At 66.5% G+C, this 459,470-nt stretch carries 428 protein-coding genes and 33 pseudogenes (1 of these 461 cut by a window edge); 278 read left to right on the top strand and 183 right to left on the bottom strand.

Annotated features, from left to right (window positions below):
- Positions 1-82 precede the first annotated feature (82 nt).
- Entirely contained in the window at positions 83-481 is a 399-nt protein-coding gene (locus ACV7NQ_RS47215; protein WP_463366079.1) for a chloride channel protein, read from the top strand.
- A gap of 285 nt (positions 482-766) precedes the next feature.
- On the top strand, positions 767-2,584 hold the full coding sequence (locus tag ACV7NQ_RS47210) for a chloride channel protein (RefSeq protein WP_463365429.1): 1,818 nt from the start codon (positions 767-769) through the stop codon (positions 2,582-2,584).
- A 122-nt stretch (positions 2,585-2,706) separates the two neighbouring features.
- Here the strand turns inward: ACV7NQ_RS47210 and ACV7NQ_RS47205 are convergent, their stop codons facing one another.
- The 12 genes from ACV7NQ_RS47205 to pcaH form a co-directional block, all read right to left on the bottom strand.
- Positions 2,707-3,366 carry a hypothetical protein gene (locus ACV7NQ_RS47205; RefSeq protein WP_463365428.1) on the bottom strand — a complete coding sequence of 220 codons (660 nt, stop codon included), beginning with the start codon at positions 3,364-3,366 and terminating at the stop codon, positions 2,707-2,709.
- Positions 3,363-4,400, bottom strand: coding sequence for a cytochrome c oxidase assembly protein (locus ACV7NQ_RS47200; RefSeq protein ID WP_463365427.1), 1,038 nt, complete (start codon positions 4,398-4,400; stop codon positions 3,363-3,365). The genes ACV7NQ_RS47205 and ACV7NQ_RS47200 overlap by 4 nt, the downstream gene beginning before the upstream one ends.
- Before the next feature lie 185 nt (positions 4,401-4,585).
- Positions 4,586-4,801: a hypothetical protein gene (locus ACV7NQ_RS47195; RefSeq protein WP_463365426.1), complete on the bottom strand. Its 216-nt coding sequence runs from the start codon at positions 4,799-4,801 to the stop codon at positions 4,586-4,588.
- A complete protein-coding gene (locus ACV7NQ_RS47190; RefSeq protein ID WP_463365425.1) occupies positions 4,798-5,292 on the bottom strand; it encodes a class I SAM-dependent methyltransferase in 495 nt (164 codons plus the stop codon). The genes ACV7NQ_RS47195 and ACV7NQ_RS47190 overlap by 4 nt, the downstream gene beginning before the upstream one ends.
- A gap of 144 nt (positions 5,293-5,436) precedes the next feature.
- Positions 5,437-5,700 carry a hypothetical protein gene (locus tag ACV7NQ_RS47185; protein WP_463365424.1) on the bottom strand — a complete coding sequence of 88 codons (264 nt, stop codon included), beginning with the start codon at positions 5,698-5,700 and terminating at the stop codon, positions 5,437-5,439.
- Complete coding sequence (locus ACV7NQ_RS47180) at positions 5,688-6,944, bottom strand: hypothetical protein (RefSeq protein WP_463365423.1); 1,257 nt, start codon at positions 6,942-6,944, stop codon at positions 5,688-5,690. The genes ACV7NQ_RS47185 and ACV7NQ_RS47180 overlap by 13 nt, the downstream gene beginning before the upstream one ends.
- A 23-nt stretch (positions 6,945-6,967) precedes the next feature.
- Positions 6,968-8,179 (bottom strand): acetyl-CoA C-acetyltransferase, encoded by a 1,212-nt coding sequence (locus tag ACV7NQ_RS47175; RefSeq protein ID WP_463365422.1) that lies wholly within the window; start codon positions 8,177-8,179, stop codon positions 6,968-6,970.
- A complete protein-coding gene (locus ACV7NQ_RS47170; RefSeq protein WP_463365421.1) occupies positions 8,172-9,062 on the bottom strand; it encodes an IclR family transcriptional regulator domain-containing protein in 891 nt (296 codons plus the stop codon). The genes ACV7NQ_RS47175 and ACV7NQ_RS47170 overlap by 8 nt, the downstream gene beginning before the upstream one ends.
- A complete protein-coding gene (gene pcaDC, locus ACV7NQ_RS47165) occupies positions 9,059-10,210 on the bottom strand; it encodes a bifunctional 3-oxoadipate enol-lactonase/4-carboxymuconolactone decarboxylase PcaDC (RefSeq protein ID WP_463365420.1) in 1,152 nt (383 codons plus the stop codon). Before pcaDC ends, ACV7NQ_RS47170 begins: the two co-directional genes overlap by 4 nt.
- Positions 10,207-11,541 carry a lyase family protein gene (locus ACV7NQ_RS47160; protein WP_463365419.1) on the bottom strand — a complete coding sequence of 445 codons (1,335 nt, stop codon included), beginning with the start codon at positions 11,539-11,541 and terminating at the stop codon, positions 10,207-10,209. Before ACV7NQ_RS47160 ends, pcaDC begins: the two co-directional genes overlap by 4 nt.
- Positions 11,542-11,574: 33 nt before the next feature.
- On the bottom strand, positions 11,575-12,219 hold the full coding sequence (gene pcaG, locus ACV7NQ_RS47155; RefSeq protein WP_463365418.1) for a protocatechuate 3,4-dioxygenase subunit alpha: 645 nt from the start codon (positions 12,217-12,219) through the stop codon (positions 11,575-11,577).
- Positions 12,209-12,931: a protocatechuate 3,4-dioxygenase subunit beta gene (gene pcaH / locus ACV7NQ_RS47150; RefSeq protein ID WP_463365417.1), complete on the bottom strand. Its 723-nt coding sequence runs from the start codon at positions 12,929-12,931 to the stop codon at positions 12,209-12,211. The genes pcaG and pcaH overlap by 11 nt, the downstream gene beginning before the upstream one ends.
- Positions 12,932-13,039: 108 nt before the next feature.
- On the opposite strand from pcaH, the gene ACV7NQ_RS47145 reads away from it, so the two are divergent.
- A complete protein-coding gene (locus ACV7NQ_RS47145; RefSeq protein WP_463365416.1) occupies positions 13,040-13,828 on the top strand; it encodes a CoA transferase subunit A in 789 nt (262 codons plus the stop codon).
- Positions 13,825-14,490, top strand: a complete 666-nt coding sequence (locus ACV7NQ_RS47140) for a CoA transferase subunit B (RefSeq protein WP_463365415.1) — start codon at positions 13,825-13,827, stop codon at positions 14,488-14,490. The genes ACV7NQ_RS47145 and ACV7NQ_RS47140 overlap by 4 nt, the downstream gene beginning before the upstream one ends.
- Before the next feature lie 67 nt (positions 14,491-14,557).
- Here ACV7NQ_RS47140 and ACV7NQ_RS47135 read toward each other — a convergent pair whose 3' ends face one another.
- From ACV7NQ_RS47135 to ACV7NQ_RS47120, 4 genes are all read right to left on the bottom strand, one after another.
- Positions 14,558-16,018, bottom strand: a complete 1,461-nt coding sequence (locus tag ACV7NQ_RS47135) for an aldehyde dehydrogenase family protein (RefSeq protein ID WP_463365414.1) — start codon at positions 16,016-16,018, stop codon at positions 14,558-14,560.
- Positions 16,019-16,137: 119 nt separating this feature from the next.
- Entirely contained in the window at positions 16,138-17,364 is a 1,227-nt protein-coding gene (locus ACV7NQ_RS47130) for a VOC family protein (RefSeq protein WP_463365413.1), read from the bottom strand.
- A complete protein-coding gene (locus tag ACV7NQ_RS47125) occupies positions 17,361-18,317 on the bottom strand; it encodes a fumarylacetoacetate hydrolase family protein (protein ID WP_463365412.1) in 957 nt (318 codons plus the stop codon). Before ACV7NQ_RS47125 ends, ACV7NQ_RS47130 begins: the two co-directional genes overlap by 4 nt.
- Positions 18,311-19,978 (bottom strand): FAD-dependent monooxygenase, encoded by a 1,668-nt coding sequence (locus tag ACV7NQ_RS47120; RefSeq protein WP_463365411.1) that lies wholly within the window; start codon positions 19,976-19,978, stop codon positions 18,311-18,313. Before ACV7NQ_RS47120 ends, ACV7NQ_RS47125 begins: the two co-directional genes overlap by 7 nt.
- A gap of 498 nt (positions 19,979-20,476) precedes the next feature.
- Here ACV7NQ_RS47120 and ACV7NQ_RS47115 point away from each other — a divergent pair, with 498 nt between their 5' ends.
- The gene (locus ACV7NQ_RS47115; protein WP_463365410.1) at positions 20,477-22,090 is read left to right on the top strand and encodes a thiamine pyrophosphate-dependent enzyme; all 1,614 of its coding nucleotides are present in this window, start codon (positions 20,477-20,479) and stop codon (positions 22,088-22,090) included.
- Positions 22,091-22,118: 28 nt separating this feature from the next.
- Complete coding sequence (locus ACV7NQ_RS47110; protein ID WP_463365409.1) at positions 22,119-23,387, top strand: alpha-hydroxy acid oxidase; 1,269 nt, start codon at positions 22,119-22,121, stop codon at positions 23,385-23,387.
- A gap of 50 nt (positions 23,388-23,437) precedes the next feature.
- On the opposite strand, the gene ACV7NQ_RS47105 is transcribed toward ACV7NQ_RS47110, so the two are convergent.
- Positions 23,438-24,880, bottom strand: a complete 1,443-nt coding sequence (locus ACV7NQ_RS47105; RefSeq protein WP_463365408.1) for an aldehyde dehydrogenase family protein — start codon at positions 24,878-24,880, stop codon at positions 23,438-23,440.
- Between the two features lie 237 nt (positions 24,881-25,117).
- Between ACV7NQ_RS47105 and ACV7NQ_RS47100 the strand changes: the two genes are divergently transcribed.
- Positions 25,118-25,639: an Lrp/AsnC family transcriptional regulator gene (locus tag ACV7NQ_RS47100; protein ID WP_463365407.1), complete on the top strand. Its 522-nt coding sequence runs from the start codon at positions 25,118-25,120 to the stop codon at positions 25,637-25,639.
- 140 nt (positions 25,640-25,779) lie between these two features.
- Complete coding sequence (locus ACV7NQ_RS47095) at positions 25,780-26,763, top strand: amidohydrolase family protein (protein WP_463365406.1); 984 nt, start codon at positions 25,780-25,782, stop codon at positions 26,761-26,763.
- 84 nt (positions 26,764-26,847) lie between these two features.
- On the opposite strand, the gene ACV7NQ_RS47090 is transcribed toward ACV7NQ_RS47095, so the two are convergent.
- On the bottom strand, positions 26,848-27,387 hold the full coding sequence (locus ACV7NQ_RS47090) for a MarR family winged helix-turn-helix transcriptional regulator (RefSeq protein WP_463365405.1): 540 nt from the start codon (positions 27,385-27,387) through the stop codon (positions 26,848-26,850).
- A 154-nt stretch (positions 27,388-27,541) separates the two neighbouring features.
- On the opposite strand from ACV7NQ_RS47090, the gene ACV7NQ_RS47085 reads away from it, so the two are divergent.
- The 5 genes from ACV7NQ_RS47085 to fahA are packed head-to-tail and all read left to right on the top strand — an operon-like array spanning position 27,542 to position 33,386.
- Entirely contained in the window at positions 27,542-28,504 is a 963-nt protein-coding gene (locus ACV7NQ_RS47085; RefSeq protein ID WP_463365404.1) for an MBL fold metallo-hydrolase, read from the top strand.
- Positions 28,501-30,162, top strand: coding sequence for an FAD-dependent monooxygenase (locus tag ACV7NQ_RS47080; RefSeq protein ID WP_463365403.1), 1,662 nt, complete (start codon positions 28,501-28,503; stop codon positions 30,160-30,162). The genes ACV7NQ_RS47085 and ACV7NQ_RS47080 overlap by 4 nt, the downstream gene beginning before the upstream one ends.
- Positions 30,137-31,333 (top strand): homogentisate 1,2-dioxygenase domain-containing protein, encoded by a 1,197-nt coding sequence (locus ACV7NQ_RS47075; protein ID WP_463365402.1) that lies wholly within the window; start codon positions 30,137-30,139, stop codon positions 31,331-31,333. The genes ACV7NQ_RS47080 and ACV7NQ_RS47075 overlap by 26 nt, the downstream gene beginning before the upstream one ends.
- The gene (locus ACV7NQ_RS47070) at positions 31,330-32,193 is read left to right on the top strand and encodes a hypothetical protein (RefSeq protein ID WP_463365401.1); all 864 of its coding nucleotides are present in this window, start codon (positions 31,330-31,332) and stop codon (positions 32,191-32,193) included. The genes ACV7NQ_RS47075 and ACV7NQ_RS47070 overlap by 4 nt, the downstream gene beginning before the upstream one ends.
- A complete protein-coding gene (gene fahA / locus ACV7NQ_RS47065; RefSeq protein ID WP_463365400.1) occupies positions 32,190-33,386 on the top strand; it encodes a fumarylacetoacetase in 1,197 nt (398 codons plus the stop codon). Before ACV7NQ_RS47070 ends, fahA begins: the two co-directional genes overlap by 4 nt.
- A gap of 93 nt (positions 33,387-33,479) precedes the next feature.
- Here fahA and ACV7NQ_RS47060 read toward each other — a convergent pair whose 3' ends face one another.
- Positions 33,480-34,286 (bottom strand): FadR/GntR family transcriptional regulator, encoded by an 807-nt coding sequence (locus ACV7NQ_RS47060; protein WP_463365399.1) that lies wholly within the window; start codon positions 34,284-34,286, stop codon positions 33,480-33,482.
- Positions 34,287-34,506: 220 nt separating this feature from the next.
- Between ACV7NQ_RS47060 and ACV7NQ_RS47055 the strand changes: the two genes are divergently transcribed.
- From ACV7NQ_RS47055 to ACV7NQ_RS46975, 17 genes are all read left to right on the top strand, one after another.
- Positions 34,507-35,352, top strand: coding sequence for a hypothetical protein (locus ACV7NQ_RS47055; protein ID WP_463365398.1), 846 nt, complete (start codon positions 34,507-34,509; stop codon positions 35,350-35,352).
- Position 35,353: 1 nt separating this feature from the next.
- Positions 35,354-36,301 carry a fumarylacetoacetate hydrolase family protein gene (locus ACV7NQ_RS47050; RefSeq protein WP_463365397.1) on the top strand — a complete coding sequence of 316 codons (948 nt, stop codon included), beginning with the start codon at positions 35,354-35,356 and terminating at the stop codon, positions 36,299-36,301.
- Positions 36,302-36,526: 225 nt separating this feature from the next.
- On the top strand, positions 36,527-36,952 hold the full coding sequence (locus tag ACV7NQ_RS47045; protein WP_463365396.1) for a GlcG/HbpS family heme-binding protein: 426 nt from the start codon (positions 36,527-36,529) through the stop codon (positions 36,950-36,952).
- An 89-nt stretch (positions 36,953-37,041) separates the two neighbouring features.
- The gene (locus tag ACV7NQ_RS47040) at positions 37,042-38,841 is read left to right on the top strand and encodes an MFS transporter (protein ID WP_463365395.1); all 1,800 of its coding nucleotides are present in this window, start codon (positions 37,042-37,044) and stop codon (positions 38,839-38,841) included.
- A gap of 152 nt (positions 38,842-38,993) precedes the next feature.
- Positions 38,994-39,425, top strand: coding sequence for a GlcG/HbpS family heme-binding protein (locus ACV7NQ_RS47035; RefSeq protein WP_463365394.1), 432 nt, complete (start codon positions 38,994-38,996; stop codon positions 39,423-39,425).
- A 54-nt stretch (positions 39,426-39,479) separates the two neighbouring features.
- Positions 39,480-40,517, top strand: coding sequence for a PDR/VanB family oxidoreductase (locus ACV7NQ_RS47030; protein WP_463365393.1), 1,038 nt, complete (start codon positions 39,480-39,482; stop codon positions 40,515-40,517).
- A gap of 110 nt (positions 40,518-40,627) precedes the next feature.
- Entirely contained in the window at positions 40,628-41,467 is an 840-nt protein-coding gene (locus tag ACV7NQ_RS47025; RefSeq protein ID WP_463365392.1) for an HD domain-containing protein, read from the top strand.
- Between the two features lie 11 nt (positions 41,468-41,478).
- Complete coding sequence (locus ACV7NQ_RS47020; protein WP_463365391.1) at positions 41,479-42,243, top strand: SDR family oxidoreductase; 765 nt, start codon at positions 41,479-41,481, stop codon at positions 42,241-42,243.
- A complete protein-coding gene (locus ACV7NQ_RS47015) occupies positions 42,240-42,959 on the top strand; it encodes an RraA family protein (RefSeq protein WP_463365390.1) in 720 nt (239 codons plus the stop codon). Before ACV7NQ_RS47020 ends, ACV7NQ_RS47015 begins: the two co-directional genes overlap by 4 nt.
- A complete protein-coding gene (locus ACV7NQ_RS47010) occupies positions 42,956-43,627 on the top strand; it encodes an RraA family protein (RefSeq protein WP_463365389.1) in 672 nt (223 codons plus the stop codon). Before ACV7NQ_RS47015 ends, ACV7NQ_RS47010 begins: the two co-directional genes overlap by 4 nt.
- 201 nt (positions 43,628-43,828) lie before the next feature.
- Positions 43,829-44,512, top strand: coding sequence for a GntR family transcriptional regulator (locus tag ACV7NQ_RS47005; RefSeq protein ID WP_463365388.1), 684 nt, complete (start codon positions 43,829-43,831; stop codon positions 44,510-44,512).
- Positions 44,513-44,793: 281 nt separating this feature from the next.
- Entirely contained in the window at positions 44,794-45,216 is a 423-nt protein-coding gene (locus ACV7NQ_RS47000) for an oxidoreductase C-terminal domain-containing protein (RefSeq protein WP_463365387.1), read from the top strand.
- Between the two features lie 3 nt (positions 45,217-45,219).
- Entirely contained in the window at positions 45,220-46,212 is a 993-nt protein-coding gene (locus ACV7NQ_RS46995; RefSeq protein ID WP_463365386.1) for a DODA-type extradiol aromatic ring-opening family dioxygenase, read from the top strand.
- A 36-nt stretch (positions 46,213-46,248) separates the two neighbouring features.
- Positions 46,249-47,268 carry an amidohydrolase family protein gene (locus tag ACV7NQ_RS46990; RefSeq protein ID WP_463365385.1) on the top strand — a complete coding sequence of 340 codons (1,020 nt, stop codon included), beginning with the start codon at positions 46,249-46,251 and terminating at the stop codon, positions 47,266-47,268.
- A 41-nt stretch (positions 47,269-47,309) separates the two neighbouring features.
- Positions 47,310-48,626 carry a Rieske 2Fe-2S domain-containing protein gene (locus tag ACV7NQ_RS46985; protein ID WP_463365384.1) on the top strand — a complete coding sequence of 439 codons (1,317 nt, stop codon included), beginning with the start codon at positions 47,310-47,312 and terminating at the stop codon, positions 48,624-48,626.
- A gap of 63 nt (positions 48,627-48,689) precedes the next feature.
- The gene (locus tag ACV7NQ_RS46980) at positions 48,690-48,881 is read left to right on the top strand and encodes a ferredoxin (RefSeq protein ID WP_463365383.1); all 192 of its coding nucleotides are present in this window, start codon (positions 48,690-48,692) and stop codon (positions 48,879-48,881) included.
- Positions 48,882-48,961: 80 nt separating this feature from the next.
- A complete protein-coding gene (locus ACV7NQ_RS46975) occupies positions 48,962-49,282 on the top strand; it encodes a hypothetical protein (protein ID WP_463365382.1) in 321 nt (106 codons plus the stop codon).
- 98 nt (positions 49,283-49,380) lie between these two features.
- On the opposite strand, the gene ACV7NQ_RS46970 is transcribed toward ACV7NQ_RS46975, so the two are convergent.
- Genes ACV7NQ_RS46970 through ACV7NQ_RS46960 form a run of 3 tightly spaced genes read right to left on the bottom strand, consistent with a single transcriptional unit; the run spans position 49,381 to position 52,636 of the window.
- Positions 49,381-50,418, bottom strand: a complete 1,038-nt coding sequence (locus tag ACV7NQ_RS46970) for a zinc-binding dehydrogenase (RefSeq protein ID WP_463365381.1) — start codon at positions 50,416-50,418, stop codon at positions 49,381-49,383.
- Positions 50,419-50,440: 22 nt separating this feature from the next.
- Positions 50,441-51,688: a VOC family protein gene (locus ACV7NQ_RS46965; protein ID WP_463365380.1), complete on the bottom strand. Its 1,248-nt coding sequence runs from the start codon at positions 51,686-51,688 to the stop codon at positions 50,441-50,443.
- Between the two features lie 9 nt (positions 51,689-51,697).
- Positions 51,698-52,636 (bottom strand): fumarylacetoacetate hydrolase family protein, encoded by a 939-nt coding sequence (locus ACV7NQ_RS46960; protein ID WP_463365379.1) that lies wholly within the window; start codon positions 52,634-52,636, stop codon positions 51,698-51,700.
- A 227-nt stretch (positions 52,637-52,863) separates the two neighbouring features.
- Between ACV7NQ_RS46960 and ACV7NQ_RS46955 the strand changes: the two genes are divergently transcribed.
- The 6 genes from ACV7NQ_RS46955 to ACV7NQ_RS46930 all read left to right on the top strand — a co-directional run bounded on the left by ACV7NQ_RS46955 (position 52,864) and on the right by ACV7NQ_RS46930 (position 57,280).
- On the top strand, positions 52,864-53,613 hold the full coding sequence (locus tag ACV7NQ_RS46955) for a GntR family transcriptional regulator (RefSeq protein WP_463365378.1): 750 nt from the start codon (positions 52,864-52,866) through the stop codon (positions 53,611-53,613).
- Between the two features lie 188 nt (positions 53,614-53,801).
- The gene (locus ACV7NQ_RS46950) at positions 53,802-54,545 is read left to right on the top strand and encodes a RidA family protein (RefSeq protein WP_463365377.1); all 744 of its coding nucleotides are present in this window, start codon (positions 53,802-53,804) and stop codon (positions 54,543-54,545) included.
- A 31-nt stretch (positions 54,546-54,576) separates the two neighbouring features.
- Positions 54,577-55,347 (top strand): RidA family protein, encoded by a 771-nt coding sequence (locus ACV7NQ_RS46945; protein WP_463365376.1) that lies wholly within the window; start codon positions 54,577-54,579, stop codon positions 55,345-55,347.
- A complete protein-coding gene (locus ACV7NQ_RS46940; RefSeq protein WP_463366078.1) occupies positions 55,347-56,102 on the top strand; it encodes a RidA family protein in 756 nt (251 codons plus the stop codon). The genes ACV7NQ_RS46945 and ACV7NQ_RS46940 overlap by 1 nt, the downstream gene beginning before the upstream one ends.
- A 3-nt stretch (positions 56,103-56,105) precedes the next feature.
- Positions 56,106-56,588, top strand: coding sequence for a heme-binding protein (locus ACV7NQ_RS46935; protein ID WP_463365375.1), 483 nt, complete (start codon positions 56,106-56,108; stop codon positions 56,586-56,588).
- A gap of 38 nt (positions 56,589-56,626) precedes the next feature.
- The gene (locus ACV7NQ_RS46930) at positions 56,627-57,280 is read left to right on the top strand and encodes an RraA family protein (protein ID WP_463365374.1); all 654 of its coding nucleotides are present in this window, start codon (positions 56,627-56,629) and stop codon (positions 57,278-57,280) included.
- Between the two features lie 238 nt (positions 57,281-57,518).
- Here the strand turns inward: ACV7NQ_RS46930 and ACV7NQ_RS46925 are convergent, their stop codons facing one another.
- Together ACV7NQ_RS46925 and ACV7NQ_RS46920 are read right to left on the bottom strand one after the other, a co-directional pair.
- Positions 57,519-58,610: a LacI family DNA-binding transcriptional regulator gene (locus tag ACV7NQ_RS46925; RefSeq protein WP_463365373.1), complete on the bottom strand. Its 1,092-nt coding sequence runs from the start codon at positions 58,608-58,610 to the stop codon at positions 57,519-57,521.
- A complete protein-coding gene (locus tag ACV7NQ_RS46920) occupies positions 58,603-59,781 on the bottom strand; it encodes a 4-hydroxybenzoate 3-monooxygenase (RefSeq protein WP_463366077.1) in 1,179 nt (392 codons plus the stop codon). The genes ACV7NQ_RS46925 and ACV7NQ_RS46920 overlap by 8 nt, the downstream gene beginning before the upstream one ends.
- 419 nt (positions 59,782-60,200) lie before the next feature.
- Between ACV7NQ_RS46920 and ACV7NQ_RS46915 the strand changes: the two genes are divergently transcribed.
- From ACV7NQ_RS46915 to ACV7NQ_RS46905, 3 genes are all read left to right on the top strand, one after another.
- Entirely contained in the window at positions 60,201-60,455 is a 255-nt protein-coding gene (locus ACV7NQ_RS46915) for a hypothetical protein (protein WP_463365372.1), read from the top strand.
- Entirely contained in the window at positions 60,452-60,712 is a 261-nt protein-coding gene (locus ACV7NQ_RS46910; protein WP_463365371.1) for a hypothetical protein, read from the top strand. Before ACV7NQ_RS46915 ends, ACV7NQ_RS46910 begins: the two co-directional genes overlap by 4 nt.
- 259 nt (positions 60,713-60,971) lie before the next feature.
- Positions 60,972-61,751, top strand: a complete 780-nt coding sequence (locus tag ACV7NQ_RS46905; RefSeq protein ID WP_463366076.1) for an IclR family transcriptional regulator — start codon at positions 60,972-60,974, stop codon at positions 61,749-61,751.
- Position 61,752: 1 nt separating this feature from the next.
- On the opposite strand, the gene mdlC is transcribed toward ACV7NQ_RS46905, so the two are convergent.
- A complete protein-coding gene (gene mdlC / locus ACV7NQ_RS46900) occupies positions 61,753-63,342 on the bottom strand; it encodes a benzoylformate decarboxylase (protein WP_463365370.1) in 1,590 nt (529 codons plus the stop codon).
- Between the two features lie 409 nt (positions 63,343-63,751).
- Between mdlC and ACV7NQ_RS46895 the strand changes: the two genes are divergently transcribed.
- Positions 63,752-65,209, top strand: coding sequence for an aldehyde dehydrogenase family protein (locus ACV7NQ_RS46895; protein ID WP_463365369.1), 1,458 nt, complete (start codon positions 63,752-63,754; stop codon positions 65,207-65,209).
- A gap of 24 nt (positions 65,210-65,233) precedes the next feature.
- Here ACV7NQ_RS46895 and ACV7NQ_RS46890 read toward each other — a convergent pair whose 3' ends face one another.
- From ACV7NQ_RS46890 to ACV7NQ_RS46860, 7 genes and pseudogenes are all read right to left on the bottom strand, one after another.
- On the bottom strand, positions 65,234-65,671 hold the full coding sequence (locus tag ACV7NQ_RS46890) for an NAD(P)-dependent oxidoreductase (protein ID WP_463365368.1): 438 nt from the start codon (positions 65,669-65,671) through the stop codon (positions 65,234-65,236).
- 32 nt (positions 65,672-65,703) lie between these two features.
- Positions 65,704-66,012 (bottom strand): hypothetical protein, encoded by a 309-nt coding sequence (locus ACV7NQ_RS46885; RefSeq protein WP_463366157.1) that lies wholly within the window; start codon positions 66,010-66,012, stop codon positions 65,704-65,706.
- A 169-nt stretch (positions 66,013-66,181) separates the two neighbouring features.
- Positions 66,182-66,376, bottom strand: a pseudogene (locus ACV7NQ_RS46880) (DUF6444 domain-containing protein); the annotation flags it as partial.
- A 184-nt stretch (positions 66,377-66,560) separates the two neighbouring features.
- Positions 66,561-67,223, bottom strand: coding sequence for an MspA family porin (locus ACV7NQ_RS46875; RefSeq protein WP_463365367.1), 663 nt, complete (start codon positions 67,221-67,223; stop codon positions 66,561-66,563).
- 61 nt (positions 67,224-67,284) lie between these two features.
- Positions 67,285-68,121 (bottom strand): MspA family porin, encoded by an 837-nt coding sequence (locus ACV7NQ_RS46870; RefSeq protein ID WP_463365366.1) that lies wholly within the window; start codon positions 68,119-68,121, stop codon positions 67,285-67,287.
- A gap of 99 nt (positions 68,122-68,220) precedes the next feature.
- A pseudogene (locus tag ACV7NQ_RS46865) lies at positions 68,221-68,916 on the bottom strand (IS66 family transposase); the annotation flags it as partial.
- A gap of 572 nt (positions 68,917-69,488) precedes the next feature.
- Positions 69,489-69,752 (bottom strand): hypothetical protein, encoded by a 264-nt coding sequence (locus tag ACV7NQ_RS46860; protein WP_463365365.1) that lies wholly within the window; start codon positions 69,750-69,752, stop codon positions 69,489-69,491.
- An 848-nt stretch (positions 69,753-70,600) separates the two neighbouring features.
- Between ACV7NQ_RS46860 and ACV7NQ_RS46855 the strand changes: the two are divergent.
- From ACV7NQ_RS46855 to ACV7NQ_RS46800, 12 genes and pseudogenes are all read left to right on the top strand, one after another.
- A pseudogene (locus tag ACV7NQ_RS46855) lies at positions 70,601-70,930 on the top strand (SulP family inorganic anion transporter); the annotation flags it as partial.
- A gap of 341 nt (positions 70,931-71,271) precedes the next feature.
- Positions 71,272-73,524, top strand: a complete 2,253-nt coding sequence (locus ACV7NQ_RS46850) for a solute carrier family 23 protein (RefSeq protein WP_463365364.1) — start codon at positions 71,272-71,274, stop codon at positions 73,522-73,524.
- A gap of 239 nt (positions 73,525-73,763) precedes the next feature.
- Entirely contained in the window at positions 73,764-74,375 is a 612-nt protein-coding gene (locus ACV7NQ_RS46845) for a (2Fe-2S)-binding protein (protein ID WP_463365363.1), read from the top strand.
- Between the two features lie 266 nt (positions 74,376-74,641).
- Complete coding sequence (gene thrS, locus ACV7NQ_RS46840) at positions 74,642-76,702, top strand: threonine--tRNA ligase (protein ID WP_463365362.1); 2,061 nt, start codon at positions 74,642-74,644, stop codon at positions 76,700-76,702.
- Between the two features lie 68 nt (positions 76,703-76,770).
- Complete coding sequence (locus tag ACV7NQ_RS46835; RefSeq protein ID WP_463365361.1) at positions 76,771-77,373, top strand: ATP adenylyltransferase; 603 nt, start codon at positions 76,771-76,773, stop codon at positions 77,371-77,373.
- Entirely contained in the window at positions 77,374-78,048 is a 675-nt protein-coding gene (gene pgsA / locus ACV7NQ_RS46830) for a phosphatidylinositol phosphate synthase (protein WP_463365360.1), read from the top strand.
- A 46-nt stretch (positions 78,049-78,094) separates the two neighbouring features.
- Positions 78,095-79,060, top strand: a complete 966-nt coding sequence (locus ACV7NQ_RS46825; protein WP_463366075.1) for a phosphatidylinositol mannoside acyltransferase — start codon at positions 78,095-78,097, stop codon at positions 79,058-79,060.
- Positions 79,057-80,181: a glycosyltransferase family 4 protein gene (locus ACV7NQ_RS46820; protein ID WP_463365359.1), complete on the top strand. Its 1,125-nt coding sequence runs from the start codon at positions 79,057-79,059 to the stop codon at positions 80,179-80,181. The genes ACV7NQ_RS46825 and ACV7NQ_RS46820 overlap by 4 nt, the downstream gene beginning before the upstream one ends.
- Positions 80,181-81,224, top strand: coding sequence for an NUDIX hydrolase (locus ACV7NQ_RS46815; protein WP_463366074.1), 1,044 nt, complete (start codon positions 80,181-80,183; stop codon positions 81,222-81,224). Before ACV7NQ_RS46820 ends, ACV7NQ_RS46815 begins: the two co-directional genes overlap by 1 nt.
- A gap of 539 nt (positions 81,225-81,763) precedes the next feature.
- Entirely contained in the window at positions 81,764-82,666 is a 903-nt protein-coding gene (gene pdxS / locus ACV7NQ_RS46810; protein WP_463365358.1) for a pyridoxal 5'-phosphate synthase lyase subunit PdxS, read from the top strand.
- A gap of 118 nt (positions 82,667-82,784) precedes the next feature.
- Positions 82,785-83,675, top strand: a complete 891-nt coding sequence (locus tag ACV7NQ_RS46805) for a LysR family transcriptional regulator (protein WP_463365357.1) — start codon at positions 82,785-82,787, stop codon at positions 83,673-83,675.
- A 145-nt stretch (positions 83,676-83,820) separates the two neighbouring features.
- Positions 83,821-84,555, top strand: coding sequence for an SDR family oxidoreductase (locus tag ACV7NQ_RS46800; RefSeq protein ID WP_463365356.1), 735 nt, complete (start codon positions 83,821-83,823; stop codon positions 84,553-84,555).
- 147 nt (positions 84,556-84,702) lie between these two features.
- Here ACV7NQ_RS46800 and ACV7NQ_RS46795 read toward each other — a convergent pair whose 3' ends face one another.
- Complete coding sequence (locus ACV7NQ_RS46795) at positions 84,703-85,329, bottom strand: nucleoside/nucleotide kinase family protein (protein WP_463365355.1); 627 nt, start codon at positions 85,327-85,329, stop codon at positions 84,703-84,705.
- 93 nt (positions 85,330-85,422) lie between these two features.
- Between ACV7NQ_RS46795 and ACV7NQ_RS46790 the strand changes: the two genes are divergently transcribed.
- Positions 85,423-86,244 (top strand): acyl-CoA thioesterase, encoded by an 822-nt coding sequence (locus ACV7NQ_RS46790; RefSeq protein ID WP_463365354.1) that lies wholly within the window; start codon positions 85,423-85,425, stop codon positions 86,242-86,244.
- Positions 86,245-86,392: 148 nt separating this feature from the next.
- Here ACV7NQ_RS46790 and ACV7NQ_RS46785 read toward each other — a convergent pair whose 3' ends face one another.
- A complete protein-coding gene (locus ACV7NQ_RS46785) occupies positions 86,393-88,108 on the bottom strand; it encodes an APC family permease (RefSeq protein WP_463365353.1) in 1,716 nt (571 codons plus the stop codon).
- Positions 88,109-88,302: 194 nt separating this feature from the next.
- Here ACV7NQ_RS46785 and pdxT point away from each other — a divergent pair, with 194 nt between their 5' ends.
- Both pdxT and ACV7NQ_RS46775 read left to right on the top strand, forming a co-directional pair.
- Positions 88,303-88,950 carry a pyridoxal 5'-phosphate synthase glutaminase subunit PdxT gene (gene pdxT / locus ACV7NQ_RS46780; RefSeq protein WP_463365352.1) on the top strand — a complete coding sequence of 216 codons (648 nt, stop codon included), beginning with the start codon at positions 88,303-88,305 and terminating at the stop codon, positions 88,948-88,950.
- A 136-nt stretch (positions 88,951-89,086) separates the two neighbouring features.
- The gene (locus tag ACV7NQ_RS46775; protein ID WP_463365351.1) at positions 89,087-89,842 is read left to right on the top strand and encodes a YebC/PmpR family DNA-binding transcriptional regulator; all 756 of its coding nucleotides are present in this window, start codon (positions 89,087-89,089) and stop codon (positions 89,840-89,842) included.
- Positions 89,843-90,083: 241 nt separating this feature from the next.
- Here the strand turns inward: ACV7NQ_RS46775 and ACV7NQ_RS46770 are convergent, their stop codons facing one another.
- Positions 90,084-91,550: an alpha/beta hydrolase gene (locus tag ACV7NQ_RS46770; protein ID WP_463365350.1), complete on the bottom strand. Its 1,467-nt coding sequence runs from the start codon at positions 91,548-91,550 to the stop codon at positions 90,084-90,086.
- 315 nt (positions 91,551-91,865) lie between these two features.
- Here ACV7NQ_RS46770 and ACV7NQ_RS46765 point away from each other — a divergent pair, with 315 nt between their 5' ends.
- The 4 genes from ACV7NQ_RS46765 to ruvB all read left to right on the top strand — a co-directional run bounded on the left by ACV7NQ_RS46765 (position 91,866) and on the right by ruvB (position 94,902).
- The gene (locus tag ACV7NQ_RS46765) at positions 91,866-92,381 is read left to right on the top strand and encodes an O-acetyl-ADP-ribose deacetylase (RefSeq protein WP_463365349.1); all 516 of its coding nucleotides are present in this window, start codon (positions 91,866-91,868) and stop codon (positions 92,379-92,381) included.
- A gap of 242 nt (positions 92,382-92,623) precedes the next feature.
- Entirely contained in the window at positions 92,624-93,193 is a 570-nt protein-coding gene (gene ruvC / locus ACV7NQ_RS46760) for a crossover junction endodeoxyribonuclease RuvC (RefSeq protein ID WP_463366073.1), read from the top strand.
- Positions 93,190-93,798, top strand: coding sequence for a Holliday junction branch migration protein RuvA (gene ruvA, locus ACV7NQ_RS46755; protein WP_463365348.1), 609 nt, complete (start codon positions 93,190-93,192; stop codon positions 93,796-93,798). Before ruvC ends, ruvA begins: the two co-directional genes overlap by 4 nt.
- A 6-nt stretch (positions 93,799-93,804) precedes the next feature.
- Positions 93,805-94,902, top strand: coding sequence for a Holliday junction branch migration DNA helicase RuvB (ruvB, locus tag ACV7NQ_RS46750; protein ID WP_463366072.1), 1,098 nt, complete (start codon positions 93,805-93,807; stop codon positions 94,900-94,902).
- A gap of 166 nt (positions 94,903-95,068) precedes the next feature.
- Here the strand turns inward: ruvB and ACV7NQ_RS46745 are convergent, their stop codons facing one another.
- On the bottom strand, positions 95,069-95,638 hold the full coding sequence (locus ACV7NQ_RS46745) for a DivIVA domain-containing protein (protein WP_463365347.1): 570 nt from the start codon (positions 95,636-95,638) through the stop codon (positions 95,069-95,071).
- Between the two features lie 232 nt (positions 95,639-95,870).
- Positions 95,871-96,536 (bottom strand): TetR/AcrR family transcriptional regulator, encoded by a 666-nt coding sequence (locus tag ACV7NQ_RS46740; protein ID WP_463365346.1) that lies wholly within the window; start codon positions 96,534-96,536, stop codon positions 95,871-95,873.
- A 61-nt stretch (positions 96,537-96,597) separates the two neighbouring features.
- Between ACV7NQ_RS46740 and ACV7NQ_RS46735 the strand changes: the two genes are divergently transcribed.
- From ACV7NQ_RS46735 to ACV7NQ_RS46710, 6 genes are all read left to right on the top strand, one after another.
- Entirely contained in the window at positions 96,598-98,088 is a 1,491-nt protein-coding gene (locus tag ACV7NQ_RS46735) for a flavin-containing monooxygenase (RefSeq protein ID WP_463365345.1), read from the top strand.
- Positions 98,089-98,255: 167 nt separating this feature from the next.
- Positions 98,256-98,603 (top strand): preprotein translocase subunit YajC, encoded by a 348-nt coding sequence (yajC, locus tag ACV7NQ_RS46730; RefSeq protein WP_463365344.1) that lies wholly within the window; start codon positions 98,256-98,258, stop codon positions 98,601-98,603.
- Positions 98,604-98,729: 126 nt separating this feature from the next.
- Positions 98,730-100,457: a protein translocase subunit SecD gene (secD, locus tag ACV7NQ_RS46725; protein WP_463365343.1), complete on the top strand. Its 1,728-nt coding sequence runs from the start codon at positions 98,730-98,732 to the stop codon at positions 100,455-100,457.
- Positions 100,454-101,671 carry a protein translocase subunit SecF gene (secF, locus tag ACV7NQ_RS46720; RefSeq protein ID WP_463365342.1) on the top strand — a complete coding sequence of 406 codons (1,218 nt, stop codon included), beginning with the start codon at positions 100,454-100,456 and terminating at the stop codon, positions 101,669-101,671. Before secD ends, secF begins: the two co-directional genes overlap by 4 nt.
- 32 nt (positions 101,672-101,703) lie before the next feature.
- A complete protein-coding gene (locus ACV7NQ_RS46715; protein WP_463365341.1) occupies positions 101,704-103,425 on the top strand; it encodes an ABC transporter substrate-binding protein in 1,722 nt (573 codons plus the stop codon).
- A 37-nt stretch (positions 103,426-103,462) separates the two neighbouring features.
- Positions 103,463-104,035, top strand: coding sequence for an adenine phosphoribosyltransferase (locus ACV7NQ_RS46710; protein ID WP_463366071.1), 573 nt, complete (start codon positions 103,463-103,465; stop codon positions 104,033-104,035).
- A 92-nt stretch (positions 104,036-104,127) separates the two neighbouring features.
- Here the strand turns inward: ACV7NQ_RS46710 and ACV7NQ_RS46705 are convergent, their stop codons facing one another.
- Positions 104,128-104,289 carry a hypothetical protein gene (locus ACV7NQ_RS46705; RefSeq protein ID WP_463365340.1) on the bottom strand — a complete coding sequence of 54 codons (162 nt, stop codon included), beginning with the start codon at positions 104,287-104,289 and terminating at the stop codon, positions 104,128-104,130.
- 184 nt (positions 104,290-104,473) lie between these two features.
- Between ACV7NQ_RS46705 and ACV7NQ_RS46700 the strand changes: the two genes are divergently transcribed.
- The 4 genes and pseudogenes from ACV7NQ_RS46700 to ACV7NQ_RS46685 all read left to right on the top strand — a co-directional run bounded on the left by ACV7NQ_RS46700 (position 104,474) and on the right by ACV7NQ_RS46685 (position 108,260).
- Positions 104,474-106,060, top strand: coding sequence for an ABC-F family ATP-binding cassette domain-containing protein (locus ACV7NQ_RS46700; protein WP_463365339.1), 1,587 nt, complete (start codon positions 104,474-104,476; stop codon positions 106,058-106,060).
- Positions 106,061-106,198: 138 nt separating this feature from the next.
- Entirely contained in the window at positions 106,199-107,473 is a 1,275-nt protein-coding gene (locus ACV7NQ_RS46695; protein WP_463365338.1) for a hypothetical protein, read from the top strand.
- A 242-nt stretch (positions 107,474-107,715) separates the two neighbouring features.
- A pseudogene (locus ACV7NQ_RS46690) lies at positions 107,716-107,865 on the top strand (acyl-ACP desaturase); the annotation flags it as partial.
- A 35-nt stretch (positions 107,866-107,900) separates the two neighbouring features.
- The gene (locus ACV7NQ_RS46685) at positions 107,901-108,260 is read left to right on the top strand and encodes a DUF427 domain-containing protein (RefSeq protein WP_463365337.1); all 360 of its coding nucleotides are present in this window, start codon (positions 107,901-107,903) and stop codon (positions 108,258-108,260) included.
- A 195-nt stretch (positions 108,261-108,455) separates the two neighbouring features.
- On the opposite strand, the gene ACV7NQ_RS46680 is transcribed toward ACV7NQ_RS46685, so the two are convergent.
- Both ACV7NQ_RS46680 and ACV7NQ_RS46675 read right to left on the bottom strand, forming a co-directional pair.
- A complete protein-coding gene (locus tag ACV7NQ_RS46680) occupies positions 108,456-108,788 on the bottom strand; it encodes a YnfA family protein (protein WP_463365336.1) in 333 nt (110 codons plus the stop codon).
- Positions 108,789-108,969: 181 nt separating this feature from the next.
- A complete protein-coding gene (locus tag ACV7NQ_RS46675) occupies positions 108,970-109,656 on the bottom strand; it encodes a metallophosphoesterase family protein (RefSeq protein WP_463365335.1) in 687 nt (228 codons plus the stop codon).
- A 270-nt stretch (positions 109,657-109,926) separates the two neighbouring features.
- On the opposite strand from ACV7NQ_RS46675, the gene ACV7NQ_RS46670 reads away from it, so the two are divergent.
- The 19 genes from ACV7NQ_RS46670 to ACV7NQ_RS46580 all read left to right on the top strand — a co-directional run bounded on the left by ACV7NQ_RS46670 (position 109,927) and on the right by ACV7NQ_RS46580 (position 131,736).
- Entirely contained in the window at positions 109,927-110,883 is a 957-nt protein-coding gene (locus ACV7NQ_RS46670) for an alkaline phosphatase family protein (RefSeq protein ID WP_463365334.1), read from the top strand.
- A 190-nt stretch (positions 110,884-111,073) separates the two neighbouring features.
- The gene (locus ACV7NQ_RS46665; RefSeq protein WP_463365333.1) at positions 111,074-113,485 is read left to right on the top strand and encodes a RelA/SpoT family protein; all 2,412 of its coding nucleotides are present in this window, start codon (positions 111,074-111,076) and stop codon (positions 113,483-113,485) included.
- A gap of 436 nt (positions 113,486-113,921) precedes the next feature.
- Positions 113,922-115,556 carry a cutinase family protein gene (locus ACV7NQ_RS46660; RefSeq protein ID WP_463365332.1) on the top strand — a complete coding sequence of 545 codons (1,635 nt, stop codon included), beginning with the start codon at positions 113,922-113,924 and terminating at the stop codon, positions 115,554-115,556.
- A gap of 53 nt (positions 115,557-115,609) precedes the next feature.
- Positions 115,610-116,626 (top strand): hypothetical protein, encoded by a 1,017-nt coding sequence (locus tag ACV7NQ_RS46655; protein WP_463365331.1) that lies wholly within the window; start codon positions 115,610-115,612, stop codon positions 116,624-116,626.
- Positions 116,627-116,641: 15 nt separating this feature from the next.
- Positions 116,642-117,526, top strand: a complete 885-nt coding sequence (locus ACV7NQ_RS46650) for a MinD/ParA family ATP-binding protein (protein ID WP_463365330.1) — start codon at positions 116,642-116,644, stop codon at positions 117,524-117,526.
- The gene (locus ACV7NQ_RS46645; protein ID WP_463365329.1) at positions 117,523-118,164 is read left to right on the top strand and encodes a DUF6668 family protein; all 642 of its coding nucleotides are present in this window, start codon (positions 117,523-117,525) and stop codon (positions 118,162-118,164) included. The genes ACV7NQ_RS46650 and ACV7NQ_RS46645 overlap by 4 nt, the downstream gene beginning before the upstream one ends.
- A gap of 59 nt (positions 118,165-118,223) precedes the next feature.
- Positions 118,224-118,520 carry a hypothetical protein gene (locus ACV7NQ_RS46640; protein ID WP_014351788.1) on the top strand — a complete coding sequence of 99 codons (297 nt, stop codon included), beginning with the start codon at positions 118,224-118,226 and terminating at the stop codon, positions 118,518-118,520.
- 8 nt (positions 118,521-118,528) lie between these two features.
- Positions 118,529-118,804: a hypothetical protein gene (locus ACV7NQ_RS46635; protein WP_463365328.1), complete on the top strand. Its 276-nt coding sequence runs from the start codon at positions 118,529-118,531 to the stop codon at positions 118,802-118,804.
- A gap of 53 nt (positions 118,805-118,857) precedes the next feature.
- A complete protein-coding gene (locus ACV7NQ_RS46630; protein ID WP_463365327.1) occupies positions 118,858-119,523 on the top strand; it encodes a hypothetical protein in 666 nt (221 codons plus the stop codon).
- A 73-nt stretch (positions 119,524-119,596) separates the two neighbouring features.
- Complete coding sequence (locus ACV7NQ_RS46625) at positions 119,597-120,418, top strand: hypothetical protein (RefSeq protein ID WP_463365326.1); 822 nt, start codon at positions 119,597-119,599, stop codon at positions 120,416-120,418.
- Positions 120,412-121,275, top strand: a complete 864-nt coding sequence (locus tag ACV7NQ_RS46620; RefSeq protein WP_463365325.1) for a hypothetical protein — start codon at positions 120,412-120,414, stop codon at positions 121,273-121,275. The genes ACV7NQ_RS46625 and ACV7NQ_RS46620 overlap by 7 nt, the downstream gene beginning before the upstream one ends.
- Entirely contained in the window at positions 121,269-122,732 is a 1,464-nt protein-coding gene (locus ACV7NQ_RS46615; protein ID WP_463365324.1) for a hypothetical protein, read from the top strand. The genes ACV7NQ_RS46620 and ACV7NQ_RS46615 overlap by 7 nt, the downstream gene beginning before the upstream one ends.
- A 2-nt stretch (positions 122,733-122,734) precedes the next feature.
- Complete coding sequence (locus ACV7NQ_RS46610; protein ID WP_463366070.1) at positions 122,735-124,225, top strand: SCO6880 family protein; 1,491 nt, start codon at positions 122,735-122,737, stop codon at positions 124,223-124,225.
- Between the two features lie 7 nt (positions 124,226-124,232).
- Positions 124,233-126,632, top strand: coding sequence for a hypothetical protein (locus tag ACV7NQ_RS46605; protein ID WP_463365323.1), 2,400 nt, complete (start codon positions 124,233-124,235; stop codon positions 126,630-126,632).
- On the top strand, positions 126,616-127,002 hold the full coding sequence (locus tag ACV7NQ_RS46600; protein ID WP_463365322.1) for a transposase: 387 nt from the start codon (positions 126,616-126,618) through the stop codon (positions 127,000-127,002). Before ACV7NQ_RS46605 ends, ACV7NQ_RS46600 begins: the two co-directional genes overlap by 17 nt.
- 91 nt (positions 127,003-127,093) lie before the next feature.
- Positions 127,094-128,815, top strand: coding sequence for a peptidoglycan DD-metalloendopeptidase family protein (locus tag ACV7NQ_RS46595; RefSeq protein ID WP_463365321.1), 1,722 nt, complete (start codon positions 127,094-127,096; stop codon positions 128,813-128,815).
- A 140-nt stretch (positions 128,816-128,955) separates the two neighbouring features.
- Positions 128,956-129,483 (top strand): hypothetical protein, encoded by a 528-nt coding sequence (locus ACV7NQ_RS46590; RefSeq protein WP_463365320.1) that lies wholly within the window; start codon positions 128,956-128,958, stop codon positions 129,481-129,483.
- Between the two features lie 46 nt (positions 129,484-129,529).
- Positions 129,530-131,353 carry a TraM recognition domain-containing protein gene (locus ACV7NQ_RS46585; RefSeq protein WP_463365319.1) on the top strand — a complete coding sequence of 608 codons (1,824 nt, stop codon included), beginning with the start codon at positions 129,530-129,532 and terminating at the stop codon, positions 131,351-131,353.
- Positions 131,350-131,736: a DUF4913 domain-containing protein gene (locus tag ACV7NQ_RS46580; RefSeq protein ID WP_463365318.1), complete on the top strand. Its 387-nt coding sequence runs from the start codon at positions 131,350-131,352 to the stop codon at positions 131,734-131,736. The genes ACV7NQ_RS46585 and ACV7NQ_RS46580 overlap by 4 nt, the downstream gene beginning before the upstream one ends.
- Positions 131,737-131,812: 76 nt before the next feature.
- On the opposite strand, the gene ACV7NQ_RS46575 is transcribed toward ACV7NQ_RS46580, so the two are convergent.
- From ACV7NQ_RS46575 to ACV7NQ_RS46560, 4 genes are all read right to left on the bottom strand, one after another.
- Entirely contained in the window at positions 131,813-132,367 is a 555-nt protein-coding gene (locus ACV7NQ_RS46575; protein WP_463365317.1) for a hypothetical protein, read from the bottom strand.
- Positions 132,368-132,758: 391 nt separating this feature from the next.
- Positions 132,759-133,631 carry a peptidylprolyl isomerase gene (locus ACV7NQ_RS46570; protein WP_463365316.1) on the bottom strand — a complete coding sequence of 291 codons (873 nt, stop codon included), beginning with the start codon at positions 133,629-133,631 and terminating at the stop codon, positions 132,759-132,761.
- A 1,322-nt stretch (positions 133,632-134,953) separates the two neighbouring features.
- Positions 134,954-135,238, bottom strand: coding sequence for a site-specific integrase (locus tag ACV7NQ_RS46565; protein ID WP_463365315.1), 285 nt, complete (start codon positions 135,236-135,238; stop codon positions 134,954-134,956).
- A gap of 183 nt (positions 135,239-135,421) precedes the next feature.
- A complete protein-coding gene (locus ACV7NQ_RS46560) occupies positions 135,422-135,718 on the bottom strand; it encodes a transposase family protein (RefSeq protein WP_463366069.1) in 297 nt (98 codons plus the stop codon).
- A gap of 205 nt (positions 135,719-135,923) precedes the next feature.
- On the opposite strand from ACV7NQ_RS46560, the gene ACV7NQ_RS46555 reads away from it, so the two are divergent.
- Positions 135,924-137,015 (top strand): nuclease-related domain-containing protein, encoded by a 1,092-nt coding sequence (locus ACV7NQ_RS46555; protein WP_463365314.1) that lies wholly within the window; start codon positions 135,924-135,926, stop codon positions 137,013-137,015.
- Positions 137,016-137,335: 320 nt separating this feature from the next.
- On the opposite strand, the gene ACV7NQ_RS46550 is transcribed toward ACV7NQ_RS46555, so the two are convergent.
- The 4 genes from ACV7NQ_RS46550 to ACV7NQ_RS46535 all read right to left on the bottom strand — a co-directional run bounded on the left by ACV7NQ_RS46550 (position 137,336) and on the right by ACV7NQ_RS46535 (position 140,003).
- A complete protein-coding gene (locus tag ACV7NQ_RS46550) occupies positions 137,336-137,479 on the bottom strand; it encodes a hypothetical protein (RefSeq protein WP_463365313.1) in 144 nt (47 codons plus the stop codon).
- A gap of 174 nt (positions 137,480-137,653) precedes the next feature.
- Positions 137,654-137,791 carry a hypothetical protein gene (locus ACV7NQ_RS46545; protein ID WP_463365312.1) on the bottom strand — a complete coding sequence of 46 codons (138 nt, stop codon included), beginning with the start codon at positions 137,789-137,791 and terminating at the stop codon, positions 137,654-137,656.
- Positions 137,792-137,919: 128 nt separating this feature from the next.
- Positions 137,920-139,167 carry an IS110 family RNA-guided transposase gene (locus ACV7NQ_RS46540; protein ID WP_463363012.1) on the bottom strand — a complete coding sequence of 416 codons (1,248 nt, stop codon included), beginning with the start codon at positions 139,165-139,167 and terminating at the stop codon, positions 137,920-137,922.
- A 629-nt stretch (positions 139,168-139,796) separates the two neighbouring features.
- On the bottom strand, positions 139,797-140,003 hold the full coding sequence (locus tag ACV7NQ_RS46535; protein ID WP_463365311.1) for a transposase: 207 nt from the start codon (positions 140,001-140,003) through the stop codon (positions 139,797-139,799).
- Between the two features lie 40 nt (positions 140,004-140,043).
- Between ACV7NQ_RS46535 and ACV7NQ_RS46530 the strand changes: the two genes are divergently transcribed.
- From ACV7NQ_RS46530 to crcB (ACV7NQ_RS46510), 5 genes are all read left to right on the top strand, one after another.
- Positions 140,044-140,790, top strand: a complete 747-nt coding sequence (locus ACV7NQ_RS46530) for a hypothetical protein (RefSeq protein ID WP_463365310.1) — start codon at positions 140,044-140,046, stop codon at positions 140,788-140,790.
- Positions 140,791-140,832: 42 nt separating this feature from the next.
- The gene (locus tag ACV7NQ_RS46525) at positions 140,833-141,180 is read left to right on the top strand and encodes a DUF190 domain-containing protein (RefSeq protein ID WP_463365309.1); all 348 of its coding nucleotides are present in this window, start codon (positions 140,833-140,835) and stop codon (positions 141,178-141,180) included.
- Positions 141,181-141,274: 94 nt separating this feature from the next.
- Positions 141,275-141,859 (top strand): histidine phosphatase family protein, encoded by a 585-nt coding sequence (locus ACV7NQ_RS46520; protein WP_463365308.1) that lies wholly within the window; start codon positions 141,275-141,277, stop codon positions 141,857-141,859.
- Between the two features lie 250 nt (positions 141,860-142,109).
- Positions 142,110-142,595 (top strand): fluoride efflux transporter CrcB, encoded by a 486-nt coding sequence (gene crcB, locus ACV7NQ_RS46515; protein ID WP_463365307.1) that lies wholly within the window; start codon positions 142,110-142,112, stop codon positions 142,593-142,595.
- A complete protein-coding gene (gene crcB, locus ACV7NQ_RS46510; protein WP_463365306.1) occupies positions 142,592-142,960 on the top strand; it encodes a fluoride efflux transporter CrcB in 369 nt (122 codons plus the stop codon). Before crcB (ACV7NQ_RS46515) ends, crcB (ACV7NQ_RS46510) begins: the two co-directional genes overlap by 4 nt.
- Here crcB (ACV7NQ_RS46510) and ACV7NQ_RS46505 read toward each other — a convergent pair.
- Both ACV7NQ_RS46505 and ACV7NQ_RS46500 read right to left on the bottom strand, forming a co-directional pair.
- A pseudogene (locus tag ACV7NQ_RS46505) lies at positions 142,957-143,950 on the bottom strand (IS481 family transposase). The gene crcB (ACV7NQ_RS46510) and the pseudogene ACV7NQ_RS46505 overlap by 4 nt on opposite strands.
- A gap of 142 nt (positions 143,951-144,092) precedes the next feature.
- Positions 144,093-144,857: an alpha/beta fold hydrolase gene (locus ACV7NQ_RS46500; RefSeq protein WP_463365305.1), complete on the bottom strand. Its 765-nt coding sequence runs from the start codon at positions 144,855-144,857 to the stop codon at positions 144,093-144,095.
- Between the two features lie 93 nt (positions 144,858-144,950).
- On the opposite strand from ACV7NQ_RS46500, the gene ACV7NQ_RS46495 reads away from it, so the two are divergent.
- The 8 genes and pseudogenes from ACV7NQ_RS46495 to ACV7NQ_RS46460 form a co-directional block, all read left to right on the top strand.
- Positions 144,951-145,502 (top strand): TetR/AcrR family transcriptional regulator, encoded by a 552-nt coding sequence (locus ACV7NQ_RS46495; RefSeq protein ID WP_463365304.1) that lies wholly within the window; start codon positions 144,951-144,953, stop codon positions 145,500-145,502.
- A gap of 237 nt (positions 145,503-145,739) precedes the next feature.
- Positions 145,740-146,648, top strand: coding sequence for a 2-hydroxyacid dehydrogenase (locus ACV7NQ_RS46490; protein WP_463365303.1), 909 nt, complete (start codon positions 145,740-145,742; stop codon positions 146,646-146,648).
- Between the two features lie 72 nt (positions 146,649-146,720).
- A complete protein-coding gene (locus ACV7NQ_RS46485) occupies positions 146,721-147,965 on the top strand; it encodes an MFS transporter (protein ID WP_463365302.1) in 1,245 nt (414 codons plus the stop codon).
- A gap of 105 nt (positions 147,966-148,070) precedes the next feature.
- Positions 148,071-148,211, top strand: coding sequence for a hypothetical protein (locus tag ACV7NQ_RS46480; RefSeq protein WP_463365301.1), 141 nt, complete (start codon positions 148,071-148,073; stop codon positions 148,209-148,211).
- A gap of 380 nt (positions 148,212-148,591) precedes the next feature.
- A pseudogene (locus ACV7NQ_RS46475) lies at positions 148,592-149,254 on the top strand (transposase); the annotation flags it as partial.
- A 429-nt stretch (positions 149,255-149,683) separates the two neighbouring features.
- The gene (hisS, locus tag ACV7NQ_RS46470; protein WP_463366068.1) at positions 149,684-150,961 is read left to right on the top strand and encodes a histidine--tRNA ligase; all 1,278 of its coding nucleotides are present in this window, start codon (positions 149,684-149,686) and stop codon (positions 150,959-150,961) included.
- Between the two features lie 42 nt (positions 150,962-151,003).
- Positions 151,004-151,660 (top strand): hypothetical protein, encoded by a 657-nt coding sequence (locus tag ACV7NQ_RS46465; RefSeq protein ID WP_463365300.1) that lies wholly within the window; start codon positions 151,004-151,006, stop codon positions 151,658-151,660.
- 194 nt (positions 151,661-151,854) lie between these two features.
- Positions 151,855-152,181: pseudogene (locus ACV7NQ_RS46460) on the top strand (lactate/malate family dehydrogenase); the annotation flags it as partial.
- A 203-nt stretch (positions 152,182-152,384) separates the two neighbouring features.
- Here ACV7NQ_RS46460 and ACV7NQ_RS46455 read toward each other — a convergent pair.
- The 4 genes from ACV7NQ_RS46455 to ACV7NQ_RS46440 all read right to left on the bottom strand — a co-directional run bounded on the left by ACV7NQ_RS46455 (position 152,385) and on the right by ACV7NQ_RS46440 (position 157,629).
- Positions 152,385-153,464, bottom strand: a complete 1,080-nt coding sequence (locus ACV7NQ_RS46455) for a 2-oxoacid:ferredoxin oxidoreductase subunit beta (protein ID WP_463365299.1) — start codon at positions 153,462-153,464, stop codon at positions 152,385-152,387.
- Positions 153,461-155,416: a 2-oxoacid:acceptor oxidoreductase subunit alpha gene (locus ACV7NQ_RS46450; protein ID WP_463365298.1), complete on the bottom strand. Its 1,956-nt coding sequence runs from the start codon at positions 155,414-155,416 to the stop codon at positions 153,461-153,463. Before ACV7NQ_RS46450 ends, ACV7NQ_RS46455 begins: the two co-directional genes overlap by 4 nt.
- A gap of 142 nt (positions 155,417-155,558) precedes the next feature.
- The gene (locus tag ACV7NQ_RS46445; RefSeq protein WP_463365297.1) at positions 155,559-156,575 is read right to left on the bottom strand and encodes an Rv2578c family radical SAM protein; all 1,017 of its coding nucleotides are present in this window, start codon (positions 156,573-156,575) and stop codon (positions 155,559-155,561) included.
- A 49-nt stretch (positions 156,576-156,624) separates the two neighbouring features.
- A complete protein-coding gene (locus ACV7NQ_RS46440; RefSeq protein ID WP_463365296.1) occupies positions 156,625-157,629 on the bottom strand; it encodes an NAD-dependent epimerase/dehydratase family protein in 1,005 nt (334 codons plus the stop codon).
- Positions 157,630-157,850: 221 nt separating this feature from the next.
- Between ACV7NQ_RS46440 and ACV7NQ_RS46435 the strand changes: the two genes are divergently transcribed.
- Both ACV7NQ_RS46435 and ACV7NQ_RS46430 read left to right on the top strand, forming a co-directional pair.
- A complete protein-coding gene (locus tag ACV7NQ_RS46435) occupies positions 157,851-158,180 on the top strand; it encodes a type VII secretion target (RefSeq protein WP_463365295.1) in 330 nt (109 codons plus the stop codon).
- On the top strand, positions 158,177-159,790 hold the full coding sequence (locus tag ACV7NQ_RS46430; RefSeq protein ID WP_463365294.1) for a hypothetical protein: 1,614 nt from the start codon (positions 158,177-158,179) through the stop codon (positions 159,788-159,790). The genes ACV7NQ_RS46435 and ACV7NQ_RS46430 overlap by 4 nt, the downstream gene beginning before the upstream one ends.
- A gap of 209 nt (positions 159,791-159,999) precedes the next feature.
- Here the strand turns inward: ACV7NQ_RS46430 and ypfJ are convergent, their stop codons facing one another.
- Entirely contained in the window at positions 160,000-160,923 is a 924-nt protein-coding gene (gene ypfJ, locus ACV7NQ_RS46425) for a KPN_02809 family neutral zinc metallopeptidase (protein ID WP_463365293.1), read from the bottom strand.
- Between the two features lie 316 nt (positions 160,924-161,239).
- Here ypfJ and aspS point away from each other — a divergent pair, with 316 nt between their 5' ends.
- On the top strand, positions 161,240-163,060 hold the full coding sequence (gene aspS / locus ACV7NQ_RS46420; RefSeq protein ID WP_463365292.1) for an aspartate--tRNA ligase: 1,821 nt from the start codon (positions 161,240-161,242) through the stop codon (positions 163,058-163,060).
- Positions 163,061-163,165: 105 nt separating this feature from the next.
- Here the strand turns inward: aspS and ACV7NQ_RS46415 are convergent, their stop codons facing one another.
- Positions 163,166-164,218, bottom strand: a complete 1,053-nt coding sequence (locus tag ACV7NQ_RS46415; RefSeq protein ID WP_463365291.1) for a hypothetical protein — start codon at positions 164,216-164,218, stop codon at positions 163,166-163,168.
- Between the two features lie 191 nt (positions 164,219-164,409).
- On the opposite strand from ACV7NQ_RS46415, the gene ACV7NQ_RS46410 reads away from it, so the two are divergent.
- Complete coding sequence (locus ACV7NQ_RS46410) at positions 164,410-165,579, top strand: phosphotransferase family protein (RefSeq protein WP_463365290.1); 1,170 nt, start codon at positions 164,410-164,412, stop codon at positions 165,577-165,579.
- A 94-nt stretch (positions 165,580-165,673) separates the two neighbouring features.
- Here the strand turns inward: ACV7NQ_RS46410 and ACV7NQ_RS46405 are convergent, their stop codons facing one another.
- Positions 165,674-166,942 (bottom strand): RNA polymerase sigma factor, encoded by a 1,269-nt coding sequence (locus ACV7NQ_RS46405; RefSeq protein WP_463365289.1) that lies wholly within the window; start codon positions 166,940-166,942, stop codon positions 165,674-165,676.
- 21 nt (positions 166,943-166,963) lie between these two features.
- A complete protein-coding gene (locus ACV7NQ_RS46400; RefSeq protein WP_463365288.1) occupies positions 166,964-167,311 on the bottom strand; it encodes a YciI family protein in 348 nt (115 codons plus the stop codon).
- A gap of 313 nt (positions 167,312-167,624) precedes the next feature.
- Here ACV7NQ_RS46400 and ACV7NQ_RS46395 point away from each other — a divergent pair, with 313 nt between their 5' ends.
- The 7 genes from ACV7NQ_RS46395 to ACV7NQ_RS46365 all read left to right on the top strand — a co-directional run bounded on the left by ACV7NQ_RS46395 (position 167,625) and on the right by ACV7NQ_RS46365 (position 177,296).
- On the top strand, positions 167,625-168,971 hold the full coding sequence (locus ACV7NQ_RS46395) for a replication-associated recombination protein A (RefSeq protein WP_463365287.1): 1,347 nt from the start codon (positions 167,625-167,627) through the stop codon (positions 168,969-168,971).
- Between the two features lie 69 nt (positions 168,972-169,040).
- Positions 169,041-171,704, top strand: coding sequence for an alanine--tRNA ligase (gene alaS / locus ACV7NQ_RS46390; RefSeq protein WP_463365286.1), 2,664 nt, complete (start codon positions 169,041-169,043; stop codon positions 171,702-171,704).
- Positions 171,704-172,291 carry a Holliday junction resolvase RuvX gene (ruvX, locus tag ACV7NQ_RS46385; RefSeq protein ID WP_463365285.1) on the top strand — a complete coding sequence of 196 codons (588 nt, stop codon included), beginning with the start codon at positions 171,704-171,706 and terminating at the stop codon, positions 172,289-172,291. Before alaS ends, ruvX begins: the two co-directional genes overlap by 1 nt.
- Positions 172,288-173,781 (top strand): endolytic transglycosylase MltG, encoded by a 1,494-nt coding sequence (mltG, locus tag ACV7NQ_RS46380; RefSeq protein WP_463365284.1) that lies wholly within the window; start codon positions 172,288-172,290, stop codon positions 173,779-173,781. The genes ruvX and mltG overlap by 4 nt, the downstream gene beginning before the upstream one ends.
- Positions 173,771-174,589, top strand: a complete 819-nt coding sequence (locus ACV7NQ_RS46375) for a shikimate dehydrogenase (RefSeq protein ID WP_463365283.1) — start codon at positions 173,771-173,773, stop codon at positions 174,587-174,589. Before mltG ends, ACV7NQ_RS46375 begins: the two co-directional genes overlap by 11 nt.
- 72 nt (positions 174,590-174,661) lie before the next feature.
- Positions 174,662-175,138, top strand: a complete 477-nt coding sequence (locus tag ACV7NQ_RS46370; protein ID WP_463365282.1) for a B-4DMT family transporter — start codon at positions 174,662-174,664, stop codon at positions 175,136-175,138.
- A gap of 43 nt (positions 175,139-175,181) precedes the next feature.
- The gene (locus ACV7NQ_RS46365; RefSeq protein ID WP_463365281.1) at positions 175,182-177,296 is read left to right on the top strand and encodes a S9 family peptidase; all 2,115 of its coding nucleotides are present in this window, start codon (positions 175,182-175,184) and stop codon (positions 177,294-177,296) included.
- A gap of 145 nt (positions 177,297-177,441) precedes the next feature.
- Here ACV7NQ_RS46365 and aroB read toward each other — a convergent pair whose 3' ends face one another.
- The 4 genes from aroB to ACV7NQ_RS46345 form a co-directional block, all read right to left on the bottom strand.
- Positions 177,442-178,560 carry a 3-dehydroquinate synthase gene (gene aroB / locus ACV7NQ_RS46360; RefSeq protein ID WP_463365280.1) on the bottom strand — a complete coding sequence of 373 codons (1,119 nt, stop codon included), beginning with the start codon at positions 178,558-178,560 and terminating at the stop codon, positions 177,442-177,444.
- Positions 178,557-179,408, bottom strand: a complete 852-nt coding sequence (locus ACV7NQ_RS46355) for a shikimate kinase (protein WP_463365279.1) — start codon at positions 179,406-179,408, stop codon at positions 178,557-178,559. Before ACV7NQ_RS46355 ends, aroB begins: the two co-directional genes overlap by 4 nt.
- Complete coding sequence (aroC, locus tag ACV7NQ_RS46350) at positions 179,405-180,628, bottom strand: chorismate synthase (RefSeq protein WP_463366067.1); 1,224 nt, start codon at positions 180,626-180,628, stop codon at positions 179,405-179,407. Before aroC ends, ACV7NQ_RS46355 begins: the two co-directional genes overlap by 4 nt.
- A gap of 230 nt (positions 180,629-180,858) precedes the next feature.
- Positions 180,859-181,320, bottom strand: a complete 462-nt coding sequence (locus ACV7NQ_RS46345; protein ID WP_463365278.1) for a prepilin peptidase — start codon at positions 181,318-181,320, stop codon at positions 180,859-180,861.
- Between the two features lie 238 nt (positions 181,321-181,558).
- Between ACV7NQ_RS46345 and ACV7NQ_RS46340 the strand changes: the two genes are divergently transcribed.
- The 7 genes from ACV7NQ_RS46340 (at position 181,559) to ACV7NQ_RS46310 (ending at position 187,960) form a co-directional block, all read left to right on the top strand.
- The gene (locus ACV7NQ_RS46340) at positions 181,559-182,686 is read left to right on the top strand and encodes a M24 family metallopeptidase (protein WP_463365277.1); all 1,128 of its coding nucleotides are present in this window, start codon (positions 181,559-181,561) and stop codon (positions 182,684-182,686) included.
- A gap of 48 nt (positions 182,687-182,734) precedes the next feature.
- Positions 182,735-183,298: an elongation factor P gene (gene efp, locus ACV7NQ_RS46335; RefSeq protein ID WP_463365276.1), complete on the top strand. Its 564-nt coding sequence runs from the start codon at positions 182,735-182,737 to the stop codon at positions 183,296-183,298.
- Positions 183,299-183,332: 34 nt separating this feature from the next.
- On the top strand, positions 183,333-183,830 hold the full coding sequence (gene nusB, locus ACV7NQ_RS46330; RefSeq protein WP_463365275.1) for a transcription antitermination factor NusB: 498 nt from the start codon (positions 183,333-183,335) through the stop codon (positions 183,828-183,830).
- Between the two features lie 349 nt (positions 183,831-184,179).
- Complete coding sequence (locus ACV7NQ_RS46325) at positions 184,180-185,070, top strand: hypothetical protein (RefSeq protein ID WP_463365274.1); 891 nt, start codon at positions 184,180-184,182, stop codon at positions 185,068-185,070.
- Complete coding sequence (locus ACV7NQ_RS46320) at positions 185,070-185,759, top strand: hypothetical protein (RefSeq protein WP_463365273.1); 690 nt, start codon at positions 185,070-185,072, stop codon at positions 185,757-185,759. Before ACV7NQ_RS46325 ends, ACV7NQ_RS46320 begins: the two co-directional genes overlap by 1 nt.
- On the top strand, positions 185,741-186,616 hold the full coding sequence (locus ACV7NQ_RS46315) for an inositol monophosphatase family protein (RefSeq protein WP_463365272.1): 876 nt from the start codon (positions 185,741-185,743) through the stop codon (positions 186,614-186,616). The genes ACV7NQ_RS46320 and ACV7NQ_RS46315 overlap by 19 nt, the downstream gene beginning before the upstream one ends.
- Before the next feature lie 105 nt (positions 186,617-186,721).
- Entirely contained in the window at positions 186,722-187,960 is a 1,239-nt protein-coding gene (locus ACV7NQ_RS46310) for a KasA/KasB family beta-ketoacyl-ACP synthase (RefSeq protein ID WP_463365271.1), read from the top strand.
- A 13-nt stretch (positions 187,961-187,973) separates the two neighbouring features.
- Here ACV7NQ_RS46310 and ACV7NQ_RS46305 read toward each other — a convergent pair whose 3' ends face one another.
- Complete coding sequence (locus ACV7NQ_RS46305) at positions 187,974-189,242, bottom strand: SLC13 family permease (protein WP_463366066.1); 1,269 nt, start codon at positions 189,240-189,242, stop codon at positions 187,974-187,976.
- Positions 189,243-189,298: 56 nt separating this feature from the next.
- Between ACV7NQ_RS46305 and ACV7NQ_RS46300 the strand changes: the two genes are divergently transcribed.
- From ACV7NQ_RS46300 to ACV7NQ_RS46285, 4 genes are all read left to right on the top strand, one after another.
- Complete coding sequence (locus ACV7NQ_RS46300; protein WP_463365270.1) at positions 189,299-195,052, top strand: WD40 domain-containing protein; 5,754 nt, start codon at positions 189,299-189,301, stop codon at positions 195,050-195,052.
- A gap of 1,307 nt (positions 195,053-196,359) precedes the next feature.
- Positions 196,360-197,277, top strand: coding sequence for an MBL fold metallo-hydrolase (locus tag ACV7NQ_RS46295; protein WP_463365269.1), 918 nt, complete (start codon positions 196,360-196,362; stop codon positions 197,275-197,277).
- Between the two features lie 49 nt (positions 197,278-197,326).
- Entirely contained in the window at positions 197,327-198,229 is a 903-nt protein-coding gene (locus ACV7NQ_RS46290) for an MBL fold metallo-hydrolase (protein WP_463365268.1), read from the top strand.
- An 8-nt stretch (positions 198,230-198,237) separates the two neighbouring features.
- Positions 198,238-198,870 (top strand): LysR family transcriptional regulator, encoded by a 633-nt coding sequence (locus tag ACV7NQ_RS46285; protein WP_463365267.1) that lies wholly within the window; start codon positions 198,238-198,240, stop codon positions 198,868-198,870.
- A gap of 262 nt (positions 198,871-199,132) precedes the next feature.
- Here the strand turns inward: ACV7NQ_RS46285 and ACV7NQ_RS46280 are convergent, their stop codons facing one another.
- A complete protein-coding gene (locus ACV7NQ_RS46280) occupies positions 199,133-200,002 on the bottom strand; it encodes a LysR family transcriptional regulator (RefSeq protein ID WP_463365266.1) in 870 nt (289 codons plus the stop codon).
- Between the two features lie 220 nt (positions 200,003-200,222).
- On the opposite strand from ACV7NQ_RS46280, the gene ACV7NQ_RS46275 reads away from it, so the two are divergent.
- The 3 genes from ACV7NQ_RS46275 to ACV7NQ_RS46265 are packed head-to-tail and all read left to right on the top strand — an operon-like array spanning position 200,223 to position 201,276.
- Positions 200,223-200,486 carry a hypothetical protein gene (locus tag ACV7NQ_RS46275; RefSeq protein WP_463365265.1) on the top strand — a complete coding sequence of 88 codons (264 nt, stop codon included), beginning with the start codon at positions 200,223-200,225 and terminating at the stop codon, positions 200,484-200,486.
- A 59-nt stretch (positions 200,487-200,545) separates the two neighbouring features.
- Complete coding sequence (locus ACV7NQ_RS46270; protein ID WP_463365264.1) at positions 200,546-200,764, top strand: hypothetical protein; 219 nt, start codon at positions 200,546-200,548, stop codon at positions 200,762-200,764.
- A 26-nt stretch (positions 200,765-200,790) separates the two neighbouring features.
- A complete protein-coding gene (locus ACV7NQ_RS46265) occupies positions 200,791-201,276 on the top strand; it encodes a hypothetical protein (RefSeq protein ID WP_463365263.1) in 486 nt (161 codons plus the stop codon).
- Between the two features lie 20 nt (positions 201,277-201,296).
- Here the strand turns inward: ACV7NQ_RS46265 and ACV7NQ_RS46260 are convergent, their stop codons facing one another.
- On the bottom strand, positions 201,297-202,274 hold the full coding sequence (locus ACV7NQ_RS46260) for a quinone oxidoreductase family protein (protein ID WP_463365262.1): 978 nt from the start codon (positions 202,272-202,274) through the stop codon (positions 201,297-201,299).
- 81 nt (positions 202,275-202,355) lie between these two features.
- On the opposite strand from ACV7NQ_RS46260, the gene ACV7NQ_RS46255 reads away from it, so the two are divergent.
- A complete protein-coding gene (locus ACV7NQ_RS46255) occupies positions 202,356-202,931 on the top strand; it encodes a TetR/AcrR family transcriptional regulator (RefSeq protein WP_463365261.1) in 576 nt (191 codons plus the stop codon).
- Positions 202,932-202,951: 20 nt separating this feature from the next.
- On the opposite strand, the gene ACV7NQ_RS46250 is transcribed toward ACV7NQ_RS46255, so the two are convergent.
- Positions 202,952-203,665 (bottom strand): HD domain-containing protein, encoded by a 714-nt coding sequence (locus ACV7NQ_RS46250; protein WP_463365260.1) that lies wholly within the window; start codon positions 203,663-203,665, stop codon positions 202,952-202,954.
- Positions 203,666-203,838: 173 nt separating this feature from the next.
- Here ACV7NQ_RS46250 and ACV7NQ_RS46245 point away from each other — a divergent pair, with 173 nt between their 5' ends.
- Positions 203,839-204,684: a hypothetical protein gene (locus tag ACV7NQ_RS46245; protein ID WP_463365259.1), complete on the top strand. Its 846-nt coding sequence runs from the start codon at positions 203,839-203,841 to the stop codon at positions 204,682-204,684.
- A gap of 289 nt (positions 204,685-204,973) precedes the next feature.
- Here ACV7NQ_RS46245 and ACV7NQ_RS46240 read toward each other — a convergent pair whose 3' ends face one another.
- Positions 204,974-205,600: an alpha-ketoglutarate-dependent dioxygenase AlkB gene (locus ACV7NQ_RS46240; protein WP_463365258.1), complete on the bottom strand. Its 627-nt coding sequence runs from the start codon at positions 205,598-205,600 to the stop codon at positions 204,974-204,976.
- Between the two features lie 625 nt (positions 205,601-206,225).
- Between ACV7NQ_RS46240 and pyrR the strand changes: the two genes are divergently transcribed.
- From pyrR to ACV7NQ_RS46170, 14 genes are all read left to right on the top strand, one after another.
- Positions 206,226-206,861, top strand: coding sequence for a bifunctional pyr operon transcriptional regulator/uracil phosphoribosyltransferase PyrR (pyrR, locus tag ACV7NQ_RS46235; RefSeq protein WP_463365257.1), 636 nt, complete (start codon positions 206,226-206,228; stop codon positions 206,859-206,861).
- Positions 206,862-206,928: 67 nt separating this feature from the next.
- Positions 206,929-207,888 carry an aspartate carbamoyltransferase catalytic subunit gene (locus ACV7NQ_RS46230; RefSeq protein WP_463365256.1) on the top strand — a complete coding sequence of 320 codons (960 nt, stop codon included), beginning with the start codon at positions 206,929-206,931 and terminating at the stop codon, positions 207,886-207,888.
- Positions 207,885-209,351 (top strand): dihydroorotase, encoded by a 1,467-nt coding sequence (locus ACV7NQ_RS46225; RefSeq protein WP_463365255.1) that lies wholly within the window; start codon positions 207,885-207,887, stop codon positions 209,349-209,351. The genes ACV7NQ_RS46230 and ACV7NQ_RS46225 overlap by 4 nt, the downstream gene beginning before the upstream one ends.
- Positions 209,352-209,861 carry a PH-like domain-containing protein gene (locus tag ACV7NQ_RS46220; protein ID WP_463365254.1) on the top strand — a complete coding sequence of 170 codons (510 nt, stop codon included), beginning with the start codon at positions 209,352-209,354 and terminating at the stop codon, positions 209,859-209,861.
- Positions 209,858-210,973 (top strand): glutamine-hydrolyzing carbamoyl-phosphate synthase small subunit, encoded by a 1,116-nt coding sequence (carA, locus tag ACV7NQ_RS46215; protein ID WP_463365253.1) that lies wholly within the window; start codon positions 209,858-209,860, stop codon positions 210,971-210,973. Before ACV7NQ_RS46220 ends, carA begins: the two co-directional genes overlap by 4 nt.
- Complete coding sequence (gene carB / locus ACV7NQ_RS46210) at positions 210,973-214,326, top strand: carbamoyl-phosphate synthase large subunit (protein WP_463365252.1); 3,354 nt, start codon at positions 210,973-210,975, stop codon at positions 214,324-214,326. Before carA ends, carB begins: the two co-directional genes overlap by 1 nt.
- A 19-nt stretch (positions 214,327-214,345) precedes the next feature.
- The gene (pyrF, locus tag ACV7NQ_RS46205) at positions 214,346-215,170 is read left to right on the top strand and encodes an orotidine-5'-phosphate decarboxylase (RefSeq protein ID WP_463365251.1); all 825 of its coding nucleotides are present in this window, start codon (positions 214,346-214,348) and stop codon (positions 215,168-215,170) included.
- Between the two features lie 595 nt (positions 215,171-215,765).
- Complete coding sequence (gene mihF / locus ACV7NQ_RS46200; RefSeq protein ID WP_463365250.1) at positions 215,766-216,083, top strand: integration host factor, actinobacterial type; 318 nt, start codon at positions 215,766-215,768, stop codon at positions 216,081-216,083.
- Between the two features lie 8 nt (positions 216,084-216,091).
- Positions 216,092-216,676 carry a guanylate kinase gene (gmk, locus tag ACV7NQ_RS46195; RefSeq protein ID WP_463365249.1) on the top strand — a complete coding sequence of 195 codons (585 nt, stop codon included), beginning with the start codon at positions 216,092-216,094 and terminating at the stop codon, positions 216,674-216,676.
- Between the two features lie 25 nt (positions 216,677-216,701).
- On the top strand, positions 216,702-216,983 hold the full coding sequence (rpoZ, locus tag ACV7NQ_RS46190; protein ID WP_412015562.1) for a DNA-directed RNA polymerase subunit omega: 282 nt from the start codon (positions 216,702-216,704) through the stop codon (positions 216,981-216,983).
- Positions 216,984-217,027: 44 nt separating this feature from the next.
- The gene (gene coaBC, locus ACV7NQ_RS46185; protein ID WP_463365248.1) at positions 217,028-218,251 is read left to right on the top strand and encodes a bifunctional phosphopantothenoylcysteine decarboxylase/phosphopantothenate--cysteine ligase CoaBC; all 1,224 of its coding nucleotides are present in this window, start codon (positions 217,028-217,030) and stop codon (positions 218,249-218,251) included.
- 306 nt (positions 218,252-218,557) lie between these two features.
- Positions 218,558-219,769 carry a methionine adenosyltransferase gene (gene metK, locus ACV7NQ_RS46180; protein WP_463365247.1) on the top strand — a complete coding sequence of 404 codons (1,212 nt, stop codon included), beginning with the start codon at positions 218,558-218,560 and terminating at the stop codon, positions 219,767-219,769.
- Positions 219,770-219,880: 111 nt separating this feature from the next.
- Entirely contained in the window at positions 219,881-222,970 is a 3,090-nt protein-coding gene (locus ACV7NQ_RS46175) for a primosomal protein N' family DNA-binding protein (protein WP_463366065.1), read from the top strand.
- Entirely contained in the window at positions 222,867-223,298 is a 432-nt protein-coding gene (locus ACV7NQ_RS46170; RefSeq protein WP_463365246.1) for an SSI family serine proteinase inhibitor, read from the top strand. The genes ACV7NQ_RS46175 and ACV7NQ_RS46170 overlap by 104 nt, the downstream gene beginning before the upstream one ends.
- A 64-nt stretch (positions 223,299-223,362) precedes the next feature.
- Here ACV7NQ_RS46170 and ACV7NQ_RS46165 read toward each other — a convergent pair whose 3' ends face one another.
- On the bottom strand, positions 223,363-224,199 hold the full coding sequence (locus tag ACV7NQ_RS46165) for an NAD(P)H-binding protein (RefSeq protein ID WP_463365245.1): 837 nt from the start codon (positions 224,197-224,199) through the stop codon (positions 223,363-223,365).
- A 107-nt stretch (positions 224,200-224,306) separates the two neighbouring features.
- Between ACV7NQ_RS46165 and ACV7NQ_RS46160 the strand changes: the two genes are divergently transcribed.
- The 11 genes and pseudogenes from ACV7NQ_RS46160 (at position 224,307) to ACV7NQ_RS46110 (ending at position 234,513) form a co-directional block, all read left to right on the top strand.
- Complete coding sequence (locus ACV7NQ_RS46160; RefSeq protein ID WP_463365244.1) at positions 224,307-224,870, top strand: TetR/AcrR family transcriptional regulator; 564 nt, start codon at positions 224,307-224,309, stop codon at positions 224,868-224,870.
- A 195-nt stretch (positions 224,871-225,065) separates the two neighbouring features.
- Positions 225,066-225,315, top strand: a pseudogene (locus ACV7NQ_RS46155) (carotenoid oxygenase family protein); the annotation flags it as partial.
- Positions 225,316-225,510: 195 nt separating this feature from the next.
- Complete coding sequence (locus ACV7NQ_RS46150) at positions 225,511-226,164, top strand: PadR family transcriptional regulator (protein WP_463365243.1); 654 nt, start codon at positions 225,511-225,513, stop codon at positions 226,162-226,164.
- 77 nt (positions 226,165-226,241) lie between these two features.
- Positions 226,242-227,282: an esterase/lipase family protein gene (locus ACV7NQ_RS46145; RefSeq protein WP_463365242.1), complete on the top strand. Its 1,041-nt coding sequence runs from the start codon at positions 226,242-226,244 to the stop codon at positions 227,280-227,282.
- 644 nt (positions 227,283-227,926) lie between these two features.
- Positions 227,927-228,338 (top strand): annotated as a pseudogene (locus ACV7NQ_RS46140) (SDR family NAD(P)-dependent oxidoreductase).
- Positions 228,339-229,015: 677 nt separating this feature from the next.
- Entirely contained in the window at positions 229,016-229,435 is a 420-nt protein-coding gene (locus ACV7NQ_RS46135) for a nuclear transport factor 2 family protein (RefSeq protein ID WP_463365241.1), read from the top strand.
- Between the two features lie 279 nt (positions 229,436-229,714).
- Positions 229,715-230,824 carry a site-specific integrase gene (locus ACV7NQ_RS46130; protein ID WP_463360932.1) on the top strand — a complete coding sequence of 370 codons (1,110 nt, stop codon included), beginning with the start codon at positions 229,715-229,717 and terminating at the stop codon, positions 230,822-230,824.
- Entirely contained in the window at positions 230,821-232,323 is a 1,503-nt protein-coding gene (locus ACV7NQ_RS46125; protein ID WP_463360931.1) for a tyrosine-type recombinase/integrase, read from the top strand. Before ACV7NQ_RS46130 ends, ACV7NQ_RS46125 begins: the two co-directional genes overlap by 4 nt.
- Complete coding sequence (locus ACV7NQ_RS46120; protein WP_463360930.1) at positions 232,313-232,765, top strand: DUF6262 family protein; 453 nt, start codon at positions 232,313-232,315, stop codon at positions 232,763-232,765. Before ACV7NQ_RS46125 ends, ACV7NQ_RS46120 begins: the two co-directional genes overlap by 11 nt.
- Before the next feature lie 501 nt (positions 232,766-233,266).
- Entirely contained in the window at positions 233,267-233,614 is a 348-nt protein-coding gene (locus ACV7NQ_RS46115) for a superoxide dismutase [Ni] (RefSeq protein ID WP_463365240.1), read from the top strand.
- A gap of 485 nt (positions 233,615-234,099) precedes the next feature.
- Positions 234,100-234,513, top strand: a complete 414-nt coding sequence (locus ACV7NQ_RS46110; protein WP_463365239.1) for a tyrosine-type recombinase/integrase — start codon at positions 234,100-234,102, stop codon at positions 234,511-234,513.
- A gap of 410 nt (positions 234,514-234,923) precedes the next feature.
- On the opposite strand, the gene ACV7NQ_RS46105 is transcribed toward ACV7NQ_RS46110, so the two are convergent.
- Positions 234,924-236,027: an IS630 family transposase gene (locus ACV7NQ_RS46105; RefSeq protein WP_463365238.1), complete on the bottom strand. Its 1,104-nt coding sequence runs from the start codon at positions 236,025-236,027 to the stop codon at positions 234,924-234,926.
- Between the two features lie 174 nt (positions 236,028-236,201).
- Between ACV7NQ_RS46105 and ACV7NQ_RS46100 the strand changes: the two genes are divergently transcribed.
- Complete coding sequence (locus tag ACV7NQ_RS46100; protein ID WP_463363759.1) at positions 236,202-236,528, top strand: hypothetical protein; 327 nt, start codon at positions 236,202-236,204, stop codon at positions 236,526-236,528.
- A 62-nt stretch (positions 236,529-236,590) separates the two neighbouring features.
- Here the strand turns inward: ACV7NQ_RS46100 and ACV7NQ_RS46095 are convergent, their stop codons facing one another.
- On the bottom strand, positions 236,591-236,848 hold the full coding sequence (locus ACV7NQ_RS46095; protein ID WP_463365237.1) for a hypothetical protein: 258 nt from the start codon (positions 236,846-236,848) through the stop codon (positions 236,591-236,593).
- 76 nt (positions 236,849-236,924) lie between these two features.
- On the bottom strand, positions 236,925-237,323 hold the full coding sequence (locus ACV7NQ_RS46090; RefSeq protein WP_463366064.1) for a Tn3 family transposase: 399 nt from the start codon (positions 237,321-237,323) through the stop codon (positions 236,925-236,927).
- A gap of 197 nt (positions 237,324-237,520) precedes the next feature.
- Between ACV7NQ_RS46090 and ACV7NQ_RS46085 the strand changes: the two genes are divergently transcribed.
- Positions 237,521-238,480 carry a tyrosine-type recombinase/integrase gene (locus ACV7NQ_RS46085; protein WP_463365236.1) on the top strand — a complete coding sequence of 320 codons (960 nt, stop codon included), beginning with the start codon at positions 237,521-237,523 and terminating at the stop codon, positions 238,478-238,480.
- On the opposite strand, the gene ACV7NQ_RS46080 is transcribed toward ACV7NQ_RS46085, so the two are convergent.
- Positions 238,380-239,216, bottom strand: a complete 837-nt coding sequence (locus tag ACV7NQ_RS46080; protein ID WP_463358528.1) for a transposase family protein — start codon at positions 239,214-239,216, stop codon at positions 238,380-238,382. The genes ACV7NQ_RS46085 and ACV7NQ_RS46080 overlap by 101 nt on opposite strands.
- Before the next feature lie 128 nt (positions 239,217-239,344).
- Between ACV7NQ_RS46080 and ACV7NQ_RS46075 the strand changes: the two are divergent.
- The 10 genes and pseudogenes from ACV7NQ_RS46075 to istB form a co-directional block, all read left to right on the top strand.
- Positions 239,345-239,563: pseudogene (locus ACV7NQ_RS46075) on the top strand (tyrosine-type recombinase/integrase); the annotation flags it as partial.
- On the top strand, positions 239,560-239,883 hold the full coding sequence (locus ACV7NQ_RS46070; protein WP_463357732.1) for a helix-turn-helix domain-containing protein: 324 nt from the start codon (positions 239,560-239,562) through the stop codon (positions 239,881-239,883). The pseudogene ACV7NQ_RS46075 and the gene ACV7NQ_RS46070, both read left to right, overlap by 4 nt.
- 351 nt (positions 239,884-240,234) lie before the next feature.
- The gene (locus ACV7NQ_RS46065) at positions 240,235-241,074 is read left to right on the top strand and encodes an integrase (protein ID WP_463365235.1); all 840 of its coding nucleotides are present in this window, start codon (positions 240,235-240,237) and stop codon (positions 241,072-241,074) included.
- Positions 241,075-241,347: 273 nt separating this feature from the next.
- Entirely contained in the window at positions 241,348-241,578 is a 231-nt protein-coding gene (locus tag ACV7NQ_RS46060; RefSeq protein WP_463365234.1) for a hypothetical protein, read from the top strand.
- 39 nt (positions 241,579-241,617) lie between these two features.
- Positions 241,618-241,836, top strand: a complete 219-nt coding sequence (locus tag ACV7NQ_RS46055) for a hypothetical protein (RefSeq protein ID WP_463365233.1) — start codon at positions 241,618-241,620, stop codon at positions 241,834-241,836.
- A gap of 998 nt (positions 241,837-242,834) precedes the next feature.
- A complete protein-coding gene (locus ACV7NQ_RS46050; RefSeq protein WP_463358810.1) occupies positions 242,835-244,004 on the top strand; it encodes a tyrosine-type recombinase/integrase in 1,170 nt (389 codons plus the stop codon).
- Entirely contained in the window at positions 244,001-246,328 is a 2,328-nt protein-coding gene (locus ACV7NQ_RS46045) for a tyrosine-type recombinase/integrase (protein WP_463364532.1), read from the top strand. Before ACV7NQ_RS46050 ends, ACV7NQ_RS46045 begins: the two co-directional genes overlap by 4 nt.
- A gap of 189 nt (positions 246,329-246,517) precedes the next feature.
- Complete coding sequence (locus ACV7NQ_RS46040; RefSeq protein WP_463365473.1) at positions 246,518-247,747, top strand: IS110 family RNA-guided transposase; 1,230 nt, start codon at positions 246,518-246,520, stop codon at positions 247,745-247,747.
- Between the two features lie 279 nt (positions 247,748-248,026).
- Positions 248,027-248,491 carry a hypothetical protein gene (locus ACV7NQ_RS46035; RefSeq protein ID WP_463364533.1) on the top strand — a complete coding sequence of 155 codons (465 nt, stop codon included), beginning with the start codon at positions 248,027-248,029 and terminating at the stop codon, positions 248,489-248,491.
- Entirely contained in the window at positions 248,488-249,303 is an 816-nt protein-coding gene (gene istB / locus ACV7NQ_RS46030) for an IS21-like element helper ATPase IstB (RefSeq protein ID WP_463364534.1), read from the top strand. Before ACV7NQ_RS46035 ends, istB begins: the two co-directional genes overlap by 4 nt.
- Positions 249,304-249,477: 174 nt before the next feature.
- On the opposite strand, the gene ACV7NQ_RS46025 is transcribed toward istB, so the two are convergent.
- Both ACV7NQ_RS46025 and ACV7NQ_RS46020 read right to left on the bottom strand, forming a co-directional pair.
- The gene (locus ACV7NQ_RS46025) at positions 249,478-249,843 is read right to left on the bottom strand and encodes a hypothetical protein (RefSeq protein ID WP_463365232.1); all 366 of its coding nucleotides are present in this window, start codon (positions 249,841-249,843) and stop codon (positions 249,478-249,480) included.
- A 230-nt stretch (positions 249,844-250,073) separates the two neighbouring features.
- Positions 250,074-251,513, bottom strand: coding sequence for a short-chain fatty acid transporter (locus ACV7NQ_RS46020; protein WP_463365231.1), 1,440 nt, complete (start codon positions 251,511-251,513; stop codon positions 250,074-250,076).
- 753 nt (positions 251,514-252,266) lie between these two features.
- On the opposite strand from ACV7NQ_RS46020, the pseudogene ACV7NQ_RS46015 reads away from it, so the two are divergent.
- From ACV7NQ_RS46015 to ACV7NQ_RS46005, 3 genes and pseudogenes are all read left to right on the top strand, one after another.
- Positions 252,267-252,832: pseudogene (locus ACV7NQ_RS46015) on the top strand (transposase); the annotation flags it as partial.
- A gap of 189 nt (positions 252,833-253,021) precedes the next feature.
- Entirely contained in the window at positions 253,022-254,275 is a 1,254-nt protein-coding gene (locus ACV7NQ_RS46010) for a COG4705 family protein (protein WP_463365230.1), read from the top strand.
- A 172-nt stretch (positions 254,276-254,447) separates the two neighbouring features.
- A pseudogene (locus ACV7NQ_RS46005) lies at positions 254,448-254,596 on the top strand (GTP cyclohydrolase I); the annotation flags it as partial.
- Positions 254,597-254,935: 339 nt separating this feature from the next.
- On the opposite strand, the gene ACV7NQ_RS46000 reads toward ACV7NQ_RS46005, so the two are convergent.
- The 5 genes from ACV7NQ_RS46000 to ACV7NQ_RS45980 form a co-directional block, all read right to left on the bottom strand.
- Entirely contained in the window at positions 254,936-255,580 is a 645-nt protein-coding gene (locus ACV7NQ_RS46000) for an AAA family ATPase (protein WP_463365229.1), read from the bottom strand.
- Positions 255,581-255,652: 72 nt separating this feature from the next.
- The gene (locus ACV7NQ_RS45995; protein WP_463365228.1) at positions 255,653-256,171 is read right to left on the bottom strand and encodes a CorA family divalent cation transporter; all 519 of its coding nucleotides are present in this window, start codon (positions 256,169-256,171) and stop codon (positions 255,653-255,655) included.
- Positions 256,168-256,407, bottom strand: coding sequence for a hypothetical protein (locus tag ACV7NQ_RS45990; RefSeq protein WP_463365227.1), 240 nt, complete (start codon positions 256,405-256,407; stop codon positions 256,168-256,170). Before ACV7NQ_RS45990 ends, ACV7NQ_RS45995 begins: the two co-directional genes overlap by 4 nt.
- Before the next feature lie 148 nt (positions 256,408-256,555).
- Positions 256,556-256,738 carry a hypothetical protein gene (locus tag ACV7NQ_RS45985; RefSeq protein WP_463365226.1) on the bottom strand — a complete coding sequence of 61 codons (183 nt, stop codon included), beginning with the start codon at positions 256,736-256,738 and terminating at the stop codon, positions 256,556-256,558.
- A gap of 124 nt (positions 256,739-256,862) precedes the next feature.
- Positions 256,863-257,978: a sodium:calcium antiporter gene (locus ACV7NQ_RS45980; protein ID WP_463365225.1), complete on the bottom strand. Its 1,116-nt coding sequence runs from the start codon at positions 257,976-257,978 to the stop codon at positions 256,863-256,865.
- A 252-nt stretch (positions 257,979-258,230) separates the two neighbouring features.
- Between ACV7NQ_RS45980 and ACV7NQ_RS45975 the strand changes: the two genes are divergently transcribed.
- Positions 258,231-258,659, top strand: a complete 429-nt coding sequence (locus tag ACV7NQ_RS45975; RefSeq protein ID WP_463365224.1) for an ArsR/SmtB family transcription factor — start codon at positions 258,231-258,233, stop codon at positions 258,657-258,659.
- Between the two features lie 370 nt (positions 258,660-259,029).
- Here ACV7NQ_RS45975 and ACV7NQ_RS45970 read toward each other — a convergent pair whose 3' ends face one another.
- Entirely contained in the window at positions 259,030-259,308 is a 279-nt protein-coding gene (locus ACV7NQ_RS45970) for a hypothetical protein (protein WP_463365223.1), read from the bottom strand.
- Positions 259,309-259,354: 46 nt separating this feature from the next.
- Here ACV7NQ_RS45970 and ACV7NQ_RS45965 point away from each other — a divergent pair.
- A pseudogene (locus ACV7NQ_RS45965) lies at positions 259,355-260,773 on the top strand (IS3 family transposase).
- On the opposite strand, the gene ACV7NQ_RS45960 reads toward ACV7NQ_RS45965, so the two are convergent.
- Positions 260,721-261,845 (bottom strand): IS110 family RNA-guided transposase, encoded by a 1,125-nt coding sequence (locus tag ACV7NQ_RS45960; RefSeq protein ID WP_463365222.1) that lies wholly within the window; start codon positions 261,843-261,845, stop codon positions 260,721-260,723. The pseudogene ACV7NQ_RS45965 and the gene ACV7NQ_RS45960 sit on opposite strands and share 53 nt — an antisense overlap.
- A gap of 239 nt (positions 261,846-262,084) precedes the next feature.
- A complete protein-coding gene (locus ACV7NQ_RS45955) occupies positions 262,085-263,578 on the bottom strand; it encodes a cation:proton antiporter domain-containing protein (RefSeq protein WP_463365221.1) in 1,494 nt (497 codons plus the stop codon).
- Positions 263,579-264,313: 735 nt separating this feature from the next.
- On the opposite strand from ACV7NQ_RS45955, the gene def reads away from it, so the two are divergent.
- From def to ACV7NQ_RS45940, 3 genes are all read left to right on the top strand, one after another.
- Positions 264,314-264,877 carry a peptide deformylase gene (def, locus tag ACV7NQ_RS45950; protein ID WP_463365220.1) on the top strand — a complete coding sequence of 188 codons (564 nt, stop codon included), beginning with the start codon at positions 264,314-264,316 and terminating at the stop codon, positions 264,875-264,877.
- Entirely contained in the window at positions 264,877-265,800 is a 924-nt protein-coding gene (gene fmt / locus ACV7NQ_RS45945; protein ID WP_463365219.1) for a methionyl-tRNA formyltransferase, read from the top strand. The genes def and fmt overlap by 1 nt, the downstream gene beginning before the upstream one ends.
- 716 nt (positions 265,801-266,516) lie before the next feature.
- A complete protein-coding gene (locus ACV7NQ_RS45940) occupies positions 266,517-268,004 on the top strand; it encodes an RsmB/NOP family class I SAM-dependent RNA methyltransferase (RefSeq protein ID WP_463366063.1) in 1,488 nt (495 codons plus the stop codon).
- A gap of 109 nt (positions 268,005-268,113) precedes the next feature.
- On the opposite strand, the gene ACV7NQ_RS45935 is transcribed toward ACV7NQ_RS45940, so the two are convergent.
- The 3 genes from ACV7NQ_RS45935 to ACV7NQ_RS45925 all read right to left on the bottom strand — a co-directional run bounded on the left by ACV7NQ_RS45935 (position 268,114) and on the right by ACV7NQ_RS45925 (position 269,859).
- Positions 268,114-268,491 (bottom strand): VOC family protein, encoded by a 378-nt coding sequence (locus ACV7NQ_RS45935; protein ID WP_463365218.1) that lies wholly within the window; start codon positions 268,489-268,491, stop codon positions 268,114-268,116.
- Between the two features lie 64 nt (positions 268,492-268,555).
- A complete protein-coding gene (locus tag ACV7NQ_RS45930) occupies positions 268,556-269,437 on the bottom strand; it encodes an RNA polymerase sigma factor SigF (RefSeq protein ID WP_463365217.1) in 882 nt (293 codons plus the stop codon).
- On the bottom strand, positions 269,437-269,859 hold the full coding sequence (locus tag ACV7NQ_RS45925; RefSeq protein WP_463365216.1) for an ATP-binding protein: 423 nt from the start codon (positions 269,857-269,859) through the stop codon (positions 269,437-269,439). Before ACV7NQ_RS45925 ends, ACV7NQ_RS45930 begins: the two co-directional genes overlap by 1 nt.
- Positions 269,860-269,955: 96 nt before the next feature.
- Here ACV7NQ_RS45925 and rpe point away from each other — a divergent pair, with 96 nt between their 5' ends.
- Complete coding sequence (rpe, locus tag ACV7NQ_RS45920) at positions 269,956-270,654, top strand: ribulose-phosphate 3-epimerase (RefSeq protein WP_463366062.1); 699 nt, start codon at positions 269,956-269,958, stop codon at positions 270,652-270,654.
- A gap of 22 nt (positions 270,655-270,676) precedes the next feature.
- On the opposite strand, the gene ACV7NQ_RS45915 is transcribed toward rpe, so the two are convergent.
- Complete coding sequence (locus ACV7NQ_RS45915) at positions 270,677-271,084, bottom strand: hypothetical protein (RefSeq protein ID WP_463365215.1); 408 nt, start codon at positions 271,082-271,084, stop codon at positions 270,677-270,679.
- Between the two features lie 661 nt (positions 271,085-271,745).
- On the opposite strand from ACV7NQ_RS45915, the gene ACV7NQ_RS45910 reads away from it, so the two are divergent.
- The 4 genes from ACV7NQ_RS45910 (at position 271,746) to ACV7NQ_RS45895 (ending at position 274,821) form a co-directional block, all read left to right on the top strand.
- The gene (locus ACV7NQ_RS45910) at positions 271,746-272,369 is read left to right on the top strand and encodes a riboflavin synthase (protein ID WP_463365214.1); all 624 of its coding nucleotides are present in this window, start codon (positions 271,746-271,748) and stop codon (positions 272,367-272,369) included.
- 78 nt (positions 272,370-272,447) lie between these two features.
- Positions 272,448-273,692, top strand: a complete 1,245-nt coding sequence (locus ACV7NQ_RS45905; protein WP_463365213.1) for a bifunctional 3,4-dihydroxy-2-butanone-4-phosphate synthase/GTP cyclohydrolase II — start codon at positions 272,448-272,450, stop codon at positions 273,690-273,692.
- 114 nt (positions 273,693-273,806) lie between these two features.
- On the top strand, positions 273,807-274,286 hold the full coding sequence (gene ribH / locus ACV7NQ_RS45900) for a 6,7-dimethyl-8-ribityllumazine synthase (RefSeq protein ID WP_463365212.1): 480 nt from the start codon (positions 273,807-273,809) through the stop codon (positions 274,284-274,286).
- Between the two features lie 4 nt (positions 274,287-274,290).
- Entirely contained in the window at positions 274,291-274,821 is a 531-nt protein-coding gene (locus tag ACV7NQ_RS45895) for a PH domain-containing protein (protein WP_463365211.1), read from the top strand.
- A gap of 343 nt (positions 274,822-275,164) precedes the next feature.
- On the opposite strand, the gene ACV7NQ_RS45890 is transcribed toward ACV7NQ_RS45895, so the two are convergent.
- On the bottom strand, positions 275,165-277,063 hold the full coding sequence (locus ACV7NQ_RS45890) for a gamma-glutamyltransferase family protein (RefSeq protein WP_463365210.1): 1,899 nt from the start codon (positions 277,061-277,063) through the stop codon (positions 275,165-275,167).
- A 135-nt stretch (positions 277,064-277,198) separates the two neighbouring features.
- Between ACV7NQ_RS45890 and ACV7NQ_RS45885 the strand changes: the two genes are divergently transcribed.
- The 9 genes from ACV7NQ_RS45885 (at position 277,199) to tpiA (ending at position 287,233) form a co-directional block, all read left to right on the top strand.
- Positions 277,199-277,888 (top strand): HAD family hydrolase, encoded by a 690-nt coding sequence (locus tag ACV7NQ_RS45885; RefSeq protein ID WP_463365209.1) that lies wholly within the window; start codon positions 277,199-277,201, stop codon positions 277,886-277,888.
- Between the two features lie 67 nt (positions 277,889-277,955).
- Entirely contained in the window at positions 277,956-278,354 is a 399-nt protein-coding gene (locus tag ACV7NQ_RS45880; RefSeq protein ID WP_463365208.1) for a hypothetical protein, read from the top strand.
- 284 nt (positions 278,355-278,638) lie between these two features.
- Positions 278,639-280,765 (top strand): excinuclease ABC subunit UvrC, encoded by a 2,127-nt coding sequence (uvrC, locus tag ACV7NQ_RS45875; protein ID WP_463365207.1) that lies wholly within the window; start codon positions 278,639-278,641, stop codon positions 280,763-280,765.
- A gap of 137 nt (positions 280,766-280,902) precedes the next feature.
- Complete coding sequence (gene rapZ / locus ACV7NQ_RS45870) at positions 280,903-281,895, top strand: RNase adapter RapZ (RefSeq protein ID WP_463365206.1); 993 nt, start codon at positions 280,903-280,905, stop codon at positions 281,893-281,895.
- Positions 281,892-282,938, top strand: coding sequence for a gluconeogenesis factor YvcK family protein (locus tag ACV7NQ_RS45865; RefSeq protein WP_463365205.1), 1,047 nt, complete (start codon positions 281,892-281,894; stop codon positions 282,936-282,938). Before rapZ ends, ACV7NQ_RS45865 begins: the two co-directional genes overlap by 4 nt.
- A complete protein-coding gene (gene whiA / locus ACV7NQ_RS45860) occupies positions 282,929-283,912 on the top strand; it encodes a DNA-binding protein WhiA (RefSeq protein ID WP_463365204.1) in 984 nt (327 codons plus the stop codon). Before ACV7NQ_RS45865 ends, whiA begins: the two co-directional genes overlap by 10 nt.
- A 259-nt stretch (positions 283,913-284,171) precedes the next feature.
- Positions 284,172-285,191 carry a type I glyceraldehyde-3-phosphate dehydrogenase gene (gene gap, locus ACV7NQ_RS45855; RefSeq protein ID WP_463365203.1) on the top strand — a complete coding sequence of 340 codons (1,020 nt, stop codon included), beginning with the start codon at positions 284,172-284,174 and terminating at the stop codon, positions 285,189-285,191.
- A 5-nt stretch (positions 285,192-285,196) separates the two neighbouring features.
- Entirely contained in the window at positions 285,197-286,444 is a 1,248-nt protein-coding gene (locus ACV7NQ_RS45850) for a phosphoglycerate kinase (protein ID WP_463365202.1), read from the top strand.
- Positions 286,445-286,447: 3 nt separating this feature from the next.
- Positions 286,448-287,233: a triose-phosphate isomerase gene (gene tpiA / locus ACV7NQ_RS45845; protein WP_463365201.1), complete on the top strand. Its 786-nt coding sequence runs from the start codon at positions 286,448-286,450 to the stop codon at positions 287,231-287,233.
- A gap of 92 nt (positions 287,234-287,325) precedes the next feature.
- On the opposite strand, the gene ACV7NQ_RS45840 is transcribed toward tpiA, so the two are convergent.
- Positions 287,326-287,481, bottom strand: coding sequence for a hypothetical protein (locus ACV7NQ_RS45840; protein ID WP_463365200.1), 156 nt, complete (start codon positions 287,479-287,481; stop codon positions 287,326-287,328).
- A 121-nt stretch (positions 287,482-287,602) separates the two neighbouring features.
- Here ACV7NQ_RS45840 and ACV7NQ_RS45835 point away from each other — a divergent pair, with 121 nt between their 5' ends.
- From ACV7NQ_RS45835 to ACV7NQ_RS45815, 5 genes and pseudogenes are all read left to right on the top strand, one after another.
- Positions 287,603-289,201 carry an MFS transporter gene (locus tag ACV7NQ_RS45835; RefSeq protein ID WP_463365199.1) on the top strand — a complete coding sequence of 533 codons (1,599 nt, stop codon included), beginning with the start codon at positions 287,603-287,605 and terminating at the stop codon, positions 289,199-289,201.
- A gap of 33 nt (positions 289,202-289,234) precedes the next feature.
- Positions 289,235-289,468 (top strand): preprotein translocase subunit SecG, encoded by a 234-nt coding sequence (gene secG, locus ACV7NQ_RS45830; RefSeq protein ID WP_039798855.1) that lies wholly within the window; start codon positions 289,235-289,237, stop codon positions 289,466-289,468.
- A 221-nt stretch (positions 289,469-289,689) separates the two neighbouring features.
- A complete protein-coding gene (locus ACV7NQ_RS45825; protein WP_463365198.1) occupies positions 289,690-289,884 on the top strand; it encodes a LysR substrate-binding domain-containing protein in 195 nt (64 codons plus the stop codon).
- 298 nt (positions 289,885-290,182) lie between these two features.
- A pseudogene (locus ACV7NQ_RS45820) lies at positions 290,183-291,429 on the top strand (IS110 family RNA-guided transposase).
- A 331-nt stretch (positions 291,430-291,760) separates the two neighbouring features.
- Entirely contained in the window at positions 291,761-293,008 is a 1,248-nt protein-coding gene (locus tag ACV7NQ_RS45815) for an IS110 family RNA-guided transposase (RefSeq protein WP_463363012.1), read from the top strand.
- Between the two features lie 109 nt (positions 293,009-293,117).
- Here the strand turns inward: ACV7NQ_RS45815 and ACV7NQ_RS45810 are convergent, their stop codons facing one another.
- The gene (locus ACV7NQ_RS45810) at positions 293,118-293,324 is read right to left on the bottom strand and encodes a hypothetical protein (RefSeq protein WP_463365197.1); all 207 of its coding nucleotides are present in this window, start codon (positions 293,322-293,324) and stop codon (positions 293,118-293,120) included.
- A gap of 49 nt (positions 293,325-293,373) precedes the next feature.
- Here ACV7NQ_RS45810 and ACV7NQ_RS45805 point away from each other — a divergent pair, with 49 nt between their 5' ends.
- Complete coding sequence (locus ACV7NQ_RS45805; protein ID WP_463365196.1) at positions 293,374-293,754, top strand: hypothetical protein; 381 nt, start codon at positions 293,374-293,376, stop codon at positions 293,752-293,754.
- Between the two features lie 290 nt (positions 293,755-294,044).
- On the opposite strand, the gene ACV7NQ_RS45800 is transcribed toward ACV7NQ_RS45805, so the two are convergent.
- Positions 294,045-294,893, bottom strand: a complete 849-nt coding sequence (locus ACV7NQ_RS45800; RefSeq protein WP_463365195.1) for an SDR family NAD(P)-dependent oxidoreductase — start codon at positions 294,891-294,893, stop codon at positions 294,045-294,047.
- A 54-nt stretch (positions 294,894-294,947) separates the two neighbouring features.
- On the opposite strand from ACV7NQ_RS45800, the gene ACV7NQ_RS45795 reads away from it, so the two are divergent.
- Entirely contained in the window at positions 294,948-295,931 is a 984-nt protein-coding gene (locus tag ACV7NQ_RS45795; protein ID WP_463365194.1) for an alpha/beta fold hydrolase, read from the top strand.
- Positions 295,932-295,979: 48 nt separating this feature from the next.
- Here the strand turns inward: ACV7NQ_RS45795 and ACV7NQ_RS45790 are convergent, their stop codons facing one another.
- From ACV7NQ_RS45790 to tkt, 8 genes are all read right to left on the bottom strand, one after another.
- Complete coding sequence (locus ACV7NQ_RS45790) at positions 295,980-296,459, bottom strand: SRPBCC family protein (protein ID WP_463365193.1); 480 nt, start codon at positions 296,457-296,459, stop codon at positions 295,980-295,982.
- Between the two features lie 98 nt (positions 296,460-296,557).
- Positions 296,558-296,695, bottom strand: coding sequence for a hypothetical protein (locus ACV7NQ_RS45785; RefSeq protein WP_463365192.1), 138 nt, complete (start codon positions 296,693-296,695; stop codon positions 296,558-296,560).
- Positions 296,696-297,027: 332 nt separating this feature from the next.
- Positions 297,028-299,211, bottom strand: coding sequence for a thiamine pyrophosphate-dependent enzyme (locus tag ACV7NQ_RS45780; protein WP_463365191.1), 2,184 nt, complete (start codon positions 299,209-299,211; stop codon positions 297,028-297,030).
- A 115-nt stretch (positions 299,212-299,326) separates the two neighbouring features.
- Positions 299,327-300,082: a 6-phosphogluconolactonase gene (gene pgl, locus ACV7NQ_RS45775; RefSeq protein ID WP_463365190.1), complete on the bottom strand. Its 756-nt coding sequence runs from the start codon at positions 300,080-300,082 to the stop codon at positions 299,327-299,329.
- Complete coding sequence (gene opcA, locus ACV7NQ_RS45770) at positions 300,075-300,983, bottom strand: glucose-6-phosphate dehydrogenase assembly protein OpcA (protein WP_463366061.1); 909 nt, start codon at positions 300,981-300,983, stop codon at positions 300,075-300,077. Before opcA ends, pgl begins: the two co-directional genes overlap by 8 nt.
- Positions 300,980-302,554 carry a glucose-6-phosphate dehydrogenase gene (zwf, locus tag ACV7NQ_RS45765; RefSeq protein WP_463365189.1) on the bottom strand — a complete coding sequence of 525 codons (1,575 nt, stop codon included), beginning with the start codon at positions 302,552-302,554 and terminating at the stop codon, positions 300,980-300,982. The genes opcA and zwf overlap by 4 nt, the downstream gene beginning before the upstream one ends.
- Before the next feature lie 4 nt (positions 302,555-302,558).
- Complete coding sequence (gene tal, locus ACV7NQ_RS45760) at positions 302,559-303,695, bottom strand: transaldolase (RefSeq protein WP_463365188.1); 1,137 nt, start codon at positions 303,693-303,695, stop codon at positions 302,559-302,561.
- 5 nt (positions 303,696-303,700) lie between these two features.
- On the bottom strand, positions 303,701-305,842 hold the full coding sequence (gene tkt, locus ACV7NQ_RS45755; RefSeq protein ID WP_463365187.1) for a transketolase: 2,142 nt from the start codon (positions 305,840-305,842) through the stop codon (positions 303,701-303,703).
- Positions 305,843-306,216: 374 nt separating this feature from the next.
- Between tkt and ACV7NQ_RS45750 the strand changes: the two genes are divergently transcribed.
- Together ACV7NQ_RS45750 and ACV7NQ_RS45745 are read left to right on the top strand one after the other, a co-directional pair.
- On the top strand, positions 306,217-307,206 hold the full coding sequence (locus tag ACV7NQ_RS45750; RefSeq protein WP_463365186.1) for a heme o synthase: 990 nt from the start codon (positions 306,217-306,219) through the stop codon (positions 307,204-307,206).
- Between the two features lie 366 nt (positions 307,207-307,572).
- Positions 307,573-307,743 (top strand): annotated as a pseudogene (locus ACV7NQ_RS45745) (alpha/beta hydrolase); the annotation flags it as partial.
- A 34-nt stretch (positions 307,744-307,777) separates the two neighbouring features.
- On the opposite strand, the gene ACV7NQ_RS45740 reads toward ACV7NQ_RS45745, so the two are convergent.
- Positions 307,778-308,743 (bottom strand): quinone oxidoreductase family protein, encoded by a 966-nt coding sequence (locus ACV7NQ_RS45740; RefSeq protein WP_463365185.1) that lies wholly within the window; start codon positions 308,741-308,743, stop codon positions 307,778-307,780.
- A 55-nt stretch (positions 308,744-308,798) separates the two neighbouring features.
- On the opposite strand from ACV7NQ_RS45740, the gene ACV7NQ_RS45735 reads away from it, so the two are divergent.
- Positions 308,799-309,149 carry a hypothetical protein gene (locus ACV7NQ_RS45735; protein ID WP_463365184.1) on the top strand — a complete coding sequence of 117 codons (351 nt, stop codon included), beginning with the start codon at positions 308,799-308,801 and terminating at the stop codon, positions 309,147-309,149.
- Between the two features lie 107 nt (positions 309,150-309,256).
- Here ACV7NQ_RS45735 and ACV7NQ_RS45730 read toward each other — a convergent pair whose 3' ends face one another.
- The 7 genes from ACV7NQ_RS45730 to mptB all read right to left on the bottom strand — a co-directional run bounded on the left by ACV7NQ_RS45730 (position 309,257) and on the right by mptB (position 316,986).
- Complete coding sequence (locus ACV7NQ_RS45730; protein WP_463365183.1) at positions 309,257-310,711, bottom strand: SPFH domain-containing protein; 1,455 nt, start codon at positions 310,709-310,711, stop codon at positions 309,257-309,259.
- Between the two features lie 9 nt (positions 310,712-310,720).
- A complete protein-coding gene (locus ACV7NQ_RS45725; RefSeq protein WP_463365182.1) occupies positions 310,721-310,930 on the bottom strand; it encodes a hypothetical protein in 210 nt (69 codons plus the stop codon).
- A 510-nt stretch (positions 310,931-311,440) separates the two neighbouring features.
- Positions 311,441-312,313, bottom strand: a complete 873-nt coding sequence (locus tag ACV7NQ_RS45720; RefSeq protein WP_463365181.1) for an aldo/keto reductase — start codon at positions 312,311-312,313, stop codon at positions 311,441-311,443.
- An 88-nt stretch (positions 312,314-312,401) separates the two neighbouring features.
- Entirely contained in the window at positions 312,402-313,376 is a 975-nt protein-coding gene (locus ACV7NQ_RS45715; RefSeq protein ID WP_463365180.1) for a COX15/CtaA family protein, read from the bottom strand.
- 133 nt (positions 313,377-313,509) lie between these two features.
- Entirely contained in the window at positions 313,510-314,301 is a 792-nt protein-coding gene (locus ACV7NQ_RS45710) for an ABC transporter permease (RefSeq protein ID WP_463365179.1), read from the bottom strand.
- The gene (locus ACV7NQ_RS45705; RefSeq protein ID WP_463365178.1) at positions 314,298-315,230 is read right to left on the bottom strand and encodes an ABC transporter ATP-binding protein; all 933 of its coding nucleotides are present in this window, start codon (positions 315,228-315,230) and stop codon (positions 314,298-314,300) included. The genes ACV7NQ_RS45710 and ACV7NQ_RS45705 overlap by 4 nt, the downstream gene beginning before the upstream one ends.
- A 73-nt stretch (positions 315,231-315,303) precedes the next feature.
- Positions 315,304-316,986, bottom strand: a complete 1,683-nt coding sequence (mptB, locus tag ACV7NQ_RS45700) for a polyprenol phosphomannose-dependent alpha 1,6 mannosyltransferase MptB (RefSeq protein ID WP_463365177.1) — start codon at positions 316,984-316,986, stop codon at positions 315,304-315,306.
- Positions 316,987-317,679: 693 nt separating this feature from the next.
- Between mptB and ACV7NQ_RS45695 the strand changes: the two genes are divergently transcribed.
- The 11 genes from ACV7NQ_RS45695 (at position 317,680) to ACV7NQ_RS45645 (ending at position 327,094) form a co-directional block, all read left to right on the top strand.
- Positions 317,680-318,495, top strand: coding sequence for a helix-turn-helix transcriptional regulator (locus ACV7NQ_RS45695; protein ID WP_463365176.1), 816 nt, complete (start codon positions 317,680-317,682; stop codon positions 318,493-318,495).
- Positions 318,492-319,928: a Fe-S cluster assembly protein SufB gene (sufB, locus tag ACV7NQ_RS45690; RefSeq protein ID WP_463365175.1), complete on the top strand. Its 1,437-nt coding sequence runs from the start codon at positions 318,492-318,494 to the stop codon at positions 319,926-319,928. The genes ACV7NQ_RS45695 and sufB overlap by 4 nt, the downstream gene beginning before the upstream one ends.
- Positions 319,929-319,951: 23 nt before the next feature.
- The gene (gene sufD, locus ACV7NQ_RS45685; protein ID WP_463365174.1) at positions 319,952-321,172 is read left to right on the top strand and encodes a Fe-S cluster assembly protein SufD; all 1,221 of its coding nucleotides are present in this window, start codon (positions 319,952-319,954) and stop codon (positions 321,170-321,172) included.
- Positions 321,173-321,211: 39 nt separating this feature from the next.
- Positions 321,212-321,988: a Fe-S cluster assembly ATPase SufC gene (sufC, locus tag ACV7NQ_RS45680; RefSeq protein WP_463365173.1), complete on the top strand. Its 777-nt coding sequence runs from the start codon at positions 321,212-321,214 to the stop codon at positions 321,986-321,988.
- 1 nt (position 321,989) lies between these two features.
- Positions 321,990-323,243: a cysteine desulfurase gene (locus tag ACV7NQ_RS45675; protein ID WP_463365172.1), complete on the top strand. Its 1,254-nt coding sequence runs from the start codon at positions 321,990-321,992 to the stop codon at positions 323,241-323,243.
- A 3-nt stretch (positions 323,244-323,246) separates the two neighbouring features.
- Positions 323,247-323,729 carry a Fe-S cluster assembly sulfur transfer protein SufU gene (gene sufU, locus ACV7NQ_RS45670; protein ID WP_463365171.1) on the top strand — a complete coding sequence of 161 codons (483 nt, stop codon included), beginning with the start codon at positions 323,247-323,249 and terminating at the stop codon, positions 323,727-323,729.
- Complete coding sequence (locus ACV7NQ_RS45665) at positions 323,722-324,090, top strand: metal-sulfur cluster assembly factor (protein ID WP_463365170.1); 369 nt, start codon at positions 323,722-323,724, stop codon at positions 324,088-324,090. The genes sufU and ACV7NQ_RS45665 overlap by 8 nt, the downstream gene beginning before the upstream one ends.
- Before the next feature lie 526 nt (positions 324,091-324,616).
- Complete coding sequence (locus tag ACV7NQ_RS45660) at positions 324,617-324,841, top strand: hypothetical protein (RefSeq protein WP_463365169.1); 225 nt, start codon at positions 324,617-324,619, stop codon at positions 324,839-324,841.
- Positions 324,838-325,683, top strand: coding sequence for an HAD family hydrolase (locus ACV7NQ_RS45655; RefSeq protein ID WP_463365168.1), 846 nt, complete (start codon positions 324,838-324,840; stop codon positions 325,681-325,683). Before ACV7NQ_RS45660 ends, ACV7NQ_RS45655 begins: the two co-directional genes overlap by 4 nt.
- Positions 325,684-326,117: 434 nt before the next feature.
- A complete protein-coding gene (locus ACV7NQ_RS45650; RefSeq protein ID WP_463365167.1) occupies positions 326,118-326,519 on the top strand; it encodes a DoxX family protein in 402 nt (133 codons plus the stop codon).
- Positions 326,520-326,617: 98 nt separating this feature from the next.
- Positions 326,618-327,094 (top strand): DUF4189 domain-containing protein, encoded by a 477-nt coding sequence (locus tag ACV7NQ_RS45645; protein ID WP_463365166.1) that lies wholly within the window; start codon positions 326,618-326,620, stop codon positions 327,092-327,094.
- Between the two features lie 52 nt (positions 327,095-327,146).
- On the opposite strand, the gene ACV7NQ_RS45640 is transcribed toward ACV7NQ_RS45645, so the two are convergent.
- The 4 genes and pseudogenes from ACV7NQ_RS45640 to ACV7NQ_RS45625 form a co-directional block, all read right to left on the bottom strand.
- A complete protein-coding gene (locus ACV7NQ_RS45640; protein ID WP_463365165.1) occupies positions 327,147-327,809 on the bottom strand; it encodes a methionine ABC transporter permease in 663 nt (220 codons plus the stop codon).
- A 2-nt stretch (positions 327,810-327,811) separates the two neighbouring features.
- Positions 327,812-328,835 (bottom strand): annotated as a pseudogene (locus tag ACV7NQ_RS45635) (methionine ABC transporter ATP-binding protein).
- Positions 328,832-329,707 (bottom strand): MetQ/NlpA family ABC transporter substrate-binding protein, encoded by an 876-nt coding sequence (locus ACV7NQ_RS45630; RefSeq protein WP_463365164.1) that lies wholly within the window; start codon positions 329,705-329,707, stop codon positions 328,832-328,834. The pseudogene ACV7NQ_RS45635 and the gene ACV7NQ_RS45630 overlap by 4 nt, the downstream one beginning before the upstream one ends.
- 619 nt (positions 329,708-330,326) lie before the next feature.
- Entirely contained in the window at positions 330,327-330,878 is a 552-nt protein-coding gene (locus ACV7NQ_RS45625; RefSeq protein ID WP_463365163.1) for a TetR/AcrR family transcriptional regulator, read from the bottom strand.
- Between the two features lie 91 nt (positions 330,879-330,969).
- On the opposite strand from ACV7NQ_RS45625, the gene ACV7NQ_RS45620 reads away from it, so the two are divergent.
- Together ACV7NQ_RS45620 and ACV7NQ_RS45615 are read left to right on the top strand one after the other, a co-directional pair.
- Entirely contained in the window at positions 330,970-331,710 is a 741-nt protein-coding gene (locus ACV7NQ_RS45620; RefSeq protein ID WP_463365162.1) for an SDR family oxidoreductase, read from the top strand.
- A gap of 66 nt (positions 331,711-331,776) precedes the next feature.
- Positions 331,777-331,977, top strand: a complete 201-nt coding sequence (locus ACV7NQ_RS45615; RefSeq protein WP_463365161.1) for a hypothetical protein — start codon at positions 331,777-331,779, stop codon at positions 331,975-331,977.
- Here the strand turns inward: ACV7NQ_RS45615 and ACV7NQ_RS45610 are convergent.
- From ACV7NQ_RS45610 to ACV7NQ_RS45595, 4 genes and pseudogenes are all read right to left on the bottom strand, one after another.
- Positions 331,974-332,669: an NUDIX hydrolase gene (locus ACV7NQ_RS45610; protein WP_463365160.1), complete on the bottom strand. Its 696-nt coding sequence runs from the start codon at positions 332,667-332,669 to the stop codon at positions 331,974-331,976. The genes ACV7NQ_RS45615 and ACV7NQ_RS45610 overlap by 4 nt on opposite strands.
- Before the next feature lie 129 nt (positions 332,670-332,798).
- Positions 332,799-333,099: pseudogene (locus ACV7NQ_RS45605) on the bottom strand (IS1380 family transposase); the annotation flags it as partial.
- 26 nt (positions 333,100-333,125) lie between these two features.
- A complete protein-coding gene (locus tag ACV7NQ_RS45600) occupies positions 333,126-333,629 on the bottom strand; it encodes a hypothetical protein (protein ID WP_463365159.1) in 504 nt (167 codons plus the stop codon).
- A gap of 758 nt (positions 333,630-334,387) precedes the next feature.
- Entirely contained in the window at positions 334,388-335,761 is a 1,374-nt protein-coding gene (locus ACV7NQ_RS45595; RefSeq protein ID WP_463365158.1) for a DUF1254 domain-containing protein, read from the bottom strand.
- 489 nt (positions 335,762-336,250) lie between these two features.
- Between ACV7NQ_RS45595 and ACV7NQ_RS45590 the strand changes: the two genes are divergently transcribed.
- Complete coding sequence (locus tag ACV7NQ_RS45590) at positions 336,251-336,493, top strand: hypothetical protein (RefSeq protein ID WP_463365157.1); 243 nt, start codon at positions 336,251-336,253, stop codon at positions 336,491-336,493.
- 58 nt (positions 336,494-336,551) lie between these two features.
- Here the strand turns inward: ACV7NQ_RS45590 and ACV7NQ_RS45585 are convergent, their stop codons facing one another.
- The 11 genes from ACV7NQ_RS45585 to ACV7NQ_RS45535 form a co-directional block, all read right to left on the bottom strand.
- The gene (locus ACV7NQ_RS45585; protein ID WP_463365156.1) at positions 336,552-336,911 is read right to left on the bottom strand and encodes an ArsR/SmtB family transcription factor; all 360 of its coding nucleotides are present in this window, start codon (positions 336,909-336,911) and stop codon (positions 336,552-336,554) included.
- Complete coding sequence (locus tag ACV7NQ_RS45580; protein WP_463365155.1) at positions 336,911-337,096, bottom strand: hypothetical protein; 186 nt, start codon at positions 337,094-337,096, stop codon at positions 336,911-336,913. The genes ACV7NQ_RS45585 and ACV7NQ_RS45580 overlap by 1 nt, the downstream gene beginning before the upstream one ends.
- Before the next feature lie 53 nt (positions 337,097-337,149).
- The gene (locus tag ACV7NQ_RS45575) at positions 337,150-337,434 is read right to left on the bottom strand and encodes an SRPBCC family protein (RefSeq protein WP_463365154.1); all 285 of its coding nucleotides are present in this window, start codon (positions 337,432-337,434) and stop codon (positions 337,150-337,152) included.
- Between the two features lie 93 nt (positions 337,435-337,527).
- On the bottom strand, positions 337,528-338,571 hold the full coding sequence (locus tag ACV7NQ_RS45570; protein ID WP_463365153.1) for an isopenicillin N synthase family dioxygenase: 1,044 nt from the start codon (positions 338,569-338,571) through the stop codon (positions 337,528-337,530).
- A gap of 307 nt (positions 338,572-338,878) precedes the next feature.
- Positions 338,879-339,049: a hypothetical protein gene (locus ACV7NQ_RS45565; protein ID WP_463365152.1), complete on the bottom strand. Its 171-nt coding sequence runs from the start codon at positions 339,047-339,049 to the stop codon at positions 338,879-338,881.
- 72 nt (positions 339,050-339,121) lie between these two features.
- Positions 339,122-339,313 carry a GNAT family N-acetyltransferase gene (locus tag ACV7NQ_RS45560; RefSeq protein WP_463365151.1) on the bottom strand — a complete coding sequence of 64 codons (192 nt, stop codon included), beginning with the start codon at positions 339,311-339,313 and terminating at the stop codon, positions 339,122-339,124.
- A 13-nt stretch (positions 339,314-339,326) separates the two neighbouring features.
- Positions 339,327-340,262 carry a non-homologous end joining protein Ku gene (ku, locus tag ACV7NQ_RS45555; protein WP_463365150.1) on the bottom strand — a complete coding sequence of 312 codons (936 nt, stop codon included), beginning with the start codon at positions 340,260-340,262 and terminating at the stop codon, positions 339,327-339,329.
- Positions 340,262-341,362: a lycopene cyclase family protein gene (locus ACV7NQ_RS45550; protein ID WP_463365149.1), complete on the bottom strand. Its 1,101-nt coding sequence runs from the start codon at positions 341,360-341,362 to the stop codon at positions 340,262-340,264. Before ACV7NQ_RS45550 ends, ku begins: the two co-directional genes overlap by 1 nt.
- A 104-nt stretch (positions 341,363-341,466) precedes the next feature.
- Positions 341,467-342,231 carry an SDR family oxidoreductase gene (locus tag ACV7NQ_RS45545; protein ID WP_463365148.1) on the bottom strand — a complete coding sequence of 255 codons (765 nt, stop codon included), beginning with the start codon at positions 342,229-342,231 and terminating at the stop codon, positions 341,467-341,469.
- A gap of 236 nt (positions 342,232-342,467) precedes the next feature.
- Positions 342,468-342,719, bottom strand: a complete 252-nt coding sequence (locus ACV7NQ_RS45540; protein ID WP_463365147.1) for a hypothetical protein — start codon at positions 342,717-342,719, stop codon at positions 342,468-342,470.
- On the bottom strand, positions 342,716-343,258 hold the full coding sequence (locus tag ACV7NQ_RS45535) for a transposase (RefSeq protein WP_463365146.1): 543 nt from the start codon (positions 343,256-343,258) through the stop codon (positions 342,716-342,718). The genes ACV7NQ_RS45540 and ACV7NQ_RS45535 overlap by 4 nt, the downstream gene beginning before the upstream one ends.
- A gap of 480 nt (positions 343,259-343,738) precedes the next feature.
- Between ACV7NQ_RS45535 and ACV7NQ_RS45530 the strand changes: the two genes are divergently transcribed.
- Both ACV7NQ_RS45530 and ACV7NQ_RS45525 read left to right on the top strand, forming a co-directional pair.
- Positions 343,739-344,464, top strand: a complete 726-nt coding sequence (locus ACV7NQ_RS45530) for an MspA family porin (protein ID WP_463365145.1) — start codon at positions 343,739-343,741, stop codon at positions 344,462-344,464.
- A gap of 126 nt (positions 344,465-344,590) precedes the next feature.
- Positions 344,591-344,914, top strand: a complete 324-nt coding sequence (locus tag ACV7NQ_RS45525) for a hypothetical protein (protein ID WP_463365144.1) — start codon at positions 344,591-344,593, stop codon at positions 344,912-344,914.
- 408 nt (positions 344,915-345,322) lie between these two features.
- Here ACV7NQ_RS45525 and ACV7NQ_RS45520 read toward each other — a convergent pair whose 3' ends face one another.
- Entirely contained in the window at positions 345,323-345,475 is a 153-nt protein-coding gene (locus tag ACV7NQ_RS45520) for a hypothetical protein (protein WP_463365141.1), read from the bottom strand.
- Between the two features lie 113 nt (positions 345,476-345,588).
- On the opposite strand from ACV7NQ_RS45520, the gene ACV7NQ_RS45515 reads away from it, so the two are divergent.
- The 3 genes from ACV7NQ_RS45515 to ACV7NQ_RS45505 all read left to right on the top strand — a co-directional run bounded on the left by ACV7NQ_RS45515 (position 345,589) and on the right by ACV7NQ_RS45505 (position 348,081).
- Complete coding sequence (locus ACV7NQ_RS45515; RefSeq protein WP_463365143.1) at positions 345,589-346,518, top strand: LysR family transcriptional regulator; 930 nt, start codon at positions 345,589-345,591, stop codon at positions 346,516-346,518.
- A gap of 102 nt (positions 346,519-346,620) precedes the next feature.
- Positions 346,621-347,781: an NAD-dependent formate dehydrogenase gene (locus ACV7NQ_RS45510; RefSeq protein WP_463365142.1), complete on the top strand. Its 1,161-nt coding sequence runs from the start codon at positions 346,621-346,623 to the stop codon at positions 347,779-347,781.
- A 147-nt stretch (positions 347,782-347,928) separates the two neighbouring features.
- Entirely contained in the window at positions 347,929-348,081 is a 153-nt protein-coding gene (locus ACV7NQ_RS45505) for a hypothetical protein (RefSeq protein WP_463365141.1), read from the top strand.
- A gap of 498 nt (positions 348,082-348,579) precedes the next feature.
- On the opposite strand, the gene ACV7NQ_RS45500 is transcribed toward ACV7NQ_RS45505, so the two are convergent.
- On the bottom strand, positions 348,580-348,831 hold the full coding sequence (locus tag ACV7NQ_RS45500) for a hypothetical protein (protein WP_463366156.1): 252 nt from the start codon (positions 348,829-348,831) through the stop codon (positions 348,580-348,582).
- Here ACV7NQ_RS45500 and ACV7NQ_RS45495 point away from each other — a divergent pair.
- A pseudogene (locus ACV7NQ_RS45495) lies at positions 348,788-349,199 on the top strand (alcohol dehydrogenase catalytic domain-containing protein); the annotation flags it as partial. The gene ACV7NQ_RS45500 and the pseudogene ACV7NQ_RS45495 overlap by 44 nt on opposite strands.
- A 59-nt stretch (positions 349,200-349,258) precedes the next feature.
- Here ACV7NQ_RS45495 and ACV7NQ_RS45490 read toward each other — a convergent pair.
- Positions 349,259-349,537 carry a hypothetical protein gene (locus ACV7NQ_RS45490; RefSeq protein WP_463365140.1) on the bottom strand — a complete coding sequence of 93 codons (279 nt, stop codon included), beginning with the start codon at positions 349,535-349,537 and terminating at the stop codon, positions 349,259-349,261.
- Between the two features lie 380 nt (positions 349,538-349,917).
- Here ACV7NQ_RS45490 and ACV7NQ_RS45485 point away from each other — a divergent pair, with 380 nt between their 5' ends.
- Complete coding sequence (locus tag ACV7NQ_RS45485) at positions 349,918-351,549, top strand: ABC-F family ATP-binding cassette domain-containing protein (protein ID WP_463365139.1); 1,632 nt, start codon at positions 349,918-349,920, stop codon at positions 351,547-351,549.
- Between the two features lie 81 nt (positions 351,550-351,630).
- A complete protein-coding gene (locus ACV7NQ_RS45480) occupies positions 351,631-351,864 on the top strand; it encodes a helix-turn-helix domain-containing protein (protein ID WP_463365138.1) in 234 nt (77 codons plus the stop codon).
- A gap of 55 nt (positions 351,865-351,919) precedes the next feature.
- Here the strand turns inward: ACV7NQ_RS45480 and ACV7NQ_RS45475 are convergent, their stop codons facing one another.
- From ACV7NQ_RS45475 to ACV7NQ_RS45460, 4 genes are all read right to left on the bottom strand, one after another.
- A complete protein-coding gene (locus tag ACV7NQ_RS45475) occupies positions 351,920-352,882 on the bottom strand; it encodes a hypothetical protein (RefSeq protein ID WP_463365137.1) in 963 nt (320 codons plus the stop codon).
- A 12-nt stretch (positions 352,883-352,894) separates the two neighbouring features.
- The gene (locus ACV7NQ_RS45470) at positions 352,895-353,347 is read right to left on the bottom strand and encodes a hypothetical protein (protein ID WP_463365136.1); all 453 of its coding nucleotides are present in this window, start codon (positions 353,345-353,347) and stop codon (positions 352,895-352,897) included.
- Between the two features lie 289 nt (positions 353,348-353,636).
- A complete protein-coding gene (locus ACV7NQ_RS45465) occupies positions 353,637-354,053 on the bottom strand; it encodes an acyl-CoA thioesterase (protein ID WP_463365135.1) in 417 nt (138 codons plus the stop codon).
- 109 nt (positions 354,054-354,162) lie between these two features.
- Positions 354,163-354,585 (bottom strand): cupin domain-containing protein, encoded by a 423-nt coding sequence (locus ACV7NQ_RS45460; protein WP_463366060.1) that lies wholly within the window; start codon positions 354,583-354,585, stop codon positions 354,163-354,165.
- 183 nt (positions 354,586-354,768) lie between these two features.
- Between ACV7NQ_RS45460 and ACV7NQ_RS45455 the strand changes: the two genes are divergently transcribed.
- Positions 354,769-355,377, top strand: a complete 609-nt coding sequence (locus ACV7NQ_RS45455; RefSeq protein WP_463365134.1) for a MarR family winged helix-turn-helix transcriptional regulator — start codon at positions 354,769-354,771, stop codon at positions 355,375-355,377.
- Between the two features lie 20 nt (positions 355,378-355,397).
- Here the strand turns inward: ACV7NQ_RS45455 and ACV7NQ_RS45450 are convergent, their stop codons facing one another.
- Positions 355,398-355,964, bottom strand: coding sequence for a TetR/AcrR family transcriptional regulator (locus tag ACV7NQ_RS45450; RefSeq protein WP_463365133.1), 567 nt, complete (start codon positions 355,962-355,964; stop codon positions 355,398-355,400).
- Between the two features lie 143 nt (positions 355,965-356,107).
- Complete coding sequence (locus tag ACV7NQ_RS45445) at positions 356,108-358,942, bottom strand: aconitate hydratase (protein ID WP_463365132.1); 2,835 nt, start codon at positions 358,940-358,942, stop codon at positions 356,108-356,110.
- 263 nt (positions 358,943-359,205) lie between these two features.
- Here ACV7NQ_RS45445 and ACV7NQ_RS45440 point away from each other — a divergent pair, with 263 nt between their 5' ends.
- The 8 genes from ACV7NQ_RS45440 (at position 359,206) to ACV7NQ_RS45405 (ending at position 367,858) form a co-directional block, all read left to right on the top strand.
- Positions 359,206-359,829: an Rv1476 family membrane protein gene (locus ACV7NQ_RS45440; protein ID WP_463365131.1), complete on the top strand. Its 624-nt coding sequence runs from the start codon at positions 359,206-359,208 to the stop codon at positions 359,827-359,829.
- 264 nt (positions 359,830-360,093) lie between these two features.
- Positions 360,094-361,530, top strand: coding sequence for an NlpC/P60 family protein (locus ACV7NQ_RS45435; RefSeq protein WP_463365130.1), 1,437 nt, complete (start codon positions 360,094-360,096; stop codon positions 361,528-361,530).
- 116 nt (positions 361,531-361,646) lie between these two features.
- Entirely contained in the window at positions 361,647-362,864 is a 1,218-nt protein-coding gene (locus ACV7NQ_RS45430) for an AAA family ATPase (RefSeq protein WP_463365129.1), read from the top strand.
- A 32-nt stretch (positions 362,865-362,896) separates the two neighbouring features.
- On the top strand, positions 362,897-363,847 hold the full coding sequence (locus ACV7NQ_RS45425) for a DUF58 domain-containing protein (RefSeq protein WP_463365128.1): 951 nt from the start codon (positions 362,897-362,899) through the stop codon (positions 363,845-363,847).
- Positions 363,844-364,848 (top strand): VWA domain-containing protein, encoded by a 1,005-nt coding sequence (locus ACV7NQ_RS45420; protein ID WP_463365127.1) that lies wholly within the window; start codon positions 363,844-363,846, stop codon positions 364,846-364,848. The genes ACV7NQ_RS45425 and ACV7NQ_RS45420 overlap by 4 nt, the downstream gene beginning before the upstream one ends.
- 170 nt (positions 364,849-365,018) lie before the next feature.
- A complete protein-coding gene (gene fabG1, locus ACV7NQ_RS45415; RefSeq protein ID WP_463365126.1) occupies positions 365,019-365,735 on the top strand; it encodes a 3-oxoacyl-ACP reductase FabG1 in 717 nt (238 codons plus the stop codon).
- A gap of 79 nt (positions 365,736-365,814) precedes the next feature.
- Positions 365,815-366,678, top strand: coding sequence for an NADH-dependent enoyl-ACP reductase InhA (gene inhA / locus ACV7NQ_RS45410; RefSeq protein WP_463365125.1), 864 nt, complete (start codon positions 365,815-365,817; stop codon positions 366,676-366,678).
- Between the two features lie 115 nt (positions 366,679-366,793).
- Positions 366,794-367,858, top strand: coding sequence for a ferrochelatase (locus ACV7NQ_RS45405; protein WP_463365124.1), 1,065 nt, complete (start codon positions 366,794-366,796; stop codon positions 367,856-367,858).
- A 233-nt stretch (positions 367,859-368,091) separates the two neighbouring features.
- Here ACV7NQ_RS45405 and ACV7NQ_RS45400 read toward each other — a convergent pair whose 3' ends face one another.
- The 5 genes from ACV7NQ_RS45400 to ACV7NQ_RS45380 all read right to left on the bottom strand — a co-directional run bounded on the left by ACV7NQ_RS45400 (position 368,092) and on the right by ACV7NQ_RS45380 (position 371,674).
- On the bottom strand, positions 368,092-368,889 hold the full coding sequence (locus ACV7NQ_RS45400; RefSeq protein ID WP_463365123.1) for a serine protease: 798 nt from the start codon (positions 368,887-368,889) through the stop codon (positions 368,092-368,094).
- A gap of 62 nt (positions 368,890-368,951) precedes the next feature.
- Positions 368,952-369,767, bottom strand: a complete 816-nt coding sequence (locus tag ACV7NQ_RS45395) for a hypothetical protein (protein WP_463365122.1) — start codon at positions 369,765-369,767, stop codon at positions 368,952-368,954.
- 116 nt (positions 369,768-369,883) lie between these two features.
- Entirely contained in the window at positions 369,884-370,549 is a 666-nt protein-coding gene (locus tag ACV7NQ_RS45390; protein ID WP_463365121.1) for a class I SAM-dependent methyltransferase, read from the bottom strand.
- A 125-nt stretch (positions 370,550-370,674) separates the two neighbouring features.
- Positions 370,675-371,487: a DUF3097 domain-containing protein gene (locus ACV7NQ_RS45385; RefSeq protein ID WP_463366059.1), complete on the bottom strand. Its 813-nt coding sequence runs from the start codon at positions 371,485-371,487 to the stop codon at positions 370,675-370,677.
- Between the two features lie 25 nt (positions 371,488-371,512).
- The gene (locus ACV7NQ_RS45380; RefSeq protein ID WP_463365120.1) at positions 371,513-371,674 is read right to left on the bottom strand and encodes a hypothetical protein; all 162 of its coding nucleotides are present in this window, start codon (positions 371,672-371,674) and stop codon (positions 371,513-371,515) included.
- Positions 371,675-371,732: 58 nt separating this feature from the next.
- Between ACV7NQ_RS45380 and ACV7NQ_RS45375 the strand changes: the two genes are divergently transcribed.
- Positions 371,733-372,164, top strand: a complete 432-nt coding sequence (locus ACV7NQ_RS45375) for an NfeD family protein (protein ID WP_463365119.1) — start codon at positions 371,733-371,735, stop codon at positions 372,162-372,164.
- Positions 372,164-373,420 carry an SPFH domain-containing protein gene (locus ACV7NQ_RS45370; protein ID WP_463365118.1) on the top strand — a complete coding sequence of 419 codons (1,257 nt, stop codon included), beginning with the start codon at positions 372,164-372,166 and terminating at the stop codon, positions 373,418-373,420. The genes ACV7NQ_RS45375 and ACV7NQ_RS45370 overlap by 1 nt, the downstream gene beginning before the upstream one ends.
- A 67-nt stretch (positions 373,421-373,487) precedes the next feature.
- On the opposite strand, the gene ACV7NQ_RS45365 is transcribed toward ACV7NQ_RS45370, so the two are convergent.
- On the bottom strand, positions 373,488-374,063 hold the full coding sequence (locus ACV7NQ_RS45365) for a TetR/AcrR family transcriptional regulator (RefSeq protein ID WP_463365117.1): 576 nt from the start codon (positions 374,061-374,063) through the stop codon (positions 373,488-373,490).
- 76 nt (positions 374,064-374,139) lie between these two features.
- On the opposite strand from ACV7NQ_RS45365, the gene ACV7NQ_RS45360 reads away from it, so the two are divergent.
- Together ACV7NQ_RS45360 and ACV7NQ_RS45355 are read left to right on the top strand one after the other, a co-directional pair.
- Positions 374,140-374,601 carry a cupin domain-containing protein gene (locus ACV7NQ_RS45360; protein WP_463365116.1) on the top strand — a complete coding sequence of 154 codons (462 nt, stop codon included), beginning with the start codon at positions 374,140-374,142 and terminating at the stop codon, positions 374,599-374,601.
- A 337-nt stretch (positions 374,602-374,938) separates the two neighbouring features.
- Positions 374,939-376,921: an ArnT family glycosyltransferase gene (locus ACV7NQ_RS45355; RefSeq protein WP_463366058.1), complete on the top strand. Its 1,983-nt coding sequence runs from the start codon at positions 374,939-374,941 to the stop codon at positions 376,919-376,921.
- A 37-nt stretch (positions 376,922-376,958) separates the two neighbouring features.
- On the opposite strand, the gene ACV7NQ_RS45350 is transcribed toward ACV7NQ_RS45355, so the two are convergent.
- The gene (locus tag ACV7NQ_RS45350; RefSeq protein WP_463365115.1) at positions 376,959-377,495 is read right to left on the bottom strand and encodes a DUF3558 family protein; all 537 of its coding nucleotides are present in this window, start codon (positions 377,493-377,495) and stop codon (positions 376,959-376,961) included.
- A 202-nt stretch (positions 377,496-377,697) separates the two neighbouring features.
- Between ACV7NQ_RS45350 and ACV7NQ_RS45345 the strand changes: the two are divergent.
- Positions 377,698-378,961, top strand: a pseudogene (locus tag ACV7NQ_RS45345) (acyl-CoA dehydrogenase family protein).
- Positions 378,958-379,814: pseudogene (locus tag ACV7NQ_RS45340) on the top strand (NtaA/DmoA family FMN-dependent monooxygenase); the annotation flags it as partial. The pseudogenes ACV7NQ_RS45345 and ACV7NQ_RS45340, both read left to right, overlap by 4 nt.
- Positions 379,815-380,049: 235 nt before the next feature.
- On the opposite strand, the gene ACV7NQ_RS45335 reads toward ACV7NQ_RS45340, so the two are convergent.
- Positions 380,050-380,541 carry a GAF domain-containing protein gene (locus tag ACV7NQ_RS45335; protein WP_463365114.1) on the bottom strand — a complete coding sequence of 164 codons (492 nt, stop codon included), beginning with the start codon at positions 380,539-380,541 and terminating at the stop codon, positions 380,050-380,052.
- Between the two features lie 96 nt (positions 380,542-380,637).
- Here ACV7NQ_RS45335 and ACV7NQ_RS45330 point away from each other — a divergent pair.
- Positions 380,638-380,778, top strand: a pseudogene (locus ACV7NQ_RS45330) (cadherin repeat domain-containing protein); the annotation flags it as partial.
- Positions 380,779-380,782: 4 nt separating this feature from the next.
- Here ACV7NQ_RS45330 and ACV7NQ_RS45325 read toward each other — a convergent pair.
- From ACV7NQ_RS45325 to ACV7NQ_RS45310, 4 genes are all read right to left on the bottom strand, one after another.
- A complete protein-coding gene (locus ACV7NQ_RS45325) occupies positions 380,783-380,911 on the bottom strand; it encodes a hypothetical protein (protein WP_463366155.1) in 129 nt (42 codons plus the stop codon).
- A 103-nt stretch (positions 380,912-381,014) separates the two neighbouring features.
- Positions 381,015-381,605, bottom strand: coding sequence for a hypothetical protein (locus ACV7NQ_RS45320; protein ID WP_463365113.1), 591 nt, complete (start codon positions 381,603-381,605; stop codon positions 381,015-381,017).
- Between the two features lie 468 nt (positions 381,606-382,073).
- Complete coding sequence (locus tag ACV7NQ_RS45315) at positions 382,074-382,352, bottom strand: YggT family protein (protein WP_463365112.1); 279 nt, start codon at positions 382,350-382,352, stop codon at positions 382,074-382,076.
- A gap of 122 nt (positions 382,353-382,474) precedes the next feature.
- Positions 382,475-383,512 (bottom strand): cupin domain-containing protein, encoded by a 1,038-nt coding sequence (locus ACV7NQ_RS45310; protein WP_463365111.1) that lies wholly within the window; start codon positions 383,510-383,512, stop codon positions 382,475-382,477.
- 69 nt (positions 383,513-383,581) lie between these two features.
- Here ACV7NQ_RS45310 and ACV7NQ_RS45305 point away from each other — a divergent pair, with 69 nt between their 5' ends.
- From ACV7NQ_RS45305 to ACV7NQ_RS45295, 3 genes and pseudogenes are all read left to right on the top strand, one after another.
- Positions 383,582-384,835, top strand: coding sequence for a serine hydrolase (locus ACV7NQ_RS45305; RefSeq protein WP_463365110.1), 1,254 nt, complete (start codon positions 383,582-383,584; stop codon positions 384,833-384,835).
- A gap of 784 nt (positions 384,836-385,619) precedes the next feature.
- Entirely contained in the window at positions 385,620-386,555 is a 936-nt protein-coding gene (locus tag ACV7NQ_RS45300) for a CorA family divalent cation transporter (protein WP_463365109.1), read from the top strand.
- Between the two features lie 84 nt (positions 386,556-386,639).
- Positions 386,640-387,487: pseudogene (locus ACV7NQ_RS45295) on the top strand (SAM-dependent methyltransferase).
- Between the two features lie 76 nt (positions 387,488-387,563).
- On the opposite strand, the gene ACV7NQ_RS45290 reads toward ACV7NQ_RS45295, so the two are convergent.
- Entirely contained in the window at positions 387,564-388,514 is a 951-nt protein-coding gene (locus ACV7NQ_RS45290; protein ID WP_463365108.1) for an NAD-dependent epimerase/dehydratase family protein, read from the bottom strand.
- Positions 388,515-388,702: 188 nt separating this feature from the next.
- Here ACV7NQ_RS45290 and ACV7NQ_RS45285 point away from each other — a divergent pair, with 188 nt between their 5' ends.
- Together ACV7NQ_RS45285 and ACV7NQ_RS45280 are read left to right on the top strand one after the other, a co-directional pair.
- Positions 388,703-389,071 (top strand): nuclear transport factor 2 family protein, encoded by a 369-nt coding sequence (locus ACV7NQ_RS45285; RefSeq protein ID WP_463365107.1) that lies wholly within the window; start codon positions 388,703-388,705, stop codon positions 389,069-389,071.
- Positions 389,072-389,495: 424 nt separating this feature from the next.
- Complete coding sequence (locus tag ACV7NQ_RS45280; protein ID WP_463366057.1) at positions 389,496-390,398, top strand: S1C family serine protease; 903 nt, start codon at positions 389,496-389,498, stop codon at positions 390,396-390,398.
- Positions 390,399-390,469: 71 nt separating this feature from the next.
- Here the strand turns inward: ACV7NQ_RS45280 and ACV7NQ_RS45275 are convergent, their stop codons facing one another.
- The gene (locus ACV7NQ_RS45275; RefSeq protein WP_463365106.1) at positions 390,470-391,171 is read right to left on the bottom strand and encodes a TVP38/TMEM64 family protein; all 702 of its coding nucleotides are present in this window, start codon (positions 391,169-391,171) and stop codon (positions 390,470-390,472) included.
- Between the two features lie 181 nt (positions 391,172-391,352).
- Here ACV7NQ_RS45275 and ACV7NQ_RS45270 point away from each other — a divergent pair, with 181 nt between their 5' ends.
- From ACV7NQ_RS45270 to ACV7NQ_RS45255, 4 genes are all read left to right on the top strand, one after another.
- On the top strand, positions 391,353-393,212 hold the full coding sequence (locus tag ACV7NQ_RS45270; RefSeq protein ID WP_463365105.1) for a methylmalonyl-CoA mutase family protein: 1,860 nt from the start codon (positions 391,353-391,355) through the stop codon (positions 393,210-393,212).
- Positions 393,209-395,518 (top strand): methylmalonyl-CoA mutase, encoded by a 2,310-nt coding sequence (gene scpA / locus ACV7NQ_RS45265; protein WP_463365104.1) that lies wholly within the window; start codon positions 393,209-393,211, stop codon positions 395,516-395,518. Before ACV7NQ_RS45270 ends, scpA begins: the two co-directional genes overlap by 4 nt.
- The gene (gene meaB / locus ACV7NQ_RS45260; RefSeq protein WP_463365103.1) at positions 395,515-396,507 is read left to right on the top strand and encodes a methylmalonyl Co-A mutase-associated GTPase MeaB; all 993 of its coding nucleotides are present in this window, start codon (positions 395,515-395,517) and stop codon (positions 396,505-396,507) included. Before scpA ends, meaB begins: the two co-directional genes overlap by 4 nt.
- 803 nt (positions 396,508-397,310) lie before the next feature.
- On the top strand, positions 397,311-397,730 hold the full coding sequence (locus ACV7NQ_RS45255) for a hypothetical protein (protein ID WP_463365102.1): 420 nt from the start codon (positions 397,311-397,313) through the stop codon (positions 397,728-397,730).
- Positions 397,731-398,047: 317 nt separating this feature from the next.
- Here ACV7NQ_RS45255 and ACV7NQ_RS45250 read toward each other — a convergent pair whose 3' ends face one another.
- The 4 genes from ACV7NQ_RS45250 to ACV7NQ_RS45235 all read right to left on the bottom strand — a co-directional run bounded on the left by ACV7NQ_RS45250 (position 398,048) and on the right by ACV7NQ_RS45235 (position 400,730).
- Positions 398,048-398,998 carry an FAD-dependent oxidoreductase gene (locus tag ACV7NQ_RS45250; RefSeq protein ID WP_463365101.1) on the bottom strand — a complete coding sequence of 317 codons (951 nt, stop codon included), beginning with the start codon at positions 398,996-398,998 and terminating at the stop codon, positions 398,048-398,050.
- Between the two features lie 123 nt (positions 398,999-399,121).
- Positions 399,122-399,520, bottom strand: a complete 399-nt coding sequence (locus tag ACV7NQ_RS45245; protein ID WP_463365100.1) for an NUDIX hydrolase — start codon at positions 399,518-399,520, stop codon at positions 399,122-399,124.
- Positions 399,521-399,777: 257 nt separating this feature from the next.
- A complete protein-coding gene (locus ACV7NQ_RS45240) occupies positions 399,778-399,900 on the bottom strand; it encodes a hypothetical protein (RefSeq protein WP_463365099.1) in 123 nt (40 codons plus the stop codon).
- 224 nt (positions 399,901-400,124) lie between these two features.
- Positions 400,125-400,730 (bottom strand): helix-turn-helix domain-containing protein, encoded by a 606-nt coding sequence (locus ACV7NQ_RS45235; RefSeq protein ID WP_463365098.1) that lies wholly within the window; start codon positions 400,728-400,730, stop codon positions 400,125-400,127.
- 150 nt (positions 400,731-400,880) lie between these two features.
- Here ACV7NQ_RS45235 and ACV7NQ_RS45230 point away from each other — a divergent pair, with 150 nt between their 5' ends.
- Together ACV7NQ_RS45230 and ACV7NQ_RS45225 are read left to right on the top strand one after the other, a co-directional pair.
- On the top strand, positions 400,881-401,363 hold the full coding sequence (locus ACV7NQ_RS45230; protein WP_463365097.1) for a cation:proton antiporter regulatory subunit: 483 nt from the start codon (positions 400,881-400,883) through the stop codon (positions 401,361-401,363).
- Between the two features lie 8 nt (positions 401,364-401,371).
- Positions 401,372-402,570, top strand: a pseudogene (locus ACV7NQ_RS45225) (cation:proton antiporter).
- A gap of 23 nt (positions 402,571-402,593) precedes the next feature.
- On the opposite strand, the gene ACV7NQ_RS45220 reads toward ACV7NQ_RS45225, so the two are convergent.
- Complete coding sequence (locus tag ACV7NQ_RS45220) at positions 402,594-404,771, bottom strand: acyltransferase family protein (protein WP_463365096.1); 2,178 nt, start codon at positions 404,769-404,771, stop codon at positions 402,594-402,596.
- 426 nt (positions 404,772-405,197) lie between these two features.
- Between ACV7NQ_RS45220 and ACV7NQ_RS45215 the strand changes: the two genes are divergently transcribed.
- From ACV7NQ_RS45215 to ACV7NQ_RS45200, 4 genes and pseudogenes are all read left to right on the top strand, one after another.
- Entirely contained in the window at positions 405,198-405,635 is a 438-nt protein-coding gene (locus ACV7NQ_RS45215) for a hypothetical protein (protein WP_463365095.1), read from the top strand.
- Between the two features lie 3 nt (positions 405,636-405,638).
- On the top strand, positions 405,639-407,120 hold the full coding sequence (locus ACV7NQ_RS45210; RefSeq protein WP_463365094.1) for a flavin-containing monooxygenase: 1,482 nt from the start codon (positions 405,639-405,641) through the stop codon (positions 407,118-407,120).
- Positions 407,117-408,026 (top strand): annotated as a pseudogene (locus tag ACV7NQ_RS45205) (short-chain dehydrogenase/reductase). Before ACV7NQ_RS45210 ends, ACV7NQ_RS45205 begins: the two are co-directional and overlap by 4 nt.
- Positions 408,027-408,039: 13 nt before the next feature.
- Positions 408,040-408,675 carry a TetR/AcrR family transcriptional regulator gene (locus tag ACV7NQ_RS45200; RefSeq protein WP_463365093.1) on the top strand — a complete coding sequence of 212 codons (636 nt, stop codon included), beginning with the start codon at positions 408,040-408,042 and terminating at the stop codon, positions 408,673-408,675.
- A 26-nt stretch (positions 408,676-408,701) separates the two neighbouring features.
- Here the strand turns inward: ACV7NQ_RS45200 and ACV7NQ_RS45195 are convergent, their stop codons facing one another.
- The 4 genes from ACV7NQ_RS45195 to ACV7NQ_RS45180 all read right to left on the bottom strand — a co-directional run bounded on the left by ACV7NQ_RS45195 (position 408,702) and on the right by ACV7NQ_RS45180 (position 412,567).
- Positions 408,702-409,304 carry a phosphoribosylanthranilate isomerase gene (locus ACV7NQ_RS45195; protein WP_463365092.1) on the bottom strand — a complete coding sequence of 201 codons (603 nt, stop codon included), beginning with the start codon at positions 409,302-409,304 and terminating at the stop codon, positions 408,702-408,704.
- Between the two features lie 79 nt (positions 409,305-409,383).
- On the bottom strand, positions 409,384-410,262 hold the full coding sequence (locus ACV7NQ_RS45190) for an amidohydrolase family protein (RefSeq protein ID WP_463365091.1): 879 nt from the start codon (positions 410,260-410,262) through the stop codon (positions 409,384-409,386).
- Entirely contained in the window at positions 410,263-411,315 is a 1,053-nt protein-coding gene (locus tag ACV7NQ_RS45185) for a nucleoside hydrolase (protein ID WP_463365090.1), read from the bottom strand.
- A 43-nt stretch (positions 411,316-411,358) separates the two neighbouring features.
- Complete coding sequence (locus tag ACV7NQ_RS45180; RefSeq protein WP_463365089.1) at positions 411,359-412,567, bottom strand: FAD-dependent monooxygenase; 1,209 nt, start codon at positions 412,565-412,567, stop codon at positions 411,359-411,361.
- Between the two features lie 100 nt (positions 412,568-412,667).
- Here ACV7NQ_RS45180 and ACV7NQ_RS45175 point away from each other — a divergent pair, with 100 nt between their 5' ends.
- On the top strand, positions 412,668-413,246 hold the full coding sequence (locus tag ACV7NQ_RS45175; RefSeq protein ID WP_463365088.1) for a TetR/AcrR family transcriptional regulator: 579 nt from the start codon (positions 412,668-412,670) through the stop codon (positions 413,244-413,246).
- Positions 413,247-413,250: 4 nt separating this feature from the next.
- Here ACV7NQ_RS45175 and ACV7NQ_RS45170 read toward each other — a convergent pair whose 3' ends face one another.
- Entirely contained in the window at positions 413,251-413,394 is a 144-nt protein-coding gene (locus ACV7NQ_RS45170) for a hypothetical protein (protein WP_463365087.1), read from the bottom strand.
- A gap of 341 nt (positions 413,395-413,735) precedes the next feature.
- On the opposite strand from ACV7NQ_RS45170, the gene ACV7NQ_RS45165 reads away from it, so the two are divergent.
- Positions 413,736-414,509 (top strand): thioesterase II family protein, encoded by a 774-nt coding sequence (locus tag ACV7NQ_RS45165; protein ID WP_463365086.1) that lies wholly within the window; start codon positions 413,736-413,738, stop codon positions 414,507-414,509.
- Here ACV7NQ_RS45165 and ACV7NQ_RS45160 read toward each other — a convergent pair.
- Positions 414,498-414,881, bottom strand: coding sequence for a DUF2784 domain-containing protein (locus ACV7NQ_RS45160; RefSeq protein ID WP_463365085.1), 384 nt, complete (start codon positions 414,879-414,881; stop codon positions 414,498-414,500). The two genes, ACV7NQ_RS45165 and ACV7NQ_RS45160, sit on opposite strands and share 12 nt — an antisense overlap.
- A gap of 132 nt (positions 414,882-415,013) precedes the next feature.
- On the bottom strand, positions 415,014-416,471 hold the full coding sequence (locus tag ACV7NQ_RS45155) for an SDR family NAD(P)-dependent oxidoreductase (protein ID WP_463365084.1): 1,458 nt from the start codon (positions 416,469-416,471) through the stop codon (positions 415,014-415,016).
- Positions 416,472-417,794: 1,323 nt separating this feature from the next.
- Between ACV7NQ_RS45155 and ACV7NQ_RS45150 the strand changes: the two genes are divergently transcribed.
- On the top strand, positions 417,795-419,372 hold the full coding sequence (locus ACV7NQ_RS45150) for a tyrosine-type recombinase/integrase (protein WP_463365083.1): 1,578 nt from the start codon (positions 417,795-417,797) through the stop codon (positions 419,370-419,372).
- A 72-nt stretch (positions 419,373-419,444) separates the two neighbouring features.
- Here the strand turns inward: ACV7NQ_RS45150 and ACV7NQ_RS45145 are convergent, their stop codons facing one another.
- The 5 genes and pseudogenes from ACV7NQ_RS45145 to ACV7NQ_RS45125 form a co-directional block, all read right to left on the bottom strand.
- Positions 419,445-420,137 carry an IS66 family transposase gene (locus ACV7NQ_RS45145; RefSeq protein WP_463365082.1) on the bottom strand — a complete coding sequence of 231 codons (693 nt, stop codon included), beginning with the start codon at positions 420,135-420,137 and terminating at the stop codon, positions 419,445-419,447.
- 5 nt (positions 420,138-420,142) lie between these two features.
- On the bottom strand, positions 420,143-420,928 hold the full coding sequence (locus ACV7NQ_RS45140) for an IS66 family transposase (protein WP_463365081.1): 786 nt from the start codon (positions 420,926-420,928) through the stop codon (positions 420,143-420,145).
- A gap of 930 nt (positions 420,929-421,858) precedes the next feature.
- A pseudogene (locus ACV7NQ_RS45135) lies at positions 421,859-423,800 on the bottom strand (transposase).
- Positions 423,801-423,958: 158 nt separating this feature from the next.
- Positions 423,959-424,723: a TnsA-like heteromeric transposase endonuclease subunit gene (locus ACV7NQ_RS45130; RefSeq protein WP_463365080.1), complete on the bottom strand. Its 765-nt coding sequence runs from the start codon at positions 424,721-424,723 to the stop codon at positions 423,959-423,961.
- A gap of 427 nt (positions 424,724-425,150) precedes the next feature.
- Positions 425,151-426,110 (bottom strand): DUF6924 domain-containing protein, encoded by a 960-nt coding sequence (locus tag ACV7NQ_RS45125; RefSeq protein ID WP_463365079.1) that lies wholly within the window; start codon positions 426,108-426,110, stop codon positions 425,151-425,153.
- A 589-nt stretch (positions 426,111-426,699) separates the two neighbouring features.
- Between ACV7NQ_RS45125 and ACV7NQ_RS45120 the strand changes: the two genes are divergently transcribed.
- Together ACV7NQ_RS45120 and ACV7NQ_RS45115 are read left to right on the top strand one after the other, a co-directional pair.
- Positions 426,700-427,668, top strand: coding sequence for a zinc-dependent alcohol dehydrogenase family protein (locus tag ACV7NQ_RS45120; protein ID WP_463365078.1), 969 nt, complete (start codon positions 426,700-426,702; stop codon positions 427,666-427,668).
- A 50-nt stretch (positions 427,669-427,718) separates the two neighbouring features.
- Positions 427,719-427,847 (top strand): hypothetical protein, encoded by a 129-nt coding sequence (locus ACV7NQ_RS45115; RefSeq protein WP_463365077.1) that lies wholly within the window; start codon positions 427,719-427,721, stop codon positions 427,845-427,847.
- A gap of 640 nt (positions 427,848-428,487) precedes the next feature.
- Here the strand turns inward: ACV7NQ_RS45115 and ACV7NQ_RS45110 are convergent.
- The 3 genes and pseudogenes from ACV7NQ_RS45110 to ACV7NQ_RS45100 form a co-directional block, all read right to left on the bottom strand.
- On the bottom strand, positions 428,488-428,652 hold the full coding sequence (locus ACV7NQ_RS45110; protein ID WP_463365076.1) for a hypothetical protein: 165 nt from the start codon (positions 428,650-428,652) through the stop codon (positions 428,488-428,490).
- A 127-nt stretch (positions 428,653-428,779) separates the two neighbouring features.
- Positions 428,780-430,510 (bottom strand): annotated as a pseudogene (locus ACV7NQ_RS45105) (IS1634 family transposase).
- Between the two features lie 118 nt (positions 430,511-430,628).
- Entirely contained in the window at positions 430,629-430,829 is a 201-nt protein-coding gene (locus ACV7NQ_RS45100; RefSeq protein WP_463365075.1) for a hypothetical protein, read from the bottom strand.
- 346 nt (positions 430,830-431,175) lie between these two features.
- Here ACV7NQ_RS45100 and ACV7NQ_RS45095 point away from each other — a divergent pair, with 346 nt between their 5' ends.
- The 4 genes and pseudogenes from ACV7NQ_RS45095 to ACV7NQ_RS45080 all read left to right on the top strand — a co-directional run.
- The gene (locus ACV7NQ_RS45095; protein WP_463365074.1) at positions 431,176-431,661 is read left to right on the top strand and encodes a helix-turn-helix domain-containing protein; all 486 of its coding nucleotides are present in this window, start codon (positions 431,176-431,178) and stop codon (positions 431,659-431,661) included.
- Between the two features lie 85 nt (positions 431,662-431,746).
- Positions 431,747-433,177: a GNAT family N-acetyltransferase gene (locus tag ACV7NQ_RS45090; protein WP_463365073.1), complete on the top strand. Its 1,431-nt coding sequence runs from the start codon at positions 431,747-431,749 to the stop codon at positions 433,175-433,177.
- Positions 433,178-433,672: 495 nt separating this feature from the next.
- Complete coding sequence (locus ACV7NQ_RS45085; protein ID WP_463365072.1) at positions 433,673-434,131, top strand: hypothetical protein; 459 nt, start codon at positions 433,673-433,675, stop codon at positions 434,129-434,131.
- Positions 434,132-434,588: 457 nt separating this feature from the next.
- Positions 434,589-434,934, top strand: a pseudogene (locus ACV7NQ_RS45080) (transposase); the annotation flags it as partial.
- Positions 434,935-435,014: 80 nt separating this feature from the next.
- Here ACV7NQ_RS45080 and ACV7NQ_RS45075 read toward each other — a convergent pair.
- Entirely contained in the window at positions 435,015-435,893 is an 879-nt protein-coding gene (locus tag ACV7NQ_RS45075) for an SDR family oxidoreductase (protein ID WP_463366056.1), read from the bottom strand.
- Positions 435,894-435,961: 68 nt separating this feature from the next.
- On the opposite strand from ACV7NQ_RS45075, the gene ACV7NQ_RS45070 reads away from it, so the two are divergent.
- The 3 genes from ACV7NQ_RS45070 (at position 435,962) to ACV7NQ_RS45060 (ending at position 438,379) form a co-directional block, all read left to right on the top strand.
- Positions 435,962-436,609, top strand: a complete 648-nt coding sequence (locus ACV7NQ_RS45070; RefSeq protein ID WP_463365071.1) for a winged helix-turn-helix transcriptional regulator — start codon at positions 435,962-435,964, stop codon at positions 436,607-436,609.
- Positions 436,610-436,960: 351 nt separating this feature from the next.
- Positions 436,961-437,200: a hypothetical protein gene (locus ACV7NQ_RS45065; RefSeq protein ID WP_463365070.1), complete on the top strand. Its 240-nt coding sequence runs from the start codon at positions 436,961-436,963 to the stop codon at positions 437,198-437,200.
- Positions 437,201-437,698: 498 nt separating this feature from the next.
- Positions 437,699-438,379, top strand: a complete 681-nt coding sequence (locus ACV7NQ_RS45060) for an NADPH-dependent F420 reductase (RefSeq protein ID WP_463365069.1) — start codon at positions 437,699-437,701, stop codon at positions 438,377-438,379.
- A gap of 145 nt (positions 438,380-438,524) precedes the next feature.
- On the opposite strand, the gene ACV7NQ_RS45055 is transcribed toward ACV7NQ_RS45060, so the two are convergent.
- The 4 genes and pseudogenes from ACV7NQ_RS45055 to ACV7NQ_RS45040 form a co-directional block, all read right to left on the bottom strand.
- Entirely contained in the window at positions 438,525-438,896 is a 372-nt protein-coding gene (locus ACV7NQ_RS45055; protein ID WP_463366154.1) for a hypothetical protein, read from the bottom strand.
- Positions 438,897-438,947: 51 nt separating this feature from the next.
- A complete protein-coding gene (locus tag ACV7NQ_RS45050; RefSeq protein ID WP_463366055.1) occupies positions 438,948-439,559 on the bottom strand; it encodes a transposase in 612 nt (203 codons plus the stop codon).
- 139 nt (positions 439,560-439,698) lie between these two features.
- Positions 439,699-439,962 (bottom strand): annotated as a pseudogene (locus ACV7NQ_RS45045) (helix-turn-helix domain-containing protein); the annotation flags it as partial.
- A gap of 290 nt (positions 439,963-440,252) precedes the next feature.
- Positions 440,253-440,909, bottom strand: a complete 657-nt coding sequence (locus ACV7NQ_RS45040) for a winged helix-turn-helix transcriptional regulator (RefSeq protein WP_463365068.1) — start codon at positions 440,907-440,909, stop codon at positions 440,253-440,255.
- Between the two features lie 77 nt (positions 440,910-440,986).
- Here ACV7NQ_RS45040 and ACV7NQ_RS45035 point away from each other — a divergent pair, with 77 nt between their 5' ends.
- The 5 genes and pseudogenes from ACV7NQ_RS45035 to ACV7NQ_RS45015 all read left to right on the top strand — a co-directional run.
- Entirely contained in the window at positions 440,987-441,508 is a 522-nt protein-coding gene (locus ACV7NQ_RS45035; protein WP_463365067.1) for a pyridoxamine 5'-phosphate oxidase family protein, read from the top strand.
- 57 nt (positions 441,509-441,565) lie between these two features.
- Positions 441,566-442,177, top strand: a complete 612-nt coding sequence (locus tag ACV7NQ_RS45030) for a dihydrofolate reductase family protein (protein WP_463365066.1) — start codon at positions 441,566-441,568, stop codon at positions 442,175-442,177.
- Positions 442,178-442,582: 405 nt separating this feature from the next.
- Positions 442,583-442,880 (top strand): annotated as a pseudogene (locus ACV7NQ_RS45025) (ATP-binding protein); the annotation flags it as partial.
- Positions 442,881-442,947: 67 nt separating this feature from the next.
- Positions 442,948-444,127, top strand: a pseudogene (locus ACV7NQ_RS45020) (IS3 family transposase).
- Between the two features lie 38 nt (positions 444,128-444,165).
- A pseudogene (locus ACV7NQ_RS45015) lies at positions 444,166-444,351 on the top strand (hypothetical protein); the annotation flags it as partial.
- A gap of 240 nt (positions 444,352-444,591) precedes the next feature.
- Here ACV7NQ_RS45015 and ACV7NQ_RS45010 read toward each other — a convergent pair.
- Complete coding sequence (locus tag ACV7NQ_RS45010) at positions 444,592-445,011, bottom strand: GlcG/HbpS family heme-binding protein (RefSeq protein WP_463365065.1); 420 nt, start codon at positions 445,009-445,011, stop codon at positions 444,592-444,594.
- 97 nt (positions 445,012-445,108) lie between these two features.
- Between ACV7NQ_RS45010 and ACV7NQ_RS45005 the strand changes: the two genes are divergently transcribed.
- The gene (locus ACV7NQ_RS45005; protein ID WP_463365064.1) at positions 445,109-445,540 is read left to right on the top strand and encodes a MarR family winged helix-turn-helix transcriptional regulator; all 432 of its coding nucleotides are present in this window, start codon (positions 445,109-445,111) and stop codon (positions 445,538-445,540) included.
- Positions 445,541-445,588: 48 nt separating this feature from the next.
- Here ACV7NQ_RS45005 and ACV7NQ_RS45000 read toward each other — a convergent pair whose 3' ends face one another.
- Entirely contained in the window at positions 445,589-446,080 is a 492-nt protein-coding gene (locus ACV7NQ_RS45000; protein ID WP_463365063.1) for a hypothetical protein, read from the bottom strand.
- 369 nt (positions 446,081-446,449) lie between these two features.
- Between ACV7NQ_RS45000 and ACV7NQ_RS44995 the strand changes: the two genes are divergently transcribed.
- The 3 genes and pseudogenes from ACV7NQ_RS44995 to ACV7NQ_RS44985 all read left to right on the top strand — a co-directional run bounded on the left by ACV7NQ_RS44995 (position 446,450) and on the right by ACV7NQ_RS44985 (position 448,987).
- Entirely contained in the window at positions 446,450-446,647 is a 198-nt protein-coding gene (locus ACV7NQ_RS44995) for a hypothetical protein (RefSeq protein ID WP_463365062.1), read from the top strand.
- 591 nt (positions 446,648-447,238) lie between these two features.
- On the top strand, positions 447,239-448,141 hold the full coding sequence (locus ACV7NQ_RS44990; RefSeq protein WP_463365061.1) for an SDR family oxidoreductase: 903 nt from the start codon (positions 447,239-447,241) through the stop codon (positions 448,139-448,141).
- 133 nt (positions 448,142-448,274) lie between these two features.
- Positions 448,275-448,987 (top strand): annotated as a pseudogene (locus ACV7NQ_RS44985) (SDR family oxidoreductase).
- A gap of 159 nt (positions 448,988-449,146) precedes the next feature.
- On the opposite strand, the gene ACV7NQ_RS44980 reads toward ACV7NQ_RS44985, so the two are convergent.
- The 4 genes from ACV7NQ_RS44980 to ACV7NQ_RS44965 form a co-directional block, all read right to left on the bottom strand.
- Positions 449,147-449,467, bottom strand: coding sequence for an MBL fold metallo-hydrolase (locus tag ACV7NQ_RS44980; RefSeq protein WP_463365060.1), 321 nt, complete (start codon positions 449,465-449,467; stop codon positions 449,147-449,149).
- 64 nt (positions 449,468-449,531) lie between these two features.
- Positions 449,532-449,849, bottom strand: a complete 318-nt coding sequence (locus ACV7NQ_RS44975) for a hypothetical protein (RefSeq protein ID WP_463365059.1) — start codon at positions 449,847-449,849, stop codon at positions 449,532-449,534.
- Between the two features lie 85 nt (positions 449,850-449,934).
- Positions 449,935-450,108: a hypothetical protein gene (locus ACV7NQ_RS44970; protein ID WP_463365058.1), complete on the bottom strand. Its 174-nt coding sequence runs from the start codon at positions 450,106-450,108 to the stop codon at positions 449,935-449,937.
- Between the two features lie 271 nt (positions 450,109-450,379).
- Positions 450,380-451,273 (bottom strand): LysR family transcriptional regulator, encoded by an 894-nt coding sequence (locus ACV7NQ_RS44965; protein ID WP_463365057.1) that lies wholly within the window; start codon positions 451,271-451,273, stop codon positions 450,380-450,382.
- 81 nt (positions 451,274-451,354) lie between these two features.
- Here ACV7NQ_RS44965 and ACV7NQ_RS44960 point away from each other — a divergent pair, with 81 nt between their 5' ends.
- Positions 451,355-452,293, top strand: coding sequence for a DMT family transporter (locus ACV7NQ_RS44960; RefSeq protein ID WP_463365056.1), 939 nt, complete (start codon positions 451,355-451,357; stop codon positions 452,291-452,293).
- Between the two features lie 70 nt (positions 452,294-452,363).
- On the opposite strand, the gene ACV7NQ_RS44955 is transcribed toward ACV7NQ_RS44960, so the two are convergent.
- Complete coding sequence (locus tag ACV7NQ_RS44955) at positions 452,364-452,624, bottom strand: DUF5372 family protein (RefSeq protein ID WP_463365055.1); 261 nt, start codon at positions 452,622-452,624, stop codon at positions 452,364-452,366.
- Between the two features lie 126 nt (positions 452,625-452,750).
- Here ACV7NQ_RS44955 and ACV7NQ_RS44950 point away from each other — a divergent pair, with 126 nt between their 5' ends.
- The 4 genes and pseudogenes from ACV7NQ_RS44950 to ACV7NQ_RS44935 all read left to right on the top strand — a co-directional run.
- Positions 452,751-452,924: a hypothetical protein gene (locus ACV7NQ_RS44950; protein ID WP_463365054.1), complete on the top strand. Its 174-nt coding sequence runs from the start codon at positions 452,751-452,753 to the stop codon at positions 452,922-452,924.
- A 123-nt stretch (positions 452,925-453,047) separates the two neighbouring features.
- Complete coding sequence (locus ACV7NQ_RS44945) at positions 453,048-453,743, top strand: hypothetical protein (RefSeq protein ID WP_463365053.1); 696 nt, start codon at positions 453,048-453,050, stop codon at positions 453,741-453,743.
- Between the two features lie 18 nt (positions 453,744-453,761).
- The gene (locus tag ACV7NQ_RS44940) at positions 453,762-454,265 is read left to right on the top strand and encodes a tyrosine-type recombinase/integrase (RefSeq protein WP_463366054.1); all 504 of its coding nucleotides are present in this window, start codon (positions 453,762-453,764) and stop codon (positions 454,263-454,265) included.
- 129 nt (positions 454,266-454,394) lie between these two features.
- A pseudogene (locus tag ACV7NQ_RS44935) lies at positions 454,395-454,628 on the top strand (ATP-binding protein); the annotation flags it as partial.
- 175 nt (positions 454,629-454,803) lie between these two features.
- On the opposite strand, the gene ACV7NQ_RS44930 reads toward ACV7NQ_RS44935, so the two are convergent.
- The 3 genes from ACV7NQ_RS44930 to ACV7NQ_RS44920 are packed head-to-tail and all read right to left on the bottom strand — an operon-like array spanning position 454,804 to position 457,467.
- Positions 454,804-456,021 (bottom strand): lycopene cyclase family protein, encoded by a 1,218-nt coding sequence (locus ACV7NQ_RS44930; protein ID WP_463365052.1) that lies wholly within the window; start codon positions 456,019-456,021, stop codon positions 454,804-454,806.
- The gene (locus ACV7NQ_RS44925) at positions 456,018-457,016 is read right to left on the bottom strand and encodes a polyprenyl synthetase family protein (protein ID WP_463365051.1); all 999 of its coding nucleotides are present in this window, start codon (positions 457,014-457,016) and stop codon (positions 456,018-456,020) included. The genes ACV7NQ_RS44930 and ACV7NQ_RS44925 overlap by 4 nt, the downstream gene beginning before the upstream one ends.
- A gap of 22 nt (positions 457,017-457,038) precedes the next feature.
- Positions 457,039-457,467, bottom strand: a complete 429-nt coding sequence (locus ACV7NQ_RS44920) for a hypothetical protein (protein WP_463365050.1) — start codon at positions 457,465-457,467, stop codon at positions 457,039-457,041.
- A gap of 651 nt (positions 457,468-458,118) precedes the next feature.
- Here ACV7NQ_RS44920 and ACV7NQ_RS44915 point away from each other — a divergent pair.
- Positions 458,119-459,470 carry the 5' portion of an NF041680 family putative transposase gene (locus tag ACV7NQ_RS44915; protein WP_463358523.1) on the top strand. 88 nt of this gene lie beyond the right edge of the window, so the window shows 1,352 of its 1,440 coding nt (coding positions 1-1,352); it begins with the start codon at positions 458,119-458,121; the stop codon falls past the right edge of the window.

The following is a 459,470-nucleotide window of genomic DNA, read 5'->3' as shown; positions in this document are numbered from 1 at the left end:
CGACGCGGACCGCAGTTCGACACCGGCGAACCCTTCCAGCGATAATCTGGCAACCTCGGGAGCCATCATCGCGCCGGTGTCGATGGCCGCTACGCCCTCGGCATGCTGCTGGTGGCGGATGGCCGGGAAGATGCTCGCTACCAGCCTGATCTTCGGCATCGGCGGATACGGTGGCGTTTTCATGCCCACCCTGTTCATCGGGGCCATGGGCGGAAGCGCGATCGGTCTCGCTCTGCACCAGTACGTCCCGGGAATTCCCGGCTCACCGAGCCACTACGCGCTCATCGGCATGAGTGCCGCGTTCATCGGCGCCACCCGCGCCCCCGTCACCGGAATCGTGATGCTGCTCGAGCTCACCGACGACTACGACATCGTCGTTCCGCTCGTGGTCGCCGCTGTCCCGGCGCTGCTGGCCAGCACACTTCTGTCACCGGACTCGCCGTACATCGGCACCCTCATGCGGCGCGTTCCCGCGACCTGAACGCCGCACCTCGGCAGGTGAACGACGATCACCCACGGCACGGCCGGACCCTCAACCCCTGCCGGTGAGCACCTGATCGACCACGGCGAATCGCCGCTGCCAACAGCACAACCCGTCGTCGATGCCCGGTAACCGGCGCCCGGCAAGCCACCACGCAGCCTGAGCGCTGCCACAGGCGCCCAGCCGCCACCGCGCTGCCATTCGACCCGCCGCCGGTTCGCCACCAAATTCACACCCAGTACAATTGTTGCTCTGTGCAATAGTTATTGGTGATGAGGGTTTGATATGGCAACAACGGAGATCCGGCCGCCCGCTGCCGGACGGCGGTGGTCACTGCAAGTTCCGGCACGGATCCCTGCCTGGGAATGGGTCCGGGAGAGCCGGGGTGGACTGGTACTGCTGGCGCTGGTCATCGGCGCCGGGGCCGGTGGCGGCGCGATCGTATTCCGCTGGCTGATTACCACATTCACCACACTGCTGTCCGGTTATCGCGACTACTCGGCCCTGGGACACCTGCCCAACCCGCACGTGCCGTGGCTGGGACCGTGGTTCGTGCTGTTGGCCCCGGTCGTGGCCGGGCTGCTCTACGGGCCGCTGGTCACCCGGTTCGCGCCCGAGGCCCGCGGTCACGGCGTCCCCGAGGTGATGTATGCCGTGGCCGAGCGCGGCGGCCGGATCCCGCCGCAGGTCACCATCGTCAAAGCTCTTGCATCGGCGTTGTGCATCGGCGGCGGCGGGTCGGTCGGCCGCGAGGGCCCGATCGTCCAGATCGGCTCCGCCTGGGGATCGAGCCTGGGCCGGCTCACCCGCGTCCCCGAGAACCGGCTACGCATCCTGGTCGCCTGCGGCGCGGCGGGCGGTATCGCGGCCACCTTCAACGCGCCGATCGCCGGGCCGTTCTTCGCGATGGAGCTGATCCTGCGTGACTTCACCGCCGAATCCTTCGGCGCGGTCGTGCTGTCCAGCGTGACCGCCAGCGTGATCGGCCGCGCCGCCTTCGGCAACCACCCGTTCCTTGACCTGCCCGCGTTCACTCTCCGGTCCGGCTGGGAGTATCTCGCCTTCGCCGTACTCGGGATCGTGATCGGCGCGGTCGGTGTGGGGTTCACCCACATCCTGTACAAGATCGAAGACGCCTGCGACTGGGTCTGGTGCGGCCCGGAATGGCTGCGACCCGCGGTCGGCGGACTGCTGCTCGGCGCGCTGCTGCTGGTGCTGCCGCAGATGTACGGCGTCGGCTATCCGGTGCTGGCCAACGCGATCGACGGCAGATACGTGCTGTGGATGCTGCTGATCCTGATGGCCGGCAAGATGATCGCCACCAGCCTGACCATCGGCATCGGTGGATCCGGCGGGGTGTTCGCGCCATCACTGTTCATCGGCGCGATGGGCGGCACCGCGTTCGGTGTCGTCGCGCATCACCTGTTCCCGGCCGCGACCGCCGCACCAGGCATGTACGGCCTGATCGGTATGGGCGCGGCCTTCGCCGGCGCGACCCGCGCCGCGATCACCGCCGTCATCATCCTGTTCGAGCTCACCGGCGAATACACCATCATCCTGCCGCTGATGCTCGCCATCGTCGCGGCCACCGGCACCTCCAGGCTCCTGTCCACCGAGACGATCTATACCCTTAAACTCACCCGCCGTGGCGTGGATCTCGATGCCGCACACCGCCGTTCGGCCCGCAGCCTGGACCGGCTTACCGTCGCCTCGGTCATGGAACCCATGCCCGAACCCATGCCCGCCGACACCCCGATCGAGGCCGCGAGCCGCGCGGTGTGGCTCTCGGCCAACGGCGTGCTGCCGGTCATCGGCGCCGATCAGCAGTATCACGGCTGCGTCACCGCCCGTGCCGTCGCCGAAGCGCTGGCCGAGGGCGAATCCACCGGCACCACCGTCGCCGATCTCGCCGTCATGCCCGACAAGATCACCGAAACATCCACCCTCGCCACCGCTCTGGGCGCCCTCACCGGCGCCGAAGGCACCGGCATTCCGGTCCTGGCCCCGGGCGGCCACACCATCATCGGCTGGCTCACCCACCGCGCGGTCCTATCCGCACTCGACGACACCGCCCGATTACCCCTCGAGCAAAAGGCCGCGTGAGGCAACGGGCGGTGGCGCCACGAGTCCCGCCCACCGCCACCATGAACAGGCTGTCGACCGTGATCAGCGTCGCGATGCTCTGAATAGATGCCTATGGTGTTGAATCGTCATCGGGTAGGCAGTTATCGGGGTGTTCCGGGCCAGGGCTGATAGTCCCCGAGCCCCGGCAGCGGCGTGGTCTTGCCGCCGACGGCGGGCAATTCGGCCTTCCAGTCGCCATCGATCCAGACCTCGGTCGCGCGCACCGATTCCAGGGTTCCGTCGGGCTGCTGCACGGCCAGATCGGAGACCGCGCGGCCGGGCGTGTAGATGACCCATCGGAATCCGGCGAAGAAGGGTAGGTCACCGCTGGTGTCGAAACCGGTCGGCACGCGGGTGGCGGGCGCCCGGTCGGCGGGGGCGACCACGGCCATCGCCCGGACCGCGGCGGGCCACGCGCTGCCTGCCGCCCCGGCGAGGCGGGCTTGCTGCTGCATCATCGCCAGTATCGCGCCTTCTGCGTCGTGGCTGAATCCCGTGGCGGCATTGTCTGTTACGTGCGTCGGCCCCCATTGGTCGCTGAACGGCAGCCGGGTGCCATGCCACGGTTTCCAGGTGATCTGCTGCGACATCACCAGGGCAAGCGGGATGGTGTCACCGGAGATCGGGGCGGCCGGTGGCGCCGACGACAACGCCGCAGGCGCGGCGGCGTCCCGGGAGTTGGAGGCACAGGCCGCCAGCGTCAGCGCGAGCCCGAGACCCGCTGCGGCCGTGCGGATTCGCCGTGATCGAGAGGTACTCATCGGGTATGGCCGTCCTGTCCGTCGTTGTGCCGGGCACGCGGGTCCCGGCCGTTCATCCGGGCCAGGCGGGCGTTGTAGGTGTCCAGCGCGGCTTGTTCCTCATCGATGTCGGTGACGTCGGTACCGGTGTCGGCGGTGAACTCGCCGAGGGTGGCGCGGCGGCGGATGCCGTCGAGCCAGGGGCCGAAGCTGCGGGCGCCGTCGCCGAAGCGCACCCACTGCCCGGCGACGATGACCATCAGCAGCATCATCAGCCCGTCACCACCGAGCCACATGATCACCCCGGCGGTGTTCTGGTCCTCCAACGGGCTCGGTCCCCACATGCGTGACGCGCCGAGGGCAGGCGCCAGCACACTCGACGACATCATCAACGTGACACCCACCAGGGTGTCGGGCCCGACACAGATCGCGAGCACCAGCAACCGCAGCCCATACGGCCACGGCGGCTCGACGGTCAGCTCACTGCCGACCAGCGGTAGCAGCAGCAGATATCCGCTGAGGAAATACAGCACCAACTCCGCGCCATGGATCCACATATGCGTGGCCATCGCCTGCGCAAACCCGGTCAGGTGCGTCAGCACGATCACCGCAGTGTACAGCGGCACGGTGAACCGCCCCGACACCAGCCAGCGCAGCGGCGACCGCAGGCGGATCCGGTCGATGACCGCACGGGTGCGCGGACCGCCCGCCTGATACAGCAGCCGGATCGGCTGACCCCACACCGCCAGCGCCGGCACGATCATGATCATGATCAGATGCACGAACATGTGCACCGTGAACAGCACATGCGAGTACACCGCGAGCGCGCTGTCGAGGGTCATGGCCAGGCAGATCAGCCCCGCATACCAGCTCACCAGCCGAATCACCGGCCACCGCTCGCCCCGCCGCCGCAGCCGCAACATCAGCCACGCGTAGCCGCCTGCCGCGACGAGTATCAGCGCGTCGGTGACCGGTGAGATCGTCCAGGTCGTCAGGACACCCGCGAGTGTCGGCGCCACACTGCCCATCGCCATGCCCACATATGCAGTATGCAACAGTTGCTCACTGCACTCGACAGCGGTGACCTAACCCGACACCGCTGTCGTGCTCGTCGCCGCAGCCCGGGGCTGCGCCACCGCACCGAATCCGCCTGCCACTACGTGGATTTCTTCACCGCCCCGACCACGTAACGTCCCCTCGTAAACATGTACGCCAGGCATACACGCTGGCCAGAAGGGCCTCACCGCATATGCGCGGTGTAGCACAGGCCGGTGACAGGCATGATGACACCGGCGGGGCCCTCGAGCGGGCCCAGGAGCGCGGCGAGCGTGCGGTGGGCCTGATCTTGGGTCGTGGGGGCCAGGTCGCGCACCAATGACCGCAGGCTACCTGCCAGCAGGAATTGAGCAGCGTCGTCGGCATCACGGCCCGCTGTGGTGTGTGAGTCGAACGTCACCGACCGCACTCTGTGAATCCGGCCTGAACCAGCAGATCTCGCACCCATCCCGGGTCCGCGAATTGCGCGACCCCAGGTTCGGCGTGATCCACGGTGGCGTGCGGTGCGATATCGGCCAGCACGGTCAGTAGCGGGTTGTCGGTGGCGGCGTGGGTGACGAATGCCAGTCGTCCACCCGGGCGCAACGTGCGGGCGATGTTGGTGAACGCGGCTCCGGGATCGGTGAAGAACATCACCCCGGATCTGCTGATGGCCACGTCGAAGCCCGCGGCCGGCAACAGATGGCGTTGCGCGTCCGCACGGATATAGGAGATGTTCGTGATGGCTTCGGCGGCTGCCAGTTCGGCCGCGGCCGCTAGCATCGGTGCGGACAGATCGATGCCGGTCGCGTGACCTGCGGCGGCCTGGTGGGCGGCCAGCCTGGTGGTTTGGCCTGTGCCGCAACCGATGTCCAGGACACGGTCGCCAGGTTGCAGTGCAGCGGCGGTCATCAGCTGGTTCGGTGTATCCGGCGGCCATCGCGTCGTAGCGTGCGGCGTTGGCGGCCCAGTGGTGCCCGTCGGGTCCGTTCCAGCGGTCGGCCTCGGCGGTGCCGGGTCGCCCGCGTGTGCGTATCGTTCGCTCGCTGTGCTCGCTCATCGGGCGGTCTTGTCGGCGAGTGTGCGGGCGAAGTGTTTGCGGCAGCCCGCGCTGCAGAATCCGTAGGTGATGCCCTCATGTACGAGGGTGAGCTCGGTGTTCGTGGCGATCATCCCGCAGACCGGGTCGACGAGTGCCCCGGGATCGGGCGGTGTGGCAGACCCGGTCTTGGCGTCGCTGATCATGTCCATCAGTTCGGGTTCGCCGACGACACGGCCGTCGAGCCCGTAACTGCCCTCTGGGACACCTAGTACCTGCACCTCGACCCGGGGACCACGACCGGGATCCGATTCGGCGAGCGGGCTTCCAACGCTGTGCGCAAATGGTTTGCGGCGATATCGAAATCGTGGTGGGCAGTGGCGAGCTGGGCGTGAGCCAGCCACACCAAGGCTTGCTGCTGTCCGGTGAGGCCCTCACGAGCGTGTGCGAGATGCGTTGCGGCCAGATCGAAGTCCCCACGCCAGCGGGCAATCTCCGCGGTGAACAGGTGCGCCAGGGCCGCGTCTGCACCGGCCGCTTGCACCAGCAGGTCCCGCAGCATGTCCGCAGCCTCATCGTGGCGCCCGGCCCGGCTGTGCAGATGTGCCAGCCAAGCCCGTTGGAAGTGATCGGGTGCCCCGAGCTCGCGAACGAGCACCGAAGCCTCGGCCAACTCCCTTGTCGCGGTGTCGATGTCGCCGAGCATGTCGTCGGCCAGCCCGCAGAACGTCAATGTCAGCGCCCGGCCGAAGCGATCACCGGCGCCAGCGTACAGCTCAGCCGCCGCACGCAGCTCGCGGCACATGCCGACGATGTCCGCAGCAGTCCCACAGACGATCGCTCGCACCAGCGCCCGGCGCGCCTGATGCCACGAATCCTCCTCGGGGCCAGCGCTATTCAGTGCATCGACGGCTGCGGCCGGATCACCGTCGACGGCGGCCAGCAAGGCGCTGACCAGACTCGCGGTACCGGCTGCAGTGGGCACGCGGTCGGCGACCAGGCCGCTATCGGATCGTCGACCCGCCAGAATCGCATTGAGCAGGTACTCCACTGCGACCTCGACCACCGCTTCGGGTGCGGCCGGGCCCGGCACAGCCAGCGCATCGCGCATGCGGCGCGCGGCGTCTGCGTGCCCGTCGCGGACCACCCAGAACTGCGCCGCCGCGGCAGCCACCCGGCAGGCCGCCGCCGCATCGCGGCTCTCGAGGGCGAAGCCGAAGGCGGCCGTGAGATTGTCCCGTTCGGCGGCGAGCGCAGCGAGCGCGGCCACCTGATCGCTGGTGCGCAAACGGCCGCCCTGGACCTCGGTGTCGGCGAGCACGTAGTTCAAATGCGCGACCCGCACCTGCTGGGACCGGCCGGAGGCGTCGAGCCGGTTCCGGGCACACGCGCGAATAGTATCCAGCATCCGGTAGCGGCCATGTGCGGGCTGCAGCAGCGATTTGTCCGCCAGCATGTCCAGCGCCGACCAGCCGACACCGACCCCCTCGGCGGCGTCCTGATCGGCGACCTGATACTCCAGCACGCCGAATTCGCCGATGTGTTTGCTCAGGCGATGCGTTCGAAGACCGCGGCCAGGCCCTGGCCGCCGCCGATGCACATGGTCTCTAGGCCGTAGCGGGTCTTGCGGCGATCCATCTCGCGCAGCAGGGTGGTCAGGATGCGTGCGCCGGTGGCGCCGACGGGATGGCCGAGGGAGATGCCCGAGCCATTGGGGTTGAGGCGGGGGTCGTCGGGCTCGAGATCCCAGGTGCGGGTGACCGCGAGCGCCTGGGCGGCGAAGGCCTCGTTGAGTTCGATGACGTCCATATCGGCCAGCCGCAGCCCCAGGCGGCCGAGGGCGCGTTCGGTGGCGGGCACCGGGCCGATGCCCATGGTGCGCGGCGGCACCCCGGCCGCGGCCCAGCTCGCCAGGCGCGCAAGGGGCTTGAGGCCGAGCGAGCGGGCGTTGTCGGCCGTGGTGACGATGCACAGCGCGGCGCCGTCGTTCTGCCCGCTGGCATTGCCCGCGGTCACCGTGGCCGCCGGATCCAGATGCCCGCGGATAGGCCGCAGCCGGGCCAAGGCGGCGCGGTCGGTGTCGGCGCGGGGATGTTCGTCGGTGTCGACCACCACCGGGTCCCCGCGGCGCTGCGGGACCGGGACCGGGACGATCTCCTGGGCGAAGGTGCCGTTGCGCTGCGCGGTCACGGCCCGCTGATGGGACTGCACGGCCAGTGCGTCCTGATCGGTGCGGCTGATGCCGAATTCGGCGCGCAGGTTCTCCGCGGTCTCGATCATTCCGCCCGGGACCGGGAAGTCGTGCCCGCCCGCGGTGACCCGGGCGCGGGCGAGCCGGTCCACCAGACCGGCATCCTCGCCCTTGACGCCGTAACGGATTGCGGTGGTGTAGAACTCGGCCTGGCTCATACTTTCCACACCGCCGGCCAGGATCAGATCGCTGCCACCGGTCTGCACCTGGGCGACGGCCGTGATGACCGCCTGCAGTCCGGAGCCGCAGCGGCGGTCCACCTGCTGGCCGGGCACCTCGATGCCGAGGCCCGCGTCGAGGGCGGCGACCCGGCCGATGGCGGGACCCTCGCCGTTGGGAGATGCCTGGCCGAGGATGACGTCGTCGATGTCGGACCCGGAAATGCCGGTGCGGGACGCGATTTCGGCGATGACGGTGGCCGCGAGGGTTTGCGGCGCGATATCGCGGAACATGCCGCCGAACCGGCCGACCGCGGTGCGCAGCGGTTCGCAGATGACTACCTCACGCACGTGAACTTCCTTTGTGCGGAATGGATTGTGATTGCGTGCGCGCCAGGTCGGCGGTGATCGCCTCGGCGGTGGCGCGCACCGAGGGCACCAGATCCGCCTCGACCTGCGCGGCGGTGTAGCGCGCCGATTGTGTCGAGATGTTCACCGCCGCAATGACCGTGCCGGTCGAATCGCGAATAGGGGCGGCCAGCGACCGCAGCCCGGCCTCGAGCTCCTGGTCGACGACGCTGTATCCGGCCGCCCGCACCCGGTCGAGCTCGGCCCGCAGCTGCTGTGCGGTGAGCACCGTGCGCTCGGTGAGCGCGGTCAGATGCGCGCGGTTGAGGTAGGCGTCGAGTTCACTCGGTGCCAGCCCGGCCAGCAGTACCCGGCCCATGGAGGTGGCGTATGCCGGGAAGCGGGTGCCGATATTGATCGAGACGGTCATGATGCGCCGCACCGGAACCCGGGCCACGTACACCACGTCGTCGGCGTCCAGGATCGACACCGACGAGGATTCGCGGACCTTCTCCGCCAGCGCTTCGAGATGCGGTCCGGCGAGTTCGGGCAGCGAGAGGCTGGACAGGTAGCTGTAGCCGAGTTCGAGCACGCGCGGGGTCAGCCAGAACACCGATCCGTCGGTGCGGACATAGCCGAGTTCGGTGAGGGTCAGCAGGAATCGGCGCGCGGTGGCGCGGGTGAGGTCGGTGTGCCTGGCGACCTCGCTGAGGGTGCGGCGCGGGTAATCGGCGTCGAAGGCCTTGATCACGGCCAGACCGCGCGCGAGCGACTGAACGTAATCGGAGGAGGGGCCGCTCGGTTCGGTGGTGTCCGCGCTGGGTTCGTGCCCGCCCGTCGCCCGGCCACCGCCCCCCGTCGAATCGCTGAGCGGTGTTGCGTTCATTGCTCTCCTAGGTCGGCCAGTGCCCGCTGCCCGAGGGCGAAAGCTCTGTTGCTGTTGGGTACTCCCGCATATATCGCGGTGTGCAGGAATACTTCCACGAGCTCGTCCGGGTCCGTTCCGGCCCGCAGGGCCGCACGGATATGCATATCCAATTCGTGCTCGTTGCCGACGGCGGTGAGGACGGCCAGGGTCAGCAGCCGCCGGGTGTGGTGATCGAGTCCGGGCCGACTCCAGATATCACCCCAGGCGGTACGGGTGATGAAATCCTGGAAGGGGGCGGTGAACTCGGTGCTCGCGGCGATCGACCGGTCGACGTGCGCGTCGCCGAGCACCGCGCGGCGAGTAGCCGTTCCGGCGGCGTGGGCGGCGGCCCGCTCGTCGGCGACGGTCGTGATATGGCGGGCGATCAGCGCGGTCACCAAGCCCGCCTGCTCGACGCTGGTCAGGTGCGCGCCCGGGCTCAGCACGCGCAGGTGCGCACCGGCGATGCCGTCGGCGATCGTGGCCAGCGTGGCTGGGGGAGTGGCCGGATCCTGCTGTCCGGCGATCACCAGGGTGGGGGCGACGATGCGGGCGAGATCGTCGCGGCCGTCCCAGTCCGCCAGGGCCTCGCAGCAGCCGGCGTATCCCTCGCCCGAGGTACCGTGGACCATGTCGAGGTGGCGGCGGATCAGCTCGGGATCCCGTTCGGCCAGCGCGGGAGTGAACCAGCGCCCGACGATCGCCTTTACGATTGGCGAAAGACCTTGTGCACGAACGAGTTCCGCGCGTTCGGTCCACTGCTGGGCGGGTGTGAACGCCGGGGAGGTGCACAGCAGCGTCAGCGTGCGCACGCGCGAAGGGTGATGCGCGGCAATCCATTGCGCCACCGCGCCGCCGAGCGAGAGGCCGACGAGGTGGACCGCGTCGAGTCCCAGGCGGTCCAGCAGAGCCAGGACGTCGTTGCCGAGATCGGCCATGGTGTACGGGCCGCGCGGGGCCGGTGACTGGCCGTGGCCCCGGTGGTCCACGCACAGCACCCGGTATCGCTCCGCGAGCGCATGTGCCTGCGGCGTCCACATCGAGGCGTCGGAGCCGATCGATCCGAGGAACACCACCGCCGGGGCCCGCAGGTCGCCGTGCTCGGTATATGCGAGATCGACCGTCATGAGCGGCCTGCGGCGTCACGGGCCGACAGGGCTCGGTCGACCAGCTCACCGGCGTGGCCGAGATAGTTCGCCGGATCCAGGAGCTCGCGCAGCCGTTCGGGCGACAGGTGCGCGGTGATGGCCGGGTTCTCGCTCAGCGGTTTCCCGGACGTGGCGGCTGCGGTGACGATGGCCCGCGCCTGGTCGGTGTACTCCGAGAGCGCATGCGTGACACGTTCGGCGAGCAGCAGCCCGCCGGTGGCATCGAGGTTGTGCCGCAACGCTTCCGGAGATACGCGCAGCTCCTGCAGGCAGGTGGCGAGCCGGTGCACGGCGCCGCCGGTGAGCCGCAGCAGATCGATCACGGTCTCCCATTCGGCGTGCCAGGCCCCGGCCGCGCGCATGAACTCGTGATCCATGACCGACAGCACCGTCGCCACGAGCCCCGGCACCCGCCGTGCGGCGGCCCGCGCGGTGATCGCGGCGATCGGATTCTGTTTGTGCGGCATGGCCGAGGAGCCGCCCGGGTGCGCCTCGCAGACCTCGCCGAGTTCGGTGGCCGACATCGCCACGATATCGGTCGCCGGTTTCGATACCGCTCCGGCGAGCACGCCGAGCGCGGTGGCGAGCTCGGCGATCGGGGTGCGATCGGTATGCCACGGGATGACGCGGCGGGCCAGGCCGAGCTCATCGGCGAGGGTATCGCCCACGGCGAGACCGTGCGGGTGCAGCGCGGCCAATGTTCCTGCCGCGCCGCCGAATTGGACCGGCAGCCCGGCCAATACCGTGTCGAGCCGGTCGGTGGCGGCATCCAGCGCCGTGAACCACGTCGTGGCCAGCACGCCGAAGGTGGAGGGCAGCGCCTGCTGTCCGAGAGTGCGTGCGGCCATGAGCGTATCGCGATGCTCCCGGGCCAGGCGTGCGGCAGCATCGGCCGCCGCGCGCGCGTCGGCGACGATCGACCGGCCCGCGCGGGTGGCGATCAGCATCAGCGCGGTATCGGTGATGTCCTGGCTGGTCGCCCCCGAATGCACCGCTGACCTCGGGATTCCGGCCGCACCGCAGCGCGCGCGCAGCATGCCCACGAGCGGAATCACCGGATTGCCGCTGGCGACCGTGTCCGTGCCCACTGCGGCGAGATCGATCTCGTCGCACAGGGATCCGGCGGTCGAGGCGATCACCGCGGCCTGGTCGGCGGGGATCACCCCGTGTTCGGCATACGCCAGCGCCAGCGCCGCCTCGACCTCGAGCAGCGCCGCCACGAACGCGCGGTCGGAGATGTGGACGCTCAACTCCCCGGCGCCGAAGTCCGGATCGAGCAGTTCGCCGCGGGTATCGCCTTGCTCACGCATGCACACTCCTGTGTCTCATATTCGGGTATCGCGTCACAGCCGGAAGAACGGTGTCTCCACACCGTCCGGATCGCTGTCCTGCAGATGGATCGTCATCGCGTAACCGTCGGAGGTCCGTTCGGCGATGAGCTTGTGCCGCTGCCCGGCCGGCAGCGCCGACAGGACCGGGTCCTCGACGTGCGCGTCGGTGTCCTCCGGAAAATACAGCCGGGTCACCGCGCGATCGAGCATCCCGCGCGCGAAGACCGCGACGTCGATATGCGGCGCCTCGGTGCGATCGTCCTCGGCGGGCACCGCACCGGGCTTGACCGTGTGGATGAGCACCGTGCCGGTGGAATCGCCTGCGGCGCGGGCGAATCCGCGAAATCCGTGCGGTACCGCGACGGCAGGGCCGCGGGGATCGTCCGGGTGGGCGAACCGGCCCCGGGCGTCGGCCTGCCAGGTCTCCACCATGACATCGGAGACGGGCTCGCCCGCGCCATCGATGACGGTGAGCGCCAGGGTGATCCGGCCCGGCGCGCTCGCGGGCGCGGCATCGGGGCCATCGGGCCACGGCAGTCCGAGGTGCCAGTACGGCCCGACGGTCTGCGAGGGCGTGGGCCCGAAGGGGGCGGTGGTGAAATCGCCCGGCGTGACCGGGTAGGTGAAGGTATAGGCGGTCGCCGTGCTATTCGTCATCGTCGTCCTCGTTCTCGAACGGGGTGGCCTCGCGCCCGCGCAGCACGATGTCAAAGCGGAATCCGAGCGCCCAGTGGTCGGTGGTGGCCTCATGGTCGTACACGCTGACCATGCGGTGGCGGGCCGGGGCGGGTGTGGCGTTGTAGATCGGATCCTGGAAGAACAGCGGATCGTCCGGGAAGTACATCTGGGTGACCAGGCGCTGGGTGAAACTGCGGCCGAACAGCGAGAAGTGGATGTGCGCGGGCCGCCACGCATTGTCGTGGTTGCGCCACGGGTAGGCGCCGGGCTTGATCGTGGTGAAGCGGTAGTGCCCGTCCGCATCGGTGACGCAGCGTCCGGCGCCGGTGAAATGCGGGTCCAGCGGGGCGGGCCAGTTGTCGACGGTATGCCGGTAGCGGCCCCCGGCGTTGGCCTGCCAGACCTCGATCAGCGCATGCGGCACGGGTTTTGCGTCGGTGTCGAGCACCCGCCCGTGCACCACGATGCGCTGTCCGAGGGCCTCGCCGCCGTTGGCGAGGGTCAGGTCGGCATCGCCGGGCCGCACCCGGTCCTCGCCGAATACCGGACCGGTGAGCTCGGTGAGCCGGTGCGGCAGCAGAGCAAGGGGGCGGCGCGGGGAACGCAGCGCGGTGGTCTGGTAGTCGGCGAAGTCGGCCGGGGTCTGCTCGGCGCTGTCCGGTCGCCGGTATCCGGGGGGAAGGTGAAGCATCACGACCTCTTGTTCGGTATGTGGACGTTTGATCGCTATATGAACACGATAGTCAGCCAATGTGCTCCAGGCAACAATCCCGGCCGAGAATGTTCACTATGCGGATAAATGTTCACAATACGCACGCCACGCGGTAGGGTGAACGGCGTGCTGGACAAAGTCATTTCCTCGCCCGATGCGGCGGTGGCCGATGTGCCCGACGGCGCCACCCTCGCCGTCGGCGGATTCGGTCTCGTCGGCGTGCCCGAAATCCTCATCGACGCCCTGCTGCGCCAGGGCGCGAGCGATCTCGAGGTGGTGAGCAATAACTGCGGGACCGACGGATTCGGCCTGGGTTTGCTGCTCGCCGAACACCGGATCCGCCGCACCATCAGCTCCTATGTCGGCGCCAACCGCGAGTTCGCGCGCCAGTATCTGGCCGGTGAGCTGGAGGTCGAGCTGACCCCGCAGGGCACGCTGGCCGAGCGGCTGCGCGCGGGCGGTGCGGGCATCCCGGCCTTCTTCACCCCGGCCGGCGTCGGCACCCAGGTCGCCGAGGGCGGGCTGCCGCTGCGCTACGACGGCGACGGCGGCATCGCGGTGGCGACCCCGCCGAAGGAGACCCGCGAATTCGACGGCGTCACCTACGTGCTCGAGCGCGGCATCGTCGCCGACTATGCCCTGGTGCACGCCTGGAAGGGGGACCGGCACGGCAACCTGGTCTACCGCCGCAGCGCCTGCAACTTCAACCCGCCGGCCGCCGCGTCCGGGCGGATCACCATCGCCCAGGTCGAATATCTCGTCGAGCCCGGCGGACTGGACCCCGAAGCCATCCATACCCCCGGCATCCACGTGCATCGCGTCGTCCCCGTCGGGCCGGTGCGGGTGGGTATCGAAAACCGAACGGTGCGAGCATGACTCAGACCTCTGCGAATCCGGGCGCGGCGAAGCTGACCCGCGATCGACTGGCCGCCCGCGTCGCGCGGGAGCTGCGCGACGGCGAATACGTGAACCTCGGCATCGGCATGCCGACCCTGGTACCCAACTTCCTGCCCGAGGGCATCTCCGTCGTGCTGCACTCGGAGAACGGCGTCCTGGGCGTCGGGCCCTACCCGTTCGAGGACGAGGTCGATCCGGAGCTGATCAACGCCGGCAAGGAGACGATCACCGTCGTCCCCGGGGCCGCCTACTTCGATTCGGCCGAGTCGTTCGGGATGATCCGCGGCGGCCGGGTCGACGTCGCGGTGCTGGGCGCGATGCAGGTCAGCGCCGCCGGTGACTTGGCGAACTGGATGATTCCGGGCCAGATGGTCAAGGGGATGGGCGGCGCGATGGATCTGGTGCACGGGGCCCGGCGGGTGATCGTGATGATGGAACACCGCACCCGCTCGGGAGAGCCCAAGATCCTGTCCGAATGCACCCTGCCACTGACCGGAAAGCGCTGCGTGCACCGCATCGTCACCGACCTCGCGGTACTCGACGTTACGCCACGGGGATTGCTGCTCGTCGAGACCGCACCCGGCATCAGCGCCGGCGACGTACTCGCGGCCACCGGCGCCCCCGTGCACGTGGCGCAGTGAATGCCGGTGGTCCGGTCGCAGGGCCGGGCCACCGCGGCGGATACCGGCCGCGGGGGTCCGGACGGAATCAGATCCGGAACGTGGCGTGCTCGGTCGCAATGGTGACCCACCGGGTGTTGGAGAACGCCTCGGTCGACCAGCGCCCGCCGAACCGCCCGAATCCCGATGCCTTGAATCCGCCGAACGGCACCTGCGGCTCGTCGCCCAGGGTCTGGTCGTTGATGTGCACGATGCCGGTCTGCAGCCGCAGCGCGATCCGCAGTCCGTGCGTGGCGTTCTCGGTGATGATGCCGGCGGTCAGGCCGTACTCGGTGTCATTGGCCTTGGCGACGGCCTCGGCGTCGGTGGCGAAGGTGTCGATCGCACAGACCGGGCCGAAGGTCTCACCGTAGAACAGCTGGGCTTCGCGGGGCAGGCCGGTGAGCACGGTCACCGGGTGGAGGGCGCCGTCGGGCTTGCCGCCGCCGGTGAGCACGGTGGCCCCCGCCTCGACGGCGTCGGTAACCAGTCGCGAAACACGTTGGGCGGCAGCTCGGTTCACCATCGGGCCGACTTTGGCGTCGGGGTTGTCCGGTGTCGCGGTGGTCAGCGTCGACACCTTCGCGAGGAACTTCTCGGTGAACTCCCGCGCCCGCGATTCGTGCACCAGGATTCGGTCGCAGGACATGCAGACCTGACCGGCGTTGGAGAACGCGGCGAAGCCCGTCGCTGCCGCGGCGTAGTCGATGTCCGCGTCCTCGAGCACGATCACCGAATTCTTGCCGCCCAATTCCAGCACCGCGGGCTTGAGATGCTTCCCAGCGAGGGATGCGATGATGCTGCCCACGTTGGACGAGCCGGTGAAGTTCACCGCCCGCACCCGTTCGTCCGCGATCAGCGTTTCGACGATCACGGGGGCGTCGGCCGGATCGTTGGTGATCACGTTGAGCGCACCGTCGGGCAGGCCGGCATCGCGCAGCAGGTCGGCGATGAACAGGCCCGACATCAGCGGCGCCTCCTCGCTCGGCTTGAGCACCACGGTGTTTCCCGCCGCGAGGGGCGCCGCCGCTGCCCGCACGCCGAGGATCACCGGCGCATTCCACGGCGCGAGCGCCGCCACCACCCCCATGGGCGCCTGTATCGCCAGACTGAGTTCTCCCCTGTGCTGGGCGGTCAGCACCTCGCCGCGCGGGGCGGTGATCCCGGCGGCCAGTTCACGCAGGATGATCGCCGCCCGTGCGGCGTTGAACCGTGCGTTCGTGTTCAGAGCGCCGGTTTCGGCGGCCATCATCGCCACGACCTCGTCACTGCGCCGCTCGAACAGGTCCGCGGCGTCGAGGAATATCTTGCGGCGAGCGAACGGGTCCAATTCGGCCCAGGACTCGAACTGCGCCTGTGCGGCGTCGACGGCCGCGGTCACATCCTCGGCCTCGGCAGCTGCGACGGTGGCGACGATCTCGCCGCTGCAGGGGTTGAGGTCAGCGGTGGTGCGCCCCTGCGCGGCAGGCGTGTTTTTTCCACCGATCAGCAATTCCCGATTAATAGTCATGGTCAAAGAATCGCCTTTATGTGGTGTGTCGCACCATCGTAATTCCATTGGATGGCAGATCCGGATTTCCGGGAAATGCCGACGGACTCCGGGAATTCGATTCCCGAGGCCATTGATCTTTATTCGAGCGGGCCGAGGTAGGGCTCGCCGTGGAAAGCCGACTCGTTGTCGTCGATTGTTTCGGGCCATTCGTCGCCGAACGCGTCGACGCCCGTGGCGGCAGGCGACTCCGGGTACACCTGACTCATGCCGTCATACACTTCGATGAGGTGGCCGTCGGGATCGCGGACGCGAAACGCGCGCGGAATTCCGGGGAACAGTTCCGGCGGCAGCGTCACCTCGGTGAGTCCGCCCTCGCGCAGATATGTTCTGGCGTCGCGTAATTGGCGGTACGAGCCGACCTGCATGCCGACGGAGAACGTCGTGCTGTGCGAGCTAAGGTTCAGCCGTGCCCGAAGTTCGATCGGGTACAGCGCGATGGCGTGGTGCTCGGTGCCGGCCCGCAGGAACACGCAACGCATCCCCTCGTACCGGATCTCCTCAGTCACTCGCAGCCCCAGCACGTCCCGGTAGAAGTCCCGGGCGGCCTCGACATCGGTGACGAAAAGGCGCAGCGGGCCGATCCGGACGATCTTGAAGGGCCGGGAAAGCAGCACGCCGCCCACGTCGTAGCGGCCGGGCCGGTCCGGCACGTCCCGCCGGCCCGAGGTGAGGTCGACGCCGCTCGCGAGCGCGGCGGAAACCTCCTCGGTCTCGGAGATCTGTGGCAGCGTCGCGGTGTGCCTGGCGAGGTGCTGGTAGAAGTGCAGCGGTTTGCTGATGCCCGTCCAGCCGATCTGCTCCATGCCGTAGTACAGCTCGTTGGTATGGCCATCCGGGTCGTCGAAGTAGGTGTGCCAGTTGGAACCCGGCATGTCCCGGCCCGATCGCTGGATGCGGTTGTGGCCCTCGCGCAGCCAGCTCTCGCCCTCGACGATCTCCCGCAGCGAGCCGACCTGCCAGGAGATCTGGTTGACGGTCACCTGGCCGGAAAGGATCTGCTGGCTGTTGATGGCTGCGTGAACTCTCCTGTTGAACAGGACGAAACTGTGGTGGTCGGTGCCGTGGCGCATGAAGTACCCGCCCGGATCGCCGAGCCCGTCGAGTATTTCCCGATTCTGGATGCGTTCGGAGAAGTCGAGCCGGTCCGAGACTCGCAGGCCGAGCAGATCCCGATAGCAGTGGACGCTCTCGTCGATCAGGGTGCAGTTCAGGCCGACATGGCCGAGCCTGCGCACCCGGAACGGCCGCTCGAGCCGGTAGCCGCCGACGTCGTAGTGCTCGACGCCGGCCTCGGTGTTGGTCATCGTTCTTCTCCTCGTGGCTGCTGCGGTGTCGTGATGCGCGTTTCCAGCCGCCCGATTCCACCGATCTCGGCCACCACGACGTCGCCGGGGGACAGGTATGAACCCCAGGCGTTCCCGGTGCCCGCCGGTGTGCCGGTGAGGATGATGTCGCCCGCCCGCAGTGGCGCGATCCGGGAGAGGCACTCGATCTGCTCGGCGATGGAGAAGATCATGTTCTTGGTGCTGGATTGCTGCCGCTGGTCGCCATTCACGGTCAGCGAGAGGTCGAGGCTCATCGGATCGGGCACGTCGTCGGCCGGAACTATCGCCGGGCCGATCGGCTTGCAGCCGGCGTACCCCTTCATGCGCAGCCAGTCGGGGAAGAACGGGGAATCGCCGTGGCGGGCGTAATCACGAATCGACAGATCGTTCGCGACCGAATATCCGGCGACAATTCCCATCGCGTCGGCAGCCGCGACATGCTCGGCGTCCCGGCCGATGATCACGGCGAGTTCGACCTCCCAGTCGAACCTTTCGCACCCGGCGGGCCGGACTGCCGCTCCACGATGCCCGGTCACCGAGGCCGGCGGCGCGAGGAAGAACAGCGGGCTGCTCGCCGAGACGCCGGACTTGGTGCTCTCCATCTCCCGGACATGGTCGTGGTAGTTGGCCGCGGTGCAGTAGACCGTGGGCGGATCGGTGAGCACGGGCAGGAAGGCGACCTCCGCCTCGGGCAGCCACCCGGCGCCCCCGGCACCATTGGCCGTCGCCTGTTCTATTGCGTCGCACCAGTATTCCCAGTCCGATAGCGCCGCACGGGCCGATCCCCGCGGGGAGGCCGGGTCGCTGCCGGTCGCCTCGGCGAGAGGCAGAACGAGACCGTCCGCCCAGACCGCGAGCGTGTGGACGCCGTCCAGGAGGATCGTGGCCAGGCCGCGGGCCGAGGGGCGCGATCGTGCGGTCGAGGTCAGCATGAGAAGCCTCCGGTTACTCGGGTGAGCAGCTCGTCGGGGTCCGGGAGTTCGTCTCCCCGCCATGCCACGTGCTGATCGGGCCGGATGAGCGCGAGGTCGCTGTGGTACAGCTCGCGGGCCTCGGGCAGGGTGAGGTCGAGAGTCGTCAGCGGGATCGACCGCCGATGAGCCGCCGCAACCAGCTCGGTGGTGGACGGGACAGCGCTGCCCATGCATAGCAGGGTGAATCCGGGGCCGAGGACATCGAACAGCGACTGCGTCTGCGACAGCCACAGATGCGGCGCCCGTGCGCCGGGACGGGCGGTGGGCACGTACTCGTCGTAGCTGCTCTGCGGCGCCGGCGTGCCGTCGGGCCAGACGATCGGCGAACTCTCGTAGCTCGTGCCCAACTGCACTCCCAGCGAGGCGAATTCCTCGCGCTGTGTCGCGAGCGCGCGCCCGAGTTCGGCGCGGGCCTCGCGGCCGGCGGGGGTGTCCGCGTCGAGCACCGAGCTCAGCGAGATGTCCCCGACGGAGCGCCCGAGGTTGATGGCGGCGCGCGTATTGCGCAGGCCCGCGGGCCTGCGCTCGGCCTCGTAGCTGTCCACCAGGTGGGGCCCGGCCCAGCCGTGCACCGCCGCGGCCAGTTTCCAGGCCAGGTTCGCCGCGTCGTCGATTCCGGTGTTCATCCCGAAGCCGCCGGTCGGGGTGAACAGATGCGCCGCGTCGCCGCAGATCAGTACGCGGCCCCCCTGGTAACGCCGGGCGACCAGGGCCAGGCCCGCCACCCAGTCCTGCGACCCGAGGATGTCGACCTCGACGTGCTCGCCGACGCAGTCATCGATGAATGCGCGCAGGGCGTCGTCGTCGTCCACGTCGCCCCGGATCACGCTCATCCGGAACTCGTCACGGGCATCGAGCGTGATCAGCGTCGCGATCCTGCCGGGGCGCAGCAGCCAGTACTGCCAGGCGGGCTCTCGGACCACATCCTTGATCAGATCGGGTATGCGCAGGTACTTCGAGCGCCTGGGACCGCTGAGGAACCCCACGTCCTCCTCTTGGCCCTCGTAGGAGATGCCAAGCTGCTGGCGAACCCGGCTCCGGGCACCGTCACAGCCGATCAGGTACCGGCACGATACGACCTCCTCGGGACCGCCCGCGGTGGGCCGCATCCGGACGTCGACTCCGCGGTCGGTCTCCTCGAAATCGAGGAACTCCGTGCCGAGCCGGCAGGTGATCTGCCCGGTGTTCAGGAGCCGATCGAAAAGCGCTGCCTCGACGTACATCTGGTTCGAGCGGTGTACCGGTTCGGGCACCTGATCGGTGACCGCGTGCGCCGCCACCTCCGCCATCTTCTCCGCCGCCGAAGGCATGCGCAGCCGGTGCAGCTCGTAGCCATTCAGGCGGGTGAGGTAGGCCACGTCGGTGGGGTGTTCGGGCGGCAGGCCGACCGCTCGGATGGCGTCGGCCAGGCCGAGCCGGCGGTAGTGCTCCATGGTCCGGGCGTTGTGGGTGTTGCCCTTGGGATACGCGCGATGAGAGTTCTCCCGTTCGACGACGATCGACCGGACGCCCCTGGCCGCCAGGTCCAAGGCCAGGAACATGCCGACGGGGCCGGCTCCGACGATGACCACGGGTGTGTCGGCGGGCAGGTCGTCGGGTGCGGAAGGCGGAATTGTCACTTGGTCGCCACCATTCGAATTCTCCACTGGATACGTCCGTGCGGACCTGGCCAGCATGCCTACCTCGCGTAGCCCGTCACCAGGGGTCTTCCACTCAATGACCGGTCTGTCGCGGTCCGGTTCGAGCGCTGCGCCGACCGATACGGCAGCCGGTGCGAGAACTGGATGATAAGGCGTCCGATCCGGCCCACAGGACCAGAACATCCAGCAGGAGTTGGCAATTCCCGCATTCCATCCAGGATTGCGCTGTGCTACTGGACGTTCGGGAATCGCCTCCTACTCTGAGTTGAATACCGCGCAGGTGCGTCATGGGCGCCCGTGGTGATCGTCTCGCGTAGACATACAGAGCACGCCCGTGGTCGCGTGCCGGTCGTGGTTCTGCCTCCTCACCCCGGATGACGGCGGTCCAAGGCGGGACTGCCGGGTGTCCACTCGGTCACGCACACCGACAGAGCCGTATTCGGCGCCGCACAGAAGAAGGTTGCAAGCAGCATGAAGATGACCGGTGGTGAAGCCCTGGCCGCGCAGCTGGCGCGGGAGGGCGTGCGAACCGTCTTCGGTGTTCCGGGTATCCAGCTCGACTACGCCATGGACGGGCTGGCGCAGCGGCGCGAGGAGATTCGTTTCGTCGGGGCCCGGCACGAACAGGGCGCGGGCTATTTCGCGGACGGTTTCGCCCGAGTCACCGGTGATGCCGGGGTATGCATGGTGGTGCCGGGGCCGGGGCTGCTGAACGCCGGTGCGGCGCTGGCCACGGCGTATGCGTGCTCGAGTCGCACGGTGCTGATCGCCGGGCAGATTCCCTCGCCGACGATCGGACAGGGTTTCGGCATGCTGCACGAGATCCCGGGCCAGAGCGAGATCGTCGCCTCGCTGACCAAATGGTCGGCGATGGCCCGCACGCCCGGGGAGATTCCGGCCCTGGTTCGCCGGGCGTTCCACGAGGTGCGGTCCGGGCGCCCGCGTCCGGTCGGGGTGGAGATCCCGCCCGATGTCCTTGCGGCGCAGGCGGACATCACGCTCGCCGATCCCGGGCCCGCCGAATTCCTGCTCCCGGACTCGCAGGATATCGAGCGCGTCGCCGGGATGCTCGCCGCCGCAGAGTATCCCGTGATCCTCGCCGGTGGCGGTGTGGTCGCGGGCGGGGCCGGGCAGGCCCTTGCCCGGCTGGCCGAGACCCTCGACGCGCCGGTGGTGACCACCCGCAACGGTCGCGGCGCGATCAGCGACCGGCATCCGCTGGCCTTGACGATGCTGGGTGGTCGCCTGGTGCTGCCCAGGGCCGACGTGGTGCTGGCCGTGGGCACCCGCTTCATGACTCTGCAGGGCAAACCCGTCATCACGGCCCCCGGCACCAAGGTCGTCCTCGTCAATGCCGATCCCGCCGATCTCGGCGGCCCGCGCAAGCCGGAGGTCGCCGTGTTCGCCGACGCGGGATTGGCGCTAGCGGCCCTGTCGGACTCGCTGCCTGCGAGATCCGGGCCCTCGCGACGGGCGAGCGAGGTGGCGCAGGTGCGTGTCGCATGCGGCGAACAACTCGCGGCGATCGCGCCGCAGGTTGCGTGGCTCGGCGCCATCCGTGCGGCTCTGCCCGATGACGGTGTGTTCGTCGAGGAACTGACCCAGATCGGCTACGCCTCGCGGATCGCCTACCCCGTGTACGAACCGCGGACCTGGATCACGCCCGGCTATCAGGGAACCCTGGGTTACGGGTTCCCCACAGCGCTGGGTGCGAAGGTCGCCAGGCCGGATGTGCCGGTGGTGTCGATCACCGGCGACGGCGGGTTCGGCTGGAGCCTGCAGGAACTGTCCACCGCCCGCAAATACGGGATCGGCCTGATCACGATCGTGTTCGCGGACGGCTACTTCGGCAACGTCCGGCGTATCCAGCAGGACGAATTCGGTCGCACGATCGCAACGGAGCTGGCCAACCCCGACTTCGTTGCTCTCGCACGAAGTTTCGGGGTCAGCGCGACGAGGGTCGGCACACCCGGGCAGCTCGCGGATGTGATCCGCGAGGCCGGCGCCGGCGCCGAACCGCTGCTGATCGAGGTTCCGGTCGGCGAATTCCCCTCGCCGTGGGACCTCATCGCCGAACCCGGCTACGCATGACTATTCGCCACGATCGGATGGAGGTTCGATGACCGCTCTCGAGCGACACTTCCCACGCCCCAAGGACTTCGCGCCACTGCTGAGACCCGGACCTGTGGAGTTCAATGCGACGAGGCGTCGTCTGGCCAAGGCTCGCGACATGTGGGACCTGCGCCGAATCGCCAAGCGCCGCACTCCGGCCGGGCCGTTCCACTACACCGACGGCGGCGCCGACGGTGAGATCACCCTGGGGCGTGCGCGAGATGCCTTCGCGGACCTCGAATTTCGGCCTGGGGTGCTGCGTGACGTGTCGAGGACGGATTTGTCGGCCACCGTGCTCGGTAAGCCGTCGGCTCTGCCGTTCGGCTTCGCACCCACCGGCTTCACTCGCATGATGCATTCCGCGGGCGAGCGCGCGGCGGTCGCCGTGGCCGAGCGGGCCGGGATCCCCTTCTCCCTGTCGACCGTGGGCACGACCTCGATCGAACAGGTCGCGGCGGTCGCGCCGGAGGCCCGCAAATGGTTTCAGCTGTATCTCTGGAAGGATCGCGACCTTTCGCTCGAGTTGGTGCGCAATGCCCGGGCCGCCGGGTACGAGGCCCTGCTCGTCACGGTCGACGTGCCGGTCAGCGGCAACCGCCTGCGCGACCAGCGCAACGGCATGACCATCCCGCCCCGGCTGACCGCGAAGACGTTTCTCGACGCCTCGTATCGCTGGCGGTGGTGGTTCGACTTCCTGACCACCGAGCCGTATTCGTTCGCCTTCGACACCACCGGCAGGGGCTCGCTGGGCGACCTGATGCGCAGACTGGCCGACCCGAGCGTCACCTTCGGGGATCTGGCGTGGCTGCGCGAGGCGTGGGACGGCCCGGTCCTGGTCAAGGGAATTCAGACCGTCGACGATGCTCGCCGTGCGCTCGACCACGGCGCGGACGGCGTGGTCGTATCGAGTCACGGTGGCCGCCAGCTCGACCGAGGGCCGGTGGCACTGCACCTGCTCCCCTGTGTCGTCGCGGCCGTCGGGGACCGCGGAACGGTCATGCTCGACACCGGCATCATGAACGGTGCCGATATCGTTGCGGCCCTTGCCCTGGGCGCCGATTTCACCCTCGTCGGGCGGGCCTTTCTCTACGGCCTGATGGCCGGCGGTGAGGCCGGGGTGGCTCGCTGCGTGGAGATCCTCTCCATGGAGATCGAACGCACGATGAAGTTCCTCGGCGTCGCCACGATCGACGAGCTCAATCCCGGCCACGTGCGGTTGATGAGCAGACGGGCGCAGGTCGAGCCCAACAGCGTTTCCGCCGAACGGATTTCGTGAGAAGTGGCCCTGCGCGGAAACTCGGCGCAGGGCCACTCTCGTGCGCTGCGCTACAGGCCGATCCAGACGCTCTTGACCTCGGTGTACTCATCGATGGCCTCCGCGCCCATCTCCCGGCCCCAGCCGCTTGCCTTCATGCCGCCCCACGGGACCGTGGGATCGAGGCTGGCGACGATGTTCACCCGCACGCACCCGGCGTCGATCTGCGCGGCGAGCCGATGCGCGAGGGTGAGGTCGGTGGTCCACACCGATGCCACGAGCCCGTATTCGGAGTCGTTGACCCTGGCCGCGACCTCGTCGATATCGTCGTAGGGCAGGACGGCCAGGACCGGTCCGAAGATCTCCTCCCGGGCGATCCGCATATCGTCACGCGCGTCCGCGAATACGGTCGGCAGGTAGAAGCTGCCCGCCGCGAGCTCGCCCTCGCCGCGCTTGCCGCCGGTCAGCAGGGTCGCTCCTTCGGATTCTCCACTGCGGACATAGCCGTCCACGCGGGCCAGGTGCTCCTCCCCGACGAGCGGGCCCATCTGCGTCCGCGCGTCCATTCCGGGACCGACGTGGACGACTCCGGCCGCGGCGGCAAGTCGCTGGGTGAACTCGTCGTATCGGGAGCGTGCCACGTAGAAGCGGGAGGAGGCGCCACAGACCTGCCCGGAATTCTGGATACCGCTGCGCAGGTTGGCCGGCACCGCGACGTCCAGATCGGCGTCGGCGGTGATGATGCTCGCGGCCTTGCCGCCGAGCTCGAGGGACAGCCGTTTGAGGTTCCCGGCGGCGGCTCGGACTATGCCGCGTCCGACCTCGGTGGACCCGGTGAAGGACACCTTTCCCACATCGGGGTGATCCACGAGTGCGCGACCGGCCTCAGGGCCGCCCGTCACGACGTTGACCACACCGGGCGGAAAGCCCGCCTCGGCGAACAGGCCGGCCAGGCGCAGCGCCGAGAGCGGCGTCTGTTCGGCCGGTTTGAGTACGACCGTGTTACCGCACGCCAGTGCCGGCGCCAGCTTCCACGCAGCGATGAGCAGCGGAAAGTTCCACGGCGTGATCAAGCCGCACACACCGACCGGCACGCGCGTGGTGTAGTTCAGCGCTTGCGGCACCGAGTGCGCCGGCACCCGTCCGTCGATCTTGGTGACCCAGCCCGCGTAGTAACGGAAATGCTCGGCCGCCTTGGCGACCGACACCGCGCGGGCGATGGGCAGCGGCTGGCCCTGGTTCCGTGTCTCCAGCTCGGCGAAGGCGTCCGCGTCGCGTTCGAGCAGATCGGATACGCGCCAGAGCAGGCGGGCGCGTTCGGCCGGGGTGATCCGAGCCCAGCGCGGATCGTGCAGGGCCTGCGCTGCCGCGGCCACCGCGGCATCGATATCTTCGGCACCGCCGTCGGCGACCACGGCCAGCGGCTCGCCGGTGGCCGGATCGACAGTGGTCAGCGTGGCACCCGACGCCGCGTGACGCCAGCTTTCGCCGATCAGTAACTGTCCCTTGTCCATGCGAGCCTCCGTGACTACCGCCGCAAGTAATTTCTCCGACGCGGATTCGGCCGCACGGCCGGTGCACCGCATCCGAAATGCGGCGATGTCGACGGGATCGAGCGCCGAGGGCTGTGGGTGCCGGCGCGGCCTACCGGGAGTCAATTGTGTGTGCGGAACCGACTGGCCCTCAAGGTTTTGCCGCCATTTGTCTACGCTGGAGGAGATTCACGGAATGAACAGCAGCGGAGATAGAAGATGACCAGACAATCCGATAGTGACGGCACGGATTCGGATGCAAAACGTCCAGCCCCCCTGGATGAGCTGGACCTGCAGATTCTGACGATACTTCGGGAGCAGGGCCGGATCTCGGTTCCGCAGCTGGCCGAGCGGGTGCACGTCTCGCGTGCCACGGCCTACGCTCGCCTGCACCGGTTGCACGAACTCGACGTGCTGCGCGGCTATTCGGCCGTGGTGAATCCCGCGCGAGTGGGCACCACGGTCGGCGCGCTGGTGCTGGTCACCTCGGCTCAGCGAGGGCACCGGCGCTGGACGAAGTGGAAGGAACAGCTCGAGGCGATCGAGGCCGTGGAGTATGCGGCGATGGTCGCGGGCGAGACGGATATCCTGCTGCTGCTTCGGGTCAGGGACCACGAAGAGCTGCGCAGGGTTCTGCTGGAAGAGATTCAGGACATCGAGTACGTCGGCGGTACCCAGACCCTGCTGATCCTGGACGAGATCATTCACCGGCCCTTCGTGGTGCCTACCGCCCGGACGTAGCCGGCGCGACGAATCAGGGTGCGCGGCACGGGATGTGACGAGTGAGTATTGATCAAACCTTGTATCAATGATCGTCCCGGTGCTATCGTCCCGTCACGAAATATCGGACACAGGGTCCGGCTCTCGGATGAGAGGCAAAAATGACAATCGTCGATGTGCACACCCATATGCTCAGCCAGGGCTTCCTCGACGCGATGGTCGCGGGCAGCGGCGGCAAATACCGGGTCGGGAAGGTGCCGGCCGGTGACAAGGCGATCTTCACGGGGGACACGGCGTTCGTGACGCTGACCCCCGGCATGTTCGATTACGACCTACGCATCTCCGCGATGGATTCCGCCGGTGTCGACCTCGCCGTGGTGTCCCTGACCTGTCCGAATGTCTTTTGGGGCGATGCGGAGGCCAGTTCGGTCGCCGCGGAGTTGATCAACAACGACATGATGGCGGCTCAGGCGGCGCACCCCGACCGGATTCGCTATCTCGCCACCATCCCGTGGCAGTATCCGGACCGGGCGGTCAAGGAGTTGGAGCGAGCCTGCGCCGGTGGTGCGGTGGGCGTCATGGTGCTGGCCAATATCGATGGGGTTTCGCTGACCGACCCGAGGTTCGCGCCCGTATGGGAGGAGATCGATCGGCGAGAACTTCCCGTGCTGGTGCACCCCACGTCCCCCGCCGGGGTGCAGGACATGGATATCAGCCGGTACCACCTGGTGTGGAGCGTGGGTTTCACCTTCGATACCACCCTGGCCCTGTCCAGGATGATCATGGACGGATTCTTCGACCGTTATCCGAAGCTGAAGATCATCGGTGGTCACGCGGGCGGGTATCTCCCCTTCCTGATCGACCGTCTGGACGCCGGTTTCAGGTCGTTCGAGTCCTGCCGGGCCGAGATCGATCGGCTGCCCAGCAGTTATCTGGAGCAGATCTACGTCGACTCGATCGTCTACTCGCCTGCGGCATTGGAGACGACCCTGAATGTGATGGGCCCCGACCATGTTCTGTACGGCTCGGACTACCCGCACAAGAACGGGAAGATGGAAGAGATCATCGAGATCGTCGGTACCGCGCCGATCGGCACCCGCACCAAGATTCTGAGCGAAACCGCCGACAAGATATTTCGCCTCTGAATCCGGCCCTTCCTCACTCCGGCAGGTCCGGCCGGTCGCGGGGTAGTCGCCGAACTGGTGCGGCGCGCACCGCCGGGCCCGTCGTCAGAAGCGCTTTCTCGAGGCGGCGTCGTCGGCCCCGTGCGTGAGCTTGTCCAGCAGGCCGATCAGGATCTGCTGCTCGGGCCTGCTCAGGGCCCCGGCCCATGCCTGTTCGCGGTCGTTGTGGGCCTCGAAGGCGCCGACGATGGCGTCGTGGCCGGCGTCGGTGAGTTCGAGCTGGACCGCCCTGCGGTCGTGTTCGGCCCGGGTCTTGTCGACCAGACCGTCGCGTTCGAGCGTATTGATCAACGCGGAGACCGCGGCCCGGCTCATGCCGGCCAGCTCCGCGACGCGTTTGGCCTCCAAGGGGCCGGCCAGCCACAGCACGAACAGCACCCGGAATCCCGGCCAGCTCCACCCGCGTGGCCGGTGCACCGTCGACTCGAGGTCGTAGACCAGTGCGCTGGTGACCCGGTGCAGGGTCAGGACCAGGCGCATCGCGGTCGAATCGATCGAGCCAAGTTCGCGGGTAGCCTTCTGGACCGCGAAATCGACGAAGGACAGGTAGTCGAGCTGGTCGAGGTTGGCCGGCTGCGTGGTCATAGGCCCCAGGGTAAAGGGGCGGCCACCCCGGCCGGGCCCTCACCCGTTCATCGGCGAATCTGCTTGGGAGCCTTCACAAGACCGTCGCCACGAGTTACGGTGAGTAACAATATGATCAAATCATTGATTAAATCTGGATGATGAGGTGTCAGCGGTGAACAAGAAGGCGTTCGCGTCCTCGGCAGACCTGGGCGAGAAGGAACAGAAGCTGGAGATCCTGGCCGATGGCGTGTATGTGCTGACTGCCGATGGTGACCCGAATATCGGCGCCATCGAGGGCGAGGACTTCCTGGTCTGCTTCGAGGCGCTGGCCACCCCGGTCGTGGCGGCGGAATGGTTGGCGAAGCTGCGTGAGCACACCGACAAGCCGGTGCGGTATCTCGTGCTGTCGCACTATCACGCGGTGCGAGTGCTGGGCGCCTCGGCGTTCGACGCCGAGGTGATCGTGACCCATGAAAAGACGAAGGCCCTGATCGAGGAGCGTGGTAAGGAAGACTGGGCCAGTGAGTTCGCGCGGATGCCCCGGCTCGCGAAGGCCGCCGAGTCCGTTCCCGGACTGACCTGGCCGACGCTGACCTTCTCCGATCGCCTCACCATCGATCTCGGCGGCGACCGCGGCGACCTCATGCTGCAGTACTGCGGGCGCGGGCATACCGAGGGCGACAGCGTGGCCTGGCTGCCGCGCCAGCGGATCCTGTTCGCCGGTGATCTGGTGGAGGCCGAGGCTGCGCTGTACACCGGGGACGCCTTCCATCGCGAATGGGCCTCCACGACGTTGGACAGGGTGCGGGCGTTCGGCGCCGAACAGCTGATCGGCGGCCGCGGCGGGGTGAGCCGGGGAAGTGAGGCGGTCAACGCCGCGATCGAGCAGACCCGCTCGTTCCTGAATGTGATGATCCGCGAGGTGGGCACCGTGCAGCGGGCCGGAGGCACGCTCAGAGATGCCTTTCAGGCCACGCATGCCGCGTTGTTCGACACCTATGGGCATTGGCCGATCTTCGAACACTGCCTGCCGTTCGACGTCTCGCGCCTGTGGGACGAGTTGTCCGGCATCGAGCGCCCGATGATCTGGACCGCGGAGCGGGACCGCGAGGTCTGGGACCAGTTGCAAGCATGATCAACTGCAAAGACCCACTGGGTACCGTCGCGGTGGTGGGCAACGGCCCGGTGGGGCAGACCACTGCGCTGCTACTCGCCGGATGGGGCGTGCCGGTGATCCTGCTGGACGACAGGCCCCGGCGCGACCCGATCGGATCCAAGGCGATCTGCCAGCAACGGGATGTCCTGGATATCTGGGAGGCGGTCGGCGTCGGGAATCGTGTTGCCGCCGAAGGGGTTACCTGGACAACGGCGCGGACCTTCTACCGCGACGACGAACTGTTCTCCTACACGGTGCCGGACCCGGGGCGCTCCGCGTTCCCGCCGTTCGTCAACATCTCCCAGGCGCGCACCGAATACCTGCTCGACGAACGGATCGCCGCCGAGGAACTGATCGACGTGCGCTGGGGGCATCGGGTCGTCGGCATCGAGCAGGACGACCGGCGCGTGCGACTCGCCTGCGCGACGACCGACGGGACCGTGCACATCGACGCCGCCTATGCCGTCGCGTGTGCGGGCGCACGCGGCGATGATGTCCGCGGGATGCTCGGGGTGAGCTTCGACGGGCACTCCTTCGACGACCGGTTCTTGATCTGCGATATCCGGGCCGAACTCCCGGGCTGGGCCCACGAGCGGCGGTTCTACTTCGACCCACGGTGGAACCCCGGCCGTCAGGTGCTGATTCACCCGTGCCCGGATTCGACCTTCCGCATCGATTGGCAGGTGCCCGGCGACTACGACCTCGACATCGAGGAGGCCCAGGGCGGCTTGGATGCCCGCATCAGGGCGATCATCGGAGATCGGCCGTACGAGGTCGTGTGGAAATCGGTGTACCGCTTCCACTCTCGGATTGTGAACCGGATGCGAGTGGGCCGCGTGCTGATCGCGGGCGACTGTGCGCACCTGGTGTCGCCATTCGGTGCCCGCGGGCTGAATTCCGGGGTCCCCGACGCCGAGAATGCCGCCTGGAAGCTCGCGTACGTGCTGCACGGGTGGGCGGATGCGGAACTCTTGGAGAGTTACCACCATGAACGACATGCCGCGGCGCGGGAGAATCTGGAAGTCACCACGGCGACAATGGATTTCCTGGTACCGCAGAACGAGGAACAGCGCCGCGACCGCCTCGAGATACTCAGACGTGCCGCCGCGGATTCGCGCTACCGGGAACGTGTCGACTCGGGGCGGCTGGCCGAGCCCTTCTGGTATGTGGACTCGCCGTTGACCACTCCCGACCCCGCCCGGCCGTTCGCCGGCCGCCCCGAGCTCGGCTGTGCCCCGCCCGCCGGGCCGGGCACTGTCGTTCCCGACGTGCCGATCTCGGCGAACACGCTGCCGCAGAAGCGGTTACGGGAGGTTGCCCGGAACGGGCTGCTGATCCTGGCCGGACCCGAGGCGGACCCGGCCGTGGTCGAGCCCGCGGCAGCCGATGCCGCGACCGGCCCGGTCCGCGTTCTGCGCATCGATGAGGTCGACCCGGGTGGTGCGCTGGCCGGCGCGCTCGCCACCGGGCCCGGTGAGGTGTGGGTGATCCGTCCGGATGCTTACATTGCCGCCGTGCTCGACCGGCCGGATACGGGGCGCCTGGTGGCGGCCCTGCGCCGCGCACTGGGCGGCGACATGGTTTCACAAGCGAGCCAGGAGGTGGGAGGCCATGGCACATTACCGGCAGGCCGGTGAGGTACCGCCCAAGCGGCACACGCAATTCCGCAGGCCCGATGGCGGCCTGTTCTATGAGGAGCTGATGGGGGAGGAGGGCTTCTCTGGTGATTCCTCCCTGCTCTACCACCGGACGATTCCGTCGGCGATCGTGAACGCATCCCCCTGGGAGCTGCCCGACCTGTCGACACGGGCCAACCATCCGCTCACGCCGCGGCACCTGCGGCTGCACACACTGTTTCCGGCCGAGGAATGCAAGCGTCACGATGTCGTGACCGGGCGTCGGCTCGTGCTGGGCAACGGCGACGTGCGCATCTCCTATGTGGTGGCCGCAGAGAGCTCGCCGTTGTACCGCAATGCCATCGGCGACGAATGCGTCTATATCGAGTCCGGTGCGGGAACCGTGGAAACGGTGTTCGGCGCGCTGCCCTTCCGGCAGGGAGACTATGTGCTCTTGCCGCGGGCGACAACGCATCGCTGGGTGCCCGGAGGCGATGAGCCGGTGCGTGCCTACTGCATCGAAGCCAACTCGCACATTGTCCCGGCACGCCGGTATCTGTCGCGCTTCGGGCAGCTGCTCGAGCATTCGCCGTTCTGCGAGCGTGACATCCACGGACCCGCCGAGCCTGTGCCGGCCGTCGGAACGGACGTCGAGGTGTTGGTCAAACACCGTGTACCGGAAGGGGTCTCGGGTACCCGCTACATCTATCCGGAGCACCCTTTCGATGTGGTGGGCTGGGACGGCTGCCTCTACCCCTACACGTTCAACATCGGCGATTTCGAGCCCATTACCGGTCGCGTGCACCAACCGCCGCCAGTGCACCAGGTTTTCGAGGGCGACAACTTCGTCATCTGTAACTTCGTGCCGCGCAAGGTGGACTACCACCCCCTGTCGATCCCCGTGCCCTACTACCACTCGAACGTGGATTCCGACGAGGTGATGTTCTACTGCGGCGGAGACTACGAGGCCCGCAAGGGATCCGGCATCGGTCAGGGTTCGATATCCCTGCACCCCGGCGGGCATTCCCACGGGCCGCAGCCCGGGGCGTACGAACGCAGTATCGGCGCGGAATTCTTCGACGAACTGGCCGTGATGGTGGATACGTTCCGCCCCTTGGGGATCGGTGCTGGCGGCCTCGCCTGCGAGGACCCTGGCTATGCCTGGACCTGGTCGGGCCGGGGGCCTCGATGACACCCGTTCCGATGCCGACCGTGTTCGACGCGTTCTGTGACGACGCGGCGATCTTCCCGCCGGGGAATCTCCCCTTGGCCGAGGCGCTCGCGGCTCATACCGAGCATCGCGGGGCGTGGTACTCGGGCCTGGTGGGTTCCTTCGTCGTTCCGGCCTCCCGTATTCCCGAGCTGTCCGGATTGCTGGATGGCCGGCCGCTGACTATCAGCTTGACGGTGCCGGACGGCCCAAACGCGGTCGAGCCCGCTACCGCCGCGTTGTCCGGGCTGGATGGCCTGCACCTGGCGGCCGTCGAGGTCGCGGTGCCGCCGGGCTGCCGGTTCGGCGACATCGTGGCGGCCCTGAAATCGGTGCCGCACAGGGGCTTTCGTTATATCGAGGTGCCCCGGGACGCTCGCCGGGAGACCACGCTGGATGCGCTGGTGGGCACCGGATTCCGGGCGAAATTCCGGACCGGCGGCCTCACTCCCGAGGCGCAGCCGGATGAACGAGAACTTGCGGAGGCGATCCTGGGTGCGGTGGGTCGTGGGCTGGCGTTCAAGTGCACGGCCGGTCTGCACCACGCGATCCGGCACACCGACGGAGCCCTGGAGCAACACGGCTTCGTGAACGTGCTCCTGGCAACCGATGCCGCCCGATGCGGCCTGGGCATTGAGGATCTGGTCGAAATTCTCGCGCAGCGCTCGGAGCGAGAGCTGGTGCAACGTGCCCGCCGGGTGGGCGAGCGGAGGCTGTCGGCGGCCCGATCCTCGTTCGTGTCGTTCGGTTCCTGCAGCATTGCCGATCCGGTCGCGGACCTGGTTGAGCTTGGATTGATCGAGAGCCCTGGGCGGGCGAGTGTGAAGGAGAACGCACGATGACGTGGCTGGACGTGCCGCACGACTCGCCATTCGGCATCGCCAACCTGCCCTACGGCGTGTTCGCGCCGGCCGGCGGGCGGCCCCGAGTCGGCGTGCGGATCGGGGACCGGATCCTGGACCTGTCGGCCGTGTTCACCGACGACGCGTTCGCCGAGCCGACGATGAATGCGTTTCTCGCACAAGGTCATTCGCGGTGGCGTGCGGTACGGGCCCGGATCGTCGAGTTGCTTACCGATGCGCGCCACTCGGCCGAGGTGGGGCCCACGCTGTATCGGCCGGCCGATGTCCGGATGTTGCTGCCGGTCGATGTGGGCGACTACGTGGATTTCTATGCCAGCGAACAGCACGCGACCAATATCGGCCGGATATTTCGTCCGGACTCCGATCCGCTGACGTCGAACTGGAAACACCTGCCGATCGGCTACCACGGCCGTTCCGGCACCATTGTGGCCTCGGGCACCCCTATCGTGCGGCCCCGGGGGCAGCGCAAGACACCCGCCGACCCGGGACCGGTCTTCGGGCCGTCGCCACGCCTGGACATCGAGGCCGAGGTGGGCTTCATCGTCGGAACGCCCTCCGCATGGGGAAAACCGGTGCCGCAGAGCGAGTTTGCCGAGCACGTGTTCGGGGTCTGCCTGGTCAACGACTGGTCCGCCCGGGATCTCCAGGCATGGGAGTACGTTCCGCTGGGGCCGTTCCTCGGCAAGTCCTTCGCCACGTCGATCTCGCCGTGGATCGTGCCGCTCGAGGCCCTCGAGCAGGCCAGGCTCGCGCCAGTGGCAAGGGATCGCGCGTTGTTGCCGTATCTGGAGGATGCGGACAAGTGGGGGCTGGACCTGGCACTCGAGATCCGGCTCAACGGGCATCCGATATCCCGGCCGCCCTATGCCGGCATGTATTGGACACCGGCGCAGATGCTGGCTCATATGACGATCAACGGCGCGTCCGTCCGCACCGGCGATCTGTACGCTTCCGGCACGGTGAGCGGTCCGGAGCGGACCCAGCGCGGTTCGCTGATGGAGCTGTCGTGGGGCGGGACCGAGCCGATTACCCTCCCGGACGGGACGATTCGCACATTTCTCGAGGACGGCGACGAAGTCTCCATCACCGCCACCGCTCCTGGGCCCGGCGGCGTCCGGATCGGATTCGGCGAGGTCGTGGGACGCATCCTCCCCGCGGGGAGTGCGCCGTGACGGGCATGGCCGCCGGCCACGGCTACGTCGCGGCCGGGCCGGGAAATAGCGCGATGCGTGGACCCAAACCGCTGTGGCGCAACGGCTGTCGGCTCACGGGCGGTCCGGGGTGATGTCCGGGCGGATATTGGTGCCGAGCCAGGCGGACAGGAAACTGGTAAGACCGGGATCGCTCTCGCGTCGTTCCTTGGCGCCGGGCAGGGTACGGGTGCGCTTGATGACGCGGCGGTGGTAGTCGCGCACCAGGTCGGCAGCGGCAGGGTCGCGGCGGGCGATGGCATCCACGATGGCAACGCGGTCGCGGTACATCGCTCCGGCGACGCTGCCCCAGCTCCCGGCGTCGCCGCCGGACAACTCGAAGGCCACGCCGATCTGGATCTCGGTGAGCGCCTTGCACAGCGCGGCCACCAGCGGGTTGTGCGAGCATACGCCCAGAAGTACGAAGAATTCCCGCAGGGCCGCCGCGCCGCCGCGCACGTCGCTCATATCGGCGGTCTTCTGGGCCGCCGCGCGCAACTGCTCGATATCGGCCTCGGTGGCGTGCTCGACGGCCAGTTCGGCGGCGTAGCCGTTGAGGATGCTGAGCAGGCCGAGTACGTCGCCCGGGCGCATCTTCTCGAATTGCACCACCGAGGCGATCGACATCCGCAGCAGGGTGTCGCCGTTGGCGATGACGGTGGTGCGGCTGCCGTTGCGGGTGTTGAGCAGGCCCATCACGGTCAGGACCCGGATCGCCTCGCGGATTGTCGGCGCGCTGACATCGTAGTGTGCGGCGAGTTCGCGTTCGGACGGCAGCCGGGCGCCGTCGGCCAGCTCGCCGCTGAGGATCTGACGGCGTAGGTCCGCCACGATCTGGTCCGCGACCCGGCCGCGATAGAGCTTGGCTCCCGGTTGCGACATGGTGCCCTCCTGGATATTCGGTGCCGCACAGCGTGTTCGCAGCGACTTCTAAACCTACCTGGTAGATCGGTCCGGCGCGTCCTCGCGCCGTTACGTATCCGCCTCCGCCCGGCCGCTCCTTCACGCTTGCTGTGAATACGACGAACCTACCTTTACTTCAACCTACCAAATAGGTAGCGTGGTTGACGTGAGAGAAACACGATACTGAGGGAGGACCGCGATGAAGGTCGTACCGTTCGATGAAAATGGGTTCCACATGGATCACCCGCGCGGCACGGTGGCGTTCAACTACCTGCTGATGGGCGATCAGAGCAAGCCGCAGGAGAACTTCCGCTACATCCTGGGCCGCCAGGAGGGCGACTTCAGCATGCCGCGGCACCGGCACGCGTTCGAGCAGATCCGGCTGCCGTTGATCGGCGATATGAATCTCGGCGAGCAGGGCATTCTGGGCGAGGGTGAGATCGGGTACTTCCCCGAGGGAGGCACCTACGGCCCGCAGGACGATCCACTGACCGACCCCCACCAGCTGCAGCTGGTGCTGCAGTTCGCTGGCGCCTCCGGCCTGGGCATGCGTGCCGGGCGCGGCCGCGGCCCGGACAACAAGGAGGCCCAGCGTCAGCCGCGCGAGCGCGGCCCGCAGAAGCTGCCTCGTGCCCGCTACGACAACGTCGTGAAGTTCGATCCGCGCCGCTACAATTACCTTCCGCTGGACGGCCAGCCCGGAGTGGAGCGGAAGTTCTTCGGCGCCTTCACCGAGCGCGCCTTCTGGATCGAGCGGATCAAGATCGCGCCGGGCGCCCGGTGGGTCTCCGATGACGCCGCCGCGTGCCGCTTGGTCGTGGTGCTGTCCGGTACCGGCTCGGTGGAGGGAACCTCGATCGGCCGGCTGGCCGCGCTCCAGGCCGACGGCGGCGAGACGCTGACGGTGGACGCCACCGAGGAACTGGAGCTGCACGTCGTCGGCATTCCGCCGGTGCGGTTGCCGGTCGTGCCCGAGGAATACGACATCGTCATCGGCGACGGGCCGATCGAGTTCGAGAAGCCCAAGCAGAAGCAGGGCGTCTGATATGAAACTTGCCGTCAGACGCACCTATCTGGGCGATCGGATATGCCTGCCCGGCATAGTCCCGGACCGGCTGGTGGACCTGCGCGCTGCGTACGCCTACCAGCTGACCCGCGCCGGGTCGGACCGTCCGGATGCCCTGGAGCGCGCCGAACGCGAACTGCCGCAAGACCTTCCGTCGATGCTGCGGGCCGATCCGGAGCTGGCCATCGCGCGTCGGGTGGCCGAGCGGGTCGTGGCCGACGCCGGTCGCGGCGATCTTCCGCCCGAGGCCCTGTGGTCCGCGGAGCCGGGCACGCTGGGGCCGCCGGTCGGCCGTCCGGGCACGATCTGGGGGATGACCGGCAATTATCCGCGTACCCGTCCCGAGCCCGGCGAGCCGCCGGCCCCGGTGGGCGCCGAGCCGCCGCGCATGACCGGCTTCCTGAAGGCGGTCGGCTCGCTGGCCGGGCCGCATGACGATGTCCGATATCCGGCGGTCAGCAACCAGGTCCATCCGGAGGTCGAGCTCGGCGTGGTCATCGGGCGCCGGGCGCGGCGCCTGACCGAGGAATCGGCGATGGACGCGGTCGCGGGGTATGTCGTATTCAACGACATCTCCGCCCGCGATGTCGCCGAGGGCGATAACCGGCGTATGGACCGCGGCAAGGGATTCGACACCTTCAGTGTGGTCGGCCCCTGGTTCGTGACCGCGGACGAAGTCGCCGACCCGCATCAGCTGGCCATCCGGTTCTGGGTGAACGGCGAACTGCGACAGGACGGTTCGACCGCGGAGATGTACAACCCCATCCCGGCCCAACTGGCCTGGCTCACCTCCGCGCTCACTCTGGAGCCGGGGGATGTGCTGTCCACCGGAACGCCGCCGGGCGTGCGCGCAATCGCGCGGGGCGACAAGATCCGCGGCGAGATCGAGGGCCTCGGCACGATCGAGAACGCCGTCGTCCCGGAGTGACAGTTCCGGGCTGCGTTCCGGAACCTGTTGCCCCGGAACGCGGTTCGGGCCGGGTGCGGGGGCCTGGCCCGAAAACCGCATCCGGGCATGCCGGATGCCGCCCGTGGTCCCACCGGGCGAGCGCGGGCCCGAGGCGGCCGACACCATTCCCCAGCGGTCGCGGAACCTCCGCGCCGTGGTAACCCCTGGCGCCGAATCGGTGCCCCGAGAAAGGATTTGATTCACATGCTTTCGTTACAGCAAGCATCCGCCATCGTGGACGCGGCGCTGGCCGCCGCGCGCGAGCTCGAGCTCCGCCCCCTCGCGGTGACGGTCCTGGACCCCGGCGGGCACCCCATCGTGCTCAAGCGGGAGGACGATACGGGCATCCTGCGTCACGACATCGCGCACGCCAAGGCATGGGGGTGCCTGGGCATGGGCCACGGGGGTGGCCGGATCGCCCGGCACGCTGAGCGTACGCCGACCTTCTTCAACGCCCTGACCGTGATCTCCGACGGTCGCATCGCCTCCTCGCGGGGTGGGGTGCTGATTCGCGACGCGGAGGGGAACCTACTGGGCGCGATCGGCGTCAGCGGCGACAACCCGGACAACGACGAGAAGGCGGCCCTCGCGGGCATCGCGAGTGTCGACCTCGTCGCCGATGCCGGCTGATCTCGCCGCCGGACCGATCCCGCCCGGACCATCCGGTCGAGTGCACCCGGCCGGGTAAACCCCACCCCCGAAAAGGAATCCGATAGCTCATGCCGAAACCACCCGATATCACCGATACCATAGCCTTGCCCTCGCGGCGTCAGGCGCTGTCGGTCTGCCTGGTCACCATCTTCATGACCCTGCTCGATATGAGCATCGTCAACCTGACCCTGCCGCAGATCCAGCAGAGCCTGCATCTGACGTCGACCGATTCCACGCTGATGCTGGCCGGCAATGCCCTGGTCTTCGGGTTGTTCCTGGTTCCGTCGGGCCGGTTGGGTGATATGTACGGGCGGCGCCGGTTGCTGCTCGCCGGCCTGTGGTTGTTCCTGATCACCGCGGTCGCCTGTGCCGTAGCGCCGACCGCCGCGGTGATGGTGGGCAGCCGACTGGTCCGGGGCGCCGCGTCGGGACTGATCGCACCGCAGTCGATGGGCATCATCCAGCGCATGTTCGACGGCCCGCGGCGCGGCAGGATCTTCGGTTACTTCGGCGCTATCGTGGGGATGTCCACTGCGGTCGGGCCGTTGCTGAGCGGCCTTCTGATCCAGCTGTTCGGCGCCGACGCCGGGTGGCGGCTTTCCTTCTGGGTCACCGTTCCGGTGGTGGTGATCGCACTGATCGTCGGTTATCGGTCGCTGCCTGCGGACCCGGCCCGCGGCGAGACACATCGGCTCGACGTTCCGGGCACGACGCTGCTGACGCTCGCGCTGCTGTGTGTCATGCTGCCGGTGCTGCAGATGTCGGGCAAGAACAGCCATCCGCACTGGTGGTTCCTCGCCGTCGGTGCGGTCTTCGCGGCGCTGTTCGTCTGGTGGGAACGCCGGGTCGACCGGCGCGGCGGCGAGCCGGTGATCTCGTTCTCGCTGATGCGTACGCGCAGCTTCACGGCCGGTGTGATCATCGTGACCGTATTCTTCGCCGGGTTCACCAGCATCTTCATCGTGATGGCGATGTTCCTGCAGCAGGGCCTGAAATATACGGCGCTGCACGCCGCGCTGGTGATGCTGATCTTCACCGTGGGGTCCGCGGCGGCGGCGATCGTGAGCGGTCGTCTGGCATACAGGTACGGCCGGTGGCTGGTGCCGGCCGGCGCGGTCGTGGCGGCCGTCGGCGTGAGCGCGATGGCCGCGGTGGCGCATCAGGCGCAGGCATCGAACGCTGTGGTGGCTCTTGCCGCGCCGCTGCTGGTGAGCGGCATCGGATGCGGAATGCTGATCTCGGCCAACCAGTTCCGTTCGTTGCAGGACGTCCGGCACGCCCACGGCGGCGTGGCGTTCAGCGTGTACGAGACCGCTCAGCGGATCGCCACCGCCGTGGGTACCGCCGTGGCGACGGCGCTGTACTTCCGATACGCGGGGACGGCCCGCCCCACTGGCAGTGGGGCCACCGCCAGTGGGCCCCGCCCCGGCGGCGCGCACGCCGGCAGTCCCAATGCCATACACGCCGGCAGTCCCGATGCCATACACGCCGGCAGTCCCGATGCCATACACGCCGGCAGTCCCAATGCCATACACGCCGGCAGTCTCGATGCCATACACGCCGGCAGTCTCGATGCCATGCACGCCACCACGGCTGATTCGCTGAACAGCATTCACACCGCGGTCGCGGCAGGCCTGGCGGTGCCGGCGGTATTCCTCGCCCTGGCCGCGGTGGTCGGGCTGATCAATCTGATGTGGCCGCGTCGAGCCGGCGAACCGGTGCCGGCCATCGGCAAGACAACGGGGACCGCCGAGGACCGTGGACGTGCCGAGGGGGGTAACGACGCCGAGCGCCGTGAGCGCGCCGATGACGGCGCCGGGGGGCAGGCGGGCGCCGAGCCTCGTCAGGGCATGCAACTGCCGCGGTGACCGCGAACCGGCGATCCCCCCTGATCGCCGGTCCCGCGCGGTCGCGCCGTGACCGGCCGCCCGGCGATGGCCGTGGTGAGCGGTATGCGGTCTCGACCGGATCGAACGAACGCTCGGCGCCGGAATCGGCGCCCGGACAAGGGATTCGACCAATGACTCTGACATCGGAACAAGCCTTCGCCATCGCGGACGCGGTGCTGGCCGCCGGGCGCGCGCTGGATCTGCGGCCGCTGGCGGTGACGGTCCTGGATACCGGTGGCCATCCGATCGTGACGAAGCGGGAGGACGCCGCGGGCATCCTGCGTCACGAGATCGCGCACGCCAAGGCCTGGGGTTGCCTGGGGCTGGGGCGAGGCGGCGGCATGATCGCCCGGCACGCACAGGACCGCTCCCCGGTGTTCGTCAGCGCGCTGACGAGCATCTCCGGCGGCCGCATCGCCCCCTCGCGCGGCGGCGTGCTGATCAGGGAACTCGACGGAGTCGTTCTCGGCGCGGTCGGAGTCAGCGGCGACAGCCCGGACAACGACGAGAAGGCCGCGTGCGCGGGAATCGTGAGCGTCGGCCTGCTCGCCGACGCAGGTTGATCGCGGACCGCCGCCCGGTGGACCGGGTGAACCGATCGGAGAAGGAGCGTTCCGGTGAGTGAGCGTGCGAGTGAACAGTCCACACCGCGCGAGCGGGAACACGACCGACCCCAGCGCCGGGGAGGTACGGTCGTGAGCCGCGAACCCGAATACACCGTCGAGGTCGTCGGTCGGCGCGAGATCGCGGACCGGGTGGTCGAATTGACGTTGCGGACGTACGGCGACGATATGCCGTCATGGCGGCCCGGCGCGCATATCGATGTGATGCTCACCTCGCGCCGGACACGGCAGTATTCGCTGTGCGGCGATCCCGGTGACCGCCGCACACTGACCATCGCGGTGCTGCGCGAACATGGCGGCGGCCGCGGCGGTTCCGCATTCGTGCACAACATGGTCAAGCTCGGCGATCGGATGCGAATCCGGGGCCCGCGCAACAACTTCCGACTGTGCGATGCCCAGTGGTACCTGTTCGTTGCCGGTGGCATCGGTATCACGCCGCTGCTGCCGATGATTCGCGCTGTGGCCGCACGGGGTGGCGACTGGTCGCTGGTGTACGGCGGCCGCAATCGCGCGAGCATGGCGTATCTGCCGGAACTCGAGGCCCTCTCGGCGCACGGCGCGGTCGAGGTGCGTCCGCAGAACGAGACCGGCCTCCTGGACCTCGATGCGCTGCTGGGTATTCCGCAGCACGGAACCCAGGTGTACTGCTGTGGGCCGGAATCGCTGCTGGCGGCGATCGAACGGCACTGTGCCGCCTGGCCGTCCGGCGCGTTGCACGTCGAGCGGTTCGCCGCCAAGCCGATCGATCCGCGGGATCTGGTCGATGAGCGGTTCGAGGTCGAATGCGCCAGATCCGATGTGACGGTGCAGGTTCCACCGGGCAGGTCCATCTTGGAGACGCTCGACCGGGTGGGAGTGTTCGTGGATGCCTCGTGCTGGGAGGGCGTCTGCGGTATGTGTGAAACCGGTGTGCTGGAGGGCATTCCGGAACATCGCGACTACATCCTCACCCCGCAGGAGCGTCTGGACGGGCAGATCATGATGATCTGCTGCTCCCGCGCTCGCGGCCCGCGGCTGGTCCTTGATCTGTGATGGCGGAGCCGCTGGATCCGGGAACTCCCGGGCACAGGAGAATTCTTGACAAACCTACCAAGTAGGTAGCATGGTTGATGGACATGGTCCAGGCAGGACGGGTGATACGTATGACCAAATCCGTAACGGAGAACGCGCCGGTGGAATGGCCCGTGCAAGCGGTGCCCGAAGCCGAATTACCCGCGTCGCTGCGGGAATCCGGGCTGATTCATTGGGTTCGCGAGCCGCTCGCCGAGGCGGTCGACCAGCGCATCCGCGTGATGCTGCCGTCAGCAGTCACGGTGATGGGTACGGGCTGGACCGGACAGCACGACGAGCTGCTGAAGATCGCGCACCGGCCCGACGGACTCGTGATGATGGGCGACAACCCGGCGCTGCCGAAGATGCCCGAGCGGCCCACCCTCGCCGACTTCTTCCGGCTGCGGATCTTCCGCAAGGACGTGCAGCACATGCTGCAGAGCGCGCGCCTGGCCCGGGAGAACGGGTTGGACGAGAAGGTGATCATGGCCGCACTCGTGCACGACATCGCGGTGGGCGGGTTGATTCGCGCCGATCACGGCTACTGGGGTGCACAGCTGGTGCGGCCGTATGTCGACGAGGAGGTGGCCTGGGCGATCGAGAAGCACGAGGCGCTGCGCTTCTTCGCCGACGAATCGGTCGGCTACACCTATCCGGAGAACTATATCGACATCTTCGGCGCGGATTACCGTGTGCCCGAGTACATTCAGCGCGAATACGACGAGGCTCGCAAGCATCGCTGGTATATGACCTCGCGATTGATCACGCTCAACGACTTCTACTCGTTCGACCCGAATGTGAAGGTCGAGTTCGAGGAGTTCGAGGACATCGTCGGCCGCCATTTCCGCCAGCCGGTGCAGGGCCTCGGCTTCGACGGCTCCCCGGTGGCGCACATGTGGCGAACGATGATCTGGCCCAACAATTTTCTGTGATCGAAGGAGTCATGACCGTGGGTGTGGATTTGCGGGGAACTGTCGCGCTGGTGACCGGGGCGTCCAGCGGGATCGGCGCGGCGACGGCGAGGGAGCTTGCCGCGCACGGTGCCGCGGTCGCGCTGGTGGCGCGGCGCGGGGACCGGTTGAAGGCGGTGGCGGAGCAGATCACACAGGCGGGCGGCGCGGCGCTGGCCGTCGAGGCCGACGTCGCCGATGCCGATCAGGTGCGCGAGGCCGTCGAGCAGACCGTGCGAGAGCTGGGACGCCTGGACATCTTGGTGAACAATGCTGGGCTCAGCCGGCCGGAACCGCTGGCGGAGGGGACCGTGTCGAATTTCGACCTGGTCGTGCGGGTCAATCTGCTGGGTTCGCTGTATTGCGCGCACGCCGCGCTGCCACATCTGCTGCGGGCCGCGCAGACCGGGCCGCGCAAGGTGGCGGACCTGGTCAACGTCAGCTCGCTGTCCGGCCGGGTGCACCGTGTGGATTCGGCGGTCTATACCGCGACAAAGCACGCGGTGAACGCGTACAGCGAATGCCTGCGGCAGGAGGTCGCCGGCCGCGATGTCCGGGTCTCGGTGCTGGAGCCGGCCGCGGTGGACACCGAATTCTTTCCCCCGAACGTGATACAACGACGCCAGCATCGCTGGGGTGCATCACCGCTGCGACCCGAAGACGTCGCCGACACGATCGCCTATGCGGTGACTCGTCCGGCGAGCGTCGCGATCAGCGAACTGCTGGTGCGCCCGGCCCGGCAGGGCGGGACGCGGTGACATCCCGGTCGATTCCAGACACGGATCTTCACGCCCGCCTGGCCCAGCTGGACACCTGCGCATTATCCGATGCGCTCGATGTACTCGACCTGCCCGGCGTGGTCACCGGCCTGGGCGCGCTCTGGGAGGGGGCGCGCCTGGCCGGCCCGGCGGTGACGGTCCGGCTCGCGCCGGGCGTTCCGGATGCGGGTCGCGCCCGGGTGCACCTCGGGGCGCGGGCGATCGAACGCGCGCGCCCCGGCAGCGTCATCGTTGTCGACAACGGTGGCCGCACCGAGATGGGCGGCTGGGGCGGGTTGCTGTCGCTGGCCGCGCATCGCGTCGGCGTGGCGGGGGTCGTCTTGGATGGCGCGTGCCGCGACGTGGACGAGGCCCGCGAACTGGGCTTCGCGGTTTTCGCGCGGGGCGCCGTCCCGCGCACCGCCCGGCGCCGGGTATACGAGGAGTCCACCGGGGAGCCGGTGAGCATCGCCGAAATACCGGTCAGCGAGGGCGATTTCGTGGTGGCTGACGGGACCGGCGTGGTGATCCTGCCGCGCTCGCGGGTCCTCGAGGTCGTGACCGAGGCGGAGCGGCTCGCGGCGCGGGAGCGGGAAATGTCCGCGCGGCTTCGGGCCGGGGACCCGGTCGGCGCGGTGCTGGGACACAACTACGAGTCGATGACAGCCGGTCGCGCCGACAACCCGGCCACTGTCGAGTATGGGGTACGCAAATGACCTACGAGACAACAGAACTCGGTACAGACGAACACATGGGCCAGCGGATCGCCCGCGCCGCCGCGCTCGGTACGTCGACACTGCACGAGGCGGCCGGCAAGATCGGTGCGCTGCCTTCGGTGATCCGCTGCCTCACACCGGGATTGGTGCTGGCCGGACGAGCCGTCACAGTGACGGGTCCGCCGGCGGACAATCTGTGGCTGCACCACGCCGTGTATGCCGCCGGCCCCGGTGATGTGCTGGTGGTCGAACCCGGTCATCACTACGAGGCCGGGTACTGGGGCGAAGTGCTCTCGCAGGCCGCCCGGGCGCGCGGGCTGGCGGGCCTGGTGATCGACGGCTGCGTGCGCGACAGCGATCGGCTGCCCGCGATCGGGCTGCCCGTATTCGGCCGGGGGTTCTGCATGCGGGGCACCAGTAAGCACCCCGACGGTGCGGGGTCGATCAACGTGCCGCTGGCGCTGGGCGATGTGGTCGTGCGCCCCGGCGACGTGGTCGTCGGTGACGGCGACGGCGTGATAGCGCTGCCGTTCGACCGCCTCGACGACGTGGTCGCCGCCTCGGTGGCCAGACAGAGCAGGGAGGACGAGATCATCTCGGCCCTGCGGTCGGGCGCGACGACCCTGGACCTCTACGGGTTGCCCCCGTTGCCGTCGCCTGGTCGGTGATATCCGGCGAGTCCGCTGCATACGCTGGGCAATCCGGCGTGCGGCCGTGACCAGGGTGCCGTTATAGACTATGGACTGCGGGGTACGCGCCACAGGCGCCCGACCCGCGGATGCGGGTGGGCCGTATCCTTCCCGATCCTGTCGTAGAGAGCACGCCGTGAACGTCCGCACCGCACGCCCGGTCAGCCTGGGCCGCCGGTCATGAGTGATATCACCGCGGGCTGGCTCGCTCCGGGAAGCGGTCGGACGCCCATTCGCCCGCTCACCAAGGCGGATCTGGCCTACCAGCAGATCCGGCAGAGGATCCTCGAGGGTGAGCTGGCCCCGGAGACCTCGCTCGACCAGGAGGCGCTCGCGAAGTGGCTGGGGCTGTCCACCACTCCGGTGCGAGAGGCGTTGCGCCGGCTCGAATCCGAACGGCTGGTCGTGAGCCGGGCGCATCGGGACACGGTCGTGGCGCCGCTGTCGCTGGATACGGTGGAGGAGGTGTACGCCGTACGGCTCTCGCTCGATCCGCTCGCCGTCTCCCTGGCGGCCGCGCGGGCCGACGGCGCGCAACGAGCCGCCATCGTCGCGCTGTCCCGGGAGCATCCGGTGCCCGGCGATCTGCCGAGCACCGTATCCCTCAATCGCCGCCTGCACCGGGCCATCTACACCGCGAGCGGTAACACCACCCTGGTCGAGATACTGGACTCGCTGTGGGATCTGAGCGATCGCTACCGCCTGATCGTATGCAGGGATCAGGCGGTCGTCGAGCTCGCGCACGCCGAGCACGCCGCCATCGTCACAGCGGTCGTGGAGGGCGCTCCGGACCGGGCCGCCGAGCTCACGCGGAACCATCTGGCCGCCTCGCTGCAGCAGATCCGCTCCGCCGTCGCCGAATAGCGCCGTCCACGGCATAGCCGGGTAGACCCACCGGGCCGATAAACGCCGGACCGGCAACCTTTTTCGGCATACGGGGAGCCCGGGGCGTCACCCCGTTGCGATTGGTTGCGGATGCCGGTCCTGCGACGCATTTCCGCCATGTTCCGACCCGTGCCGCGGTTGCACTCAGTTGCAGTGAATTCGATTCTCGCATTTCCATCCGGAGGTGTACCTACCTGGTAGCTTCTTAACGTGAAACGGTATGCACTATAGGTTATATAGCCTGGTTTGGAGGTTCGCGCGTGGCGAGAGTTCCGATGACGGGGGAACAGCCGCCCTACGACCGGCCGCCGCTGTCCAAGCAGATACTCGTCGGCAGCTGGGAGGCGGGAGCCGGACGACTGCGAGTCGACGAGGACTTGCGCGTCGACCGGCTGCTCGGCCGGCGCGCGATCGCCGCCTTGCTCTACTTCTGGTCCGATCAGCACGACTGGAAGGTGCAATTCGTCGGCTTCCCTGGCGATCGCACCGGTGCGGGTGAGGTCACAATCGCCGAGGGCGCCCTGGATGACGGCAGATTCGTCGCGGCCTACCATCTCGCGGGCCGGTTGGCCGGTGCGCTGTGCGTGAACTGGCCCGCTCAGTTGTCCCGGTATCGCAAGCGGATCGTGGCCGAATGCGAGGTCCCCGGCAGAGTCGGCGCGGCCGAAGAAAGCAAGGTCTGAGACGTGGCAGAAATTGTCCTGGGAATCGGCTCGTCGCACAGTCCGCAACTCAGTTCGGGTGTCGACATGTGGGACGACCACGCCGATCGCGATCGGAACAATCCCACGCTGCTGGGCAAGGACGGCGAATTCCATTCCTATGCCGAATTACTCGCCGGCTCCGACCCGCGGATCGCGAAGGAGCTCACCCCCGAGGTATGGGAAGAGAAATACCGGCGCGGGCAGGACGCGGTGGCCGAGCTGAGTAGAAGGCTCGCGCAGGCCCGCGTCGACGTAGCGCTGGTCGTCGGCGACGATCAGCGGGAGATGTTCCACGACGAGGGAATTCCCGTCTTCGGATTCTTTCTCGGCGACGAGCTCGTCGACCGCGCGCCGAGCCCCGAGCAGGCCGAACGGGTCGCCAAGGGGATCCGGGCCGCCTACTGGGCGCGGTTCGGTGACCAGCCGAGCGCCCATCGCACCAGCGCGGAGCTGACCAGGCATCTCGTGGAGGAGCTGGTCGAGGCCGACTTCGACGTGCTGGCGTTCACCAAGCAGCAGCCGGGCACCACGCTCGGGCACGCGTTCACGTTCCCGCGCTACCGGCTCGGCCTGCCCGAGCAGACCCCGATCGTGCCCATATTCATCAATACCTATGTCCCGCCGAATGTTCCGTCCCCGCGGCGCTGCTACCGGCTCGGCCGGGTGCTGGCGCAGGCGGTGGTCTCCTGGCCGCAGGATCTGCGGGTGGCGGTCATCGCTTCGGGCGGGCTCAGCCACTTCGTGGTCGACGAGGCGCTGGATCGCCGGGTGCTCGACGCCCTGGTCGCCGGGGAATCCGAGCCGCTGTGCACGATTCCGCGCAAATATATGCGCTCGGGGACATCGGAAATTCTCAATTGGATCACCGCGGCGGGCGCGCTGGAGAAATTGCGCGGCACCGTCGTCGAATATGTGCCCGGATATCGCTCACCCGCGGGAACCGGCACCGGCATGGCATTCGCCTACTGGGAATGACAGCCACCGAAACGATACGAGAAGAGATGCACAGAAATGTATGAAAGTCTGCCGGTGCTGGATGTCCACGGCCACGTGTCCGTGCCCCAGTCCTCGAACGTCCTGGTGGTGCGGATGCTCGCCACGAACACCCCGATCGAGAGCCCGATCGGGCGGCCGGGCGCGGGCCCGGTGCAGGTGAACACGGAGGAATTCCGCGCCGCGGCGCAGCGTCATGTCGACTATCTGGACGAGCGGAATATCGACGTCCAGGTGATCGGCCCGCGCCCGTTTCTGAATCTGGGCTGGATGGAACCGCACCTGGCACCGGCCTGGGCGCGGCACGTCAACGACACGATCGCGCAGCAGGTCCGATTCTTCCCCGACCGGTTCCTCGGCGCCTGCCAGCTGCCGCAGATCAGCGAGGCGCACGACCTGTCGAACTGCCTGGACGAGCTGAACCGCTGCATCACCGAACTCGGTTTCGTCGCCGCCTACGTGAGCCCGGACCCGGCCGGGCGGCGCACGACTCCGGGCATGCACGAGCCGTATTGGTATCCGCTGTACGAGCGGGCCCAGGAACTCGGCATTCCCCTGATCGTGCACGGCACCAACTCGCTGGACCCGCGCTTTCGGGTGGTGCCGCACAACTATCAGCTCGGATTCGTCACCGAGCAGTATCTGGCGGGCCAATTTCTTTCGCACGGAGATGTTTTCGACCGGTTCCCCGAATTGAAGGTGATCATCTGCCACTGCGGCGGCGCGCTGGACCGCTTCATCGCCACCGATCACCACATCGCGCAGAAGGATCTGAGCGAGAACCTCTTCTACGACACCTGCGGCTACGACCTGAACTTCCTGGAGGCGGCCATCAAGCAGCGGGGCGTGGCGTCGATGGTGTTCGGCACCGAGGCGCCGGGCTCGGGTAATGCCGTGCGCCCGGAGACCGGCCGCACCAGCGACGACCTGGTGCCGGTGATCGACGGCTTCGACTTCCTCAGCACGCAGGACAAGATGCAGATCTTCCACGCCAACCCGGCCAAGGTGATTCCCGCCCTGGCCAAGGTCAGCGGCTAGCCGATCATCGAACACGGACCGAAAATCGCAGGAGGAATACGATGCTGAGCACCGCGGACAACGAGTTGCTGACGCGGACCGGACCGGGTACGCCGATGGGGCGGCTGTTGCGCAGATACTGGGTGCCGGCACTGCTGGCGCAGGAGGTCGCCGACCCGCAGTGCCCGCCGGTGCGCCTGACCCTGATGGGGGAGAGCCTGGTCGTGTGGCGTGACGCTGACGGGCGCCTGGGCGCGCTCGAGGAGCATTGCGCACATCGCCAGGCCTCGCTCTACTTCGCGCGCAACGAAAGTCGCGAATCCCGCGACGGCGCCTGCGGTCTGCGGTGCGTCTATCACGGGTGGAAGTACGATATCGAGGGCCGGTGCATCGATATGCCGAACGAGCCGGCCACCAGCCGGTTCAAGGACCACATCAGGATCAGGTCCTATCCGGTGGCCGAGCGCGGTGACGTGGTCTGGATCTACCTGGGCCCGCCCGATGATCTGCCGCCGCTGCCGGATCTGGAATGGGCGGTGATACCCGATACCCACCGCTATGTGTCCAAACGCCTGCAGCGCAGCAACTTCGCCCAGGCAATAGAGGGCGGCATCGACTCGAGCCACGTGTCGTTCCTGCATTCGGATGCACGACTGTGGAATCCGGACTGGACCCACGCCAACAACAGCACTCGCGCACATCTGAACGACGACGGCTCGCCGAAATTCTTCGTCGAGCCGACCGCATACGGAATGCTGATCGGGGCCCGTCGGGAAACCGCTGACGCGCAATACTATTGGCGGATCACCCAGTGGCTGATGCCCTGGTACAACATCGTGGCGCGCGATGGCGACGGGCCGATCACCGCGCACGCGTGGGTGCCGATCGACGACGAGACCTGCTGGGCCTTCAGCATCACCTACAACCCGGACGCGCCGCTGACCAAGGCGCAGACCGATCACTACCGACGCGGCGGCAGCGTGCACGCGGCGGTTCTGCCGGACGGCAGCCATCTGCCTACTCGCAACTCGGACAACGACTATCTGATCGATCGCACATTGCAGCGCACGGTGTCGTTCACCGGAATCTCGGGCATCGCGATCCAGGACATGGCTGTGCAGGAGAGCATGGGGGCGATCGTGGACCGCACCCGGGAGCATCTGGGCAGCTCCGACGCGGCCGTCATCGCCGCCCGCAAGCGGCTGCTCGCCGAGGCCCGCGCACTCGGCGACCCGGAGGGGACCGGTATGCCGTCCGGCCTGGATCCGCGGCAGCAGCGGGTGCGCTCCACGAGTGCGGTCCTGCCCAAGGATGTGTCCTGGGTGGAGGCCACCGCGGAGAGCCGCAAGGCCGCCCAAGCGCATTACGAGCCCGCGTAAGCGCGACGAAAACAGCTATCCGGCAACATAATTCGGCTGCCGGACGAGATGGAGGACATTCGGATGAAAGTGATTGTGGATCGCAGCCTGTGCCAGGGGCACGCCCAATGCGAGGTCGCGGCCCCCGGGGTTTTCCAGGTGGACGACGACGCGCTGGTCCACCTGCGTGTGGAGAACCCTTCCGAACCATTGCGGACCGGGGTCGAGAATGCCGTGCGCTGGTGCCCGGTCGAGGCGATCCGCATCGAGGACTGAGCCGGTATGCCCGCCGATGTCCGCCCTGCCTTCGGGTCGGCGGACATCGGCGGACCGGGTGATGAGGAAGGGGTCCGATCATGGATCTGAGTGAGCAGCTCGCCGTTCCCTACGTCGCGGTCGTCTATTCGGTGGAGCGGCCGGACGGCAACTGGTGGCGGCGCGCGGAATATCCGGAACTGCCCGGCTGCGCCGCGGAAGCGCCGGCGGCCGCGGATGCGATGGAACTGCTCGAACGCGAGCGGGTTCGCATCATCGTCGAGGCGCACGCGCGCGGTGCGGACTTGCCGGCGCCGCGTGCCCCGCTGGCCGCCGGGGTCTCGGGCCTGAGCGGACGCCCGCTGTACGAGATCGTGCGCGAAGTCGGCGAAGCCGCGGAACGCGCCGCCATATCCGGCTGACCGACATATAACGGGATGCACCATCGGTGCGCACGTCGCCGCCGGAGAACGCCGGGAACCATGTTCCCGGCGTTCTGCATATATCCGCGACGAGAGGGTCAGGGACGCCCCGGTTCGAGAATCACCTTCCCGATCAGTTCTCCCTTCTCCACGAGTTCGTGCGCGTGCCGGGCCTCGCGCAGCGGGAGGATCTCCCCGATGAGCGGATGCAGCGAATTGCCCGCCGCGGCATCGAGGATCAGGTCCCAGGCGCGGTCGTCCGAACCGTATCCGCCGAGGATGCGCAGCCGGTCGCGGTAGAGCTTGCGCACGTCCAGCGGCACAATCGGCCCCGCATGAGCACCGGCGGTGACCAGGCGCCCGTCGCGGGCCAGCGAGGCGAAGGCCAGCGGCCACTGCTGCGGGTCGGAGATGTTCTCGAAGACCACGTCCACTCCGCGGCCGCCGGTGATCTCGAGTACGGCGTCGTGCAGATCGCGGCTGCGATAGTTCACCGCGTGGTCCGCGCCCATCGCCAGCGCGACGTCCCGCTTGTGCTCGCTGCCCACCCCGGCCACCACGGTGGCGCCCAGCAGGCGGGCCGCCTCCACTCCGGCCGAGCCCAGGGCGCCGGTCGCGCCCATCACCAGTACCGCCTCACCAGGAGTGACCGAGGCAAGCGTATTCAGCAGGAAGAAGGCGGTGGGATAGTGCCGGAAGATGACGGTCGCGTCCGGAAAGTTCAGTCCCGCAGGAATATCCACGAGCGCGCGTTCGGGTACCACGACCAGCTCCGCATAGCCGCCCCAGCGGCCCACGCCCAGATGCACGCCGCGTCGGCAGCGCCGTCCGGCGCGGCACTGCTCGCAGGATCCACACGGGACGGGGGAGCGGACCGCCACCGGCTGTCCGGGTACACGGCCCTGTACCCCGGGCCCCACCTCGTGGACGACGCCGGTCGGATCCACCCCGAGTACCAAGGGCAGCACCGCCTTTCGCCTGTCTCCGGAGGCCCGCACGGCCAGATCCAGTGTGCGATTGACCGATACGGCCCGCACCGCGACGGTGACCTCGCCGGGGCCCGGCGTCGGATCGGGCACCTCCCGGTACTCGAGCACGTCGGGCGGCCCGAAACGATCGATGACTACTGCGTGCACGTTCTCTCCTTATAGCGCAGGTTTATTCGAGCGGGCCGAGATACGGCTCGCCGAGGAAGGCGAGTCCGTCGTCGTCCACTGTCTCGGGCCATTCGCCGGTGAAGCTCCCGGCTCGGTGGCCGCTGGGCGGCGGTGTGTACACCTGCCGCATGGCGTCGTAGATTTCGATGAGGTGGCCGTCGGGGTCGCGGACGCGGAATGCGCGGGGAATTCCGGGGAACAGTTCCGGTGGCAGCCTCACCTCGGTGAGGCCGCGCTCGCGCAGATATGTTCTGGCGTCGCGTAATTGGCGGTACGACCCGACCTGCATGCCGACGGAGAACGTCGTGCTGTGCGGGCTCAGGTCGAGACGGTCCCGCAATTCGATCGGGTACAGGCCGATGCTGTGGTGCTCGGTGCCGGTCCGCAGGAATACGCAGCGCAGGCCGTCGTAGCGGACTTCCTCGGTGATCCGCAGTCCCAGTACGTCCCGGTAGAAGTCCCGGGCGGCGTCGATGTCGGCGACGAACAGGCGTAGCGGGCCGATCCGGACGATCTTGAACGGCCGCGAGAGCAGCACGCCGCCCACGTCGTAGCGCCCGGGCTCCGGCACGTCCCGCAGGCCCGAGCATAGGTCGACGCCGCCCGCAAGCGCGGTGGACACCTCCTCGGACTCCGAAATCTGCGGCAGCGCAGCGGTTTTCCGCGCACCATACCGGTAGAAGTCCAGTGGTTTGCTGAAACCCGCCCAGCCCTCCTGCTCCATCCCGTAGAACAGCTCGTTGGTGTGGCCGTCGGCATCGTAGAAGTAGGTGTGCCAGTTGGAACCCGGCATATCCCGGCCCGATCGCTGGATGCGGCAGCCGCTGCCCCGCAGCCAGCTCTCGCCCTCGACGACCTCCCGCAGCGAGCCGACCTGCCAGGAGATCTGGTTGACCGTCACCTGCGGCGGGAAGTGCCGGTGCTGGTCGACGGCCTCGCGGACCCTGCGGTTGAACAGGACGAAACTGTGGTGGTCGGTGCCGTGCCGCATGAAGTACCCGCCCGGATCGCCGAGTCCCTCGATGGTCTCCGGATTGTCGATCCGTTTCGAGAAGTCGATGCGATCGGAGATGCGCAGGCCGAGCAGATCGTGATAGCAGTGGACGCTCTCGTCGATCAGGGTGCAGTTGAGTCCGATATGGCCGAGCCTGCGCACCCGGAACGGCCGGTCGAGCCGGTAGCCGCCGACATCGAAGCGGCGGGTGTGGGCGGCGGGTCGCCGGATCTGCTGGGGTTCGGAGGTAGTCATCGTGCTCCTCTACTCGGCCGGTACTGCCACGATGCGGGTTTCGAGCCGGCCGACCCCGCGGACCTCGGCCACCACGGTGTCGCCGGGGGACAGATAGCAGTCCCAGGCGGCGGCCGTGCCCGCCGGTGTGCCGGTGAGGATGACATCGCCCGCCCGCACGGGAACGATCCCGGACAGATATTCGATCTGTTCGGCGATCGAGAAGATCATGTTCTCGGTGTTCGACGCCTGCCGCTGCACGCCGTTCACCGACAGCGTCAACTCGAGATTCATCGGATCGGGCACGTAGCCGGCCGGAACGATCGCCGGGCCCAGGGGCATGCAACCGGCGTGGCCCTTCATAGCCAGCCAGTCGGGAAAGAACGGAGTGTCCTCGCGGCGGGCGAAGTCGCGCAGCGACAGATCGTCGGCCACGGTGTATCCGGCGATCACCTCGTGCGCGTCGGCGGCCGCGACATGGGAGGCGTCGCGGCCGATGATCACGGCGAGTTCGACTTCCCAGTCGAATCGTTCGCATCCCGCGGGCCGGACGGTCTCGCCGCGATGCCCGGCCAGCGAGGCCGGCGGCGCCAGGAAGTACAGCGGGGCGCTCGCTCGCCCGCCGCCCGCGGTGCTGCGCATCTCCCGGATGTGGTCGTGGTAGTTGGCCGCGGTGCAGTAGATCGTCGGCGGATCGGAGAGTGCGGGCAGGAAGGTGACCGCCGTGTCGGCGAGCCAGCCGGCGCCGCCGACGTCGTCGGCCGCAGCGTATTCGATGAGGCCGCACCAATGATCCCAGTCCGCCAGCGCGATGCGGGCCGACGAGGGCACGGCGCCGCCGCCACCACCGCGGCGGGCGGCCTCGGCGAGCGGCAGGACGAATTCGTCTGCCCAGATTGCGAGGGTGGGAGTGTTGTCGAGCAGGATTGTGGCCAGGCCGGGCCCGGCGGATGCCGCGGGGAAACGCACGGTGAAAGTGTATGCAGTATAGGTTATCGAATGTCAATAGCCGTACCGCGGCCTGAAAACCGGCGTGACATGCGTCGCCTCCACGCCGTTCCGTCCTGTTCCGGGAAGGGGCCGGTGTTCCGGGTGGTCGGTACACTCCGACGGAAATGAGCTGCGATGCGCAATACCGCAGAGGCGTTGTGGCAGAAGGCATGTGTCCAGGTGGGTTCGGCGGTGAGGGGTGTGTGGTGACCGAAGTGAAGGCGTTGGACGCCGCTGTGCCTGGACCGCGCGGCCTGGCGCTGTCGGTGCACCAGCACCTGCGTCAGCTCATTCTGGACGGCACTCTGCCGACCGGGACGGTCCTGAACCAGGCCGAGCTCGCTCGGGCGCTGGGCGTGAGCCGCACACCGATGCGCGAGGCGTTCCGGATGCTCCAGGAGGAGGGGCTGATCCACGCCGAGCCCGACCGCAAGGCCGTGGTGACCGGCCTCGACCTGGACGATCTCGATGCCATGTACGGCGCGCGCATCCTGCTCGAGGGTCTGGCGGTTCGCCTGACGGCCGCCGCGGGCGCGAGCGCGGCAGCCCCCGCGCTGGAACGAGCGCTGACGCGGATGCGCGAGTTGCGCCAGGAGCGGCAGACCTCGCCCGAATGGCGAAGCGCGCACGATGAATTCCATCGCGTGTCCACGGCGGGCGCGGACGCGCAGCTGTCGCGGCTGCTGGGAATGCTGCGTGAACGCACACACCCCTACCTGCGACTGGCCCAATCCAGCACGCCGGAGAGCTGGCGTTTCGCCGAGCGCCGCCACCAGGCGATCCTCGATGCCTTCGCACGTGAGGACACCGATGCGGCTGTGACGGCCATGGCCGAACACCTGGCGGCGACCGCGCGGCGAGTGGTGGGCGATGCCGATCCCGGGCGGGACCTGCCCGTGGTGCGGCACGCCCTGGCAATGCTCGGCGCCGCGGGCGGGGACTTGCCCGGTCCGTAGCGCTGGGGCGTCCCGCCGCGCGAATCCGCCTGTCGGAGCGAGAGAATGTAACCTATAGTCGATAGAAGATCATCGTCGCGATGCGGTGGCCGTTCCTGCCGGCCGTCTGCTGGGTGAACGCACGACGATCTCGCGAATCGCGATCGATCACAGGGACCGTTGGGGTGCGGCCAGAAAAGCGAGGCAGGATGAGTGTGCGCGATATCGGTGAGCTGATCGCAGCGCCCACAGGGCCCGAGACGTGGGGCCTGCGGACCGACGATCTGGTCTTCGGCAGCGGGGTGACCGGCCGCCATTGGCAAACGGGGGAATTGGCGCCGGATCTCGTGCGCCAGGTCGATACCGCGCTGTCGACCATCGGTTCGCAGCTACGGGATCACGGCGGAAATCTGGACAACGTGGCGCGAATAGGTTTCTATCTGCGTGATCCCGGAGATATCCGCCGGGTCAACGCGGCATGGACGGCCAGATTCCCGGACGAGCACGATCGCCCGACATATAAGTTCATGCGCACGGAACTCGATGCCCCGCACGAGGTCCGGCTGGATTTCTGCGCGATCCTGGGCCAGCGCCGGCGGTGCCTGTATCTGCCGAAGGTGGCGCATGGGAATCCCATCCCGATGGCCGTGCAAATGGGGCCCTACCTGTTCACCTCTCGTGTGCTGCCCTTCGATCCCGCCACCGGCGAACCCGGCCGCGACGGCGCAGAACAGGCCCGGTTCGCGGTGCAGAACACCGATACCCTGCTGCGGCACTCCGGGTTGACCTGGCGGGACGTCAGTCAGGGCCGGGCCTTCGTGGCGGATCCCAGCGATGACGAATTCATCCGCGCGCAATGGCTCGCGCGATTCGACGCGCCCGCACCATTGCATATCACCCGATATCGGGCGGGCGCGCTGGCGGTGCTGCTAGAGATCATCGCCGTGGCGTGACGTGGCGGCCGATTCCCCGAAGGAGAACACCATGTCATCCATTGAACGGCTGACGGAAATCTATCCGCACGAGAATTCGCAGGGCAGGCCCTGGGGATTGCACGCCGACCGCCTGGTGGTCGGGATTGGCCTGGGCGCGCCTCACCGCGACGACGAACCGGAGTCCGAGCTGGAATCGCAGGCGCGGCATGTCTTTCGGGTTATGCGGGAGTTCGTCGAGCGATCGGGTGGCGGCCTGGAGAATATCGCGAAGGTAACGGCGTACGTCACGCGCGAGGAGCACCGTGAACCGGTGAACGGGCGCTGGTGGGAGGAGATTTTCCCGGATCGAGAGAACAGGCCGGCGTACAAGGTGCTACTTGCCGAACTCCCGCCGGGCAGACTGGTCGAACTCGACGTGCTGGGCGTGCTGGGCGCGACCCGGCGCAAGATAGATCTGCCCGGCGTGCCGGCGCGGGATCCGACCGTCGAGATCGGCGGCATGGTCTTCACCTCCCGCGTACACCCGACGGTGCCGTTCGCCGACGGTGGTATCGCGGGGGGCGGACTGCGCGCTCAGGCGCGCCAGGCGTTCGAGAATGTGCTCGCACTGCTGTCGCGTGCCGGTGGAAAACCACGAGATGTCGTGCAGCTCATCGGTTTCAGCCGGACGCCGGAGAACGCCGCGCAGATCCGGGACGTTTTCCTGGAGGTATTCCCGGACGAGGAGACCCGTCCGCCGCTCACCACGCTCACGAATTTCATCCCCGCCAAATTCGAGGTGATGGTGGAGATGTCCGCCAGGATCGGGGACGGGGCGTGATGGCCTTTCCGGAATTTCGCGAGATAGTGGCGGGCGGCAGAGGTGGTGCGCGGGTCCGCGCGATGCAGCTGGGGCCGCTGGTGTATATGCCGGGATTGCTGCCCTCGGTGGAGCCTGGCTCGACGCTGCGCCTGCAACTGGAATCGGTTCTGCAGCACATGCGCTCGGTGCTCGCCGCTGCCGGCGGGGGAGTAGACGATATCGCCCGGGTGACGTTCTACTTGTGCGAGGTCCGGGACCGCAGTGTGCTGAACGAGGTCTGGCACCGCTGGTTTCCGGACCCGCACCATCGCCCGCCGCACAAATATCTGCCCGCGGTTGTCCCCGGCGGCTATGCCGTGATGGTGGACGCGCTGGGCGAATTATCCGGTGGGAGAAGGACACTCGAAATCACGGGTGTCGAGCACCGCGACCCGATGGCGATGGGGGCGCGTATCGGCGATCTGGTGTTCTCGTCCCGGCTGTTCGCGGCGGAACCAACCCTGCAGAGCCAATTCGCGCTGCTGGTCGACCACGCCCGGGTGCTGATGCGCAATGCCGGCGGCGATCTGGACGGCCTGAGACAGGTCACCGTCTTCGCGCCCACCCCGGATATGGCCGCGGCGATGGAGCGGCTATGCGCTGGCTATTGGGCGGCCGAGCAGATCCGCCCGGTCGTGCACATCCTAGTCGTGGACCTCGGCGGCACCCGCATGCCCCGGATCGAGATCATCGGGGTCGTCCCGGTGGCGCGCGACAACGTGGCAGGGCGGTGAGCGATGTACGAGAAGACCACTCTGGGCCTGGACGAAGGGCTGTGTGTCGTCGAGGCGGTGATCGCGGCGGCCCGATCCGCGCCGGATCGCACCTGGCCCGGGGTTTCGGTCGCGGTGGTGGACAAGGAGGGGGAACTGGTCGCCGGGGCGCGGATGGACGGTATGGCCGCGCGGTTCTGGCGCGCGGCCCACCGCAAGGCCTACACCGCGGCGGTGATGGAGCGTGACACCGCCGGCGTGATGGAGTTCTGGAACCGCCAGCAATCGCAGGGACATCGCGGACCGCACGACTGGAACGACCCGATGCTGACCACCCTGCCCGGTGGTTATGTGGTGCGGTACGGCACCAAGATCGTGGGCGGGATCGGGATATCGGGCGGGTCGGGAAAACACGACGACGACCACTTCGCCGAGATCGCCGTCATGGCGCTCGGTGCCGGGTTCCGGCACACCTGCGGGTGGGAGGCCAAGCAGCCCGGTGATTGAAATCTATTGTGACGACGAGTAAGTAAGGATCCGACCAGATGGGCGACATCGCGCTGGAACTCGCGAAATTCTCCACACCGACCATTTCCGACGCACTGGACCGGCTCGGCATCGCCGGTCAGGTGGCGGGAATCTATCCCTCCGACCGCGGATCCCGGCTGGCCGGGCGGGCCTTCACCGTGCTGTACCAGCCGATCGACGTCGAGGGCGGCACGGTCGGGGACTACATCGATGATGTGCCGCCCGGCGATGTCGTCGTCCTGGACAACGGGGGGCGAGTCGACGTGACGGTATGGGGCGACATCCTCACCCTCGTCGCGCAGCGGAAGGGCCTGGGCGGCACCGCGATCAACGGCATCTGCCGCGACAGCGCCCGCGCCCTCGAACTCGGCTATCCGCTGTTCTGCCGGAGCCATTGGATGCGGACGGGCAAGGACCGGGTCAAGGTCGCCGGCGTCCAGGTGCCCGTGGTGCTGGGGCAGGTGCGGGTTCGCCCCGGCGACATCCTGATCGGCGACGCGGATGGCCTGGTCGTGGTGCCCGCCGAGCGCGAGCAGGAGGTGCTCGCCGTCGCCACCGAGATCGAGGAGGCCGAGGAGAAGATCCGCCGCGAGGTGCAGCACGGCACACCGCTGCGGGAAATACGGCAGCGGCTGGGCTATCACACGCTGCAGACACCGCGCGAGACGTAATCGCCGCACGGGTTGGGTACCGGGAGAGTCGGTGGTACCCAACCTGTTTCGTTCGGTCAGGACGAATCGGCGGCAAGTCGGGGCAACACATTGCCTCCGGGCACGACGCGGGCCGATACTTGTCGACGGCGGGCGCGCTCACCGATCACTGCCGAGAGCCGGTGGAGCCCGAGCGCCGGAACGTCCGGGCCCCACCGGTGCGGACGCACACGCGGAACGACGGAAGTCTCCGTGGTATTTACGTCCCGCTGGGGGTGAGGATGCTGAGCCCGGGGGCGGCCGGATGCTCGCGCTGCGAAGCGCTGATGCGCACATCGGCGGACGATGGGCGCGAGTTGGGCGGCCCGGTGGAGTTGCGAACTATCAACTGAGTATCGAGACCGACCGCGAGACCGCGATGCGGCGGGGCACCGCGAATGAGGCGGCTCAGCTCCAGGAAGGCGGACGCGCCGACGGCCTGCAGGGGCACGGCGATCGTGGTCAGTGGCGGGGAATGAAAGTCCGCGCCGAAGATATCGCCGACGCCCACCACGCTGATGTCGCGCGGAACTCGCATACCGGCCGCGTCCAGTCCGTGGATCACGCCCATGGCGAGCAGATCGTTGAAGGTGAGTACCGCGGTCGGTGGGTAACGCAGGATTTTGCGTGCGGCGCTCGCGCCCCCGGCGAGCGTCGGCGGGAACGGGCCGAGGCGATTGACCTTCAACCCGAGCTGTGTGCCTGTGTCGAGTATGGTCCGCCATCGGTTGCCGTCCGCCCACGCCGCGGCAGGCCCGCCGACGTAAGTGATCATGTGGTGGCCCAGATCGCGCAGATACACCAGGGTGGTCCGGACCCCGACGGTCATCTCGGGGACCAAACAGCACAGGCCGGGCACCAGGCGATTCAGTACGACCAGCGGCCGTTTCCCGGCCACGGTCCGCAGCGCGCGGTCCGATATCCGCGACCCGGACACCACGATGCCCTCGGCCATCGGCAGCAGCCGGTCCAGCAGCTCCCGCTCGACCTGCTCGGATTCGCGGGTGTCGAACACGGCCGTGGTGAACCCGGCGTCGTGCGCGGCCGACTGCACGCTGTGAATCAGCCGGAAGTAGTAGGGATTGGCGATATTGGACACGACCAGAGCGATGGTGCCGGTGCCCTCGGACGAGCCGGGCCTGGGCAGCGCCTCGCCGCGGTAGCCGAGTGCGGCGGCTGCGGCGTGCACCCGGGCGGCGGTCTCGGCGCTGACCCGTCCGGGTCGCGAAAACGCCCGTGACACAGTCGATGTCGCCACACCCGCCGCATCGGCGACGTCGTAGATGGTGACCGGCAGCCGCGGCCTAGACATGTTGTCCCGCCATCGGCAACCCGGCGTAGTTCTGGGCGAGTTCGGTTGCGGCCGCTCGGGATCGGGTGACCCGCTCCAGCTGGGACTGCTGCAGGGCGGCGTCGAAATCGTCGCCGTGGCGGTGCAGCATCGTGGTCATCCACCACGAGAAGTACGTGCACCGCCACACCCGTTGCAGCGCGGTCTCCGAATACGTCTCGGCCGGTCGGCTATCGCCCTCGAGCAGCCAGGCGGTGATCGCCCGGGACAGCAGCGCCACATCGGCGACGGCCAGGTTCAGGCCCTTGGCGCCGGTGGGCGGGACGATGTGTGCGGCGTCGCCGGTCAGGAACAGCCGCCCGTACCGCATCGGGGAGGTGACGAAGCTGCGCATCGGCAGCACACTCTTCTCGGTGATGGCGCCGGTCTCGAGCGTCCAGCCGTCGAGTGCGAAACGGGTGGCCAGGCCGTCCCAGATCCGGTCGTCACTCCACTCGTCGATATTCTCCTCCGGGCTCACCTGCAGGTAGAACCGGCTGACGGTCGGCGAGCGCATACTGTGCAGGGCGAAGCCGTCGGGATGCCAGGCGTAGATCAGCTCGTCGGTGGATGGTGGCACATCGGCCAGCACGCCCAGCCACGCGAAGGGGTACGCGCGTTCCCAGACCCGGCGCTGCGCCCGCGGGATCGCCTGTTTGCTCGGGCCGTGGTAGCCGTCGCACCCTACGACGATTTCGGCGTCGAGGCGCTGCGGGCGGCCCGTCGAATCGACGAAGGTGAGGTAGGGGTGATCGCCGTCCACGTCGTGGATGCCGACCTCGCCGGCCTCGTAGAACGCGGTCTGCCCGGCCCTGTCGCGGGCCGCCATGAGATCCTTGGTCACCTCGGTCTGGCCGTATACCCACACCGAGCGGCCCGTCAGGTCCACGAAATCGAGGTGTTGTCGTTCGTTCGGCCACTGCAGGTAGATGCCGCGATGCTCCATACCGTGCCGGGCGAGCCGTTCGCCGACACCGGCCTCGTGCAGCAATTCGACGGTGCCGGCCTCCAGAATTCCCGCTCGCACACGGGACTGCACGTGGTCGGCGCTCTGCCGTTCGATCAGGACCGTCTCTATTCCGGCCAGGCCGAGCAGGTGGGATAGCAGCAGCCCGGCCGGGCCGGCGCCGACGATCGCCACTTGTGTTCGCAGCAATGGGACTCCTTGTCGAACCGTGTGCCCGTGGACGACGCGGCAGCCGCGTCGCCACCCCGGCCGGACTCACGGGCCGAGCATGATCAGCATGCTGGGCGCGAATCCGGGCCAACACGCCTCTTCCATTCAGTGAGCGATTTTCGGGGTTCGGGCTGCTCATTGCCGCCGCCGGGGCAGCCGGTTCCGGTGGATTCGTAATCACGAATTCCGGTCAATGGAAACAATCGAATTACCACCGTATTTCTCCGGGGTGAATGCTAGCGTCCCGAGCCGGTCAAGGAGCTGCAACGTAGGAGTAGTTGTTTTGAGCTATCCGCACCGCATTGTCGAGCGTTATCGCACTCGCCGGATTTAGCCTCGTATCGTATCTCGGCCCCGCGGCCGACGCCGTGTCTGCCCCGCTGAGCAACGTACAGGTGGTCGCCAAATTCGATATCGGCACACAGCAGCAACCGGAGAATATCGCGCTGGAACCGGACGGTTCCGCGGATGTCACCTTCAACGGGGCGCATCAGGTGGCCCGGGTCGGCACGAATGGCACGGTCACCGTGCTGGCCACCCTGCCCGCGTCCACGAACGGCGTCGCGGCCACGGCAGACGGAATCGTGCGCGGTTCGGACGGCACTCTGTACGTGGACTACGGCGCCGGCAACCAGTCGGCCACTAGATGATTACGCCCGGCAGCACTACGCCACAGCTGTTCGCCGCTCTGCCGCAGGTGGGATGGCTAAACGGCCTGGCGCTTGATTCGGCGCACGGGAATCTGGTCGTGCTCATCCATGCAGGCACGGCACAGACAGTGCTCACATCCTCGGACGGTCTGTCCAATCCGACCTCGGTCAAGATTTCGGGCTCGCCCGTCTATGTGACGAGCGCGGCCTATTTCACCACATCCGACCCGAACCTGCTGACCGCGACGCTGAGTTGAGCGCCGCCCCGCCGCCGGGCAAGGTGGCCCGGCGGCGTGCCCGGGCCCGCTCCGGCCCTGGGCTTCGATTGCGGCGACCCGATGCGGCACGGCCTAGATAGGATTGACATAAGCTACTAAGTAGGTAACGTGCTTAGTGTACTTAGCGACGGCCGGATGGGTGATCTGACATGACCGAAATCGTGATAACTGGATGGCCGCCCACAAGGTGGCGGCCGCAGCTGCCCGCCACTGGGTCCCGGTAGGGGCGGGGTCGACCATGGCACGCTCGTCCAATGGTGAATCCGTGCTGTCCCGGGTGGTGCGGATCTTCGAGGCGTTCGGCCCGGATACTCCCGCGATCACGGTCAGCGAGCTTGCCCGCCGCGCCGACCTGCCGGTGGCCACCACATCCCGGCTGGTCAGTGAGCTGGTCGGCTACGGCTGGCTGCGTCGCGACGGCCGCGAGCTGCGGACCGGGGTGCGGATGTGGGAACTGGCGGTGCGGGCCTCGCCGACCCTGGGGCTGCGGGAGGCGGCGCTGCCGTATATGGAGGACCTGCACGACGTCGTGGGTCATCATGTCCAGCTGAGCGTCCCCCAGCACCACGAGGTGCTCTATATCGAGCGGCTCTCGGCACCCGGCGCGGTCCGGAATCTGAGCCGGTTCGCCGGCCGGCTGCCGTTGTACGCCGCTGCGCCCGGTCTGGTGCTGCTCGCACATTCACAGGCCGAACTGCAGGAGACGATCCTGTCCGCGCGGCTGCGCGGATTCACCCACCACACCATCACCGATCCGCGGCGACTTCGCCTGCTGCTCAGCGATATCCGGCACCGTGGCTATGCCTACTGCGCCGGATTCATCAACGAGGAGGCGGTCTCGGTGGCGGCTCCGGTGCGCAACCGCGAGGACCAGGTGGTGGCAGCGCTATCGGTGATCGTGCCGAACGATCCCGCCGCCAAAACCCTGGTGCCCGCGGTGATCGCGGCGGCACTGGGCATCTCCCGGTCGCTGTCCGCCACTACGCGCGCGGGGGCGCGGCACTACGCGCCGCGGTGATTCACTCCGGGGTGGTCTGTGCAGTGTCGACCTGGATCAGCCGCGGGCCGTCCGGCGTCGCGTTCAGCTCGGCGTGTAGCTCGTCGAGGCCGCTGACGGCGGTGGCCGGCACGCCGTACCCGGCGGCCAGGGCAGTGAAATCCAGGCCGCCGATCTCGGTGCCCGGCACATCGGTGGTGCCCAGGATCTCGGCGAACCACTGTAGCGCGCCGTAGGTGCCGTTGCGCAGGATCACGAAGGTCACCGGAACCCGGTAGTGGGCCGCAGTCCACAGGGCGGTGATGCCGTAGTTGGCCGATCCGTCGCCGATCACGCCGACCACGGGTCGACCGGTCCCGGCCAGTCCCACCCCGACCGCGGCGGGCAGGCCGAAGCCCAGTCCGCCCGCGGCGGGCCAGAAATAGGAGGCGGGGTGGCGCAGATCCATCTGTCGCCACCACGCCGCGTTGGTGGAGGTGGATTCCACGACGTAGCAGGTGTCGGCGGGCTGGGTTTCGCGCAGCGTGGCGAAGACCTGTTCAGGATGCAGCCCGGCAGTCCCGGCGGGGGCGGTCGCCGGTTCGGCGGCGGGGCGGTAGGCGGGCAGGCCCGCCTGTGTCCGGGCGGGTACCCGTTCGAGCAGTGCCGCGATCACCGGGGCCGGATCGGCGACCAGCGCCTCACCCATCGGGGCGCGGGCGGCGGCCGCGGCGTCGTCGGTGACCAGGATCAGCCGGGTTCCCTCCGGCAGGTACGGGCCGGGCTGGTGCTGGTGGTACCGGAACACCGGCGCGCCGAGCACCAGAACCAGGTCGTGCCCGGTCAGTTCCCGCGTCACCGCGGCGATACCGGCGGGCAGCACGCCGCGAAAGAGCCGGTGGCGGTTGGGGAACGGCAGCCGGAACGGCGATGGCGCCACCCATGCCGGTGCGTCCAGGTGCTCGGCCAGGGCCACCGCCCGCTCGAAGAGCCCGGCCGCGTCGATGTCGCCGCCGAGCACCAAGACCGGGTTGCGGGCGCGGGCGACCGCCGCGACCAGATCGGCAAGGTCGGACTCGGCGGGGAACCGTCCGTGTCGGACGGCGCGGCCCAGTACTGCGCAGGCATTGGCGTCGAGCTCGGCGGTCCAGTCGTCGTAGGGCACCGACAGATAGGTGGGGCGGCGCTGCGCCTGTGCCTCGAATACCGCCTGCGCGAGCGAACGGGGAACATCGGCGGCACAGGCCGGCTCGCCGGCCCATCCGACCAGCGGGCGCATCAGCTGGGACGCGTCGACGTTGGCCAGCATCGCTTCCGGCCCGATCGCCGAGCGCACCTGCTGGCCGGCGGTGAGCACCAGCGGCGTGCGGGAGTAGACGGCATTGGTCAGCGCGCCCATCGCATTTCCCGAACCCGCGGCCGCGTGCAGATTGACCAGCACCGGCCTGCCCGTCGCCTGCGCATAGCCATCCGCCATACCGACCACCGCGCCCTCGTGCAGGCCCAGTACATAGCGGAACGTGTCCGGCAGTTCGGCCAGGAACGGCAGCTCATTCGAGCCCGGATTCCCGAAGATGGTGGTCAGGCCGTGGCGTTCGAGGAACTCGTGGGCGATCCGGCGGGCGGTTGGCATAAGCGGACTCCTTCGATCGACCCGGATACGGTCGATGTCATTGTGGCTCCGGACGTTCTGGTAATCGTGTACCCGCCGGGGCACGGCGAGAGCCGCCCCCGGCGGACACACTTGCCCGCAGTCCTGCCGACGGCCGGGCGGGGAGCCGGTAGGGTGTCTCGACTCGATGGGATATTCCGGCCGCCGATGCGGGCTCTGTCAGCATGCGCGGGCCGTCGCGGCCGTCACCAGAGGCATTTCACCCAATGGTTTGGATGCTTTCATTTGCGACCGGCGCGGTTCCATCCAATGGAAGAATCGTTGTGCCGCGGATGTGCCGGGCGAATGCTCAGGGGACCGGCCGCAATCCTGTTTCGCGCGCCGCGGGCCGGTTTCGCCCGGCCCGGCTCGACCATCGATAGGAATATCCATGTCCATTACCCGGGAATTGCTGATCGGCGGCAAGAGCACGCCCGCCGCCGGTGGGCGCACGACCGCCGATCTCGACCCCTCCGGCCGGTTGTTCGCCACCGTGGCCGCGGCTGCACCCGAGGATGCGACCGCCGCCGTCGACGCGGCCCAGGCACAGCTCGAATCCTGGTCGGCGCTCGCGCCGTTCGCGCGGCGCAAGATCTTCCTGACCGCGGCCGATCTGCTCGAGCAACGCACCGACGACGTGGTGGCGCTGCTGGCGGCCGAGACCGGATCGCTGACCGGCAACGCGCTGTTCAACGTGGGCATCGCGGCGAATATCCTGCGCGAGGCCGGCGCGGCGATCACCGCTCCGCGCGGTGAGGTGCTCTCGGTCGAGCAGCCGGGGGCCCTGGGCCTGGCCGTGCGTGAGGCGCTGGGCGTCGTCGTGGCGTTCGCGCCGTGGAACGCACCCGTCATCCTGGGCGTGCGGGCGGTGGCCGGGCCGCTGGCCGCCGGAAATACGGTGGTGCTCAAGGCCAGCGAGGAGGCCCCGGTGTCGTCGGGCCTGTTCGTCGCCGACCTGCTGACCGAGGCCGGGTTGCCGGAGGGCGTGCTGAACGTGATCACGAACGATCCGGCCGACGCCCCGGCCATCGCGCAGACCCTGATCGGCGACGAACGGGTCCGCGCGGTGAACTTCACCGGTTCGACCAAGGTGGGCCGGATCATCGGCACGCTGGCCGCGCAGCATCTCAAGCCGGCGGTGCTCGAGCTGGGCGGGAAGAATTCGGTGATCGTGCTCGACGACGCCGACATCGACTACGCGGTCTCGGCGGCCGCATTCTCGGTATTCGCCAACGCGGGGCAGATCTGCATGTCCGGTGATCGCATCCTGGTTCACCAGTCGCGGGCGCGGGAATTCACCGAGAAGTTCGCCGCGAAGATCGCCGGATTGCCCGTCGGCCTCCCGCACGATCCCGCCGCCCAGATCGGCCCCCTGATCAACAGCGCTGCGGCACACCGCGTCGCAGGTCTGGTCGCCGACGCGGTGGCGCATGGGGCCACCGTCGTGACCGGCGGCGGCGAGCCGGACGGCCCGCTGCATCCGGCCACCGTGCTCACCGGTGTGCCCGCGACCGCGGACCTGCACTACGCCGAAGCCTTCGGCCCGGTCTGCGTCATCGACACATTCGCCTCCGACGACGAGGCGGCGGCCAAGGCCGGCGACACCGAGAACGGGCTGACCGCCGGAATCATCACCGAGAACGCGGTGCACGGCCTGAAGCTCGCGAAACGGCTGCGGACCGGCATCGTGCACATCAACGACCAGACCCTCGCCGATGAGGCCCAGGCCCCGTTCGGCGGTGCCGGGGCCTCGGGATACGGGCGGTTCGGCGGCCGGTGGGCGCTGGAGTCCTTCTCCAACACCCGGTGGGTCACGGTGGCCACCGAACACGCCCAGTACCCGCTGTAATGCGGTGCGGGACTTCGCCGCCGGTCAGTAGGCGACCGTAAAGCGCTGCCGATGGTGCGCCTGCCGGTCGAGGTCGTCCAGTATCGCGGCGGCGAAGTCCTCGCCACCGATGGTGGATTTGCCGTCGGGATCGGTGAGCAGAACATCGCCGCCGATGCGGTAGGTTCCCGTGCGCTCGCCGGGGACGAAGGAGCCGTAGATAGCGGGCGGGCTGATGTAGAACCAGTCGGCGGTGGCGTCGGACGCACGCAGCGCTTCGAGGACCGATATCTGGTTGCCGGCCTCCTGCTTCCACTCTTCGTGAAAGTCCGGGGTGTCGAACAGCCGGGGGCCGTCCTCGGACACGAACAGGCCGGCCGCGCCGCCGACCACCCCGAGCCGCCCGCCCGACGCCGCGGCGGCATCGAGCAGGGCGGGCACGGAATCGAGCAGCTTCTCCCCGCCGGCCGGGGTCGCTCGCACAGTAAACATTCAGCCGTCGGGATTGGCGCTGGTCAGAGGCATGGCGTGATGGCCGGTCGGCTGGGGTAGGCGACCGCGATCAACGCCCGGATCCGCCGATCAACCTCGGCGAGGACCCCCGCAACGCGGATGAGCATGCCGTGGACGAACCCGTCGCTGGGTTTCGCGCCGGTCAACGCCTCCAACAACGCCACGCACCGCTGCACCGGAATATGCTGAACCACCAGCAGATACACGGCAAACGCCTGCAGGTTCGGGCCGTACCCGACTTTGCCTTGCCGGGCACCGTCGGGGCGGGTCGCGGTATGGACGCGCCCGCACCCGCAGGCCACTTTGTGCATGTCGTATTGGGTAACGGTCAGGCGTCACTTCGGGGATGTCGGTCTGCTGGTAGCCCTCGACGATCCCCAGATCGGTCGCGCCCTTCAAAGCCGCGCCGCAGCCGCAGTCTCCTTCGGGAAACCGGTTTTCCGTCTTGTCGGGCTTGTCCCGGAACTTCAGATGGGTCCCCTGCGCACCAGGCTGCTTACCTCGCTTGCGGCCCTCGCCGGCAGGTTTCGGCTTCGTCGGCGGCGGTGTCTTACCGGGGGCGTCGTCACCGGAGGGTGGCATCGAGGAATTGCGGCTGTTACGTGTCTGTAGATGCTCGAGCTTGGCCATTCGCGCGGTCAACTCCACGTTCGCGGCTGTCAACGGGGAAGTCATGTCGATAGAACCGTCTCTCGCCGTGAGCGGCTCCGGCGGGCGCCCCGAGCCACGATCATGCTGATCCGGGCGGGCGGGGTGGACGGGCGGGGTGGACGGGACAATCGCTCTCTCATCCAGTGGAAAACGGAGAATCCACCGGCGGCGGTCGCCCAAGGCCGCCGGTGGATGGTGCGCCGGTATTTCAGCCGAGGCTGAACGGCGGCCCCCAGACGTTGACCGACCCGACCGCGTACTTGGTCTGGATACGAACCTTTGCGAAGGCCCGGGCTTGCGCGTAACCGGCACAGCCGTTGAGGGCGATCGTGGTGTCTTCCCAGTGCACACCCGACGTGTTGGTGCTGTGGAAGTAATTGAACGGGTAATTGGCATCGTCCCCGAACGGCGTGGGCCGCTCGATGTCCAACAGGGAGAACGTCTGGGCTTGCCCCGGACCGAGACTCAGCGTGGCCGTACTGCCGCTGGAAGCGGTGGTGGTGCTCGACGTGGCAGAGGCGGTGGCGGCTTCCGATACGCCGCCGCCGTTGATATTGATCTGGCAGCCCACGACGTAGCCGGGCCAGACCCAGCCGTCGATGGCCTGGCCGTTCGTCATCGACACCTTCACACGGCCACTGACCCAGGCGTTGCGGTGTAGCGGGGTGCTGCCCATCGACGGGTTGATGGTGGCGCTGTCCTCGGTCAGGGTCAGTGTCACGACCGAGCCGTCCTGCAGGGTCTCGGTCACCGTCTGGTCGGGGAGCGGGACGAAGGTGTCGGCGTTCGCGGCACCGGTGGACAGCATGCCTATAGCGGTCGCGGCGACAGCGGAAAGACACGCTGTCCGGGCGTGATGGTATTTGATCATTGTGGTCGTCCCTCGCGGTTGAATTCTCATTCGATCGGATATGTCTCGGCGAGTCGTCTCGTCATCCGATGCTGAACGGCTGTCCGTAGAGCGTGGTCCGCGAATAGTCGTTGCTGAAGATATCGACGTTCGTATATGCCCGGGCCTGCGCATAGCCCCCGCAGCCCTCCACGTCGATTTGATTGTCCTTGTAGGAGATCGAATAGGTGCCGGGCTCGAAGATGTCCTTGTACGTCGTCTGCACCATCATCACCTGCCCCGGGCCGAGCTGCAGGCTGATCGAGCCATTGGCGCCGACGCTGGTCGTGGACACGTTGAAACCGCCGCCTGCCGAGATCGCCGACGTGCCGATGGCGACCTGACAGCCGACGATATAGCCCGTATTCAGCTGCGAGGCACCGTGCACCGAGGAATTGTTGCTGCCGGGCGTATTCGCAGGCGGAATGATGAACGGCCCGGGCCCGGGAACCGTGGGTGTCGTGGTGACATTCGCGACCACTGTTCCGGATACCCACGCGACGCGCCCGAGACCGTTCGCCGCCATGGATGGCGAAATCAACGCCGACTCGGCGAATCGATCGATCTTGACGCCATCTTCGGCGTTGACCTTCTCGCCGTTCGGCAACGGGACGAATGTGTCCGCGTTGGCGGCGCCGGTCGACAGCAGCACTATCGTCACGGCCGCGATGGCGCCAGCACCGGATACCCTTGCCCCGTAACGCACCCACCCTGCGCTACGGGCGAATTCGGCAGTGGGGGAGTGCATAATTTCTTTCCTCATCTGAAACCCTAATCTGGAGAACCTGGTCATATCGGGTGACTCGCGTTCGTGCACGCGGAAATCTGACCTATCGAGCGGCGCGAGAATAAAATGCCGGGAAGATTCCTGGCGGAACATTCGGCCTGCGTTCCGAACCGGTCGGCCAGAACGGAGAGGAATGTGCCGGCCGAGTGTTCGGGCGGTAATACCTACCTGCGCTGCCGTCGGCGGGAAGATTCACACGCAGGCGGGGGCAGGGGATACATTGTCGAGTTCGTCGTTGAACTTCCATTGGTACCTAGTCGGTCGATGCAATTGGGGGGCCGGGCCGGGTGTGCTCCGGATCACAGCTTCCTGAGAGTATTGTTCTCGGTATGCCCGATTTGCAATTAGTTGCCGTGACTTGCCGCCAGGTAACTGGTCAGGGGTTATGCGGGCAGCCATGGTCGTCCCTCGGCGAGCATGACGAGGGTGTCGAAGGCGTGGCGGCCGTGTTTGGCTGCGGTGGAGATGTAGCTGCGTATCGCACAGAATTGTTGGGCTCGGGGTGAGGGTTCGCAGGCAGCCGGAGATTTTCTGGCGGACTTTGATCATGCGGATGTCGCGTTCGCTGCCGTTGTTGTCTGGTGGGACGGCGAAGTTGGTGGTGAATCGCCGGTAATCGGCCTGTCGGTCGGTCAGCCGCCGTGCCAGGGCGTGGTGTTTCTTCATTATTTGCCCGGTCCGGGCGGCGGTCTCGGTCAGGCCGAGGCGAGTCGCGGATCGGTAGAGTACGACTTGTTCGGCGAGGGCGGCGGCATCGACCGCGACATTGCCCGCGGCGACGGCGCCGGCGACCAATTCCTGCATCGCGACCAGAGCGTCGGCGGCTTGGGAGGCCCAGCACCACTCGGAGCCGGGCGCGGCGGTGTCGGTGACCGCCTGCAGTTCGCGTAACGCGTGGGCGCAGCAAAGCTGGTGCGCGGCATCGGCATACGTCTCATACGGCCGCCAGTTTGTTCACGAAGTGGAAATCTTGCCGTTTCGCGGGTGCAGCACATGATATTGCCTATCACAACGGCGCCGCTTGCGGAATACGTTCGGGACTGTTATTTCAGGTCACTGAATGGAAGGAACACTGTGGCCGCGTGTCCGGCTGTGGCAGGGCTTCGCCGACCGCCGTGCGGGCGGTGCGCGCCCGAGGCGGGCGGTGTGCAGACCTGCCCCGCGCCCATGCCCCGGGCCCCGACCGCACTGCGTCCCGCCCCGCCGGATATGAACGCGCGAATCGGGTGCGGGCAGTGACTCCAGAATGTGGAGAAAAGAGCCTGAATCAGGCTGCGCCACTGGTCCAGTCGGTGAAGCCGGACGGATGATGCAGTCCGATCACCTTGTGCTCGAACAAGCCCCACCCGCGGTCCGCCGCTCCGTCACCGTGGGTGCACGTGGCGACGGCGACATGGTCGACGACACTGAATCGCCGAAGTCCGGTTCTGCGTGATGCTGCGGCCTGAGGGTCACCCTCCTTACTTGTCCCCCCCCAGCTTGTCGTAGAACCATTGCCCGGTGCTTTGCGGGGACTGATAGACGATGTCGTATCGGTAGCAGCCGCTGAGATAGCCCTTCGCTTCCATGTCGGACTCGCATATGGCCCTGCCGGTGAATGCGCCGTGGTCGGTGAAGGGTCCGACGGCGTTCGGCCCGGGGATGGGGTCATTCGCGGAGGCGACGCCGGCCGCCCCGGCCATCACGCCCGCCGCGATCACCACTGCGGCAACAATTTTCCTCATACGAGAGCTCCTTCTGTGCATCGGCTCATGACCCATGCGATACGACGCCGCGCCCGCAGTGCGGGTAGGGCAGAGGCGGTGCATAGTGGCCGACACGTGCGGGCTGGAATACGGGAGAGTGTGCCCAGAGATTTCTGTCCTCACCAGATCCATTCCATCCAATGGGCCGAAGTATCGACAATCTCTTCGCTTACACAGGCATTCGGAGCTAATCGCCGGAAGCGGCGATAGCGAGCACCTTGATCGACCGGCCCGCTCGCCTCGGGTGGTGTGGTCACGGTCGGCGTGGAGATCCCGCCGCGCGAGCTGCTTCGTGTCGGTGTTGCTGCCCATGGCTTGACGGTAGGAGTGGGGGTGAAACCGACCGGCCGAATAGGGTGCCCCACACGCGATTGCTGCGTTCTGGTTGGTGATCGTGGACGTACCGGCGCGGGATGCCGCGTTTGGTCAGCAGGTCGAGGATGGCGATCTTGGAGGTGCTGTAGCGGCGAGCAAGTTCGGCGTGGAGGCGCCGGCCCAATAGGCCTGGATCAGCTCCTCGATGGTGGGCGCAGGCGGACAACATCTTTCGGCGTTGTGGCCGGCCCTGCCTCTCGCCTCCTCGGCCAGGGAACCATAGGTTGCCATATTGTGACTCGGGTCACAATTTGATAGCAGTTAGCCACATCCTGCCCAAAACCTTTTCATACGCTTTGCGAAGTCTTTACTATTTCTCTGACCTCCGCACCACCGGGTCGCCGCTCTGTGAAGTGTGCTTCATGCGCTTCGCCCGCCGCTCGCTTTCGATGCCCGTACATGTTCGACCGATGAACCGGATCGGCTCCCGCCGCTTCCGGCGAAGGAGAAATATGTCCACCGACACCGATCCCGCACCACGGACGTCGCCGCTCCGCGCAGGTTTTCATGAACGTCTTGCCGGCACAGGCCGCCACGACGTTCCCGACTCGGTCGTGGTTTTCCTTGTCGCACTACCGCTTTCGCTTGGTGTCGCGGTGGCCTCAGGCGCGCCCGTCGCCGCGGGCCTGATCGCGGCCGTGGTCGGCGGGGTGGTCGCCAGGCCGCTCGGCGGCTCGGCGGTCCAGGTGAGCGGGCCGACCGCCGGCCTCACCGTCGTCATCGCCGAGAGTGTGCACCAATTCGGCTGGGCCGCTACCTGTTTCATCACTGTGGGGTCGGGCCCGCCGGAGCGCGGGCATTCACGGCAGGTGATCGACGAGGTGGTCGGGCCGTGTCGCCGCCGAACCGGTCTGACAGCGGGGTGGTGCGCCGACCGCTGCGTCGGCCGGTAGGGGTGTGTCACAGCTCACGGCATGGGCCGAATATGGGCCCTGGCACCCCGGGCTACTTCTCAGGCTTTGCTAAGTCTTTACCAATACTATTGTCGAGATTTACTTCCCGGCCCATCTGCGTGTCGGGACTGCTTCACCGCGATATGCCGGTTCCCGGTCTATGCCCTGCTGGACATGTTGATCGTCAACCGACCTCGGCGCCTCGCTCCGAGTTCGGCGAAGGAGAGTCAATGGCTGTTGAGAACGATGTAGCCACCCCGCTGTCACCGCCCACCAAACCACGGCCCGGCCGCAGTTCCGGGTCCCTGTCCGATCGTCTGGCGTCGGTCCTACGCCACGATGTGCCCGCCTCGATTGTCGTTTTCCTGGTCGCGCTGCCGCTGTCCCTCGGCATCGCCCTCGCTTCCGGCGCCCCGGTCGCCGCCGGACTCATCGCCGCCGTTGTCGGCGGCATCGTCGCCGGATCGCTCGGCGGTTCACCGCTGCAGGTGAGCGGCCCGGCCGCGGGTCTGACCGTGGTCGTCGCCCAATCCATCAGCGAATTCGGTTGGCGCGTCACCTGTTTCATCGTCGCCGCGGCCGGTGTGCTGCAGATCCTGTTCGGGCTCAGCCGGATCGCGCGCGCGGCACTCGCGGTCGCGCCGGTCGTCGTGCACGCGATGCTGGCGGGCATCGGCATCACCATCGCGCTGCAGCAGATCCATGTGCTGCTCGGCGGTTCCTCGCACAGCTCGGCCTTGGAGAACATCGAAGAACTGCCCAAACAATTGATGAACCTGCATGGTGGCGATGCGTTCATCGGCTCGATGGTCATCGCGATCATGCTGGGGTGGCGTTATGTCCCGGCCCGGCTGCGCGTGGTTCCCGGACCGCTGATCGCGGTCTTGGTCGGCACCGTGCTTTCACTGGTGCTGCCGACTAGCGTGGAGCGAATCGTGTTGAGCGGCTCGCTGTTCAACGCGATCGAGCTGCCGCGGCTGCCCGGCGAACAATGGCCCAAAGTTGTGGTGATGGTGCTGACGATCGCGCTCATCGCCAGTGTCGAGAGCCTGCTCTCGGCGGTGGCCGTCGACAAGTTGCATTCCGGCGCCCGCACCAATTTCGGTCGGGAGCTGATCGGGCAGGGGTTGGCGAACGTCGTCTCCGGTCTGCTCGGCGGCCTGCCGGTCACCGGCGTGATCGTCCGCAGCTCCACCAACGCGGAGGCGGGTGCGCGCAGCCGGGCATCGGCGGTGCTGCACGGCTTCTGGATTCTGCTGTTCTCGGTCGCGCTGGCCGGGCTGGTCCAGCAGATTCCGAAGGCGGCGCTGGCGGGTCTGCTGATCGTGATCGGCATCCAACTGGTGAAGCTGGCCCACATCAAGCTCGCGCGACGGACCGGCGACCTGCTGGTCTATGCCGTCACGGTGCTCGCAGTGGTGTTCCTGAACCTGCTCGAAGGCGTGATCATCGGCCTGGCGCTGGCCTTCGGGCTCCTGCTGTGGCGGGTGGTGCGGGTGGCCGTCGTCGCCAAGCAGATCCCTGGTGCGCAGCGATGGCTGGTCGCCATCGACGGTTCCTGCACCTTCCTCGCCCTGCCGAAGCTGTCCGCGGAGTTCGCGAAGGTGCCGGCGGGTGCGGACGTCACCGTCGAGATGACCGTGGACTTCCTCGACCACGCCGCCTTCGAGGCCATCGAAGAATGGGTGCGTCAGCAGGAAAGCGGTGGCGGCACTGTCGATTTCGTGGAAATCGGCAGTGCGCGGATGGCCGGGGCGACAGCGGGTCCGCCCGCGCGCGGCTTCGGCAGGGCGGTGCTCGACGAGATCATCGGTCCGTGGCGTCGCGACGACAAGGGCGCCGATCCGGTCACCTCGGGCGTCGCCGCCTACCATCGCAGCCACGCGCACGTGGTGCGGCCGCATCTGGACGACCTGCACGACTCGCAGGATCCGGACTCGTTCTTCCTGACCTGCTCGGACTCGCGGATCGTGCCCAACATCATCACCAACAGCGGTCCCGGTGACATGTTCACCGTCCGCAACGTGGGCAACCTGGTTCCGCTTTCCGGCGATGCGTCGGTGGAGGCCGCGTTGCAATTCGCCCTGACTGAGCTGAATGTCCGCTCGTTAGTGGTCTGCGGTCACTCCTCGTGCGGCGCGATGAAAGCGTTGCACGCCGGGGCCGATAGCGGGCTGGGTATCGGTCCATGGCTCGTCCACGCCCACCCGAGCCTGGAGCGCTTCCAACTGGGGCACCCGGTGGCGCTGGCGGCCGCGGCCGCCGGTTTCGGCGAGGTGGACCAGCTGAGCATGGTGAACGTGGCGGTACAGCTGGAAACCTTGCACCGGCATCCAGCGGTGCGTACGGCCGTCGAGGCGCGCGGCGTGAGGCTGTCGGGCCTGTTCTTCGACATCGCCAGCGCGCGGGTCATCGAAGTCACGGTGGACGGGCTCGCCCATATCGATGACACCGATCATCGCAATGCGCCGGAGCTTGTCTGAGTGTCGACCATCCGAACCCACTCGAACGATCGTGTGTCGTTCGGGCGGGTTCGTCGGTGTTCGATAGGGTCGGCGCCGTGGTCGCGGTGCGCGGCATCCTGGCGATTCCCCAGCCCGGACCCTGCGCGCTGGTCGTCGCGACACTCGGGTCGTCGCACACTATGGGTATAGGGAACATTCGGGTTGGTCGGCGGCTGGATGGGAGTCGAAGGGCAGTGGTTACACAGTCTCATGAAGTGATGAATACCGTGCCCGGCCGGACGCTCACCGAGCCGGAATGGCTGGCCGCGCGGATCGCGGAGATGGGTGCGTCCTGGGGTACTACGTCGCCGCGTATCGCGGGCACGCTGTGGTGGTGCATGGCGGCCTCCGCGCTGGTCGAGCAGGCCGCGCGGGCCTACGCGCACGATGAATCCGCGCCGGCGCCGGTGCTGAACCGCATCGACTGCGAGGTCCGTCCCGACGGCGGCGTCGAGCGGGTCCACGTCAAGGCGGCCGATGACGGCATGAGCTGCGGCGCCGCGCTGCGGGAAACCCTTGCCGCCGTGATCACTCCGATGTCCGCGGTGTCGGGCGCGGGCCTGGCGTCGCTGTGGGCCATCGTGGCCGACGCGATCGGCAATCGCGCGCTGGACGCCGGTGCGCCCGAAGCCGGTACCCGGCTGGCGCACGAGGTCGGCGACAAACTCCCGACGCCCCGCTTCATCGAGGTCGGCGGTCGCACCTTCGTCAAGCGCATCTCCTGCTGCCTCGTCTTCGAGATCCCCGGCTGCGACATGTGCACCAGCTGCCCGAAACGCTCCGCCGCCGAACGCACCGTTCTGCTCGAGCAGCTCGCCGCCGACAGCTGACGCTACGACCATACCTTCGTCAACGTGACCAACTGGTTTCGCAAGTGCATGGATAACTCACCGGTCTGCGCAAGACTCGGCCGATCGCGCGACCGCGGTCCGCGATGCGACTGGTGACGCGCCCGACGACCGGCCCGAATACGTGGAGAGGCGGGCTGCGCGCAGCCGCCACCGTGCCGATAGCATGGTCGCGCTGGAGCAAATGTATCCGGCCGATGACCCGCGGGAACAAACCCGCCCACGAGAACTCCAAGGAGTGCGCCGCCGTGACCACCTCAGCCCCCATCAGCCCAGTCGCCCTCGTCCGGGTGCCGGCCGGGACGACGGCGGGTGCCGCGGTGCGCGAAGCGGGCCTGCCGACCAAGGGTCCCGACACCATCGTCGTCGTCCGCGACGCCGAAGGCCTCAAGGACCTGTCCTGGATCCCGGACACCGATGTCGAGGTGGAGCCGGTCGCCGCCGATACCGAGGACGGCCGTAACGTCATCCGGCATTCCGCGGCGCACGTCCTTGCCCAGGCGGTGCAGCAGGAATTCCCGGGCGCCAAGCTCGGCATCGGCCCGTTCATCAAGGACGGCTTCTACTACGACTTCCAGGTCGACAAGCCGTTCACCCCCGAGGATATGGCCAAGCTGGAATCCCGGATGAAGAAGATAGTCAAAGGCGCGCAGCGGTTTTCCCGTCGGGTCGTCGAGATCGAGGAGGCGCGGGTCGAGCTGGCCAAGGAGCCGTTCAAGCTCGAGCTGATCAGCGACAAGTCCGGCATCGACGACCCGGAGGTCATGGAGGTCGGCGGCACAGAGCTGACCATCTACGACAATCTCGATCCGCGTACCGGCGAGACGGTGTGGGGCGACCTGTGCCGCGGCCCGCACATCCCGACCACCAAGTTCATCCCCGCGTTCAAACTGACCCGCAGCTCCGCCGCCTACTGGCGCGGCGATCAGAACCGCGAGGACCTGCAGCGCATCTACGGCACCGCCTGGGAGTCCCAGGAAGCCCTCGACGAGCACATGCACCTGCTCGCCGAGGCCGAGCGCCGCGACCACCGCAAACTGGGCCTGGAACTGGACCTGTTCAGCTTCCCCGACGAACTCGGCTCCGGCCTGCCGGTATTCCACCCCAAGGGCGGCATCATCCGCAAGGAGCTCGAGGAGTACTCGCGCCGCCGCCACGTGGCCGCGGGCTACGAGTTCGTCAATACCCCGCATATCACCAAGGGCCACCTGTTCGAGGTCTCCGGCCACCTGGACTGGTACCGCGACGGCATGTTCCCCGCCATGCACCTGGACGCCGAATTCAATGAGGACGGCACCGTCCGCAAGCCCGGCCAGGACTACTACGTCAAGCCGATGAACTGCCCGATGCACAACCTGATCTTCCGGTCGCGCGGCCGGTCGTATCGGGAACTGCCGCTACGGATGTTCGAGTTCGGCTCGGTGTACCGCTACGAGAAGTCCGGCGTCGTGCACGGTCTGACCCGGGTGCGCGGCATGACCCAGGACGACGCGCACATCTACTGCACCAAGGAGCAGATGCACGCCGAGCTGACCAGCACGCTGCAGTTCGTGCTCGGCCTGCTCGCCGACTACGGCCTCGACGACTTCTACCTCGAGCTGTCCACCAAGGATCCGAACAAGTTCGTCGGCTCCGACGAGATCTGGGAGGAGGCCACCGAGACCCTGTCCAAGGTGGCCTCGGCCTCCGGTCTGGACCTGGTGCCCGATCCGGGCGGGGCAGCCTTCTACGGCCCGAAGATCTCCGTGCAGGCCAAGGACGCGCTGGGCCGCACCTGGCAGATGTCGACCATCCAGCTGGACTTCAACCTGCCCGAACGCTTCAACCTCGAATACACCGCCTCCGATGGCACCAAGCAGCGGCCGGTGATGATCCACCGCGCGCTGTTCGGCTCGATCGAACGGTTCTTCGGCGTGCTCACCGAGCACTACGCGGGCGCCTTCCCGGCCTGGCTGTCGCCGGTGCAGGTGGTCGGCATCCCGGTCGCGGAAGCCTTTGTGCCGCACCTGGATCGGGTGATCGAGGAACTGCAGGACGCGGGGATCCGCGCGCAGGTGGACCGCAGCGACGACCGGATGCAGAAGAAGATCTTCAACAACACAGCCCAGAAGGTGCCGTTCATGCTGCTCGCCGGTGAGCGCGATCTGAACGCGGACGCGGTGAGCTTCCGGTTCCGGGACGGCACCCAGGTGAACGGGGTTCCGGTAGACGACGCGGTGGCGACCGTCGTGGCGTGGATCGCGAACCGGGAGAACACCTCGCCGACCGCTGAGGGCTTCGTGATTCGATCAGCCCGAGAGGAGGCGTAGATGAGTAACACTTGCGCAGCCTTGCTCATCGGAGCCGACAGGGACCGCCTGACACAGAAGGGCCGGGCATGAGCGAACGCACGGTGCCGGACGGGTTCGCGGACCTGGACGACACCGCGGCCTCGACCGAGCAGGGGAGCATCGTGGACAGCGGCGCTGGGGAACCGGACCGGTTGCAACGGCTGTGGACGCCGTACCGGATGTCCTACATCGCGGAGGCGGCGACCTCGGAGACCAACTCGACCGGGCATCCGTTCACCGACATCCCGAAGATGTCCGACGAGGACGGCCTGGTCATCGCCCGCGGCGAGCTGGTCTACGCGGTGCTCAACCTGTACCCGTACAACCCGGGGCACATGATGGTGGTGCCCTACCGCAAGGTCGCCAACCTGGAGGACCTCACCGACGCGGAGAGCGCCGAGCTGATGGCGTTCACCCAGCAGGCCATCCGGGTGATGAAGCGGGTGTCCCGGCCGCACGGCTTCAACGTCGGCCTGAATCTCGGTGCCGTGGCGGGTGGTTCGCTGGCCGACCACCTGCACCAGCACATCGTGCCGCGCTGGGGCGGTGACGCGAACTTCATCACCGTCGTCGGTGGGGTGAAGGTGATGCCGCAACTGCTGCGGGAGACCAGGGCCCTGCTTTCCGCCGCGTGGAAAGAGGTCGATTAAGTGCTGAGCTTCTTCGGCCGCGAGAGGTTCTCCAAAGCGACTGCGCCGCTGGGCAAGGCGCTTGTCAAGACCGGGCTCACCCCGGACGCGGTGACCGTGATCGGCACGGCCGCCGTGATCGCGGCCGCGGTCACCCTGTTCCCGACCGGACACCTGTTCTGGGGAACCATCGTGATCTGGTTGTTCGTCATGTTCGACATGCTCGACGGCGCCATGGCCCGGGCGCGCGGCGGCGGCACGAGATACGGTGCGGTGCTGGACGCCACCTGCGACCGGGTCGCCGACGGCGCCATCTTCGGCGGCCTGGCGTGGTGGGCCGTGTACCACGAGAACAGCAAGCCGCTGTTCCTCGCGACGCTGGTGGTGCTGGTGACCTCGCAGGTCATTTCGTACGCGAAGGCACGCGCCGAGGCGAGCGGGCTGTCGGCGGACGGCGGGTTGATCGAGCGGCCGGACCGGTTGGTCATCGTGCTGGTCGGTGCCGGACTCACCGGTATCGGCGGCTATTTTGGCATCGAATGGCTGACCTGGGCCGTGCACGTCGCGATGTGGATTCTCGCGGTGCTCAGCATTGTGACGGTGTTCCAGCGGGTGCTCGCGGTGCGCAATTCGCAGGGTGCGCGGGACGTGATGCCGCCCGCTCGTCCCGTCGCGGAACCTCAGGAACCCGCATGAGATTCGGGCGCACGATGGTAGATGTCCGGAAAGTGCAGGGGTGGTTGTGAGTATTGGGGACCGGGTCGGCGCCGCCGGATACGCGGCAGGGTGGCGACTGGTGCGCGCGCTGCCGGAATCGACCGCGCGCAGGCTGTTCGACTGGGGCGCCGATCGGATGACGCGCAAGGGCGGCCCGGAACAGTTGCGACGCAACCTTGCTCGGGTCATCGGTGTTTCGCCCGAGCAGGTGCCGGATGAACTGCTCAGGGCGAGCATGCGCTCGTATGCCAGGTATTGGCGGGAGGCATTCCGGCTGCCGTCGATGGACCATGCGGCGCTTGGTGCGGCGCTGACCGTGGACGAGGTGGAAAACCTGGAAGCGGCGCTGGTACAAGGTCGTGGCGCGGTCGTCGTGTTGCCGCATTCCGGGAACTGGGACATGGCGGGTGTCTGGCTAGTGCAGAACCACGGGACCTTTTCGACCGTCCAGGAACGGCTGAAACCCGAGTCGCTGTTCGAGCGCTTCATCGCCTACCGGGAGAGCTTGGGTTTCGAGGTGTTTGCGCTGACCGGTGGCGAGCAGCCGCCGTTCGTCGAGCTGGCGGCCCGGTTGCGGGAGAACAAGGTGGTCTGCCTGATGGGGGAGCGCGACCTCACCGGCCGCGGCGTCCAGGTGACCTTCTTCGGCGAAACGACCTGGATGCCCGCGGGCGCGGCGAAATTGGCCATCGAGACCGGTGCGGCGCTGATCCCGGTGCACCTCTGGTACACCATCGACGCCGACGGCCGCGAGGGCTGGGGCATGAAGACCGAAGCGCCACTGGATGTTTCGGGTGGTGTCACGGCGGCGACGCAGGCATTGGCCGACCGCTTCGCGGCGAACATCGCGGCGCATCCGGCCGACTGGCACATGTTGCAGCCACAATGGGAGAACGATCTCTCCGCGGAGCGGCAGGCCAGGATCGCCGCGGCACAGGCCGGGATCGCGAAGGCCGGGCTACAAAATGCCAATGGGGACCACACACCATGAAAATCGGCATGGTCTGCCCCTATTCGTTCGACGTTCCTGGCGGGGTGCAGGCGCATGTCGTGGAACTGGCGCGAGTGTTCATCGAACGCGGGCACAAGGTGAGCGTGCTGGCGCCCGCGTCGGAGGACACGCCGCTGCCGGACTTCGTGGTGTCGGCCGGTCGCGCCGTTGCGATCCCGTACAACGGGTCGGTGGCCCGGCTGTCCTTCGGTCCCATGGCCTACACCAGGATTCGCCGCTGGATCGACGGCAACGACTTCGACGTGCTGCACATCCACGAGCCGAATGCGCCGAGTCTGTCGATGCTCGCGCTGAAGATCGCCGAGGGTCCGATCGTGGCGACCTTCCACACCTCGACCACGAAATCGTTGGCGCTCAGCACCTTTCAGGGTGTGCTTCGCCCGTATCACGAGAAGATCAGCGGGCGGATCGCGGTCTCGGAGTTGGCACGGCGCTGGCAGGTGGAGGCGCTTGGGTCCGATGCGGTGGAGATCCCGAACGGTGTCGATGTGCCCGCGTTCGCGCGGGCGCCGATGCTGCAGGGCTACCCGCGTGCGGGCGGGACGGTGCTGTTCCTCGGCCGCTATGACGAGCCGCGCAAGGGGATGGAGGTGCTGCTCGGCGCGCTGCCCGAACTGGTGCGCCGCCATCGGGACCTCGAGATCCTGATCGTCGGGCGCGGTGACGAGGAGCGGTTGCACCGCGAGGCGGGCCCGCTCGCCAAGCATCTGCGTTTCCTCGGCCAGGTGTCCGATGAGGAGAAGGCCTCGGCGATCCGCAGCGCGGATGTGTACTGCGCGCCCAATCTCGGCGGAGAAAGCTTCGGCATCATTCTGATCGAGGCGATGGCCGCCGGAACCGCCGTGGTGGCAAGCGAATTGGATGCGTTCCGTCGGGTGTTGCGCGACGGCGCGGCGGGTGTGCTTGTGCCGGTGGGTGATTCTGCCAGGCTTGCCGCCGCGATCGACTCCCTGCTCACCGACGACGCGCGTCGGGAAGCGCTGGTGCAGACCGCGACCCAGGTGGTCGGGGAGTACGACTGGCCGGTGGTGGCCGAACAGATCCTGCGGGTATACGAGACGGTCACCGTCGGCGATGTCCGAGTGCGGGCCGCCGGATGATCACCTTCTCCGCGACAACGGTTCTCGTTCTCGCGCTGATAGCGGCGGTGATCGTCGCGATCGGCATCTGGGCATACTCGACCGCCAACCGGCTCGACCGATTGCACGTGCGCTCCGACCAGTCGTGGCTGGCCCTGGACGCGGCGCTGGACCGCCGCGCGGTCGTGGCCAGGTCGGTCGCGATCGCGATCGCCGGACCGGTCTCCGATTCGGCACAGGCCGACCAAGCCAGACGCCTGTCCACCCTGGCAGACCGCGCCGAGCGGGCGGGGAGCGCGGACCGCGAGACGGTCGAAAACCAGCTCTCGGCAGAGCTTTCCACGATTGATATCGCGCAACTGCTGCCGCAGCAGGTGGCCGAGCTGGCCGACGCCGAGGCGCGGGTACTGATCGCGCGCCGCTTCCACAACGACGCGGTCCGCGACACCCTGGCCTTGCGCACCCGGCGACCGGTCCGCATCCTGCACCTCGGCGGTACCGCACCCCTGCCCACCTACTTCGAGATCACCGAGCGAGCCAACCCGGCCGCCTCGACCGGTCTGGCGGTCGACACCATCCGTACCTCGGCGCGCGTGGTGCTGCTCGACGAGCAGGATCGAGTGCTGCTGATGCGCGGCCACGATCCCAAGACCCCCGACATCTCGTTCTGGTTCACCGTCGGCGGCGGCGTCGATCCGGGGGAGAGCCTGCGCACGGCCGCGGTGCGGGAACTGTGGGAGGAGACCGGCCACACCGCCGACCCGGACAGCTTGCGCGGCCCGATCTGGCGGCGGGTGGCGGTGTTCCCGTTCAATGGCGAGCTGATCCGCGCCGAGGAGCTGTTCTTCGCGCTACGCGTCCGCGCTTACGAACCGCAACCGGGCAACCTCACAGCCATGGAGCGCCGCTGTATCACCGGCAACAAATGGTGCACCGCCGCCGACATCCTGGCGCTGGACCAGTCCGGTGAAACCGTCTACCCGTATCACCTCGAGCAGTTGCTCGCCGAAGCCGCCGAGGTGGCCTCCGGCGGACCCGATCCGGAAGTTCGTTCGATCCGCTGAGTTGACCAGTGCGGCGCTGGGCAGCACAGCCAGCGTGCCGTGCGTTTGCCGGGCTGAGCGGCCCGTCGCAGTTGGCTGTGATGTGTTTCACGATCGTGATAGCGTCGCGACTGGATTGATGCGGCCCGGGTAGTGCTCGCAGGGAGGCACTCGGAAACCCGGTGTCGTGGTCCCACTTCGGTGGGATTGAAACCGTTGGTGCGTGGAGGCAAGTAATAGATGTCCTACCTGTTGTTCGATTTCCTCTCGCCGTTGATCGGCCAGTCCGCCGCGGAGTATTGGGCACAGTTGCTGGTAGTCAACCCGATCTGAGTCGAAGCTCGGAATTCGCCGGGTCGACGAAACTTGCCGTCGTTCTGGCGAATCCGTTTTCGGGAGCCGGTGTACCGTGCCAGTGAATCCTGGGCCGGGCTAGATCTCCTGCTCGCGGCAAGGCCAGTGGTGTTCAACTGGCTATCAAGTGGCCTGATGGGCCCGCCTAGAATCGGAGTCGTTCCGTACATGCGACCCGATTGGCGCACATGACTCAGGAGTTTGCCGTGACCACGCCCGAGACCACTAACACCATCGGCACCGCCCGCGTGAAGCGCGGCATGGCCGAGATGCTCAAGGGCGGGGTGATCATGGACGTCGTCACCCCCGAGCAGGCCAAGATCGCCGAAGACGCCGGTGCGGTCGCGGTGATGGCGCTCGAGCGAGTCCCGGCCGACATCCGCGCCCAGGGCGGCGTGTCCCGGATGAGCGACCCGGACATGATCGACGGCATCATTGCCGCCGTCTCCATCCCGGTGATGGCCAAGGCCCGCATCGGCCACTTCGTGGAGGCGCAGATCCTGCAGAGCCTCGGCGTCGACTACATCGACGAGTCCGAGGTGCTGACACCCGCCGACTACGCCAATCACATCGACAAGTGGAACTTCACCGTGCCGTTCGTGTGTGGCGCAACCAACCTCGGTGAGGCGCTGCGCCGAATCACCGAGGGCGCGGCCATGATCCGTTCCAAGGGCGAGGCCGGTACCGGCGACGTCTCCAACGCCACCACCCACATGCGCAAGATCCGAGGCGAGATCCGCAAGCTGTCGTCGCTGCCGGAGGACGAGCTGTTCGTCGCCGCCAAGGAGCTGCAGGCGCCGTACGAGCTGGTCCGTGAGGTCGCGCAGACAGGCAAGCTGCCGGTCGTGCTGTTCACCGCGGGTGGCATCGCCACCCCCGCCGACGCCTCGATGATGATGCAACTCGGCGCCGAGGGTGTGTTCGTCGGCTCGGGCATCTTCAAGTCCGGAAACCCCGCCGAGCGCGCCGCCGCCATCGTCAAGGCCACCACCTTCTACGACGACCCCGACGTGCTGGCCAAGGTTTCCCGCGGCCTCGGTGAGGCCATGGTCGGCATCAACGTCGAGGAGCTCCCTGTCGACCATCGCCTGGCCGAGCGCGGCTGGTGATCGTCGGCCCGACCGCGGGCCGGTAATTCTTTCTCACGAGCAGGGACTCAGCGGAGTCCCTGCTCGTGAGCGTAGTCGGCCGTATTCGCCACGAGGCCACGCGCAGTAGCGTTGGCTCGTGGAGTTGCGGCAGTTGCGGTACTTCGTGGTGCTGGCGGAGGAATTGCACTTCCGCCGGGCCGCGGAGCGATTGTTTATCTCGACGCCCACCTTGAGCCAGCAGATCAGGGTGTTGGAGCGGGAAATGGGTGGGCCGCTGCTCATCCGGGAGCCTCGGGTGGAGCTCACGCCCGCGGGCGCTGTGCTGTTCCGGACCGGCAAGGACGTGTTGGGTTCGGTGGACGAGGCGATCCGAGAGACCAGGCGCACCGCGAATGCTGGTGCGTCCGTACTACGTTTCGGGTTGCTGAACGGGGTGCCGCCATGGCTTCCCGCGCGCCTGGCGGAGCTACTGCGCGCTGAACTGCCGGGCACCCGCATGGTGCTCACCGGCGGCACCACCGCCGACCAGGTCCGGCTCCTCGACGATGACGAGGTCGACCTCGCGCTCGTCCGCGCGCCGGTGACGCTGCCCGATCGCTTCGCCCAACAGCCGGTCGCGCGGGAAGGTCTCGGCATCCTGATGTCCTCGGCCCACCCGCTGGCCACCGCCGCCGAGATCGAACCCACCGACCTCACCGGCCAAGAGCTCATCCTGTTCGCCAGAGAATCCGCCACCGGCCTGCATGACGCGCTGCTGCGCGAGTTGGGGAAGCGGGGCGCGCGGATCCGTCTCAGCGACAGCGCCATGGGCCACGCCCAAATGCTCGCCGTACTGCCGTTGCGCCCGGACGTGATCGGCCTCAGCTCCGCCCGCACCGCCGACCTACCCGGCCTCGCCTGGCGGCCGTTGCGCGGCGGCCCACTGGTGGTCACCTATGCGGCCGCCTGGCGTTCGGTCAGCCGGAATCCGGCCGTGCGAGTGCTCGTCGAGGCGTTGGCGCGTCAACCGCTCACCGGTGCCACCTGACGCGGATTCCGGGCTGACGCATCCCGCTCCGTTGTCATATTGGGCATTCGCCGAGTGCTATCCGACCTGGACCGTTAGATGCGGGCTAACGCGAATTCGTAAGTGCGACATGGACGCTCGGCCTGCGCGATGGTCGAGTGGAGTCATGACAGCAACTACGACAACCCCCGAACGCGTCGTTATCATCGGCGGCAGCTCCGGTATGGGACTGGCTCTGGCCGCCGCGTTGGTCGACGCGGGCGCGGAGGTCACCATCGCGGGCCGATCGGCCGAGCGTCTCGCCGATGCTGAGCGCACCCTGCCCGATGGTCCCGGCAAGGTGCGCTCGGTCGTCGTCGACATCACCCGTGAGCGCGATCTCGAGCAATTGTTCACCGACCTCGGCCCGGTGGACCACGTGGTGACAACGGCGGCCGACGTCAACGGCGCGTACCAGTCCGTCGCCGCCCTCGATGCCGCCGTCGGCCGAAACCTGGTCGACGCCAAGCTGATCGGCCCCGCGCTCGTCGCCAAGCACGCCCAGATCACCGCTGGCGGCTCCCTCACCTTCACCTCCGGCATCGCCGCCTACCGCCCGGCCCCCGGCGCTTCCATGGTCGCCGCCGTCAACGGCGCCCTGGCCTCCCTCGCCTACGCCCTCGCCGTCGAACTCGGCCCCATCCGCGTCAACGTCGTCTCACCCGGCTGGGTCGACACCCCGATCTGGGACACCATCGCCGGCCTCGCCAAAACCGAACGCCACCAACAAATGGCCGCCCGCCTCCCCGTCGGCCGCATCGGCCACCCCGACGACATAGCCCAAGCCATGCTCACCGTCATGCACAACCCCTTCATCACCGGCACAGTCCTCCATGTAGACGGCGGCCACCACCTGGTCTAGCCCGCCGAGCGGCGCATGACCGGGACAACGGTTGAGAAGACCCCGCCACCATGTGCTCGCGGAAGTGCCGGGGCGGCGAGTGGTATATGGCTGCGGTGACACGCCGTGAGCCGCCTCCGTGATGTGCCACTCGCCGGGATGTGGCGGTTAGTCCTCGTGGGGTGTGGCGGTGCGGAGGGCGGGGCGGTCCGGATGGTCCCAGCGGATGAATAGTGTTGGGGGTTCTGGGTTTTCGCGGTCGTGGTGGGTGAGGGCTCGGATGGTCCACTGGGTGTCGGGTGGGGTGCGGCGGTGGAGTGCTGCTTCGGACATGTCCAGGCGGATGGTGAGGTCGAAGTTCAGTGTGCGGCCGAGGAGCATCGGGCCTGCGAGGAGTAGGACGAGGTCGGAGGGGGCGGTGCGGACGGCGGCGCGGGCCGAGCGGTCGGTGGTCTCGTTCCAGAGGGCGGGCAGCCAGCGGCCGTGCTCGTGCAGCGGGTCGATGATCTCGCGGCGGAGGGCTTCGTAGTCGAACCATGCTGTGCGATAGGACAATTCGTCGTCGCGGCCGAACTCCATGCGCAACGACGCGGGGCGGACGTAGTCGTGCAGGGAGACCACCTCGGCGGACCTGCCGGTGTCGCGCAGCGCGGTGGCGACCTGGACCGCGACCGCGACGGGCTCGGCGGCATCGGCTCCGTCGATCGCGATCACCACTGGGCCGCGCAGTTCGAGAATGCTGCGGGCAATGAGTTCGACCAGCCCGTCTCGGGTGATCGCTGCGAACTGTGGCACCCGCCAATCACAGCAAACCCGAATCGAGCGGTCGCCGCCGCCCGACCGCCAGCCGGACATAACCGACCCGGACCGTCGCGATAACGTCAGCCCATGGCGACAATCGAAGAGGCGCTGGAGATCGAGCGGCTCGAGCGGGACATCTTCCGTGGTGCTTCCACGAAGACCCAGCTCCTGCGTACGTTCGGCGGCCAGGTTGCCGGCCAGGCGCTGGTGTCGGCGGTGCGGACGGTGGAGCCGCGGTTCCAGGTGCATTCGTTGCACGGGTACTTCCTGCGGCCGGGTAATCCCGATCAACCGACGGTGTATCTGGTCGAGCGGATCCGTGACGGCCGTTCCTTCTGCACGCGTCGGGTGACCGGTGTGCAGGACGGGGCCGCGATATTCACGATGTCGGCGTCGTTCCATGTCGGCGACGAGGGGCCGGAGCATCAGGATGAGATGCCCGCCGTGCAAGTGCCCGGCGACCTCCCGGACGTCAGTACCGAGATGACCCCGGAGCGGCTGTGGGCGATGCGGGAGTGGGAGCACTGGGACATTCGGATGGTGCCGCTGGACCAGGTGGCTCGCCGCGAAGGTGCGGTGTCGCAACAGCAGGTGTGGTTTCGATACCGGCACCCGCTGCCCGACGATCCGCTGTTCCATGTTTGCACGCTCGCCTATATGAGCGACATGACGCTGCTCAGCTCGTCCAAGGTCACCCACCCCGATGAGGAGACCCAAAACGCGTCACTGGACCACGCCATGTGGTTCCTTCGCCCCTTTCGCGCCGACGACTGGCTGCTCTACGACCAGTCCTCCCCGTCCGCGAGCTTCGGGCGCGCACTCACCGACGGCAAGATCTTCAACCGCCAGGGCCAGCTCGTCGCCGCCGTCGTCCAGGAGGGCCTGATCCGCACGCTGCGCGAAGACTGACCCGGACTTCGCGTACTTCTCCGGATTCGCACCGCACGAGGTGTCGGTCCTTTGCTTGCACCGGATTATCGGCGACGGTGGTGCAGGCGTGGCCGACCTACACCACCGCGCCGCCTGAACTGGTCAGGTATCTCGAACCGGTCCGGCATCAGTCCACCTGGACTCGCAGGTGGCAGACCACAGTGTCGGTCATTCGGCGTAGCTCCCGCTCGAGCTCGTCGCTGCGATGGCTGGGCAGTACTCGGTCCCAGCCCATCGGCGGATCGATCTCGGCGATCACGACGACCTTGCGGCGTCCGGTGAAGTTCTCGCGGACGTAGTGCGCAACCGGGCCGCCGACGGTCGAGTCGCTGTCTTCGAGCAACACCAGCCGGACCTCGGGATGCCAGGCCTCCCACGCCTTGGTGAACGCCCTGACCGACTCGCCGGGCAGGCAAACATGCACGGCGACAATGTCTTTGCCGATGGACATGGCGGCCGAGAGCGCCTCGCGGCTGAGTTCGGAGACCTCGGACACCGGAACCACGATGGCCGTCCCGGTCGCGTGCGGTTGCGCGGGTACCTCGCCGTTTCCGCGGCAGCAGCCGATCCGGTTGTATGCCTTGCGAATTCGCTCCATGCCGAGCACCAGGGCCGGCAAAACCAGCACGATCAGCCAGGCGCCTTCGGCGAATTTCATTGCGGTGGTGACGATCGCGGCGACGAAGGTCAGCACCGCGCCGAAGCCGTTCAGTGCCGTGCGCCAGCGCCACCCGTCGGCACGGGTCAGCAACCAGTGCCGCACCATGCCGGTCTGCGCGATGGTGAATCCGACGAACACCCCGATCGCGAACAACGGGACCAGCGCATTCATATCGCCGCGCGCGGCGATCAACAACACCGCCGCGCTCAGGCCGAGCGTCAGCACGCCGTATCGGTACACCTGGCGCGGTGAGCTCACCGCGAACCGATGCGGCAGGCAGTTGTCGTCGGCCAGAATCCGGGTCAGCGTCGGCAGCCCGCCATAGGAGGTGTTCGCCGCCAGCGCGAGCAGGATCACGGTCGCGAATTGCACGATGTAGTAACCGATTCCGTGGCCCAGCGCAGCCTCGGTCAGTTGCGAGAGCACGGTGGTGCCATCGATCGGCCGCAGCGAGAACTTCTGGATCAACACGGCAAGGCCGATCAGCATGATGCCGAGCAGTGCGCCGAGCGCCACCTCCGCCCGCTGCGCCCGCTTGATCTTCGGCGCCTGGAAGCTCGGCACCGCATTCGCGATCGCCTCCACACCGGTCAGTGCCGCGCAGCCGCTGGAGAATGCCTTGAGTAGCAACAGGATTCCCACCGTGTGCAGATCCGTGACGGCCGCAGCGCCCGTGGTGACACTGGCGGGTTCCGAACGTAGCAGCCCGCCGATGATGACGGCGAAAATGCTCGCCACGAACACGACGGTGGGAATCATGAACGCGCGTGCGCTCTCGGTGATGCCGAGCAGGTTCAGCGCGGTAATACCCACCAATACCGCGACACAGATCCACACCGTGTACCCGTGCAGCGCGGGGAATGCCGAGGTCAGCGCGGCCACACCGGCGGCGATGGACACCGCGACATTGAGCACATAGTCGACGATCAGCGAGGCCGCAGCGACCAGGCTGGTGCGACGGCCCAGGTGCCTTTTGGCCACGGCATAGGCGCCGCCGCCATCGGGGAAGGCGGCGATCAGTTGCCGGTAGGAGGCCACCAGGACCGCGAGTAGCCCCGCGATGGCCAGGGTCACCGGCAGCGTCATGCCGAGTCCGGCCCCGCCCGCGGTGGCCAGCACCAGCACGATGGCTTCCGGACCGTAGGACACCGACGCCATGGCGTCGAGGGAAAGGCCAGCCAATCCGGTCGAAACGGTCAGCCCTCGGCGGGACGAGGCAGTATTCGTATGCCCGCGCGGCTCGAGTACCCGGCGCGGCAATACAGCTATCACATAGTAAGTGTCGACCGGTTTCGTGCGTGTGAATCCTCTGTTGACGGAACCTTGACGGCCACCGTGAGCAGGACCACATCGCGGCGACTCGTAAGCTTTGCGGCGTGAACGCATCCACGGTCGCCTCGCCCGCCGGCGCGCGGCAGGCTCCCCCCCGGCCCACCATCGGCGTGCTGGCATTGCAGGGCGACGTGCGTGAACATATCGCGGCGCTCGAGCTGTGCGGTGCGCAACCGGTGCTGGTGCGCCGCGTCGCCGAACTCGCCGCGGTCGACGCCCTGGTGCTGCCCGGCGGCGAGTCGACCGCCATCAGCAAGCTGCTGGAGGTGTTCGAGCTGCTGGAGCCGCTGCGTGCGCGATTGCGCGAGGGTATACCCGCCTTCGGTTCCTGCGCCGGGATGATCCTGCTCGCCTCCGAGGTGCTCGACACCCGCCCCGACGCGCAACACCTGTCCGGCATCGATATGACGGTGCGCCGCAACGCTTTCGGCCGTCAGGTTGATTCCTTCGAAACTGACCTGGATTTCACCGGCCTCGAGGACGGACCGCTGCGCGCGGTGTTCATCAGGGCGCCATGGGTGGAGCGTGCCGGCGAGGGCGTCGAGGTGCTGGCCACTGTGCCGAGCGGCCCGTTCGCCGGACGCATTGTCGCGGTGCGGCAGGGCAACGTCCTGGCGACGTCGTTCCACCCTGAGGTCACCGGAGATCTGCGGGTACACCGCATGTTCGTCGACCTGGTCCGCGCCGCGTAGCGGGGACGAATCGACGCGGACGCGAGCCTGGGGAAGGCGCGGCGACAGGCCGAGTAGGCTGGAGGAGTTGTCTACCCGGCCGGTACGGGTACCGTGCGCACAATCAGACGTGCAGTCGACCTGGAGGAAGTAGGGAATGAGCGGCCACTCCAAATGGGCCACCACCAAGCACAAGAAGGCGGGGATCGATGCGAAGCGTGGCAAGCTCTTCGCCAAGCTGATTAAGAACATCGAGGTGGCGGCCCGCACTGGTGGCGGTGACCCGGCAGGCAACCCGACCCTTTTCGACGCCATTCAGAAGGCGAAGAAGTCGTCGGTCCCCAACGACAACATCGAGCGCGCCCGCAAGCGTGGCGGCGGCGAAGAAGCCGGCGGCGCCGACTGGCAGACGATCACCTACGAGGGCTACGGCCCCAACGGTGTCGCCGTCCTCATCGAATGCCTCACCGACAACCGCAACCGCGCTGCGGGCGAGGTCCGTGTCGCGATGACCCGCAACGGCGGCAATATGGCCGACCCGGGTTCGGTATCGTACCTGTTCCACCGCAAGGGTGTCGTCACGCTGGAGAAGAACGGCCTGTCCGAAGACGACGTCCTGATGGCCGTGCTCGATGCGGGCGCCGAGGAGGTCAACGACCTCGGTGACGCCTTCGAGGTCATCAGCGACCCCTCCGACCTTATCGCCGTGCGCTCGGCACTGCAGTCCGCCGGAATCGATTACGACTCCGCCGAATCCGGCTTCCAGCCCTCGGTGTCGGTCGCGGTCGACACGGACGGCGCCCGCAAGGTATTCAAGCTGGTCGACGCGCTCGAAGACAGCGACGACGTGCAGAATGTCTACACCAACGTCGACCTGTCCGACGAGGTCCTCGCCGAGCTGGACGACGAGTAGGCACTACCAATGCTTGACGGCCGGCAGTAACCGCCGGAATCGGGGCGGCCCGCCAATGCGCGGCCCGCCCCGAAGCATGTGCAGGGCGATCCTCAGTCAAGGTTCGCGCTCCGTTGGAGCCGTCGGGACGCCCGGCGCCGCAGGCGATCCGGGGGCGACGTTGATGAGGGGCGCCGTCGTCGCATCGCTCAGGTGAGGTACTCCGGGGAACGACGCGGGGACGGTGCCATCATCGGATCGTTTACGTCGCGCCGGGCACCGGAAGCCCGACGCGGGCGACGATCCACGGGAACGACGCGGTAAAGGCAGCGGCGGCGAATTGCCAGGTGTGGCCGCCCTGGGTGGTGTGGATCGTGCAGTCGATCCCGACCTGTTTGCCCTGGTCACAAAGCTTCTCGGCGGCGCCGACCTCGCTGGTGTCCTGAACGCCGTCGTGGCCGCCCATGCCCACCGAGTCGTTGTTCGCGGCCGCCGCCTGCCACTGGTTGCCGTGCCCGCCGGGGTGTTGCGGTGGGGTGAGGTCGTCGAACAGTCCGGCAGTGTCGGTGTAGGGGCCGTGCTTCGCCATCACCGTCAGCGGATCGAAGGCCGCCCACTTGTCGGCATCGCCGCCGAAGAGCCGGGCGATGGTCTGCTCCTTGGTGCCGGAGGCCGGGCCGAGATCGCCCGCGATATCGACGAAGGTATGCAGCAACTCCGGATGCATGACGGCAAGATCGACCGCGCAAGTGCCGCCCATCGACCAGCCGATCACCGCCCAGTTCGCCGGATCCGCGGAGGCGCCGAACTGGGATTCGACGTAGCTCGGTACATCGCGGGTCAGATGGTCGGCTGCGTCACCGCGCGGGCCGTTCACGCATTCGGTGTCGTTGTTGAAGCTGCCGCTGGAATCGACGAACACGAGGATCGGCGCACGGCCGCCGTTGGACGCGGTGAAACTGTCCACGGTGGGCATGATCTGGCCGCTGCGGATCCAGTCGGCGGGGGTGTTGAATTCGCCGCCGATCATCATGACCACCGGCAGCGTGGGTGGTGTCGGACCGGCGAACCACGCCGGTGGCAGGTACACGTATTCGGTGCGATGCGGAAAACCGCTGCCCGCGTCGGGAATTTGGACCGGCACGATCTTGCCGGTGGTGACATTCGTGCCGCGCAGCGCGGGCAGTGCGCCGAGGTCGGTCTGCTGCGGCAGTGGACCCGCGGTCAGCGCGCTCCACGCGGATTGCACGGTGGGGTAGTAGCCGACCCACTGATTGAGCACGATGCCCGTGCTCAATATGGCCAGCGGGATGGCGAGAATCGACACCCCGCGCCGCCACCAGCGGTCGCCGCGCCAGCCGAGCACGGCAACCGCGATCGCCGCGACGGTGGCGCCGACGCAGGCCCACAGCAGGGTCGGCGCCGGATCCGAGGCCAGCCCCTGGTCGTTCACATACGCCCACGCGGCCAGCGCCCCCGCGACCCCCAGTACCACACATACCGGCAACCACACCAGCCGCCAACGACGCGTCCGCCACCCGACGGCCAGGATGAGCAGAGCCACGGCCATCAACTCGATGGTCAGCGGCAGCCAGCCGTGCAATACCGATAGGCCGTGATGAAAGTTGCCCTGATAGTTCGGGCTCAGATCCGCCGACGGAAGTTTCGGCGGCGGTGGTGGCGATACGGGAGTCGCAGGCGCGGCAAGCGGCGCTCGAACAACGGGCACATTGGGCATTGTCGAGATTATTCCTCGAGAGAAGCTGTGAATTCGGTTCAGTAAGCCTGGGGGTGCAGGGGACGCGGGGGTGCGGCGACTCCCGCGCAGCCACTGCCGCAGCGCCACTTCCCCGGCCGCGGTGAGTCCGAGCACATGCTTGGGCGCGGCTGCGGCTCCCGGCTGCGCCTCCCGAGTCAGCAGTCCGGTGGTTTCAAACCGTTTGATCGCCGGATACGGCGTGCCGTGTCGTCGTGCCCCGACAGCCCGCGCGATCCGCATTGATGCCGATGCCTCGATCGCGCAGCGGAGCGGCAGAATTCGCCCATGGTCTCGCTGGACCTCGTCCGTGGTGACATCACTGAGCAGGCTGTCGACGCCGTGGTGAACGCGGCCAACTCCTCGCTGCTCGGCGGCGGGGGAGTCGACGGAGCCATCCACCGCAAGGGCGGCCCGGAGATCCTCGCCGCATGTCGTGCGCTGCGCGCCTCGCACTACGGCAAGGGCTTGCGCACCGGGCAGGCGGTCGCCACCACGGCGGGTCGGTTGCCCGCTCGCTGGGTGATCCACAGGGTCGGGCCGGTGTGGTCGGCAAGCGAGGACCGCTCGGATCTGCTCGCCTCCTGCTATCGCGAATCCCTCCGGGTGGCAGACGAATTGGGTGCGCGCACGGTGGCGTTCCCGGCCATCTCGACGGGCATCTTCGGTTGGCCGCTCGACGATGGCGCGCGCATCGCCATCGAGGCCGTGCGCACCACGGATACCGCCGTGGTCGAGGCGCGCTTCGTGCTGTTCGACGACCGCGCTTACGCCGCATTCGCCGCGCAGTTGCTCGGAGCCTGACCGGCCGGCGGGATCGGCGCGGGCGTCGAGGTCCGATCCGGCCTTGGGACGCGAAACATGTCGGTGGTCTCCCGAGCCGGCCTGATCGGGTCGCGCGCGTGATGGTTTCGTGGTGATCGCGACGGTTTCGTGGCGATGTGGGCGACTCGCGATACCGGCCACGGCCCGTGTCGCTCGAGCCCATCGTCCGCCCCGTCCACTAGACTCTCGAACAGTTGTTCGTGCCTGTGAGAGGGGATTTCGTGCGGGTGATGGGCGTCGATCCCGGGCTCACTCGGTGCGGCCTCAGCATCGTGGAGGGTGGGCTCGGCCGGAAGGTGACCGTCATTGACGTCGATGTGGTGCGTACTCCGGCGGACATGGACCTCGCGCATCGGTTGCTCGGTGTCGCCGATGCCGCCGAGCTCTGGATGGACACGCACAAACCCGAGGCGGTCGCGATCGAGCGGGTGTTCGCCCAGCACAATGTGCGCACGGCGATGGGTACCGCACAGGTGGGTGGTGTGATCGCGCTAGCGGCGGCCCGGCGTGGGATACGCGTTGCTTTCCACACGCCAAGTGAGGTGAAGGCGGCCGTCACCGGCAACGGCACGGCGGACAAGGCGCAAGTGACGGCGATGGTCACGCGTATCCTCGGCCTCCAGGTCGCGCCGAAACCGGCGGACGCGGCCGACGCACTGGCATTGGCAATCTGCCACTGTTGGCGAGCGCCGCTGCTGGAGCGAATGGCCAAGGCCGAGGCACAGGCGGCCGAGGCGCAGCGGCGGTACACCGAAAGGCTTGCTGAACAACGGAAGGCGGTACGCGGGTGATCGCGTCGGTACGCGGTGAGGTGCTGGAGATCGCGCTCGATCACGTGGTGATCGAGGCGGTCGGCGTCGGCTACCGACTCAATGTCACCCCGGCGACGCTGGCCACGCTCACCCGCGGCGAGGAATCCCGGCTGTACACGGCGATGATCGTGCGCGAGGACTCGATGACGCTGTTCGGATTTGCCGACACCGAATCCCGCGACCTGTTCGGCTTGTTGCTGACCGTGTCCGGCGTCGGCCCCCGGCTGGCCATGGCGGTGCTGGCCGTGCTGGAGCCGGAAGCGCTGCGCAAGGCGCTCGCGCAGAGCAATGTCGCGGCGCTGACCCGCGTCCCCGGCATCGGCAAGCGCGGCGCCGAACGCATGGTGGTGGAGTTGCGCGACAAGGTGAATCTCGTTCCGGTGCAAGCCGGTCCGCCCGGCAGCGCCTCGACATTACCGGTGATCACGCCGGTGCACGACCAGGTCGTCGAGGCACTGACCGGTCTCGGCTTCCCGCTCAAACAGGCCGAGCAGGCGGTCGACGGTGTGCTGGCCGAACAGCCAACCGCCGACACCTCCACCGCACTGCGCGCCGCGCTGGCCTCACTCGGCAAGAACCGGTAGCGCATGATGGACTACGACGACACCGAGCCCGACGCCACCGACGCCGAATCCCAGGTCACCGCAAGCTATCTCAAGTCCGACGGGGAAATCGAGGCCAGCCTGCGCCCGAAATCCCTTGACGACTTCATCGGCCAGCCGCGTGTCCGCGAACAGCTCGCCTTGGTGCTGCGCGGCGCTATGAAGCGCGGCGGTACTCCCGATCACGTCCTGCTGTCCGGGCCGCCCGGCCTCGGCAAAACTAGCATGGCCATGATCATCGCTGGCGAACTCGGCACCGCACTGCGCATCACCTCCGGCCCCGCGCTGGAACGGGCAGGTGATCTGGCCGCCATGCTCAGCAACCTCGTCGACGGCGATGTGCTGTTCATCGACGAGATCCACCGCATCGCTCGTCCGGCCGAAGAGATGCTCTATCTCGCCATGGAGGACTTCCGCGTCGACGTGGTCGTCGGCAAAGGCCCTGGCGCGATGTCGATTCCGCTCGATATCGCCCCCTTCACCCTGGTCGGTGCCACCACCCGCTCCGGCGCCCTCACCGGCCCGCTGCGCGACCGGTTCGGTTTCACCGGCCACATGGACTTCTACGATCCCGGTGAGCTCCTGCAAATCCTGCAGCGCTCGGCGCATATCCTCGGCGTGAGCATCGAATCCGACGCGGCCGCCGAAATCGCAGGCCGATCCCGCGGCACGCCCCGTATCGCGAACCGTCTGCTGCGCCGCGTCCGTGACTACGCCGAGGTGCGTGCCGACGGCCTGATCACGCTGCCCATCGCCCATGCCGCACTCGAGGTCTACGACGTCGACACCCTCGGCTTGGACCGCCTCGATCGCGCGGTCCTCGGCGCCCTGGTCCGCAGCTTCGGCGGCGGACCCGTCGGCGTATCTACCCTGGCCGTCGCGGTGGGGGAGGAGGCCGCCACCGTCGAGGAGGTCTGCGAGCCCTTCCTCGTCCGCGCGGGCATGGTCGCCCGCACCCCCCGCGGCCGAGTCGCCACCGCCTCGGCGTGGGAACACCTGGGTCTCGTCCCACCGCCGGACCTGGTCTTCGGCTCGATCGAAGTCCGTGGCCGCGAACCACATCCGACGCTGGACCTATTCGAATGAGCCCGCTTTCGGCCTGATTCGTCGATCTCGCTCGCGCTCCGACATTGTCCGGTGTGCGAAAGATCGCTGCCACCAACGGATTCCGACACACCAGAGTTACCCAGGGAGAGTCTGGACGGCGGGGAGATGTTGTCCGGTAGCCGTCTTTGTTACGCGGGACCCCTGATCAGTGATGGTGCGTGCGCTTCAGCGCGGTGATGACCAGATCGAGGAACGCGTCCACTTCATCGCGCTGATAGCCGCGCGTACCGAGTCTGGCCTCGGTGAACCGCACCGCGCGTACGTCGGCGACCGTCAGGCTGCCTGGCCCGCCGTGGGCGAGGGTGGCGGCGACCAGGTCGAGGAAGGCGTCGACCTCATCGGTGTCGTAGCCGCGCCGCCCGACCGGCGCCTGGGTGAACTGCATCCGGTGCACGTCGTCCGGGGTCAGCAGCTGACCGGAGCCGTTGGCTCCTGCGGGCACCGGCCGGGTGCCGAGCTGCCGGAACTCCAGTTCGACGCGGACACGGTCGAGGAATTCGTCGACCTGGTCGGCCTGGTAGCCGCGGCCGCCGAAGCGGGGTGTGTCGAAGGCGACGTGCCGGACATCGTCGGCGGTCAGCGCGCCCTGACCGCCGAGCGTGGCGGCGACAAGTTCGAGGAAGGCGTCGACCTCATCGGCGTGGTAGCCGCGGTGCCCCAACGGTGGCATGGGGAAATGGGTACGGCTCACGTCCTCAGGGGTCACGCGCGACATTCTGTCAGGGACGTGACCCTGATCTGGTTGAATACGAATTCTTCGTACTCCCCGGTCTCTTGCGAACACGTACGACCCCCATGCGGACACCGTCGAATTGTCACCACCCTAATGGGCGCGACCGCACTCGCGGCTGCCGAAATTCGACCGGAATTCCACACCACGGATTCGCCGCCCGCGGCACCCGCGCTCGGAGCGTCTGTCCGCTCGGCGGAAAGCCGGTGACCAGCGCTCAGTCCTTGCGCACGCCGTCGATGAGGAGCCTGCGGATCGCCTCGTTCAGACCGTCGACGGCGGCCGCGTCGGGGCTGCGCAGCCCGTGCACGATGCCCGCGATGAGCATGCCGGTGACCGCCTTGGCGGTGTTGGTCGTGTCCAGGTCGGCCCGCAGATATCCGAGTTCGACGCCGTGCGAGAGGTATCCGGCCGTCAGCGCGTCGGCCATGTCGAGCAGGCCGTAGAGCCGTGCGGTCAGTTCGTCGTCGATGCCGGTCGCGTGGAACAGCAGCAGCTGCGCTACCCGGCGGTCCTCGACGAGGATGCGATTCAGTGCGGCGCCGATGCGGTCGAGCTGGGCGCGGTAGTCGTCGAGTGAGGTGGCGGCGTCCGGTGCATTCTCCGTCCCGAGCGCCGCCACGATCCGGCCCGCGAGGTCGTCGATGACGTGATCGATGATGTCGCGCTTGTTGGTGAAGTACCGGTAGAAGGTGCCGTGGCCGATGCCGAGCACGCCGGCGATATCGGCGATTCCGGTGTTGTGATAGCCCTTCTCCGCGAAACAGACGAAGGCGGTGTCGATGATTTCCTGGCGCAGTTCGGCTTTGCGTCGCTCGGCACGCGTGGATGGCTTCGTCACCCCCACGATGATACTGTGTTCACAAACGGAATGATGTGTCATTCCGTGAGAATTGATTCACATTCGTCCGCGGATGATTGTTCACAGCAGGAGGTTGTTCGACGTGGCGCCTCAGTTCGATGCGGTCGTGGTCGGTGCGGGATTCGGCGGAATGGGGTCGGGCATCGAGCTCGACCGGCTCGGTCTGAGCAATTTCGTCATCCTGGAGCGCGAGGACGACCTCGGCGGCACCTGGCACGTCAATCACTACCCGGGTCTCGCGGTCGACATCGCATCGGTGACGTACTCGTACTCCTTCGAGCCCAACCCGTATTGGACGCGCCTGTTCGCGCCGGGCAAGGAGCTCAAGAAGTACGCCGAGTTCGTCGCCGACAAGTACGGCCTGCGCCTCCGGATGCGCTTCGGCGCCGGGGTCGACGGCGCCCGCTGGGACGAGGAACACCAGCACTGGGTCGTTTCCATCGCGGGTGGTGAAACCCTCACCGGCCGTTACCTTCTCACCGCCACCGGGTTCCTTTCGCAGCCTTACACCCCGCCGTTCCCCGGTATCGATTCGTTCGCGGGCAAAATCATCCACACCACCGCATGGGAGGACGACTTCGATCTCACCGGCCGTAAGGCCGCGATCATCGGCACCGGCGCCACCGCCGTGCAGCTGGTGCCCGAGGCGGCCGAGAAGGTGCGGGAACTTACCGTCTTCCAGCGCACCCCGATCTGGGTGGTGCCGAAGATCGACACCGCGATTCCCGGCCCGGTGCAGAAGCTGTTCGCGCGGGTGCCTGCCACCCAGAAGGCCGCCCGGCTGGTCAACACCAGCCTGCTCGAGGCGCTGATGGTGGTCGGCGTGCTGCATTTCAAGCAGGCCAAGCCGCTGAACAAGGCGGCCGGCGTACTGGCCAAGGCGCATCTGCGGGCACAGGTGCGCGACAAGGAAACGCGCAAGCAGCTGACCCCGCACTACGATTTCGGTTGCAAGCGCCCGACCTTCTCCAATCAATACTTCAAGACGTTCAACCAGCCGAACGTCCGCCTGGAAACCAACTCGATCGATCACGTCGAGGTCGACGGCATCGTCACCACCGACGGGCACAAGACCGAGATCGACACGCTGATCCTGGCCACCGGCTTCAACCTGTGGGACGTGAACTTCCCGGCCATCGAGATCATCGGCCGTGACGGTGTCAACCTCGGAAAGTTCTGGCGCGACAACCGTTTCCAGGCATATGAGGGCATCACCGTGCCCAAGTTCCCGAACTTCATCAGCCTCAACAGCCCGTACTCCTACAGCGGCCTGTCGTACTTCACCACCATCGAGGCCCAGATGAAGCACATGGGCAGGCTGTTGAAGGAGACGTTCCGGCGCGGCGAGACCACCTTCGAGGTAACCGAGCAGGCAAACGCCCAGTTCCTGGACCGGGTGACCGAAAAGCTCGGCTCCTCGGTGTTCTACGGCGGCGACTGCTCGACCGCGCGCAGCTACTACTTCAACCAGCACGGCGAGGCCGCGCTGCTGCGCCCGACCAGCACCCTCAACGCCCACCGCGAAGCGGTCACCTTCCCGCTCGATGACTACAGCTACGGCAAGTCCGCCTAGCCATCGTCACGACGCCCCGTTGCGCGAGCCCCGCTGCCGACTTCGCGGCCGCGGGGCTTGCCGGTTTCCGACGTCAAAGGTGTGCCGGTGTGGCGGTAATGATACGAACTGGCAGACTGTGTAGGTAATTGTCCACCCCACCCACAGACTAGGGACTGACTTCGACGATGGAAATCCTGTTTCCGCTGCTGCTGGTAGCCCTGTTCGTGCCGATGTACCTCAATGTTCGCCGTCAGAAGCGTGAGGCCCAGAAGACCGCCGACATGCAGGAGAGCATCAAGGTCGGCGATCAGGTCGTCACCACGTCGGGGCTGTACGGCACCGTGGTCGATCTCGAGGACACCACCGTCGATCTCGAGATCGCCGAAGAGGTTGTCACCACGTGGCTGCGCCAGGCCATCCGCGAGGTGCGCACCGAGGACGCGACCACGGACGAAACCGTGACCGACGAGGCCCTGGACGGTCCCGTCGAGGAGTCCGCGCCGCAGACCGAGCTCCGGCTGACCAAGGACTGACCGATTCCATCGGTCAATCGGTGAGCCCGCGTGCAGACACGCCGCGGGCTACCTCCCGGGCACCCGGCGCCGCTGGTGCGTGTCCGCCCGTTCCACCTCGACTTCCCGCCTAGGAGATGACGTACTGTGCCACCTTCCAAGGGATCGGCGCATCCGCTCCGGCTGCTCGGTGTCTACGCCGCGCTGCTGGCCGTGATCTATGCGCTGGTGTTCTTCACCGGTGATAAAGCCGCGACGCCGAAGCTCGGCATCGACCTACAGGGTGGTACCCGGGTCACGCTGACCGCCCGTACGCCCGATGGCAGCAAGCCGAGTCAGGACAGCCTCAAGCAAGCACAGGCGATTATCGAGAACCGGGTCAACGGCCTCGGCGTCTCCGGTTCCGAGGTCGTCATCGACGGCGACAACCTGGTGATCACAGTGCCGGGTGACGACGGCGGGCAGGCCAGGGCGCTGGCCACCACCGCGAAGCTCTACATCCGACCGGTGTTGCAGGCATCGCAGGTACCGGGCAAGGGCGCGACACCGCAGCCGGCGCCCTCACCCGAATCGGTGCAGCCGACCCCGGGAGCGACCCCGGCGCCGGAGGCTACGCAACCCGCGCCGGAAGCCACCCAACCCGCACCGGAAGCTACGCAACCCGCACCGGAAGCTACGCAGTCGGCGCCGCAGCCGAGGGTCTTCCCGGCCCAGGCTCCGACACCGCCGCCACCCGATCCGAACCTGACGCCCCAGCAACAGGCGCAGAAGGAGATCGCAGCGGCGAAGGCCGTGCGACAGAGCACCGATCCGGCGGTCCAGCAGGCTGCCATGGCGGCGATGGACTGCAGCAAGCCCGACCCGCTGGCCGGTAGCGATGATCCGAACCTGCCGTTGGTCGCCTGCTCCACAGACGGCAACGAGGTGTTGCTGCTCGACAAGAGCCGGATCGACGGTACCGAGATCAAGGACGCCAGCGCGGGGCTGAATTCGCAGCAGGCGCGGCACGAGGTCAACCTCCAGTTCAAGTCGGGCGGCAGCGACGCGTGGGCAGCGCTCACCGGCGAATACCTCTACAAGCGAGTCGCTTTCGTGCTCGACTCGAAGGTGGTCAGTGCGCCGGTCGTGCAGGCCGGACCGCAGCAGGGTGGTAGCACGACGATCAGTGGGAGTTTCACCGCCGCCAGCGCGAAGGAACTCGCGAACACATTGAAGTACGGTTCGCTGCCGCTGTCGTTCCAGACATCGGAGGCCGAAACGGTGTCCGCGACCCTCGGTCTGTCCTCGCTGCGCGCAGGCTTGCTCGCGGGTGCGATCGGTCTGGTCGCGGTGCTGCTGTACTGCTTGCTCTACTACCGCATGCTCGGCTTCCTCGCGGGCTTCTCGCTGGTGGCCTCGGGTGCGGCGGTGTACGGCATCATCATCCTGCTGGGACGATGGATCGGTTTCACCCTCGACCTCGCCGGTATCGCCGGTTTGATCATCGGTATCGGTATGACCGCCGACTCGTTCGTCGTGTTCTTCGAGCGCATCAAGGACGAGATGCGCGAGGGCCGCAGCTTCCGCTCCGCGGTGCCGCGCGGCTGGGCCAGGGCCCAGCGCACCAACCTGTCCGGTAAGACGGTCAGCCTCATCGCTTCGGCGGTGCTCTACATGCTCGCGGCCGGTCAGGTTCGCGGATTCGCATTCACACTCGGTATCACCACCGTGCTCGACGTGATCGTCCTGTATCTGGTCACCGCACCGCTGATGGTAATGGCGTCGCTGTCGCTGTTCTGGGCCAAGCCGTCGGTCAACGGACTCGGTGCCGTCCAGCAGATAGCCCGGGAACGCAAGGCATCTGCCGGCATCCTGGTGAAGGAGGGGGCACGATGAGCAACTCCAGCCCAGTCATGGATTCGACGACCGCGGACGATATGACCGACCTGAATCCCGCACCGCAGCACGGCTTCTTCGAGCGGCTCTACACCGGCACCGGTAGCTTCCAGATCGTCGGCAAGCGCCGGCTCTACTACGCTCTCGCCGCGACGTTCGTGCTGATCTCGTTGCTGAGCATCGTTTTCCGCGGCTTCACCCTCGGCATCGATTTCGCGGGCGGCTCGCGCATCGGACTGCCAGCCGACGACCTCTCCACCGGGCAGGTCGAAAAGACCTACAGCGCGACTATCGGCCATTCCCCGGTGTCGGTGCAGAAGGTCGGTTCCGGTGCGGCGGCGACCATTCAGATCCGGTCCGACACCCTCGACGCGAGCCAGTCCGAGGCGCTGCAGAACGCGCTGTTCGAGGCGTTCCATCCGAAGGACTCCAGCGGCAACCCGAACCGCAACGCCATCAGCGTCGCGGAGATCAGCGAGACGTGGGGTGGTCAGATCACCAAGAAGGCACTGATCGCGCTCGGCGTGTTCGTGCTGCTGACCATGATCTACATCGCCATCAGGTTCGAGCGCGACATGTCCATCGCGGCCATCGCCTCACTGTTCTTCAACATGATCGTGACGGGCGGGATCTATTCGATCGTCGGTTTCGAGGTGACGCCCGCCGCGGTCATCGGCCTGCTCACGATTCTTGGTTACGTGCTCTATGACAACGTCGTCGTGTTCGACAAGGTCGAGGAGAACACCCGCGGCGTACTGCACCTTACCAAGCGCACCTACGGCGAACAGGCCAATCTCGCGGCCAACCAGACCCTGATGCGCTCGATCAACACCACCTTGATCGGCATTCTGCCCATCATCGGCATGCTCGTGATCGCGGTCTGGCTGCTCGGTGTCGGCACTCTGAAGGACCTGGCGCTGGTGCAGTTGGTCGGCATGATCGTCGGCGCGTACTCGTCGATCTTCTTCGCGGTGCCGCTGCTGGTGTCGATCAAGGAACGCTGGGGTCCGGTGGCGGCGCATACCAAGAAGGTGCTGGCCAAGCGCTCCGGCATCGCCGCCGCCCGTGCGGGGGCCGAGGCCGAGCGTCGCGCGGTGGCCGCAACAGGCCGAGATTTCTCCGACGCCCCGGTACGGCAGGCTAGAGCTAGAGCAGCGGGACAGGCGCCCCGGCCCGGCGCCCGTCCGAGCGGGAAACGGCAGAAGCGAAGGTAGTGACCTAGAGCTAGAGGCAGGGGTTTCGTTCCATGCGACAGCCACGCAGCGTTGCGATGCGTCTGATCGGAGCGGTGGCCGCGGGCACCCTGGCAGCCGGGCTGGTCGCCGGGTGCTCCGGTCAAAACCAGGTGCCCTCCATCGGCTACGCCGTCGACGCCGTGATCGCCAGCTACAACGGCGGCAGCACGCTCGGCGCGAGTAGCGGGTCGGCCGCCGTGTTCGGGCGGGTGTTGACCGGGTTTTTCTACACCGGTCCCGACGGCCAGCAGGTCGCCGACACCGATGTGGGCACCGCGAAAGAGGTGCCGGGCGAGGCTGAGACGATCCAGTACCGGCTCAACCCGGATGGCGTGTACTCCGACGGAGTGCCCACCTCGTGTGACGATCTGGTGCTCACTTGGGCGGCGCGCAGCGGCCGGTTCACCAAACCCGGTGACCGCGGCCCGGTTCCGCTGTTCGACGCGGCGAGCACCGCCGGGTACGCCGACGTGGAGCGGGTGGATTGCCAGCCCGGTTCCAAGGACGCAACCGTGGTGTTCCGGCCGGACCGGCATTTCCTGCCGTGGCAAACTCTGTTCACTGCCGGTGAACTGATGCCCGCGCACGTGGCGGCGCGGGTGGCCAATGTGCCGAATGTGGTGTCCGCCTTCCAATCCGGTGATCCCGGCGCGTTGCAGCGGCTGTCCGACTTCTGGAACAGCGGCTGGACGATGAGCTCCGGCAACCTGGACCTCTCCAGGTTCCCGTCGTCGGGGCCCTATCGGATCGAATCCTATTCCGACAAGGACGGTTTGGTCCTGGTCGCCAACGAGCGCTGGTGGGGCAACAAACCCGAGACCGGGCGTATCGTGGTGTGGCCGAAGACCGTCGACCTGAAATCCAAGCTCGGCGACAAAGCCGTCGGCGTCGTCGACATCGGCGCCGGATCGGTGAAAGACCTGAACCTGGACGGATTTTCGGTGAAGAACGTGCCCGGCCGCGGCGCCGAACAGTTGGTGCTCGCGACCGGGGGAGTGTTCGGCTCGGTCGACGCGCGCCGCGCCTTCGCCCTGTGTGTGCCGCGGCAGGCGCTGTTCGACAAGCTCGGCAAGGTGAAGGATGCACCGAAGACCGGGCTGGGCTCGGCGCCCCTGAATTCCCGTATCGTGCAACAGGACTCGCTGTTCTATCCGCCGAGCACCGGCGCGGCGGACAAGTACCGCGGCCCCGATGTCCCGGCCGCCACCGCGACGCTGGCCGCCTCGGGCGCGGGCAATCCCACCATCCGAATCGGCTACCTGCGTCCCGACGATCGCCGCGCGCAGACCGTGGCGATGATCGCCGAGGCGTGCAAACCGGCGGGTATCAACGTCGTCGACGCCGGTTCCGGGAATTTCACCCCTTCACAGCTCACCGAGGGCAAAGTCGACGCCGTTCTCGCGAGCACCGCATCCGCGCCCGGTCCGGCCGGATCCTTGACCGCAGTGGCGGCGACCAGCGCGTTGCGCACCGGTAGCGGGCTCAATTTCGGTCGCTTCGGTAACGGGCGATACGATGCGATCACCGATCAGCTTGCGGCCGACGACAACTCGACCACAACGCTGAATCTGCTCACCGAAGCCGAGAACCTGCTGTGGTCGGAGATGCCGAGCGTCCCCCTGTTCGCGAATCCCCGCACCATCGCCTTCGGCAACGGTCTGCAGAACGGCATTGCCGGCCCCACCCAGGGCGGGACCGGCTGGAACATGGACCGCTGGGTGTTGAAGCGGTGACAAGGTGTTGTGGGTGATGGACCATGGAGAGGTGTCGATGAGCAAGCACGCGGCGGTCGAATCCGACGATCTAGCTACCGAGCGGACCAGCAAGGCCGCAGAACTGGTCGAGCGCCTCACTCGCTGGCGCGACGATTTCCCCACGCCCGGTGTTCGTTTCGCTGATCTTAGCCCTGTATTTGCCGACCCGGAGGGTTTCCGCGCGGTCATCGACTGCCTCGCCGACTGCGCCCCCGAAGCCGACCTCGTGGCCGGCGTCGACGCCCGCGGCTTCATCATCGGCGCCGGTGTGGCCGCCAGCCTCGGCACCGGCGTTCTCGCGGTGCGCAAGGCCGGCAAGCTACCCCCGCCCGTCATTTCCCGCGAATACCAGCTCGAATACGGCACCGCGGCCCTGGAAATCCCGGCCGACGGGATCGACCTGAAGGGCCGCCGCATCCTGCTCCTCGACGACGTCCTCGCCACCGGCGGTACCCTCGCCGCCGCCGCCGACCTGTTCGCTATTGCGGGCGCGGAGGTCGTCGCGGCCGCTGTGGTGCTGGAACTCGGCTTCCTCGGCGGACGGGACCGTCAGGGCGACTACCCGTTGACCTCGGTGGTCCGGGTCTAGCCCGCTGAAAAGTAGCCCGCAGCGAAGTCGCTGCGGATCTCAGCGCCCGCGCCCAGCGCGTGCGACGGCCTCCGTGTCAGCGCTCCGGGACGTCACGATTTCCGAACACCGAAGATCAGATGGGTCACCCGATCGCCTTCGATGACGCGTGGGTTGTCCAGCAGCAGAGGCGATTTCACAAGGTCGCCGAAGAATCGGACGCCGGAGCCGAAGACAACCGGAACCAGCCCGACCGCCACCTCGTCCGGAGCCACACGCCGTCTGCGGACATGCGGAGCCGATGTGATCCAAAAATCACTGGCGAAACCGGTGCCGATCTGTTTAATCTGGACTGGTCTTGTTCCCGTTGATCGGACTTATGCCATTGCTCTCATGAGGTAGCCACTCGGGCGGCCCGCGTCTCGCGCGTCGCGTTCCGTTGCAACCTCAGGGGTACTCATGACCAATCTTTCTTTTTCCGATCTCACTTTTTCCTGGCCCGATGGGACGCCGGTATTCGACGGCCTCGACGCCGTGCTCGGCCCCGGTCATATCGGCCTGGTCGGCAGCAACGGTGCGGGCAAGTCGACGCTGTTGCGACTGATCGCGGGTGAGTTGACTCCGGCGCGTGGCTCGGTCACGGTCACCGGTCGTCTCGGCTACCTGCGGCAGGACCTCGGCCTCGGTGACGGGCAGCGGGTCGATGCGGTACTCGGCATCGCGGAAACGCGAAAGGGCTTGCACCGCATAGAGTCCGGCATCGGCGAGGAAGCGGACTTCGATATCGTCGGCAGCCAGTGGGATGTCGAGGAAGGCGCGATCGCGCTCCTCGGCCGCCTGGGCTTGCATTATCTCGCGGACTCGACCGAGCAGCTGGATCGCCGGTTGGAGACACTTTCCGGCGGCGAGACGGTACTGCTCGGACTGGTGGCGCAGTTGCTGCGCGATCCGGACGTGCTGTTGCTGGACGAGCCGACCAACAATCTGGATCAGGTTGCCAGACAACGGCTTTACGAGGTGGTCGAGCAGTTCTCCGGAGCGGTGCTCACGGTCAGCCACGACCGCGAGCTGCTGGACCGGATGACCACGATCGCCGAGTTGCGTCAGGGCGAATTGCGGTTGTTCGGCGGCAATTTCAGCGAGTACGAGCGGATCATCGAAGCCGAGCAGGAGGCCGCGCGAGCGGCGATCCGCGACGCACGCAGCGATGTCCGCAAGCAGGCACGTGAGCTGGTGGAGGCGCGGATCAAACTGGATCGTCGACTGCGATACGGGCAGAAGATGTGGGACACCAAGCGCGAACCGAAAATCGTGATGGCCGAACGGAAACGGCAGGCACAGGTGTCGGCGGGCAAGTTGCGCAACAACCACATCGAAAAGGTGGACACCGCAAAGGAACAGCTCGAGCAGGCGCAGGAGCTGTTGCGCGACGATCGGGAGATCCGGGTCGAATTGCCCGACACCCGGCTGTATCCGGGCCAGGACGTGATCGATCTGGACCAGGTGGAGCTGGCCTGCGGGCCGACCGTCACCTTGCGGGTGACCGGCCCGGAGCGCATCGCGCTGACCGGTCGCAACGGCGCGGGCAAAACCACACTGCTGCACCGGATCGCCGCGGCGCCCCCGAAGGTCCCGTGGCGAATGCTGCCGCAGCGGCTCGACATCTTAGACGAGCGGCTGTCGGTGTTCGAGAACGTGGCGTCGACCGTGCCACACGCCTCGGCGGAACAGATTCGAGCTCACTTGGCGCGCTTCCTGTTTCGGGGCGCGGACGCCGATATCGCGGCGTCGGCGCTCTCCAGCGGCGAGCGTCTGCGGGCCGCACTGGCCATGCTGCTGGTGGCCGATCCGGCGCCGAAGCTGCTGCTCGACGAGCCGACCAACAACCTCGATCTGCCCAGCCTGGCACACCTGGCCCAGGCCTTGGCGAGTTTCGAGGGCGCGCTGATCGTGGTGAGCCACGACCCGCGCTTCCTCGACGACATCGGGGTGACCCGGTGCGCGCAGCTCGCTGCGGACGGGCTGATCGAGGAACTGATCCGGTGACGCGTCCAGCCGAGCGTCCCGCTGTTATTCGCGGGATGCTCGGCGCAGCACGCCGGGATTCGCCAACGGATCCATGTGCGCAGTCTAGATGTACTGTCCGGACTTTCGGCGTTGGACCGGGGACACAAGGATGTATCCATGGGAATCGAGCTGAATGTCGCGGGGGTGCACCGCGAGCCTGCTGAAGACTTTCTCCAGCAGGTCGGGGAGTGGTTGCGTAGCGGCGCCTCCGATGCCCGGGTCGACTGGCCGATCACCTCCGCGCCGTTCCGGCAGCCGGTGGAGATCTCCGGTGACCGGTTACTCGCCCTGTTGCATCCGGCGGCCGAACCGATCGATGTGCGGGCCGCCCATGGTCAGGTAGTCGTCCGCGCGAGCTGTGCACCCGCTGGTCCCGGGTATCACCGCCACGTGGCCGCGGTGCTGCAGGAGTTGGGTAGACGGTTCGACGTCACATGGGATGAGGGGACCGAGGATCCGCTGGGGTTGGCCGATCATCGTGCGGAAGTCGAACACGACTATCTGCTGTGGATTTGCGCGCTCGCCCGAACCGTGTTGAGCGAAGTGCCCACCCAAGACAACTGGGTGTCGCTCGGATTGTCCCTCGGGAGTGACCGATTCGACTACGACGGGGTGGCCGCGAGTTGGCTCGGCCCCCGCGACAGCGGCTGGTTTCACGCCGTAGCCGACGGTGACGAAGCAGCCGCCATGGCGTTCTTTCCGTGGTGGGAGGACGGCTGGACGGCGCTGACCGTGCGCAACGCCGCCCTCGGCATCCTGTGGAACGACGTCCGATGGCGGGAACCGTCGGATGCCGACGACACGCCCGCACCGCTGCACGCCGACGCACTACTGGCCGAAGCACACCGCCTCGATCCGAACCTCGACCTGCCATGGGCGGCCTGGCAGGAGCTCCGTGAACTCCTAGGGATCTCGGAGCCCGCCGCCGACGGCGCACCCGCCGACCTCGACGAACGCGCAACAGCGGATTCCCGTGCGCGCCTCGGCTATCGGCGCCGCGCCGTCCTCACCGCACCGGTACCGGGCTGGAGCCTGCGCATCCCCGGCGACTTCACCTACGGCTGGGACGGCGACCGCTGGTGGGCGTGGGACGGCACCCGCGAGATCGAAATCACCGTGCTCGTCGTCGGTGACGAACAGACCGGCCCACCATCCGCCGCGATGCTGCAATACGGCGCCAACGCAACCGAAGGCCACCGTGGCGAACCGATCGTCGGCGGCCCCGGCGACGGCTGGTGGCTGCCGTCGGAGGAGGACGGCGAGATCGGCGTCCAGGGCATCGCGAGCCGCCGCAACGGCGAACTACTGCTCGTCACCATCAGCGTCCCAGATGCCCACCTGGACTGGGCAATCGACGCCTGGCGTTCCCTGCGCTACACACCGAGCAGATAGGTTTACCGGTGAAACCGGACGGCGGCGGACTACCAAGCTTCGGCATCGGAACCGTTGTCGTTCGGGACCCGGATTGTCTGCGAATCCAAGTGGCCGTCAGACGTGCGTGTTCTCCGATTCCGGTGTCAGGCCGAACCGTTCGGCGAATTCGGACATCTGGTCGAACTGCTGGTCGGGTTCGGTGGTAGGTACGCCCACAACGATGCGTGTCACGCCTCGCCCGGCGAGCTCCTGGACGCGTTCGTACCGACTTCACACCGCGCGGTGAACAGGTCCGCGACGAGTTCGCCGCCTTCCTCGATAAGCTCAGGAAAGACGTGCTGAAGTTCGAGAAACAGCGCGACCGGGCGCTCGCTCGCGAGGCGCAGACGCGCGAGCGTCAGTCCGTCTGAATATCAGAGATACACCACGATCGAGAGCAGAGGCCATGACCAAACCAGTCCTGCAGCCCGGCCCGGATCACCCGATCACCATCGAGCCGCACCCCGAGCGAGTCGTCGTTCGCGTACACGGCCACGTGGTCGTCGACACGCAGAACGCGCTGGTGCTGCGCGAAGCGTCCTACCCGCCGGTCTACTACCTCCCGCTCGCCGACGCCGACGAGTCGGTCCTGGAACGCAGCGACACCGCCACCTACTGCCCCTACAAGGGCGACGCGAGCTACTACACCGTCTCCGTAGATGGTCAGCAGAGCGTCGACGCCGGTTGGTTCTACGAGTCGCCCTACCCGGCCGTCGCCGAGATCAAGGACCACATCGCCTTCTACCCCGACCGCATCGACAATTAGGGCTTGCCGAGCGCCCGCACACCCTCCGGGGTGCTCGCGGGCGCCCGGCCGTGCCTGTTCCGGACATACCGCACCAGGCCGAGGCAGAGTTTGAAGCCGGGTATGCCGCCAATCCGAGCTGGCCGGACGCACCCGGATACATTGTGATACTCGGATATGCGCATCTATACGCCGGATCGGCTGCGGGAGCGCGTCTCACCCGCGTGGCGCGTACATGATGATGGCGACGCCGAGGAGGCAGATGGTGGATCCCAGATAATCCCACCGGTCGGGGTGGAATTTGTCGACGAGCATGCCCCAGGTGAGCGAACCCGCGACAAACACTCCGCCGTACGCGGCGAGGATGCGGCCGAAGTTCGGGTCCGGTTGGAACGTGGCGACGAAGCCGTACGCGCCGAGGGCGACGATGCCCGCGGCGATCCAGAGCACGCCACGGTGGTCGCGCCAGCCCTGCCACACGAGCCACGCGCCACCGATCTCGGCGACCGCGGCGAGGGCGAACAGCAGCAGCGACTTGGCGACAGTCATGGCGTGAAAGGTACCGGGCCGGCCGTGCGCGATCGCTGAAGGTGTAGGTCGCGCCAGAGGTCCGGTCCGAACGCGCCAGGCAGTTCCGGGTGCTGGAAGCCGCGTCTGGGGCGGTCCAGCCTGAGCGGACACTTTAGCCCGAAACGGAAGCCTTCGAGCACGGTTCGCGGAAAGTGTCCGCTCAGGCCGTCGCCACCTCGTAGACACCGTAGTGCCGTCCCAACACCGGGTACGACACATTGCGCACCGCCACTCCGCCTGCGGTACAACCGAATTCGGTACCGCCGTGGGCGTGTCCGTGGATCGCCAGCGCGGCGCCGCCCGCGTCCACGGCCTCGGCGAGGTCGTGGCAGCCGAGGCCGGGGTAGATCTTCGGCGGCTCGCCGACCAGCGTGTCGACGACCGGAGCGAAATGCATGAGGGCGATGCGGGTTTCGCAGGTCAGCGTGTCGAGCGCTTGGTGCAGGCGCAGCGCGTCCAAGGGGCCGCGACGCATGCGGGCGCGGTGTTCGACGTTGGCGTCGTCGGGTCGGCCGGGGTGACCGGGGAACCCGCCGCTGCCGCCCATTACCCCCGCGATGCCGAGCTGGGTGCCGGCCACCTCGAGGGTGATGGCGTCACCGTCGAGCATGTGCACGCCGATCTCGGTGAGCATGGTGGCGATCCGGTAACCCAGCCGCTGGTCGTGGTCGTGATTGCCGAGCACCGCGACCACGGGCACCGGCAGCCCGGTGAGCTCGGCGCACAGCAGGTCCGCCTCGCGTAGCGTGCCGCCCTCGGTGAGATCGCCGGCCAGCAGAAGCACATCGGCGTGCGTGGCCAAACCGTTGAAGGCGGGACGGAAGACGCCGGCGACCGAGCTCCGCATGTGCATATCCGCGGCGGCCGCAATCCGGATGCTGCGGTTCCCGCTGGGCTGCATGCACGTCAGCCAGCCATATGACCGGCGGGGTGTCAATCGGTTTCCCGGGGCGATCGCGCGGGTCAATGACGTCGATCAGTGTGTATAGCTGCCGGGCCATCGGAAGTTCAGTGGCCGTTCAGCCGTCCTACCTATGCGCCTCTACCAGGGGAAGCGTCGGTGAACACTCCGCGGCAAGTGGTGTTAATGCCCGGTCTGGGCGGCATGGTTCGAAGTATGCGGAGACGGTCGGCGCTGGACATCATGGCGGTCGTGGCAACCGAATTCTCGGTTGCGGGGGTCGAAGCGGTCGCTCGCGCGGACACCCCACGCAATGACGCCGTCCGTAACAAGGTCGTCGTGATCGGGGTCGACGGCGCCATGTACCCCAAGATTCAGCAGGCGCAGGCGCCGAATCTGTTGCGGCTCAGCGCCGAGGGCACCCTCGCGCGGACATCGATCGTGCCCCACGTCAGCCTGTCCGGCCCGTCCTGGACGACCGCGCTGACCGGAGTCTGGGACCGCAAGCACGGCGTGACCGACAACAATTTCGATGCCACTCCCTTCGCCGAATACCCCACGGTGTTCACCCGGCTGGCGCGTGCCGGTCGCGGCCTGACCTCCGTATCGATCGCGACCTGGGACAAGATCGCGATCATCACCGGTAGTGGCGACCGGCACGCCGACGTGATCGTCAGTACGCCGCCGGTCCCGTTCGACCCCGACGAGTCGAAAGCCGATGCCGCGACCGGGACTGCCGCGGTCGACCTGATCACGCACAACGCCCCCGACTTTCTGTTCGTCCTACTCGACCAAGTCGATTTCGCCGGCCATCGCCACGGAGGGGCATCTCAGCAGTACCTCGACGCCACGATGCGGGCGGACGCGCAGGTCGGCCGGATCGTCGCTGCGGTGGACGCGCGAGCGGCGGCCAGACCCAGCGAGCGGTGGACGATCGTGGCCACGACCGACCACGGCCATCTGCCCGAAGGCGGCCACGGTGGTCAAACACGAGACGAGACAGCCATTTTCGTCATCGCTCGTGGCCCTGACTTCGCCGCGGGCGTGACCGCCGCCCACTACTCGCTGGTCGATGTCACCCCGACGGTTCTCGACCTGCTCGGCGTCCCGCTGCCGCGCGGCCTCGACGGCATCCCGATGCGCGAACGCCCGCTGCTGTCCGCCAAGTGGTAGCGACGACCGAACTCCGGTCCCCGGAACCGCTCGATTGAACGGGTGGGTACGTCCGGGTGAACGGCACCTGGTGGGGGGTTGCGTTCACGGCGATCCGCCGCGCTGCTGATCTGGGACTAAAGTTGGTGGTCTGGGGCGGTTGCAGCGGTCGGATAGGGTGGGTCGGATCGCGGCGTGGAGAGGTGGTGGCATGACTCAGCATCTGGGCGAGGCGAATGTCGAGCAATCGGCGTCTGCCCCGCAGTCGAATGGCGCGCCGGCCACCTCTGCGGAAGCACCGACGCTGCCCGTGGCGCCCAGCGGGAATGGCACGCCGGTGCGTCAGCCGGGTACTTCGACGGCCGTGCCGACTTCGGCGTCCCGCCGGGTGCGGGCCAGGTTGGCGCGGCGAATGACCGGTCAGCGCGGGATCGCGGCGGTCAAGCCGGTGCTCGAGCCCCTGGCCAGCGTGCATCGCGAGCTGTACCCAAAGGCGAATCTCACGCTGCTGCAGCGGGCGTTCGATGTCGCCGACGAACGGCACGCGCATCAGTTCCGCAAGTCCGGTGACCCGTACATCACCCACCCGCTGGCGGTGGCCAACATTCTGGCCGAGCTCGGGATGGACACCACCACCCTGGTCGCGGCGCTGCTGCACGACACCGTGGAGGACACCGGTTACTCCCTCGAACAGCTGACCACGGACTTCGGCGCCGAGGTCTCCCATCTGGTCGACGGCGTCACCAAGCTGGACAAGGTCAACCTCGGCGCCGCCGCGGAGGCCGAGACGATCCGCAAGATGATCATCGCGATGGCGCGCGACCCGCGCGTGCTTGTGATCAAGGTGGCCGACCGCCTGCACAACATGCGCACCATGCGCTTCCTGCCGCCGGAGAAGCAGGCGAAGAAGGCCAAGGAAACGCTGGAAGTGATTGCGCCACTGGCGCATCGCCTGGGTATGGCCACGGTCAAGTGGGAGCTCGAGGACCTCGCTTTCGCGATCCTGCACCCTAAGAAGTACGACGAGATCGTGCGACTGGTCGCCGACCGGGCGCCCTCGCGGGACACCTATTTGGCGCGGGTCCGCGCGGAGATCGTGAATACCCTTGCGGCGTCTCGGATCAACGCGATTGTCGAGGGCCGGCCGAAGCACTACTGGTCGATCTACCAGAAGATGATCGTCAAGGGTAAGGACTTCGACGACATCCATGACCTGGTCGGCATCCGCATCCTGTGCGACGAGGTCCGCGACTGCTATGCGGCCGTCGGTGTCGTGCACTCGCTGTGGCAGCCGATGGCGGGCCGGTTCAAGGACTACATTGCCCAGCCGCGCTACGGCGTCTACCAGTCGCTGCACACCACCGTGGTCGGCCCGGACGGCAAGCCCCTGGAGGTGCAGATCCGCACCCAGGACATGCACCGCACCGCCGAGTTCGGCATCGCCGCGCACTGGCGCTACAAGGAGACCCGCGGCAAGCACTCCAACGACTCCACCGAGGTCGACGACATGGCGTGGATGCGGCAGCTGCTCGACTGGCAGCGGGAGGCGGCCGACCCTGCCGAGTTCCTGGAGTCGCTGCGCTTCGACCTGAAGTCGCCGGAGATCTTCGTGTTCACGCCGAAGGGTGATGTGATCACGCTGCCGCAGAAATCCACTCCGGTGGACTTCGCGTACGCGGTGCACACCGAGGTCGGGCACAAGTGCATCGGTGCGCGAGTGAACGGTCGGCTCGTCGCCTTGGAACGGCAGCTGGAGAACGGCGAGGTCGTCGAGGTGTTCACCTCGAAGGCGCAGAACGCCGGACCGAGCCGCGACTGGCAGAACTTCGTGGTGTCCCCGCGTGCCAAGGCGAAGATCCGCCAGTGGTTCGCGAAGGAGCGGCGTGAAGAGGCGCTGGAAAGCGGCAAGGACCAGATCGGTAAGGAAGTCCGTCGCGTCGGTCTGCCACTGCAGCGCCTGATGAGCGTGGACGCGATGAACGCGGTCGCGCACGAACTGCACTACACCGACATCTCCGCCCTCTACACCGCGGTCGGCGAGCATCAGGTATCCGCGCACCACGTCGTGCAGCGGCTGATGGCGCAGCTCGGCGGCATCGGCGACGTGGAGAACGAGCTCGCCGAGCGTTCCACCCCGTCGACAACGCCGAACCGGCAGCGCGTCACCGGCGATGCCGGTGTGCTGATCCCCGGTGCACCGGGCACCGTCGCCAAGCTGGCGAAATGCTGCACCCCGGTGCCCGGCGACGAGATCATGGGCTTCGTGACCCGCGGCGGCGCGGTCAGCGTGCACCGGACCGACTGCACCAATGCCGGTTCGTTGCGCGAGCAGGCCGAGCGCATCATCGACGTGGAGTGGGCGCCGTCGCCGTCGTCGGTGTTCCTGGTCGCCATCCAGATCGAGGCGCTCGATCGCACTCGTTTGCTGTCGGACGTGACGAAGGTGCTTGCCGACGAGAAGGTAAACATCTTGTCCGCCTCGGTGGCCACGCACGGCGACCGGGTGGCGATCAGCAAGTTCACTTTCGAGATGGGCGACCCGAAGCACCTCGGCCACTTGCTGAACGTGGTGCGCAACGTGGAAGGCGTGTACGACGTCTACCGCGTCACCTCGGCCACCTGAGCGCCCGTCGAGCTAGTACACCGACAGCGGCGCGTATGTTGATCTTCATCCAGGTGAAGGCGGTTTCGGGGCCGTTCTCGCGGCCGCCGGTTCGTCAAGCTGCCTGAACATCGGCAGCCGGATCGGCCGGCGTGCCCGCCCGGAATGTAGCGGCGGCCCAACGCGGCTCCGGTGCGACTTCCCGCGTTCGCCGGAATGCGTAGTCCAGGTGCGGGATTCAGATCGACGAAGTGTCGCCGGTGGGTTGCGGTCCGCCGCGAAAGATCGGAAACTTATCGGGCGGTCAGCAACGGCGCGCCGTTATGTGTCATGGACCCTCGGGCGGGTTGCGGAATGTTTTCACCGCTGCCGCAGTAATAGCCGGAATCTGTTACGGTCTATTGCGTTTCATGGCGTTGAGGACGGCTGCGGCAACACGGATTGATTGCGGATCGCGATGACGGATTACACGGCGAGTTTCCCGGGGATGCTGGTGGCATTCGCCGTTGCTGTGGCGACCGTTGGCACGGGCGCCGCGGTCGCGGAGCCGCCGAGCCCCGTCGGCCCATCGACGAATGTTCCGATCGCGGCCTGTCCGGCGCTGTACGCGTTGGGAATTCAGGGCACGGGGGAGTCCTCGCCCGACGCGGCGCCCACCACCGATACCGGCATGCTGTCGACGGTCTTCATGCCGATGATGGCCAAGGCATCCGCTCCCGGACTGGTCGATCGAGCCTACGTGCCTTACGAATCCGGATTCGGCGGTGCGACCGCCGGTGGCGCGGTGCCGTATTCGGAGTCGGTCGCGGGCGGCCTGACCAGGTTGCGCACGATGGCCAAGACGGTCGCCGACCGATGCGCGAACACCCGGTTCGCGGTGGTCGGGTATTCCCAAGGCGCACACGTGGCCTCGATGTTCGCGCAGGAGATCGGCCAGGGGCGTGGCGTGCTCCCCGCGGACAAGATCGCAGCGGTCGCGCTGTTCGCCGACCCGACCCGCAACCCCGGTGCGCCGCTGTTTCCCGGTGCGCCGGGTAAGGCCACGCCCGATGCGCCGCCCGATACCTCCGGCGATCAACTTGCCGCGATCGCGGCCTTGCCGCAGGAGCCCGCGAGTGGCGGCGGCATCGGCCCCGAGCGAGACATGGCCGCGAACTTCGGAGCGCTGACCGGTCGAGTGGCCAGTTTCTGTGCGGCGGGTGACCTCGCGTGCGACGCACCGCAGCGCGCACCGATCCTGAAAGCGGTCGCGGAAGTCGCGGGCCAGGCCGAGCTCAGCGGCGGCGACCCGATCGCCTCGCTGGAGTCGATCGCGCAGGCGCTGGCGTACACTTCGATCAAGACGGCGACGAAGGTCTTCAACGAGGACGTGCAGGGCAACTCGATCGCGAATCTGTCACTCTCGCCGCAGAAGTCGATCTCACAGCGGCTAGCCGACGCCGCCGATCCCCGGACCCCGCTGGACATTCCCGGCGCGATCCAGGGTGTGCTGAAGGTCGGCATGATCGGGTTGAACGCGGTCTCCACGGTGGTCAAGACGGTCATCAATCCGGCGGCCATTTCTGAACTGGCCACGGCGGGTCTGGCGAATCCGGTGGCCGGACTGCTGCTGCTCGGCACGAAGCTACTGGGTGCCGTTCCACAACTGATCCCGCCGACCACCAGCATTCGCCTGGTCACCCAGGCGTTCGACGCGGTTGTACAAAACATCACCGATAACAGCGAACTGCTCAACATCACCACCTGGACGCGGTACTGGGACACGGTGCAGCGGCACGGCGCTTACGGCACCGCGTCGGTGTCGGCCAACGGAGCCGCACCGACCCAATTCGTGGCCGACTGGTTCGCTTCGGTAGCTCGCGATGTAGCCGCCGAGTTCGGCAGCGGCAGCACGCCGCAGGGTGGTAGCGACAGGCCGTCGGCCGGATTCTTCGGACAAAGTTCCGGCGCGTCGACTACGCCGAATTCGTCCGGTACGGGACAATTTCCGTTTGGGACGGGAGCCGATGGCGCCTCATCCGGCGGCGCGACTTCGATTCCGCCCACCGGTCTACCCGGTACCGCCAACAGCTACCCGTTCTCCACGAACTGATCGCCGAGAGGGTCCACGATGCGCCATGTGCCTCGCTCTGCGGGAAGGGGGAAATGTTGAAGTCGTACAAACAGCTGTCGCGCTGGTACGTCGCGCTGGAGCCGGACAACGGCTCGAACGCCCCCCTGCACCTGGACGAGGCGAGTGCGCAAGTCGCCGTCGACGACGACGGCCCGGCGCGCTATCCGCACTACATTCGCGAGGACGACCCTGAAGAGGTGCGCGCCCGCACCGATGTCCCGACGGGTTTGGCCTCGGGTCGTAGCGAGTTCACCGGCGGTTGGTCGGACTGGGTGGCCGGACGCGCGCCGGGACCGGACGACGAGTACGCGCCGCCGCGCGACAGCGACCTGGTGCGCTTCCCATGGCCGGACGACGACGAATTCGACGACGACCCCATCCGGCCAGCGGCTCCGTCCCGCTCGTCGCATGGGCTGCGGCAGGCCGCGCGGAAGCACCCGACCTCCCGCCGCGCCCGAGTGATCATCGCCCTTGTGGTCGCGGTGGTGCTGCTCGGTGCCGCCGCGGGCGTGGTCTACCTGCTGCACGCGTCCAACAATCGGGCCGCCGGATCCGGACCGTCCTCGATGCAGTTCGCGGCGGGCAGCGCCCAATCCAACAATGGCGCCCAGTTCAACAATGTGGACGCCAAACCCAATTACGCGACCAAACCCCAACCCGGCACCGGCAGGCTCGCGGTATCCGACTGCCCCACCGAACGCACCGATCTAGTGGTGCGCAGCGCCGAACCCGGCGCAACCACCTCGGGTCCGGACGCGGTGCTGGCGTTCCAATACGCCTACTACGTGGACCGCTCCGGGGAACAGGCCAGGGCGGCAGTCGCGCCGGACGCCACGGTCTCACCCGCCGCGGCGATCCAGCGCGGTATCGACTCCATTCCGGTGGGCACCACGCACTGCGTGCGCATCGTGACCATCGCCGACAACCGGTACTCGGTGGAGATCACCGAGTACCGGCCCGGCGGTGCGCCCGCCACGTACAACAGGCAGACGGTCACCACTGCGGTGGTCGGCGGCCGCACCCACATCACGGGCATCGCGGCCGGATAAAGGAGAGCTGAGGCGATGGGAGACGACTGGAGCCGCTGGCTCGACGAGGTGCCCGAGGAGGGCGAACCGTCGGGTCGACCAGCGCGCACGAGGGCTCCGGTGGTGCGGTTACGGCGCGGCAAACGCGCGGAACGCGGTGCGGAGATCGCGCAACCGACGCAGCGCCCGATTCTGGTGGTCGGCGGCTGCGGTGGCGCGGGGACCACTACGACGGTGCTCGGGATCGCCGGGGAGCTGGCGATGGCGGGTAACCCGACGGTGGCGGTGGACGCGACGGCGGCGGGTAGCGACCTGGCGTTGCGCGGCGCCGACGAACACTTGCATCCGATCAGTCTGCAGTCGTGGCTCTACGGCCGCGGCAACGACGAGCCAGCACCGTTGAAGGAATGCATGTCCCAGGCGACCTCCGGGGTCGGCCTGCTGTGGCGCGACGCCGCACCGCTGCGTCGCCGGGCCACCTATCTCACGGTGGCGCGGTCGATCTACGACGCCGGGTTCACCGGTGTCTACGACGGCGGCAATCCGATTGCCGGACGGCAACTGCGGCCACTGCTCGACGACTCGGATGTTGCTCTGGTGCTTGCCATTCCGGCGCGCGCCGATGCCGCGAACCGGCTGCGGGTGACCCTGGAATGGCTCGATGACCAGTTCGGTGATTCGGCCGATGGACAGGGCGGCGGCATCGTCGGCGATACAACAATCGTTGTCTCCCACCAGCAACCGGGCGCGGAGTCACGGGTAGCCGGACATTTGCGTGAACACCTCTCGGGATGGGTCCGCGACATCAGGGAGATTCCGTACGACCCGCACTTGGCCCGCGGTGAACTCGTCCGGCATTCGTCGCTGGCTCCGGAGACGCGCCGGGCCTACGCACGCCTGCTCGTAGGGGTGGCATCATGACCGCCGCTATGAAACTTCATCGTCAACCCGAACCCGCGCAGGCCGGAGTCGTCGCCCCACCGGAGTCGCGGCGCGCGCTGATCTGGGACCGCCCGGTGCCCGGTGTCGGCCGAGCGCCGCTGGTGTGGTTGCTAGGTGTGCACGGTGGTGCCGGAGCTAGTACCCTCGCGCATGTGCTTGCGCCCGCGGCGGATTCGGGCCGCCGCTGGCCGGGCGGCTTCGACCGCGAATCACCCTTCGTCGTCCTGGTCGCCAGGGAAACCATCGCCGGACTCACCCGCGCCCACGACCTGTTGCGCCAGCATCATTCCGGTTTCGCCGGATCTGCCGATGTGCTCGGCCTCATTACCGTGGCCGCGCGGCCCGGCCGGTTACCCGCCGAGATCCGGCGCTACCGCGACGTGGTCGGTTCGCTGGCCGGCCAGGTGTGGCAGGTGCCGTGGTACGAGGAGTGGACGCTGGTCGAACCGGAGAAGCTCCCGGTGTGGGCGCCAGGTGACGCGCTGCCGCCGAAGAAGCGAAAGATCGACCCGCTCGAGGAAGTTCCGCTCGAGGTCCGGGAACTCGGCACCGATATTGTCACTGCGGTACGCGAAAACTTGGATGCCGCTTCATCTTTCGACGAAGGCGCATCATGAAGATGATTTTCGCCGCCACACCGGACCGCTGATCGCACTTCTATGGAGAAAGGCACCCGATGAGCACGATCCTCCTCGCCGTGCAGGACACGTACGGCACTGTCCTTGCCCAAGTCGGTAATCCGACACCAGAGGCGCCTCCCGGCTCGGAGAAGATCCTGCAGCTGGTCCGGTACCTCACCTGGTTCGTCCTGCTGTCCGGTATCTGCGGCATCACCTACGCGGGTGGCAAGTTCGCGTGGGAGAAGTGGACCGGCGGTGGGCTCGAGTCGCCGAAGATGGTGGCGGGTGCCATGATCGGCGGCGTCGTCGCAACCAGCGCGGGCACCATCATGAACGCCGTCATCGGAACCTGATGTCGGCGATGTTCACCGTGCGAATGTCGGCAGGCGAGCTGCTCGCGTACAAACAGATGCCGTCCGAGGTGCTGCAACCACTGATGCACCTGTTGAATTGGCTGCTCTGGTTTGTGTTGCTGGTGTGCCTGGCCTGGATGATCGTGTCCGCGGGCCGCCTGTGGATCGCGTTCAAGGGCGACCTCGCGATGAACGACGCCTCGCACGGCGTATTGATGAGTCTGCTCGGCGCGACGGTGGCGAGCAGCGCGTCCGGGATCGCGCTGGCGTTCCTACCGACGTGAGCCACCGGTACCGGGATGGGGACGGCCCTGGAATGAAATCCACAGTGCCGCGGTTGCATACCGCGACCGCAACGCAGCGCGTCGCGGACGGATCGGACCGCCGTGCGTTGCGGCGCGCGATCCGCAGACCCGCTGCGGGTGCGTTCGGCGTCGCCCTGCTGATGGCGGCGGCCGGTTGCGGTGGCGGGAATTCGGGTCCGAACCTGTCCGAGACGCCGACGCACGTGCGGTGGCAGCCGTTCCAGGGTGTGCCACTGCCCCACGCGGACCAGGGGCCGAAGAAGGAAGCCGACGGCGCCGCAACGGGTTTCGAGCATTCGCTGGCGGGCGCCGCGCTCGCCGCGATCATCCACACGGTGCGATTGTCGGTGGCCTCGGACAACCAGTGGTCGAAGGTGGTTGCCCTGGAGGTGGTTCCGAGTCGCGGCACAGACGAGTGGTCGGTGAACCGGGTGCAGCTGTCGATCACCGGACCCGCCTCGGCCGAATACGCGCCTCGGCTGCTCGGCTACAAGATCACCGACTACACCGATCAGAAATCCGCGGTCGACGTCTTCAGCCAATACTCGGACAACTCGAAAGCGGTGAACCACACCATCGTGGAGTGGTTCGGCAACGACTGGAGGTTGCGACTGCCTGACCCGGAATCGACCGCACGCCCCATCGAGGCGGTCGACGCATTACCGACTGACGTCGTGAAATTGGAGGCACCGGCATGAGTGAGCGCAGCGAGCGAGTCATGTCGCGACGCGCCTCGCGCATGACGGAGCCGAGCGCGAGCGAGGTGCGGTCATGAGCGAGAAGGAGAAGGAGTCATACCCGCGCGATCGCGTCTCCTTCGGTGTCATCGCCTCCGCCGCGGTGCTGGCGCTCATCGTCATCGTGGGTCTGGTCGTATATCTCGGTCGTGACAGTTCCGGCGCCGCGGGCAGTGGGGCGGCCGCACCGGCGGGCAACGGCGCGAACGGGTTCGCGAGTCCCGAGGTCGACCTGCTCGGCAGGCGGGTCGATATTCCGAACAACCCTGCGGGGCAACCACTTCCGCAGGACCCCCGGCAGCAGCGCAAGCCCTCCGACGGGGACTGGCTGATCGCCGCGCCCACGGGCACCACCGCACCGGGCGGCTGGCAGCGGGTGTTCGGCGCCTCGGTGCCGTTCTCCACCTCCGACGGCCCCGCCCGCATCGAAGATGGTCTGGCCGTTGGCTATTCGCACACGCCGCAGGGCGCGGTGCTGGCCGCCGCCCAGATCACCTACCGGCTCAACGCCCGTCCCGCGGACCGCGACCTGTATGTCCGGCAGGTGCGGGTCTCGGCGCAGCAGATCGCTGCCTACGACATGGCGTTGTCTCAGGACCGCCTGCCCGAGCAGCAGCCGGAGAAGCTGACCCGCTACTTCGTGGCGTCCGACGCGTTCAAGGTGGAGAACTACGCCGACGACCTGGCCATCATCCGGCTCGCCACGCGCGGCCCTGTGGTCGACGGCAAACAGCTGTGGGCGGCGCTGCGACTGGTCATGGTGTGGGACGCGGGGGATTGGCGGCTCAAGCCCGCCACCTCCAACAGCGCGCAGACCGAATACGTCGAATCGCTGTCCGGGTGGTCGAAATGGTGACCGCGGGACCAGGATCGGGTCCGAAGCCTAAGCGCTCGCCGCTGCCATTGCTGGGCGTCGGTGCGGCGTTGGCGGTGCTGATTACGGTGGTGGTGACACTCGGCGCGGTGCGCAACAATGCCGCCGGGGCCGATCAGGTGTCGAAGGCGGGTACGACGTCGGGGAGTGTGCCCGTCAGCGGTTCGGCGCTGGGCCCGGCCGGATTCGGCGATCCGAAGGTCGACATCTTCGGCCGCCGGGTCGACGTCCCAAACGACCCGGCAGGCGTTGCGCTGGAACAGAATCCGGCGTTGCGCCCGCAGCAGGGCGCACCCGCATGGTTGACCGCCATGCCCGTACCCGCCAGCGGAGAAGGCGTGTGGCAGCGGGTATTCGACGGTCCGGTCGTGCGGTTTTCGGCCTCCGACGGCCCCGCGCGGATCGATGGCCGGGCAGCCGTCGGATTCGCGCACACCCCGCAGGGCGCGGCACTTGCCGCGGAGCAGATCTACTGGCGCACCAACGCGAATCCGCGCGATCGAGATCTGCTGGTGCGACTGGTCGAAGTGACGCCGCAATATCTTGCCGAGTACGACCGGCTGATGGCCGAGGGCAAGGTGTCGGATCGGCTGCCCGACAAACTCAGACCGCTGTTGTTCGCTTCGGACGCGTTCCGAATCGAAAGCTACACAGAGGATTCCGCGATCATTCAGTTTGCGAGAAAGGCCCGAGAAACAGTTGATGGCCAACCAACATGGGTGGGCATGCGTACGGCAGTCGTGTGGCGAGACGGAGATTGGAAGCTCACCACGGTGAGCGGCGAACAGCAAGTCCAGATCGAGTCCCTGCGAAACATCGAGGGGTGGACACAATGGTGAGGCGAGTCGTCACAATTTTCGCGGTCATCTTCACAGTGATGATCGCGACGCCGACGGTGGCCTACGGCCAGACCTACGGCTTCGACCAGACGTGCAACGACATCCATGACACGCTCGACAACGTCGGCCTGCCCGGGGTCTCGCTCGGTGACGCCGCGTCCGCGGCATGCAAGGCGGGCAATGCCGCCTCGCATCCCGGTCAGGCGGCGACCGCGGTCAAGGACAAGGCGTGGGATTCGACCTTCGGCAAGGTGGTCGATTCGCTGATGAATGGTCTCGGTCAGGCCATCATCCTGGCGCTGACGTTCTGGATGAAGGTGCCCAACGAGGTGGCCAGCGATGGGGGGTCGTTGTTCACCAAGATCAACGACTACACCTATCAGGCGCAGATATTGCTTTTGATAGCCTCGGTGATCCTCTCCGGCGCCAGACTGGCCGAGGCCAGACGCGGCGCCGCGATGAACGAGGCGGCCGAATCGTTCCGGATGTTTGCCCGGGTGGTGTTCAGCTCGTGGATGCTCGGCGCGGTCATCGTCGCTGGCACCCAGGCCTCGGACAAGTTCTCCGAGTGGATCATCAACGACTCGACCAACGGCAACGCCAAGGACCTGGCCGAGCTGATGGTGAAAACTAGTAAGCTGCAGGCGTTCTCACCGGGTCTGGTGCTGATCATCGCCATCGTTGGGTTGCTCGGTGCGCTCGCGCAGATCGTGCTCGCCATCGTTCGCCAGGGCCTGCTCATCATCGCGGCGGGCGTGCTGCCATTGGCCGCGGCCGCGTCGGGGATGAACACTGGCAAGTCGGCCTATCAGAAGCTGGTCGGCTGGATCATCGCGTTCATGCTGTGGAAGCCGGTGGCGGCCATCGTCTACATGATCGCGTTCACCACCGCGGGCCACGTGGACTCGCTCACGCCCACCGGCGGACTGCCGGAAGGTGATCAGGCGCAACGCATGTTGGTCGCTATCGTGCTGCTGTGCAGTGTGGCGTTCGTGCTGCCCGCACTGATGCGTCTGGTCACGCCCGCGGTCGCGATCGTTGGCAGCGGCGGTTCCGGTCTCACCGCGACAGGCGGCACCCTGCTCGCGGTCGGCGCGCTCGGCGCGATGGGCACCAAGGCGGTCGGAGTCAAGAACGCGGCGGCGCCGGGTTCGGCAGGCTACGTGGGTGGTTCGGGCAGCCCGCCGCCGTCGGGCGGAGGCCGTGGTGGCAGCCCGCGTCCGGCACCGCCGCGCGGTGGTGGTGGCGGTGGTGGTGCCGCAGGCGGTCCGCGCGCCTCCAGCCCGCAGGGCGGCGCGGGAGTACCGTCCGGTGCGGCCAGTGCGGCGGGCCGGATCGGCGCGGCGCGCGCCGCGACCAGTGGGCTGACGCGTGCCGATCAAGCCATGGGTGACGTAGCCGGCGATCGCTGGGCGAACCGTTCACCCGACCTCGGGAGGAGCACCATTCCGCGATGACGATGACGACGAGCGATACCTACGAGCGCCGCTCCTACGGACTGTGGCAGAAGCCCCGCAGCGCAGGCCTTTTCGGCCTGCGCTGGGAGGAGACCGTCATCGGCTTCGTCGTCGTGATCACGGCCCTCATCTGCGCCATGGTCGGCGGTTTCCAGTGGGGTCTGATCGTGGGCGGCACCGGCGTTGTCGTGATGGTTCCACTGGTGTGGCGGTCGGGCGGCCGATCTGGCTACGAGAACGGAATAATGATGTTCAACTGGATGCGGTCGCGTAATCGTGGCGAGCACGTGTACCGCGGCGGCCGGTTCTCCCGGATCCCCGGCGGCGTCACCCGGCTACCCGGACTATTGGCGCCCTCAAAGCTGTATGAGGGCATCGACGCTGGCGGCTACAGCTTCGGCATGATCCACCTGCCGCAGTTCGCGCAGTACACGGTGGTGTTGCGGGCGTGGCCGCAGGGCCACGAGGCGGTCGACCAGCCGGTGATCGACCGCTGGGTGTCGGCGTGGGGCACCTTCCTCGCCTCGGTCGGCCAGACCAGTGACATCGTCGCCGTCGTCCCGGTGATCGACACCGTGCCGGAGACCGGAAACCGTTTGCTCACCGAGGTTTCCACGATCACTCGGCCCGAAGCGCCGGAGCTGGCGCAGCAGGTGATGTACGAACTGGCCACCGAACTGCCGCAGGAGCGGGTGCAGCTGCTGCCGCGCGTGGCGATCACCTTCAAAGCCACCACCGCCGAGCGTCGCAAGAACCCCGCCGAGGAGGCGGTCGAGATCGGCCGCAGGCTGCCGGGCATCTGCGCCGCGCTGGCCGAGGCGGGCGTGCGCGCGCAGCCGATGTCGGCGGACGAGGTGATCTCGTTCATCCGGCGCAGCTACGACCCGGCCTCGCAGGCCGACCTCGAGGTAGCCGCGGGTGAACCCGAAGGGCACGGCCTGGATTGGGCCGACGCCGGACCGGTCTCGCACGACGAGAAGTGGGATCATCTGGTGCACGACGGTGGCCGCTCGGTCACCTGGGAGATGGACGCCGCACCCGAGGGCGCGGTGGACGAGCGGGTGCTGCAACGACTGCTCGCCCCGAATCCCGAAGTGCCACGCAAGCGCATCGCCATCGTCTATCGTCCACACTCGGCCGCCGATGCCGCGGAGATCGTGGACGACGATTTCAAGAACGCACTGGTCGCTCAGCAGAGCGAACGAGGGGTCGTCTCGGCGGCCGCGACCCTGCGGGTGGGCGCCACCCAGCAGGCCCGCGAGGAGCAAGCCCGGGGTCACGGTGTGACCCGCTTCGGGGCATTGGTGACCATCACCGAGCCCCTGCGCGGCGATCTGCCGCGTATCGAAGCCATCACGCGCGACCTGTCCACGCAGGCGCGGCTGAAGATCCGACGGTGTTATCGCTATCAGTCGGCGGCCTTCGCGGCCTCGCTCGGCTGCGGCGTGATCCTGCCGGAACACGCGACAATTCCGAAAGCACTGGCGGGGTGAGCGATTCATGGCACGTGACTACGAGCCACCCGTGCGGGAACGGGACGGTGCGCCGGTCCGGCGCAAACGGCGTCCGGAGGACGACCCCGACGACTGGGCACACCGCCCCGCGCTCGAGGCGGAGCCACCGCGCCCCGTCGGTGGCGCGCAGCGCTCCTCCGGTGACGCACAGCGTCCCGCTGGCGACGGTGCCCGGCCGCGTGGCCGCGAGCGTTCCGGTATCGAGGAGATGCCGGACCGGGTTCGGCGATCGGCGCGGGTGAGTGGCGACGATCGACCGGGCCGGGAAGAGATGGCCGATCGGGAGCGGCGAGCGGCACGCGAGGCGGCCGAGCGCCGAGCGCGGGCCGGAGCCGGGCGGGCCGACGGGGTCCGTGCCGATCGGGCGCATCCCGAGCGGCCGCGTGCCGATCGTCCACATGTCGACCGTGCCGGGTCCGAGAACGGCCGTGGCGAGCGCACTTCCGCGGATCGTGCGCGCAACGACGGTGCCAGGACCGAACGGCCGCCGCGCGACCGTGATCGTCCGCGCGGCAATCGTGCGGCGCCGGGGGACCGCGGCGGCCGGCGGGCCGACCGCAACGGCGCGAAGACCGGTCGCGGTGCGCAGCGGCCGGTGAAGGCGGACCGTGCCGCCGACCGCGCCATGGGCACACCGGAGATGGACAGGACCGCCCGCAGGGCGAAGGCCAGGGCGGACAAGGCCAAACAACAGGGTCCGCCGCTACTCGACGATGTCACCCGCACCAAGCTGGAAGGGATCAGCCGCGAAGGCACCGGCCTGCGCGCCGCTTGGGCGACCTTCCGGATCCGCACCGACGATATCCGTCGCCGCAACTACGCGGCCCGCGCCGAGCAGACCTACAAGGACGGATTCGACCGCAACACCGCACAACTCACCGATCGCGGCTACGCCGGGCCAGGCGGCGGCCGGATGAACGTGGTCGGCCGCCCGGTCGAATACCGGGCCACCACCGCGCAGGTGGCCGGTCTGTGGCCGTGGTCGGTGGGCGCCGGTGCGCCGCTCATCGGCACCCCGCTCGGCTCGCACCTGCACACCGGCGCACCGGTCTGCTTCGACCCGATGAACTGGTTCCTGCGCGGCAGCTTCATCACCGCGCCGAGCCTGTTCGTGTTGGGACTCAACGGTTTCGGAAAGTCGTCGCTGGTGCGCCGGATCGTGCTCGGCGGCATCGCCCAGGGCATCACGCCGCTGATCCTGGCCGACGTGAAACCGGACTACCGCAAGATGGTGGAACTGGTCGGCGGTCAGGTGATCGACCTCGGCTACGGGCACGGCAAGCTCAACCCGCTCGCTGCCGGTGTGCTCGGCTCGGTGGTGCCGCGGCTGGAAGAACTGCCCGCCCTGCAAACCCAGGTGCTGCAGGATCTGCGGGCCAGACAGGTCACGCTGGTGGCCGGTCTGGTCGAACTGGTCCGCGGCGCGCGGGTGCGCGACTACGAGGAGACGCTGATCTCTACCGCGCTGCGCGTGCTGTACCGGCCCGGCAGCGGTTACACCCCGGATCAACCGCCGATCATGGAGAACCTGCTCGAGGTGATCGTCGGCGGCGGCGAGGAGTTGATGCTCGACGCGGGTGCCGACGACGCGGCCGAATATCAGGTCGCGATCAAGGGGCTGCGGCGCTCGTTGCGCGCGCTCACCCAGGGACCGTTCGGCGCGATCTTCAATGGCCAGACCACCGTTCCGATCGACACCAGCGCCGTCGCGGTCTGCATCGACGTCTCGCACATCCCCACCGGCGACAAGAAACTCAAAGCCGCCGTGATGCTGGCCTGTTGGGCCGACGGCTTCGCCTCGGTGGAAGCGGCGCACGTGCTCGCCGACGCCGAACTCGGGCCGCAGCGCTATTTCCAGGTCGTCATGGACGAGCTGTGGCAGGTGCTCGGCCTCGGCGACTTCATGATCGACCGGGTCGACGAACTGACCCGACTGCAGCGAGGCATCGGTACCGCGCTGATCATGATCAGCCATACCATCAAGGACCTGCAGTCACTCGGATCGGAGGCCGCGATCGCCAAGGCGCTCGGCTTCCTGGAGCGCGCTCGCGCCAAGATCTTCGGCGCGCTGCCCGGCGAGGAAATCAAGCGGCTCGACAGCACCATTCCGTTCACATCCGCCGAGGAGGAGATGGTGACCGGATGGTCCGCACCGCAGGCGCTGACGGGCGAGGCGCTCAAGCCCGGCCAGCAACGGCCCTCACCACCCGGCACCGGCAAGTTCCTGCTGAAGATCGGCGAGGATCGCCGGCCCGGCATCCCGTTCCACATGGAGTTCACCCTCTCGGAGAAGGAAAGTGGAATCCACGACACCAACCAGCGGTTCAGTGAGTTCACCGAATCCACCGCGCGTGGCACGGATTCGCCCAGTGGGAGTGCCGCATGAGGGTTGGCTCGATGGCCGCGCGGTGGTGCAGATCGGTGGCCGCGTGCGGGAGGTGGGGCGCATGATGCCGCATCGGTCTTATCGAAGAGTGTCGCCGGAAGTGCGCAATGCCGCTGTGGAGCAGGTCATCGCGCTGACCGGCAAACTCCACAGCGAATCGGAGGCGTGCCGGGTCGTCGCCGAACAGATCGGCGTGCACACGAATTCGGTGCGCAACTGGGTGCGTGCCGCCGAAGGACCGAGCCTGGAACGTCTTGACGCGACGGCGCTGCGCCGCAAAGTGGCTCTGTTGCAACAACAATTGGCCGCCGCCGCCGAAATGAACCGCACACTTGCCGACACACTCAACGAATCCCGGCGCCACAGGTGACCTGCCGACCGGCGCAGGTCCGCATTCGGCCTGAGCAGGCAGTGCCGCCGCGGCTCCGGCGGGTGGTGCCGAATCCGCGCGAGCAGGCGCGATGACCGGGCGCAGCATCCTGTGGGTGGCGCTCGGTGCGGTGCTGGGGTTGATGACCCTGGTGGTGGTGATCGTGCTGCCTGCGGTGGACGACGCGTGCGAGGGCGCCTCGGTCCTCGGATCGGCGACCGTGCTGCCTCCGCTGGGCGGTTTCGCGCCGGGTGACCCCCGCGCCGCGGCCGCGTCCGGCAGTCCGACGACGAGCGCCAACCCGACCGTGACGGGCAATTCCACGGTGACGGGCAATTCCACGGTGACACCGACGAATCCAACGGTTACCGGCACGCCGTTGCTGGCTGCCGGCAGCGGCCCGATCCGCCGCACGCTGCCGCTGGCGGCGGGCACGTTCACGGTGTCGGACGTCTTCGGCGCGCGCGGCGGCACCCATATGGGCGTCGACTTGGCCGCGCCCGATGGCACCACCATCTACTCGGTCTCCGACGGCCGCGTCGTCGCGGCCGGTCCCGCATCGGGTTTCGGCAACTGGATCGTCGTCGACTCGGTCGACACCAACGGTCGCGCGTATTCGGCGGTGTACGGGCACATGTGGGCCAGCGGCGTGCACGTGCGCGTCGGCGACGCGGTGACCGCGGGACAACCCATCGCGACCGTTGGCTCCGACGGTGAATCCAGCGGCCCGCACCTGCATTTCGAGATCGTGCCGGGTGGCCGCTTCACCGGCGGCCGCCAGATCGACCCGCTGCCTTGGCTCGACGGCGCACCGACCCCGGATGTCGGTGGCGCGCAGGCATTTTCGAGCGATCCACGATGCAGTCGCGGCTTCGGCAGCGCCGGTGGCGCGCTGGCCGCGGGCAAGGTGCCGCCGGAGCTCGAGGTCTGGTACCGCCGTGCGGGCTCGATCTGCCCGCAAATCACCCCGTCGCTGCTTGCCGCGCAGGGCAGGCAGGAGTCCGGCTTCCGGCGCGGCGCGAATTCGCCTGCGGGCGCGCAGGGTTTGGCGCAGTTCCTGCCCGGCACCGCGGCCGGCATCGACCCCGACGACGGCAAGCCGTATGTCATCGATGCCGACGGCAATGGTGTCGCCAGCGTGTGGGACGACGGTGACGCGATCGTCGGCCAGGGCCGCTATATGTGCGCGATCGCGCACCAGATCATGAACTGGGAGGCCGAGGGCCGGGTGCAGGGCGATGTCGTCGCGCTCACCCTGGCCGCCTACAACGCCGGTGAGGGCGCGGTGCTCGCCTCCGGTGGGATGCCGAATCAGGTGGCGGCGCACTACTCTGAGACCCAACCGTACGTCGCGAACATCCTCGCGATGGAACCGCAGTACCGCGCGCCGGGTTCGCTCGGCCGGTTCACTCCACAGGACGGGTCCGGCGGTGGCCAGATCGTGGAGGCGGCGCGCCAGTGGCTCGGCCAGCCATATGTCTGGGGTGGTGGCGGGCCGCAGGGACCGAGCGGCGGTGGTCTGGACGGTCCGGGCTTGACCTCGGCGGCGGTGTTCGCGGCCTCCTCCGGCACCGTGACGCTGCCGCGCACCGCAGAACAGCAGTGGGAGGCAGGCGCGGAGGTGCCGATGAGCAAGGCGGCGCCGGGTGATCTGGTGTTCAGCGCGTTCGGTCCGCGCGGTCCGGCGCAGGTCGGAATCTATTCTGGCAATGGACAAATGATCCAGGCGGTGCCCGGTGCGGACGCCCGTTCCCGCGGCGGGGTGACCGAGGTCGCGGTGCCCGGTGACGCGCGCGTGCGGAGGGTACTGTGAATAGCGGGGTGAACCGGGGGAGTGAACACGCCGAAGCACATGAGGCGCTCGGACCGCCCATGTGTCGGTCGGGGCAGTTAGCCTTGAATGACCGATTAGCCTGGAATGATAAAGCGAAAGCACGCGCGAAACTGGTGGTGATGCTGGTGGTAGGCGTCGCGATGCTGGGTGCGGCCTGTAGCAGCGGAGACAGCGGCGGCACGGATTCCGGTGCGCCACACTCACCCACGTCCACGACCCGGTTGCTGGAAGACGTGCCCGCACCCGATCCGGTCACGCCCGACGGTGTCGCGGTGGCGGCGCTGAAGGAGATCTACACCTGGCAGCCCGCCACCGAGAACCAGGGCGCATCGCTGACCCGGGCCCGGAAATGGCTCGGCCCCAGCATGACTCGGATGTTGGATAGCTCGCCGACCGGACTGGAGACGCCGAAACCGACGTTGCAATGGGCGGATTGGGCCAGGGCGAAGGCACACGTCGATGCCTTCACCTTCGCCTCCGGGGACAAGCCGCCCGCGGGGCCCGACCCGAATATCGAACAGTTCAAGATCGGCATCGAGCAGACCGCTGTCTATCCGAACGGGCGCAAGGAGCAGTTGCCGCCTGCGACGGTCATCGCGACCGTCGTCCACACACCCGACGGCTGGCGGCTCGACGCATACCGCTGATCAGCGCAGACCCCACCGCAGAGCACGGTCCACACAGGAGGCAGACATGGCGAAAAAGAAGAAGGTGCAAGATCCGGCAGTGCCCGAACCCGATATCGGCCTCTACATGATCTTCGCCGGCTTCGCCCTTGTCGGGACCCTGTGGATCGCACTACATCTCGGCAACGCGATGGCGGTGACCCATCAGAACATCCCGATCAACCCGATCGCCATCGTCGCCGACCTCGCCCGCGGCAAGCTGCACTGGCCGCGAGCCTCCACAGTGATCGTGCTGCTGGTCATAGCGGTGGCCGTCGGTTACCTCGCGGTGCGCAACCAGCTGAAGAAGCGGCAGGGCAAAGGCAGACTCGGCATCGACGACAAGGCCGACATAATGGGCAACGGCAGCGACATCGCCTCGCTCACCGAGGCCGGGGTGCGGGCAAAGGCCGAGATGCTCGGCGTCCGGCTCGGTTACAACGACGCGCCCGGTGTGCCGATCGGGATCGGCGTCGCCGACGGTGTGATGCTCTACGGCTCCTATGAGGATCTGCACCTGGACATCTGGGGTCCGCGGCAGGGCAAGTCGACCTCCCGGGTGATCCCGGCGATCCTCACCGCCATCGGCCCGGTGCTGGCCACCTCCAACAAGCGGGACGTGGTCGACGCGACCCGAGATGTGCGGGAGGCCAAGGGAAGTCCGACTTTCGTCTTCGATCCGCAGGGCGTGGCCGGTGAGGAACCCACCTGGTATTGGGATCCGCTGGCCTGGGTGGACGCCCACCACGAGGGCTGTGAAATGCGCGCCGCCCGACTGGCCGGGCACTTCGCCGATGCCGACAGCGGCACCGATACCAAGTCCGACGAGTTCTTCGACCCCGAGGCCGAGGATCTGCTCGCCGGACTGTTCCTCGCGGCCGCGACGGGCGGTATGCCGATCGTCCAGGTCTGGGATTGGGTGACCAATCCGAACGACTCGGAGCCCATCGAGCTGCTGCGTCAGGCCCGCCACCACTACACGGCCTCCGGCTTGGCGATGCAGTACAACGCCGATCCGCGGACCAAGAGCGGCATCTTCGGCACCGCGAAGAAGATGATCCGCTGCCTTCAGCTGTCGAACGTGCATCCGTGGATCCTGCCCGGCGAAAACCGCAGGCAGTTCGACGAACTGGAGTTCCTCGAGCGCAACGGCACGCTCTACAGCCTGTCGCTGGAAGGCCGTGGCTCGGCGGCGCCGCTGGTGAGTGCGCTCACCGAGGCCGTGGTCGATGTGGCCATGCGCAAAGCGTCGCGCTCGCCCGGCGGTCGGCTGCCCATTCCGCTGCTCGCCGTGCTCGACGAGGCGGCGAACGTGGTGCGCTGGAAGGATCTGCCCAAGCAGTACAGCCACTTCGGGTCACGCGGCATCGTGGTGATGACCGTGCTGCAATCGTGGGCACAGGGTGCGCGCTGCTGGGGTGACGCGGGCATGCTCGCGCTGTGGTCGGCAGCGAACGTCAAGGTGCTCGGTCCCGGTGTCGACGATATGAACTTCCTGCGGGACCGGTCCGAAGCGATCGGCGAGTACGACGTCATCTCCGCGTCGGTGTCGGAATCCAAAGGTGGCAAGAGCTATTCGCGCTCGCTGGGTTCATCGAAGACCTTCACCGTGCACGCGTTGGCGACGCTGCCGCAGGGCCGCGCGATCGTCTTCACCTCCGGCCAACCGGCGGTGCTCATCCGCACCGTGCCGTGGTGGGAGGGCGAGTACGCCGCCGACGTGAAGAAGTCGATCTCACACCACCTTCCGGGGCGCAAGACTGAGATCGCCGACCTGGTCGGTTCGCCTTCGCTGACCAAGGTCACCCCGCCACCTGAGTACGGCCAAGTCGAGGAGGTTCGGCCGCTGTGACCGAACAGCAGCAACAGCCGATGATTTACACCAACGTGGTGGAATTCGTCGAGAACTACTTGAGTCTCGTCTACCGCCGCCAGGTGACCGATATCAGCGAAACGGTGTGGTGCCCTGAGTGGTGGAAGCACGCCGAGGCGGTGGCGAGGCTGGATGCGCTCTGGCGGGCATGGGAGCACTATCGGCTGCAACCCAGCACCGGCCTGAGTGTGTGGTTCCTCGACCATGCGGACCCGCACATGACCAAGCTGTTCGATCCCCGTGGACCTTTCAAGTACTGTAGTGTGCGCAACGGTCACAAGGACATGCTGAGCCCGCTGCCGTCGAAGTCTCCGGCGCAGGGGCTCTTCGGTGATCCAACCATCGGCGACTTCCGGCTGTAGGCGGCGAATCCCGAAGGCGCAGTGGGGTCCCCGGAACGACGAGACGCCCGCCTAGGAGGCGGGCGTCTTCGCATGTCTACTGACGGACCCGCTCCAAGCCACGGGCTTCTTGCTCCCGGCCTCGGGCCGCTGCCGCGCGGGTCGCGTCGTCACGGATGCGGACCGCTTCTTCCGGTGGCTGTGCCTGCCCGACCTCGATCAACATCCGTACCGCCGCCAATTCCGGCGAGATGCCCATCCTCGCGAGATGGGCCGCGATGGCGGTGCGGCGTTCGGCGGAATCGTACTTGATGAGCGGCTTCGACATCGTGGACGCGTTGGCGGCCATGCGGCTGGCTCCGGCCTGCTCGGCAAACCGGTCCTTCTCCAATGAGATGCCCTTGGCCGGCACCGATTTCTCGACCATCCGGGCCAACTCGAGATTGCGCGGATCCTTGGCCTTCGCGTCCCTGGCCTCGCGTATCTGGAGCTCCCTGGCTTCCTTGATACGGGCCTCGGTGACCTTGACACGTGCTTCGGCTTCTTTTTGACCACGTTCACGGGTCCGCAGTGCGACGAGCGTCGCAAGCTGCAACATAGTCCTCATCATGGCCGCGGTTTCCCGGCCGATGTCGTCCAGTTCCTCGGACATGGCTGCTCCCCGATGCTGCAGTGATCACTATGGATGTTGTGGTGCTTCGTCACGGACACCGCCACGCGAACTGTAGTCCGTTGGACGCTGCCCCGCTGCAAACGTGGACACCCAGAAGACTCGTGGCGTGGCATTCCCTGGTGGGGGATCGCCATGTTGAGGGTTTGACTACGCTACGGGAACTCCTTACTTCGAGATTACCCGAGAAAGTTCGACACAACCGTACGGGCGTGCCGCTCAACAGCATATATCGCACAATTCCGGCGCGCAGTGTAAAGCACCGAAGGATCTCCGGTTTTAGCCCACCCTTACCGGATGATTAGGGTCGCCTACCCTGGTTGCGGCGCGGACCCGCCACCGAGGGTCGGCGACGGGCCCGAAACGCGCTCCGCTAGTCGATGCGCATCGAGGCGACGGTCACCGGGAGGGTGGGCTTGCCGTCGCCGGGGCCGTTCGAGTTGTCCTGGCCGCCCTTGGCGATCTTGTCCAACGTCGCGAGACCGTCCTTGTCGACGGTGCCGAAGATGGTGTACTGCGGCGGCAGCTCGGAGTCGCCGTAGACGATGAAGAACTGGCTGCCGTTGGTGCCGGGGCCAGCATTGGCCATGGCGAGGACGCCGCGCTTGTACGCGACGGGCTTCTGCTCAGCGGCCGGGTCGCCGGGGGCGTACTGATCGGTCGGGTACTCGTTGTCGAATTCGTAACCCGGGCCGCCCATTCCGGTGCCGGTCGGGTCACCGCATTGCAGCACCTTCAGGCCGTCGCCCGCGGTCATGCGGTGGCAGCTGGTGCCGTCGAAGTAACCCTGGCCCGTGAGGCTGGCGAAACTGTTCACCGTGCACGGCGATTCGGCGTTGTTCAAGGTGAGGCCGATGGGGCCCTGGCTGGTGTCCATGCTGATGCTCAGCTTGGCGTTGGCGCCGCCGGTCTGTATGCCGTCGGTGCGCGGCTTGTTCACCGGCTTGTCCGCGGGTCGCTTGGCGTCGCGGTAGGTGCAGTTCACCGTGGCGGGCTTGGCCTGGGCGACGGGCGGCGCGGCGGCAGACAGCGAAGCGTCCTTGGTCGGTGGGGAGGCGTTGTTCGCACTGTCGTCACCACGGGTCAGGAAATAGACGCCGGTGACCGCCGCGACCGCGACGACGACGCCGAGCACAGACCCGGCGATAGTGAGTTGCTTACGCCTGCGTGTTCGATCGGCCCGATTGGCCAGCTGGCGCTCCAGCTTGCGTTTTGCCGCTGCTCGTCGCTGTTCGTTGCTCGGCACTACCACGTTCCTCCCGTATCCGTTACGTACGGCCTAAGAGTGTGCCATCCAACGCTGAGAGAGGGGTGAACCCGCCTCGAGTGCGTGCTCATGGCATCAGACGTTACATCCATCGGAGCTCCTCGGTGCCAGTGGATGGCGGACCTTCCGGGCGAGCGGGCGCGGCTGTCCGGTCAGTGCGACCAGCGCTTCCGCGACCTCAACGATGCTCGCGCCGGTGTAGATCGGGGTAGCGCTGTTGCTTCCTGATTCAGCATGGCCAGCGTAGGCGCGGGCAACAGCCTCACCGAACTCTCGCTCGACATATGTGAGGGTCGTATGCCGAACCCAATGGATTGAAACTTGCAGGCGATCTGCCCACAGCAGGTGTTGTCGGACCCGCGTCGTTAGGTAGTCATAGCGACGTGCGGTTATCGGGCGGCCGTCGCGGTAGCGGAGTACCTTATTGGTGGCTTCCCGACCTCCTCGTTTGTCCATGTGCTCCAGCAGCTTGCCCATGAGCAGCGGTGAAATCGGTTGCCAGCGGACGGTCTCTCCCTTCTCGTGAAGCTTGATAAGGCAATCCTCCGGATCCAGGTCGGGAACTTCTAGGCCCAGAACGCCGCCCCGCCGGCAGGCTGCCTCGATATGTACACGGACGATCAGCGCATCGAGCTCGGTGTCATTGCCTGTTATGGATGCTATCCGCCCCGGCGAACAGTCGCACGACCGCGTCGTAGCTCAACGGCTCCAAGCGCCGTCTTCCGTTGCCTCCCAGCACGAACGCGAACGGCGTGGTGGCGTCGAGTGGTCGTTCGTGCATCATGTAGCGGCTGACGGCTTCGGGCGTGCGCGGTTTCGTGCATATTCACGACGCGCTCGTTCCGAGACTTTCCCCGCGCTCCCCGCGGATGGTCGTCGCGGTGGCGGACCACGACGCGGCGGCGGCCGTAGGAGAATGTCATCGATCTGCAAAGACAGCACCTCACCGGGACGAAGCCCACCGCCGAGCATCAACAAGAAGATCGCCAGATCCCGCAGTCGAGTCAGACTGGCCAGGAACTTCTCGACATCTGCGTCACCAATAGGGCGGGGCAACCGCATCGGCTGACGCACCGAGGCGATGCGCCGTACCGGGCGTTGTCGGCTGGCCCGGCCCATGAACGGCCGATGCCGATCAGGCACAGCGCCTGATCGCCGCGAACCTGGAATGGTGACTCGTCGCTCATGTACGCCTCGGTGGCGGTCGCCCAGTCAGAGCTGCTGGATGCAGCAGCGAGAACGCGATTGACCGTCGCCGGCGACAGCAGTGTGCCCGGTGCCGATGCCCCCAGCTACGACGGTCAGGCCAAGACGCTGGGCCGCTCGCTTGCTGGGGAGTTTCCGCAAGTAGCCGAGAAGGCCAGCGCATCGGTGGGCCCGAAGTCGCGCGAGTCGAGTTGCTCACGAGCCAGGAATGAGAACAGCCGTTTGAGGTCGTAGCCGTAGGCGCACATCGTGTTCGGGGACATTCCGCGATCGGCCAAGTGCTGCAGAAACCGGCACGCCGCGTCAACCGCATGTCCCTGCTCGTCGACGAGCCGAACATGCCGGACGGCACCGGCCTCACGAACCGTGACCACCTGCACCGCGCCATCATTGCCGTGCACCATGCCGATCGACGGGAGACGTGCTTATCACGCCTCGAACTTGTCGTGGAACTGTCCAGATAAGGCAGGACGTGTTCCCAGAACAGCGGTGTCACCCCGCGTTTGTCGGCCGGGGTGGTCAGGAAGTCGCCTGTGTCGGGGTCGTCGAGCAGATCCGGAGGCTTATTCACAGGCCAGTTGATAGAAGTGCAGGCCGATGACCGCGGAAATGGTTTGTGTGAAGGTGTCGAGGGGTCGTCGGTAGTCGACGTGCATGATTCGCCAGGTCTTGAAGTTGGCGATTGCTCGTTCGACTCGGTAGCGAATCTTGTTGACCTGCTTGTTGAATTTCTTCTCCCAGTTCAACAGTTTCCGGCCGGGTGGTTTGCGGATCGGGGTGATCATGCCGTTGCCGATGTAGCCTTTGTCGCCGATCCAGTCGGCTGGGTCCATCGTCTCGAGCATGCCGGATTCGGCCAGACAATGGTTCTCGCAGATGGACCTGTAGCGTCATCCACCGGCCTCGGCCCGCCCCACATTGGCCACGAAACCACATCTTTGGAGGATAATCCATGAGAGACATTGCGGCACAACAAGATCGATCAGCAGTTCATGTCAGTGCGCGTCTGTACGGTGTCGGCATCGCCACACGTCCGGGCGAGCTCGCAGGGGAGGGATAACAGTCGTGCTGGTCTATCACACAGACCGAGAGATATCGGGCCCGGAGCAGAAGGCCATCAACTGGCTGCGATCGCGCAAGTCGCCAGGGATCGCGATCTCGGGGTGCTACATCCCCGACCGTGGTCGCAGCTACGAGGCGGACCTGGTCGTCATCACACCCGAATCCAGTGTGGTGATCGAGGTCAAAGGCATCCTCGAGCGCATCGGCGGGACGCTGTCGTGTCCGGTCAACAGCCGCTGGAGCCTGCCCGGAATCGACGGTGACCCGGTACATGTGCGCACCGGCGACACCAACCCACTCGACCAGGTCGCCGCCGGCATGTTCGGCCTCAAACGTCTCGCCGAACAAGTCGGCGGCGAGCAAGGGCTGTTCGTGGCGGGGCTGGTGCTGGTAGTTCCGTCTCCCGGTGCCGCGGTGAGGTTGGACAAAGGGCCGACACCGATGCCGACAGGGCGTGATGTGCTGCGCGGCACCGACTCCTCGGAGTTGATGACCTGGTTCGACCGCTCCGCACGGCGACGAGAGACCCCATGGACCGCGGAGCTGGTGCTCGACGTGCTCGCCGCACTGGGCATCTCCGACGCCGCCTCACGCACCGACTTACTCGCCGAAGGCTTCCCAACCCACCAGGCCATGCCAGCGGACCCGCACTCGGCGGTCACAGGGATGCCGCCGCTCGCCGCCTCGCCGCCGCCGGCCGCCCCGGCCGCCATCATTGGTGGCCACACCTCAGATCGAGTGGATCTCGGCCGGACGGGTCGCGATGACGATTTCCCCGCGCCCTACACGCCCGGTGCCGAGTCGTCGTATGCCTCGACGCGCCGCAGACGCTCCCCGCGCCGGTCCGCGGTCTTGGCGGCCGCCGCATTCGCCGTAGTCGGTTGCGGCGTCTGGTACCTGGCCGACAGTGGCTCGCAGAGCGCTCATCAGGACACCAGCGATCAACAGACCGCCCCCAGTTCGATCGCCGAACCGCCACCCTCGCCTACACCCGAACCGCCCCCGCCGACCCAAGCCCCGCCGACCCAAGCCCCGCCGCCGCCAGTCGCGCCGTCGACCTCCCACGGGTGCTACCCATTCCAGACGAACTGCTGATGTGACTGACCACCCTACTGTCACTGAGGAAACGCGTGCCAGCGCTTCTGATTGGTCGGATCACGGCAGTGCATACATCCGCGTGAAAAGTAACGCTAAGGCAGGTTGCTATCCCGGCAGATGGTGAGCGGTGTTGGGCTGTAGGTGATTTCATGTCGCGGTGAGCGATGGTCCAGGACGCACCGGGTCGCTACCCGTTCTGCGCGCGTGTGGCTGAACTCGTTGCGGCAGATACGGATTCGGTCGGTAGCTGATGGCCCGGTACCGCTTGGAGTCCCACTCGGGGCGGGCGCGGGTCAGTCAGACAGTCTGTGTCCCAGTCATTTCAGTGCGTCGAGGCCGACTTCGAGATCCGACATTGCCAGCAGCTTCTCGATCGTCTGCCCAGACAGCACATTGCAGATGTCGAGTACTTCGTCGGTGAGGCCGGCGAGTTCGTCGATTGCCGCAACGTAGGTGCGCACGGCGGGGCGGCGTGGGCGTCAGCGAACGCGATGACCTGCGGGTCGGTGTTCTCCCATACCGGGTGAAACGCCGGGATCACGCTCAGGACCTGCTCTGGCGTCATGCGCCGGAACTCCTGCGGTGTTGCCAGTCGATGAAGGCTGGCCGGCGAGCCAGCAGGGTCAGGTTGCTGCTCAGGACTGTTCACTCCTGGCGCGGATCTCGGCGAGTACCAAGCGGAAGCGCTCCACGATGGGGCTTCGGTCTTTGGCGCGCCAGACCAGATGCAGGGTCGTGCGGGTGCCGGCCAGCGGGCGCGCGGTAACACCCACGCGCCTGATCCGAAAATAAACCCATGGTGAGTGGCTGTGGGCGGGTGAGCGGGCACGTGACAGTTCCCGGCGATGCGTAGCGAGCCGGGATGGGTCGTCACGTTTGGTGTGGTTGCAGGTCTTATTGATTAGGCGGCTTGGATGGGGTCGAAACGGACGGCGTATCCGAGGGCGTTGGCTTGGCGCACGATGCGTCGCATGGCGCGTTCGGGATCCAGGCGCGCGAAGTAGTCGCCGCCGAGATCTTGGTAGTCGACGTCGTCGGTGAGCATGTGCCAGACCGCTGCCAGGGTCGAGTGTTGCAGGGCGACAAGGGCTTTCTGCTTGCCTATTCGTGGCGCGAGCCGACGGTATTTCGCGCCGAGATAGGTGCCGTCGCGGGTGCGGGCGGCGGCCAGTGCCGCGGTGCCCAACGCACCGGTCAGCCACCGGTCGCCGTGGCGGGTTTTGCCCGATCGGCGTTTGCCGGCGGATTCGTGGTGTCCGGGGCATACCCCAGCCCATGAGGCGAGGTGTCCGGCGGTGGGGAATCGGCTCATGTCGGCGCCGGTCTCGGCGATGATGACCTCGGCCACCCTCCGACCGACTCCGGGGATGGTCACCAACTGGTCAATCGTGCGGGAGAAAGGGCGCATCTGCTCCTCGATCCGTGTCGAGAGTTCCTCGATCGTCGCAGACAACTGATCGATTCGTTCCAGATGCAGCCGGCACAGGAAGGCGTGGTGTTCACCGAAGTTGCCGGTCAACGCCTCGACCAGTTGTGGGATCTTCGGGCGCATCCGCGCTTTGGCCATGTCGGCCAGCACCTGTGCGTCCTGCTCGCCGGCGATCAACGCGGCCAGCATCTGGCGGCCGGAGCGGCCCAGGATGTCGGTGGCCACGCTGGACAGTTTGATCCCGGCGTCCTCCAACTCCTTCTCCAGCCGCTGCGCCTCCCGGGTGCGTTCGGCCGTCAGCGTGGTCCGGTAGCGGGTCAGATCCCTCAGGTGCCGGATCGGTTCGGGTGGCACGAACGAGGCCCGCAACAGGCCACACTCACCCATCTGACACAGCCACGCCGCATCGGAGACGTCGGTTTTGCGGCCGGGCAGACCCTTGGCGTGGGAGGCGTTGACCAGGATCACGTTCAAACAGTCCTCCAGCAAGTAGAACGCCGCCCGCCAGTAATCCCCGGTCGCTTCCATCACCACCAGGGTCACCTCCTGCTCGACCAGCCAGTCCCGCAACTCCAGCAGGGCGTTGGTGGTCGTGGCGAACGTGCGGATCTCCTGGTTGCGCGAGCGCTTACGTTTGCTCACGCTCGGTGTCCGCACGCACGCCTTGAGATCCTTCTTGCCGATGTCCAACGCGGCGCACCGCTCATGCAACAACTCCACGAACATTCCTCCGGAAACCGTGTCCTGCCAGGGGCGTCCGCCCGGAGGAGCCACAGGGATCTGAAGACTCTGATCCGCGTGCTCATGGCAACAATCGACAACTCCTGTCGGTGGCTCCCGAACCGCCATGCTGACCGACGAACTCGAGGCATCAAGGAAAATTACGGGGTTCCGGGACGAACGCGCACCCATTTTCCCGCCTCCACGGCGGGCCAGCGAAGCGGCCCGGGATGCTGACCGGCAAATGACCCAATGGTGACCAGACACGGCGAAGCCGCCCGGCGATGCGAAGCGAGCCGTCGGGTGGTCTTTGAACTGTCGAGTTGTGGGCCGTTCGTTCACGCGGCGCTGGTTGCCTCCAGGGTGACGGTGTATCCCAGCGCGGCGAGTTGGGCGGACAGGTTGCGGACTTTGCGGCCGGTGTCGATGGCTCGTGTGGTAGCCGGGCCCGAGGTCGTTGAATCGGAGGCCGGGATCGGCGACCAGATGCCAGACGATGACCAGGATCGACCGCGCCACCGCGACCAGGGCCTTGCCTTTGCCTCGGTGTTTGACGATCCGCCGGTATTTCTCGCCGAGGAAGGTGTTGGCGCGGGCGGCCGCGGCGGCGGCGTCGCCGAGCGCGGCCTTCAGATACGGGTTGCCCTTGGGGTTCTGCCGCCGTGGTGTTTTGCACCGGACTGCACGGTCATGGGCGACAGTTTCGCCCACGACGCGAGATGGCCGGCGGTGAGGAACACGCTCATGTTCACCCCGATTTCGGCGAGGATGATCTGGCCCGCCCGGCGGGTCTTGGCACGTACCGGATGCCGCTCGGGTGGGTGGACACCCTTCACCCGGTGGTCGGCGGGCACCACGGAGAGAGGGGGTGGGCGGGTGACGGAGTTCGCGGACCGGGTGAACCGGCTGGTCCGGCGGTGGGAACAGGTTCACCGCACCCGGCTGGGCAACCACGGCCTGGCGGTGCGGCTGGCCGCGGCCGGGTATCCGGTGACGGGACAGTACATTTCGCAGTTGCGCCACGGCCACCGCACCCACCCGTCGGTGGCGTTGATCGGCGCGCTGACACGGGTCTTCGATGTCGATCCCGGCTACTTCGACCACGGTGACCCGGGCCCGGTCCCCGCGGATGCCGCGGTCGTGGCCGCGCTCGACGATCCGGGGCTGCGGCGGCTGGCGTGCGCCGCGGCTGGACTGCCGCCGCCGGACCTGCAACTGCTGATCGTCTTCGCCGAGAAGTTCCGTATCGCCGACGGTCTCGGTCTCGGTCCCGGCCCGGCGGCACCGTCGGATCCAGGGTATTGCCGACCACCGCACCAGCGACGATCTCGCCGCCTTGGTCTACATGGGGCTGGACCCGAGCCGGACGCCCCCGCACGGGCATCGTCACCCGAGCCCGGTTCTCGGTCCTGGTCACGGTGGTGGTCCTGTCCGCGGTGCTGGCGACTGCCATCGCACAACGCTTCTTCGCCGGGGCGTCTCGCGACAGGGATCTCGATGACCGAGAACCCTTCGCCAAGCGGTTCGGCGACCAGCACGACCGCGTCCAGGAGAGTCCGCATGGCGAGGGGTGAAGTCGATATCGCGGTTACTTCGTCCGTGGCGTTGATCGAGCGACGATGATGGTCGATACCACCTGCGGCGCGTGATCGATAGGAGGCAACGATGACCAGACTGGCGGGCACCGCGCTGCGGCTGACCATCTTCATCGGCGAAGACGACACCTGGCATCGCAAGCCGCTGTTCACCGAGATCGTGCACCGCGCCCACCGCGCCGGCCTGGCCGGGGCGAGCGTGTTCCGGGGCGTTGAAGGCTACGGTGCCAGCTCGCGCATCCATACCACCCGGCTGCTCTCGCTCAGCGAAGATCTGCCGGTCGCGATCGTGATCGTCGACGACGCCGACCGGATCCGCGAATTCCTGCCCCAGCTCGACGAATTGGTTACCGAGGGCTTGGTGATCCTCGACGACGTCGAAGTCATCCGCTACGTCGGACGAGAACGCAAAAGGTAAAAGGGCGTGGCGGTTGTCGGCTCGGCGCGACCGCGCAGATCTCGCCGGTACCGTGAGCTTGCCAAGGTTTCACCAGTCGAGGAGGCGCCACGTCATGACCGATCGGTCAAGGATGAACGGCGGCGTCGAGCGGGTCTATCTCGCGCGGCACGGCCGCACCGCACTCAATGTCGAGGACGGGTTGCGTGGGCTGAGCGATCCGCCGCTGGACGAGGTCGGCCTCGCCGAGGCGCGCCAGCTTGCCAACGTGCTCGCCGCCGCGCACCCGGTGGCGATCCTGTCGAGTCCGCTGCAGCGCGCGGTGTCGACCGCCGAGGCGATCGCGGCGGCGGCCGGTCTGACGGTGGCGGTCGACGTGCGGCTCAACGACCGTGACTACGGGCCGTGGACCGGGAAACCTCGCGCCGAGGTAGTGGCGCGTTTCGGCAGCGTCGACGCCGCACCCGGTGTCGAAACCATTGCGGCGGTGCGGGTCCGCGCTCGTGCCGTGTTCTTCGACATCGTCGCCGAACACGAGACGGGCCCGATCATCATGGTCTCCCACGACGCGTTCAACACCGCACTGCTCGTCGAACTCGACCCCGCACTGTCGGATATCGCCCAGCGCACCGCGTGCTGGAACCGCATCGACCTGGTCGAAGGCGCCTGGCGCGTCGAGGAATACGACCAGAAGCCGTAGTTGCGCCATGAATGCCGCCACAACAGGACCCTGGCAATGCAGCCGAAGGGGACCGATTACCAAATCGGAAGACCGGTGATGCGGACGTGAATCCGCCCACAAATCGCCCCCTTTTGATCGAGGTCCGGCTATTGTGGCGCAATAAGGCGGTGGGGCTCGCCGCTCCGAGATCGGAACAACCGTGGCATACCGCGCCGCCAACAGTCCCTACTTGACCAGCGTTTTTCGTGTTCGAGTAGGAGTACATGTGGTGAGCAGCGACACCGTGACCCAACCGATGGACCCCGACATCGACCTGAGGGTTCCCGTGCAACGCAGTGAACTCGCCCGCACCCACGCAGCCATCCTGGCCGTCATCGCCCTCGGCGGCGGTCTCGGTGCGATCGCCCGCTACGGTCTGGCCCAGTTACTGCCCACCCGACCCGGCGAATTCCCGTGGGCGACCTTCACCACCAACGTCACCGGCTGCCTACTCATCGGCGTGCTCATGGTGCTGATCACCGATATCTGGACCGCGCACCACCTCGTGCGCCCGTTCCTGGGAGTGGGGATCCTCGGGGGCTTCACCACCTTCTCCACCTACGCCGTCGAAGTCCGCGGCCTGCTGCAACCAGGAACCGCCTACCTCGCCCTCGCCTACCTCGCTGGGACACTGGTCTGCGCGATGCTGGCCGTCCTCACCGGAGCAGCGTTGACTCGAATCCTGTTCGACCGCAAGACGAGGCGCGCAGCATGACCCTTGCCCTGGTCTTCCTCGGCGCCGCCGTCGGCGCGCCACTGCGCTACCTCACCGACCGCTCTGTGCAAACACGGCACGACAGCCTGTTCCCGTGGGGCACCTTCAGCGTCAACATCATCGGCTGCCTGATCCTCGGCGGTCTCGCTGGAGCGGGCACCGCCATCCCGGCCTCGCTGCCCACCTTGCTGGGCACCGGATTCTGCGGTGCCCTGACTACTTACAGCACCTTCAGCTACGAAACCCTGCGCCTGATCGAACAACGCAGCTACTTCTACGCCGCCATGAACGTCACCGTCAGCATCATCGCCGGACTCGGCGCCGCGATGCTCGGCTACGCCACCATCCACGCCATCGTCGCCTAGTTGTAGGAGGTCACGACGTTGGTGACGCCTTCGTGTGTGCGTGATGCTGGTAGGTGCCCGTGGCCGGTGCTGTGGGGGCGGTGGTAATTGTAGTGAATGTTCCAGGTGGCGAGGGCTTCTCGGCGTTGGTCTTCGGAGGTCCAGGTGCGGCTGTAGAGGAACTCCTCGGCGATGATCCGGTTGTATCCCTCTACTTTCCCGTTGTGGCGGGGCGTATATGGCTTCGTGCGTTTGTGTTTCGCGCCGAGTAGTGCTCGGGCGAAGGCGTCGGCGCGGTAGCAGGCGCCGTTGTCGGTGACGATCCGTTCGATGCGTGTGATGCCGTGCGCGGCGAACCACACGCGCGCTCGGTGGGTGAACGCGATCGCGGTGGCGGCCTTCTCGTCCGGGAGGGCTTCGGTGTAGGCCAGGCGTGAGTACCCGTCGACGGCGGAGTGCAGGTATGTGTATCCACGTATTCCTGTTGCGGTCCTGACTCGGGCAGCGGCGCGAGTTTGTTCGGAACCCCTGCCGTGTACGCGCCATCCGCCGCCGTCGGGGATGCGGCCGACCTTCTTCACATCGACGTGGACCATGTGCCCGGGCCGCTTCGCGACGATCTTGCTGGGTTTGCGGTTGGTCTCGCCCTCGGGGTCGATGAATCTGCGCCGGTTCAGTCCGAGGTGCTGAAGATGCCTGGTGACGGTGCGGCGGCTGATATCGATGCCGGTCTCGTTTAGTTCGAAGGCGATCCTTGAGGCCGACCACTTGCGCTCCCGCCGCCAGGTCTCGATCCGGGCGATGACATCGGGCGGGGTGATGTTCGGTTGGCGTCTCGGCGTCGATGAACGGTCATGGAGGCCGATCTCACCGTATCTGCGGTAGCCACTTCGATGCGCAGGCCCGCGAGATACCCATCTCGGCCGCGACGTGCGCGATCGGCCTGGTTCGGCAGCGTTCTACGAGCCGTAGGCGTCCCTCGAAGCTCAACGGCGCGTTGCGATGTGACACAGGTTGTTCCTGGAGTAGGCGGGGTCTAATGGCATCAGTGTCTCGGACGGCGTGTCGTAGGACGCCACAACGAAACCCGATGGGAGTCGGGGGTGTGCCTGCGTTTGGGGAGCCGGGTTGGGCTCTTCCCGGGGCGATCGCCTCATGCGCCAAGGAACGGCAGCGCCACTGTTAGGAAACCGTCCGGGTCGGAGGAGAACACCACATGCCCGGTGTCGAACTCGGCGACCGGACCCAGCGTTCTGGGCAGGAGTCTTCGGCGAACGATCGGGTCCCGTCGACCCCACACTACCAGCGTGGGAGCGGCGATCTCGCTGCGACTGAGGTCGTAATCAGCCGCACCGAAGCTCCGCCAGATACTTGCGGCGACCCGGGCACCGTCAGGTGTCTTGGCGCGAGCCACAGCGCGCGCGGTGATCTGTCTGTCGGAGTCGGTGCGTGAACGCATGTAGGCCAGCACCATCCGTGGCATTAACAGCCGGGCGACAGCTGGATTCCCTATACCGCGGGAGAAGGCCCGCGCGAACATCGGTACCGGGACGAATCCGCCCGGATTCACCAGGATCAGATGGGTCACGGCGGTGGGTCGTCTTACCGCCAGACGTCCGGCGGCGAACGCGCCGACGGAGTTGCCGATGTAGGCGGCTGTTGGCAGCCCCAACGCGTCCACCACGTCCTCGAGCACGTCCGCAAGCAGTGCCGCCGACGGGTGCGCATGATCGGACATGCCGTGGCCCGGCCAGTCGATTGCGATGACGCGGAAGCACGCGGCCAGCTTGTTCACGATCGGATCGAAGTCGTGGTGGTCGTGCAGGGTGGCGTGCAGCAGCACAACCGGGGGGCCTTCACCGCGTTCGGCGATGTGGATCCGGCCAGCGCGGGTGGGGATCGTGGCTGGTTCGCTCATTTTCATCCTCCAGTCGTTGACCGTCCGGTCGGTCACTGATGGTAGGTTCATGTCACACTGCACCGCAAGTACGGATTCCGAGGAGGAGTTGGAGTGTCGATCCGAGTCGAGGCGGCCACACGTACGCGGGCTGCTCTGGTCGACGCAGGGCTGAGGCTGGCAGGTCAGTTCAGCCTCGCCGAGCTCAGTGTCAACCGGATCGTGGCCGAGGCCGGGGTATCCAAAGGGACGTTCTTCCACCACTTCCCGAACAGAGTCCAGTACCTCGTGGCCCTGCACAAGGGCTTTCACGACCGCCTGGATACCGAGATGGCCGCTGCGGTCGGAGATCTGCCTCCAGGGTGGGAACGGCTGCGTGCAGCCCAGCGGGCCTACCTGGACGGTTGCCTGCACAATCGAGGCGTGCGCGCGCTACTCCTCGAGGCGCGCGCCGAGCGGGCGATCACCGATCAGATCGGCGCCCGCAACGAGACACTCGCGCATGTTGCGGCGGAGGACTTTCGCGCCATGGGCTGGTCGCACCCGATCGAGTCGGCGCGCTTGTGGATCGGCCTGGTCGTCGAGGCCGCCCTACTCGAACTCGACGAGGCTGCCGCAAGTCCCGCCATCCGCGCAGCGCTGGAGCAGTACTTGACCGCAACGTGACAATCCGTACCTGCGGAACCGGCGGTGAGGGATATCAAACACCAACACCCCCTCGGCGACTGAGCGAGACAGGTCCGAGCCCCTCATCCAGAGTGGCTGCTCGGTCGTGTCACCAACGTCCTGACCCGCAACACCTAGAGCCTGTGTCGAAGTGGAGTAAGGGCGCGATGACGGCGTGCTTCCGTCGTGTGCCCCGACCCGGCTGTATCGCACCGCCGATCTCGGTAGGGTGCGGACGTGCGCGTACACAAACTGGTCATCATCGGCGGTGTCGAAGCTTTGCTGGATGTCCGACACCGTAAGGCACTCGGCGATCTCGTCGAGAATGTCGTGACGGTACCTCGCGGCATCGATCCCGGTGCCGAACTCGCCGACGCCGACGCCGCGATCCTCGCATTCGGAATACCGTTCGACCGCACTGCCATTGATGCGGCACCGGCCTTGCGTTATTTGCAGATCGCCTCGACCGCTTTCGACGTCGTCGATGTCGAGTACGCCCGCGCCCGCGGCATCACCATTGGCACGCTGCCCGACTATCTGACGGAGCCGGTGGCCCAATTCGTGCTGGCGGTGATGCTGGAGCAGGCCGGCGGACTGACGGAGGGGCGTCGATTCCGGCGGGAAGGCAACCTCTTTCCGCTGGCGTTCCCGGCCCGACAGTTTCGCGGTAGCAGGGTCGCGGTGGTCGGGCTCGGCGCCATCGGCCGTCGGGTCGCGGAACTCGCCCAGGGCCTCGGGGCCGATGTGCGGTACTGGTCACGACACCGCAAGGACGACAGTGGATTCCGCTACCAGGACGTCGACACGTTGCTGACCGGGGCCGACTTCGTCTCCGTCAACCTGGCGCTCACCGAATCGACATGCGGCATTCTCGACGCGGACCGGATCGCCATGCTGGCGCCGGGCGCGGTGCTGGTATGCGCTGCACCGCTGGCGCTGATCGACCTGCCCGCACTGCGGGAACGAACCGCTGCCGGCGATATCCGGGTGGTGCTCAACCACGCGCTCGACGACACCTACGCCTACTTCGAGGGCTGCCCTGGCTTCGTGTATCCGCCCGTAGTGTATTGGAGCGAGCCAGCCCACCGCCTGTTCCAAGACCAGCTGCTCGACCAGGTGGGGGCGTGGATCACGCTGCCGCAGTAGTGAGTTCGGTCTAGTGCTGCCGGGGACGAGAAGGAGCAAAACCATGCTGAAAGTGTGGAAGGTGCTGCGGCGATGACCACATCGCCTGCCCGAGTGGGTGATCCGGCGCGTCCATCACTGAGTGCGTGGCGGTTCATCACGGTGTTTGGCACGGTAAGCCTGCTCGCCGACTTCGTCTACGAAAGTGCCCGCTCGATCACCGGCCCGCTGCTGGCCTCCCTCGGGGCGACCGGTCTGGTGGTCGGAGTTGTCACCGGTATCGGTGAAGCTGCCGCGCTGGTGTTGCGGCTGGTTTCCGGGCCACTGACCGACCGCACCCAACAATTCTGGGCGTGGACCATCGCCGGATACGCGCTCACCGTCATCACAGTTCCCGTGCTGGGCATCGCCGGAACTCTGTGGGTCGCATGCCTTCTCGTAATCGGCGAACGGGTCGGCAAAGCCGTCCGCAGCCCCGCCAAGGACACCATCCTCTCCCACGCCGCCGCAGTCACCGGTCGCGGACGCGGATTCGCGGTGCACGAAGCACTCGACCAGATCGGCGCCGTCATCGGCCCACTCACCGTGGCCGCCGTCCTCGCCGCCACCGGTAGCGACTACACCCCTGCACTCGGGATTCTCGCCCTGCCCGGTGTCGCCGCACTGGCGCTGCTGATCTGGCTGCGGTTGCGGGTACCAGAGCCCGACCGCTACGAGCACACCGAAGCGATAGCGCCACCGTCGACCGCGACCAACCCTGAACCGCGTGTAGCCAGGTTGCCGGGACGGTTCTGGCTGTACTGCGGATTCACTGCGACCACGATGCTCGGGTTCAGCACCTATGGGCTGGTGTCGTTCCACATGGTCGATCGCGGACTGTTCTCCGCCGCCGTTGTCCCGGTAATCTATGCCGCCGCCATGGCAGCTGATGCGGTCGCGGCACTGGCGTCGGGCTTTATCTACGACCGGTTCGGCGCGAAAGCGCTGGTACTGCTTCCCCTCCTGTCCGCTGTGGTGCCGGTGCTGGCCTTCACCGACAGTGTTGGGCTCGTTATCGCCGGTGCGCTGATCTGGAGTGCGGGGGTCGGTGTGCAGGAATCCACCCTGCGCGCCGTCGTCGCCGACCTCGTCCCGACCCGACGCCGCGCTACCGCCTATGGACTGTTCGCTGCCGCCCTCGGCGCGGCCACTGCCGCGGGCGGGGCGCTGACCGGATGGCTCTACGACACCTCCATCATCCTGCTCATCGCAACGGTGGCCAGCATCCAAACCGTCGCCCTGGCACTGGCCATCGCAGCCTTCTACCTCACCCGCGGGCGGACTGCAGTTCGGCAATGAGTGCCTCCACGTGCCGGTAGTCGCGGCGTGGGAGATCGGTGGACAAAATTATCGGTCTGTTGGATCTGGACCGGCCGCACGACGAGTTGCTGTTCCACACCCGGCGTGGCACTCCCGATCCGTGCCGCGTACTTCTATCAAGAAGTGTTCCTGTCAGCGCTGCGCGAGCTGGACGACCAGGGCAACGTCGTGGTCGATCGGCTGGACGGTAAGCGGCCGAGTCCGGACACGTTGCGGCGCGGTTGACCAATCGTATTTCGGTCAACCGGGCCACGCTATGCAACCCATTGGATGGACGTCGAAACTCCATATGGACGAGGGTGATTGCTGGTTCTGGGTGACACGCCGAACATGATTGGGGGATCGGAGGGTGTTGCCCGGGTCAATACTTCGGCGTTGCGGTAGCAATAGTCAGCGTGCCGAAATCTTGTGGAACGCAGGATATTGCACCGAAATGCACGTGCGAACACGGGGAACCGGAAGTGCTTTCAAGTCCCTCGCTCACAGGTGTAGCGCGGTAAAGTCTGAATCCCCCGGCGAGTCGAGAGACTTCATCTCTTGGGAAGGATGGAGTCGTGTCGAGGTCGAAGAAGTACCCGCAGGAGTTGCGTGAGCGGGCGGTTCGAATGTTCGCTGAGATCCGCGGTCAGCACAAGTCGGAATGGGCAGCGATGCGCGCGGTCGCCGAGTTGCTCGGGGTCGGCACCCCGGAAACGGTCCGCAAGTGGGTGCGTCAGGGTGAGGTCGACGCCAGTGCCCGCACGGGCATGACGACCGAGGAGTCCGCGGAGCTCAAGCGGCTGCGGCGTGAGAATGCAGAACTCGAGCGCGCCAACGGAATTGTGAAAGCCGCGTCGGTTTTCTTCGCCGCCGAACTGGACCGGCCACAGCGCTGACTGTCGCCTTCATCGGCGAATATCGCAGGCCACCGTGAGAACGGTTGCCTGCGATGGGGTGTCCAGTCGATGCCGCGCTCGCCGAGCTCGGCATCGAGATCGCTCCATCGACCTACTACGCCCACCGCGACCGGGCTCTGTCCCGCAGCGAGGTCCGTGATAAGGAGCTGAAAGCGGGGATCAGGCGGGTTCACGGCGAGAACTTCGGCGTTACGGGGCCCGGAAAGTGTGCTGCAACTCAACCGTGAAGGCGTTCGGGTAGCTCGCTGCACCGTGGAACGGCTCATGCGGGACCTCGGACTACGAGGAGCAGTGCGGGGCAAGATCAAACGTCACAAGCCTCCGGTCCATGACCCGCCTGGGTATCGATCGGTCGAAAGGAAAAGTCGGCGACGTCCGAACGATGTCGACGCATCGAGGCGAGCGGCAGGCCAGGCGGGAGCACCTGGGCCGATGGCTCGCCTGCGCGGCGGCTGTCTGTGGAGTCGCCGACAACTGACGGAATCACCGGTGACAGCAGGTTTCCTATCACGGCGTCCACCTCCGCGGATGGCAGAACCGCATGCGGCTCGCGATCAGTCCGGCCGAGGTGTCAGGTCGATGCTCTATTGCGAAGTGGGGGGTAAGTTCGCCCGAAAAAAGTGTTGGAATGTGCCATCTATTCCTGAGACTGCCGTGTACTTGTACACAGGGTTCGATGCGAATGCCCACAGAGTTCGGCGCAAATGAGCACAGGGTTCGGTGTGAATGCGCACGGCGTTCGCCGGAGAACCGGAGAACCGGTTGGACTTCGCGGGGCGTGGTGGTGGAAACTGGACCATCGTGACCAAGACCAGCAGCTTTTCCGCCCCGAGGGGGGTACCGGACTACGTCCCGCCGGGCTCGTCCGAGTTCGTCGCGGTGCGCGACGGCCTGATCGACGCCGCCCGACTGGCCGGGTACGGACATATCGAGCTGCCGGTATTCGAGGACACCGCGTTGTTCACGCGCGGCGTCGGCGAGTCCACTGATGTGGTCAGCAAGGAAATGTGGACGTTCGCCGATCGGAACGGCGAAAGCTTCACCCTGCGGCCCGAAGGGACCGCGGGGGTAATGCGCGCGGTGATCGAGCACAGCCTCGATCGCGGTCAGTTGCCGGTGAAGCTGGTGTACGCGGGTCCGTTCTTCCGCTACGAGCGACCGCAGAAGGGCCGGTACCGCCAGTTGCAGCAGGTCGGCGTCGAGGCCATCGGTGTCGACGATCCGGCGCTGGACGCCGAGGTGATTGCGATCGCCGACGCCGGATTCCGCGGGCTCGGACTCGACGGGTTCCGCCTGGAGATCACCTCGCTCGGCGATGAGACCTGCCGTCCGCATTATCGGGAGCTGCTGCAGGAGTTCCTGTTCAGGCTGCCGCTGGACGAGGAGACCAAGCGGCGGGCGCAGATCAACCCGTTGCGGGTGCTCGACGACAAGCGTCCCGAGGTCCGCGCGCTGACCGCGAACGTGCCGCTGATGATCGATCACCTGTCCGAGTCGGCGAAGACGCACTTCGAGCAGGTGCTCGGCTACCTCGACGCGCTCGGCGTGCCGTATGTGGTGAACCCGCGCATGGTCCGCGGCCTGGACTACTACACGAAGACCACCTTCGAGTTCGTGCACGACGGACTCGGCGCGCAATCCGGCATCGGCGGCGGCGGTCGCTACGACGGCCTGATGGCCGAACTCGGCGGACAACCGTTGTCGGGCATCGGTTTCGGGCTCGGTGTCGACCGCACCGTGCTGGCGTTGGAGGCCGAGGGCAAGACAACGAGCAATCCGGCCCGCTGCGAGGTCTTCGGCGTGCCGCTGGGCGAGGCCGCCACGCAGCGTCTGGTGGTGCTGGCGGCCCAGCTGCGGGCCACAGGCATCCAGGTCGACCTCGCCTATGGTGGGCGCGGCGTGAAGGGCGCCATGAAGGCCGCGGACCGGTCCGGGGCGAAGCTCACCCTGGTCCTCGGCGACCGCGACCTGGCCGAGGGCACCATCGGCGTGAAGGACATGGCGACCGGTGACCAACGCCAAATCCCACTGGACGAGACGGTCTCCGCCGTCGCGGCCGCGCTGACGCCCGCCGAGTAGTACGGTGCCCGGGTACACCGACATACGTATGAATGCGCTGCCGTGACTGTAGAACCGTCGAATCCCGGGGAATCCCAACCTGTTCCAGCGGTCGGACTCGATCTCGTCGCACCCGAGACCTACGCGCCCATGCTGCGCCGACTCGCGCTCGCCGCGGTGGGCGTTGGGCTCGGCGCGGCGTTGCTGTCGGCGCTGCTGGTCAGCTGGCCGGTGGCGCTGCTGATCGGCTTGGTCGTCGGCGTACCGACTGTCGTATATTCGCTGGCGTTGCGGCGGCGGCGAATGTGGTTGACCGGGAACACGATTCACGCGCGCAGATTGCTCAGGGAGCGGCGCGTGGACATGGCGGTCGCGACCGGTGTCGAGATCCTGGTGTTTCCGTCCCGCCTGAGTCGCATCGTGCTGCGGGTGACCGCCGGAGCGGAGACCCAGATCATTCCGCTGGCGATGTACACCGATTCGGGCTCCGGCCGGGAACTCCATCTGCTCGGCCTACGCAAGCTCGCCGACGCGCTCAACGCGTGCCCATTGGCTGCGGCCGTTGCGGTTTCGACGATGCTGGTGCACCAGCTGCGGGCCGAGGCGCGGGATGCGGGGCTGGAGGAGCGGCCGCTATATCGGGCGGTGCAGCTGGCACGGGCGAAGGACTACGTGTCACCGATCGTGCTGACCGATGGGGAAGTCGCGGCGCTGTTTTGATCTGTGTGGTGGCGCTCTGTTGACCGCGCGTGGTGGCGGTGTGCTGATCTTGCGCGGGGTGCTCTGTTGATCTTGCGCGGGGCGCTTCGGGGCTAACTGTCATGTAGCTCACCACGTGGGTTCGGCGGGGGTGCGAGTCGAAAGGGTGGAGATCGAGTGTCCGCCTACCGCAAGGAGTTCGCGTGAGCGCCGCCGTGAGGACCGCGCCCGTGACCGTGACCGTCGCCGTCACCGGAGCCGTGGGGCAGATCGCTTATGGCCTGCTATTCCGGATCGCGTCCGGGGCGATGCTCGGTGCGCAGACACCGGTGGGGTTGCGGCTGCTCGAGATTCCAGCGGTGGTCGCGTCGCTGGAGGGTGTTGCGATGGAGCTGGAGGACGGCGCGTTCCCGCTGCTCGATTCGGTCGACATCAGTGACGATCCGTGTGTGGGTTTCGAGGGCGCGAATGTGGCATTGCTGGTCGGTACGCGGCCGCGCACGGCCGGGATGGAGCGTTCGGATCTGCTGAACGCCAACGGCCCGCAGCGTCACCGACCACGGGCGCGAGTTACTCGGGCAGTGCCTCGACGCGGCACAGGGGGTCGACGCCGAGACGACGGCCGCGTTGAGTGGCGACGACCGCGCCGCCCTGCATCGGATCTTCGGTGCGCTGGCCGATCAGCTCGGGCTACCGAGCTAGCCGGTCTGGAAACCGACTCTGGAAAAAGGGCAGTACCACTCGATCAGCCGATGGTCCACGTTTCCTGGCCGTTGAGTAGGGACTGCAACGAATCCTGTTTCAGCGGTTTGCGTTCGCGGGCAGTGGTGGTCTGCGCGCGGACGGCGTCGTCGTAGGTGGGGCGAGTGATGCTGCGGAAGATGCCGGTGACCACGTGGCCGAGGTCCTGGTCGGAGAGGCGGGAGAGGGCGTAGGCGTATTCGGGGTTGTCGGAGTAGGCGTCGTGGACGATGATGTCGGATTCGTCGATGGCGTCGGTGCGGGCCACATCGAGGGCGAAACCGTTTCGTACCACGGCGAATTCGCCGTCGGCGCCGAAGGTGATGGGCTGGCCGTGGTGCAGGGGGATGAGGCGGGATTCGGCGCCGCCGCGGCGCAGTACGTCGAAGGAGCCGTCGTTGAAGATGGGGCAATCCTGAAGGATCTCGACGAAGGAGGTGCCGCGGTGTTCCGCGGCGGCGCGCAGTACTTCGGTCAGCCCGGCGCGGTCGGAATCCAGGGCGCGGGCGGCGAAACTGGCTTCGGCGCCGAGTGCCACCGACAGCGTGTTGAACGGGTGGTCGACCGAACCCATCGGCGTCGACTTGGTGATCTTGCCCGGCTCCGAGGTCGGTGAGTACTGGCCCTTGGTAAGACCGTAGATCCGGTTGTTGAACAGCAGGATCGTCATGTTCACGTTGCGGCGCAGCGCGTGGATGAGGTGGTTGCCGCCGATGGACAGCGCGTCGCCGTCACCGGTCACCACCCATACCGACAGGTCGGGGCGAGTCACCGCGAGACCGGTGGCGATGGCGGGTGCGCGGCCGTGGATCGAGTGGATGCCGTAGGCCTCGAGGTAGTACGGGAACCGGCTCGAGCAGCCGATCCCGGACACGAACATCAGGTTCTCCCTGCGCAATCCGAGTTCGGCGAGGAAGCTGCGCACGGTCGCCAGGATCACGTAGTCGCCGCAGCCCGGGCACCAGCGCACCTCTTGATCTGACGTGAATTCCTTGACCTTCTGCGGCCCGTCCGCGGCGGGTACGCCCGACATTCCGGTCAGGCCCAAATCTGTTCCTACAACCGAGGTTTCCATCATGGTCATTCGTTGCCCCCAGTCGATGGACGGCCGTCGGCCGGCTGTGTTCGGTAGGCGGCCTGCGCGCGGGCGGCGAAGACCTTGTCGTGTTCCATCTCCTCGATCGATCCGTCCAGCGCCGCATCGATCACCCCGACGAGTTCCTGTGCGAAGAACGCAGTGCCCGCGATCTTGGTCCAGGGCTGCACATCCACCAGGTATTTCGCCCGCAGCAGCATGGCCAGCTGGCCGCCGTTCATCTCCGGCGCGACCACGGTGCGGTAGCGCCGCAATACGTCACCGAGGTTGGCGGGCAACGGATTCAGATGCCGCAGATGCGCCTGCGCGACCGGGACACCGCGGCGGCGCGCGCGGCGGCACGCCTCACCAATCGGTCCATAGGAGCTGCCCCAGCCGAGCAGTAGCAGTTCGGCCCGCCCGTCGGGATCGTCCACCTCGATGTCCGGGACGGCGATCGCGTCGATCTTGGCCTGCCGCAACCGCACCATCAGCTCGTGGTTGGCTGGTTCGTAGGAGATATTGCCGCTGCCGTCGGCCTTTTCCAGCCCGCCGATGCGGTGTGCGCGGCCCTTGGTGCCTGGTACGGCCAGCGGCCGGGCGAGGGTCTCCGGGTCGCGGGCATAGGGCTGGAACGGGGTCGCCTCGTCGGCATCCGGTTCGAAAGCGGGATCGATGGGCGCCAGGTCCGACACGTTCGGAATCGACCACGGCTCAGAACCATTGGCGATCGCGCCGTCGGACAGCAGCAGTACCGGCGTGCGGTAGGTGAGCGCGATCCTGGCCGCCTCCACCGCGGTAGCGAAACAGTCGGCGGGGGAGCGCGGCGCGAGCACCGCGACGGGCGATTCGCCGTTGCGGCCGTAGAGCGCCTGCAGTAGATCGGCCTGCTCGGTCTTGGTCGGCAGGCCGGTGGAGGGTCCACCGCGCTGCACATCGACCACCACCAGCGGCAGTTCCGTCATCACCGCCAGCCCGATGGTCTCGCTCTTGAGCGCCAAGCCGGGGCCGGAGGTGCTGGTGACGCCGAGCGCGCCGCCCAAGGAGGCGCCGAGGGCCGCGCCGATCCCGGCGATCTCGTCCTCTGCCTGGAATGTGGTGACGCCGAAGTTCTTGTGCTTGCTCAGTTCGTGCAGGATGTCCGAGGCCGGTGTGATCGGGTAGGTGCCCAGGAATACCTGCAGGCCTGCCAACTGTCCGGCGGTGACGAGGCCGTAGGCCAGCGCGGTGTTGCCGGTGATCTGCCGGTAGGTGCCCGGCGGCAGGGTAGCGGGCGCGACCTCGTAGGTGATTGCGAAGCTTTCAGTGGTTTCGCCGTAGTTCCAGCCCGCCCGCAGGGCGAGCAGATTGGCCTCGGCGATATCCGGTTTGGCGGCGAACTTCTCCCGGACAAATCGCTCGGTGCCGTCGATCGGGCGCCCGTACATCCACGACAGCAGCCCGAGCGCGAACATGTTCTTCGCGCGCTGGCCATCCTTCTTGCCGACACCGCTGGGTTCGGTGGCGCCGAGGGTCAGCGAGGTCATCGGGACACGGTGCACCACGAAATCCGAGAGCGTGCTGTCATCCAGGGGGTCGGCGGCGTAGCCGACCTTGGCGAGGGTGCGTCTGGTGAACTCGTCGGTGTTCACGATGAGGGTGGCGCCTCGGGGCAAGTCCTCCAGGTTCGCCTTCAACGCGGCCGGGTTCATCGCCACCAGCACGTCCGGCTGGTCGCCCGCGGTGAGGATGTCGTAGTCGGCGATCTGGATCTGGAACGAGGAGACGCCGGGTAGCGTGCCCTGGGGCGCGCGGATCTCCGCGGGGAAGTTGGGCTGGGTGGCGAGGTCGTTGCCGAAGGCGGCCGCCTCGTGCGTGAAGCGGTCACCGGTCAGCTGCATTCCGTCCCCGGAGTCCCCGGCGAAGCGAATTACGACCTTTTCCAATTTCGCTGTGCCGACATCATTTTGGTACGAAACCATGTGCCTGCTTCACTTCCTCGTCGATGAGAGGTGCCATTGCCAACCTACTCCGCCGCGCATGCAATAGACCGTGAAGCGCGCGGTCCGATGGGAATTGCCCGGTACGGGCCGTGGGGTACCCGGGCGTGGGCCGAGAATGGCGTCAGGCGAACAGCGACAGTTGCGCGTCGGCTGGGTGCGGACGCTGCGGCTGTACCTCCGGCTCCGGGGGTGGCTCTCGCATCAGACGGTGTCGTTCCAGCAGCGGCTGGGTGCGTCCGCGCAGCCAGGTGGTGTATTCGGGTGTCACATAGGCGCCGCGCCCGTACAGCTGCCGGTAGCGGCGGACCAGCGCCGGATGGGTTTCGGCCAGCCAGCCGAGGAACCAGCCGCGGGTACTGCCGCGCAAATGCATCGGGAACGCGATCGCGGACGCGGCCCCGGCGGCGGCGATGGCGCCGAAGAGTTCGTCGAGGTGGGCCTGGCTGTCGGTAAGATACGGAATGATCGGCGCCACCATGACATTCACGTCGAAACCGGCATCGGCCAGCGCGCGCACCATGTCCAGCCGGGCCTTCGGGGGCGGCGTGCCGGTCTCCAGGCTGCGGTGCAGATCGATGTCGAGGATCGCGATGGACACCGCGACACGCACCCGCACCTGTCGCACCGCCAGCGTCAGCAACGGCAGGTCCCTGCGCAACAGCGTGCCCTTGGTGAGGATGGAGAACGGTGTGCCCGAATCGGTGAGCGCGCGAATGATCCCGGGCATCAACCGGTATCGGCCCTCGGCCCGCTGATATGGATCGGTATTGGTGCCCAACGCGACGGGTTCCCGATGCCAGGAGCGCTTGCCGAGTTCTTTGCGCAGCACTGCGGCGATATTGGTCTTCACCACGATTTGCGAATCGAAATCGCGGCCCGCGTCCAGATCCAGATACTCGTGGGTGCCGCGTGCGAAACAGTAACGACAGGCGTGCGAGCAGCCGCGCATCGGATTGATCGTCCAATGGAAGGGCAGGCTCGCGCCCTCGGGCATCTTGTTCAGTGCGCTCTTGCACAGCACCTCGTGAAAGGTGATGCCTTCGAATTCCGGCGTTTGTACAGTGCGCACGAAACCGGCCCGGTCGAGACCGGGCAAGGCGCCGTCGTCGGCATCCAGAGTTTGGCTTTGCCACCGCACCCATCAAGTCGAACATGTGTTCTATAGACTGTCAAGCGACCGGCGCGGGTCAGGCGATCTGTCGGGTGGGCGGCGGCGCGACCTGCTGCAGTTCGCCGAAGAAGGCCACCAGATCGCGCACGGTGTCGTCGATGTGCCGCGGCTGGTAGTCGATTTCCCGCTCGGCCTTGCCGTGATCGACCATCGGCGCGGAAACCAGCGCGCCCAGTGCGGCGCGCGACATGATGTCGGTGCCGAGCATCTTGCCGATCGGCTCGAGCACCGGGATCAGGCCGCCCACCAGGCGCGGCGAGATCGAGAACTTCGGGCCCTTCTTGCCGCCGTTGGCCGCCGCCAGGCGACATAGGTCGAGCATCGAGATCATGGATCCGCCGAGCAGGTAGTTCTCGCCGGTCCGGCCATGTTCCGAGGCATGGATCAGGCCCTGGGCGACATCGCGCACGTCGACCAGGTCGAAGCCGCCGCCGATCATCGCGGGCACCCGGCCGCGGGCCGCGTCCTTGAGCGCGCGGTTGATGCGCGAAAGCGGCGCGCTGCGGTCGACCGGGCCGAAGACTCCGGTCGGATTGCAGATCACCGCGTCGAGGCCCTTGTCGATCACCTTGCGCAGTTCGACCTCGCCCGACCACTTGGAACGGTCGTAGACAGGCAGGCTCGGATCGGTGGAGCGCGGCGAACTCTCGTCGATGCGCCCGCCGCAGCAGTATTGATTGAACGCGTGGATGGAACTGGCGTGCACCATTCGGCGCACACCGAGGTCGAGTGCGGCCTCCGCGACGACGCGGACGCCCTCGGTGTTGACCCGCCAGGCGAGATCGTTCTTGTCGGCCAGCGTGATCACGGCGACGAGGTGGTACACGATCTCCGCGCCCATGAGCGCGGTGCGGATCGATTCCGGATCCAGCACGTTGCCCGACACCCAGGTGACGTTGGGATCCGCAGGGCCTTCAGGAACCACGCGGTCGATGGCGACGACCTCGTGATCTCGGCCGACGAGCAGGCTGAGCAGATTCGTGCCAAGGTAGCCGGCTGCGCCGGTCACTGCGACCTTCATGGCACCGAGAATATAGAACTTGTTCTAATTTGCAACACGTTTCAGTTCCTTTTCTGTGGCACTCGGTTCGGTTCTGATAGCCCGTTGGGCTCGAAACTTGCCGGTACGGTCCGCTATATTGGGCCCTGCCGTAGCGGCTGATGTCGCACGGACAGGGAGTTGACGTTCGACGAAGCTAAGTGCACGAAACTGATGTTTACGACGATTTGGGGGGCAGCTCGATGAGTGATCTCTCGGTAGAGACCGAGGCGGTTCGCGCGTTCGCCGCGACGAACGCCGGCGTTGCCGGTGATGTCGCAGGGGCGGGTAATTTCGATGCGGTGGCCAACGTCGCCGCGATGACACCGGTCTTCGGCCTGATCGGCGCCGACTACCTGTTGATGTTCGCCGCCGCACAGGTGTTGCAAACCAAGGACATCAATGAACTGTCGGCCAAGTACACCAAGCTGTCGCAGGCCGCATTCAGTTCGGCCACCGCTTTCGACGGTACAGACCTCAGCAACGCGGGCGCGCTAGGGGCGATCGCCAATCAGATCGGAGGCGCGGTATGAAGCCGCTGGATTCGTCCAATTCCGGTCTGATCGCACCCGCCGACCAGACCGCCGCCGCGGTCGATCACACCGCCGCGGCGCAGCAGGCCGCGATGAGCGCGGTGCAGGCCGCGCCGAGCCAGGGCCTGCTCGATGTCCCGCTGCCGCAGCTGCCCGCCGACATGCCGCCGGTCGAGCCGCCGGAGTTCTACCTCGCGCGCAAGATCAGCGAGGATTCGCCGGGCCTCGGCACCGTCCCGGCCGGGATGCCCGGCCTGTCCGGCAATCCGGCGCCCGATCCACACGACATCCTCGCTGGAATTCCCTCCGATGTGTCCAGCCTGCTGGACGGCGCAAACGCGGCGATCAATCACGCCGCGGCGCCGGTCCTCGGCGCGGCGCAGGGTGTGCTCGGCCAGGCGCAGAATGCGCTGGGCGGGGCCGCGGGCGCGGCGGCCGCCACCACACCTGCCGTGGCGGCGCTGCCCGCTGCCTCCGCATTGCCGTCGCTGCCCGCCGACCCGGTCGCCGCGCTGATGAGTGGGCTCGCGCTGCCCGCGCTGCCCGGCGTCGACATGCTGTTCAAGCCGATCCTCGATCTGCTCGGCAGCTTCGGCACCGGCGTTCTGGGTGCGCTCGATCCGACGCAGATTCTCAGCCAGTCCTCCAAGATCATCGAAACGGCGATGCAGGTGGGCAAGGGCGGCATACAGACCGTCGACCAGCTGTGGCAGGGCCAGGCCGCACGCAACGCGCAGGTCGCGGGTCAGCAGGCGAACGCCCAGGGGCAGGACACCAGCCAGCGCGGATTCGACATCTCCGACCTGACGCAGAAGGCCGCAGCGGTGGTGCAGCAGGGTAACGCGCAGCTGACCGGGATCGCGAGCTCGTTCGCCACCCAGGCTGCCGCGCTCGTGCCGGTGATCCCGACCCCGCCGGGACAGGCGGCGCTGATCGCGACGGCCACCGAGCACCTCGGTCAGGCGGTCGCTGTCGCGAACGCGACCCGCGGTGATCTGGCCGGGAAAACGGCCGAGCTGAGCGGTCTGGTCAATCAGCTCGTCGCGCCCGGCGGGTTGCCGCAGCCGCAAGAGGTCGCGCAGGCGGCGATGCAGAACATCGGCCAGCCGATCATGGATCAGGCGCAGCAGGCCGCGCAGGACACCTCGACGAAAGCCGCTGGGCTGCTGTCGGATCCCTCCAATCCGCTCTTGGGCACCCCGACCAATCCGGCCGCGGCGCACTCGGGCACGCCCGGTAGTCCTGGCAGCCCTGTCGGCATGCCGGGCAGCCCCAGTACGCCCTCGACGCCACGTCCGGGCGGTTTGCCGGGCGCCACCCTGCCACCCTTCCGTGCCGTGGCGGGCATGCCCGGTTCGCCGCTTGGCGCCGGCGGTTCGGGCGCCACCCCGGCTGGCACCGGTAACTCCAGCTTCATGGGCGGTAGTCCGGCCGCAGCAGGTCAGCGCGGCAGTGACGACGAGGAACACTCGCGCAATGTCGAGCCGTACCAGAGCCGCACCGGCAACGACGATCTGACCGGCCCGCTCGGCGAGTCCACCCCCGACGTAATCGGTGCGACGCACTCGGACGAAATGGTCAGCTCCGACTACGAACAGGACCAGTTCTAAGCCGCGGCGCCGCAACGGATCTCGAACAACAGCGACCTTTCTCCCAGACGGGGCGGAGGTCGCTGTTGCGCCGGGGTTGTCGACGTCGCCTGAGTACGCGGAGGCGGACTAGCGCTGCTCGGTGAAGGCGCCAAGCAGCTGCGGTAGTGGCAGCGCATGGGTCCCGTGCCGGCACCCATGCGCTGTGGTGTCGCTCCTCTGTCGTTCGTTCAGCGCAGCGCGGGCGGATTACTCAGGTCCTGCGCGGAGTAGGTGTCACACGCCTTCACCTCGCCGGTTCGGTATCCGGTGAGGAACCATTTCTGTCGCTGGTCGGAGGAGCCGTGGGTCCATGCCTCCGGATTCACCCGGCCCTGTGCGGCGCGTTGGATTCGGTCGTCGCCGACCGCCGACGCGGCTGAGAGCGCGTCGCGGATGTCGTTCTCGGACAACGGCTTCAGGAACGGCTGGCTGCCACCCGGTGCGGGCAGCTTGTCGGCGAAGTGTGCCCAGATGCCCGCGTAGCAGTCGGCCTGCAGTTCGGTGCGCACCGCGCCGGACTCGGGTCCGCGCGGATCACGCTGCGCACGCCCGATGTCACCGAGCTGGTTCTGGATGTGGTGACCGATTTCGTGCGCGACAACGTACTCCTGCGCGAGTGGGCCGCCGCTGGAGCCGAAGCGGTCGACCAGTTCCTGGAAGAAACTGGTGTCTAAGTAGGCGGTCTGGTCGGCCGGGCAGTAGAACGGTCCGACCGCGCTGGTCGCGTTGCCGCAACCGGTGGCGATCGCGCCGGAGAACAGCCGCAGCTTCGGTTGGACGTACTTCTTGCCGGTCTGCTTGGGCAGCTCGGTGGACCACACCGCGTCGAGGCTCTGCGCGGTGAGCACCACCCGGCAGTCGATGTACTTGTTGGCATCCGCGCCGGTCTTGCAGTGCGTCGGCGTGCCCGATGTGCCCGGCTGCGTCTGCGAATTGTCGGTGCCGTTCAATTGGCCGAGCAGTGACCCGGGATCACCGCCGAGCAGCAAGCCGAGCACCAGCAGGATAAGGCCGCCCGCGCCACCGCCGAGCGCGATCTTGCCGCCCATGCCGGGACCCCCGCCGGACGAAGCCCGATTGGGGTCGATCTGCATGCCTTCGTTGAAGGTCATCGTCATCGCTTTCTGTGTGATCTGTGCAGCGCCTGCGACGCTGCGAGTCCGTGGTCCGGCTCATGTCCGAGCGAGACCCGTGACAGCGTCGACTGTGCTCCGGCCACTCGGACGCGAGCTGGACCACAAACGGGTGGTCCTCTCCTCGCCTGTGGTTGCCCAGGATTCGGCGTCCGATGCTTCCGGTCGGCGACATGGCGGTAACAGCTTGGCATGGGCAGGCCGATATCGGTTTCCACTCGGCGAACGTGTCTCACTACGATGGCTACCGCACCTGGTCATATCGGCGGGTGCCGGAGTCGTCGAAAGGAATCCCGTGCTGCGCACCCACTTGGCTGGTTCGCTGCGAAGCGAGCACGCCGGTCAGACCGTCACCCTCACCGGCTGGGTGGCCCGGCGGCGTGACCACGGTGGCGTGATCTTCATCGATCTGCGCGATGCGTCGGGCGTGGCGCAGGCGGTGTTCCGGGAGGGCGAGCCCGCCGCGCAGGCACACCGGCTGCGCGCCGAATACTGCGTGCAGGTCACCGGCGTGGTGGAGCTGCGTCCGGACGGTAACGAGAACCCGGAGCTGCCGACCGGCGCCATCGAGGTGAACGTCACCGAGCTCGAGGTGCTCAACGAGAGCGCGCCGCTGCCGTTCCAGCTCGACGAGCAGCCCGGTGAAGAGGCACGGCTGAAGTACCGCTACCTGGATCTGCGCCGCGAAGGCCCGGCGCACGCGATCCGGTTGCGTTCGAAGGTCAATGCCGCCGCCCGCGCGGTGCTGGCCGGTCACGAGTTCGTCGAGGTGGAGACCCCGACGCTGACTCGCTCCACTCCGGAAGGCGCCCGCGACTTCTTGGTGCCCGCGCGCCTGCAACCGGGCAGCTTCTATGCGCTGCCGCAGAGCCCGCAGCTGTTCAAGCAGCTGCTGATGGTCGGCGGCATCGAGCGCTACTACCAGATCGCGCGCTGCTACCGCGACGAGGACTTCCGCGCCGACCGTCAGCCCGAGTTCACCCAGCTCGACCTGGAGATGAGCTTCGTGCGCCAGGACGACGTGATCCTGCTGGCCGAGGAGATCCTCGCCGCGCTGTGGAAGCTGATCGGCCACGAGATCCCGACGCCGATCCCGCACATGACCTACGCGGAAGCCATGCGGCGCTTCGGTTCCGACAAGCCGGACCTGCGTTTCGGCGTCGAGATTACCGAGTGTGCCGAGTACTTCAAGGACACCTCGTTCCGGGTGTTCCAGGCGCCCTACGTGGGTGCGGTCGTCATGCCGGGTGGCGCAAGCCAGCCGCGGCGCCAGCTCGACGCCTGGCAGGAGTGGGCCAAGCAGCGCGGCGCCAAGGGTCTGGCGTACGTGCTGATCAACGAGGACGGCACGCTGGGCGGCCCGGTGGCCAAGAACCTGAGCGACGCCGAGCGCGACGGGCTGGCCAAGCACGTCGGCGCGGTGCCGGGTGACTGTGTATTCTTCGCGGCGGGTCTGGCCAAGGCGCAGCGTGCGCTGCTTGGTGCGGCCCGCAGCGAGATCGCTCGCAAGGTCGGCCTGATCGATGAGTACGCGTGGGCGTTCGTCTGGATCGTGGACGCGCCGATGTTCGAGCCCACGGCCGATGCGACCGCGAGCGGCGATGTGGCGCTTGGTCATTCGGCCTGGACCGCAGTGCACCACGCGTTCACTTCGCCGAAGCCGGAGTCCCTGGACACCTTCGACACCGACCCGGATTCGGCGCTCGCCTATGCCTACGACATCGTCTGCAACGGCAACGAAATCGGCGGCGGCAGCATCCGTATCCACCGACGGGACATCCAGGAACGCGTCTTCAAGGTGATGGGCATCAGCCATGACGAGGCGCAGGAGAAGTTCGGATTCCTGTTGGACGCCTTCGCTTTCGGCGCGCCACCGCACGGCGGCATCGCCTTTGGTTGGGACCGCATCACCGCGCTGCTCGCCGGGCTCGACTCGATCCGCGAGGTGATCGCGTTCCCGAAGACCGGTGGCGGCGTCGACCCGCTGACCGACGCGCCCGCACCGATCACGCCGCAGCAGCGCAAAGAGGCGGGCCTGGACGCGAAGCCCGAGAAGAAGGGCGACGCCGCGAAGGATTCCGACGAGAAGGGCTCGGCCGCGAAGGGCGACGAGTAGGACTCCGACACGGTGGGCGCGGCCGCGGCGCGCCCACCTCGGGGTTCAAGCCGTGAATCGGCATGCGGTTACTGGTTGGTTGGTGAGCGACCAGTGACCCGGTGTTCAGAGGGCCGTGCCGCCGGTGAGTGTCCGGTAGGCGTAGGTCACCGCGATCGTCGTCAGCGGCGCCGCGATCAGCAGGCCCAGGCCGCACAGCAGCGCGCCGACGAATGTGATCACCACGACGGCGAGCGCGAGCAGTAGCACCTGCACGAGGTTGGTCACCACGAGAGTGGCGCTGGACTTGATCGCCGCGAACGGACCCTGATCCTGATCGATCACGTAGTGCAACGCGAACATGCACAGGAATCCGGCGATGAATCCCGGCACTACGAACAGCGCCCAGCCGATGGCCGTGAGCACGAACGCCAGCAGTGCGGTGAGCAGCACGTTGCCCGCGTCCACGAAATGGAAATAGGACCCGAAAACTGGTTTGTAGCCGTCGGTTTCATACAGCGCGCCGCGCACCAAGGCGGCCTGCAGCAGCCAGATCCCGACCATCACCACCAGGAAGATTAGCATCAGCGGCAACAGCGACGTCGGGTTCACGATCCGGACCAGGAGCACGAAGACGAGGTAGATGACGACGCCGAGCCCGGTGACGCCGAGCCACGGCACCGGATTCGACCGGAATTTGTCCCAACCGTAGCTCAGAGCGTTGCCGACATCGAGCCGGGCCGGGCTGCTGTCGGCCTGATAACCGTAGGTCTGTTGCGGCGCGCCGGGCGGCGGCATCGTGCCCGGCGGGGGCGGCATGCCGCCGGGCGGCGGTGGCATGGTCCCTTGCGGTGGCCTGGCCCGACCGGTCCCGGCCGGACCGTAGGTCGGCTGCGGTGGCGCGGGCAGGTGGGGATGCTGCGGCGCACCCGGCGCCGGGGTCACCGGCGGCGGTGGCTCCACCAGTTCGCTGCCGTACTGCGCCGCGCCAGGACTCTCGAACTGCGGGTATCCGGCCGGGCCCGCCATTTCGTGGCGACCGTGTCCGGCGCCTGCCCCCGGTGATTGCGGACCGTGGCTCTCATGCTGACCGTGCTGGGCGACAAGTGGCTCGCGGCCGCTCTTCTCGGGTGACTCGCCAGCTGGATCGTTCGGTGTGGAAGACGGTGTGTCGGCCATTGGCGTAGACCTTTCGACGCAACTGGTTTGCGGTGTGGCGCACGGCAGTTGACGATGAGAAAACCGGACACGCGCAATGGTGTCAAGCAAGGAGCGCCCGTTCCGCAACCTCGACCGAGACACGCCGATGACGCGGAAAGGTTGTGTAACTGCTCGCTAGAAGTGACCCGGTGGGAGTAGCTTGAGAGTCGATGACCGCACTATTGGCCGAACGCGCCGCCGAAGTCGTGGCCGCAGCGCAACACTTGCTTACAAAGCGAATGGGTGCTCCGGTAAAGCTGAGCGATCCGATCGAACTCAGCGGTAGTGGTAGGACCACGGTCCTACGCGTGCGTGTTTCAGAGAACGCCTTTTCGTTGCCGCGAACGCTGATCGTCAAGCAGGTCCGCGGATCCGCCGAGGATCGCCGCACCGGTGGTCTAGCTCCGGGGGTCGCCGGCATCGATGCCGCATTCCTACGGGAGGCCGTGTCCTACCAGTTCACCACCGCACTCAGCCGCGAGCAGCGGCCGGGCGCGTACCTGATCGCGCACAGCCTGCCGGACCGCCTGCTGATCCTCAGCGACCTCGGTGAGAACTCCCGGATGACCGCCGTGCTGCAGTCGGGCGCCGAGCCCGCGACGCGCAATGGGCTGATGGCGTTCGCGCAGGCACTGGGCCGGATGCATGCGGCAACCGTTGGGCGGGAAGCGGATTTCGTCGCCCTGCTGCGTCGCGTCGATGTGGTGCACCGAGTCGACGGCATTGCGCAGCAGGCTGAGGCCGCAATCTCCGAGGTGCCCGGCATGCTGCAGCGCGAACTCGGCATCGAGGTGCCCGGCGAGATCGCCGAACGGATCGTCCGAGGTAACAGGCTGTTCTCTGCCGGGCGCTTCCGCGCGTTCAGTCCGTCGGATCTGTGCCCCGACAACGTTATTCTCAACGAGGAGGGCGCGCTCTTCCTCGACTACGAATGGGGCGGCTTCCGCGACGCCACCCTCGACATCGCCTACGCGCTGGTGTCGTTCCCCGGCTGCCTGTGCGATTTCGAGCTGTCCCGCGAACGCGCCAGGCAGATGGTGGAGGCATGGCGTTCGGAGGTCGTCGGCGTCTGGCAGGCACTGGCCGATGACGACGTGCTCGCCGAGCGCATCCTGGAAGCCCGCCTGATCTGGGTGTGGCTGACCACCTACTGGTTCCTGCCCGCCGACCACACCCGCATCGCCGCCGCCCGCGAGCACGGCCTGTCGGTGCCGCGCTCGGAGGCACTGATCAACCGCTGGGCCGCCCTCGCCGAGGACGCCCGCTGCACCGGCGACGACGCGGTCGGAGACTTCGCCGAGGACGTCTCCGCGATGCTCGAGGAGCGCTGGTCCGAATAGGTTTCGGGTCGGCGTCACATCGCGTATCGCAGTCTTGTCGCGCCGCTCCGACCGCGCGCAAGATCGCTGGTAGCACCGCGCTGTTCCGGCCTGGTCAGCGGTCGAGTTCGGCCAAACGCTTTTCGAGATAGGCGCGTTCGACGGTGTTCTCGGTCAGTAGCAGTGCCGATTCGTAGGCCGATGAGGCGTCGGCAGTGCGGCCGAGTTGGGCGAGGAACGCCGCTCGGGACGCCTCGACGTAGCTGTAGGTCGCCAGCGCTGGTTCGTCGGCGAGATCGTCGAGCAACGCCAGAGCACGGCCTGGATTGCCGGAAAGACCCACGGCCACCGCGTAATTCAAGCGGACCACCGGCGATGGCCATTCCCGCAGCAGCAGGACGTACAGCCCAGTGATCTCCCGCCAATCGGTCTGCTCCCAGGTCTGCGCCTCGTCGTGCACGGCGGCAATCGCGGCCTGTAGCGTGTACCGGTCGGTATGCGGAAGAGCGTGTTTCACCAAGGCGATGCCCTCATCGATCGCCGCGCGATCCCATCGGGTTCGGTCCTGGTGCTCGAGGATGCACAGCGTGCCGTCGTCGTTCACCCTGGCCGACCGGCGTGCGTCGGTGAGCAGGATCAGTGCCAGCAGGCCGGTCACCGATGGGTCGTCGGGGACAAGCGCACGCATCATCCGCGCCACTTGCAGTGCGCGCTCGACCAGATCGGACCGTACCAGCGTGTCGCCCGAGGGCGCGGTGTGGCCGGTGGTGAACAGCAGATGGATGACGGCGCATATCGCGTCGAGCCGGTCCGGGAGTTCCCGCACCGACGGCACCCGGTAGGGAATACGGGCCAGCGCAATCTTCTTCTTGGCCCGCGTGATTCGGGCCGCCATGGTCGATTCGCTGAGAAGGAAGGCGCGCGCGACCTCCGCAGTGGTGACGCCGCAGACCAGGCGCAGCGTGAGCGCCACCTGGGCCTCGCGGGCCAGTGCCGGGTGGCAGCAGGTGCTGATCAGGCGGAGCCTGTCGTCGGGGATGTCGACGGTGCTGTCCAGGGCGGCGAGCGCCAGATCGGCGGTATCGCTGTCGAGTTGATCGGTGACCAGCAGCGGGAGGCCGCGTTGCAGTGTCGAATTGCGGCGCAGCAGGTCGAGGCCGCGGCGCCGGGCGACGGTGGTGAGCCAGGCGCCGGGTTTCGCAGGCACCCCGTCCGCAGACCACTCGGTCAGCGCCTTGGCGTAGGCGTCCTGCACGCACTCCTCCGCCATGTCGAAATCGCGGACCAGCCGCACCGTCGCGGCGAGCACGAAGGCCCATTCGCGACGGTGCGCCTGTTCGACGGCCGCGGCGGCGCGCTCGGCCGCTCCGGTGGCGATCGACATCTGCCTGTCCGAGCGCTCGGCCTATTCGAAGACCATGATCGGCCGCACCTCGACGCCACCGAACCGCGCAGGCACCTGCTTGGCCAGCGCGATCGCCGCATCCAGATCGGGAGCCTCGAGCAGGTAGTAGCCGCCAAGCGCCTCCTTGGCCTCGCCGAACGGCGCATCCGTCACGGTGAAGTCGCCGTCGTCGCGCTTGCGGATCGAGGTCGCGGTGGGGGTCGGTTGCAGCGCATTGCCGCCCTTCCGCGCATCGCCCGCGATCTCCTGGAACGTCAGATGTTCCTGGTAGATCGCGCCCATCACTTCCTCGGAAGCGGTCGCGTAGGCGTTCTCGTCTTCGTAGATCAGCACCAAATACTGGCTCATCGTCTCGCTCCTTCGGTTCCGGGACCCGCCGATCGGGCCGCCGTACTCATCCCGACGAGCGAGTTGGACGGAAATCGACAACCGTCGACAAGAATTCTGCCCTGAAATCGTGGCGTGCGTGTCGAGATGACGGGGTCGAGCCGGTGCCGAAAGGTCAGGCGAGGGGAGCGGACGGCGGTTGGCGATCGCGGACCGAGCGGGGACCGACTGTGGGGTGTGCAGGCATCCGGGACGCTGGAAGTCCGCCCGTAGCGAGAACAGGACGAGCATCTCGCGCGTAGCTCTGTCGGTGCGTCTCGGTAACGTTCCTGGTGTGAGCGAAGGCTTGTTCGATGTGCCCGGCGATGGCGTTCCTGCGGGACACACTATCGATGATGCGGTGCGCCGAGATGCGGGAGCGCCGCTGGCGGTGCGGATGCGGCCTGCCTCGCTGGACGAAGTGGTCGGGCAGCAGCATCTGCTGGGACCCGGCTCGCCGCTGCGACGGCTGATCGAGGGGTCGGGCGCGGCGTCAGTGCTGCTGTACGGCCCGCCCGGTACCGGCAAGACCACCCTCGCCTCGCTGATCTCGCAGTCCACCGGCCGCCGTTTCGAGGCGCTGTCGGCGCTGTCGGCCGGTGTCAAAGAGGTGCGCGCGGTCATTGATGTGGCCCGGCGCAGGCTCACCGCCGGAGAGCTGACAGTGCTGTTCATCGACGAGGTGCACCGCTTCTCCAAGACGCAGCAGGACGCACTGCTCGCAGCGGTGGAGAACCGGATCGTGCTGCTGGTCGGCGCGACGACGGAGAATCCGTCCTTCTCGGTGGTGTCGCCGCTGCTGTCGCGCTCGCTGGTGTTGCAGCTGCAATCGCTGACCGAGGCCGATATCCGCCTCGTTCTGGAACGCGCGATCAGCGATGCGCGCGGACTCGACGGCGAATATACCGTGACCGATGCCGCACTGGATCACATCGTGCGCATCGCGGGTGGTGACGCCCGACGCGCGCTCACCGCGCTGGAGGCGTCAGCGGAATCCTCGCTCGACGGAAATGTCGACGTCGATCTCGTCGAGGCCAGCGTGGACAAGGCCGCCGTCCGCTACGACCGCGCCGGCGACCAGCACTATGACGTGATCAGCGCCTTCATCAAATCCATCCGTGGCTCCGATGTCGACGCCGCACTGCACTATCTGGCCCGCATGCTCGGCGCGGGGGAGGACCCCCGCTTCATCGCCCGCAGGCTGATGATCCACGCCAGCGAGGACATCGGCATGGCCGATCCCACGGCGTTGCAGACGGCGACCGCGGCCGCGCAGGTCGTCCAATTGGTCGGTCTTCCCGAAGCCCGGCTCGCCTTGGCGCAGGCCACCATTCATCTGGCGACCGCCCCGAAGTCCGGCGCTGTCATCGCCGCGATCGGCGCCGCGATCGCCGATGTCAATGCGGGCAAGGCCGGTGCCGTACCCCCGCACCTGCGCGACGGCCACTACGCGGGCGCTGCGAAACTCGGCAACGCGCAGGGCTATAAGTACCCGCACGACAACCCGGACGGAGTGCTCGCCCAGCAGTACCCGCCGGATGAACTCGTCGGCACCGACTACTACCAACCGACCGACCACGGCGTCGAACGTGAGATCGGCCCGCGGGTCACCAAGCTGCGCCGCATCGTCCGCGGCAGGTAGGTTCCGGGCCGCGGGAACCACCCCGGTCCCTGAAAATTCGGATGCGGCGCACCGGTAGGCTGGATACCTGTGCAGACCCACGAGATTCGACGGCGCTTCCTGGACCATTTCGTCCGTGCCGGCCATACCGAGGTGCCGAGTGCCTCGCTGATCCTGGCCGACCCGAACCTGCTGTTCGTCAACGCAGGCATGGTGCAGTTCGTTCCGTTCTTCCTCGGTCAGCAGACCCCGCCCTACGCGCGGGCGACCAGCGTGCAGAAGTGCGTGCGCACCGGCGATATCGAGAACGTCGGTGTCACCACCCGGCACAACACCTTCTTCCAGATGGCGGGCAACTTCAGCTTCGGCGACTACTTCAAGCGCGAGGCGATCACATTCGCCTGGTCGCTGCTGACCAACAGCGTCGAGGACGGCGGCTACGGCTTCGACCCGGAACGGTTGTGGGCCACCGTGTATCTCGATGACGACGAGGCCGAGCAGATCTGGCTCGAGGTGGGCGTGCGCGCCGAGCGCATCCAGCGCCGCGGCATGGCCGACAACTACTGGTCGATGGGCATACCCGGTCCGTGCGGCCCGTGTTCGGAGATTTACTTCGACCGCGGCCGCGAGTACGGCGTGGAGGGCGGCCCCGAGGCCGATGAGGATCGCTACCTCGAAATCTGGAACCTCGTGTTCATGCAGAACGAGCGCGGCGAGGGCACCGGCAAGGACAATTTCGAGATCCTCGGCCCGCTGCCCAAGAAGAACATCGACACCGGCATGGGTGTGGAGCGCGTCGCGTTCCTGCTACAGGGCGTCGACAACGTCTACGAGACGGACCTGCTGCGCCCGATCATCGACAAGGCCGAGGAACTGACCGGCCGGTCCTACGGCGTCACGCATGAGGACGACGTGCGGTTCCGAGTGATCGCCGACCACGCGCGCACCGGCGCCATGCTGATCACCGACGGTGTCAACCCCGGCAACGACGGCCGCGGCTACGTGCTGCGCCGCCTGCTGCGCCGGATCGTGCGCTCGGCCCGGCTGCTGGGCGCGGAGAAGCCGGTCATGGGCGAGTTCATGAAGGTCGTCAGCGACCTGATGGCCCCGTCCTACCCGGAACTCGCCACCGATTTTCAGCGCATCGAGACGGTCGCGGTCGGCGAGGAGACGGCGTTCCTCAAGACGCTCAACACCGGCTCGGTCCTCTTCGACAACACCGCCGCCGCGGTGAAGGCCAAGGGCAGCAACACCATTGCGGGCTCGGACGCCTTCACCCTGCACGACACCTACGGCTTCCCGATCGACCTCACCCTGGAGATGGCCGCCGAGGCCGGGCTCGCGGTGGACGAGGACGGCTTCCGGTCGCTGATGGCCGAACAGCGCAAGCGCGCCAAGGACGACGCGCAGGCCCGCAAGCACGCGCACGCCGACCTGTCGGTCTACAAGGAACTGGTCGACCGCGGCGCCACCGAATTCACCGGCTTCGACGAGCTGACCTCCGAGGCGCACGTGCTGGCCCTGATCGTCGATGGTGTCCGGGCGCCGGTCGCCACCGTCGGTCAGGACGTCGAGGTGATCCTGGATCGCAGCCCGCTGTACGCGGAGTCCGGCGGTCAGATCGCCGACCGCGGCGCCATCACCGCGTCGGGGCTGAAGGTGCGCGTCAACGACGTGCAGAAGATCGCCAAGAAGGTGTGGGTGCACAAGACCACCGTCGAGCACGGTCAGATCACCGAGGGCGATGTCGTTCTCGCCCAAGCCGATCCGGCCTGGCGGCGCGGCGCCACTCAGGGGCACTCCGGCACGCACATGGTGCACGCCGCGCTGCGCCAGATCCTCGGCCCGAACGCGGTACAGGCGGGTTCGCTGAACAAGCCCGGCTACCTGCGTTTCGACTTCAATTGGCAGGGCCAGCTTTCCGAGCGGCAGAAGACCGATATCGAGGCCGTGTCCAACGACGCGGTCGGCGCGGACTTCCCGGTGAACACCTTCGTCACCGACCTGACCAAGGCCAAGCAGATGGGCGCGATGGCGCTGTTCGGCGAGAACTACGGCGACGAGGTTCGGGTGGTGGAGATCGGCGGCCCGTTCTCGATGGAGCTGTGCGGCGGCACGCATGTGCAGCATTCCTCGCAGATCGGCCCGATCACCCTGCTCGGCGAGTCGTCGGTCGGCTCCGGTGTGCGCCGCGTGGAAGCCTTCGTCGGTCTGGACTCCTACAAGTACCTGGCCAGGGAGCGTGCGCTGCTGGCCGGTGTCGCGTCGTCGCTGAAGGTGCCCTCCGAGGAGGTGCCCGGCCGCGTCGAGCAGTTGGTCGAGCGCCTGAAGGTGGCCGAGAAGGAACTCGAGCGCACCAAGGTGGCCGCCGTGCTGTCCTCGGCGAGCAAGTTCGTTGGCGAGGCCGAACGGCTCGGCGGCGTGCTGTTGGTGGCCGCCGCCGCGCCGAAGGGCGTCGCCGCGGGCGATCTGCGCACATTGGCCACCGACATTCGCGGCCGGTTCGGCAGCAACCCCGCGGTGGTTGTGCTGCTCGGCAACGCCGACGGCAAGGTGCCGTTCGTGGTGGCCGTCAACAAGGCCGCTCAGGACCTCGGTTTCAAGGCCGGTGACCTGGTCGGCGCCTTCGGCCCCAGCATCGCCGGGCGCGGCGGCGGCAAGCCGGAAATGGCGCAGGGCGCGGGCTCGGATCCCTCGGGCATCGAGGTCGGTCTGGTCGCAGTCCGTGCGCGGGTGGCTGAACTCGCCGGGTGATGGACGACCCCGAGAGTCCAGGTTCATCGGAGCGGCCGCCCTCGAAGCGGCCGCAGGGTGCCGACCGGCCCGACGCCGCGACCGATCCCGGTCGCGGCAGGCGGCTTGCCGTCGATGTCGGCAGTGTCCGCATCGGCGTCGCATCCAGTGACCCGGACGGCATCCTCGCTACACCCGTGGAAACCGTCGCGCGAGCGAAGCAGAATGCCCGCGGCGGTGGTCTGGCACCCGACATAGTCAGAATTGCCGAAATTGTGCGGGAGTACGAAGCAGTTGAGGTAATCGTGGGTCTGCCCCGGACATTGCGCGGGGAAAAGGGCACCGCTGCGACGCTGGCGATGGCGTTTGCTGATCGTTTGCGAACGGTGATTGCTCCGGTGCCCATCCGGCTTTCCGACGAACGTTTGACTACGGTGTCAGCTGCACGTGCATTGCGTGACAGTGGAGTTCGCGCGCGTGGCCAGCGGCAGGTAATCGATCAGGCGGCCGCCGTGTCGATCCTGCAAGGATGGTTGGACGAACGGAGTGCGGTGTTGAGGTCGGTCGAAGAAGCGGTACGTCCCGCCTCGTCCGGAGACGATGCATGACGGATCGGTGGACGCAGGCCGAGGAACGCTACCGACAGCGCGAGGCTGAACGGCGGTACCGCCGCAATGACCAGGCCTGGGCAGAATACGAGGACGACACCACCATCATCCCGCGCTACACCGACGAGGAGCCGCTGGAACCGCCCGCTCCCGCCCGCGGCGGCGGCCAGCGCGCGCGCCGTGCCGCACCGGACAGCGACGACGCCGAGGTTCCGGCGACGCGGCGGCCGCGCGGTCGGCGTTCGGAGCCGAGTAGTCGTTCGGAGGCTCGCGCGGCGACTTCGCGCAGTGGATCGCAGCGTCGCAAGCGCTCCCGGGTCGCCTCCCGCAAGGCCGCCGAACGCAAGCGTCGTCGCCGCAACCTGTGGGTCATCGGCGGCGTCTTCGTGCTGCTGTTCGCCGGTGCCGCGGGATTCGCTGGGTACAAGTACGTGAAGTCGGCATTCGGCAGCGCCGAGGATTACGCCGGACCGGTCGGTCCGCTGGTCGTGGTGCAGGTGCAGCCGGGCGATACCTCCAACCAGATCGCGAACGCGATGCAGGCCAAGGGCGTCGTCGCCAGCAGTCAGGCATTCTTCGAAGCGGCCGTGCGGAATTCGAACATGAACTCGGTGCAGCCCGGCTACTACGCCATCCCGAGCCACAGCCCGGCCGCGCAGGCGGTGGTCGCCCTGCTCGGCAAGGATTCCCGGGTCGGCAATCTGGTCGTCTCCGAAGGACGGCAGCTGCACGACCAGCAGGACGTGAACACCGGGTCGCGCAAGGACGGCATCTACCGCAAGATCGCGGACGCCAGCTGCGTCGGCACCGGCACCAATCAGAAGTGCGTGACCTACGAGCAGCTCGACACCGCAGGGGCGGGCATGGATCTGGCCGCGCTCGGCGTCCCCGCCTGGGCGGAGCAGAGCGTCCGTGACGTCCCGGACCGCAGCAGGCAGCTGGAGGGCCTGATCTCCGCGGGCACCTGGGATTTCGATCCGAGCGGCACGCCGGAGCAGATCCTCAAGCAATTGGTGACCGCGAGTGCGCGCAGCTACGAGTCGACCGGGCTGTTGCAGTCCGGTGGCGAGACCAAGCTCAACCCGTATCAGACGCTGACCGCCGCTTCCCTGGTGGAACGCGAAGCGCTGCCGCAGGATATGCCGAAAGTAGCGCGGGTGATCGTGAATCGGTTGCGGGTGAATCAGCCGCTGCAGTTCGACTCGACGGTGAACTATGACCTGGACCGCACCGAGGTGGCGACCACCGACGCGGACCGGGCCAAGCGCACACCCTGGAACACCTATGCGATGCCCGGCCTGCCCGCGACGCCGATCTCCGCGCCGTCGCTGAATGCTTTGCGCGCCATGGAGAATCCGGAGGCCGGTACCTGGCTGTACTTCGTGACGGTTGACAAGCAGGGGACCACGCTGTTCACCGACAATTACTCCGAGCACCTGCGGAATATCGAAAAGGCTAGGCAGAGCGGGATTCTCGACAGTGGCCGGTGACGTAGTCGGCGCGGTGCGCAGGGCGGCGGTGGTCGGCAAGCCGATCTCACATTCCCGCTCTCCGCAACTGCATCTGGCCGCCTATCGCGCGCTCGGCCTGGACTGGACCTACGACCGCATCGAATGCTCGGCCGAACAGCTGCCCAGCCTGGTCGACGGCCTCGGCCCCGAATGGGTCGGTCTGTCGGTGACCATGCCTGGCAAGGAAGCCGCGCTCGCCTACGCGACCGAACGCACCGAGCGGGCGGTCCTGGTCGGCTCGGCCAATACGCTGGTCCGGATCGAGGGTGGTTGGCGTGCCGACTGCACCGATGTGGACGGCGTCATCGGCGCCCTGCGCGACGGCGGAATCACCGAACTGTCCGAGGCCGTGGTTCTCGGCGCGGGCGGTACCGCCCGCCCGGCGCTACTCGCGCTGTCCGAGCTCGGCGCCGAGCAGGTCACCGTCATCGCTCGGGACGCAGGAAGGGCGCGCGGCGCACTGGATCTCGCGGACCGTCTCGGCCTGAGCGCCACGGTGATCGGCTTCGATCCCGGCGCCATCGGCGCGGTATGCGCGCAAGCGGGCGCCGTGATCAGCACGATTCCCGCCGAGGCCGCCGCCGCCGTCGCCGAGGCGGTGGCCGCCGCGCCCGTCGTGCTCGACGCCATCTACAACCCGTGGCCGACCCCGCTCGCCGAGGCCGTCGCCCGCGCGGGCCACACCGTGGTCAGCGGCCTGGAGATGCTGCTGAACCAGGCCTACGGTCAGGTCGAACAGTTCGCTGGCCGCCCGGCTCCGCGTGCCGAAATGGCCGCCGCCCTATAGTGCCGACCGTTCGGGTACAATCTGACACCGGTTCTAGTTTGGATCCGCGCGGCGCAGGTTATTGTGTTGGTCATGAATGCTTGGGTGTTGCGGGCCACAGCGCTCGGTGCGCTGGTCGTCGTGCTGCGTACCGTGCTGGGATTCGCGATGGTGTACTGGCCGACCCACGGCGGGTGGATGCGGATTCTCTGCCTAGTCGTGCTGATCGCCCCCGTCGTGTTCTGGGGCGTGCTGGACGGTCGCAAGGACCGCATCGCGCACCCGGACCCGGAGCGCGGCTCCGACCTCACCATCCTGTGGCTGAAGGCCGCGGTGGCCGGTGGCCTCGGCAGCGGCCTGGTCGCCTGGATCGTGGACTACCTGCCCCACTTCGACCTCGGCGACAACGGCCTGCTGTTCGAGCTGACCGCCTCGGCGTCCTTCATCGTCCTGCTGATCTTCGTGCCCTCCCTGATCGGCGTCGCGATCGGCCGCATGCTGGCTGGTCGGCAGGCGAACAAGCAGTCGGCGCCCCCTGTGTCGCTCACCAAGGAACCCACACCGGCCTGACACGGCAGGGGAGGCCGTCCTCCCTAGCTTTAGCATTCATCACATGATCGACGATGCGCTCGCTTTCCCGCGACAGTCCGCGCGAACCCAACGCTTCACCCTCGGTACGCCGCGGACGTTCACCGTCTCTCCGGACGGCCGACGGATCGTGTTCCTCCGCTCGCGGTCGGGCACCGACACGGTGCACCTGATGTGGGTGCGCGACACCGAAACCGGCGTCGACACGATCGTCGTCGATCCGGACGAGCTGCTTCGGAATCGCGATCAGGGCGAGACACCGCAGGAGCGCGCCCGCCGTGAACGCGCCCGCGAGGGCGCGACCGGAATCGTTCGATACGTGACCGACACCGCCGTGACCACTGTGGCGTTCGTGTTGGCCGGCAGGCTTTTCGTGGTTGATCTGCGTTCCGGTTCGGCCGCAGAGAGAAAGGTCGAAGGTCCGGTGGTCGACCCCCGGATCTCGCCGGACGGACAACTGTTGGCCTATGTCTCGGGCCGTCAGCTTCGAGTGGTGGGAGTCGACGGCACGTCCGACCGCGGATTGATCGGCGGCGATGACGAGCACCTGCAATACGGGCTCGCGGAATTCATTGCCGCCGAGGAAATGGGCCGAGACCGCGGCTTCTGGTGGTCGCCGGACGCCACTCGGCTACTGGTCGCCTGCGTGGACGAATCGCCGGTCGGCCGCTGGTGGATTGCCGATCCCCAGAACCCGGCACGCGAACCCACCGCGGTCGCGTATCCTGTGGCGGGTACGGCGAACGCCGATGTGACGCTTTTTCTCGTCGGCGTGGACGGCAGCCGCACGGCGGTCGAATGGGACCGTGCTGCCTACCCGTATCTCGCGAGAGTGCATTGGGCAGGGGAGAATCCGCCACTGCTGCTCGTGCAGGCCAGGGATCAAAGCAGCCAATGCTATGTGACGGTGGATGTCGGGACGGGCCGTACCGAGGTGGTGGGCACGGACAGCGACGAGGTGTGGGTCGAACTGTTCTCCGGCGTTCCGGCCTTCACACCGGATGGCCGACTGGTGCGTGTCGTCGATTCGGGGAACTCGCGGAGTCTGATCGTCGGAACGGGGCGGGTGACGGGGCCGGAACTGCAGGTGCGTGGCGTGCTCGCCGTCGATGACGACAGCGTCCTGTGCACCGCGATGACGGCCGCGGAGGTCGGCGAGGTCCACGTCTATCGCTTCGGTGGCGGTGCGGCGGTTCGACTGTCGGACACGCCGGGCGTGCACTCGGCCGTGCGGAGCGGGGAGATAGTCGTCCTGTCGTCCAACTCCCTGGCCAGCCATCGCACCACGGTGCGAGTGTTGCGCGGCGACACCGTGATCGGCGAGATCGAGTCCCTGGCCGCGACACCCGGACTGACGGCTCGACCGCAACTGCTGTCCGTCGGCGACCGGCGGATTCCCGTCGCGGTACTACTGCCGACCACCTACTCCGGCGACGGCTTGCTGCCCGTGCTGCTCGACCCGTACGGAGGACCGCACGGGCAGCGTGTGCTGCATGATCAGCGGGCCTATCTGGAGGCCCAGTGGTTGGCGGACAACGGGTTTGCCGTCGTCGTCGCCGACGGTCGCGGCACGGCGGGGCAAGACCCGCAGGGGCAGAAGGCGGTCGCGGGCGACTTGGCGGGCACGCTCGACGACCAGATCGACGTTCTCGCGGTGCTCGCCGCGCGATTCCCACTCGACCTGACCAGGGTGGCGATCCGAGGTTGGTCCTTCGGCGGCTATCTCGCCGCGCTCGCCGTGCTCCGACGACCGGATGTCTTTCACGCCGCCGTCGCCGGCGCGCCCGTGACCGATTGGCGGCTCTACGACACGCATTACACCGAACGCTATTTGGGCCACCCCGACAAGCAACCGGACGTCTACGACTCGAACTCCCTCGTCACCGCCGCGGGTCTGTCGTCCCCGGCGCTGCCCGAGCGACCGCTGCTGCTCATCCACGGATTGGTCGACGACAACGTCGTCGTCGCGCACACCCTGCGGCTGTCGGCCGAGCTGCTGTCCGCCGGTCGACCCCATGAGGTTCTGCCGCTCTCGGGCGTCACGCACCGGCCGATCGACGAGCAGGTCGCCGAGAACCTGATACTGCACCAGGTCGACTTCTTGAAGCGCGTACTGGCCCAACCGGCTTCGTCGAGCTGAGCGAGATCGCCCACCCGGCGCATCGCGGGGGCCAGGTACCGGTACCTCGAATTGTTATAGCCCCCAAGGATGCTGGGCGATGCCACGCGCGGCGACTTCGGTGCTCCGATCCCGCCGCTGCGATGGTGGGACCGAAGGTTGCCGGTCAGAGCAGGATGCCGCCGCTGGAGCTGTTTTCGCGGGCGATCGCGGAGTACGCGGCGGCCAGCAGGGTCGGGTCGGGACCTTCCAGGCGGCCGGGCTTGGCCAGTCCGTCCAGCACGACGAAACGCAGGACGCCCGAACGGGTCTTCTTGTCGGTCTGCATGGCGTCGAGGAGTTGGGGCAGCGCGTCGGCGTCGTAACTGGTTGGCAGGCCGACGCTTTCGAGGATGGTGCGATGGCGGTCGGCGGTGGCGTCGTCGAGGCGCCCGGCCAGACGGCCGAGTTCTGCGGCGAAGACCAGGCCGACCGAGACGGCCGCGCCATGACGCCAGCGGTAGCGCTCGCGGCGCTCGATCGCGTGGCCGAGGGTATGGCCGTAGTTGAGGATCTCGCGCAGGCTGGCCTCCTTGAGATCGGCGGCCACCACGTCCGCCTTCACCTGGATCGCGCGCCGGATAACCTCGGGCAGGACCTCGCCCTTGGGGTCGAGCGCGGCCTCGGGGTCGCGTTCCACCAGCTCCAGGATCACCGGGTCGGCGATGAAACCGGCCTTGATGATCTCTGCCATGCCCGCCACGATCTCGTTGTGCGGCACGGTTTCCAGCGTCACCAGGTCGACGAGCACCGCGGCGGGCTCATGGAAGGAGCCGACCAGGTTCTTGCCCGCCTCGGTATTGATGCCAGTCTTGCCGCCGACGGCCGCGTCGACCATGGCCAGCAGGGTGGTCGGCACGTGCACGATGTGCACGCCGCGCATCCAAGTGGCGGCGACGAACCCGGCCAGGTCGGTGGCCGCGCCGCCGCCGAGGCTCACCACCACGTCGTTGCGGGTCAGGCCGATCCGGCCGAGCACCTCCCAGCAGAATCCGGCGACGGCCAGATCCTTACCGGATTCGGCGTCCGGGATCTCGATTCGGTGCGCGTCGATCCCGGTGTCGGCCAGTGCCTTTCGCACCGCCTCGGCGGTTTCGGCCAGCGGCGGCTGATGGAAGATTGCGACCGTGCGGACGCCGGTGGTCGCGCCGGTGACCGCCTCGACCAGTTCGCCGAGCAGCCCGCGGCCGATGATCACGGGGTAGGGGTCTGCGGTCTGGACTTGGAGACGAGTCGGCTCTGTCACGTGTGCTCCGATTCTGTTCGTGCCGTTGATTTGAGCGCCCGCGCGCGAGCGCGTCGGGACCGGCTGCGTCGGGACCGGCTGCCGGGAGTCGGTGTGTCGCCGGACGTTTCGGTGGCGGCCGGGGTGGACTCGGTGCCGGTCCGCTCGGTGGTTTCCGCCTGCGCGGCGGCCTTGCGGCGGGCGGCCGCGCGCGCCCTGGCCGCACGCCTGGCCCGGGACCTATTGCTGCCCTGAGGATTTCCGGTCTGCTGCGCGGTTCCGCTGTCCTGGACATCCATGGTCGGCTCCGAATCGGGCTCCGAGTCTTGCGGCAGCACCGATTCCATCCCGAGCTTCGCCAGGATCATTCGCACCACCCGCCCGGGGCTGCGGCCATCGGTGCGCACCCGCACCGTCGCCACCTCCCGGTACAGCGGCCGCCGCTTCCGCATCAGTTCCCGGTACTTCGCGCCGGGATCGGCGCCGTTGAGCAGCGGCCTGCCGGTGCTGGCGCCGGTGCGGCGAAGTCCTTCGGCCACACTGATTTCCAGATAGACCACGGTGCGGTTGCGCAGCAACGCCCTGGTGTCATCGGACAGCACGGCGCCGCCGCCGAGGGACACCACACCGCGTTCGGCAAGGATGGCGCGGCGCACCACCCGCTCCTCGATGCGGCGGAACTCGGGCTCGCCGTCAGTGGCGAAAATCTCGGGGATGGTGCGCCCGGTCTCGCGCTCGATACCGGTATCGGTGTCGTACAGCTCGACACCGAGTTCCCTGGCGAGCTTGCGGCCGATCGTCGATTTCCCCGCTCCGGGCGGTCCGACCAGCACCACGCGCGGTGCGCGCGGGTCGGTCTGCACGATCATTGCGCCCGACTACCCGCGCTTGGGTCCGGGTGCGCGACGGGCGGGCGGGTGCTGATGCGCTTGACGTAGCTGGTGATGTTGTCGACGGTCTCGGTGAGCGAGTCGCCGCCGAACTTCTCCAGCGCCACCTGCGCGACAACCAGCGCGACCATCGACTCGGCGACCACACCCGCAGCGGGCACGGCGCAGACGTCGGAGCGCTGGTGGATGGCGACGGCTTCCTCACCGGTGGTCATGTCGACGGTGGCGAGTGCGCGCGGCACGGTCGAGATGGGCTTCATCGCGGCACGCACGCGCAGGGCTTCGCCATTGGTCATGCCGCCCTCGAGCCCACCGGCTCGGTTGGTGGAGCGCAGCACACCGTCGGGGCCGGGTTTCATCTCGTCGTGCGCCTGGCTGCCGCGGCGGCGCGCGGTCTCGAATCCGTCGCCGACCTCGACGCCCTTGATGGCCTGGATGCCCATGAGCGCGGCGGCCAGGCGCGAGTCGAGACGATTCTCGCCGCTGGTGAAGGAGCCGAGCCCGACGGGTAGGCCCGCCACGATGACCTCGACCACGCCACCGAGGGTGTCGCCGTCTTTTTTGGCGGCCTCGATCTCGGCGACCATGGCGGCCTCGGCGTCCTTGTCGGACGCGCGGACAGGGCTCTCATCGATGGCGGCCAAGTCGGTCGCGCTCGGCACGACACCGGTGGTGTTCGCGGCGGTGCCGATCGAGACGACGTGCGACACGACCTCCACACCGAAGGCCTGGCGCAGGAAGTTGCGGGCGACGGTGCCCGCCGCGACGCGCGCGGCGGTCTCGCGGGCGCTGGCCCGCTCCAGCACATTGCGGGCGTCGTCGAAGTTGTACTTGAGCATGCCGGAGTAGTCGGCGTGGCCCGGTCGGGGGCGTGTGAGCGGGGCGTTGCGCGCGAGGTCGGCGAGTTCGGCCGCGTCGACGGGGTCGGCGGACATGACCGTGGTCCACTTGGGCCACTCTGAATTAGCGATCTCGATGGCGACCGGTCCACCCATGGTGCGGCCGTGGCGCACGCCGCCGACGACGGTGACCTTGTCGGCCTCGAACTTCATCCGGGCGCCGCGCCCGTACCCGAGCCGGCGGCGCGCCAGTTGCGCGGAGATCTCGTCCGACGTCACCTCGACACCGGCCACCATCCCCTCGAGGATGGTGACGAGAGCGGGACCATGGGATTCTCCGGCAGTTATCCAGCGCAACACGTTGTCCATCTTCCCATGTCGGCGCGAGTGCTCCGGCACGCGGTCCACCGTGATTACGGGCACGGTCACCGCGTCCCGACCCGGTTGCCGCGCGGTCACCAGCGCGGCAGCGGGTCGGGCGTCGATGTCGGGCGTCAGCCGGTACGCGACGACGGCCGTGTCGCGGACCTGTATCGTCCGACGAGCGACATGCCGACACGTGATCGTCGGGCCAGGCGCTCGCGGGACCCTCACCCGGTGTGCGCGGCCAACGCCACCATTGTCGCAAGGCACATGGCAGGCCCGTGTGGAAGTGTGTGCCGTCGTCTCGCGGTGTCGGGCCCACCCGCCCGGATCCACCGGATGGATAGCACGACGAGCCCGGCACCTGCCGTGAGCACCGGAGCCGCGACCGCCGCCCATACCCACGCCTGCGCGCCACCGAGCGCTGCCGTCGCTCCGAGCCCGACAGCAAGCTTCACGTCCCCGGCCCCGAACGCCGCCGGCACGGCCAAGTGTACCAATAGGTAGGGCACTACCAATAGCGCGGCACCGACTACCGCAGCTGTGAATTGTGTTGTGAACAGCGCGTATCCGAGGACGATCAGCGCACCCCACCCGGTCAGGACGTTCGGCAGCCTGCGCTGCTGGATGTCGATGACCGAGAGTACGGCGCACCAAGCCGCAAGCAGGGAAAAAGCGATAGGGGACATGACATCCAGCCTTGTCGCCAACGGTCGCCGATCAAGCGTCGTCCGAAAAATGGGGACAAGTTCGGCACATGTGGACATCCTGCGCACCGCAACAACAGATTTCGCAAACATATGGGTAACTCGTCGGATATGTCCAAAATCGGGCTGAATACCCAACCTCCGGTCCGTGGCGGAATTTTGGACGCACTCAACGACCGGCAACAGTCGCGCAGCGGTGACGGAGCGGTAGCGTTGACACATGTGTGCTGATCACGCGGGTCTTGCGCCCGACTACGCGGCGCGACGAGGAGCGTTGCGGAGTCTGCTGGTGGAGAACGAAGTCGATGCGCTGCTGGTCACCGATCTGGTGAACATCAGGTACCTGACGGGGTTCACCGGGTCCAACGCGACGCTGCTGGTGCACTCCTGGGACATGCGCAATGCCGAGGAGCGCACCGTCATCGGCACAGACGGCCGGTATCGGACCCAGGTAGCCGTGCAGGTGCCGGATCTGCGCGCGGAGATCGCGCGGGCGACGGCTCGGCGAATCGTGGAACTGGCGGGGGAGTGGCAGCTCGGCAGGGTCGGCTACGAGAGCCATCTCGTCACCGTCGATCAGCATCGCGGCTTCGTCGAGCAGTGCACCGGCCTGGAATTCGTGGCAACACCGGGTCTGGTCGAACAGCTTCGAATGGTGAAGGACGCCTATGAGATCGCGCAGTTGCGCGCCGCGTGCGCCGCGGGCGATGCCGGGCTCGCCGACCTGCTGGCCCGCGGCGCGCTGCGTCCAGGTCGCACCGAAAGGCAGGTCACCCGCGATCTCGAGTGGGCGATGTTCGAGCACGGCGCCGAGGCGGTGGCCTTCGAAACGATCGTCGCGGCCGGTGCGAATTCGGCTGTCCCGCATCATCGGCCGACCGAGGCCGTGCTCGCCGCGGGCGACTTCGTCAAGATCGACTTCGGCGCGGTGGTCGGCGGCTACCACTCGGACATGACCCGCACCTTTGTGCTCGGTGCGCCGACCGACTGGCAGCGGGAGATATACGCCCTGGTCCGAGCGTCGCAGCAGGCCGGTCACGAAGCATTGAAACCGGGCGCACCGGTCGCCGGCGTGGACGCGGCGGCGCGCGCGGTGATCGAAGACGCTGGACACGGCAAGCTGTTCGTCCACGGTCTCGGGCACGGCGTCGGACTGCAGATCCACGAAGCACCGGGAATCGCCAAAACCGGAACCGGTATACTTCTGTCTGGCGTGGCGGTGACCGTCGAACCAGGTGTGTACTTTCCCGGCCGCGGCGGGGTCCGGATAGAGGACACGTTCGTGGTGCGCGAGGGGGGCCCGGATCTGCTCACCAATACCAGCAAAGACCTGACCGTCGTCGAGTGACGCCGGTTGCCCGAACCGGTTGATTAAGAACTAGGAGATCCGAGGACAGTGGCGGACACCAGCGACTTCAAGAACGGCCTTGTGCTGAAGATCGACGGTCAGCTCCAGCAGATCATCGAATTCCAGCACGTCAAGCCGGGTAAGGGCCCCGCATTCGTGCGGACCAAGCTGAAGAACGTGCTGTCCGGCAAGGTTGTCGACAAGACGTTTAACGCGGGCGTCAAGGTGGAGACCGCCACCGTCGACCGCCGCGACATGACCTACCTGTACCACGACGGCTCGGACTACGTCTTCATGGACGGCGACACCTTCGATCAGATCTCCATCTCGGAAGAAACCATCGGCCCCGGCGCACGCTTCCTGCTGGAGAATATGACCGTGCAGGTCGCTACGAACGAGGGCGCCCCGCTCTACGTCGAGCTCCCGGTCACGGTCGAGCTCGAGGTGAAGCACACCGACATCGGTCTGCAGGGCGACCGCTCCACCGGCGGCACGAAGCCCGCCACCCTGGAGACCGGCGCCGAGGTGCAGGTCCCGCTGTTCATCAACAGCGGTGACAAGCTGCGCATCGACTCGCGCGACGGCAGTTACCTCGGCCGGGTGAACTCCTGATCACCCGTTTCGGCGCGGCAGGGATAATGTGACCGTGGCCGAACAGAAGCTCACATACAAGAAGCTCGGCGCCCGGCACAAGGCCCGGCGCCGAGCGGTCGATCTGCTCTTCGAGGCGGAGGCCCGCGACGTCGACGCAGCCGACCTCGTCTCCGAGCGAGTCGAATTGGCCACCCAGGACCAAGCCGTCGCCCCGGTGCACGCCTACACCAAGACCTTGGTCGAGGGCGTCGCCGACGACCTCGACCGGGTGGACGGCACCATCGAGTCCTACTTGAAGGACTGGGAGCTGTCCCGGCTGCCGGCCGTCGACCGGGCGATCCTGCGAATCGCGGTGTGGGAGTTGTTCCACGCCAACGATGTTCCGCCGGTGGTCGCGGTCGACGAGGCAGTGGAGCTGGCCAAGGAGCTGTCCACCGACGACTCGCCGTCGTTCGTGAACGGCGTGCTCGGCCAGGTCGTGCTCGTCGCCCCGCAGGTGCGCGCCGCCGCGGCGGCAACGCTGGCTCCGCGCCCGGAGCCCGAGTCCTGACATGGTGAACAAGTACCTGGTCATGGCCATGCGCTCGGTCTCCGCCTGACCTGCAGACCCGCAACAGCCGCACACCTGAAAAGGTGTGCGGCTGTTGCTGTTTCGGGGATCTACCGAACCGATGTACGTCACTCGCCGACCTTGTGCAGGCAGAAGCTCTTGGCTGGATTCTGATGCACTATTTGCTCGGTAGTGCGGTGCTGGGTGCGCACCCTGGGCCACCTGACCGCATCGGTCTCGTCCGGGACCGAGCGGTTCGATCGCCAGGTCTGTTGCCGCGCAAAACTTCTCTTTTCTCTCGCTGCACCTACTGGGATGCCCCTATCCTGGGAGAAACGCAGGGGAGAGTATGGGACGACTTCTGATCTGGTTCCGCAACAATGTCGACGGGTCTTTCGCGGTGCTGCTCGCGGTCACCGTCGGTCTGCTGCAGTTCCTCGACGTCATCGGAACCGACCAGGTCAACGCGGCCATCTTGCTCGTGCTCGGCCTGGTGGCCATCACACTGCTGCGGGATCGGCATCTGTCGTCGAAGGCGGTGCGCGACGCGACGTCGGTGCAGTTGCTCTACGGTCCGGAGATCGGGCACGCGCATACGCTGGCCCGGCGCGGCACCGAACAGTGGATCTTCAAGGGCGGCACCGGAACCTATCTGCGGGCGGTCACCCTGCGCGAGTGCGTGGAGAACGCGCGGCGCGAGCAACGGCCGCTGCGGATCCAGGTGGAGGTCCTCGATCCGACGAACGAGCAGCTGTGCAAGACCTACGCGCAGTTCCGTTCCTCTCTGGTGCCGGAAGCCGACCGCACTGGGGAACTCTGGACCACCGAACGCACCCGCAAGGAATCGTTCGCGACGGTACTGGCGGCCTGCTGGTACCGGCAGCGGTTCACCTTTTTGACCATCGACGTGGGGCTCTCGGCGGTGATGACCACCTTCCGCTGGGACCTGTCGTCGAGTTGCGTCATTGTCACCCAGGACAATCCGAACACTCCGGCCATGATGTTCGAGCGGGACAAGCCTTACTACCGGGACTTCAACCGAGAACTGGTGGCCAGTTTCAAGCAGGCCCGCCAGGTCCCGTTGAGCCGCAGCGAGGAGCTCGCCCTCTCCGACGAGCCGTCCGTCGACCAGGCCCGCAGTCTGTTCGACCTGCTCGGGTTGACGCTGCCTACTGCCTATACCGACCGCGACGTCGCCGATATCGTGCGCCGCGCGCTGCAACCGAGGAACCCGTACTGATGACCGAGTACGCCCGTCTACGCACGCTGATCGACTCCGACCCGGCGGGAACCGCAGTGCGCCGCTGGACCCGCGCGGTGCTCGCCGACGTGCGAGACGGCCGAAGCGAGCTCGTCGCGGTCCGACATCCGTTGGGGTTCTTGTGTTTTCCGGTCTGGCGCGGCGGCGGCGGTCTCGGCATCTGCGTGCATGTCTGGACCGACGGCATACGCCTCCACCCAACCACCTCACCGATGCATGCGCACAGCTGGGATCTACTGAGCGTCGTGCTGTACGGCACGGTGGGCAACGACATCCTCGAAATCGACAGCGCGCCAGCACGTCCGACACATCGCCTGTTCGAAATCCACAGTGCCGCGGACGGTGATCTGGTTCGTGCGACCGCGCGCCTGGTCACGTATCGGACCCGCTCCAGCGAAAGATTCCGCACCGGCGAGGTCTACACGTTGCCGCACGGCATGTTCCACGTCTCGAACGTGCGCGGCGAAGCGGCGACGGTGGTGCTGGGCGAGGACCGCCACGGTACGCCCGACCTGTCGCTGGGCACCCGCGCCACCGATGACCATTGGGTGCGCCGAATCCTGTGCACCGCGACCGAAACCCGCCGCGCCGCGCTGACCGTGCTGGACCATCTGCAGGACAACGCCCTGCCGGAACAACTGGAGAACCGATGCGAGCAGGCGACGTAATGAACCTGGTGCCAGCGGACACCACCGTAGCCGCCGCGCTCGACGTGGCGACCGCCGCCGCGACCGAGGCCGGTCGGGTGATCCGCACCGGCCTGGCCGGTGCGCTCACCGTCCGCGCCAAGGACGCCAGCGGCGATCTGGTCACCGACCTCGATCTCCGTGCGGAACAGATCATCATCGGCCACATCCGCCGGGCCTTCCCCGAGCACCGCATCCTCGCCGAGGAGTCCGGCCTGCTCGACAGCGTCGACGACTCCTGGTGCTGGATCGTCGACCCACTCGACGGCACCAACAACATCGCCATCGGCCTCCCGGTCTGCACCATCGGAATCGCGTTGTGCCACCACGGGATCCCCGTCCTCGGCGTGGTGCACGAACCGCTCGCCGACCGAACCTGGTCGGCTACCCGTGGCACCGGCGCCACCGGCCCCGACGGCCCACTGTGGCACCCGGCCGGCCGGGTCGCCGCGGCCGCGCCGACGCTCGCGTGGCTCCAGGGCTATCCCGTCGGCCGCGCCGACCCCACCGCCCGCGCCCTGCGCCTGGCCCTGGAATCGGGTTCGCGCCGCCTGATCCAGCTGTGGTCGCCCCTGCTGTGCTGGATCATGCTCAGCAGGGGCGACATCGACGGGTTCGTCGGCTACCGAGCCGGCCTGGTAGACCTCCCCGCGGGCAGCCTGATCGCCCGCGAATCCGGCATCCACGTCACCGACTTCGACGGCGCGCCCCTCGACGATCGCCTCGACCCGACCGGCGGCGAGGTCGACTTCATCGCAGGCGCCCCCGACATGATGTCCGATCTCACGCTACTGGTGAAATCGGCCGACGAGGTGACGGTCACCGGCCTACCCACCTAACGGCCTCGTCCAGTCCCTACTTGCCGCGGCGATCGTCCGATCCCGGCTCGAGCGCAGCGTTCGGTCCCTAGACTGACCTTCGGCGTCAAGGCTGAACCGGAGATCATGGCGAACTATTTCGAAACGGCGAACCTGCCCAACGTCGTGGTGACGAGCCTCGCGGCAACCACCGCGATCGCGGCCGACGTGGACGCCACCTGGGCCGGGCTGCTCGCGGGCAAGAGCGGCATCGGACATCTCGATGACGACGAATACGACCTGCCGGTGAAGATCGGTGGGCGGCTGCGGGTACGACCGGACACGCTGCTCAGCAGGATCGAAATCCGCAGGATGGCGTATGTGGAGCGGCTGGCGACCGTGCTCGGCCGCGAGGTGTGGCGGAATGCGGGTAGTCCCGAGGTCGACAGGGACCGCCTCGCCGTCGCTATCGCCACCGGCCAGGGTGGCGCCGACGCCATGATCGCGGAGAACGACAAACTGCGAGCGGGCGGCTATCGGAAGGTGTCAGCGCTGGCGGTCCAGATGGTCATGCCCAACGGGCCGTCCGCAGTGGTCGGGCTCGAGTTGCATGCGCGCGCGGGCGTGGTCACGCCGGTCTCGGCCTGCGCGTCTGGGTCCGAAGCGATCGCGAGAGCGTGGCAGATGATCGTCATGGGTGATGCGGACATCGTCGTCACCGGTGGTGTCGAAGGATTCATCGACCCGATCGTGATCGCGGGGTTCAGCATGATGCGTGCGATGAGCACCCGCAACGACGACCCGAAGCATGCCTCACGACCCTTCGACCGGGACCGTGACGGCTTCGTACTGGGTGAGGCCGGTGCGTTGATGGTCGTCGAGACCGAGGAGCACGCCAAGGCGCGCGGCGCGACCATCCACGCGCGCCTGCTGGGTGCGGGTATCACCTCCGACGGATTCCACATGGTCGCACCCGATCCCGAAGGGACCGGCGCCGCGCGCGCGATGCGGCGTGCGTTGCAGACAGCGGGGCTGTCGAAGACCGACATCACCCACGTCAACGCGCACGCCACGGCTACGTCGGTGGGTGACCTCGCCGAAACGCGGGCAATCAACCAGGCGGTCGGTAACCATCCGTCGGTCTACGCGCCCAAGTCGGCGCTCGGCCATTCGATCGGTGCGGTGGGCGCGCTCGAGTCCATCCTCACGGTCCTCAGCATCCGCGACGGCGTCGTCCCGCCCACCCTGAATCTGGACAACCAGGACCCCGCGATTGATCTCGACATTGTCGCGGGCGAACCGCGACGAGGTCGAATCGCCTACGCGCTCAACAACTCTTTCGGCTTCGGCGGGCACAATGTCGCACTCGCGTTCGGGCAGGCATAACCCCGACGGCGAGCTAGCTGGTGATCAGTAGGGCCGCGACAGCCCCTGTCGTCGCGACGACCGCGAGACCGAGACCGGTCAGGACGAAGCGCCGCATCGGGACACGAACCCCGTGCGTCCGACAGAACTCCAGGCACAGCAGCGTGGCCAGGGACGCCCACGGTGTGATGATCGGGCCGACGTTCGTGCCGATCAGCAAGGCCAGCAACTGATTTCGGTTGCCGTCCGGCACCGCGGCCTCGCCGGCGGTGTAGGCGGGCAGGTTGTTGGCCGCGTTGGACAGCGCCGCTCCGGCCCCGGCTGCGCGATAAGCGCCGACCGCGCCGGAATCGTCGCTGATCAGCCAGTGCATCACGTCGGACAGGCCCAGCCGGCTCAGCGTGGGCACCACCAGGAACAACCCGACCACGAAAACCAGGAGCTGCCAGGGGATCAGCGACAACCGCAGCGACGAGCGATCGAAGATCGCGAAGGCCGCCACCGCGATGGCGGCGGCGAGCGTGGCGGCGATGCCGATGCGATCACCGACGACCGGAATGGCCACGATGAACAGCAGACAGGCGCCCGCCGTCGTGTAGAGCAGCGCGCGCTGCTTTGCATTCTCCGGACGAACCGGCTCCGGCGGCACATACCGGTCGGCATCACGTCGGCCGCGCCGCCAATACCAGATCCACAGACAGACCATGGTCGCCGCGATCGACACCAGCTGTGGCGCCCACATGCGCGCCGCAAAGTCGGTGGCGTCCAACGCAACCCGGTTGGCCGCGAGCAGGTTGGTGAGATTGGAGACCGGCAGCAGCAGGCTCGCGGTATTGGCCAGCCACAGCGTGGTCATGGCCAGCGGCAGCGGGGGAATGCGGGCAGGCACGGCCAGTGCGAGCATGACCGGGGTGAGCAGAACCGCCGTCGTGTCGAGGTTGAGCAGAATGGTGGTGGACGACGCGAACAGCACACACAGCCCGAACAGCGCCGGATAGTAGCCGCGCCCCAGGATCGCGATCCGATGAGCGATCACGTCGAAGACCTTGGCCTGACGGGTGAGCTCGGCCAGCACGATGACGCTGCCCAGAAACAGCAGCAGCGGACCGATCCGACGCATGTTGTCGGCGGCCTCATTTCTGGGCAGCAAACCGGTCAGCACGCACAGCAGTCCGGCCAGCAACAGCCCGATCCGCACCCAGTCCAGGGTGCTCAAACGCCATCTGGGCTGCGGCTGCGGCGTCATGGCACTCGACCGAGGGTTCCGCGCGGAGGAATCGACCTGTTCGGGCACACCAGCCATCATCGCAGCAATTCAACTGAGTGCCTTGTCTATTGGTCTGGGCCATACTGGGTGGCGTGATTCAGGGTGGGCGGCCGCGCGACTTTTTCATCAGTTACTCCCCGGCCGACGAGCGATGGGCCACCTGGCTGGCATGGCAATTGGAGACCGCGGGATATCGCACCCTGATCCAGGCCTGGGACTTCGTGCCGGGCACCAATTTCATCGACTTCATGGATCGAGGGGTGCGCGAGTCGACGGTCGTGCTTGTCGTGCTGTCGGAGAACTACCTCGGCTCCTACTACGGAACCATGGAGTGGCAGGCGGCGTTTCGCACGGATCCCGGCAAATTGCTGCCGATCCGGATCGCCGAATGCGCGCTGGAGGGCCTGCTGGCCACCATCACCTATCTCGACCTGGTGCAGGTGCCGACCGCCGAGGACGCACGCCGGATCCTGCTGGAGCGGGTCGGGCACCTGCTGGCGGGCCGGGCGAAACCGCATCACGAGCCCGGCTTCCCGCACGACGGCAGCCGAGCGGCCGCGCTGCCGGACCGCTTTGCCGACGAAGAACCCGCCGGCGCGGTCGAATCGGTGCTGAGCCGCCGCGCGCCCGTGACGCCCCCGGCCTTTCCCGGTGCCGTACAGCGTGATGAACACCGCACCGGCGTGTCCGTGCTGCATGTGGCCGGTCCGCGGTTCGGTCGCGGCCTGCTCGGGCCGGACGAGCCGAGCACCGCGCGCGACCTACAAGCCCGCATCTGGGCGAACGTCACCCACCTCGTCGGTCAGGGCGTGCAGAAACCGGACCTGATCGTGGTGTCCGGCGATATGACCGAATCCGGTCGCCCCCGCGAGGTCGACGAGGCGTTGTCGTTCCTGAGCGGTCTGCGGGTGCTGCTCGGCGTCGAACCGGATCGGTTGATCGTCGTCCCCGGCAACCACGATGTCTCGAAAGCGGCCTGCCACGCCTACTTCCTCGGTTGTGAGGCGCGCGACCGGCGACCGCAGCCACCGTACTTCCCGAAGCTGGAGCAGTACGCTCGGATGTTCGCCGAGCTGTATCAGGGCCTGGACCAGCTCGTCTTCGATGTCGGTCAGCCGTGGACGCTGTTCCCGATTCCGGAATTGCGAGTCGTGGTCGCCGGATTGAACTCGACCATGGCCGCCACCCATCTCCCGGAGGACGACTACGGCAGGATCGGCGAACCGCAGGCCGCCTGGTTCGCAGAGCGGCTGCGGCCGTTCGAGGAGAACGGTTGGCTGCGCCTTGGCGTCCTGCGTCACGATCCGCTCCCCGGCCCCGGCGCAACCACGCACGATCCGGCCCTGCTGCGCGACGCAGACACCCTGGCCCGGTTGCTCGGCGGTCGGTTGAATGTGCTGCTGCACGGGCCTGGGCCGGGTGGCCCGCACCTGGATCGGTTGGGCGGCACGTTGCCGGTGCTACCCGCGGCGGCGCCCGGCCACGACGAAATCATCCACCTCACCACCGCGGGACTGTCCCGGTTCAGCAGTCGCGATGCCGACCCCGGCCAGCCCGGTGCGCGCCTGGAACACATCTGGCCCAAGGCCGCGGCTGCATTGCCATCCGGCACCCGCCCCGAACTTACCGCCCCGGACGACGACACCGACATCCCCGAACCCGCCACCGACACCGCCGCGATAGTCGACCCGCACGGGCGGCTGCTGGACCGGGTCGCCGAGGTCTGCGAAACCCGTTATACCGGTGCGAAAATCCGCCGCGTCGAGGCGGATCCGCCGCACCTGCTGATCACCCGTGAATACGACGAGGTGATCGCCGTCTGGCGCATCGGGGTGCACGTCGGCGATATGACCAGGCAGGTGGTGGAGGACTTCCTCGGCTACGACCCGGAATACGGATCCGAACTCGTCTACCGGGGCGCGCCGCCACCCCGCTCGGTGCGCGAGGAAGCCGCCAGCCACGGCCTGCGGGTGCGCAGCTTCACCGAATTCCAGGGCCTCCTGGATCTGGACGACTACCTCGCCCAGCAGGCCGCCCGCCTGCGCACCGACCGCCGCTATCCGCCGGATCTGTATGTGCCGCAACGCTTCCGCGTGCTCGAACACGGCGATCAGCTGGTCCGCGACGATCTCGTCGGCGAACTGCTGCGGGTGGTCGGCGCCGACCACGGCCGATTCGTGCTCATCCTAGGCGATTTCGGACGCGGCAAAACCTTCGCACTGCGCGAACTTGCCCGCCGCATCACCGAAAACATGCCCGCGCTCATCCCGATCCTCATTGAACTGCGCGCACTGGACAAAACGCATTCGGTGGACGGCCTGGTCGCGGCGCATCTGGCCAACCACGGCGAGGACCGCATCGATCTGAAAGCGTTGCGCTACATGCTCCGTGAGGGGCGCGTGGTGCTGTTGTTCGACGGCTTCGACGAACTGGTCACCCGGATCAGCTACGACTTCGCCGCCGATCACCTGGAGACCCTGCTGCAGGCCGCCGTGGGCAAGGCAAAGATCATCGTGGCCAGCCGCACCCAGCACTTCGCCTCCCGCGCCCAGGTGCTGACCGCGCTCGGCGAACGGGTCGGTCTGCTGGAGGATCGGCGCATTGTCAGCATCGAGGAGTTCGCCCCCGCGCAGATCCACGCCTTCCTTGCCAACCGTTACGGCGGCGATGTGCGCCGCGCCGACGCCAGGATGCGGTTGATCACCGGCATCGAGGACTTGCTCGGTTTGGCCCAGAATCCGCGAATGCTCGGCTTCATCGCCGATCTGGACGAGCAGCGGTTGCGGGCCGCGGCGGGTGCACAGCAGGCGGTCGGGCCCGCCGGGTTGTATCGGGAGATCCTGGAGTCCTGGCTGTCCTATGAGGCCGACCGCACCGCGGATGTCGCGGGCGCGCTGCCCGGCCTGCGGCTGCACGAATTGTGGCTGGCGGTCACCGCTTTCGCGCTGCGGATTTGGGAAACCGGGGAACCGTATCTGCGGCAGGCCGAATTAACCGATGTCGCACAGGGTTTGGTCGAAATGACCGGATCGAACCGGATGTCGGTGCAGCAGTCGGCGCACGCCATCGGTTCGGGCAGCCTGCTGGTGCGCACCGAGGAAAACCTGTTCGGCTTCATCCATGCTTCGGTGACCGAATGGCTGGTGGCCAATCACATTGCCGAACAATTCGGCGCCGGGACCGCCGCGCCCGCGCAGCTTTCCCAGGCGCAGCTCTCGCAGTTGTCGATCGACTTTCTGTGCAACCTGGCCGATATACCGCCACTGCGGGCCTGGGCCGAAGGTGTGCTCGCCGACCCGGCGGCCGATGACGCGTCGCGGACCAATGCGATCCGGGTGACCACCCGGTTGCGGACCGCACCGACAGCGGACCTGCGTGGCGCCAGTTTGGCCGGTGAGGATCTGTCCTATCGCGATCTACAGGAGGTCGATCTCACCGGCGCGGATCTGACCGGCGCCCGCCTGGTCGGAGCCAACCTCGACCGCGCCGTCCTGCAGGGCGCGCGGCTGGTCGGCGCGCGGCTGGACGAGGCCAGTCTGGTCGGCGCCGATCTACGCGACGCCGACTTCACCCGGGCGCGGCTGGTCCACACCGACGTGACCGGCTCCCGAGCCACTGGCAGCATCTGGACCCGCGCGGCGTTGATCGACGTCACCGGCACATCGTCGGGTACCGATCTGCGCGGCGCGGCCTGGGTGCCCGGCACACCCGCGCAGACCGAATTCGCCCCTGCCGCAATCGGAGTCCGCCACGGCTTCCACGCCAGCCACGGCCGACTCCCGCAACCGGTCGCGTACAAACCCGATGGCGGCACCCTTGCCATCGGCAGCGACGACGGCGGCGTGCTGATCTGCGACACCGAGACCGGACGTCCGCTAAGGACGTTGCAGACCCACCGGGCGCGCACCTTCGCGGTGGCTTTCACCGACACCGTGCTGGTCACGGGATCCGGTGACGGCACGGTCGGCATCTGGGACGCCGCCACCGGTCAACTGCGCCGAATCCTGCAGGGGCACAACAACTGGCCGTGGCCGGTGGTGCTCAGTGCCGCCGGTGATCTGCTGGCCACCGGTGACTCTGAAGGTGTGCTGCGGCTGTGGTCGCTGCCGGGCGGCGATCTGCGCCACGAAGGCCGTCCAGGCGACGGCGGCCGAGAACTGATCTACAGCTTGGCTTTTCACGGCAGGTCTGTTGCCGCTTCCTATCGAGGTGGTGTGGTGCGGCTGTGGGATGTCGAAACCGGTAGGCAGAGCGGCGAATTCGTCGGCACGGATGGATCGGTGTTCCGGGTCGCCTTCAGTCCATCGGGTGAGTTGCTCGCGGTCGGCGGTGTCGATGGCGGCCTGGCGCTGTGGGATCCGGTGACCTGCCGGAAGGTGCGGGAACTGGCCGGACACACCGGGCGGGTGTACACGGTGGCCTTCCATCCCACGCGGCCCATCCTCGCGAGCGGGGATACCGATGGGGGACTGTGCCTCTGGGATGTCGAGACCGGCACGTTGCGCCACGCACCCGCCGAACACGCCGCCGCCATCTACTGGCTCGCCTTCGATCCCGCCGGTGATGTGCTGGCCTCGGGGGACAGTGCTGGACTGATCTGCCTGCACGACACCGCCACCGCGGAACTGCGGCATCGGCTCACCGCGCATACCGGGTCGATCTGGCCGTTCGCCTTCCGCCCGGACGGCGGCCAACTCGCCGTGACCGACGACCAATTCACCACGCGGCTCTGGGATCCCGGCACCGGCGTGTGCAAGTACACGGTCACCGGGCACGGACGTCAGGTGCGGACGGTGACCTTCAATGCGGACGGCACGCTGTTGGCGGGCTGCGGCAACGACGGCGTGGTGCGGCTGTGGGATCCGGTGACCGGGCGGCTGGTCCGGCGGCTGATCGGCAGCGAGGACCGCCTGCTCACCTTCGAATCGGCCGTGTTCAGCGCGGCACAGCCGAATCAGCTCGGCACGGTCGGCAACGACGGCAGGCTGAGCCTGTTCAACCTCGACACCAACCTCTACGAGCGGCACATCAACGTCGAGTCCGCCCCGATCTGGGCGATCGCTTTCGACCCCACCGGTGGCTTCGTGGCCACTGCGAACGACGACGACACCGTCATCGTGTGGACGCGCACCACCGGCGCCGTACATGCCGTCTGCGGTGAACACCGCGGCCGGGTGCGATCCATCGCCTTCAGCGCCGACGGCGCCACGATGGCCACCGGCTGCGACGATTCCGCCGTGCGCCTGTGGGACGTGCAGAGCGGCCGCTTCCTGCGCGAATTGCGCGGCCACCGGGATCGCGTCTACGCGGTGGTCTTTCATGGCGACAAGCTGGCCAGCGTCTCGTGGGACACCGCCGTCCGGATCTGGGATACCGAGTCCGGCGCAAGCCTGCACGAGCTGACCAGACATAGCGGCCGACTGTGGACCGCCGCGATCGAACCGCACACCGGAATCCTGGCCACCGCTGGCGACGACCTCGTAGTTCGCCTGTGGGACATGGCATCCGGGCGGCACCTGCACACTCTGGAGGGCCATAAACGGCGCGTCTGGTCACTGACTTTCGACCCCACCGGCCGCCTGCTCGCCAGTGGCGGCGACGACGGCAACATCATCCTGTGGTCCCGTCCGGAGGAGGGCGACCCGCGCGCCGCACCGGAGATCCGCGCGATCCTTCTCGGCCTCCCGGAAGGCTGGGCCGCCCTCGCCCCCGACGGCCGCTACAAATTCGAAGGGAACACCGGCGGCCAGTTCTGGCATGTCATCGGCATGTCCCGATTCGAGTCCGGTGAGTTGGATCCGTATCTCCCGGAGGTCCGGCAACTGGCTGTCGACGCCCCCTTCTGACCCCGGCACTTGTGAGCATGGTCAGAGATAGAGGCCGCCCCACTGACTTCGGGCACCGTCACCACCGACGAACTCGCCAAGCTACAACGCCGCCGCGCCCTCCCGGCCACCGTCACCCCAAGGCATGCAACGCTTCTTAATTGATTGTAGGCGAGCCAGATTCGCATTCTGTGCGTGGTAGCGGTCGGAATGTGAGGCGAGGAAGTGGCGGTCGCAGGGTAGTGCTAGTGCATCGTCCAGATAGGTTGCGGCAGTAACCGGGGTGTCGGCTTGCCGCGCTGCATGACTGGACCGAAGGTCGGCTGACACCGCGGCGCGGCAGGTGAAGGGCGTGTACCTCCGCCGCGTCGTCGTCGGCGTCTTCTTCACCGCCCAATGTTATCCCGCTGTTCTCATGACCTCGGATCCTCCGCCGAGCTCGCGAACTCGCCGTGCACACCGCGCCAACGGGAAGCCTTGCGCCGCTGCCATGATTCGCAGCACTCTCTTCTCGCGCGAGGTCAAGGCGATAGTCGACAAGCTGCTGGTCGGAATGCCTCAATGTCCTCCGCAAAACCGTTCACCAGCATCCTGGCATTGCGTCTCGTCGAGCGCGGACTGCTCAGATTGCACACCCCCGTCGCCTCGCAAGATTCTTGCACAAGTGCGACATGAGGGAGTTGCGACCGTGTCCTTGCAGAGCCCCAAACCGATGTCCTTCGGTCGCGGCACCGGTGTTCGGTCTGCGGCAGGAGGTGGTCGCCGTGCTCGCGCCCACCGGTTCGTTCCAGCCAGCCGCCCTGATACCCGCCGTCGTCGCTGCACTGCGCGCGCAGTGCAGCGAACCGCCGGACCGACCGGCAGCTGAGTCAGCGCAGCAGACGAACCCGCCACGAACGCGGGTCTGCGGTCCACTGAATGAAATCAGTGGTTATATGGTGCAGCTCGCCGCCGGAGATTGACCGCATGATCGCGACCACCTGCTATAGCGTCCTCGTCGGCGGTCTTTCGGGTGTTTGACCCGCACGTCGTCATGTGACGTGCCGAACCATAGTCTCGGGGGTTGCGGCCCCGGCCCCCGAAAAGTGCCGGTGTGGGGACGCTTGTCGCGTACACCCCTTTGCTGTCCCCGCACCGGTATCTCACATCACGCAGCGCTGAACGTTGCGCGGGCGAGCTCAGAGCACGGTGTTCCCGACCGATACTCACCGGGTATCGGTCGATCGGAACAGGTCTTGGACACACCCGATTTCCTGCGATGAACTGGAAGAGACCGAACTCTCGCGGACTGTCCGCGACAGTGCTTGTGACACAAAGGAATTCACGTCATGCCTGAATACCCGTATCCGGATCCCATCGTCGACGTCTCGGACGCTGTGGACGTAGCCCGCGACCTGGTCGTGATTCAGGACAGGCAGATCCCCATGGTGCCGAATATCGGCATCATCGGTGGCTCCGAAGCTGTGCTCGTCGTCGACACGGGAATCGGCCCGAAGAACGCCGAGAAGGTTCTCGCGTTCGCGTCCGAATATGGCAAGGGGCGCCGACTGTATCTGACCTCGACGCATTTCCATCCGGAGCACGCCTTCGGCGCGCAGGTGTTCGCCAAGGAGGCCGAGTACCTCATGAACAAGGCACAGGCGCAGGACCTCGCGACCAAGGGCCCCGGCTACATCGAGATGTTCAAGCAGCTCGGCGAACCCGTTGCGCGGCAGTTGGAGGGTGTCGAGCTCGTCGAACCCGACACCGTCTATGACACCACCTATGATCTGGACCTGGGTGGACGCGTGGTCCAGCTGCGCGCGACCGGCCAGGCGCATTCCAAGGGCGACCAGGTGGTGAAAGTCCCCGATTCCGGGGTCATGTTCGCCGGCGATCTGGTCGAGGCCGCGTACTTCTCGATCTTCCCGTGGTTCCCGCCCTACGACGTCGACGTGACCGGCATCGGCTGGATCGCAGTGATGGAACGCCTGGTCGCGGAGAATCCGCCGATCGTCGTGCCCGGCCACGGCCACCTCGGCGGGCCGGAGCGACTGTCGGATGTGCATGACTATCTGCGCTTGCTCCGCGACGAGACCTGGGTCCGCCGGGATTCGGCGATGAGCGAGGAAACCATCATCGAAGAGGTAAGCGCCCTGATGATCGGGCGCTATCCCGACTGGGAGGGCAAGGAGTGGCTCGCCACCGGAGTCAAATGCCTCTGCGCCGAGCACCCGCACGACCACTCTGAATACCCGCACGACTAATGATCCACTCGTCGACGCCTCGTGCGAGGCTCGGAAAGGAGGCGCAGCCATGACCGAGTTGAAGCGGTCCGAACACGCCGCACCAAAAGTTTCCGGTGAACCGCTCGAGGTGTCGAAGGGTGTCTTCGTCATCCCGGACCGTCGCGTCTCGCTGGTTCCCAACGTCGGGATCGTCGTCGGCGAGAGCGCCGCGCTGGTGATCGATACCGGTGTGGGCCCGCGCAACGGCAACTACGTGCTCGGCCAGGCACGGCGCCTAGCCGGGGAACGCCCTGTCTACCTGGCGATTACACAGATGGATCCCGGCCACGGATTCGGCGCGCAGGCGTTCAAGGGCGCGGCGACGATCATCTACAGTGAGGCGCAACGCAATCGACTCCGTCGGAATGCTTCCGCGTACGCCGACGCGTTCCGAAACCTCGGCATGGGCGAGGCCGTCGATAGGGAGTTCGAAGGCCTTGAACTGGTCGAGCCCGACGTTGTTTACGACGGTCGTCTCACGCTTGATCTTGGCGGGGTCCAGGCGGTGTTCGAAGGATGGGGTCCCGCGCACACCGCAGACGATCAAACGATCGTCATCGACGATCGGGTGCTGTTCGGCGGCGACCTGTTCGAGACACGAATGTTCGCGATTCTGCCCTATGTTCCACCATTCGATACCGACTTCGACGGTGTCCGGTGGATCGACGCGCTCGACCGCTTGATCGCGCTCGAACCCGAGGTCGTCGTGCCGGGCCATGGTGAAGTCACCGACGTCGCTCAGATCCGCGAAGTCCGCACGTACCTGGAATACGTCCGGCAGGAGGCGAAGCGCCTGAAAACCGACGGACTTTCACTCGACGACACTGCGGCGACTATCGAAAAACAGGCGCTGGCCAGGTGGAGTACTTGGGAGGGACCGCAAATGATCAGGTTCCTTACCAAGGCCTTCTACAGACAGAGCGGTGACTGACAGGGTTTGTGAGGAGGGTCGAATGTCACCGATGGACCTGCGCTCCTGCGCTACTTCGTCACGGTTGTCGAGGACGACACTTCCGCCGAGCAGCGGTGCGGCTCAACATGTCGCAGCCACCGTTGAGCAGGGCGATCAGGCTCCTCGAAACCGACCTGGGCTGCGAATTGTTTCTCCGCTCACCGGCCAGGGTGTACCTCACCCCGGCCGGCCTTTCGGTGTATCGCGACGCCCGTTCGCTACTGGGACACGCCGACCAGGTGCGACAGCGGGCCGCCGTGGCATCTGACACACGCCTTATCACCGTAGGCATGCTCGCTGACGCCGACGAACGGGCCGCAATCACCGTGGCTTCGACGTTCCGGCAACGTCACCCGAACGTCGAAATCCACATGCACGAGGCTGATTTCACCGATCCGACGCTCGGTCCGCGAGCGAATCTGGTCGATATTGCACTGACCCGCGCACCGTTCGACTGCTCGGATCTCGAGGTCCGCGCGCTGAGGTCCGAGCCCGTGGGAGTGGTTCTGCGAGAAGACGATCCGCTGGCGGCGCGGACACCCCTCCGACTAGCGGAGCTAGCCGGTGAGCGGTCATACAGCCTGCCCGACGAAACCGATCCTCGCTGGCCTGCCTTGTAGGTACTCTCCAACGCTCATTACCCGGACGGCCCCACCGTGCGAACGATTCACGAGGGCCTGCAGGCTGTGCTGGAGGACGGCGGAATCGGTCTCGCTCCCCTGGCATATCCGTTGCCGGACGGCTTGATCATCGCTCCGCTGCGCGAATTGCCCCCGAGCGACCTGGTCGTGGCATGGACTACCAGTGATCAGAGACCGCTGATCCAAACATTTGCGCAGGTTGCCACGGCGGTCTATGCGTCCGGGTCGTAGGTCATCCGCATTACCCGTCGGCCGCACCGTAAATCGACATCGCGATTTTGGCGAAGGAGAGAGTCAACGGGCTGCGGTCTGTTCGGTTCCACGCGATGACGAGTTTACTCGGCTCCATATCCGCCAATGGAACACACGTGAGCCCCTCAGGAAACGTGTGGGTAGGCGGCGCCAAACCTATGCTGCCGTTCCACAACACCGCCTGCATGCATTCGTGTATGGTCCGGACGACGGGTCCGCGGTAGGCAGACGGGCCGACCGGGCTGGTCCAGAACCCTCGCCATATCGGATCGGTGCCTTCGGGGAGCTGGAACCAGCGGCGGCCGGCCAGCTCTGCGGTCGTCAGAACCTGCCTGTCAGCCAGCGGATCGTCCTTACGAATGACAACACCAAGCGGATCGGCCTTCAAAACCTTTACTACGAGACCGGTTTCGTCGAATGGCGCTCGGGTCAGCGCGATGTCGGCCACTCCCGATCGGAGTCCCGCAGTGGGGTCGGTGAAGTCCGCTTCGTGAATTTGGACGTCCACGTTGGGATGGCGGGAACGAAAGGCGAGGGCCAAGCGGGGTCCGGCTTGTTCCGCGCTGTCGGCGAGTGAGCCGAGCCTGATCGTCGTCGCGTCGGTCGCCGACAGTACCCGGGTCCGGGCTTGCTCGGCCTGCGCTAGCAGAGCGCGGGCCTCGGCCAACAGCGCGACGCCAGCAGCCGTGAGGGTGACGCCGGTCGGAGAGCGCTCCAGCAGTTCGCAACCGAGATCGGACTCCAGTTGCCGGATCGCCCGGCTCAGCGGCGGCTGGGTCATGTGCAGGCGTGTGGCGGCGCGACTGAAGTGGCGTTCCTCGGCGACTGTCACGAAATACCGCAACGTCCGTAGATCCATCAGATGAGACTATGCCCTGCACCACGTCCCGGCGGACGCCGTGACCGTCTGTCCATCGACAGTCACGACGCGGTGGGCTACGCCGGGTAGCGCGCCGAAGTCGTTTCCTCGGAAGTGGGTTCCTTGAGTAACGCGAGGATCTGTTCGAGGGTGTCCAGGCCAAAGGGGCTGAATCCCGTGCCTGCGAAATGCAGCCCACGATCACGCAGCAAATGAATATTTGGATGAAGAGGTCGATCTGCTTGACCTCGGGACCTTCATCGTTTGTCAGATAGATGGGGTCGACGCCGAACTCAGCACAGAGGCCCTCGGCGATCTCGACCGGCAAGTTTGTGAGCTGCCCAGAGCGAGCCTCGCTGAGCATCGCACCCCGGACGGCCCTGCCAATACGCCGAGACACCACCCGGGCGACGTCATCGGTGGTGCGTTCGGGTTGGCCGTAGTCGTGCCTGAGCTGGAACAGTCGGTTCAGCCTGGTCTTTAGTGTCAGCATCGTCTTCCCTGCGTGCGGTTTGCGAATTGCTCGGCGTACCGTGTCTGATCTTGGGTAGGTATGTCCTCGGACTGTCCGAGAAGCCATCGGAGATAGGCCAATTCATCGCGGTCTTGTTCGTCGTCGGCAATCGGCGGCCGTGCTTGTACGGCCAGGAGGGTCGCGATGAATCCGTCGTCATCGTGACCGGCTGCGCGACGGCTTTCGACCTGCGAGACGATGAACGCTCGCTGCAGGCGATCGGTACTACGTGCAGCCAACTCAATTGAACCTGGAGCGTCGGAAGCTTCGCGCCATGATCACTGTCGGCGTGGCAGAGGGCAATCTCGCCATTGCCTGGAGAACACAGCTTCTCGCGGTACAGAAGGCTGCCGCCAACGAGGTGGCTGCTGCACTGGCCGGCCTCCAGGCCGCTCGGCGGGATGGAGGCGCAGACCTGATCACTCAGTGGCGCCACCGCTTCGATTCTGCGAAAGCCGAGTTGGTGCAGATATCGGATGCGGTCTTACACGCCAGAGCGGTCCGCCCTGCCCTGACCGGCCGCGTAAACATCGCCAACGCCACCCGAGTCCCTTTGACACCGCGAATCTTGCGCCGAATCCCCGTGGTACGCAGCGTCCCACCCTTCCTGCTCGCCCGCGGCATTCTGCCCGAGCACGCCCCCGAATTCGCCAGGAATCCGGCCGGTCGAAGGTCACGGGTGACAGCGGCACCGGGGATATGCCGGGCAGCGCGGCAGTTCATAAACGCCGCGCACCGGTCGCGGCCGGGTGGCTGGTGACCGGCGGCGTGGTGGCTGTCCTATGCCTGGGTCGGGCTGAGGATGATCTTGCCGATGAGGGAGCGGTTTTCCACGAGTTGGTGGGCTCGGGCCGCCTCTTCGAGCGGGAGGATCTTCTCGACAAACGGTTCGAGAGTGCCTGCGGCCGCGCGTTCCAGGGTTGAGGTGCGGGCCTGGGCGACTCGCGCCAGCCACTCCGGGCCCGCACAGCCAGTGAGGGTCAGGCCGCGGATAATCAGGTCTACGCCGATGACCTGTGCAGGGGCGCCGGAAAGCCAACCGTAGCTGAGCATTCGGCCGCGCAACGGGGTCATGGCGGCGAGCACGTCGGTGGCGGAGGCGCCGCCGATCGAGTCGAAGACGACGTCGACCGTTGCGTCGCCGAGTGTTTCGCGCAGCCGCGCAGGCCACTGCGGATCGCTGTGGTCGATGACCTCGTCCGCGCCGAGTTTGTGTGCCTGGGCTGCCTTTTCGGGTCCACCCGCGGTCGCGATGACCCGCGCGGCGCCGGATTGCTTCGCCAGTTGGGTGAGTGCGGCGCCGACACCCGTTGCGGCCGCTTCGATCAGCACCGTCTCGGTGCCGGTGAGTGCGGCCGTCTCCAGCAGGGTGAGTGCCACCGAGCCGCTCATCAACACCGAAGCAGCGTCGGCCGACGACAGCCCGTCCGGGATCGCAGTCACGGAAACGGCAGGCGCGCAGACGAACTCGGCATAGGATCCGAAACTGTTGGTGCCCACGGCAACTCGGTGTCCGACCAGGCTCACGTCGACGTCGGGGCCGACCTCGGTGACCACGCCCGCGGCCTCGAAACCGAACACCAGCGGCGGCTCGATACCGATCGGGAACTCGCCCGAGCGCAGCTTGGTCTCGGGGAAGAGGACCGGAATCGCCTCGGCGCGGATCACCAGTTCGCCCGGTCCGGGCCGCGGTGCGGGAACTTCTCGAGCGACCAGCACCTCGGGTCCGCCGGTACTCATCATTACGATTGCCTTCATCGATAACTCCATAAGTTGACCGTCGGTCCAGTTGCTCCCACGATATGGACTGACGGTCAAGTTGTCAACGACGGAGGTGGAATGTCCGACGAACGTCCCAAGGAGCGGGCGGATGCAGCACGTAACCGGCGGGCGATCCTCGAAGCGACCGCCGCGCTGCTGGCCGAACACGGCGCCGACGCCCTCACCATGGATCGGGTCGCGGCCGCGGCCGGCGTCGGCAAAGGCACGATCTTCCACCGCTTCGGCAACCGCGCCGGACTGCTGCACGAGATGATCGCCGAGAGCACGTTCGCGTTGATGGACGCCGTCCGCAGCGGGCCGCCACCGCTCGGTCCCGGAGCTCCCGCGGGGGAGCGGCTGGTGGCCTTCTTCGACGCGTTCGTGCGCCTGATGACCGACAACATCGAGGTGACGGTCGCCTATATGGCGGGCCCGCCGCATCCGCAGGCCGCCGAGATCCACGGGTTCTGGGACGCGCACATCATCGCGCTGCTGCGCGAGGCGCGCCCGGATCTGGACGCCGAGGTGGTGGGCAGGATGCTACTTGGTGCGTTGGGCGGCGCGCTGGTGCCAGAGTTGGCCCGCGCAGGTGAGACGGAACGGCTGCTCGCCGCGGTCCGTGAGCTGGTCGAGTCCGTCCAGCGTGCACCCTGAACGAGCGCATCGCACTGTCGTCAGTCGCGCGCCAGGATCGCGTCGAAACGTTCGTCGGCGCGATCGAGTTGATCGAGGATGTGCTGTTTGACGTGCGCGGCCAGCGGGGTGTCCGCGCGGGTGACGAGCTCGCGGTAGATATCGGTGAGCGGGCGGTACTTGGTGGCGAGCTTGCGCATGTGAGGGCCGGTGGCATACAGGATGCCGACGCCGTTGTCGGTGAAGTCCGACAGCTTGATGATCCGGGCCAACGGCGCGCGGTCGAGGTTGGCCGCGACGTGTTGGCGGTACTGCGCGTGGCGGTCGAGCGCGGGGTCCGGCTCGGGATTGGTCACGGCGGCAACGAGTTCGGAGACCCGGTCGCCGAACCGTTCGGCCAGCTCGGCGAGCGCGCCTTCGGTGGGCGAGCCGGCGCGGGCGCCCGCCAATTCGGTGGGATGGTCCTCTACGGAGTCGTGCAGCAGCCCGGCGGCCACCAGGTCGGGGTCCTGCACCTCATAGTGGCTGATGATCCGAATGGCCACGCGCAGTATATGATTAAGGTACGGTTCGCGTCCGTAACGATCATCGCGGTGCAATTCGGTGGCCAGCTCCAGCGCGTCGGTCAGCCGCGCCGCGTCGGGCAGTTCCGCGATCTCCAGCAATAGTCGATCACGCAGCCCGGATTCGCCGTAGACCTCGCTGATCGTATGCAGCGGCATCACGGCCAAGACTCCCGCCCCTGGATTACTCATGATGCCAATCTATCGGTGTGGCCCGGTCGGTGCTGTGCCCTACGACACTGCCCGTCGCTGCGACACGGCCTAGTCGTCGGACCGTCGGCCGGCGCCGCACCGGAAAATGCGTTGCCCGTCCACGCCGTTCGTGGTCTCCTGATTGTCACGCGAGGCAGGAACTGGAGGTAACCGTGGCCGCGCACTACAAGCGGCCGCGACGAGGTTCGGCCACCGACGAGATGATGAAATTGCACCGTCGCACCATGGTGCTCGACGGCCGGGTCTACACGGTGATCAGCCTGCGCCCCGGCAGCGATTTCCGCTTCTCCACCAACCGTTTCCACGAGACCTGGCATGTGCTGTCGGACTGGCGCGGCGCGCGGGTGCTGTCCCGATTGCTGTGGGGCCTGGCCTATCAGCGTCGACCGGGCACCCTCGTGGTGATCGATCCGGAGCATCTGGACCCGAACCCGTTCGACGCCGCACCCGCGGATCCGATCGTATTGGTGCCATCGGAGCTGACCGTCTTCACCCGGGGCGCCGCGGCGGCGCTGCATCGGCGCCTGCCGTTGCGCGAGCGCTCGGAGGGCACCGTCCGCTGGCAGACCTTCGGCCTGCGGCAGGCGGTGGCCGACCTGCGGGAGTGGCGTTCCCGCGGCCCCGGCGAGCGGCCCTATCATTTCGTGGACCTGCCGACCGGAGCGGCCCGCGTCGATCGCCTCGCCGGTCTGATCACGATTTTCGGTGCATCCGACCAATTGCGCAGCTGGGCAACGGGTCTCGCAACTCTCGGCACCTATGCCTACTACGGCATGGACTACGACTACCTGGACGAATCCGAACGTAACGGCGAGGTGCAGATCTTCCGCCAGTACCGACGTGAGGTGAACATCGCGCGCCAGGCCCGCGCCGAGGTGCTCGCGCGCCCCGACGACCGAGCGACGGCGGGCGACCTCGACGCCGCGATCTGGTCGCATGCGGCAACGGTCCGTCGCCGGCGTTTCCCGACCGCCGACGAGCGGAGCGAACTCGGCTGATTCGGCTCGAATCGCACCGCGCCGCAACAGTGAAATCTGTTGCGGCGCCGCACTATATGTGCGAGTTCGCCGCTGTCGTCACTCCCGCGAGATCAAGATGTGCCGCGCGTACCTGAACCTCGGTCGAGGTCAACCCTAGCCGCAGCCGTCTGGATCACCGTCCGGGCTCGGCGGTCACCGCGCGCGTCGCGTACCAGAACAGCGAGGCAGACAGGTTGATTGCGGCGCCGAGTGCCTTGCGGTGCAATGCGCCTGCTGCGCGGCGGGATGTGCGCGTTCCGATACGACCTCACCGTACATTGCGCGGGCGGAACTGAATGCTGATCCGCGGGCCCGCGGGTCTACGCGTCTTCGGCACCGCGTGCTCCCAGCTGCGCTGGCACGAGCCACCCATGACAAGCAGGTCACCGTGGCCGACCTGATAACGGAGGCTTTCGCCGCCCCCGCGCGGCCGTAGTAGCAGGGCGCGCGGCGCACCGACCGAGACGATGGCGACCATGGTGTCGTGGGTGGCGCCTCGGCCGAAGGTATCGCCGTGCCAGGCGACGCTGTCGCGTCCGTCGCGGTAGTAGCACAGTCCGGCCGTCCGGAAGGGCTCGCCGAGTTCGTTCTGATAGTGGCTGTTCAACGCATCGCGAGCATCGTCGAGTACCGGATCCGGCAGCGCCTGACTTTCGTCGTAGAAGCGCAGCAGCCGCGGCACATCGACCACTCGGTCGTAGATCGGCCGCCGCTCCGCCTGCCACGGCACCCCCTTGACGAGGCGCTCGAACAGCATGTCCGCGCCGGACAACCAGCCGGGCAGCATATCCACCCAGGCCCCGTGGTCCAACTTGGTCCGATGGATCCCGTCGATCGAGCCGATCTCGATCTCACCGAACCCGTCGAGCAGTGATCCCTGCAGCGGTGTCGCCATGCCGCCGAATCTACGCGCTATCGAACATATGTGCTAGCAGAAGATGGACACGGAGTTTCTCTCGCTGGTTCGATCGCCCGTGTATTTCGATGAAATCCGTCGCTTACCGGGCGGATGCCGGATCGGAAACCGCGCTCAGATCTTGGCGACGATGAACCCCGATCGCCGCGGAGGCAATGCGGCATTGCTCGGCAGGTTTCGGCCGCCACGCCCTCCGGGTCCCCAGCCCGGTGTTTCCATTCGCTGAATTACACGTTGATAGTGTTCTGTTGCCGACGTGGCGGGTTCCGCCCCCGTGCCCTTCGGGTAAAGCCCGATGCTCTAGCTGTTGAGGTACACGTCGAGTTCTGAACTCTCCTACCGGCAAACTCTAATTCGCGGAAGCCGCCCGCTCCAAAGCTTTTCGCCAACCACAAGGTCGACTCCGACCGCCGGGGATCCGCTCGGTCGCCGATGAGGGCCGAGAAGCTCGCGCCGTACAGCACCGCGTCCGCGCCCACAACGGCGTGGTGGCCGGGCTCACAGCGGATATGCCTGGTGAAAGCGGTGCTCGGGGCGCTGCTAGGCTGCATGCCGTAAGACATCCTTTAACGGACCGTCCGGTGAGGCGGGGAAGGAGGTCGGCATGGCCGTGCCCGAAGAGCGCGTCGCCAAGTCCGGCGCTGGCGAAGTATCGCAGCGGCACACCCCTGAATGGGTGGGGGCGGGGCGCGTGCTGTTGTCGCCCTCCGATGTCGGCCGGACCATCGCGCGCATCGCGCATCAGATCATCGAGAAGACCGCCCTGGATTCGGGCGAGCCCGACGCACCGCGCGTCGTTCTGATCGGAATCCCTACCCGCGGCACCACTCTCGCGGCGCGACTTACCGACAAGATCGAAGAGTTCTCCGGTGTCCGCCCGGCTCTCGGCTCGCTGGACATCACCCTCTACCGCGACGATCTGCGCAGCCGCCCGCACCGGCCGCTGGAGCGCACCTCCGTGCCCGAAGGCGGCATCGAGGACGCGCTGGTGGTGCTGGTCGACGACGTGCTGTTCTCCGGCCGCACCGTGCGCTCCGCGCTGGACGGACTGCGCGACCTCGGCAGGCCACGTGCCGTGCAACTGGCCGTCCTCATCGACCGCGGCCACCGCGAGCTGCCGATCCGGCCCGACTTCGTCGGCAAGAACGTGCCGACTTCGCGCAGCGAGGACATCTCCGTACTCTTCACCGAACACGATGGCCGTGACGGTGTCTACCTGCACCAGGAGGCCGAAGCGTGAGTGAGCGAACCGTGAACACAGCGGCCTGCTGCCGAACGATCGAGCCGAGCGTCAGCGAGGCGCAGTCGTGAGGCATCTGCTGACGGTGACCGATCTCGATCGCGTCACCGCGATGGAGTTGCTGGACGAGGCCGAACGTTTCGAGCAGGCGCTGCTCGGCCGCGAGGTGCACAAGCTGCCGACGCTGCGCGGGCGCACGGTGATGACGGTCTTCTACGAGAACTCCACCCGCACCCGGGTGTCGTTCGAGGTGGCGGGCAAGTGGATGAGCGCCGACGTGATCAATGTCAGCGCGAGCAGCTCCTCGGTGTCCAAGGGCGAATCGCTGCGCGACACCGCGCTGACCCTGCACGCGGCAGGCGCCGACGCACTCATCATCCGGCACCCGGCTTCCGGTGCGGCGCACCAGATTGCGCGCTGGATGGATGCTTGGGCGGTGCAGTCCGGGCGCGGCGCGGGACCAGCGATCATCAACGCCGGTGACGGGACGCATCAGCACCCGACGCAGGCGTTGCTGGACGCGCTGACGCTACGGCAGCGGCTCGGCGCCATCGAGGGCAAGCGCGTCGTCATCGTCGGCGACATCCTGCACAGCCGGGTCGCCCGCTCGAACGTCTTCCTGCTGGCCACCCTCGGCGCCGAGGTAGTACTGGTCGCGCCGCGCACGCTGCTTCCGGTCGGCGCGGAGAGCTGGCCCGCGCGTATCTCGCACAGCCTGGACGCCGAATTGCCCGGCGCCGACGCAGTTTTGATGCTGCGGGTGCAGGCGGAACGAATGAACGGCGGCTTCTTCCCTTCGGCGCGTGAGTATTCGGTGAACTACGGGCTTTCCGAGCGCAGGGCGGCGCTGCTGGAGGAGCACGCGGTGGTACTGCATCCGGGCCCGATGCTGCGCGGCATGGAAATTGCCTCGCCCGTGGCGGATTCAGAGCAGGCCGCGATCTTGCAACAGGTGACGAACGGAGTGCATATGCGGATGGCCGTGCTCTTCCGGCTGCTGGTCGGCACCCAGGAGGCGGTGGCATGACCGAGCTGCTGCTGAAAGGTGTTCGCCCATACGGCGAGGGGGAGCCGGTCGACGTATTGGTGCGCGACGGTGTGATCGCCGCGATCGGCGCCGATCTCGCCGCGAGCGACGACCTCGAAATCATCGACGCGACAGGGCAAATCCTGCTGCCAGGCTTCGTCGACCTGCACACCCATCTGCGCGAGCCCGGCCGCGAGGACACCGAGACCATCGAATCCGGTTCCGCCGCAGCGGCACTCGGCGGCTACACGGCCGTGTTCGCGATGGCCAATACCAACCCGGTCGCCGATTCGGTGGTCGTCACCGACCATGTGTGGCGGCGTGGCCAAGAGGTCGGACTAGTCGACGTGTATCCGGTGGGTGCGGTCACCGTCGGTCTCGAAGGCAAGCAGCTCGCCGAAATGGGCACCATGGCAGCCGGAGTCGGCGCCGTGCGCATGTTCTCCGACGACGGCCACTGCGTCGACGACCCGCTGCTGATGCGCCGTGCCCTCGAATACGCCAACTCGCTCGGCGTGCTCATCGCGCAGCACGCCGAGGAGCCGCGGCTCACCAAGGGCGCGGTCGCGCACGAGGGGCCGAACGCCGCCCGGCTCGGCCTGGCAGGCTGGCCGCGCGCCGCCGAGGAGTCGATCGTCGCGCGCGACGCGCTGCTGGCTCGCGATGCGGGCGGCCGCGTGCACATCTGCCACGCCTCCACGTCGGGAACCGTCGAGCTGGTGAAATGGGCCAAGGCGCAAGGCATCTCGATCACCGCCGAGGTTACCCCGCACCACCTGCTGCTGGATGATTCGCGGCTGGAGACCTACGACGCGATCAACAAGGTGAACCCGCCACTGCGCGAAGCCTCCGACGCCGAGGCACTACGCCGGGCACTGGCCGAGGGCATCATCGACTGCGTCGCCACCGACCACGCCCCGCACGCCGAACAGGACAAGTGCTGCGAATTCGCCGCCGCCCGTCCCGGCATGCTCGGCCTGGAGACCGCGCTGTCGATCATCGTGCAGACCATGGTCGAACCCGGCCTGCTGGACTGGCGCGGCGTCGCCCGCGTAATGAGCGAACGCCCCGCCGACATCGTCGGACTGGACGAGCACGGCAGGCCCATCGAGGTCGGCGAACCGGCGAACCTGACGCTGGTCGACCCGGACGCGACCTGGACGGTGCGGGCCACCGAGCTCGCCAGCATCTCGAACAACACGCCGTTCGAGGCGATGACGTTCCCGGCCCGAGTGACAACGACGTTGCTCCGGGGCCGGGTAACTGCCCGCGAGGGCAAGGCGGTGGGCAACCCCGCGGCGCGAGCGACGGGCCCGGAGGCGGCAGCGGAGCGTAACCACGCAGGGCCCCGGGAGCGTCGCCGATTGGACCCCGCGGCGCGAGCGACGGGCCCGGAGGCGGCAGCGGAGCGTAACCACGCAGGGCCCCGGGAGCGTCGCCGATTGGACACAGGAGGTCCGTAAGTGGAAAGAACGCTGTGGGTGGTCGGGCTGCTGGCGCTGTTTGCCCTGTGCAGCTGGTTGATGTACCGAGGCTGGCAGAACCGGGCCGCTCGTCAGGCAGCCAGCATCGGTGAGCTACCCGAGGTGCCCGCCGATTGCGGCGCGCAACTGCTCGAGCCGACCACCGGACTGTATCTCGGCAGCACCATCGCACCCAGCTGGCAGGACCGGATTGCGGTGGGCGACTTGGGCTTCCGGGCCACAGCGGAACTCACCAGGTTCGAACGCGGAATTCTGCTCGAGCGGGACGGTGCGACGGTGATCTGGATTCCGCAGGAATCCATCACGGCCGTGCGCACCGAACGCGGGCACGCGGGCAAGGTCATGACGGAAGACGGTGTGCTGGTAATTCGCTGGAAGCTGCCGACCGGAACCGAGGTAGATACCGGTTTCCGAGGCGACGACAAGTCGGTCTACCCGGCTTGGCGAGCGGATCCGACCAGGACGAAGACGGGAGAAGACCAGGGATGACAGCAGACGCAGCGGCTCTAGTGCTGGAGGACGGCCGGGTTTTCCGCGGCACCGCCTACGGCGCGGTAGGCCAGACGCTCGGTGAGGCAGTGTTCTGCACCGCGATGACCGGCTACCAGGAGACCCTCACCGACCCCAGCTACCACCGGCAGATCGTAGTGGCCACCGCGCCGCAGATCGGCAACACCGGCTGGAACGACGAGGACGACGAGTCCTCGAAGATCTGGGTCGCGGGCTATGCGATCCGGGACGCCTCCCGCGTCGCGTCGAACTGGCGCGCCACCGGGACCCTGCCCGACCAGCTCGATCGCCAGCACGTCGTCGGTATCGCGGGCATCGACACCCGCGCCCTGGTGCGTCATCTGCGCACCCGCGGTTCGATGAAGGCGGGCATCTTCTCCGGCGCCGCACTGGCCGACACCGAGGAGTTGCTGGCCCGCGTGAACGGTCAGCCCTCCATGCTCGGCGCGGATCTGGCGCAGGAAGTCAGCACCGATTCGCTGTACACCATCGAGCCGGACGGCGACCCGCGCTTCACGGTGGTCGCTGTCGATCTGGGCATCAAGACCAACACCCCGCGCATGTTCGCCGAGCGCGGGATGCGGGTGCACGTCGTGTCGTCCACCACCCCGCTGGACCAGATCCTGGAGCTGAACCCCAACGGGGTGTTCCTCTCCAACGGTCCGGGTGACCCGGCCACCCAGGACGGTGCGGTCGCGATCACCAAGGCCGTGCTGGAAAAGGGCCTGCCGCTGTTCGGCATCTGCTTCGGCAACCAGATCCTGGGCCGGGCGCTCGGTCGCAAGACCTACAAGATGAAGTTCGGCCACCGCGGCATCAATATCCCGGTCGTCGAGCAGGAAACCAGCCGCATCTCGATCACCGCGCAGAACCACGGCTTCGCCCTCGAAGGTGAGGCGGGGGAGCAGTTCGATACGCCCTTCGGCCGCGCCGAGGTCAGCCACGTCTGCGCCAACGACGGCACTGTCGAGGGTGTCCGCTTGGTCGACGGCCGCGCGTTCTCCGTGCAGTACCACCCGGAGGCCGCCGCCGGACCGCACGATGCCGCTTATCTCTTCGACCGTTTCGCCGGTCTCATGGAAGGAGCCTGATGCCACGTCGCGAGGATCTGAAGCACATCCTGGTGATCGGCTCGGGCCCGATCGTCATCGGCCAGGCCTGCGAGTTCGACTACTCCGGCACCCAGGCGTGCCGGGTGCTGCGGGCCGAGGGCCTGCGGGTGTCGCTGGTGAACTCCAACCCGGCGACCATCATGACCGACCCCGAGTTCGCGGATGCCACCTACGTGGAACCGATTACGCCGGAGTTCGTCGAGAAAGTCATCGAAAAGGAGCGCCCCGACGCCATTCTCGCCACCCTCGGCGGGCAGACCGCGCTGAATACCGCTGTCGCGCTGCATGAGAACGGCGTCCTGCAGAAGTACAACGTCGAGCTGATCGGCGCCGACTTCGAAGCCATCCAGCGTGGCGAGGACCGGCAGAAGTTCAAGGACATCGTCGCCAGGGTCGGCGGCGAGAGCGCCCGCTCGGCGGTGTGCTACACCATGGACGAAGTCCGCGCCACCGTCGCCGAGCTCGGTTTCCCGGTGGTCGTGCGGCCCTCGTTCACCATGGGCGGCCTCGGTTCCGGCATGGCCTACAACGACGAGGACCTCGACCGCATCGCGGGCGGCGGCCTGGCCGCCTCGCCCACCGCGAACGTGCTCATCGAGGAATCCATCCTCGGCTGGAAGGAATTCGAGCTCGAGCTGATGCGCGACAGCCGCGACAATGTCGTGGTGGTCTGCTCCATCGAGAACGTGGACCCGATGGGCGTGCACACCGGTGACTCGGTCACCGTCGCCCCGGCCATGACCCTCACCGACCGCGAGTACCAGAAGCTGCGCGACCTCGGCATCGCCATACTGCGCGAAGTCGGCGTCGACACCGGCGGCTGCAATATCCAGTTCGCGGTGGACCCGGCCGACGGCCGTCTCATCGTCATCGAGATGAACCCGCGCGTCTCGCGTTCCTCCGCATTGGCTTCCAAGGCAACGGGTTTCCCGATCGCCAAGATCGCCGCCAAGCTGGCCATCGGCTACACCCTGGACGAGATCGTCAACGACATCACCAAGGAAACCCCGGCGTGCTTCGAGCCGACGCTCGACTACGTCGTGGTCAAGGCGCCGCGATTCGCCTTCGAGAAGTTCCCCGGCGCCGACCCCACCCTGACCACCACCATGAAGTCGGTGGGCGAGGCAATGTCGTTGGGCCGCAACTTCTCCGAGGCGCTCGGCAAGGTGCTGCGCTCGCTGGAGACCAAGGCCGCGGGCTTCTGGACGCAAGAAGATGGAAAGTGGGCTCCGTCTGATGGCGGCGACCCGCAAGCGATCGCCGCGGCCGTCGAGGCCATCCTGGAAGACCTGCGCACCCCCACCGAGGGACGCATCTACCAGGTCGAGCGCGCACTGCGCCTCGGGGGGAGCATCGAGGAGGTCGCGGCGGCCTCGGGTATCGACCCGTGGTTCGTCGCCGAGGTGGCAGGACTTGTCGAGCTGCGGCAGGAGATCATCGACGCCCCGGTGCTCGACGAGCCGCTGCTGCGCCGCGCCAAGCACTACGGTCTGTCCGACCGCCAAGTGGCCGCGCTGCGACCGGAATTGGCGGGGGAGACCGGCGTCCGCGCGCTGCGACACCGCCTGAGTGTGCGGCCGGTCTTCAAGACGGTCGACACCTGCGCCGCCGAATTCGAGGCGAAGACCCCCTATCACTACTCGACCTACGAGCTGGACCCCGCCGCCGAGTCCGAGGTGGCGTCGCAGCGTGAGCGCGAGAAGGTGATCATCCTCGGCTCCGGCCCGAACCGGATCGGCCAGGGCATCGAGTTCGACTACTCGTGTGTGCACGCGGCGCAGACGCTGTCGCAGGCCGGGTACGAGACGGTGATGGTCAACTGCAACCCGGAGACCGTCTCGACCGACTACGACACCGCCGACCGGCTCTACTTCGAGCCGCTCACCTTCGAGGACGTGCTCGAGGTCTACCACGCCGAAACCGAATCCGGCACTGTCGCGGGCGTCATCGTGCAGCTCGGTGGGCAGACCCCGCTCGGGCTCGCGCAGCGGCTCACCGATGCGGGCGTCCCGGTGGTCGGCACCAGCGCCGCCGCCATCGACCTGGCCGAGGATCGTGGCGAATTCGGTGACGTGCTGGTCGCGGCCGGGCTGCCTGCGCCGAAGTACGGCACCGCCACCACCTTCCAGCAGGCCAAGAAGATTGCCGCGAGCATCGGCTACCCGGTGCTGGTGCGGCCGTCCTACGTGCTCGGCGGGCGGGGCATGGAGATCGTCTACGACGAGCAGTCTCTGGAGGGCTACATCTTCCGGGCCACCGAGCTCAGCCCCGAACACCCGGTGCTGGTCGACCGTTTCCTGGAAGATGCCATCGAGATCGACGTCGACGCACTGTGCGACGGCGAGGAGGTCTACCTCGGCGGGGTGATGGAACACATCGAAGAGGCTGGCATCCACTCCGGCGACTCCGCCTGCGCGCTGCCGCCGATCACCCTGGGCCGCAGCGATATCGAGGCCGTGCGCCGCTCGACCATCGCGCTGGCCAAGGGCATCGGCGTCAAGGGCCTGCTGAACGTGCAGTACGCGCTCAAGGACGACGTGCTCTACGTGCTAGAGGCGAATCCCCGTGCCAGCCGGACGGTTCCGTTCGTATCCAAGGCCACGGCGGTGCCGCTGGCCAAGGCGGCCGCGCGGATCACCATGGGCGCCACCATCGCCGAACTCCGCAAGGAGGGCATGCTGCCGAGCGAGGGCGACGGCGGACACGTGCCGCTCGACGCCCCGGTCGCCGTGAAGGAAGCGGTGCTGCCCTTCCACCGGTTCCGTCGCGCCGACGGCACCGGCGTGGATTCGCTGCTCTCGCCGGAAATGAAGTCCACCGGTGAGGTCATGGGCATCGACGCCGATTTCGGCACCGCCTTCGCCAAGAGCCAGGCCGCCGCCTACGGTTCGCTGCCCACCGAGGGTACCGTGTTCGTTTCGATCGCCAACCGCGATAAGCGGGCCATGGTGTTCCCGGTGAAACGCCTGCACGACCTGGGCTTCCGGATCCTGGCCACAGAGGGCACGGCGGAAATGCTGCGCCGCAACGGGATTCCGTGCGAACAGGTGCGCAAGCACTCGGACCTGGAGACCGAGGGCGCGGAGCCGCTGGCGTCGATCGTCGAGCAGATCCGCGACGGCGAGGTCGACATGGTGTTCAACACCCCTTACGGCAACTCCGGTCCGCGCGTGGACGGTTACGAAATCCGTACGGCGGCGGTCGGTGTAAACATTCCGTGCATCACCACGGTGCAGGGTGCGGCCGCGGCCGTGCAGGGCATCGAGGCGAGCATCAACGGCGGGATCGGGGTGCGGTCCCTGCAGGAACTGCACTCGGTGCTGCGTGGATAGGGCAGTGGGCGGAGCGGAGATGAAGACGTTCGGTGACCGATTGCAGCACGCCATGCGGCATTTCGGCCCGCTGTGCGTCGGCATCGACCCGCACCAGGGTCTGCTGGAATCCTGGGGTCTCACCGACGATGTCGACGGCGTCGAGAAGTTCGCCGAGATCTGCGTGGAGGCGTTCGACGGCCAGGTCGCGCTGATCAAGCCGCAGGTCGCCTTCTTCGAGGCATACGGTTCCGGCGCATTCGCGGTGCTGGAGCGCACGATCGAGGTGCTGCGCGCTTCGGGCACTCTGGTGCTCGCCGACGCCAAGCGCGGCGACATCGGCTCCACCATGGATGCCTACGCCCGCACCTGGCTGGGCGATGGTCCGCTCGGCTCGGACGCCGTGACGGTGTCGCCCTACCTCGGATTCGGTTCGCTGGCACCGGCATTGACGCTGGCGGAGGCCAACGGCCGCGGTGTCTTCGTGCTGGCGGCCACCTCGAATCCCGAAGGCGCACAGGTGCAGCGGGCCATTGCCGCCGGTGGCCGCACCGTCGCGCAGACCATGGTCGACGAGGCCGCCGCGCGAAACGCGGGTCGCGAGTTCGGATCGGTGGGCGTCGTGGTCGGCGCGACCCTCACCGAGGCCCCCGATCTGTCGGCCCTCAACGGCCCGATCCTGATGCCCGGCGTCGGCGCCCAGGGCGGCGGCCCGGAATCCGTGCGCGCGCTGGTCTCCGAGCAGATGCTGCACGCGGCCGTCCCCGCGGTGTCGCGTGAGGTGCTGCGCGACGGCCCCTCGGTCTCGGCACTGCGTGCCAGGGTGAGCGCGCTGCAGGAGAAGTTCGCCTTTCTGCACGTGTGACGGTCCGCCCTACCGACTCGGTGTGCGTAGTACGCCCAAACGCGGCGGCTGGGTGTCCTCCTGCGGCCTTTGTGTCGCGCGGGTGTGCACGGGTCGGGCGCGGGCGTCTGGATCGGCTCAGAAGCGCGATTACCGGTACAGGGTGTCATGACGGCTCCATCGGCCTCGTGTTCCGCGGAGCACGAGGCCGATGCCGTGCCCGGTCACAGTGACCCCGGTCTCATATGTCGCCTTTGGGTTTAAATAAGTTCGACACGCGCACAGGCGATGCGACACGCGGGAAAATCCGAGAAACTTCCTGGTCGGGCGGGTGCCCGGTTGCTGAGTCGAGGCGACCCACCTCCGCTACACTTCCGCTAACCGTGTTCGCGACCGAAAAAGCCCTGATGACGGCGCTTTTCTGGATTTCGGCGGTACGATCAGCGCAGCGGCCGTGGCGGTACTCGCATCCGGCCGGACACACCCCTACGACATCGGCAAATCATGCGCTGACCTGGGGGGTGGGTTCGCAATCGCGCAAGGTCGTGGGTACGGTCGCTGAGACTGCTGGGTTACCGGCAGGAGTTAATGCAATGAACGATGAGACGGAGGAACCGTGGCCCTTCCCCAGCTGACTGACGAGCAGCGCGCCGCTGCTTTGGAGAAGGCGGCTGCCGCTCGCCGCGCTCGGGCGGAGCTCAAGGAGCGCTTGAAGCGTGGCGGCACCGACCTGAAGCAGGTCCTCAGCGACGCCGAGACAGATGAAATTCTCGGCAAGATGAAGGTGTCGGCGCTGCTCGAAGCCCTGCCGAAAGTAGGCAAGGTCAAGGCGGCGGAGATCATGAGCGAACTGGAGATCGCCCCCACCCGGCGTTTGCGCGGGCTGGGCGACCGGCAGCGCAAGGCGCTGCTCGCCCGATTCGACTTCGCCTGACAACGAAGGTGATCGGACACACGCGGAAGGGTCGACTGGTTGTACTGGTCGGCCCCTCGGCCGTGGGCAAGTCCACTGTGGTTCGCTGCGTCCGTGAGCGGCTGCCCCACTTGGTCTTCAGTGTGTCGGCAACGACCCGGGCCCCCCGGCCCGGGGAAGTCGACGGCCGGGACTATCGGTTCGTCACCCGAGCGGAATTCGACGCCATGATCGCGGCGGGCGAACTGCTCGAGTGGGCGGACATCCACGGAGGATTACAGCGTTCCGGTACCCCTGCGGGTCCGGTGCGCGAGGCGCTGGCCGCCGGATTGCCCGTGCTCGTCGAGGTGGATCTCGAGGGCGCGCGGTCGGTGCGCAAGGCCATTCCGGAAGCGTTGCTGGTGTTCCTTGCCCCGCCGAGCTGGGACGAACTGGTCGCCCGGCTGCGGTCGCGCGGCACCGAATCACCCGAAGTGATCGAGCGCAGGCTGGAAACCGCCAGGACCGAATTGGAGGCCTGTGACGAGTTCGACATCGTCATAGTGAACGACGAGGTGACCAGCGCGTGTGAGCAGTTGGTATCGTTGTTTGTTAGCACAAATTCGAGTTCGTGAAACCCACCCCGCAGGAGCGCCCCTAGTGAGCAGTACGGACATCAAGCCCGCCCCGGCATACGACACGCCGATCGGTCTCACCAACCCTCCGATCGATGAGCTGCTGGAGCGCACCTCGTCCAAGTACGCCCTGGTCATCTACGCCGCCAAGCGGGCCCGCCAGATCAACGACTACTACAACCAGCTGGGCGACGGCATCCTCGAATACGTCGGTCCGCTGGTCGAGCCGGGTCTGCAGGAGAAGCCGCTGTCGGTCGCGATGCGCGAAATCCACTCCGACCTGCTCGAGCACACCGAAGGCGAGTGAGCCGAGCGGGGGGAGCAGTTGACCACATCTAGGCCGGAGGCGTAGTGACCACTCGGATCGTCGTCGGCGTCGGCGGAGGGATCGCCGCCTACAAAGCCTGCTCGATCGTGCGCCGGTTCACCGAGACCGGGCATCGGGTTCGGGTGATCCCCACCGAGTCGGCGTTGCAGTTCGTCGGCAAGGCGACCTTCGAGGCGCTGTCCGGGAACCCGGTGAACACCGGTGTGTTCTCGGACGTACCCGAAGTACCGCACGTGCGGCTTGGCCAGGAGGCGGACCTCGTGGTCATCGCCCCCGCGACCGCCGACCTGATGGCGCGCGCCGCGAGCGGCCGCGCCGACGATCTACTCACCGCCACGCTGCTTACGGCCCGATGTCCGGTTTTGTTCGCGCCCGCGATGCATACCGAGATGTGGGAGCATCCGGCCACCGTCGCCAATGTCGCGACGCTGCGTGCGCATGGTGGCATCGTCATGGAACCCGCGTCGGGCCGACTCACCGGCACCGACACCGGTCCCGGTCGGTTGCCTGAGCCCGAGGAGATCTTCGGGCTGGCCACGTTGCTGCTCGAACGTGCTGACGCGATTCCGCGTGATCTGGAAGACCGCCGCGTGGTGATCACCGCGGGTGGTACCAGGGAACCGCTGGATCCGGTGCGTTTCCTCGGCAACCGCAGCTCCGGCAAGCAAGGCTACGCGCTGGCCAGGGTCGCCGCGCAACGCGGCGCTCACGTCACACTCATCGCGGGCAACACGATCGAGATGGCCGCCCCGGCTGCCGTCGACCTGGTGCACATCACCACCGCCGAACAGCTCAAGACTGCCGTGGAGAAGCACGCGCTCGGCGCGGACGCTGTGATCATGGCGGCGGCGGTGGCCGATTTCCGGCCGACTACGGTGGCTGCGGCCAAGATCAAAAAGGGTGCCGGCGAACCAGACGTCATACCTCTGACCAAGACCGACGACATCCTCGCAGGACTGGTCCAGTCGCGACGCGACGGTCAGCTGTCCGGCACCGTGGTCGTCGGCTTCGCCGCCGAGACCGGTGACGAGCAGGGCGATGTGCTCACGCACGCGCGGGCCAAACTGGCGCGCAAGGGCTGCGATCTGCTGGTCGTGAACGCGGTCGGCGAGGGTAAGGCGTTCGAGGTCGACAACAACGACGGCTGGCTACTCGGTGCGGACGGCGCCGAACAGGCGCTCGACCACGGGTCGAAGGCGTTGCTTGCGAGTCGGGTGCTGGATGCGCTCGGTCCGCTGTTGCGCTGAGATCTTGTGTGGCGCTTGGGCGGTCCGGGTCCGGCAGCCAGGTTTGTAGGTGCGTCGATCTGAGCGCACCGCCGAGACGATGACTACGCTTGTTCATTGACTGCGCGACGCGGACTGGTCGACGTTGTCGGAGGCTGGAGCCCCAGCCCGACACGCCGATGATTGGAATAGTCTGAGACAGTGGCTGTCGCAAGCGCTTGTGCGTCGGTGGTTTGGAATAGTCTGAAACGAAGGGTTGTGCGGTGGCGACATCGCGTTACTGTCGCAATCCGATACGAGTAACCCGTTGAGGGAGAGGGAAGAACTGTGCCCACATCCGGCAGCCGCCTATTCACCAGTGAGTCCGTGACCGAAGGTCATCCGGACAAGATCTGTGATGCCATCAGCGATTCCATTCTCGACGCGTTGCTCGCGGAAGATCCGCGCAGCCGAGTTGCGGTGGAAACCCTCGTCACCACCGGCCAAGTCCATGTCGCAGGTGAGGTCACCACTGCCGCTTACGCGGATATTCCACGAATTGTCCGCGAGAAGGTCCTGGAAATCGGATATGACTCGTCGGCAAAGGGTTTCGACGGAAATTCCTGCGGTGTTAATATCGCGATCGGCGCGCAGTCGCCGGATATCGCGCAGGGCGTGGACACTTCACACGAGGCGCGGACCGCCCGATCCGATGACGAGATCGAGCGCCAGGGCGCGGGCGACCAGGGCCTGATGTTCGGCTACGCGACCATCGATACTCCCGAGCTGATGCCGCTGCCGATCGCGCTGGCGCACCGGCTCTCGCGTCGGCTGACCGAGGTCCGCAAGTCCGGCGTGCTGCCGTACCTGCGGCCGGACGGCAAGACCCAGGTCACCATCGAATACGAGGGCGACCGCCCGGTGCGCCTCGACACGGTCGTCATCTCCACCCAGCACGCCGCCGATATCGACCTGGACAATCTGCTTGCCCCCGATATCCGCGAGAAGGTCGTCGACTCGGTGGTTGCCGATCTCGACCTGCCCACGCTGGATACCTCGAACATCCGGTTGCTAGTCAACCCCACCGGCAAGTTCGTGCTCGGCGGTCCGATGGGCGACGCGGGCCTGACCGGCCGCAAGATCATCGTCGACACCTACGGCGGCATGGCTCGCCACGGTGGTGGCGCGTTCTCCGGCAAGGATCCGTCGAAGGTGGACCGTTCGGGCGCCTATGCCATGCGCTGGGTCGCCAAGAACGTCGTAGCGGCCGGCCTCGCCGACCGCGTCGAGGTTCAGGTAGCCTACGCCATCGGCAAGGCCGCCCCGGTCGGCCTGTTCGTGGAAACCTTCGGCACCGAGAAGGTCGATCCGTCGCGGATCTCCTCGGCCATCGCCGAGGTCTTCGACCTGCGGCCCGGCGCGATCATCCGCGACCTCGACCTGCTGCGCCCGATCTACGCACCGACCGCCGCATACGGCCATTTCGGCCGCACCGACGTCGACCTGCCCTGGGAGCACACCGACCGCGCCGACAAGCTGCGCGCGACCGTCGGCCTGTAGGCCGACCAGGCCCGCGTGAACCAACCCACGGCGGACCTCCCCGCCACTCCCTCGGACACACCGTCCGCGGGAGCAAGGGCAGCACAGGATTCGACAGCAGCGGGACGCCCTATCGCACGGGTGCTCCCGCTGCTCTCTCCTGCCCACCTGGACCGCGATTTCGACTATCTCGTCCCCCCGGAATTCGACGAGATCGCCCAACCGGGCGTGCGCGTGCGCGTCCGCTTCGCAGGCCGCCTCGTCGACGGCTACCTCTTGGGCCGCCTCGCCCATAGCGACCACAGCGGCAAGCTTGTCAAACTCGACCGCGTAGTCTCCGCCGAACGCGTCCTGACCCCCGAAATCCTGAAACTGGCCACCACCGTCGCCGCCCGCTACGCAGGAACCCGCGCCGACGTACTACGGCTGGCCATCCCACCCCGCCACGCCCGCACCGAAACCGGCGGCACGAAGAAGTCCGCCGCACCCGAAGCGCCGCAAGAGGATTCGATCGAGTCGGCCGACAGCCACACGGAGGAACCAACCGACGAAACCCCTGGCCCAGCCGCTGATCCCACCCCGACAGCCGAGGGCTCGGCCGCACCTCCATCTGTCGATCCCGCTGGCACACAGACACATTCAGCAGATACCCGCGCTGCGCGTATCGAGTCGGCCACAGAATATCCTGGAGCGGGCGCCGACAGTCAGGATGAGCGCCCGGCGGCAACGCGAATACCCGCCAGCGCCACCCCCCGCTCGTCGCCGCCAGCCACCGATAATGGAGCAGCGCAGTCGGTTTCGAGCGTTGACACCGATGGGAATGCAGCCAGTGCGCAAGGCGCAGCGACGGATTCCGGTGGGAGTGGTCTGAGTACTGCGCCGGAGGGGATGTCGGGTTCGGGCGAGGGTGCTAGGGACATTGCGGGGGCGGTCTCGGCGGCCAACTCCGAGGGGGCGGCAGCGAGTTCGGAGGTGGCAGACGCAGATTCTGGTATGTCGTGGAGTGGTCCGGAAACTACGGTATCGACGTGGTCTCGTTCGAGTGAGGGTGCTGGGAATAGTGCGGACGGCGACGGCATTGTCGCGATTTCGGGGGTGGTGGATGCGGATTCTGCTGTGTCGGGGAGCGTTCCCGGTGCTGCGGCGGTGGGGGAGTCGCGTCCGGGTAAGCGTGCTGGGAATCGCGTGGGGGTCGTCTCGGCGGCCGACCTCGAGGAGACTGGTGTTAGTTTGGAAGCCTGGGACGCCGGTTCCCCTGCACCGCTGAGGGGTTCAGGTGCTACGGTCGAGGGTGGTTCGCAGGTGATCAAGGGCGCTGGTGCGGCGGATACGGTGTCGGCGAAACGGGTGCGGCATAGTGCGCCTCGCATCGGTGCCGTCGATTCGGTGCCGTCGTTGCCTGAACTCGGTGATGTCGGTGCGCCTTGGAGAGCTCCCGATGACTCACCAGGATCGGATGTGTCCGCGGGTGCACTTCGCGTGGATCTGGCTGCGGCAGTGGTGGATTCGGGCACAGCTGGAGACCGGGCGTACGCTGTCGGCTCGGACTCCGGCGATGTCGGGAAGGAGGCAGTGACACCCGTTGGTGCGGCGGAGTCCGCCGCGGGTGACGCATGGTCCGTCGATCCGGCGCCGTGGGAGCGGTACATCCACGGGACAACGTTTCTGACCGCGCTGGGGCAGGGGAAGGGCCCACGTGCCGCGTGGCAGGCGTTGCCGGGGGAGGATTGGGCGCGGCGGTTGGCGGAGTTGGCGGCCGTGGTGGTTGGGCGGGGGCGTAGTGCGATTCTGATGGTGCCGGATCAGCGGGATCTGGATCGGGTGTTGGCGGAGTGTGTTCGGCTGGTGGGGGATTCGGCGGTGGGATTGGCGGCGGGGCTGGGTCCGGCGGCGCGGTATCGGCGGTGGCTCGCGGCGTTGCGGGGGACGGCGCGGGTGGTGGTCGGAACACGAAGTGCAGTGTTCGCGCCTGCGGTGGACCTCGGGCTGATCGCGATCTGGGACGACGGGGACGACACCTACGCGGAGCCGCGAGCGCCGTATTCGCATGCGCGCGAAGTGGCGATGCTGCGCTCCCACGAAACAGGCGCGGCGTTCGTCGCGGCCGGTTTTGCGCGGACCGCGGAAGTTCAGGCCGTGGTCGACTCCGGCTGGGCGCACGACTTGGTCGCGGACCGGGCGGTGGTGCGTTCGTGCTCGCCGCGCATCAGTGCGCCCGGTGACACCGACATAGCTCTGGAACGCGACCCGGTCGCGCGTGCCGTCCGCATTCCCGGCGTGGCATTCGCGGCCGCGCGTTCGGCGCTGAAGGAGGGGGCGGCGGTGCTGGTGCAGGTGCCGCGGCGCGGGTACGTCCCGTCGCTGGCGTGCGCGAAGTGCCGAACGCCCGCCCGATGTCGGCATTGCAATGGGCCCCTTGCCCTTCCGGAAGGCCGTTCGCAGCATGCCGATGTCGCGCACAGTCCGAGCTGCCGCTGGTGTGGCATCGTCGAGGCTGCGTTCCGCTGCTCGAACTGTGGGTCGCGGGCGCTGCGCGCGGTGGTGATCGGGGCGGCCCGCACCGCCGAAGAACTAGGCCGTGCCTTCCCGGGTGTACCGATTCGTGGCTCCGCAGGCGGCGCGATGCTCGACACCGTCGAGCCCGGCCCGCAGGTGGTGGTCGCGACGGTCGGCGCCGAACCGGTGCTGCCCGGCGGCTACGGCGTCGCGCTGCTGCTCGACGGTTGGGCGCTGCTGAGCCGCGCCGATCTGCGCGCCACCGAGGACACCCTGCGCCGCTGGATGGCCGCCGCCACCCTGGTACGCGCGCACGGCCAGGTCATCGTGATGGCCGAACCATCGCTGCCCACCGTGCAGGCCCTGGTCCGCTGGGATCCCGTCGGGCACGCCAACGCCGAGGTCGCCGAGCGCGCCGAGGTCGGCTTCCCACCCGCGGTCCGCATGGCCGCCATCGACGGCTCTTCCGACGCAGTCACCGAATTACTCTCCGCCGCAACCCTTCCCGACGGCGTCGACATCCTCGGCCCGGTCCCGCTCCCACCCGGAGCCCGCAAACCATTCGCAGGCGATTCCCCCGCCGAGGTCGAACGCATGCTCCTGCGCGTCGACCGCTCCTCCGGTGCCGCCCTGGCCCGCGCCCTCACCGCAGCCCAAGCCATTCGCAGTACCCACCGCTCCGACGCCCCCCTCCGTGTCCAGATCGACCCGGTCGACATCGGCTGATCGCGAACCCGGCGTGCACTGCGGCCTGATCGGAGGCCCCATAGACCGCAGTACCCACCGCTCGGGCGTCCCGCTCCGTGTCCAGATCGACCCGGTCGACATCGGGGGCACGCATCAGAACCCGGAGTCTGCCTGCGCGGCTTTGGACAAGGCAAATGGATCCTTCGACAATCTGTCCGGGCACCCCACCGCGATCTGCATGCAGATATATGACCCGGTCACTGTCACCGCCGCGGGCAGCTGGCGTGGCATGCCGGTTCAGTGGCGGCGGACCTTCGCCAATAGCTGCCAACTGCAGGCGGCCGGGCTCGTCGATGCGAGACCGTAAGGGCGAGCATTACATTCGCACTCCCCATCGTCCGGAGGGACCGGTCACTCTGGCTGGTTCGGAATTATTGGAACGCCGCGATATTCCGTTGAGCCCAGTCCGCGAAGGTGCGGGGTGCGCGGCCGAGAACCTTCTCGACATCGGGGCTGATCCGCTGCTCGGCCGGGTTGGGCGCGCCGAGGATGGTCAGGGTGGTCTCGACGACAGGCTCGGGCATGAACTGCACCATCTGGGCGCGGGCCTCGTCACGGGTCTGCTCGATGAACCGGATCGGCTCGCCGAGCACGTCGGTGATCGCTTCGACCCGTTGTCTGGGCGTGCTGAGGACAGGCCCGGTCAACTCGTAAACCTGCCCGGCATGACCGTCCTCGCGCAGTGCCGCGGCGGCAACTTCGGCAATGTCCGCGGGATCGATGATCGGCAAGCCGATTTCGCCGAAAGGCGCGGCGACGGTTCGCTGAGCACGAACCGACTCGGCCCAGGCATACGCATTGGACGCGAAGCCGCCGGGTCGCAGAATTGTCCAATTCATCCCCGACTCCCGGACAGCATCCTCGAAGGACCGTCCCAGCCCCCCGTGCGAGGCCGACTGCGGTCGAGTGACGACGCCCTGTGAGGACAGTTGCACGATCCGTTCGATTCCGGAGGCTTTCGCGAGTTCGATGATTGCCTGTGGGTTCATCAGGTGTGCACTCACGCCGGTGTCGTGAAGGAACAGCGCATCGGCGCCGTCGAAGGCGGGGGACAGGCTACCGGCTTCGGTCACGTCGGCGCGCTGGTGGCGCACGCCGTCGGGGAACCCGGTGTCCTGGGTCCCTCGGGATACTGCAGTCACCTGTTCGCCCCCGCCGGCGAGGACCTGCACGAGGGTGCGTCCGACATTGCCCGTTGCTCCGGTCACTACGATCACGATCACTCCTGAGTTAGTTGGCTGACTGATAGAAATAGCCGACGTGTCGGCGATCTGTCTATAGTCAGTTGTGTGACTAACTCGGTCGGGGCGAGCGCATGACGCCGAAGGCAGGCAAGCGGGCGCGGCTGGCCGCCGCCGCGGCTCAGGTGTTTCACGAACAAGGAGTCGAGAAGACGACGATTGCCGACATCGCACGGTCCGCCGAGGTTCCGGTTGGCAACGTGTACTACTACTTCAAGACGAAAGATCAGCTGGTGCAGGCGGCTCTGGGCGCGCACGCCCAGAGTCTGCAACGTCTGATCGATGTGCTGGAACAGCAGGTGGCGCCGGAAGACCGGTTGAAGACCCTGGTGCGTGGTTGGGTCGACCAGCGTGACGCGGCTGTCCAATTTGGTTGTCCCACAGGCACATTATCCTCGGAGCTGGGCAAGCGTGCGGACTCCCTCCACCGCGAGGCAGCGGCGGGCATCCGCGCGCTGATCGACTGGGTCGAGCAACAATTCGTGGCTATGGGTCGTCATGACGCCGGTGAACTGGCCGTCGCATTGATCGCGTCGTATCAGGGAATCTCGTTGCTCACCAATACCTTCCGCGACCCCGAGCTCATGGTTGCGGAGGGGCGTCGCCTGGAGCGCTGGATCGACTCGCTTGTGCTCTGACTGCTTGGATCGCCCGGTTCATTGATTATTCCGTGCGGGCGCGCTCGTCGCGCATGCCGACGAGCGGGTCGCGGTGTCGACGGACCCAGGATGTGGGTGACGGCGTGCCCCTCGTGTCAGAGATATCCGGCGAGTTCGAGCGACGATCGCCTCCAACGGGCCCTGCCTTCCGCCGAAGTGGGGTGTAGACGGTCGCTGCTCGAGCATGATCTGGCCGCGAACACCGCCGTAGCGAAATCCTTTGGCAACGGAAAAAAAGTTGGGGGAGTTCGTCTTCGAGCCCAACGGTCTGAACGCGGATGAGGGCGAGGGCGTCCTGATGGGCTACATCTACGACGCTGCCGCCGACCGCAGCGAGCTATTGATCCTCGACGCCGAGACGCTGGAGACGGTGGCGAGTATTCAACTGCCACACCGTGTTCCGGCGGGCTTCCATGGAAACTGAGTACCGACCGGAACGTAGCCGGTTATCGCACGCAAGCGACCCGACGGGCTGTACACCGAATCGCACGAAACAGTGTGCGGCCCGTCGCCGCATTTCGGTCCGGTCGGTTTGTGCTCTGCTCCACTCTTGCACTCGATGCATTGGCGATATATCGTCGATAACATGAAACGAACACGAGAGCCTGAGGAGGCTGTTATGGAACGCGTAGAACATGAGGATTTCGGACGCGGACGGTGGCGTAAGCCGGGCCGCGAGGATGGCGATTGGGGCCATCGGCACCGTCATGGTGGTCGGCACGGCTTCGGACCCGAGTTCGGACCGGGTTTCGGTCCTGGCTTCGGGCCAGGCTTCGGACCGCATTTCGGGCGTGGACGCGGCCGTGGTGGCCGTGGTCGGCGTGGCGATGTGCGGGCCGCCGTGCTGCTGCTGCTCACCGAGCGCCCGATGCACGGATATGAGCTCATCCAGCAGATTCGCGAGCGCAGCGACGACGTCTGGCGACCGAGCCCAGGGTCCATTTACCCCGCGCTGTCGCAGCTGGAGGACGAGGGCCTGGTCCTGATCGAGAAGGTGGCCGGTCGCAAGACCGCCAAGCTGACCGATGCCGGGACCGAATACGTCGAGGCGAACCTTGACGACCTGGGCGATCCGTGGGCGGATGTCAAGCAAGACGTCGGCGCGCAGGCGATCGATCTGCGCGGCCTGATCGGTCAGTTGATGGGCGCGGCTGCCCAGGTTGCGGCGGCGGGCACGCCCGAGCAGGCGACCAAAGCGGCCGAGGTGCTCACGGAGGCGCGCAAGGCGCTGTACCGCATCCTCGCCGAGGACGAAAGCCCTGAAAAGTCATAGCGCTCGTTAGGTAACAGAACAGTCAAACACCCCTCTACTGAGCGCATTTCAACCCCAAGGGGGTAGATCATTGTGAGATGGAACAGCCTAGTGGTTTGCGGGGTTGGGGTTATTCACAGTTTCGCCGGACCGTGCTGGTCGGTGCGCTCGCCGGAGCCGTCGTCTTCGGCTCCGGCGCGGCGCCGACCATAGCGCAGGCCGAACCGGCCGACGTAGCGGCGCCGGTCGGATATCGCCCGCCGAATGTACCCACCGATCCCGCACCGCCGCAGTCGGATCACCTGTCCGCCGCGGCGTATCTGAAGACCCACCCGAACGCGGTTCCGGCGGGCACCAACGACTTCGCGTGCACCCCGGATGCCGCCCATCCGCGGCCGGTGGTGCTCGCACACGGAACGGATTCCTCCGTGTACTCCGATTGGTCGGCCATCGCGCCACAGCTCACCGCGGCCGGATACTGCGTCTTCGCGCTCAACTACGGCGGCGCTCCCGGCGGCAAGAGCTATGGCACCGAGGATCTGCGCCTGAGTGCCTACCAGGTCGGCGCCTTCGTCGACCAGGTGCTTGCGGCAACGGGAGCGACGCAGGTCGACCTGGTCGGATTCTCGCAGGGCGCCAATGTGACTCGCTTATACGTCAATAAGCTCGGTGGTGCGCCCAAGGTCGGTTACTGGATCGGCATCGCATCGCCGAGCTACGGCGGGGTGATGTATGGACTGGTACCGGTCGCGCAAATGATCCCCGGTGCGTTGGAGATCTTCGAGAAGGTCACCTCACTCGCGGCGGTGGAGCAGGCGCAGGGCTCGCCGACCATGATGGAGCTCAACGCGGGCGGCGACACGGTGCCCGGCGTGCAGTACGTGACCATCGGCAGTCGGGTGGACGAAATGATTCAGCCCTTCGACAACATCGCGCTGCGCGGTCCCGGCGCCCGCAATATCGCGCTGCAGGACCTGTGCGAGGTCGACCTGACCGGGCATTTCCATATGGTTTACGACCCGTTCGTGCAGCAGCTGCTGCTCAACGTCCTGGATCCGGTGCACGCACCCGAGCCGACGTGCGCGCCCGTCGCGCTCGGCACCGGCATCCCCCAGGTGATCATCGCCGGACATTCCTGATCGAGCTGGCTGTATCTATGGGTCCGGGCGGCCGGGCGGAGGGGTTGACACCCCACCCGGCTCCAGGGAAAGTCCAGGTTATGGGCCGTTCCGGTACCTTGGCCTCTGCACCGCGTCACCACTGCGGTCACCATTTGCTTCTCACGGCGACACGTCGACACCGTCGACCACCGAGAGGCTACTTCGATGCCCACACCCCCGCCCACGGCCGCGCAAGTACGGCACGGTCACTTCCAAGACACGCATTGAATTACCTGTCCGGCAGTACTTTTCGTAACACACTGACACCGCGCCCCCTGGCCCGGTGCCTCCGTCGCCGGTGAGCGGTTACCCGGCAGTCGATCCGGCCGACCCGCGCCAGGATGGCGAGGGGCCAGCGGCTGCCACTCAGCTGCCGACCCTTGGAATACACGGATTACGGCCATCAATATCGTCGCCGAGCCCGAACATCTGAGCTCACTCGACATCCGCCCGCTCCGAACTGAGCCAGGACACCGACGACCATGGCGATGTGTCGTGCACGCGTGCGTGGCGGTTGCCGCCCCTTGCGCAACTGGACCGGGAGCGCGACGGTGTGAATATGAGTCTCACCCCGCCGGGCTCGTCGGATGAACCGACGGACCGACCGATCCTTGGGAGGAAATATGGCCAACAGGTGGACGGAGCAAGACATACCAGCTCAGAAGGGCCGACTGGCGGTCGTCACTGGCGCCAACAGTGGACTCGGGTTCGAGGCCGCTCGGGCACTCGCGGCGCACGGCGCGTCGGTGGTGTTGGCGGTGCGGGATGTGGACAAGGGTAAACATGCCGCGGACCGCATTGTCGGTGCTGTCCCAGGCGCGGATACGACCGTCCAGCAACTCGATCTAACCTCGCTGGAATCCGGCCACCGACCCCGACGTGCTCGGCGGTCAGTACTACGGACCGGGTGGATTCTTGGAGACTCGTGGCTACCCGATAATCGTCGAATCGAGTCCACAATCGCATGACACGGCGATTCAGCAACGCTTGTGGACGATCTCGGAGAAATTGACCGGAGTCACGTTCCCTGTCTGATCGCAGCGGCCGGCCGCTGCCATAGTACTGGCAGATGTAATCGACATCCCGAACCTTGACCTTCTCGTTCTGACCCGAGTCCGAGCCGTCCGAGCGTGGACCGGCTAATTTCCAGAACTTCGGCTACCTGTTCGACGGTGGAAGAAGTGGACTTCGGTTGACGCCACTTCCAACTGGAGCTAGCCGTTGGCCTGGCGTGCGTCGCGCAGCGCTCGGCCCAACTGGCGACGCGGCAGCGTCGTCCTGCTGAGGTCTCACTTGGTACCTACCATTCCACTGTTCCTCTCCCTGCGTTCCCACGGTGTGACCTGCGTTTTCCCACGGCGAGAATCGTCGTGCGCCCAACTCGGGAAGCTCCCAGGGGCGCACCGATTGCCGCGCACCGGTCGGTTCGAACCTCCGTTCGCAAGCACACGCGTTCGTCGGCCGTCAGGAAAATTGCGGGTCAGATCTGTCCGATCGGTGCTGCACGCCGGAATCATTCCAGGACCACAACGCACGGCCATCGGGTCGGGCTTCTGGTCTACCGCGAAGACCGCTGAGCCATGAAACCCCGCCGATCAGGAGCCGCCGGCCTCGTTTGCGGCTGTTGGTTAGACGGTGGGCTTCGCTCTCAGCGGATCCGCCAAGAGCGGAACGCGGGACGGTGCGGGCGGTCTGGCCGCCATAGTGGGAACATGCCGAACGACGACGACCACACCGAAAGCCTCCGCGCAGCCGAACGACGCCTCCAGGCCGCCCAGCTCACCTCCGATGTCGATGCACTGACCGAGCTGATCGACGACATGGCACGGTTCACCGGACCGGACGGAAACCTCTACTCGAAGCAGGACGACCTACGCGTGCACGAAACCGGCCACCAGGTGCTGACCCGCGTCGAGGAGGAGGACCTCCAAGTGCTGGCCACCGCGCACACCGGTGTCACCTGGTTCCTCGGCACGCTGGAGGGCACCATTGGCGGTCAACCGCTGGTCGCCCGGATGCGCTACACCCGAACCTGGATACACGACCAGGCGGGTTGGAAGATCATCGCGGCCCACGCCATGTTCCTCACCGACGAACTCTTCGACATCGGCGACGGTACACACGGCGGCTGAGCCAGCGGCTCGGCGACCGACCGACGGAGGTTGTCCTTTGACCATCGGCTATCGGACGCGTCCGACGCGACGGGCGGCCATCAGAAGTGGGCGTCGCGGACCCGGAGCGGCCGGTAGCCGGTGGGGCACGCATCGAGGGGATGTCTCGAAACGCTCGTTATCTAGAGCCTTCGGAGCTGTGTTGTTGATGTCGAGCACGAGGGTTTCGGCTTCCCGGGTTCGCGTGGTGGACGTGGTTACCTACAGCCCGTCCATCTCGCGAATTGTCTTGGAGGAGCGATGCATGTGGTGCGGGTGTTGTCCCCGGTCTCGCGACGTGAGTCGTGGACGGTCCTCGGCGACGACGGGCCGGTGGGACCGGTGGAGCGGTATCTGGCGTATCTGACCGACATCGAGCGGTCGCCGAACACGATCAAGGCGTATGCCCACGATCTAAAGGACTGGTTCGTCTTCCTCAGCCAGAAGGAGATCGACTGGCGGGCGGTCCGGCTGGAGGATGTCGCGGAGTTCGTGTCGTGGCTGCGGCGGCCGCCGAACACTCGGGACGGGTCGGTGGCCGTACTGCCATCGGTGGAGTATCACTGCACGGAATCGACCGTGAACAGGAAGCTGTCGGCGGTCAGCGCCTTTTACCAGCACGCCACCCGTAATGGCGTGGACTTGGGCGAACTGCTGGTGACGTGGCAGCCGGCCGGTCATCGTCGGGGAACGGGCTGGAAGCCGTTCCTGCATCATGTCACCAAGCGAGAGCCGCAGGCTTGGCGCGCGATCGCTTTGAAAGCGCCTCGGAAACTTCCGCGGGTGCTGACCGTCGCCGAGATGCAGGCCATTCTGAACGGTTGCGACCGGCTACGCGACAGGTTCCTGTTCGCCCTGCTGCACGAGACCGGCATGCGGATCGGCGAAGCGTTGGGCCTGCGACATGAGGACATCGCTGCCGCTGAGCGGGAAATCAGCATCGTGCCGCGGGACAACGACAACGGTGCTCGCACGAAATCCCAACGGCCACGGGCGATCCCCGTCAGCGGCGAGCTGGTTCGCCTCTATGCCGACTATCTGCATGGAGAGTACGGGGACCTGGATTCGGACTATGTCTTCGTCAACCTCTGGGCCGGTCCATACGGGCGTCCCTGGTCGTATCCGGCGGTCTACGACCTGGTCTGCCGCCTACGGCAACGGACCGGAATCGACTTCGATCCGCACTGGTGCCGGCACACCGCAGCCACCCGGATGCTGCGGGACGGTGTGCCGATCGAGGTCGTGTCGAAGCTGCTCGGCCACGCCAGTCTGACCGTCACCTCGACCGTCTACGGTCACCTCACCGTCGAAGACGCCCGGAAAATCCTTGAGAAAGCCGGATGGTTCAGCGGGAACGAGGTGACGTTGTGAACTCGAGTGCCTCGATCAGCGACATCAGTGAGGCCAGTGGAAACCGGCGGCCTCAAATCCGTGCGGCCAGCCGCGACGACGACCCCTGGGCCGAGGAATACAGTCGCGACACCTGGAATCTCCGTCGGGTCGGTGCGCGCCGCGAACACGGGCATCTGGCGTATCTGCGGTTCGGCGGCATCCCTCAAGGCTGGCTGAAGGAGTTGGCCAAGCGGTGGTCAAGGTGGCGGATCTCGGTCGGAAGGACCAGCGAGACCGTCGGCTTGGGCGTTCGCGCGATCACCAGGTTCGCTGAATTCCTTGCTGCACAGCCGATTCCGGTCCGCCACCTTGGAGAAATCGATCGATTACTGCTGGAGCGGTATCTGGCTCATCTGCACTCCGAATGTGGTGGGCGGGTGATGCACCGTCACATGATCGGGCAGCTCAATCAGTTCTTGATCGCGATCCGCCAGCATGGCTGGGACACTGCGCTGCCGGTCAGCGCCATGTTCTTCCCGGAGGACATCCCCAAGGATGGTGAGTGGCTGCCGCGGGCGTTGAGCGACCACGTCATGGCGCAACTGGAGAGCCCTCAGAATCTCGACAAGTGGCGCATTCCCGCATATCGGCTGGTGACACTCATCCTCATGCGATCCGGGCTACGCGTTACCGACGCGCTCGGTCTCGGCGTCGACTGCATCGTTCGTGACGGCGAAGGCGCGCCTTATCTGAGGTACTTCAACCACAAGATGCGCCGGGAAGCGTTGGTGCCCATCGACGAGGAACTGGAACAAGCCATCAAACAGCACCTGCACGATCTGGAAGGTCAATGGCCGCAAGGGGTTCCGCGCCTGTTCTCGCAAGAGAGGAACAATCCAGACGGTCAAAGGCCCATTTACGGTGACGTCTATCGCCGCGCTCTGCGCAGGTGGTTGGCGCGGTGCGATATCCGAGACGAGAACGGGCAGCGGGTCCGGGTCACGCCGCACCAGTGGCGGCATACTCTCGGGACCCGGCTGATCAACCGCGACGTTCCGCAGGAAGTGGTCCGCCGGATTCTCGATCACGATTCACACCTGATGACCGCGCGATATGCCCGGCTGTCTGATACGACTATCCGTCGCCACTGGGAAGCCGCCCACAAAGTCGGCGCCGCTGGCGATACCGTCGTCCTCGATCCGGATGGACCACTCGCCGAGGTGTCCTGGGCCAAACAGCGTGTCAGCCGGGCGACCCAGGCCCTGCCGAACGGATACTGCGGGCTTCCGCTGGTGAGAACCTGTCCGCATGCCAACGCGTGTTTGACCTGCCCGATGTTCGTGACTACCGCCGAGTTCCTCCCACAGCATCGACAGCACCGCCAGCAGGTCATCGAACTGATCTCCGCCGCCGATGCCCGCGGCCAGCAGCGCCTTGCGGAGATGAATGAGCAGATTCTCGGCAACCTGAACAACATCATCACCGCCCTCGAAAACGGCCCTAATTCCACCGAGCAAGGAGCGGCGGATGCGAGCTGACAACAGCCGGCACCTCGTTGCCGCAGCACATCACCGGCACGAACTAACCCGCAGCAAGGCCATACGAGCAATCCGCGAACTGGATGCCGCTGGCGCACCCGTGACCTTCCAGACCGTTGCCGCCGCCGCAGAGGTCTCGCGATCCTGGCTCTACTCCCAGCTCGACATCCGAGCCGAGATCCAGAGGCTACGCGATCTCAAACGCCGCGCCCCGGAAACGTCGCTACCAGCACGTCATCGCACCAGCGACCCATCGCTGGTCCGCCGACTGGAACTCGCGAATACCAGAAACCGGGAACTGGCCGAGGAAAACCAGCGGCTGCGACGCCAACTCGCAGAAGCACTCGGCCATCTTCGGCACGCGGGCATTCGCCCCGCACCTGAAATCGAATCTCCCAGCCCTCCACCGCGTTCCAGGTCCATAACGATCGGCCCGTGCTGATCAACCATCCCATCAGGATCGTCTGTTTGTCGGCGACGTTGTCGCCGACAAACAGACGCAGGTCAGCACCACCGGGGCAATCAGCGGCTCTAGATAACGAACGTTATGAGACAGCGGGCAATGCTTCTTCCGCGACATCCGGCGGCCGATTGACCGCCGGCAAGGTTGACATCCCGGTCGTTATCGGCGGTCAGTGTCAACAGTCGTCGAGTGTCGTCGAGTGTCGTGGGTGCAGCGCCGCGCTGGTCGTGCGGGCGGCTGGAGTCGCGGGGCTGATCGCGGTGGCGGCGAGCATCGCGGCGATGGTCCGGGAGAGTCGTTGCACGTCGTCGGGTGCAGCGCGAAGGGCGGATCGAGACCTTTCGTCGGGCTAGGAGTTCAAATGCCTGCGGGGTGGAACCTCTCGGTGGGAAAATAGTTTGCCGGCATCGCACTGTCCTGCCGGAGTGCGTTCGACTTGCCTGATCTCACCCCACCGTGCTTCGGAGAGGAAGGAACATCATGTCCGACGTACCCGAAGATGATCTCGCCCAGGCCCGCATCGCAGCCGAGGGCGTCAAGGCCAGCCAGGAGAAGTACCGATCCACCGAGGATCCCCACCTCCGTGAGCGCGCCAAGATCTCCAAGGAGGGACATGCGCGCGAGGTTGGGTACTACGTCGCTAAGCTGCGGCGCGAATACTTCACGGACGAGCACTTCCGGCGGTACCCCGAGCTGAACGCCCTGCTCGTCCACCCCGACCGGCTCGCGGCCGATGTCAAGGTGTCGAACGACCCCAAGACCGGGGAGACGCTAGTAGGGCTCGTCGCCGAGATCGACAAGTTCGTCCAGAAGACGAAGAACACCTGACCCTGAGCGCAATCGCATTCGCCCCGAATGCTTTTCGTTATTGCCCGATCCACGCGAGCACCCAAAGCCCTCCGTAGGGGAAGGGCATTGTTGATGCCGGACACTGTTCATCGCCGCCGTGCGAGCCTCTCGCGAGTGAAAGCGGCGGTAGAACGGCGGTCGATACTGCCGAATCCGGTGCTAACTAGTGACTACCCTTTATCTGCGGTCGTCTGGAAGACGACTTGGCGCGATGGGTCTTTCGGGTGGGTCGACTCCGGAAATAATCTGGGGTAGCGCGGGAGGCTGGGAGATGGGGACGGTGCGGGGCCTTCCGCCGCCGGTCTGGTGTGCGACTGGCCGACGCGGTGACGTTGTTCCTCTGCACGATCCCGGCGGCGAACACCCGCCTCGTGCTACGCCGTCGTGCTGAACCGGTTGGTCGCCGACTTCGGCGCGGACACGAATGTGGCGCTGCTGGAACAGGAGCCGGATCGGGTGAGCGGGTGGTTCACCTTCGTGTGGGGTGCCAGGGCGGCTACGACGTTCAACGTCCGGTTGGCGGCGCTCCGCTCGGCGTGCGAGTACTGGCGCGAACAGCTGACCGCAAGGCCCGCCCGTCGGTGGCGAAGTCCGACGTCGATCCATCGACTCAGCGCGGCAGATTGCCCTACCGCCGCGCCCCCGAGTTGTTCGAGGCCCACACCGACCATTACAACCCCGGCCCCTACACCCTGCACCAGTTGCGGCACTCGCGGCTGACACACGCGGCCGAGGAAGGCGCGTCGACACTGATGTTGATGAAACTGCCCGGGCATACCTCGGTGCGCAGCCTCGCCAAGTACGCCCGGGTGTCGGACGAGGGCCTCCTAAATTTCCACGCCGACACCGATCCGGCCGCACGCCGCAGACCGGGATGACGAGACGAATAGGCTCGATTCGGAAAGGAACACGACGGGCATCGACACCAGCACCCGTTGTGTGAGTTGGCATTCCACGGGGAAAATCCCATCAGTGCCGAGGTCTACATGCGATTGGCGTCGACGGCCTCGAAGACGACGCAGAGACTGGCGCGTCCGTCACCGGTGGCGGACGCATGACCAAGCGTTGGCTCACCGTCCGCCCAATCTGTCGCGACCGTTTGCGGCAGGGCAGAGAGTGCAGCAGGTGCCCGTCGACCTGTCCGGGCTGAAGTTTGGGGAGCGCCCGGTAGGGAACGTGAACTGAATCGGTCGGCTCGATGCCGGCCACGGCGGCGCTCGCAGTAGTAGCGTTCTATCCGCCTGGTCGGCACCTTAGTGGTCGCCGTCGGAAGTCCTTCGGGGGTTGTTCAAGCTGCTGTGGCGGTGGAGGATTGGTCTTGCCGGTCGGGGGTGTGCCGGTCGAGTCTGGCCAGTAGTTCGTCCAGGTCGGAGGTGGTGAACTTCCACTGGAATGGCTGTGTCGTGCCGTTGTAGCGGTCTTCGAATGCTCGGAGCCGATCCCGGACCTGGGAAAGGTCTGTGAAGTCGTTGGGTGAGACGACCTTGCGTTGCACGATCGAGAAGACGACCTCGATCTGGTTGAGCCATGACGCGTGGACGGGCGTGTGGATCATGACGGCGTTGGGGTATGCCTTGGTCAAGCGGTCGATCGCTGCTTGGCCGCGGTGGGAGGAGCCGTTGTCAACGATCCAGAACACGCGTTTGGCGCTGGCGTAGGGTTCGGTGGTCATGACCTGGTCGACCAGGTTCGTGAACGGCTCGATGCCGGTTTTCGGTTCGCAGCGGCCGAACAACTTGGCCTGGTGGACGTCGTAGGCGGCGAGGTAGGCGACCGCGCCGCCGCGGGTGTATTCGTGGTTGACGCGCATCGCCCTGGCCTGGCCGGGCGCGAGGGTGGGGTGGCAGCGGCAGCGGGCTTGGATGGAGGTTTTCTCGTCGCTGGAGTTGACGTACTCGTCGGGGCCGAGTGGTTTGCCCTGGTAGATGCGGGCGTAGAGGTCGAGGACCCGTTGGGCCTTGGGCTGGAAGTTCAGGTCGCGGATGAAGATCCACGACCGGTGTTGCCAGGGTTTGATCGCGTCGGCGTCGAGCAGGCGACGGACGGTGGATTCGGAAATGCTGTCGGTGACGCCACGCGCGGTCAGTTCGGCGGCCAGTTCTGGACACGACCAGCGCGACAACGGCACTCCGGTCTCGGCGGGCAACTGGCAAGCCAACGCCTTCAGTTCCGCGACCTGCAAGGGCGTGAACACCGGTGGCCGTCCGGACCGTTTCCGGTCGGCCAACGCCGCCAACCCGCCAGCGGCGAACCGACCCCGCCAGGTACGCACCGTGTCCACGTGCATCCCGGTCTCCGCGGCAATGCCGGCATTGGAGTGCCCCCGAGCCGCCATCCACACGATGGTTGCCCGCTGCCGGGCCTGGTAGGGGGTCTTATGGCCGTAGGCCATCCTCTTCACCCTGCGACGCTCGGAAGCGGTGAGGGAAATGGGCACGGCTTTGGCGGCGAACACAGACAACAACAGCCGATCTACGAGACATATTGCGGGACAGACGAATACCTTCCCGTAATACCTGCCCGTATCCTGGCTCGACACGCCGAACCGCCCAGTGGAGGACCCCCGATGGCTTCACCGTCTCAATCGACCAAGGACTCCCTCGCCCGCAGCCTCGCCAGTCACGCCCGCTCCCACTGGCCCCAACTCGCCGACCTACACATTCGACACCGCGGAGCGTTCGCATACGTCGCCGGTGAACTCCCTGACGGCGACACCCAACCCCTAATGCGCCTGCGCTACCTCGGGTCCGACTCAACCTGGGGATTCGCCCTCTACCTCGCCAGCAGCGACTCGTATCGCGACTCGATCCTGAACACCGGAGCTTTCGCCGGCAGCCCCCAAGAAACCCTCGACTGCGCCTGCGAGCTCTACCTCACTACCACCGACTTCTAGCCGGAGCCCGCACAAAAACCCGCCTTTGTATCGACCCCCGAACGACTTGCGACGGCGACCACTTAGCCGTGACGGGGCGGATCGCGTTGGCTGAGCGCGGCGCTCGAGGCTTGCAGCTCATGTCGTGATGGACGTGCGAGTTCGCCGATTTCCTGCTGGTTGGTTGGGTCGGCCCAGCGGGCGAAGGCACGCTTGAAGGAGAGGACTCCGAGCTCGGCGGCGAGGCTCGCGGTCGGGTCTGGTATGCCACGCTTCTCGAGTGCGTCTGTCATGGCCGTGGCGAGGCCGACACGCTTGAGCGCGTCGCGCCCAGCCGGCATCCAGCGTGCTGACCGGCGAGCTGTTCGGGTGGCGGCCGGTCCAGTCGGGGCTCATCGAGGATCTCGACAAGGGCCACTACTTCGCTTGAACAAGCGCCGCGTCGGCGGCGGCGAAGCCGGCGTCCCGCTCGTCCGGCGAATGCTCCAGATACCAACGGACCGAACGGGCGACCGACTCCATCGACGGCGGCAAGGCCGTGACGATCCGGCGGCTGCCGGGCCGCTGAATCAGTCGTCGCGGTTGTCGGGGTTGCGGAGCCGGTCTGTAGTTGCCGCCGAGGTCGGGCAGGTGTAAGGCGTAGTGCCCGTCGATGTCGATGTGCTCGCGGATGAAAGCCGACAGCTTCGCCTCGTCCGTGTCGAGCACCGAATACCCCTGGGCGCGTAGCTGTTCGATGGCGTGGTTGCTGTAGACGGTGTTCCACAGCAGCACACAGTTGAGCACCAACCCCAGCGCGGAGAGCTGGTTTTCCATGCCCACGTAATAGTAACCAACAGTCGACGAGTTCCTGAGCCGTCCTGTCTTCTCCCCCCTGCCGTTTCGTGCCTGGGCCTGGCGGTTTCCTCGTTCCCCTGCGCCATATCACTCGACTGAAGTAGCCTCGCTGCGGCCGATCAGATCACGGCTGTAGCGATAGTTCTTCACTGGGAGTGAAATCAAGGAGGCGTGGGTTGGCGCTCGCGGCGGTGCGGGATCTGCGGGCTCCGGCGACCGAGGACGAACTCGCCGCGTTCGAGACCGACGTGCTATCTGGGTTTGTTCTGGCGCGGGCCTCCGCGGGGCTGGTGGACTCCACGATCCGTAACGACGTCAATCACCTTGAGCTGGTTCGGGATTGGTTCGGTCGGCCATTGTGGGAGATGGAGCCTTCCGACGCCGACACCTATTTTGGGAAGGTGCTGCGGGAGGCGAAGCCATCCACGCGGACCGGCCGCGCGGCCGCGCTGACGGTGTTCTTCCACTTCCTGGAGCTGCGACACAAGGTCGAGCTGCACAATCTCACCGGCCGGGTCGTGGAATGCCCACTCGACGAGATCAACCGGCCGCGGGCGTCGGTGGATCCGCAGCTACGCATCCCGCCGACGGCCGAGGAGATCGAGCAGTTGTTCGCCGGGTGGCGCGCAGAGCTGGCGACCTGCCGCAAGTTCGCCCCGATCGCCCGCAACTACGCCGTCGCCCGCCTGGCCGCCGATGTCGGCTTGCGGATCAACGAGGCCCGCATGCTCGATCTCGACGACGTGCGGTGGGAGCTGGGCCGGTTCGGAAAGCTGAATGTCCGCCATGGCAAGGGATCTCGCCGCAAGGGCCCGAAACCTCGACTGGTGCCGCTGATCAACGGCGCCGACCGGAGTCTGCGCTGGTTCATCGAGGACGTCCTCGGTCTGTTCGACATCGACCCCTCGCGCCACGGGACGCCGCTGTTTCCGTCCGAGCGTAAGAACACCGACGGCACCGCCATGCGCGCGACCGCCGACGTGTTCCGCCGTGCCCTCGCCGATGCCGCCGACCGGCATCTGCCGACCTGGAGCGTTATTCATAAGCCTCCGCGAAAAAGTGCAGTGCGACTATCGTTTTCAGGGCAGAGGGGAATTTGTGGACTGGCGCGCGGTAGCGGCCGCCTTCCTCGCTGAGCATGCGCCAGGTCTTCAGGTGAGCGACGGCTCGCTCCACCGCGGCCCGGATTCCGGAGAGTGCGGTATTGAACGCGGCCTGGCTCTCGTGCAGTTCGCGGCCCGGAGGTTTCTTGTAGGGCACCAGATCGATTCCGTCGACACCGACGTAACCGGAATCGGCGACAGTGTCGATCTCGGCGAGAAGGTCGGCGAGTCCGGAGGCGGCGTATGCGTGCGCGTCGTGTCGGGCGCCGTGCACGATCGTCATGCCGACCGCGACGAGCCTGCCGTCGAGGTCGGCGGCGATCTGGATGTTGAACCCCGGATACTGGGTTTTTCCGGAGAACAGGTCCGGGATCGCCGACCAGTCCCAGGTCGGGCAGATTGTGCCGTCCACCAGCACGGACCCGACTCCGATGACGTCGCGGGGGTTGGGAACGAACTCTTCGAGTACGTCAGCGATCACCGGTCGCAGCAGATCCCAGCGGCGGCTCACCGTGGACTGACTGATCCCGAAGAACGCGCCCGCGACATCCTGGACGAGGTTTCTGCGCATCAACGACACCACCAAAGCGACAGACCTGAACAAGCTCAACGCGTAAGGGCGACCGGCCGACTCGAACCCGCCGACGGTCTCGTGTACCCGGGCAGTCAGTTCCGTCAGTTGCCCATCGGTCAGCCCCGTAATAGCCTTGTACCGCAACGGCCCTCGTTCTCGCTCGTAGACTTCGTAACTCCACGAACTGAGATACATGAGGGCCGTTGCCAATTCGGCTGCGACGCGCCGACGTATCAAGCAGTGCGATCACCGTCTCACCGGCCACACAGGCCACGAGAGTTGCTATGCCACAGCCGATTGCGGGACAGGCTTATGAATAAGCCTCCTGGTCCGGGAAACTGACACCGCATGTCCTGCGCCATTTTTGCGCTTCCCAGCTTTATCTCGCTGGGATGAACCTGTTCGCGATCCAGGAATTATGTGGTCACTCCTGGACGGCCACAACTGCCCGGTATATCCACGTCCACGCCACCCATGTCGAAGACGCGTGGGTGACCGGGCAGCGCCGGGTCGCCGACCGATGGAAAGGACTCACCCGATGAAATGGAACCTGCGCCTGGCCGCGGCCAACCGCGGCATCTGGAAGGCCAGCGAACTGCAACGCATGCTCGCCGACCGCGAGCTGGTTATCAGCGCCGGGAAGATGTCCGGGCTGTGGTCGGGCAACCCGAATGTCGTCAAACTCCGCGACCTGGACGTCATCTGCGCTGTCCTCGGCTGCGGCGTCGAGGAACTGCTCATCCCCGAACCCGAGACCGTCACCGCACCGGTTCCGGCGGCCGAGGACACGCCTGCGGCGGTCGGCGAGGTTCGGCCGGTCGTCCCACGCGCCCGGACCGGGAGGTCGCTGCCGCCTCGATGAACTGCCTGCACTGCGGCACTCCGCTGCCGGAGAAACGGCGGCGAGACAAAATCTATTGCAGCCGAACCTGTTCGGCACTTGCCTCCTACTACCGGCGAAGAAACGGTGAGCCGCTCCCGTCACGCTGGCAGCACCAAGCGCTGACCGTCAGCGATCCCGCCCTGCGGGCGGCGGCGCAGCACGCGCAGCAGCTCGCCGCGACGAGGGGCTGGAGCCCGTCGACCTTGCACTGCGTGCTCGATGGGTTGGTCACCGTGCTCGACGGGCGGACCGCCGGTGACAAGGTGCCGGTGAGCGAGATCCGTCAGCGACCTCACCGCCACGTGTCCAGGACACGGCTGATCGAGGTGCTTGCCGATCTGGATCTCCTTCACGACGATTCGACAGCTGGTTCTGCTCGACGGCGACGCCCGCGCCAGACCCCGCTCGCCCGCCACCTTATATGCCTATTTCGGCGACGTTCGGCCGATCCTGCGCCAATGGGCGACCCACTACGGTCACCTGCGGGAAGTCACCAAATCCGACATCTACGCCGCCCTCGAGCCGCTGCACGGCTACCAGCGCAACAACGCAGTTCAGGCGCTGCGCTCGTTGTTCCGAACCACCAAGAAACGTGGCCTCACCTTCGACAACCCGACCATCGGCGTCAAAGCACCACACATCGACCCCGCGATGGTGCCGATGACCGACGACGAGATCCGCATCATCGAGCAGTTGGCCGTCCGGCCATCCGACCGTCTCGCCCTTGCCTTGGCCGCCGAACACGCGGCCCGGACGAACACGATCAGAAACCTGATGCTCGACGACGTTGATCTGCCCAACCGCCGCATCACTCTGGCCGGCCACAACCAGAGGGTCGGCGACCTCACCTACCGGGCGATGCGAGCTTGGCTCAACCACCGCCGCACCACCTGGCCGCACAGCCCCAACTCACACCTGCTCGTCAGCCCCCGCACCGTCCACGGCACAGGACCGGTCAGCCACGAATTCGCGCGTTTCTCCCTGGGGCACAACGGATTCAGCATCGACCGAATCCGCGCCGACCGCATCCTGCACGAAGCCCTCACCGCCGGACCGGACCCACTGCACCTGTCCCTTGTCTTCAACATCCACCACGAGACCGCCCTGCGCTACTCGACCGTCGCCGAGCACCTACTCAGCGACGAAATCGAACAGCCACCTGGCCGATAGAACAGTCCGGAACGGCTAGAATCCGGCCACGAACCCACCGCATTCCAGATCTGCGAGCGCCGAAAAGCCGTGGGTTCCCGTTGAAATCGCTTCAGTCGCGATGAACCCACGGGAGAGGCCGAAATTCTGAAGCTGTCAGGAAGTGCAAAGGAGCTTCGGCGGCAGTGGATTTCGTCTAGCGTGACCGGGCATGCGTCAGGTTAAACGCGGAGAACAACCGATGTCTTGGATAGGCTGCAGTTTGCAATCAACCGAAAAGCGAAAGGCAGCAATATGATCCGAAAGGTCCTTCTGGCGGTCACGGCCGGCATTCTGATCAGCACACCCGCGACAGCGTCGGCCGATGTCGCGCTTCATGATTCCGTCACCGACAAGCCCGCTACCGCGCAGGAGGTGGCGATCAGCACCGGATCGGGGGTGGCCGACACCGCCATCAATGGACTGATAGCCGCGATCTTCGGTCCGAATGATCCATCGACGTGCAAGTTCCCTTACTGCTTCTGAGGATGTGCTGCTGAGGCACAGCGAGAAGGCCCCGGCGCCTTGCTGGACCGGGGCCGACCCGGCGAACAGGCTGCGGACTCGTTCCTGCATGGCACGCACGTCGTGGCCGGGCGGGAAGTCGCGGGTGCTGACCGCGCCGCATCCGCACCCGCAGGCGTGTTCGAGGAATTCGGCTTCTTCGGGCCGCCGGTCAGGTTTTCGGCGCACACGGCGAGTTCGACGACCGAGCGCACCGCCGCAGCCCGCAGGCCTGGCTGAGTCGGCTGCTGGCATCATTGGCCAGCGGTATGCGCTGCGGGTGACAATCGAAATTCGTTGGCGGACTCCGAGATTCGCATGCTGTGCGCCTCGATGTCGTCCCGGAGTCGCAGCGATCCGGCGATCACCTCGGTGGCCCCGTCGACCAGCAGCGGCTCGAGCCGAGCATGAGTTGCAGACAGTCCACGACATCGACGAGGGCGGCGTCATAGCCGTGATGTATTCGCCTGCCGCGACATCACATCGAACGGAATCCCGGACCGCCGCGAGGCCCGCGATGTCGCTCGTGACCGGTTCCTCGAATCATACGACCCGTTGCAGCACTGTCCCGCCAGGCTCGTGCCGCAGCCGCGCGACAACACCGGCATGGCGTGTATTGGGTGGGCACACCGCAATCGCGGCCGCCGCGTGCTCGGGTGGGCGTGGCACCACAACCCCGAGCGGAATCGCCCGGTAATTCGAGGCGTCGGTGGAATATGGTGCCCGGGAGTAGGGTCTAAACGCGGTCTAAACGGTGTGTTCGCCGTCGCGATCCCGGACAACATGAAAGCGATTGTCGATCACGCGAACGCGACCGATCCGTGGTTGAACGACTCGTTCCGCGAATACGCCGAATCGCGTGGGTTCGTGGTCGATCCGGCCCGCGTCCGGAGCCCCCAAGATAAGCCTCGCGTCGAACGGTGTGTTCCTTACGCGCGATCGAATTTCTTTGCCGGAGAACAATTCCTGGACCTTGACGACTGCCGCCAGCGGGCCGAGCGGTGGTGCCGGGAGACCGCGGGGTTGAGAATACACGCCCACCACTCGACTACGCCCGGCCGAGGTGTTCGCCACCGAGGAGCACCCGAAGCTGAAACCGTTGCCCGACACCGCATTCGACATCCCGACCTGGTCTCATCCGAAAGTTGCGCCGGACCGGCACCTATTGACTGAACAGACCAGGGTGTTCGAGCAGTTCGGGGGACATGCGCTCGGGCGAGCACCTACGGTCGGTTGCCATGTTCGACGAAGCGGAGGCATCGCGGGATTTGGCCGGTTTGCAGGTGCCGGTTGTCGGGTGTCTGCTTGCGACGCAGTCGAAGTGGGATCCCTACCGGCTGCTCGATCCGATCGGTGATCCGGTCGACTCGGCGGCGGCGTTCTTCGGTGATCTGCTGGCTGCCGGGCGCAGCGCGGCGACGGTGCGATCGTATGGGATGGATCTGCTGCGCTGGTTCCGGTTCTTGTGGGTGGTCGAGATGTCGTGGAGTCGGGCGACCCGGATCGAGGCCCGTGATTTCTGCCGCTGGATGGCGGTGTCCGGCCGCGACGGCAAGCCGTATTCGGTGTCGGTACGTGCGCACAGCGAGACGGTGTTGCGCGGGTTCTACGACTTTCATCGGGATGTCGGCACGGGCCCGATGCTGAATCCGTTCCCGCTGGACCGGTCTCGGCGCGGCGGGCGCGCGCATGCGCACCACAATCCGATGGAGCCGTATGCAAACGAGAAGACAGGTTTGTATCGCCCGCGGGTCCCGCGGCGGCTGCCGCGGGCGATCCCGGACGAGCAGTTCAACGATATTTTCGCCGGGCTGCCGTCGAACCGGGACCGGGCGCTGGTGGCGTTCTACGTGTCCACCGGAGCCAGGGCATCGGAACTGTTGTCGGCCACACAGGGTGGTGTCGATCCGGGGCGGCAGCTGATTACGGTGGTGCGCAAGGGCACTCGTGAGACTCAGGAGTTGCCGGCGTCGTCGGATGCGTTCGTGTGGTTGCGGCTCTATCAGGTGGAGATGGGAACGCTGATCCCGCACGGGCGCAGCAAGCCGTTGTGGTGGACGCGAACCCGGCCGGTCCGCCCCTTGACCTATCACGCGGCGCATCGGATGTTCGAGCGAGTCAACGCCGCTGTCGGCTCGGAGGTGACATTGCACGCCTTGCGGCATACGGCCGCTTACCGGATGGCCGAGGACCCGGCGATGCCGTTGACGGACGTTCAGTACGTGCTGGGCCACGCACGGTTGACCACCACTCAGATCTATACGACACCGCGGCAGGAGGATGTGATCGCCCGCGTGCTGGCTCACCATGCCGAACGGACCCGCAGAGCCAGCCTGCCCGCCCCGCCGCCGGCACCCGGTTATCGCCCGGAAACGATGGCGGTGTTGTTCGGACGGATCGATCGATGACCACGACATCCTCCGAAAGAATCCACACCACACAGCGGGAAACGATTGCTGCGCAGCCAGATTGGCGTGAACGCTATCCCACACGGATCGTGGGCGGCAACTGGCCGAGAACCCGGTTGAGCCGGGCCAAGGTCGACTCGCTGGTGCTGTCGACAAGTCATCGGGCGATCGCGTCGAAACAGGTGCGCAACGCTCGCCGGTGGGGGTTGACGCACCTGCTCGATTGGCTCGAAGACCAGCCCGGTGACACCTGGCAGGATCGCTGGCTGGCCAGCGGCGCCGACGACGCGCGCGAGGACTGGGCACAGATCCCCGAGCAATGGTTACGCCGCAATGGCCGCTATTCCGACCACATGCTGAAGTTGATGACCAACTCGCTGCTGCTCGTCGTCGGCACCGACGTCGTTCGCCCGTCCCTGGAATGGCTGTTGACCGCGGGCAAGAAACGCAAGCTCGTCCGCAACATGGTCTACGCCCGTGACAGTGAAGGGTTCGCGCGGCTGCGGGGGCTCTGCGAGCAGAACCCGACGGTCCGCTCGGACGCCGGTCAGGATGTCGTGTTCCGGTCCGCGGTGATCGTCGCTGCGAAGGGCGGAGTGCTGGCCGATGTCACCGTCGGTGACGTCTTGGAGATCTTCGACGTCGAACGCGAGGTCCGCGGACGCTGCGATTCCGCGGCGGCCACGTTCCGGATGCTCAGTGAGGCAGGCGTTTTCGGCAGCGACGTGCCGTCGCTGCGGGAAATCCGCAGTTTCGGGCAACGCAGCATCGAGCAGCTCGTCGACCGCTATCCGATTGCATGCGGGCCGATGCGCGAGCTGCTGGTGGACTATCTGCGCGAGCGCCAGCCCGTGGTCGACTACTCGCGGCTACTCGGCCTGGTCAACCACCTGGTCCGCAGCTTCTGGGTCGATCTCGAGCACCATCACCCTGGCATCGACTCGCTGGCGTTGCCACGCGAGGTCGCCGGAGCCTGGAAGCGGCGGTTGCGCACCAAGACCAGCACGGTCCTGCGCGACGGTGAGCTCGTCGAGGTCGACAGTGAGCGCCTCGGCTACCTCGACACCCTCTCCACGGTTCGCGCGTTCTACCTCGACCTGGCCGAATGGGCTCTGGAAGACCCGGCTCGCTGGGGTCCGTGGGTCGCACCGTGTCCGATCAGCCAAGAAGACCTCTCCCGCGTCAAATTCGTCCGCCGCCGCAAGGCCCGCATGGACAGCCGCACCCGCGAGCGCCTGCCCGTGCTGCCGATCCTCGTCGAGACCACCAACCAATGGCGCCGCGAATCCGAAGAACTGCTCGCAGTCGGCAGACAGACCCCACCCGGGCAGTCGTTCACCGCCGCAGGCAAGGCCTTCACCAGGATTCATCGGCCCAGCGCGAAGCCGGACAACGTCTGGATTCGCAACCCCGACGGCGGCACGCTGACGCTGCTCAACCGCGACGCGAACCACGCATTCTGGGCTTGGGCGGCCATCGAAGTGTTGCGGCACACCGGAATCCGTGTCGAGGAACTGCTCGAGCTCAGCCACCACAGTCTCGTGCAGTATCGTCTGCCCAGCACCGGGGAACTGGTGCCGTTGCTGCAGATCGCGCCGTCGAAGACCGATACCGAACGCCTGCTGCTGGTCAACCCGGAACTCGCCGACGTCCTCAGCGCCATCCTCTGCCGCATCCGCCGCCCCGACGGCGCCGTCCCGATCATCAAAGCCCGCGACAGCCACGAACTGACGTGGAATCCACCGGCGCCGCTGCTGTTCCAGCACCGCATCGGAACCGAAATCCATTCGTTCACACACGGTCTCGTCTCCGACCTGCTCGACAAGGCCCTCGCTCGAACGGGACTGACCGACCCGGCCACCGGCGACCCGCTGAAGTTCACCGCCCACGATTTCCGGAGAGTCTTCATCACCGACGCCGTGCTCAACGGCCTCCCACCACACATCGCGCAGATCATCGCCGGGCACCGCGACATCAACGTCACCATGGGCTACAAGGCCGTCTACCCCGACGAAGCCATCACCGCCCACCTGGGCTTCCTGGCTCGCCGCCGCGCCTTGCGGCCGTCGGAGGAATACCGTCGCCCCACCGACGAGGAATGGCAGCAGTTCCTCGGCCACTTCGAACGCCGCAAGGTCTCCATCGGCACCTGCGGGCGCGCGTTCGGCTCGAGCTGCATCCATGAACACGCATGCGTGAGATGCTCGCTCCTCTGGCCGGACCCCGCCCAGCAGCACCGGCTGATCGAGATCCACGACAACCTAATGAGATGTAGCGGGTCGGTCGATCGGGCAGACTCGCTACTGGTAGCGGCTGGTAGGTGAGCACTGATTGGCCCCGGACTTCGAGTCCTGCTTTGAGATCGTGCCCCTGCCGGTCGGCCGGGAGAAATGGATCGCTGATGGGATGTCGTGCCTGCCGCATGACGGCGTGAGCACCGATTCATTAGGTCGCCGACGTTCTCCCGCACGCTGCCGGATTTGGTGTCCGACAACGATGAAGAGGGAACAGCTGTGCTGCTGGTCGGTGATGACTGGGCCGAGGACCACCACGATGTCGAGCTGATGGATGAGGCCGGGAAACGGCTGGCCAAGGCTCGATTACCGGAAGGGATCGCCGGGATCACCCGGCTGCACGCCATGATCGGTGAACACCTCGGCGACGACGCCGATGCCGCGCAGGTACGGATCGGGATCGAAACCGATCGTGGCCCGTGGGTCGCGGCGTTGATCGCGGCCGGCTACACGGTGTACGCGGTGAACCCGTTGCAGGCGGCCCGGTTCCGGGAACGCCGCAGCGTTTCGGGTGCGAAGAGCGATGCCGCCGACGCGCATACCCTTGCCGACATGGTCCGTACCGACGCGCACCAGTTGCGTCCGGTCGCCGGGGACAGTCCCGCCGCAGAAGCGGTGAAAGTTGTTGCGCGAGCACATAAAACGTTGATCTGGGAACGCACCCGCCACACGCAGCGGTTACGGTACGCGTTGCGGGAGTACTTCCCCGCCGCTTTGGAAGCGTTCGACGACCTCGACGCTCCCGACGCCCTGGAGCTGCTCGGCAAGGCACCCGACCCGGCCGCCGCGGCGCGGTTGTCGCTCAACCAGATCCGGGCCGCGCTGAAGCGGGCCGGCCGCCGCGGCGACCTCGACGCTAGAGCCGCCCGTATCCAGGCAATCCTGCGCAGCGAGCAGCTGGGCCGCAACCAGGTCATCGCGGCGGCCTACGCGGCAGGGACCCGCGCCGCGGTCGCGGTCCTGGCCACCCTCGACGAGCAGGTGAAAGTCCTGCAAGGGGAGGTCGAGGCCCATTTTGGCCGGCACCCGGCCGCTGAGATCATCTTGTCCCAGCCAGGACTGGGCAAGATCCTCGGCGCCCGGGTGCTCGCCGAGTTCGGGGACGACCCCACCCGCTACGCCAGCGCCAAGGCCCGCAAGAACTATGCCGCGACCAGCCCCATCACCCGCGCCTCGGGGAAAATGAAGGTCGTCGCGGCCCGGTTCGTGCACCAAGACCGGCTCGTCGACGCGCTGATGGCCCAAGCATTCAGTGCGCTCAACGTATCGCCGGGAGCCCGCGCCTACTACGACAAGCAACGCGCCCGCGGCCTAGCCCACCGTGCCGCCCTGCGTCAGGTCGCCAACCGGCTCGTGGGCATCCTCCACGGCTGCCTCAAATCCGGAACCCTCTACAACGAGACCACCGCCTGGACACACCACACCCAAGATCAACAAGCCGCAGCTTGACAAGCTAAGCCCTGGGATGTCTCAAAGCCCGGATCGCCGAAGCCGAACGAGAGGGCTGGCTCGGCGAAGTCGAAGGACTCCAGATCAGCCTCGCCGGCACCAAAGACAAACTCACTCAGATCGAAAGACGCTCCAGCACAACCACACACCTCGGCATCCCACGGCCTGTCGCCGAGTGACAGATCAGAACTGTCGGATCGAACAAAGTTTTGGTTCAGAGAACACGTTCAGATCGCCAAAGCGCTTTACAGTATCCCCGGTGATCTGGTCGGGCAGCGGTTGACCGCCCGCGTCGACACGGCCACGGTGAAGCTCTACTTCCGTAGTGAACTGATCAAAGTCCACCCCCGCGTTGGGCCCGGTCGTCGGCAGACCGATCCTGCCGACCTGCCGTCGGAGTTGACCGCGTATGCGATGCGGGATCTGAATACGTTGCAGCGCAAGGCCGAATCACACGGCCACCATGTCGGCGCCTACGCGGCGGCGGTGCTCGAGCATCCGCTGCCCTGGACGAAGATGCGGCAGGTCTACCGGCTGCTGGGCCTGGTCCGCCGCCACGGCTGCGACACCGTCGACGACGCGTGCCGCCGCGCCCTGGACGCCGAGGTCGTCGACGTCGGCGTCATCGACCGCATGCTCACCCGTGGCGGCGCCGGCCAGCAGCTGACTCTGCTCACGACACCGCCGGCCCCGTCCCCGTTCGTCCGTTCCACTACCGATTTCGCGGTCAGGAGGCTGTCATGAGCACCACTCGCCGTCCCGCCGCGTCCCCGGCGGTCAAACCGATCGAGATCTCGCCGGAACTGAAATCGTTGATGCGCCGCCTCAAACTCGGACAACTGCTCGACACCCTCCCGGAGCGGCTTGCGCTGGCGAGGTCGAATCGGTTGCCGCACCACGACTTCCTGGAGATGCTGTTCGCTGACGAGGTCACCCGCCGCGACCGGCAATCCGAGCAACGCCGCGCCAAGACCGCGCACCTGGACCCGCAGATGCAGCTGCAAGCATGGGACGAGTCCACCGCGGCCACCTTCGACTCCGAACTCTGGGCCGAACTCATCTCCTTGCGGTTCCTCGCCGACGCCTACAACATCCTGATTATGGGACCGGTCGGGGTTGGAAAAACCTTCCTGGCCAACGCATTAGGACACATCGCGGTCCGCCGGCACCACACCGTCCACACCGAACGCGCCGACAAACTATTCAAACGACTGCGGGGAGCACGCCTGGACGGCAGCTACGAAGACGAGATGCGCAAGCTGCACCGTGTCGACCTGCTGATCATCGATGACCTGGCATTACACAGGCTCGAGGCACCCGAGACCAACGACTTCTACGAGCTGATCGTCGAACGCCACCGCAAAGCCTCCACGATCATCACCAGCAACCGCGAACCGCCGGAGATCCTGACCATGATGGCCGACCCGCTGCTGGCGCAGTCAGCGATGGACCGGCTCCAATCAGCCGCCTACGAGCTCGTCGTCGAGGGCGAGTCCTACCGGCAACGCCAGAAGCCGCGCCGCGGCAAACCAGCCGATCCGACCCACACGGATTGACCAACAGCCCGGTCATCGGTCACCATCAGCACACGGCCGCGACCGGACACAACCCGGTTCCATGCTCATGGCAAACCGGTGGTCCCATAAGCCTGGCAGCCGACAGGTTGTGCGACTGTTGTTGGCTGAGAGCGACTGACGATCATCGGCTATCGCCGACGTGGTGGGCGGGTGTCAGTCGCGGTAGCGCGTCGAGTAGGTGCTGTAGCGAGCACGCGAGGTCGGTACGGATCCCGCAAGGAGAATATCGATTATGGCCCCGGGCGCTAGCAGTCCAAGTGCAATGCTCACGGTCACGATCACGCTCGGTCCTTCGAGCGACTCAGCGGACACCATGGAAATGAATCCGGTGAACAGCAGACCGAACAGCGAATAGATGATCATCGAGTCGGTGGCCAGCGGTAGAAACCTCGGCTGCTCAAGCTCCCCGCCGTTGCTGATCCGCCGGTAGGTCCGCCACGAAGCGAACGCGGCACCAACGACGGCAGTGTGGCCCCGGAACTGGCATGGAATAGGGGCCGCCACCGACTTGCTCGCCACGGCGCAGGCAGAAGGGCTGCCGTTGGCGTGGTGCCTCCGGCCGACATCATTCGACAGCTACAAGCCGCTGGCAGCCCGCCGTCATTTACTTCTGGAGCCCGGATTCTGGATGCCTGCGAATCCGTCGGGTTTGATGACCGCAGTTCGACATCGTCGTGGCGGTGTCACTTTGATCGATGGTTGCTTTGCGTGGCACCGCCGCATCGGCTTCGAGCCGGGCCTGGATGAGGTCACGGGGCGGCGGGCAGGATCGGGGGGACGTATTCGAACGTCATTCCGAGCAACCACACGAGAAGCAGTACCACCGGCAGGTGGAACATGAACTGCAGGAACGTGAAACCGACGAGGTCGCGCGCCCGCAGTTTGAGTACTGCCAGCAGGGGCAGCATGAAGAACGGATTGATGAGGTTCGGCAGTGCCTCGGCCACGTTGTATATCTGGACCGTCCAGCCCAGGTTCATGTGGACGTCGGTCGATGCTTGCATGACGTAGGGAGCTTCGACCAGCCACTTTCCGCCGCCTGACGGGACGAAGACGCCTAGCGCCACGGTGTAGAGGGCGATGACGATGGCGAAGCTTCCGCCGCCGCCGATGCTCGTGAAGGACTCCGCGAGGTGCTCAGAGATGGTGAGACCGCCCCTGCCCTTCGCCTTGGTGAGGATCGCGGCCATGGCGGCGTACAGCGGGAACTGGACGAGAATGCCGGCGGTGGCGGGTACGGCGAGGGAGACGGCTTGCAAGAACTTGCGTGGCGTCCCGTGGAGCACCAAGCCCAGCATGAGGAAGACGAGCAGGTATCCATTCAGGCTGCTGACAACAGTGAGCACTGGTTTGGTGACAAGCTGGGAGATCAACCAGCCCGTCGTCAGCAGGCCGGCCAAGACTGGCAGGATACGGCTGTACTCGAGCCATTCCCCGGGCCGCGAGAGTTGCGCCACTTCTGCGGGCTGGTCGTCCAGATCGACGTCCAGTTCCTGGGCGGTCTTGATTGCCGCGCCCTTCGGCGCCGAGAAGTGAGCGACCACCACGGTCAGCGCCATGATGATGGCGCACATGAGCAGGGACTGCCACGTGAAGATCGTGCGTCCGAAGTCGAGGACACCGGTGATCTTCAGCAGTGCCGGAGGCAACGAGGCGGCAGTGGCCTGCAGTTGCGCGGCCGAGGAGGATATTCCCAGTGCCCACACAGCGCCCAACCCCATGAACGCCGCCGCGCCGAGCGCGCGATAGTCCACGCGTAGATCGGTCCGACGGGCGATCGCACGGGCCAGCAGACCGCCGAAAACTAAACTGAGCCCCCAGTTCAGAAACGATATCGACATGGAGAGGAACGCAACGACACTCACTGCGCTGCTAGCGGTTTGCGGCACGGTGGCCAGCCGGTCAATCAGCCGGGCGACAGGCGGGGACGTGGCGACGACATATCCGGTGAGAACCACCATTGCCATCTGAAGGGTGAAAGCGGTCAGATCCCAGAAGCCATCGCCGAACGCGTTTGCGACCGTTTGCGGCGACGAGCCGTTGGCCAGCGCAGCGGCGGCCACGATGAATACGCCTGCGAGCGCGACGACGTAGGCGTCCGGGAACCACTTCTCCGTCCACCTGGCGAGCGACTGCGCAACCCGCGCAAGGCCCTTTTCGGAGCTGGCTTCTTCAATGGTGGACGTCATCCAGTTGTTCCTCTTCTTTCCACACCGCCCGTATGCATGTGACGCACCACACACAGGCTCGGTTGGTCAGTATTGGTGCCCACGTGCGTGCAGACAATAGGCGAATGCGCAGGTATCGTCTGCAAAAATGCAGAAACTGTCGGTGGTATGGAGAGTGGGAACGTTGGCCGCGAGCGGCGCACGGAGCCGCGACAAGCCGGTCGTCGGTCGACCTGTTCCACTCCGGGAGGGTTTCTCTCGATGTCTACGCTCGCAGTCTGCGCGATTGGTCTGGCTGGCGTCGCGGCCGCGGCGGGCTCGGCTGGCGCGGTAGTTTCGATCGGAGTTCCTCGAGATGACATGATCGGTGTCGGCTTCAATCACGACGAAACCGTGGCCCTGAGCCAGACTCCGCTCTCCTCGGTACGGGCCTACTTGCGCCGATCACCGCGCCCGACACCGGTTCGTCCGGTACCGTCTCGCCCTTCAGTGGCGGTGCTGCAGTCGGCGTCGGCTCTCCGTTTCCGCGACTCCTCTCTCCACCGGCAGTGCGGCACTTGGCACCGGTAGCGCCGCTTTGTGCGTCGTGAACCCGGCCACGCTGGGCTGCCGGAAGTAGTTGGGATGGGCGCTCCGACTGCCCGCGGAGCGCACACCGCCCACCGGCATCGATCCAGCTCGCGGCGAGCCAACTGAAGCACCCGAGCGGCGCCTGTTCGGTCCAGGGCGATCGGTCAACGACCGCCACAGGCCCGACCTCTCGCGCGCGTGCACCTGAACCTGATCGACCAGCACACCACCGCGATCGAGGAACTCACTACACGGATCGAGGTGGTGCTGGAGCCCTTTCGCCGGTTCCGGGAACTGATCTGCACCATCCCAGGGATCGGCCCCATTACCGCCGACGTGATCGTCGCCGAGACCGGTACCGACATGACCCGGTTCCCCACCGCCGGACACCTCGCCTCGTGGGCGGGCACCGCACCCGGATGCAACGAGTCCGCGGGCCGGATCAAATCGACCAAAACCCGCCCCGGTAACCGGTATCTGAAGGGCGCCCTCGGGACCGCGGCGTTGGCCGCGTCACGCTCCAAGGGAACATATTTCTCGGCCAAGTACCGGCGCATCGCCGCCCGCCGTGGCCCGATGAAAGCACTTGTCGCCGTGGAGCACTCCATGCTTGTGGCAGCGTGGAACATGCTCACCAGCGGCGAGTTCTATCGCGACCCCGGAGCCGACTACTCACCCGGCACGTCCCCGCCAAGACCAAGCGCGCCATCGGTCAACTCGAAGCGCTCGGCTACCGCGTCAGCCTGCAACCCCTCGCCGACACCGCATAACAACACAGCGCCACGGAAGGTGACCCGCCGCGAAGGCGCGGCGGGTCACCTTCCGCCGTCCTCACCAAGTTGTGGTCACCTGATTTTCGTAGGAGAGGGCGTTTCCGTTCACGCCTACTCAACTGGTCCAAAGCCCGAGTACAACGTTCTCAGCGTAGCTTCAGCGAGTTGTATTTAAAGTTCCGCGCTGTGACCGAGACAACGAGATCCGAGGCCGTTGAGGCCCGCGTGCTGCTGAGTAAGGTGCCTGAGGTCACGGTGTGGTTCTGGATCATCAAGATCCTGTGCACGACCGTGGGGGAGAGCTTCGCCGACTGGATCAACGTGAGCTTGGGTGTCGGTCTGAGCCTGACCGCTTTCATCTTTACGGTCGTCCTTGCCGCGGTTCTGGGGTGGCAGTTGCGTCTCAACCGCTACGTGCCGTTCGTCTACTGGCTTTCGGTCGTCGTGCTGAGCGTGACCGGCACCCTTTACACCGACATCCTCACAGACAGTCTGGGTGTTCCGCTTGCACTGAGCACAGGCGTCTTCGCGACGGTCCTGGTCGTTGTCTTCGGAGTGTGGTTCGCTCGGGAGCGGACACTGTCGATCCACAGCATCGTCACGTTGCCGCGAGAGCTGTTCTATTGGCTAGCAGTTCTGGTCACCTTCGCCCTGGGTACAGCGGCTGGTGACTGGACACTGGAACTCACCGGCTGGGGGCCTGGTATTTCGGTGCTTCTGCCGACCGGCCTGATCGTCGCGATCGTGATCGGCTGGCGGCTGGGCGCAAACGCGGTGCTGTCGTTCTGGCTCGCCTACATTCTGACCCGCCCGCTGGGTGCGAACCTCGGCGACTGGTTCGCGTCCCCGTTGACCGATCACGGCCTCGGATTGGGTACTGCCGCCACCAGCGTGATCTTCCTCGTCGCGATCCTCGCATCGGTCGTGTACTTGACCCGCACCCACAGCGATGTCATCGCGGAATCCGAACGGACCCACACACCGACCGCGACCACGCGTCCGGCTCGCGAGCGGATCATGATCGGCTACTACGCCGCAGTCGCTGTCGCCACGGCCGCGCTACTCATATGGGCCGCCGCGCAGCCGCACGCAACAGTGGCGAGCGAGGATGACAACACAGCGGCGCCCGCGACCACGTCACTCTCTTCGGGCGAGGCGACAGCGCATTTCCCGCAGGGAGAAATAGCGAAGTTCCGCACCATCGCCCAGGACACGCTCGCGAAGGTACAAGCCGGCGACCAGGCCGGCGCGAAGGCCCGGGTCAAGGACCTTGAAACCGCGTGGGACGACGACGAGGCAACCCTGCGTCCCCTGGACGAAGGCGCGTGGCACGCGCTTGACGGGCAGATCGACAGCGCCCTGAAGGCGTTGCGGGCCAGCACACCCGACACCGCGACCGAGACGAAGACTCTCACCGCTCTATTGACCGCGCTTGGTTGAGGCGACGCGGAAAGCCAATTCGTCTCGCGGACAGATTCAGCTCGCACGCCGAGGTCGGCGCGCGATCTGTAATGCCTTGATTACCAACAAGATTGCGTCAACAATCTGGTAGGCGCGCAAGGCAAACATGCGGAGTTTGGTGCCGGGCAACCACACGACCGGCTCCCACGAAGGTGTAAGAGTGGTCATCGAAGCCGAACACACCTGCATGACCCTGCGTGGCGTCCAGGCCGTGGGATCGGACACCGTCACCTCCACCCTGCTCGGGAGCCGCGGGAGGATGCCCGGTCCCGTCAGGAATTCTTCGCCCTCACCGGAATCATGCCGCCGACGCGTTGCCGGATCGGGATATCCAGGCCTAATCGGTTCAGGCAGGCCCGCAGCAGCGCAATGGCCGCGGGCGCGTTCGGACAGTCCGGCACGGTCAGAACTTCGATAGTCGTGATCGCCGATCACCTCGATCACCGAGCCGCTGGGTTCCCTACCTCTCGGTTTGGGTGCGCCAATCGATGTCTTCCACGATACCGAGGGTCGCTATGCCGATACCGTTGGGGCAGGCCGTGGATTCGCAGGAGGTAGGGCTGTTGCGCGACCCAGTGAGCGCCAGCCTCATCGCTGAAGTTTTGCCGCCCGGCCCACTTGCTTGCTATCGCCGGTGCGTCAACGCCGAGCGCTATCTGGGTGTTGTTCTGGCTTCTTGCGCGGGGCAGTTCGTTTTGGCTGGTTCTGGATGTACAGGTAAAGACCGCTACGGGCTTGGGTGCGGTCGGTGATGGTGGCGCTGTGCCAGCCGTGTAGTGGTCGGCCGGTGCGAAGGCGGGTGCGGATGCGTTGGGCTGCGCGGGTGTGGCGGTGGAATACCCAGGGGAGTACGACGCGTCCGCGCTGGCGCTGGCCGCGGATGGCTTCTTGGTCGGTGCACTCGAGCCAGAGCAGTCGTCGGGTGCGGCGGGTGAGGATGCCGAAGATGACCAGTCTGGTTCTGGCGAGGGGTCCTGTGGCGGGGTCGTGGATAACGACGGGGCCGGGTGTGCGTACGAGGGCGGTGAGCACGTGTGCTTCGTGCAGGATGTGGACCAGCGGGCGGTATCGGTAGTAAGGAGTGCCTGGTGCGAACCGGGTTGCGATCCGCTCACGCATCTGGTCGGTGTCAAGGACGACGATCGACGGGTCAGCGTGGGTGTTGCGGAGCAGGGTGCTTTTGCCCGCGCCGGGTATTCCGGCCACGACGAGCAGTGTTCGTTGCTCGAGGTTCAGGCGCAGTTCGGCGGTGTGTGGACGGGGTGGTTCGGCGAGGTCGTCCATGGGTTCCTCATGTAGTTGTGGGTGTTGTTATGTTGTGGCGGAAGGGGATTGGTGGCTGGTCGGTGTGAGGTGTCAGCGCAGCCATCCTTTGTGTTCGATGTAGGCCAGGGGGATGACGGCGGCGATGAGGGTCATGAGGGTGGTGGCGAGGAAGCCGTGGTTCCATGCCAGTTCGGGCATCCAGGTGAAGTTCATGCCGTAGAAGGTGGCGATCAGGGTCGGTGGCAGGAAGACCGCGGTGATGATGGTGAATACCTTCACGATTTGGTTTTGTTTGACATCGAGCCAGGTCATGACCGATTGCTGCAGGTAGCGGACTTTGTCATGTTCGAAGCCGCGTGCTGTTTCACGCCGTCGATGTCGCTGATCAGGACGCCGATCAGGGTTGTCCAGATCGGCGGTGCGGGCGGGAGTGTCGGCGAGCAGGTGGCGTGCGGCGCGGGCGAGTTGGAGCTGGGTTTCCTGGATGCGGGACACGATTTCCTCGGCCGCGTTCATCCGTGACATGGTGCCGCGCATGTCGGCGACGCTGATCTCTCGGCCTTGGTGGTCGTAACCGTCTGTGGCCGTTGTGATTTCGTCGTTCATCATCTCGTGGGCGTCGCTGGCGTAGTCGATGGCCCGTTCGGAGGGCGCATCTTCGCGATCGCTTTGTCGAATAGGGTGAAGTGCTGGGCGGGCTGCTGTGTCACGACGATCTCGTTGCTGAGCGCGAACATGACTGTGTCGCGTTCGATGGTGTCGCCGCGTTTGTAGTTCACGATGACGGGCAGGTAGAGGAACTCGTCGGTCTCCCAGACCCGTCCTTTCGTGGCGGTGAAGCCCACCCCGAAACGCTCACGCGTCGCCCCAGCCGCTTCAGTGTCGGATGCTGCGAGCTGAATCCAATGTCGTTGCAGGGCTGCGGAGTCGAAACGGGTCCGGGCTTTGCACTGATGGCGGTTGTCATGTGTTGCTCCATCGATTCGCGAACTGCTAGCCGCAGCTCAAATGCGCGGAGCCCGACGACGAGCCGACCGGAACTTGCGGGTGTGCGTAGTGCATGGTCAACAGGCCCGCGCCGATCAGCAGATACAGCCCGATCGTGAACCAGATGGCCTGCCGCTCCAGATTCGGTGCGCGCCGCACAGTTTCGGGCTTGTCGAACAAATTCGCCATCGCTGAAGCTCCGTATTTTCTTCATCGTCGTAGAACAGATCGCGTTCGACACAGTGGCGACGACCGCCGTAGTGCCCGCCGCACCTTTTCCGCCCAACTATTGGGCGGGCAGCTCACGGGCAGCTCAGGTGAGGATCGGGACGAGTCCGATGGCGAAGACGACGTAGAACGGCGCCGAAATAGCCAATCGTGCGGGCGTGAGTTTGTGGGCGCGCAGGGTGATGAGAAGGTAGCCGATCGCGATCATGGTGACCGCGCCGGACCACAGCAGCGCGTGGTCGAAGCGCCAGTCGGTGAACAGCAGACCCAGCCCGCTGGGGACGGTGGCCTGGATCATCATCGCGCCGGAGATATTGGCCAGTGCGAGTTGGGTTTTGCCTTGACGCACCCAGATGACGGCGTTCAGGATCTCGGGCAGCTCGGTCGCGATCGGGGCCAGCAGCAACGCGGTCACCGCACCCGAGAGCCCGATCATCGGACCGATCGCATCGAGCTGATGCACGAACAATTGGGAGGCCACGAAGATCACGCCGAGAGCGCCCAGGGATTGGGCGACTACCGCCCAGGTGGCCGGATTGGCGCGCTTGGGTTGCAGCTTCAGCGACGCGAGTTCTTCGGCCTCGTGTGCGGCTTCGGCTGGGCCGCCCCGCATTTCGCGCCAGAAGTAGACGGCGTAGACGGCGAAGAACAGCAGGCCCAGCCACGGCTTTATCGCGAACGCCACCAGACCGAGGCTCACCTTGACCACGAACACGGCCACGAACCAGCGTTGGTCCTTCACCAGGCGCGCCGCGTCGGCGGGGGTGGTCAGTACCTCACCGTATGGCTTGAAGGTGTTGCTCCGGCTTCGCGCGCTCGTGCTGGCACCGGCGGCGATCAGTTCGCGTTGGCGGTTGCGTTGGCGGGTCAGTAGCACGAACCCGGTCACGCCGTAGGCCACGGTCGCCAGCACTAGGGGGCCGCCCATCGCAGCGCCGACACCGATATCGCGGGCCTCGGCGGTCTTGCCGGTGGTGACCGCGATCAGGGTGACCACCGATTCCGGGAGTGCGGTGCCAAACGCGGCCAGGATGGTTCCGACGGCCATCTGCCGAACGTTGAGGCGGCGGCCCAGCCATTCCACGGCGTTGACGAACCACTCACAGGACAGGTAGATCGCTGCTGCGCAGACGATCAACAACACGAAGTGCCACATGTCGGAGTCCATGCCTTCCCCGCCGGCGAGGGAATCGGGGCGCACGACCTCGATCCCTGCGACGGCATATGTACGCGGTCGATTCGGGACCGAAGGTCTCGTCCACCCACGCGGTTCGAGCGCGGGCCCCACCGCCGGAGAAACCCAGGGTTTCTCAGCATGTCGATCGGTGGGCGTTGGAACTACTCCCCTTCGGAGCTGTCTCCATGCTCGCACGTATTTCGTCATATTCGCAAATGTCGAATTATTGGGTGTGGCCGATCCGGTTTGTCGGTGATGGGTGAGAATGAATTGCCCATGACGAAACCAGGACAACGACTCGCCGAAACCGCGGATTCGGCTGACCGGCGCACCGAACCGACAGGCGCGCAGTTGGCGGCTGCGGCCGGCACATTCGCGCTGCTGGGTAACGGGATCCGTCTGCACGTGGTGTGGCTGGCCGCCCAGGGCGTGCACGATGTCACCGCGCTGGCCGAGCGGACCGGAGTCGGTGTGGCCACCATGAGCCAGCATCTGAGCAAACTGCGACTGGCGGGTCTGATCAGCGTGCGCCGCGAGGGCCGTCACCACATCTACATCGTCGAGGACCCGCACGTGCTCGCGCTGGTCGAGCAGGTCTTCGACCACATCGCTCCCGATGGCAGCCTTGCACCGGACCCGCCACCCACTCCGACAACAACGACGACGCCGAACCGCTCTCACGCCGCACAGACGACGAACAACTGACAGCCCGGGTGCCTACGCGATTGCCGAATAGCCGCTGTTCGCCAGCGGAAATTGCACCTCGCAGTCAGACCAGACGGCCGCCGTTCTGCTCGACCGTTGCGCGGTACGAGGGTCGCGCATGGCGACTAGCCTCTGCCGGTATGGCTGGTACTCGTCTCTACCGCAGCGGTGTCCTGTTGACCGCGTCAACATCTCGGCGTTGCGGGTAGCGATCGCCAGCGTGCCGAAATCACTTGGAACGCACGATATTGCACCGAAATGCACGTGCGAGCACGGGAACCGGAAGTGACGCGGAGTCCGCCGGTGGTGGCCACTCCCGGCAGGCGGTTTGTGGTGTCAGACATCCCAGGAGCTTGGGTGTCAAGGAAATTCAAGCTGCGAGGTGCTGGTAGCGGTGTGACCAGGCCGCTTGCTGGCTGTAGGGAGTCTTGGTTTTCAGGCAGCCGTGCAGGATGCCGACGAGCCGGTTGCCGAGCTGGCGGAGAGCGGCGTTGTAGTTCATGTCGCGGGCTCGTAGCTCGTCGTAGTAGGCGCGCGCTCCGGGGTCGTGCAGGATCGCCGCACCCCTGCGTGTCAGGCTGAGTTGAGTCCACTGGTTAACAGCAAATCGGCCTGACACGCAGGGCGAGATACGGATCAACTTCTTCATGACCACCAGCACGAGGACCTCAACGATCGGGGGCCACAATGGACGGATGGATTCACCGGGGCCACGAGCCGACGAGCCCAAGCGGCGCCGCGCGTTCAGCGCGGCCGAGAAGCTCGCTCATCTTCGGGCCTACGAGGCCGCTGTCGAGCACGGCGACGGCGGTGGGTATCTGCGGCGTGAGGGCCTGTACTCGTCGTTGATCAGCGAGTGGCGCAAGCAGCGTGACGCCGGGGTGCTCGCGGGCCGCAAGCCCAGCGACAAGATCGGCAAGCTGACCGCCGAGCAATCCGAGATCGCCCGGTTGACGCGGGAGAACGCCCGGCTGAACAAGCGCCTGTCGACCACCGAGGCCGCCCTGGATATTATGGGAAAAGCGCACGCTCTCTTGGAAAACCTTTCCGAGAGAGCGGATTCCGACGAGCAGCGCAAGAAGCGTTGACCGCCGCGTATACGGCGTTGACCGCCGTGGGGGTGCCCACCCGGCAAGCGGCGTCGTTGACCGGGCTGGTGCGTTCAACCGCGATCCGCCGGGGCAAGGCCGCCGCCGCGCTCACTGTGGCGATGTCCACGACACCGCCTCCGGACCCGGTTAACAAGCTGACCATCCTGGAACGAGCGGGCATTCTGGCGGTGCTCACCAGCGACCGGTTCGTCGACCTGGCGCCGCTGCAGATTTACGCCCAGCTGCTCGATGAGGGTGTCTACCTGTGTTCGGTGTCCACGATGTATCGGGTGCTGCGAGAAAACCGGCAAGTCGGCGAACGCCGACGACTGGCGCGACACCCTGCGAAGGTGTGTCCGGAGCTGGTCGCCACCGCGCCCCGGCAGGTGTATTCGTGGGACATCACCAAGCTCGCCGGCCCGATCAAAGGCCAATATTTCGATGCCTACGTGATGATCGACATCTACTCCCGCTACATCGTCGGTGTCCATGTCCATACTCACGAATCCGGTGTTCTGGCAACGGAATTGATGAAGGAGATCTTCGGTGTCCACGCCCGTCCCGCAGGTCGTGCACGCCGACCGCGGCACCTCGATGACATCCAAGACCGTCGCAGCGCTGCTCGCAGACCTCGAGGTCACCCGGTCGCATTCCCGGCCGCGGGTGTCAAACGACAACCCCTTTTCCGAGGCGCTGTTCAAAACCTTGAAATACGGGCCGGAATTCCCTGAACGCTTCGGAACACTCACCGAGGCAAGACAATTCATGGATTCATTCGCCCAGTGGTACAACCACGAACACCGCCACACCGGCATCGGCTTACACACACCCGCCGATGTCCACTACGGGCTGGCCACCGGCAAAGCAGCCGACCGGCGCACCGTGCTCGACGCGGCCCGCGCCCGACACCCGCACCGCTTCGCCACCACAACACCGCCGAAGATCCTCGACCTGCCCCACACCGTCTGGATCAACCGACCCGCCGACGACAACACCCAGGAGACCGATACCTCAGCCGCATAACACACCCAGCGGTCTCATTCGGCTTGACAAATTCCGCACCGGCCTGCATGTGCAGGGCGTCGACGAGCCGATCGTTGTGGACGAACCGGGCGTGGACGGTTTTGGTCTTGCCGGACTGGCGGGTGATCGGGGCGGTGCCGGCGTAGTTCTTGCGGGATTTGGCGTCGGCGTAACGGCCATCGGCGTCGCCGAACTCGGCAAGCACCCGGGCGCCGGTGATCACGCCCATGCCGGGTTGGCTGAGGTAGACCTCAGCGTCCGGGTGCCGGCCAAAACACGACCCCACCTCGCCCTCGAGGATCTTGACCTGCTCGTTGAGGGTGCGCAGGACCGCGACCGTCGCGCGGACCGATGCCGCGTAGGCGCCGGCCACGATCTCGGCCTGGCCCAGGTGCTCACCGCGCAGCGCCGCCTGGATCGCGGCGGCCTTGGCGGGGATATCGCGGCGTCGTGCCCGCTTGAGCGCGGTAGTGATCTGGCCGATCGTCAACCGTGCCGCAGTGGCGGGATCGGCGGCCTTGCCCAGCAGTTCGAGGGTGTCGGCACCGGCGAGCCCGAGCGGCTTGTAGGCCTCGAGTGCCGCCGGGAAGTACTCGCGCAGCGCCGTGCGCAGCCGCAGCATGTGCCGGGTGCGTTCCCAGATCAACGTCTGATGCGCGCGGGCGGCGACCTTGACCGCCGCGGCCTCGTCGGAATCGGCGGCGACCTGACGCAGCTGGTGGCGGCGGGTGCGCAGCATGTCGGCCAGGGTCTTCGCGTCGGCCTTGTCGTCCTTGGCGCCCGACAGCGACAGCAGTTCCCGATGACGGGCAGCGGTTTTCGGGTTGACCCCGTACACCTGGTAGCCGGCCGCGACCAGCGCCCGCACCCACGTGCCGCGGTCGGTCTCGATGCACACCAGCACCTGCCCGGGATCGGAATCCTGTGGCAGGAACCGGGCGATCAGCTCATGCAGCCGGGTCATGCCCTCGACGCCCTCGGGTAGCCTGGCTGCCTTCAGGGTCTTGCCTTGTTCGTCCTGCACCTCCACGTCATGGTGATCTTCGGCCCAGTCGTCTCCGACGAACAGCATCGTGTGCTCCTGAATCTGCCGGTTCGGTCATCAGCAGCCGACGGGAGACCCAGCGCCCTAATGGACCAGTGCTCACACCAAAGGTGTTGGTGGGCACGACATCCCATAAGTTGTTTCGCTCCCGGCCACCGGCAGGGGCACGGTCTGACACAAGAACTCGAAGCTCAGGGTGCGTAAGTGCTCACCTGCCGGGGCTACCGGCACCGAGTCTGCCCTACCGACCGACCCGGTAGCTCCCATTAGGGTGTGCTCGGTGGGAGTTGGGTGGGGTCGGTGAAGATAGCGGTGATGTGTGGGCCGGCTTCGGAGTCGGGGAGTATGACGAGGACTTCGTCGTTGGGGTTGAGGATGGTGTCGGCTGCTCCGGCGACGAGTCGGCCGTCGCGGATGATGAGGCTGATCCAGATGTCGTCGGAAGGGAGATCGGCAAGGGTGCTGCCGTCGGCGAGCGAGCCGGGGGCGATGGTGTAGCGGCGTAGTGCGTGTGGCTCGTGTCTGAAGCGCACTCCGATGCCCCATGGTTCGGGGTCGACGGTGCGCAGTGGTACGCCGAGTCGCCGGGCGAGGGCTGGGACGAGGCCGCCTTGGACGATGACGGAGAACGCGACGACGATGAAGATGATCTCGTAGGCGCGATGGCTGTCGGTGATGCCCGCGTGCACGATGAAGGTGCCGAGCAGGATTGGTACCGCACCTTTGAGGCCCGTCCACAGCACGAATCCCCGCTCGCCGCGGGTGAGGGTCACCTTCCACAGCAGCGCGCCGACGAGCAGCGGTCGTATCACCAGGGTCAGTAGAACGGCGAGCACGAGACCTATCAGCCAGGCGCCGCCTTGGCTGATTCCGTCGGGGCCGGTGAGTTGGATCGTGAGTCCGAGCATGACGAACACGACGATCTCGGCGAGGTTCGCCAATGCGGAGTGGAACCGTGCGATATCGGCTTTGTAGGGCGCGCGTTGATCCCCGATGACGATTCCCGCGACGAGGACGGCGAGGAATCCGGATCCGTGTCCGAGGGTGGCTGCGCCGTAGATCGCCAAGGCACACATCAGGACTCGGAGGGAGTAGAGCCCGGCGGCGGGCAGCGGTACGCGGCGCATGAACCACAGCAGGCCCAATCCTCCGGCGACGCCGACGGCGACACCGACGAGCATTTGCAGTCCGAACTCGCCGGTGGCGTGTACGACGGCTTGGGTGTCGAATGTTGTGGTGCCGAGTAGTGCGATCAGTAGTGCGATTCCGACGGGGTCGTTGGCGCCGGACTCGCCTTGCAGCAGTACCCCGCTGCGGCCGGAGATTTCGCGGTTGCCCAGTACCGAGAACACCACTGCCGGATCGGTCGGTGCAAGTGCTGTGCCGAGCAGTAGCGCGATCCGCCAGTCCAAGCCGAATAGCAGGTGCGCGGCGGCGGCGAGGGCCGCTGCTGTCACCAAGGTTCCGGCCACGCCGATCCAGACGATCGCGCCTGCGGCGGATCGGAATCGTTTCCATCCGATTTGCATGCCGCCGTCGAACAAGATGATCGCCAGGGCGGCCGTCGCTACGTGCTCGACGGCGCTGATCGGCACCGTTCCCAGCTCTGGCCAGACATCCGAGGCGACTGCGGCCCCTACTAGAAACAGTGCCGGTGTCGGTACGGGTAGCCACGCGCCGAGTCGATTGGACAGCACGGCGGCGATGCCTACCAGGGCGGTGATCAGCACTGCGAGGGCGAAGGGTTCGACGGTGCTCACCGGCGCCGCCTACCGATGGTGGCATCGACGATCATCGCCTGTGGGTGATGTCGGGGTCGGCCGTGTCGGCACTGCCGAGTAGACACGGGATGTCCTTTCGCGAGGTCGCACGACGAAGCGTCGCCGACCAGACTTCCCGGCACACCCGCTTCTTACCCTAACGTGGTTTTAACGGCGACTGCTCCGCATTTCCAGCGGTCTTGGTTCCTCTTCGAGGGCTGTGAGGACGGCGTTGTGCCGTAGTGCGCCCTCAACTGAGGCTGAGTGCGGTGTCGCTGAATCCCGAGCGCGGGTTGGCCGGGGGTCGAATTGATCTGGTTGTTTACAGCATCTTTACGTGCGGAGTGCCGGGAAGTCTGGTCGGCAGCGTGGTCCGGGTCCCCCGGGTCGCGGATTGGGCCGATCCTGGGAGTTCGTGTGGCGTTCGCTGACCTCATCTCACCGCTGTGGGTGCCATCGCCGATGTCGTGGCCGGGATCATCCACTGCGGCGACAATCCGATCGCGTTGTGTGAGTTCAGCACAGCGGCGTCGTGGTCGCCGTGGTGATTACTGCGCGTTGGCAGCGGTGTTGCCGACCCGCTCGTTTCCGGGCGGCCGGGCGGAGGGGTTGACACCCCGCCCGGACCGCACTGGAGTTCTACCAGCTTTCGGTGGGTGTGTCGGGGAAGTCCGGACAATCGGGGCGCCTCTCTAGAATGAGACGACCGTGTTCATTCATTTCCGGGAGTCCGCCGTGACCATTCAGCCCGTTCGCCTGTTCGGCGATCCCATCCTGCGTGCCCGTGCGGCGGAGGTCACCGAGTTCGATCGTGAGCTGCGTCAGCTGGTCACCGACCTCATCGACACTATGCACGACGACGGCGGGGTCGGGATGGCCGCGCCGCAGATCGGGGTCGGGTTGCGGGTTTTCGTCTACGACATCGGGGATGCGGCGGGTCACCTGGTGAATCCGACGTATGAGGTGGTCGGCGAGGAGGAGCAGGTCGGGCCCGAGGGCTGCCTGTCGATTCCCGGGCTGCGCTACGACACCCGGCGGGCGCTGCGGGTACGGGCGTCCGGGTTCGATCAGGATGACAAGCCGGTGGAGTTCGCGGCCGAGGGTCTGCTGGCGCGGTGCGTCCAGCACGAGACCGATCATCTGGACGGGGTGCTGTTCATTGATCGGCTGGATCCGGCGGCACGCAAGGAGGCGATGCGCACCATCCGGGAATCGGATTGGTTCACCGCGGGAGTGACGGTGCGCAGTTCCCGCGCCCTCGGAACGAGCCAGGCCAGCCCGTTCGGACGTGGTCGCTGATGCGCATCGTCTTCGCGGGCACACCCGAACCGGCGGTGCCGTCGCTGCAACGGTTCATCGATTCGCCTCGTCATGAGGTGGTCGCGGTGCTGACCAGGCCCGACGCCGTCGCCGGTCGGGGACGCAAGGTGACCAGGTCGCCGGTCGGTCGCCTGGCCGACGAGCACGGCATCGCGGTGCTCACCCCGCGCCGCCCTGCCGAGCCCGAATTCATCGAGCAGCTGACGACTTTGGCGCCGGATTGCTGCCCCGTGGTGGCCTACGGCGCGCTGCTGCCGCCGAAGGTGCTCGACATTCCCCGCTACGGCTGGATCAACCTGCACTTCTCGCTGCTGCCCGCGTGGCGTGGCGCGGCTCCCGTGCAAGCGGCGATCGATGCCGGTGACGAGATCACCGGCGCCTCCACCTTCCAGATCGACGCGGGCCTGGATACCGGGCCGGTCTACGGCGTGGTGACCGAGAAGATCGCGGTGACAGACACGACCGGAACGCTGCTCGAGAAGCTTGCGCGCAGTGGCGCGCACCTGCTGGAGACGACCCTGGACGGCGTGGAAGACGGGACGCTGCAGGCGGTTCCGCAGCCGACCGAGGGAGTGTCCTACGCACCCAAGGTGCCGGTCGAGGCCGGGCGCATCTGCTGGGATCAGCCCGCGCTCGCCATCAGCCGACGCATCCGCGCGGTCACCCCGGCCCCCGGCGCTTTCACCGAGGTCGGCGGCACCCGCCTCAAACTCGGGCCCGTCGAAATGGTCGAGGAGGAGCTGCCGGAACGGACGATCGAAGTCCGCAAATCTGGCGTCTTTATTGGCACCACCACCACTGCGGTCCGCCTGAATCAGGTTCAGCCGCAAGGCAAACGAATGATGCCCGCCCTCGACTGGGCCCGCGGTGCCCGCCTGCAGCCGGGCGCGGTGGCCGAATGAGCGCCGATGATCGCAAGCATCAGTCCTCGGACGCGCCGCGGCGTGATCGGAAGGAATCCGGCCCGGATCGGCAGGCCGGATCGGCAGCGGCGCAACGCACCACACAGCGAAAGGACTCGGGCGTGCGCGACGACCTGGCCCGCGACCGGGGTGCGGCTTCGCGGAGCGGCGGCCGGGAGCGCAGCGACGCGACCCCGTCGAAAGGCGCTGGCCGGGGCGGCTCCTCGGGAGCGCGCGACCGCGCGGACGCACCACGGGCACAGCGCAGCGGTCAGGGTCGCACCGGGTGGGCCGACCAGGGACGAAAGAACGTAGCCGCGAAGCGTGCTGCTGCACAGGGCGACCAGGGCGGCAGCGCCGCGAGTCGGCCAGAGGGCCAGGGGGCAGCGCGGTCCGACCGGGGTGCATGGAACGCGAGTAGCGGTGCCGCGCAGGGGAATCGGGGTGCACGCGGGAACGCGACCGGAGCGCCGCGCGGTGGTCAGGGCCAGGACCGGCGATCCGATCGAGGTTCGTGGAACACGGCAGGCAATCGCAAAGACGAGGCGCGGGGGAATCAGGGCGGGCGTGACGATGCGGCGCGGTCGCAGGGGCGCGACGCCGGTCGAGGTTCGTGGAACACTCCGGCGAAACGTCAGGATTCGCGGGCCGATCAGGACCGGGGCGAGAGGCGGTCGTCCGGGCCTTCGGGCGGTGATCGGCAGGGTCGTCGTTCGATGAATGCCTCGGCGTCGACAGGCGGTCGGGCGCAGCCGAACAAGGGAGCTGAGGATCGGTCCGGTGGGCGTGGTGCGGCGAAAGGTACTGCGCGGCACAAGGACTCGAAGGCGTCGTGGACCGGGCGGACTGATCGTGGTGGGGCGGCCCAACCGGTGGATGTGGTGCGGCTCGTCGCGCTCGATGTGTTGCGGGCGGTGCGGGAACGCGATGCGTACGCGAATCTGGTGCTGCCGGGGCTGCTTCGGGAGCGGCGGATCTCCGGGCGGGATGCGGCGCTGGCCACCGAGCTCGCCTACGGCGCATGCCGTTCGCTCGGGCTGCTCGATGCGGTGATCGCCGCTGGTGCGGGGCGGCCGATCGGGGAGATCGACGGTCCGTTGCTGGATGTGCTGCGGCTCGGCGTGTATCAGTTGCTGCGTACTCGGATCGGTGCGCACGCGGCGGTGGACACCTCGGTGGCGCTGGCGCACACCGAATTCGGTACGGGCAAGGCGGGTTTCGTCAACGCGGTGCTGCGCCGGGCCGGTGAGAAGTCCGTCGACGAATGGGTGGAAGCCCTGGCGCCACGGGATCCGGTCGGGCACTTGGCATTCGAGTTCGCACATCCGACCTGGATCGCACAGGCCTTTGCCGATGCGCTCGGCGCCAGGGCCGGGGAACTGCGCGATGTCCTGGCCGCCGACGACGCCCGCCCGATTGTGCACCTGGTCGCACGCCCGGGCGAGATCACCGCCGAGGAATTGGCGCTGGTGACCGGCGGCGAGGAAGGGCGTTGGTCGCCGTACGCGGTGTACCTGGACGGCGGCGATCCAGGAAAACTGGAACCGGTCCGAGAGGGCATGGCGTCGGTGCAGGACGAGGGCAGTCAACTGGTCGCGCTCGCCCTGACCCGTGCTCCGCTGGACGGACCCGACAGCGGCCGCTGGCTCGACCTGTGCGCGGGCCCCGGCGGCAAGGCCGCCCTACTAGGCTCGCTCGCCGCGATCGACGGATTCCGCCTCGACGCGGTCGAACCCGCCGAGCACCGCGCCGAACTAGTCCGCAAGGTTGTACACAATCTGCCGGTCGACGTGCACGTCGCCGACGGCCGCAGCAGCGGCCTGACACCCGGCTACGACCGCATCCTGGTCGACGCCCCCTGCACCGGCCTCGGCGCGCTACGCCGCAGGCCCGAAGCCCGCTGGCGTCGCACCCCCTCCGACGTCGCCGACCTCGTCGTCCTGCAACGCGAATTACTAGTCGCGGCATGGGATCTGCTGCGCCCCGGCGGCGTCGTGGTCTATTCCACCTGCTCCCCGCACCTCCAGGAAACGGTGGCCATCGTCGCCGACGCGGTGCGCCGCACCGGCGCAATCGAATTGGACACCAGGGAACTGCTGCCCGGCGTCACCGACATCGGCGACGGCCCCGCCGCCCAACTCTGGCCACACCGCCACGGCACCGACGCAATGTTCCTCGCGGCACTGCGCAAACCAGCCGAGTAGCCCAACCCCGCAAGAACGGACGAGGCGCTGCCCCGGCAACCGGGGGCAGCGCCACACATCGAGTGCATCGTCGGCAGGCACCGCGCCGTCGCAACACGTGGAATGCTTGTTATGCCCCTGCGGGCTCGAACAATTCGACGAGGTTGCCCGACGGGTCCTCGACGAGCGCCTGCCTTCCGACTCTGCCGATGATGATGTCGCTGCGAAAGCCGATGCCGGCCGCGGCGAGGAGATGCACGACCTCGTCCAGGGCGCCGACCTCGAGCTGAAACCGGTTCCAGCCACCCGGTTCCGGGAGTCGTCCATCGGCCATCGCTTGGCCTGCCCCGCCGCCACCGCCCGGGGTGTTCAACAACAGTCGCAGATCACCATGGGTCAGCATGGCGAACCCGGGGCCGGGACGCATCGACACCTTGAACCCGAGCAGTTCGTAGAAGGGGATCGCGTCATCGACGTCGTTGACGATGTAGCGGACGGTTGCTGTCATTGCAGGCCTCCCTCGTCGAAGTTGAGCCGCTTCTGACCGTAGTCGCGGCACCGCGGTTTCGCGCTCAATCCCGAGAGGACTGCTCCCGCAGGCGGGCAAGGGTTTTCGCGAGGATGCGGGAGACGTGCATCTGCGAGATGCCCATGCGCTGGGCGATCTGGGTTTGCGTCATCGACTCGAAGAAACGCATGGTCAGGATGCGGCGTTCGCGTTCCGGAAGGCCGGCCAGCAGCGGGCGTATAGCGACGTATTCCTCCACCCGGTCGAACTGGGATTCCTCCTCGCCGAGGGTGTCCAGCAGCGACGCGTCGGTGTCCCTGCCGAGCGAGGCGGCGTCGATGGAGCTCGGCTGGTAGGCGTTGCCCGCGATGACGGCCTGGGTGACCTCGTCCGGATCCACATCGAGTTCGGCGGCGATCTCCTTGGCGGTGGGGGACCGGCCGAGCGTTTGGGACAGCGAATCGATCGCCCCGCCGATGCGCAGGTGCGTCTCCTTCACCCGCCGCGGCACCCGCATGGCCCAGGTATTGTCGCGGAAGTATCGACGGACCTCGCCCATAATAGTCGGTACCGCGAACGACAGGAAGTTCGAGCCGCGCGAGATGTCGAACCGGTCGACCGCGTGCACCAGCCCGACCCTGGCGACCTGGGTGAGATCGTCGAACGGCTCGCCGCGCCCGCTGAATTTGCGCGCGATGTGATCGGCGAGCGGGATACACCGCCCGATCAGCTCGGCGCGAAGCGCGGTGTACCGAGCTGTGCCCGGCGTGCTGGCGGCGAGCTGCTGGAAGAGCGCACCGACGTCGTCGTAGCCTCCGGCCGACCCGGCCTCCTCGAGGGTTTCGGCGACTTCGGCCGAATCCTCGGCTTGGACGGGTTCGACGTCTTCATCGTCTTTTTCGGCATCGAACACTACGTTGTTGTCCACGGCGTTTTCGTCCGGCACTACGCCTTCCCCCGGACCCGACGGAACTCTACCGACGTCGGAAATCCGGAGACGGCTGCATCGTACGAATCCTGTTTTGCCTCCACCGAATCGGTAAGCGTGCGCAGCACATGCCACCCGAAGCTCCGCTGATCCGGCAAACCCTCGGTCGCCGCGACACCGCTGACCAGCACCAATAGCTCGGTCTCGCCGACGGTGAACCGGCAGTGCAGGCTGGTGTCGCGCGCCGCGACCGCGATGAGCGTCGAGCACACCTCGTCCACGGCAAGCCTGATGTCGGCGACTTCGTCCAGGGTGAATTCGCTGAGTAGGACGAGGGTTTCGGCGAGCCCGCGCACGATGGGCAGCTGTGTCACCGCTGCTGCCACCCGAATCTCTACCGGGGTGCTGTAAAGCCCCTGTTCCGCCGAAATATTGATCACCCTATGCAGGCTACCCACTCCCGGCCGAGGCAACCCTCACTACCGTTAGACTCCCGCGATGTGTCCACTTCGACCTTTTCGCGCCCGACCGCGCCGATGATCGCCCCATCCATTCTCTCCGCCGACTTCGCGCACCTCGCGGACGAGGCAAAGGCCGTGGAGGGCGCCGACTGGTTGCACGTCGACGTGATGGACGCACACTTCGTGCCGAACCTGACGTTCGGGCTTCCCGTGGTGCAGAGCCTGCTGAAGGCGACCGACATTCCGCTCGACTGCCACCTCATGATCGATGACCCGGGCCGCTGGGCGCCGCCCTACGCCGAGGCGGGTGCGCACAACGTCACCTTCCACGCCGAGGCGACCGACGATCCGATCGCGGTGGCTCGCGACATCCGCGCGGCTGGCGCCAAGGCCGGGCTCTCGGTGAAGCCGAACACCCCGATCGAGCCCTACCTGGAGATCCTGCGCGAGTTCGACACCATGCTCGTGATGAGCGTGGAACCCGGCTTCGGCGGCCAGTCCTTCATCGCGCACGTGCTGGAGAAGGCACGCATCGTGCGCAGGCTGGTCGACGCGGGTGAGCTGCGGTTGATCGTGGAGATCGACGGCGGCATCAACAACGACACCATCGAAGCGGCCGCGGAGGCGGGCATCGACTGTTTCGTCGCCGGATCCGCGGTGTACAACACGGCCGACCCCGGTGCCACCGTCGAAGCGCTGCGGCAGCGGGCCGCCGCACTGCGCTTCGCCAGATCCCGCGCAGTGTCCGACGCTCCGCGTTCGGACGTGTCGTGAACGTCCGGGTGGCCGAATTTCCCTACAGGGCGCGAACTTTCACCGCGCCGAGGGCGCGGGTCGCTTCGACGACCGCACTCAGCGGCGGCGGCGTCGTGGCGTTCTCCGGCGGCTGGATCCATATCCGGTAGCCGGTGCGCTCGTCGTCCGGCGAGGGCAGCACGACCTGGCTGCCGGTGCACGCGACGGTGGCGTAGAGACGGAACAGTTCGGCGGACACGGCGGTGCTGAGCGTGTCCGGCCGAGCGGGGCCGGTGATGAACGTCCAGCGCCTGGCGCGCGGATGATGCACGACCGGCGCGGCGATCTGCGCCTGGGCGAGCTTTTGCTGTACCCGCTCGCCGAGATCGGCGGGCATGGTGATGGCACCGTAATGGGTGCCTATGTGAAGCAGAATGCGGCGCGACGTGGGGTCGATTGAGGCCGGCATATGAAATTCGCTCCGGTACTGCACGCAGCGGACTTCCAGCGTCGAATCGAGAAGAGTGGTCACGCAACACCCCCAATTGTGTCGAACTCGAATTGACCCACTGTGCTGCCTACTGGACCCACGGTGCTGTTCTTCTTCCTCGAGTGGTGGATTTCCCTGGATCGAACTCCCTGAGGTCGCAAGCGACCTCGGGTCGAACGGCTCCGCACTGAAACGCCCGGGTCGAAGTTGAACGGTAGAAACCAGCTACATAACAATGTTGCATCCAATTTTGCTCCGGCGCAAGCTCGCGGTGTAAGCGTGTTTCGAGTGGGTATCCAGCAGAATTCGACACCAGGGATACCGGATAAATTTCATCCGCGTGGTTCCGTAGATACCGATCGAACAATTATCGCGATAGGTAAACGGCGATAATTCCGCATGTTCGTACGTAGTTCGATGCGCCAATATAATGCGCGCTATGTTCGAGGCGGTCCGACCTGGCATGCGGTCTGGTTCCAACTGCTGTCGCCGAGTCGCGGTTTCGACCGGTCGCTGGGCGGAACCGCGGTGTTGTCTACGACCGGGCGTCGTTAGGCTGGGAGGGCACCACGACGGGAATAGCGACATGGCTCGGAGCTGTTCCGCAATCCGTAGAAACGACGCGACAGGGAGTCAACGCATGTTCACAGGCATCGTCGAGGAGCTTGGCGAGATCGTCGCCACCCAGCAATTGGCCGACGCCGCCCGGCTGACGATCAAGGGCAAGCTGGTCACCTCCGATGCCGGGCACGGTGACTCGATCGCAGTGAACGGTGTGTGCCTGACCGTGGTCGAGGTGGTCGGCGGCGACTCCTTCACCGTCGACGTGATGGCCGAAACGCTAAACCGTTCCAGCATCGGCAAACTCGACACCGGCGCCAAGGTCAACCTGGAGCGCGCCGCGGCGTTGAACAGCAGGCTCGGCGGACACCTCGTGCAGGGGCATGTCGACGGCACGGGCACGGTGCTCTCCCGTACCCCGTCCGAAAACTGGGAGGTGGTGCGGATCTCGCTGCCCGACTCGATTGCCCGCTATGTGGTGGAGAAGGGCTCGATCACCGTCGACGGCATCTCGCTTACCGTCTCCGGCCTCGGGGTGTCCGACGGACCCGTGGCAGCGGAAAGCAGGGATTGGTTCGAGGTCTCGCTGATCCCGACCACCCTCGCGATGACGAACCTCGGATTCGCCACGGTCGCTACGACGGTGAATCTGGAAGTGGACATCATCGCCAAGTACGTCGAACGCCTCCAACAGCGCGGCTGACAGGCCGGGCGGCCGAGGCCCGCGGCCGACGCCGTACTGTTTATTACGGCACCTATTTCGAGATGGAGCACAGCAGACGTGACCAGGTTCGACACCATCGAGCGCGCAGTCGCCGATATCGCCGCCGGTAAGGCGGTTGTCGTCGTCGACGACGAGGACCGTGAGAACGAGGGCGACCTCATCTTCGCGGCGGAAAAGGCTACCCCCGAGTTGGTGGCTTTCATGATTCGCTACACCTCGGGTTACATCTGCGTGCCGCTGACGGGCGACGACTGCGACCGGCTCGGGCTGCCGCCGATGTACGCGCTGAACCAGGACAAGCACGGAACCGCCTATACCGTCTCGGTCGACGCCCGCGAAGGCATCACGACCGGTATTTCGGGCGCCGATCGCGCCACCACCATGCGGCTGCTGTCCGACGCCAACGCGAAGGCCGACGACTTCACCCGGCCCGGTCACGTGGTGCCGTTGCGCGCCAAGGACGGTGGCGTGCTGCGTCGACCCGGCCACACCGAGGCCGCGGTGGACCTGTCCCGGATGGCGGGCCTGCGCCCGGCCGGTGTCATCTGCGAGATCGTCAGCCAGAAGGACGAGGGCCACATGGCCCGGACCGAGGAACTGCGTGTCTTCGCCGACGAGCACAATCTGGCGCTGATCTCGATCGCCGACATGATCGCCTGGCGGCGCAAGCACGAAAAACACGTGGTGCGGGTCGCCGAGGCGCGGATCCCCACGGCACACGGCGAATTCAAGGCCGTCGGCTACCAGAGTATCTACGACGAGGTTGAGCACGTCGCGCTGGTGCGCGGCGACATCACCGACGGCGAAGACGTGCTGGTGCGAGTCCATTCGGAATGCCTCACCGGTGACGTGTTCGGCTCGCTGCGCTGCGATTGCGGTCCGCAGCTGGACGCCGCTCTGGAGATGGTGGCCCAGGAGCGCCGCGGGGTGGTGCTGTACATGCGTGGGCACGAGGGCCGCGGCATCGGCCTGATGCACAAGCTGCAGGCATACCAGCTGCAGGACTCCGGCCGCGACACCGTCGACGCGAATCTGGAACTCGGCTTGCCCGCGGACGCCCGCGATTACGGCACCGGTGCGCAGATCCTGGTCGACCTCGGCATCCGATCGATGCGGCTGCTCAGCAACAACCCGGCCAAGCGCGTCGGCCTGGACGGCTACGGCCTCAAGATCACCGAGCGGGTCCCTATGCCGCTGCGCGCCAATGCGGAAAACCTGCGGTACCTGCGGACCAAGCGGGACCGGATGGGCCACGACCTGATCGGGCTCGACGAGCTCGACCTGGGCGAGACGGCACAGTAATTCACATTCTCGAAGAGATCCGGAAAGGCGGCCTTCGATGAGCGAGCTCAGCGAGCCAGTCATGTCACAGCGCGTACAGCGCATGCCGGAGCCGAGCGCCCGCGAGGCGCGGGCATGAGCGGTACCGGCGTACCGACATTCGCACTCGAGGATGCCAAGGAGGTGAAGCTCGGTATCGTCGCGTCGCGCTGGCATACCCAGATCTGCGACACGCTCGTCGCGAACGCGGAGCGGGTCGCCAAGGAAGCCGGCGTCGCGCACGTGACGGTGGTTCGTTGCGCGGGCGCGATGGAGCTGCCGGTGGTTGCTCAGGAACTAGCCCGCTCGCACGACGCGGTGGTTGCGCTCGGTGTGGTGATTCGCGGTGGCACACCGCATTTCGAATACGTCTGCGACGCGGTGACCGCCGGGCTGACTCGGGTCTCGCTGGACGCGGGCACGCCGGTCGCGAACGGCGTGCTGACCACCAATAACGAGGAGCAGGCCCTGGATAGGGCCGGGCTGCCCGGGTCGGCCGAGAACAAGGGTGAGCAGGCAGCCGCCGCGGCGCTCGACGCCGCGCTGACGTTGCGCGCCCTGCGGCAGTCAGCGTAAGCCGATGCCAGTCATCCGGATCTGGCGAAGGACCCCCGACAACGGGACAGGCCCGCAGGCCGAATCGGGTGCGGGACAGGGTGATGCACCTGAATGGGAGCTGGAGGTACGCCCGCGTCGGGCGGTACGGACGGCCTGGATCGTCGCGGTGCTGCTGGCCGCCTTCTTCATCGCCGGCGGCATCTGGCTGCGCACTGGCTCAACCGGCGTGAACTTCCGGCTCGCCGACCAGCTGGCGATGATGGGCATCGGCCTGCTCGGCGCCGCCGCGGTGCTGCTGCTGACCAGGCCCCGCCTCCGCGCGGGCGCACGCGGCGTATCGGTCCGAAACATCCTCGGCGACAACGAGTTCGCCTGGGAATACATTCGCGGCGTAACGTTCGCGGACCGAAAGTCTTGGGCCCGTCTCGAATTGGTGAACGACGACTACGTCCCGCTGTTGGCCATCCGCTCGAACGACAAAGAACACGCCGCCCGCGCCCTCGACCAACTCCGCGAACTCGGCACGAAATACACCGCGGGCACCGACGAATAACGCTCCGCCACCGAGCGGCGTCCGACTCGCATACCCCTCACGCAATTCGAGTTCGCGACACCATGCTCTTACGATTTCGGCCGAACACCGATCACTGACTGCCACGAGTGACACATCGTTGCGGCGAACTGCGAGAGGCTCCCTCAATCGTGTGCCTCTGACATCCGCGTCAGACGTGGTCGCGGCGGGCCGGCGAGAGATGTCCCGAGTCGCGGTGAACCCGTGTGTTTTCGCGGCGCTAGCGGTCCGGACATTTGTTCGGTCGCGTTGCCATGCGCTGCTGCCGCTGGATTGCGCGATGTATGGGACCTGATCTCCGTGTTCGACCAGGAACTCTGGTTGGTCAGTGGGTGTCGCCGAGGACAGCGCCTTCGCGGCGTGGGTCCGCGCCACCGATCCAGCCGCTGCCGTCGCGCTGCAGTGCGCTGAGGCCGCTGGACTGGGGCGCCACCGAGACCTTATGGCCGAGTTCGCGCAGCCGCAGCACCAGAGGATCGTGGTCACCGTTGTCGGTGGCGTTGATGGCCGGGTGCTCGCCGCCGATGCCGGTTTCCGGGGTGTTGGCTGCGCCGAAGTCGACGGACGATACCGCCTGCTGCGGGTCGAGCCCCCAATCCAGCACGCCGATAAGGGATTTCGCGACGAACTGGATGATCACCGAGCCGCCGGGGGAGCCGACCACCTGGGTGAGGTCGCCGCGCGAGCCGTCGGCGGCGCGGTCGAACACCAGGGTTGGGCTCATCGAGCTGCGCGGGCGCTTGCCCGGCTGGACGCGATTGGCGACGGGGGCGCCGTCGATGCCGAGCGGATCGGCGGAGAAGTCGGTGAGCTGGTTGTTCATCACGAATCCATCGACAAGGTGGAACGAGCCGAACGCGGATTCCACGGTCGTGGTCATCGATGCGGCGTCGCCGTACTTGTCGACCACCGAAATGTGGCTGGTGCCGTGCTCGGGCGGCTGCGGGCCGACCCCGACCGGGACCGGGCCGAGATCGCCGGGCTGCGCGGTGCCCATGCTGTGGCCGGGATCGATCAGCGCGGAACGCTGCTTCAGGTAATCCTTGTTCAGCAGCGTCTGCGGTGAATTACCAGGCAGCGGAATGAAATCCGTATCCGCCACGTACTTGTTGCGGTCGGCGTAAGCGAGCCGCTCGGCCTCGGAGATGAGATGCACCGCCTCGGCCTTCGGCTTACCGCCATTGCGGTCGATATTGTCCGGTCGCAGCGAAGCGAGGTCGAAGTTCTCCAGGATGCCGAGGGTGGCGGCGACGGTGATGCCGCCGGAGGACGGGTTCGGCATCCCGCAGATCTCGTGGGTGCGGTAGCCGGTGCACAGTGCGGTCCGCTTCTTGGCTTGATATCCGGCGAGGTCGGCCGTGGTGATCAGGCTCGGGGTGCGCCCGCCGGACGCCGAGGTCGCGGCGTCGACGAAATCGCGGGCGATGGCGCCGGTGTAGAAGGCGTCGGCGCCGTCGGACGCGATGGCGCTCAATGTCTTCGACATCGCCGGATTGGCCAGCTTGGTGCCCGCGAGTTTCGCGGTGCCGTCGGGGTTCAGGAAATACGCCTTTGCCGCATCGTCGACGGCAAGATCCTTCGCCGAATCGGCGATCTGGCCCGCCAGCCGGGGGCTGATGGAAAAGCCCTGGTCGGCCAGTGAGATGGCCGGATCGAACAGCTGCCGCCAACCCGCCTTGCCGTGCTCATGGTGCGCGAGTTCCAGCATCCGCAGCGCACCGGGGACTCCGATGGACCGGCCGCTGGCGCGCGCGTTCGGCTTCGGCGCCGTCTGGTCGGTGTCGCTGACCCAGCGCAGATAGTTCTCGGTGGCCGCCGCCGGTGCGATCTCGCGCCCGTCATAGGCGTCCACGGTCTTGCCCGTTGCGTCGTAATAGAGCATGAACGAGCCGCCGCCGAGCCCGGACGCCTGCGGTTCCACCAGGCCGAGCACCGTCTGCGCGGTGATCAGTGCGTCGGCCGCGGTGCCGCCATCCCGCAGCACCCGGCACGCGGCCTCGGTCGCCAGGGGATTGGCCGTGGACACGGCGTAGGAGTTGGTGCGCACCGCGGTCATATTGCTGCGATATCCGGAGGCGATCTCGGGATTGGTACTGATGTTCTGCGAGGTCGCTGTGCCGCCGCCCGCGGTACCTGGCGCGGCGGTGACCGGGGTCCCGTTCGGCGCGCTCACGCACTCGGCTGTCTTGTCGCTATTGGACGAGCAGCCGGTCACTAGTCCCATCGTGAGGACCATCGCCGCAGTGGCCCCAGTCCAGATGTGTCGCACGCGCATTCACGGACTGTATCTCGCCCCGGGTCGAGCGCCGCGCTGTTTTCCCAGCATCGGGAAGGGAGTGGCGGTAGGTAGGCTGGCTCGGTGACGGTAGCAGCGGTGCTCTTCGACTTTTCCGGGACGCTGTTTCGGCTGGAGGACGACGAATCGTGGGCGGATGCGCTGACGGGGTTCGACGGCAGAGCATTCGACGTACACGAGAAGGCCGAGATCATGCGGCGGATGACCCAGCCGGTCGGGCAGCTGGTCGAGTTCGACGCGGATGGTCAGATCGCTTGGGAGCAAAGGGATCTGGATCCGGCGCTGCATCGGAAGGCGTATCTCGAGGTGCTGCGACGGTCCGGGGTGCCGACGGTGGAGCAGGCGGAGCAGTTATACGGCAGGCTCGTCGACCCGATGTCGTGGACGCCCTATCCGGATTGCGGAGCTGTGCTGAATCTACTTGCAGCACAGGATGTTTCTGTCGGTGTCGTGAGCAATATCGCGTTCGATCTTCGTCCTGCTTTTGTAGCGCGTGGCTGGGATCCGCTGATTCAGGCGTACGCGCTGTCCTTCGAAGTGGGTGCGATCAAGCCGGACCCGGCGATTTTCGAGGGCGTGCTGGAGAAGCTCGATGTCGCGCCGGAGGCGGCACTGATGGTTGGCGACAGCCCTGAGGCGGACGGCGGGGCGACCACCCTTGGCTGCCGCTTCGCGCTCGTGGACCCCCTGCCGACACCGGAGCGTCCTACCGGGCTGCTCGACGCGCTGCGGCAGCACGGGCTTGTCGAATAGCGTAGGAGCGTAAGCCTGCGTGGCTCCTGAGGTGTGACACGAGCTCGATCGTCGAATGGGGAGTGCCGTGAGCGCGGTGGATGTGATGGCACGACGCGGAATGCCCGAACCGGTTCGGGAGGCCAGGCAGGCTGCCTGGGGTCTGGCGGGATTCGGTGTCGCTTACCCGGTGGTCCTGGGGCTGACCCTCGGTGGCGTGGCGGCCGAAGGTGCGATGGCTCGATTCTTTGTGAGCTGGATACTGGGGGCAACGGTTTTCGCATTCGCCGGAGGCGGGGACGGTGTCCGCCGGGTTGCTGCCGCATTGGCGTCGCTACAGGCAGTCGTTGGGTTCGTCGTGCATGCCGACGCCATTCCACCGCTGCTGGGACTCGTGCCCTCCGTGTATTCGCTGGGTATCGCGATTGCCATCGTGTACCTGCTGAGCCGCGCCGAGTCCCGAGTGTGGTTCGGTGGTCATTCATGAATCCAGCCCATCGGATGCTTTGACCCGCAGGCGATTTCGAATCCGCCCATCGGTTCGGAACAACGTCGCCGGGATCTGTTGTGGCGTGTGAATTGTATCGTGGGTTATATTCCGGTGCTTGCCGTGATCGCGGGCGCTGGCGTCATCGTCGCACTGCTGTTCCGGCCCGCGTGCACGGGCTGGTTCCTCCGCCGCGCGTCCTGAGTGGGCCGCGCCCGGCGGTCGGGCGCACGCTGGTCGTTGGCGGCGAATCGGCTGTCGGACCCGCTCGATAGGCTTGATGGGTGGCAGATCCAGCGACGTACCGGCCCGCGCCCGGCACAATTCCCGTCGAACCCGGTGTGTACAAGTTCCGGGACTCCTACGGGCGGGTCATCTACGTCGGTAAGGCCAAGAGCCTCCGCAGCAGGCTGAACTCGTACTTCGCCGATGTCGCCTCGCTGCATCCGCGGACCAGGCAAATGGTCACCACCGCCGCGAGCGTGGAGTGGACGGTCGTGTCCACCGAGGTCGAGGCGCTGCAGCTGGAATACAACTGGATCAAGGAATTCGATCCGCGCTTCAACGTCCGCTACCGCGACGACAAGTCGTATCCGGTGCTGGCGGTGACGCTGAACGAGGAGTACCCGCGGCTGTTCGTCTACCGCGGCGCCCGCCGTAAGGGCGTACGGTACTTCGGCCCGTACGCGCACGCCTGGGCTATCCGCGAGACGCTCGACCTGCTGCTTCGGGTTTTTCCCGCGCGGACCTGCTCCAACGGAGTCTTCAAACGGCACAACCAGATCGGGCGCCCCTGCCTGCTCGGCTACATCGACAAGTGCTCGGCGCCGTGCATCGGTCGGGTGAGCGCCGAGGAGCACCGCGACATCGTCGACGACTTCTGCGACTTCCTCGCCGGCCGCACCGACCGCATGGTGCGCCAATTGGAACGCCGCATGCACGACGCCGCCGAAGACCTGGACTTCGAGACCGCCGCCCGACTGCGCGATGATGTCCAAGCGCTGCGGCGAGCCCTGGAGAAGCAGGCCGTCGTCCTCGGCACCGGCACCGACGCCGACGTAGTCGCCTTCGCCACCGACGAATTGGAGGCGGCGGTGCAGATCTTCCACGTCCGTGACGGCCGGGTCCGCGGCCAGCGCGGTTGGGTGGTCGACAAGTCCGGCGACGCCATCGACGCCCCGGAAGCGGGCGGCGAAATGGCGGCCCTTGTCGAGCAGTTCCTCACCCAGTTCTACGGCGAGCAGGTGGCGCAGGTCGAACTGGGCGCGGACGAGCAGCCCGCGACGGTGGTGCCGCGTGAGGTACTGGTGCCGGAACTGCCCGCCGACGCCGAGCAGATCCAGGAGTGGCTGAGCAAACTCCGTGGATCTGCCGTGCACCTGCGCGTGCCGCAGCGTGGGGACAAGAAGGCGCTGGCCGAGACCGTGCAGCGCAACGCGATGGAGGCGCTCGCGCAGCACAAGCTCAAGCGCGCGGGCGATCTGACGTCGAGGTCCCAAGCCCTGCAAGACATTCAGGATGCCCTCGATCTCGACAGCGCGCCGCTGCGCATCGAATGTGTGGACATCAGCCACGTCCAGGGCACCGATGTGGTGGCCTCGCTGGTGGTGTTCGAGGACGGCCTGCCGCGCAAGGCCGAGTATCGGCACTATGCGATCAAGGAGGCGGCGGGCGACGGCCGCTCGGACGATGTCGGCAGCATCGCCGAGGTGACCCGCCGCAGGTTCCTCCGGCTGCGCCGCGACCGGGACGCCGCCGAGCGCAGCGAACTGGACGGCCCACAGAGCGGCGAGGTGGTAGTCACGGAACGGACCGAACTGGATGTCGCGACGCTGGGCGCCGTGTCCTCCGGCGCGGCAGGCACGGTCGTCGACGTCGAAGCGACGATCGACCTTCACGAATCCGACGATGCCGAGCCCGAACTCACCTCGCTGCCGGGCATCGATCCCCGCACCGGACGCCCGAGGAAGTTCACGTACCCGCCGAACCTCTATGTGGTCGACGGCGGCGCACCCCAGGTCGCGGCCGCGGCGGAGGTGCTCGACGAGCTGGGTATCACCGATGTCGCAGTGATCGGCCTGGCCAAGCGCCTGGAGGAGGTGTGGGTACCGGGGGAGAACGATCCGGTGATCTTGCCGCGCAATAGCGAGTCGCTGTATCTGCTGCAGCGGGTCCGTGACGAGGCGCACCGGTTTGCGATCACCTTCCACCGCAGCATGCGCTCGCGCCGGATGACCGCGTCCGCGCTGGACTCGGTGCGCGGCCTCGGTGCGGCCCGGCGCACCGCGTTGGTTACCCACTTCGGTTCGGTGGCCAAGTTGAAGGAGGCGACGGTGGAACAGATCACCGAGGTTCCCGGTATCGGCGTGGCGACGGCCAAGGCGGTGCTCGCCGCGCTGCGGGAGGAGTAATAAGGTAGAGCAACGATCCTCGTTGCGCTCGTCCGCGCGCCCGAAAGTTCCGTGTCGCCTACGTTGTGTGTCTGCGCCCGATTCCGGAACCGGTGCGGGATGATCGTCAGGCACCTAAAACACAGATCCGGTAGGACATGACACGCGTCGAATCGAACAACAGTGCGGGCAGCCCGCGGCCGACCGGTGGGCGGGCCAGCCCCGTGGGTGCCGAAGGCGTACCGGTTGAAGGGAATCTCACGCAGGTCGAGGCAGTTATCGTGACCGGTCTTTCGGGTGCTGGTCGCGGCACCGCGGCGCGGGTGCTGGAGGATCTCGGCTGGTATGTCGCCGACAATTTGCCGCCCGAACTGATCGGGCGCATGGTCGAACTCGGCGCCTCCGCCGATCCGCCGATCCGCAGTCTGGCCCTGGTCATGGACGTGCGCAGCCGATTTTTCACCGGGGATCTCTCCGTCGTCACCGAACAGTTGCGGGCGCGCGGCGTGCGGACCAGGGTGTTGTTCCTCGAAGCCTCCGACGATGTGCTGATCCGCCGCTTCGGCTTCGCCCGGCGCCGCCATCCGCTGCAGAGCGAGAGCACCGATGGCACTCTTTCGGCGGGCATCGCCGCCGAGCGGATTCGGCTCTCGACCGTGAAAGCCGCCGCTGACCTGGTCATCGACACCACCGAGCTGTCGGTCCACCAGCTGCATCGCAAGATGGAAGAGGCCTACGGCGGCGGTGCGCCCACCGCGCTGCAGGTGACCGTGCAGTCCTTCGGCTTCAAGTACGGGGTTCCACTGGACGCTGACATGGTGTTGGATGTGCGTTTTCTACCCAATCCACATTGGATACCGGAACTGAGGGAACATTCGGGACAGGAGACCGTGGTCAGCGAGTACGTGCTGTCCCGCCCCGGCGCGGACGATTACCTGCGTACCTGCCACCACCTGGTCGACCTGACAACGAACGGCTACCGCCAAGAGGGGAAGCGATACATGACGGTGGCAGTGGGCTGCACCGGCGGCAAGCACCGCAGCGTGGCAATAGCGGAAGCATTGGGCGAATTGATGAGCGCGGACTCCGGCGCGTCCGGCGGTCCCGCCGATGTCGTACGGATTGTGCATCGGGATCTGGGGCGCGAATGACCGGGTGGGAATCGAATCCCGCCATCGTTGCGCTGGGTGGCGGGCACGGCCTCTATGCGACGCTGACGGCGATACGACGGCTGACCAGGAAGATCACCGCGGTGGTTACCGTCGCCGACGACGGCGGTTCATCCGGCAGGCTGCGCGCCGAACTCGGGGTGCCGCCGCCGGGTGATCTACGGATGGCGCTGGCCGCGTTGGCCGCGGACAGTGAAGACGTATTGACTCGCACCGTGCAGCATCGGTTCGGCGGCACCGGCGCGCTGGCCGGGCACTCGGTCGGAAACCTCATCCTGGCCGGGCTCACCGAGGTGCTCGGCGACCCGGTCGCCGCGCTCGACGAAGTCGCGAAGATATTGCGGATCACCGGCCGGGTGCTGCCGATGTCGCCCATCGCGCTCGACATCGAGGCGGATGTCTCTGGGCTGGAAGCGGATCCACGGGTGAGCCGCTGTATTCGCGGACAGGTTGCCATCGCGACGACGCCGGGCAAGGTGCGGCGGGTGCGACTGATTCCGTCCGATCCGCCCGCCAGCCCGGAGGCGACCTTGGCCATCGAACATGCGGATGTTGTCGTGCTCGGCCCGGGATCGTGGTTCACCAGCGTGATTCCGCATGTGCTCGTGCCCGAACTATGCGATGCCCTGGTGTACACCAGGGCCAGAAAAGTGCTGGTGCTCAACCTCGCCGCCGAGCCGGGTGAGACGGCGGGTTTCTCCTCCGAACGCCACCTGCATGTATTGTCCCAGCACGCACCGGAATTCGTGGTCGACGAGGTGCTGGTCGATTCCGGCTCGGTGCCGGAGGGCCGCGAAAGAGAACATGTGGCCAGGGCTGCCGAACAATTGCGGGCACGAGTAACCTTCTCCGATGTCGCCGAAGCGGGAACGGACCGGCATCACCCCGGAAAGCTTGCCGCCGCACTGGATCAGCTGATCCGGGAACCTCGGCCACACATGGCAGGGCTTCGAGTCGAGGGACGGCACATGGGTCAGGATGTGCGTTCCGGGTTGGGTGGAAAGGAGCGCGTCTCGTGGCGATGACAGCCGAAGTGAAGGATGAGCTGAGCAGGCTCACTGTGTCGCAAGTCAGCTCGCGCAAGGCGGAACTGTCCGCGTTGCTGCGGTTTGCGGGCGGTCTGCACATCGTCGGCGGGCGGGTGATCGTCGAGGCCGAGGTGGACTTGGGTTCCATCGCGCGCAGGCTGCGCCGGGAGATCTTCGAGCTATACGGCTACGGCTCCGATGTGCACGTGCTCGGCGCGGGCGGTCTGCGCAAGACCTCGCGCTACGTGGTGCGGGTGTCCAAGGAAGGCGAGGCGCTGGCTCGGCAGACCGGGCTGCTCGATGTCCGTGGGCGCCCGGTGCGCGGACTACCGGCCCAGGTGGTCGGCGGCACCATCGGCGACGCCGAAGCCGCTTGGCGCGGTGCGTTTCTCGCGCACGGCTCGTTGACCGAACCCGGTCGCTCCTCCGCGCTCGAGGTCAGCTGCCCGGGTCCCGAGGCGGCGCTCGCGCTGGTCGGCGCGGCTCGGCGGCTCGGCATCACGGCGAAGGCGCGCGAGGTGCGTGGCACCGATCGGGTGGTGGTTCGCGACGGCGAGGCCATCGGCGCACTGCTGACCAGGATGGGCGCTCAAGACACGAGACTCACCTGGGAAGAACGCCGGATGCGCCGAGAGGTGCGCGCCACCGCGAACCGGCTGGCGAACTTCGACGACGCGAACCTGCGTCGCTCGGCCCGGGCCGCGGTGGCTGCCGCCGCCCGCGTGGAACGTGCGCTGGACATCCTCGGCGACGACGTGCCGGACCATCTCGCCGCGGCGGGCAAGCTGCGTGTGCAGCACCGGCAGGCGTCGCTGGAGGAACTCGGCCAGCTGGCCGACCCGCCGATGACGAAAGATGCTGTGGCAGGACGTATTCGACGGCTGCTGTCGATGGCGGACCGGCGCGCCAAGGACCTCGGGATACCCGATACCGAGTCCGCGGTGACCGCCGAACTGCTCGACGACGCCTGAGCGCGGGCCCGGCCACCGGGCCGGGCTCGCGAAAGGCGTTGGCGCGCGGTGTGTTCCTGGTGCGGTCGGTGGTCGTCCAGGGATATTCGCGGATTTCCGCGAAGCGATCCGCCGTGCCCGGCTCATCGACGGTCGGCATGGCATGTGTGTGGGTATCTCGTGCTCACGAACCCCAGGTGCGTGTCGGAGAGGTTACGGACGGGCATTAGTCTGAGTGCGACATCGGAATGAATCCGCTTGAAATTTGAGGAGCGATAACGTGACTGTCCGGGTTGGTATCAACGGCTTCGGCCGCATCGGACGCAATTTCTTCCGGGCGGTAGAGGCCCAGAAGGCACTCGGCACGACCGATATCGAGATCGTCGCCGTCAACGACCTGACCGACAACGCCACGTTGGCGACCCTGCTGAAGTACGACTCGATCCTCGGCCGCCTGCCGCAGGACGTCTCGCTGGACGGCGATGACACCATCGTGGTCGGCGAGCAGCGGATCAAGGCGCTGGCCATCAAGGAGGGCCCGGCGGCCCTGCCGTGGGGTGACCTGGGTGTCGACTTGGTCGTCGAGTCCACCGGCATCTTCACCGACGCCACCAAGGCCAAGGGCCACCTCGCCGCTGGCGCCAAGAAGGTCGTCATCTCCGCCCCCGCCAAGGGCGAGGACATCACCATCGTGATGGGCGTCAACGACGACAAGTACGACGGCAGCCAGAACATCATCTCGAACGCGTCGTGCACCACGAACTGCCTCGGCCCGCTGGCAAAGGTGCTGAACGACACTTTCGGCATCGAGCGTGGTCTGATGACCACCATCCACGCGTACACGCAGGACCAGAACCTGCAGGACGGCCCGCACAGCGACCTGCGTCGCGCCCGCGCCGCCGCGCTGAACATCGTGCCGACCGGCACCGGCGCCGCCAAGGCCATCGGCCTGGTGCTCCCGGAGCTCAACGGCAAACTCGACGGCTACGCGCTGCGCGTGCCTGTCCCGACGGGCTCGGTCACCGACCTGACCGTGAAGCTGGCCAAGTCGGCCTCGATCGAGGACATCAACGCCGCGTACAAGGCCGCCGCCGAGGGTGCGTTGAAGGGCTTCCTGAAGTACAACGTGGACCCGATCGTGTCAAGCGACATCGTCACCGACCCGCACTCGTGCATCTACGACGCGCCGCTGACCAAGGTCATCGACGATCAGGTGAAGGTTGTCGGCTGGTACGACAACGAGTGGGGCTATTCCAACCGCCTCGCTGACCTCATCGGCCTCGTCGGCAAGTCGCTCTGAACCGCATGACTGTCAAGACACTCCAGGATCTGCTGAACGAGGGTGTCGAGGGTCGGGGAGTGCTCGTGCGCTCCGACCTGAACGTCCCCCTCGACAGTGCCGTTTCGAGCGACCCGCAAGCGATCGCTAGCGGCGGCGTGATCACCGACCCGGGCCGCATCATCGCCTCGGTCCCCACCATCAAGGCGCTGGTCGAGGCCGGCGCCAAGGTGGTTGTCACCGCGCACCTCGGCCGCCCCAAGGGTGAGCCGGACCCGGCGCTTTCCCTGGCCCCGGTGGCCGCCAAGCTCGCCGAGGAGCTGGGCCGCAATGTCCAGCTTGCCGGTGATGTGGTGGGTCAGGACGCGCTCGCGCGTTCGGAGGGCCTTACCGACGGCGACGTGCTGCTGTTGGAGAACATTCGCTTCGATCCGCGCGAAACCAGCAAGGACGACGCCGAGCGGGCCAAGCTCGCCGCGGCGCTGGTGGAGCTGGTCGGCGAAGACGGTGCGTTCGTCTCCGACGGCTTCGGTGTCGTGCACCGCAAGCAGGCCTCGGTCTACGACGTCGCCAAGCTGCTCCCGCACTACGCGGGCACGCTGGTCGCCGCCGAGGTCGAGGTGCTCGCGAAGCTGATCGAGAACTCGGAGCGCCCGTACGCCGTGGTGCTCGGTGGCTCGAAGGTCTCCGACAAGCTGGCCGTCATCGAGGCGCTCGCTCCGAACGTGGACACGCTGGTCATCGGCGGCGGCATGTGTTTCACCTTCCTTGCGGCACAGGGACTTCCGGTGGGAGCCTCGCTGCTGCAGGAGGAGATGATCGACACCTGCAAAGGTCTGCTGGAGCGCTACGGCGACGTGATCCACCTGCCGCGCGACATCGTCGTCGCTGACAAGTTCGCCGCCACCGCGGACTCGAAGGTCGTCGCGGCCAACGAGATTCCGGACGGGTGGCTAGGTCTGGACATCGGCCCCGAGTCGGTGCGCCGGTTCGCCGCACTGTTGACCGAGGCGCGCACCGTCTTCTGGAACGGCCCGATGGGCGTGTTCGAGTTCGAGAAGTTCGAGGCAGGCACCCGCGGTGTCGCCGAGGCGATCGTGACCGCAACCGGTAAGGGCGCGTTCACCGTTGTCGGCGGTGGCGATTCGGCCGCGGCCGTGCGGGCGCTCGGGTTGCCCGAGGACGGCTTCTCGCACATCTCGACCGGTGGCGGCGCGTCGCTGGAATACCTGGAGGGTAAAGAACTTCCGGGCATCGCGGTTCTGGAGGAATGATCAGTGGCACGTAAACCGCTCATCGCGGGCAACTGGAAGATGAACCTCAATCACCTCGAGGCCATCGCTCTGGTGCAGAAGATCGCCTTCGCACTGCCGGAGAAGTACTTCGCCAAGGTTGATGTGGCCGTTGTCCCGCCGTTCACCGATCTGCGCAGCGTGCAGACACTGGTGGAGGGCGACAAGTTGCTGATCACCTACGGCGCGCAGGACGTGTCCACGCATGACGCGGGCGCCTACACCGGTGAGATCAGCGGGCCCATGCTGGCCAAGCTGGGTTGCACGTTCGCGGTCGTCGGGCACTCGGAGCGGCGGCAGTACCACTCCGAGGACGACGCCACCGTGCTCGCCAAGGCGAAGCAGGCGCTGAAATACGGGCTTACCCCGATCGTCTGCATCGGTGAGGGCCTGAACGTCCGTGAGGCCTGCACACACGTCCAGTACAACCTCGAGCAGCTGCGCGGTTCGCTCAAAGGTCTGACGGCCGAAGAGATTTCGAAGGTTGTCATCGCCTACGAGCCGGTTTGGGCCATCGGGACCGGCAAGGTCGCCACACCCGCCGACGCGCAGGAAGTGTGTGGCGCGATCCGTGCCGAGCTCGCCGTACTGGCCAACCCGGAGGTCGCCGCCGGTGTGCGCGTGCTGTACGGCGGTTCGGTGAACGCCAAGAACGTCGGTGAGCTCGTCGCACAGACGGACATCGACGGTGCACTGGTCGGTGGGGCATCGCTCAAGGGTGACGAGTTCGCCACCCTGTCCGCGATCGCCGCGGGCGGCCCGCTGCTCTGACCCGTACTGCGAAGGCATAGCGCTGATCAGCTGGACCCGGGCCATCGCAGGCTCAACCCATTGGTCGGGGAGTGGAACGGCGCGAAGGAGACCTATGTCGCGGGCGGCACCACCGACAAGCCGGTGCGGAGCGACACCGTGTCGCGTTGGCACTGGATCAGCAAGGCTCCGTTCGCGGCGCTGACATCGGCCCGCCCGACCATGGCCGCCTCGTCCGGCCGCGGTCGGTGCGAGCCCTTTTCGCTCACGGCGGCGCAAATCCCTCACCAGCCACCAAGGCGTCCGTTCAGGCCGGATTCCGTTAGTCGCCGCGGTGCCTGATCCAAGAGTGCAACTGGCCGTTGCGCGGACCGCCGCTAAGCTCAGCCCGTGACCACGGCTGACGCGACGATCCCGCTCTCCACCTGGGCACCGCTGCGATCGCGGATCTATCGGGCGCTGTGGATCGCCCAATTGGTGTCGAACCTCGGCACCTGGATGCAGACCGTCGGTGCGCAGTGGCTTCTGGTCGACGAGCCGAATGCGGCGACGCTGGTCTCGTTCGTGCAGACCGCGATTATGCTGCCGGTGATGCTGCTGTCGATCCCGTCCGGAGTGCTCGCCGACCTGCTGGACCGCCGCAGGTTGCTGCTCGGTGCACAGTCGGCGATGGCGTTGCTCGCCGCAGTGCTCGCGGTGTCGACCGCGACCGGGCACACTACGCCCGCGGTTCTGTTGACCCTGCTGTTCCTGCTCGGCTGCGGTCAGGCGCTCACGGCGCCCGCCTGGCAGGCAATTCAGTCGGAACTCGTTCCGCGCGAACAGATTCCGTCCGCCGCCGCGCTGGGCAGCATGAACATTAATATCGGCCGCGCGGTCGGACCCGCGCTGGCGGGTGTGCTGGTCTTGGTGTCGGGGCCGACGCTGGTGTTCGCGCTCAACGCGGTGTCGTTCGGCGGGATCGTCGCGGTGCTCGCCCTGTGGCGCCGGCCGCGGACCGATCGGGGTCTGCCCACCGAGCGTCCGCTGGCCGCATTGCAGGCGGGCACCCGCTTCATCCGCGCGGCCCCCGCGATTCGGCGCGTGCTGTTGCGGTCGATTCTGTTCGTCGCCCCGGCGAGTGCGTTATGGGCGCTGCTGCCGGTGATCGCGCGCGACGAGTTAGGCATGTCCTCGTCCGGTTACGGGCTGATGCTCGGCGGGCTCGGCGCCGGTGCGGTGCTCGGCGCGCTCGCGCTGTCGCGATTGCGGTTACTACTGACGCCGACACAGCGACTGGCCGTGGCCGCGGTGCTGTTCGGCGTCGCAACGGCGGGCACGGTGTTATTGCGTTCGGTGCCGGTGGTGCTGCTCCTGTTGGTGGGTGCGGGCCTGGCCTGGCTGCTGGCGATGTCGACGATGAACTCGACCATGCAATTGCTCCTGCCCGCGTGGGTGCGGGCGCGTGGGCTGTCGGTGTACATGCTTATGTTCATGGGCGGTCAGGCGCTGGGGTCGCTGGCCTGGGGCCTGGTCGCAGGGGCGGTCGGCCCGGTATCGGCCATGCTCATCGCCGCCGTGCTGCTTGCCCTCTGTGCGGTGAGTACCGTGTGGCTGCCGATCCGGCACAACGCCGAGGAACTGGATCTGACGCCGTCGCCGTTCTGGCCGAAGCCGGAGCTGGTGGTCGAGCCGGATCCCACCGACGGACCGGTGCTTGTGCTGCGGACCTACGACGTGTCCGCCGAGAACGTCGACGAGTTCATGGCCGCGATGGCCTTCGTCGGGCGGTCGCGGCAGCGCACCGGGGCGATGGAGTGGCGGTTGTATCGCGACGTCGGCGTGCTCGACCGCTATGTGGAGGCGTTCGTGGTGCGTTCGTGGGCCGAGCACATGCACCAGCATCAGGTGCGGCTTACCGCCCAAGATCAACTACGGGAACGCGCCGTGCAGGCGTTCGCCGACGGTGACGACCGGATCACCCACCTCGTCGCGGCGGAGCCGCATTAGGTGCGGCTGTGGCCTACCCATAGACTGTGCGACATGCGGATGTTCCTCGATATCCTCCTGATCATCACCAGCGTGCTGCTGGTGCTGCTGGTGCTGCTGCACCGCGCCAAGGGTGGCGGTCTGTCCAGCCTGTTCGGCGGCGGTGTCCAGTCCAGCCTGTCGGGTTCCACCGTCGTCGAGAAGAACCTCGACCGCGTCACCATCTTCACCGGCGTCATCTGGCTCATCGCCATCCTCGGCATCGGCCTGGAGATCAAGTTCGCCTGACCGGACGACCCGGTGCTACGCCGCGGTCCACCAATCGAGTGGGCTGCGGCGATTTGTGCTGCGCTTGGGAACTACGCCGCTGATTCGTGCAGTGCGACAGGGGCAGGCCGCGCGACGTGCTCTCCGGCGCGATTGAAGGTGCCGGGGGAGTCGGGTCCAGTTCCGAGCGGGTGTCACTCGGCCGGTACGCAGCGCCCGATCCGCTGGCCTGTCGCGCGACGATGACGGTCGCCTCGAAACTCGTTGCGGCAGACCGGGGTATCGGTGGCGTGCCCACCTTGGCCCGCACCCGGGCGCCGCACCCCGGCGTCGTCTACCTCGATGTCCCGGACGCCCCACCGTCCCACGTGTATCTCACTTGGCGCGCGCAGCCGACTGCGCCACGGTCGGTACAGCGCTTCCTCGGGATCGCCTGAGCAACACAATCATTCGTGACCAGGCGTCCCAACCGCAGCATATGTCTGTCGGCGAAGGGTTTTCAGGTCAGTTGCCGTCGCCGCTTCGCTGGTGTCCGTCGATGCGGGAAAATGGGGGCGCGCTCGCCCGGGACGCCGAGATTTCCTTGATGCTATAGAAGTTCGTCGGTCAGTTTGGCGGGTGGGGGCCACCGACAGGTGTGTCGATTGTTGCCGTGAGCACGAGGATCAGACTCTTTGAGATCCTGTGGCCCCTCCGGACGGGCGCGCCTGTTGTCGGTCGACCCGGAGGATGGGTGTGGAGCTGTTGCACGAGCGGTGCGCCGCGTTGGACATCGGTAAGAAAGACCTGAAGGCGTGTGTGCGCACGCCGAGCGCGAGCAACCGGAAACGATCCCGCGATCAGCGGGTCCGCACGTTCGCCACGACCACGAACGCGCTGTTGGAGCTGCGGGATTGGTTGATCGCCGAGCGGGTGACGCTGGTGGTGATGGAGGCCACCGGCGACTATTGGCGCGGGGCGTTCTACCTGTTGGAGGACGAGCTGAACGTGATGCTGGTCAACGCCGCGCATGCCAAGGGGCTGCCCGGCCGCAAGACCGACGTCTCCGACGCGGCGTGGCTGTGCCAGTTGGGCGAGTGCGGGCTGCTGCGGGCCTCGTTCGTGCCGCCGGAGCCGATCCGCCAGTTGCGGGATTTGACCCGCTACCGCGCCAACCTGGTCGCCGAGCGCACCCGCGAAGCACAGCGGCTCGAGAAGGAACTCGAGGACGCCGGGATCAAGCTGTCGTCGGTGGCCACCGACATCCTCGCCGGTGTCCGGGCGCGCGATGCTCAAGGCGCTGATCGACGGCGAGGACGACGCGGCCGCCCTGGCGGAGATGGCCAAGGGCCGCATGCGGTCGAAGATCCCGGCGCTGGTGGAGGCGTTGACCGGGAACTTCGGCGAGCACCACGCGTTCGGTGTGCCGACTGCACCTCGAACGCATCGACCAGCTCTCGGCGGCGATCGAGGAGCTCTCGGCACGAGTCGAGGAGAAGATGCGCCCTTTCTCCGGCAGCCTTGACCGGCTCGAGACCATCCCCGGTGTCGGGCGCCGCGTCGCGGAGGTCATCATCGCCGAAACGGGCGGGGACATGTCCCGGTTCGCTGCCGCCGCCAACCTGGTCTCCTGGGCCGGCGACTGTCCCGGGCACCACGAATCGGCCGGCAAACGCAAATCCGGCAAGACCCGCCACGGCAACAGATGGCTCAATGCCGCTCTGGGCACCGCCGCTCTGGCCGCGGCCCGCACCAAGGACACCTACCTCGCCGGCCGATACCGGCGTCTGGCACCACGAATAGGCAAACAGAAGGCGCTGGTCGCGCTCGAACACAAGATTCTCGTCTCGACCTGGCACATGCTCACCGAAGACCTCGACTATCGCGACCGCGGCGCAGACTACTTCGCCCGCCTCGATCCCGAACGCGCCATGCGCCGCATCGTCGCCCAAGCCAATGCCCTCGGCTACACCGTCCGCTTCGACCCCGTCCAAGCCGCCTAACCCCCACACCCAGACCACCCCGACGGCTCGCTACGCATCGCAGTCGGGGACCCAGCCATGCCCGGACCCACCCTGAACTGGGGTTATTTTCGGGTCAGCATCCCGGGCCGCTTCGCTGGCCCGCCGTGGAGGCGGGAAAATGGGTGCGCGTTCGTCCCGGAACCCCGTAATTTTCCTTGATGCCTCGAGTTCGTCGGTCAGCATGGCGGTTCGGGAGCCACCGACAGGAGTTGTCGATTGTTGCCATGAGCACGCGGATCAGAGTCTTCAGATCCCTGTGGCTCCTCCGGGCGGACGCCCCTGGCAGGACACGGTTTCCGGAGGAATGTTCGTGGAGTTGTTGCATGAGCGGTGCGCCGCGTTGGACATCGGCAAGAAGGATCTCAAGGCGTGCGTGCGGACACCGAGCGTGAGCAAACGTAAGCGCTCGCGCAACCAGGAGATCCGCACGTTCGCCACGACCACCAACGCCCTGCTGGAGTTGCGGGACTGGCTGGTCGAGCAGGAGGTGACCCTGGTGGTGATGGAAGCGACCGGGGATTACTGGCGGGCGGCGTTCTACTTGCTGGAGGACTGTTTGAACGTGATCCTGGTCAACGCCTCCCACGCCAAGGGTCTGCCCGGCCGCAAAACCGACGTCTCCGATGCGGCGTGGCTGTGTCAGATGGGTGAGTGTGGCCTGTTGCGGGCCTCGTTCGTGCCACCCGAACCGATCCGGCACCTGAGGGATCTGACCCGCTACCGGACCACGCTGACGGCCGAACGCACCCGGGAGGCGCAGCGGCTGGAGAAGGAGTTGGAGGACGCCGGGATCAAACTGTCCAGCGTGGCCACCGACATCCTGGGCCGCTCCGGCCGCCAGATGCTGGCCGCGTTGATCGCCGGCGAGCAGGACGCACAGGTGCTGGCCGACATGGCCAAAGCGCGGATGCGCCCGAAGATCCCACAACTGGTCGAGGCGTTGACCGGCAACTTCGGTGAACACCACGCCTTCCTGTGCCGGCTGCATCTGGAACGAATCGATCAGTTGTCTGCGACGATCGAGGAACTCTCGACACGGATCGAGGAGCAGATGCGCCCTTTCTCCCGCACGATTGACCAGTTGGTGACCATCCCCGGAGTCGGTCGGAGGGTGGCCGAGGTCATCATCGCCGAGACCGGCGCCGACATGAGCCGATTCCCCACCGCCGGACACCTCGCCTCATGGGCTGGGGTATGCCCCGGACACCACGAATCCGCCGGCAAACGCCGATCGGGCAAAACCCGCCACGGCGACCGGTGGCTGACCGGTGCGTTGGGCACCGCGGCACTGGCCGCCGCCCGCACCCGCGACGGCACCTATCTCGGCGCGAAATACCGTCGGCTCGCGCCACGAATAGGCAAGCAGAAAGCCCTTGTCGCCCTGCAACACTCGACCCTGGCAGCGGTCTGGCACATGCTCACCGACGACGTCGACTACCAGGATCTCGGCGGCGACTACTTCGCGCGCCTGGATCCCGAACGCGCCATGCGACGCATCGTGCGCCAAGCCAACGCCCTCGGATACGCCGTCCGTTTCGACCCCATCCAAGCCGCCTAATCAATAAGACCTGCAACCACACCAAACGTGACGACCCATCCCGGCTCGCTACGCATCGCCGGGAACTGTCACGTGCCCGCTCACCCGCCCACAGCCACTCACCATGGGTTTATTTTCGGGTCAGGCGGTGATCTTTCAGGAATCCTGATTGAACGTCAACTTGGGAAAGATGAGCGGATGGGTTCGCATCGTCGCAGGCCAGCGCCGCCCTCGCCGTCACGACCCGGACGACGCTCTGGCCGGTCACCGGATCGGTGGCGATGACCTTGTCACCGATCTGCACATCGTCGATCCGCTTGTAGGAGCCATCAGCCATCAACACCAGGGTCTGGCCGGGGAAACTGTGACACGAGGGCGTGTCGGCCTTGGCAGGTGCGCTCTTGGGTGCCGGAGCGTTGTCGCCCGCCTTGGCGACCTTCGCCGCGTCGGACGCGTTGTTGGCGTTCTTGGCTGCCTGGGCCGCGTCCAAGGCCTTCGCACTGGCCGCGGCACGCACCAAGGACACCTACCTCGCGAGCCGATACCGCAGGCTCGCCCCCCGAACAGGCAAGAAGAAAGCGCTCGTCGCGATCCAACACAAGATCCTCACCTCGACCTGGCACATGCTCACCGACGACGCCGACTACAACGACCTCGGCGCCGACTACTACACCCGCCTGGACCCCGAACGCGCCATGCGCCGCATCGTCGCCCAAGCCAACGCCCTGGGCTACACCGTCCGCTTCGACCCCATCCAAGCCGCCTGACAACCACACCCCCACAGCCCGACGGCTCACTACGCATCGCCGCCGGGCCGCCCAGCCACGCCCCAATCACCCCCCCACAAGCCCCTCACCTGCGGTTATTTTCGGGTCAGGCAGCGTCGGGGACCATGCCGTTGATCGGGCCGTTGGATGGTCGCGAGACCTGGTCGAGACGGTCGGCGAGTTCCTGCGGAGCATTACGGTTGGAGTGATGCGCAACGTCGCCACGCGGTGTCGGTCACGTTCGAGGGCCTGACTCCGAGGTGACGTGCAGGCCGGCGCTGGACGGCACGTCAGTCGTTGCGGGGAATGCGGCCGTCCACGTCGGTGAAACCGTATTGCTCGGCGAGATCGGCGACCCGCCAGGCCGCTCCGGTGCGGGAGCGACGGTCCGGGTCGGCCGCGAGGGCGACGACGGCGCGGCCGGGGAAGCGCGGGGACTCCGCGGCGTCGAGGTCGTAGGTTCCCTCGCCCGGCAGGGCGACCAGGCGCTTGCCCTGCTCGTTCGCCGGAACCATTTGCAGCAGTTCGGTATTCACGATGCCGGGCCAGAGCGAGACCACGGTGACGCCGGTGTCGGCGAGATCGTAGGCCATGTCCGCGGTCAGTCGGTCGAGGGCGGTCTTGGCGACGCCGTAGACGGCATTGTGCATGTGGCGTTGCGCACCGGGCGAGGAGATGTTGGCGATCAGGCCTGCCGACTCGATCAGTAGCTGCGCGGCGAATACGCTTGCCGCGTAATGGGATCGGACGCCGACGTCGAACGTCTCGTCCCATGCGGTCGGCGGCACCTCCCAGAACGGCTTGCCGAGCCAGCGGGCCGCGGCGGGGGCGTTGTAGACATTATTCACCAGCACGTCCAGTCGGCCGCGCTCGTCGCGCACCCGGGTGAACAGGCGCTGGACCGCGGCGTCATCGCGGTGATCGCAGACGAACGGTATTCCGTGGCCGCCGAGGGCGTCGATCTCCGCGGCGGTCTCGTGTACCGTCCCCGGCAGTCGCCCGACCGTGGCCGAGCGGCCGGTGACGAACACCGTTGCGCCCGCCGCGCCCAGTTCCAGCGCAATGCCCTTGCCGATGCCGCGACTTGCGCCGGTGACGACCGCGACCCGGCCGCCTAGTGCCGTAGGTATTCCGTTCACGATCTCGGGACATTACCGTGAAACAAGAACGCGTTCTAGGCTTTGGAGGCCGCTGTGGAGTTGACCCATCGTTTCGTGGCGACCAATGGCGTTCGAATGCACGTCGCCGAGCAAGGCGACGGTCGCCCGGTGATCTTCTGCCACGGCTTTCCGCACACCTGGTTCATCTGGCATCGCCAACTCGAAGCGGTCGCGGCGGCGGGCTACCGGGCCATCGCCCCCGATCTGCGCGGTTACGGACGCACCGAGTCGCCCGCCGACCTCGATGCCTTTACCAATCGTGAGGTGATCGGCGATCTGCTCGGCCTGCTCGACGACATCGGTGCCGAGCAAGCGGTGTTCGTCGGCCTGGATTTCGGCGCCGCGCTGGTGTGGGAGCTGGCGCTGCGTGCGCCGGGACGCGTGCGCGGCATCATCGTGCTCAACAACCCGTTCGCCCCGCGTCCGCCGCGCTCGCCATCGCAATTGTGGGCCAAGGCCGCCGAACGGCACTTCCTGCACCTGCACTACTTCCAGACACCCGGCGTCGCCGACGCCGAACTCGCCGCCGACCCGAGGGGATTCCTGGCCCGCGTCTACTACTCCCTCAGTGCCGACTACCACTACCTCGACACCTGGCGCTTTCCCGCGGAGGGCACCGGCTACCTCGACGTCCTCCCCGAGGCCCCGCCGCTGCCATGGCGCTGGCTGTCCGACCACGAATTGGACACCCTGGCACAGGATTTCGACCGAACGGGCTTCACCGGCGGCCTCAACTGGTACCGCGTCCTCGACCGCAATTGGGAACTCACCGCCGACTACGCCGGCGCCCACATAGCCCCACCCACCTACTTCCTCTACGGCGACCGCGATCCCGACATGGAAGGCTTCAGCGGCCGAGACCCGTTGGCCACCCTGCGCGAACACGTCACCGACCTGCGCGAGGTAACGAAGATAGCCGACGCGGGCCACCTGGTTCAACTGGAACGGACTACGGAGGTCAACGACTTGATCACCGCACACCTGCGAGAACTGGCGCCCGTACCTATCCCGGAATGACGATCCGATAACCGGAAGGTATTGGTTCGCTCGCTCCGGGACCCCGGGCTACCGATACTCTTCGGCGAGGCCCGGATAGTCGGCCCAGCTGGGGAGGGGCTGGTATTCCAGGTAGGCGGTGACGCGGTCCAGGAGGTACTGCCAGCTGGGGCCGATGGTGGCGGCATCGTTCGGGCAGACGTGGCGGCGGACCAGTTCGACATTGGTGACGACGCCGACCTGGGTCATCCGCAGTTCGACGACGCAGCCGTCGATGTGTGCCACGAGTTCGTGCGGCGCCTTGCAGTCGTCGACATGCACCGAGATCGGTCCGATCCCGGGACCGTCGATCGGCTGGATCGTCAGGTCTCCGTGCTCGCCCGACACCGTGCCGAACCAGCGCTCCAGCTGCCGACGTTCGGTGCAGGCCGACCACACCTCCAACACCGGCCTGCGAAACGACCGCAGATAGTGCAGTAACACCAAATCGCCATCAGCCGCGCGATCGTGCTCCGGTCGTACTTCGCCGAGCATGGACATCGTGTTCATCGCCTGCCCTCCCACTGCCGGTTGCCGTCCTCTCCACTGTATTTCCAGTGTTCGGTAACCGAATCCGAATCACCGAATCGAAGTGTCGGGCGCGAAACTCAGTCGTCGGTTTGGGTCCAAGCGGCAACCGGGAGGGTGAGGTAGACGCCGAAGTTGTCGAGGGTGGTGGCTTCTTCGAGGAGGTGGTGGAGTTTGTCGCAGCGGTCTTGGCAGCTTTCGGCTCGGCTTCGAACCATTTGGAGCGCACCTCGATGAAGGCGTCCAGCCCGCTCTGGTCGAAGGGGCCGAGTTGGCGGAAGTGGATTTCGATGTCGCCTGGTTGGAGATCCTCGTCGTACGGTTCTTCGGGGCATTCCACGGCTACCGACACGATGTGGGATAGGTGCTCCGCGAGCTCGCGGAGCCTTGATTCGGGGACGTGGGGGGCGTAGGTAACCTCGACGAGTGGCACCGAGCCGGCCTAGCGACCAGCTGGCTACGGCCAACTTCGGAACACAGTGACCTCGGTTATCGACGCCGCTGATAGGTTCGGCTGCCGCCGATTTCGGCTTCGTCGAAGCCGGTGGCGTCAGGACTCGGCGAGGAGCTTTCCGGCGGCGGCCTCGATCTTGTCCTCGTCGAGCAGGACCGTGTCGGCGGCGGGGCCGAGCGGGACGAAGCTGTCCTCACTGGTGGCGCGGGCGAGGCGACCGTCGAAACCGGCGTCGACGAGGGCGGTGACGATAGGCTCGGAAACGCCTCCGGTGCGGCGAGTTTCGTCGGCGACGAGGACGCGGCCGGTAGCGTGGGCGTGGTGCAGGAGATCCTCGAGGGGGAGTGGTGACAGCCAGCGGAGGTCGAGTACTCGGGTGGCAATGCCGCGTTCCGAGAGTCGTCGGGCGACGCGGAGACTCATCGGGACGCCGTTGGCGAAGCTGACGATGGTGAGATCGGTGCCGTCGCCGTAAACCCGGGCACGGCCCAGCTCGACGTGCTCGGCGGAAGGCTGGGCGAGCCATTCGCCGTCGCCGGGCTGGTGCAGGTCGCGGGTGTGGTACAGCGCGATGGGTTCGAGGAAGACACAGACGCGGCCGTCGACGCGGGCAGCAGAGACGCAGGTGCGCAGCATGGCGGCGGCATCGTCGGCGCGGGACGGGGAGGCGAGGACGATGCCGGGGATATCGCGCAGCGCCGCGATCGAGTTGTCGTTGTGAAAGTGCCCACCGAAACCCTTCTGATAGGCGTACCCGGCAATGCGAACCACCATCGGATTCCGGTATCGCCCATGGGAAAAGAACTGGAGCGTCGCCGCTTCGCCGCGCAACTGATCGGCGGCATTGTGCAGATATGCTAGGTACTGGATTTCCGGGATTGGAATGAAACCGGCCAGCGCGGTGCCCAGCGCGGTACCGAGCACACTCTGCTCATCGAGCAATGTATCGAACACCCGACGCGCCCCGAACGCCTTCTGCAGCCCCTTGGTAACCCCGTACACACCACCTTTGCGACCGACATCCTCGCCGAACACCAACACATCGCGCTCTCGTGCCAGCAGCGCCGCAAGGGTGTGATTGATCGCCTGCGCCAGCGTCATCGAATCGGCCTGCGCCGCATGATTCGACGCATCGACGCGCTGGGCGAGAACGTCGGCCCGCACCGCATCGGGGTGCGATGGTGCCAGTGGTGCCACGACCGCGGCGGCGGAGGTCAATTGTGGTTCGTGCCAGACCAATTCGGCCATGGCGGCGACGCGGCTGCGGATGTCGTCGTAGCGGTCGATGACCTGGTTGGGGGTTGCTACGCCGGTGATGACGAGCAGACGGGCCGTCTCGGTGACGGGGTCGCGGAGGAGGTCGGTGGCGATATCGGTGGGGCGGCGGTAGGCGGATTCGACATCGGATCCCGCGTGGCCCAGCAGCCGGACGGTGCGCAGCCGCAGGAAGGCCGGTTTACGGTTTTCGCGCACCCAGTCGGCGGCGGCGGTCGCGGTTGTCAATGCGTCGAGTGCGTCCCAGCCGTCCGCAGAGAAATACTCCAGGCCCGGGCGCAGGCCGTAGGCGTGTTCGATCCAGTCCGGCGGGGTCGGCACGCTGATGCCGATGCCATTGTCCTCACAGACGAACAGGACCGGCATCGGAATCCCTTGGTGGGCGGTATGAATCGCGGCATTGATGGCCCCGACCGCGGTGGAGTGGTTGGCTGACGCATCGCCGAAACTGCAGAGCACCACCGAGTCGTAGGGCCATTCACCTGGCACGCCCAGCCGTGCGGCGCGATCTAGCGCGAACGCCAGCCCAACCGCGCGCGGCAAGTGCGACGCGATCGTCGAGGTCTGCGGAATCACCCCCGCCGCCTTGCTACCGAAAACCTTGTGCCTGCCGCCGGAAATCGGATCCGCGGCCGCGGCGACAACACCGAGCAGCACGTCACGAATAGGATCCAGTCCGGGCACCTGCCGCGCGCGGTGCACGAAGAACGCACCCGAGCGATAATGCAGCAGCGCCGGATCGGTGGCCCGCAGCGCCGCGGCAACCGCCGCATTCCCTTCGTGCCCGGACGACCCGATGCTGTAGTACCCGCGCCGGGCGCTGCCGAGGCGGCGTGCCGCGAGGTCGAGTTGCCGACTCGCCGCCTGCGATTCGAACAGTTCCAGGCAGTCGGCACCCGTAACGCCGGGCGCGACCGATTGATCGGCAGGCACCGGCGGCCATGATGCCAAGGCCGATATCTCCGCATAGAACCGCTCATCCAGGTCGGCGACGTGCTCGGTCATCGAACGATCATCCCGGACGACCGCCGCCCGGTCGACTCATTCGGCGGCATTTTTCCGGAATGCTCGAACGCGGTGGAGAAGTTTGCGCGATCCTCGTGGCGGATCTGCGGCATAGCTACGGCAAGCCCGCTGCCGCGTCCTTGTCCAGCAGCCAGGTGGTGGAGTCGATGCCGTGCGCACCCGCCGCCGGGATGTCGACCGGGTCCGCACCGGCGACGGCGGCGGCGACCGTTTCGGCCTTGCCCGCACCGCCGACGACCAGCACGACGTGCCGGGTGCGGCGGACCGCGGGCAGGGTCAGTGTCACCCGAACCGGCGGCGGCTTCGGCGAATCCGTCACGGCGACAACGAGTTCGTGCTGTTCGCGAACGGCGTCGGTGTGCGGGAACAGGGAGTTGATGTGGCCCTCGCCGCCCATGCCGAGCAGGTGCAGGTCGAATGCGCCGTGTTCGGCGAGATGGGCGTGCACGGCGGCGGAGTATTCGGCGGCAGCCTCGATGGGATCGGGGTATTCGCGGTCGGAGGTGGCGACGGGGTGCACGCGGGCGGGGTCGACCGGGACGTGATCCAGCAGGGCCTGCCGGGCCTGCAGGTCATTGCGTTCCGGGTCGCCAGCGGGGACGAATCGTTCATCGCCCCAGAACACGTCGAGCTTCGACCAGTCGATCGCACCGGGGGACTTGCGGACCTGCTCCAGCAGTCCGATGCCGGTGCCGCCGCCGGTCAGCACCACCGATGCCGAACCGCGCGCGGCCTGTGCCGCTACCACCACACCGACGAACCTAGCCGCCGCGGCGGTGACCAGCGCCTCGGTATCGTCGTGGACCTCAACGGTATTGGCGGGGAACTCGGCGGCGATACCGTCACTCATAGGTCACCTTCTCGATTCCGGCGAGCGCCTCCGCATAGATCTCGTCGGCGTCGAGCCGACGCAGTTCCTCGGCGAGGCAGTCGCGAGTTTCCCTGCGTGCCAGTGCGATTCGCTGTTCCGGATCGCCGGTGCGGGTGAGTGTCGCGGTGCGGCCGGTCTGCGGCCGGGAAATGCCTATCGACACCGACGGCCGATGCAACTCCACCCGCAATTCACCGGTGCGGCGGTACACCGGGCAGCCCAGACGGGCGGCGAGCCAGCCCGCGAGTATGTCGAGCGCCGGTTCTTCGTGCAACCCGGACACGATCGCCGATTCGACCTGCTCGTAGGGCGGTTCGTCCATGGTGGCCGCGAGCAGCGCCCGCCAGTAGGTGATTCGGCTCCACGCCAGGTCGGTATCACCGGAGGCATAGGAGGCGCGCCGCTTCTTGATGGTGTCCTGCGGATCGGGTGCGAAGGTGGCATCGGTGATGCGGCGCGCTGCCAAGCGCCCCACCGAATCCTTGGACGGGAACTCCGGGGCGCCACGCGGCCACCAGGCGACCACCGGAGTGTCCGGCAGCAGGAACGGGATGACGACGCTGCTCTCGTGATTGATCAGCTCGCCCTGCAGCCGCAGCACTATCACCTCGGCTGCGCCCGCGTCCCCGCCGACGCGGATCTGAGCGTCCAGGCGCGTCTCGGCTTCCCGGTCGCCGCGAGCCAAAACAACCACCCGACAAGGGTGTTCGCGGCTGGCGTCGTTGGCGGCGTCGATGGCGTCCTCGGCCTCGGAGCTGTCCAGCGTGCACACGACCAGGGTGAGTACCCGCCCCATGGTGATCACGCCATTGCTTTCCCGCAGCCCGACGAGGCGCTTGGTGACTTCGCCGGTGGTGGTCTCCGGCATGTCGACGATCATGGTCGCCGCCATTCGCGCCCGGTGCGGGCGAGCATCTCATCGGCCGACGGCGGACCCCATGTGCCCGCCTCGTAGGGTTCCGGCTTACCTTCGGCAGCCCAGTGCTCGAGCACCGGATCCAAAATGCGCCAGGACAATTCGACCTCCGCGTTCACCGGGAAGAGCGACGGCACCCCGAGCAGTACGTCGAGGATCAGGCGTTCGTAGGCCTCGGGGGAGGACTCGGTGAACGCTCCGCCGTAGCTGAAATCCATATTGACGGCGCGCACTTCCATGCCCGACCCTGGCACCTTCGAGCCGAATCGCGTGGTGATGCCCTCGTCCGGCTGCACCCGGATCACGAGCGCATTCTGACCGAGTTCCTCGGTCATCGTCTGGTCGAAGGGCAGATGCGGCGCGCGCTTGAACACCACCGCGATCTCGGTCACCCTGCGGCCCAAGCGTTTTCCGGTGCGCAGGTAGAACGGCACGCCGGCCCAGCGCCGAGTGTCGACCTCCAGGGTGATCGCGGCGTAGGTCTCGGTGCGCGACTGCGGGTCGAAACCCTCCTCATCGAGCAGCCCGACCACGTGCTCGCCGCCCTGCCAGCCCTCCGCGTACTGCCCGCGCGCGGTGGTCTCGTCCAGCGGCTCGACCAGTTTGGTCGCCGAGAGCACCTTGATCTTCTCGGTCTGCAACTGGGCGGGCTGGAAGCTGATCGGCTCCTCCATCGCGGTGAGCGCGAGCAGTTGCAGCAGATGGTTCTGGATCACATCGCGGGCGGCGCCGATGCCGTCGTAATAGCCTGCGCGCCCGCCCAATCCGATGTCCTCGGCCATGGTGATCTGGACATGGTCGACGTAGTTGGCGTTCCAGATCGGGTCGTAGAGCTGGTTGGCGAAGCGCAGTGCCAGGATGTTCTGCACCGTCTCTTTGCCGAGGTAGTGATCGATCCGGAACACCGTCTCTTCCGGGAACACCCCGTTCACCAGCGCGTTGAGCTCCTGGGCGCTTTCCAGGTCGTGGCCGAAGGGCTTCTCGATCACGACCCGGCGCCACGGCTTGCGGCCGTTGACGTTGGTCGTGGACGACGTGGCCAACGAGTGCTTGGACAGCTGATCGAGCACCACCGGGAACATGTTCGGCGGAATCGAGAGGTAGAAGCCATGATTGCCGCCGGTGCCACGATCCTTGTCCAGCTTCGCCAGGGTATCGGCCAGGTTGGCGAAGGCCGAGTCGTCGTCGAAGGTGCCCTGCACGAACCGGATGCCCTCGACCAGGTGGTCCCAGACCTCCTGGCGGAACGGCGTGCGTGCGTGCGATTTCACCGACTCGAGCACGAGTTGGGCGAAGTCTTCGTCCGAATAATCACGCCGCGCGAAACCGACCAGCGCGAAACCCGGGGGCAGCAGCCCCCGGTTCGCCAGATCGTAGATGGCCGGCATCAGTTTCTTCCGGGACAGGTCGCCGGTGACACCGAAGATGACCATGCTGCACGGACCCGCGATGCGGGGGACCCGCTTGTCCCGTTCGTCGCGAAGCGGGTTCTTCCGGACCGCCGCCGTTTTCCCTGTCGCTGCTGTGCCGGCCATCCGATCAGTTGCTTCCGGACGTAGCGGCGCTCAACTCCTCGGCGGTGGCGGAAAGCAGCTCCGCCCAAGACTTTTCGAACTTGTCCACGCCCTCGCGCTCCAGCACCTCGAACACGTCGTCGAGGTCGATGCCGACCGCGGTGAGCTGGTCGAAGACCTCCTTGGCGGCACCGGCGGTGCCGCTGACTGTGTCGCCACGGATCTCACCGTGATCGGCGACGGCCTCCAGTGTCTTCTCCGGCAGCGTGTTCACCGTGTTCGGCGCCACCAACTCGGTGACGTACATGGTGTCGGAGTACTCCGGGTTCTTCACACCGGTCGACGCCCACAGCGGCCGTTGGCGATTCGCGCCCGCCGAGGCCACATGGGCATAGGTGGCGGTGTGGGCGCCGCCGTCGAACACATCCTGGTATTCGGCGTAGGCGAGGCGGGCGTTGGCGATGCCCGCCTTACCGCGCAGTGCCAGGGCCTCCGGGGTGCCGATCACCTCGAGGCGCTTGTCGATCTCGGTGTCCACCCGGGACACGAAGAACGAAGCGACCGAATGGATCTTGGCCAGGTCGTGGCCGCCGGCCTTGGCGTTGCGCAGACCGTCCAGGTAGGCGCCCATCACCGAGCGGTAGCGCTTGACCGAGAAGATCAGCGTCACGTTCACGCTGATGCCCTCCGCGATCACGCGGGTGATCGCGGGCAGGCCCGCTTCGGTGGCGGGAATCTTGATGAACAGGTTGGGCCGGTCGACGGTCTTCCACAGGTCGATCGCCTGGGCGACGGTCTGGTCGGCGTCGAAGGCCAAGCGTGGATCGACCTCGATGGAGACCCTGCCGTCGATACCGTTCGTCGCCTCGTACACACCGGCGAACACGTCACACGCGGCGCGGACGTCGTCGGTGGTGATGGTGCGGATCGCGGCATCCGCGTCCGCACCTTGCGCGGCGAGCTCTTTCACCTGGCCGTCGTAGGCGTGGCCTTTGCTGAGCGCGCCCTGGAAGATCGTCGGATTGGTGGTGACGCCGACGACGCTGCGGGTCGCGATCAGCTCGGCCAGGTTGCCGGACTGGATCCGGTCCCTGGACAGATCGTCGAGCCACACCGAGACACCGGCGGCCGAGAGAGCGGCAGTGTTTGGGTTCTGTGCCATAGCGCTTATCCCTTCACGTTCTCGAGTGTGCGCTGCGCGGCGGCAACGACGTTTTCGGTGGTGAAGCCGAACTCGTGGAAGAGCGTCTTGTAGTCGGCCGAGGCGCCGAAGTGCTCGATCGATACGATCTCACCCGCGTCACCGACGAACCGGTGCCACGGCATCGCGATACCCGCCTCGACGGCGACCCTAGCGGTGACCGCGGGCGGGAGCACCTCGTCCCGGTAAGCCTTGTCCTGCGCGTCGAACCACTCCACACACGGCATCGAGACCACGCGGGTTCCGATGCCCTGCGCCTCCAGCGTAGTGCGGGCGTCGACCGCGAGCTGGAGTTCCGAACCGGTAGCGATGAGGACCACCTGGGGGGTGCCGGTGGAGGCCTCGGTCAGGATGTAGCCGCCCTTGCGGACGCCCTCGTAGCTGGTGCCCTCCTGGATCGGCAGATCCTGGCGGGTCAGCGCCAGTGCGGACGGACCGTCCTGGTGTGGCAGCTCGGACACCGAAAAGTGCGAGGCGTGCTCGGCGCTGTCGCGCTCCAGGATGGTGCGCCAGGCGTAGGTGGTCTCGTTGGCGTCGCCCGGGCGGACCACGTTGAGGCCGGGGATCGAGCGCAGCGCCGCGAGGTGCTCGATCGGCTGGTGCGTCGGGCCGTCCTCACCGAGGCCGATGGAGTCGTGGGTCCACACGTAGATCGTGGGCACCCGCATCAGCGCGGCCAGGCGGACCGCCGGGCGCATGTAGTCGCTGAACACCAGGAAGGTGCCGCCGTACGGGCGGGTCGGGCCGTGCAGCGCGATGCCGTTGAGGATCGAGCCCATCGCGTGCTCGCGCACACCGAAGTGCAGGGTGCGGCCGTACGGGTTGGCCTTCCACATGCCAGTCGAGATCGACTCGGGGCCGAAGCTCGGCGCGTCCGGCATGGTGGTGTTGTTGGATTCGGCGAGGTCGGCCGAACCGCCCCACAGCTCGGGCAGCACCGGAGCGAGTGCGGCGAGCACCTTGCCCGACGCCTTGCGGGTGGCCATGCCCTTCGGATCCGCCTCGTACGTCGGCAGATTCGAGGTCCAGCCCTCCGGCAGCTTGCGCTCGGCGAGCCGATCGAACAGCGCCTTGTTCTCCGGGTTGGCCTGCGCCCACGCGTCGAACTGCTGCTGCCAGGCCTGATGCGCCCGCTGCCCGCGCTCGATCGCCTTGCGGGTGTGGGCGATCACCGCGTCGTGCACCTGGAAGCTCCGCTCGGGGTCGAAGCCGAGGACCTTCTTGGTGGCGGCCACCTCCTCGGCGCCGAGCGCCGCGCCGTGCGCGCTGCCGGTGTTCATCTTGTGCGGTGCCGGGTAGCCGATGATGGTGCGCAGCACGATGATCGACGGCTTGCCGGTCTCCGCCTTCGCGGCGGCCAGTGCGGCCTCGATCGCCACGACATCCTCGCCGCCCTCGACGAACTGGACATGCCAGTCGTACGCCTCGTAGCGCTTGGCGACGTCCTCGGTGAACGCGATGGTGGTGTCGTCCTCGATGGAAATCTTATTGTCGTCGTAGATCACTACGAGGTTGCCCAGCTGCTGGGTGCCCGCGAGCGACGATGCCTCGGAGCTGACGCCCTCCTCGAGGTCACCGTCGGAGGCGACCACGTAGATGAAGTGGTCGAAGGGGCTGGCACCAGTCGGTGCGTCCGGATCGAACAGGCCGCGCTCGCGACGGGAAGCCATCGCCATGCCGACCGCCGAGGCCAGACCCTGGCCGAGCGGGCCGGTGGTGATCTCGATACCGTCGGTGTGCCGGAACTCGGGGTGGCCTGGGGTGAGCGAGCCCCACTTGCGCAGGTTCTTCAGATCGTCCAGTTCCAGACCGAAACCGGACAGGTAGAGCTGGATGTACTGGGTGAGACTGGAGTGTCCGCAGGACAGCACGAACCGGTCCCGGCCGACCCAGCTCGGGTCGCTCGGGTCGATGCGCATGGTCCGCTGGTAGAGGGTGTACGCCAAGGGCGCCAGGCTCATCGCGGTGCCCGGGTGTCCGTTCCCGACGTTCTGCACCGCGTCGGCGGCAAGCACCCGTATGGTATCGACGGCCTTGGTGTCCAGATCCGTCCAGTCGTCCGGGTAGTTCGGCTGAGTGAGGGCGCGGATGTCGTCTGTGACTGACACGACCGAGGTTCTCCTGACATTGGTTTCGTCGACGGCGGTGGTTGGTGGCGCGATGTACTCCGACCACCCTAGATGTGCCGCGTGACCGGCATTGCGGGAACCCGGCTTAACTGTGTTGGAATTGCAGCACCTGCGGCGATGCGTGTTCGCGGCCCGACCCGGCCGCGAATGGCGCTCGTAAGACTCGTGCCCAGTGATTGCTTCGGGTGTGACGGGTCGAACACACATAGCGAACCCGGGTTGTTGCGGGAGGGGGCTAGGTAGGAACGGCGTCGCCGTGGGTCTACCATCCTCTGTAGTAGTAGCCGCGCAGTGCAGGTCGCGCGCTGCTTGTTCCATTGCCGGATGCGATGCACAGCGTGCGAGGAGAGACAGTGCGGATTGGGCAACAGCCGGGTGGCAATGGTGCGCACGGCTCCTCCGCGACGACGCTGGCCGACCGGTTCACCGGCGACGGTCTGCTGTCCCGAATGCTGCGGCGACCGCTGGCCTACATTGCGCTCACCAAGCCGCGTGTCATCGAATTGCTGCTCGTCGCAACCATTCCGACGATGCTGCTCGCCGACCGCGGCACCATCGACATCCGCCTCATCCTGGCGACGCTGTTCGGCGGCTGGATGGGCGCCGCGAGCGCGAACACGCTGAACTGCGTCGCCGACGCCGATATCGACAAGGTGATGAAGCGGACCGCGAAGCGACCGCTGGCTAGGGAGGCCGTGCCGACCTCGCATGCCTTTGGGTTCGGCGTGGTGCTCGGCATCGGTTCGTTCGCCTGGCTGTGGTGGACGGCGAACCTGCTCAGCGGCATGCTCGTCGTCGCGACCATCCTGTTCTACGTCTTCGTTTACACCCTCGGCCTCAAGCGGCGCACCTCGCAGAACGTGGTGTGGGGTGGCGCGGCGGGCTGCATGCCCGCCATGGTCGGCTGGTCCGCGGTTACCGGCAGCATCGGCTGGCCCGCGATCGCGCTATTCGGTGTCATCTTCTTCTGGACGCCGCCGCACACCTGGGCGCTGGCGATGCGCTACAAGGAGGACTACCGCGCGGCCGGGGTGCCGATGCTGCCGGTGGTCGCCACCGAAGAGGTCGTGACCAAACAGATCGTCATCTACACCTGGCTGACCGTGCTTGCCACGTTGGCGTTGGTGCCCGCCACCGGCGTGATCTACGCCGCCGTCGCGCTGGTCGCCGGAGCCTGGTTCCTGCTCATGGCACACCAGCTGTACTCTGGCGTGCGGCGCGGCGAGTCGGTGAAGCCGCTGCGACTGTTCCTGCAGTCGAACAACTATCTGGCCGTGGTGTTCTGCGGCTTGGCGGTGGACTCGGTGCTCGGCTGGGACACCATCGGCAGCCTGTTCAGCTAGTTCGGCCGCGCTGATGCTGAGCACGCGGGCGGTCACCCACCGTCCTGCGCCCGGATTCGTAAACTGTCCACCAGTAATTCGGCGCCGTGCAGCGCGGTGTAGCAGTACCTGGTCGGCATGACATCTCCAGACTGAAGTGGAATTCACTCAATGTCAGTTCGGCATCGGAGTTGGTGCCTTTCGCTGTCGAGGAGGTGATGTCGGTGTCGACCAGTCGCCGAGAGAAGTCCGTTTCCTGGTGACGCAGGGGCCGCTGCGGGCGGTCGAGGACGGTACCGTCACGCTGACCGACGAGCAGGCCATCGAGGGGCTGACCCGGTTCATCTACCGCGGCCTCACCGGGCGCGATTATTGATCTTGATTCGCGTGCGTTCGGGTCGGCCTGCCACGGTCGATCCGACCACCCCGGTCGGCAACGCCGAACGAATGGCCGAGTACATGAGCAGCCCGCTACTGATCCACGAAGGTGACAGCCACACCTTCGTCTACGGCGATATCAGCACCTGGGTCGACGACGAGGCCACCCGCTACCTCGAAGACCCGAACGCCGTGCAAGACAAGGTCTGGTCGGTTACGGCAGTAGCACGATCGAGCCGGTGGTCTTACGACCTTCGAGGTCACGGTGTGCTTGGGCCGCCTCGGCCAGCGGGTAGGTGGCGCCGATTCGGACGTGCAGCGAGCCTTCGGCGACAGCGGAGAGGATATCGCCTGCGCGCCAGAGCAATTCGGCGCGGTCGCGGGTGTAGTGCGCCAGGGTGGGCCGGGTGACGAACAGGGAGCCCGCGGGGTTGAGGCGCTGGAGGTCGAAGGGCGGTACCGGGCCGCTGGCGGCGCCGAACAGCGCGAGCATGCCGCGAATGCGCAACGAGGCGAGGCTGGCTTCGAAGGTGGCCGCGCCGACGCCGTCATATGCGGCGGCGACACCGGTGCCGTCGGTGAGCGCACGGACCTCATCGGCGAGCTCGTCGCTATAGCGCAGCACCTCCGCGGCGCCCGCCTCACGGGAGAGCTTCTCCTTCGCATCGGAGGACACCGTGGTAATGACCCGAATGCCGCGATTGGCCGCGAGCTGCGTGAGCAGTAGGCCGACTCCGCCCGCGCCCGCGTGCACCAGCACGGTCTCGCCGGGCTCCGGCTTGTAGATCGATTCGATCAGATAGTGCGCGGTCATGCCCTGCAGCAGGGCAGAGGCCGCGACCGGTGCCTCGACACCGTCCGGTACCGCCACCGCGACCGCTGCGGGCACCGCGACACGCTGGGCGTAGCTGCCCGGCGCGGCGGCCCAGGCGACCCGGTCGCCGACGGCGAACCCGGTAACGCCGTCGCCGGCCTCGGCGACGACACCCGTGCCCTCGCCGCCCGGAATATAGGGCATTGCCTGCGGGTATCGCCCGGTGCGGATGTAGGTGTCGATGAAGTTGATGCCGATCGCCTCGGTGTCCACCAGCAGCTGACCCGGGCCGATTTTCGGGTCGGGAACCTCGACGAACTGGAGGACTTCGGGACCACCTGGCTCGGAAACCTGAATCGCGCGCATGAGATCCGTTCTACACCTATGGGACCTGAACGCACCGGTCAGTAAACTAACCGCCATGATTGCTCCTGCCGCCCCGGCCCCAGTGAAGCTGTCGGGTTCCCTCGTGGACTCCGTCAAGGGATTCGTCGCCGAGCACGGCGGTGCCGCGACTGCCGTCCTGCAGCCGGTCGGCCGTTCGGGCGTGCGCGTCACGCTGGTCGGCTCCGACGGCATTCTCGGTGACCGGATGGTCGCCGATCTCGACACCGCCAAGGAACTGGTCGCCACCGTGGATGGTCTCACCGAGGCCGACGAATGGGACCGCGAGCTGACCTCCGTCGTCACCCCCCGCGCCGGCCACTGGGCGAAGATGGCGGGATGGGTCGTCCGCCAGAAGCGATTCCCCAAGGCGCGCAACGAGAAATGAGCCATCCGCGGTACGTGACGTTTCGATGAGCGCGCCCGAGTTTCCAACGAGACACCGCCCTGAGCGCGATTGACACGCACTCAGGGCGGATTTCGTCTCGCCGCGAATTACACCGGCAGGTCGGCCTGTCCGTTCTCGGCAGGCTTTACGCCCTTGAGATTCATTGCGGGAAGCAGTGATTCACGCGCGATCGAGGTCAACGCGCCCGCCTGCTGAATGATCTCCGCCAGCGCCGAGGTCACGCCCTGTGCACCGTTCAGCACCGTGAAGTTGTCGACATGTTCGAACGGTGCGGCCGCCGCCGCCACGATTTGTGGCAGTTTCTCGGCGATCTGCTGAGCGATGACGGCCTCTTGGTTCTGGCTCATTGCCTCGGCGCGCTGCTGGATACCCGCCGCCTCCGCTGCCATGTGCGCCCGCACCGCGTCCGCCTCGGCCAAGCCGCGCGCTTTGATCGCGTCGGCCTCTGCCTGACCGGTCAGCCTGGTCGCCTCGGCCTGCGCGGCAGCTCGCAGTTTGATGGCTTCCGCCTCGGCCACAGCCTGCATCTTCGTTTGCGCCGCATCGGCTTCCGCGCGCAGGCGGGTCTCCTGGGCGTCGGCCTCCGCCTGCAGGATGCGAGCGTCGCGGGTGGCCTGCGACAGCGTGGTCTGCTTGTATGCCTCGGCGTCGGCGGGCTTGCGGATCTCTACCTGAAGCTGCTGCTCCTTCTGCTGCGCCTCGAGCTGCGCGACCTTCGTCGCCACCTCGACCACGGCCTGGCGCGCGGTGGCCTCAGCGAGGGGGCCCTGCTGTGCAGCCTCCTGGCTCGCGCTGTCGACCTCCGCCTGGTACCCGGCCTTCTTGATCTGCGTGTCGCGAACAGCGAGCGCGATCTTGGCCTGGGCGGCCTGCTCCTGTTCGATGGCCTCGCGTTCGGCGTTGGCCCTGGCGATGCGGGCATGCTGCTCCACCGCTGCCTGGTGCGGAATCGCAAGATTGGCAATGTAATTCGAGCCGCTGGCGATCGATTGGATCTGGAAACTGTCGATCACCAGACCGAAGGATTCCATTTCCTGGGAGCAGCGATCGCGGACCTGTTCGGAGAACTTGTCCTGATCGCTGATCATGTCCTCGACGGTCATCGAGCCCGCGATCGCGCGCAGGTGCCCGACGAAGACGTTCTGCACCTTGGTCTCGAGTTCCTGGGCGGGGCGGTCCAGAAAGCGGCGTGCCGCGTTCGCGATGGATCGGTAGTCGTCACCGACCTTGTAGACCACGACCCCGGCCAGTTCCAGGCTGATCTTCTGCTGGCTGACGCACGGCACGGTGATCTGACTTTCGTGGGCCTCCAACGAGATTCGGCGGACCTTCGTCAATCCGGGCGCGACGAGGCTGCCACGACCGGTCACGATCCGGAATCCCATGCTCTCGCCGAATGCCTGCCCTTCGCCCGCGCGGAAGCCGGAGATGATCAGCGCCTCATCGGGTTCGGCGACGCGCCAGGCAAGCCGAAACAGCACGGCCGACAGCAACAGAACGACAACAACGATCCCGACGACGACCAATACCAGGACGTCCATACCGCACCTTCATTTCAAGGGAGTGACTTCTACCGTCCGCCCGCCCAGGCTCCCGACCACGAGAACCTGGGTGTGCTTCGGAATGGTCGTCTCCCCGTCGGCAGGGCGTGCCAAGAATCGCTCGGTCCCCGCCCGCACCTCGATCAGAACTTCGCCGAGATGGTCCGGCTTGATCGTCGCGGTCACGCGTGCGATCTTGCCGATCACGTCTGTCGCCACCGACACCTCCGACCCCACCGCGGTTCGACTTCTTCACGGTAGACCTCGCGGATACCGGCGAACCTGCTCCGCGACCCGCCTTTACGTTTCCCTTACGGCCGAATGTACGCCGTCCGCGCCGAGGACCACGGCCGACAGTTTCGGGACTGCAATAGGGCGATCCGAAGTACCGTGGAAACGGGAGGTGGCGGGATCAATACCCGCAGTGGACGACGTTCTCGGCATCGAATTCCCCAAGCAGTTTCGGCAACTCGTCGACGCCGTGCACGCCGTCGCGGGCGGTCGCGCCGACCAGAAGGGTCGGCGGCTGAGGGCCGCGGCTGACCGGGCTCGAAGCGCACCGGACGGACGCCGCCGACCTCGGACAGCACGCCGACTCCATAATCATCTGACACGAGAACAGTGACCGCCATAATTCTCACACCAGCGGCAGCCTTCGGCGGTCACTGGAGCTCGAACACGAACCGGCCACCCGCCGATCAGGTCGAGGGTGGCCGCTTCCTTACAGCGTCAGACGGCGGCGGTGAGCGCCGCGAACTCCTCGTCGGTGAGGGTGATGGTCGCCGCCTCGGTGTTTTCCTCGACGTGCGCGACGCTCGAGGTGCCGGGGATGGGCAGGATGACCGGTGACCGGCGCAGCAGCCAGGCCAGCGCCAGCTGGGAGGGGGTGGCGCTGTGCTCCTTGGCGAAGGTGTCCAGCGGGCCGCCGGGGCGGGCCAGTTCGCCGGTCGCGATCGGGAACCAGGGGATGAAGGCGATGTTCTCGGCGGCGGCGTAGTCGAGGACATCCTCGGCATTGCGGTTGGCGAGGTTGTAGAGGTTTTGTACCGAGACGATCTCCGCGATCTCGCGGGCTTGCTTCAGCTGCTCGACGGTCACCTCCGAGACGCCGATATGGCGAATCTTGCCCTCTTGCTGCAGCTCCACCAGTGCGCCGAGCTGATCGGTCAGCGGAACGGCCGGGTCGATGCGGTGCAACTGGTAGAGATCGATGCGCTCGACCCCGAGGTGGCGCAGGCTCAGATGCAGCTGCTGACGCAGGTACTCCGGCCTGCCGACAGGCCGCCAGTCGCCGGGGCCGGACCGGGTCAGGCCGGCCTTGGTGGCGATGACGAGGTCGTCGGCATAGGGGTGCAGCGCGTTGCGGATGAGATTCTCGCTGACGAACGGGCCGTAGGAGTCCGCCGTGTCGATGAAGTTGACGCCGAGCTCCACCGCGCGGCGCAGGACGCGAACGGCCTCGTCCGGATCCTTCGGGTCGCCCCAGACGCCGGGGCCGGTGATCTGCATAGCGCCGTATCCGAGGCGGTTGACGGGCAGGTCGCCGCCGATGGCGAAGGTGCCCGAGGCGTCGGCGGGCCGGGATGTTGACTGTGCGGTCATAGGCTAACTCCCTGATCATGTGGTTGGTGCATCGAATGTCGGGCGTATGTCAATGTCGGGCGTATCGCGCTCATCGGAGATCGTCCGGTTATGCGGTTTGGACGGTGGGATCGGGGACCAGGGCCGAGACACGTTCCCTTGTCCGCATCGACGCCCAGAGCGCTGCGGTGGCGGCGGTGCAGGCGGCGGCGCCACCGACGTGGATGGCGACCAAGGCCGCCGGGACGTTCGTGAAGTACTGCACGATGCCGACGAGCGATTGTGCGCAGACCAGGCCGAGCAGCACGAACAGGCGGGTGCGAACGGCGGGGGTGATACCGACGGCGAAGAGGCCGAACGCGAGGCCGATGAGCAGGGCCAAGTAGCAGACCACCAGTTGCGAGTGCAGGTGGACCAGCGTGACGATCTCCACCTGGAGGCGTTCGACCGGCCGCTCGATGCTCTTGTCGCCCGCGTGCGGTCCGGCGCCGGAGACGAGGGTGCCCGCGATGAGTACGCCCGCGAGGGCGACACCGCTCAGCGCGGTGAGCCAGCGCAGCGGGGCGGGGGCCTGGATGGTTTCGATGCCGTCGTCCGGTTCGGAGACCTTCGCGAACATGACGACCGAAACCCACACCATGAGCATCGAGACCAGCAGGTGCACGGCGACGGTCCACCACAGCAGACCGGTGCGGACGGTGATGCCGCCGATGATCGCCTGCAGGACGGTGCCGCCCGGCATCAGCCACGCGTACACCAGCACCTCGCGCCGCCGCCGCGCCCGGGTCACGGCCAGCACGATCAATGCTGCGGCGAGCGTCACGGCGAAACTGAGCACGCGGTTGCTGAATTCCACGGTCTGATGCAGCACCGGGACTTCGGAGACGCCCACCGGGGTAAAGCTGCCAGGGAAGCACTGCGGCCAGGTGGGGCAGCCGAGACCAGAGGAGGTCACCCGGACGACGGCGCCGGTGAGGGCAATGCCCCCTTGCGACAGGATGACCACGAACGCGATCCAGCGCTGCACCTTCAGTGAGGGCAGCGGAAGCTTGTCGACGAGTCGCAGAAATGCGCGATACAGCACGCGAACGATGGTAGCGGCAGCGGGTCGGTGCACTTTACCCGGTCTACTACATTCCGTCGTTGGCGCGGAATGGATCCCGGCGTTCGTCGGCTTCGTCGCATGGTTTCGGCGGCCGCCGGGATCGAGCGCGGTCCTAGTCGAAGCGGAAGAATCGCGTCGCGAGGAACGCGGAAACCGCACCCCAGGCGGCCAGGACCGCGATACCGAACCAGTCGATGCTGCTACGCATCGCCTCTTCGAGGGTGACCGCCAACGCACCTGACGGGATGAGCCGGGCCAGTACGTTCACCGCGGTCGGCAGGTTGTCGGCGGCGAAGACCACGCTGGCGATGCCGAGCATCACGAACCACAGGATATTCGCGAGGGCCAGCACGATTTCCGCCTTGAGGGTGCCGCCGAGTAGAAGCCCCATCGCGGCGAAAGTGGCTGTCCCCAGGGCGATCACGAGCGCGCCGAGCCCGAGCCCGGCCAGCCCGGGCCGCCAGCCGAGCGCGAACCCGATGACCCCGAGCAGCACTGCCTGCAACACCACCACGATCAACACCGCGGCGCACTTCCCCCCGACGATGCCCCAGCGGGGCAGCGCGGTCGCGCCGAGTCGTTTGAGCGCGCCGTACCGGCGGTCGAAGCCGACCGCGATGGCCTGGCCGGTGAATGCGGTGGACATGACGGCCACCATCATGACCGCGGGCACGAGCTTGTCGACCCGATCGTCGCCGAGGTCGCCGAAGGGCAGCAGGCCCAGCCCGACCAGCAAGGTGATCGGAATGAACATGGTGAGCAGCAACTGTTCGCCGTTGCGCAGCAGCAGGATCAGTTCGAGCCTTGTCTGCGCGGTCATCATCGCGAGCCAGGAGTTCGGGCGCGGGTCGGGAGTGAAGGTGCCGGGCACGAACCGGTTTTCGGCAATGTCGGGCTGGTTCATCCGCGTAGGTCCCGTCCGGTGAGTTCCAAGAAGACGTCTTCGAGGCGGCGCTGGTCGATCCGAATGTCGGTGGCCAGCACATTGACCCTGGCGCACCACGCGGTCACCGTCGCAAGCACCTGCGGATCGATCTCGCCCTCGACCAGATACGAGCCAGGCGTCGTTTCGCGCGGCGAGAAGCCTTCCGGCAGTGCCGTTTTCAACAGATCGAGATCGAGTTTGGGTGGGGCGGAGAAGCGCAGCTGTCCGGCGGCGCCGTGCGCGGTCACCTCGGCGGGCGTGCCGGAGGCGACGATGCGGCCGTGGTCGATGATCACCAGCTGGTCGGCGAGTTGTTCGGCCTCGTCCATCAGGTGGGTGGTGAGCAGCACGGTGACGCCGTCGCGGCGCAGTGCGTCGATCAGCTCCCACACGATCAGCCTGGCCTGTGCGTCGAGACCGGCGGTGGGTTCGTCGAGGAATACGATCTCCGGCTTGCCGACCAGCGCGCACGCCAGCGCAAGTCGCTGCTGCTGGCCGCCGGAGAGACGGCGGTAGGGTGTGCGGCGGTTGTCCTGCAGGCCAAGGGTTTTCATCAGCCATTCCAGATCGAGCGGATCGGCGGAGTAGGCGGCGACCAGGTCCAGCATCTCCCCGGCCCGCGCGCCCGGATAAGCGCCGCCGCCCTGCAACATCACGCCGATGCGGGGGCGCAGCCGATCGGAGTCGGCGATCGGATCCAGACCGAGCACCTGGACCGACCCGGCGTCCGGCGTCACGAAGCCTTCGCACATTTCGACGGTGGTGGTCTTGCCCGCGCCGTTCGGGCCGAGTAGCGCGAGCACCTGCGCCCGTTCGACATCGAAGCCGATCCCGTCGACCGCGGTGGTTTCGCCATAACGCTTGACGACGCCGTCGATGCGTACGGCGGGTCCGGAGGCTGCGGTCACGACTCTGCCTCGCTGGCGCTCGGCTGCGTCGTGCCCGTTGGTGCTGTGTCGATGGCTCCCTCGCTGCGCTCGGTCACGATGTCACACCGTAAGAGGTGGGTGCCTGTGACGGAGCCGACACCCCCGTCTGGCCGCGCCATGGCAGCGCATTGCGGGTGACCACCATGAACAGCACGGACACGATCACGGTGGCGATGGCGGCGCCGACGATCTGGAACACCTCGAGATCGGCGCCGCGCGGCATCAGAATGACGCTGACCACCGCCGAGAACGCGACCGCGGGGACACGGAATACCGGCCGGGTCGCCCACGCGGCCAACGGCACGATTGCCCAGAGCAGATACCAGGGCTGCACGACGGGAAACAGCAACACGATGGCGCCGAGCGCTACGCCGAGCGCCCCGACCGGATGCAACCGCCCGGTTCCGGTCGCGACCAGCATGCGCACGGTCAGGAACCCCGCCACCGTCGCCGCGATCGGCCGGGTGATGCTCAGCAGCGCCGTGGTGTGATCACCGAGCCCGAGCAGTACGCCGCCGAACCCGGTGATGATGCCCAACGCGGTGGGCAGCGACATCCAACTGCGCACCGCGTTCGCGGTCCCGAGGGTATGGATCCAGCCGAAACCGAGCCCGCTCACCGAACTGATGAACAGGGTGACGCCGAGCGCTATCGCGCCGAGCATGGCCGCGGAGGTGACGATCGTGCGCACCCCGCCACCCCAGCGGCGGGCCAATGCTATCCACACGAATCCCATGGCGATGATGGAGGTGATTTTGATCGACGACGACAGCGTGATGATCACGGCACCGACGATCAGCAAAGTATACGCGCGGCCGTCGAATGGATGCGTGTCCTCGATGGCACGCAGTGTGAACTCCACTCCGGCCAGCATCAGACCGAGCATCAGCGCGTCGTTGTGCACGCCGCCGACCAGGTGGAACAGCACCAGCGGGTTCGCCGCGCCGAGCCAGAGCGCGCTCACCGGCGCGACACCACAGCGCACCGACAGTCGCGGCAGCGCCCAGACGATCAGCGCGACACCGGCCAGCGCGAGCATCCGGTGCACCCAGACACCCGCGATGATGTTGTCGCCGGTCAGCTCGGCGATCCCGCGGCCCATCCAGAGGAACAGCGGACCGTAGGGCGCGGGGGTGTCGCGCCAGATGGTCGGCACGTTGTTGGTCAGCACATTGTCGATCCCGAGTCCCGCGACCGGTCCCTCTTGATAGGGGTCGATGCCGCGCGCCGCGATCTCGCTCTGCGCGAGGTAGGAGTAGACGTCGTTGCTGAACAGCGGCGGGGCGAGGCTCAGTGGGATGATCCACAGCAGCAGCGTCCGGTCCAGCTGCGAGCGACTGAGCCGGTGAATGGGGGAGCCGCCGATACCGCCGACCGCGAAGCGGCCGAGCAGCAGCCAGGCCATCACCACCACGAAGGTGCCGATCATGCACATCGCCAGCGAACCCGTATGGGCGCGAGCGAAGATGCCGAGTACCCGGACGCCGGAGGTGGGGTTCTGCTGCACCGGCTGCGCACCGATGCCGAGCGCGCTGATCGCCATCAGCACCGTGCCGGTCGCGCCGAGCAGCCGAATCCGGTCGAGCTGCACCACTTCTTTGCGATCGAGCCCCGGCACCTCGGTCTCGTCGCGGTGTAGTACCGCGATCGTGTGATCGGCGGCGGGTACATCGAGCCCGAGTGCCCGGCGCCCCAATGCCAGTGTCTTGCGCCGCGCGCCGTCCAGTACCGCCACGAGACGCAGCCTAGTTCGCGGATCCGGCGGACTGGGTGAACGGGCACCTCCGTCGCGGTCGGGTCCGTGCGCCGCCCCACTCGCGCCGGACCTCGCAAACCGTCGTAGCCCGCTGCCGGCCCGCCCATCGGCCGGACCGGCGAATTTCGAGCATCCCGCGGTCGCGCCGCCGTGAGCGGCGAAGCGTGGCGACATGGAAGAGGCCGTGGACGCGCTGCTGGAGACGCCACTCGAACCGGTTGCGGTGCGCTAGAACTCGCGCAACCGCGTGCGGGCGCGAACCTCACGGCCGCCGGGGTTACATCGAGCCAGGGGAGTACGAGCGTCACCAGCGTGCCCGGTATGCCCGGTGGCTCAGGCGACCAGTTCCTTAACGGATTTAAGAGCTGTGGTGATTCTCGCAGCGATCATCGCCAGCACTCCCAGTGCCCGCGTGGCGAACTTTTGGATACTGATGATTCCTTGCCGATGAAATTGTCGTCGTCGCAGGTTATAGCATTGATTTGTGAGCGTCGACTGAGTGCTATCGATCACCCCGTGTACCTAATGGCACGCCCGCGAACTCATGGCATCCGAGAATTTCGGGCGTTCCGGGACCGCGCGGCGTCCGGATCCGCACTTCAGCCGCACAAATTCAGGTCACCCTTATTAGATTCCGGGAACTAATTCCGTCACACTGGTGTTGTGAAAAGCGTGGGTTTGCCGCCGCATGACGAGGACTCTGGGGCCGGTCGCCGCACCGGCACCGTGTCGTCGGCTGCGCCCGCGACCCTGGTCGCGGGCGGTGAGGGGCATACGCGGGCTGCCATCGTCCAGCTGCTGCTGGAAGAGGGGCCGATCACCGCGACATCCATCGGAACCAAGCTGGGACTGACCCCGGCGGGAGTGCGTCGCCATCTCGATGCGCTCATCGACTCCGGGCAGGCCCGAGCCAGCCGTTCGGCGCCCTGGCAGCAGAAGGGGCGCGGTCGTCCGGCCAAGCAGTACCAGCTCACCTCGTTGGGCCGCGGTCGGCTGGGGCACGCCTACGACGACCTGGCCGGCGCCGCGATTCGGCAGCTCGGCCAGATCGGTGGCGACCAGGCGATCACCGAGTTCGCACGCAAGCGGGCTGGCACCATCGTGGCCGGTATCGAACCGGTCGAGCAGCACACCGCCGAGACCACCTCCGCCAAGGCGGAGGAGATCGCCGAGGCGTTCACCGACGCCGGTTTCGCCGCGACCACCCGCAAGGTGGGCGCGGGCGTGCAGATCTGCCAGCATCATTGCCCGGTCTCCCACGTCGCGGAGGAATTCCCGCAGCTGTGCGAGGCCGAACTCGAGGCTTTCCGGGACCTGCTCGGAACGCATGTCCAACGACTTGCGACGATCGCGAACGGCGATTGCGCGTGCACCACACACGTGCCGCTGTTCGTTCTCCCTAATACCGAAACGAAGACAGCTTCCACACCAACCGCTGCACAGCCCGCAGCGGAACGCACGAACGACTCCGGAAGGAGTGCCGAATGACGACAACCACCGACCAGGTGCAACCGCTCACCCAGGAAGAGGCCATCGCTTCGCTGGGCAAATACGGCTACGGTTGGGCCGATTCGGATGTGGCCGGTGCCAGCGCGCAACGAGGCCTTTCCGAGGCGGTTGTCCGCGACATTTCGGCGAAGAAGAGCGAGCCGGACTGGATGCTGGACACCCGCCTGAAGGCGCTGCGCATCTTCGATCGCAAGCCCATGCCGAACTGGGGCTCCAACCTCGACGGCATCGACTTCGACAACATCAAGTACTTCGTGCGCTCCAGCGAGAAGCAGGCCGAGACCTGGGAAGACCTGCCCGAGGACATCAAGAACACCTACGACAAGCTGGGCATCCCCGAGGCGGAGAAGCAGCGCCTGGTGTCCGGCGTCGCGGCGCAGTACGAGTCCGAGGTCGTCTACCACTCCATCCGTGAGGATCTGGAGAAGCAGGGCGTCGTCTTCCTCGACACCGACACCGCGCTACGGGAGCAGCCGGAGCTGTTCCACAAGTACTTCGGCACCGTGATCCCGGCGGGCGACAACAAGTTCTCCGCGCTGAACACCGCCGTGTGGTCGGGTGGCTCGTTCATCTACGTGCCGCCGGGCGTGCAGGTCGACATCCCGCTGCAGGCGTACTTCCGAATCAACACCGAGAACATGGGTCAGTTCGAGCGCACGCTGATCATCGTCGACGAGGACGCCTACGTGCACTACGTCGAGGGCTGCACCGCGCCGATCTACAAGTCGGACTCGCTGCACTCCGCGGTGGTCGAGATCATCGTGAAGAAGGGCGGCCGCTGCCGCTACACCACCATCCAGAACTGGTCGAACAACGTCTACAACCTGGTCACCAAGCGGGCCAAGGCGGAGGCGGGCGCGACCATGGAGTGGGTCGACGGCAACATCGGCTCCAAGGTCACCATGAAGTACCCGGCGGTCTGGATGACCGGCGAGTACGCCCGCGGCGAGGTGCTCTCGGTGGCGTTCGCCGGTGAGGGTCAGCACCAGGACACCGGTGCCAAGATGCTGCACCTGGCACCGCACACGTCCTCGAACATCATCAGCAAGTCGGTGGCGCGTGGCGGTGGCCGGGCCTCCTACCGTGGTCTCGTCCAGGTGAACAAGGGCGCGTACGGCTCCAGGTCGACGGTGAAATGCGATGCGCTGCTTGTCGATACGATCAGCCGTTCGGACACCTACCCGTACGTCGACATCCGCGAGGACGACGTGACGATGGGTCACGAGGCGACCGTCTCGAAGGTCTCCGAGGACCAGCTGTTCTATCTGATGAGCCGCGGCCTGACCGAGGACGAGGCAATGGCCATGGTGGTGCGCGGCTTCGTCGAGCCGATCGCCAAGGAACTGCCGATGGAATACGCACTGGAATTGAACCGGCTCATCGAGCTGCAGATGGAAGGGGCCGTGGGCTGATGTCGCTTGGCGACGGTGTTGGAATGGGTCGCTCCGCAGGCTCCGCTCTGGCCGGCGCTTTCGAGGGTGAGAACCCCTCGAAGCCGATTCAGAACCCGGGCGCCGGGGCAGCGGTCAACAAGGGCGAGGTCTTCACCTCGTTCGACGTCAACCAGTTCGAGGTGCCCTCGGGTCGCGACGAAGCGTGGCGGTTCACCCCGTTGCGCCGCCTGCGCGGGCTGCACGACGGCACCGCCGTCGCGAATGGTGCTGCGGGCGTCGAGGTTACGACTGTCGACGGCGTCACCGTGGAGACCGTCGGACGCGACGACGCGCGCCTCGGCCAAGCGGGCAAACCCGCGGATCGAGTTGCGGCGCAGGCTTACTCGGGCTTCGAGTCCGCCACCGTGCTGAGCATCGCCGCCGAAGCCGAGATGGCCGAGCCGGTCGTCATGACCATCACCGGTCCCGGCGTCGACAAGGTCGCCTTCGGTCACCTGCAGATCCGGCTCGGCAATTTCGCTGTCGCGACCGTGGTGATCGACCAGCGCGGCAGCGGAACCTACGCGGAGAACATCGAATTCATACTCGGTGACAGCGCCCGGCTGACCGTGGTCGCCGTGCAGGACTGGGCCGACGACACCGTACATGTCTCCGCGCACCACGCGCTGCTCAATCGCGACGCGACGCTGCGGCACACCGTGGTGACTATCGGTGGCGACCTGGTTCGGCTGACCCCGACCGTGAAGTACGCGGGCCCCGGCGGCGACGCCGAGCTGCTCGGGCTCTACTTCGCCGACGCGGGCCAGCATTTCGAGCAGCGTCTGCTGGTCGACCACTCGCAGCCGCATTGCAAGTCGAACGTGGCGTACAAGGGTGCGCTGCAGGGCGATCCGAATTCCGGCAAGTCCGACGCGCACACCGTGTGGGTGGGCGACGTGCTGATCCGCGCGGCGGCCGAGGGCACCGAAACCTTCGAACTCAACCGCAACCTGGTGCTCACCGACGGCGCCCGCGCCGACTCGGTGCCGAACCTGGAGATCGAAACCGGCGAGATCGTCGGTGCCGGACATGCCTCCGCCACCGGCCGTTTCGATGACGAGCAGCTATTCTACCTGCGCGCCCGCGGTATCCCGGAGGATGTGGCGCGACGCCTGGTGGTGCGCGGCTTCTTCCATGAGATCATCCAGAAGATCGCGGTACCCGAGATCCGGGAGCGGCTGGAGGCGGCCATCGAGGCCGAGCTCGCTGCTGTCGGCGTCTGACACCCGAACCACTTACCCCCACAAAGGAACTCGAATTCGATGACCACCCTGGAAATCAAGGACCTGCACGTCGAGGTTGCCAACCCGGACGAGTCCGGCGAGCCCATCAAGATCCTCAACGGCGTGAACCTCACCATCAAATCCGGTGAGACGCACGCCATCATGGGCCCCAACGGCTCCGGCAAGTCGACCCTGTCGTACGCGATCGCCGGTCACCCCAAGTACACGGTGACCTCCGGCTCGATCACCCTCGACGGCGAGGACGTCCTCGCGATGTCCGTCGACGAGCGTGCGCGTGCGGGCCTGTTCCTGGCCATGCAGTACCCGGTCGAGGTGCCCGGAGTCTCCACGTCGAACTTCCTGCGTACCGCCGCCACCGCCGTGCGCGGTGAGGCCCCCAAGCTGCGGCATTGGGTCAAGGAGGTCAAGGACTCGATGAGCGAGCTCGAGATCGACCCCGCCTTCGCGGAACGCAACGTGAACGAGGGCTTCTCCGGCGGTGAGAAGAAGCGTCACGAGATCCTGCAGCTCGGCCTGCTCAAGCCCAAGATCGCCATCCTGGACGAGACCGACTCCGGCCTGGACGTCGACGCGTTGCGCATCGTCTCCGAGGGCGTCAACCGCTACAAGGAGCGCGAGAACGGTGGCGTGCTGCTGATCACGCACTACACCCGAATCCTGCGCTACATCAAGCCGGAATTCGTGCACGTGTTCGTCGGCGGCCGCATCGTCGCCGAGGGTGGCTCGGAACTGGCCGACGAACTCGACGCCAACGGCTACGTCCGCTTCACCCAGTCTGCAACCGCAGGAGCCTGATATGACCGCCACGGTCCCCGCACTCGACGTGGCCCGCATTCGGGCCGATTTCCCGATCCTGAGCCGCACGGTTCGGGCCGAGAAACCGTTGGTGTACCTGGACTCGGGCGCGACCTCGCAGCGGCCCGTCGCGGTTCTCGACGCGGAACGTGACTTTCTGGTCCAGCACAATTCGGCCGTGCACCGCGGCGCACACCAGCTGGCCGAGGAGGCGACCGACGCCTACGAGGACGCCAGGGCCGATATCGCCCGATTCGTCGGCGTCGACGCCGGTGAGATCGTGTTCACCAAGAACGCGACCGAATCGCTGAACCTGGTGACGTATTCGTTCGCCGACGATCGGTTCCCGTACCACGTGGGTCCCGGCGACGAGATCGTCATCACCGAGCTCGAGCACCACGCGAATCTCGTTCCGTGGCAGGAGCTTGCGCGCCGGACCGGCGCCACGCTGAAGTGGTACGGCATCACCGATGACGGCCGGATCGATCTGGATTCGCTCGAATTGTCGCCCGCCACCAAGGTTGTCGCCTTCACCCACCAATCGAATGTCACCGGTTCGGTCTCGCCGGTCGCCGAATTGGTGCGCCGGGCAAAGGAAGTCGGCGCCCTCACGGTGCTCGATGCCTGCCAGTCGGTGCCGCACATGCCGGTGAACTTCCGTGAGATCGGTGTCGACTTCGCCGCGTTCTCCGGGCACAAGATGCTCGGCCCCTCCGGTGTCGGCGTGCTCTTCGGCCGCCGCGCGCTGCTCGAGGAGACCCCGCCGTTCATCACCGGTGGCTCCATGATCGAAACCGTCACCATGGAACTGACCACATACGCCCCACCACCGCAGCGGTTCGAGGCCGGGGTGCCGATGACCTCGCAGGTGGTCGGATTGGGCGCTGCGGTGCGGTATCTCGAAGCGATCGGCATGGATGCCGTTGCGGCGCACGAGCACACACTGGTCGACGCGGCGCTGGAAGGACTCGGCGCGATCGACGGCGTGCGGATTGTCGGCCCGATCGAGAACGTGGACCGCGGTGGCGCGGTGTCGTTCGTGGTCGACGGCATCCACGCGCACGATGTCGGCCAGATCCTCGACGACGAAGGTGTCGCCATCCGGGTGGGTCACCACTGCGCGTGGCCGCTGATGCGCCGGCTCGGCATACCCGCCACCGCCCGGGCCTCCTTCGCGGTTTACAACACCGTCGATGAGGTAGACAAGCTGGTAGCCGCAGTGCGGAAGGCTCAGAGCTTCTTCGGAGTTGCATAAGACATGCGCATGGAGCAGATGTACCAGGAAGTAATCCTGGACCACTACAAGCACCCGCATCACCGCGGACTGCGGGAGCCGTTCGGTGCCGAGGTGCACCATGTCAACCCGACCTGCGGTGACGAGGTGACCCTGCGCGTCCAGATCGACGACAACGGCGATGTCACCGACGTCTCCTACGACGGTCAGGGCTGCTCGATCAGTCAGGCATCCACGTCGGTGCTTACCGACCAGGTCATCGGCCTGCCGGTGCAGCAGGCGCTCAAGGTGGTCGACTCGTTCAACGAGATGATCGCTAGCCGCGGCACCGTCGAGGGCGACGAGGACATGATCGGCGACGGCATCGCCTTCGCGGGCGTCGCGAAGTACCCGGCGCGGGTGAAATGCGCGCTGCTGGGTTGGATGGCGTTCAAGGACGCGGTGGTCCGGGTATCAGCAGCAGAGCAAGTCAAGCCCGCGATGGGAAACGGGGAACGTCATGAGTGATACACCGGCAACGGAAACGGTCGAACAGCCGCAGTTGTCCCCAGAGGACATCAAGCGCCTCGAGGACCTGGAGGAGGCGATGCGCGACGTCGTCGACCCCGAACTCGGCATCAACGTGGTCGACCTCGGCCTCGTATACGGCCTTGCGATCGAAGACGAAGTCGCCGTGCTGGACATGACCCTGACGTCTGCGGCCTGCCCGCTCACCGATGTCATCGAGGACCAGTCCCGCAACGCCCTGGTTCGCAGCGGCCTCGTCGACGACCTCAAAATCAACTGGGTCTGGATGCCCCCGTGGGGCCCCGACAAGATCACCGAAGACGGCCGCGAGCAACTCCGCGCCCTCGGCTTCACGGTCTGAGCTGAAGACACGCGAGCGACTCAGCTCGGTGCGTCGGTCAAAAATGTAGCGGCACAGCACTTTCCGGGCCGCGTATGTCGCTGTTGCCGAATGTCACCGCCGCCGTGATCGATGAGAGCCCTCGAAACTCCAACCATTGGACTCTAGGGCTCTCGTCATCTGCGGCGAGGGTGCCTGACGTCTTCGAATTCTCGGGCCGACCGAAGCGGGCCGCCGGGGTTCTCTGCCAATCCGTCTCGGGGTCTTCGTTTCTGCCCGCATCATCATCTCCGCAGGTGGTGTGAATCGTGAAAACACAATCTGTGGGGGGCTGCGCCCAGGCGGGGCGTCGACGAAGCACCCGCGTGGTCGAAGGAGCCCATCCACAAACCGAGCAGTTCGCGCCGCTGTTCGTGACATTCGTCGAGGTAGTTCGGTGCGGCGCAGCCGACGGGAATGACCATGAGCATCCGAGTAATGCTGTTGCCCTGACTGAATATTCGGCGACTGCGATAATGGTCAGCAGGAGTGCGCGGAAGAGGCTGCGATGTTCTGGTTGGAAGTCCGAGAGTTCTCGAGACATCGGCAGCCGCGCTGGGGCTGGATCATGATCATCCTCGTACTCATCGTGTTCTTCGCCGTCATGGTGATGGTGCTGGTCAGCACCGGCGATTTCGGACACGGATCATCGACGCCGGTCCCGAGCACGACTCCCGGCTCCTGCCAACCGTTCTGCACCGCCATAACCCCCGCGCCGGGTAGTGGGCAATGAGCCCGACCTGGAGGCCACGCCTCGTGGCGTTGGATATCGACGGCACCCTGTGTCGGGGAACCGGAGTGAGTCCCCTTCTCGCACACACCACGATGAGTCCGGCCGTGCGGGCGGCCGTCGGCGCGGTGCTGCTCGCCGACGCGCATGTGGTGTTGTCGACCGGTCGGTCGACGTTCGGCACACTGCCGTTTCTGGCCGAGCTCGGATTGTCGGCGGGCACGGCGATCTGCTCTAACGGCGCGGTGTGGCTGGATGCGGCGACCGGTGCGGTGCTCAACCGGACCGCGTTCGATCTGGCCGAGCCGATCGCGGTGCTACGGGATGTGTTGCCCGGTGCGATATTTACGGTGGAGGAGGCCGGGGTCGGGGAGCGGACCACGGTGCATATCGCCCGGCTGTCCGAGTTCGGTGGTGTGGTGCGGGTGGTGGATTTTGCCGAGTTGGTGGCCACTCCGACCACCCGGCTGACCGTGCACTGGCCCGACCACAGCAGTGACGAGTTGATTGCCGCGCTGGCCGACGTGCCGGTGCCGATCGGGCACTGTTGGTCCGAATCGGACGGGGCATGGATGGATATCGGCGCCGTCGGAGTTACCAAAGCTACTGCGCTGGAGGAGCTTCGCGTCCGGTTGGGGGTATCCCCCGCCGACACGCTTGCCGTCGGTGACGGCACCAACGATGTGGAGATGCTGACCTGGGCCGCGCATGGAGTAGCGATGGGCCAGGCTCCGGAGCCGGTCCGGGCGGCCGCCGACGAAGTCTGCCCGGCGGTCACCGAGGACGGCTTGGCCACGCTACTGGCCCGGTGGTTCGATCACACGGTGTCGCGAACCGTCGAATAGCATTCGGGTACTGGACATTTGGGATGGGATCGGTCATGATCTTTCCCGTTTCTTCTGGGCGGGGAGATTTCATTTGTCGTTGCTGGGTAGGACCTCGCTCGGGGCTGTCGCGCAGGCCCGCGAATGGGCGCTACGGCTGGGCCGCGGCGGGATCGCGGGAGGACGCCGAGAGGGTCGCGGTGGAATCGCTCGGTATGACCTCGCCGCCGCTCCCGGACCTGGGCAGCGCGTCCACGCGTCCGGCCCGCGTCGTGGTCTCGGCGTGCACGAAGAACGCCGCGTGATACACCCCGGCTAACGGGTCGGAACCAGCTTCGGCGTCACATTCTCCGGTCCGGCTTGGTCATAGCGGTGACGGGACGCGCCCGTCGCCGCTACCCCTGGCGGTCGCTGCTGGAGAGAGAACAATGCCGCAACGCTCACGATCGGCCCGGTTGCGTACGGGTCTGTACTGGTTTCTCGGATTCGAGTTCTTCATCAGATGCGCCACGAAATTCTGGCCCGGCGACACCTTTTTCGGTCCGGCCTATTCGGAGAAGTTCGCAGACTGGGGATTTCATCCGAACATGCGTTTCGTGGTGGGCGCCCTCGAACTGATTGCCGCTGTGCTGCTGGTCATTCCGCGTCGGCGGAGCCGACTTCTGGGCGCGGCCATGCTGGTCCTCGTCCTGTCCGGCGCGGTAACCATCCACCTGATCGATGACGCGCCGTTCTGGCAGGGCACCTCTGCCCCGATCCACCTGGTCATCATGATGATTGTCGTCCTGGCGAATTGGCCGGCCGACTGGCGGGAGGTGGTGCCCCCGTGGCATCGGGTCGCGCCGAGCGGAACCTGACGGCTCGGCCGAAGAGACGTTGTGCCACTACGAAGTTCGGGACGCGTGACGTCGCGAACAGGGCGGATACGAAGATTTGGACAATTCGGATGCGCTGGATGATGATTCGACTCGAAGCTGTGTCTTTCAACGGGGAGAAAATCATCATGTTTGTGTCGGGCAAGGCTGCCCTGGGTCTGGTCGCGTCCGCGTCCGCGTTTGTCGCCCTCGGGGCGGGAACCGCGCACGCGGACGGCGATCTGTACGGCTCGCTGGCGATCTCCATCGATTCGCGGGGTGCGGTGGTCGGCTCGGCGTTCAACTACGCGAGCTGGGAAGAGTCGGATCGTCGGGCGGTGGCGGAGTGTGGCACCTCCAACTGCCAGATCATCGTGCACTTCGCCAACGCCTGTGGCGCCGTCGCGGTCCGCGACAATCACTACACCAGGGCCTGGGGATACACCCGGGTAGAGGCGGAGCAGGCCGCGATCGCCGCGCTCGGCCCCGACCCGTCGCCATTCCTGGTGGCGCTGGGTAGCGCGTCGCCGAGCCGCGCCAAGATCGTCACCTCGGAGTGCACGGCCAACGCGCACTGATCACGCCATTGCCGCGTCCGATGCGATCGCCCGCATCGGGCGCGGCAATGTCTCAGCTGCGCAACACTTTTCGAGCCAGAAAATTGCCGAGAAACTGGATGCCCTGCACGCCGACGATAATAATGAGCGTCGCCACCAGGGTGACCTGCCAGTCGAAGCGCTGGTAGCCGTAGACCAGCGCGAAATCGCCGAGCCCACCGCCGCCGACGGTGCCCGCCATGGCCGACATGTCGACGATGGCGACGATCACGAAGGTATACCCGAGTACCAACGGGCCCAACGCTTCTGGGATCAGCAGCGTGAGGATGATGCGCAGAGGACCTGCGCCGACGGCCCTGGCCGCCTCGATGACGCCCGGATCGACGGTGACCAGGTTCTGCTCCACGATGCGCGCGATGCTGAACGAGGCCGCGACGATCATGACGAAGGCGGCGGCCTCGGTACCGATGGTGGTGCCGACCACCTGGAGGGTCACCGGCCCGAGGGCCGCGAGCAGAATGATGAAGGGGATCGGCCGTACGACGTTCACGATCACGTTGAGCAGGAAGTAGATCGGCGCGTTCGCGAGCAGACCGCCCTTACGGGTGGTGTACAGCGCGGTCCCCAGGAACAGCCCGATGAGCCCGCCGATCAAGAAGGTGAGCAGCACCAGGTAGATGGTGGTGCCGATCGCTTCCTGCAGCACCGGCCGTAGTTTGTCCCAATCCGTATGCATGGCTACTCCTCTCGGGCCGTCCGTCGATCGAGCTCGTCGATCACCTTGTCGACGGCCTCGGCGGTGCCGTGCAGGGGCGAGTGTGATGCTGCCGAATGTCGTGTCCTGCAACGTGCTCACGCCGCCGTAGACCACTTCGAACCGGACGTCGGCATGCGCCGCGGTGGCCAGTGCCGCACCAATGCCACGCCGATCGTCGACATCGACGGTGACCAGCCTGCCGCCGTGCAGTTCGCCCAACCTGCGCAGCTCGTCGTCGCTGGGCCGGTTGTGCAGCACGGTGTCGACGAAGGACCGGGTCGGCGTCGCCCGCGAATCGGCGAACACGTCGAAAGTGCTGGCCAGCTCGACGATTCGGCCCTCCGCGAGCACCGCGACGCGATCGGCCACCGCCCGGATGACATCCATCTCGTGGGTGATGACCACGATGGTGACGCCGAGTTCCCGATTGATCTTCTTCAGCAGCCGCAGCACCTCCTGCGTGGTCTCCGGATCCAGCGCCGAGGTCGATTCGTCCGCGAGCAGCAGCGACGGCGAGGTGGCCAGGGCGCGGGAGATACCCACCCGCTGCTTCTGACCACCGGACAACTGATCGGGATAGCTGCGCGCCTTGTCGGACAGGCCGACGAACTCCAGTAGTTCGGCGATCCGCGCCTTGCGCTCGGCCCGCGGCCACCGCGCGACCTTCAGCGGATACTCGATATTGCCTGCGGCCGTGCGCGATCGGAACAGGTTGAACTGCTGGAACACCATGCCGATGTCGCGGCGGATCCGGCGCACCTCGGCCTCCCGCACACCCGTGACGGGTGTGCCGGAGACCTCGACGGTGCTGCTTGTCGGCTTCTCCAGTGCGTTGATCAGCCGCACCAGCGTGCTCTTGCCCGCACCGGAATAACCGATCACACCGAAGATTTCGCCCTTTTCGATCCGCAGATCGATGTTGTCCAGCGCCACCGTTCGGTGCGCGCTCTTACCGAAAGCCTTGGTGACCGAACGGAATTCGACTGCAGGGACCTGCTCGTTCAGTTGCCGTCGCGGATGGTCTGCTGCACCCGCTGCAGGATCTGCTCCAGTTCGGGAGCCGGGCGCTGTACCTCGACGGAGGTACCCTTGGTGACTTCGGCCTCGGCCTGCTGCACCTGCGGGTCGTGCCAGAGCGCGACGAGCTTCAGGTACACGGGGTTGTTCTTGTCCTCGGCCCTGGTCACCAGTGCGTTGATGTACGGCTCGGCGGCCGGGTTTTTCGGATCGTCCTTGTACAGCGCCGAGTGCGGGTCGACGCCGGACCGCTCGAGGAAGGTGTTGTTGATGACCGATCCGTCGACCGAGGCCAGCGACAGCGCGGTCTGCGCCGCATCGACGGGAGTCACCTTGACCTTGGACACACCCTTATCGACATCGGCGGGTGAGGGTGCGCGGGTGTCCGACGACAGCTTCAGCAACCCCGCGGCTTGCAACACGAACAGCGCCCGCGCCTGGTTGGTCGGGTCGTTCGGAATCGCGATCTCGGCGCCCTGTGGCAGGTCGGCGAGGGTCTTGTGCTTCTTGGAGTACAGGCCGAGCGGCACGATTTGGGTGGAGCCGATCGGCGTCAGATCCGCGTTGTTGGCGACGTTGTACGCGCCGAGAAACTGCAGGTGCTGGAACAGATTCACATCGATCTGCTTCTGCGACAACGCGAGATTGGGCTGCTTGTAGTCCGAGAAGTTGGTGATCTTCAGGGTGATGCCCTGCTCCTTGGCCTTCTGTTCGAAGACGTCCCAGGCCTTGTCCTTGTCGGTGGTGCCGATGCGCACTACCGTGTCGGAGGATGCCTTGTCGTCGGAGCCGCACGCCGTCAGGGTGAGGGCCGCGGTGGCTACCAGGACCGGGATCGCCAGTACCCGATGGAATTTCACTCGTGCTCCCGAATGCTTGTCGCAACATGCGCCCGTCGGACCAGTTCCGTTCGAGCGCTTTCTGAACCCGGTAATCCAAGCGGTGCGGCAAGGAGCTCGACAACGGTTTGGATTGTGCTGAGCAAAACCCTCGCGAATAGTTGGACGGCCGTCTAATTTGCGAGCAATGCGAGTTTTGCGCCGTATTGTGGTGATCCCGATCCTGTTAGCCCTTACCGCAGGGGCGGTGTCGTGTGGCAAGGACGAGCGCAGTGCCGAATGCATGTCGCCAGCTCGTTGAGGTCGAACCGCTAGAGCGGAGTGTTGGGGTATAACCGGCTGGACGGTGTCAACGTCGGTCCAATCGTGGATCTGTCCCACTTTGTGCGATCGACTGTCAGTCGAATCCCCCACGTGTGCTTGGGCTTTCACCAACGTTGCCTGCAACTGGCTGCCGGTGTACCGGTTTGCGAACGTCGTCGACCAGCAGGTACCGAAGAACGCGCGACAAGCGCCATGAGCGGACATCTGCCAATACTTGCGGAGTCGAGTTGTGTGAACTGAATTCCGATACGGCGCTGCACTTTCGCCGGACTGGGGTGCTGCAGTACGGCTCATGGCGCATCATCAACGTTCTGCGCTACTCGCGACTGCGCAATCCGTTGAGAACGATGTCGAGTAGGTGCCGGGCGCGGGTGTTCCACTCGGCCTTGTCGAGACGAGACAGGTAGCCGATGAGGATGATGACATCGCGGGCGTCGACATCAGGTCGGATCGTTCCGTGGGCTTTGCCGGCGTCGAGGAGCATCGTCAGCGCACCACCGATGGGGCCGAGGCTGTGCGTCGAGAGGTCTTGCCATACCGCCACTTCGACCGCTGCGAACACGTCGCGCTTCACTTGCGCATAGTCGGCTACCCGGTCGAACCAGCGAGCCAACGCCGTGACGGGCTCGTGCTCGGCCAGAAGCGTAGGTGCCGCCGCGACAAGCACCTCGACGTCTTGGCGATAGACCTCGGCGAGTAGGTCTTCCCGGGTCGGAAAGTGGCGGTAGAGAGTGCCCTGGCCGATCCCTGCCCGCTTGGCAACCGCGTTGAGCCGCAACTCGTCCGAGTTCGTGATCAAAGCTCGTGCGGCTTGGACGATCCGGGCACGATTCTCGGTCGCGTCAGCACGGCGGCGGGATGAGCTCATCTGGTCCTCTGTATGCAGGTAGCTAAACGGACAAGTGTCCGCTACGCTGTGAGCAAACGGACATGTGTCCACATTAGTTCGAAAGGTCCTTATGTCAGCCATCAACGGCAAGGTCGTGGCTATCACAGGAGCAAGCAGCGGTATTGGTGAAGCCACCGCTCGCCTGCTCGCCGAGCGTGGCGCGGCGGTCGTCCTCGGTGCACGCCGTACAGAACGTCTCGACCTGCTCGCTCAAAGCATCCGCGAACGAGGTGGACATGCTGTTACCTGCGCCACGGACGTCACCCGTCGTGAGGACCTCGAACAGCTCGTCGGCAAAGGCATAGAAGAATTCGGGCAGCTCGATGTGCTCGTGAGCAATGCCGGCATCAGCAAGATCGGGCCGATGGAAGATCTCGACGTCGATGGTTGGTCGGCGATGATCGACGTCAATCTGCGCGGGGTACTCTACGGCATCGCCGCGGCGCTCCCGGTCTTCCGCCGACAGGGCCGGGGCCACCTCGTAACCACCGTGTCGACGTCAGGTCTGAAAATCGTCCCCACCCAGGCTGTCTACGCCGGAACCAAGAACGCCGTCCGAACCCTCCTGGAAGGACTGCGTCAGGAATCGACCGACGGCGTGCTGCGGACAACGGCGGTATCTCCCGGTGTCGTCCGCACCGAGCTCGTCGACTCCATCGACGACGCGCGCGTCCGTGAGCAAATCCGCCGCAATATGAACGAGTTCGCCATCCCGCCGGTGGCCGTTGCACGCGCGGTCGCCTTCGCTATCGAACAGCCCGACGACGTCGAGATCGGTGACATCACGATCCGCCCAACCGTCCAGAACTGAGCCGCACAGTCTCTAAGGCGACTTAGCCTTGACTTAGCCTGGTCTGCGGGCGGTGGCGGTTGTTTGGTGAGTGCGCTGAGGGTCGTGGTCGGGATGGTCGGCAGAGACTTCTCCAGCACCGCGGTCGCCACCCACCCCGCCGCCGAAGGAAGCCACCTCGTTCGAATCCGTCTGGGCGGGCTGACTTCTCAGCTCAATGATGAACTGGGCATGGCGGCGCAGCCTCTCGCGCGATGCCGCAGCCATCTCCCGTTGATCTCGGGCTAGCGGTGGGTCCAATCGGGTTGGATGAAGTCAGCGGCTCGGGCGGCGGAGGGGGTTCGGCCGAGGAGGACGATCTCGCGGAATTGCCAGAGCAGTGCGCCGGTTGGCGCGTGGATGGTCATGTTCGGGCCGAGGCGCATTTGCAGAAGGCCGGTTTCGTCGGTCGGCGGGGCGTTGTCGCGGAGTGCTTGTCGTACTGCGTCGTTGGTGTGGACCCAGCGCGGGGTGTCCTCGGCAGCGAGCCGAGCGAGGTCGACCAGGTGTACGGAGTGGACCTCGTCAGGGTTGGGGCGTAGGTCGGTGGTGTCGGTCAGCGTCATAACGATCGGGGTGATCGCGAATCCCGATGCGGCAGGGAAGTCGTCGAGCTTGCCGATGAGATCGGTAGGACCTGCCATCAGGCCGAGTTCCTCGTGTAGTTCGCGTACTGCGGCTTGTTCGGGAGTCTCGCCTTCGTCCAGGCGACCACCGGGCAGTCCCCACTGCCCGGCGTTGCGGCCACGATAGGCCCGTTTGATGACGATCACTGACAGCGGTCCGTCGGCTTGCTCGACCACGCACAGCACAACCGCCGCGCGGCGCATACCAGGCGCATCCGGAACTTCGATACGCGGGAACTCACCCAGCCGGGAGTCCGCGAGGACGCGGAAGTCGTTGATGCTTTCGGGGACGCGCGGTCCCGGGGTGGTACCCATATCGTCGATCTTGCCCCACTTGCGCGAGCGACTGGTGGGGTCAGCAACCAGGTTCTGCTGCTACCGAGTTGCGGTGGTGCGAGTCGCTGAACGATCAGCTTGGAGGAGAGGCGGAGCGCCACGCGGAGTGGCGCCCAAGCGCCCCGACGGCATAGGGGCGAGCGGGCCGTCGATCAGATCGGCGAAGACGGTGTCGATGATCGCGTGGCGGCGGTGGGTGATGTCGGCGCCGGCGGCGGTTCGGTGGAGTTGGTGAAGAATGGGTGATGCCGGCACACCGAAACAGCGCGTCGGGGTAGCGAGCATCGCGGACGCGGCGCACGACCAGCTGCGCGGTGGTGGCATCCTTTGTGGAAGCGAAAGCGGTGTAAGGGATTTCGGCGACTTCGGCGTCAGAGATCCAGTCGCTGGTGTCGGGGTCGTGTACCGCTGGGCCGGGCCGCTGTTCGTGGAGGTTCAGGTGAGTTTGATGTAGTCGAGCTCGAAGTCGTGTTCCCAGGTGGTGCCGTCGGCGGACTGCTTCCACGCGCCGGTGATGCGGGTCCCGTCGTCGGTGAAGGTACCGGTGTAACGCTGGGAGAATCCGGGTGCCAGACGCCACAGTTTCCACACGTTGTTGTCGAGGCTCATCTGGTAGATCCGTGTGACTCCTCGGGAGTCGTAGTAGTGCTGAACGAACCCGGTATCGCCGTCGGCGCCGATGACGGCGATACCGTCCGGGGCGGCCGGATGGTCGTTGGTGAAACGCTGGATGAGGAAATGCCTGCCTTCCAGCCATTCGAAGCTCACCCCGCCGCGCTCGGTCACGGCCGGGGCATCGGGTCCGAAGAATCCGGCTGCGAATGATGCCCGCGTCTGCCATCGCCCCAGCAATAAGTCGAGGCGGTCGAGCGACCGATCACGGCCGGCTGGAATATCCCTCGGTTCGATGATCGGTTCGGGTGTCTGCGCGGGGGACATCGTGTTTACCTTCTGATTGCGTAATGGGGTGTCGATGAGTAGACGATGCAGCCGGCGTCGAATCATCGCCCAACGCGCCGACGCGCCGACGCGCCGAAACGCTGTGGTGTGGTTTTGCGGTGGTGCGCCGGGAACCGTCAAGGTGGGTGTTCCTTGTCTTTCGACGAGGTGGCCATCGACGAAGCTGGTTCCGGCGCGGACCAGGGCGACCAGGTGCGGGGCGTTGACCCCGACGCCAGCGGGCTCGAGCAGCCTAGATGAGCTCGAACGTCATAGCCAGCCTCAGGTGCGCCGACTTCGGCAGTGTCGCAAGAACATTGGCTTGCTCGTGGAACCAGCAACGCTGTTCCTTGGTTTGCGGGAAGACATCACGCTCTGCCTTCCGGAACCGGAGTGCGCCGTCACCGACCGCGAGGACGGGAGCGCGCAGGTCCTTCCTCGGCGCGATTCGCAATACCCGTGCATGCCGCGATCGCATTAGCGTCGGTTGTCGGCGCCGCGAGCGGAGTGCGTGCGCGAGGAAGCGAGTAGCTCTGAACGTTCTATGCCGATGAGCGTGCTTTCCGGACCTGCAGCCGACTGCGAACCCGTCCGGCGAATCGACCTCATCGGACGGTCGTAACCCGACACCATCCCTCGTGGACGCTGAAACTTGATTCGTCAGGCGCCCCGGGCGAGGTGGCGCACAGAACCACGGCGGGTACCGAGAAGGAGGGCGATGTGGCCGGGCATTGCACCTGTTGACGTCGCGGGGGTCGTCAGCTGATCTTCGTGATGCCGGGAGGGTTCCATCTGCCGTCGAGAACCTTCGTGTTGGGCGAGTACAGGCGTAGCAGCAGGTTGAAGTTGCCCGAGGCGGGCGCGGGTAGCCAGTTGACCTCACGTTCGGCACCGGGGGAGTGAGGTTGAATGTAGATGTCGACCGAGCCGTCGGGATTCTTCTGCACCGACTCCCCGCGCCGCGCGTATCGCTTGGCCGGGTTGTGGACGAAGAATCCCTTGTCGTTGTACATCGTCAGCGACCAGAATGCGTGCACCGGGGGGATCTCGTGCATGCCGAAGTGCAGAACATAGTTGTGATCAGCCCCTAGCAGCTCACCCTTCCCGTCGACACTGGCTGCCGGATAGACCGCGTCATCGGGCAGATTCGCGCCGAGCCCGCCGTAAGCCACATTGGCGCGGGCGAGCCAGTTGGTGCCGTAGGAGCCGATGCCGGACCGCGATATCCGCCAGCCATTAACTGCCGTGCCACCGAAAGGCACCTCGATCTTCGGCAGAGCCTTCGTCCAGGCGTTCTCCCACATCTTGCGATCGGAATCGGACAGTCGGCTCCAGTCGAGTTTCTTTTCCGGCGACCACCGGACCTTCGCCAGCTGTGTGAGCAGGTCCTTGTCTTCGGGCCGAGTCTGGGCATGGGAGAGGCTGTCGTAGTACAGGTCCCAGTACTGCTGCGGGGTGAGGTTGTGAATATAGGCGGCGACCTCCTGGTTCTTGGGCCAGGACGCGTGCAGGTCGGTGTTTTCCGGCGGAACATACGGCGTGCCGTAGGCGCTGAGCGGGACCGCGGTCAGCTGCTGCTGAATCGCGGCGACAGCGGGGACGTCGTTGGGCCCGTTGACCTGGATCCGGCCGATGATCCATCCGCCGTCGGTCGGCATCCGGTATTCGCGCACCCCCGCAGGGAGGGTGCCGTGCCAGTTCGGTCCGGTGATTGCGAACTGGTAGCCATGTAGTACACCCAGGGTGCGCGGGCCGGGCGATGCGTCGACGTTTGTCCACATGTCCAGCAGCGGGAACAGGTGATAGCGGGTGCCCATATCCGGCACGCCGATGACCAGCGGCTCCTTCGAGACATCAAAGAACATCGAGGAATACAACGTATCCACGTTCGGCCGCACCACACTGGTGAACGAGGCATCCGGCATGAACGCAAGATTGGCGAACTGATTCATCGGAGCAGCGCCCCGCCCATCCGGGCGCGCAACATTCGTCGACTGGCGTCGCGTCACCTCCACCGACACCAGCGGATAGGTGTAGGCGTACGCGTTCACCGCAGCGTCCTCATCCGTATTGAAAGACGGCGAGGGACCCTTCGAGAACGCGGCCGAAGCCAGCACGACAACTGCCGCCACGAGCGCCGCTGCGGCCGTCCTGCTCCGGCGAACTCTCGATTTGCTGCCAACCACAACGCCCTCCTCGGAGGTGAAACGAATCATGCGATAACGTTTGCCGTTGAGTCGCTAGTGGCAGGAGGAGTCTAGCTTGCAGCAGTTTCTCCTGGAGGCTACTTCGGTGCGGACAAGTAGCTGGCCGACTCGCGATCGAAGCCCAACCGGTACTTGGCCCGCGGTCCGGCTTCCCCCTCAGCCCCATCGCCGATCTCGCACCAGGGTGTGTGTCCCCGGACGGGGCGCCGCCACTGTTCAAGAGCGGCGATCGCGAGTGGACGCACGACTTCGCGGCGAACCAGAACGCCGATCGCAAAACCTCGTGGCACACCCTGCCCGCGTTCGTCGAAGGCGAACCGATCTCACCGTTCCAGCGCGCCGCGGTGCTCGTCGACACCACCAACCACGTATGCCACTGGGGCTCCCACGGCGCCGGGCTACATCAACACCATCATGACCCTCACGTTGCCGAGACTCCCCCTCGGGTACGAACTCGGCCTCCGCGTCGACAGCACACTCGCCACCGAAGCCATCCCGATCGGCACCGCCTCCCTCTACGACCGCACCGGCCCGCTCGGCACCTGCGTCCACCGCACTGTCCAACGCCCGCCGACAGATCGACTTCACCGCCACGCCTCGGCCCTGAACGTCGGCGGGCAGTTGGGGGCCGAGTTCGTCCAGCACCGCGCGATGTAGCGGCCGCCACAGACCGGCCTCGGTCCACGCGGTGAAACGCCGATGCACTGTAGGAACTTCACCTGCGGCGGGTGGCGGGAGTTGGTGGAGTTGATCGGTGGGTGCGGGACGCGTCGAGGGGCTGGGCGAACTGCTGCAGCGGGTCGGCCAAGCTGGTCAGCCATGATCGGGCCGCGTCCAAGCCCGCAGAGTCGAGGGTATAGAGCCGGCGAGCGCCCTCCGCGCGGGCGCTCACCAGCCCGGCGTCGCGGAGCACCTTGAGATGCTGGGAGACGCCGGGCTGGGAGATCGGTGTGTGCCGTTGCACGGCGGCGACGACTGCGCCGGCGGGTTGCTCGCCGGTCGCTGCCAGCTCGAGGATGTAGCGGCGGACTGGGTCGCCGAGCGCCTCGAAGATCTTTGCAGGGGAGGGGCCCATCAGGACTTTCGGCCGTCCTCGGGCTCGGTCGTGTAGGAGCCCGCCGTCTGCTCCGCGGCTGTGTGTGCGGCAGCCGGGTCGTCGCCGTCGCTGACGGCCGCGTCCGCCCAACCGAGGGCAGCTGCCCGGATGAACGCCCTGCCTTCGGGGGTGGTGTGAAAGGTCAGTGCCTCGCCCTGGTCCACTGCCGCTCCGCTCGACAGGTGCAGGCCCGGGCCCATCAGAGCAAGGTCCCAACCTACGCCGACGGCGCCGGGTCCGAATTGCGACCACAACTCGGGTCGATTTGCGCCTCGTGTGCCAGCTCCAGCAGGTTGCCCTCATCGGTAGGGGTGAGGCTGACCTCCAGCCACGACACTTGTGGGCCCATCTCCCAGGTGACGGCGAACCGCTGCGGTGCCTCGCATTCCTCGACGACTCCGTTCGCGTTGCCCTCGATCTGGTAGCGGCCGCAGTGGTCAAGGCTATGACCACCGCCTGGGCTCGCGGGACCCCAGATTGTCTCTGAACGACGAAAAGACACCTGTAGCTGGGCAAATTCGCTACGAAAAGGTGTCCTTACACACGGTTGAGTATGCAGCGTCGAAGACAAACGTAACCGATTGGTTGAATTAGTTCAGTTATGACCCTCCGCTGCCGCGAGGACTCGTGCCGCTTCCCGGGCTGCGTTGGTATTCGGTCGCAGCGCACGGGAACCGGCGAGCTTGGCGCGCACATGATCGGCGACCGTGATCGGTTCGTACCTGCTGCCCGCGCCGACGCACGACGGCAGCGTTTCGATCACCGCGTCGATATTGCCGTCATGGAAGAATGCGGCGCTGCGACGGCGTTCGATGGTGCCGTCGACGATCGGCGGCATGACTCGGTGCAGGGTCGACAGCCAGCGCTCATTGGTCCAGCGCGCCATCAGGTCACCGAGGTTGACCAGCAGTGCGCCGTCGGCGGGCTGCACGTCCTGCCAGTGCCCGCCCGCGCCGAGTACCTGCAGGCCGGGCATCTGGTCGGCCCACAGGATGGTGACGATGCCGTAGTCGGTGTGCTCGCCCATGCCCTTGAGTTCGCCGTCGAGGCCGACGGTGCCCGGCGGCAACGCATAGTTGTTCATCCGCAACACATCCAGCGAGTGGTCGGTGAACCGGTCGAAGTAGCCGCGTGGCAACTCGAGTGCGTCGGCGAAGATCGTGGTCAGTGTTCTGGCGACGCGCGCAGCTTCTGCGTAGTACGCCTGCACGCGCGGCTCGAACGTGGGTACCTCTGTGGGCCAGACGCTTTCGGCGTAGTCGACCGTCGGCAGGTCCAGTTCCGGGTAGGCCGATGCCGCAATACCGACATTGAACGCCTCGAAGAAATCGTTCATCCGGGTCGCGGATTCCACGCCGAGGCTCAGGCTGAGACTTTCGCTCTTCGGCGGGGAGTAGCCGCGGTTGATCTCCGCCGGGGTCCGGTAACCCTGCTTCGTCTGCGAATCGAGCGCAAAGAAGACGTCGATGGCCGCGGCGAAGTCTTCCAGGATCTGCTGAGGGATGGCATGTCCGACGATCTGCATGAATCCGACCGTGTGTGCGGCGCCATCGATCCGACGGGCCACCTCGCGCCGTTCTGCCTCGGACGCCGCACCCACATAGGGTGAGATATCGATAATGGGCACCTGGAATTCCACGGCGGGCGTCCTTTCATGAGGCAGCGTTGACGGCGTAGTCCGGCACGCTCGGATCCATTCCGCCGCAAAGGTTTGCGAGCGTTCACCGAGGCGCATCGCCTTCGATGACGGACATCGGGCACGCTCCGAAAGTACTAGGTGCGATAAGTCACAGCAATCAGAATCTGCTTTTTATATGTCGTGAACGTTCACTCTCGTGACGCTCAGGTAAATGTCGTGTCAGGGCACTGGGATGTCGTGCAGCCGGTGCCCGACGACGATCTGATACCGCACGGGATGTTCTGAGCGAACCGAGCGCGGGGCGCACTCAGTGAGCGCCCCGCCCTTCACCGGCGAGACGGCCGCGGCGGATGAGCGCGCACTTGGTGCCGGGCGCGACCGCGGGCAGCGCGTCGTCGGTATGCGGTTCCGGCTCATGCGGATTCGGGCGGACGAACAGCGTCACCATGGCGGCGGCGGTGAACCCGCTGCGGGTCATCAGCGCCGACGATGCGGCATTGCGATTCTTGACGTCGGTGACGATGCGGCGCGCGCGGCGCGCGAACGACGCTCACGAGCAGACGTCCACCAGGCGGCGAGCGATGCCGTGGCCCTGCATATCCGGGGAGACGGCGATCGGCTCGAGATAGGTCCAGTCGTCGCGGTGCTCGAACTCCATCGAGCCGAGCGCGAACCCGACGACCCGGTCGGAGCCGAGGGCGACCGAGCAGGCGTTGTCCGGGCTGTCGAGGTGTTCGGTCACCGATGTCCCCCTTTTACGCCCCCTTGCGTGCCGCCGCTTTCTTCGCCGGCTTCTTGGCGGGCTTGTCGGCGGTCTTCGTCGCTGCCTTGGTGGCCTTCTTCGCAGGGGCTGCCTTCTTCGCACCGTCCTTGTCGCCGCTGCCGTTGCCGGAGGAACCCGCGGCCCGGCGGCCACTGGCTTCCAGACTGCGCTGCAAAGCGGCAACCAGGTCGACCACTTCGGCATCTATTTCGGCGGGCGCGGCCTCGGGCTGGCTGGCCACCTTGCCGGTGCCGCTGGCGATCGCCTCGTCCAGCACCCGCTTGAGCTCGATCTGGTACGCGTCGGCATACTGGCTCGGATCGAAATCGTCGGACATGGTCTCGACGAGCGTCTCGGCCATCTTGATTTCCTGCGGCTTGGGCGCAGCGACCCCGTCCAGGGACTCGAAGTCGGCTGCACGAACCTCGTCGGGCCACAGCAGTGTCTGCAGCACCAGCATCCCGTCGCGCACCCGCAGCGCCGCAAGGCGGGTCTTCTGGCGCAACGTGAAGTGCACGAGCGCGGTCCGGTCGATGCGCTCCAGCGTCGTCGCCAGCAGCACATACGCCTTCGGTGTATTCGAATCCGGTTCCAGGTAGTAGCTCTTGTCGAACAGGATCGGGTCGATCTGCTCGGACGGGACGAATTGCAAGACCGGGATTTCGTGCTTCTCGGCCGCGGGGAGCTTCGCGAAGTCCTCGTCGGTGAGAATGATCTTGTCGCCCTCGGGCGACTCGTAGGCCTTGTCGATATCGGCGTACTGCACGGACTTTCCACAGACCGTGCACACGCGGTCGTATTTGACCCGCCCGCCGTCCTTGGCGTGCACCTGATGGAACCGGATGTCGTGGTCCTCGGTGGCCGTGTAGACCTTAACGGGGACGTTTACCAGCCCGAATGCGATCGAGCCTTTCCAGATTGCCCGCATTACTCCATGGTGACGGAACCCGTTCGAATATGCGAGCGAACCGGAATCCCCAGCGTCGCGGCGGCGATTCGGCGCCGCAGCCCGTGTGGAAGACCGGCGAATAGGGTGCACATTGCGCCGAGCGTGCCGCCGAGGCCGGTTCGTCCGGATAAATAAGCCCGCTGCACGGTCGGCGACAGCGTGAAGAAGGCATCGAAAAAGACCGGAATATCGGCGGGAGGCAGGGCGAGCATGGCGCACAAACCGGCGGCCCGCAGCGCATACACCGCCCGCGCGGTCACCGGCCACGCCGACGCTCCCGACGCGACCGTGTCGGCGGCCGCGAGCGACGCGGCGACGCTATATCCGGTGGCGGGATGGGTGAAGCCACCCGCCGCCCCGAACCTCCGCGACCCGGGCCGGCCACCCTGCACCGGGAAGCGCACCCGTTCCACCGGTTCGCTGCCGGTGAGTTCGATTCCGCGGGAACGCAATCGGTGCTCGAGCCGGTCGCGTAACACCGCGCCGTCGAGTGCGGGCCGTCCGGCCAGGCAGGTCTCCTCCAGCAGCATCGCGCCGCCGCCCAACGGCACCGCGTAAAGGAAGGACGGCGGCGCTTCGGGGTGCGCACCGTTATCCGCCCGCCAATCCATAAACAGCGGGTCGATGTGATCCGCCGTGACAACGACGCCGTAGGCGGTCTGCTCGGCCAGCGCGGGGGAGCGGCCGATCCCGCGGGCATCGATGATCCGCCCGCCGGTCAGCACCGCGCCGGAATCCAGCGTGACCGAGCGACGGTCGAGACCGACCACGCGTTCGGCGATCACGCGGGCGCCGTTGAGGTCCAAGGACTCTCGTAGCCGTGCGGTGCCGAGCACGACATACCTGCGCTCCAGCCGATGGCAGCGGGCGCCCCACGCGGTCGGCCGATCGATCTTCGCCGCCACCACGGCCGGATCCAGCCATCCCGGCAGCTCGTCCTCCCACGCCGCGTAGGTCGCCGACCAGTGCCGATACGGAAGCGGATCGATGGCGGTGACGGTGAGGCCGTGGGCGAGGCAACGGTGCGCCAGCGCCCGGCCCGCTGGGCCGAGACCGCACACAATGACGTCCGTAGTCATGCCACGCCTGTCGTGCTGTGAGGGCGTGGTGCGGTCTCTGATCGAGGCATCGGTCGCAGGAGTCCTCTCGTCGTGAGGAGCCTAGTTCGGGCCAGTCGGGAGGGTCAGATCCCGCCGGTGGACAGCAGGCCGCCGTCGACTCGGACGGTCTCGCCGGTGATCCACGCGGCCTCGTCCGAGACGAGGAAGCCGATCAGCTGCGCCACGTCTTCCGGCGTGCCGAGTCGCTTCAACGGGTACACCCGTGCCGCAGTCTCTTCATCCGCCGAGTAGAGCGCGTCGGCGAACTTCGTCTTGATCACGCCGGGAGCGACCGCGTTCACCCGGATCTTCGGGCCGAGCTGCCAGGCCAGTTCGTCGGTGAGCCGGATCAGCGCGGCCTTGGACGCGCCGTATGCGGCGATCACACCGGACGAGCGGATGCCGGCGACGCTGGCGACATTGACGACCGCGCCGCCGTTGTCGCGCATCCACGCCTTGTATGCCTCCTGCAGGTAGCCAAGCGCGGCGACGACGTTGACGTCGAAGATCTTTCGGACGGCGTCGAGGTCGGCGTCCATCAGCGAGCCGTAGACCGGGTTGATGCCGGTGTTGTTGATCAGGATGTCCAGCGAGCCGAATTCGGAGACCGCGCGAGCGACCGCCGCCGCCCGGCTTTCCGCGTCGCCGGAGTTGCCCGCCAGCGCGACGACCTCGCCCTGATGGCCCAGCGCGCGCAATTCACCGGTCGCTTCTTCAAGTGGCTCCGGTTTGCGCGCGGTGATCAACACATTGGCGCCGCGGCTCAGCAATTCCGCCGCCACCGCCTTGCCGATGCCCCGGCTCGCGCCGGTGACCAGTGCGCTCTTGCCCAACAGATCGGTACTCATGTGACGGCAGGTTACTTCAGACACGCAAACCCAGCGAGTTCGCCCCATCTGGGGGGCTCACATCGACACGTCCCCGCAGGGAAAGCGTTCGAGATTGCCATTGTGGGCTGGCCGAGGCGCCCCATCGGGATGAGGCTGGTGATGTCGGCCATGGCCTCGGGTCCAGCGGTTGCGTTCATCGGTGTCTCGATGACGGCCGGAGGTGATGACGTTGGCGAGCTGCCGGCTGAGCCACGTTATTGTCCGGCCACGGACTCCGCGGCGTCTGCCGAGTCGCGTTCGGCGTGGAGTCGCTGTTCGAGGCGTTCGCCTTCGATGTCAGGGTCGGGGACGTATTTCGCGAACCATTGTGGGTGGTACCAGAAGTGGTAGTTCGCGATCGCCATGACCGCGGGCACGAGGGTGAGCCGGACGACGAAGGCGTCGAGGAATACGCCGACGGCGAAGCCGAAGCCGATTGCCTTGATCGTCGGATCATTGTTGATCATGCCAGGTGGGTCTTGGTAGTCCAGCCACCACGTGACCGTCCCAGCCCGTGATCGGCAGGCTCGGTGTCGACCCCGCCGGGCGGCTCGAGCTGGGCGTAGCCGTCGTGGCGGGCACCGGCGGCATGCCTGTGGGCCCGGGCGATGGTGGAGTCCACGCTCACCTCCCACACGACTCGACCGGCCGCATCGGCGAACGCCTGCAGCATCTTCAGCAGCAGCGCCCACACTCCCGCGCGCTGCCAGCGGCGGAACAACCCGTACACGGTCTGCCAGTGCCCGTAGCGTTCGGGCACGTCCCGCCACGACGTCCTGCATCGGGTCCGCCACCGGATCCCATCGATGAGCTGCCGTTTCGTCCATTTCGGCGGGCGGCCCGCCTTCTTGCCACGAGCAACAGCGGCGCCAGCCGCGCCCACTGGGCATCGGTCAGGTCCGCCCGCCTCGCCACCGATACGCTGGTCACGAGGTCTCCGGTTGTCAGGTATTGCTTTGTCGCTAACCCAGATACCGGAGATCTCGTCTTGTCTTGTCACCGACATGCCAACGCAGGCAACATCTTTCGATCGACCCAGCTGAGGGCGCCGCGCGCGGCGCCCTCAGCTCTAACCACTTTTTAAACAGGGGCTAGTTCGGCGTGGCAGTCGGCATATACGGCCCGGTGTTGCTGACGGGCAGCTTATCCACCGTCACAGATCAGGGAACCGACCAGCAACCCAGGACTAGGGTTGAATGCCAGGCTTGCCCGGATTTCCGCTTCAACGAACACGCCCCACAGCTCACCCGAATCTCGGTGAGAAGTCCGGTGGTTTGCTAGCCGATCTCGGTCATCGACGTGATGCCTACAGCACCGCGTGCCGGTTGCGTCGGCCACACGCCGCGCCGGAGCGATTACCACCACTGAGCTGCATCGACCGATAGAGTTCAGATCCGCATACCCCGAAGAGAATCCGCGACGATCGTTGGTGTGCGAGTCGGCTGTTTGTGAAGTTCCGTTTCGACGACCACTCGACTGGAGCGTGATGAACCGCAAGCATTCGCCCACCCTGGCCGCGATCACCGCGGTGATGGTGGCAGCCACTGGCGCCGTTGCCGTTGTCGATACTTCGGCCAGCGCGGCGCCGGGTGAGGTCAACTCCGGCGGGATGCACCTGACTGCGTCGGTGGATTCCAATAATGTCGTACCCGCTGGCGGTGATACCCCAGCCGGAATACCGTTCTCGCACGCGGTCAAGGTGTCCGGAGACTATTCGGTCCACCTCGATGGAGCCCCGCTCCTGCGTAGCGGGCAGATCGCCGTCGGATATCTGGTCGGCTGCGCCGTGGACCTTACTAATGGCATCTCGGTAGGTATCGCCCCGAGTGTCGGCGCCAGTGCCTCAATCTCGCCCTTTGCCTCCATCACTGTGGGGGTGAATGTTATGCCCAACATGATGGGGATGGATGTTATGCCCAGCGTTATGCCCAGCGTCACCCTCGGTTTGCAGCCCAACTTCGGTGTCAACGGGGGCCTCCAGGGTGTGTTTGCGGTAACTTTGACCCCGGGCATTGTGACCGCGGCAGTGGTCGGCACGGCAGATCTGGACAGCGACGCGACATTCCCCTACACCTTCGGGCACACCAACACCCCTCTGAATGTCAGCGCATGCCCGGTACCGGCCACGGCCATGCCGTTCGTCACCGTCCGGGCCGACGCCACCAACGGCACTGCGCAAACGACGGGCTACGGCGACGGATTCGCGTTCTGAAGCGACCCTGAACCCGACTACCGACGCAACCTATCCAGACGCGGCACTAGCCACCTCCCGGCTGCGCGAGATCTGCCTCGACGCAGGCGCGGACAATGTGGGCTTCGTCTCGTCGACGATCCAAGGGTGGCCGAAGAATTCGAGCATACGCGCGGAATTCTGCCGACGGTCCGCACGTTCGTGGCCTTCTGCGAGCGGATGAATCGTGACAAGCTGCGCGGTCCCATGCGCAGTCTCGCCAAGACAGAGTTCAACCACGCCGACGACGAGACCAACGAGGTGTCGCGCCGTATCACCAGGGCGCTCCAGGACGCCGGCTACCGCGCCGTCTACCCCACATTTGGATACCCGATGGAGGTTGATCAGTTTCCGGGGCGCATCTGGGGAATTGCGCACAAGGTGGTGACGCAGGCTGCCTGCTTGGGGTTATGGGTATTCACCGCAACGTAATTCACCCGAAGTTCGGCACCTTCATTCTGCTGGCACAGTGGTCCCCGATGCCGTGGTCGACGAGCCGAGCGCGTCGCTGGAGTTCAACCCGTGTCTGGAGTGCATGCTGTGCGTGTCCGGGTGTCCGGTCGACATTCGGGGTGCAGTATGGGCGACTCGCGTTCGATCAGATCAGAAGCTATGCCCTGGCCAGGCTTGCCATTTGGTTGTCCAAACGGGGCAACCGACGGCGGGTCAGGGGATGGGGCATGGCCAGGATCTTGCGGTCCCGGAACCACTTGGGTCTGGTCAGCCTCGATGGAATGGTCGTACCGCCCAGGCCCTTTCGGGCTTGGAAAGCCGACAGCCGCCGGTGAAGAACGTCGTGTTTGTGGTGGTGGTTGCAGTTCTTGCGACCCTGAGCCGAGATCACCCCAGCACGAACGCCTCCGAGTTGGCGAGGGTCTCCCGACGCTTGAACCGCGGTGCGATCAACGAGATCACCGCATCGAAGCCCGCTCTCCACCGGTCATCGTCTACGCTGACAGCCGCGGTGGCCGCGGCAGATTCAGTTGTCTGCACAAACACCGAACAATGCCCCTGCCACCGCCCTAAACCGCCGAAACACGCCGGGGCACTCCAACTTACGGCTTTAGTACTAGGCGAATCGGGTCGGCCGGACAGGATGAGGTGTCGTGCTGTTGCGTCAGTTGGAATATCTGGTCGCCTTGGCGAGGGAACGGCATTTCGCTCGTGCGGCCGAATCCTGTCACGTGTCGCAGCCGTCGCTGTCGGCGGCCATCCGGAAATTGGAGCGCGAACTCGGGGTGCCGATCGTGCGGCGCGGGCGGCGGTTTGCGGGGCTCACACCCGAGGGGGAGCGGGTCTTGCTGTGGGCGCATCGTATTCTCGCCAATTCCGATGCGCTGCACCATGATTTGTCGACGATGCGGGAGGGCCTGTCCGGAGTGTTGCGGGTCGGGGTGATCCCGACCGCGTTGAATGCGGTCTCTCTGTTGACGACATCGTTCTGTGACCGGCATCCGCATGTACGGGTGTCGCTGGAGTCGTTGTCCTCGAGAGAGATAACGCGTGGGCTGGCAGAGTTCGAGCTCGATGTCGCGATGACCTATGCGGACGATGAAGAGCTCGGAAATGTTCGGGTGATTCCATTGTACGAGGAGCGGTATCTGTTGTTGACGCCGAACGACAGCGAGTTCGCCGACCGTGCCGTGGTGCGCTGGGCAGAGGTCGCGGCAGTGCCGTTGTGCCTGCTGACCCAGCGCATGCGTCACCGACGCATTCTCGACGAGATCTTCGCCGCAGCGAGTGTCGTGCCGGTCCCCGCGATCGAGACCGACACCGTTTCCACGCTGTATGCGCATGTGGCGACGCACAGATGGTCGAGCGTGATCTCGCACGCGTGGCTGAACGTCTTCGGGGTGCCCGAGGGAGTGCGGGTAGTGCGGTTGGAAAATCCGTCGCGGGCACCGCAGATCGGTCTCGTGATCGCCGATCGTAATCCCGAAACGATCCTTGCGCGGGCGGTGCTCGACGTGGCACGCGAATTGGATATGCGCGATGCCCTCGACCGCGTGCTGCACCGTCACCTGGGCACTTCATAGATCCGGGCTATGCCCCGATAGAAACTTTCGCTTTGACCCGGGATATCCGATACGGAAAGGTCGAAAGCGATTGAAGATCACGATCTTTGGAGGATTCCAGCTATGGCAAAGGTACTGTGTGTGCTCTACGCCGACCCAGTCGACGGATACCCGAACACCTACGCGCGAGATGACCTGCCACATCTGGATCACTATCCGGGCGGCCAGACCCTTCCCACGCCCAGCGGTATCGATTTCACACCAGGTCATCTGCTCGGCAGCGTATCCGGTGAGCTCGGCCTGCGCCGATTTCTTGAATCCCAGGGCCACGAGCTGGTGGTCACCTCGGACAAGGACCGCGCCGATTCGACGTTCGACCGCGAGCTTGTGGACGCGGAAATTGTTATCTCCCAGCCATTCTGGCCCGCCTATCTGACCCCCGAGCGGATCGCGAACGCACCGAAGCTGAAGCTGGCGATCACCGCGGGTATCGGTTCGGACCACGTCGATCTGGATGCCGCGATCGAGCACGGCGTGACGGTGGCGGAGGTGACCTACTGCAACAGCATCAGCGTCGCCGAGCATGTGGTGATGATGATCCTGGCGCTGGTGCGCAATTATCTGCCGGCGCACCAGTGGGTGCTCGACGGCGGCTGGAATATCGCAGACTCTGTCGCGCGCTCCTACGACGTCGAGGGCATGCACATAGGCACGGTGGCTGCAGGCCGTATTGGACTCGCGGTGCTGCGACGTCTTGCGCCGTTCGACGTACACCTGCATTACACCGATCGGCATCGGCTGCCCGAGCAGATCGAACGGGAGTTGAATCTGACCTTCCACCCGAGCGCCGCGGACATGGTGCCTACGTGCGATGTGGTGACGGTAAACGCGCCCTTGCATCCCGAGACCGAAGGGCTCTTCGACGATGAACTGATCGCGACGATGAAGCGGGGCGCGTATCTGATCAACACCGCGCGGGCCAAGATCTGCGATCGCGACGCAGTGGTCCGCGCTCTGGAGAGCGGGCAACTGGCCGGATATGCCGGAGATGTGTGGTTCCCGCAACCGGCGCCGGTCGATCATCCGTGGCGGAGCATGCTGCACCACGGTATGACGCCGCACATCTCTGGTAGCTCGCTGTCCGCGCAGACCCGTTACGCCGCGGGCACTCGGGAGATCTTGGAGTCTTGGTTTGCCGGAGCGTCGATCCGGGACGAGTATCTCATCGTCGACGGCGGGAAGCTCGCCGGCACCGGGGCGCATTCCTACTCAGTCAGTAGCTAGACATTTCCGTTCGTATTTGACGCGAGAGTCGGCCGCAGTGAGCCCTGCTGCTGACTCTCGCATTGAACTAGTACTACAGTCGTAAGTTGGAGTGCCCCGGCGTGTTTCGGCGGTTTAGGGCGGTGGCAGGGGCATTGTTCGGTGTTTGTGCAGACAACTGAATCTGCCGCGGCCACCGCGGCTGTCAGCGTAGACGATGACCGGTGGAGAGCGGGCTTCGATGCGGTGATCTCGTTGATCGCACCGCGGTTCAAGCGTCGGGAGACCCTCGCCAACTCGGAGGCGTTCGTGCTGGGGTGACTCGGCTCTGGGTCGCAAGAACTGCTGGACACTCGCCGAGAACAGCGGGCATGACACCCCGGATCGGTTGCAGTACTTGCTGTCTCGCGCCGTCGAACGCCGTCGGTGAAGAACGTCGGTAAGCCGTGTGCGGGAGAACCGCATGCACGGTTTGACGGGCGGGGGCTGGAAACGGAAGCGATGTCGGCCAAGGTCGAAACGAAAGCTGCCTGCGGGAAACCGCAGCCAGGAGCGCACAGACCTAAAGCCGATCATTCGCCACCGCGCCAACCCTCGACCCTCCCACTCAGGCGAGTGGGTGGCCGCGGCGTCGGTAGTGCGATAACCGGACTGGGTGCTGTCGGCGGCGTCGCCAGGTCGACCACGACCAGATGTGGTCGGCGGGATTGAGCCGGGTCAGCACGAACGGGCGGAGTCGATCTTCGATCGGTGTGGATAGGAAACCTGCCGGATGGCGCGCATTGGACAGTGGCGGCGTGGACGCGCTCGATGATCAGATCAATCGGAGATCGGAAAGTCCGAGGGTTTCGAGTTGGTCGATGCCGTAGTGAACTCCGGGACGATCATGCTCGGACGAACGTGGTCTGCGCCGGCGGCAAGGTGTTGCTGGACTTTGGTGGCGATTGCGTCGGCATCGACGGCGGATACCTCGGGGCAGTCGGGGTGGTCTGTGGGGGCGGCAGACAGGATGGCGCCGCCACAGTTCGACGGTGTCACCGATGTCGCGCCCGGTGATTTCGTGATCCTCAACTGGCAGGCAGTGTACGGGCATTGCCCGGCCTGCCGAAAAGGCAAGCACCAGCACTGTTTCGACACCCACAACGCGGCACAGCCGATGACACTGACCGACGGGACCGTCCTGACACCTGCATTGGGGATCGGTGCTTTCGCCGAGAAGACCTTGGTACACAGCGGACAGTGCACCAAAGTCGATCCCACGGCACCGCCGACCGTGGCGAGACTACTCGGCTGCGGAGCGATGGCCGGTTTGAGTGCGGCCATCAACACCCGCAGGCCACGGCGCCGACACCGTCATCGACGCCGTCGGCCGTCCCGAAACCTGGAAGCATGCCTTCTACGCGCGCGACCTCGCCGGAACCGTTGTCCTAGTCGATGTCGCACCTGAGAGGTCACCAGTGGGCACGGCATGCCCCGGAACAGGGCGCCGCAGAGGGTGTCAGCCGATGAGGGAGTTCATGAGCGTGCCCGCGCTCGTCGCGACGACACCGCCGATCATGCCTCCCGCCACCATCTTCGGGGAGGCCAGCTGGCCGTCGTTCCATTTTTCCCACGCGAATCGGCCGCCGGCGTAGGTAATGCCCATGACTCCGGATAGCAGGACGAGCCACGTGAAGTAGTGCGCGATTTTGAGGATCGGCTCGGAAATGGGTGGCGGTTCCGGAACCGGGTTATCCACTTGGGCTGTGAGCAGTTCGTGTGCGATGTACAGAATCATGGCAGGTCTCTCTAGGTACGGAATCCGACTCTCGCAGGTAGAGCAACTCATGCATGACAGCTATATGTGGCCGAATTATCCGGCGTCTGCGCCGATGCTGTCAACCGGTAGCGCTCGGCAATGCTTTCTCGTCAAGTCCGCTGCCAGCCATGAATTGCCACGATTCGCATGGAATATTTCATGGTTGGGCGACGATCTACACGTACCAATCGACGTCGCGGCTGCCGGTGCCGGGTGGCGCCGCGTTACCGCCGTCACACCTCGATCGCCGGTGGTCAGAGTCCGCGTTCAGACCAGGTAAAATCGGTGGTTCTTGTGCGTATCACGTCGCACAATCGAGCAGCACCCGACCAGCACCACGTATTCGTGAGGAGAAGCCTGTGATCACCGCGACGGACCTGGAGGTCCGGGCAGGAGTCCGCACCCTGCTGTCGGCCCCGGGCCCGGCACTGCGGGTGCAGGCCGGCGACCGGATCGGACTGGTCGGCCGCAATGGCGCGGGCAAGACCACCACGCTACGCATCCTCGCCGGCGAGGGGGAGCCGTACGCCGGAAAGATTCTGCGCTCCACCGACATTGGTTACCTACCGCAGGATCCGCGGGAGGGCAATCTTGATGTGCTCGCCCGCGATCGCGTACTTTCCGCGCGCGGACTTGACGCCCTGCTGCGCGACATGGAAAAGCAGCAGGCGCTGATGGCCGAGGTGGCCGACGACGCCGAACGCGACAAGGCCGTGCGCAAATACGGGCAGCTGGAGGAGCGTTTCTCGGCGCTCGGCGGATACGTCGCCGAGAGCGAGGCGGCCCGCATCTGCAACAGCCTCGGACTGCCCGACCGCGTGCTCGGTCAGGCGCTGCGCACCCTCTCCGGTGGTCAGCGCCGCCGAATCGAGTTGGCGCGCATCCTGTTTGCCGCCTCCGACGGCAGCGGCGGCCGCTCCGATACCATCCTGCTGCTCGACGAGCCGACCAACCACCTCGATGCCGACTCCATCACCTGGCTGCGCGGCTTCCTGCAGAACCACGACGGTGGGCTGATCGTGATCAGCCACGATGTCGACCTGCTCGCCGACGTGGTGAACAAGGTGTGGTTCCTTGACGCGGTTCGCGGCGAGGCCGACATCTACAACATGGGCTGGAAGAAGTACCTCGACGCGCGCGCCACCGACGAACAGCGCCGTCGCAGGGAACGCGCCAACGCCGAGAAGAAGGCGAGCGCGCTGCGCGTGCAGGCCGCCAAGCTCGGTGCCAAGGCGACGAAAGCCACTGCGGCACAGAACATGGCCAAGCGCGCCGACCGACTGATGGCGGAGCTCGACGACGTGCGCGTCGCCGACAAGGTGGCCCGGATCAAGTTCCCCGAACCCGCGCCCTGCGGCAAGACACCGCTGATGGTGCGGAACCTGACGAAGGTGTACGGCTCGCTCGAGATCTTCACCGGTGTGGAGTTTGCGATCGACAAGGGCAGCCGTGTGGTGGTGCTCGGACTCAACGGTGCGGGCAAGACGACGCTGCTGCGGCTGCTCGCCGGCGTGGAGACCCCGGATTCGGGTGGGCTCGAAGAAGGCCGTGGTCTGAAGATCGGGTATTTCGCCCAGGAACACGACACTCTCGACGACCACGCGTCGGTGTGGGAGAACATCCGGCATGCGTCGCCGGATGCGGGAGAACAGGAACTGCGCAGCCTGCTCGGCGCGTTCATGTTCACCGGCCCGCAACTCGATCAGCCCGCGGGCACGCTGTCCGGTGGTGAGAAGACGCGCCTCGCGCTGGCCGGTCTGGTCTCCTCGGCGGCGAACGTGCTGCTGTTGGACGAGCCGACCAACAACCTGGATCCGGTATCGCGCGAGCAGGTGCTCGATGCATTGCGCAGTTACGCGGGCGCTGTGGTGCTCGTGACGCACGATCCGGGCGCTGCTGAGGCACTGAACCCGGAGCGGGTGATCTTGCTGCCGGATGGCACCGAGGACCACTGGTCGCAGGATTATCTGGAACTTATTCAGCTCGCGTGATTTTCATCACAAGGACCTGTTGATCACGGACCGTTGAGTGCTTAGCCTTGAATGACGCGGCTCGGCGACTCGGAGGAAGCCATGAGCGACAGGCCTACACAAGTCAAGGCCCCATTGGGTAAGGGCACACGCGTCACGGGTAAGTCACGCGATCGGCTACAAACCCAGCTGAAGAAGCAGTACGAGGCGGGTGCCAGCATCCGTTCGCTGGCCCGGTCGACCGGCCGCTCCTACGGCTTCGTCCACAACGTGCTGGTGGAGTCGCATGTGCAACTCCGCAGCCGGGGTGGTGCTAATCGTCGTAAGACCCGGTAGCGATTCGCTCGGTGCACCGGCGCTGAGTGTCCGGGCCGCTCGGTGCCCGGGCCGCTCAGTAGCCGGGTACTGCGCCGTCGCCGTGCATCAGTAGGTTGCCCAGGCTGCGGAAGATCGGCAGGCCGGTCTTGATCTCCAGGTACGCGAACTGGCCCTGCGGGTTGACCTCGAGGAAGTAGTACTCGCCGTCGACACCGAGCCGCAGGTCCAGGACGCCGAAGCTGAGACCGAGCGCGCCCATCAAGGTAGCCAGATATTTGCTAACCGACGCGGGCAGGCTGCCGCGCACGAAGTCGACGGTGGTGTCCAGGCGCGAATCGACACGCCCTACACCTGCTTGCGAGTCGATCCGGATCGTCCATTCGACACCGTCGACCCACACCACACGCAGATCGCATTCGGCGTCGACGTAATCCTGAAAAGTGGTCGGCGCGGAGCGGATACCGCCGAGCCTGCCGAAGTCGGCCCTGGTGATGACCCTGGTCTCGGCAAAGTCGGCGCGTCCGGTGCCTGTGCGTTTGTAAACGACCGCGCCGGAACGTGATTCGACAAAACTGCGGGCTTCGTCGGGATCGTTGGTGATCAGCGTCTCCGGGATGGTGAACCCGGCCCGCTGCGCGGTCTGCAGCTGCACGATCTTGCGGCTGGCCATGCGATCGGCGCCAGGATCGTTGACCCAGTTCGCCGGAATCGACCAGAGCAGGCCCTGGATGAACCCGTCGCATTCGGCCTGGCGGTAGGCGTCGTCGGACGCGCGTACACCGGCGGGCACCTGGGCGGGATGCGGTCGTCGCCACCACACCGATCGGACGTCGTCGAGCCCGATGACATGCGACAGCGAGCGCGCGGTACCGAACTGGTCGAGCCGGAAACTTCCGGATTCACGCGGGAAGTCGCGCAGGTCGAGCTGAATCGGGCTGAGCCCGTGGTGTTCTCGCAACGTCGCCGCCATCGCGGTGCCGTGCAGATCGTCGGATTCGGAAACGATCAGGACCGAACCTGTCCGGCGCGCCGCCATGCGGAGTCCCGTTCAGTCGAGACTGTCGCAGTTGATGCCGTCGTCGCTACTGGCGAACGATTTGGTTTGGCAATAGGTGTAGGTGGTGCCGCCGACGCCAGGGCAATCGACGAGGTCGAGCGAATCGGCCCACGACGCCGTGAGTTGTTGCAGCAGTTCATCTCCCAATGCAGGGGAGGGTTCGGCCGCGAGAGTCATCGGACGCTCGACGAGGTCGATGCGGAGGCGTCGGGTGAAGTCGGCGGTGGCCCCGGGGCGGATGTCGACCAAGACCGGGCGGCCGCTGGAACTCGCCCCACGCCCATCGGGCAGCACCCGCAGCACATCGTCCCGACGGAACGTCCACGTCCCCTCGCTGACCCGGACGGTGATATCTCGTTCCGACTCGGCCACCAGCAGGCCCTGCAGTGCGGGAACGCGGTCACCCGTCGGCACGGTGCCGGGGAGGTGGATGGCGTCGGTCATAGGTTTCTCCGATCTGCTCGCGATTTGCCAGGGCCCCCGAGCGTGGTCTGCAGCATATCGCGCAGGGGCCATAGAGCGGCCCGGATCGAAAGATTTCGTGGCCGGTGGCAAACCGGATCCGGCCTGGGAAGCGCTTGAGCCGAAAGAATTTCGGCGAGCGCGGCAATGATGCTCAGCAATCGCAAGGCTATCGCAGCATACCGAGTTTTGTGGTCGTATTGCCCGAGATTGGCGACCGTGCATCCACCCGTGTGGTGCGGCGGGCGAACTGTGCAGCGCCCGAGCGGTTTTACAAGCCGAGCAGCTCCGGCCGTTCGGCGAGACCGCGGAAACGCTTGCCCGGGGATTCGACGAGCTTGCGCGCGGTGAGATCGAGGACGCCACTGAGCACCGAGATCTCCGCAGCGACGGTGCCGTCGAGTTTGCGGATCTCCTGGCGGATCCGAAAGGTTTTGCCCTGCTGCCAATCGAATTCGCAGGTGATGGTCACCTCGTCGCCGCCACGCAACTCGCGACGGTACTTGATCGTCGTCTCGAGCACGACCGGCCCGATACCGGTGGCCAGTAGTTTGTCCTGGCCGACTCCGGCGGCGCGCAGTAGTTCCCAGCGGGCGTGCTCGGCGTACTGCAGGTACACGGCCTGATTGAGGTGGCCCTGCGTGTCGAGCTCATAGCCCCGCACTACGACTGGAACGGAGAAGGTCATGTCATGCCGAACCCCGTTCCAGTCGCCGATTGTTCCCGACGGGGCTGATGTCTTCGCCGCACTCGCCCCGTCATCGTGACTTGCTTCGTCATTCCGGCGAACGCCGAAATCAGCGTCGGTTCGCGTTCCGCTCGGCCCACCAGGTGGGCGAATCCACGAAGTGGTTGTCGAACTCGTCCTGGGACGCCGCGAGATCCTCGAAGGTCGCCTCGCCCTTGACGAGCCGGTCGAGCAGCCGGAAGTAGCCGAAGCGTTCGACAGCGGGCATGAGTGCGATGAGGATCCGCGCCGAGCTGTCCGGGGTCGCGCCGAAGGCGTGCGGCATCAGCTTGGGCATGACGATCGATCCGCCCGCGCCGACGGTGATGATCTCGTCGCCCGCCAGCACCTGCAGCTCGCCGTCCGCGACGTAGAACAGCTCGTCGGAGATGGTGTGGAAGTGCGGTGCCGCACCGTCGGCGCCGCGATCCATGCTGACCTCCAGGTGGCTCACCGTGCCGCCTGCCTCGCTCGAATCGGTGAGCAGCCGCATGGTGACGGAGTCGGTCTTCAGCACCTCGGCGTCCTGCGGCTGACGGATCGCGACCCGGCGGGTGGTGGTGTCGTTCATGATGCTCTCCAAGTGGTTCGGTGATTTATAATTCGCTATTGAACTATATGCCATCGAATAGAATGCTGTATATGGCTGAGACGCAACAACTGATTTCGCAGGCACATGGGTAGCTCATCGGGTACGCCCAAAACCCCGTCACGGACTCAACCGCCGCCCCGCGACGACACTGTCGATGCACTTACAACCGGCAAAAGTCGCGGAGAGGCGGGGGAGCAGCCGGATCCCGTCGACGAGATCGTCACCCAGTGGCACCGCGAACGACCCGACCTCGAGCTGGACGCGATGGCGATCATCGGGCGTCTTGGCAGGCTTCTCGTGGTCGCGCAGCGGGAGATCGAGGCGGTCTTCACCGCGCACGGGCTGCAGCGCGGCGAGTTCGATGTGCTTGCGGCGCTGCGTCGTTCGGGGGAGCCGTTCGAACTCAACCCGTCCGTGATCGCCGACACTCTGATGCTCTCGCGGGCGGGGATGACCGGACGGCTCGATCGCCTGGAATCGGCGGCCCTGGTGCGACGCATCGCCGACGCCGAGGACCGCCGCGCGGTACGCGTCGCACTGACCGATGCGGGCCGCACGCTGATCGACAAGGTCGTCACCGCGCACACCGCGAACGAAACCCGCATCCTGTCGGTCCTTTCCGCGAAGGATCGCCGCGAGCTGGACCGCATTGTCAGGCAGCTGTTGGGCAGCCTCGAGGGCCGAGTGAGGTAGTCCGCTGCGGTTAGCGGCAGTCACTCTTTGCGGCGAACGGATGCTTCGACGAGATCCAGTACTGCCGAAAGGTTTTCGTTCGTGTGGCCGGAGGCGATGCGGGCGATCAGGCCGTCCAGCACCAGGTCCAGGTAGCCGAGTAGTACATCGGTGGGTACGTCGTCGCGGAGTCTGCCCTCGGCCTTGCGGCGTTCGAGGCGGGCCAGGGTGGCGGAGGTGAGTTCCTCGGAGCGCTGCTCCCAGTTCGCCCGGAACTCCGGGTCGGTGCGCAGCCGGCGCGCGATCTCCAAACGGGTTCCGAGCCAATTGAATTGGGCCGGATCGGCCAGCATGTCCCGCATGACCTGGACCAGACCCTGGTTGGCGGCGACATCGGCCATCCGCTCGGCGTCCTCCTGCGCGAGCGCGAGGAACAGCGCGTCCTTATCGCGGAAGTGGTGGAAGATGGCGCCACGGGACAGCCCGGTAGTCTCTTCCAGCCGCCGGACAGTGGCTCCGTCGTAACCGTATTCGGCGAAGCAGCTCCGCGCGCCTTCGAGAATCTGGTTGCGACGCGCTGCGAGATGGTCGTCACTGACCTTGGGCACACAGCCTCCGTTCCGTGTCAGGGCCTCCGCCCGGTGCGCAGGCGCCGCCGGCGATGCCGCCAACGCACTGTGCGTGAAGGTTCGAGCCTAACCTTTTAAGGAGGGCAAGAACTTTCACGCACAGTGCGGGTGATCGTGGGCTATTACCCCTTGATCATGTTCCGTAGCACGTACTGCAGGATGCCGCCGTTGCGGTAGTAGTCGGCCTCACCGGGGGTGTCGATCCGGACCACCGCGTCGAAGGTGATCTTGTCACCGTTCTCCTTGGTCGCCGTGACCTTCAGGGTCTTCGGAGTCGCACCCTCGTTCAGCTGGGTGATGCCCTCGATGTCGAAGGTCTCGGTGCCGTCCAGCTTCAGCGACGCGGCCGACTCGCCGGCCGGGAACTGCAGCGGGATGACGCCCATGCCGATGAGGTTGGAGCGGTGGATGCGCTCGAACGACTCGGTGATGACGGCCTTCACGCCCAGCAGGCTGGTGCCCTTGGCGGCCCAGTCGCGCGAGGAACCCGAGCCGTACTCCTTGCCGCCGAGCACGACCAGCGGGATGCCCGCGGCCTGGTAGTTCTGCGAGGCGTCGTAGATGAACGCCTGTGGGCCACCGTCCTGGGTGAAGTCGCGGGTGTAACCACCCGAGACATCGTCGAGCAGCTGGTTGCGCAGCCGGATGTTGGCGAAGGTGCCGCGGATCATCACCTCGTGGTTACCGCGACGCGAGCCGTAGGAGTTGTAGTCCTTGCGCTCGACGCCGTTGGCCTCCAGGTACTGGGCGGCCGGGGTGCCGGGCTTGATGTTGCCCGCCGGGGAGATGTGGTCGGTGGTGACCGAATCGCCGAGCACCGCGAGCACCCGCGCACCCTTGATGTCGGTGACCGGCGCCGGGCTCTGCGGCATGCCGTCGAAGTACGGAGGCTTGCGCACGTAGGTGGACTTGGGGTCCCACTCGAAGGTCTTGCCCTCCGGGGTGGGCAGGCCGCGCCAGCGCTCGTCGCCCTTGAACACGTCGGCGTAGGACTTGATGAACATGTCCTGGCTGATCGACGAGTTGATGGTGTCCTGGATCTCCTTCGAGGAGGGCCAGATGTCCTTCAGGAAGACGCCGTTGCCGTCGGCGTCCTTGCCGAGCGCGTCGGTCTCGAAGTCGAAGTCCATGGTGCCCGCGAGCGCGTAGGCGATGACCAGCGGCGGCGAGGCCAGGTAGTTCATTTTCACGTCGGGGGAGATGCGGCCCTCGAAGTTGCGGTTGCCGGAGAGCACCGCGGTGACCGACAGGTCGTTGTCGTTGATCGCCTTCGACACCGCGTCCGGCAGCGGGCCGGTGTTGCCGATGCAGGTGGCGCAGCCGTAACCGACCAGGAAGAAGCCCAGCTTCTCCAGGTAGGGCCACAGGCCCGCCTTGTTGTAGTAGTCGTTGACGACCTGCGAACCCGGCGCCATGGAGGTCTTCACCCACGGCTTGGAGGTCAGACCCTTCTCGACGGCGTTGCGCGCGAGCAGCGCGGCGCCGAGCATGACCGACGGGTTGGAGGTGTTGGTGCAGGACGTGATCGAGGCGACCACCACGGCGCCGTGATCGAGCACGAAGTCGCCGTACTCCTCGCTGGAGACCTTGACCGGCTTGCTCGGACGACCCGTCGCGCCGTTGGCGGCGGACGGCCCGAACTCCGCACCGTCGTCGGCGAAGGACAGCACCGCCGGGTCGCTGGCAGGGAAGGACTCCTCGACGGCCTCATCCAGCTTGGTGTGCGGGGTCGTGGCGGCCGGGCCGCTCTCCGCGTCGTCGGTGTAGTTGTGAATGTCCTTGCGGAAGGCCGTCTTCGACTCGCTCAGCGGGATGCGGTCCTGGGGGCGCTTCGGGCCCGCGATGGACGGCACCACGTCGCCGAGGTCGAGCTCCAGGTACTCCGAGTACGCCGGCTCGTGGGCGGCGTCGTGCCACATGCCCTGTTCCTTGGCGTACGCCTCGACGAGCGCGAGCTGGTCGTCGTTGCGGCCGGTCATGCGCAGGTAGTCGATGGTCACCTCGTCGATGGGGAAAATCGCCGCGGTGGAACCGAATTCGGGGCTCATGTTGCCGAGGGTGGCGCGGTTGGCGAGCGGAACCTCGGCAACACCCTTGCCGTAGAACTCGACGAACTTGCCGACCACGCCGTGCTTGCGCAGCATGTCGGTGACGGTGAGCACAACGTCGGTGGCGGTGACGCCCGGCTTAATCTCACCGGTCAGCTTGAAGCCGACGACGCGCGGGATCAGCATCGAGACGGGCTGGCCGAGCATGGCCGCCTCGGCCTCGATGCCGCCGACGCCCCAGCCGAGCACGCCGAGGCCGTTGACCATGGTGGTGTGCGAGTCGGTGCCCACACAGGTGTCCGGGTATGCCTGCGCCTGCCCTTCAGAGTTACTGCGGACCATGACCGTCCGAGCGAGGTGCTCGATGTTGACCTGGTGCACGATGCCGGTGCCCGGGGGGACGACCTTGAAGTCGTCGAACGCGCCCTGGCCCCAGCGCAGGAACTGGTAGCGCTCGCCGTTGCGGGAGTACTCGATGTCGACGTTGCGCTCGAAGGCGTCGGCACGGCCGAACACGTCGATGATGACGGAGTGGTCGATGACCATCTCGGCGGGAGCCAGCGGGTTGACCTTGTTCGGGTCGCCGCCGAGAGTGGCGACGGCCTCACGCATGGTGGCCAGGTCGACGATGCAGGGCACGCCGGTGAAGTCCTGCATGATCACCCGCGCCGGCGTGAACTGGATCTCGATGCTCGGCTGGGCTGAGGGATCCCAATTCGCAATGGCGCGAATGTGATCGGCGGTGATGTTGGCACCGTCCTCGGTGCGGAGCAGGTTCTCCGCGAGGACCTTCAGTGCGTAGGGGAGTTTCTCGGTGCCGGGCACGGCGGCGAGGCGGAAGATCTCGTAGGAGTTGCTTCCGACCTCGAGGGTGCCCTTGGCGCCGAAAGTATCGATACTTGTCGTCACGTCAGCTCCACTCGTCTATGAGGGTGGCCACCGGCGGGGCTGTGCCAGTGGCTCTACGTCTTTGGAGGGCTCCAGCGCTGGAAGTTGCTGGCTCCTCGCCGTCGCCAGCCTAACAGTACGCTTGTCCTGTGAAACGCGCGGGGGCCGTCCGGCGTGCCGTGTGACGGCGCCCCGACACTCCGTCGCGTACTGTGCTTTCGAGTTAGTCGGTGTGGCCGGTGGGCAAGTGCCGGCTCAGAGCTTTGCTCACCCTGCAGTGATGGATGCCCGTCGCCTCGCGCGACGATGCGGCTCGACAGACCGGATGGAAGATGACCGTCTCGCACACCTCGGCTTTCCCGACCTTGGCCACCGAACTGCCGCCGGGTACCGATGACAAGACCTTGACGACCATCAGGGAAGAAGTGGCCGACAATCATGTCGCCGCCCCGAAAGCCAAGGACCAGGCCGCACTGGAGGCGGTCGTCGCCGGCGCTCGGTCCCATGGCATCGAGCTCAGCATCGTGGTGATCCCCGGGAACCCGGGCCACGACTCTAATCTCCGTGACCTGGCCACCGCGGTCGGCAAGACCGAGCACGGCACCGTAGTGGTGCTCAGCGACGACTGGGTCGGCACCTACAGCGATTCGATAAGCCGGGTCAAGCTGGAGTGGGCCGAGGACGCGGCCAAGAGTCAGCAGGGGCATCCGGCGCAGGCGGCGCAGATTTTCGTGGATCGGCTCGACCGGCCGGAGTCCGTCTCCTGGACCGCGATCACCAGTGTGTTGCTGGTCGGGACGGCGATCGTGGTCGGCGGGCTGTACTGGATCAAGTCCCGGCGGGCCGCGGCGACATCTGTGCCGGTAAAGGCTTCGGGTTGGGATGACGACCGAGATTCCGCGCAGTAGCCGGTATCTGTTCAGCAATTTTTCCTGACGGTCAGTTTGTTTTAGCGGGTAAAGCCATGCGCCTATTCGGCTAATTTCTGGCAAAGCGCAAATTACACGTTTGTGATTCTGTTGCTGGAGTTTCTTTAGTGAAGGATGTGTCGTACGGTTCGAATGATTACAGATGGGGAAGAAGTGTTGAGAGAGCTATCTGCCGACCTCTGAGCTCGATGATTCGGCTGAGGCTCGTGAGGCGAAGCCGGAGTCGGGTCCTTGGGAGGTGCGATGCGCAACAACGGCGAAGCCGGCTCTCGGCGTCCGCTATCGGTCGCTCTGGGGTTGCTGGTGACGGTGGCCGTGGTCGTGACCGCGGGGGCCGCCGCCGCGGTGCCACCGGCCCCACCGAACCCGAGCGACGGCCAGATCGCTGACGCCGGAGCGCAAGTCGATGCCAGAGTGAGCGAGGTCGGCACGCTCATCAACCAGGTCGCCGCCGCGGATCAGCAACTGCAGCAGCTCGACGACGCGGTCGCACGCAAGCGCGAAGAGGTCAACAAGGCGCTGGTCGACCTGCAGAACGCACGCGATGCCGCCGATGCCGCCGCCGCGGCCGTCGTCGACACCCAACGCGAACTGGCCGACGCCGGAACCAAAGTCGGTGAGGCGCGCCGCAACTTCGACCAGTTCGCCACCCAGGCATACACCCGGCCCGGCTCCAGCTCGATCGTCACCTACCTCGCTTCCGCCAGTCCCGACCGCGCCCTCGCCCGTGCCCAGGTGATGAACCTGGTGTCGAAGAACCAGCAGCAGGTGCTCGACGGCCTGCGTCGCGCCCAGATCGATCAGGCCAATAAGAATTCCAGTGCGCGCCAAGCGAAGTCCGCCGCCGACGCGGCGGCCGCGATGGCCGAGCAGAAGAAGGTCGACGCGGCGATTGCGGTCGCCGCGGCCAAGGCGGAGTTCGATCAGCAGACCGTGCAGCGCGACAACATCGCCCGCGAACGGACGGCCGTCCAGGGACGGCTGGATGCCGCGCGCACGAATGTCGCCGGGCTGCAAGGCCAGCGAGAGGCGTTCCTGGCCTGGGACGAGCAGCGCAAGGCCGAAGAAGCCGCGGTACGCGCCGCCGCCGCGGCGGCGGCGGCCCGTGCCGCCGCGGACGCGGCGGCCAGGGAACGGGCGTCCCAGGCAGGCGAAGGGAAGCGGCCGCACATCCAGATTGAGGATTCGCCGCCGAGCAAGCCGCGGTCGAGTACACCGAAGTCCGGCACCACGTCGAGCACGCCGTCGATCACCGGCTCCGACGCGGTCGAGACCGTCGTCGACCGGGCCATGTCCCAGCTGGGCATCGTCTATGCCTGGGGCGGTGGCGACGAGGACGGGCCCACCCTCGGCATCCGCGACGGCGGCGTCGCCGACAGCTACGGCGATTACAACAAGGTCGGATTCGACTGCTCGGGATTGATGGTCTACGCCTTCGCCGGTATCGGCGTCTCGCTGCCGCACTACAGCGGTTACCAGTACAACGCGGGCACCCGGGTGCCCGTCGCCGAGCGCGCCCGCGGCGACATGCTGTTCTGGGGGCCCAACGGCAGCCAGCACGTCGCGCTGTATCTGGGCGATGGAAAAATGGTGGAAGCCCCCGAGTCCGGCAAGGTCGTGCGGGTCGCCGCGGTACGTGAGGGCGGCATCATGCCGTATGCGGTGCGTATCGTTTCCTAAGAGTTGTGGCGTTGCGGCGACACCGGATTCCCGTACTGTCGGAGCCGGTTGCGGCGCATGCGGCCATTACCTGGAATAGTTGTGGCAGCACGCACAGGACCAAGGCGAAAGCGGGGATGTTGGTGACTTCGACGGACGGTGTGAGCGGGGCAATTTTGGCGAAGGAATCGCCTGCGCCCGCGGCAAGCACCCTGGAGCGTGACGTCCAGACCCTGGAAAAGGCGATCTACGAGGTCAAGCGGGTTATCGTCGGCCAGGATCGCTTGGTCGAGCGGCTGCTCGTCGGTGTGCTCGCACGCGGCCACGTGTTGCTCGAGGGTGTGCCCGGTATCGCGAAGACCCTTGCGGTGGAGACCTTCGCCAAGGTGGTCGGCGGCTCGTTCTCCCGGGTGCAGTTCACCCCGGACCTGGTGCCCACCGACCTCATCGGTACCCGGATCTACCGGCAGGGCCGCGAGCAGTTCGACACCGAGCTCGGCCCGGTCGTCGCGAACTTCGTGCTTGCCGACGAGATCAACCGCGCGCCCGCCAAGGTGCAGTCGGCACTGCTCGAGGTGATGGCCGAGCGTCACGTGTCGATCGGCGGCAAGACCTATCCGATGCCCGATCCGTTCCTCGTCATGGCGACGCAGAATCCGATCGAGAGCGAGGGCGTGTACCCGCTGCCCGAGGCGCAGCGCGACCGCTTCCTGTTCAAGGTCGTCGTCGACTACCCCTCGGTCGAGGAAGAGCGCGAGATCATCTACCGGATGGGTGTCACCCCGCCAGAGGCCAGGGCGATCCTCGAACCGGATGAGCTGATCCGGCTACAGCAGGTGGCCGCGAGTACGTTCGTGCACCACGCGCTGGTCGACTACGTGGTCCGGGTGATCGTGGCGACACGCACGCCCGCCGAGTTCGGCATGCAGGACGTGGCGAGCTGGATCTCCTACGGTGCGTCGCCGCGCGCCAGCCTCGGCATCATTGCCGCGGCCCGCGCTGTCGCCCTGATCCGCGGCCGCGACTATGTGGTGCCGCAGGACGTGGTCGAGGTGATCCCGGATGTGCTGCGCCACCGGCTGGTGCTGTCCTACGACGCGCTGGCCGACGAGATCAGCCCGGACGACGTGATCAAGCGAGTGCTGCAGACTGTCGGCCTGCCGCAGGTCGCGCCGCAGGCGGTCGCGCCGGGTGCATCGGCCGCACCGGCTCCGGCGGCGCCGCCGGCGATGGGACCGCACGGTGCGCCCCAGCCGCCGCATCAGCAGATTCCGCAGCCGCCTGCGCCGCAGCAGGCCTCGCAGCCGCCCGTCGGGCAGATTCCGCAGGCCGCCGGCAATAACCAGCCGAAGTGACCCGAGCGTCGGATCCGGTTCCACCAGTGTCGATGTCATCACACGCACCGCCTTCGTTCCGAGCAGGAGAGCTGACAGATCCGAGGCTGTCGGCGGCGCTGAAAACGCTCGAGCTCACCGTGCGTCGTCGACTCGACGGCGTCCTGCACGGCGATTACCAGGGTTTGATCCCCGGCCCCGGCTCGGAGCCGGGGGAGGCCCGCACTTATCAGCCCGGCGACGATGTGCGGCAGATGGATTGGTCGGTCACCGCCCGCACCACCCATCCGCACGTGCGCCAGATGATCGCCGATCGGGAACTGGAAACCTGGATGGTGGTCGACCTGTCGGCCAGCCTGGATTTCGGCACCGCCTACTGCCAGAAGCGCGATCTCGCCATCGCCGCGGCGGCCGCTATCACCCACCTCACCAGTGGCGGCGGCAACCGGATCGGTGCGGTTGTCGCCACCGGTGAACAACTGGTCCGAATTCCCGCGCGCAGCGGCCGTGTGCACACCCAGTCGCTGCTGCGCAGCATCGCGACCACCCCGCACGCCCCCGACGGTGTGCGCGGCGATCTGGGCGGCGGCATCGAATCGCTACGCCGTCCGCAGCGCAAGCGTGGCCTCGCGGTGGTCATCAGCGATTTCCTCGGCGACATCAGTTGGCAGCGTTCGTTGCGGGCGATCTCCGCGCGCCACGATCTGCTCGCGGTGGAGGTGCTCGATCCGCGGGACCTGACGCTGCCCGATATGGGTGATGTGGTGCTGCACGACCCGGAGACCGGGCGCACCCGCGAATTCAGCGTGACGCCCACGCTGCGCGCAGATTTCGCGGCCGCCGCGCAGCGGCATCGCGAGCAGGTAGAGCAGGCTTTGCGCAGTTGCGGCGCGCCGGTGATGACGTTGCGGACCGATCGGGACTGGATCGCCGACGTGGTCCGGTTCGTGTCCACCCGCCGCCACGCCTTCGGCGCGCCGACCGGGAAGGTGGCGCGCCAGTGAGCATTTCGCATTTCACCGCACTGATCTGGCTGGCGTTCCTCGCCGTCATCGGGCTGATCGCGCTGGGCTACATCCTTGTTCAGCGCAGCAGGCACAAGCACATGCTGCGGTTCAGCAATATGGAGCTGCTGGAAAAGGTCGCACCGTCGCGGCCGAGTCCGGTGCGGCACGTGCCGATCGCGCTCATGCTGGTCGGGCTGGTGCTGCTCACCGTCGCCGCCGCCGGGCCGACGGCGGTCAAGAAGGTGCCGCGCAACCGCGCGACAGTCATTCTCGTGATGGACGTTTCGCTGTCCATGGAGGCCACCGACGTGCAGCCGACCCGGCTCCAGGTGGCGCAGAAGGCGGGCAAGGAATTCGTCGACGGGCTCACCCCCGGCATCAACCTCGGTTTCGTCACCTTCGCGGGCACCGCGTCGGTGATGCAGCCGCCGACGACGAACCGTGAAGCCGTCAAGGCATCTATCGACAACATCAAACTTGCCGAGCGCACCGCGACAGGTGAAGGCATTTTCACCGCGTTGCAGTCGATCGAGACACTGGCGCAGGTGCTCGGCGGCGCCAGCACGCCGCCGCCGGCCCGCATCGTGCTGATGTCGGACGGCAAGCAGACCGTGCCCGACGACAAAGACGTCGAGAACCCGCGGCACGGCTTCACCGCCGCACGCCTTGCCAAGAGCAAAGGCGTTCCGGTGTCGACGATTTCGTTCGGCACCACGTGGGGCACGGTGGATATCCCGGACCCGGACGGCAAGGGGTCGCAGCGGGTGAAGGTGCCCGTCGACGACGACGCGCTGCGTGAGATCGCCAAGCTCTCCGGCGGCGACTTCTATACCGCCTCGAGCCTGACCGAGCTCACCGCCGTCTACGACACCCTCGAAGAGCAGATCGGCTACGAGATGACCCGGGGCGATGCGAGCAGGCCGTGGCTGTTGCTCGGTATGCTCCTCGTCTCCGCGGGCGTCGTAACCGGATTGCTCTATCGTCAACGCCTGCCGTAGGCGGTGGCCTCGCATGCGCTCGTCCAAGTGTAAGAGACTAGCGACGGGACCCCGTCCGGCTGCGCCTAATCGGGCGGTGGCCCTCGCCCATGGGCGACGCGCTTGTGACATCACACGGATGTGTGGTGCCCGGGCGCGGCGCACGCATCCGAACAGATAGGTTGGTCTTTATGTCGAACATCACATCCCGATCGGTACTGGTGACTGGCGGCAACCGCGGCATCGGACTCGCGGTCGCCCAGCGTCTGCTCACCGACGGCCACAAGGTCGCCGTCACGCATCGTGGGTCGGGGGTGCCGGACGGGCTGTTCGGTGTGAAATGCGATGTGACCGATAGCGAATCGGTCGACGCCGCGTTCACCGAAGTGGAGCAGCATCAGGGACCGGTCGAGGTGCTCGTCGCCAACGCGGGCATCACCGACGACACCCTGCTCATGCGGATGACCGAGGAGCAGTTCACCAGGGTCATCGACGCGAACCTGACCGGCGCGTTCCGATGTGCCAAGCGGGCCAACCGCGCGATGCTGCGGGCACGCTGGGGCCGGATGATTTTCCTCGGTTCGGTGGTCGGCCTCGGCGGTGGCCCCGGCCAGATCAACTACGCCTCGTCCAAGGCCGGTGTGATCGGCCTGGCGCGCTCGATTACCCGTGAGCTCGGCTCGCGCTCGATCACCGCCAATGTCGTCGCGCCCGGTTTCATCGAGACCGACATGACGGCGGAGCTGCCCGACGATCTGCGCGACACCGCCAAGAAGTTCATTCCGTTGCAGCGCCTCGGCCAGCCCGAAGACGTCGCGGCCGTGATCAGCTTCCTGGCCTCCGAGGATTCGGCCTACGTCTCCGGCGCCGTCATCCCGGTCGACGGCGGCATGGGCATGGGCCACTGAGCTAACGGAAATTCGAGCGGCGCCGACACCTCGGTGGCCGCAAGCAACCTACATACGACTTCAGGAGAACCGAGAACTCATGGGCGGATTGCTCGAAGGCAAGACCATCCTGGTCACCGGCATCATCACCGACGCGTCCATCGCGTGGCACGTCGCCAAGGTGGCGCAGGAGGCGGGCGCGAAGGTGCTCATCACCGGGTTCGATCGGCTGCGGCTGATCGACCGGGTCGCGCAGCGGCTGCCGCAGACGGTGCCGCCGGCCATCGAGTTGGACGTGCAGAACGTCGAGCACCTGGCGACCCTGGCCGATCGGGTGCGCGAGATCGCGCCCGAGGGCATCGACGGTGTCGTGCACTCCATCGGGTTCGCGCCGCGCTCCTGCCTCGGTATCGGCGGCGAGTTCCTGGACGCGCCGTGGGCGGATGTCGCGGTGGCGCTGGAGGTCTCGGCCTACTCGTACTCGGCGCTGGCCAAGGCGCTGCTGCCGGTGCTCAATGACGACGCCTCGATCGTCGGCATGGACTTCGACCCGCGCCAGGCTGTGCCGTTCTACAACTGGATGGGTGTCGCCAAGGCGACCCTGGAGTCGGTGAACCGCTACGTCGCCCGCGAGGTTGGCCACCGCGGCATCCGCTCCAACCTGGTCGCGGCGGGCCCGGTCAAGACCCTCGCGGCGAAGGCCATCGCCGGTGCGGCGACGGGCGAGGCCAAGAAGCTCGAGGCGCTCAACACCGTGTGGGACGAGAACGCCCCGATCGGCTGGGATGTCAACGACCCGACCCCGGTCGCCAAGTCGGTCTGCGCGCTGCTCTCGGATTGGCTGCCCGGAACCACCGCCTCGATCGTCTACGTCGACGGCGGCGCGAGCCACAACTGGTCCATCCCGGCTAGCATGCTGGGCGAGGACGAGGCCGCGAACGAGGCGGAGCCGGCGAACGCGTGAGTCTCCCGTCGTCCGGGCGCGCGCCTCTCGGTGACGGCCGGGATGCCTGCGCGCGCCCGGGTGGCGTCTCCCGCAACCGGGTTCCGGCCCGCGCCGCAATGACGATGGGCTGAGCATGAGCTTCGACGCGTTACTGCTGCTTTCCTTCGGTGGTCCCGAACGCCCCGAGGACGTGATGCCGTTCCTGGAGAACGTCACTCGCGGCCGGGGCGTACCGCGCGAGCGCCTCGACGAGGTCGCGCAGCATTACCTGCATTTCGGCGGTGTGTCGCCGATCAACGCGCTCAACCGCGACATCATCGCCGCGGTCGAGGTCGAATTGGCCACTGCCGGAATCGAGCTGCCGGTGTACTTCGGTAATCGGAACTGGGATCCGATGGTCGAGGACACTGTCGCGCGGATGGCTGCCGACGGCGTGCGCTCCGCGCTGGTGCTCCCCACCTCGGCGTGGGGCGGCTACTCGGGCTGCCTGCAGTACCACGAGGACATCGCGAGGGCGCGTGCGGCTTTCGGCGCGGGTGCGCCGGAATTGGTGAAGCTGCGCCAGTATTTCGACCATCCGCTGCTGATCGAGTCGTTCGCGGACGCGATTCGCGCTGCGTTGCGAGAACTTCCGGCCGATCGCCGCGACCGAGCCCGCCTGGTCTTCACCGCACACTCGATTCCGGTCTCGGCGGACGCCGCCGCGGGCCCACCCGGCGACGGTGGCAGGCTCTACAGTCGTCAGGTCGCCGAAGCGGCCCGATTGTGCACCGACGCAACCGGTTTCACCGACTACGACCTGGTGTGGCAGTCGCGCTCGGGTCCGCCGCAGATCCCGTGGCTCGACCCCGACATCGTCGACCATCTCGAGGACCTGTCCGGCAAGGGCGTCGACGCCGTGGTGGTGTGTCCCGTCGGCTTCGTCTCCGACCACCTCGAGGTGATCTGGGACCTGGACAACGAGGCCAAAGATAAGGCCGCCCAACTGGATATGGCGTTCGCCAGGGCGGCGACCCCCGGCACCGATCCACGATTCGCGCAGCTGGTCGTCGAATTGATCGGCGAACACCTGACGAACACCGCTGCACGCCGACTCGGCGCGGTATCGGGCTACGGCTGTACCTACGACGGGGAACCGTGCGCGGTCGGGTGCTGCGCGCCGGCGCGCCGAAGCGGTCCCCGCCGGTCGGTGAAATAGCCTCGCCGGAACGGTGAAGTACCCGCGCTGCCCACCTTCGGGAATACCAACGACGCTGCGATAGCATCGCTTTATATCCGCAGTATCAGCAGCAATACCCGTAGCAGCCGCTATATCAGCCGCAGCAGCCATATCAGCCGCAGCTCCAGCAGTTCCCGCAACAGCCGTATCCGCCGCAGTACCAGCAGCAGCCGCCCAACCACTGAGCTCAGAACATACTGTGCGCGACCGGGTCAGAAGGGCGTGCTGGGCAGTCGAGTGTAAACGCCGGGAAAGCCGGAGCGGGCGCTGCCTTTGCCCCAGGAAGTCAAGCCCGCGAGGCGGCCGTTGACGACAAGCGGTCCGCCGCTGTCGAATTCGCCGGTATCGGCTTCGGTGGATCCGGCGCAAAGCATGTCGGCCGGGTCGAAAGCGGAGCCGTAGGCGGGCGCGCAGGCATTGTCGGAGACCAGGGGGACGAGGGCAGCTCGCAGCCTGGTGTTCGAGGAATCGTCCTCGGTGGTGGCGCCCCAGCCGAGGACGGTGCCGACACCGCCGTCCGCCGCCCCGATTTTCAGGAACGGTCCCGGTTGTGGTCGGTCCAGGGTGAGGATGGCGACGTCGTGATGGTGCACGGTTTCGCCGTCGAAATCGGTGTCGTGGAAGTCGGGGTGGATCCGAATGTTCTTGACGTGCACGGTGGTTCCGTCGCCCGAGTGCAGCTCGGTCCGGCCGAACGTCGCCGTCAACGCCTCTGGTAGGAAGATGGCGACCTCGACGCAGTGCGCCGCGGTGATCACCTGATCCGGCGCGATGAGTGCGCCTCCGCAGAACTGTCCTGACGGTCGGGTGAGGAACAGCGGACTGCCGATCGCGGCGAGCCAGGGATAAGCCGTGGCATTGGTGGTACCGCCGCCAACGACCGCGGCGGCGGGAACCGCCGAAGGCACGGCGAGGCCTATCAGCGCGGCGGTGAGCACCGCGAAACCGCGACGGGTGAAGAGCATGACGCACCGCCCAGGGTCGAGTAGCCAGATGGTCGGCTCATTCAACCAGAACGACCGCCTGCTCGCGCGGCACGCGGCTCTCACACCCCCTGTCGTGCTCCCCAAGTTCAGGCGGCGCCGCGAGCAGCGGCGTGGACGGCGACCAGTCGGGCGGCGCGGATGGCGTCCCACAGCGGGCGCAGCAGGGTTTCCTGGGCGCCTATGGCGGTGGCCGAAGTGGGGGAGGAGGCCGGTTCACGTTGCGCCACGGTGAGGATGGCGGCGACGTGGTCGGCGGTGTTCAGAATTCGCCTGGCGCGCAGCGGGATTGATTCCGGGTAATCGTGCTTGGCGTAGTCGGCGAGTTCGGCTTCGATGAGTTCGCGCGGATCGGAATCGGCCGCGCCGACCGAGGTCGTGTGCAACCGCATAAGGGCGTCGGCGGCGTCGCGGACCGCTTCGCGCATCGCGTATTCGGCCTCGCCGAGGGTCATGTCCGGGCCGGGCGCGGGCGGGATGGGCGTGCTGTAGATGGTCCACTGCAGGGTGTCGTCGTCGGCCCACTGCGGGATCAGGCCGGTGCCCTCGGTTGCGGGGACACCGATGAGCAGGCCCTCGCCCGCCTCGATGGCGTCGGCTGCGAAAGCGGTGCCGGTGGGCATGCCGCGTACATCGCCGGGCACCGGGAGCACCAGCCGCAGCTGTGCGCCCGGTTGCGCCATGGTCTCGCGAATCACCTTGAGCAACGCCATGACTCCGGTGCCGGGCATATTGCCACGAGAGGACCAGGGCAGGTCGTTACGACCGCCGGTCACCGGGTCGCCCGCAGCAATGGTGTGCTGCGGCGCCCAGGCGTACAGGGCCTCCAATATGTCGTCAGGCGCGCTGCATCCGGCCAGCCATGAGCCGGCCCACACCGTCAGCGTGGCACTAGGAGAGCACATAATCATCGAGCATAAAGGGTGATCGCTACTCGGGGGCATCCGTGCTGGGTACCCAGGTGAGCTGCGCGCATGGACGGCCGAACCGATCCTGAATGCGCACCGTTAACTCGCCGGTGTCAACCCCTACGGAAGGCCGCGCGCCACCGGTAGGCCTCCGGCCTGGTCGGCAGCGATACCTGGTCGATGCGGGCGGGCTCGAGCCCGCCCACGGCGAAGGACTCGATCTCTGCGCGGGTCAGCGGCCACGGCGGTCCGTCGACATGCTCGCCCTCCACCCGGATACCGGAGATCACCAGCAGCTCGCCATCCGGCGCCACCATGCGCGCCACATTGACGATCGCCTCGGCGCGCACGGACAGCGGCATGGACTGCACCGTGATCGACTCGACCACCAGGTCGAACGCACCGAGCCACTCGGCGGGCGGGTCGAGCAGGTCGGCCACCACGTAGTCCACCGGCGAGGTCGGAAAACGGTCCAGCGTGGTACGGATCGCGGTCTCGGAGATGTCGAACGCGGTGGTGCGAAACCCCTGCCGCGCAACATGTTCCGCGTCCCGCCCGAGCCCGCTACCGACCACGAGCGCGCGGCCGCCGATGCCGGCGGGGTCGTGTCGCTCGAACCAGTCGACCAGCAGCGGGTTGGGCTCGTCGGCATCCCACGGCACCACCGCGGAGCCCGCCTCGGCGGCGGCATAGAGTCGCTCGAACCAGCCGGTCGGATCGCCCTCGGCGAGCGAGTCGGTAGCGAGCCGGGTTGCGTCCACGTCACGAGGATCGGTCACCCCTCGAGTTTGGCAGAAGGGGGTCGATCGGTCCGATCGACGTCCCGGCGAGTGGATCACCGCTGTCGCTACACCCCAGCCCCGGCCGAATGCGGACGCCTGCGTGGTGCGTGGCAGGGTTGCGACTACTCCGGTTCGGTCACGAAGTCGATGAGGCCTTCCACCGCGCCGATGAGCGGGGCTTCCAGATCGCGGAAGGTTTCGACGGCGTTGTAGACGCGCCGCCAGCCTTCTTGCGGGGTGCCCCAGCCGAGACGGCGACAGATGCCGGTTTTCCAGTCTTCGCCGCGCGGTACGTCGGGCCAGGCTCGAATGCCGACGGTCGGGGGGCGCACTGCCTGCCAGACGTCGATGTAGGGATGGCCGGTGACCAGGACGTGGGGGCCGAGACCGGTGGTCAGCTGGGTTTCCTTCGAGCCGGTGACCAGGTGGTCGACCAGGACGCCGACGCGGCGGCCGGGGCCGGGGGCGAATTCGGTGAGTCGCTCGGCGAGGTTGTCCAGACCCTCCAGGTGTTCTACGACGACGCCCTCGACGCGCAGATCGTGTCCCCAGACCCGCTCCACCAGCGCGGCGTCGTGTACGCCTTCCACCCAGATGCGGCTGGTTCTGGCGACTCGGGCGCGCAATCCCTCCACCCTGGTGGAACCGGATGCCGAGCGCGTGTCCTTCTTCGGTGCGGCGGCGGTGGGGCGGACCAGGGTCACTGGTTGCCCGTCGATCAGGAACGCGGCCTCGCGCATCGCGAACAGCCGCACGGCACCGCGCCCGTCCTCCAGCTTCACGAACTCACCGTCGTAGCTGCGATCAAATCCGACCACGGCGCCGCAGAATCCGGTGGCGGCATCCTCAACCACGAGGTCACGCTCCGCAGTCACCTGCGGCACCGCTCGCTTCTGCTTACGCGAGTGCCCGCCGAAGATGTCGCTGCCGTACATGTCACGCGAACTCACCCGCCCGAAGCTACCTTGCGGGCGCCGGCTTGTGCGACAGGTGTGCCCGGCGCGGCGCGTGTGCGGCGGCGATCGAGATCGGCAGCAGGAAGACCGGATTCGTCGGCGATATGTCGGTGGCGTGGATCGGCGCGCCCCACGCCGCCCGGTCCGCGACCGGGATGGAGAACAACGGTCTGATCTTGTGTTGGTAACTCCCCAGACGGGGGTAGGAGCACTACAGTGTGTCTGTGGCCGCAATTGTTTGGCTGGTCGCGGGGATCCTGCTCGCGGCAGCGGAGATGCTCACCGGCGATCTGACTCTGCTGATGCTGGGTAGCGGCGCGCTCATCACCGCCGGAATCAGCTTTATCGCAGACACATCGGTGATCGTGGACGCGGTGGTGTTCGCGGTGGTGTCGGTCGTCCTGATGCTGGGTGTTCGTCCGGTTCTGTTGCGGCACTATGGAAAGCCGCCGCTGACACCGACGAACGTGGACGCGCTGCCTGGCAAGTCGGCGCTGGTCCTGGAAGCGGTGAGCGAGCACAGCGGCCAGGTGAAGTTGGGCGGCGAGGTGTGGACCGCCCGGCCGTTCGATCTGACCGAAGAATATCCGGAGGGGACCAAGGTGTACGTCATGAGGATCGACGGCGCGACCGCCGTCGTCTGGAAGGGACCGTAATGGCTGTACTGATCGTTGCCGCCGTCCTGGTGCTGTTGGTCGTGGTGGTGGTCTTCAAGTCGATCGCCCTGGTGCCGCAGGCCGAGGCGGCGGTCATCGAGCGGCTCGGGCGGTATTCGCGCACCGTGTCCGGCCAGTTGACGTTTCTGGTGCCCTTTGCCGATCGGATCAGGGCGAAGGTGGATCTGCGCGAGCGGGTGGTGTCGTTCCCGCCGCAGCCGGTGATCACCGAGGACAACCTGACGCTGCACATCGACACCGTCGTGTATTTCCAGGTGACCAGTCCGCAGGCGGCGGTGTACGAGATCAGCAACTACATCGCGGCGGTCGAACAGCTGACCGTGACCACGCTGCGCAACGTTGTCGGTGGCATGACGCTGGAACAGACGCTGACCTCCCGTGATCAGATCAACGGCCAGCTGCGCGGCGTGCTCGACGAAGCCACCGGCCGCTGGGGTCTGCGGGTGGCGCGGGTCGAGCTGAAGAGCATCGATCCGCCGCCGTCGATCCAGGAATCGATGGAAAAGCAGATGAAGGCCGATCGTGAGAAGCGCGCGATGATCCTCACCGCCGAGGGCACCCGGGAGTCACAGATCAAGACGGCCGAGGGCACCAAGCAGGCCGCGATCCTGTCCGCCGAGGGCGCCAAGCAGTCCGCGATCCTGGCCGCCGAAGGTGAACGGCAGAGCCGCATCCTGCGCGCTCAGGGTGAACGCGCCGCCTCCTACCTGCAGGCACAGGGCCAAGCGAAGGCCATCGAAAAGGTCTTCGCCGCAATCAAATCCGGCAAGCCGACACCGGAATTGCTTGCCTACCAATACATGCAGACTCTGCCGCTGGTCGCCCGCGGCGATGCGAACAAGGTGTGGCTGGTGCCGAGCGATTTCGGCAAGGCGCTCGAAGGATTCGCGCAGAACTTCGCCACCAAGGGTGACGACGGCGTGTTCCGCTACGAGCCCGCGCCCGACGATTCCACGCCGGCCAAGCCCGAGGACGATTCGGACGTAGAGGGTTGGTTCGATACCGCCCGCGATCCGGCAATCGAGCGTGCGGTGCGTGCCGCCGAGGCCGATGCTCGCGCTTCGATCGAGGGTTTGACGCCGCCCCCGGTCCCGTCTCGCACCTCGTCGACCCCGCAGCAGCCGGTGCTCCCACCACAGGAGCCATTCCAGAAGCAGCAGCCGCCTGCACCGCCGCAGCCCCCCGATGATCCGCACGGCCGCCCCTGGCAGCCGCCGGAGAGCTACCCGCAGTAGTAAGCGCCGACCGCCTCGGAGTTCCGAATGGAGCTCCGGGGCGGTTTTCGTCGACGCGGTGGCTGATTCACGACGCGCGCACACCGTTCAGGGCGAGATCGAGGAAGCGGTTCCAGTCGCCGCTACCGGTGCGGATGGTCGCGGACATGGCGCCGACGAGCATGTAGACATCGGCGACGGTGATGTCGGTGCGCAGCGTCCCAGCGGCCTGGCCGTCGGTGATCAATGCGGCGATCGCGGCTTCGAGTTCGGCCCTGGCGGCGCCGCGCGGTTCGGTCTCTGCGGTCCCTCGGGCGGCTTCGATGGCGGAGGACAGGCCGCGATCGCCCGCCAGCACCTCACCGACCCGGATCAGGTACAGCTCGAGCCCGCGACCCAGCTCGGGTTGCCGGCGGCATTCGGTGCGCGCGAATGCGGCCAACTCGGCGAACCGGTGCTCGGCCGCGGCTTCGATGAGGGCTTGGCGGGTGGGGAAGTGCCGGTACACGGTGCCGACCCCGACGCCCGCCGCCCGCGCCAGTTCGGGCATCTGCACCTCGTCGCCGCGTTCGGCGAACAACTCGCGTGCCGTCTTCAGCACGCGTAACCGATTGCGCTGCGCATCGTTACGTGGTTTTCGCTCGGGCGTCGAGGGGGTTGACAACGGCTGCACTCCTCCGAGTTAATTGAAACGGAACCGGAATCCGATTCCAGCATCCCACATTGGAGGTCAGCTTTCCATGTCCGAGGATCGTTTCATCCTGTTGGAGCCCACTCAGGTACGGCAGGGGCGCGTGCCGATGCCGCCCGCATTCGCCGTGAAGGCGATGACCGCCGACACCAACGGCCGCTTCTCGCTGCTCGAAGTCGTTGTCGCAAGGGACATTCCACGCCACACCCACCACGTCGCCGACGAGGGCATCTATGTGTTGGAGGGCGAACTCGGCATCGAGTTCGAAGGCCGCGGCTACACCGCGGGAAAGGGCACCTTCATCTTGCTGCCCCGCGGCATCCCGCACGCCCTGCGCGCCGTCTCGACGCCACCGCCACGGGTACTTCAGATCTCGTCCCCCGGCGGCTGGGAGCACTACCTCGAGGACCTGTTCGAGGCTGGACCCGCCGTCCTGACCGAGGGTCGACTGGACCCGGCCAAGATCAACCCCATCGCCGCCGCCTACGATATCACCTACGAAGAGCGCTGACACCTGCTGCGGCACGTTCGCCGCGGCCGTTCGCCTTCCGGCGCTGGCCGATGCGGTAGTGGATCGGATGACTTTCGTTCGACCGGCCGCATCGGCTCGCCGATGAATAATGGGGAACGTCGGGCGAAGCGCATTCGGCACTGGCCAGACCCCGCGGGCTGCCAACGCCATGGAGTCGACGTGGCGCCCTGCGTCGCATCGACCGCTGGCCGCGACCTGTCACCGAACAATTCGGATCCGATCCGTGCGTGTCGGAGGTGCTCACAGGAAACTGGCAGCCTGTACACAGCGGGCGTGATCCTGGGGTGTCGAGAATTTCGGTGTGACCAATGCTGCCATGACGTGGATCAGTGCTGATGTCCGGAGTATCGAGGAGCCTGACGATTCGACATCGTCGGGGGGTGGGCGGTTCCCAGGGTGGTCCGGCCGACGGTGGGAGCGGGTCGGGTTGGTGGTGCTGCTTGTGGGGACCGCTGTCGCTTATCTGTGGAACATCACCGTCAATGGGATGGGGAATGGGTTCTATGCGGCATCGGCTCGAGCCGGGTCCGAGAATTGGAAAGCCCTGCTGTTCGGGTCGTTGGATGCCGGCAACTTCATCACCGTGGACAAGCCGCCGGTGTCGCAGTGGGTGATGGGGCTGTCTGGGCAGCTGTTCGGGTTTTCCAGTGTGAGCATGTTGGTGCCGCAGGCGTTGATGGCGGTAGCGGCGGTTGCGCTGTTGTACGGCGCGGTCGCGCGGGTGAGTGGGCGCGGGGCGGGGCTGCTCGCGGGTGCGGTGCTGGCGTTGATGCCGGTGGCGGCCCTGATGTTTCGGTTCAACAATCCGGACGCGGTGATGGTGCTGCTGATGACGGCAGGGGCCTACTGCACGATTCGGGCGCTGCCGCGGGCCAGTGCCCGGTGGCTGGCGCTGGCCGGGGTGGCGCTCGGGTTCGCGTTCCTCGCCAAGATGCTCGAGGGCCTGATGGTTTTGCCAGCCTTGGGGATTGTCTACCTGCTGGCCGCGCCGACCACGTTCGGCAAGCGAATCCTGCATCTGCTCGGTGCGGCGGTCGCACTGGTTGTGTCATCCGGTTGGTACGTGGTTCTGACGATGCTGTGGCCCAAGGACTCTCGCCCCTACATGGCGGGCTCCACCGATAACACCTTCATGGATCTGGTACTCGGCTACAACGGACTGCAGCGCATTCAGGGCCGCAGCAGCGGCGGGGCCGGACATGGGGGTGCGCCTGCCCGGCCACCTGCGGGCGCTGAGCCGGCCGTCGACGCCTATCCGCAGCATGGGAACTCGGGGTTCGGCGGGATGGGTTCGCATGTGGGCAGCACCCGGCTGTTCAACGGCGAGATCGGTTTCGAAATCAGCTGGCTGATCCCCGCGGCGTTGCTCGCGTTCGCCCTGGTGTTGATCGCGCGCGGTCGCCGCCCACGCACCGACCTGATCCGGGCGGGCGCGATCGTGTTCGGAGTCTGGCTGGTGGTGGACGGTGTCGTCTTCAGCTACATGAACGGAGGCCTGCACGCCTACTACACGCTCGCCATTGCGCCCGCCATCGCCGGGTTGTTCGGCCTCGGCGTGAACGAAATGTGGCGGCTGCGTGACCGCGCCCTGGGTCGCTACGGCTCGGCGGCGCTGATTCTGGCCAGTGGTATTTGGGGTTTCGTTCTGCTGCAGCGCAATTCGGACTGGTTGCCGTGGCTGCGCTGGGCGGTCCTCGCCGTGACGATCGTCGCCGCGGTTGGTGTGGTGGCGACGTCATGGTCGACGCTGCGCCGCTTCTCGACGGTGCTGATCGCGGTCGGCGTGATCGCGGGTCTCGGCGGCACCTCGGCCTACGCGGTGGCGACGCTGGGCCAATCGCACACCGGCGGTGGTCCAGCCGTCGGCCCGGCCAAACCGGGGCATGGGGGTGCCGGCGGATACATGGGCGGGGATACCGCGAGTCCACAACTCGACGCGATGCTGCGGGCCACTACCACGCGATGGTCGGCCGCCATCGATCGCTCCTCACCTGCGGCCGCGCTCGAATTGTCCAGCGACACATCGGTGATGGCGATCGGCGGCTTCAAGAACGATCCGACGCCGACGCTGGACGAGTTCCGGAACTACGTGAAGAACGGCGACGTGACCTACTACATCGTGGCGAAGCCGCGCACGCCCAAGAACCAGGAACCCGGGCAGGAACCGCAGCAGAACCCTGGTGGCCGTCCGGCAGGACCGACGAGCGGCCACCAGGACATCGCGGACTGGGTCGCCGGCAGCTTCACCTCGACCTCGGTCGGCAATGCCACCGTCTACGACTTGCAGAAACCCAAGTAGGCGCAGGCGTTTCGGCGCCGCACATCATGCCGACCCGTCAGGGTGAGAGGTCGATGGTCAGCGTCGTCAACTGCAGGGCGGTGGCACAGGGATCGAGCTTCGCAGTGTGGGAACGGTTTTGGACGCGCCAGGTGATGGTGCCGTTGTCGGAGGCGACGACGGCACAGTCACCCGCGTCGTGTGGGTTTTTGACATAGAAGCCGGTTGCGGTGACCGTGGTCCCGAGTACCTGCTTGGTGATCGTCAGGTGTTCGGTCTCGAAACCGTCCGCTTGGGCGCGCTGCCATGTCAGCTGCAGGGAGTCGTGGTCGGAGAAGGTGAAGGTGAGGTCGGACTCGTCGTCGCCGCGTTGGGCGGTCCAGGCGCAGACCGGCGGCCGGTGGTGTGCGGTGAGGGAATCGGCGTGCACGGCCTGGGTGATTTGATCGTCGGTGAGCGGGTTGCACTGCGTGAGCGGATTGGCCGCGGGACCGGTGGTTGGTCCCGCGTCCAAGGCGGAATTCCCGGAACAGCCGGTGAGCAGCCCGGTCGCCGCGAGGGCGGCCAGTCCGGCGCGAGCGCGGAATGCGGTCACGGTCGCTGCCTCCTCGGCCCTTCGACGACGGTACCCGGCCAAGAGTACCGTCGGGCGCGCCCACCGGTGGTGGCAGCGGCTCAGGGCTTTCGTCGGCGATGGGCGTAGACATCGCGGCGGCCGGTCACGTGGTATGTCCGATGTTTAGATCGCGGTGCGTGTAACCCGTGAGTGCGCGTACCGTCCGCGCGATCGTTGAGTGATGACATCGAACGCAGCGAAACCCACTTCCGACGCTGAACTGGACGCGATCTTCGGCCCGATCTTCGACCGGATCGCCGTGGGCGCGGTCGACCGTGAGGGCGACAGGAGACTGCCCTTCGAGGAGGTCACGTGGCTGAAGGAAGCCAAGTTCGGCGCCCTGCGAGTGCCGGTCGAATTCGGTGGATACGGTGCCGGCGTGCGGCAGATGTTCAGGCTGCTCGTCGATCTGGCCGCCGCCGAATCGAATCTCCCGCAGGCGCTGCGGGTGCATTTCTCGTTCGTCGAGGATCAGTTGCTCGCCGAGCCGGGGCCGGAGCGGGAGCGCTGGTTGCGTGCCGTGGCCACGGGCACCCTGGTCGGCAACGCGATCACCGAGCCCGGTGTCGGTGTGGTCGACCGATATCGGACCCGCCTGACCCGCGATGGTGAGCGCTGGCTGCTCAACGGCGTCAAGTACTACAGCACCGGTTCGCTGTATGCCGACCATATTCTGGCCGCCGCCGATCAGCAGGGCGAGCGGGTGGGCGTGCTCGTCGACGCACAGGCCGACGGCGTTCGCCAGCACGATGATTGGGACGGCTTCGGCCGGCGTCTGACGGCAAGTGGCACTACCGAATTCACCGAAGTGGCGGTCGCCGAGGATCGGATCCTCGGGCCGGGATACGGCGTCGCGGGGCCGACCTACGCGACCTCGTACCTGCAACTCGTGCAGCTGTCGGTCCTCGCGGGTGTCGCCGCGCGGGCCGAACAGGACGCCAGGACCTGGGTCGCCGAACGCACCCGCAGCTATACCCACGCCACGGCCGATCTGCCGCGCCGGGATCCGTTGGTGCAGCAGGTGATCGGGAAGTTGTCGGCCGCCGCATTCAGCGCCCGCGCGACCGTGTTGGCCGTCGCCGACGTGCTCGACGAGGCGCTGGCCAGTGGCGGTCGTGACGAAAAGGCCATCGTCGCAGCCGAACTTGCCGCCGCGCAGGCCCAGTTGAGTGTGATCGACGTGGTGCTGCCCGCCACCAGCCTGCTGTTCGACGTGGGTGGCGCGTCCATTTGTTTCGGAGCGGCTGCGGCTGGATCGGCACTGGCGCAATGCCCGCACCATCTCGGTGCACAATCCCGCCATCTACAAGGCGAAGGCCATCGGCGATTACCTGCTCAACGGCACCGAGTTGCCGTTCGCGTGGAGCGCGGGCGAACGCAAGCCCGCCGCGGCGGAAGGACAGCCACAGCGACCCGCCGCATTCGCTTCAACGCCTTCGACATGAACTGCGTCGCCACCAATCACCCGGGCTGTGGCGGCATCCGGACGACCAGTCGCACCGGTACAAGGAACTGAGCTACTGGACGGAACTGGCAATCCTGTTGGAGCAGGGGCGTTTCGGCGGCATCTTTATCGCCGACGTGCTCGGCACTTACGATGTATACGACGGCAACGACATCGCGGCGCTGCGCCAAGGCGCGCAGATCCCGGTGGCCGACCCGCTACTGCTGGTCTCGGCGATGGCGGCGGTGACCGAGCATCTCGGGTTCGGCATCACCACCGGCACCGGTTTTGAGCACCCGTATCCGTTCGCGCGTAGGCTCTCCACCCTCGATCACCTCACCAAAGGCCGCATCGGCTGGAACGTGGTCACCGGCTATCTATCTTCGGCCGCCAGGAATTTCGGCGCCGACGACCAACTCGATCACGACGAGCGCTACAACCGGGCCGACGAATATCTCGAGGTGCTCTACAAGCTGTGGGAAGGCTCATGGGAGGACGACGCCGTGGTTCGCGATGCCGCGCAGGGCATCTACGTGGATCCGGCGAAGGTGCACCACATCGGCCACCAGGGCGCGCATTACGCGGTGCCCGGCATCCACCTGTCGGAGCCGTCGCCGCAGCGAAGCCCGGTTATCTTTCAGTCCGGTGCCTCGCCGCGCGGTGTTCGATTCGCGGCCGAGAACGCCGAGGCGATCTTCGTCGCCGAGCCTTCCAAACGGGTTCTCGCGCAAACTGTTTCGCGCATCCGCGACGCGTTGGATGCCGCCGGCCGAGACCGATACTCCGCCCGCATCTACGCGCTGGCTACCATCATCACCGAGCGAGGCGCGTACACAGTACGTACCGGGCACGCTCCGCAACGCGTTGTTCGAGAGGGGCGACCGGCTCCCCGAGGAGCATCGCGGTGCGCGCTACCGCCTGGGCGGCCCCAAACTCCACCGCATTGCCCGACTCGGTATCGCGCCTGGGAGCTTCGGTCGCGACACCGGCGCTGTAGGCGTCATCGAATCAACGGAAATGGCTGTTTGGGCTCTCGCCGACAGCCGCCATTCGAGTCCGCGCGTCGATCGAGCATGCGGGACGGGGGTGTTAGCCGAAGGGAATTGTGGCGAGGAGGACGTGCGCGATGGCTTCGAGGCCGTAGCGGTCGATTTCGTCGAAGCGCTTCAGTTCGGGGCTGTCGAGGTCGAAGACGCCGATCAGTTCGCCGTTGTGGACCAATGGCACGACGACTTCCGAGCGAGTGTCACCGTCACATGCGATGTGGCCTGGGAAGACGTGGACGTCGGGGACCAGTTGGGTTTCTCGGGTGTCGGCGGCGGTACCGCAGACGCCCTTGCCCATGGCGATTCGGACGCAGGCCGGTTTGCCCTGGAATGGGCCGACGACGAGTTCCCTGCCGTCGTAGAAATAGAAGCCGACCCAGTTCAGGTCGGGCAGTGCGTGGAAGACCAGGGACGCGAGGTTGGCGGCGTTGGCGACTCGGTCGGTCTCGCCGGTGACCAGTGCTTCGGCTTGGGCGAGGAGCTGGCGGTACTGCTCGGACCGGTCACCGGTGAAGTCGGAAACAGTGAACGACATGGGTGAATTCTAGGGCGGCGGAATTCCGCGTCACCCTATTGATTCTCGGTGATCGCAATACTGCATAGCGGCACGCGTCCGCAGGACCATTTCGGCATGACATCGCAGAATTCCGTTACCCGCTCCACCCGTTCGGCCGCGGTAATCGGCGCCGGCCAGACCGGCGTCACTGCGGCTCTTGGACTACTCGACGTCGGATTCGACGTCACGCTCTACAGCAGGGGTGAGGCAAAGTCCTGTTTCAGCTGTTCAGGACCAATTCGGATGCTCTTTCTGGGCGGTTAGCGTTGCGGCGCAGCGCTTTGGCGATGTTGGTGTGCCCTGCGAGGCGGAGCAGGCTGATGACGAGGTTGCGCAGCGACGCCATCATTCGTGGTCCACCGCCGGATCTTTCGCAGGCTGCACCGGCACAACGAGGTCAGCGGGATCGCGGGCTGACCGCCGCTGTAGTGCGATCGAGGCAACCTGGCCCGTCACTCCATCGGGTGAGCGTGACTGTCGTAGTGGATGGGGGATAGTTTGTCGCGAGCCCAGCCCATGACCTCGTCGACATGATGGCGATTGCGCGGTTCGTCGTCGTACAGCGTGGCGATGATGTCGGCGCCGCTGCCCATGTCGCGAGCAAGGTCACGAAGCGCTGGCGGCAGCGATGGATCGGCGCTGATGCGGGTAAGTAGGTCGCGGGTGGCCGCGGCGGTCGAGTGTGCCGTCTGCTGGAGTCGCGTTCGGGCGGCGGCGGTGAGTGCCGGGTCGCTGATGAACGGGTGCAGGTGGTCGCCGCGGTCGGTGTATCTGGAGGTGACGGTTTCACCGACGGTTTCGGTGAGCCACATTTCGGCGTCCGCGGTGATCTCGTAGGCTAAGTCGTGGATACGGATGTGTTCGGGGTCGGTCGTGGTGGTCAGCAGCAGCATGCTGGCCCGCCCGATCGCCAGGAACCCGCTGAGCGCCCGAGCAAGCATGATCGGCGCGGGTTGCGGGGACAGCCGCGCGACCTCGTGCCCGGTCGCGGCGACCCACAGTGCGAGTTTCTCTCCTCCTACGTCTATCACCGTAGTTGTCATGGCTGAGCACATTACGCCGCAAAACCACCTTTACCTGCGTAAACATTCGGCGTGTACACCGTTGAATTGGAGCGGTACTGCCTGCTCGGAGCCCTGCGAGTCCGCGCGCGCATCGTTTGGCTACCGCAGCCCGACTTCGTCGTGTTCCCTTTCTTCCGACGTCGGGGCGAGGGTGCTGGCAGTAGCGCGAGGGTGGCGGCGCCGACTACCGCACGGATCATGAACGCGATGAAACATCTTCGGGGAGAGTCGATTGCGCGACATGGGAGCTGACGAAGTCAGCGTCACCACGACCTCGCGGCGGCGCTCCCGCAGTTGCGCGAATGGACCGGCGGCGAGGGCGTCGACCACGCCGTCCATATGCCGGCAACCCGGACCTGTGGCGCATGCCCTGTTGGAGACGGGAACCGATCTGGTCGGCCGCGTCGTGCTGAAGCCCGGCCGCTAGCCGGGTGAACGCCGCCGCGGCTACAGGCTGAAGGCGATCGAGCGCAGGATCAGGGCGAGAATGAATACTGCGGTGAACGCCAGGTCGATCGACAGTCCGCCCGCTCGTATGGGCTGCAGTACTCGTCGAACCGGCGCGATCACCGGTTCTGTCCAGGTATGGGTCAGCGTGCGGGCCCGGGTCGCCCACGGGGGGCCGCCGTTGGCCAGCACTCCTGTCCAGTCCAGCACCATGCGGGCGATCAGCACTAATATGAACGCTGTCAAGGCGTACCCGAGCAGGGCTCCGATAAGGCTCATGACGAACTCCTTCGTGGTGGCCGGGGTCGGCCGTGTGTACTGATATCAACGCCGCCGAGCGGGTGAAAGGTGTCCTCTTTGCCGTGTTCTCAGCCGACTGTCAGGTCAGCGGACGTCGGGTGTTAAGGGTCGAGGGGGTTGTTTCGGGTGACGATCAGTGGGTCGGCGGGAGTGAACGGAAGGTCGGGCAATTCGTCGAGCGCGATGCCGAACGTTGCCGCGAGCACCTGCCGGGAGTAGGCGCTCATCGACGCGCGGTAGCCGATATCTCCTGGTGTCGGTTGATCGAAAAAGATGAGCAGATGAATCTGGGGCGCGTCGAGCACCTCGATGTGATGAGGGTAGGCCCGCGGGATGAAGTACACCTCGCCTTCGTTGACGGTGTAGGTGTCCAACGCCCCATCCGGATTCATGATCGTCATCCGCGCCGAGCCCTTGTGCACGTAACCCATTTCGGCGGTGACGGGATGCCAATGTGGTTCGCGCATACCGTCTTCCCTGATCCGTAGTGAGTACATCGAGATGTCGTGCAGCGCGGGCCAGAACTGCTGGCGCGCGGTCCGCGCGGATCCCACCGGCGAATCCACCTGCGCCGACATCGCCTCGACCGCGAAATGGTGTGGGTCGCCGAAATGAGACATCGACGGGATCTCGGGATCACCGTCGCGCCGCACGACCATCCTGGCGGTCGTGCTGCGCCGGATCCTCGCGAAGTCCGCGGCGGGCAGGTCGTAGGTGTTGCCGAGCACCGAGTCGGTCATCGCCCCCAATGCCGCACTGAACCCGAAGTCCTCCGGTCGTTCGTGGCGGAAGGCCAGCACGAATTCCACGTCGGTGTCTCCGACGTTCTCGATGTGATGCAGGGCACCGGAATCGATGTGGAACATCTCTCCGGCCGTCACGAGGAACGAGGAAAAGTTGCTGCCGCTATCCAGCACCGACACCAGGGCCGTGCCCGCAGTGCAGTAGGTCAGCTCGGTGGCATTGGCGTGCCAGTGCGGTTCCCGGATCGCGCCGGGAGCCAAGGTCAGGCGCTTGATCGAAAGCCCGGACAAGATCGGGAAGCTGTCGGCGGTCAGCCTGGTCAGCGCGCCCAGCTCGCTGCGATAGACCTCCTCGCCTTTGAGCAGGGAAGCGACATGGATCGACGGATTACTCATAGGTCCTCCTTGATCGCAGAGTCGAGATCGTTCCGGATCGATCATGCCGAACACCCATATGCTGGGCACATGAGCACACCACCTGGCTCGTTGGTGATGGTAGTCGCGGATATGGACTCGGTGACGACGATCGGCGACGAGGACGATCCGGCCGATGCCGGGCTGACTCGCGGCGACGTCGAGTCGCTGTGGGAGTCGGTGCGGGCGTGGTACCGGATGGGGACGACTCCGGCGATCCAGGTGTGTCTGCGGCGCAACGGGAAGATCGTGTTGAACCGGGCCATCGGGCACGGTTGGGGCAATGCCCCGGCAGACGGGCCGGCCGCGGAGAAGACACTCGTAACACCGCAGACGCCGTTCTGCGGGTTCTCCACGGCCAAGGGCGTGTCGGCCGCACTGATGTTCATGCTCATCGAGCAGGGCGCGTTCGCGCTGGACGACCTGGTGTGCGAATACATTCCGGAGTTCGTGGCCAACGGCAAGGCGGCGATCACGATCGGTGACGTCCTGTCGCATGCGGCGGGCGTGCCGTTCATCACGCCGCCGTACAAGGGTGTCGAGTTGGTGGTCGACGAGGAGTTGGCCGTGCAGGGCTTGGCCGATCTGGTCCCGAGCTGGCCGCGCGGTCGGTTCCGGGTCTATCACGCGTTGACCAGCGGGCTGATTCAACGTCTGCTCGTGCAGCGGGCGACCGGAAAGCGGATGCGTACGCACCTCTCCGAGCAGGTGCTCGACCCATTGGGGTTCCGGTGGACGAACTTCGGGGTCTCGCCCGAGGATGTCGACAAGGTCGTGCCCAGCGTAAAGACCGGGCCGCGGCCGTCGCGAATGGCGGTCTTCTTGGCGCGCAAGGCACTCGGTGGCCGGATGGACGGTCCGGTGTCCGATGCCGCGACGCGGGCCTTTCTCACCGCCGAACTCCCCTCGGGCAATCTCGTCACCACGGCATCCGAGCTGTCGCGGTTCTATGAAATCCTCACGCGCGGTGGCGAGCTGGACGGTATTCGGGTCATGGAGCCGGACACGCTGCGCCAGGCGGTTCAACCGGCCAACCGGATGCCAGGTCTGGCCGGGCCGGTGAGCCGGGCGGGCTTCGAACTGGGCGGGCGGCGGTCGAAGTTCGGCCGTGACACCCGATCTCATTTCGGCCGTAGCGGATTGACCACCCAATACGGTTGGGCCGACCCGGCGCGCGGGCTGTCCGGGGCGATTCTGACCAGTGGCAAGGCGACGACCGACGCCAAGCGGCCGTGGCAGTTGTGCGCACAGATCTCCGCGACCGTTGGCCTGCTGGACTCCGCTGACCGCGTGTTCAGCCTCTGATCCCGGTTCGTTCGCGCATCGGCGTCGAGAACAATTCGGAAAACACCGGGGGACACTGTTGCTATTTCGTTACCAGCAAACCCGTTTCGGCCGCGATATGTCTGGTTGTCACGCACACTTGCGAACGCACAACGGCATGGGCCTATGCACGAACGTCTGACGTTCGCTGGAGGAGACGCGGGCGTCCCGATGTGGCAACCTCCTTTTCGAGGTCGGGGTCTGAGAATCGACTCGGGCACTGGCTGGTTCGGCTGCGGCGGCCCCTATTGCGATGCGGGCCGCCGGCAGAACCATCTCGGCCACTGCTCACCGGCACGCCCACCGGCATCGGAGTCGCCGGTACCGCCCATGATCACCACATCCAGCCAACTGACGCGGTGCGGTCATACTTGCGCGACTGATTGACTTGGCCCATGGGGCGGGTTCTAATGATTGGTGGCGCAAGTCCTGCGTCGGTGATTCGTTCGATGAAGCGGGGTGAGCGGCGCATGCCGGACGACAGTATCGACATATCCAGCCAGGCCGCGCACGCGAATCGTGTTGTCCCGAATCGTTATTCGCTTGGGCGGGCCGCGGGCATCGAGGCCTGACCCGCCGACTGCTCGACATGGCATGTCGAGAACAATCTTGAACTGACACGGCGGGTGCCGAACTGTCGCGCGCTCGGTGTGACCCGGTGAACAGTAGAAGGGCAGCCGAAACTATGTGTGTCGCACTGTGTTCCGAAGCAGATGACTCCTCCCGTGGGTGGGGTTTACCTCGCGCGTCGTGCGAGGGGGAATAGATGACGACGTCCGTTGTGGCGGCGGACCGTTTCGACACGGAAGTGCTTCAGCAGCATTGGATCCCGATCTCGAAGGGCGACGCCGAGACCGCCATGGTGTTGCGCGAGCGGCTCGGTGTGGATTTCGCCGCTGCGGGTAGCGGCATCTGGGAGGCCAAAGGCTTCCTGTATCTCCCAGTCGCGGTGAGCTTCCAACGCGGGGAATCGACCGAGCGGGCGACGATCGTGTTCGCGCTCGGCGCCGAGTTCTTGGTGACGCTCCAGCCGGATGGGCATTTCACCCTGTTCGACAAGGCCATTGCCAAGATGAAAGCCAACCCGAGGCTGATCGGTTCGTCACACGGCGTGATGTATGCACTGCTGTGGGCCCTGAACCAGGTGTCCGAGCATGTACTGCTGCGTGCCAGCGATGCATTGGAGGCGATGAACGAAGAGGTCGAAAAGGTGATCGACGGTGGTCGCGCGCGGGGCGAGGAGGTCGGTATCGCCGACATACGCAAGGTCATGTCGCGGATGAACGCGGTCGAGGAAGTGGTGTCGCGGATCCGGGAGACCCAACTACAACTGGCCCGAGCCGCCCGCCACCTGCAGGCGGATTCTCCCAACCACCTCGAGGGTCTCGAACCTCAGGTCGCGATCTTGATCGCCGACGTCGACGCGGTGAAGGAGCACGCCGGATTCGAGCACGACAAGATCCGCTATCTGCAGCAGTCGACGATGACGTGGTTGGACGTCGAACAGAATCGGATCGTGAAGGTGTTCACGATCATCGCCGCGGTTTTCTTGCCCCCGACGCTGATCGCCACGTTCTACGGCATCAACGTCACCTGGATGCCGGAGCTGGAGTGGGAAAACCGCTTGCTCGCCATCCTGATGATGTTGGTTGCGGCGGTCGTTCCGCTGGTCTACATCAAACGGAAGGGCTGGTTGCGCTGACCCGACGGGGCGAAGCTGTGTGCGCGATCGGTTGGAGTGGTTAACTCGCAAGGGAGACTTGACTGTTCAAGTGAGGAGTGCGTCATGGCTGACGGCGGCGGAACCGTGGATCTCGAGCAGGACCGGGCGCACAGCGCCCGCATTTACGACTATTTCCTGGGCGGTAAGGACAACTACGACGCCGACCGGGCGGCGGCCGCGCAGGTCGAGCAGGCGATTCCCAATGTCCGATTGGTGGCCCGGGAGAACCGTGCGTTCATGAATCGCGCGATCCGCTACCTCGGCGAGCAGGGTATCCGCCAGTTCCTCGACATCGGCACCGGCATCCCCACCACACCCAATTTGCATCAGGTGGCCCAGGAAACCGCGCGCGATGCCCGGGTGGTATACGTCGACCACGATCCGATCGTGCTCGCGCGTGCCCGTGCGCTGCTGATCGGCACGCCGGAAGGGCGGACCCGCTAGTCGAGGCGGATGTCACCGAACCGGAGCACATCCTGGCGGCCGAGGAACTGCGTGACACCCTCGACTTCGACGAGCCGATCTCGCTGAGCCTGGTCGCGCTGTGTCATTTCGTCCCCGGCGATCGGATCTACGACATCATCGACACGCTGCTGGAGCCGCTCGCGCCCGGCTCTTTCCTGGTGATGACCCATCTCACCACCGATCTCGACCCGGAAACGGTGGAAGGCACCGTGCAGGCATACCGGCAGAGCGGCATCGAGATGGAGGCCCGCACCCGCGACGGAGTCGCCCGCTTCTTCAAGGACATGGAGCTGCTCGAGCCCGGCATCGTGCCGATCGGTCGCTGGTACCCCGAAGGCATGGAGCCGGACCCGGAGCCCACCGCGTCCAGTCTGATCCCGCTGCGCACCGAACTGGCCCCCAAGCCCCCCGCCGCCGGGTACGCCGCCGTGGGCCGCAAGAAATAGGGCAGCCTCGACAAGCACCGCGGCCGAGGCCGGTAGCGTCACCCTGCATCGCGGTCACGTAAGGCGTGCGAACCGATCACCAACCGTCGGCGTAATACGGCGAAAGGCGCAGCATCGCGCGTTCCACGAAGGGGCGGGTCAGGGGCACGAGATGCCGCTTCCAGCCCAGCGTGGCGGCGATGTCGGCGGTGATGGCGGCGAAGTCGGAACGCTGATACCAGAGCAGCCGCTGGCCGGTCTCGGTGTCGAGCCAGTCGGTGGCGTAGGTCTTGTCGCTGAACGCCTCCTCCGGCAGCATCCGCAGCCCCATCGCCTCCAGCAGCCCGGCGACGAACTGCCGATAGGTGACCTGACAGGAAGCGCCACCACCGATGAACATCGTGGTGCCCCACACCAATTCGGTCTCCAGTGCGTTGGCCATGGCCAGTGCGGCGTCCGCGGGGTGCAGTACTTCGATCCGGTTGTCCAGGCCGATCTCGAACATGATCGGCTCGGCACTGCGGACACCGATGATCGGCACGTCGGCGAAACGGGGGATGAACCAGGTCAGTTCGCTGCGCCGCACCAGCGCCTCGCCCTCGATCTTGTGCCTGCTGTAGGCATCGATCGCCTCCAGCGGATCATCGACCCGACGTGGCGGCGGCTTGTGCAGGGTGCGGCCGTGCACGTCGAAGGTGGACGCGAAGATCAGCCGGGGCGGCTCCGGCTGGGCGCGGCAGGCGGCGATCACGTTCGACGTGCCATCGACATTGACCTGTCGAGCATATTCGGGATCGTCATCACTGGACGGGGGAATCACCGCCGCGAAATGCAGTACCGCCTCGACACCGGCCACCGCGTCGGCCACCGCGTCCGGATCGCGGATGTCCGCCCAACGGATATCTATCGACGCCCCGAACCGCGCAGCGCGGCGCTCGTCCGCGGGTGTCCGCGCGGCCAAACAGCGGACCGCATGTTTGCGCCGCAGCAGCTCGGCCAGCACATGCGAGCCGATATTGCCGAACGCTCCGGTGAGTAACAGCCTCACTACCGCACCACATTCTCGCAGGTCTGTCTTTCCATCCACGGTAACCGTTCGGCGGCTGCCGCCGCCGAATTCTCGATCATTACCTCGTGCGTAATCGACTCACCGCCCGAGACCGGGCATGGTTGGGACATCCGGATCGAACAATCGAACGGACGACCGAAAACCCTTCCAGCAGAGGATGATTCGCTATGTCGCAGTACGAAGACGCGGTGGAACGGTACTTCACGGCATGGAATGCCACCGATGACGCGGCCCGTGCCGCTGCGGTCGCCGCCGCTTGGACCGAGGACGGCTCCTACACCGATCCGCTGGCCGCTGTGAGTGGGCACGTAGAGCTGGCGGCCGCGATTGGCGGCGTGCAGCAGCAATTCCCTGGCTTCGAGTTCCGCCCGATCGGCGCGGTGGACGGGCATCACGACACAGCCCGCTTCTCATGGGAGCTGGTCTCGCTGGCCGATGGCAGCGCGCCGGTGGCCGGTTCGGATGTGCTCACACTGGCCTCGGACGGGCGCATTCGGGGTGTGCTCGGATTCCTGGACCGCGTGCCCACCGCGTGATCGGATACCCGGCCCAGGACGTCGGCGCCGCGGCACCGGTGTTCGGGCCGGGCCGCGGCTCGTTGACGCCCCCGTCGGGCGGCACCCACGATGGGAATGTGCCCGACCGAATTCCAGGTCGGCAGGCAGGTCGCGCAATAGCAGTACCGGCTCGGTGCGGCGTTGGCGAAGTCGGCGTGGGCGCAGGGCTCGCCACCGAGCTGTCGATCGGAGCGGTGACCGCCTTTGATTCGGCCGACAGCGCGCCGATTGCGCCCGGCGCGAACAGGGTGCGGAGAGGGTCCGGGCGGGAGCATCCTGGTGGGGACAGGTTGTAATCAGCAACAGGATGGGGGCCGTCGTGGACGACGAGTCGATCCCGTCATCGGAGTCACGCCCGGAAGATGCTGCGGGACAACAGAACCGCAATGTCGACGCGGCCGCGATGGATGCCTATTCGCGCACGGTCATTGCGGTGGCGGCGTCGGTGACGCCGCATGTGGCGAGCGTGCGGATGCGGCGGGGGACCGGGTCGGCGGTGGTGTTCACCGACGACGGATTTCTCTTGACCAATGCGCATGTCGTCGATGCGGCGAATAGTGGCGAGGTAGCGTTCGCCGACGGCGTGGAATCGCGGATCGATGTCGTCGGCATCGACCCGCTCTCGGATCTGGCGGTCCTACGGGCGCGCGGTGGAGCGCCCGGTGCGGTCGTGCTCGGCGACGCCGACGCGTTGATCGTCGGCCAATTGGTGGTCGCGGTCGGCAGTCCACTGGGGCTGGCCGGCTCGGTCACCGCGGGCGTGGTCAGTGCGCTGGGCCGCGCGGTGCCGGTCGCCTCCCGCCGCGCCGGGCGGGTGATCGAAGACGTGATCCAGACCGACGCCGCGCTCAACCCCGGCAATTCCGGTGGCGCACTGGCCGATTCGGCGGGGCGGGTGGTCGGGATCAACACCGCGGTGGCGGGAGTGGGCCTGGGCCTTGCGATTCCGATCAACACCACCACGCGGCGGATCATCAGCACGCTACTCAGCGAAGGCCGGGTGCGGCGCGCCTACCTCGGGCTCGTCGGAGTGCCCGCGCCACTACCCGCTACCGTCGCGGCCCGCACTGGGCAGCATGCCGGTGTACGCGTGGTCGAGGTGGTGCGCGGCGGTCCCGCGGATCACGCGGGACTGCGCCGGGGTGATCTGGTGCTGAATGTGGCGCAGGCGGAAGTCCGCGACGCGCAGGGTATTCAACGCCAACTGTTCGCGGACGCGATCGGCGTCTCGCTGCCGGTGACGGTATTGCGCAACGGTGCGATGGTGGACGTGTTCGCGGTGCCGATCGAACTGTCCGTCGACTGACGCGCGCACGTCATGTAGTCATTACCGCCGACAGAGGCGAATCCGGCGCGATCGGCGAGCGGCTGGTGCGGCTACTCGGGCGCCGAGACCTGTGCGGGGGTGCCGACGGTCGCCGTCTCGGGTACCGGTCGGTGCCTCTGCGCCCACCTTGCATCGATGAAAAGGCCGATGATGCCGACGGCAATGCAAACACCGGACACCACGAACATCGCAGGGTGGGTGCCACCGGTCAGCGCGTCCCCGAGGATGACCGTCCCGACGGTGCCAGGCAGGATGCCGAGGATGGTGGCAACCATGTAGGGCCAGAACCGAATCGAGGACAGGCCACAGCAGTAGTTGATCACCGAGAACGGTGCGAACGCGATCAGCCGCAGGGACCCGACGGCCAGCCAGCCTCGACGTTCGAGGCGCTCGTCGATTGCCCGCACGGCCGGATGGGTGAGGTGCGCGGCCACCCTCTCCCGACCGATTGCGCGGACGAGCAGAATCGCCAGGGCCGCGCTGATCGTGGTAGCGGAGACCGCGAGGGCGATGCCGAGGGCCGGACCGAAGAGCACACCCGCGCTCACCGTCAACACCGTCCGCGGCACCGGCGCCACCGTCACCAGGGCATGAACCACGAAGAACAATAATGGAAATAGCGGACCGACCGAGGTCGCCCAATCCTGCATCTGCTGCGGGCTGGGTAGCGGAACCAGCATGGCCGCGACGAAAAGCACGCCGCCGCCGACGAGCAGCGCGACGATACGCGGGTCACGGATCAGCTTGGTCACCCGCGCCAGGTTACCGGTTGGTAGTGGCGGCCAGGGTCAACCGACTCCAAACCTCCCGCTAGCATCAAAGGAAACGGGACGAATGCTCGTTAACCTAAGTGCTCGCTGAGCTGGGCGAATGCGACGGTATCGGGCGCACACAATGGGTGCGCCCGTAATCGAGCGGAAGAGGAAAGCAGCTATGCCGATTGCTTCAGATCCGACGGCGGATCCGGTGCCCGAGTACGCCGCGTGGCGCAAGGGTGTGGCCGGGGTGTTGGCCAAGGCCCGCAAGGTCGATATCGCCGAACTTCCGGAGGAGCCCGAGCAGCTGCTCGCGGAAACCACCTACGACGGGCTGACCGTCAACCCGCTGTATACCCGCCGCGACGAGCGGCCGGAGCAGCCGCTGCCCGGTGCATTCCCCTTTGTACGTGGTCGTGACGCGACACGCGACGTGAACCGCGGCTGGTTTGTGAGTGCGTATGTCGGCGCGGGTGATGCCGCCGTGGCGAACCGGGAGATCCTGACCGGTTTGGAGAACGGGATCAGCGCGGTCCGGCTCGGCGTCGGCGAGCGTGGCGTGCTTGTCAGCGATGTCCCCACGGCACTGTCGGGGCTGCTGTTCGAACTGGCGCCGCTGACCTTGGCTGCCGGTACCGCGGCCACCGCAGCGGCAGCGCAGGTTTTCAGTGTCCTCGACGGCTACCAGCTGCCGGAGCGCAAGGACATTCAGGTCGGGCTCGGTGCGGCCCCGCTCACCAGCCGCTTCGCGGGCACGTCCGATGTCGACCTAGCGGAGACGCTCGCCCTCGCCGGGCAGGCCATCGCGCGGCCGGAAACGGTTCGCGCAATCACCGTGGATGGCACCGTTTTCCACGATGCCGGTGCCTCGGACGCCCAGGAACTGGGTGCTGGGGTTGCCGCGGGCCTGGCCTACCTGCGTGCCCTCACCGAGGGCCAGGACATCGCGGATGCGCTGGGCCAGCTGGAGTTCCGCTTCGCCGCGACCGACGACCAGTTCGCCACCATCGCGAAATTCCGTGCGGCCCGCCAGCTCTGGGCTCGCGTCGCGCACGTGTGCGGTGCACCCGCCTTCGGTGGCGCGCCGCAGCATGCCGTGACCTCCGCCGCCATGATGACCCAGCGCGACCCGTGGGTGAACATGCTGCGCACCACCCTCGCCGCATTCGGCGCGGGTGTCGGTGGCGCAGACACCGTGACGGTGCTGCCTTTCGATTCGGCACTGCCCGCCGGTGAGCTCGGCGTCTCGAAGTCGTTCGCCGATCGCATGGCTCGCAACACGCAGTTGCTGCTGCTCGAGGAATCGCACCTGGGTCACGTGCAGGATCCGGGCGCCGGTTCCTGGTACGTCGAGGACCTCACCGCCGCACTCGCCGCCAAGGCGTGGGAGTTCATGCAGGAGATCGAGGCCGCGGGTGGCTACCAGTCCGCGCTGGAGTCCGGCCTGCTCGCCGAGCGCATCGCCGCTACCAGGGCGGCCCGGGATTCCGATGTGGCACACCGCAAAACGGCCGTCACCGGTGTGAACGAATTCCCGAACCTGGCCGAACAGCCGCTGTCGGGTGCCGCGCGCGAAGCGGCGCGGATCGCTCGCTACGGAGCACAGTTCGAGGCGCTGCGCAACCGTTCGGATGCCTACCTGGCAGCCAACGGCGTCCGGCCGCGTGCGCTGCTGGTGCCGCTCGGCTCGGTAGCCGAGCACAATGTGCGGGTCACCTTCATCGCCAACTTGCTGGCCTCCGGCGGCATCGAGTCGATCAATCCTGGTCCCCTCGAGACAGACGGAATCGGCGCGGCGGCAACGGAATCCGGTGCCACCATCGCGGTGCTGTGTGGGTCGGACAAGCGCTACGGCGCCGATGCCGGTGCGGCGGTCGACCAACTGCGCGCCGCCGGTATCGCGACGGTGCTGCTGGCGGGCTCGGAGAAGGCGGTCGCGGAGCTCAGTGGCGCGCAGCGCCCGGACGGTTACCTCGCGGCTCGCATCGACGCGGTCGCGGCCCTGTCCGGCCTGCTGGAGAAGGTAGGAGCCCGATGACTACTCGTGAAATCAAGCACATAATCGGCAGTTTCGCCGACGTGCCGCTGGCCGAGCGTCCGGCCGAACCCGCCGCGGTGGATGCCGCACAGGTCGATGCGTTCGTGTGGGAAGCGGCCGAGGCCAACAACTACACACCCGAGCAGCTGGTGTGGTCGACGCCGGAAGGCATCGAAGTACCACAGGTATTCACCAAGGCCGATCGGGATGCCGTTGCCGCCGAAGGCTATCCGCTCGACAGCGTGCCCGGCATCGCGCCGTTCGTACGCGGCCCGTACCCGACGATGTACGTCAACCAGCCGTGGACCATTCGCCAGTACGCAGGCTTCTCCACCGCTGCCGACTCGAATGCCTTCTATCGCCGCAACCTGCAGGCCGGACAGAAGGGCCTCTCGGTCGCCTTCGACCTGGCCACCCACCGCGGCTACGACTCCGACCACGCGCGCGTGCAGGGTGACGTCGGAATGGCCGGTGTCGCCATCGATTCTATCCTCGACATGCGTCAGCTGTTCGACCACATCCCGCTCGATCAGGTCAGTGTCTCGATGACCATGAACGGCGCGGTGCTGCCGATCCTCGCGCTGTATGTCGTCGCGGCGGAAGAACAGGGCGTCGCGCCGGAGCAGCTGGCCGGAACCATTCAGAACGACATTCTGAAAGAGTTCATGGTCCGCAACACCTACATCTACCCGCCCAAGCCCTCGATGCGAATCATCTCCGACATCTTCGCCTACACCAGCTCGAAGATGCCCAAGTTCAACTCGATCTCCATCTCCGGCTACCACATTCAGGAGGCGGGCGCGACCGCCGACCTGGAGCTGGCCTACACGTTGGCCGACGGTGTCGAGTACATACGCGCGGGTGTCGCCGCGGGCATGGAGATCGACAAGTTCGCGCCGCGACTCTCGTTCTTCTGGGCCATCGGCATGAACTTCTTCATGGAAGTCGCCAAGCTGCGCGCCGGGCGTCTGCTCTGGAGTGAGCTGGTCGCGAAGTTCGAGCCCAAGAGTGCGAAATCGCTATCGCTGCGCACTCATTCGCAGACTTCGGGATGGTCGCTCACCGCGCAGGATGCCTACAACAATGTGGCGCGCACCTGCATCGAGGCGATGGCCGCGACCCAGGGCCACACCCAGTCGCTGCACACCAACGCCCTCGACGAGGCACTGGCCCTGCCGACGGACTTCTCCGCCCGCATCGCCCGCAATACCCAGCTGCTGATCCAGCAGGAGTCCAACACGACGCGGCCGATCGACCCGTGGGGCGGCTCGTACTACGTCGAGTGGCTGACCCACCAGTTGGCCAACCGCGCCCGTGCGCACATCGCCGAGGTGGAAGCGCACGGCGGCATGGCGCAGGCCATCGGCGAAGGCATCCCGAAGCTGCGCATCGAGGAAGCCGCCGCCCGCACCCAGGCGCGCATCGACACCGGGCAGCAGCCGGTGATCGGCGTCAACAAATACCAGGTCGAAGAGGATCAGCAGGTCGAGGTCCTCAAGGTCGAGAACTCGCGGGTGCGCGCCGAACAGATCGAGAAGCTGCAACGCCTGCGCGCCGAACGTGATTCGGCCGAGGTCGAGCGGGCGCTGGCCGAATTGACCCGCGCTGCAGCCTCTTCCGAAGGCGGCATGGAGAACAACCTCCTCGCACTGGCCATCAACGCGGCCCGCGCGAAGGCCACCGTCGGCGAGATCTCCGACGCGCTGGAGAAGGTGTACGGCCGCCACCAGGCCGAGATCCGTACGCTGTCCGGTGTGTATCGCGACGAGGCAGGGAAGGTCACCAACATCAGCAAGGCGATCGAACTCGTCGAGGAATTCGCCGTCGCCGAGGGCCGTCGCCCCCGCATCCTCGTCGCGAAAATGGGTCAGGACGGTCACGACCGTGGCCAGAAGGTGATCGCCACGGCCTTCGCCGACCTCGGCTTCGACGTCGACGTGGGCCCACTGTTCCAGACCCCCGAAGAGGTGGCGCAGCAGGCGGCCGACAACGACGTGCACGTCGTCGGTGTGTCCTCGCTCGCGGCAGGCCACCTCACGCTGGTGCCCGCCCTGCGGCAGGCACTGGCCGATGTCGGGCGACCCGACATCATGGTCATCGTCGGCGGCGTCATCCCGCCCGGTGACTTCGACGAGCTGTACGAGGCGGGCGCGGCGGCGATCTTCCCGCCCGGCACCGTGATCGCCGATGCCGCTATCGATCTGCTGAAGAAGCTCGCGGGTGAGCTCGGGCACGAGATCGGAAGCGGTGCAGTCGAATCCAGTGACGTGGAATCCAACGACACGGAATCCACCCGCGCCGAATGAACAAGCGCGTGATCGATGTAGAAGCACTCGCCGAGGCGGTCCGCAACAACGAGCGGGCCGCTTTGGCGCGGGCGATCACGCTGGTCGAATCGACCAGGGCCGACCACCGCGAGCTGGCACAGCGGTTGCTGCTGCGGCTGACCCCGCCGACCGACTCCGTGACGTCGAATCGTGTCGGCATCACCGGTGTTCCCGGCGTGGGTAAGTCGACGTTCATCGACGCGCTCGGCATGAACCTGATCGGCAAGGGTAATCGGGTCGCGGTGCTGGCCGTCGACCCGTCCTCCACCCGCACCGGCGGTTCGATCCTTGGCGACAAGACCCGAATGGCGCGACTGTCGTTGGAGCGCAACGCCTACATCCGCCCTTCGCCGACCTCGGGCACCCTCGGGGGCGTGGCCAAGGCGACCAGGGAGACCATCGTGCTGTTGGAGGCCGCGGGCTACGACGTGATCCTGGTGGAGACCGTCGGCGTCGGCCAGTCCGAAGTGACGGTCGCGAACATGGTCGACGTGTTCTGCTTCCTCACGCTGGCTCGCACCGGAGATCAGCTGCAGGGCATCAAGAAAGGCGTGCTCGAACTCGCCGATCTCGTCGCGGTGAACAAGGCCGACGGCAAACACGAGATCGAAGCCAAGGCCGCCGCTCGCGAACTCGCAGGCGCCCTACGCCTCATCCACCCCCACGACGCCCTCTGGCGCCCACCGGTTCTCACCATGAGCGGCCTGGAAGGCGTTGGCCTGGACAAGTTCTGGGGCACCGTCCTCGAACACCGCCGAGTCCTCACCGACGCAGGCGAATTCGCCGAAAAGCGCCGCCGCCAACAGGTCGACTGGACCTGGACCATGGTCCACGACCAACTCCTGCGCCGCCTCGCGGAGAACCCGAACGTGAAAGCCATTCGCGCACAAGTGGAAAAGCAGGTGCGCGACGGCACCCTCACCGCCGCGTCGGCCGCCGAGGAATTGCTGCGCGCCTTCGATAGCTGAGCTCACCGGCGCCGACCAGAGTGCTCCGCAGTTTTCGCCACAGCGGGCCCCGCCCCGGCTCGCAAGGTCGGCACCGTCCGCTGGCTAGCTTGCGACGACCTGTGTCGCGGATCAGCGGATGTGCAGATGGAGGACCTGTTCGGTCACAGCAGCAGACGGTCCGAACACGACTGTCGGTTCGACTGACTTCAGGCGCTGAAGCCGCCGTCGATCGTGATGCTGGTTGCGGCGATGAAGGCTGCGTCGGGTCCGACGAGGTAGGAGACCATGCCGCCTCTCTGTGCTCGTTCTCCTCCGCGAAAGACGAGGCGGTGCGAAGCGAATGTACTTGTTCGCGGACGACTTTTCGTCGAGTTCGGCCGCCGCGCCGACGTGGTGGTTGCGATACCTCCGATCGTTACCCAGGCTTAGCGCCTATGTCCGCCGCCTGCCCCGCCTGCTCCTGGTCCTCGCCGATGCACGTGTCGTCGCACGGCTCGGTCCGCTACTTGCGCTGCGTTTGCGGTAAGTGGCTGGTATCGCATCGTGGTGGGGTGAATCTGGTAGCCGGTCGGAGTGCGCGCACGAAATCGGGGACTGCCGAGCACCTCGAGCTGATTCCTCCTCCCGAGGAGTGATCCGTAGTCTGGAGTTCAGACCGGTCGGTGCACGCGAGCTCGTTTCGAGCGCCGGAGATCCGTTGGCGCAGAACGCACTGTCGGCGGCATAGAAAGACGTTCCGAAAGTTGGAACCTGCCACCTTTCCTCGGTCTACTCACCCCTGGAGTGGCGGCCGAACGCGTTGCGCAGTGCGGGGGCGGAGCATGCTCGGTACCGTCGAGCGAACACCGACAGCCCGGCGGTCGGTCCGGCCGCGTGAACGTGGCATCGGCACCGGCATCCATCCGCACCGCGCGACCGCCGATAAACTGGCCGCAATCCTGGACGGCCGCGTCCTGCGCCCCGAAACCCGTTCGCGCGCAGAAACTCTGTCCACCCGCATCGCTGCCGAACCCGGGCTGGCCAGGGCGGTCCGGACGATCACCGCCCACCTGCCCGCAACCGGGACACATCCGCCTGCGGGCAGCGCCCGCGACGCCGCATACCTGTATTCCGACGATAGTCCCAGCGCGCAAGACGCAACGATCGACACCCCCGGCTGGGCGGATCAGATCAATGACGCCGAACTCGACGTCAGTGGGATTGCGGATCTAACGGTGGTTCCGGCCCGATCTGCTGAATGAAGTTCAGCGGGAAGGTGCGACACCGGGATCGGGACCGATTAAATCGTGCCGCTGCCACTCCCAGGCGCGCAACGTACAGCTTCCAGTCGGTCGGCAGGGGCACAGTGGCCTGCTCGTCGAGCAATTTGGGTACTGTTGGCCGCTCCTGTCGGATCATCGGTGTCACCGCGCTCATGCTCAGGAGTAATGACCGAGTCACGGCGCCCGGCTTGAAATCGACTAATGGCAGGGCCATCGGCAGCGCCAAGTCCGCGTCCGCGGCGGTCGTGCCCTACCAACCTTTCTTCTTGGTGCAATGCACCGGATGACGAGGTGTATCAGAGGGTGTCGACGAGGGCGGCGACCTCGCGTGCGCAGCCGTAGCCGATGGTGATGCCGGATCCGCCGTGACCGTAGTTGTGGACTACGGGTGTGCTGGATGCGATGGAGCTGTCGAGCTCAAGGCGAACTTCGGTTCTTCCTGGCCGCAGGCCGACGAGTGTTTCGATCACCTGAATTTCGGCCAGTTGTGGGGCGAGGTCACGGCATCTGGTCAGGATCGACTGTGTCAGAAGAGGATCCGGAGTCGTGTCCCAGTGGCTCGAGTCGAGGGACCCGCCGAGGATGCAGTCGTTCTCGCGTGGGTGAACATAGGCACGGCCGAGCGGATGCGCCTCATCGCGGACCGACACGGACAGTCCCGGGTTCGTCACGCGAACGATTTGCCCGCGAATCGGATAGAGCGCGTGATCGTCGACCAGTTCCCCGGCGCGCAAACCCGCACAGTTGACCACGATGTCCGGCGACAGGTCGACGACGTCATCGAGTCGGTGGATGGTGCGCCTGATCCACCGTGCACCCGCCGCGGCGACCTCGTCACGAAGATGAGGCAGAAAGACTGGCATCTCGACAAGCGGAACGGCGAATCGGAACCCAGAGGTGTAGCCGGGCGGGAGCTCGCCGACTTCGGCCGCACGAAACGCACGTACGGTGCGCGACCACTCCGGGATCGGGCGTTTGCTCCGATACAGGGCCAGCGATTCGCACACGCGCACCCCTGGCGTGCGACCGGCGGCCCGCTGTTCTAGATGAGCGAATGTTTCTGTGCTCCACGCGCCGACCCGGTCTGCGGGTCCTGCCGCGGTCGGAAACCATACGGCCGCAGCCAGAAACGATGTCGTCGCGCTTATCGGTTCGGCGCTCACGATAGTCACATCGTGCCTGCGGTGTAACAGTTCAGCCGCTGTCGAAAGACCCGAAATCCCCGAACCGATGACGACAACGTGCACCTGGCCGAGCCTACCGCCCGATACGGCGAGACGATGCTGCCGACGTGTGCCAGCCGATCCGACGTCCGCACATGGCGGCACCGCAGGTACCGGATCGCAGTGCGGCAGTAGGGTTTTCGCGGACTACCAGTCCACGAAGCCGAGTTCGTGTAGCCTGCGGAACACCTTCATCGAGCCGGGTGCGACATGGTCCATCGCGGCGTACTCGCTCAGAGTGAAGTACCGCAACTCGGCGATTTCGCTGGTGGGCTGCGGTTCACCGTCGAGTACCGCGGTGAAGCACGTCATGTGCAGCTCGGTACCGGATGCGTGGCCGTACGCCTGGGCCTGGAACACACCGAGCTCATCGAAGCACACGATACCGACGCCGAGTTCCTCCCGTACCTCACGATGCAACGCCACCACGGGAGTTTCACCGGGGTCGATCTTCCCGCCCGCCATGTAGAAGACATCCTTGCCGATCGATCGCGCCTGCAGCAGACGACGATCCCGGATGTGGGCCAACGCAGCCGTGCGAATCACCGGACCACCCTACTTTCGGGCTCGAACCGTAGCGCGGCGAGGGCACAGCACATACACAACCGATACCCAGGCTCGTCTCGAGCTTCGCTTCTACCGTCAATCGTCAGGTCAGGACCATTCGGACAAAAGGCACAGTCATGACAGAAGAGCAAGGCCCCGAGCAGGGTAGCTCGGTGGAGAATACAAATCCGGCAGCGGAATCGACGGTCCCTCCGACGAAACCCCAGGGTCCCTCCGTGGCGGGACGCCGGCGTGGATCACGGCCATTGAAGGCCGGGATCGCAGTGCTGGCGGCTGTACTGATCGGCGGTCTCGGGTTCGGCGCGGGGCTGGCCGTTGGCGGTCACGAAGGCCACCACCACCACCACCACGGCGGGCATCACATGTCATCCGAACATCGATCTGGGAAGGGCGGCGAACAGCGGAAGCATCGTTCCGACCGCGAGAATTCGCCTGAGGGCCGAGACGGCAAAGGCGGCGCTCCCGCAGCACCGACACAGCCGTCCACGACACCGAGTCCAACACCGACACACTGATCGGGTGGACACGTGATGACTGCCATAGCGGTTCACCGCACGTCCTGCGCGGCGGCTCGGGGGCGCCGCTAGCCGGGTTGTCCGGGTGAGTGTTTCGTCAGTGGGCGGGCGCGCAGGTGTGCGCGCTCGCCCTGCTTGCCGAACAGGCTGAGGAATTCGACTGGCTCGGTATCGGCGGCGCCGAACCAGTGCGGTACGCGAGTGTCGAACTCGGCCGCTTCGCCGGGTGCGAGCACCACATCGTGTTCACCGAGGACGAGCCGCAGCCGTCCGTTGAGGACATAGAGCCACTCGTAGCCCTCGTGGGTCTGCGGATCGGGTTCCTTCGAGCGGCTGCTGCCCTGGATCACCAGCTTGTATGCCTGAATGCCGCCGGGTCGGCGGGTCAGGGGCAGCATGGTCATGCCGTGGTGGGTGACCGGGCGCAGGTGGATGCGTGGGTCGCCGGTGGGTGGGGCGTCGACGAGTTCGTCGAGGGTGACGCCGTGGGCTTTGGCCAGGGGGAACAGTAGTTCGAGGGTCGGTCGGCGGGCACCGGACTCCAGTCGGGACAGGGTGCTCACCGAGATGCCGGTTGCCGCGGACAGGTCGGCCAGCGTGGTTTCTCGCTGCCGACGCAGTGCGCGTAGCCGGGGTCCGACCGCGTCTAGAGCTTGGTCGAGGTCGTTGTCCATGCCATCAGTTTGCCATATCGGCAAATTGGTTTGCCAGGATCGTCGGCTGGCGTGCGTGGTCGTGAAAGACGGCTATGACGTGGTGAAGAGAATCGGACAATTCGCCCACCCGGTCGGTGAACTCCACGCGTGCAAAGCTAGCCTGGTGGGGTGAATGTCGAGGTGACGTTTTTGCCGGGTGTCGGTGTGCGTAAGGACTTTCCGCTCAAGGGTGTTCGTCGCAGGATCGGTGTCATCGACCATCGTGACGGCGCCATCGACTTGATTGTGAGCAAGGCCGACAGCCCGGACGTCACCGAACAGGTGCCGCTGTCTACGGAGGAGGCGGCGGCATTGGCGAACCTGTTGGGTGCGCCGCAGCTGGTGGCGCAGTTGCGCGAGGAGCATCGGGAACTGGACGGGGTGAACACCCGGCAGTTCCCGATCGAGCGGGGCTCACGGTATGACGGGCGGCTGCTGGGGGAGATCGAGATGCGTACGCGGACAAAGGCATCCATTGTCGCGGTGATGCGGGCCGGGCAGGTGATCGCCTCGCCGGGGCCTGATTTCCTATTCACCAGCGGTGATCTGCTGGTGATTGTCGGTACCGCGCACGGGCTGGACGCCGCCGCCGAGATCCTAGGTCATGGCTGATCATGGTGATAGACGGAACCGCGCTCGCGCTGATTCAGCTGGGCGCGGTATTTTTTGGCCTTGGTCTGCTCGGGCGCCTCGCCGCCCGTATCGGAATGTCGCCGATACCTTGGTATCTCGTCGGCGGATTGGTGTTCGGCAACGGCGGATTCGTCGCACTGAGCCACGTGGACGAGTTCATCCACCTCGCCAGCGAGATCGGTGTGGTGCTGTTGCTGTTGCTGCTCGGTCTGGAATACAGTGCTGCGGAACTGGTTACGGGCATGCGAAGATCCTGGCAGGCGGGACTGCTGGACATCATGCTGAATGCGACACCCGGTGTGCTGGTCGCCATCGGCCTCGGTTGGGGTGTCACCGGAGCGATCGCGATGGCCGGTGTCACCTATATCTCCTCCTCGGGAATCGTCGCGAAGGTGTTGAACGACCTTGGGCGACTGGGCAACCGGGAAACGCCGGTGATCTTGTCCATCTGGTGTTCGAGGATCTGGTCATGGCCGGATATCTGCCGGTATTGACCGCAGTGCTGGCCGGTGTCGGATTCTTGGCCGGGCTCGAGACATTGGGTATCGCCTTGTTGGCCGTCACGGTGGTGCTCGTCGTCGCGTTGCGCTACGGGAAGTACGTCTCGGCGGTGGTGGCCAGCGAGGACCGGGAGATCTTCCTGCTCGAGCTATTGGGCGCGGCGCTGCTGGTTGCCGGGTCCGCGTCGGCGGTGCAGGTGTCCGCGGCGGTCGGTGCGTTCCTGCTCGGTATCGCGATCTCGGATTCGACAGCGCACAACGCAATGAAGATCCTGGAGCCGTTGCGCGACCTGTTCGCTGCGATGTTCTTCGTCCTGTTCGGACTCAGTACCGATCCGGCGAGTATCCCGCCAGTGCTGGGTTGGGCGTGCCTGCTGGCCGTTGTGACGACCGGCACCAAGCTGGCGACCGGATGGTGGGCAGCCAAGCAGGCCAGGGCAACCCGATACGGTCGAGCCCGTGCGGGCACCGCGTTGGTGGCGCACGGCGAGTTCTCGATCGTGATCGCCGGTCTCGCGGTCTCAGCGGGTGCGGTGCCAAGCGAGTTCGCCGTGATGGCGACGACGTATGTGCTGATCATGGCGGTGGCGGGCCCGATCGCCGCCCGTATCGTCGAGCCGATCCTCGACTTCTCCAGCCGCGTGCTCACACCGCCGCAACCGGTTTCCGAACCGGAGGGTAAGTGACCGGCTCGGTCGGGAGAGCGGCCTCACCACCAGCCAAGGATCGGCTGGAGCTGCCTGCCGAGTTCGGGCGCGAGTGAGCGTGAATAGCTCGCGGTGAGGTGGTGCTCGTCGTGGTAGATCAGGATGTTGCCTTCGCTGACCGGGCACACGTCGCGTTCGCACACCGCATTGGTGAGATCAAGCGGGAAGACTTTCGGGAAGGACGCCGCGGGTTTGATCGCCGGGTTGACGTCGTCCAATGCCTGAACCCGTGGGATGCCACAGCTGATCCGGTCGCCGCCCTTGGCGAGACAGTCGATCCCTCGGTAGCGGACACCGTCGCGCCGCAACCAGGGAGTGTCGCGGATCGCGAGGACGCTGAGGCGGCGCTCGGACAGCTGCGACCACACGTCGAGATAGTCGGGCGGGGTTTCGTCGCCGGTGTCTTCGCGGGGACGGGTGCCGGTGGTGAACACCCAGTCCGGCCGCTCCTTGCCGAGGCGGTTGATCACTTCCTGGGACCAGTCGCGACAATCCGGGATGGGTTCGCCCTTGTAGGTCGGTTCGGCGGCCACCGTCAGCGGGCAACCCATCTTCAGCAACACCGTAATGCGGAACTGGTGCTGACGCGCCAGCACATCCAGGGCAGGCACCCAGTGCTCGGCGTGTGAGCTGCCGACGACGGCGATGGTGCGCTCGGCGTCGGCATCACCGTAGGTGCAGGTGACCACTTCGCGGGTGTTCCAGTCCGCGATGCACCCGTCGCGCGTCGGATAGGGGGGCTCCGCGGGGGCTTCGAGCACGGTGGGTCGCATTCGGGCGTGCGGCGCCGGGCGGCCGCTGACCAGTGCCTCGGCTCCGGGATAGATGACTGGGTCCAGGAATCCCACCGGTTGCGGCGGGTTCGCGCGCATTACCACGTGGGTGCCGAGGGCCACCATGAGCACGGTCGTGCCGACCGCCGCCACCGCCATCCCGACTCCACGGTGGTGGACCGCCGCTTTGTCGCGTTGTCGGGAACGGATCCGCAGCGGTTCCTCGACCAGTCGGTGGGTGAGGTATGCCAACACCAGCGCCGCTGTCACGACAACGAGTTTATCCGCGAGACCGGCGGTGGGCGTTCCGGTTTCGGCGAGATAGAAGATCAGGATCGGCCAATGCCATAGATACAGCGCGTATGCCAGCGTCCCTACTCGGACCATCGGTGCCGTGGCGAGCAATCGATTGGGCATCGGCTGCGCGGAGAGCGGGACGTTGTTGCCCGCCAGGATCAGCGCCGCGGCGGCGCCGACCGGAAGCAGCGCGGCGGGGCCGGGGAACTGATTCGCGCCGTCGATCAGCCACCCGCACGCCGCCACCCCAGCCAGCCCGAGCACGGCGAGCACTGACCTGATGAGACGTGGTGGCGATATCAACGGCGCCACGATCGCCAGCACGCTGCCGACAAGGAGCTCCCACGCCCGTGCGACGCTGTCGTAGTAATTCCAGCCCTGATGGCTGGCCGTCCCTCCCATCGCGTAAACGAACGAGAGGACAGCCAGGCTCGTCAGGACCACCGCCGTCGTCGGCCGCAGCATCGCGGTCCGCCCGCACGCCCGCGTGAGTGCCGCGATCAACAGCAGCAGAACCAGGTAGAACTGCCCCTGCACCGACATCGACCACAGGTGCTGTAATGGGCTCACCGATGGATCGGCTGCCAGGTAGTCCGACCACGACAGCGCCAGCTGCCAATTCTGGTAATAGAACAGCGACGCGAGGGTCTGCGAGGCGATATCGGACCACTGGGTATAGGGACGCAGCAGCACAGTCGCCGTGACGACCGCTGCCAGCACGACGACCAGCGCGGGCAGCAGCCGCCGCGCGGTCCGGTGCGCGGTGGACATCACCCCCACCGATCCCGTGGACTGCGCGCGCCGCAGCAGCAACCCGGTGAAGAAGAACCCGGACAGCACCAAGAACACATCGACGCCACCGGAAACCCGGCCGAACCAGACATGGAAAACGACCACGAGTGCGATCGCGCAACCGCGCAGCCCGTCCAGATCCAGCCGATAGCCGCCCGCCGCGAGCTGGCGCGGTGGCGCCGTTTCGTCGCTATTGGCCGCGACGGCCACCGAACGCTGGGAGGGCGCCGTCACCGGCGTGTCGACGGATACGACACCTGGACGCGCGCGCACGGGCGGGCGACGCAGGTGTCTGCGCGGGAAATAGAAGATGGACATGGCACGTCGAATCTCTTACCACGAGATTCGAGCAAACACCCAACCTGCCTGCATACCGCCTACTCCGTGTCGGCGCGAAATGGGTGTACACCGGGCAAAAGCTGTTGACAGCCTTCGGTGTAGCGCGGAAGGCCTCGATGCCGTGCGTGAACTCCGGCCGTCTGTCACCCTCGAGGAACTCGACGAGGACAACCTGCAGCTATTGTTCGAGGCGGCAAAGCCCACGTCGCCAACCTGATGGGCAAAACCGACTGCGACAACCGAGTGCGCCTCGCGGTCTACGCCTACAAGGTCACTGAAACCTAGCCGAGTCCGGTTGGGTGGCGAATGATGCCTGACCTTGACACCTGCCCGAGTTATGGGAATCATCTGATGTCAGTGGAATCAGATGATTCCCATATGGTCGGCTCATGGCGAGGAGTGTGCATGGATCAGGCGACTAGCGAGCAGCGGGCGGCAGAGTTCTACGAGAAGGTCTTCGGCGGGTTCGGGGAGATCGTGGGTGCGGGTGCCGCGCGCTGGACCGCGGAGGCGGATCAGTGGCGCACCTTCGCCCAGCGATGGGCATTGGATGGGTATGTCCGGCGTGATGTGAATGGGGCGATGGGCACCTTCACCGGGCCGCTGGAGTGGGGTCCGCTCGGTGGCCGTAAGTCGTTCTCGCCCAACGGGAAACGCTTCGACTTCAACGGTGTCGAGATGTACACCCTGCGCGGGGCGAAGGTGCGTGCGATGCGCAGCCTGTACGACCCGGTCGAGGTAGCTCAACAGCTCGGGCTCGCGCCTGCTTCAGCGAGCCTGGCGCTGCGGCTGGCGCCGTATCCGCAGGCGATCGCCGCCGCCGTGCAGCGAAGGATGGGGTAGGCGATGCAGAACAATAGACAGCATCCTGAGCATGCCGCGGTCGTGGTGATCGGCGCCGGGTTCGCGGGCATCGGGATGGCAGTCAGGTTGCGGGAGGCCGGATTCGAGGATTTCGTGATCCTCGAACGCAGTACCGACCTGGGTGGTACATGGCGGGCGAACACCTATCCGGGGTGCGCGTGCGACGTGCCCTCGATGCTGTATTCGTATTCGTTCGCCCCGAATCCGGACTGGTCGCGCCGGTACGGCACCCAGCCGGAGATCCTCGACTATCTGCGCGGCGTCGCCAAGAAGTTCGATGTGCCCCAACACATTCGTTACGACTCCGAGGTACAGGAAGCGACCTGGGACGACACCGATGAACGCTGGCAGATCCGAACATCTGAGGGGCAGTTGACCGCCGACGTGCTCGTCTCGGCGATCGGCCCGTTCAGCGAGGCACAGATCCCGCGGCTACCGGGAATCGAGAATTTCACCGGCACCCAATTCCACTCCCTGCATTGGGATCACGATCACGACCTGACCGGCGAGCGGGTCGCGGTGATCGGCACCGGTGCTTCTGCGGTGCAGTTCATCCCCGAAATCCACCCGCTGGTCGACACATTGACCGTGTTCCAACGGTCCGCGCCGTGGATCGTGCCACGGATGGACTGGGCAACCACCGGCCTCGAACGCGCCCTATTGCGGCGGATGCCGTTGCTGGGCAAAGCCATTCGCGGCGCATACTTCACCGGGATCGAAGGCTTCGGGCTGGTCGGGTTCGTGGACAAGCGCTTCCGTCACCCATACGAGGCGTTGGGCCGCTGGCAGCTGCGGCGGCAGGTCCGCGACCCGCGGCTACGTAGGACGCTGACCCCGGACTACATGATCGGCTGCAAGCGCGCCATCTTCTCCGATGCCTATTACCCGGCCCTCACCCAGCCCAACGTCGAGGTGGTGACCGGTGGCATCATCGAGGTGCGGCCTCGCTCGATCGTCACCGACGACGGCGTCGAACACACGGTGGACACCATCATCTGGGGCACCGGATTCGGTGTGCCGCCGCAGGTATTCGAACGCGTCCGCGGCCTCCACGGCCGCAGCATGGCGGAGCTGTATCAGGAACGTCCGCAAAGCTATCTCGGCACCACCGTGACCGGGTTCCCGAACTTCTTCACCACGCTCGGGCCGTTCGGTGCGGCGGGGAACCAGTCGGCGATCTACATGATCGAGGCGCAGATCCACTACATCGTCGACGCGTTGAAAATGATGCGGGACAACGGTGTTCGACGCGTCGAAGTGCGTCCGGAGGTGCAGCGCGAGTTCTTGCGAGAGATGGAAGAACGCAGCCGCGACACCGTCTGGGTGACCGGCGGCTGCCGCAGCTACTACCAAACCGCCGACGGGCGAATGAATGCCGGGCTGTATCCGAACTGGAGCTTCGAATATGCCCGCCGCACAAAACGGTTCGACCAGGACAACTATCTCGTGAGCGAGGCGCGATGAACATAGCGGGGACCCTGACCGGCCTGCTCGCGACCGGCAGCACCTTCGAGGTGCGAGACAAGGTGGCGGTGATCACCGGAGCCGGACAGGGCATCGGCCTCGAGCTGGCTCGGATCCTGCACCGGCGCGGTGCGGTGGTGGCGATGCTCGATCTCGACGAGACGAAAGTCCATACCGCGGCAACACAACTGGGCCCGCGCACGTTCGCGGTGGCCGCCGATGTCGCCGACCGCGACGGCATGAACGACGCCATCGCCGAGGTCCGTGCGCATTTCGGCCGGATCGACACTGTGATCGCCAACGCGGGCATCACCCCGGCGCCCGCGACGCTGCGCACCATGGACCCCACCGACTTCGACCGGGTCATCGGCGTGAACTTGACCGGCGTGTTCAACACCATCCGCCCGGCACTCGACGACATCGTCGCCACTCACGGCCACGTGGTCGTCGTATCGTCTTGCGCCGCATTCGCACCGGGCATGGGCGGTTCGCCGTACATGATCAGCAAGGCGGGCGTCGAACAACTCGGCCGCGCACTGCGTCTCGAGCTCGCCGCGTCCGGCGCCAGCGCGGGCGTGGCCTATTTCGGCATCGTCGACACCGCCATGACCCACCGCACTCTCGACGACGACGAATTCGGCCGCGAGGCCGACACCATGCTGCCGTGGCCGCTCAACCAGCGCATCAGCACCGCCCACGCCGCCAACCATCGCCGACGGTATCGCGCACCGCGCCCCGCGTACCGTCGCGCCACGGGCCTGGGAGCCGTATGCCCTGCTGCGCGGGGCGATCAACGTCGCCGTCGACCGCTACCTCAGCACCGACAAGCACGCGCACGCCCTGCTGCGTCGATTGGAACAGCGCGCGCAACGAGCCCGCCCGCCGACCCCGACGGAGGTCGCATGACATCATCGACGCCGTGAGTGCGGAGACGGATACGTCGGCCAACACCTGGCGCGGCAGCACCATGGCCAGCCGCTCGGCCGAACGACGCGATCAGCTCCTGCACGCCGGATACGAACTGCTCGGCGCCGAGGGCGCGGTCGCAACCACCATGCGGGCGGTCTGTCGGCACGCGGGCCTGAGCCTGCGCTATTTCTACGAGAACTTTCCTGACCGCGAAACTCTGCTCGTCGAGGTCTACGACCAGGTGGCCCAGCAACTCCTAGCGGCAGTCAGCGCCCGGTTGCTCGACGCGCCCACAGACGAAACAGGCCGCATCCGTGCCGTTTTCGACGCCGCGGCCGAGTACTTCGAAGACGACCCGCGCCGCGGCCGGATCATGTTCCGCGAAACCCTGGCCGACGACACCCTCCGTGCCCACGGCTCCACCATGCTACCCACCTTCGTCCTGCTCGCCGCCGCGCAGCTGACACCGGAAGCCGCCGCCCGCTTCAGGGCCGGACCCGACCGAATCCCTCTGCCGGTCACCGCGATCTCCGGCGCGCTGGTCGCCCTGTTCCTCGACTGGCTCGGCGGCAATACCGAAATCTCCCGCGACGAAGTCGTCGACTACGCCACCCGCCTGACCATCGCCATCCTGGCAGTCTCCTGACCGCCGACGGCCGCGACCGAGCCCTGCTACCCGCGCGCCGCCTCGATGAAGGCGCGGATCAAGCTCGGGGACTTCACACCGCGCTCGCTCTCCACCCCGCTGGAGACGTCCACACCCCACGCGCCGGTGACCTCGGCGGCGTGGTGGACGTTGTCCGGGTGTAGGCCGCCAGCCAGGAGCCAGCGGCCCGTGGGAGGGGTGAACTCGGGAGAAGCCCAGTTCCATGGTTTGCCCGAGCCCGGGGCGGGGGCGTCGAGCAGCACCAGGTCCTCGCCCAATTCGCCACAGTGGGCCGGGATTTCGGTGGCGGCGATGGCGCGGATCAAGGTTCGGGCCGGTGCGCGCAGGGCCTGGTAGTACTCCGGGCCCTCGTTGCCGTGTAGTTGGACGGCGCGGATGCCGCTCTCCTGTGTCAGTTGCCGGACCAGGGTCACGGACTGGCCGCGGAAGACGCCGACAGTGTGCACGTGCGCGGGCACACGCTGCGCGAGATGGCGGGCGGTCGCGGCGTCGACTGTGCGTGGGCTGGCCGCGAAGACGAAGCCGATCGCGTCGGCTCCGGCAGCCACCGCCGTGTCCACGTCCCGCTCGGTCCGCAGACCGCAGATCTTGACGGAGAGATCGCTCATGCCTCTGAGTGACGTCGTCCGCTGCTTCTATCACGATGTGCTGTCAGGTTTACCGTCGCCTCGGCCTGACAACCCGCCGTCAGTCGATCTCGAAGAGCCGGGCCGCGTTTCGATAGCAGACCTGCCGCAGCCAGGCATCGCCGAGATCGAGCTGTTCCAGCGCGTGGATCGAATGCGCGTAGGAATACGGGATATTCGGGAAATCGCTGCCGAAGAGGATTCGGTCACCGAAATCGCGCAGCCTGCCGCGCTCGGCTGCGGGGAAGGGCGCGTCGGCCTCGCTGAAATCGGTCCACACCATGGTGGTGTCCAGGCGTATCCCGTCGTAATCCTCTGCCAGATCGAGGAATTCGGAATACTCCGGGGTGCCCATGTGCGCGACGATCAGTTGCAGGCGTGGAAAGCGTTGTAGCAGTGCCGCCATGGGTTCCGGTCCGGTGTATTCGCCGGGCGCCGGGCCGGACCCGCAGTGGATTAGCACCGGAATCCGCGCGTCCTCGATCATGCCCCACACCGGATCGAGCAGCGGGTTACGGGGGTGGAAGCCGCCGACCTGGATGTGCACCTTGAAAACTCGGACACTGCGCTCGATCGCCGCCTCGACATAGCTCACGGCGTGGTGCTCCGGGTAGAACGTGGCGGTGTGCAGGCAGTCCGGCGTGCGTTCGGCGAACTCGGCGGTCCATTCGTTGAGCCACGCCGCCATATCCGGCTTGTGCGGATACACCAGCGAGGTGAAGGCGCGAACACCGAAGCCGCGCAACGTCTTCAGCCGAACCTGCTCGTCGTCGCGGTAGGCGATCGGCCAGGACTTGCCGACGAGCGGACCCGCGGAATCGAAATACGCCCACACCTTGGCCATCACCTGGTCCGGCATGAAATGCGTGTGCACGTCGATGATTCCGGGTAGGTCCAACCGCGTGCGAAAATCGGCGAGGTAGGTGTTGTCGTCGATCATTCACGCGTCCTTCGGTGTCGTGGGCGGGTACACGGCCCTGGCGAATTCGGCGACCCTGGTGATCATTCGATCGAAGAACGCGGCCGGATCCGTGCCGATCACGATGTCGGCATTGGGTTCTCGGCCCCACATGCCCGCCCAGTCGGCGACCGTGGTGGCCCGGGTCAGCGTGCCGACCAGTTCGACATCGACCGTCGCGGGCCGGGTGCGCGCCAGTGTGGGGTCGAGTGCGACCGCCGCGGCGAACGGGTCGTGCATGTGCGCGAGGTAACCCTGGTCGTAAAGGCGGTGGAAGTCGAAGTAGAACCGCACCGCATCGGTCAGATACCGGACGATGGGGTTGCCGGCCACGGATCTGGCATCCGCCGAATCGGCTTCCGACACCATCTCGACGGGCAGGCTGCCCGCGCGCCGGGCCAGCAGCGCAAGGTGTTTCGGGTGCATCTCGATGGTCTCGGTGATATCGAGCGCGCACACGATCGGCCGCCGGTCCGGCGGTGCCGCGGAGAAGGCGTCGAAGACCTCCTTGGCCGCCTCCGGATCGACGTGCACGTTCCATTCGTTGGTCGGCGTGGTGTTGCCGGGATGGTTGAAGGCGCCACCCATGATGACCAGCCGTTGCAGCAGTCGCGGCAGCGCAGGCTCCAACCGCAGGGCGAGCGCGAGATTGGTCAGCGGCCCGGTGCAGAGCCCGACGATCTGTCCCGGCCGCTCGCGCACCAGATCGACCCACATCTGGGCGGCCGAACGAGGGGAGAGCGGCCGTGTGGATTCCGGCAGCTCCGCGTATCCGACGCCCTGCGGACCGTGCGTGTCCTCGGTAGTGCGCAGTGGGATTGCCAGTGGCTCCGCGGCGCCGAGCGCGACCTCGATGTCGGGCGCCCGGCACACATCCAGCCATGCGAGGTTATTCGCCGCCACCCGTGGTGCGGGCACATTGCCCGCGGTGGCTGCGATCCCCACGATGTCGGCCTCCGGGGAGGCCAACAGATAGACCAGCGCGAGAGAATCATCGATCCCGGTATCGACGTCCATGATGATCTGCTGGCGCATCTGTCGAGCGTAGCGAGGGCCACCGGGCCGCCCGGCCGGAGGTTCAGTACGAGGGCAGCTTGTAATTGTCGGTGTCGGTCAACATCTTCGCCATCACCGGTCGCAGCAGTCGCGAGGTCATCAGTTTCATGGTGGTGTGGGCCATCCGGGTACCGAGGCGCGAGGTCGGCAGCATCATCTTGATGCCGCCGCCTGGCAGCTCCTTGGCCTTGGCGAGGAACGGGGTGACGATCGCCTCGTAGCGCGCCAGCGCGCTGGCGAGATCGTCTGGGGTAGTGGCGATTTCGCCCGCGAGGACATAGGCGCCCAGGATAGCCATCGCTGTGCCCATGCCGGTCAGGGGGGAGCCGGAGAACCCGGCGTCACCGAGCAGGGTGACCCGGCCTGCCGCCAGCGTCGGCATGTCGACGCGCGCCAGCTCGTCGAAGTAGAAGTCCGGCGTCGTGCTCATCGCGGCCAGCACCGCGGGGGCCTCCCAGCTAGCTTCCGCGAGCATGTCGTGGATGATCCGCTGTTGCGCGGCGACATCGCGACGCAGTGCGGGGTCGGCGTCGGTGCGCAGCGTGATGATCGCCTTCGACGTTGCCGGGTCGGAATCGGGACGGATCCCGACCGCGGCGCTGGGCACGGTGTGCATCTTGAACCACCCCGGCTCGGACCCGGCCGGGGTGGGGATGGTGAAGAAGGACATGTAGCCGCCGAGGTAGGTCACGAACTGCTCCTCTGGGCCGAATGCCAGCCGCCGGGTCGCCGAGTGCACGCCGTCGGCGCCGATGACGAGATCGAATCGTTCGATGGCGCCGGAGGCGAAGGTGACCTCGACGCCCGTGTCGTCCTGTTGCAGGCCCTCGATCCACTCGCTGTAGCGGTAGTCGAGTTCGCCTCCGGTTCTGGCGAGTTCGGTGAGTAACACCTGGTTGAAATCGCCGCGGGTGATCTCGATCTCGGCGACCGGGCCTTTGCCGTCGAACATCTCCGCGGGCATCCGCGCGAACTCGCGTCCCTGGTCGTCGACGTAGGCCATACCGCGCTCGTCGAGCTGATACTTGCGAATACCCGGCATCAGCCCCATCTGCTCGGCCGCCTCGCGGCTGGGGCCACGCAGGTCGACGGCCTGGCCGCCGGGGCGGGGCTCGGCCGCGCGTTCGACGATCGTGGTCCGAATACCCGCGCGCAGCAGCTGCAGCGCCACGGCGTTGCCCGCGATGCCGCCGCCGCTGACCAGGACGTGGAGGGTGTTGGTGGTGCTCATGACTGGTTCCCATCTGAAGGACTAATGTCTTAGACATATGTCTAACATAGTGTGGAACGGGTGTCTAGTACGAATGTCTGAGACGTTGTACTGTGAGGGTATGGGAAACCGAGAAGATCTGCTGGCGGGAGCGCGTAAGGCCATCATGGAACGCGGTGTCGCGAAGACCACCGCCCGGGATATCGCGACGGCCGCCGGGGTGAGCCTGGCCGCCATCGGCTACCACTTCGGCTCCAAGGAACGGCTGATCACCGAGGCGCTGGCGGAGGCGCTCGGCACCGGCATCGGGGACAGCATGGACGCGCTGATCCGCGAGTCGAGCGGCAAACCGCTGTTGCAGGCGTTCGCCCAGATGTGGGATGGCATGCACGAGGTGTTCGAGGCGAACCGAGAAGGCATGCTGGCCAGCTTGGAGAACCTGGTGCGGGTGGCCCGCGCGCCGGAATCCCAGACGTTCATGACCGACAGCTTGACCTCCGCCTATACCGACCTCGGTCGAGAGCTGCGCGAAGCACATCCGGAACTGGAGCAGAGCACGGCGGACGCGATCGCCGAGATGTGGTTCGTGCTCACCCAGGGTCTCGGCGTGCTGTGGATGATCACCCGCGGAGCGAACCTGCCGGATGGCGCGAAGATCGCCAAGGCGATCGCGGCCGTGGCCAAGGACTCGGGCGCCTGATCGGTCAGTCCTTATCCGGCACCGCCTCGGCGGTAATGTGTCGCAACCGCGGCACCCGGGTCAGATCGAGCACCTGGACGCCGCAATGGCTGCAAAGGTGTTGCGCCGATGGGCAATCCGGGATGAATTCCTGCCATTCCACGGTCATCCAGGACAGAACGCTGGAGCAGCCTTGCTCTATGGGATCATTCGACGCAAGTTGGATGTTCCAGCCCTGCCCTGCCGGTGGCGGGGCCAAACGGGCGACCGCGGACGACGCGAGTTCCGAATTCAGGTCGAAGCACAATCCGTGCCCACTGCCGTAGGGCGATCGAGCATCTCGCGACGCGTTGGGGCGTGTCCCACCGGCACGGGCGGAAAATCGTGTGGGCCGAACTGGATCGGGACCGATCGGCGCCGGCTCGGGCGGCGGGGTAATGGATGCGCGCTCCCTGCGATGAGGGAAGGTAGTTTCCCAAACAGCTGTTCCCAAACAGCAAGGAGGTCTGCGTGGGCAGAGCTATCGAAGCCACACCGTGGTTGCGGATGCTGCGGTCCGATGCTGCGGCACGCCATCAACTGATTTGTCTGCCGCCGGGAGGCGGATCGGTCATCGCGTATCGCGCGCTGGCCGCGAAACTCGGTGCCGGGATTGCCGTTGCCGCCGTGCAGTATCCGGGCAGGCAGGATCGACTCGGCGAGCCCGCGATCGGGGAGATGGACTCCCTCACCGATCGGATTGCCGAGGAGGTATTGCGCCAGAGGCCGATCGAGCGGCTGTCGCTGTTCGGCCACAGCATGGGCGCAACTGTGGCGTTCGAAACGGCGCGACGCCTCGAGCGCGCCGGGCAGCCGGTGACGACACTGTTCGTTTCCGGCCGTCCCGCACCGCCTTTCGTGGAATCCCGGCGCCTGCACCTCGCGTCGGACCACGAGTTGATCGGCGATCTGGAGCGGCTGGCGAACGATCCGGCATCGGTTCGGGTCCTGCGTGATGAACCGAGCCTCGCGGAGTTGGTTCTGCCCGCGGTCCGCAGCGACTACCAGGCCGTGGAGACCTACCGCTATCAGCCGGGTGACCTGCTGGCAGGCGATATCGCCGCACTCGTGAGCACCGAGGATCCCACGGTGACCACGGAACAAGCCGACGAATGGCGCGACCACACCACCGGACACTTCGAGCGTGCGGTGTTCCCCGGTGGGCATTTCTATCTCGACGAGAAGGTTGCCGAGGTCGCCGACTTCATCACACAGAACCTGGCGCGGCACAAGTCACTGACGTGACAGCTGCGCCGCGGCGGCCCGCCGTCGCGACAACCACACCAACCCCAGCCACGACACCGCGACACACACCGCAACCAGCACCCGCACCAACCCCAGCGCACTCTCGGGGTAGATGACCCCGGTCAGGTAGTGGTCGATGAACCCGCTCGGCGGGAGCCCGGCCACGCCTGCCCGGTGCCGCGCCCAGTTCTCCACATAGGTCAGCGGACAGTCGATTCCGAACAGGACCGTGCTGAATCCCCAGCCGAACGCGAGCAAATGCAGCCAGATGGTGCGCGGCCAACGCCACGCGATAAATCCGCCGACCACCACATAGCCCACGAACGCGAAATGTACGGCGGCGATGACGTCGGCCAGCAGCCGGTAGAGCACGCTTCAAGCGTAGAACCCCAAGTTAAGGGCGGGGATCGCATGCGGCGCACGCGGTGACAGGGACCTCAGTGGAGTCGACCCTGCTCAATGCGCGTGATGGTCTCGACCGTTCGATCGAAGGACGCGACGGCGTCACCAAGGAGACGGTTGGTAGTCCTTGAGGAAGCAGCCGAACAGGTCGGTGCCGTTTTCACCCTGGACGATCGGGTCGTAGACGCGGGCGGCGCCGTCGACCAGGTCCAGCGGCGCGTGGAAACCCTCTTCGGCCAGGCGGAGTTTGGTGTAGTGCGGGCGTTCGTCAGTGATCCAGCCGGTGTCGACGGCGGTCATCAGGATCCCGTCTTCCTCGAGCATTTCCCGGGCGCTGGTGCGGGTCAGCATGTTCAGCGCGGCCTTGGCCATGTTGGTATGCGGGTGACCCGGGCCTTTGTAGGCGCGGGAGAACTGGCCCTCCATGGCGGATACGTTCACCACGTACTTGCGCCGGGCGGCTGCCGCGGACATGGTCGGGCGCAGTCGGGAGACGAGAATGAACGGCGCGACTGAATTGCAGAGTTGCACTTCCAGGAGTTCGGTCGGATCCACCTCGGCGACGGTCTGCACCCAGCTGTTGGTATGCGCCAGATCCGGCACCAACCCGCCCGCGTCGATCGCTACGCCCCGCGAAATACGTTCCGGCGTAGCCGATCCCGCGACGAGCGCCAGTTCCGCGATATCCGCGGCGGTCAGGCTCGGGGCGAGCGAGGCGGTCAGCGCGGTGGGGTGTGCCTGCGTGGTTTTGCCGAAGGTCACCACGTCAGGTAGCACGCCCGCGGGCAGCGGACCGGATTCGGCATCGACCAGCGCGCTGTAGGCGCCGGGGGAGCGGCGCACGGTCTGCGCCGCATTGTTGATGAGGATGTCGAGGGGACCCTGTGCGGCGACATCGTCGGCGAGGGCGACCACCTGGGCCGGGTCGCGCAGGTCGATGCCGACGACGCGCAGCCGCTGCAGCCAGTCGGCGCTGTCGTCCATGGCAGCGAAGCGGCGGATGGCGTCGTTGGGGAAGCGCGTGGTGATGGTGGTGTGCGCGCCGTCGCGCAGCAGCCGCAGCGCGATGTACATGCCGATCTTGGCGCGACCGCCGGTCAGCAGGGCGCGGCGACCGGTGAGATCGGTGCGGGCGTGGCGCTTGGTGTGGCTGTTCGCGGCGCATTCCGGGCACAGCTGGTGGTAGAAGGCGTCGACCCGGGTATAGCGCTGCTTGCACATGTAGCAGGGGCGCGGCCGGATCAGCGTGCCCGCGCTGGCGCCCGCCGCGTTCGAGGTGAGCGGGATGCCTGCGGTCTCGTCATCGATCCGGTTCGGCGATCCGGTCGCCGTCGCCGCGACGACCGCACGATCCGCCTCCGCTACCGCGTTCTTGGCTTCGCTGCGCCTGCGCAGCTTGAGCTTCTTGAACATGTGCCCGACGGCGCGCTGCACCGCGATCGAATCGGGATCGTCCTTGTCCAGTTGCCCCGCCTTGTCGAGCACGCGCAGGCAGATTGCCAGCTCGGCCGGGTTGATGGCCTGGGTATCGGGCAACGTCGACACGGTGTTCTCGGCCATCGGAATGCGGGTTTATCCTTTGTGAACTGGGGCGGTTGACGCGTCCATTGTCGCATCGACGCCCCCGCAGGTCTGCGCGGGTGGTCTCAGGGGTCGAACCGGGTCCCTGGTCGTGTTCCATCACAGAAGACGTACCGGCGACGGAACCCGTTCAACGGCGGTATCCACGCCGAGCCGCGTGGCGGCGGCCAGAACCGCGCAGAGCAGTTGGTCGCGGGCTCGCCGATGCAGGTAGCTAGGACGGGTTTGGCGGTCTCCGGTAGCGCGTCGGCCAAGGGTAGTGCCTGCGACCATCGGCCTGGCGCACGAGATCGGCCAGCAATGCTGCCGCCGGACATCCCTCCCAGGGCCTCACTCAGACCATTCCAAGAACCTTCCAGTCGAACCATGTCAACGGAACCTCCAGCAACATCACCGATCCGGTAGCAAATGTCGCTGCCAGCATGGAAGACGTGTACAAGCGCTATGGCGTCTCTGCCGACGGCCATGACCTGCAGGTAAAAGTCCAGCAGGCGGACCCGACCCGTCCGGCGAAAGGTTACTGAGCTCGCCGCGTGACCCTTTGTTGACATCATGCCAATAGTGATGGAATCTGATGACGACGGGCCCGCGCCGAGGCGGGCCCGAGGCGAGCAAAGGATCGGACGATGGCACGCGCCGCGTGGAGTGATGATGAGGTCGAGGCGGTACGGGACCTGGCCAAGACGTTCTTCGAAAAGGAAGTCGTCCCGCACGAGGAGAAGTTCGTCGCACACTGTTAGGTTGAATGACTGAAATCGTCGTCTACCTGCATCATTCGTGCCGGAGGGATCGGACGCCAGTGGCACGTGCCGGAGGGCGGCGGTGCCGTCATCCGCCAAGATCGATTTTTGGGGGAAATCGGGGGAGTTCTCCGTCCTCGGCGACCGGTCCGAGGTTGATGCTTGGGCAACTGGACAACGGCTAGCAAACCATCTACGAATCCGTCGAAGAACATCGGCGTGTCGCGTCCGTCGTCGCTTCGTGTCGCACATGTCGACAGCATCGTGACTGCCCTCGGTGAAGCATTCGTGTCAGGCGCATGAGTCGAAGCTGTTGCGGCTGAGCAGATCTGATGGCATTCTGTCCAAGCAGATTCTGCGCTGATGGTGCGTCTCACCTCAGCCGCGTCGAGGGTCTAGATCGGCGCGACACCGGCAATCATCCGAAACTCGGATTCCTGTGCCGCCATCCTTGACCCAATCTCCGCATCGCGCTCCACCTAGCGCACGACGCCTCGGAGGTCTGCCGTGACTTCGCCTTCTGCCCGGACTACCCCATGCGACTCCGATAAGGCCGCCTGACATGGGGTATGCGAACAAGCGAGAAACGAAGAAGGACGGGCTCTTTTGGGAGGCCCGATATAAGGCCGAAAACGGCAAGTACAAACCGATCCTCGACGCCAACGGCAAGCCAGTTCGGTACTGGACGCCAGAATCAGCCAAAGAGGCGGCCGACCGCGCCGAGATCGAATTCGAGATCCAGTCGAAGGTAGCCGTTCCCGCCGCACATCCGACCCAGCCGAACGATCCTGACGTCCAATCCTTCGAAGACTTCGTGAATGAATGGCTGGACGAGCAGGACCTGGCCGAAACCACGATGGCGAAGTACGAGTCCCATATCCGATGTCATCTGCTGCCCGCCTTCGGTCACATGGGCTTAAGGAGCATCAAACAGGGAAATATCACCGGATGGGAGAGGAAGCTGCGCGACGCGGGATATGCCCCTGATAGCATCCGCTCCTACCATGCACTGCTGCACGTGATCCTCGAAGATGCTTTGGATGAACAGAAGATCACGAGCAACCCCGCCAAACGCAAGCGCGGCCGCGGTCAGCGTCGGTGGGAGGAAAAGGACAACGCTCCTGCGAAGGTGATCACCGACGGATTCGGCGCGCTGATGATCGCGGAGCGAATGGCTTTGCTGGCTGGGCGTGAGGATGAGCTGGTGTTCGAACTCGTGAAGTTCTACACCGGGATGCGCTTCAGCGAACTGCGGGGCCTGGAAGTCGAATTCGTGCGCGACAGACTCATCGATGTCCAGTGGCAGCTGGTCGAGGTGAACGGTCGATGGATTCGTCGCAGGCCGAAGGGAGGGCGGACACGGAAGGTGCACCTACCAGAATTCCTGTGGCACATCCTGGTCGACTTCATCGCCCGCACTCAGCCGAGGCCCTGCGCCTGCCACGGCCGGACATACGTGTTCCGGGGCCACGGCAAGCGAATGGTCCGAAAGGGCGATGTGACCTCGGAGGCAATCGCACAACACCTGGGCATCTCGCTGAGCACAGTCTCTAACGCCATGCGACCCGACGGTCAGGTGGCGGAAATGACTCGACAGCGCGTGCGTGACGCCGCCGCTGAACTTGGCTACGTGGCGTGGGCAGAACGCGGGGTTGTTGACCACTACCGGAGGGGACGCTTTCGCGCGTCGCTGTTCATGCCAGCGGTCTCCGGTGTCTACCCGAAGTCTGGAAAGGCCCCGGCGCGTCCAGTGCCCATTTCGACCGGCACATTCCCTGGCGTGCCAGTTCGGGGACGCGACGCGAGCGCTCGTGCCGATGGTGTGTGGGAGCCCATCGCGGAAGGCATGACACCGCATGGGAATCGACGATCTCACCGCACGAACCTTGTCGAGCTGGACACACCGAAGAAGCTAATCGATGCACGAATAGGCCACAGCGACCCGTCAGTGCAGGCGACCTACACCGAGATCACGCAGGTCATGATCGACAAGCTGATCCGCGACCTAACCGACGTGTGGAATGACGCGCTGGATAAGCGGCTGGCACTGTGTCCCACGTCGCCGGTCCCGATGTTGAACGATTTGCTTCAGAGACGAGCGAGTGAATTGCGGCGGCAGGATCTCCGGGGCGCTGTTTAGAGACTGACCGCGCTACCTTTTAACCTCAAAACCGTTCAGCTAAGGTGTCTCGGATAGTGCATTCGTAGCTATTCAGCTGGGCGCATTTCCCCTGTTCATGCCGCGTACGCGGCATGAACAGGAGTGAGGGCAGGCGGAAGCCAGGGGCCGGTCGTGAAGAGTTGGGTGAGGACGTCGAGTTTGTCTCGGCCCCCATTTGGTGGCGGTGTCGAGGTAGGAGCAAACGACGGCGAAGTCGGTGAGTCCTTGCAGTGTTCGCCACGCTCCGCCGGAGGTTCGTTGCTGTATTTTCACTGGCCGCAGCGTTCTTTCGGCTTCATTGTTGGTGAACGGGACGGTCAGGTCGGTCGCGAACCGGAGGATCATGTCCTCGAACCGGGCGAACCTGTTGATGAGCGCGCGGGCGTCTGTGGCCAATGTGGTTGTCCGGTCTAGGTTTTCGTCGCGGCCGTGGGCCAGCGCGCCGAGGTAGTGGTTGCGTAGCGCCGCGAGCGCCTCGGGAGCCAGCGCGGTGCCGCCGCCGTCGCGGACCGCGGTCGCGGCGCGGTGGGCATCGAGCAGGACATCGGCCATCGCGGCGGCCCAGACCTGTCCGTCGGGGTCGGCGTCGTTGATCGAGCGCAGGTCTCTCAACAGGTGCGCGCCGCACCAGGCGTGGATCGCCGGCAGATGCGCGTAACCGGCGTAGCCGTCGCGGACCAGCACCCCGGTGAACCCCGGCAACACCTTCCCGGCGTCGATCGCCTTCGCCGAACGACCACCCACATGCATCAACGTGAGGTATTCGGTGCGACGTGGACATACGACAGTGCTCCCGCGGCGCGGCCGGTGGTCTCGTCGGCGTGCAGAACCGGCGCGGACACCAGCAATATCCGCATCCGGTCGATCCAACTGTCTTGCAACAACTTCGCCGCCCGGCCACGCACCCCGGCCAGGAACCCGGACGAGACATCCATGCCGCACAACGCCGTGAACACCTGCCGGGTCCGCCCGACCGGCAGGTAATGCCCGCAGGTCAGCAACGCTGCCCGGGACAGGGCCAACGGCCCTATCCGCACGGGAGACCCCGATCCGGCCAGCACGCCACCGTGCTCTCCCGCGGTGTCCCAGTCCGCGGCCGTGATCGTCCCGCAGCCGCATCGGCGCGAAACACGTTGGTACTCGGTGATTTCCGGGGCCGGAGTCGGCGGGATGTCAACGACCTGGCGGCGCTCGCGCGCAACCTCGTCGCCGGCGTCGAGCGGCCCGGCGCAACCTCGACAGCAATCTGGTTCGAGCACAACGATTTTCCGGTCCGGATCATCCGACAACGACCGCGACGTCGACGGCGAACCTGGCTGCTTGCCAGGTCCACGGCCCGACCGCGACCGCGACGACCGCTTCTTGGCAGGCTTCTTGTCCCACACCGGGTCCGAACCCGGCGGACGCGAGGAATTCGACGAATCGGCGTCAAGGCGCCGCTCCAACTCCGCGATCCGATCCGCCTGCGCCTCGACCAACGCCGACAACCGAGCCACCTGCTCCAACAGTTGCTCATACGTCGGCGAATCCGGCACCCGAACACCCTACCGAGATCCCGCCCCTACACCAGGTGACACCCGTCAAACACTCAGGGGGACAGCTGAATAGCTAGAGCGCCGGGATAACAGCAGCGAGTCGATGTCCACGAACGCCCTCGTCTCGCTATCGTGTGGCCGACGCGGAGCGCGCGATACCGCGCCGCCGCTGATCCGCCTGCCGAATCTGGTTGTACCGCAACTCGATATAGCTCACGATGATCGCGGTAGGGACCGCCGTTGCTAGCGGCCCCCCGCACAGATCCCAGCGTGCGGAATTACCGCACTGGGCTCCTGCCTCGGGTTCTGGCGTCGAACCGCGTGTCGGGAAATGGATGCTTCACACGAGCGGGTGGTAGCCATCGTTTTGTGAGGCGGTCCATCCGGACCCAGTTGAGTCGGGTTCGCTGGCTTCGGCGCCGCAGCGCCTTGAACCAAAGCCGCCCGACCTGGGTGCGGAAGGTTGCGACCGCGTCGGTGTTACCTGGCACGGCGTAATAGGCGAGGTGGCCTGCCACTACGCTTCGCAGCCAGTGCCCTTGTTGATGTCGGCGTCGCTTGAGTTCCACATTGACCTCCGACAGCTTGGTCCGCATCCGTTTCGAGATGGTCTTGCGCTTCACCCAGAATCGCCCCTTCCTCGTCAACCCGCACATGTGCGTGAAGCCCAGGAAATCGAACGTCTCGGGTTTCCCGACGCCACGAGCCCGTCGGTGCCGGGCAGCGTGCCGCCCGAACTCGATAAGCCGCGTCTTGTCCGGGTGCAGCTCCAACCCGAACTTCGCGAACCCCGCCGAAGTCCGATCGCGGGCAAGAGGTTTGGGGCCGTGTGTATTTCGGTGACGAAACCACGCCAGCCTTCCAGCGTGGTCAGTTGCAGGTGCCCGTCCTCTCCGTCAGGATCGTCGGCCTGCCCGGGGCCGGTGTGGGTCACCATCTCTTCTCCGCTTCAGCGAAGGGGTCGAAGATCGGCAGCGGGATTACCTTGGCCATGCGGTCCGGGCGGGGGTCGCTGATCTGGTCCGGTTCGTCATCGCCGATGTTGCTGTCGACCGGAGCAGGCTGCGGGGGTATCGGCGCGGCGGGTGGGCTGGCCTTCGTGCGGGCAGCGACTCGGTGGTCTCGTCGGCTCAGTTTCGCCGAGCCCGCGCTATCACCATCAGCGGGCCCGGAGTGTGCTCGTTTCAGCAGGTCGGCGACCGCATCGGCTAGTTCTTCCTCTGTCGCTCCCGGCAGGCTGCGGCGGGTGTGGTCCCAGGCCATTTCCCCGAACGGTGCGGCGACCCGGTGCAACTGCTTCCAGAACACCGGTATCCAGCCGCCGTCATCGTGGTGGTGGTTGCGGACCCAGATACGGGACACGTCGTAGGGTCGTAGTGGATCTCCCAGAGATCCCTGCGTTCGGTCACTCCGGATCGCTGGTGCCGCAACGGATTGAGGGCCTTGTCGTCGTAGGTGCGGTGACTGATCCTCACGCCGTAGGAGTTGATCGCCCGCCAGGTCGCCGGAAGCAGTTCGATGTAGTCGTCGGCCGACAATGCGACTGGAACATATCCGGCGGTTTCGACCAGGGCCGCGTATTTCTCGTTCGGGCTGAACATCCGTCGCGGGTGCGCCGGATCGCGTAGCCCGTCATGGGCCGGTTCTGCCAGGCCGCCACGATCCACTCGTCCAGCAGGCCCTGCAACTCCAGCAGCGACCACACCGCCTGCTGCTCGACGTGCCGGCCTCGCCGTTCGGCATTGAATCCGGTGTAACCGGCGACGAACTGGGCGAACAGGGTGCCGACCGAGCCCAGCATCCGCTCGATATGGCCCTTCTCCCAGCCCGACGCGTCGTGGACGGGCTGGAAATTGATCCCCAGAAAGGCGCACGAGGCCCGAAAGTTGCGGGAAATGAACACCTTTCCCTGATCAACCACGATCGTCTCGGGGATGATAACCGGTCGGGCGGCGGCGTGTTCGAGCCGGGCGTCGATGTCGAGCAACTGCTGGAACGGCAGTGCCGAGCGTGCCATCGCCAACGCTTGCGCCCAGCCGGGCCGCATCGGCTCGGGCGTGACGGTCCGGGCCAGCAGCACGCTCGCGTCCACCGACTTGGTGGTGGGCCGCAGCACCGCCGCGGTCACGGTCCTCGTCGCGACATCGATCATGCCGGTCAGATCGACCCGGCCCACGACCCCGTCGTCCAACCGCACCAGCACGTCCAGTGGGGTCGAGTCGATCTGCATCACCTCACCCGGCGCCCACGCGTCCGTCCCGCCGAACGGCCCGTCCGGGCGGTCGGCCAGCGACCGGCGGGTCCGTGCCGAGCCGGTGGTGTGCTTGCCCGCAGACAGCTTCTCCAGCAGCCGGTAGAGGCTGCGCCGCGACGGCAACTTCACCACGCCGGGACCGTGGATGTCATCCAGGATCTGCTGCGTGCGCCAGAACAGGTAGGTGGCCGTGCGCGTGGACTGCTGTGTGGTCTCCTCGATCGCCTGCCGCATCGCCTCCACCACCGCCTGGTCCACCCGCCCGTGCGGAGTGGCGGGTTTGCCGGTGCGGCGATCGGCCATACCGGCCACTCCGTGCATTTCGTAGCGACGCCGCCGTTTTGCGATCGCGCTCGCGGTCACCGGCCTCCCGGCCGCGGTCAGCTCCTTTGCTTTCGCCTGCTCACGGCGGGTCAGCGACACCCGCATCGGGTCGTATTCCGGCCTCGGCATGGTCCCAGGCGGGGCCTGCGACGGCACTCCGCGCAACACCTCGACAATGTGGCACTCCCACCACAACGCTTCCGCCGCAACCGCTTCCGGCAAGCCATCCAGTCGCGTCGAAGCCGGAACCGGTGGTCGTGACGGCGCGTGGACCACCTCGAAGCCTTCGGCCATCGCCAATTCGGCCGAGCCGACATCGGTGACTATGCCGTCGGTGTCCGCGAGCCGCACCCCCGTGCCAGACACCGCGATCACCGTGTGCACCACACCGGCCAGCCGCACCCGGTCACCGATCGACAACCCAGCCGGCCGCCGCGGCCGACGTCCCCCGCTCACCGATACCCGCCGATCCCGTCAGCGGTCTGGACCATCGTTGCCGGGCCCAACCGCTCCCGCGTCAGATCGGCGACCAGCTCGTGGCGCCACATCAGGTGAAACGGCGCCGGTAGCAGCATGATTCGATCCCCGATCGCCTCAGCCCCCGCAAGTAATGGCGATCGCTCCATGAACACCTTCCGCAACCGCGCCACGACCTCGGCTCGGCCAGCGCACCGCGGATGCCGGTAGCGCGCCAGCCAGCGCAGGTTGGCGTTGAGGATCGGATCGATCTCTCCCGCCCGCCGAAACTCCCAGCCCAGAAACGAACACACCTGCGCCGTCACCTCGAATGCTTCAGCGTCGCTGTCCTCGATCCGGTCATCGGCGCGCACGTCGACCACCAGCCCGGTCCCGTCCACTCTCCGGGCGAAGTAGTCCGGAGCATGCCGCCGACGACCTTGCTCGCCCTCCCAGCACAGCCAAAACGGTTGCGACGCAATGCCGATCACCGACCGGTCGAAGTCGAGCGCCCGGACGTGATCACGCTCGAGCCACGACTCGAAACCCACGTGGCGCGCGGTGGTCGACGTCCACCACCAGCCCGGGAAATGTCCAAGCCCTCTCGACCAGCGGAACGTGCGCACCGGCCGCACGTCCTCGAACCGCACGCCCGCGCACGACGACAGCCTCAACCGCCGCTCGGCGCCGACAGCGTCGACGAAGTCCAGCTCAACCAGCCCCGCAGAGGTCTGCGCCCACTCGACAGCAGCATCGGCCACCGGCCACCATCCCGCCCGATACGATCAAGACAACGAGCAAACTGTAGTGGCAGAACCAGTCGGACGAGCAAGATTCATTGGCACAGAGCAAGATTGACTGTCACAGGACAGCCGTCGAGGCCACGAGTTCTTTTGAGACCCTACACAGCTCATGTAGGGTCTCAAAATTCGTGGCAACCGCCGGTTGATTGACCTGGCCGTTCGTGGACTGTCTCACGCAGTGGCGGGCGGTGCTTATCTCAGTTCGATGGCATTTCTTCGGCTTGGTCGGGGTTATTCGGCTGGTGTGCTTTGTCAGCGAATCGTCCTTGTGGGACTTGTGAATGGCCGTTTCCATGACTCATCGACGCCAGCGTTCCGCGCGCGATGGTGATGTCGCCCCCTGCTGTCCGATGCTCACGGCAGGAGGGCAGCACAGCCTACTTTTTCAGGAGCCCTCCCACCACGGCTCCGTGTCCTCCACGGCGACGAACTCGTAAAAGTCCATGTTGCTGATCTCAAGGTTGCACGCGAGCGATCCGACCATGCGGCAGGGAAGGACGGCAGGCTGCCCCGGAGTGTCGTAAAGGTCGACAGCGGTCAGCGGTCGGCCAGGCTCGGCAAAGGTCCTGGCATCAGCGAGAACGACCAGCGTGGTGTGCTCCTCGGTGTGCTCCTCGGGCGGCGGGACCAGCGCCGGAACCTGCCCCGGCAGCAGGCCCTCGAAAGCTCGGTCGTCGACGACCAACGTCGTCAGCGGATAGTGCTCCACGTCGATCTCGTCCGGGTCCAGGTCTGCGCCGACCCAGCCATCCTCGTCGGCTCCACCCAGCTCGTCGAGCAGGGCGCGCCAGCCCTGCTCGTCGTCGAAGAAGGTACGGACCAGCAGTACGCCAGCGGTGGAGGGCAGTGCCGGGAAGGGCCGGTGCGGCAGCGCCGTCGGCGCGGGGAACGCCGGCCGACCGCCGTCCCCCTGGTACATGCCGCACACATCCATGTTGCGCACCAGGTGGTCGAACGTGAGTGCGCCGCCCAGCAGGTCGGCCAGGATCTCGCCGAGCCGTGCCGAGGGGACCCGGACGCCGCGCCCGGGTATCGCCGCCAGGTCCACCAGCAACGGCCCGTCCCCGCCGTATACCACCGGAATGTCCGCCAAGACGACGACCAGCGGCACCGTGCCGCCGTCCGCGACAAGCGCCGGGACGTTTCCGCCGCGCAGGAAGTGCCACCCGCAGTCCTCGATCGGTCGCAACCGCACTCCGCTGCCCCCGACGACGAGCACATCGCCTTCCCGGCGGGCCGCGATCTCGTGAAGTAGCTTGCCCCACAGTGCGGTGCCGTCCTCGTAGCACGTACAGACCAACAGCACTTCACCGGTCTCCGACTGGGGAAGCTTGGGAAAGGACATGACTCTCCTTTTGAAAGGCTGCTGCGGTCGTCTTCGGCGGCGGCGCGCTGTGTCCTGCGCCCGCTGCGCACCGGTGTCCAGAGGAACCGGTGCGGCATACCGCTGGCCTGATTATCCGGGTTGAGCAGCACATCGCCCTTCTCCGGCGTGGCGCGTTACACTGCCCGCCCACCACATCTTATATATACTGGTAGAGACGTTTTTACCGGCGACTCGGAGGCTGTGGCCGGAGTTTGCTAGCGCCATGCTCCAAGAGCGCGTCAGGGCCGTCATATCGTCATATCGTCATAGTGCTCATACCGTCATAACTCTCGGTCGGCTCCAGTGTGGGTGGGCGGCTTTGCTGTCGGCTTCGTCGCCGCTGTTGTTCTGAGATCGGTTGCGGCACAACACCTCTGCGGATGAGTGGTTCTCGACGCCGGACAGGCGCGGCCCGCTCGTCATCGGTCCGGTGTCACCACGACATAACCCGGTTTCGACGGTTCGCTGCGTGAGCAGCCATGCAACTAGAGGTAGGAGCCGCTGATTAGCAGCCTCGGCAGGCAGCCGCTCACACAGCGGCCCCCACCTTCGATGGAGAGGAATTAATATGCGCGCCATCCAGATTGAACAGTTCGGCGACCCCGCGCAGGTGCTCCGCGTCGTCGACATCGAGGAGCCGCCGCCACCGGGTCCGCATGAGGTTCTGTTGAGCGTTGAGGTCTCGCCGTTGAACAAACACGACCTACTGGTTGTCACCGGCATGCTGGCGCGACCACCCCTGCCCCACATACCAGGCGCAGAGGGGGTCGCCCGCGTGCTTGCCGCTGGCGCCGAGGTCGATGGACTTCAAGTCGGCGATCTGGTCGTGCTACCCCTGTATGCCGGTGCGTGGCGTGAGCGGCTCGTCGTGCCCGCCGACGGCCTGTTCGCACTCCCCGCCGGCGGCAACATCGAGCAGTACTCGATGCTGGGCAGCAACCCCCCGGCGGCAGGGTTGATGCTCAGTGAATGCACCCCCCTGCAGCCCGGTGACTGGGTGGTTCAGAACGCCGCGAACTCCGGTGTGGGACGGTCATTGATCGGGCTAGCCAAACTTCGTGGACTGAAGACGATCAACCTGGCCCGTGACGACTCAACGTTCGCCGAGCTCACAGAGGCCGGGGCCGACGTGGTCCACATCGACGACCCCGATGCGGTCGGCGATGTTCGAGCAGTGATCGGCGACGCGCGAGTGGCGCTGGCAGTGGAAGCCGTCGGTGGTCCGGGGGTGGCGCGGCTGCTCGAATTGCTTTCCGACGGTGGATGGTTGGTCAGCTATTCCTGGGCCAGGGACGAACCCATGTGGGTCGACACCTCGACACTGGTCGGCAAGCACCTCACCGTCCGCGGATTCTTTGTCGGCGACTTCGACTACCGCGACAAGGTGGTGCCTGTCATTCGTGAGGCGGCACCGCTGGTGGCCGACGGCGCCCTCGTTGTCCCCGTGGCGGGCGTGTACCCCCTCGAGCATATCCAGGACGCGGTGCAACATCTCCTCCGTGGCGGCAAGATCCTGCTGAAAGTGGCGGGGCGATGAAGGCGACGAGCGCGCGACACCTCGGCACGGTGCGTTGACAAGATGTTTACGTGACCAACCGACTTGACGCCCGGCATCGCGCGGAACAGGCCGAACGCATGGCGGCGACTGGCGCGACATGGCAGGAGATCGCCGACCAGTGGGCTACCGGAGCCGCCAGGCGGCATCCCAGGCAGTGAAGCGGCTGGGTGACCGGTCCCAGCCCGAGACCACTGAACAGGCCCGTGCCAAGCACGACAACGCCCTGCGGCTTCTCCAGCGCAGCAACTTCACCCGATACCTGACGGCGCTACAGGCTGGCTGAGGACAACATGGCGCTGCAGTACTCCAAGGAGATCAGGAGCACCGTTGCCGAGCGCGCCAAGATAGTCGGTGCCTACGCGCCCCAGCGCGCCGAGGTGGACGTGAACGTGTCCACCGACCCCAGCGCGATCATCGACCGCATGGAGTCTCGGCTTCCAGGGTTGTCTTGCGAGGACAAACCCTCTCTACCGGGAGTCCGCTGCCTGCTTCCACGACACCAAGCCCCCCAACAAAACCCACTTGACCGGCCACCTCACCCCTTAACCGCGCGGCATTGGGCCTAAGGCCCCTCGGGAGGCTGGCATACCTGGCATCGACAGCAACCGCCACTTGAGACCAGGATGCTTTCGACACCACCGCGCTCGCCAACTCGAATCCTCCTGCTGCGGAAGGCAACCGGCGAAGATCATCCACCAACCAACCAGCAGAGGGAGCGGAATCTCAAAATCATGGCGGATCCGCCATATCACCGCCATTCATTCTGAGATTCCGCCACGAGTTCTGAGACCCTACAGCTCATGCGGCGATGAATCGTGCGCGGTCGAACTCGTAGCCGCGAATGCCGGACAAGAACGCGTCAACTTCACCTTGGTCGAAGCGGAGTTTCACGTCGCCGCCGGGCTGCGTCGTCGGATCGGCCGCGCTGAACACGTAGAAGTTGTCGTGCAGCGTCACTTTCATGCACAGTCCATCGCCTGGGTTCCGCAGCTGGGGTGGTGTTCTAGTACACAATTATGTGCTTTGACCTGCGGATATGCGTGTGGAGTCGCTTGTCGCGTGTGTTACTAGGCGTTGTGGTTGTTGCTGGTCAGCGGTTTGTGGGGCTGATGTCGAGGATCTTCTTGGGTAGCGGCAGGTCGAGTTGGGCGTAGATGTCGATCTGGGGCTTGGTGGGTTCGGTGCGTTGACGGCAGGTGCCTGCGGGTCCGGTGAAGGTGACCGCGTGTAGGCGGTTCAGTTCGCGGCGCAGGACCGGCCAGGTTCGGTCGGTGCGGGTTTCGGCGATGCGGACCAGCAGCAGCGCTAGCCAGCACAGCAGGACGTGGGCGCGGATGCGTTCTTCGAGTCGGTGGTAGACCGGTCGTAGGTCGAGCACGGATTTCATGTCCCGCCAACCGCGTTCGACTTCGAGGAGCTGCTTGTAGCCCACGGCGATGTCCTCGGCGGACAGGGTGGGGTCCGAGCAGCGCAACAGGTACTTGCCGTCGTGGTTGGCCTCGGTTTTGATCTTGGCCTTGTCGACGCGCAGCAGCCCTCTGCCGGTGACGCGCAGGAAGCGGTTCAGGCCGGGTTTGGTGGAGATACGACCACGCAGCTCACCACGTTTCATCGAGGAAAGCGCGTCGCTGCCCGCGATCAACTCCTCGAGTTTGGCAACCAACTGGGCCCGCACCGCGCCGTCGCGGGTGGCGGCGTCGGGGTTGAAACAGATCACGAACCTGTCGGTGTCGCCGACGCGGACCTCTTTGACCTGTAGGTTCCCGGCCACGACCTGGTAGCGGCCCTGTCTGGACAGCGCGGTCTTGACCTCGGGGCTCTCGGAGCGCAGCTTCTCTCCGATGATGTAGTGCCCGGCGCCGCGTTGCAGGTATCGGCGGTTCTCGGCCGAGGAGAAGCCGCGGTCGGCGACCCACACCACCCGGCCCAGGCTCCAGTCCCGCATTTCGTCTTTGACTTGGCGGATCAACGCCGAGTCGGAGGTGTTGCCCGGCCAACACCACACCCGCACCGGGATGCCGTCGCGGGTGACGGCCATCCCGATCACGATCTGCGGCAGGTCATCTCGGGAGTCCTTGGACTTGCCGTAGGTGCGAAACCCCACACCCTCGCCCACGCCGTCTGCGTCGCTGCTGCCGTTGTTGTCTGCTGCTGCCGGGGTGGGGTCCCCGCGCCAGTTGCGGGCCACCGCCGCGTCGGCTTCTTCGACCTCGAAATAGGTTGAGGTGGAATCGAAAAACAGCAAGTCCACCTCGAGATTAAGCAGGTCGGCGACCTGGTGGTAGATCGCCTTGGCCAGCTCGTCGCGGATCTCGAACAGCCAGTCCATCGCCCGGTAGCAGGCGTCGTCGCTGACCTCGTCGAGCCCATCGATGTGGGCGTCGCCGCTGATCTATTCCGCGGCAGCCAGTTTCGACGACGGAGCCAGAGCCCGGTTGGCGACCAACGCGAACAGCACCCGCTCCACCGGTGAGGTCATCTTCCGGCCCGTCAACAGCGTGTTCATCGTGGCTGCGATGCCGTAGCGACGCCACAACCCGTCCAACACGTCGGTGCCGCCGAGCGGACGCGACGACACGAACGCCAACTCCGAGCGTCCGCCTGCGGCGGCGGTGAACGCGGCGGCCGGGTCCAGCACGCGTGACAGCGACGCGATCAGCCGCTCGATCGCGGCGGTGTCGACCTGGTCGGTGCGGCCGAAGCTGTAGAGGATCTTCGTGCGCGAGGTCCGGGCCGACCGATCCCACTCGTTGTGAGCCAGTTGCAGGTAGGCGACCTGGCTGCCGTCGCGGTTACGCCGCTTCACCTCCCGCAAGAACATGTCCCAGACATTACGAGCATTTACACAGGTAAAGCAAATGAAACCAGTCGGGTCGTGTACTAGGAGATTTCGCCGTATGTCACCAGCCGCAACACGCTGACCTGCCGATCTTTCCAGATCATGTCCCAGAACCCACCTTCAGCTGCGGAACCCAGGCATCGCTGCGGCCGACTCGAACCGCTTCGAGGTAGTTGTCGAACTCCTCGTCTGTGAAGACGAGGGTTTGATCGACAGCTACCGGAGTGTTGCTCGTCGTGCGCTCGGTGAACAACTTGTCATCGGTGACGGCGGTCCAGCCGTCTTTGCGAGTGATGCGCACACAGTTCTGGAGCCTTATTCACAAGCCTTGACGCCCGACATCGGATACCCGGCTGGGCAAACGTTTGGCCGTGCGCCGGGTTTACTCGATCGGTCCGGGGGGCTTCGAGCCTGCCCGGAGGCTTATTTATAACCCTCGGAGGCTGATGTCGGTACGGGTATCAGCAAACTTGTGGCGTGATGGTGCGGTACGGAGCGGCGCGGTCTTGTTCCCGGAATTGCCTGCATGGCAGCAGCTTCAAGTCGGCCACCGTGTCGGCTAGCCCGGCGTGTCAGCCTTGTAAAGGCAACGGCTCCAACGTATCTCATTCGCGACGACCAATTCTGCGGAAGAGATTCGAGGAGCCGTGCGGTACGAGGCTATTACGGGGCTGACCCATGGGCAACTGACCGAGCTCACGGCACGTCTGCACCCCGAGGTCGGCGTGTTGACCTCGGCGGGACGCCCCTACGTGCTGGGCCTGTTCCGGTCGGTTGCGTTGGTGGTCACATTGATACGCAAGAACATGACCCAGGACGTCGCGGCGGCGTTCTTCGGCGTCAGCCAGCCGACCGCGAGCCGCCGCTGGGATCTGCCATACACGACGAGCCCGATCCGGGATTGGCCACTGGGTTCGAGTTCCACGGCCAGGACTCGGCTCGCGCTGGTGGCGGTGTCGGCGGGGTGGTCGTCACTGGCCACGCGGGCAACCGCCGTGACCGTGACCGCGTCGGTGCGCCACTGCCGCCACTGCGTCGCGCTCACCGGAGTCCACACCAGGGCCGCGGCCTCTGCGCGCTCGGCGAATCGGGGATCCATCAACGGTCGCGCCACCCGAAACGCCGCCCGCTGATCGGCGTGTTCACCCGGCCGATAACTGAACGCTCCGATGGATACGCGCAATGTGACCGAGGGCGGTTGCCGCTGCTGCGTGAGCGATGGAAGACCAAGCCGAAGCCGACGCCTGGTGGCGGCGCGTCGCCGCGAACAGACGCCGCCGCGAGGCCGAAGCCTGGTTACGCCGCGCCGCCAAAGCAGGGATCCCCGAAGCCATGAACGACCTGGAGACCATGCTGCACGAAGCAGGGGAAAGATCGCTGAAGCCGAAAGGTGGGAAGCGGTGTGCCGTCGACATCGAAGCCGAACCCAGCAAGCGGCCTATATTCGGCAGGTACAGTTCGACTCGGTGTAGGGCAGCGGATGCGAAATGGGGTCGACGGCGAGTGACCAGGGACATGCGGGTCTGCTTCCTCGGTGACTCGTTCACTCAGGGGATCGGCGACCCCGAGCAGCGGGGTTGGGTCGGTCGGGTGCTGCAGTCGACCCAGGTCGCCGGAGGTGCTGTCACCGGCTTCAACCTGGGTATTCGCCGCAACACATCCGAAGATATCGTGCGCCGCTGTTGGGACGAAGTGGCGCCCCGGACGGCGCTCGACGCCGACAACCGCCTCGTACTGTGCTTCGGTAGCAACGACGCAGTCGAGGAAGACCGGGGGCCTCGTGTCGATCACGTACGCGCCCTGGACAACCTGACCGCGCTGCTGGCAGAAAGCGATCGCAGAGCGATCGCGGCGCTTGTCATCGGACCCCCACCCGTGGCTGACGCAGGATACGCACACCTGCAGCGACTACTGAAACTTGCCAAAGGCATGGCTGCGGTCTGTAACGAGTGGGGTGTGACGTTCATAGACGTGACCCAGGCCCTGGCGGACGACAGCACGTGGATCGGGGAGGCCGTCGCCGGAGACGGCGCTCATCCGGGATCGGGAGGATACGCCAGGATGGCCGAACTGGTCCTGGACGGCGGCTGGCGACGGTGGCTGACCGACCGTGCTCCAGCGGCCCCACGTCCGGCGGGGCCGTTCCCGGCCGGACTAACTGTGCGCCACCCCAACTCGGACGATCAGCTGCGAGTGCTCGCGGTGACGGATGAGTGGTGGGGCGTATTCGGCGGCGAGGCGGGGTCACTGCAACGTGCCTTGCTGTTGCCACGGCTGTTCTTCCAGCACTTCACTACCAGCAGTTTTCTCGCCGAGTACCCCGATGGGCGGCTGGCCGCGTTCCTCATCGGGTTCCTGTCTCAGTCCGACCCGAGCGTCGCCTACATCCATTTCGTCGGTGTCGATCCGGGTCTGCGCCGCCGTGGCGTCGCCGCCGCACTGTACCGGCGGTTCTTCGATCTCGCCCGGAGCCGCGGACGTCGGCTCGTCCACGCCATCACGAGCCCAGGAAACACCACGTCCCTGGCCTTCCACACCGGTCTCGGCTTCCGGCTCCAGCCCAGCAGGCACGTCATCGACGGAGTTCCGATCCAGCCCGACTACGACGGTTCGGGGCTGGATCGCATCGCCTTCGTTCGCGACCTCTGACATGGCCGAGGGCTCCCCGAAGCTACGGCGACCCCCCACCAGCCGCAGCCGGGACAGACGATGCCGACCTCCGGGGGGTCGCCGGCCACCAGGCACTGCCCGGCAGCGAGCACCCGCTCTTACACCGCACCGAACTGGCGGCGGGCCCGGTAGGCGCGGGCGACGCAGGCCGGGGAACAGTAGCGGCGGTGGTGGGGAGCGTCGCGCGGAAGTGCGGCCCGGCAGACAGGGCACCTGCGAGGTCGAGACCGGCGGCCCATACCTCTCGATTGTTCGCGCATATCCCTCGAAAAGGACGAAACCCCGACGATTTGCCTGACCACCGAGGTGGCCCGGTAGGGATCGTTCCGGGGTTTTCGCTCACGCGTATAACGTCTCCCGGCGTGACTTCTTCCCCGGGATGGTCGGCCGCCGATCTGCGTCGCCTGCTGTCGGCCGGCCGATTCGATCGCTCCGCCGCTCCGGATCCGCCGATGGCGCTGCCTTGCTGTACGGGTGGAACCTGTACAGGTCTCCGGCGCGTGGCACGAGTCGCTGGGCATGTTCGAAGTCGTGCTGCGCAATGCGCTGGACCGGCAGCTGACCGTCTACCACCGGCGTGTCCTGGCAGGCAACGGACACTGGTACGCAGACCAGCGGATGCCGTGGTGCTCACCGAAACTCGCCGACCAGCTCACCGACGCACGGCGCCGCGCCAGGATCGGGCGACGGCTGCCCGAAATCCACGGCAAGGTCGTCGCGGAGCTGACCTTCGGGTTCTGGCGCTACATCCTCGCCGGCACCTACCAGGCGACATTGTGGTCACCAGCGCTGCGGCACGCCTTCCCGCACCTGCGCTCACGCAACCGCGTCCAGCGCGTGGACGCGTCGGCGACGTGGATGTCGTTGCCAGAACCCCGTTGTGGGACCACCACGTCGCCAGTCGTGGGACCACCGACAGCAGTACAGAAGTGAAACGGGTTATCGCGCTGTCGATTGGCGAACGCTGCGTTCCCGAACGACCGATATGCGGCTCCTTAATACTTGATGGCAGGGCTCGTTCCCGGCCAGGATCGGGTCCAGGTGCCCGGTGGGAGCTGGCCCACCTGGCCGGGGCTGAGGTGTTCCCTGCACACTCCGAGCGCCGGGCTGGTACCAGCCGATCAGGGCTGGATGTTCTCCAAGTCTTCGAGCAGGCTCGGGTGCCTGGGCTGCCAGCCGAGTGTCTGTCGGGTGTGGGCACTCGAGGAGGGCTGATCGGTGGCGAAGATTGGGCCGAGAGGGCCGAACATCTGTTGCGGCACGGCTTCCACCGCAAGCCCGAGCCTGCGACCGATGCCGCCGCGATGTCACGCACGGCGTCGCCCTCGTCGGCCACGGCGTGCCACGCGGTCCCGGCCGGTGCCTTCTCCAGGACCAGCCGGAAGAGTACGGCCGCGTCGCCACCGAACGCCGGCGTCGGGTACCCGCTGGCGGAAGCTGGCCTGCCTCGACCAGGCGGTGCTGGCGCTGTGCTGGTTCGTCGACGGCACCCGCATCAAGCAGTTGGCCTTCGGCAACGGCATCGGCAAGACCACCGCCTACGACTACCTCCACGAGGTCATCGACGCGCTCGCCGCGCAGGCCCGGACCTGCACAACGCGCTGCTGGCAGCCAAGATCGCATGATTTGAGCACCTCGGCGTGGACGGCACCCTGATCTACACTGACCGCGTCCGCGAACTTGGGCCCACGCTGAAGAACGGCAAACCGGTGGATCTGTGGTGGTCCGGGAAACATCAACTTAAAACCGCGAAATTCAGACCCGATACATTAGCCCGACTTGAGCACCGTTTTCCGTGACCGGCACCCAATCCGCTTCAGGAAGTTAAGAAGGCGTCGGCGTTACGGCGGGCGAAGTCGGCGAAGGTGGTCGGTTGTACGCCGAAGGCCTCATGGGTGCTCAGGTCCACCTGTGACTCGGGGGAATTGGCGCGCTCTCGGTAGATCTCGTCGAGTGTGTCGACCACTTGGGGTGGAAAGCCTTGTGCGGAGTGGATTCTGCGTTTTTCTTCGAAGGTGACGGCTTGGTAGTGGAAGGGCTGGCCGGTCGCCTGGGTGAGGCGCTCGGTGATCTCTGACATCGTGAGCGCCTCAGGGCCGGTCATGTCGTATGCCTTGCCCTCGATCCCGTCTGCCTGCATCATCGCGACCGCCACCTTTGCGATGTCGTTGATGTCGACAGGTGACAGCTTGCTATCGCCGATAGGCATCACTAGTGCGTTCTGCTTTGGGTCCACTCCGGTCAAGGCGCTGGGGAGGTAGAACTGCATGAACTGGCTCGGCCGCAAATGGGTCCATTCGAGGCCCGAGGACTCGAGGTAGCGCTCTATCTCCAGGTGCTGTCGCGTGGTGCGAAATTTGTTGGGGTTGAACTTGGTGCCGGACTCCTTGCCGCTGAACTTGATCACGTGGCGGACCCCTGCCGTCTTGGCGGCGTCAATGAACCGGCACTGGGTCGCCACCATGTCACCTCTTGCCGACGAGATCATCAGGACCCGATCGATGCCGTCGAGTGCGTCAGGCAGTGTTGCCGGATCTGCCATGTCGCCCTCTACGACCTCAACGGTTGGGAAGGCTCTGGGCCAGTCCACCTTCGCTATATCCCGGACGAGGACCGTCACCGGAACCTGCTGTCTTGCGAACTCGCGGATCACGATCGAACCTGCTCTGCCTGTAACACCCGTGATTAGAAGCATTCTATAACTATAGGAGTAACTATTCCTAAAAAACAAGTAGATACCATAACATCGGTAGAATGCATGTGGTGAAGATTGATGAGAACGCGGGCGTCCTGGGGCTTCGGAGCTACGGCGATGGTTGTGCGACAGGGCACGCGCTCGACCTGATCGGCGAGCGGTGGGCCCTGCTGATCGTGCGAGAGCTGGTCTTGGGGCCGAAGCGCTTCTCTGATCTGCAGACTGGTTTGCCACTGGCAAGCCCGAACGTCCTGACGCAGCGGCTCCGCGAGTTGGTCGCGGCGGGCGTGGTAGAACGCCGCAAGCTGGGGCCACCGGTTCGCGCTTGGGTCTACGAACTCACCGAATGGGGTCGAGACCTCGAGCCGCTGCTGGTGTATCTGTCGCGGTGGGGTGCTCGCTCACCATTTCTGCAACGTGACGGCAAGCTGAGCATCGACTCGCTGTTGCTCGCGCTCAAGGCGCACTTCGACGAATCGAAGGCCGTTGGCCTTTCGGCGACCATCGCGGTAATTATCGGGGAAGACAGCTTTTCGGTCCGAATAGTTGACGGTCGGATGACGATTGCCCGCGGTCTGCCATCGGATCCTGATCTCACTCTGGACACCGACGCCAAGAGCTTCCGTTCACTGGTATTCGACGGCGAGCGTCTGCCGGGCCTGAACCCGACGGGTTCGACGGCGGTTCTCGACCGCCTGCCCGAAATGCTCCGCTGACAACGCAAGCATGGCGGATCTTGTAGATGGCTCACCCGGCAACGGTCGAACTCCTGAAAACCGAACTGTTGGAGACCATGTCGGGGCGGATCACTCGGCTCGGGCGGTGCACCGTTCCGGTGGTCGCGACGACGACCGCGCCAGTGTCCAATGGCCTGCCTCTGTCCCGGCGTGCGCTGCCGGTGACGGCAACTCCCGAAGCTACGGCGAGCCGCAAGGTAGCGGTGAGGTAGGTCTCGGCTTCGAGGCGTGATTGTCACAGCTCAGGCATACCGGCGTGTAACGGGTTCGGCGTCCCTGATCGTGATCTGCGTTCATCGGGGGATCACAGTCGCGGGAAGGACGTGCCCGGTGTGCAAGCAGTGGTATCCGGACGAGCTGATCGAGGCGTGGACGCTGGTCGAGACCGACTGGAAGCTGGTGGGGAACAAGACTGGCGCCACTCGGCGGGGCTTCAGTCTGATCTTGACGTTCTATGAGCTCGAGTGCCGGTTCCTCGTGTACGCCGAGGAGGTTCCGCAGGCTGCGGTGGAGTACACCTTAGCCGGTTTCGGCATCCCGGACACCCCCACTCAGGACCCTTGGGCGTGAACCCCGAGCTTCAGACCCCGCGATCACTCGTAACGCCTGTCGGGGCGGGAACCGGCTCTCGGACACTGGCCCGAGATCACATCCTCAACCTTCCGATCGAACCTCCAATCGATGTGATCCACTCAACGCGTGCGACTTTCACGTCGCACGCTCCCACAGATCCGGGCGTAACAGTCTCCCGTTACCCGGCTCATGCCATCCTGGTCACCAAGCGGTGTGGACCCATGCCCAGTGGGCGAAGAGCCTGGGATGCTGGCGGGTGATGCGTTGCCAGCACTTCAGCCGGACGCGACATCCATGTCATCCAACGTCAGCCTGCGCGCACGAGCATGTCATCGGCGTCACCGAGGCAAGCGTGGTGGTTCGAAACCGCCGGTGAGTTTCTACACGCCGATTCCTTTGCTGGATTCCTCAAGTCTTCTTTCTAGGAGCTGTCGCCACGGATCGCATGGTGCGGCGGCCGACGCGAGCTCAGACCTGGAAACGAGGACTTTCATCATGAAGATCGCCATCATCGGTACCGGATTCGCCGGACGGACACTCGCCGCGGGACTGGCCCGGCAGGGCCACGAGATCGTCATGGGTACACGCAACGTCGCCGAGACGTCGGCCCGGACGGAATCGGACCGAATGGGAAACGTCGGGTTCGCACCGTGGGCTCAAGACCAACCGACAGTCCGGCTGACCACTTTCGATGAGGCGGCGGCGGGAGCCGATCTCGTCGTGAACGCCACTGCCGGCCACGGATCGATCGCGGCGCTCACCGCGGTCGGCGCCGGCAACTTGACGGACAAGGTCCTCTGGGATGTGGCCAATCCGCTGGATTTCGCCAACGGATTTCCGCCAGCCTTGTTCGTCAAGGACACCGACTCCCTGGCCGAACAGATCCAGCGCGAATTTCCCGACGCCAAGGTGGTCAAGGCACTCAACACGATGATCGGTGACCTGTTCGTCAACCCGAAGATTGTCGCCAACGGCGACCACACTGTGTTCGTTTCCGGAGACGATGCCGGTGCCCGGCACATCGTCACCGACCTGCTGACCTCGTTCGGGTGGACCGACATTATCGATCTCGGCGAACTCAGCAGCGCGCGCGCAACCGAGATGCTGGTGCAGGCACGCCTTCGATTGATGAGCGTCCTGGGCACCCCGGTCTCGAACTTCAAGATTGCCCGCTGAACCTACCGGATCGCCGCCGACGGCACCCAGTCACTGGGCTGCGTGGCCATGAGCACGGAGTGACACATTGGTTCTTTCGTCAAACGACGGCAGCGCGGTTCCATCCCAGCCTTCAGCACCGCCATTGACGGTCCTGACCCATCCGTTACCACTGTTCCACGACCCGAACATCTTTCGGTCCACCGTCACGGGCGTGGCTGGCGCCCGCGATCGGATGTCGGCTGTGGTGGCGGCGAATCCGAAGACACCAGAACACCCCCAGGACCATTTCGGCGCCGTCGGACAGGCGTGGCTGGGATTCCACCAGGCCTGGGCCACCGAGGCCGTGTCCGCCATGCACGCGCTGGAAGAGATGGCGAGGTTGTTCCCCGCGGCGAGCACCGATTACCAGCACACCGACCACAGCGGCGGCACGACCATCACCGATATCGGGGGTGACGGCAATTACCGGTCTGGGGTCGGCGTCGGGGGTGACGGCAATCTCTCGACTGGGGTCGGCACCTCGGGGTCCGGACATCCGCCGACCCCTCCGGATCCCGGTCCGTTAGGGCCCATGAACGTTGGCCGGTCAGGCGGCGCGGGTTCGTGGTCGGCCCCAGCGTTGTTGGCGTTGGCTGCGGATGCGGGCGCGTTCTCGGCGTTGCGCGGCTAGCACGTCGGGGTGGCGGGCGTTGGCGTTGCGCCAGCGCAGGTAGTCCTGCAGGCGCCGGGCGAGCACGGTGTGGTTGGGATGGTTGGAGTCGCCCATGACGAAGGTGCGCAGCGGCCCGAACTGGGCCTCGATCGGGTTGGCCCACGAGGCGTTGGTCGGGGTGAAGCACAGTTCGACGTTGTTTTCCGTTGCCCAGGAACGGATTGCCGGTGTCTTGTTCGCCGAGAGGTTGTCCAGGATCACATAGACCGGCTCGCCGTCGAGGCGGGCGGCACGGATCGACGTCAGTGCTGCCAGGCTGTGGTCGCCGCCTTTGCGGCGGCGGGTGATGCCCCACAACTGGTCGTCGCCGAGGCTGTAGCAGCCGTGGAAGTAGCGGATGCCGTGAGTGCGGCGGTAGGTTGCTGGCAGCCGGTGCGGCCGGGTGCGCGGCGCCCACGCCGACCCGTGCGCCGGGCGGATCGACAGCGGCCCGAATTGATCGAAGGCGAAACACCGGTCGGGGTGTTCGGTGGTGACCTGCTCGATCCGGTCCAGTTTCGTTTCCTTGTCCGGGTCTTTCGACTCCTTCCACGTGCGGGTGCGCTGGAAGGAGATCCCGCGATCGGTGAGGATCTCCCCGCAGCCGCTCGCGGCCGATGCGCACTACACGGACCGGATTATCGATGAGATAGCCGCACAGCTTGCGCAAACTCCAGTGTGTGAACGGCCGCCCGAGCTTGGCCGGGCGGGTCGTGGCCGTCTCGACGAGGTAGTCGATGTCGTCATCGGTGATCAGGCGGGGACGGCCTCCCGCCCACCGAGGGTCCAGCGCGGCCAGCCCCTTGTCGTTGAAGGCATGGATCACGTCCCGGACGGTGTCCTCATCGGCGGCCACCAGCCGGGCGATCGCCGGCACCGGCGTCCCGGACGCCGACGCCATGATGATCATCGCCCGGCGCACGCGGATCGCCGAGCCCTTCCCGCGACGCACGATCTGTTGCAGCCGTTGACCTTCCGCGTCGGTCAACCTGCGCGCTCGAACCGGTTCAGCCACTCCCACTCCGCAGTCTCGACAGTGATACCGCTGCCGAGACTGCCCCAACACCAGCAACGCCGCCGGGAACCCGGCGGCGTGTCACCCGACCCGGTCAACGTTCATGGTCAACGCACTAGACAAGGACTCCCCGCCTGGATCTCACCGCCGCCTGACGGCACATGTTCGAGGAGGCCGGGGACCTTCTAACGACTGGGTGAGAACTCTGTCAGGAGAAGGTCGATGAGGCGCTGTTGGGCGTCTTCTTCGCCGTCGAGGCGCACGAGGCCAGATCGGGCGGCGTCGTGGATGGTCATCCGGTGATCGCACACGGCACGGAGGGTGTCCAAGTCGGTGGTGAGAGCGGCGTCGGGCTCTCCGGTTGCTGGCCGGCGGTTGACCTGTACCGCGGTGTCGGTGACTTCGGCGACGTAGGTGTCGGTGCCGACGCGGAATTCATAGACGCCGCGCAGTTCGGCGGCTCGTGCCGGGTCGAAGCCCGCTTTGATGCTCAGCAGCAGGGAGTCGATGCCGAACACGCCTTCAGGCGGGGGTGATGCGTGGCTTCCCCATCGTCCGAGCTCGAGCAAAACGGGCTCGAGGCCGCGGCCCCATTCGGTGAGCTCGTAGAGGTGGACTCGGGCCGGTGGCCCGAGGTCGCGGCGCTGGATGACGCCGTGCTCGGCAAGCTCGCGCAGCCGCTGGCTCAGCACGTTGGGACTCACGCCGGGCAGGCCGCTGAGCAGGTCGCTGAAGCGTTTGGGACCGAGCAGGAGGTCTCGGACCACCAGCAGCGCCCACCGTTCACCGATGACGTCCAGTCCGCGGGCTACACCACACAGGTCGCCATAGCTACGGCTCATATCTCCATCCTAGAGCAATGATCCTTAGTTAGGACTAATGCTTGTTCTTTAGGAGTAATGCCGCTATGTTGGGGGTCATGAGCCTCCTCGACAGCGAAGCTGTAGACCTGCCGCAAGGTGACCTACGGCTGCTGGACACGCCTACGGCGCAGCACCTGCTGACCACGGCCCTCGTGGCGCGCCTGGCCTACACCGGCAAGGACGGGACGCCCCGGCTGATCCCGGTCAACTTCCTGTGGACCGGCGACGAACTGGTCATCGCCGCGTTCGCCGGCACCTACAAGATCCGGGACCTGCGTGCACGCCCCGACGTTGCCACCTGCATCGACACCACAGACGCTCCTCCGCAGGTACTCATGCTTCGCGGACAGGTCACGCTGGCCGAGGTCGAGGGCGTTCTCCCTGAATACGCGACGATGCAACGCATGATGATGGGTGAGGAAGCCGGCGCTGCCTATATCGAGGCGATCGATCAACCCGGGCTACGCATGGTGCGGATCGCTCTGCGGCCGACCTGGGTCGGCGTGCTCGACTTCCAGCGGCGGTTCGCCGAACGGACGCCCGGCCCCGTCCTGGCCGCCTTCGGCACCGACCGATGACAACCAAGACCTGTTGAGCTCGTGGCAGCAGAAGACAAGTCCTGAAGGAGCCCGAAGATGGGGAAGATCGTTGTGACGGCGTTCGTCACACTCGACGGCGTGATTCAGGCGCCTGGCCTTCAAGACGAGGACCGTGATGGCGGGTTCGAGCTTGGTGGCTGGACGCAACCGTACGCAGATCCGATGGTCGACCAACGGACCACTGAGTCGGTGTTGAGCGCGGACGCGCTCCTGCTCGGCCGAAGGACCTATCAACTGTTCGCCGGCTACTGGCCCGGGGCTGATCCAGCAGATCCAAGAACCGCCAAACTGAACAGCCAGCCCAAGTATGTCGTGTCACGGACGCTGCGGACAGCACAGTGGAACAACTCGACGGTGCTCGATGGGGATGACGTGGCCAAGCAGGTCCTCCGACTGAAGGAGCGGCACAACCAGATCAGCGTCTGGGGCAGCAGCAGCCTGATCCCAGTCCTACTACGCGAAGCACTGATCGACGAGTTCGTGCTGCTGACCTATTCCATCGTGGTCGGCGGCGGAAAGAGGCTCTTCAGCGGTGACACCCCGCTCGGACTGCAGCTGACCCATACCGCGATATCGGGCTCCGGCGTGATCATTTCCACCTACCACCGCGCAGAACCCGTCCCGCTCCCCGAACGGAAAACCTCATAGAGTTACCTGTCCTTGCGTCGGAGTTCGGACAGAAGCCACAAGACCGACGGCAGCCACAGCGGAAGCGGCGCGGACAATGCGGCTTGCTGTTGAGAATCGTTCGATTCTCAACACCTCGCCCCGCCGGACTCCAGTTGTGAATGTTCGAAGTCGACTGCACTGACGACGAGGGCGTTCGGGTCGGTTTGCGGAGGACTTCGATCATCGGCGTGTCGCGAACTTGTTTGCACTACGGTGCTTTCGGCTCGAACTCGTGCGCAACACGGTGGAGATCTCTGGCATGTCGGAGACTCAGCGGTGGTGGGACGCGGTGTACTGACCGCGGACGAGGCGCGCTGGCAAAGCTCGCCAGCAGCGCGCACGCTTCCTTGACCGGCTCCCACATCGCCAGGGTGAACGGCGCGAATGATCGCGTTGGGCACCGAGGCCGCGATGGCCGGTTACCGCGTGAAGTACACCCTAGCAACGAAACTGGTCAACGAGCTCGTCGAGGCAGCCGACGCGAAAGTGCTGACCAAGACCATCGCCCGCTACGGTCGGGTGGATCTTTTATGCATTGATGAACTTGGCTACATGGCTTTGGACACGGCGCGGAGCTGTTGTTCCAAGTTTTGACCGAGAGGGAGGAAACGAACAGCGTTGCGATAGCGTCCAACGAGCCCCAGATGGCTGGACGAAGACCTTCACCGACCCGCGGCTGTGCTTGAGGTGCCCGAAGGTTCTCGGACAGTGCCCCAAAGTAGGATTGGGGTGACTGAGCGGAGTTGTTTGTGGCACAGAAGAAGTCGCGGCATTTCAGTCCCGAGTTCCGGGAAACCGCGGCCCGGGAAGTCGTCGAAAAGTCCCGGGCAGTCGACGACGTGGCCCGCGATTGCGGGGTAACCGGCCAGACGATCCGGAATTGGGTGAGGGACTATCGGCAGTCTCACTCGCGGACCGATACAGAGTTGACGATGACCGAGCGCGCCCGGTTGAAGGAATTGGAGCGGCGGGTCCGGGAACTGGAGGAGGAGAACCGGTTCCTGGGAAAATCGGTGGCCTTCTTCGCGAAGAAGCACCGGTGACAGCGAAATACGCATTCATCGCCTCCGAAGAAGGCAATCATTTCGTGGCGTCCATGTGCCGATGGGCGAAGGTGTCGCGGTCGGGTTATTACGCGTGGCGTGACCGCGAGCCGTCGGCCACCGCGCAACGACGAGAGATCCTCGCCGCCGAGATACAGTTCTGCTTCGAGCATTCCGACGGTACCTACGGATATCGGCGCATCCACGCCCAGCTCCGCCGCTGGGGCACCGTCGTGGACCCGGAAACGGTCCGCACGATCATGCGTGAGCTGGGCCTCGTGCCGTGCCAGCCGCAGCCGTGGCGGCCGATCACCACCATCGCCGGCGACGCCGGTGACCTGCCCGACCTCGTGCGCCGCGACTTCACCGCCGACGCGCCCGCGACCAAGCTGGTCGGCGACATCACTTATATCCGAACATGGGAAGGATGGCTATATTTAGCGACAGTTCTCGACTGTTTCTCGAAGAAAGTGGTCGGTTACGCGATGGCCGATCATATGCGAACAGAATTGGTGGCTGACGCACTACGGATGGCGGCCCGGAACCTGCCGTTCCGACGGGGTGAAACGATCTTCCACAGCGATCGCGGTACGCAGACCGGTACTTGTCGGCAGAATTCGCTGCCATCGCCGCGGAACTGGGTGCGCGGCGCTCCGTTGGCCGCACTGGAATATGCTTCGACAATAGCTGGGCGGAATCATTCAACGGTACCCTGAAGAATGAGCGAGTCCACCGCACCGAATACCCCACCCGAGAACACGCAAGGAAAGATATCGTCAGCTACATCGAGCTACGATACAATCAGATCCGCATCCACTCGGGAATTGACTATCGGACACCCAACGAGGTAGAGTCCGAATGGTTCGAACGGAATCAGGCAGCCTGAAAATCAAAAGATATCGCTGTCCGAATTCTTTCCGGCACCTCAGCTCGGCCATTGTTGACCGTTTGACATTCGGCGGCAAGATCATCGAGACAGGCACCGACAGCTATTGCCTCGCCCGCACGGCGCAGATCGCCGGGCGGCAGGGCGTCGCAGCGCCCACCACGCCCCCTGGCGCTGCGGACCAGCCGATGCTTGATCTCCAACCCGAACCCACGGCTCCTTAACAGCGGGCGACGTTGAAATTCGCCTGGAAGCACCTGATCAGAACGGGGAACATAGCGGGGTGTCACCTGATTTGTCACGACCGGTCCGCGTCGTGACCGACAGGGCGACGTCCGCCGGGCGTCAGCCCGGGCCCATCGCCCTGTCGATCCCGGTCAACTCGGCATCGAAAGCGGTGGTTGACCCCGCCGGAACGCTGCCTGACCACATGGCCTGGCGACTGGATGCCCGCCGGGTAACAACTATGTTGATACAGAAGGCAAATGGGCACCAAGCCCAATGTCGGCGCACTCGTCGTCCTGCTGCGGCATGCCTCCGCTGACCGCGATCGCGCCGACCACGACGTCGCCATGCCGGATCAGTCGAGAGCCTGCGCCCGCAATGATGGGTGTTCCCGCTACTTGATCCATCTGCGCGAACAATGCAGGCCATGCCTGCTGCAGCCGCACCAGCTCACTGCCGTCGCGGTGGAACAACGCAACACTGGATGCCTTCGCCGGAGCAATGCGAGCCGACAGCGGCGGCGCGCCGTCCATGCGATCGAGAACCTGGAGGTGCCCACCGTCGTCGACGATTGCGACCGCGACCCGCGCGCCGAGTTCCGCGGCGTGTTCGCGCACGCGGGCGCTGACGGCCCGAGCTTCGTCCAGAGTGAGTGACATTGTCTCCACCTTTTACTTTATTGGATCAGCCAACCTTGGTCCAACCAAGGATAACAAAATTCGTGGGACGCTCCAAGGGATTGGGTAGACTTCGTCCATGGAGATGGAGGAAGCGCCCGCCCGGCTGCGCGGCAAACCGAGCTGGCTGGTCAGCAAGACTTCGGCGCTGGCACATCGGATCATCGGAGAAGAGATGGCCGCTGCGGGCGGGCGCGCCTACCACTTCGCAATCCTTGCCGCGCTGGACGAGTTCGGCCCGGGGAGTCAAGTGCAGATCGGCCAGCGGTGCGGAATCGACCAGAGCGACATGCACGCAATGGTCGAGGAGCTGGCAGGGCAAGATTACGTCCAGCGTGCTCCAGACCCCAGCGACCGACGTCGCAACCTGATTACACTGACCCCTGCGGGGCGTCGGCGACTGGACGAATTGGACGCGGCACTCTGCAGAGTCCAGGACAACCTATTCAGTGGGTTATCGGCGACCGAGCGCAACCACCTCGCCGTGCTGCTCACCCGCGTCCTCGACTAGAACTCCTGCGGCTCCGGAATTACCGAACGAACGTTCCTGGACGAAGCACTAACGTGGACAGGCGCTGCGGGTCCGCGTCAGGAGCTGGCGCATCCGCTCCGGCTCCGAGTACCGCTTGCCCTCCGGCGTCTTGTAAGCGATCAGGTCGCCGGTAGTGGTGGCGAGCAGGAAGCGTTCAGTAGTGCGGCGCTGCTCGATCGCGCTTGGACGATAGCGGGGTCGACGTGCGCTGATGCGACGCCGGGCCTGTATGCCAGTTGCCGCACTGCGCGCTCGGTGCGGTCTACGACTGCGGCGATCTCGGTGTGGGAGTAGCCGAACACCTCGTGCAGCAGAAACCACTCGCTCGTCCGGGTCGAGGGTCCAGAGCAGCACACCCAACGCCGCCGAAACCGCCTCGACCACTTCGGTATCGGCAGCAGCCAGCGAGAGTTCGGGCGGGGACAGATCGTATTCGCGGCGCCTCCTGGTCCGGCGGAGATGGTCTATCGCCTGGTGTGCGACCAGCCGGTGCAGGTACGCCCGTGGGTTCTCGACCACGCTGGTGTCGGCCTGCTGTCACCGCAGCCACGCATCACATCCTCGGCGTCGGAGTGGTAGCCGAGGATGCGGTAGGCCAGCGCCTGCCGCGATGCGCGGTGCTCTTCGAAATCGTTCATGACTAACCCATTAGACGATTCGGAACCGGCTCGGCGTCACACGCCGTGTGACGCCCGACCGCCCCATCGGTCATATCAGTATGACCATCACGAATCGAGATCTGGTACTCGAAGCCGTCGCCCGATTCTCCGCCGGTGACCTCGACGCTTTCCTGGATCTGCTACATGAAGACTTCCCCTCTCCCGCAATCCCGGCGTCCGCGGCCCCGGCCGGGAAGCCTTCAGCGAATACCTGCACGCCAGTCAGTGGTTGCACACCAGCACGATCACTGTCCATCGGGTACTCGCCTACGCCGACTACGTGGCCGTGCACACCCACATCGACACCGCCGAAGGCACCGCGCTGGCCACAGTAGAGCTCCGCGTACTCGAGGACCGCATCGCCGAACACTGGGACGTCGTCCAGCACATCCCCCAACAACCGCTCAACCCCCACGCGTTCTACTGACCAGGACCGGGCGCGGGGGATCAACCTGCAACGACCGCGCTCGGGTGTGGCGTCATCCATGATGGATCCCGCTGAGCACTTCAATTGTCCGGCTTCCTCCGGGCTGACTGACGCCTACCGTTAGCGGTAGTCATTTACCGGCGGCCAAGCTGCCTCGTCGGCGGTTATACCGGTCGTCACCGCCGAGGCAACCCGATCGGTGAAAACGATGCTTCGCAGGTCTGCCCCGGTCGCCGTTACGAGCCCAGCGGTCGCCAGACGGTCCGGGTGACGGACAGTACGCCGACGTCACCTCGCTCTGGTCCACGCTCAGTCGCGATAAGGCGACGCTGTGGCTATTGGTGATTGATCATGGGTTGCGGACATTGCGATCTTGGACTGAGGAAGATCCGGTCGTCATCTGACCTTGTGAGTCGCGCCACAATCCGCCCTTGGTCGACGAGTCCGGGCCCGACGTCAGATCTGTATACGTGTGGGTTGGTCGTTACACCGACCCAGCCCTCGGAAGGCAGCGTCGACGCTACGCAGGGTGATTGCTTGCGAGGCAACCTCATTCGTCGACCAAAAAAGCGATAGGGATGGTGACTAGTCATGATTTTGGTAACAGGGGCGACGGGTGAAAGCGGAGCAGCCGTCATCGCAGAGTTCGTCCGCCGGGGTCTGCCGGTACGTGCGCTGGTGCGAGACCGCGAGAAGGTGGGCGCAGATGTGCCGTCGAACGTCGAAGTCGTCGAGGGCGACCTGGCGAAACCGGAGACGCTGGGCGATGCGCTCGCGGGCGTCGAGAAGGTTCTGCTGATTTCCTCGGCCGATCCGGGCCTCGTGCAGACGCAATCCTCGTTCATCGATTCTGCCAAGGAGGCCGGGGTTCGTCACATCGTCAAGTTCTCCGGCATGGGCTGCTGGAGTGACGCTGAATTCCGTTTCGCCCGAATGCACGCCGCGGTCGAGCATTATCTGGAGCAGTCGGGTCTGGCGTGGACACATCTTCGCCCCAGCACGTTCATGTCCGACTATTTCCGCGAGGTGTCATCCATCGGTGCTGACGGGGTCTTGGCTCTGCCGATGGCGGATGCGCGGATCGCGCCGGTGGATACCGAGGACATCGCGAAAGTCGCGGTCTCGCTCCTGCATAGTGACGGTCACGAGTCCAAGCGGTACGAGATGACCGGTCCGGAAGCGTTGACGGTGAACGAAGTGGCCGCAGTGATCTCGGCGGCCATCGGCAAACCCGTCCGATATGTCGATATTGATCCCGCTCAGAAGAGGCAGGCGATGCTCGATGCCGGGGTCCCCGCTTACTTCACAGATGCGATGGACGAGCTGTTCAGTCAGCGCCGCAAGGGTGCCGACGAGTCCCGGGTGAACCTGAGCACGCACCACAGCTTCGGCGTGAGGCCGACCGAGTTCGCCGAGTTCGCCCAGCGTTTTGTAGGCGTGTTCCGCGGAGAGGATGCCGTTGCCCATGTTTCGAGATCCGGCTGGCGGTCTTGATACCCCAGTGAGCGTCATGACCTGCGGTGACGCCGGGGTGGCCGTTGGTGGTGGGCGGCCACCCCGCGATCCGTCGTGTTTGTTCCCCGTGAACTGAATCCCCCAGATCATCGATGAAAGGGTCGGCAATCCCGTGGGCGAACCGCGGGTCGCGATCGTCACCGGCATCTCTCGTGGCATCGGCAGGGCCATCGCGGAACGCCTCGCCGGGGACGGCGTGCGCGTGGTGGTCAACTACCACCGCAACGAGGATGCCGCGCGCACGGTCGTCGACGGCATCGAGGCGAACGGCGGGGCGGCCGTCGCACTCGGCGCCGACGTTGCCGACCCCGACCAGCTCCGCGGCCTCTTCGACGCGGCAGAACGGCACTACGGCGGCCTCGACATGGTGATCCTGCACGCCAGCGAAGCCAGGCTCGGACCGATCGCCGAGGCCACCGACGACGACTTCGACGCGCTGTTCAACGCGAACGCGTGCGCCACGTTCGTCGCCTCGCGAGGCGGCTGCGGGACGGCGGGCGGGTCGTGGTGACCTCTTCCGGCGTCACGGTGACCCACCGGCACGGCAGCGGCCCGAGCAAGGCCGCGACGGAACAACTCGTCTACGCGCTGGCCAGGGAGTTCGGCCCGCGCCAGATCACGGTGAACAGCGTGCTGCCCGGCCCGGTCTGGACCGACACGTTCCGCGGCGGCGGGGCGCGCCTGGCCGACCAGCTCCAGGCGGCCACCCCGCTCGGCAGGATCGGCGAGCCCGCCGACATCGCCGATATCGTGGCATTCCTCGCCTCGGACGCCGGCCGGTGGGTCACCGGGCAGTCCATCCACGCCGGCGGCGGCCCGTTCTGACCGAGTCCTCCGCCAACTCTCGACCGACGACATTCACATCGAAGGAGCGGCATTCCCATGGGCGAACAGCGGGTCGCGATCGTCACCGGCAGCTCCCGCGCGTGGGGACACTGGTTAACGACGACACGCCGGTGAAGCTCGTCCGGAAAGGACATCGGCTCAGAGTGTCAGGGGTTGGCCGGTCGGCAGGATGTGGACGGTGGTATCGGGTGCCGTGGCACGGGTTGCCGCGGCGTAGGTCTCGGGGTGGCGATCCATCTTCAGCAACAGCCGATCGCGGACGGGCCCGGCGGTGTAGGCGTAGTGGGTGGGAACGGCGAGGCGGGAGTGCAGGGCGCGGGTGAGGTCGGCGGCCTGTTCGGCGTTCATCACGACCTGCCGGTTGAGCAGCGGCCGGACCTGGAGCCCGTTGATCGGTAACAATGCGAGGTCGATGGTGGGAAAGCGGCGGGCTATATCGTCGAGTTCGGCGATCCGCAAGTGTCGCCGACGAACCGCTCGAGCACCGCCGCCATGGTCTGTGCCAGCTCGGCCGTTGGGGGTTTCACCGTCGTCGATATGTCGTCGCGTTCTGGGTGCTCGTCGCGGTCGGGGTGGTCGCTCTCGCGTTGGGGTCGGGTGGCATGACGGTCGATGACTTCTCGGTGCCGGGCACACGGTCGCAGGCCGCCGCCGATTTGTTGAAGGAGAAGTTCCCGCGTTTTCCGGCGGGCAGGCGCAGGTGGTCTCCGCAACGCGCGGCCCGTACCGGGTGACCCATCAGCCGATACGGCAGGCGATCGAGCAGTCCGTCCAGAATCTCGAAGTCGGCGCAAGTCGGCCGCGTCGCCGACCCGTTCCAGGCGAACGCAGTCGCACCCAATGGGCATGCGGCACTGGCACAAGTCCAGTTCATGGTCGGGGCCGCCCAGGTAGAAGACGCCTCGCTCGACGCCATGGAAGAGCCGTCACCCCTTCACGAATTCCCAGATTTCAGTGGTGCCCTGCCACGGGTCCGGGATCGGACCGTCTTGGTAGCACGGGTTGTTCATATTCTCGGTGAACGGCGGCCACGACAGGGCTGGACCCAGATTGAGGGTGACGATGCAGCGCCGATCCGCATTCGGGATGAGCGACAACACGTCGATCCCATCGAGTCTGGCGGCGCCGTCTGCGACCGAGGCGGTGGCGGCGTCCGGGTCGGGCCAACGCGTAGGGCCTGGGGGCTGTCATGTCAGGAACGAATACTGTTGGGGCGTGATGGAATTCATCCGACGCCATCAGCAGTGACGCATTGGTTCGGCCGGGCAATCGGTGCGGGTGCATGCAAGCCGGGACGCACAGCGGGCATCTACTGCCGTCGCGTAATCCGCCGCGGCAGAACGGATGTCGAGACGTGTCGGCGCAATGCGCTCAGGACGCGTCCGCTGCCGACGTTTGCGCGATGGCGGTGAACAGCTCGACGGCACGTCGGGCGGGCGGATTCTGGGCGATGGATTTCCGGATGGCGATGCCGACGTGGCGGACCGGGGTCGGGTCGGTCAAGGGTCGGGCGACCAGACCTGTGGGCAGATCGACCGCGGCGAGCGCAGGGATCACAGTGATGCCGATGCCGGTGGCGACCAGAGGTAGTGCGGTGCGATAGTCCGGGGCCTGGACCTGGAAGTGGGGCGTGACACCGGCTTTCGCGCAGGCCGCAAGCAGGATTCGGCGACAAGGGCCGTCGCGGTGTTCGTTGTCGATCCATGTCCTGTCGGAGAGCTCGGCGAGCGCCACCTCGGTGAGTCTCGTCAACGGATCATCGACGCGGACGACCACCAGGTAGGGGTCGGTGGCGAGCCGGCGCACGGACACTGCGCTCGACGGTTCGGTACCTGGGTTCTCGATGAAGATCTCGACGTCGCGTTGTCCCTCGCCGAACTCGGCCATCCGAAGCTCGAGCCGCAGGTCGGGGAATTCGCGACGGAGCGCATCGACGATCGGTGGGAGCCAGCGGGCGCCCACCGAGGCGACGTATCCGATCGACAAACTGCCGACGCGGCCCGCGCGAAGGTCTCCGATGACCCCCTCGAGCCGTCCGAGTTCCCCGAACAGTGGCTCGGTCTCGGCGGCGAGGGCGCGCCCGACCGCTGTGGGCTCGATGCCGCGGCCGACGCGTTCGACCAGCTGCAGCCCGGTCTGGCGTTGCAACGCGGCGAGTTGTTGGCTGGCGGCCGAGGGTGTGTAGCCGAGCGCGGAGGCGCTCGCGCGGATCGAGCCGGTCGCGATCACGGTGCGCAGCAGATGAAGCCGGGAAATGTCGAGCATCACCAGATGATACAGCTCAACTTAACAGTAGTTCGTGTTTGTTCGCTTGCGCTATCCAATTCCTGCGCTGACGATAGCGGAGTGACCACAGAACTCCGCAACATCGAAACTTCCCGTCCCGCGACACCGCGCGCACCGGCCGACATCAAAAGCGCGGTGGCGGCGCTGGTCGCCGTGATCCTGTGGGCCTCAGCATTCGTTGCGATCCGCGATGTGGGCCCGACGCTGTCCCCGGCGCCGATGGCGCTGTTGCGCCTTGCGGTCGCCGCTGTCGCGCTGACGATCCTGGTCGCGGTGAAAAGCCGAGGCCTGCCGCATATTCCGCGGGCACGGACACCTTTGGTGTTGATCGTTGTCTACGCCGTACTGTGGCTGGCCGGGTACACCGTCGCACTCAATACCGCCGAGCGGCATGTGGACGCCGGAACCGCGGCGCTGTTGGTGAACATCGCTCCGCTGCTGGTGGCGTTCGCTGCCGGTGTGGTGTTCAAAGAGGGCCTGCCGCGCACGCTGATCGTCGGCGGGCTGGTGTCGCTGGCGGGCGTCGCCACCCTGGCGGTCAGTACCGGCGGCCACCGCGACGGGATCGGCGTTGCCATGTCTCTGGTCGCAGCGGTGTTGTACGCGGCGGGTGTGCTGGTCCAGAAGGCCGCGCTGCGATATGTCGACGCGCTCACCGCGATCTGGCTCGGCTGCGTCGTCGGCACCGCGGTGCTGTTGGGGTGGGCGCCGCAACTCGTCGGCGAGTTGGCCGCAGCGCCGGCGCGAACCATCGTGGACGGCGTCTATCTCGGATTGTTCCCTACCGCACTGGGTTTCACGGCCTGGTCCTACGCCCTGCGCCGCACCGACGCCGGTCGGCTCACAGCAAGTACCTACGCTGTTCCGGCCATTTCCGTCCTGCTGTCGTGGCTGCTGCTGGGTGAGGTACCCACCGCTTGGGCGCTGGTCGGCGGTACCATCTGCCTGGTGGGCGTCGCGATCTCGCGCCGGAAGGCCAGGGCGGGCACCGCGCGCTGAGCACGCCTCGCCCTCCCGAGCGTGCCGACGGACGACCGCGCCGGAGTCCCCGGAATCGCCAGAACTCCTGTTAGGGCTCGCCGATAAATGAACCGTAGACATCGATCAGCCCGGCCAGATCGAGCAGTCCGGTCGTGGTGAACGGGCACCGGCCTTCGGCGATCACCACGAACGGATCCGGCGCGGCGACATCGGTCCACCCTGCTGGCAGCGAGAACAACACGCCCTGCTCGTCGCGCAGGCTCACCCGGTCCTCACCCCAATTCAGGCGGTGCTCGACGAACTCGAACTCCGGCCCGAACAGAGGGTAAAACCGATGCGTCGCCCGCACCCGGCGGAACCGATCGTCGGGACTGGGTGTAGTTGACGACGTCGTCCAAACCCAGGATCGAACGCCCGATGCCCCTATATCCGGGATTCGTACTGGCGTGGACGGGAATTCACCTCGCTGACGCAGATGCAGGACGCGGCGCTGGTGTGGTGCACCGAAACCTATGGCCGCCACCATCATCGGGGGTTGGGCGGCGCGGCACCGGTGACCGTGTTCGACGCCGTGGAGTTCCAGACGCTGGCGCCGTCGCCGCCGCGGCCGTTCGAGCCGGTGGTCTACAGCACCGTATGGCGTGGTTGAAGCGAGAGTTGCTGTGGCAGTGTCTGATTGGTTCAGATTGCTGGTTCTTGGCTCGGCGTAATTCCGGGGGTCGCACTCTTTGGTTGCGGGAGCAGAGCGCTTCCGCGTCGGAGAGGAGCAACGATGGGAACGACAGGGTGGATGGCCGGCGGGGGCCCGCTGGTGGAGTTCGCTGCCGGGTTCGAACGGGAGCTGGTGGCGCGTGGACACAAGTCCGGCGCGATTGCCAAGCATCTCGGTCTGATGGGTCAGCTGAACCGGTGGATGACCGGCGTGGATCTGGCGGCGGGTGATCTCACGGCGTCGGTGTTCGAGCAGTTCCTGGCCGAGGTGCGGGCCAGCGGGCGACGGAGGGTTACGACGATGGCTACCGCGGCCACGCTACTGTCGTATCTGGCCGATAGCGGTGTGATCGATGCCGTCAAGTCGGCCGCCGCGACCACGCGCGAGGTGTTGCTGATCGGCTATCGGCACTATTTGCTTGATGAGCGCGGCCTGACGCCAGGCACCGTGTTGCGATACGAGCGGTTCGCGAAAAGGTTTCTGTCACAACGATCGTCACGGCTCGGCTGCGAGGTGGGTGATGAGGGGCTGACCAGTAGGGAGGTCAACGCCTACCTGCTGGCGGCTGGGGCGCGTCTGGTTGTGGAGTCGGCGAAACGAGAGGCTGCCGACCTGCGTGCCCTGCTGCGGTTTCTGTATCTGCGGGGCAGGATCGATTCCGATCTCGGCTCGGCGATGCCGCCGGTCGCGGCGTGGCGGGGCACCCGGTTGCCGGACGGTCCCAGCGTTGCCGAGGTCAGACTCAGCACCGCATAGTCGCGGCGTCCGCTCGAGCTGACCGGACTCACCTGCGGTGACATCGAACTCGGCCCCGGCGCGCACGCTCGCTGTCGAGGCAAAGGCCTCAAGCAACGATGCGTCCCGCTCACCCCGGCCACCACCGCGGTTCTACGCGTCTGGCTTCGAGAACGACACGGGACCCGGGACGAGCCCGCATTTCCCACCCGCACCGGTCGCCGCCTCAGCGACGACGGAGTCGAAGCACGTCTCAACCTCTACAAAAACCTTGCCCGACAACGGTGTCCGTCACTGGACGGGAAGAAACTCTCACCACACACCCTCCGCCGCACCTGCGCGATGAGTCTGCTCCACAGCGGCGTCGACTCCGCCGTCATCTCGCTCTGGCTCGGCCACGCCGACCCACGTTCCACCGTCGCCTACCTGCACGCCGACATGGCGATCAAGGAACGCGCCCTGGCCCGCACCACACCACCCACCACCAAACCCGGCCGCTACCGACCACCAGACGACCTACTCGCCTTCCTGGAAAGCCTCTGAATATCCCGACACAGACAACATCAGACGCCCGAAAACACACTGCCGCACAAGCGATCCCACCACATAGAACCAACACATCGGGATAACAACCGGTTCGGGATAAATCGATTAATCCCGATCTCGGGATTAATCGATGACTTCGCCATGCGCAAGCACACCACCACCCAATCCGACGACCTCTACGACCTCGTCTCCGACCGCGCTATCGCCGGCAAGCCGCTGATCCTCACCAGCAACCGCGCCCCGAAGGACTGGTATCCGCTGTTCCCCAACCCCGTCGTCGCCGAGTCGCTCCTGGACAGACTCATCAACACCAGCCACCAAATCCTCATGGACGGCCCCTCCTACCGACCCCGCAAATGACCCGGACAACGCTCCCCACGCAAGAGCTGACCGGCCCCGCTACGCTGAGGACGGCACACCCGGACCTGGGGAATTACCTGACGGAAACCCCTGGGGAATTAGCTGACCGTCGACAGAAAACCTCAGCGACGCCAGCGTTGTTTGTGCTTTGTGTGCTGACGGCAACGCCTGCATTTCACGGTTGCGGGTGTGTTTCGGGTGCCGGTTGTTGATTGAACTGGTGATCCACCCAGCGGTTCCGGTTGGTCCAGCCTACGTAGTCGAACCGCCAACGGAACGGCCACGTATGGGCGACAGTGTTGACAAGAACGGCGCAGAGTGCCGCGTAATCGTCACGGGCGGACAGGATGGCGCGCTGGCCGCGCGGGGAGGCATTGAAGAAGGAGTCGAATGCGGCGACCGACTCTTCGCTGCTCGACCTGCCTAGGCCCCGCAGACCTCGCATCCGCAGCCAGTACACCAAGCGGGCCCGCCACTGCCATAGTTGGGCGATAGGGTCACTTCCGTGTAGCAAGGCGGCGACTGCGGTGTCGGCCAGGGTGAGTGAATCGGCCACGCTGTATCCGGTGCTGGGATTCATCATGCCGCCGCGGGAGCCGAACGGAATGACCTGTCCGACACCGTTTTTGGGCGGCCGCTGGTCCAGTGGATAGTGGGCCGCCTCGTGCCGCTCGGTGCCGGTGAGCCGGATGCCGTGTGCGGCAAGCCGATTCAGCAATCGCCAGCGCAGTTCACGTTGAGGCATACCTCCAGGTAAACCGAGGCTGGTTTCCTCGAAAATGACCGTGCCGTCACCGATCGGCATCGCGTAGAGGAACGAGGGCGGGGTGTCCGGCCCGGCACCGTTGCCCGGACGCCAGTCCATCAGCAACCCGTCGCCGTCGGCGATCATCGGCGCAGCGGTGTCGGCACCAACGAAGACGCCATACGCGCTGGCCATGTAGCCCCGGCCAGTGGCCGCCAGTCCACGAGCGTCGAAGACTGCCGACGCAGTGATGATCGTTCGATCGGCCAACTCCACCCGATGTGGCTCGACCCGTACAGCACGGCCAGTGACGACTATGGCATCGTCGAGTGGCAGGCCCGCACGCAGTCCGGGTTTGGAGAGAACGCAGTACGGTCTGTCGATGCGGTGCAGCACCCTGGTCCAGGCGGTCGGCTTCGGGATTGTGGTGGCGATCACTGTCTCGGGTAGCCATTCCGGTAGCTCGTCGACCCAGCAGGCGTAGGTGGGCGACCACAACCGGTCCGGACGTGGGTCTACTGCGGTGACCCTGAGTCCGGCCCGCACCGCCCGGTGGGCCAGAGCCCTGCCGGTCGGGCCGAGTCCTACCACACAAACATCGACGTCCCCGGATTCCCAGGGGTTTTTGGCAGCCACTATCGGGCTCATCCGACGCGGTCGACAAGGTGGCGCACGAATCGCTGCAGAGCGTCGTTGGCGGGGCCGCCAGGCAGCGCGGACAGTTCAGCCTTCGCGAGATCGGCGTAGCTGGGCAACGTCTTTTTGGCCAACACCATGCTGTCAGAGTGCGACAACAGTTCCAGTGCTTCCTCGACTGTCGCGCAGACCGCCACCGGCCCGGCCGGCAGGTCCCGCGCCCCGTCACCTGCAGTGCCCTTTTCCCGCAGGGCGCTCAGCGTCGGTAGAGCATGCATGTCGTCGCCCGTACCGATGCCGGGGGTCCTGTCCCGCTGGTCGATGCCCGACACGAGGTTGTCAGAGATCTGCAATGCGGTGCCGAGGGTGGTGCCGAACCTGGCCAGCCGCTCGATATGGTGCGGACTTGTGCCGGAGAAGATGCCACCGAAGCGGGCGCACGTGCCGATCAACGCTCCTGTCTTCTCCCGCGCCAGCTGCACATGGTGCTCGACGGGATCCTGGCTGGGCTGCACACCGCTTTTCTCGCGCACCTGCCCGGTTACGACGGTGGCGAACGTTTCTGCAATGATTCGTGCCGCCTCCGACCCGAGCGTCGATACGAGCCGGGAGGCGCACGCAGACAGATAGTCACCGGCCAAGATGGCAACGTTGTTGCCCCAACCGGAATTCAAGCCTGACGCACCGCGACACACAGGTGCCTCGTCCTTCACTTCGTCGTGATACACCGTGGCGAGGTGAACGAGCTCGATGACCGTGGCGGCGGTGGTGAGCTCCGGGCTGGCCGGACGTGGGCCCATCTGCCCGGTCAGGATGGTCAACATCGAAAGAATCCGTATGCCGCGGCCCTGGTCAGGCTCCGGCGCAGGCCAACGCAGGAATATCTGGTCGGTCAGCTCACGCGCCAACAGTTTGTCGACCTCTTCCAGAGCGTTACGTACCGCCGTAGTGAGTTCGGAATCACCAAGATCGAATCCAGGAAACATCACACTCTCAGCCAAACCCATCTTTTCTCTGCCTCTGCGTTGATTAACGACACCCACACCAGGTTCGTTCTGCTACGGCGAGCTCGCCGACCTGCTCGGCTGCGACAAGACCGACGTCACCGGGCTGCTCGACCGGCTGGCGCGGCGCGGCCTGCTGCGCAGGGAGGTCGACGCGTTCGGAGACCCATGCCGCGTGGAATGCCGACCAGGCGGATTCGATATCCGGACCGCCGAAGATGCCGGAATAGCTGAAGAGCGACGACGAAACGACGCCGAGAAGGGCGTCGCCAAACGATCCTGCCAGGCCCTGAGTCAGCGTGGTGAGGTTATCGGTGACCTTGCGGACAGCTGCCGTAGACGACAGTAACTGCTGAGGGTCGAGCCACAGACCGTCTGAGGTATTACCGCCGATGGCAAAGAGTGCGCGGGGACCGACGGCAGGCCGATCCTTCTCTACGACAAGGGTATTCACTCTGAACTCCTGATCAGCCGATGACGCGGCGGGCTGACACGCTTCCGCGAGCAGTGGCGTCGACCGCCTTTGGTGTGCACTCCTCGCAATGAAGACCTGCGCCAGCTCGGAAAGGAATCGCTGCGCGAGCCACTACTTATATGTCGCTGCAGATGCTCGCCGACCACCTGCAGGGCGATGTATCAGGATGGTCCGTTGCCGCTTGGGTAGATGCTGCAGCGGGTGATGAACGCAAGTCGTGTACCGCGTCCTTGTTCACCTCGCCGCTGACGTGGGCCACGTCGAGCAAACACCATCGGGCCAGCTTCGACTGGCCGCGGCAACGGCGTCGGACACCGGGCACATCGAAAGTGGGTTGCTGGAACCGTTCACATGGATGAAGCAACCGCCGCCGCAGGGTCGAGCAGCACCGCAGTCACGACGCGCTGCGGGATCCGGCCGCGCTGCAACAAACCCTGCTCCTTAGCTTGATTTTTAACCTCCGGGTCACTGCCCGCCGACCGTCCGGGTCGGTGTTGGAGCGGTTCGATCATCGAAACGTGTTGCTGCCGTGTTGATTTAGGGACGAATTTCGGCGTGTCGCCGTGACATGGAGCGGCCACCGCATCATCATCGTCGGGTTCCCGCTAAAGAGCCTGATGAGAAGTTGTGGTGGCCGTGCCTGTCAGTGTGCCCGAAGTATTTCGTCCGGTCGAGTCGGCGCGCCCGTCGGGACCGGAATCGCTTGCCGCGTTCCGCAATTCGTTCTATGAAAGCCTGACCGCGCGCGCCGACGCGCTGTTCGAACTCACCGACGCGGTGCTGTGCGACGACGGACCGGTCACCACGCTGGTCGGACTGTGTCTGACCGGGGAATATCGACGCGGCCACGGCGCCCTCTACGACGGTCTGAACGCCGGAAGTATCGACATCGCCCGGCTCCGGCGCGCGATCACCGCCACGACCACGGTCGGGCGAGACGACGAAGGTGCGATCATGCTGGCCGTCGATGCCAGTCCGTGGCTGCGTCCCGACGCGGCGACCAGCCCCGATCGATCGTTCTGCCATGTCTATGGCCGTGGCAGGGGGCAAGCGCAGATGATCCCGGGCTGGCTGTTCTCCTACGTCGCCGCGCTGGAGCCCGGCCGGACCTCTTGGACCACGATCCTCGACGCGATACGGCTGCACCCCGACGACGACGCGACCGAGGTCACCGCCGCCCAGATCCGGGAAGTCGTGCAACGCCTGCAAGCCGCCGACCTCCATGTTCCCGGCGACCCGCACATCAAGATCGTGTTCGATGCGGGCTACGACATCACATGCCTGGCATACGAGCTCGCGGATCTGCCCGTGGTCCTGATCGGGCGAATACGCTCCGACCGCGTCCTGGCCTTCCCCGCCGAACCCCGTGCGGGCAAGAGGGGCCGTCCCGCCAAGCACGGCCCCGACTTCGCGTTGTCCGACACCGGGACCCATCCCGAGCCCGCTGTCGTCACCACCACCGACACCGACCGCTACGGCGCCGTGCGTGCGACGGCATGGAACCGTCTGCACCCCAAACTCGCCCGCCGAGGATCCTGGGCCTACCACGACGGGGAACTGCCGATCATCGAGGGCGTCGTCATCGGGCTTCGGGTGGACCGGCTACCCGGCGACCGCAACCCGAAACCACTGTGGCTATGGTGTTCGCAACCCGACATCGCCGACCCCGCCATTATCGACCGAATCTGGCGAACCTTCCTGCGGCGCTTCGATATCGAGCACACCTTCCGGTTCCTGAAACAGACCCTCGGGTGGACCAAGCCGCGTATCCGCGACTCCGCCGCCGCCGACCGCTGGACCTGGCTCATCATCGCCGCACACACCCAACTCCGCCTCGCCCGAGGACTCACCGAAGACCTCCGCCACCCCTGGGAGAGAAAACCAACCAGCCCCAGCCGCCTCACCCCAGCCCGCGTCCGCAGGGGATTTCGCCACCTCCGCCCGACAACCGCTCTTCCGGCCCGCGCGCCGAAACCCTCACG

This window comes from Nocardia sp. Tas62D01, assembly GCF_055232035.1.
This window is presented reverse-complemented; position numbering and strand designations above follow the sequence as displayed.

Coding starts and splice junctions, on each gene's coding strand:
- ACV7NQ_RS47215 (WP_463366079.1), top strand. CDS start 83: ATGGCCGCTACGCCCTCGGCATGCTGCTGGTGGCGGATGGCCGGGAAG.
- ACV7NQ_RS47210 (WP_463365429.1), top strand. CDS start 767: ATGGCAACAACGGAGATCCGGCCGCCCGCTGCCGGACGGCGGTGGTCA.
- ACV7NQ_RS47205 (WP_463365428.1), bottom strand. CDS start 3,366: ATGAGTACCTCTCGATCACGGCGAATCCGCACGGCCGCAGCGGGTCTC.
- ACV7NQ_RS47190 (WP_463365425.1), bottom strand. CDS start 5,292: ATGACCGCCGCTGCACTGCAACCTGGCGACCGTGTCCTGGACATCGGT.
- ACV7NQ_RS47170 (WP_463365421.1), bottom strand. CDS start 9,062: ATGAACGCAACACCGCTCAGCGATTCGACGGGGGGCGGTGGCCGGGCG.
- pcaDC (WP_463365420.1), bottom strand. CDS start 10,210: ATGACGGTCGATCTCGCATATACCGAGCACGGCGACCTGCGGGCCCCG.
- ACV7NQ_RS47160 (WP_463365419.1), bottom strand. CDS start 11,541: ATGCGTGAGCAAGGCGATACCCGCGGCGAACTGCTCGATCCGGACTTC.
- pcaG (WP_463365418.1), bottom strand. CDS start 12,219: ATGACGAATAGCACGGCGACCGCCTATACCTTCACCTACCCGGTCACG.
- pcaH (WP_463365417.1), bottom strand. CDS start 12,931: ATGCTTCACCTTCCCCCCGGATACCGGCGACCGGACAGCGCCGAGCAG.
- ACV7NQ_RS47145 (WP_463365416.1), top strand. CDS start 13,040: ATGTTCACAATACGCACGCCACGCGGTAGGGTGAACGGCGTGCTGGAC.
- ACV7NQ_RS47140 (WP_463365415.1), top strand. CDS start 13,825: ATGACTCAGACCTCTGCGAATCCGGGCGCGGCGAAGCTGACCCGCGAT.
- ACV7NQ_RS47135 (WP_463365414.1), bottom strand. CDS start 16,018: ATGACTATTAATCGGGAATTGCTGATCGGTGGAAAAAACACGCCTGCC.
- ACV7NQ_RS47130 (WP_463365413.1), bottom strand. CDS start 17,364: ATGACCAACACCGAGGCCGGCGTCGAGCACTACGACGTCGGCGGCTAC.
- ACV7NQ_RS47125 (WP_463365412.1), bottom strand. CDS start 18,317: ATGCTGACCTCGACCGCACGATCGCGCCCCTCGGCCCGCGGCCTGGCC.
- ACV7NQ_RS47115 (WP_463365410.1), top strand. CDS start 20,477: ATGACCGGTGGTGAAGCCCTGGCCGCGCAGCTGGCGCGGGAGGGCGTG.
- ACV7NQ_RS47110 (WP_463365409.1), top strand. CDS start 22,119: ATGACCGCTCTCGAGCGACACTTCCCACGCCCCAAGGACTTCGCGCCA.
- ACV7NQ_RS47105 (WP_463365408.1), bottom strand. CDS start 24,880: ATGGACAAGGGACAGTTACTGATCGGCGAAAGCTGGCGTCACGCGGCG.
- ACV7NQ_RS47100 (WP_463365407.1), top strand. CDS start 25,118: ATGACCAGACAATCCGATAGTGACGGCACGGATTCGGATGCAAAACGT.
- ACV7NQ_RS47095 (WP_463365406.1), top strand. CDS start 25,780: ATGACAATCGTCGATGTGCACACCCATATGCTCAGCCAGGGCTTCCTC.
- ACV7NQ_RS47090 (WP_463365405.1), bottom strand. CDS start 27,387: ATGACCACGCAGCCGGCCAACCTCGACCAGCTCGACTACCTGTCCTTC.
- ACV7NQ_RS47080 (WP_463365403.1), top strand. CDS start 28,501: ATGATCAACTGCAAAGACCCACTGGGTACCGTCGCGGTGGTGGGCAAC.
- ACV7NQ_RS47075 (WP_463365402.1), top strand. CDS start 30,137: ATGGCACATTACCGGCAGGCCGGTGAGGTACCGCCCAAGCGGCACACG.
- ACV7NQ_RS47070 (WP_463365401.1), top strand. CDS start 31,330: ATGACACCCGTTCCGATGCCGACCGTGTTCGACGCGTTCTGTGACGAC.
- fahA (WP_463365400.1), top strand. CDS start 32,190: ATGACGTGGCTGGACGTGCCGCACGACTCGCCATTCGGCATCGCCAAC.
- ACV7NQ_RS47060 (WP_463365399.1), bottom strand. CDS start 34,286: ATGTCGCAACCGGGAGCCAAGCTCTATCGCGGCCGGGTCGCGGACCAG.
- ACV7NQ_RS47055 (WP_463365398.1), top strand. CDS start 34,507: ATGAAGGTCGTACCGTTCGATGAAAATGGGTTCCACATGGATCACCCG.
- ACV7NQ_RS47050 (WP_463365397.1), top strand. CDS start 35,354: ATGAAACTTGCCGTCAGACGCACCTATCTGGGCGATCGGATATGCCTG.
- ACV7NQ_RS47045 (WP_463365396.1), top strand. CDS start 36,527: ATGCTTTCGTTACAGCAAGCATCCGCCATCGTGGACGCGGCGCTGGCC.
- ACV7NQ_RS47040 (WP_463365395.1), top strand. CDS start 37,042: ATGCCGAAACCACCCGATATCACCGATACCATAGCCTTGCCCTCGCGG.
- ACV7NQ_RS47035 (WP_463365394.1), top strand. CDS start 38,994: ATGACTCTGACATCGGAACAAGCCTTCGCCATCGCGGACGCGGTGCTG.
- ACV7NQ_RS47025 (WP_463365392.1), top strand. CDS start 40,628: ATGACCAAATCCGTAACGGAGAACGCGCCGGTGGAATGGCCCGTGCAA.
- ACV7NQ_RS47020 (WP_463365391.1), top strand. CDS start 41,479: ATGACCGTGGGTGTGGATTTGCGGGGAACTGTCGCGCTGGTGACCGGG.
- ACV7NQ_RS47010 (WP_463365389.1), top strand. CDS start 42,956: ATGACCTACGAGACAACAGAACTCGGTACAGACGAACACATGGGCCAG.
- ACV7NQ_RS47005 (WP_463365388.1), top strand. CDS start 43,829: ATGAGTGATATCACCGCGGGCTGGCTCGCTCCGGGAAGCGGTCGGACG.
- ACV7NQ_RS46990 (WP_463365385.1), top strand. CDS start 46,249: ATGTATGAAAGTCTGCCGGTGCTGGATGTCCACGGCCACGTGTCCGTG.
- ACV7NQ_RS46985 (WP_463365384.1), top strand. CDS start 47,310: ATGCTGAGCACCGCGGACAACGAGTTGCTGACGCGGACCGGACCGGGT.
- ACV7NQ_RS46980 (WP_463365383.1), top strand. CDS start 48,690: ATGAAAGTGATTGTGGATCGCAGCCTGTGCCAGGGGCACGCCCAATGC.
- ACV7NQ_RS46975 (WP_463365382.1), top strand. CDS start 48,962: ATGGATCTGAGTGAGCAGCTCGCCGTTCCCTACGTCGCGGTCGTCTAT.
- ACV7NQ_RS46965 (WP_463365380.1), bottom strand. CDS start 51,688: ATGACTACCTCCGAACCCCAGCAGATCCGGCGACCCGCCGCCCACACC.
- ACV7NQ_RS46950 (WP_463365377.1), top strand. CDS start 53,802: ATGAGTGTGCGCGATATCGGTGAGCTGATCGCAGCGCCCACAGGGCCC.
- ACV7NQ_RS46945 (WP_463365376.1), top strand. CDS start 54,577: ATGTCATCCATTGAACGGCTGACGGAAATCTATCCGCACGAGAATTCG.
- ACV7NQ_RS46940 (WP_463366078.1), top strand. CDS start 55,347: ATGGCCTTTCCGGAATTTCGCGAGATAGTGGCGGGCGGCAGAGGTGGT.
- ACV7NQ_RS46935 (WP_463365375.1), top strand. CDS start 56,106: ATGTACGAGAAGACCACTCTGGGCCTGGACGAAGGGCTGTGTGTCGTC.
- ACV7NQ_RS46930 (WP_463365374.1), top strand. CDS start 56,627: ATGGGCGACATCGCGCTGGAACTCGCGAAATTCTCCACACCGACCATT.
- ACV7NQ_RS46925 (WP_463365373.1), bottom strand. CDS start 58,610: ATGTCTAGGCCGCGGCTGCCGGTCACCATCTACGACGTCGCCGATGCG.
- ACV7NQ_RS46910 (WP_463365371.1), top strand. CDS start 60,452: ATGATTACGCCCGGCAGCACTACGCCACAGCTGTTCGCCGCTCTGCCG.
- ACV7NQ_RS46905 (WP_463366076.1), top strand. CDS start 60,972: ATGGCACGCTCGTCCAATGGTGAATCCGTGCTGTCCCGGGTGGTGCGG.
- mdlC (WP_463365370.1), bottom strand. CDS start 63,342: ATGCCAACCGCCCGCCGGATCGCCCACGAGTTCCTCGAACGCCACGGC.
- ACV7NQ_RS46895 (WP_463365369.1), top strand. CDS start 63,752: ATGTCCATTACCCGGGAATTGCTGATCGGCGGCAAGAGCACGCCCGCC.
- ACV7NQ_RS46885 (WP_463366157.1), bottom strand. CDS start 66,012: ATGCACAAAGTGGCCTGCGGGTGCGGGCGCGTCCATACCGCGACCCGC.
- ACV7NQ_RS46875 (WP_463365367.1), bottom strand. CDS start 67,223: ATGATCAAATACCATCACGCCCGGACAGCGTGTCTTTCCGCTGTCGCC.
- ACV7NQ_RS46870 (WP_463365366.1), bottom strand. CDS start 68,121: ATGTTCCGCCAGGAATCTTCCCGGCATTTTATTCTCGCGCCGCTCGAT.
- ACV7NQ_RS46860 (WP_463365365.1), bottom strand. CDS start 69,752: ATGAGGAAAATTGTTGCCGCAGTGGTGATCGCGGCGGGCGTGATGGCC.
- ACV7NQ_RS46850 (WP_463365364.1), top strand. CDS start 71,272: ATGGCTGTTGAGAACGATGTAGCCACCCCGCTGTCACCGCCCACCAAA.
- ACV7NQ_RS46845 (WP_463365363.1), top strand. CDS start 73,764: ATGAATACCGTGCCCGGCCGGACGCTCACCGAGCCGGAATGGCTGGCC.
- ACV7NQ_RS46835 (WP_463365361.1), top strand. CDS start 76,771: ATGAGCGAACGCACGGTGCCGGACGGGTTCGCGGACCTGGACGACACC.
- ACV7NQ_RS46820 (WP_463365359.1), top strand. CDS start 79,057: ATGAAAATCGGCATGGTCTGCCCCTATTCGTTCGACGTTCCTGGCGGG.
- ACV7NQ_RS46800 (WP_463365356.1), top strand. CDS start 83,821: ATGACAGCAACTACGACAACCCCCGAACGCGTCGTTATCATCGGCGGC.
- ACV7NQ_RS46790 (WP_463365354.1), top strand. CDS start 85,423: ATGGCGACAATCGAAGAGGCGCTGGAGATCGAGCGGCTCGAGCGGGAC.
- ACV7NQ_RS46775 (WP_463365351.1), top strand. CDS start 89,087: ATGAGCGGCCACTCCAAATGGGCCACCACCAAGCACAAGAAGGCGGGG.
- ACV7NQ_RS46765 (WP_463365349.1), top strand. CDS start 91,866: ATGGTCTCGCTGGACCTCGTCCGTGGTGACATCACTGAGCAGGCTGTC.
- ruvB (WP_463366072.1), top strand. CDS start 93,805: ATGGACTACGACGACACCGAGCCCGACGCCACCGACGCCGAATCCCAG.
- ACV7NQ_RS46745 (WP_463365347.1), bottom strand. CDS start 95,638: ATGTCGCGCGTGACCCCTGAGGACGTGAGCCGTACCCATTTCCCCATG.
- ACV7NQ_RS46740 (WP_463365346.1), bottom strand. CDS start 96,536: ATGACACATCATTCCGTTTGTGAACACAGTATCATCGTGGGGGTGACG.
- yajC (WP_463365344.1), top strand. CDS start 98,256: ATGGAAATCCTGTTTCCGCTGCTGCTGGTAGCCCTGTTCGTGCCGATG.
- secF (WP_463365342.1), top strand. CDS start 100,454: ATGAGCAACTCCAGCCCAGTCATGGATTCGACGACCGCGGACGATATG.
- ACV7NQ_RS46715 (WP_463365341.1), top strand. CDS start 101,704: ATGCGACAGCCACGCAGCGTTGCGATGCGTCTGATCGGAGCGGTGGCC.
- ACV7NQ_RS46710 (WP_463366071.1), top strand. CDS start 103,463: ATGAGCAAGCACGCGGCGGTCGAATCCGACGATCTAGCTACCGAGCGG.
- ACV7NQ_RS46700 (WP_463365339.1), top strand. CDS start 104,474: ATGACCAATCTTTCTTTTTCCGATCTCACTTTTTCCTGGCCCGATGGG.
- ACV7NQ_RS46695 (WP_463365338.1), top strand. CDS start 106,199: ATGGGAATCGAGCTGAATGTCGCGGGGGTGCACCGCGAGCCTGCTGAA.
- ACV7NQ_RS46685 (WP_463365337.1), top strand. CDS start 107,901: ATGACCAAACCAGTCCTGCAGCCCGGCCCGGATCACCCGATCACCATC.
- ACV7NQ_RS46680 (WP_463365336.1), bottom strand. CDS start 108,788: ATGACTGTCGCCAAGTCGCTGCTGCTGTTCGCCCTCGCCGCGGTCGCC.
- ACV7NQ_RS46675 (WP_463365335.1), bottom strand. CDS start 109,656: ATGCGGAGCTCGGTCGCCGGCGTCTTCCGTCCCGCCTTCAACGGTTTG.
- ACV7NQ_RS46670 (WP_463365334.1), top strand. CDS start 109,927: ATGCGGAGACGGTCGGCGCTGGACATCATGGCGGTCGTGGCAACCGAA.
- ACV7NQ_RS46665 (WP_463365333.1), top strand. CDS start 111,074: ATGACTCAGCATCTGGGCGAGGCGAATGTCGAGCAATCGGCGTCTGCC.
- ACV7NQ_RS46660 (WP_463365332.1), top strand. CDS start 113,922: ATGACGGATTACACGGCGAGTTTCCCGGGGATGCTGGTGGCATTCGCC.
- ACV7NQ_RS46655 (WP_463365331.1), top strand. CDS start 115,610: ATGTTGAAGTCGTACAAACAGCTGTCGCGCTGGTACGTCGCGCTGGAG.
- ACV7NQ_RS46650 (WP_463365330.1), top strand. CDS start 116,642: ATGGGAGACGACTGGAGCCGCTGGCTCGACGAGGTGCCCGAGGAGGGC.
- ACV7NQ_RS46645 (WP_463365329.1), top strand. CDS start 117,523: ATGACCGCCGCTATGAAACTTCATCGTCAACCCGAACCCGCGCAGGCC.
- ACV7NQ_RS46640 (WP_014351788.1), top strand. CDS start 118,224: ATGAGCACGATCCTCCTCGCCGTGCAGGACACGTACGGCACTGTCCTT.
- ACV7NQ_RS46635 (WP_463365328.1), top strand. CDS start 118,529: ATGTTCACCGTGCGAATGTCGGCAGGCGAGCTGCTCGCGTACAAACAG.
- ACV7NQ_RS46625 (WP_463365326.1), top strand. CDS start 119,597: ATGAGCGAGAAGGAGAAGGAGTCATACCCGCGCGATCGCGTCTCCTTC.
- ACV7NQ_RS46620 (WP_463365325.1), top strand. CDS start 120,412: ATGGTGACCGCGGGACCAGGATCGGGTCCGAAGCCTAAGCGCTCGCCG.
- ACV7NQ_RS46615 (WP_463365324.1), top strand. CDS start 121,269: ATGGTGAGGCGAGTCGTCACAATTTTCGCGGTCATCTTCACAGTGATG.
- ACV7NQ_RS46610 (WP_463366070.1), top strand. CDS start 122,735: ATGACGACGAGCGATACCTACGAGCGCCGCTCCTACGGACTGTGGCAG.
- ACV7NQ_RS46605 (WP_463365323.1), top strand. CDS start 124,233: ATGGCACGTGACTACGAGCCACCCGTGCGGGAACGGGACGGTGCGCCG.
- ACV7NQ_RS46595 (WP_463365321.1), top strand. CDS start 127,094: ATGACCGGGCGCAGCATCCTGTGGGTGGCGCTCGGTGCGGTGCTGGGG.
- ACV7NQ_RS46590 (WP_463365320.1), top strand. CDS start 128,956: ATGCTGGTGGTAGGCGTCGCGATGCTGGGTGCGGCCTGTAGCAGCGGA.
- ACV7NQ_RS46585 (WP_463365319.1), top strand. CDS start 129,530: ATGGCGAAAAAGAAGAAGGTGCAAGATCCGGCAGTGCCCGAACCCGAT.
- ACV7NQ_RS46575 (WP_463365317.1), bottom strand. CDS start 132,367: ATGTCCGAGGAACTGGACGACATCGGCCGGGAAACCGCGGCCATGATG.
- ACV7NQ_RS46525 (WP_463365309.1), top strand. CDS start 140,833: ATGACCAGACTGGCGGGCACCGCGCTGCGGCTGACCATCTTCATCGGC.
- ACV7NQ_RS46520 (WP_463365308.1), top strand. CDS start 141,275: ATGACCGATCGGTCAAGGATGAACGGCGGCGTCGAGCGGGTCTATCTC.
- crcB (WP_463365306.1), top strand. CDS start 142,592: ATGACCCTTGCCCTGGTCTTCCTCGGCGCCGCCGTCGGCGCGCCACTG.
- ACV7NQ_RS46500 (WP_463365305.1), bottom strand. CDS start 144,857: ATGAGCGAACCAGCCACGATCCCCACCCGCGCTGGCCGGATCCACATC.
- ACV7NQ_RS46485 (WP_463365302.1), top strand. CDS start 146,721: ATGACCACATCGCCTGCCCGAGTGGGTGATCCGGCGCGTCCATCACTG.
- ACV7NQ_RS46455 (WP_463365299.1), bottom strand. CDS start 153,464: ATGACCATGATGGAAACCTCGGTTGTAGGAACAGATTTGGGCCTGACC.
- ACV7NQ_RS46450 (WP_463365298.1), bottom strand. CDS start 155,416: ATGGTTTCGTACCAAAATGATGTCGGCACAGCGAAATTGGAAAAGGTC.
- ACV7NQ_RS46440 (WP_463365296.1), bottom strand. CDS start 157,629: ATGAAGGTCGCAGTGACCGGCGCAGCCGGCTACCTTGGCACGAATCTG.
- ACV7NQ_RS46435 (WP_463365295.1), top strand. CDS start 157,851: ATGAGTGATCTCTCGGTAGAGACCGAGGCGGTTCGCGCGTTCGCCGCG.
- ACV7NQ_RS46430 (WP_463365294.1), top strand. CDS start 158,177: ATGAAGCCGCTGGATTCGTCCAATTCCGGTCTGATCGCACCCGCCGAC.
- ypfJ (WP_463365293.1), bottom strand. CDS start 160,923: ATGACCTTCAACGAAGGCATGCAGATCGACCCCAATCGGGCTTCGTCC.
- ACV7NQ_RS46415 (WP_463365291.1), bottom strand. CDS start 164,218: ATGGCCGACACACCGTCTTCCACACCGAACGATCCAGCTGGCGAGTCA.
- ACV7NQ_RS46410 (WP_463365290.1), top strand. CDS start 164,410: ATGACCGCACTATTGGCCGAACGCGCCGCCGAAGTCGTGGCCGCAGCG.
- ACV7NQ_RS46405 (WP_463365289.1), bottom strand. CDS start 166,942: ATGTCGATCGCCACCGGAGCGGCCGAGCGCGCCGCCGCGGCCGTCGAA.
- ACV7NQ_RS46400 (WP_463365288.1), bottom strand. CDS start 167,311: ATGAGCCAGTATTTGGTGCTGATCTACGAAGACGAGAACGCCTACGCG.
- ruvX (WP_463365285.1), top strand. CDS start 171,704: ATGGACGACCCCGAGAGTCCAGGTTCATCGGAGCGGCCGCCCTCGAAG.
- mltG (WP_463365284.1), top strand. CDS start 172,288: ATGACGGATCGGTGGACGCAGGCCGAGGAACGCTACCGACAGCGCGAG.
- ACV7NQ_RS46370 (WP_463365282.1), top strand. CDS start 174,662: ATGAATGCTTGGGTGTTGCGGGCCACAGCGCTCGGTGCGCTGGTCGTC.
- ACV7NQ_RS46365 (WP_463365281.1), top strand. CDS start 175,182: ATGATCGACGATGCGCTCGCTTTCCCGCGACAGTCCGCGCGAACCCAA.
- ACV7NQ_RS46355 (WP_463365279.1), bottom strand. CDS start 179,408: ATGATCGTGCAGACCGACCCGCGCGCACCGCGCGTGGTGCTGGTCGGA.
- ACV7NQ_RS46345 (WP_463365278.1), bottom strand. CDS start 181,320: ATGTCCCCTATCGCTTTTTCCCTGCTTGCGGCTTGGTGCGCCGTACTC.
- ACV7NQ_RS46340 (WP_463365277.1), top strand. CDS start 181,559: ATGTGTGCTGATCACGCGGGTCTTGCGCCCGACTACGCGGCGCGACGA.
- ACV7NQ_RS46325 (WP_463365274.1), top strand. CDS start 184,180: ATGGGACGACTTCTGATCTGGTTCCGCAACAATGTCGACGGGTCTTTC.
- ACV7NQ_RS46320 (WP_463365273.1), top strand. CDS start 185,070: ATGACCGAGTACGCCCGTCTACGCACGCTGATCGACTCCGACCCGGCG.
- ACV7NQ_RS46315 (WP_463365272.1), top strand. CDS start 185,741: ATGCGAGCAGGCGACGTAATGAACCTGGTGCCAGCGGACACCACCGTA.
- ACV7NQ_RS46310 (WP_463365271.1), top strand. CDS start 186,722: ATGGCGAACTATTTCGAAACGGCGAACCTGCCCAACGTCGTGGTGACG.
- ACV7NQ_RS46305 (WP_463366066.1), bottom strand. CDS start 189,242: ATGGCTGGTGTGCCCGAACAGGTCGATTCCTCCGCGCGGAACCCTCGG.
- ACV7NQ_RS46295 (WP_463365269.1), top strand. CDS start 196,360: ATGCCTGAATACCCGTATCCGGATCCCATCGTCGACGTCTCGGACGCT.
- ACV7NQ_RS46290 (WP_463365268.1), top strand. CDS start 197,327: ATGACCGAGTTGAAGCGGTCCGAACACGCCGCACCAAAAGTTTCCGGT.
- ACV7NQ_RS46280 (WP_463365266.1), bottom strand. CDS start 200,002: ATGGATCTACGGACGTTGCGGTATTTCGTGACAGTCGCCGAGGAACGC.
- ACV7NQ_RS46265 (WP_463365263.1), top strand. CDS start 200,791: ATGATCACTGTCGGCGTGGCAGAGGGCAATCTCGCCATTGCCTGGAGA.
- ACV7NQ_RS46260 (WP_463365262.1), bottom strand. CDS start 202,274: ATGAAGGCAATCGTAATGATGAGTACCGGCGGACCCGAGGTGCTGGTC.
- ACV7NQ_RS46255 (WP_463365261.1), top strand. CDS start 202,356: ATGTCCGACGAACGTCCCAAGGAGCGGGCGGATGCAGCACGTAACCGG.
- ACV7NQ_RS46250 (WP_463365260.1), bottom strand. CDS start 203,665: ATGAGTAATCCAGGGGCGGGAGTCTTGGCCGTGATGCCGCTGCATACG.
- ACV7NQ_RS46240 (WP_463365258.1), bottom strand. CDS start 205,600: ATGGCGACACCGCTGCAGGGATCACTGCTCGACGGGTTCGGTGAGATC.
- pyrR (WP_463365257.1), top strand. CDS start 206,226: ATGGCCGTGCCCGAAGAGCGCGTCGCCAAGTCCGGCGCTGGCGAAGTA.
- ACV7NQ_RS46225 (WP_463365255.1), top strand. CDS start 207,885: ATGACCGAGCTGCTGCTGAAAGGTGTTCGCCCATACGGCGAGGGGGAG.
- carA (WP_463365253.1), top strand. CDS start 209,858: ATGACAGCAGACGCAGCGGCTCTAGTGCTGGAGGACGGCCGGGTTTTC.
- carB (WP_463365252.1), top strand. CDS start 210,973: ATGCCACGTCGCGAGGATCTGAAGCACATCCTGGTGATCGGCTCGGGC.
- pyrF (WP_463365251.1), top strand. CDS start 214,346: ATGAAGACGTTCGGTGACCGATTGCAGCACGCCATGCGGCATTTCGGC.
- ACV7NQ_RS46160 (WP_463365244.1), top strand. CDS start 224,307: ATGACGCCGAAGGCAGGCAAGCGGGCGCGGCTGGCCGCCGCCGCGGCT.
- ACV7NQ_RS46150 (WP_463365243.1), top strand. CDS start 225,511: ATGGAACGCGTAGAACATGAGGATTTCGGACGCGGACGGTGGCGTAAG.
- ACV7NQ_RS46145 (WP_463365242.1), top strand. CDS start 226,242: ATGGAACAGCCTAGTGGTTTGCGGGGTTGGGGTTATTCACAGTTTCGC.
- ACV7NQ_RS46135 (WP_463365241.1), top strand. CDS start 229,016: ATGCCGAACGACGACGACCACACCGAAAGCCTCCGCGCAGCCGAACGA.
- ACV7NQ_RS46130 (WP_463360932.1), top strand. CDS start 229,715: ATGCATGTGGTGCGGGTGTTGTCCCCGGTCTCGCGACGTGAGTCGTGG.
- ACV7NQ_RS46120 (WP_463360930.1), top strand. CDS start 232,313: ATGCGAGCTGACAACAGCCGGCACCTCGTTGCCGCAGCACATCACCGG.
- ACV7NQ_RS46115 (WP_463365240.1), top strand. CDS start 233,267: ATGTCCGACGTACCCGAAGATGATCTCGCCCAGGCCCGCATCGCAGCC.
- ACV7NQ_RS46105 (WP_463365238.1), bottom strand. CDS start 236,027: ATGGCCTACGGCCATAAGACCCCCTACCAGGCCCGGCAGCGGGCAACC.
- ACV7NQ_RS46100 (WP_463363759.1), top strand. CDS start 236,202: ATGGCTTCACCGTCTCAATCGACCAAGGACTCCCTCGCCCGCAGCCTC.
- ACV7NQ_RS46095 (WP_463365237.1), bottom strand. CDS start 236,848: ATGCCGGCTGGGCGCGACGCGCTCAAGCGTGTCGGCCTCGCCACGGCC.
- ACV7NQ_RS46090 (WP_463366064.1), bottom strand. CDS start 237,323: ATGGAAAACCAGCTCTCCGCGCTGGGGTTGGTGCTCAACTGTGTGCTG.
- ACV7NQ_RS46080 (WP_463358528.1), bottom strand. CDS start 239,216: ATGTATCTCAGTTCGTGGAGTTACGAAGTCTACGAGCGAGAACGAGGG.
- ACV7NQ_RS46070 (WP_463357732.1), top strand. CDS start 239,560: ATGAAATGGAACCTGCGCCTGGCCGCGGCCAACCGCGGCATCTGGAAG.
- ACV7NQ_RS46060 (WP_463365234.1), top strand. CDS start 241,348: ATGATCCGAAAGGTCCTTCTGGCGGTCACGGCCGGCATTCTGATCAGC.
- ACV7NQ_RS46050 (WP_463358810.1), top strand. CDS start 242,835: ATGTTCGACGAAGCGGAGGCATCGCGGGATTTGGCCGGTTTGCAGGTG.
- ACV7NQ_RS46045 (WP_463364532.1), top strand. CDS start 244,001: ATGACCACGACATCCTCCGAAAGAATCCACACCACACAGCGGGAAACG.
- istB (WP_463364534.1), top strand. CDS start 248,488: ATGAGCACCACTCGCCGTCCCGCCGCGTCCCCGGCGGTCAAACCGATC.
- ACV7NQ_RS46020 (WP_463365231.1), bottom strand. CDS start 251,513: ATGACGTCCACCATTGAAGAAGCCAGCTCCGAAAAGGGCCTTGCGCGG.
- ACV7NQ_RS46000 (WP_463365229.1), bottom strand. CDS start 255,580: ATGGACGACCTCGCCGAACCACCCCGTCCACACACCGCCGAACTGCGC.
- ACV7NQ_RS45995 (WP_463365228.1), bottom strand. CDS start 256,171: ATGATGAACGACGAAATCACAACGGCCACAGACGGTTACGACCACCAA.
- ACV7NQ_RS45985 (WP_463365226.1), bottom strand. CDS start 256,738: ATGGCGAATTTGTTCGACAAGCCCGAAACTGTGCGGCGCGCACCGAAT.
- ACV7NQ_RS45975 (WP_463365224.1), top strand. CDS start 258,231: ATGACGAAACCAGGACAACGACTCGCCGAAACCGCGGATTCGGCTGAC.
- ACV7NQ_RS45970 (WP_463365223.1), bottom strand. CDS start 259,308: ATGAAGAAGTTGATCCGTATCTCGCCCTGCGTGTCAGGCCGATTTGCT.
- ACV7NQ_RS45960 (WP_463365222.1), bottom strand. CDS start 261,845: ATGCTGTTCGTCGGAGACGACTGGGCCGAAGATCACCATGACGTGGAG.
- fmt (WP_463365219.1), top strand. CDS start 264,877: ATGCGCATCGTCTTCGCGGGCACACCCGAACCGGCGGTGCCGTCGCTG.
- ACV7NQ_RS45940 (WP_463366063.1), top strand. CDS start 266,517: ATGAATGCCTCGGCGTCGACAGGCGGTCGGGCGCAGCCGAACAAGGGA.
- ACV7NQ_RS45935 (WP_463365218.1), bottom strand. CDS start 268,491: ATGACAGCAACCGTCCGCTACATCGTCAACGACGTCGATGACGCGATC.
- rpe (WP_463366062.1), top strand. CDS start 269,956: ATGATCGCCCCATCCATTCTCTCCGCCGACTTCGCGCACCTCGCGGAC.
- ACV7NQ_RS45915 (WP_463365215.1), bottom strand. CDS start 271,084: ATGCCGGCCTCAATCGACCCCACGTCGCGCCGCATTCTGCTTCACATA.
- ACV7NQ_RS45910 (WP_463365214.1), top strand. CDS start 271,746: ATGTTCACAGGCATCGTCGAGGAGCTTGGCGAGATCGTCGCCACCCAG.
- ribH (WP_463365212.1), top strand. CDS start 273,807: ATGAGCGGTACCGGCGTACCGACATTCGCACTCGAGGATGCCAAGGAG.
- ACV7NQ_RS45895 (WP_463365211.1), top strand. CDS start 274,291: ATGCCAGTCATCCGGATCTGGCGAAGGACCCCCGACAACGGGACAGGC.
- ACV7NQ_RS45890 (WP_463365210.1), bottom strand. CDS start 277,063: ATGGGACTAGTGACCGGCTGCTCGTCCAATAGCGACAAGACAGCCGAG.
- rapZ (WP_463365206.1), top strand. CDS start 280,903: ATGACACGCGTCGAATCGAACAACAGTGCGGGCAGCCCGCGGCCGACC.
- ACV7NQ_RS45865 (WP_463365205.1), top strand. CDS start 281,892: ATGACCGGGTGGGAATCGAATCCCGCCATCGTTGCGCTGGGTGGCGGG.
- ACV7NQ_RS45850 (WP_463365202.1), top strand. CDS start 285,197: ATGACTGTCAAGACACTCCAGGATCTGCTGAACGAGGGTGTCGAGGGT.
- secG (WP_039798855.1), top strand. CDS start 289,235: ATGCGGATGTTCCTCGATATCCTCCTGATCATCACCAGCGTGCTGCTG.
- ACV7NQ_RS45825 (WP_463365198.1), top strand. CDS start 289,690: ATGACGGTCGCCTCGAAACTCGTTGCGGCAGACCGGGGTATCGGTGGC.
- ACV7NQ_RS45810 (WP_463365197.1), bottom strand. CDS start 293,324: ATGGCTGATGGCTCCTACAAGCGGATCGACGATGTGCAGATCGGTGAC.
- ACV7NQ_RS45790 (WP_463365193.1), bottom strand. CDS start 296,459: ATGAACACGATGTCCATGCTCGGCGAAGTACGACCGGAGCACGATCGC.
- ACV7NQ_RS45785 (WP_463365192.1), bottom strand. CDS start 296,695: ATGGTTCGAAGCCGAGCCGAAAGCTGCCAAGACCGCTGCGACAAACTC.
- ACV7NQ_RS45780 (WP_463365191.1), bottom strand. CDS start 299,211: ATGACCGAGCACGTCGCCGACCTGGATGAGCGGTTCTATGCGGAGATA.
- pgl (WP_463365190.1), bottom strand. CDS start 300,082: ATGAGTGACGGTATCGCCGCCGAGTTCCCCGCCAATACCGTTGAGGTC.
- opcA (WP_463366061.1), bottom strand. CDS start 300,983: ATGATCGTCGACATGCCGGAGACCACCACCGGCGAAGTCACCAAGCGC.
- zwf (WP_463365189.1), bottom strand. CDS start 302,554: ATGGCCGGCACAGCAGCGACAGGGAAAACGGCGGCGGTCCGGAAGAAC.
- tal (WP_463365188.1), bottom strand. CDS start 303,695: ATGGCACAGAACCCAAACACTGCCGCTCTCTCGGCCGCCGGTGTCTCG.
- ACV7NQ_RS45740 (WP_463365185.1), bottom strand. CDS start 308,743: ATGCGCGCGATTCAGGTTTCCGAGCCAGGTGGTCCCGAAGTCCTCCAG.
- ACV7NQ_RS45735 (WP_463365184.1), top strand. CDS start 308,799: ATGATTGCTCCTGCCGCCCCGGCCCCAGTGAAGCTGTCGGGTTCCCTC.
- ACV7NQ_RS45730 (WP_463365183.1), bottom strand. CDS start 310,711: ATGGACGTCCTGGTATTGGTCGTCGTCGGGATCGTTGTTGTCGTTCTG.
- ACV7NQ_RS45720 (WP_463365181.1), bottom strand. CDS start 312,313: ATGACCGCACAGTCAACATCCCGGCCCGCCGACGCCTCGGGCACCTTC.
- ACV7NQ_RS45710 (WP_463365179.1), bottom strand. CDS start 314,301: ATGAACCAGCCCGACATTGCCGAAAACCGGTTCGTGCCCGGCACCTTC.
- sufB (WP_463365175.1), top strand. CDS start 318,492: ATGACGACAACCACCGACCAGGTGCAACCGCTCACCCAGGAAGAGGCC.
- sufD (WP_463365174.1), top strand. CDS start 319,952: ATGGGTCGCTCCGCAGGCTCCGCTCTGGCCGGCGCTTTCGAGGGTGAG.
- sufC (WP_463365173.1), top strand. CDS start 321,212: ATGACCACCCTGGAAATCAAGGACCTGCACGTCGAGGTTGCCAACCCG.
- ACV7NQ_RS45675 (WP_463365172.1), top strand. CDS start 321,990: ATGACCGCCACGGTCCCCGCACTCGACGTGGCCCGCATTCGGGCCGAT.
- sufU (WP_463365171.1), top strand. CDS start 323,247: ATGCGCATGGAGCAGATGTACCAGGAAGTAATCCTGGACCACTACAAG.
- ACV7NQ_RS45665 (WP_463365170.1), top strand. CDS start 323,722: ATGAGTGATACACCGGCAACGGAAACGGTCGAACAGCCGCAGTTGTCC.
- ACV7NQ_RS45660 (WP_463365169.1), top strand. CDS start 324,617: ATGTTCTGGTTGGAAGTCCGAGAGTTCTCGAGACATCGGCAGCCGCGC.
- ACV7NQ_RS45655 (WP_463365168.1), top strand. CDS start 324,838: ATGAGCCCGACCTGGAGGCCACGCCTCGTGGCGTTGGATATCGACGGC.
- ACV7NQ_RS45645 (WP_463365166.1), top strand. CDS start 326,618: ATGATGATTCGACTCGAAGCTGTGTCTTTCAACGGGGAGAAAATCATC.
- ACV7NQ_RS45640 (WP_463365165.1), bottom strand. CDS start 327,809: ATGCATACGGATTGGGACAAACTACGGCCGGTGCTGCAGGAAGCGATC.
- ACV7NQ_RS45625 (WP_463365163.1), bottom strand. CDS start 330,878: ATGAGCTCATCCCGCCGCCGTGCTGACGCGACCGAGAATCGTGCCCGG.
- ACV7NQ_RS45620 (WP_463365162.1), top strand. CDS start 330,970: ATGTCAGCCATCAACGGCAAGGTCGTGGCTATCACAGGAGCAAGCAGC.
- ACV7NQ_RS45610 (WP_463365160.1), bottom strand. CDS start 332,669: ATGGGTACCACCCCGGGACCGCGCGTCCCCGAAAGCATCAACGACTTC.
- ACV7NQ_RS45600 (WP_463365159.1), bottom strand. CDS start 333,629: ATGTCCCCCGCGCAGACACCCGAACCGATCATCGAACCGAGGGATATT.
- ACV7NQ_RS45590 (WP_463365157.1), top strand. CDS start 336,251: ATGACCCTCACGTTGCCGAGACTCCCCCTCGGGTACGAACTCGGCCTC.
- ACV7NQ_RS45585 (WP_463365156.1), bottom strand. CDS start 336,911: ATGGGCCCCTCCCCTGCAAAGATCTTCGAGGCGCTCGGCGACCCAGTC.
- ACV7NQ_RS45565 (WP_463365152.1), bottom strand. CDS start 339,049: ATGACCCGCAGCGGGTTCACCGCCGCCGCCATGGTGACGCTGTTCGTC.
- ku (WP_463365150.1), bottom strand. CDS start 340,262: ATGCGGGCAATCTGGAAAGGCTCGATCGCATTCGGGCTGGTAAACGTC.
- ACV7NQ_RS45550 (WP_463365149.1), bottom strand. CDS start 341,362: ATGACTACGGACGTCATTGTGTGCGGTCTCGGCCCAGCGGGCCGGGCG.
- ACV7NQ_RS45545 (WP_463365148.1), bottom strand. CDS start 342,231: ATGAGTACCGATCTGTTGGGCAAGAGCGCACTGGTCACCGGCGCGAGC.
- ACV7NQ_RS45540 (WP_463365147.1), bottom strand. CDS start 342,719: ATGATCAACAATGATCCGACGATCAAGGCAATCGGCTTCGGCTTCGCC.
- ACV7NQ_RS45535 (WP_463365146.1), bottom strand. CDS start 343,258: ATGTCGGTGACAAGACAAGACGAGATCTCCGGTATCTGGGTTAGCGAC.
- ACV7NQ_RS45530 (WP_463365145.1), top strand. CDS start 343,739: ATGAACCGCAAGCATTCGCCCACCCTGGCCGCGATCACCGCGGTGATG.
- ACV7NQ_RS45510 (WP_463365142.1), top strand. CDS start 346,621: ATGGCAAAGGTACTGTGTGTGCTCTACGCCGACCCAGTCGACGGATAC.
- ACV7NQ_RS45490 (WP_463365140.1), bottom strand. CDS start 349,537: ATGATTCTGTACATCGCACACGAACTGCTCACAGCCCAAGTGGATAAC.
- ACV7NQ_RS45480 (WP_463365138.1), top strand. CDS start 351,631: ATGAGCGACAGGCCTACACAAGTCAAGGCCCCATTGGGTAAGGGCACA.
- ACV7NQ_RS45475 (WP_463365137.1), bottom strand. CDS start 352,882: ATGGCGGCGCGCCGGACAGGTTCGGTCCTGATCGTTTCCGAATCCGAC.
- ACV7NQ_RS45470 (WP_463365136.1), bottom strand. CDS start 353,347: ATGACCGACGCCATCCACCTCCCCGGCACCGTGCCGACGGGTGACCGC.
- ACV7NQ_RS45465 (WP_463365135.1), bottom strand. CDS start 354,053: ATGACCTTCTCCGTTCCAGTCGTAGTGCGGGGCTATGAGCTCGACACG.
- ACV7NQ_RS45460 (WP_463366060.1), bottom strand. CDS start 354,585: ATGCGGCTGCTCACCGATTCGAGCGAGGCAGGCGGCACGGTGAGCCAC.
- ACV7NQ_RS45455 (WP_463365134.1), top strand. CDS start 354,769: ATGGGTAGCTCATCGGGTACGCCCAAAACCCCGTCACGGACTCAACCG.
- ACV7NQ_RS45440 (WP_463365131.1), top strand. CDS start 359,206: ATGCCCGTCGCCTCGCGCGACGATGCGGCTCGACAGACCGGATGGAAG.
- ACV7NQ_RS45435 (WP_463365130.1), top strand. CDS start 360,094: ATGCGCAACAACGGCGAAGCCGGCTCTCGGCGTCCGCTATCGGTCGCT.
- ACV7NQ_RS45430 (WP_463365129.1), top strand. CDS start 361,647: ATGTTGGTGACTTCGACGGACGGTGTGAGCGGGGCAATTTTGGCGAAG.
- ACV7NQ_RS45425 (WP_463365128.1), top strand. CDS start 362,897: ATGTCATCACACGCACCGCCTTCGTTCCGAGCAGGAGAGCTGACAGAT.
- fabG1 (WP_463365126.1), top strand. CDS start 365,019: ATGTCGAACATCACATCCCGATCGGTACTGGTGACTGGCGGCAACCGC.
- inhA (WP_463365125.1), top strand. CDS start 365,815: ATGGGCGGATTGCTCGAAGGCAAGACCATCCTGGTCACCGGCATCATC.
- ACV7NQ_RS45405 (WP_463365124.1), top strand. CDS start 366,794: ATGAGCTTCGACGCGTTACTGCTGCTTTCCTTCGGTGGTCCCGAACGC.
- ACV7NQ_RS45395 (WP_463365122.1), bottom strand. CDS start 369,767: ATGTGCTCTCCTAGTGCCACGCTGACGGTGTGGGCCGGCTCATGGCTG.
- ACV7NQ_RS45385 (WP_463366059.1), bottom strand. CDS start 371,487: ATGTACGGCAGCGACATCTTCGGCGGGCACTCGCGTAAGCAGAAGCGA.
- ACV7NQ_RS45370 (WP_463365118.1), top strand. CDS start 372,164: ATGGCTGTACTGATCGTTGCCGCCGTCCTGGTGCTGTTGGTCGTGGTG.
- ACV7NQ_RS45360 (WP_463365116.1), top strand. CDS start 374,140: ATGTCCGAGGATCGTTTCATCCTGTTGGAGCCCACTCAGGTACGGCAG.
- ACV7NQ_RS45355 (WP_463366058.1), top strand. CDS start 374,939: ATGACGTGGATCAGTGCTGATGTCCGGAGTATCGAGGAGCCTGACGAT.
- ACV7NQ_RS45335 (WP_463365114.1), bottom strand. CDS start 380,541: ATGTCGTTCACTGTTTCCGACTTCACCGGTGACCGGTCCGAGCAGTAC.
- ACV7NQ_RS45325 (WP_463366155.1), bottom strand. CDS start 380,911: ATGATGGCGTCGCTGCGCAACCTCGTCATCAGCCTGCTCCGCCTCGCA.
- ACV7NQ_RS45320 (WP_463365113.1), bottom strand. CDS start 381,605: ATGACAACTACGGTGATAGACGTAGGAGGAGAGAAACTCGCACTGTGG.
- ACV7NQ_RS45315 (WP_463365112.1), bottom strand. CDS start 382,352: ATGAGCCTTATCGGAGCCCTGCTCGGGTACGCCTTGACAGCGTTCATA.
- ACV7NQ_RS45310 (WP_463365111.1), bottom strand. CDS start 383,512: ATGAGTAATCCGTCGATCCATGTCGCTTCCCTGCTCAAAGGCGAGGAG.
- ACV7NQ_RS45305 (WP_463365110.1), top strand. CDS start 383,582: ATGAGCACACCACCTGGCTCGTTGGTGATGGTAGTCGCGGATATGGAC.
- ACV7NQ_RS45300 (WP_463365109.1), top strand. CDS start 385,620: ATGACGACGTCCGTTGTGGCGGCGGACCGTTTCGACACGGAAGTGCTT.
- ACV7NQ_RS45285 (WP_463365107.1), top strand. CDS start 388,703: ATGTCGCAGTACGAAGACGCGGTGGAACGGTACTTCACGGCATGGAAT.
- ACV7NQ_RS45280 (WP_463366057.1), top strand. CDS start 389,496: ATGGATGCCTATTCGCGCACGGTCATTGCGGTGGCGGCGTCGGTGACG.
- ACV7NQ_RS45270 (WP_463365105.1), top strand. CDS start 391,353: ATGCCGATTGCTTCAGATCCGACGGCGGATCCGGTGCCCGAGTACGCC.
- scpA (WP_463365104.1), top strand. CDS start 393,209: ATGACTACTCGTGAAATCAAGCACATAATCGGCAGTTTCGCCGACGTG.
- meaB (WP_463365103.1), top strand. CDS start 395,515: ATGAACAAGCGCGTGATCGATGTAGAAGCACTCGCCGAGGCGGTCCGC.
- ACV7NQ_RS45255 (WP_463365102.1), top strand. CDS start 397,311: ATGCTCGGTACCGTCGAGCGAACACCGACAGCCCGGCGGTCGGTCCGG.
- ACV7NQ_RS45240 (WP_463365099.1), bottom strand. CDS start 399,900: ATGCCCGCCGTGGTGGTGGTGGTGGTGGCCTTCGTGACCGCCAACGGC.
- ACV7NQ_RS45235 (WP_463365098.1), bottom strand. CDS start 400,730: ATGGACAACGACCTCGACCAAGCTCTAGACGCGGTCGGACCCCGGCTA.
- ACV7NQ_RS45220 (WP_463365096.1), bottom strand. CDS start 404,771: ATGTCCATCTTCTATTTCCCGCGCAGACACCTGCGTCGCCCGCCCGTG.
- ACV7NQ_RS45215 (WP_463365095.1), top strand. CDS start 405,198: ATGGATCAGGCGACTAGCGAGCAGCGGGCGGCAGAGTTCTACGAGAAG.
- ACV7NQ_RS45210 (WP_463365094.1), top strand. CDS start 405,639: ATGCAGAACAATAGACAGCATCCTGAGCATGCCGCGGTCGTGGTGATC.
- ACV7NQ_RS45195 (WP_463365092.1), bottom strand. CDS start 409,304: ATGAGCGATCTCTCCGTCAAGATCTGCGGTCTGCGGACCGAGCGGGAC.
- ACV7NQ_RS45190 (WP_463365091.1), bottom strand. CDS start 410,262: ATGATCGACGACAACACCTACCTCGCCGATTTTCGCACGCGGTTGGAC.
- ACV7NQ_RS45185 (WP_463365090.1), bottom strand. CDS start 411,315: ATGCGCCAGCAGATCATCATGGACGTCGATACCGGGATCGATGATTCT.
- ACV7NQ_RS45180 (WP_463365089.1), bottom strand. CDS start 412,567: ATGAGCACCACCAACACCCTCCACGTCCTGGTCAGCGGCGGCGGCATC.
- ACV7NQ_RS45175 (WP_463365088.1), top strand. CDS start 412,668: ATGGGAAACCGAGAAGATCTGCTGGCGGGAGCGCGTAAGGCCATCATG.
- ACV7NQ_RS45170 (WP_463365087.1), bottom strand. CDS start 413,394: ATGACCGTGGAATGGCAGGAATTCATCCCGGATTGCCCATCGGCGCAA.
- ACV7NQ_RS45155 (WP_463365084.1), bottom strand. CDS start 416,471: ATGGCCGAGAACACCGTGTCGACGTTGCCCGATACCCAGGCCATCAAC.
- ACV7NQ_RS45150 (WP_463365083.1), top strand. CDS start 417,795: ATGGGGTATGCGAACAAGCGAGAAACGAAGAAGGACGGGCTCTTTTGG.
- ACV7NQ_RS45125 (WP_463365079.1), bottom strand. CDS start 426,110: ATGTCCTTTCCCAAGCTTCCCCAGTCGGAGACCGGTGAAGTGCTGTTG.
- ACV7NQ_RS45120 (WP_463365078.1), top strand. CDS start 426,700: ATGCGCGCCATCCAGATTGAACAGTTCGGCGACCCCGCGCAGGTGCTC.
- ACV7NQ_RS45110 (WP_463365076.1), bottom strand. CDS start 428,652: ATGAAAGTGACGCTGCACGACAACTTCTACGTGTTCAGCGCGGCCGAT.
- ACV7NQ_RS45090 (WP_463365073.1), top strand. CDS start 431,747: ATGGAAGACCAAGCCGAAGCCGACGCCTGGTGGCGGCGCGTCGCCGCG.
- ACV7NQ_RS45075 (WP_463366056.1), bottom strand. CDS start 435,893: ATGCTTCTAATCACGGGTGTTACAGGCAGAGCAGGTTCGATCGTGATC.
- ACV7NQ_RS45060 (WP_463365069.1), top strand. CDS start 437,699: ATGAAGATCGCCATCATCGGTACCGGATTCGCCGGACGGACACTCGCC.
- ACV7NQ_RS45055 (WP_463366154.1), bottom strand. CDS start 438,896: ATGTCCGGACCCCGAGGTGCCGACCCCAGTCGAGAGATTGCCGTCACC.
- ACV7NQ_RS45040 (WP_463365068.1), bottom strand. CDS start 440,909: ATGAGCCGTAGCTATGGCGACCTGTGTGGTGTAGCCCGCGGACTGGAC.
- ACV7NQ_RS45035 (WP_463365067.1), top strand. CDS start 440,987: ATGAGCCTCCTCGACAGCGAAGCTGTAGACCTGCCGCAAGGTGACCTA.
- ACV7NQ_RS45030 (WP_463365066.1), top strand. CDS start 441,566: ATGGGGAAGATCGTTGTGACGGCGTTCGTCACACTCGACGGCGTGATT.
- ACV7NQ_RS45010 (WP_463365065.1), bottom strand. CDS start 445,011: ATGTCACTCACTCTGGACGAAGCTCGGGCCGTCAGCGCCCGCGTGCGC.
- ACV7NQ_RS45005 (WP_463365064.1), top strand. CDS start 445,109: ATGGAGATGGAGGAAGCGCCCGCCCGGCTGCGCGGCAAACCGAGCTGG.
- ACV7NQ_RS44990 (WP_463365061.1), top strand. CDS start 447,239: ATGATTTTGGTAACAGGGGCGACGGGTGAAAGCGGAGCAGCCGTCATC.
- ACV7NQ_RS44965 (WP_463365057.1), bottom strand. CDS start 451,273: ATGCTCGACATTTCCCGGCTTCATCTGCTGCGCACCGTGATCGCGACC.
- ACV7NQ_RS44950 (WP_463365054.1), top strand. CDS start 452,751: ATGCAGGACGCGGCGCTGGTGTGGTGCACCGAAACCTATGGCCGCCAC.
- ACV7NQ_RS44945 (WP_463365053.1), top strand. CDS start 453,048: ATGGGAACGACAGGGTGGATGGCCGGCGGGGGCCCGCTGGTGGAGTTC.
- ACV7NQ_RS44930 (WP_463365052.1), bottom strand. CDS start 456,021: ATGAGCCCGATAGTGGCTGCCAAAAACCCCTGGGAATCCGGGGACGTC.
- ACV7NQ_RS44925 (WP_463365051.1), bottom strand. CDS start 457,016: ATGGGTTTGGCTGAGAGTGTGATGTTTCCTGGATTCGATCTTGGTGAT.